At 51.3% G+C, this 444369-nt stretch carries 511 protein-coding genes, 1 tRNA gene, 48 pseudogenes and 2 riboswitches (1 of these 562 cut by a window edge); of the genes and pseudogenes, 274 read left to right on the forward strand and 286 right to left on the reverse strand.

Annotation, left to right across the window (positions count from 1 at the left end):
• Positions 1 to 83 precede the first annotated feature (83 nt).
• The 3 genes from JVX88_RS29645 to JVX88_RS29655 form a co-directional block, all read right to left on the reverse strand.
• Positions 84 to 365, reverse strand: a complete 282-nt coding sequence (locus JVX88_RS29645; protein ID WP_211622079.1) for a GGDEF domain-containing protein — start codon at positions 363 to 365, stop codon at positions 84 to 86.
• 150 nt (positions 366 to 515) lie between these two features.
• On the reverse strand, positions 516 to 827 hold the full coding sequence (locus tag JVX88_RS29650; RefSeq protein ID WP_211622080.1) for a hypothetical protein: 312 nt from the start codon (positions 825 to 827) through the stop codon (positions 516 to 518).
• Between the two features lie 569 nt (positions 828 to 1396).
• Positions 1397 to 1768 (reverse strand): hypothetical protein, encoded by a 372-nt coding sequence (locus JVX88_RS29655; RefSeq protein WP_263975300.1) that lies wholly within the window; start codon positions 1766 to 1768, stop codon positions 1397 to 1399.
• An 82-nt stretch (positions 1769 to 1850) separates the two neighbouring features.
• Between JVX88_RS29655 and JVX88_RS29660 the strand changes: the two genes are divergently transcribed.
• From JVX88_RS29660 to JVX88_RS29670, 3 genes are read left to right on the forward strand one after another with little or no spacing between them, the layout of a single operon-like run.
• Complete coding sequence (locus tag JVX88_RS29660) at positions 1851 to 2153, forward strand: hypothetical protein (RefSeq protein ID WP_211622081.1); 303 nt, start codon at positions 1851 to 1853, stop codon at positions 2151 to 2153.
• Between the two features lie 15 nt (positions 2154 to 2168).
• Positions 2169 to 3440 (forward strand): type I-MYXAN CRISPR-associated Cas8a1/Cmx1, encoded by a 1272-nt coding sequence (gene cas8a1, locus JVX88_RS29665; protein WP_225931216.1) that lies wholly within the window; start codon positions 2169 to 2171, stop codon positions 3438 to 3440.
• Positions 3352 to 4137, forward strand: a complete 786-nt coding sequence (locus JVX88_RS29670) for a cyanophycinase (RefSeq protein WP_263975301.1) — start codon at positions 3352 to 3354, stop codon at positions 4135 to 4137. The genes cas8a1 and JVX88_RS29670 overlap by 89 nt, the downstream gene beginning before the upstream one ends.
• Positions 4138 to 4249: 112 nt before the next feature.
• On the opposite strand, the gene JVX88_RS29675 is transcribed toward JVX88_RS29670, so the two are convergent.
• The 5 genes from JVX88_RS29675 to JVX88_RS29695 form a co-directional block, all read right to left on the reverse strand.
• Complete coding sequence (locus JVX88_RS29675; RefSeq protein ID WP_211622083.1) at positions 4250 to 4777, reverse strand: helix-turn-helix domain-containing protein; 528 nt, start codon at positions 4775 to 4777, stop codon at positions 4250 to 4252.
• Positions 4716 to 5162 (reverse strand): hypothetical protein, encoded by a 447-nt coding sequence (locus tag JVX88_RS43385; RefSeq protein WP_211622084.1) that lies wholly within the window; start codon positions 5160 to 5162, stop codon positions 4716 to 4718. Before JVX88_RS43385 ends, JVX88_RS29675 begins: the two co-directional genes overlap by 62 nt.
• A 196-nt stretch (positions 5163 to 5358) precedes the next feature.
• On the reverse strand, positions 5359 to 5907 hold the full coding sequence (locus JVX88_RS29685; RefSeq protein WP_211622085.1) for a DUF4330 domain-containing protein: 549 nt from the start codon (positions 5905 to 5907) through the stop codon (positions 5359 to 5361).
• Positions 5908 to 6244: 337 nt separating this feature from the next.
• Positions 6245 to 6493 (reverse strand): TetR/AcrR family transcriptional regulator, encoded by a 249-nt coding sequence (locus JVX88_RS29690; RefSeq protein ID WP_211622086.1) that lies wholly within the window; start codon positions 6491 to 6493, stop codon positions 6245 to 6247.
• A gap of 5 nt (positions 6494 to 6498) precedes the next feature.
• The gene (locus tag JVX88_RS29695; protein ID WP_211622087.1) at positions 6499 to 7248 is read right to left on the reverse strand and encodes an alpha/beta fold hydrolase; all 750 of its coding nucleotides are present in this window, start codon (positions 7246 to 7248) and stop codon (positions 6499 to 6501) included.
• A gap of 197 nt (positions 7249 to 7445) precedes the next feature.
• Between JVX88_RS29695 and JVX88_RS29700 the strand changes: the two genes are divergently transcribed.
• The gene (locus JVX88_RS29700) at positions 7446 to 7724 is read left to right on the forward strand and encodes a carboxymuconolactone decarboxylase family protein (protein WP_211622088.1); all 279 of its coding nucleotides are present in this window, start codon (positions 7446 to 7448) and stop codon (positions 7722 to 7724) included.
• Positions 7725 to 7726: 2 nt separating this feature from the next.
• Here JVX88_RS29700 and JVX88_RS29705 read toward each other — a convergent pair whose 3' ends face one another.
• The 3 genes from JVX88_RS29705 to JVX88_RS29715 form a co-directional block, all read right to left on the reverse strand.
• The gene (locus tag JVX88_RS29705) at positions 7727 to 7981 is read right to left on the reverse strand and encodes a J domain-containing protein (RefSeq protein WP_211622089.1); all 255 of its coding nucleotides are present in this window, start codon (positions 7979 to 7981) and stop codon (positions 7727 to 7729) included.
• Positions 7982 to 8046: 65 nt separating this feature from the next.
• Entirely contained in the window at positions 8047 to 9009 is a 963-nt protein-coding gene (gene cysK / locus JVX88_RS29710) for a cysteine synthase A (RefSeq protein WP_211622090.1), read from the reverse strand.
• An 18-nt stretch (positions 9010 to 9027) separates the two neighbouring features.
• The gene (locus JVX88_RS29715) at positions 9028 to 9201 is read right to left on the reverse strand and encodes a hypothetical protein (protein ID WP_211622091.1); all 174 of its coding nucleotides are present in this window, start codon (positions 9199 to 9201) and stop codon (positions 9028 to 9030) included.
• 31 nt (positions 9202 to 9232) lie between these two features.
• On the opposite strand from JVX88_RS29715, the gene JVX88_RS29720 reads away from it, so the two are divergent.
• The gene (locus JVX88_RS29720) at positions 9233 to 10510 is read left to right on the forward strand and encodes a hypothetical protein (protein ID WP_211622092.1); all 1278 of its coding nucleotides are present in this window, start codon (positions 9233 to 9235) and stop codon (positions 10508 to 10510) included.
• Positions 10511 to 11453: 943 nt separating this feature from the next.
• Here the strand turns inward: JVX88_RS29720 and JVX88_RS29725 are convergent.
• Positions 11454 to 12140 (reverse strand): GDP-L-fucose synthase family protein, encoded by a 687-nt coding sequence (locus JVX88_RS29725; RefSeq protein WP_211622093.1) that lies wholly within the window; start codon positions 12138 to 12140, stop codon positions 11454 to 11456.
• On the opposite strand from JVX88_RS29725, the gene JVX88_RS29730 reads away from it, so the two are divergent.
• The 4 genes and pseudogenes from JVX88_RS29730 to JVX88_RS44540 all read left to right on the forward strand — a co-directional run.
• Positions 12139 to 12576: a helix-turn-helix domain-containing protein gene (locus tag JVX88_RS29730; protein WP_211622094.1), complete on the forward strand. Its 438-nt coding sequence runs from the start codon at positions 12139 to 12141 to the stop codon at positions 12574 to 12576. The genes JVX88_RS29725 and JVX88_RS29730 overlap by 2 nt on opposite strands.
• Before the next feature lie 134 nt (positions 12577 to 12710).
• Positions 12711 to 13001, forward strand: coding sequence for an aldehyde dehydrogenase family protein (locus tag JVX88_RS41250; RefSeq protein WP_211622095.1), 291 nt, complete (start codon positions 12711 to 12713; stop codon positions 12999 to 13001).
• Positions 12989 to 13336, forward strand: coding sequence for a hypothetical protein (locus JVX88_RS29740; RefSeq protein ID WP_211622096.1), 348 nt, complete (start codon positions 12989 to 12991; stop codon positions 13334 to 13336). Before JVX88_RS41250 ends, JVX88_RS29740 begins: the two co-directional genes overlap by 13 nt.
• 15 nt (positions 13337 to 13351) lie before the next feature.
• Positions 13352 to 13555 (forward strand): annotated as a pseudogene (locus JVX88_RS44540) (SDR family oxidoreductase); the annotation flags it as partial.
• A 26-nt stretch (positions 13556 to 13581) separates the two neighbouring features.
• Here JVX88_RS44540 and JVX88_RS29745 read toward each other — a convergent pair.
• The 3 genes and pseudogenes from JVX88_RS29745 to JVX88_RS44545 all read right to left on the reverse strand — a co-directional run.
• The gene (locus JVX88_RS29745; protein WP_211622097.1) at positions 13582 to 14070 is read right to left on the reverse strand and encodes an FAD-binding oxidoreductase; all 489 of its coding nucleotides are present in this window, start codon (positions 14068 to 14070) and stop codon (positions 13582 to 13584) included.
• Positions 14071 to 14175: 105 nt separating this feature from the next.
• Positions 14176 to 15075 (reverse strand): annotated as a pseudogene (locus JVX88_RS29750) (helicase-related protein); the annotation flags it as partial.
• A 12-nt stretch (positions 15076 to 15087) separates the two neighbouring features.
• Positions 15088 to 15378, reverse strand: a pseudogene (locus JVX88_RS44545) (chromate transporter); the annotation flags it as partial.
• Positions 15379 to 15506: 128 nt separating this feature from the next.
• On the opposite strand from JVX88_RS44545, the gene JVX88_RS29755 reads away from it, so the two are divergent.
• Together JVX88_RS29755 and JVX88_RS29760 are read left to right on the forward strand one after the other, a co-directional pair.
• On the forward strand, positions 15507 to 15944 hold the full coding sequence (locus JVX88_RS29755) for a beta-lactamase hydrolase domain-containing protein (protein WP_211622098.1): 438 nt from the start codon (positions 15507 to 15509) through the stop codon (positions 15942 to 15944).
• A gap of 271 nt (positions 15945 to 16215) precedes the next feature.
• Complete coding sequence (locus tag JVX88_RS29760; RefSeq protein ID WP_211622099.1) at positions 16216 to 16545, forward strand: hypothetical protein; 330 nt, start codon at positions 16216 to 16218, stop codon at positions 16543 to 16545.
• Here the strand turns inward: JVX88_RS29760 and JVX88_RS29765 are convergent.
• The 3 genes from JVX88_RS29765 to JVX88_RS29775 all read right to left on the reverse strand — a co-directional run bounded on the left by JVX88_RS29765 (position 16538) and on the right by JVX88_RS29775 (position 19248).
• Positions 16538 to 17203 carry an SH3 domain-containing protein gene (locus JVX88_RS29765; RefSeq protein ID WP_211622100.1) on the reverse strand — a complete coding sequence of 222 codons (666 nt, stop codon included), beginning with the start codon at positions 17201 to 17203 and terminating at the stop codon, positions 16538 to 16540. The two genes, JVX88_RS29760 and JVX88_RS29765, sit on opposite strands and share 8 nt — an antisense overlap.
• A 310-nt stretch (positions 17204 to 17513) precedes the next feature.
• Positions 17514 to 17945: a DUF29 domain-containing protein gene (locus tag JVX88_RS29770; RefSeq protein WP_211622101.1), complete on the reverse strand. Its 432-nt coding sequence runs from the start codon at positions 17943 to 17945 to the stop codon at positions 17514 to 17516.
• A gap of 25 nt (positions 17946 to 17970) precedes the next feature.
• Positions 17971 to 19248: a cadherin repeat domain-containing protein gene (locus tag JVX88_RS29775; protein WP_211622102.1), complete on the reverse strand. Its 1278-nt coding sequence runs from the start codon at positions 19246 to 19248 to the stop codon at positions 17971 to 17973.
• A gap of 180 nt (positions 19249 to 19428) precedes the next feature.
• On the opposite strand from JVX88_RS29775, the gene JVX88_RS29780 reads away from it, so the two are divergent.
• Complete coding sequence (locus JVX88_RS29780) at positions 19429 to 20940, forward strand: TonB-dependent siderophore receptor (RefSeq protein ID WP_211622103.1); 1512 nt, start codon at positions 19429 to 19431, stop codon at positions 20938 to 20940.
• Between the two features lie 914 nt (positions 20941 to 21854).
• Here JVX88_RS29780 and JVX88_RS29785 read toward each other — a convergent pair.
• A pseudogene (locus JVX88_RS29785) lies at positions 21855 to 22394 on the reverse strand (type I glutamate--ammonia ligase); the annotation flags it as partial.
• Between the two features lie 374 nt (positions 22395 to 22768).
• Here JVX88_RS29785 and phoU point away from each other — a divergent pair.
• Genes phoU through JVX88_RS29800 form a run of 3 tightly spaced genes read left to right on the forward strand, consistent with a single transcriptional unit; the run spans position 22769 to position 24583 of the window.
• Entirely contained in the window at positions 22769 to 23527 is a 759-nt protein-coding gene (phoU, locus tag JVX88_RS29790; protein WP_211622104.1) for a phosphate signaling complex protein PhoU, read from the forward strand.
• Positions 23472 to 23819: a hypothetical protein gene (locus JVX88_RS29795; RefSeq protein WP_211622105.1), complete on the forward strand. Its 348-nt coding sequence runs from the start codon at positions 23472 to 23474 to the stop codon at positions 23817 to 23819. Before phoU ends, JVX88_RS29795 begins: the two co-directional genes overlap by 56 nt.
• Positions 23816 to 24583, forward strand: a complete 768-nt coding sequence (locus tag JVX88_RS29800) for a HEAT repeat domain-containing protein (protein WP_263975302.1) — start codon at positions 23816 to 23818, stop codon at positions 24581 to 24583. The genes JVX88_RS29795 and JVX88_RS29800 overlap by 4 nt, the downstream gene beginning before the upstream one ends.
• Before the next feature lie 39 nt (positions 24584 to 24622).
• Here JVX88_RS29800 and JVX88_RS29805 read toward each other — a convergent pair whose 3' ends face one another.
• Positions 24623 to 25267: a hypothetical protein gene (locus JVX88_RS29805; protein WP_211622107.1), complete on the reverse strand. Its 645-nt coding sequence runs from the start codon at positions 25265 to 25267 to the stop codon at positions 24623 to 24625.
• 32 nt (positions 25268 to 25299) lie between these two features.
• The gene (locus tag JVX88_RS29810; RefSeq protein WP_211622108.1) at positions 25300 to 25581 is read right to left on the reverse strand and encodes a cupin domain-containing protein; all 282 of its coding nucleotides are present in this window, start codon (positions 25579 to 25581) and stop codon (positions 25300 to 25302) included.
• 179 nt (positions 25582 to 25760) lie between these two features.
• On the opposite strand from JVX88_RS29810, the gene JVX88_RS29815 reads away from it, so the two are divergent.
• From JVX88_RS29815 to JVX88_RS29845, 8 genes are all read left to right on the forward strand, one after another.
• Positions 25761 to 26177, forward strand: coding sequence for a DsrE family protein (locus tag JVX88_RS29815; RefSeq protein WP_211622109.1), 417 nt, complete (start codon positions 25761 to 25763; stop codon positions 26175 to 26177).
• An 89-nt stretch (positions 26178 to 26266) separates the two neighbouring features.
• Complete coding sequence (locus JVX88_RS29820; RefSeq protein WP_211622110.1) at positions 26267 to 26635, forward strand: DsrE family protein; 369 nt, start codon at positions 26267 to 26269, stop codon at positions 26633 to 26635.
• 177 nt (positions 26636 to 26812) lie between these two features.
• The gene (locus JVX88_RS29825; protein WP_225931218.1) at positions 26813 to 27289 is read left to right on the forward strand and encodes a Dps family protein; all 477 of its coding nucleotides are present in this window, start codon (positions 26813 to 26815) and stop codon (positions 27287 to 27289) included.
• 49 nt (positions 27290 to 27338) lie between these two features.
• Entirely contained in the window at positions 27339 to 27467 is a 129-nt protein-coding gene (locus JVX88_RS41260) for a hypothetical protein (protein WP_263975303.1), read from the forward strand.
• An 11-nt stretch (positions 27468 to 27478) separates the two neighbouring features.
• Positions 27479 to 28261 carry a hypothetical protein gene (locus tag JVX88_RS29830; protein ID WP_263975304.1) on the forward strand — a complete coding sequence of 261 codons (783 nt, stop codon included), beginning with the start codon at positions 27479 to 27481 and terminating at the stop codon, positions 28259 to 28261.
• Between the two features lie 135 nt (positions 28262 to 28396).
• Positions 28397 to 29713, forward strand: coding sequence for a glycosyltransferase family 39 protein (locus JVX88_RS29835; RefSeq protein ID WP_211622111.1), 1317 nt, complete (start codon positions 28397 to 28399; stop codon positions 29711 to 29713).
• 2 nt (positions 29714 to 29715) lie between these two features.
• On the forward strand, positions 29716 to 30942 hold the full coding sequence (locus JVX88_RS29840) for a proton-conducting transporter membrane subunit (RefSeq protein ID WP_211628936.1): 1227 nt from the start codon (positions 29716 to 29718) through the stop codon (positions 30940 to 30942).
• 200 nt (positions 30943 to 31142) lie between these two features.
• Positions 31143 to 31358, forward strand: coding sequence for a hypothetical protein (locus JVX88_RS29845; protein ID WP_211622112.1), 216 nt, complete (start codon positions 31143 to 31145; stop codon positions 31356 to 31358).
• 254 nt (positions 31359 to 31612) lie between these two features.
• Here JVX88_RS29845 and JVX88_RS29850 read toward each other — a convergent pair whose 3' ends face one another.
• Positions 31613 to 32065, reverse strand: coding sequence for a hypothetical protein (locus tag JVX88_RS29850; protein WP_211622113.1), 453 nt, complete (start codon positions 32063 to 32065; stop codon positions 31613 to 31615).
• A gap of 114 nt (positions 32066 to 32179) precedes the next feature.
• Entirely contained in the window at positions 32180 to 32659 is a 480-nt protein-coding gene (locus tag JVX88_RS29855) for an SDR family oxidoreductase (RefSeq protein WP_211622114.1), read from the reverse strand.
• A gap of 621 nt (positions 32660 to 33280) precedes the next feature.
• Here JVX88_RS29855 and JVX88_RS44550 point away from each other — a divergent pair.
• A pseudogene (locus JVX88_RS44550) lies at positions 33281 to 33430 on the forward strand (DUF5674 family protein); the annotation flags it as partial.
• 190 nt (positions 33431 to 33620) lie between these two features.
• Here JVX88_RS44550 and JVX88_RS29860 read toward each other — a convergent pair.
• Both JVX88_RS29860 and JVX88_RS29865 read right to left on the reverse strand, forming a co-directional pair.
• Positions 33621 to 33785, reverse strand: a complete 165-nt coding sequence (locus tag JVX88_RS29860) for a type II toxin-antitoxin system HicB family antitoxin (RefSeq protein WP_211622115.1) — start codon at positions 33783 to 33785, stop codon at positions 33621 to 33623.
• On the reverse strand, positions 33779 to 34195 hold the full coding sequence (locus JVX88_RS29865; protein WP_225931219.1) for a type II toxin-antitoxin system PemK/MazF family toxin: 417 nt from the start codon (positions 34193 to 34195) through the stop codon (positions 33779 to 33781). The genes JVX88_RS29860 and JVX88_RS29865 overlap by 7 nt, the downstream gene beginning before the upstream one ends.
• On the opposite strand from JVX88_RS29865, the pseudogene rpsE reads away from it, so the two are divergent.
• The 3 genes and pseudogenes from rpsE to JVX88_RS44555 all read left to right on the forward strand — a co-directional run.
• Positions 34086 to 34496, forward strand: a pseudogene (gene rpsE, locus JVX88_RS29870) (30S ribosomal protein S5); the annotation flags it as partial. The gene JVX88_RS29865 and the pseudogene rpsE sit on opposite strands and share 110 nt — an antisense overlap.
• Before the next feature lie 62 nt (positions 34497 to 34558).
• Entirely contained in the window at positions 34559 to 35005 is a 447-nt protein-coding gene (gene rplO, locus JVX88_RS29875; RefSeq protein ID WP_211622117.1) for a 50S ribosomal protein L15, read from the forward strand.
• A gap of 98 nt (positions 35006 to 35103) precedes the next feature.
• Positions 35104 to 35534: pseudogene (locus JVX88_RS44555) on the forward strand (preprotein translocase subunit SecY); the annotation flags it as partial.
• On the opposite strand, the gene JVX88_RS42465 reads toward JVX88_RS44555, so the two are convergent.
• The 3 genes from JVX88_RS42465 to JVX88_RS29895 form a co-directional block, all read right to left on the reverse strand.
• Positions 35486 to 36274, reverse strand: a complete 789-nt coding sequence (locus tag JVX88_RS42465) for an AAA-like domain-containing protein (protein ID WP_211622118.1) — start codon at positions 36272 to 36274, stop codon at positions 35486 to 35488. The pseudogene JVX88_RS44555 and the gene JVX88_RS42465 overlap by 49 nt on opposite strands.
• A gap of 699 nt (positions 36275 to 36973) precedes the next feature.
• Positions 36974 to 37579, reverse strand: coding sequence for a Rieske (2Fe-2S) protein (locus JVX88_RS29890; RefSeq protein WP_211622119.1), 606 nt, complete (start codon positions 37577 to 37579; stop codon positions 36974 to 36976).
• A 225-nt stretch (positions 37580 to 37804) separates the two neighbouring features.
• Entirely contained in the window at positions 37805 to 38311 is a 507-nt protein-coding gene (locus JVX88_RS29895; protein ID WP_035999773.1) for a globin domain-containing protein, read from the reverse strand.
• 165 nt (positions 38312 to 38476) lie between these two features.
• Here JVX88_RS29895 and JVX88_RS29900 point away from each other — a divergent pair, with 165 nt between their 5' ends.
• Complete coding sequence (locus JVX88_RS29900; protein WP_211622120.1) at positions 38477 to 39625, forward strand: Gfo/Idh/MocA family protein; 1149 nt, start codon at positions 38477 to 38479, stop codon at positions 39623 to 39625.
• A gap of 51 nt (positions 39626 to 39676) precedes the next feature.
• Here the strand turns inward: JVX88_RS29900 and JVX88_RS29905 are convergent, their stop codons facing one another.
• Entirely contained in the window at positions 39677 to 39913 is a 237-nt protein-coding gene (locus JVX88_RS29905) for a pentapeptide repeat-containing protein (protein WP_225931220.1), read from the reverse strand.
• 562 nt (positions 39914 to 40475) lie between these two features.
• Between JVX88_RS29905 and JVX88_RS29910 the strand changes: the two genes are divergently transcribed.
• Positions 40476 to 40841, forward strand: a complete 366-nt coding sequence (locus JVX88_RS29910; protein ID WP_211622122.1) for a hypothetical protein — start codon at positions 40476 to 40478, stop codon at positions 40839 to 40841.
• Positions 40842 to 40936: 95 nt separating this feature from the next.
• On the opposite strand, the gene JVX88_RS29915 is transcribed toward JVX88_RS29910, so the two are convergent.
• A complete protein-coding gene (locus JVX88_RS29915; RefSeq protein WP_211622123.1) occupies positions 40937 to 41323 on the reverse strand; it encodes a hypothetical protein in 387 nt (128 codons plus the stop codon).
• On the reverse strand, positions 41320 to 42819 hold the full coding sequence (locus JVX88_RS29920) for a fumarate reductase/succinate dehydrogenase flavoprotein subunit (RefSeq protein WP_263975305.1): 1500 nt from the start codon (positions 42817 to 42819) through the stop codon (positions 41320 to 41322). The genes JVX88_RS29915 and JVX88_RS29920 overlap by 4 nt, the downstream gene beginning before the upstream one ends.
• Positions 42820 to 42824: 5 nt before the next feature.
• Between JVX88_RS29920 and JVX88_RS29925 the strand changes: the two genes are divergently transcribed.
• Positions 42825 to 44294, forward strand: a complete 1470-nt coding sequence (locus JVX88_RS29925) for a TonB-dependent receptor plug domain-containing protein (protein WP_225931221.1) — start codon at positions 42825 to 42827, stop codon at positions 44292 to 44294.
• Here JVX88_RS29925 and dnaX read toward each other — a convergent pair.
• The 3 genes from dnaX to JVX88_RS29940 all read right to left on the reverse strand — a co-directional run bounded on the left by dnaX (position 44252) and on the right by JVX88_RS29940 (position 47155).
• Positions 44252 to 45778, reverse strand: a complete 1527-nt coding sequence (gene dnaX, locus JVX88_RS29930; protein WP_211628937.1) for a DNA polymerase III subunit gamma/tau — start codon at positions 45776 to 45778, stop codon at positions 44252 to 44254. The genes JVX88_RS29925 and dnaX overlap by 43 nt on opposite strands.
• 73 nt (positions 45779 to 45851) lie before the next feature.
• Positions 45852 to 46520, reverse strand: coding sequence for a 5-oxoprolinase subunit PxpB (gene pxpB, locus JVX88_RS29935; RefSeq protein WP_211622125.1), 669 nt, complete (start codon positions 46518 to 46520; stop codon positions 45852 to 45854).
• A 5-nt stretch (positions 46521 to 46525) separates the two neighbouring features.
• Positions 46526 to 47155, reverse strand: a complete 630-nt coding sequence (locus tag JVX88_RS29940) for an ABC transporter permease (RefSeq protein ID WP_211622126.1) — start codon at positions 47153 to 47155, stop codon at positions 46526 to 46528.
• A gap of 2 nt (positions 47156 to 47157) precedes the next feature.
• On the opposite strand from JVX88_RS29940, the gene JVX88_RS29945 reads away from it, so the two are divergent.
• Entirely contained in the window at positions 47158 to 48279 is a 1122-nt protein-coding gene (locus tag JVX88_RS29945; RefSeq protein ID WP_211622127.1) for a hypothetical protein, read from the forward strand.
• 312 nt (positions 48280 to 48591) lie between these two features.
• On the opposite strand, the gene JVX88_RS29950 is transcribed toward JVX88_RS29945, so the two are convergent.
• A complete protein-coding gene (locus tag JVX88_RS29950; protein WP_225931222.1) occupies positions 48592 to 49092 on the reverse strand; it encodes a class I SAM-dependent methyltransferase in 501 nt (166 codons plus the stop codon).
• Positions 49093 to 49181: 89 nt separating this feature from the next.
• Here JVX88_RS29950 and JVX88_RS29955 point away from each other — a divergent pair, with 89 nt between their 5' ends.
• Both JVX88_RS29955 and JVX88_RS29960 read left to right on the forward strand, forming a co-directional pair.
• Entirely contained in the window at positions 49182 to 50120 is a 939-nt protein-coding gene (locus JVX88_RS29955; protein WP_211622128.1) for a helix-turn-helix transcriptional regulator, read from the forward strand.
• On the forward strand, positions 50080 to 51066 hold the full coding sequence (locus JVX88_RS29960; protein ID WP_211622129.1) for a LysR family transcriptional regulator: 987 nt from the start codon (positions 50080 to 50082) through the stop codon (positions 51064 to 51066). The genes JVX88_RS29955 and JVX88_RS29960 overlap by 41 nt, the downstream gene beginning before the upstream one ends.
• Positions 51067 to 51313: 247 nt before the next feature.
• On the opposite strand, the gene JVX88_RS29965 is transcribed toward JVX88_RS29960, so the two are convergent.
• Complete coding sequence (locus tag JVX88_RS29965; RefSeq protein WP_211622130.1) at positions 51314 to 51520, reverse strand: hypothetical protein; 207 nt, start codon at positions 51518 to 51520, stop codon at positions 51314 to 51316.
• 174 nt (positions 51521 to 51694) lie between these two features.
• On the opposite strand from JVX88_RS29965, the gene JVX88_RS29970 reads away from it, so the two are divergent.
• Positions 51695 to 52378, forward strand: coding sequence for a hypothetical protein (locus JVX88_RS29970; RefSeq protein ID WP_211622131.1), 684 nt, complete (start codon positions 51695 to 51697; stop codon positions 52376 to 52378).
• Between the two features lie 311 nt (positions 52379 to 52689).
• Here JVX88_RS29970 and JVX88_RS29975 read toward each other — a convergent pair.
• Positions 52690 to 53007, reverse strand: a pseudogene (locus tag JVX88_RS29975) (NADP-dependent phosphogluconate dehydrogenase); the annotation flags it as partial.
• Between the two features lie 170 nt (positions 53008 to 53177).
• Positions 53178 to 53507: a DUF4870 domain-containing protein gene (locus JVX88_RS29980; RefSeq protein ID WP_211622132.1), complete on the reverse strand. Its 330-nt coding sequence runs from the start codon at positions 53505 to 53507 to the stop codon at positions 53178 to 53180.
• Between the two features lie 238 nt (positions 53508 to 53745).
• Here JVX88_RS29980 and JVX88_RS29985 point away from each other — a divergent pair, with 238 nt between their 5' ends.
• The 4 genes from JVX88_RS29985 (at position 53746) to JVX88_RS30000 (ending at position 56588) form a co-directional block, all read left to right on the forward strand.
• A complete protein-coding gene (locus JVX88_RS29985) occupies positions 53746 to 54534 on the forward strand; it encodes an aldehyde dehydrogenase family protein (protein WP_211622133.1) in 789 nt (262 codons plus the stop codon).
• Positions 54535 to 54943: 409 nt separating this feature from the next.
• A complete protein-coding gene (locus JVX88_RS29990; protein WP_211622134.1) occupies positions 54944 to 55441 on the forward strand; it encodes a DUF2165 family protein in 498 nt (165 codons plus the stop codon).
• Positions 55442 to 55705: 264 nt separating this feature from the next.
• Entirely contained in the window at positions 55706 to 55963 is a 258-nt protein-coding gene (locus tag JVX88_RS29995; protein WP_211622135.1) for a hypothetical protein, read from the forward strand.
• 37 nt (positions 55964 to 56000) lie between these two features.
• A complete protein-coding gene (locus JVX88_RS30000; RefSeq protein WP_211622136.1) occupies positions 56001 to 56588 on the forward strand; it encodes an iron uptake porin in 588 nt (195 codons plus the stop codon).
• Between the two features lie 235 nt (positions 56589 to 56823).
• Here the strand turns inward: JVX88_RS30000 and JVX88_RS30005 are convergent, their stop codons facing one another.
• Positions 56824 to 57039 carry a hypothetical protein gene (locus tag JVX88_RS30005; RefSeq protein WP_211622137.1) on the reverse strand — a complete coding sequence of 72 codons (216 nt, stop codon included), beginning with the start codon at positions 57037 to 57039 and terminating at the stop codon, positions 56824 to 56826.
• Between the two features lie 105 nt (positions 57040 to 57144).
• Between JVX88_RS30005 and JVX88_RS30010 the strand changes: the two genes are divergently transcribed.
• Both JVX88_RS30010 and JVX88_RS30015 read left to right on the forward strand, forming a co-directional pair.
• Complete coding sequence (locus JVX88_RS30010; protein ID WP_211622138.1) at positions 57145 to 58461, forward strand: hypothetical protein; 1317 nt, start codon at positions 57145 to 57147, stop codon at positions 58459 to 58461.
• 61 nt (positions 58462 to 58522) lie between these two features.
• A complete protein-coding gene (locus tag JVX88_RS30015) occupies positions 58523 to 58867 on the forward strand; it encodes a hypothetical protein (RefSeq protein ID WP_211622139.1) in 345 nt (114 codons plus the stop codon).
• Positions 58868 to 58916: 49 nt separating this feature from the next.
• Here the strand turns inward: JVX88_RS30015 and lnt are convergent, their stop codons facing one another.
• Positions 58917 to 60206 (reverse strand): apolipoprotein N-acyltransferase, encoded by a 1290-nt coding sequence (gene lnt / locus JVX88_RS30020; protein ID WP_263975306.1) that lies wholly within the window; start codon positions 60204 to 60206, stop codon positions 58917 to 58919.
• Between lnt and JVX88_RS30025 the strand changes: the two genes are divergently transcribed.
• Positions 60127 to 60909, forward strand: coding sequence for an SGNH/GDSL hydrolase family protein (locus tag JVX88_RS30025; RefSeq protein ID WP_211622141.1), 783 nt, complete (start codon positions 60127 to 60129; stop codon positions 60907 to 60909). The two genes, lnt and JVX88_RS30025, sit on opposite strands and share 80 nt — an antisense overlap.
• A 216-nt stretch (positions 60910 to 61125) precedes the next feature.
• A complete protein-coding gene (locus tag JVX88_RS30030) occupies positions 61126 to 61722 on the forward strand; it encodes a TraX family protein (RefSeq protein WP_211622142.1) in 597 nt (198 codons plus the stop codon).
• Here JVX88_RS30030 and JVX88_RS30035 read toward each other — a convergent pair.
• Both JVX88_RS30035 and JVX88_RS30040 read right to left on the reverse strand, forming a co-directional pair.
• The gene (locus JVX88_RS30035; RefSeq protein WP_211622143.1) at positions 61671 to 63131 is read right to left on the reverse strand and encodes a hypothetical protein; all 1461 of its coding nucleotides are present in this window, start codon (positions 63129 to 63131) and stop codon (positions 61671 to 61673) included. The genes JVX88_RS30030 and JVX88_RS30035 overlap by 52 nt on opposite strands.
• Positions 63083 to 64621: a hypothetical protein gene (locus JVX88_RS30040; RefSeq protein WP_211622144.1), complete on the reverse strand. Its 1539-nt coding sequence runs from the start codon at positions 64619 to 64621 to the stop codon at positions 63083 to 63085. Before JVX88_RS30040 ends, JVX88_RS30035 begins: the two co-directional genes overlap by 49 nt.
• Before the next feature lie 26 nt (positions 64622 to 64647).
• Between JVX88_RS30040 and JVX88_RS30045 the strand changes: the two genes are divergently transcribed.
• From JVX88_RS30045 to JVX88_RS30065, 5 genes are all read left to right on the forward strand, one after another.
• Positions 64648 to 64953, forward strand: a complete 306-nt coding sequence (locus JVX88_RS30045; RefSeq protein ID WP_263975649.1) for a type II and III secretion system protein — start codon at positions 64648 to 64650, stop codon at positions 64951 to 64953.
• 842 nt (positions 64954 to 65795) lie between these two features.
• Positions 65796 to 66077, forward strand: coding sequence for an HU family DNA-binding protein (locus tag JVX88_RS30050; protein ID WP_225931772.1), 282 nt, complete (start codon positions 65796 to 65798; stop codon positions 66075 to 66077).
• Positions 66077 to 66313, forward strand: coding sequence for a hypothetical protein (locus JVX88_RS30055; protein ID WP_211622146.1), 237 nt, complete (start codon positions 66077 to 66079; stop codon positions 66311 to 66313). Before JVX88_RS30050 ends, JVX88_RS30055 begins: the two co-directional genes overlap by 1 nt.
• Positions 66314 to 66634, forward strand: coding sequence for a quaternary ammonium compound efflux SMR transporter SugE (sugE, locus tag JVX88_RS30060; protein WP_211622147.1), 321 nt, complete (start codon positions 66314 to 66316; stop codon positions 66632 to 66634).
• 75 nt (positions 66635 to 66709) lie between these two features.
• Positions 66710 to 67450: an esterase family protein gene (locus JVX88_RS30065; protein ID WP_211622148.1), complete on the forward strand. Its 741-nt coding sequence runs from the start codon at positions 66710 to 66712 to the stop codon at positions 67448 to 67450.
• Between the two features lie 94 nt (positions 67451 to 67544).
• On the opposite strand, the gene JVX88_RS30070 is transcribed toward JVX88_RS30065, so the two are convergent.
• Positions 67545 to 68036, reverse strand: coding sequence for a hypothetical protein (locus tag JVX88_RS30070; protein ID WP_211622149.1), 492 nt, complete (start codon positions 68034 to 68036; stop codon positions 67545 to 67547).
• A 262-nt stretch (positions 68037 to 68298) separates the two neighbouring features.
• On the opposite strand from JVX88_RS30070, the gene JVX88_RS30075 reads away from it, so the two are divergent.
• The 4 genes from JVX88_RS30075 to JVX88_RS30090 all read left to right on the forward strand — a co-directional run bounded on the left by JVX88_RS30075 (position 68299) and on the right by JVX88_RS30090 (position 71184).
• A complete protein-coding gene (locus JVX88_RS30075; protein ID WP_211622150.1) occupies positions 68299 to 69045 on the forward strand; it encodes a hypothetical protein in 747 nt (248 codons plus the stop codon).
• A gap of 31 nt (positions 69046 to 69076) precedes the next feature.
• Complete coding sequence (locus tag JVX88_RS30080; protein WP_211622151.1) at positions 69077 to 69388, forward strand: Hpt domain-containing protein; 312 nt, start codon at positions 69077 to 69079, stop codon at positions 69386 to 69388.
• A gap of 61 nt (positions 69389 to 69449) precedes the next feature.
• Entirely contained in the window at positions 69450 to 70547 is a 1098-nt protein-coding gene (locus JVX88_RS30085; protein WP_211622152.1) for a diguanylate cyclase, read from the forward strand.
• Positions 70441 to 71184: an aminotransferase class I/II-fold pyridoxal phosphate-dependent enzyme gene (locus JVX88_RS30090; RefSeq protein WP_317134673.1), complete on the forward strand. Its 744-nt coding sequence runs from the start codon at positions 70441 to 70443 to the stop codon at positions 71182 to 71184. Before JVX88_RS30085 ends, JVX88_RS30090 begins: the two co-directional genes overlap by 107 nt.
• A gap of 22 nt (positions 71185 to 71206) precedes the next feature.
• On the opposite strand, the gene JVX88_RS30095 is transcribed toward JVX88_RS30090, so the two are convergent.
• Positions 71207 to 71662: a hypothetical protein gene (locus JVX88_RS30095; protein ID WP_211622154.1), complete on the reverse strand. Its 456-nt coding sequence runs from the start codon at positions 71660 to 71662 to the stop codon at positions 71207 to 71209.
• Between the two features lie 160 nt (positions 71663 to 71822).
• Between JVX88_RS30095 and JVX88_RS30100 the strand changes: the two genes are divergently transcribed.
• The 5 genes from JVX88_RS30100 (at position 71823) to JVX88_RS30120 (ending at position 74722) form a co-directional block, all read left to right on the forward strand.
• Positions 71823 to 72965, forward strand: coding sequence for a proton-conducting transporter membrane subunit (locus JVX88_RS30100; RefSeq protein WP_263975307.1), 1143 nt, complete (start codon positions 71823 to 71825; stop codon positions 72963 to 72965).
• A gap of 98 nt (positions 72966 to 73063) precedes the next feature.
• Positions 73064 to 73378: a hypothetical protein gene (locus JVX88_RS30105; protein WP_211622156.1), complete on the forward strand. Its 315-nt coding sequence runs from the start codon at positions 73064 to 73066 to the stop codon at positions 73376 to 73378.
• Positions 73379 to 73380: 2 nt separating this feature from the next.
• Positions 73381 to 73977 carry an alpha/beta hydrolase gene (locus JVX88_RS30110; RefSeq protein WP_263975308.1) on the forward strand — a complete coding sequence of 199 codons (597 nt, stop codon included), beginning with the start codon at positions 73381 to 73383 and terminating at the stop codon, positions 73975 to 73977.
• A 135-nt stretch (positions 73978 to 74112) separates the two neighbouring features.
• Entirely contained in the window at positions 74113 to 74325 is a 213-nt protein-coding gene (locus JVX88_RS30115) for a DUF2555 domain-containing protein (RefSeq protein WP_036004498.1), read from the forward strand.
• A 220-nt stretch (positions 74326 to 74545) separates the two neighbouring features.
• The gene (locus JVX88_RS30120; RefSeq protein WP_211622158.1) at positions 74546 to 74722 is read left to right on the forward strand and encodes a flavoprotein; all 177 of its coding nucleotides are present in this window, start codon (positions 74546 to 74548) and stop codon (positions 74720 to 74722) included.
• On the opposite strand, the gene JVX88_RS43400 is transcribed toward JVX88_RS30120, so the two are convergent.
• Positions 74682 to 75476: an ATP-dependent helicase gene (locus JVX88_RS43400; RefSeq protein ID WP_211629110.1), complete on the reverse strand. Its 795-nt coding sequence runs from the start codon at positions 75474 to 75476 to the stop codon at positions 74682 to 74684. The two genes, JVX88_RS30120 and JVX88_RS43400, sit on opposite strands and share 41 nt — an antisense overlap.
• A 210-nt stretch (positions 75477 to 75686) precedes the next feature.
• On the opposite strand from JVX88_RS43400, the gene JVX88_RS39440 reads away from it, so the two are divergent.
• From JVX88_RS39440 to JVX88_RS30150, 5 genes are all read left to right on the forward strand, one after another.
• Positions 75687 to 76178: a DUF2079 domain-containing protein gene (locus tag JVX88_RS39440; protein WP_263975309.1), complete on the forward strand. Its 492-nt coding sequence runs from the start codon at positions 75687 to 75689 to the stop codon at positions 76176 to 76178.
• A 2-nt stretch (positions 76179 to 76180) separates the two neighbouring features.
• Complete coding sequence (locus JVX88_RS39445; RefSeq protein WP_263975310.1) at positions 76181 to 77614, forward strand: UDP-galactopyranose mutase; 1434 nt, start codon at positions 76181 to 76183, stop codon at positions 77612 to 77614.
• Positions 77615 to 77640: 26 nt separating this feature from the next.
• The gene (locus JVX88_RS43405; protein WP_317134674.1) at positions 77641 to 78060 is read left to right on the forward strand and encodes an ATP-binding cassette domain-containing protein; all 420 of its coding nucleotides are present in this window, start codon (positions 77641 to 77643) and stop codon (positions 78058 to 78060) included.
• Between the two features lie 437 nt (positions 78061 to 78497).
• A complete protein-coding gene (locus JVX88_RS30145) occupies positions 78498 to 78929 on the forward strand; it encodes a cupin domain-containing protein (RefSeq protein ID WP_211622159.1) in 432 nt (143 codons plus the stop codon).
• Between the two features lie 259 nt (positions 78930 to 79188).
• A complete protein-coding gene (locus tag JVX88_RS30150; RefSeq protein ID WP_211622160.1) occupies positions 79189 to 79476 on the forward strand; it encodes an exodeoxyribonuclease VII small subunit in 288 nt (95 codons plus the stop codon).
• Between the two features lie 55 nt (positions 79477 to 79531).
• Here JVX88_RS30150 and ureA read toward each other — a convergent pair whose 3' ends face one another.
• On the reverse strand, positions 79532 to 79834 hold the full coding sequence (gene ureA, locus JVX88_RS30155; protein ID WP_036002301.1) for an urease subunit gamma: 303 nt from the start codon (positions 79832 to 79834) through the stop codon (positions 79532 to 79534).
• Between the two features lie 262 nt (positions 79835 to 80096).
• Positions 80097 to 80168, reverse strand: a tRNA-Gln gene (locus JVX88_RS30160).
• Between the two features lie 117 nt (positions 80169 to 80285).
• On the opposite strand from JVX88_RS30160, the gene JVX88_RS30165 reads away from it, so the two are divergent.
• The 3 genes from JVX88_RS30165 (at position 80286) to hypB (ending at position 81597) form a co-directional block, all read left to right on the forward strand.
• A complete protein-coding gene (locus JVX88_RS30165) occupies positions 80286 to 80537 on the forward strand; it encodes a DEAD/DEAH box helicase (protein WP_211622161.1) in 252 nt (83 codons plus the stop codon).
• A complete protein-coding gene (hypA, locus tag JVX88_RS30170; RefSeq protein ID WP_211628940.1) occupies positions 80462 to 80806 on the forward strand; it encodes a hydrogenase maturation nickel metallochaperone HypA in 345 nt (114 codons plus the stop codon). Before JVX88_RS30165 ends, hypA begins: the two co-directional genes overlap by 76 nt.
• Before the next feature lie 86 nt (positions 80807 to 80892).
• Complete coding sequence (gene hypB / locus JVX88_RS30175) at positions 80893 to 81597, forward strand: hydrogenase nickel incorporation protein HypB (protein ID WP_211622162.1); 705 nt, start codon at positions 80893 to 80895, stop codon at positions 81595 to 81597.
• Positions 81598 to 81887: 290 nt separating this feature from the next.
• Here the strand turns inward: hypB and JVX88_RS30180 are convergent, their stop codons facing one another.
• From JVX88_RS30180 to JVX88_RS30190, 3 genes are all read right to left on the reverse strand, one after another.
• A complete protein-coding gene (locus JVX88_RS30180; protein ID WP_211622163.1) occupies positions 81888 to 82097 on the reverse strand; it encodes a histidine phosphatase family protein in 210 nt (69 codons plus the stop codon).
• A 72-nt stretch (positions 82098 to 82169) separates the two neighbouring features.
• Complete coding sequence (gene prfA / locus JVX88_RS30185) at positions 82170 to 83246, reverse strand: peptide chain release factor 1 (RefSeq protein ID WP_211622164.1); 1077 nt, start codon at positions 83244 to 83246, stop codon at positions 82170 to 82172.
• A 97-nt stretch (positions 83247 to 83343) separates the two neighbouring features.
• On the reverse strand, positions 83344 to 84372 hold the full coding sequence (locus JVX88_RS30190; RefSeq protein WP_211622165.1) for a hypothetical protein: 1029 nt from the start codon (positions 84370 to 84372) through the stop codon (positions 83344 to 83346).
• A 487-nt stretch (positions 84373 to 84859) separates the two neighbouring features.
• Here JVX88_RS30190 and JVX88_RS30195 point away from each other — a divergent pair, with 487 nt between their 5' ends.
• Positions 84860 to 85843: an aldo/keto reductase gene (locus JVX88_RS30195; protein WP_211622166.1), complete on the forward strand. Its 984-nt coding sequence runs from the start codon at positions 84860 to 84862 to the stop codon at positions 85841 to 85843.
• Positions 85840 to 86268, forward strand: a complete 429-nt coding sequence (locus JVX88_RS30200) for an SAM-dependent methyltransferase (protein WP_211622167.1) — start codon at positions 85840 to 85842, stop codon at positions 86266 to 86268. The genes JVX88_RS30195 and JVX88_RS30200 overlap by 4 nt, the downstream gene beginning before the upstream one ends.
• Here JVX88_RS30200 and JVX88_RS30205 read toward each other — a convergent pair.
• A complete protein-coding gene (locus JVX88_RS30205; protein WP_211622168.1) occupies positions 86236 to 87336 on the reverse strand; it encodes a cupin domain-containing protein in 1101 nt (366 codons plus the stop codon). The two genes, JVX88_RS30200 and JVX88_RS30205, sit on opposite strands and share 33 nt — an antisense overlap.
• 449 nt (positions 87337 to 87785) lie before the next feature.
• On the opposite strand from JVX88_RS30205, the gene JVX88_RS30210 reads away from it, so the two are divergent.
• The 5 genes and pseudogenes from JVX88_RS30210 (at position 87786) to JVX88_RS39465 (ending at position 92073) form a co-directional block, all read left to right on the forward strand.
• A complete protein-coding gene (locus JVX88_RS30210; protein ID WP_211622169.1) occupies positions 87786 to 88514 on the forward strand; it encodes an NB-ARC domain-containing protein in 729 nt (242 codons plus the stop codon).
• Positions 88507 to 88809, forward strand: a pseudogene (locus JVX88_RS44560) (WD40 repeat domain-containing protein); the annotation flags it as partial. The gene JVX88_RS30210 and the pseudogene JVX88_RS44560, both read left to right, overlap by 8 nt.
• A gap of 21 nt (positions 88810 to 88830) precedes the next feature.
• Positions 88831 to 89229 carry a WD40 repeat domain-containing protein gene (locus tag JVX88_RS30220; RefSeq protein ID WP_225931224.1) on the forward strand — a complete coding sequence of 133 codons (399 nt, stop codon included), beginning with the start codon at positions 88831 to 88833 and terminating at the stop codon, positions 89227 to 89229.
• Positions 89195 to 90610, forward strand: a complete 1416-nt coding sequence (locus JVX88_RS30225; protein ID WP_225931225.1) for a non-ribosomal peptide synthetase — start codon at positions 89195 to 89197, stop codon at positions 90608 to 90610. Before JVX88_RS30220 ends, JVX88_RS30225 begins: the two co-directional genes overlap by 35 nt.
• Positions 90611 to 90948: 338 nt before the next feature.
• Complete coding sequence (locus JVX88_RS39465) at positions 90949 to 92073, forward strand: FAD-dependent oxidoreductase (protein ID WP_225931226.1); 1125 nt, start codon at positions 90949 to 90951, stop codon at positions 92071 to 92073.
• 23 nt (positions 92074 to 92096) lie between these two features.
• Here JVX88_RS39465 and JVX88_RS42480 read toward each other — a convergent pair.
• Positions 92097 to 93185, reverse strand: a pseudogene (locus JVX88_RS42480) (S8 family serine peptidase); the annotation flags it as partial.
• Between the two features lie 267 nt (positions 93186 to 93452).
• Between JVX88_RS42480 and glgA the strand changes: the two are divergent.
• From glgA to JVX88_RS30245, 3 genes are all read left to right on the forward strand, one after another.
• Positions 93453 to 94712: a glycogen synthase GlgA gene (gene glgA / locus JVX88_RS30235; protein ID WP_317134675.1), complete on the forward strand. Its 1260-nt coding sequence runs from the start codon at positions 93453 to 93455 to the stop codon at positions 94710 to 94712.
• A 377-nt stretch (positions 94713 to 95089) separates the two neighbouring features.
• Positions 95090 to 95401 carry a type II toxin-antitoxin system RelE/ParE family toxin gene (locus tag JVX88_RS30240; protein WP_263975311.1) on the forward strand — a complete coding sequence of 104 codons (312 nt, stop codon included), beginning with the start codon at positions 95090 to 95092 and terminating at the stop codon, positions 95399 to 95401.
• Positions 95388 to 95693: a DNA-binding protein gene (locus JVX88_RS30245; RefSeq protein WP_211622174.1), complete on the forward strand. Its 306-nt coding sequence runs from the start codon at positions 95388 to 95390 to the stop codon at positions 95691 to 95693. Before JVX88_RS30240 ends, JVX88_RS30245 begins: the two co-directional genes overlap by 14 nt.
• Before the next feature lie 435 nt (positions 95694 to 96128).
• Here the strand turns inward: JVX88_RS30245 and JVX88_RS30250 are convergent, their stop codons facing one another.
• Positions 96129 to 96902, reverse strand: coding sequence for an ABC-2 family transporter protein (locus JVX88_RS30250; RefSeq protein WP_211622175.1), 774 nt, complete (start codon positions 96900 to 96902; stop codon positions 96129 to 96131).
• Positions 96903 to 97476: 574 nt separating this feature from the next.
• On the opposite strand from JVX88_RS30250, the pseudogene JVX88_RS44565 reads away from it, so the two are divergent.
• Positions 97477 to 97707 (forward strand): annotated as a pseudogene (locus JVX88_RS44565) (hypothetical protein); the annotation flags it as partial.
• Positions 97708 to 97746: 39 nt separating this feature from the next.
• Here the strand turns inward: JVX88_RS44565 and JVX88_RS30255 are convergent.
• Entirely contained in the window at positions 97747 to 99219 is a 1473-nt protein-coding gene (locus JVX88_RS30255; protein ID WP_211622176.1) for a PAS domain-containing protein, read from the reverse strand.
• Between the two features lie 285 nt (positions 99220 to 99504).
• On the opposite strand from JVX88_RS30255, the gene JVX88_RS30260 reads away from it, so the two are divergent.
• From JVX88_RS30260 to JVX88_RS30280, 5 genes are all read left to right on the forward strand, one after another.
• Positions 99505 to 100104 (forward strand): RNA polymerase sigma factor, encoded by a 600-nt coding sequence (locus JVX88_RS30260; RefSeq protein WP_211622177.1) that lies wholly within the window; start codon positions 99505 to 99507, stop codon positions 100102 to 100104.
• Positions 100105 to 100161: 57 nt separating this feature from the next.
• On the forward strand, positions 100162 to 100737 hold the full coding sequence (locus tag JVX88_RS30265) for a hypothetical protein (RefSeq protein ID WP_211622178.1): 576 nt from the start codon (positions 100162 to 100164) through the stop codon (positions 100735 to 100737).
• Between the two features lie 50 nt (positions 100738 to 100787).
• Positions 100788 to 100857, reverse strand: a riboswitch (cyclic di-GMP riboswitch).
• Positions 100858 to 101003: 146 nt separating this feature from the next.
• Positions 101004 to 101426, forward strand: coding sequence for a MerR family DNA-binding protein (locus JVX88_RS30270; RefSeq protein ID WP_211622179.1), 423 nt, complete (start codon positions 101004 to 101006; stop codon positions 101424 to 101426).
• Positions 101427 to 101476: 50 nt separating this feature from the next.
• Positions 101477 to 102097, forward strand: coding sequence for a YHS domain-containing protein (locus JVX88_RS30275; protein ID WP_225931227.1), 621 nt, complete (start codon positions 101477 to 101479; stop codon positions 102095 to 102097).
• A 19-nt stretch (positions 102098 to 102116) separates the two neighbouring features.
• Positions 102117 to 102494, forward strand: a complete 378-nt coding sequence (locus JVX88_RS30280; RefSeq protein ID WP_317134491.1) for a penicillin-binding transpeptidase domain-containing protein — start codon at positions 102117 to 102119, stop codon at positions 102492 to 102494.
• A gap of 27 nt (positions 102495 to 102521) precedes the next feature.
• On the opposite strand, the gene JVX88_RS30285 is transcribed toward JVX88_RS30280, so the two are convergent.
• Positions 102522 to 102845 carry a DUF1825 family protein gene (locus JVX88_RS30285; protein WP_036002052.1) on the reverse strand — a complete coding sequence of 108 codons (324 nt, stop codon included), beginning with the start codon at positions 102843 to 102845 and terminating at the stop codon, positions 102522 to 102524.
• A gap of 695 nt (positions 102846 to 103540) precedes the next feature.
• Here JVX88_RS30285 and JVX88_RS30290 point away from each other — a divergent pair.
• On the forward strand, positions 103541 to 103732 hold the full coding sequence (locus JVX88_RS30290; RefSeq protein ID WP_410503808.1) for an N-acetylmuramoyl-L-alanine amidase: 192 nt from the start codon (positions 103541 to 103543) through the stop codon (positions 103730 to 103732).
• An 81-nt stretch (positions 103733 to 103813) separates the two neighbouring features.
• Positions 103814 to 104149, forward strand: coding sequence for a photosystem II reaction center protein Psb28 (psb28, locus tag JVX88_RS30295; protein ID WP_036000358.1), 336 nt, complete (start codon positions 103814 to 103816; stop codon positions 104147 to 104149).
• 81 nt (positions 104150 to 104230) lie between these two features.
• On the opposite strand, the gene JVX88_RS42485 is transcribed toward psb28, so the two are convergent.
• From JVX88_RS42485 to JVX88_RS30315, 4 genes are all read right to left on the reverse strand, one after another.
• Positions 104231 to 104974, reverse strand: a complete 744-nt coding sequence (locus JVX88_RS42485; RefSeq protein WP_211622180.1) for a proprotein convertase P-domain-containing protein — start codon at positions 104972 to 104974, stop codon at positions 104231 to 104233.
• Between the two features lie 123 nt (positions 104975 to 105097).
• A complete protein-coding gene (locus JVX88_RS30305) occupies positions 105098 to 105457 on the reverse strand; it encodes a hypothetical protein (RefSeq protein ID WP_211622181.1) in 360 nt (119 codons plus the stop codon).
• A gap of 8 nt (positions 105458 to 105465) precedes the next feature.
• Entirely contained in the window at positions 105466 to 105795 is a 330-nt protein-coding gene (locus JVX88_RS30310) for a YnfA family protein (protein WP_211622182.1), read from the reverse strand.
• Position 105796: 1 nt separating this feature from the next.
• Positions 105797 to 106111, reverse strand: a complete 315-nt coding sequence (locus tag JVX88_RS30315; protein WP_211622183.1) for a hypothetical protein — start codon at positions 106109 to 106111, stop codon at positions 105797 to 105799.
• A 165-nt stretch (positions 106112 to 106276) separates the two neighbouring features.
• Between JVX88_RS30315 and JVX88_RS39495 the strand changes: the two are divergent.
• A pseudogene (locus tag JVX88_RS39495) lies at positions 106277 to 106396 on the forward strand (hypothetical protein); the annotation flags it as partial.
• Positions 106397 to 106765: 369 nt separating this feature from the next.
• On the opposite strand, the pseudogene JVX88_RS44570 reads toward JVX88_RS39495, so the two are convergent.
• Both JVX88_RS44570 and JVX88_RS30335 read right to left on the reverse strand, forming a co-directional pair.
• Positions 106766 to 106897 (reverse strand): annotated as a pseudogene (locus JVX88_RS44570) (hypothetical protein); the annotation flags it as partial.
• Between the two features lie 161 nt (positions 106898 to 107058).
• Positions 107059 to 107352: a calcium-binding protein gene (locus JVX88_RS30335; protein WP_211622185.1), complete on the reverse strand. Its 294-nt coding sequence runs from the start codon at positions 107350 to 107352 to the stop codon at positions 107059 to 107061.
• 229 nt (positions 107353 to 107581) lie between these two features.
• On the opposite strand from JVX88_RS30335, the gene JVX88_RS44575 reads away from it, so the two are divergent.
• The 3 genes from JVX88_RS44575 (at position 107582) to JVX88_RS30350 (ending at position 109264) form a co-directional block, all read left to right on the forward strand.
• Entirely contained in the window at positions 107582 to 107947 is a 366-nt protein-coding gene (locus tag JVX88_RS44575) for a histidine phosphatase family protein (RefSeq protein ID WP_211622186.1), read from the forward strand.
• Complete coding sequence (locus JVX88_RS30345; RefSeq protein WP_211622187.1) at positions 107839 to 108792, forward strand: hypothetical protein; 954 nt, start codon at positions 107839 to 107841, stop codon at positions 108790 to 108792. The genes JVX88_RS44575 and JVX88_RS30345 overlap by 109 nt, the downstream gene beginning before the upstream one ends.
• Positions 108793 to 108889: 97 nt before the next feature.
• The gene (locus JVX88_RS30350; RefSeq protein ID WP_211622188.1) at positions 108890 to 109264 is read left to right on the forward strand and encodes a PIN domain-containing protein; all 375 of its coding nucleotides are present in this window, start codon (positions 108890 to 108892) and stop codon (positions 109262 to 109264) included.
• On the opposite strand, the gene JVX88_RS30355 is transcribed toward JVX88_RS30350, so the two are convergent.
• Entirely contained in the window at positions 109239 to 109712 is a 474-nt protein-coding gene (locus JVX88_RS30355; RefSeq protein WP_211622189.1) for a transposase, read from the reverse strand. The genes JVX88_RS30350 and JVX88_RS30355 overlap by 26 nt on opposite strands.
• Between JVX88_RS30355 and JVX88_RS44580 the strand changes: the two are divergent.
• The 5 genes and pseudogenes from JVX88_RS44580 to JVX88_RS30375 form a co-directional block, all read left to right on the forward strand.
• Positions 109711 to 109852, forward strand: a pseudogene (locus tag JVX88_RS44580) (transposase); the annotation flags it as partial. The gene JVX88_RS30355 and the pseudogene JVX88_RS44580 overlap by 2 nt on opposite strands.
• Complete coding sequence (locus tag JVX88_RS30360) at positions 109828 to 110718, forward strand: reverse transcriptase domain-containing protein (protein ID WP_410503809.1); 891 nt, start codon at positions 109828 to 109830, stop codon at positions 110716 to 110718. The pseudogene JVX88_RS44580 and the gene JVX88_RS30360, both read left to right, overlap by 25 nt.
• Positions 110719 to 110729: 11 nt before the next feature.
• Positions 110730 to 111485: a hypothetical protein gene (locus JVX88_RS30365; protein ID WP_211622191.1), complete on the forward strand. Its 756-nt coding sequence runs from the start codon at positions 110730 to 110732 to the stop codon at positions 111483 to 111485.
• Positions 111486 to 111743: 258 nt separating this feature from the next.
• The gene (locus JVX88_RS30370; protein ID WP_211622192.1) at positions 111744 to 112145 is read left to right on the forward strand and encodes an ATP-binding cassette domain-containing protein; all 402 of its coding nucleotides are present in this window, start codon (positions 111744 to 111746) and stop codon (positions 112143 to 112145) included.
• The gene (locus JVX88_RS30375) at positions 112136 to 112924 is read left to right on the forward strand and encodes a tyrosine-type recombinase/integrase (RefSeq protein WP_211622193.1); all 789 of its coding nucleotides are present in this window, start codon (positions 112136 to 112138) and stop codon (positions 112922 to 112924) included. The genes JVX88_RS30370 and JVX88_RS30375 overlap by 10 nt, the downstream gene beginning before the upstream one ends.
• A gap of 183 nt (positions 112925 to 113107) precedes the next feature.
• On the opposite strand, the gene JVX88_RS43410 is transcribed toward JVX88_RS30375, so the two are convergent.
• Complete coding sequence (locus JVX88_RS43410; protein ID WP_211622194.1) at positions 113108 to 113590, reverse strand: helix-turn-helix transcriptional regulator; 483 nt, start codon at positions 113588 to 113590, stop codon at positions 113108 to 113110.
• Positions 113591 to 114026: 436 nt separating this feature from the next.
• On the opposite strand from JVX88_RS43410, the gene JVX88_RS30385 reads away from it, so the two are divergent.
• Complete coding sequence (locus tag JVX88_RS30385) at positions 114027 to 114584, forward strand: Dps family protein (protein ID WP_211622195.1); 558 nt, start codon at positions 114027 to 114029, stop codon at positions 114582 to 114584.
• A 227-nt stretch (positions 114585 to 114811) separates the two neighbouring features.
• Entirely contained in the window at positions 114812 to 115027 is a 216-nt protein-coding gene (locus JVX88_RS43415; RefSeq protein ID WP_211622196.1) for a hypothetical protein, read from the forward strand.
• Between the two features lie 27 nt (positions 115028 to 115054).
• Here JVX88_RS43415 and JVX88_RS30395 read toward each other — a convergent pair whose 3' ends face one another.
• The 6 genes and pseudogenes from JVX88_RS30395 to JVX88_RS30420 form a co-directional block, all read right to left on the reverse strand.
• Positions 115055 to 115651, reverse strand: a complete 597-nt coding sequence (locus JVX88_RS30395; protein WP_211622197.1) for an HD domain-containing protein — start codon at positions 115649 to 115651, stop codon at positions 115055 to 115057.
• 234 nt (positions 115652 to 115885) lie between these two features.
• The gene (locus tag JVX88_RS30400; RefSeq protein ID WP_211622198.1) at positions 115886 to 116332 is read right to left on the reverse strand and encodes a PEP-CTERM sorting domain-containing protein; all 447 of its coding nucleotides are present in this window, start codon (positions 116330 to 116332) and stop codon (positions 115886 to 115888) included.
• Between the two features lie 80 nt (positions 116333 to 116412).
• Positions 116413 to 116586: pseudogene (gene rpsM, locus JVX88_RS39515) on the reverse strand (30S ribosomal protein S13); the annotation flags it as partial.
• A 107-nt stretch (positions 116587 to 116693) separates the two neighbouring features.
• On the reverse strand, positions 116694 to 116807 hold the full coding sequence (gene rpmJ / locus JVX88_RS30410) for a 50S ribosomal protein L36 (RefSeq protein WP_072009746.1): 114 nt from the start codon (positions 116805 to 116807) through the stop codon (positions 116694 to 116696).
• A 228-nt stretch (positions 116808 to 117035) separates the two neighbouring features.
• The gene (gene infA, locus JVX88_RS30415; RefSeq protein ID WP_036002386.1) at positions 117036 to 117260 is read right to left on the reverse strand and encodes a translation initiation factor IF-1; all 225 of its coding nucleotides are present in this window, start codon (positions 117258 to 117260) and stop codon (positions 117036 to 117038) included.
• Positions 117261 to 117493: 233 nt separating this feature from the next.
• Positions 117494 to 117808, reverse strand: coding sequence for a nucleoside monophosphate kinase (locus tag JVX88_RS30420; RefSeq protein ID WP_211628944.1), 315 nt, complete (start codon positions 117806 to 117808; stop codon positions 117494 to 117496).
• Positions 117809 to 117945: 137 nt separating this feature from the next.
• Between JVX88_RS30420 and JVX88_RS30425 the strand changes: the two genes are divergently transcribed.
• Positions 117946 to 119019, forward strand: a complete 1074-nt coding sequence (locus JVX88_RS30425; RefSeq protein WP_211622200.1) for a hypothetical protein — start codon at positions 117946 to 117948, stop codon at positions 119017 to 119019.
• Here JVX88_RS30425 and JVX88_RS30430 read toward each other — a convergent pair.
• The 3 genes from JVX88_RS30430 to JVX88_RS30440 form a co-directional block, all read right to left on the reverse strand.
• Positions 118991 to 119812 (reverse strand): acyltransferase domain-containing protein, encoded by an 822-nt coding sequence (locus tag JVX88_RS30430; protein WP_211622201.1) that lies wholly within the window; start codon positions 119810 to 119812, stop codon positions 118991 to 118993. The genes JVX88_RS30425 and JVX88_RS30430 overlap by 29 nt on opposite strands.
• A 164-nt stretch (positions 119813 to 119976) precedes the next feature.
• On the reverse strand, positions 119977 to 120807 hold the full coding sequence (locus JVX88_RS30435; RefSeq protein ID WP_317134492.1) for a beta-ketoacyl-ACP synthase III: 831 nt from the start codon (positions 120805 to 120807) through the stop codon (positions 119977 to 119979).
• The gene (locus JVX88_RS30440) at positions 120800 to 122083 is read right to left on the reverse strand and encodes an NAD(P)(+) transhydrogenase (Re/Si-specific) subunit beta (RefSeq protein WP_263975313.1); all 1284 of its coding nucleotides are present in this window, start codon (positions 122081 to 122083) and stop codon (positions 120800 to 120802) included. Before JVX88_RS30440 ends, JVX88_RS30435 begins: the two co-directional genes overlap by 8 nt.
• Positions 122084 to 122184: 101 nt before the next feature.
• Here JVX88_RS30440 and JVX88_RS30445 point away from each other — a divergent pair, with 101 nt between their 5' ends.
• The gene (locus JVX88_RS30445) at positions 122185 to 122394 is read left to right on the forward strand and encodes a hypothetical protein (protein ID WP_263975314.1); all 210 of its coding nucleotides are present in this window, start codon (positions 122185 to 122187) and stop codon (positions 122392 to 122394) included.
• 1085 nt (positions 122395 to 123479) lie between these two features.
• Here JVX88_RS30445 and JVX88_RS30455 read toward each other — a convergent pair.
• Positions 123480 to 123902, reverse strand: a complete 423-nt coding sequence (locus tag JVX88_RS30455; RefSeq protein ID WP_317134493.1) for a magnesium chelatase domain-containing protein — start codon at positions 123900 to 123902, stop codon at positions 123480 to 123482.
• A 493-nt stretch (positions 123903 to 124395) separates the two neighbouring features.
• On the opposite strand from JVX88_RS30455, the gene JVX88_RS30460 reads away from it, so the two are divergent.
• Entirely contained in the window at positions 124396 to 124698 is a 303-nt protein-coding gene (locus tag JVX88_RS30460; protein WP_211622202.1) for an RNA recognition motif domain-containing protein, read from the forward strand.
• 284 nt (positions 124699 to 124982) lie between these two features.
• On the opposite strand, the gene JVX88_RS30465 is transcribed toward JVX88_RS30460, so the two are convergent.
• From JVX88_RS30465 to JVX88_RS30495, 7 genes are all read right to left on the reverse strand, one after another.
• Positions 124983 to 126224 carry a lipase family alpha/beta hydrolase gene (locus tag JVX88_RS30465; RefSeq protein WP_211622203.1) on the reverse strand — a complete coding sequence of 414 codons (1242 nt, stop codon included), beginning with the start codon at positions 126222 to 126224 and terminating at the stop codon, positions 124983 to 124985.
• Positions 126225 to 126538: 314 nt separating this feature from the next.
• Positions 126539 to 127849, reverse strand: a complete 1311-nt coding sequence (locus tag JVX88_RS30470) for a S9 family peptidase (RefSeq protein WP_317134494.1) — start codon at positions 127847 to 127849, stop codon at positions 126539 to 126541.
• Positions 127812 to 128096: a NuoI/complex I 23 kDa subunit family protein gene (locus JVX88_RS30475; RefSeq protein WP_263975315.1), complete on the reverse strand. Its 285-nt coding sequence runs from the start codon at positions 128094 to 128096 to the stop codon at positions 127812 to 127814. Before JVX88_RS30475 ends, JVX88_RS30470 begins: the two co-directional genes overlap by 38 nt.
• Positions 128093 to 128599 carry a hypothetical protein gene (locus tag JVX88_RS30480; protein WP_211622204.1) on the reverse strand — a complete coding sequence of 169 codons (507 nt, stop codon included), beginning with the start codon at positions 128597 to 128599 and terminating at the stop codon, positions 128093 to 128095. The genes JVX88_RS30475 and JVX88_RS30480 overlap by 4 nt, the downstream gene beginning before the upstream one ends.
• The gene (locus JVX88_RS30485) at positions 128599 to 129294 is read right to left on the reverse strand and encodes a complex I subunit 1 family protein (protein ID WP_317134676.1); all 696 of its coding nucleotides are present in this window, start codon (positions 129292 to 129294) and stop codon (positions 128599 to 128601) included. Before JVX88_RS30485 ends, JVX88_RS30480 begins: the two co-directional genes overlap by 1 nt.
• Before the next feature lie 20 nt (positions 129295 to 129314).
• Positions 129315 to 130148: a PD-(D/E)XK nuclease family protein gene (locus tag JVX88_RS30490; RefSeq protein ID WP_211622205.1), complete on the reverse strand. Its 834-nt coding sequence runs from the start codon at positions 130146 to 130148 to the stop codon at positions 129315 to 129317.
• Complete coding sequence (locus tag JVX88_RS30495) at positions 130145 to 130681, reverse strand: 3'-5' exonuclease (RefSeq protein ID WP_211628950.1); 537 nt, start codon at positions 130679 to 130681, stop codon at positions 130145 to 130147. The genes JVX88_RS30490 and JVX88_RS30495 overlap by 4 nt, the downstream gene beginning before the upstream one ends.
• A gap of 25 nt (positions 130682 to 130706) precedes the next feature.
• Between JVX88_RS30495 and JVX88_RS30500 the strand changes: the two genes are divergently transcribed.
• The 4 genes from JVX88_RS30500 (at position 130707) to JVX88_RS30515 (ending at position 134862) form a co-directional block, all read left to right on the forward strand.
• Positions 130707 to 131591 (forward strand): FAD-dependent oxidoreductase, encoded by an 885-nt coding sequence (locus tag JVX88_RS30500; protein ID WP_211628951.1) that lies wholly within the window; start codon positions 130707 to 130709, stop codon positions 131589 to 131591.
• Between the two features lie 362 nt (positions 131592 to 131953).
• Positions 131954 to 132136 carry a hypothetical protein gene (locus tag JVX88_RS30505; protein WP_263975316.1) on the forward strand — a complete coding sequence of 61 codons (183 nt, stop codon included), beginning with the start codon at positions 131954 to 131956 and terminating at the stop codon, positions 132134 to 132136.
• Positions 132118 to 133032, forward strand: coding sequence for a UDP-glucose/GDP-mannose dehydrogenase family protein (locus JVX88_RS30510; RefSeq protein ID WP_317134495.1), 915 nt, complete (start codon positions 132118 to 132120; stop codon positions 133030 to 133032). The genes JVX88_RS30505 and JVX88_RS30510 overlap by 19 nt, the downstream gene beginning before the upstream one ends.
• 171 nt (positions 133033 to 133203) lie before the next feature.
• A complete protein-coding gene (locus JVX88_RS30515; protein ID WP_315875309.1) occupies positions 133204 to 134862 on the forward strand; it encodes an endonuclease V in 1659 nt (552 codons plus the stop codon).
• A gap of 232 nt (positions 134863 to 135094) precedes the next feature.
• On the opposite strand, the gene JVX88_RS30520 is transcribed toward JVX88_RS30515, so the two are convergent.
• Positions 135095 to 135520, reverse strand: coding sequence for a ketosteroid isomerase family protein (locus JVX88_RS30520; RefSeq protein WP_211622206.1), 426 nt, complete (start codon positions 135518 to 135520; stop codon positions 135095 to 135097).
• A 700-nt stretch (positions 135521 to 136220) separates the two neighbouring features.
• Between JVX88_RS30520 and JVX88_RS30525 the strand changes: the two genes are divergently transcribed.
• Positions 136221 to 136409, forward strand: coding sequence for a hypothetical protein (locus tag JVX88_RS30525; protein WP_317134496.1), 189 nt, complete (start codon positions 136221 to 136223; stop codon positions 136407 to 136409).
• On the forward strand, positions 136406 to 137746 hold the full coding sequence (gene ggt, locus JVX88_RS30530; RefSeq protein WP_211622207.1) for a gamma-glutamyltransferase: 1341 nt from the start codon (positions 136406 to 136408) through the stop codon (positions 137744 to 137746). Before JVX88_RS30525 ends, ggt begins: the two co-directional genes overlap by 4 nt.
• 3 nt (positions 137747 to 137749) lie before the next feature.
• Here ggt and JVX88_RS30535 read toward each other — a convergent pair whose 3' ends face one another.
• Entirely contained in the window at positions 137750 to 139306 is a 1557-nt protein-coding gene (locus JVX88_RS30535; protein WP_225931777.1) for a sensor histidine kinase, read from the reverse strand.
• An 88-nt stretch (positions 139307 to 139394) separates the two neighbouring features.
• On the opposite strand from JVX88_RS30535, the gene JVX88_RS39520 reads away from it, so the two are divergent.
• From JVX88_RS39520 to JVX88_RS30550, 3 genes are all read left to right on the forward strand, one after another.
• Positions 139395 to 140729, forward strand: a complete 1335-nt coding sequence (locus tag JVX88_RS39520) for a low-complexity tail membrane protein (protein WP_317134497.1) — start codon at positions 139395 to 139397, stop codon at positions 140727 to 140729.
• Positions 140701 to 141291, forward strand: coding sequence for a hypothetical protein (locus JVX88_RS30545; RefSeq protein ID WP_317134498.1), 591 nt, complete (start codon positions 140701 to 140703; stop codon positions 141289 to 141291). The genes JVX88_RS39520 and JVX88_RS30545 overlap by 29 nt, the downstream gene beginning before the upstream one ends.
• A gap of 182 nt (positions 141292 to 141473) precedes the next feature.
• Positions 141474 to 142145, forward strand: a complete 672-nt coding sequence (locus JVX88_RS30550; protein WP_211622209.1) for a cation:proton antiporter — start codon at positions 141474 to 141476, stop codon at positions 142143 to 142145.
• 87 nt (positions 142146 to 142232) lie between these two features.
• Here the strand turns inward: JVX88_RS30550 and JVX88_RS30555 are convergent, their stop codons facing one another.
• Entirely contained in the window at positions 142233 to 143195 is a 963-nt protein-coding gene (locus tag JVX88_RS30555) for a 3'(2'),5'-bisphosphate nucleotidase (RefSeq protein ID WP_211622210.1), read from the reverse strand.
• An 88-nt stretch (positions 143196 to 143283) separates the two neighbouring features.
• On the opposite strand from JVX88_RS30555, the gene JVX88_RS30560 reads away from it, so the two are divergent.
• On the forward strand, positions 143284 to 143556 hold the full coding sequence (locus JVX88_RS30560) for an FAD-dependent oxidoreductase (RefSeq protein WP_211622211.1): 273 nt from the start codon (positions 143284 to 143286) through the stop codon (positions 143554 to 143556).
• A gap of 97 nt (positions 143557 to 143653) precedes the next feature.
• Here JVX88_RS30560 and JVX88_RS30565 read toward each other — a convergent pair whose 3' ends face one another.
• From JVX88_RS30565 to JVX88_RS30580, 4 genes are all read right to left on the reverse strand, one after another.
• Positions 143654 to 143833, reverse strand: a complete 180-nt coding sequence (locus tag JVX88_RS30565) for a hypothetical protein (protein WP_211622212.1) — start codon at positions 143831 to 143833, stop codon at positions 143654 to 143656.
• Between the two features lie 299 nt (positions 143834 to 144132).
• Complete coding sequence (locus JVX88_RS41285) at positions 144133 to 144318, reverse strand: helix-turn-helix domain-containing protein (RefSeq protein ID WP_263975317.1); 186 nt, start codon at positions 144316 to 144318, stop codon at positions 144133 to 144135.
• A gap of 27 nt (positions 144319 to 144345) precedes the next feature.
• Positions 144346 to 144939, reverse strand: coding sequence for an ABC transporter ATP-binding protein (locus JVX88_RS30575; protein WP_317134499.1), 594 nt, complete (start codon positions 144937 to 144939; stop codon positions 144346 to 144348).
• A gap of 56 nt (positions 144940 to 144995) precedes the next feature.
• Positions 144996 to 146198: a serine protease gene (locus JVX88_RS30580; protein WP_211622213.1), complete on the reverse strand. Its 1203-nt coding sequence runs from the start codon at positions 146196 to 146198 to the stop codon at positions 144996 to 144998.
• A 10-nt stretch (positions 146199 to 146208) separates the two neighbouring features.
• Here JVX88_RS30580 and JVX88_RS30585 point away from each other — a divergent pair, with 10 nt between their 5' ends.
• From JVX88_RS30585 to mscL, 5 genes are all read left to right on the forward strand, one after another.
• On the forward strand, positions 146209 to 146349 hold the full coding sequence (locus JVX88_RS30585; protein ID WP_211622214.1) for a hypothetical protein: 141 nt from the start codon (positions 146209 to 146211) through the stop codon (positions 146347 to 146349).
• Between the two features lie 439 nt (positions 146350 to 146788).
• Positions 146789 to 147811, forward strand: coding sequence for a S8 family serine peptidase (locus JVX88_RS30590; RefSeq protein ID WP_211622215.1), 1023 nt, complete (start codon positions 146789 to 146791; stop codon positions 147809 to 147811).
• Between the two features lie 62 nt (positions 147812 to 147873).
• Entirely contained in the window at positions 147874 to 148749 is an 876-nt protein-coding gene (locus JVX88_RS30595; RefSeq protein ID WP_211622216.1) for a helix-turn-helix domain-containing protein, read from the forward strand.
• Between the two features lie 211 nt (positions 148750 to 148960).
• Complete coding sequence (locus tag JVX88_RS30600; RefSeq protein WP_263975318.1) at positions 148961 to 149278, forward strand: hypothetical protein; 318 nt, start codon at positions 148961 to 148963, stop codon at positions 149276 to 149278.
• 280 nt (positions 149279 to 149558) lie between these two features.
• Positions 149559 to 149939, forward strand: a complete 381-nt coding sequence (gene mscL, locus JVX88_RS30605) for a large conductance mechanosensitive channel protein MscL (RefSeq protein WP_211622217.1) — start codon at positions 149559 to 149561, stop codon at positions 149937 to 149939.
• A gap of 343 nt (positions 149940 to 150282) precedes the next feature.
• Here mscL and JVX88_RS30610 read toward each other — a convergent pair whose 3' ends face one another.
• Positions 150283 to 150612 carry a hypothetical protein gene (locus tag JVX88_RS30610; protein WP_211622218.1) on the reverse strand — a complete coding sequence of 110 codons (330 nt, stop codon included), beginning with the start codon at positions 150610 to 150612 and terminating at the stop codon, positions 150283 to 150285.
• On the opposite strand from JVX88_RS30610, the gene JVX88_RS30615 reads away from it, so the two are divergent.
• The gene (locus JVX88_RS30615) at positions 150611 to 150928 is read left to right on the forward strand and encodes a ferritin-like domain-containing protein (protein WP_211622219.1); all 318 of its coding nucleotides are present in this window, start codon (positions 150611 to 150613) and stop codon (positions 150926 to 150928) included. The two genes, JVX88_RS30610 and JVX88_RS30615, sit on opposite strands and share 2 nt — an antisense overlap.
• A 7-nt stretch (positions 150929 to 150935) precedes the next feature.
• On the opposite strand, the gene JVX88_RS30620 is transcribed toward JVX88_RS30615, so the two are convergent.
• The 4 genes from JVX88_RS30620 to JVX88_RS30635 all read right to left on the reverse strand — a co-directional run bounded on the left by JVX88_RS30620 (position 150936) and on the right by JVX88_RS30635 (position 154853).
• Complete coding sequence (locus tag JVX88_RS30620) at positions 150936 to 151865, reverse strand: YihY/virulence factor BrkB family protein (protein WP_211622220.1); 930 nt, start codon at positions 151863 to 151865, stop codon at positions 150936 to 150938.
• A gap of 120 nt (positions 151866 to 151985) precedes the next feature.
• Positions 151986 to 153485, reverse strand: coding sequence for a WD40/YVTN/BNR-like repeat-containing protein (locus tag JVX88_RS30625; RefSeq protein ID WP_211622221.1), 1500 nt, complete (start codon positions 153483 to 153485; stop codon positions 151986 to 151988).
• A gap of 180 nt (positions 153486 to 153665) precedes the next feature.
• Complete coding sequence (locus tag JVX88_RS30630) at positions 153666 to 154292, reverse strand: alpha/beta hydrolase (RefSeq protein ID WP_211622222.1); 627 nt, start codon at positions 154290 to 154292, stop codon at positions 153666 to 153668.
• A 42-nt stretch (positions 154293 to 154334) separates the two neighbouring features.
• A complete protein-coding gene (locus JVX88_RS30635) occupies positions 154335 to 154853 on the reverse strand; it encodes an alpha/beta hydrolase (RefSeq protein WP_263975319.1) in 519 nt (172 codons plus the stop codon).
• Positions 154854 to 154895: 42 nt separating this feature from the next.
• Between JVX88_RS30635 and JVX88_RS30640 the strand changes: the two genes are divergently transcribed.
• Both JVX88_RS30640 and JVX88_RS30645 read left to right on the forward strand, forming a co-directional pair.
• Entirely contained in the window at positions 154896 to 155192 is a 297-nt protein-coding gene (locus JVX88_RS30640) for a PepSY domain-containing protein (RefSeq protein ID WP_211622224.1), read from the forward strand.
• 532 nt (positions 155193 to 155724) lie between these two features.
• Positions 155725 to 156222, forward strand: a complete 498-nt coding sequence (locus JVX88_RS30645) for a DUF2231 domain-containing protein (RefSeq protein ID WP_211622225.1) — start codon at positions 155725 to 155727, stop codon at positions 156220 to 156222.
• Here the strand turns inward: JVX88_RS30645 and JVX88_RS30650 are convergent.
• Together JVX88_RS30650 and JVX88_RS30655 are read right to left on the reverse strand one after the other, a co-directional pair.
• Complete coding sequence (locus JVX88_RS30650) at positions 156168 to 157082, reverse strand: 4-hydroxyphenylpyruvate dioxygenase family protein (protein WP_211622226.1); 915 nt, start codon at positions 157080 to 157082, stop codon at positions 156168 to 156170. The two genes, JVX88_RS30645 and JVX88_RS30650, sit on opposite strands and share 55 nt — an antisense overlap.
• Positions 157083 to 157296: 214 nt before the next feature.
• Positions 157297 to 157737 (reverse strand): SDR family oxidoreductase, encoded by a 441-nt coding sequence (locus JVX88_RS30655; RefSeq protein WP_263975320.1) that lies wholly within the window; start codon positions 157735 to 157737, stop codon positions 157297 to 157299.
• On the opposite strand from JVX88_RS30655, the gene JVX88_RS30660 reads away from it, so the two are divergent.
• The 3 genes from JVX88_RS30660 (at position 157718) to JVX88_RS30670 (ending at position 159181) form a co-directional block, all read left to right on the forward strand.
• Complete coding sequence (locus JVX88_RS30660; RefSeq protein WP_211622227.1) at positions 157718 to 158176, forward strand: pentapeptide repeat-containing protein; 459 nt, start codon at positions 157718 to 157720, stop codon at positions 158174 to 158176. The genes JVX88_RS30655 and JVX88_RS30660 overlap by 20 nt on opposite strands.
• Before the next feature lie 32 nt (positions 158177 to 158208).
• Positions 158209 to 158520: a DUF3493 domain-containing protein gene (locus tag JVX88_RS30665; protein ID WP_211622228.1), complete on the forward strand. Its 312-nt coding sequence runs from the start codon at positions 158209 to 158211 to the stop codon at positions 158518 to 158520.
• 217 nt (positions 158521 to 158737) lie between these two features.
• Positions 158738 to 159181, forward strand: a complete 444-nt coding sequence (locus JVX88_RS30670) for an FAD-dependent oxidoreductase (protein WP_317134500.1) — start codon at positions 158738 to 158740, stop codon at positions 159179 to 159181.
• On the opposite strand, the gene JVX88_RS43420 is transcribed toward JVX88_RS30670, so the two are convergent.
• Positions 159123 to 159464: a hypothetical protein gene (locus JVX88_RS43420; RefSeq protein ID WP_211622229.1), complete on the reverse strand. Its 342-nt coding sequence runs from the start codon at positions 159462 to 159464 to the stop codon at positions 159123 to 159125. The two genes, JVX88_RS30670 and JVX88_RS43420, sit on opposite strands and share 59 nt — an antisense overlap.
• 430 nt (positions 159465 to 159894) lie before the next feature.
• On the opposite strand from JVX88_RS43420, the gene JVX88_RS39530 reads away from it, so the two are divergent.
• Entirely contained in the window at positions 159895 to 160659 is a 765-nt protein-coding gene (locus tag JVX88_RS39530; RefSeq protein WP_410503810.1) for a serine hydrolase domain-containing protein, read from the forward strand.
• On the opposite strand, the pseudogene JVX88_RS30680 reads toward JVX88_RS39530, so the two are convergent.
• From JVX88_RS30680 to JVX88_RS30705, 6 genes and pseudogenes are all read right to left on the reverse strand, one after another.
• Positions 160628 to 161113, reverse strand: a pseudogene (locus tag JVX88_RS30680) (DUF362 domain-containing protein); the annotation flags it as partial. The gene JVX88_RS39530 and the pseudogene JVX88_RS30680 sit on opposite strands and share 32 nt — an antisense overlap.
• A gap of 134 nt (positions 161114 to 161247) precedes the next feature.
• Complete coding sequence (locus JVX88_RS30685) at positions 161248 to 161538, reverse strand: hypothetical protein (RefSeq protein WP_211622231.1); 291 nt, start codon at positions 161536 to 161538, stop codon at positions 161248 to 161250.
• Positions 161539 to 162125: 587 nt separating this feature from the next.
• The gene (locus JVX88_RS30690; protein ID WP_211622232.1) at positions 162126 to 162620 is read right to left on the reverse strand and encodes a hypothetical protein; all 495 of its coding nucleotides are present in this window, start codon (positions 162618 to 162620) and stop codon (positions 162126 to 162128) included.
• Between the two features lie 374 nt (positions 162621 to 162994).
• Entirely contained in the window at positions 162995 to 163348 is a 354-nt protein-coding gene (locus JVX88_RS30695) for a DUF1257 domain-containing protein (protein ID WP_036001218.1), read from the reverse strand.
• Positions 163349 to 163399: 51 nt separating this feature from the next.
• Positions 163400 to 163750, reverse strand: coding sequence for a flavoprotein (locus JVX88_RS30700; RefSeq protein WP_317134501.1), 351 nt, complete (start codon positions 163748 to 163750; stop codon positions 163400 to 163402).
• Positions 163751 to 163803: 53 nt separating this feature from the next.
• A complete protein-coding gene (locus JVX88_RS30705; protein ID WP_263975321.1) occupies positions 163804 to 164808 on the reverse strand; it encodes an RNB domain-containing ribonuclease in 1005 nt (334 codons plus the stop codon).
• On the opposite strand from JVX88_RS30705, the gene JVX88_RS30710 reads away from it, so the two are divergent.
• Entirely contained in the window at positions 164774 to 165271 is a 498-nt protein-coding gene (locus JVX88_RS30710; RefSeq protein ID WP_263975322.1) for a sensor histidine kinase, read from the forward strand. The genes JVX88_RS30705 and JVX88_RS30710 overlap by 35 nt on opposite strands.
• A 301-nt stretch (positions 165272 to 165572) precedes the next feature.
• Here JVX88_RS30710 and JVX88_RS43425 read toward each other — a convergent pair whose 3' ends face one another.
• The 8 genes and pseudogenes from JVX88_RS43425 to JVX88_RS30750 all read right to left on the reverse strand — a co-directional run bounded on the left by JVX88_RS43425 (position 165573) and on the right by JVX88_RS30750 (position 171919).
• Positions 165573 to 167225, reverse strand: coding sequence for a class I SAM-dependent methyltransferase (locus JVX88_RS43425; protein ID WP_211622235.1), 1653 nt, complete (start codon positions 167223 to 167225; stop codon positions 165573 to 165575).
• An 87-nt stretch (positions 167226 to 167312) separates the two neighbouring features.
• Positions 167313 to 167669 carry a DUF3574 domain-containing protein gene (locus JVX88_RS30720; RefSeq protein ID WP_211622236.1) on the reverse strand — a complete coding sequence of 119 codons (357 nt, stop codon included), beginning with the start codon at positions 167667 to 167669 and terminating at the stop codon, positions 167313 to 167315.
• A gap of 54 nt (positions 167670 to 167723) precedes the next feature.
• Positions 167724 to 168017: pseudogene (locus JVX88_RS44585) on the reverse strand (amidase family protein); the annotation flags it as partial.
• 128 nt (positions 168018 to 168145) lie between these two features.
• A complete protein-coding gene (locus JVX88_RS30730) occupies positions 168146 to 168493 on the reverse strand; it encodes a hydroxyisourate hydrolase (protein ID WP_211622237.1) in 348 nt (115 codons plus the stop codon).
• Position 168494: 1 nt separating this feature from the next.
• Positions 168495 to 169028: an ABC transporter permease gene (locus tag JVX88_RS30735; protein ID WP_211622238.1), complete on the reverse strand. Its 534-nt coding sequence runs from the start codon at positions 169026 to 169028 to the stop codon at positions 168495 to 168497.
• Positions 168922 to 170055 carry a glycosyltransferase family 2 protein gene (locus tag JVX88_RS30740; RefSeq protein WP_225931230.1) on the reverse strand — a complete coding sequence of 378 codons (1134 nt, stop codon included), beginning with the start codon at positions 170053 to 170055 and terminating at the stop codon, positions 168922 to 168924. The genes JVX88_RS30735 and JVX88_RS30740 overlap by 107 nt, the downstream gene beginning before the upstream one ends.
• Positions 170056 to 170111: 56 nt before the next feature.
• Positions 170112 to 171161, reverse strand: coding sequence for a nitrilase-related carbon-nitrogen hydrolase (locus tag JVX88_RS43430; protein WP_211622239.1), 1050 nt, complete (start codon positions 171159 to 171161; stop codon positions 170112 to 170114).
• 152 nt (positions 171162 to 171313) lie between these two features.
• Entirely contained in the window at positions 171314 to 171919 is a 606-nt protein-coding gene (locus JVX88_RS30750; protein ID WP_263975324.1) for an ABC transporter substrate-binding protein, read from the reverse strand.
• Between JVX88_RS30750 and JVX88_RS30755 the strand changes: the two genes are divergently transcribed.
• The gene (locus tag JVX88_RS30755) at positions 171913 to 173004 is read left to right on the forward strand and encodes an ATP-grasp domain-containing protein (RefSeq protein ID WP_211622241.1); all 1092 of its coding nucleotides are present in this window, start codon (positions 171913 to 171915) and stop codon (positions 173002 to 173004) included. The genes JVX88_RS30750 and JVX88_RS30755 overlap by 7 nt on opposite strands.
• Before the next feature lie 409 nt (positions 173005 to 173413).
• Here JVX88_RS30755 and JVX88_RS30760 read toward each other — a convergent pair whose 3' ends face one another.
• Positions 173414 to 174205, reverse strand: coding sequence for a hypothetical protein (locus JVX88_RS30760; protein ID WP_211622242.1), 792 nt, complete (start codon positions 174203 to 174205; stop codon positions 173414 to 173416).
• 326 nt (positions 174206 to 174531) lie between these two features.
• Between JVX88_RS30760 and JVX88_RS30765 the strand changes: the two genes are divergently transcribed.
• On the forward strand, positions 174532 to 176034 hold the full coding sequence (locus tag JVX88_RS30765) for a hypothetical protein (protein ID WP_211622243.1): 1503 nt from the start codon (positions 174532 to 174534) through the stop codon (positions 176032 to 176034).
• Between the two features lie 32 nt (positions 176035 to 176066).
• On the opposite strand, the gene JVX88_RS30770 is transcribed toward JVX88_RS30765, so the two are convergent.
• The 3 genes from JVX88_RS30770 to JVX88_RS39550 all read right to left on the reverse strand — a co-directional run bounded on the left by JVX88_RS30770 (position 176067) and on the right by JVX88_RS39550 (position 178965).
• Positions 176067 to 176312: a response regulator gene (locus JVX88_RS30770; RefSeq protein WP_211622244.1), complete on the reverse strand. Its 246-nt coding sequence runs from the start codon at positions 176310 to 176312 to the stop codon at positions 176067 to 176069.
• Between the two features lie 240 nt (positions 176313 to 176552).
• Entirely contained in the window at positions 176553 to 177296 is a 744-nt protein-coding gene (locus JVX88_RS30775; protein WP_263975325.1) for a lytic transglycosylase domain-containing protein, read from the reverse strand.
• Entirely contained in the window at positions 177256 to 178965 is a 1710-nt protein-coding gene (locus JVX88_RS39550) for an aminotransferase class III-fold pyridoxal phosphate-dependent enzyme (RefSeq protein WP_263975326.1), read from the reverse strand. The genes JVX88_RS30775 and JVX88_RS39550 overlap by 41 nt, the downstream gene beginning before the upstream one ends.
• A 137-nt stretch (positions 178966 to 179102) precedes the next feature.
• On the opposite strand from JVX88_RS39550, the pseudogene JVX88_RS30780 reads away from it, so the two are divergent.
• The 3 genes and pseudogenes from JVX88_RS30780 to JVX88_RS41300 form a co-directional block, all read left to right on the forward strand.
• Positions 179103 to 179267: pseudogene (locus JVX88_RS30780) on the forward strand (DUF29 family protein); the annotation flags it as partial.
• 131 nt (positions 179268 to 179398) lie between these two features.
• The gene (locus JVX88_RS41295) at positions 179399 to 179806 is read left to right on the forward strand and encodes a transposase (protein ID WP_211622246.1); all 408 of its coding nucleotides are present in this window, start codon (positions 179399 to 179401) and stop codon (positions 179804 to 179806) included.
• Between the two features lie 7 nt (positions 179807 to 179813).
• On the forward strand, positions 179814 to 180122 hold the full coding sequence (locus JVX88_RS41300; protein ID WP_211622247.1) for a transposase: 309 nt from the start codon (positions 179814 to 179816) through the stop codon (positions 180120 to 180122).
• A gap of 204 nt (positions 180123 to 180326) precedes the next feature.
• Here JVX88_RS41300 and JVX88_RS30795 read toward each other — a convergent pair whose 3' ends face one another.
• Both JVX88_RS30795 and JVX88_RS30800 read right to left on the reverse strand, forming a co-directional pair.
• Positions 180327 to 180728, reverse strand: coding sequence for an ABC transporter transmembrane domain-containing protein (locus JVX88_RS30795; RefSeq protein ID WP_211622248.1), 402 nt, complete (start codon positions 180726 to 180728; stop codon positions 180327 to 180329).
• A 177-nt stretch (positions 180729 to 180905) separates the two neighbouring features.
• A complete protein-coding gene (locus JVX88_RS30800) occupies positions 180906 to 181523 on the reverse strand; it encodes a Uma2 family endonuclease (protein WP_211622249.1) in 618 nt (205 codons plus the stop codon).
• A 231-nt stretch (positions 181524 to 181754) separates the two neighbouring features.
• On the opposite strand from JVX88_RS30800, the gene JVX88_RS30805 reads away from it, so the two are divergent.
• Positions 181755 to 182495, forward strand: coding sequence for a peptidylprolyl isomerase (locus JVX88_RS30805; protein WP_211622250.1), 741 nt, complete (start codon positions 181755 to 181757; stop codon positions 182493 to 182495).
• Between the two features lie 32 nt (positions 182496 to 182527).
• Here the strand turns inward: JVX88_RS30805 and JVX88_RS30810 are convergent, their stop codons facing one another.
• The 7 genes from JVX88_RS30810 to JVX88_RS30840 form a co-directional block, all read right to left on the reverse strand.
• Positions 182528 to 183196 carry a putative bifunctional diguanylate cyclase/phosphodiesterase gene (locus JVX88_RS30810; protein WP_263975327.1) on the reverse strand — a complete coding sequence of 223 codons (669 nt, stop codon included), beginning with the start codon at positions 183194 to 183196 and terminating at the stop codon, positions 182528 to 182530.
• 282 nt (positions 183197 to 183478) lie between these two features.
• A complete protein-coding gene (locus JVX88_RS30815; protein ID WP_211622252.1) occupies positions 183479 to 184615 on the reverse strand; it encodes a serine hydrolase in 1137 nt (378 codons plus the stop codon).
• 554 nt (positions 184616 to 185169) lie between these two features.
• Complete coding sequence (locus tag JVX88_RS30820) at positions 185170 to 185883, reverse strand: hypothetical protein (protein WP_211622253.1); 714 nt, start codon at positions 185881 to 185883, stop codon at positions 185170 to 185172.
• A 78-nt stretch (positions 185884 to 185961) separates the two neighbouring features.
• Entirely contained in the window at positions 185962 to 186438 is a 477-nt protein-coding gene (locus JVX88_RS30825; RefSeq protein WP_211622254.1) for a hypothetical protein, read from the reverse strand.
• 262 nt (positions 186439 to 186700) lie between these two features.
• On the reverse strand, positions 186701 to 186901 hold the full coding sequence (locus JVX88_RS30830; RefSeq protein WP_211622255.1) for a hypothetical protein: 201 nt from the start codon (positions 186899 to 186901) through the stop codon (positions 186701 to 186703).
• A gap of 359 nt (positions 186902 to 187260) precedes the next feature.
• On the reverse strand, positions 187261 to 187692 hold the full coding sequence (locus JVX88_RS30835) for a DUF3455 domain-containing protein (RefSeq protein ID WP_211622256.1): 432 nt from the start codon (positions 187690 to 187692) through the stop codon (positions 187261 to 187263).
• A gap of 183 nt (positions 187693 to 187875) precedes the next feature.
• Positions 187876 to 188115 (reverse strand): hypothetical protein, encoded by a 240-nt coding sequence (locus JVX88_RS30840; protein WP_211622257.1) that lies wholly within the window; start codon positions 188113 to 188115, stop codon positions 187876 to 187878.
• Between the two features lie 164 nt (positions 188116 to 188279).
• Here JVX88_RS30840 and JVX88_RS30845 point away from each other — a divergent pair, with 164 nt between their 5' ends.
• Positions 188280 to 188537 carry a hypothetical protein gene (locus tag JVX88_RS30845; protein ID WP_211622258.1) on the forward strand — a complete coding sequence of 86 codons (258 nt, stop codon included), beginning with the start codon at positions 188280 to 188282 and terminating at the stop codon, positions 188535 to 188537.
• A 68-nt stretch (positions 188538 to 188605) separates the two neighbouring features.
• Here the strand turns inward: JVX88_RS30845 and JVX88_RS30850 are convergent, their stop codons facing one another.
• Positions 188606 to 189613, reverse strand: a complete 1008-nt coding sequence (locus JVX88_RS30850) for a mannitol dehydrogenase family protein (RefSeq protein WP_225931231.1) — start codon at positions 189611 to 189613, stop codon at positions 188606 to 188608.
• Positions 189570 to 190211 (reverse strand): TOBE domain-containing protein, encoded by a 642-nt coding sequence (locus tag JVX88_RS30855; protein ID WP_263975328.1) that lies wholly within the window; start codon positions 190209 to 190211, stop codon positions 189570 to 189572. The genes JVX88_RS30850 and JVX88_RS30855 overlap by 44 nt, the downstream gene beginning before the upstream one ends.
• On the opposite strand from JVX88_RS30855, the gene JVX88_RS30860 reads away from it, so the two are divergent.
• The 9 genes from JVX88_RS30860 to JVX88_RS30900 all read left to right on the forward strand — a co-directional run bounded on the left by JVX88_RS30860 (position 190185) and on the right by JVX88_RS30900 (position 196888).
• The gene (locus tag JVX88_RS30860; RefSeq protein ID WP_211629111.1) at positions 190185 to 190673 is read left to right on the forward strand and encodes a hypothetical protein; all 489 of its coding nucleotides are present in this window, start codon (positions 190185 to 190187) and stop codon (positions 190671 to 190673) included. The two genes, JVX88_RS30855 and JVX88_RS30860, sit on opposite strands and share 27 nt — an antisense overlap.
• A gap of 909 nt (positions 190674 to 191582) precedes the next feature.
• The gene (locus tag JVX88_RS30865; protein WP_263975329.1) at positions 191583 to 191819 is read left to right on the forward strand and encodes a hypothetical protein; all 237 of its coding nucleotides are present in this window, start codon (positions 191583 to 191585) and stop codon (positions 191817 to 191819) included.
• A 183-nt stretch (positions 191820 to 192002) separates the two neighbouring features.
• Entirely contained in the window at positions 192003 to 192782 is a 780-nt protein-coding gene (locus JVX88_RS30870; protein WP_211622259.1) for a photosystem II S4 domain protein, read from the forward strand.
• Between the two features lie 14 nt (positions 192783 to 192796).
• On the forward strand, positions 192797 to 193147 hold the full coding sequence (locus JVX88_RS30875) for a YbaK/EbsC family protein (RefSeq protein WP_211622260.1): 351 nt from the start codon (positions 192797 to 192799) through the stop codon (positions 193145 to 193147).
• A complete protein-coding gene (locus JVX88_RS30880) occupies positions 193039 to 193662 on the forward strand; it encodes a transketolase C-terminal domain-containing protein (RefSeq protein ID WP_263975330.1) in 624 nt (207 codons plus the stop codon). The genes JVX88_RS30875 and JVX88_RS30880 overlap by 109 nt, the downstream gene beginning before the upstream one ends.
• Positions 193663 to 193957: 295 nt before the next feature.
• Positions 193958 to 194431: a hypothetical protein gene (locus JVX88_RS30885; protein ID WP_211622261.1), complete on the forward strand. Its 474-nt coding sequence runs from the start codon at positions 193958 to 193960 to the stop codon at positions 194429 to 194431.
• Between the two features lie 443 nt (positions 194432 to 194874).
• A complete protein-coding gene (locus tag JVX88_RS30890) occupies positions 194875 to 195174 on the forward strand; it encodes a hypothetical protein (RefSeq protein ID WP_211622262.1) in 300 nt (99 codons plus the stop codon).
• Positions 195175 to 195278: 104 nt separating this feature from the next.
• The gene (locus JVX88_RS30895; protein WP_211622263.1) at positions 195279 to 195863 is read left to right on the forward strand and encodes a M16 family metallopeptidase; all 585 of its coding nucleotides are present in this window, start codon (positions 195279 to 195281) and stop codon (positions 195861 to 195863) included.
• Positions 195864 to 196363: 500 nt separating this feature from the next.
• Positions 196364 to 196888, forward strand: coding sequence for an outer membrane beta-barrel protein (locus JVX88_RS30900; RefSeq protein WP_211622264.1), 525 nt, complete (start codon positions 196364 to 196366; stop codon positions 196886 to 196888).
• Positions 196889 to 196987: 99 nt separating this feature from the next.
• On the opposite strand, the gene JVX88_RS30905 is transcribed toward JVX88_RS30900, so the two are convergent.
• The 3 genes from JVX88_RS30905 to uvrC all read right to left on the reverse strand — a co-directional run bounded on the left by JVX88_RS30905 (position 196988) and on the right by uvrC (position 199924).
• Positions 196988 to 197257: a hypothetical protein gene (locus JVX88_RS30905; RefSeq protein WP_211622265.1), complete on the reverse strand. Its 270-nt coding sequence runs from the start codon at positions 197255 to 197257 to the stop codon at positions 196988 to 196990.
• The gene (locus JVX88_RS30910; protein WP_211622266.1) at positions 197244 to 198047 is read right to left on the reverse strand and encodes an aldo/keto reductase; all 804 of its coding nucleotides are present in this window, start codon (positions 198045 to 198047) and stop codon (positions 197244 to 197246) included. Before JVX88_RS30910 ends, JVX88_RS30905 begins: the two co-directional genes overlap by 14 nt.
• A 404-nt stretch (positions 198048 to 198451) precedes the next feature.
• On the reverse strand, positions 198452 to 199924 hold the full coding sequence (uvrC, locus tag JVX88_RS30915) for an excinuclease ABC subunit UvrC (RefSeq protein WP_211622267.1): 1473 nt from the start codon (positions 199922 to 199924) through the stop codon (positions 198452 to 198454).
• A gap of 146 nt (positions 199925 to 200070) precedes the next feature.
• Here uvrC and JVX88_RS30920 point away from each other — a divergent pair, with 146 nt between their 5' ends.
• The 5 genes and pseudogenes from JVX88_RS30920 (at position 200071) to JVX88_RS30940 (ending at position 205705) form a co-directional block, all read left to right on the forward strand.
• Entirely contained in the window at positions 200071 to 200469 is a 399-nt protein-coding gene (locus JVX88_RS30920; RefSeq protein WP_211622268.1) for a sensor histidine kinase, read from the forward strand.
• Positions 200470 to 200810: 341 nt separating this feature from the next.
• Positions 200811 to 201740 carry a pseudouridine synthase gene (locus tag JVX88_RS30925; RefSeq protein WP_211622269.1) on the forward strand — a complete coding sequence of 310 codons (930 nt, stop codon included), beginning with the start codon at positions 200811 to 200813 and terminating at the stop codon, positions 201738 to 201740.
• On the forward strand, positions 201628 to 204276 hold the full coding sequence (locus tag JVX88_RS30930) for a hypothetical protein (protein ID WP_211622270.1): 2649 nt from the start codon (positions 201628 to 201630) through the stop codon (positions 204274 to 204276). The genes JVX88_RS30925 and JVX88_RS30930 overlap by 113 nt, the downstream gene beginning before the upstream one ends.
• A pseudogene (infC, locus tag JVX88_RS30935) lies at positions 204267 to 204650 on the forward strand (translation initiation factor IF-3); the annotation flags it as partial. The gene JVX88_RS30930 and the pseudogene infC, both read left to right, overlap by 10 nt.
• A gap of 296 nt (positions 204651 to 204946) precedes the next feature.
• Entirely contained in the window at positions 204947 to 205705 is a 759-nt protein-coding gene (locus tag JVX88_RS30940; RefSeq protein ID WP_211622271.1) for a hypothetical protein, read from the forward strand.
• On the opposite strand, the gene JVX88_RS30945 is transcribed toward JVX88_RS30940, so the two are convergent.
• A complete protein-coding gene (locus tag JVX88_RS30945; protein WP_211622272.1) occupies positions 205644 to 206864 on the reverse strand; it encodes a hypothetical protein in 1221 nt (406 codons plus the stop codon). The genes JVX88_RS30940 and JVX88_RS30945 overlap by 62 nt on opposite strands.
• Positions 206865 to 207073: 209 nt before the next feature.
• Between JVX88_RS30945 and JVX88_RS30950 the strand changes: the two genes are divergently transcribed.
• Positions 207074 to 208474 carry a hypothetical protein gene (locus JVX88_RS30950; RefSeq protein WP_211622273.1) on the forward strand — a complete coding sequence of 467 codons (1401 nt, stop codon included), beginning with the start codon at positions 207074 to 207076 and terminating at the stop codon, positions 208472 to 208474.
• Here the strand turns inward: JVX88_RS30950 and JVX88_RS30955 are convergent.
• Together JVX88_RS30955 and JVX88_RS30960 are read right to left on the reverse strand one after the other, a co-directional pair.
• Positions 208416 to 209147, reverse strand: coding sequence for a DUF3365 domain-containing protein (locus tag JVX88_RS30955; protein ID WP_211622274.1), 732 nt, complete (start codon positions 209145 to 209147; stop codon positions 208416 to 208418). The genes JVX88_RS30950 and JVX88_RS30955 overlap by 59 nt on opposite strands.
• A gap of 288 nt (positions 209148 to 209435) precedes the next feature.
• Positions 209436 to 210245 (reverse strand): leucine-rich repeat domain-containing protein, encoded by an 810-nt coding sequence (locus JVX88_RS30960; RefSeq protein WP_211622275.1) that lies wholly within the window; start codon positions 210243 to 210245, stop codon positions 209436 to 209438.
• Positions 210246 to 210501: 256 nt separating this feature from the next.
• Here JVX88_RS30960 and JVX88_RS30965 point away from each other — a divergent pair, with 256 nt between their 5' ends.
• Complete coding sequence (locus tag JVX88_RS30965) at positions 210502 to 211359, forward strand: RluA family pseudouridine synthase (protein WP_410503739.1); 858 nt, start codon at positions 210502 to 210504, stop codon at positions 211357 to 211359.
• Here the strand turns inward: JVX88_RS30965 and JVX88_RS44590 are convergent.
• The 3 genes and pseudogenes from JVX88_RS44590 to JVX88_RS30975 form a co-directional block, all read right to left on the reverse strand.
• Positions 211324 to 211407: pseudogene (locus JVX88_RS44590) on the reverse strand (transcriptional regulator); the annotation flags it as partial. The gene JVX88_RS30965 and the pseudogene JVX88_RS44590 overlap by 36 nt on opposite strands.
• 152 nt (positions 211408 to 211559) lie before the next feature.
• Entirely contained in the window at positions 211560 to 212582 is a 1023-nt protein-coding gene (locus JVX88_RS30970; protein ID WP_211628960.1) for an iron uptake porin, read from the reverse strand.
• Positions 212582 to 213952, reverse strand: a complete 1371-nt coding sequence (locus tag JVX88_RS30975; protein WP_211622276.1) for a hypothetical protein — start codon at positions 213950 to 213952, stop codon at positions 212582 to 212584. Before JVX88_RS30975 ends, JVX88_RS30970 begins: the two co-directional genes overlap by 1 nt.
• 8 nt (positions 213953 to 213960) lie before the next feature.
• Here JVX88_RS30975 and JVX88_RS30980 point away from each other — a divergent pair, with 8 nt between their 5' ends.
• Complete coding sequence (locus JVX88_RS30980; RefSeq protein WP_211622277.1) at positions 213961 to 214551, forward strand: M16 family metallopeptidase; 591 nt, start codon at positions 213961 to 213963, stop codon at positions 214549 to 214551.
• A gap of 31 nt (positions 214552 to 214582) precedes the next feature.
• Here the strand turns inward: JVX88_RS30980 and JVX88_RS30985 are convergent, their stop codons facing one another.
• The 3 genes from JVX88_RS30985 to JVX88_RS30995 all read right to left on the reverse strand — a co-directional run bounded on the left by JVX88_RS30985 (position 214583) and on the right by JVX88_RS30995 (position 216865).
• Positions 214583 to 215377 (reverse strand): hypothetical protein, encoded by a 795-nt coding sequence (locus JVX88_RS30985; protein ID WP_211622278.1) that lies wholly within the window; start codon positions 215375 to 215377, stop codon positions 214583 to 214585.
• A 351-nt stretch (positions 215378 to 215728) separates the two neighbouring features.
• Entirely contained in the window at positions 215729 to 215902 is a 174-nt protein-coding gene (locus JVX88_RS30990) for a hypothetical protein (RefSeq protein ID WP_211622279.1), read from the reverse strand.
• A 375-nt stretch (positions 215903 to 216277) separates the two neighbouring features.
• Positions 216278 to 216865, reverse strand: coding sequence for a hypothetical protein (locus tag JVX88_RS30995; protein WP_211622280.1), 588 nt, complete (start codon positions 216863 to 216865; stop codon positions 216278 to 216280).
• Between the two features lie 14 nt (positions 216866 to 216879).
• Here JVX88_RS30995 and JVX88_RS31000 point away from each other — a divergent pair, with 14 nt between their 5' ends.
• The 3 genes from JVX88_RS31000 (at position 216880) to JVX88_RS31010 (ending at position 219692) form a co-directional block, all read left to right on the forward strand.
• Positions 216880 to 217797 (forward strand): hypothetical protein, encoded by a 918-nt coding sequence (locus JVX88_RS31000; RefSeq protein WP_211622281.1) that lies wholly within the window; start codon positions 216880 to 216882, stop codon positions 217795 to 217797.
• A 45-nt stretch (positions 217798 to 217842) separates the two neighbouring features.
• Positions 217843 to 218340 (forward strand): hypothetical protein, encoded by a 498-nt coding sequence (locus JVX88_RS31005; protein ID WP_211622282.1) that lies wholly within the window; start codon positions 217843 to 217845, stop codon positions 218338 to 218340.
• Positions 218341 to 218435: 95 nt separating this feature from the next.
• Positions 218436 to 219692: a transglycosylase domain-containing protein gene (locus JVX88_RS31010; RefSeq protein ID WP_317134503.1), complete on the forward strand. Its 1257-nt coding sequence runs from the start codon at positions 218436 to 218438 to the stop codon at positions 219690 to 219692.
• Here JVX88_RS31010 and JVX88_RS31015 read toward each other — a convergent pair.
• The 4 genes and pseudogenes from JVX88_RS31015 to JVX88_RS31025 form a co-directional block, all read right to left on the reverse strand.
• The gene (locus tag JVX88_RS31015) at positions 219610 to 219864 is read right to left on the reverse strand and encodes a glycosyltransferase family 2 protein (RefSeq protein WP_211622283.1); all 255 of its coding nucleotides are present in this window, start codon (positions 219862 to 219864) and stop codon (positions 219610 to 219612) included. The two genes, JVX88_RS31010 and JVX88_RS31015, sit on opposite strands and share 83 nt — an antisense overlap.
• A gap of 296 nt (positions 219865 to 220160) precedes the next feature.
• Entirely contained in the window at positions 220161 to 220934 is a 774-nt protein-coding gene (locus JVX88_RS39565) for a glycosyltransferase (protein WP_315875368.1), read from the reverse strand.
• Positions 220935 to 221045: 111 nt separating this feature from the next.
• Positions 221046 to 221579, reverse strand: a pseudogene (locus JVX88_RS39570) (DnaJ domain-containing protein); the annotation flags it as partial.
• 139 nt (positions 221580 to 221718) lie between these two features.
• Complete coding sequence (locus JVX88_RS31025) at positions 221719 to 222477, reverse strand: Hsp70 family protein (protein ID WP_211622285.1); 759 nt, start codon at positions 222475 to 222477, stop codon at positions 221719 to 221721.
• Here JVX88_RS31025 and JVX88_RS31030 point away from each other — a divergent pair.
• Positions 222471 to 223592, forward strand: a complete 1122-nt coding sequence (locus JVX88_RS31030; protein WP_211622286.1) for a hypothetical protein — start codon at positions 222471 to 222473, stop codon at positions 223590 to 223592. The genes JVX88_RS31025 and JVX88_RS31030 overlap by 7 nt on opposite strands.
• Before the next feature lie 237 nt (positions 223593 to 223829).
• Positions 223830 to 224939, forward strand: a complete 1110-nt coding sequence (locus JVX88_RS31035) for a glutamate-5-semialdehyde dehydrogenase (RefSeq protein ID WP_225931232.1) — start codon at positions 223830 to 223832, stop codon at positions 224937 to 224939.
• Positions 224940 to 225173: 234 nt separating this feature from the next.
• Here the strand turns inward: JVX88_RS31035 and JVX88_RS31040 are convergent, their stop codons facing one another.
• Positions 225174 to 225635 carry a DUF2924 domain-containing protein gene (locus tag JVX88_RS31040; RefSeq protein WP_211622287.1) on the reverse strand — a complete coding sequence of 154 codons (462 nt, stop codon included), beginning with the start codon at positions 225633 to 225635 and terminating at the stop codon, positions 225174 to 225176.
• Positions 225636 to 225989: 354 nt separating this feature from the next.
• On the opposite strand from JVX88_RS31040, the gene JVX88_RS31045 reads away from it, so the two are divergent.
• A complete protein-coding gene (locus tag JVX88_RS31045; protein WP_211622288.1) occupies positions 225990 to 226421 on the forward strand; it encodes an HTH domain-containing protein in 432 nt (143 codons plus the stop codon).
• A 53-nt stretch (positions 226422 to 226474) separates the two neighbouring features.
• Here JVX88_RS31045 and JVX88_RS31050 read toward each other — a convergent pair whose 3' ends face one another.
• Complete coding sequence (locus tag JVX88_RS31050) at positions 226475 to 227287, reverse strand: hypothetical protein (protein WP_211622289.1); 813 nt, start codon at positions 227285 to 227287, stop codon at positions 226475 to 226477.
• A gap of 724 nt (positions 227288 to 228011) precedes the next feature.
• Between JVX88_RS31050 and JVX88_RS31055 the strand changes: the two genes are divergently transcribed.
• Entirely contained in the window at positions 228012 to 228590 is a 579-nt protein-coding gene (locus JVX88_RS31055) for a hypothetical protein (protein WP_211622290.1), read from the forward strand.
• Positions 228587 to 228955: a hypothetical protein gene (locus JVX88_RS31060; protein WP_211622291.1), complete on the forward strand. Its 369-nt coding sequence runs from the start codon at positions 228587 to 228589 to the stop codon at positions 228953 to 228955. Before JVX88_RS31055 ends, JVX88_RS31060 begins: the two co-directional genes overlap by 4 nt.
• A 392-nt stretch (positions 228956 to 229347) precedes the next feature.
• Here the strand turns inward: JVX88_RS31060 and JVX88_RS31065 are convergent, their stop codons facing one another.
• Positions 229348 to 229908, reverse strand: a complete 561-nt coding sequence (locus JVX88_RS31065) for a class I tRNA ligase family protein (protein WP_211622292.1) — start codon at positions 229906 to 229908, stop codon at positions 229348 to 229350.
• Positions 229909 to 230500: 592 nt separating this feature from the next.
• Here JVX88_RS31065 and JVX88_RS31070 point away from each other — a divergent pair.
• The 3 genes and pseudogenes from JVX88_RS31070 to JVX88_RS31080 all read left to right on the forward strand — a co-directional run.
• A pseudogene (locus tag JVX88_RS31070) lies at positions 230501 to 230797 on the forward strand (CobW family GTP-binding protein); the annotation flags it as partial.
• Between the two features lie 272 nt (positions 230798 to 231069).
• Positions 231070 to 231555: a pentapeptide repeat-containing protein gene (locus tag JVX88_RS31075; protein ID WP_211622293.1), complete on the forward strand. Its 486-nt coding sequence runs from the start codon at positions 231070 to 231072 to the stop codon at positions 231553 to 231555.
• A 66-nt stretch (positions 231556 to 231621) separates the two neighbouring features.
• Positions 231622 to 232017: a pentapeptide repeat-containing protein gene (locus tag JVX88_RS31080; protein ID WP_211622294.1), complete on the forward strand. Its 396-nt coding sequence runs from the start codon at positions 231622 to 231624 to the stop codon at positions 232015 to 232017.
• 18 nt (positions 232018 to 232035) lie between these two features.
• On the opposite strand, the gene JVX88_RS31085 is transcribed toward JVX88_RS31080, so the two are convergent.
• Positions 232036 to 232182 (reverse strand): 2-phosphosulfolactate phosphatase, encoded by a 147-nt coding sequence (locus JVX88_RS31085; RefSeq protein ID WP_317134677.1) that lies wholly within the window; start codon positions 232180 to 232182, stop codon positions 232036 to 232038.
• Positions 232183 to 232206: 24 nt separating this feature from the next.
• Here JVX88_RS31085 and JVX88_RS31090 point away from each other — a divergent pair, with 24 nt between their 5' ends.
• The 5 genes from JVX88_RS31090 to JVX88_RS31110 all read left to right on the forward strand — a co-directional run bounded on the left by JVX88_RS31090 (position 232207) and on the right by JVX88_RS31110 (position 235515).
• On the forward strand, positions 232207 to 232629 hold the full coding sequence (locus JVX88_RS31090) for a pentapeptide repeat-containing protein (protein WP_211622296.1): 423 nt from the start codon (positions 232207 to 232209) through the stop codon (positions 232627 to 232629).
• Positions 232619 to 233596, forward strand: a complete 978-nt coding sequence (locus JVX88_RS31095; RefSeq protein ID WP_211622297.1) for an S-layer homology domain-containing protein — start codon at positions 232619 to 232621, stop codon at positions 233594 to 233596. Before JVX88_RS31090 ends, JVX88_RS31095 begins: the two co-directional genes overlap by 11 nt.
• 22 nt (positions 233597 to 233618) lie before the next feature.
• Positions 233619 to 234305 (forward strand): bacteriorhodopsin, encoded by a 687-nt coding sequence (locus JVX88_RS31100; protein ID WP_263975331.1) that lies wholly within the window; start codon positions 233619 to 233621, stop codon positions 234303 to 234305.
• An 81-nt stretch (positions 234306 to 234386) separates the two neighbouring features.
• On the forward strand, positions 234387 to 234989 hold the full coding sequence (locus JVX88_RS31105; protein WP_211622299.1) for an alpha-amylase family glycosyl hydrolase: 603 nt from the start codon (positions 234387 to 234389) through the stop codon (positions 234987 to 234989).
• 1 nt (position 234990) lies between these two features.
• Positions 234991 to 235515 carry an SLBB domain-containing protein gene (locus tag JVX88_RS31110; RefSeq protein ID WP_211622300.1) on the forward strand — a complete coding sequence of 175 codons (525 nt, stop codon included), beginning with the start codon at positions 234991 to 234993 and terminating at the stop codon, positions 235513 to 235515.
• Positions 235516 to 235884: 369 nt separating this feature from the next.
• On the opposite strand, the gene JVX88_RS31115 is transcribed toward JVX88_RS31110, so the two are convergent.
• Together JVX88_RS31115 and JVX88_RS31120 are read right to left on the reverse strand one after the other, a co-directional pair.
• Entirely contained in the window at positions 235885 to 236163 is a 279-nt protein-coding gene (locus JVX88_RS31115) for a hypothetical protein (protein WP_211622301.1), read from the reverse strand.
• Between the two features lie 119 nt (positions 236164 to 236282).
• Positions 236283 to 236597, reverse strand: coding sequence for a hypothetical protein (locus tag JVX88_RS31120; protein WP_211622302.1), 315 nt, complete (start codon positions 236595 to 236597; stop codon positions 236283 to 236285).
• Positions 236598 to 236715: 118 nt separating this feature from the next.
• On the opposite strand from JVX88_RS31120, the gene JVX88_RS31125 reads away from it, so the two are divergent.
• Positions 236716 to 237444, forward strand: coding sequence for an ATP-binding cassette domain-containing protein (locus JVX88_RS31125; RefSeq protein ID WP_211622303.1), 729 nt, complete (start codon positions 236716 to 236718; stop codon positions 237442 to 237444).
• Positions 237441 to 237767, forward strand: a complete 327-nt coding sequence (locus tag JVX88_RS31130) for an ABC transporter permease (RefSeq protein WP_211622304.1) — start codon at positions 237441 to 237443, stop codon at positions 237765 to 237767. Before JVX88_RS31125 ends, JVX88_RS31130 begins: the two co-directional genes overlap by 4 nt.
• 139 nt (positions 237768 to 237906) lie before the next feature.
• On the opposite strand, the gene JVX88_RS31135 is transcribed toward JVX88_RS31130, so the two are convergent.
• The gene (locus tag JVX88_RS31135; protein ID WP_211622305.1) at positions 237907 to 238725 is read right to left on the reverse strand and encodes a hypothetical protein; all 819 of its coding nucleotides are present in this window, start codon (positions 238723 to 238725) and stop codon (positions 237907 to 237909) included.
• Between the two features lie 187 nt (positions 238726 to 238912).
• Here JVX88_RS31135 and JVX88_RS31140 point away from each other — a divergent pair, with 187 nt between their 5' ends.
• Entirely contained in the window at positions 238913 to 239161 is a 249-nt protein-coding gene (locus tag JVX88_RS31140; protein ID WP_317134504.1) for a hypothetical protein, read from the forward strand.
• Positions 239149 to 239580 carry a hypothetical protein gene (locus tag JVX88_RS31145; protein WP_211622306.1) on the forward strand — a complete coding sequence of 144 codons (432 nt, stop codon included), beginning with the start codon at positions 239149 to 239151 and terminating at the stop codon, positions 239578 to 239580. The genes JVX88_RS31140 and JVX88_RS31145 overlap by 13 nt, the downstream gene beginning before the upstream one ends.
• Before the next feature lie 20 nt (positions 239581 to 239600).
• On the opposite strand, the gene JVX88_RS31150 is transcribed toward JVX88_RS31145, so the two are convergent.
• Positions 239601 to 239807, reverse strand: a complete 207-nt coding sequence (locus JVX88_RS31150; RefSeq protein ID WP_211622307.1) for a hypothetical protein — start codon at positions 239805 to 239807, stop codon at positions 239601 to 239603.
• 151 nt (positions 239808 to 239958) lie between these two features.
• On the opposite strand from JVX88_RS31150, the gene JVX88_RS43440 reads away from it, so the two are divergent.
• Positions 239959 to 241332, forward strand: coding sequence for a Uma2 family endonuclease (locus tag JVX88_RS43440; protein ID WP_317134505.1), 1374 nt, complete (start codon positions 239959 to 239961; stop codon positions 241330 to 241332).
• A 186-nt stretch (positions 241333 to 241518) separates the two neighbouring features.
• Positions 241519 to 241878: pseudogene (locus tag JVX88_RS31165) on the forward strand (MotA/TolQ/ExbB proton channel family protein); the annotation flags it as partial.
• Between the two features lie 98 nt (positions 241879 to 241976).
• Here JVX88_RS31165 and JVX88_RS39580 read toward each other — a convergent pair.
• Positions 241977 to 242171, reverse strand: a pseudogene (locus JVX88_RS39580) (HlyD family efflux transporter periplasmic adaptor subunit); the annotation flags it as partial.
• A 98-nt stretch (positions 242172 to 242269) separates the two neighbouring features.
• Positions 242270 to 243292 carry an ABC transporter permease gene (locus tag JVX88_RS31170; protein ID WP_263975332.1) on the reverse strand — a complete coding sequence of 341 codons (1023 nt, stop codon included), beginning with the start codon at positions 243290 to 243292 and terminating at the stop codon, positions 242270 to 242272.
• A 44-nt stretch (positions 243293 to 243336) separates the two neighbouring features.
• On the opposite strand from JVX88_RS31170, the gene JVX88_RS31175 reads away from it, so the two are divergent.
• Together JVX88_RS31175 and JVX88_RS39585 are read left to right on the forward strand one after the other, a co-directional pair.
• Positions 243337 to 243756, forward strand: a complete 420-nt coding sequence (locus JVX88_RS31175) for a hypothetical protein (RefSeq protein WP_211628964.1) — start codon at positions 243337 to 243339, stop codon at positions 243754 to 243756.
• Positions 243757 to 243801: 45 nt separating this feature from the next.
• Positions 243802 to 244578: pseudogene (locus tag JVX88_RS39585) on the forward strand (FAD-dependent oxidoreductase); the annotation flags it as partial.
• Between the two features lie 98 nt (positions 244579 to 244676).
• On the opposite strand, the gene JVX88_RS41305 reads toward JVX88_RS39585, so the two are convergent.
• The gene (locus JVX88_RS41305) at positions 244677 to 246053 is read right to left on the reverse strand and encodes a HAMP domain-containing protein (RefSeq protein WP_211622310.1); all 1377 of its coding nucleotides are present in this window, start codon (positions 246051 to 246053) and stop codon (positions 244677 to 244679) included.
• Positions 246054 to 246145: 92 nt separating this feature from the next.
• On the opposite strand from JVX88_RS41305, the gene JVX88_RS43445 reads away from it, so the two are divergent.
• Complete coding sequence (locus tag JVX88_RS43445; protein WP_263975333.1) at positions 246146 to 247513, forward strand: hypothetical protein; 1368 nt, start codon at positions 246146 to 246148, stop codon at positions 247511 to 247513.
• A gap of 16 nt (positions 247514 to 247529) precedes the next feature.
• On the opposite strand, the pseudogene JVX88_RS31185 reads toward JVX88_RS43445, so the two are convergent.
• Positions 247530 to 248645, reverse strand: a pseudogene (locus tag JVX88_RS31185) (peptidoglycan D,D-transpeptidase FtsI family protein); the annotation flags it as partial.
• Between the two features lie 170 nt (positions 248646 to 248815).
• Between JVX88_RS31185 and solA the strand changes: the two are divergent.
• Entirely contained in the window at positions 248816 to 249790 is a 975-nt protein-coding gene (gene solA, locus JVX88_RS31190) for an N-methyl-L-tryptophan oxidase (protein ID WP_211622312.1), read from the forward strand.
• 461 nt (positions 249791 to 250251) lie between these two features.
• Positions 250252 to 250389 (forward strand): annotated as a pseudogene (locus tag JVX88_RS31195) (DUF1517 domain-containing protein); the annotation flags it as partial.
• A gap of 32 nt (positions 250390 to 250421) precedes the next feature.
• On the opposite strand, the gene JVX88_RS31200 reads toward JVX88_RS31195, so the two are convergent.
• From JVX88_RS31200 to JVX88_RS31215, 4 genes and pseudogenes are all read right to left on the reverse strand, one after another.
• Positions 250422 to 251618, reverse strand: a complete 1197-nt coding sequence (locus JVX88_RS31200; protein WP_211622314.1) for a TIGR04283 family arsenosugar biosynthesis glycosyltransferase — start codon at positions 251616 to 251618, stop codon at positions 250422 to 250424.
• The gene (locus JVX88_RS31205; protein ID WP_211622315.1) at positions 251599 to 252348 is read right to left on the reverse strand and encodes a response regulator; all 750 of its coding nucleotides are present in this window, start codon (positions 252346 to 252348) and stop codon (positions 251599 to 251601) included. The genes JVX88_RS31200 and JVX88_RS31205 overlap by 20 nt, the downstream gene beginning before the upstream one ends.
• Complete coding sequence (locus JVX88_RS31210) at positions 252341 to 252742, reverse strand: response regulator (protein ID WP_211622316.1); 402 nt, start codon at positions 252740 to 252742, stop codon at positions 252341 to 252343. The genes JVX88_RS31205 and JVX88_RS31210 overlap by 8 nt, the downstream gene beginning before the upstream one ends.
• 1 nt (position 252743) lies before the next feature.
• Positions 252744 to 252995 (reverse strand): annotated as a pseudogene (locus tag JVX88_RS31215) (sensor histidine kinase); the annotation flags it as partial.
• Positions 252996 to 253022: 27 nt separating this feature from the next.
• On the opposite strand from JVX88_RS31215, the gene JVX88_RS31220 reads away from it, so the two are divergent.
• The 3 genes and pseudogenes from JVX88_RS31220 to ppsA form a co-directional block, all read left to right on the forward strand.
• Positions 253023 to 253661, forward strand: coding sequence for a LysR family transcriptional regulator (locus JVX88_RS31220; RefSeq protein ID WP_211622317.1), 639 nt, complete (start codon positions 253023 to 253025; stop codon positions 253659 to 253661).
• Positions 253662 to 254155: 494 nt separating this feature from the next.
• Positions 254156 to 254365, forward strand: a complete 210-nt coding sequence (locus JVX88_RS31225) for a hypothetical protein (RefSeq protein WP_225931233.1) — start codon at positions 254156 to 254158, stop codon at positions 254363 to 254365.
• Positions 254366 to 254399: 34 nt separating this feature from the next.
• A pseudogene (gene ppsA / locus JVX88_RS31230) lies at positions 254400 to 255773 on the forward strand (phosphoenolpyruvate synthase); the annotation flags it as partial.
• Here the strand turns inward: ppsA and JVX88_RS31235 are convergent.
• Genes JVX88_RS31235 through JVX88_RS43450 form a run of 3 tightly spaced genes read right to left on the reverse strand, consistent with a single transcriptional unit; the run spans position 255716 to position 257155 of the window.
• Complete coding sequence (locus JVX88_RS31235) at positions 255716 to 256138, reverse strand: hypothetical protein (RefSeq protein ID WP_211622319.1); 423 nt, start codon at positions 256136 to 256138, stop codon at positions 255716 to 255718. The pseudogene ppsA and the gene JVX88_RS31235 overlap by 58 nt on opposite strands.
• A 28-nt stretch (positions 256139 to 256166) precedes the next feature.
• Positions 256167 to 256805, reverse strand: a complete 639-nt coding sequence (gene kdpC / locus JVX88_RS31240; RefSeq protein ID WP_211622320.1) for a K(+)-transporting ATPase subunit C — start codon at positions 256803 to 256805, stop codon at positions 256167 to 256169.
• Positions 256805 to 257155, reverse strand: a complete 351-nt coding sequence (locus JVX88_RS43450) for an HAD family hydrolase (protein ID WP_211622321.1) — start codon at positions 257153 to 257155, stop codon at positions 256805 to 256807. Before JVX88_RS43450 ends, kdpC begins: the two co-directional genes overlap by 1 nt.
• 258 nt (positions 257156 to 257413) lie before the next feature.
• Here JVX88_RS43450 and hemW point away from each other — a divergent pair, with 258 nt between their 5' ends.
• The 6 genes from hemW (at position 257414) to JVX88_RS31275 (ending at position 262769) form a co-directional block, all read left to right on the forward strand.
• Entirely contained in the window at positions 257414 to 258541 is a 1128-nt protein-coding gene (hemW, locus tag JVX88_RS31250; protein WP_225931234.1) for a radical SAM family heme chaperone HemW, read from the forward strand.
• Positions 258542 to 258579: 38 nt separating this feature from the next.
• Complete coding sequence (locus tag JVX88_RS43455) at positions 258580 to 258660, forward strand: hypothetical protein (protein ID WP_263975653.1); 81 nt, start codon at positions 258580 to 258582, stop codon at positions 258658 to 258660.
• 13 nt (positions 258661 to 258673) lie between these two features.
• A complete protein-coding gene (locus JVX88_RS31260) occupies positions 258674 to 259552 on the forward strand; it encodes an ABC transporter permease (RefSeq protein WP_211622322.1) in 879 nt (292 codons plus the stop codon).
• Between the two features lie 261 nt (positions 259553 to 259813).
• On the forward strand, positions 259814 to 261079 hold the full coding sequence (locus JVX88_RS31265) for a S1C family serine protease (RefSeq protein ID WP_225931235.1): 1266 nt from the start codon (positions 259814 to 259816) through the stop codon (positions 261077 to 261079).
• A gap of 109 nt (positions 261080 to 261188) precedes the next feature.
• Positions 261189 to 261518, forward strand: coding sequence for a hypothetical protein (locus tag JVX88_RS31270; protein ID WP_211622324.1), 330 nt, complete (start codon positions 261189 to 261191; stop codon positions 261516 to 261518).
• A gap of 243 nt (positions 261519 to 261761) precedes the next feature.
• A complete protein-coding gene (locus JVX88_RS31275) occupies positions 261762 to 262769 on the forward strand; it encodes a SpoVR family protein (protein ID WP_211622325.1) in 1008 nt (335 codons plus the stop codon).
• A gap of 199 nt (positions 262770 to 262968) precedes the next feature.
• Here JVX88_RS31275 and JVX88_RS31280 read toward each other — a convergent pair whose 3' ends face one another.
• The 4 genes from JVX88_RS31280 to JVX88_RS31295 form a co-directional block, all read right to left on the reverse strand.
• On the reverse strand, positions 262969 to 264006 hold the full coding sequence (locus JVX88_RS31280; RefSeq protein WP_211622326.1) for a hypothetical protein: 1038 nt from the start codon (positions 264004 to 264006) through the stop codon (positions 262969 to 262971).
• The gene (locus JVX88_RS31285) at positions 263984 to 264742 is read right to left on the reverse strand and encodes a DUF3086 domain-containing protein (RefSeq protein ID WP_211622327.1); all 759 of its coding nucleotides are present in this window, start codon (positions 264740 to 264742) and stop codon (positions 263984 to 263986) included. Before JVX88_RS31285 ends, JVX88_RS31280 begins: the two co-directional genes overlap by 23 nt.
• Positions 264743 to 264867: 125 nt before the next feature.
• Positions 264868 to 265269, reverse strand: coding sequence for a DUF3119 family protein (locus tag JVX88_RS31290; RefSeq protein WP_211622328.1), 402 nt, complete (start codon positions 265267 to 265269; stop codon positions 264868 to 264870).
• A 113-nt stretch (positions 265270 to 265382) separates the two neighbouring features.
• Positions 265383 to 266579: a glycosyl hydrolase family 8 gene (locus JVX88_RS31295; protein WP_211622329.1), complete on the reverse strand. Its 1197-nt coding sequence runs from the start codon at positions 266577 to 266579 to the stop codon at positions 265383 to 265385.
• Positions 266580 to 266665: 86 nt separating this feature from the next.
• Here JVX88_RS31295 and JVX88_RS31300 point away from each other — a divergent pair, with 86 nt between their 5' ends.
• Together JVX88_RS31300 and JVX88_RS31305 are read left to right on the forward strand one after the other, a co-directional pair.
• Complete coding sequence (locus JVX88_RS31300; protein ID WP_211622330.1) at positions 266666 to 268171, forward strand: PAS domain S-box protein; 1506 nt, start codon at positions 266666 to 266668, stop codon at positions 268169 to 268171.
• 405 nt (positions 268172 to 268576) lie between these two features.
• A complete protein-coding gene (locus JVX88_RS31305) occupies positions 268577 to 268891 on the forward strand; it encodes a hypothetical protein (RefSeq protein ID WP_211622331.1) in 315 nt (104 codons plus the stop codon).
• On the opposite strand, the gene JVX88_RS31310 is transcribed toward JVX88_RS31305, so the two are convergent.
• Together JVX88_RS31310 and JVX88_RS31315 are read right to left on the reverse strand one after the other, a co-directional pair.
• Positions 268869 to 269537, reverse strand: coding sequence for a CBS domain-containing protein (locus JVX88_RS31310; protein WP_211622332.1), 669 nt, complete (start codon positions 269535 to 269537; stop codon positions 268869 to 268871). The two genes, JVX88_RS31305 and JVX88_RS31310, sit on opposite strands and share 23 nt — an antisense overlap.
• Positions 269489 to 270220, reverse strand: a complete 732-nt coding sequence (locus JVX88_RS31315) for a tetratricopeptide repeat protein (RefSeq protein ID WP_211622333.1) — start codon at positions 270218 to 270220, stop codon at positions 269489 to 269491. The genes JVX88_RS31310 and JVX88_RS31315 overlap by 49 nt, the downstream gene beginning before the upstream one ends.
• Positions 270221 to 270520: 300 nt before the next feature.
• Between JVX88_RS31315 and JVX88_RS31320 the strand changes: the two genes are divergently transcribed.
• Entirely contained in the window at positions 270521 to 270817 is a 297-nt protein-coding gene (locus JVX88_RS31320; RefSeq protein ID WP_211622334.1) for a hypothetical protein, read from the forward strand.
• 200 nt (positions 270818 to 271017) lie between these two features.
• Here the strand turns inward: JVX88_RS31320 and JVX88_RS31325 are convergent, their stop codons facing one another.
• The 3 genes from JVX88_RS31325 to JVX88_RS31335 form a co-directional block, all read right to left on the reverse strand.
• Entirely contained in the window at positions 271018 to 271890 is an 873-nt protein-coding gene (locus JVX88_RS31325; protein ID WP_211622335.1) for a tetratricopeptide repeat protein, read from the reverse strand.
• Positions 271891 to 272287: 397 nt separating this feature from the next.
• Positions 272288 to 273373 carry a signal recognition particle protein gene (gene ffh / locus JVX88_RS31330; RefSeq protein WP_317134506.1) on the reverse strand — a complete coding sequence of 362 codons (1086 nt, stop codon included), beginning with the start codon at positions 273371 to 273373 and terminating at the stop codon, positions 272288 to 272290.
• Between the two features lie 385 nt (positions 273374 to 273758).
• The gene (locus tag JVX88_RS31335; RefSeq protein ID WP_263975334.1) at positions 273759 to 274979 is read right to left on the reverse strand and encodes an ABC transporter ATP-binding protein; all 1221 of its coding nucleotides are present in this window, start codon (positions 274977 to 274979) and stop codon (positions 273759 to 273761) included.
• 251 nt (positions 274980 to 275230) lie between these two features.
• On the opposite strand from JVX88_RS31335, the gene JVX88_RS31340 reads away from it, so the two are divergent.
• Genes JVX88_RS31340 through JVX88_RS31350 form a run of 3 tightly spaced genes read left to right on the forward strand, consistent with a single transcriptional unit; the run spans position 275231 to position 276718 of the window.
• A complete protein-coding gene (locus tag JVX88_RS31340; protein ID WP_211622336.1) occupies positions 275231 to 275962 on the forward strand; it encodes an alpha/beta fold hydrolase in 732 nt (243 codons plus the stop codon).
• A 52-nt stretch (positions 275963 to 276014) separates the two neighbouring features.
• Positions 276015 to 276332 (forward strand): hypothetical protein, encoded by a 318-nt coding sequence (locus JVX88_RS31345; protein ID WP_211622337.1) that lies wholly within the window; start codon positions 276015 to 276017, stop codon positions 276330 to 276332.
• A gap of 23 nt (positions 276333 to 276355) precedes the next feature.
• On the forward strand, positions 276356 to 276718 hold the full coding sequence (locus tag JVX88_RS31350) for an HNH endonuclease (RefSeq protein ID WP_410503740.1): 363 nt from the start codon (positions 276356 to 276358) through the stop codon (positions 276716 to 276718).
• A 1009-nt stretch (positions 276719 to 277727) separates the two neighbouring features.
• On the opposite strand, the gene JVX88_RS31355 is transcribed toward JVX88_RS31350, so the two are convergent.
• The 3 genes from JVX88_RS31355 to JVX88_RS31360 all read right to left on the reverse strand — a co-directional run bounded on the left by JVX88_RS31355 (position 277728) and on the right by JVX88_RS31360 (position 280535).
• On the reverse strand, positions 277728 to 279128 hold the full coding sequence (locus JVX88_RS31355) for a phycobilisome rod-core linker polypeptide (RefSeq protein WP_317134507.1): 1401 nt from the start codon (positions 279126 to 279128) through the stop codon (positions 277728 to 277730).
• Positions 279046 to 279657: a phosphoenolpyruvate carboxylase gene (locus tag JVX88_RS39615; protein WP_225931236.1), complete on the reverse strand. Its 612-nt coding sequence runs from the start codon at positions 279655 to 279657 to the stop codon at positions 279046 to 279048. Before JVX88_RS39615 ends, JVX88_RS31355 begins: the two co-directional genes overlap by 83 nt.
• A 131-nt stretch (positions 279658 to 279788) precedes the next feature.
• Positions 279789 to 280535: a DUF1559 domain-containing protein gene (locus JVX88_RS31360; protein WP_211622338.1), complete on the reverse strand. Its 747-nt coding sequence runs from the start codon at positions 280533 to 280535 to the stop codon at positions 279789 to 279791.
• 11 nt (positions 280536 to 280546) lie between these two features.
• Here JVX88_RS31360 and JVX88_RS31365 point away from each other — a divergent pair, with 11 nt between their 5' ends.
• Positions 280547 to 282133, forward strand: coding sequence for a WD40 repeat domain-containing protein (locus tag JVX88_RS31365; protein ID WP_211622339.1), 1587 nt, complete (start codon positions 280547 to 280549; stop codon positions 282131 to 282133).
• Positions 282134 to 282515: 382 nt separating this feature from the next.
• Here the strand turns inward: JVX88_RS31365 and JVX88_RS31370 are convergent, their stop codons facing one another.
• From JVX88_RS31370 to JVX88_RS31380, 3 genes are all read right to left on the reverse strand, one after another.
• Complete coding sequence (locus JVX88_RS31370; RefSeq protein ID WP_211622340.1) at positions 282516 to 283022, reverse strand: hypothetical protein; 507 nt, start codon at positions 283020 to 283022, stop codon at positions 282516 to 282518.
• A gap of 75 nt (positions 283023 to 283097) precedes the next feature.
• Complete coding sequence (locus JVX88_RS31375; RefSeq protein ID WP_225931237.1) at positions 283098 to 284030, reverse strand: YfdX family protein; 933 nt, start codon at positions 284028 to 284030, stop codon at positions 283098 to 283100.
• Positions 284031 to 284099: 69 nt separating this feature from the next.
• Entirely contained in the window at positions 284100 to 284609 is a 510-nt protein-coding gene (locus JVX88_RS31380) for a hypothetical protein (protein WP_211622341.1), read from the reverse strand.
• Between the two features lie 249 nt (positions 284610 to 284858).
• On the opposite strand from JVX88_RS31380, the gene JVX88_RS31385 reads away from it, so the two are divergent.
• Positions 284859 to 285194 carry a cation:proton antiporter subunit C gene (locus tag JVX88_RS31385; RefSeq protein WP_211622342.1) on the forward strand — a complete coding sequence of 112 codons (336 nt, stop codon included), beginning with the start codon at positions 284859 to 284861 and terminating at the stop codon, positions 285192 to 285194.
• The gene (locus tag JVX88_RS39620) at positions 285191 to 286117 is read left to right on the forward strand and encodes a cation:proton antiporter (protein WP_317134508.1); all 927 of its coding nucleotides are present in this window, start codon (positions 285191 to 285193) and stop codon (positions 286115 to 286117) included. Before JVX88_RS31385 ends, JVX88_RS39620 begins: the two co-directional genes overlap by 4 nt.
• Here the strand turns inward: JVX88_RS39620 and JVX88_RS31395 are convergent.
• Positions 286089 to 287417, reverse strand: a pseudogene (locus JVX88_RS31395) (EAL domain-containing protein); the annotation flags it as partial. The gene JVX88_RS39620 and the pseudogene JVX88_RS31395 overlap by 29 nt on opposite strands.
• 83 nt (positions 287418 to 287500) lie before the next feature.
• Between JVX88_RS31395 and JVX88_RS31400 the strand changes: the two are divergent.
• Positions 287501 to 288595: a chlorophyll a/b binding light-harvesting protein gene (locus JVX88_RS31400; protein ID WP_211622344.1), complete on the forward strand. Its 1095-nt coding sequence runs from the start codon at positions 287501 to 287503 to the stop codon at positions 288593 to 288595.
• 416 nt (positions 288596 to 289011) lie between these two features.
• A complete protein-coding gene (locus JVX88_RS31405) occupies positions 289012 to 290142 on the forward strand; it encodes a hypothetical protein (protein WP_211622345.1) in 1131 nt (376 codons plus the stop codon).
• On the opposite strand, the gene JVX88_RS31410 is transcribed toward JVX88_RS31405, so the two are convergent.
• The 3 genes from JVX88_RS31410 to JVX88_RS31420 all read right to left on the reverse strand — a co-directional run bounded on the left by JVX88_RS31410 (position 290096) and on the right by JVX88_RS31420 (position 292825).
• On the reverse strand, positions 290096 to 290434 hold the full coding sequence (locus JVX88_RS31410; protein WP_317134509.1) for a hypothetical protein: 339 nt from the start codon (positions 290432 to 290434) through the stop codon (positions 290096 to 290098). The genes JVX88_RS31405 and JVX88_RS31410 overlap by 47 nt on opposite strands.
• Positions 290435 to 290762: 328 nt before the next feature.
• Positions 290763 to 290984 carry a hypothetical protein gene (locus tag JVX88_RS31415; protein ID WP_211622346.1) on the reverse strand — a complete coding sequence of 74 codons (222 nt, stop codon included), beginning with the start codon at positions 290982 to 290984 and terminating at the stop codon, positions 290763 to 290765.
• 503 nt (positions 290985 to 291487) lie between these two features.
• On the reverse strand, positions 291488 to 292825 hold the full coding sequence (locus JVX88_RS31420) for a hypothetical protein (RefSeq protein WP_211622347.1): 1338 nt from the start codon (positions 292823 to 292825) through the stop codon (positions 291488 to 291490).
• Between the two features lie 20 nt (positions 292826 to 292845).
• Between JVX88_RS31420 and JVX88_RS31425 the strand changes: the two genes are divergently transcribed.
• Positions 292846 to 293670: a two-component system sensor histidine kinase NtrB gene (locus JVX88_RS31425; protein ID WP_225931238.1), complete on the forward strand. Its 825-nt coding sequence runs from the start codon at positions 292846 to 292848 to the stop codon at positions 293668 to 293670.
• A 550-nt stretch (positions 293671 to 294220) separates the two neighbouring features.
• Here the strand turns inward: JVX88_RS31425 and JVX88_RS31430 are convergent.
• Positions 294221 to 294757, reverse strand: a pseudogene (locus JVX88_RS31430) (transporter substrate-binding protein); the annotation flags it as partial.
• A gap of 132 nt (positions 294758 to 294889) precedes the next feature.
• On the reverse strand, positions 294890 to 295537 hold the full coding sequence (gene ureG / locus JVX88_RS31435; RefSeq protein ID WP_211622349.1) for an urease accessory protein UreG: 648 nt from the start codon (positions 295535 to 295537) through the stop codon (positions 294890 to 294892).
• 575 nt (positions 295538 to 296112) lie between these two features.
• Here ureG and JVX88_RS44595 point away from each other — a divergent pair.
• A pseudogene (locus tag JVX88_RS44595) lies at positions 296113 to 296889 on the forward strand (pentapeptide repeat-containing protein); the annotation flags it as partial.
• A 414-nt stretch (positions 296890 to 297303) separates the two neighbouring features.
• On the opposite strand, the gene JVX88_RS44600 reads toward JVX88_RS44595, so the two are convergent.
• Positions 297304 to 298602, reverse strand: coding sequence for a 2Fe-2S iron-sulfur cluster-binding protein (locus JVX88_RS44600; protein WP_225931788.1), 1299 nt, complete (start codon positions 298600 to 298602; stop codon positions 297304 to 297306).
• A gap of 531 nt (positions 298603 to 299133) precedes the next feature.
• Between JVX88_RS44600 and JVX88_RS31445 the strand changes: the two genes are divergently transcribed.
• From JVX88_RS31445 to JVX88_RS31455, 3 genes and pseudogenes are all read left to right on the forward strand, one after another.
• On the forward strand, positions 299134 to 299862 hold the full coding sequence (locus JVX88_RS31445; protein WP_211622351.1) for a M16 family metallopeptidase: 729 nt from the start codon (positions 299134 to 299136) through the stop codon (positions 299860 to 299862).
• A gap of 275 nt (positions 299863 to 300137) precedes the next feature.
• A complete protein-coding gene (locus JVX88_RS31450) occupies positions 300138 to 300494 on the forward strand; it encodes a rhodanese-like domain-containing protein (RefSeq protein ID WP_211622352.1) in 357 nt (118 codons plus the stop codon).
• Between the two features lie 216 nt (positions 300495 to 300710).
• Positions 300711 to 301037, forward strand: a pseudogene (locus tag JVX88_RS31455) (heat-inducible transcriptional repressor HrcA); the annotation flags it as partial.
• A gap of 258 nt (positions 301038 to 301295) precedes the next feature.
• Here the strand turns inward: JVX88_RS31455 and psbU are convergent.
• Complete coding sequence (gene psbU / locus JVX88_RS31460) at positions 301296 to 301718, reverse strand: photosystem II complex extrinsic protein PsbU (RefSeq protein WP_211622353.1); 423 nt, start codon at positions 301716 to 301718, stop codon at positions 301296 to 301298.
• A gap of 121 nt (positions 301719 to 301839) precedes the next feature.
• The gene (locus JVX88_RS31465) at positions 301840 to 302046 is read right to left on the reverse strand and encodes an RNA-binding S4 domain-containing protein (protein ID WP_036002709.1); all 207 of its coding nucleotides are present in this window, start codon (positions 302044 to 302046) and stop codon (positions 301840 to 301842) included.
• 156 nt (positions 302047 to 302202) lie between these two features.
• On the opposite strand from JVX88_RS31465, the gene JVX88_RS31470 reads away from it, so the two are divergent.
• The gene (locus JVX88_RS31470) at positions 302203 to 303789 is read left to right on the forward strand and encodes a DNA polymerase (RefSeq protein ID WP_211622354.1); all 1587 of its coding nucleotides are present in this window, start codon (positions 302203 to 302205) and stop codon (positions 303787 to 303789) included.
• Positions 303790 to 304609: 820 nt separating this feature from the next.
• Here JVX88_RS31470 and JVX88_RS31475 read toward each other — a convergent pair.
• Together JVX88_RS31475 and JVX88_RS31480 are read right to left on the reverse strand one after the other, a co-directional pair.
• On the reverse strand, positions 304610 to 304897 hold the full coding sequence (locus tag JVX88_RS31475) for a DUF5340 domain-containing protein (protein ID WP_211622355.1): 288 nt from the start codon (positions 304895 to 304897) through the stop codon (positions 304610 to 304612).
• Between the two features lie 165 nt (positions 304898 to 305062).
• On the reverse strand, positions 305063 to 306496 hold the full coding sequence (locus tag JVX88_RS31480) for a HAMP domain-containing protein (protein WP_263975335.1): 1434 nt from the start codon (positions 306494 to 306496) through the stop codon (positions 305063 to 305065).
• Between the two features lie 118 nt (positions 306497 to 306614).
• On the opposite strand from JVX88_RS31480, the gene JVX88_RS39635 reads away from it, so the two are divergent.
• The 3 genes from JVX88_RS39635 to JVX88_RS31495 all read left to right on the forward strand — a co-directional run bounded on the left by JVX88_RS39635 (position 306615) and on the right by JVX88_RS31495 (position 308841).
• On the forward strand, positions 306615 to 308171 hold the full coding sequence (locus JVX88_RS39635) for a hypothetical protein (protein WP_225931239.1): 1557 nt from the start codon (positions 306615 to 306617) through the stop codon (positions 308169 to 308171).
• 73 nt (positions 308172 to 308244) lie between these two features.
• Positions 308245 to 308577, forward strand: coding sequence for a DUF6883 domain-containing protein (locus JVX88_RS31490; RefSeq protein ID WP_211622356.1), 333 nt, complete (start codon positions 308245 to 308247; stop codon positions 308575 to 308577).
• An 18-nt stretch (positions 308578 to 308595) separates the two neighbouring features.
• Positions 308596 to 308841 (forward strand): DUF4926 domain-containing protein, encoded by a 246-nt coding sequence (locus JVX88_RS31495; protein ID WP_211622357.1) that lies wholly within the window; start codon positions 308596 to 308598, stop codon positions 308839 to 308841.
• Between the two features lie 247 nt (positions 308842 to 309088).
• Here JVX88_RS31495 and JVX88_RS31505 read toward each other — a convergent pair whose 3' ends face one another.
• The 6 genes from JVX88_RS31505 to JVX88_RS31530 form a co-directional block, all read right to left on the reverse strand.
• Complete coding sequence (locus tag JVX88_RS31505; RefSeq protein WP_211622358.1) at positions 309089 to 309919, reverse strand: MBOAT family O-acyltransferase; 831 nt, start codon at positions 309917 to 309919, stop codon at positions 309089 to 309091.
• A 622-nt stretch (positions 309920 to 310541) separates the two neighbouring features.
• Positions 310542 to 311141 carry a hypothetical protein gene (locus tag JVX88_RS31510; protein WP_317134510.1) on the reverse strand — a complete coding sequence of 200 codons (600 nt, stop codon included), beginning with the start codon at positions 311139 to 311141 and terminating at the stop codon, positions 310542 to 310544.
• A 164-nt stretch (positions 311142 to 311305) separates the two neighbouring features.
• Positions 311306 to 311770, reverse strand: a complete 465-nt coding sequence (locus tag JVX88_RS31515) for a CBS domain-containing protein (RefSeq protein WP_211622359.1) — start codon at positions 311768 to 311770, stop codon at positions 311306 to 311308.
• A 4-nt stretch (positions 311771 to 311774) separates the two neighbouring features.
• The gene (gene murI / locus JVX88_RS31520; protein ID WP_211622360.1) at positions 311775 to 312587 is read right to left on the reverse strand and encodes a glutamate racemase; all 813 of its coding nucleotides are present in this window, start codon (positions 312585 to 312587) and stop codon (positions 311775 to 311777) included.
• A 666-nt stretch (positions 312588 to 313253) separates the two neighbouring features.
• On the reverse strand, positions 313254 to 314519 hold the full coding sequence (locus tag JVX88_RS31525; RefSeq protein WP_211622361.1) for a DUF3479 domain-containing protein: 1266 nt from the start codon (positions 314517 to 314519) through the stop codon (positions 313254 to 313256).
• A gap of 8 nt (positions 314520 to 314527) precedes the next feature.
• On the reverse strand, positions 314528 to 315880 hold the full coding sequence (locus tag JVX88_RS31530) for a hypothetical protein (protein ID WP_211622362.1): 1353 nt from the start codon (positions 315878 to 315880) through the stop codon (positions 314528 to 314530).
• A gap of 60 nt (positions 315881 to 315940) precedes the next feature.
• On the opposite strand from JVX88_RS31530, the gene JVX88_RS31535 reads away from it, so the two are divergent.
• Entirely contained in the window at positions 315941 to 316186 is a 246-nt protein-coding gene (locus JVX88_RS31535) for a hypothetical protein (RefSeq protein WP_317134511.1), read from the forward strand.
• Positions 316187 to 316411: 225 nt separating this feature from the next.
• Here the strand turns inward: JVX88_RS31535 and JVX88_RS31540 are convergent, their stop codons facing one another.
• The 4 genes from JVX88_RS31540 to JVX88_RS43460 form a co-directional block, all read right to left on the reverse strand.
• Positions 316412 to 316957, reverse strand: a complete 546-nt coding sequence (locus JVX88_RS31540; RefSeq protein ID WP_211622363.1) for a dual specificity protein phosphatase family protein — start codon at positions 316955 to 316957, stop codon at positions 316412 to 316414.
• Between the two features lie 259 nt (positions 316958 to 317216).
• Positions 317217 to 317918 (reverse strand): hypothetical protein, encoded by a 702-nt coding sequence (locus JVX88_RS31545; protein ID WP_211622364.1) that lies wholly within the window; start codon positions 317916 to 317918, stop codon positions 317217 to 317219.
• 155 nt (positions 317919 to 318073) lie between these two features.
• Complete coding sequence (locus tag JVX88_RS31550; RefSeq protein ID WP_211622365.1) at positions 318074 to 320041, reverse strand: TonB-dependent siderophore receptor; 1968 nt, start codon at positions 320039 to 320041, stop codon at positions 318074 to 318076.
• Entirely contained in the window at positions 319995 to 320903 is a 909-nt protein-coding gene (locus JVX88_RS43460; protein ID WP_317134512.1) for a TRAM domain-containing protein, read from the reverse strand. Before JVX88_RS43460 ends, JVX88_RS31550 begins: the two co-directional genes overlap by 47 nt.
• Before the next feature lie 100 nt (positions 320904 to 321003).
• On the opposite strand from JVX88_RS43460, the gene JVX88_RS31565 reads away from it, so the two are divergent.
• From JVX88_RS31565 to JVX88_RS31575, 3 genes are all read left to right on the forward strand, one after another.
• Positions 321004 to 321429, forward strand: a complete 426-nt coding sequence (locus JVX88_RS31565; protein WP_317134513.1) for a TlyA family RNA methyltransferase — start codon at positions 321004 to 321006, stop codon at positions 321427 to 321429.
• Positions 321430 to 321588: 159 nt separating this feature from the next.
• On the forward strand, positions 321589 to 321891 hold the full coding sequence (locus JVX88_RS31570) for a hypothetical protein (protein ID WP_211622366.1): 303 nt from the start codon (positions 321589 to 321591) through the stop codon (positions 321889 to 321891).
• 120 nt (positions 321892 to 322011) lie between these two features.
• Positions 322012 to 322476 carry a DUF4383 domain-containing protein gene (locus tag JVX88_RS31575; protein ID WP_211622367.1) on the forward strand — a complete coding sequence of 155 codons (465 nt, stop codon included), beginning with the start codon at positions 322012 to 322014 and terminating at the stop codon, positions 322474 to 322476.
• Between the two features lie 224 nt (positions 322477 to 322700).
• On the opposite strand, the gene JVX88_RS31580 is transcribed toward JVX88_RS31575, so the two are convergent.
• Both JVX88_RS31580 and JVX88_RS31585 read right to left on the reverse strand, forming a co-directional pair.
• Positions 322701 to 323321, reverse strand: a complete 621-nt coding sequence (locus tag JVX88_RS31580) for an alpha/beta hydrolase (protein WP_211622368.1) — start codon at positions 323319 to 323321, stop codon at positions 322701 to 322703.
• A gap of 12 nt (positions 323322 to 323333) precedes the next feature.
• Positions 323334 to 323486, reverse strand: a complete 153-nt coding sequence (locus JVX88_RS31585; protein ID WP_211622369.1) for a hypothetical protein — start codon at positions 323484 to 323486, stop codon at positions 323334 to 323336.
• Between the two features lie 149 nt (positions 323487 to 323635).
• Here JVX88_RS31585 and JVX88_RS31590 point away from each other — a divergent pair, with 149 nt between their 5' ends.
• Positions 323636 to 323989 (forward strand): hypothetical protein, encoded by a 354-nt coding sequence (locus JVX88_RS31590; RefSeq protein WP_211622370.1) that lies wholly within the window; start codon positions 323636 to 323638, stop codon positions 323987 to 323989.
• Between the two features lie 106 nt (positions 323990 to 324095).
• Here the strand turns inward: JVX88_RS31590 and JVX88_RS31595 are convergent, their stop codons facing one another.
• On the reverse strand, positions 324096 to 325259 hold the full coding sequence (locus JVX88_RS31595; protein ID WP_211622371.1) for a PAS domain-containing protein: 1164 nt from the start codon (positions 325257 to 325259) through the stop codon (positions 324096 to 324098).
• Between the two features lie 187 nt (positions 325260 to 325446).
• Here JVX88_RS31595 and JVX88_RS31600 point away from each other — a divergent pair, with 187 nt between their 5' ends.
• Positions 325447 to 326028, forward strand: a complete 582-nt coding sequence (locus JVX88_RS31600; protein WP_211622372.1) for a DHHA1 domain-containing protein — start codon at positions 325447 to 325449, stop codon at positions 326026 to 326028.
• Positions 326029 to 326100: 72 nt separating this feature from the next.
• Positions 326101 to 326550 carry a hypothetical protein gene (locus JVX88_RS31605; protein ID WP_211622373.1) on the forward strand — a complete coding sequence of 150 codons (450 nt, stop codon included), beginning with the start codon at positions 326101 to 326103 and terminating at the stop codon, positions 326548 to 326550.
• Positions 326551 to 326807: 257 nt separating this feature from the next.
• Here JVX88_RS31605 and JVX88_RS31610 read toward each other — a convergent pair whose 3' ends face one another.
• Both JVX88_RS31610 and JVX88_RS31615 read right to left on the reverse strand, forming a co-directional pair.
• Positions 326808 to 327887 (reverse strand): prepilin-type N-terminal cleavage/methylation domain-containing protein, encoded by a 1080-nt coding sequence (locus tag JVX88_RS31610; protein WP_225931240.1) that lies wholly within the window; start codon positions 327885 to 327887, stop codon positions 326808 to 326810.
• A gap of 392 nt (positions 327888 to 328279) precedes the next feature.
• Entirely contained in the window at positions 328280 to 328534 is a 255-nt protein-coding gene (locus JVX88_RS31615) for a hypothetical protein (protein WP_211622374.1), read from the reverse strand.
• Positions 328535 to 328675: 141 nt separating this feature from the next.
• On the opposite strand from JVX88_RS31615, the gene JVX88_RS31620 reads away from it, so the two are divergent.
• Positions 328676 to 329014, forward strand: a complete 339-nt coding sequence (locus JVX88_RS31620) for a DUF1957 domain-containing protein (RefSeq protein WP_225931241.1) — start codon at positions 328676 to 328678, stop codon at positions 329012 to 329014.
• Positions 329015 to 329021: 7 nt separating this feature from the next.
• Positions 329022 to 329420 carry a MaoC family dehydratase gene (locus JVX88_RS31625; protein WP_211622376.1) on the forward strand — a complete coding sequence of 133 codons (399 nt, stop codon included), beginning with the start codon at positions 329022 to 329024 and terminating at the stop codon, positions 329418 to 329420.
• Positions 329421 to 329469: 49 nt separating this feature from the next.
• On the opposite strand, the gene JVX88_RS31630 is transcribed toward JVX88_RS31625, so the two are convergent.
• Positions 329470 to 329736 carry a GTP-binding protein gene (locus JVX88_RS31630; protein WP_317134514.1) on the reverse strand — a complete coding sequence of 89 codons (267 nt, stop codon included), beginning with the start codon at positions 329734 to 329736 and terminating at the stop codon, positions 329470 to 329472.
• An 802-nt stretch (positions 329737 to 330538) separates the two neighbouring features.
• Here JVX88_RS31630 and JVX88_RS31635 point away from each other — a divergent pair.
• Both JVX88_RS31635 and JVX88_RS31640 read left to right on the forward strand, forming a co-directional pair.
• Positions 330539 to 330862: a hypothetical protein gene (locus tag JVX88_RS31635; protein WP_263975336.1), complete on the forward strand. Its 324-nt coding sequence runs from the start codon at positions 330539 to 330541 to the stop codon at positions 330860 to 330862.
• A 184-nt stretch (positions 330863 to 331046) separates the two neighbouring features.
• A riboswitch (Glutamine riboswitch) is annotated at positions 331047 to 331116 on the forward strand.
• Positions 331117 to 331155: 39 nt separating this feature from the next.
• Positions 331156 to 331602 carry a DUF4278 domain-containing protein gene (locus JVX88_RS31640; protein ID WP_211622377.1) on the forward strand — a complete coding sequence of 149 codons (447 nt, stop codon included), beginning with the start codon at positions 331156 to 331158 and terminating at the stop codon, positions 331600 to 331602.
• Between the two features lie 164 nt (positions 331603 to 331766).
• Here the strand turns inward: JVX88_RS31640 and JVX88_RS31645 are convergent.
• Positions 331767 to 332207 (reverse strand): annotated as a pseudogene (locus tag JVX88_RS31645) (DUF3641 domain-containing protein); the annotation flags it as partial.
• Positions 332208 to 332209: 2 nt separating this feature from the next.
• Between JVX88_RS31645 and rpsM (JVX88_RS31650) the strand changes: the two are divergent.
• From rpsM (JVX88_RS31650) to JVX88_RS31660, 3 genes and pseudogenes are all read left to right on the forward strand, one after another.
• Positions 332210 to 332311: pseudogene (gene rpsM / locus JVX88_RS31650) on the forward strand (30S ribosomal protein S13); the annotation flags it as partial.
• Positions 332312 to 332530: 219 nt separating this feature from the next.
• Entirely contained in the window at positions 332531 to 332926 is a 396-nt protein-coding gene (gene rpsK / locus JVX88_RS31655) for a 30S ribosomal protein S11 (protein ID WP_036002383.1), read from the forward strand.
• A 160-nt stretch (positions 332927 to 333086) separates the two neighbouring features.
• Positions 333087 to 333557 (forward strand): annotated as a pseudogene (locus JVX88_RS31660) (DNA-directed RNA polymerase subunit alpha); the annotation flags it as partial.
• On the opposite strand, the gene JVX88_RS31665 reads toward JVX88_RS31660, so the two are convergent.
• The 4 genes from JVX88_RS31665 to JVX88_RS31680 form a co-directional block, all read right to left on the reverse strand.
• Positions 333537 to 335405: a PD40 domain-containing protein gene (locus JVX88_RS31665; protein ID WP_211622379.1), complete on the reverse strand. Its 1869-nt coding sequence runs from the start codon at positions 335403 to 335405 to the stop codon at positions 333537 to 333539. The pseudogene JVX88_RS31660 and the gene JVX88_RS31665 overlap by 21 nt on opposite strands.
• 51 nt (positions 335406 to 335456) lie before the next feature.
• Positions 335457 to 335936, reverse strand: a complete 480-nt coding sequence (locus JVX88_RS31670; protein ID WP_211622380.1) for a hypothetical protein — start codon at positions 335934 to 335936, stop codon at positions 335457 to 335459.
• Between the two features lie 652 nt (positions 335937 to 336588).
• Positions 336589 to 337176, reverse strand: a complete 588-nt coding sequence (locus JVX88_RS31675; RefSeq protein WP_211622381.1) for a TIGR04376 family protein — start codon at positions 337174 to 337176, stop codon at positions 336589 to 336591.
• A gap of 89 nt (positions 337177 to 337265) precedes the next feature.
• On the reverse strand, positions 337266 to 337676 hold the full coding sequence (locus JVX88_RS31680) for a tetratricopeptide repeat protein (RefSeq protein ID WP_211622382.1): 411 nt from the start codon (positions 337674 to 337676) through the stop codon (positions 337266 to 337268).
• Between JVX88_RS31680 and JVX88_RS31685 the strand changes: the two genes are divergently transcribed.
• Positions 337636 to 338061, forward strand: a complete 426-nt coding sequence (locus tag JVX88_RS31685; RefSeq protein WP_263975338.1) for a hypothetical protein — start codon at positions 337636 to 337638, stop codon at positions 338059 to 338061. The two genes, JVX88_RS31680 and JVX88_RS31685, sit on opposite strands and share 41 nt — an antisense overlap.
• An 857-nt stretch (positions 338062 to 338918) precedes the next feature.
• On the opposite strand, the gene JVX88_RS31690 is transcribed toward JVX88_RS31685, so the two are convergent.
• Positions 338919 to 340088 carry a GAF domain-containing protein gene (locus JVX88_RS31690; RefSeq protein ID WP_211622383.1) on the reverse strand — a complete coding sequence of 390 codons (1170 nt, stop codon included), beginning with the start codon at positions 340086 to 340088 and terminating at the stop codon, positions 338919 to 338921.
• Between the two features lie 291 nt (positions 340089 to 340379).
• Between JVX88_RS31690 and JVX88_RS31695 the strand changes: the two genes are divergently transcribed.
• Positions 340380 to 340580, forward strand: a complete 201-nt coding sequence (locus JVX88_RS31695; protein ID WP_211622384.1) for a hypothetical protein — start codon at positions 340380 to 340382, stop codon at positions 340578 to 340580.
• 133 nt (positions 340581 to 340713) lie between these two features.
• Here the strand turns inward: JVX88_RS31695 and JVX88_RS31700 are convergent, their stop codons facing one another.
• The 7 genes from JVX88_RS31700 to JVX88_RS31730 form a co-directional block, all read right to left on the reverse strand.
• Positions 340714 to 341529 carry a formylglycine-generating enzyme family protein gene (locus JVX88_RS31700; RefSeq protein ID WP_317134515.1) on the reverse strand — a complete coding sequence of 272 codons (816 nt, stop codon included), beginning with the start codon at positions 341527 to 341529 and terminating at the stop codon, positions 340714 to 340716.
• Positions 341526 to 341987, reverse strand: a complete 462-nt coding sequence (locus JVX88_RS31705) for a hypothetical protein (protein WP_211622385.1) — start codon at positions 341985 to 341987, stop codon at positions 341526 to 341528. Before JVX88_RS31705 ends, JVX88_RS31700 begins: the two co-directional genes overlap by 4 nt.
• A gap of 86 nt (positions 341988 to 342073) precedes the next feature.
• Positions 342074 to 342454, reverse strand: coding sequence for a hypothetical protein (locus JVX88_RS31710; protein ID WP_211622386.1), 381 nt, complete (start codon positions 342452 to 342454; stop codon positions 342074 to 342076).
• A gap of 144 nt (positions 342455 to 342598) precedes the next feature.
• The gene (locus tag JVX88_RS31715) at positions 342599 to 342811 is read right to left on the reverse strand and encodes a filamentous hemagglutinin N-terminal domain-containing protein (protein WP_211628974.1); all 213 of its coding nucleotides are present in this window, start codon (positions 342809 to 342811) and stop codon (positions 342599 to 342601) included.
• On the reverse strand, positions 342760 to 342969 hold the full coding sequence (locus tag JVX88_RS44605) for a hypothetical protein (RefSeq protein WP_410503811.1): 210 nt from the start codon (positions 342967 to 342969) through the stop codon (positions 342760 to 342762). The genes JVX88_RS31715 and JVX88_RS44605 overlap by 52 nt, the downstream gene beginning before the upstream one ends.
• Before the next feature lie 10 nt (positions 342970 to 342979).
• Complete coding sequence (locus tag JVX88_RS31725) at positions 342980 to 343831, reverse strand: AraC family transcriptional regulator (protein ID WP_211622388.1); 852 nt, start codon at positions 343829 to 343831, stop codon at positions 342980 to 342982.
• A 197-nt stretch (positions 343832 to 344028) separates the two neighbouring features.
• Complete coding sequence (locus JVX88_RS31730) at positions 344029 to 344310, reverse strand: hypothetical protein (protein WP_211622389.1); 282 nt, start codon at positions 344308 to 344310, stop codon at positions 344029 to 344031.
• Positions 344311 to 344743: 433 nt separating this feature from the next.
• On the opposite strand from JVX88_RS31730, the gene JVX88_RS31735 reads away from it, so the two are divergent.
• From JVX88_RS31735 to JVX88_RS31745, 3 genes are all read left to right on the forward strand, one after another.
• Complete coding sequence (locus tag JVX88_RS31735; RefSeq protein WP_035996291.1) at positions 344744 to 345136, forward strand: hypothetical protein; 393 nt, start codon at positions 344744 to 344746, stop codon at positions 345134 to 345136.
• 274 nt (positions 345137 to 345410) lie between these two features.
• Positions 345411 to 345890: an alcohol dehydrogenase catalytic domain-containing protein gene (locus JVX88_RS43465; RefSeq protein ID WP_211622390.1), complete on the forward strand. Its 480-nt coding sequence runs from the start codon at positions 345411 to 345413 to the stop codon at positions 345888 to 345890.
• Between the two features lie 52 nt (positions 345891 to 345942).
• Complete coding sequence (locus JVX88_RS31745) at positions 345943 to 347226, forward strand: hybrid sensor histidine kinase/response regulator (protein ID WP_317134678.1); 1284 nt, start codon at positions 345943 to 345945, stop codon at positions 347224 to 347226.
• Here JVX88_RS31745 and JVX88_RS39645 read toward each other — a convergent pair.
• Positions 347116 to 347511 (reverse strand): annotated as a pseudogene (locus tag JVX88_RS39645) (DUF4079 domain-containing protein); the annotation flags it as partial. The gene JVX88_RS31745 and the pseudogene JVX88_RS39645 sit on opposite strands and share 111 nt — an antisense overlap.
• A gap of 114 nt (positions 347512 to 347625) precedes the next feature.
• Complete coding sequence (locus tag JVX88_RS31750) at positions 347626 to 348339, reverse strand: shikimate dehydrogenase (RefSeq protein ID WP_211628975.1); 714 nt, start codon at positions 348337 to 348339, stop codon at positions 347626 to 347628.
• Between JVX88_RS31750 and JVX88_RS31755 the strand changes: the two genes are divergently transcribed.
• Together JVX88_RS31755 and JVX88_RS31760 are read left to right on the forward strand one after the other, a co-directional pair.
• The gene (locus tag JVX88_RS31755) at positions 348286 to 349446 is read left to right on the forward strand and encodes a PP2C family protein-serine/threonine phosphatase (RefSeq protein ID WP_263975339.1); all 1161 of its coding nucleotides are present in this window, start codon (positions 348286 to 348288) and stop codon (positions 349444 to 349446) included. The two genes, JVX88_RS31750 and JVX88_RS31755, sit on opposite strands and share 54 nt — an antisense overlap.
• Positions 349447 to 349450: 4 nt before the next feature.
• Positions 349451 to 349633, forward strand: a pseudogene (locus JVX88_RS31760) (anti-sigma factor); the annotation flags it as partial.
• A 51-nt stretch (positions 349634 to 349684) separates the two neighbouring features.
• Here JVX88_RS31760 and JVX88_RS41340 read toward each other — a convergent pair.
• The 4 genes from JVX88_RS41340 to JVX88_RS31780 form a co-directional block, all read right to left on the reverse strand.
• On the reverse strand, positions 349685 to 350077 hold the full coding sequence (locus JVX88_RS41340) for a dynamin family protein (protein WP_211622392.1): 393 nt from the start codon (positions 350075 to 350077) through the stop codon (positions 349685 to 349687).
• A 43-nt stretch (positions 350078 to 350120) separates the two neighbouring features.
• On the reverse strand, positions 350121 to 351035 hold the full coding sequence (locus tag JVX88_RS31770; protein ID WP_211629113.1) for a hypothetical protein: 915 nt from the start codon (positions 351033 to 351035) through the stop codon (positions 350121 to 350123).
• Positions 350999 to 352129 carry an NHLP bacteriocin system secretion protein gene (locus JVX88_RS31775; RefSeq protein ID WP_211622393.1) on the reverse strand — a complete coding sequence of 377 codons (1131 nt, stop codon included), beginning with the start codon at positions 352127 to 352129 and terminating at the stop codon, positions 350999 to 351001. The genes JVX88_RS31770 and JVX88_RS31775 overlap by 37 nt, the downstream gene beginning before the upstream one ends.
• 107 nt (positions 352130 to 352236) lie before the next feature.
• On the reverse strand, positions 352237 to 352929 hold the full coding sequence (locus JVX88_RS31780) for a hypothetical protein (protein WP_211622394.1): 693 nt from the start codon (positions 352927 to 352929) through the stop codon (positions 352237 to 352239).
• 313 nt (positions 352930 to 353242) lie between these two features.
• Here JVX88_RS31780 and rpsP point away from each other — a divergent pair, with 313 nt between their 5' ends.
• Positions 353243 to 353494 carry a 30S ribosomal protein S16 gene (rpsP, locus tag JVX88_RS31785; RefSeq protein ID WP_035999665.1) on the forward strand — a complete coding sequence of 84 codons (252 nt, stop codon included), beginning with the start codon at positions 353243 to 353245 and terminating at the stop codon, positions 353492 to 353494.
• Positions 353495 to 353609: 115 nt separating this feature from the next.
• Here rpsP and JVX88_RS31790 read toward each other — a convergent pair whose 3' ends face one another.
• A complete protein-coding gene (locus tag JVX88_RS31790; RefSeq protein WP_225931792.1) occupies positions 353610 to 355067 on the reverse strand; it encodes a response regulator in 1458 nt (485 codons plus the stop codon).
• Between JVX88_RS31790 and JVX88_RS31795 the strand changes: the two genes are divergently transcribed.
• The 3 genes from JVX88_RS31795 (at position 355022) to dnaE (ending at position 357802) form a co-directional block, all read left to right on the forward strand.
• Positions 355022 to 355315 (forward strand): hypothetical protein, encoded by a 294-nt coding sequence (locus JVX88_RS31795; protein WP_211622396.1) that lies wholly within the window; start codon positions 355022 to 355024, stop codon positions 355313 to 355315. The genes JVX88_RS31790 and JVX88_RS31795 overlap by 46 nt on opposite strands.
• Before the next feature lie 293 nt (positions 355316 to 355608).
• Positions 355609 to 356286, forward strand: coding sequence for a two-component system response regulator RppA (gene rppA / locus JVX88_RS31800; RefSeq protein ID WP_211622397.1), 678 nt, complete (start codon positions 355609 to 355611; stop codon positions 356284 to 356286).
• Positions 356287 to 356305: 19 nt separating this feature from the next.
• Complete coding sequence (gene dnaE, locus JVX88_RS31805; protein ID WP_317134516.1) at positions 356306 to 357802, forward strand: DNA polymerase III subunit alpha; 1497 nt, start codon at positions 356306 to 356308, stop codon at positions 357800 to 357802.
• A 45-nt stretch (positions 357803 to 357847) separates the two neighbouring features.
• Here the strand turns inward: dnaE and cas10d are convergent, their stop codons facing one another.
• Together cas10d and JVX88_RS31815 are read right to left on the reverse strand one after the other, a co-directional pair.
• Complete coding sequence (cas10d, locus tag JVX88_RS31810; RefSeq protein WP_211622398.1) at positions 357848 to 359062, reverse strand: type I-D CRISPR-associated protein Cas10d/Csc3; 1215 nt, start codon at positions 359060 to 359062, stop codon at positions 357848 to 357850.
• The gene (locus JVX88_RS31815) at positions 359062 to 359448 is read right to left on the reverse strand and encodes a transcriptional regulator (protein WP_211622399.1); all 387 of its coding nucleotides are present in this window, start codon (positions 359446 to 359448) and stop codon (positions 359062 to 359064) included. Before JVX88_RS31815 ends, cas10d begins: the two co-directional genes overlap by 1 nt.
• Before the next feature lie 117 nt (positions 359449 to 359565).
• On the opposite strand from JVX88_RS31815, the gene JVX88_RS31820 reads away from it, so the two are divergent.
• The 5 genes from JVX88_RS31820 (at position 359566) to JVX88_RS31840 (ending at position 363986) form a co-directional block, all read left to right on the forward strand.
• Positions 359566 to 360423: an FG-GAP repeat domain-containing protein gene (locus JVX88_RS31820; RefSeq protein ID WP_211622400.1), complete on the forward strand. Its 858-nt coding sequence runs from the start codon at positions 359566 to 359568 to the stop codon at positions 360421 to 360423.
• Positions 360424 to 360484: 61 nt separating this feature from the next.
• Positions 360485 to 361885, forward strand: coding sequence for a PAS domain S-box protein (locus JVX88_RS31825; protein WP_211622401.1), 1401 nt, complete (start codon positions 360485 to 360487; stop codon positions 361883 to 361885).
• A gap of 33 nt (positions 361886 to 361918) precedes the next feature.
• Positions 361919 to 362404, forward strand: coding sequence for a 2Fe-2S iron-sulfur cluster-binding protein (locus JVX88_RS31830; protein WP_211622402.1), 486 nt, complete (start codon positions 361919 to 361921; stop codon positions 362402 to 362404).
• Positions 362405 to 362543: 139 nt separating this feature from the next.
• Positions 362544 to 363023, forward strand: coding sequence for a phycobilisome protein (locus JVX88_RS31835; RefSeq protein ID WP_036003496.1), 480 nt, complete (start codon positions 362544 to 362546; stop codon positions 363021 to 363023).
• Between the two features lie 42 nt (positions 363024 to 363065).
• Positions 363066 to 363986, forward strand: a complete 921-nt coding sequence (locus tag JVX88_RS31840) for a hypothetical protein (protein ID WP_211622403.1) — start codon at positions 363066 to 363068, stop codon at positions 363984 to 363986.
• A gap of 18 nt (positions 363987 to 364004) precedes the next feature.
• On the opposite strand, the gene JVX88_RS31845 is transcribed toward JVX88_RS31840, so the two are convergent.
• The gene (locus JVX88_RS31845; protein WP_211622404.1) at positions 364005 to 364346 is read right to left on the reverse strand and encodes a transporter associated domain-containing protein; all 342 of its coding nucleotides are present in this window, start codon (positions 364344 to 364346) and stop codon (positions 364005 to 364007) included.
• 105 nt (positions 364347 to 364451) lie between these two features.
• On the opposite strand from JVX88_RS31845, the gene JVX88_RS39655 reads away from it, so the two are divergent.
• The 5 genes from JVX88_RS39655 to JVX88_RS31870 all read left to right on the forward strand — a co-directional run bounded on the left by JVX88_RS39655 (position 364452) and on the right by JVX88_RS31870 (position 367162).
• Positions 364452 to 364568 carry a hypothetical protein gene (locus tag JVX88_RS39655; protein ID WP_263975657.1) on the forward strand — a complete coding sequence of 39 codons (117 nt, stop codon included), beginning with the start codon at positions 364452 to 364454 and terminating at the stop codon, positions 364566 to 364568.
• Between the two features lie 209 nt (positions 364569 to 364777).
• Entirely contained in the window at positions 364778 to 365269 is a 492-nt protein-coding gene (locus tag JVX88_RS31855) for a YajQ family cyclic di-GMP-binding protein (protein ID WP_211622405.1), read from the forward strand.
• 361 nt (positions 365270 to 365630) lie between these two features.
• Positions 365631 to 365759 carry a hypothetical protein gene (locus JVX88_RS31860; RefSeq protein ID WP_263975658.1) on the forward strand — a complete coding sequence of 43 codons (129 nt, stop codon included), beginning with the start codon at positions 365631 to 365633 and terminating at the stop codon, positions 365757 to 365759.
• A gap of 21 nt (positions 365760 to 365780) precedes the next feature.
• Positions 365781 to 366023, forward strand: a complete 243-nt coding sequence (locus tag JVX88_RS31865; protein ID WP_211622407.1) for a hypothetical protein — start codon at positions 365781 to 365783, stop codon at positions 366021 to 366023.
• Between the two features lie 281 nt (positions 366024 to 366304).
• Positions 366305 to 367162, forward strand: a complete 858-nt coding sequence (locus JVX88_RS31870) for a S41 family peptidase (RefSeq protein WP_211622408.1) — start codon at positions 366305 to 366307, stop codon at positions 367160 to 367162.
• 48 nt (positions 367163 to 367210) lie between these two features.
• Here the strand turns inward: JVX88_RS31870 and JVX88_RS31875 are convergent, their stop codons facing one another.
• Both JVX88_RS31875 and JVX88_RS39660 read right to left on the reverse strand, forming a co-directional pair.
• On the reverse strand, positions 367211 to 367882 hold the full coding sequence (locus JVX88_RS31875) for a Uma2 family endonuclease (RefSeq protein WP_317134517.1): 672 nt from the start codon (positions 367880 to 367882) through the stop codon (positions 367211 to 367213).
• Positions 367883 to 367976: 94 nt separating this feature from the next.
• Positions 367977 to 368435, reverse strand: coding sequence for an acyl-CoA dehydrogenase domain-containing protein (locus JVX88_RS39660; protein ID WP_315875370.1), 459 nt, complete (start codon positions 368433 to 368435; stop codon positions 367977 to 367979).
• Between JVX88_RS39660 and JVX88_RS31885 the strand changes: the two genes are divergently transcribed.
• Both JVX88_RS31885 and JVX88_RS31890 read left to right on the forward strand, forming a co-directional pair.
• The gene (locus JVX88_RS31885) at positions 368367 to 368981 is read left to right on the forward strand and encodes an S-layer homology domain-containing protein (RefSeq protein WP_317134679.1); all 615 of its coding nucleotides are present in this window, start codon (positions 368367 to 368369) and stop codon (positions 368979 to 368981) included. The two genes, JVX88_RS39660 and JVX88_RS31885, sit on opposite strands and share 69 nt — an antisense overlap.
• Complete coding sequence (locus JVX88_RS31890) at positions 368981 to 369325, forward strand: hypothetical protein (RefSeq protein ID WP_211622411.1); 345 nt, start codon at positions 368981 to 368983, stop codon at positions 369323 to 369325. Before JVX88_RS31885 ends, JVX88_RS31890 begins: the two co-directional genes overlap by 1 nt.
• 45 nt (positions 369326 to 369370) lie before the next feature.
• Here JVX88_RS31890 and JVX88_RS31895 read toward each other — a convergent pair whose 3' ends face one another.
• The gene (locus JVX88_RS31895; RefSeq protein WP_263975340.1) at positions 369371 to 369679 is read right to left on the reverse strand and encodes a YidH family protein; all 309 of its coding nucleotides are present in this window, start codon (positions 369677 to 369679) and stop codon (positions 369371 to 369373) included.
• Here JVX88_RS31895 and JVX88_RS31900 point away from each other — a divergent pair.
• Positions 369678 to 370232, forward strand: coding sequence for a hypothetical protein (locus tag JVX88_RS31900; protein ID WP_263975341.1), 555 nt, complete (start codon positions 369678 to 369680; stop codon positions 370230 to 370232). The two genes, JVX88_RS31895 and JVX88_RS31900, sit on opposite strands and share 2 nt — an antisense overlap.
• 45 nt (positions 370233 to 370277) lie before the next feature.
• Here the strand turns inward: JVX88_RS31900 and JVX88_RS31905 are convergent, their stop codons facing one another.
• A complete protein-coding gene (locus JVX88_RS31905) occupies positions 370278 to 370439 on the reverse strand; it encodes a twin-arginine translocase TatA/TatE family subunit (protein WP_036001460.1) in 162 nt (53 codons plus the stop codon).
• A gap of 86 nt (positions 370440 to 370525) precedes the next feature.
• Between JVX88_RS31905 and cbiE the strand changes: the two genes are divergently transcribed.
• Entirely contained in the window at positions 370526 to 371236 is a 711-nt protein-coding gene (gene cbiE / locus JVX88_RS31910; RefSeq protein ID WP_211622413.1) for a precorrin-6y C5,15-methyltransferase (decarboxylating) subunit CbiE, read from the forward strand.
• Positions 371233 to 371508, forward strand: coding sequence for a helix-turn-helix domain-containing protein (locus JVX88_RS31915; RefSeq protein WP_225931242.1), 276 nt, complete (start codon positions 371233 to 371235; stop codon positions 371506 to 371508). The genes cbiE and JVX88_RS31915 overlap by 4 nt, the downstream gene beginning before the upstream one ends.
• A gap of 83 nt (positions 371509 to 371591) precedes the next feature.
• Here JVX88_RS31915 and JVX88_RS39665 read toward each other — a convergent pair whose 3' ends face one another.
• On the reverse strand, positions 371592 to 371960 hold the full coding sequence (locus tag JVX88_RS39665; RefSeq protein WP_225931243.1) for a four-helix bundle copper-binding protein: 369 nt from the start codon (positions 371958 to 371960) through the stop codon (positions 371592 to 371594).
• Positions 371961 to 372486: 526 nt separating this feature from the next.
• A complete protein-coding gene (locus JVX88_RS31925) occupies positions 372487 to 373761 on the reverse strand; it encodes an IS256 family transposase (RefSeq protein ID WP_211622415.1) in 1275 nt (424 codons plus the stop codon).
• A 218-nt stretch (positions 373762 to 373979) separates the two neighbouring features.
• Between JVX88_RS31925 and JVX88_RS31930 the strand changes: the two genes are divergently transcribed.
• Entirely contained in the window at positions 373980 to 375146 is a 1167-nt protein-coding gene (locus JVX88_RS31930; protein WP_211622416.1) for a calcium-binding protein, read from the forward strand.
• Positions 375147 to 375188: 42 nt separating this feature from the next.
• Here the strand turns inward: JVX88_RS31930 and JVX88_RS44610 are convergent.
• From JVX88_RS44610 to JVX88_RS31940, 3 genes and pseudogenes are all read right to left on the reverse strand, one after another.
• Positions 375189 to 375566 (reverse strand): annotated as a pseudogene (locus JVX88_RS44610) (peroxidase-related enzyme); the annotation flags it as partial.
• A 95-nt stretch (positions 375567 to 375661) separates the two neighbouring features.
• Entirely contained in the window at positions 375662 to 376396 is a 735-nt protein-coding gene (locus JVX88_RS31935; RefSeq protein ID WP_211622417.1) for an acyl-CoA dehydrogenase family protein, read from the reverse strand.
• A gap of 53 nt (positions 376397 to 376449) precedes the next feature.
• Positions 376450 to 376674: a hypothetical protein gene (locus tag JVX88_RS31940; protein ID WP_211622418.1), complete on the reverse strand. Its 225-nt coding sequence runs from the start codon at positions 376672 to 376674 to the stop codon at positions 376450 to 376452.
• 494 nt (positions 376675 to 377168) lie between these two features.
• Here JVX88_RS31940 and JVX88_RS31945 point away from each other — a divergent pair, with 494 nt between their 5' ends.
• The 3 genes from JVX88_RS31945 to JVX88_RS43470 all read left to right on the forward strand — a co-directional run bounded on the left by JVX88_RS31945 (position 377169) and on the right by JVX88_RS43470 (position 381508).
• A complete protein-coding gene (locus JVX88_RS31945) occupies positions 377169 to 377822 on the forward strand; it encodes a DUF3747 domain-containing protein (protein ID WP_211622419.1) in 654 nt (217 codons plus the stop codon).
• Between the two features lie 70 nt (positions 377823 to 377892).
• Entirely contained in the window at positions 377893 to 378864 is a 972-nt protein-coding gene (locus tag JVX88_RS31950) for an iron-siderophore ABC transporter substrate-binding protein (protein ID WP_211622420.1), read from the forward strand.
• 133 nt (positions 378865 to 378997) lie between these two features.
• Positions 378998 to 381508, forward strand: a complete 2511-nt coding sequence (locus tag JVX88_RS43470; protein WP_211622421.1) for a TRCF domain-containing protein — start codon at positions 378998 to 379000, stop codon at positions 381506 to 381508.
• A gap of 254 nt (positions 381509 to 381762) precedes the next feature.
• Here JVX88_RS43470 and JVX88_RS31960 read toward each other — a convergent pair whose 3' ends face one another.
• The 7 genes from JVX88_RS31960 to JVX88_RS31990 form a co-directional block, all read right to left on the reverse strand.
• Positions 381763 to 382065, reverse strand: coding sequence for a hypothetical protein (locus JVX88_RS31960; RefSeq protein ID WP_211622422.1), 303 nt, complete (start codon positions 382063 to 382065; stop codon positions 381763 to 381765).
• Between the two features lie 26 nt (positions 382066 to 382091).
• Positions 382092 to 382523, reverse strand: coding sequence for a hypothetical protein (locus JVX88_RS31965; RefSeq protein ID WP_211622423.1), 432 nt, complete (start codon positions 382521 to 382523; stop codon positions 382092 to 382094).
• 171 nt (positions 382524 to 382694) lie between these two features.
• Positions 382695 to 382967 carry a hypothetical protein gene (locus tag JVX88_RS31970; protein WP_211622424.1) on the reverse strand — a complete coding sequence of 91 codons (273 nt, stop codon included), beginning with the start codon at positions 382965 to 382967 and terminating at the stop codon, positions 382695 to 382697.
• 79 nt (positions 382968 to 383046) lie between these two features.
• Positions 383047 to 383478, reverse strand: a complete 432-nt coding sequence (locus JVX88_RS31975; RefSeq protein WP_211622425.1) for a hypothetical protein — start codon at positions 383476 to 383478, stop codon at positions 383047 to 383049.
• The gene (locus tag JVX88_RS31980) at positions 383478 to 383672 is read right to left on the reverse strand and encodes a hypothetical protein (RefSeq protein ID WP_211622426.1); all 195 of its coding nucleotides are present in this window, start codon (positions 383670 to 383672) and stop codon (positions 383478 to 383480) included. Before JVX88_RS31980 ends, JVX88_RS31975 begins: the two co-directional genes overlap by 1 nt.
• Positions 383672 to 384412 carry a hypothetical protein gene (locus JVX88_RS31985; protein ID WP_211622427.1) on the reverse strand — a complete coding sequence of 247 codons (741 nt, stop codon included), beginning with the start codon at positions 384410 to 384412 and terminating at the stop codon, positions 383672 to 383674. The genes JVX88_RS31980 and JVX88_RS31985 overlap by 1 nt, the downstream gene beginning before the upstream one ends.
• 10 nt (positions 384413 to 384422) lie before the next feature.
• The gene (locus tag JVX88_RS31990) at positions 384423 to 385781 is read right to left on the reverse strand and encodes a DUF4394 domain-containing protein (RefSeq protein ID WP_225931244.1); all 1359 of its coding nucleotides are present in this window, start codon (positions 385779 to 385781) and stop codon (positions 384423 to 384425) included.
• Between JVX88_RS31990 and JVX88_RS31995 the strand changes: the two genes are divergently transcribed.
• Positions 385782 to 386813: a glycogen/starch/alpha-glucan phosphorylase gene (locus JVX88_RS31995; protein ID WP_211622431.1), complete on the forward strand. Its 1032-nt coding sequence runs from the start codon at positions 385782 to 385784 to the stop codon at positions 386811 to 386813.
• A gap of 168 nt (positions 386814 to 386981) precedes the next feature.
• Here the strand turns inward: JVX88_RS31995 and JVX88_RS32000 are convergent, their stop codons facing one another.
• The 11 genes from JVX88_RS32000 to JVX88_RS32050 form a co-directional block, all read right to left on the reverse strand.
• On the reverse strand, positions 386982 to 387254 hold the full coding sequence (locus tag JVX88_RS32000) for a hypothetical protein (protein WP_211622433.1): 273 nt from the start codon (positions 387252 to 387254) through the stop codon (positions 386982 to 386984).
• 10 nt (positions 387255 to 387264) lie between these two features.
• On the reverse strand, positions 387265 to 387858 hold the full coding sequence (locus tag JVX88_RS32005; protein ID WP_211622435.1) for a sigma-70 family RNA polymerase sigma factor: 594 nt from the start codon (positions 387856 to 387858) through the stop codon (positions 387265 to 387267).
• A 178-nt stretch (positions 387859 to 388036) separates the two neighbouring features.
• The gene (locus JVX88_RS32010; RefSeq protein ID WP_211622437.1) at positions 388037 to 388429 is read right to left on the reverse strand and encodes a creatininase family protein; all 393 of its coding nucleotides are present in this window, start codon (positions 388427 to 388429) and stop codon (positions 388037 to 388039) included.
• Between the two features lie 30 nt (positions 388430 to 388459).
• On the reverse strand, positions 388460 to 389089 hold the full coding sequence (gene dps / locus JVX88_RS32015; RefSeq protein ID WP_211622439.1) for a DNA starvation/stationary phase protection protein Dps: 630 nt from the start codon (positions 389087 to 389089) through the stop codon (positions 388460 to 388462).
• 288 nt (positions 389090 to 389377) lie between these two features.
• Positions 389378 to 389611: a hypothetical protein gene (locus JVX88_RS32020; protein ID WP_036003098.1), complete on the reverse strand. Its 234-nt coding sequence runs from the start codon at positions 389609 to 389611 to the stop codon at positions 389378 to 389380.
• A 6-nt stretch (positions 389612 to 389617) separates the two neighbouring features.
• The gene (locus JVX88_RS32025; RefSeq protein ID WP_211622441.1) at positions 389618 to 391090 is read right to left on the reverse strand and encodes an ATP-binding protein; all 1473 of its coding nucleotides are present in this window, start codon (positions 391088 to 391090) and stop codon (positions 389618 to 389620) included.
• Positions 391090 to 391800: an aldo/keto reductase gene (locus JVX88_RS32030; RefSeq protein ID WP_211622443.1), complete on the reverse strand. Its 711-nt coding sequence runs from the start codon at positions 391798 to 391800 to the stop codon at positions 391090 to 391092. Before JVX88_RS32030 ends, JVX88_RS32025 begins: the two co-directional genes overlap by 1 nt.
• 40 nt (positions 391801 to 391840) lie before the next feature.
• Positions 391841 to 392434 (reverse strand): glycosyltransferase family 2 protein, encoded by a 594-nt coding sequence (locus tag JVX88_RS32035; protein ID WP_211622445.1) that lies wholly within the window; start codon positions 392432 to 392434, stop codon positions 391841 to 391843.
• Positions 392424 to 392999 carry a glycosyltransferase family 2 protein gene (locus JVX88_RS32040; protein WP_211622447.1) on the reverse strand — a complete coding sequence of 192 codons (576 nt, stop codon included), beginning with the start codon at positions 392997 to 392999 and terminating at the stop codon, positions 392424 to 392426. The genes JVX88_RS32035 and JVX88_RS32040 overlap by 11 nt, the downstream gene beginning before the upstream one ends.
• 1 nt (position 393000) lies before the next feature.
• A complete protein-coding gene (locus JVX88_RS32045; RefSeq protein WP_211622449.1) occupies positions 393001 to 393720 on the reverse strand; it encodes a Uma2 family endonuclease in 720 nt (239 codons plus the stop codon).
• Positions 393721 to 393747: 27 nt separating this feature from the next.
• Entirely contained in the window at positions 393748 to 395055 is a 1308-nt protein-coding gene (locus JVX88_RS32050; RefSeq protein ID WP_317134518.1) for a hydantoinase B/oxoprolinase family protein, read from the reverse strand.
• Positions 395056 to 395581: 526 nt separating this feature from the next.
• Here JVX88_RS32050 and JVX88_RS32055 point away from each other — a divergent pair.
• Positions 395582 to 396115: an Hsp20/alpha crystallin family protein gene (locus tag JVX88_RS32055; protein ID WP_211622451.1), complete on the forward strand. Its 534-nt coding sequence runs from the start codon at positions 395582 to 395584 to the stop codon at positions 396113 to 396115.
• Between the two features lie 208 nt (positions 396116 to 396323).
• On the opposite strand, the gene JVX88_RS32060 is transcribed toward JVX88_RS32055, so the two are convergent.
• Both JVX88_RS32060 and JVX88_RS32065 read right to left on the reverse strand, forming a co-directional pair.
• Positions 396324 to 396635 (reverse strand): hypothetical protein, encoded by a 312-nt coding sequence (locus JVX88_RS32060; protein ID WP_211622453.1) that lies wholly within the window; start codon positions 396633 to 396635, stop codon positions 396324 to 396326.
• Positions 396636 to 396665: 30 nt separating this feature from the next.
• Entirely contained in the window at positions 396666 to 397628 is a 963-nt protein-coding gene (locus JVX88_RS32065) for an FAD-dependent oxidoreductase (protein ID WP_211622455.1), read from the reverse strand.
• Positions 397629 to 397987: 359 nt separating this feature from the next.
• Here JVX88_RS32065 and JVX88_RS32070 point away from each other — a divergent pair, with 359 nt between their 5' ends.
• Entirely contained in the window at positions 397988 to 399121 is a 1134-nt protein-coding gene (locus tag JVX88_RS32070; protein WP_263975659.1) for an ATP-binding protein, read from the forward strand.
• Here JVX88_RS32070 and JVX88_RS32075 read toward each other — a convergent pair.
• Positions 399114 to 399395 (reverse strand): annotated as a pseudogene (locus tag JVX88_RS32075) (hypothetical protein); the annotation flags it as partial. The gene JVX88_RS32070 and the pseudogene JVX88_RS32075 sit on opposite strands and share 8 nt — an antisense overlap.
• 717 nt (positions 399396 to 400112) lie before the next feature.
• On the opposite strand from JVX88_RS32075, the gene JVX88_RS32080 reads away from it, so the two are divergent.
• Positions 400113 to 400442: a hypothetical protein gene (locus tag JVX88_RS32080; RefSeq protein ID WP_317134519.1), complete on the forward strand. Its 330-nt coding sequence runs from the start codon at positions 400113 to 400115 to the stop codon at positions 400440 to 400442.
• Between the two features lie 39 nt (positions 400443 to 400481).
• Here the strand turns inward: JVX88_RS32080 and JVX88_RS32085 are convergent, their stop codons facing one another.
• The 3 genes from JVX88_RS32085 to JVX88_RS32095 all read right to left on the reverse strand — a co-directional run bounded on the left by JVX88_RS32085 (position 400482) and on the right by JVX88_RS32095 (position 403053).
• The gene (locus tag JVX88_RS32085; protein WP_211622457.1) at positions 400482 to 401609 is read right to left on the reverse strand and encodes an acyltransferase family protein; all 1128 of its coding nucleotides are present in this window, start codon (positions 401607 to 401609) and stop codon (positions 400482 to 400484) included.
• Between the two features lie 82 nt (positions 401610 to 401691).
• Positions 401692 to 402357 carry a carbohydrate ABC transporter permease gene (locus JVX88_RS32090; protein WP_211622459.1) on the reverse strand — a complete coding sequence of 222 codons (666 nt, stop codon included), beginning with the start codon at positions 402355 to 402357 and terminating at the stop codon, positions 401692 to 401694.
• Positions 402358 to 402360: 3 nt separating this feature from the next.
• Entirely contained in the window at positions 402361 to 403053 is a 693-nt protein-coding gene (locus tag JVX88_RS32095) for a carbohydrate ABC transporter permease (RefSeq protein WP_211622461.1), read from the reverse strand.
• Here JVX88_RS32095 and JVX88_RS32100 point away from each other — a divergent pair.
• The 4 genes and pseudogenes from JVX88_RS32100 to JVX88_RS39685 all read left to right on the forward strand — a co-directional run.
• Positions 403040 to 403429 (forward strand): annotated as a pseudogene (locus JVX88_RS32100) (ATP-dependent Clp protease ATP-binding subunit ClpX); the annotation flags it as partial. The gene JVX88_RS32095 and the pseudogene JVX88_RS32100 overlap by 14 nt on opposite strands.
• Before the next feature lie 15 nt (positions 403430 to 403444).
• A complete protein-coding gene (locus JVX88_RS32105; RefSeq protein WP_211622463.1) occupies positions 403445 to 404329 on the forward strand; it encodes an alpha/beta fold hydrolase in 885 nt (294 codons plus the stop codon).
• A 47-nt stretch (positions 404330 to 404376) separates the two neighbouring features.
• Positions 404377 to 405717 (forward strand): DNA methyltransferase, encoded by a 1341-nt coding sequence (locus JVX88_RS32110; protein ID WP_211622465.1) that lies wholly within the window; start codon positions 404377 to 404379, stop codon positions 405715 to 405717.
• Positions 405718 to 406190: 473 nt separating this feature from the next.
• Complete coding sequence (locus JVX88_RS39685) at positions 406191 to 407021, forward strand: AAA family ATPase (RefSeq protein WP_225931245.1); 831 nt, start codon at positions 406191 to 406193, stop codon at positions 407019 to 407021.
• Between the two features lie 289 nt (positions 407022 to 407310).
• Here the strand turns inward: JVX88_RS39685 and JVX88_RS43475 are convergent.
• Both JVX88_RS43475 and JVX88_RS32120 read right to left on the reverse strand, forming a co-directional pair.
• Positions 407311 to 407613: pseudogene (locus JVX88_RS43475) on the reverse strand (response regulator); the annotation flags it as partial.
• 91 nt (positions 407614 to 407704) lie between these two features.
• Positions 407705 to 408337, reverse strand: a complete 633-nt coding sequence (locus JVX88_RS32120; protein ID WP_225931796.1) for a response regulator — start codon at positions 408335 to 408337, stop codon at positions 407705 to 407707.
• Between the two features lie 378 nt (positions 408338 to 408715).
• Here JVX88_RS32120 and JVX88_RS32125 point away from each other — a divergent pair, with 378 nt between their 5' ends.
• The 4 genes and pseudogenes from JVX88_RS32125 to JVX88_RS44615 form a co-directional block, all read left to right on the forward strand.
• Positions 408716 to 409765 (forward strand): ADP-ribosylglycohydrolase family protein, encoded by a 1050-nt coding sequence (locus JVX88_RS32125; protein WP_211622471.1) that lies wholly within the window; start codon positions 408716 to 408718, stop codon positions 409763 to 409765.
• A gap of 746 nt (positions 409766 to 410511) precedes the next feature.
• Positions 410512 to 411243 (forward strand): pyridoxine 5'-phosphate synthase, encoded by a 732-nt coding sequence (locus JVX88_RS39695; RefSeq protein ID WP_225931246.1) that lies wholly within the window; start codon positions 410512 to 410514, stop codon positions 411241 to 411243.
• 125 nt (positions 411244 to 411368) lie between these two features.
• Positions 411369 to 411938, forward strand: a complete 570-nt coding sequence (locus JVX88_RS32135) for an anthranilate synthase component II (protein WP_211628983.1) — start codon at positions 411369 to 411371, stop codon at positions 411936 to 411938.
• A 50-nt stretch (positions 411939 to 411988) separates the two neighbouring features.
• Positions 411989 to 412243 (forward strand): annotated as a pseudogene (locus JVX88_RS44615) (tetraacyldisaccharide 4'-kinase); the annotation flags it as partial.
• Here the strand turns inward: JVX88_RS44615 and JVX88_RS41350 are convergent.
• Complete coding sequence (locus JVX88_RS41350) at positions 412125 to 413156, reverse strand: chemotaxis protein CheB (RefSeq protein ID WP_211622473.1); 1032 nt, start codon at positions 413154 to 413156, stop codon at positions 412125 to 412127. The pseudogene JVX88_RS44615 and the gene JVX88_RS41350 overlap by 119 nt on opposite strands.
• Entirely contained in the window at positions 413149 to 413550 is a 402-nt protein-coding gene (locus tag JVX88_RS32145; RefSeq protein ID WP_225931248.1) for an ATP-binding protein, read from the reverse strand. Before JVX88_RS32145 ends, JVX88_RS41350 begins: the two co-directional genes overlap by 8 nt.
• Positions 413551 to 413617: 67 nt before the next feature.
• Between JVX88_RS32145 and JVX88_RS32150 the strand changes: the two are divergent.
• Positions 413618 to 414004: pseudogene (locus tag JVX88_RS32150) on the forward strand (photosystem II chlorophyll-binding protein CP47); the annotation flags it as partial.
• Between the two features lie 194 nt (positions 414005 to 414198).
• Positions 414199 to 414564, forward strand: a complete 366-nt coding sequence (psbH, locus tag JVX88_RS44620) for a photosystem II reaction center phosphoprotein PsbH (RefSeq protein ID WP_211622475.1) — start codon at positions 414199 to 414201, stop codon at positions 414562 to 414564.
• A 294-nt stretch (positions 414565 to 414858) separates the two neighbouring features.
• On the opposite strand, the gene JVX88_RS43480 is transcribed toward psbH, so the two are convergent.
• The 3 genes from JVX88_RS43480 to JVX88_RS32170 all read right to left on the reverse strand — a co-directional run bounded on the left by JVX88_RS43480 (position 414859) and on the right by JVX88_RS32170 (position 418902).
• Positions 414859 to 417576, reverse strand: coding sequence for a succinate dehydrogenase/fumarate reductase flavoprotein subunit (locus tag JVX88_RS43480; RefSeq protein WP_317134521.1), 2718 nt, complete (start codon positions 417574 to 417576; stop codon positions 414859 to 414861).
• Positions 417563 to 417733 carry a hypothetical protein gene (locus JVX88_RS32165; protein ID WP_263975342.1) on the reverse strand — a complete coding sequence of 57 codons (171 nt, stop codon included), beginning with the start codon at positions 417731 to 417733 and terminating at the stop codon, positions 417563 to 417565. The genes JVX88_RS43480 and JVX88_RS32165 overlap by 14 nt, the downstream gene beginning before the upstream one ends.
• 284 nt (positions 417734 to 418017) lie before the next feature.
• Positions 418018 to 418902: a phosphodiester glycosidase family protein gene (locus JVX88_RS32170; RefSeq protein WP_211622477.1), complete on the reverse strand. Its 885-nt coding sequence runs from the start codon at positions 418900 to 418902 to the stop codon at positions 418018 to 418020.
• Here JVX88_RS32170 and JVX88_RS32175 point away from each other — a divergent pair.
• Positions 418856 to 419881 carry a TIGR03032 family protein gene (locus JVX88_RS32175; RefSeq protein ID WP_263975343.1) on the forward strand — a complete coding sequence of 342 codons (1026 nt, stop codon included), beginning with the start codon at positions 418856 to 418858 and terminating at the stop codon, positions 419879 to 419881. The two genes, JVX88_RS32170 and JVX88_RS32175, sit on opposite strands and share 47 nt — an antisense overlap.
• A 313-nt stretch (positions 419882 to 420194) precedes the next feature.
• Here the strand turns inward: JVX88_RS32175 and JVX88_RS32180 are convergent, their stop codons facing one another.
• The gene (locus JVX88_RS32180; RefSeq protein ID WP_211622481.1) at positions 420195 to 420791 is read right to left on the reverse strand and encodes a peroxidase family protein; all 597 of its coding nucleotides are present in this window, start codon (positions 420789 to 420791) and stop codon (positions 420195 to 420197) included.
• An 890-nt stretch (positions 420792 to 421681) separates the two neighbouring features.
• On the opposite strand from JVX88_RS32180, the gene JVX88_RS32185 reads away from it, so the two are divergent.
• Positions 421682 to 422089 (forward strand): gamma-glutamylcyclotransferase, encoded by a 408-nt coding sequence (locus tag JVX88_RS32185; protein WP_211622489.1) that lies wholly within the window; start codon positions 421682 to 421684, stop codon positions 422087 to 422089.
• Between the two features lie 12 nt (positions 422090 to 422101).
• Here the strand turns inward: JVX88_RS32185 and JVX88_RS32190 are convergent, their stop codons facing one another.
• Entirely contained in the window at positions 422102 to 422644 is a 543-nt protein-coding gene (locus tag JVX88_RS32190) for a GNAT family N-acetyltransferase (RefSeq protein ID WP_263975344.1), read from the reverse strand.
• On the opposite strand from JVX88_RS32190, the gene JVX88_RS32195 reads away from it, so the two are divergent.
• Complete coding sequence (locus JVX88_RS32195) at positions 422643 to 422918, forward strand: CocE/NonD family hydrolase (RefSeq protein WP_317134522.1); 276 nt, start codon at positions 422643 to 422645, stop codon at positions 422916 to 422918. The two genes, JVX88_RS32190 and JVX88_RS32195, sit on opposite strands and share 2 nt — an antisense overlap.
• Here JVX88_RS32195 and JVX88_RS32200 read toward each other — a convergent pair.
• The 3 genes and pseudogenes from JVX88_RS32200 to JVX88_RS41355 form a co-directional block, all read right to left on the reverse strand.
• Complete coding sequence (locus JVX88_RS32200) at positions 422846 to 424150, reverse strand: hypothetical protein (protein ID WP_211622491.1); 1305 nt, start codon at positions 424148 to 424150, stop codon at positions 422846 to 422848. The genes JVX88_RS32195 and JVX88_RS32200 overlap by 73 nt on opposite strands.
• 16 nt (positions 424151 to 424166) lie before the next feature.
• Positions 424167 to 425168, reverse strand: a complete 1002-nt coding sequence (locus JVX88_RS32205) for an MBL fold metallo-hydrolase (protein WP_263975662.1) — start codon at positions 425166 to 425168, stop codon at positions 424167 to 424169.
• A gap of 51 nt (positions 425169 to 425219) precedes the next feature.
• Positions 425220 to 425489 (reverse strand): annotated as a pseudogene (locus JVX88_RS41355) (hypothetical protein); the annotation flags it as partial.
• A 260-nt stretch (positions 425490 to 425749) separates the two neighbouring features.
• Between JVX88_RS41355 and JVX88_RS32210 the strand changes: the two are divergent.
• Complete coding sequence (locus JVX88_RS32210; protein ID WP_211622496.1) at positions 425750 to 426211, forward strand: hypothetical protein; 462 nt, start codon at positions 425750 to 425752, stop codon at positions 426209 to 426211.
• Between the two features lie 65 nt (positions 426212 to 426276).
• Here the strand turns inward: JVX88_RS32210 and JVX88_RS32215 are convergent, their stop codons facing one another.
• On the reverse strand, positions 426277 to 426837 hold the full coding sequence (locus JVX88_RS32215; RefSeq protein ID WP_211629114.1) for a hypothetical protein: 561 nt from the start codon (positions 426835 to 426837) through the stop codon (positions 426277 to 426279).
• Here JVX88_RS32215 and JVX88_RS32220 point away from each other — a divergent pair.
• Entirely contained in the window at positions 426824 to 427627 is an 804-nt protein-coding gene (locus tag JVX88_RS32220; protein WP_263975345.1) for an AI-2E family transporter, read from the forward strand. The two genes, JVX88_RS32215 and JVX88_RS32220, sit on opposite strands and share 14 nt — an antisense overlap.
• Before the next feature lie 12 nt (positions 427628 to 427639).
• Here JVX88_RS32220 and JVX88_RS43485 read toward each other — a convergent pair whose 3' ends face one another.
• Together JVX88_RS43485 and JVX88_RS43490 are read right to left on the reverse strand one after the other, a co-directional pair.
• Positions 427640 to 428074: an AI-2E family transporter gene (locus JVX88_RS43485; RefSeq protein WP_263975346.1), complete on the reverse strand. Its 435-nt coding sequence runs from the start codon at positions 428072 to 428074 to the stop codon at positions 427640 to 427642.
• A complete protein-coding gene (locus tag JVX88_RS43490; protein WP_263975347.1) occupies positions 427974 to 428546 on the reverse strand; it encodes a DUF4394 domain-containing protein in 573 nt (190 codons plus the stop codon). Before JVX88_RS43490 ends, JVX88_RS43485 begins: the two co-directional genes overlap by 101 nt.
• Positions 428547 to 428783: 237 nt before the next feature.
• Between JVX88_RS43490 and JVX88_RS32230 the strand changes: the two genes are divergently transcribed.
• Together JVX88_RS32230 and JVX88_RS32235 are read left to right on the forward strand one after the other, a co-directional pair.
• Positions 428784 to 429515, forward strand: coding sequence for a nitrilase-related carbon-nitrogen hydrolase (locus JVX88_RS32230; RefSeq protein WP_211622500.1), 732 nt, complete (start codon positions 428784 to 428786; stop codon positions 429513 to 429515).
• Between the two features lie 228 nt (positions 429516 to 429743).
• Positions 429744 to 430199, forward strand: a complete 456-nt coding sequence (locus tag JVX88_RS32235; protein ID WP_036006073.1) for a divergent PAP2 family protein — start codon at positions 429744 to 429746, stop codon at positions 430197 to 430199.
• Positions 430200 to 430240: 41 nt separating this feature from the next.
• Here JVX88_RS32235 and JVX88_RS32240 read toward each other — a convergent pair whose 3' ends face one another.
• Positions 430241 to 430729: a hypothetical protein gene (locus JVX88_RS32240; protein WP_211622502.1), complete on the reverse strand. Its 489-nt coding sequence runs from the start codon at positions 430727 to 430729 to the stop codon at positions 430241 to 430243.
• A 32-nt stretch (positions 430730 to 430761) separates the two neighbouring features.
• On the opposite strand from JVX88_RS32240, the gene JVX88_RS32245 reads away from it, so the two are divergent.
• Together JVX88_RS32245 and JVX88_RS32250 are read left to right on the forward strand one after the other, a co-directional pair.
• Positions 430762 to 432123: a WD40 repeat domain-containing protein gene (locus JVX88_RS32245; RefSeq protein WP_225931797.1), complete on the forward strand. Its 1362-nt coding sequence runs from the start codon at positions 430762 to 430764 to the stop codon at positions 432121 to 432123.
• A complete protein-coding gene (locus tag JVX88_RS32250) occupies positions 432120 to 432653 on the forward strand; it encodes a hypothetical protein (RefSeq protein WP_211622505.1) in 534 nt (177 codons plus the stop codon). Before JVX88_RS32245 ends, JVX88_RS32250 begins: the two co-directional genes overlap by 4 nt.
• A gap of 22 nt (positions 432654 to 432675) precedes the next feature.
• Here the strand turns inward: JVX88_RS32250 and folE are convergent, their stop codons facing one another.
• The 6 genes from folE to JVX88_RS32280 all read right to left on the reverse strand — a co-directional run bounded on the left by folE (position 432676) and on the right by JVX88_RS32280 (position 435969).
• Positions 432676 to 433281 carry a GTP cyclohydrolase I FolE gene (folE, locus tag JVX88_RS32255; protein WP_211622507.1) on the reverse strand — a complete coding sequence of 202 codons (606 nt, stop codon included), beginning with the start codon at positions 433279 to 433281 and terminating at the stop codon, positions 432676 to 432678.
• Entirely contained in the window at positions 433278 to 433571 is a 294-nt protein-coding gene (locus JVX88_RS39720) for a hypothetical protein (RefSeq protein WP_211622509.1), read from the reverse strand. The genes folE and JVX88_RS39720 overlap by 4 nt, the downstream gene beginning before the upstream one ends.
• A 147-nt stretch (positions 433572 to 433718) precedes the next feature.
• Positions 433719 to 434150, reverse strand: a complete 432-nt coding sequence (locus tag JVX88_RS32265) for a DUF6918 family protein (protein WP_211622512.1) — start codon at positions 434148 to 434150, stop codon at positions 433719 to 433721.
• A gap of 529 nt (positions 434151 to 434679) precedes the next feature.
• Positions 434680 to 434919 carry a hypothetical protein gene (locus JVX88_RS32270; protein ID WP_211622514.1) on the reverse strand — a complete coding sequence of 80 codons (240 nt, stop codon included), beginning with the start codon at positions 434917 to 434919 and terminating at the stop codon, positions 434680 to 434682.
• A gap of 136 nt (positions 434920 to 435055) precedes the next feature.
• Positions 435056 to 435562, reverse strand: coding sequence for a DUF4168 domain-containing protein (locus tag JVX88_RS32275; protein WP_211622516.1), 507 nt, complete (start codon positions 435560 to 435562; stop codon positions 435056 to 435058).
• A 119-nt stretch (positions 435563 to 435681) separates the two neighbouring features.
• Complete coding sequence (locus JVX88_RS32280) at positions 435682 to 435969, reverse strand: hypothetical protein (protein ID WP_211622518.1); 288 nt, start codon at positions 435967 to 435969, stop codon at positions 435682 to 435684.
• Positions 435970 to 436012: 43 nt separating this feature from the next.
• On the opposite strand from JVX88_RS32280, the pseudogene JVX88_RS32285 reads away from it, so the two are divergent.
• Positions 436013 to 436363: pseudogene (locus tag JVX88_RS32285) on the forward strand (ABC transporter permease); the annotation flags it as partial.
• Positions 436360 to 437226, forward strand: coding sequence for an ABC transporter permease (locus JVX88_RS32290; protein ID WP_211622520.1), 867 nt, complete (start codon positions 436360 to 436362; stop codon positions 437224 to 437226). The pseudogene JVX88_RS32285 and the gene JVX88_RS32290, both read left to right, overlap by 4 nt.
• A 25-nt stretch (positions 437227 to 437251) precedes the next feature.
• On the opposite strand, the gene JVX88_RS32295 is transcribed toward JVX88_RS32290, so the two are convergent.
• Entirely contained in the window at positions 437252 to 437857 is a 606-nt protein-coding gene (locus JVX88_RS32295; RefSeq protein WP_211622522.1) for a M14 family zinc carboxypeptidase, read from the reverse strand.
• Positions 437858 to 437964: 107 nt separating this feature from the next.
• Between JVX88_RS32295 and JVX88_RS44625 the strand changes: the two are divergent.
• Positions 437965 to 438531 (forward strand): annotated as a pseudogene (locus JVX88_RS44625) (OPT/YSL family transporter); the annotation flags it as partial.
• Positions 438532 to 438630: 99 nt separating this feature from the next.
• Here the strand turns inward: JVX88_RS44625 and groEL are convergent.
• The 5 genes and pseudogenes from groEL to rpsM (JVX88_RS32325) form a co-directional block, all read right to left on the reverse strand.
• Positions 438631 to 439401: pseudogene (gene groEL / locus JVX88_RS32305) on the reverse strand (chaperonin GroEL); the annotation flags it as partial.
• 43 nt (positions 439402 to 439444) lie between these two features.
• A complete protein-coding gene (locus JVX88_RS32310) occupies positions 439445 to 439678 on the reverse strand; it encodes a hypothetical protein (protein ID WP_211622526.1) in 234 nt (77 codons plus the stop codon).
• A 39-nt stretch (positions 439679 to 439717) separates the two neighbouring features.
• The gene (locus JVX88_RS32315; protein ID WP_211622528.1) at positions 439718 to 440122 is read right to left on the reverse strand and encodes a co-chaperone GroES; all 405 of its coding nucleotides are present in this window, start codon (positions 440120 to 440122) and stop codon (positions 439718 to 439720) included.
• Between the two features lie 152 nt (positions 440123 to 440274).
• A complete protein-coding gene (gene rpsK, locus JVX88_RS32320) occupies positions 440275 to 440652 on the reverse strand; it encodes a 30S ribosomal protein S11 (protein ID WP_211622530.1) in 378 nt (125 codons plus the stop codon).
• A gap of 129 nt (positions 440653 to 440781) precedes the next feature.
• Positions 440782 to 441162 (reverse strand): 30S ribosomal protein S13, encoded by a 381-nt coding sequence (rpsM, locus tag JVX88_RS32325; protein WP_211622533.1) that lies wholly within the window; start codon positions 441160 to 441162, stop codon positions 440782 to 440784.
• Between the two features lie 462 nt (positions 441163 to 441624).
• On the opposite strand from rpsM (JVX88_RS32325), the gene JVX88_RS32330 reads away from it, so the two are divergent.
• Complete coding sequence (locus tag JVX88_RS32330) at positions 441625 to 442047, forward strand: universal stress protein (protein ID WP_211622535.1); 423 nt, start codon at positions 441625 to 441627, stop codon at positions 442045 to 442047.
• A 50-nt stretch (positions 442048 to 442097) separates the two neighbouring features.
• Positions 442098 to 442595 (forward strand): hypothetical protein, encoded by a 498-nt coding sequence (locus JVX88_RS32335; protein WP_211622537.1) that lies wholly within the window; start codon positions 442098 to 442100, stop codon positions 442593 to 442595.
• Here the strand turns inward: JVX88_RS32335 and JVX88_RS32340 are convergent.
• The gene (locus tag JVX88_RS32340; RefSeq protein ID WP_211622539.1) at positions 442490 to 443338 is read right to left on the reverse strand and encodes a LysR family transcriptional regulator; all 849 of its coding nucleotides are present in this window, start codon (positions 443336 to 443338) and stop codon (positions 442490 to 442492) included. The two genes, JVX88_RS32335 and JVX88_RS32340, sit on opposite strands and share 106 nt — an antisense overlap.
• Before the next feature lie 62 nt (positions 443339 to 443400).
• On the opposite strand from JVX88_RS32340, the gene JVX88_RS32345 reads away from it, so the two are divergent.
• The 3 genes in view from JVX88_RS32345 to JVX88_RS32355 are tightly spaced (at most 36 nt apart) and all read left to right on the forward strand, a layout consistent with a single transcriptional unit that may run on beyond the window.
• Positions 443401 to 443877, forward strand: coding sequence for an EamA family transporter (locus JVX88_RS32345; protein ID WP_225931249.1), 477 nt, complete (start codon positions 443401 to 443403; stop codon positions 443875 to 443877).
• Complete coding sequence (locus JVX88_RS32350) at positions 443858 to 444223, forward strand: WD40 repeat domain-containing protein (protein ID WP_211622541.1); 366 nt, start codon at positions 443858 to 443860, stop codon at positions 444221 to 444223. Before JVX88_RS32345 ends, JVX88_RS32350 begins: the two co-directional genes overlap by 20 nt.
• Positions 444224 to 444259: 36 nt before the next feature.
• Positions 444260 to 444369, forward strand: the 5' portion of a protein-coding gene (locus JVX88_RS32355; protein WP_211622549.1) for a carotenoid oxygenase family protein. Its footprint extends 1246 nt past the window's final position; 110 of the gene's 1356 nt are visible here — the first part of the coding sequence; it begins with the start codon at positions 444260 to 444262; its stop codon lies beyond the right edge, outside the window.

Here is a 444369-nt window from a genome sequence, read left to right on the forward strand (position 1 = left end):
GAGTGTACCCGGCAACCAGCCGACCATCAATTTTTACGGTTGCAATCAACTACATCAGGGAGAGGTGAATTTAAGTTTTGAGGTTAGCCTTGTGTTTTGAGGGCATAAACCCGGTCGCGGCCTTGCCGTTTGGCTTCGTAGAGGGCTTTGTCGGCGCGTTGCAGAACGTCCCAGGCTGAGTGGTCGCAACTGGGGTCTTGTTGGGCAATCCCAAAACTGGCAGAAATTTCTAGCGCACCGGCTTTTGTGACAAAGGGAGCCGATCGCATGGCTCGCCGTAGCCGCTCCGAAACTTCGATGGCCTGATCGAGCGGTGTATCGGTGAGAATAATCACAAATTCTTCCCCACCATAGCGGTAGGGCAAACGCCCATCACCAGGCTCCTAACCTAACTCCTCTACTTCTCTTTTCCATCTCCAATCATATGTAAGGGCGAAGCATTTGCTGATAGATCTATATGCTTGCACTCTAGACTATTTGGCAAATGCTTCGCCCCTACCGAACCAACGGCTCCCTCACGGGCAGAACGGATCTTGATGCGGAATGCAAGGAGGCGGATAGGGCTTTGATGGCGGCAAATGGGAATCAGGCGGATAGGGATAGGGCGAATGGAAGCTATCCTTCAAGGCCCAAAGAAAAATTAGGGCAAGGTAAACCATCAGAATATACACCCATAGGGGTGTACCTTTTGGTTTATCGGGCGGCTTTATAGGCTTACGTTCAATCGTAGTAACAACCTGCTCATTATTTTGCAGATTGATAATTTCGATATTAGGGCCAGTGCCGCAACTGCCGCTACAAGAACCCCCACAGGAACACTTGCTCATATGACCTTTGACGAACTTTACAGGAACGAACGCCGGAATTACACTTAACTCCTTTCAGAAGCAGTATAAAATATTACTCTGAAAAACTCCATCTTGATTCGCGGTTCAGCTTAACTGGAACCCCTAATCCAGCACAATAACTAGCTCAACCAAAAGTCACACCGCTGCCTAGCTCAATCATTCTAGGCAACATTTTCAACAGAGACTCCACCGCCTTCGAGATGCATTAACTGGATGGATGCATCTCTTATAGCTAAAATTTCAACACTAGATATTAATTTTACGGAAATTGCAGTCTCTTTTAACAAAAATGTGAGTTTCTAAATGTTGACCGGAATGCATTTTTATAAATGAATTAACCCAAAAACTATAGAACTAAAGTATTACCGTTGATTCCTGAATGGACGCATATGCACTAGGGGTAATAAACTTTGGTCTATTTCTACGCTAAATATTGAGTTAATGCAGTAATATCAAAACGGTAATCGGAAGCAAAGGATTGAATCCAAATTGCTATCCTTGGTCAATGCAACTGGCGTCCAGAAGCCAACTTAGGCTGCCTGCGTAGGTTAATAATGACAAGAAATCTTCTCTGGATTCACCTGAAACTGGATACTGCTCGCACGTTTTTTACCAGGTAATTCCTGTGCTCCCAAGATATAGCCATCCTGCCGCAACTCTTCTACCGTGCGCCAAAAGATTTGATTATTTCGAGACGAGTTACTGCCTAGTAGATCCAGATTTTTGAACAGATATTGTTTAGAGATAATCAGATATTGCCCATCTCGTAATGCATCCCACTTCATGCGGCTGGCTAGATAAATCAACAATTTAGTTTTGTAATCACATTTTGCATTGCTACCCAGCTTTTGGCTGATATCAATATCGCCGGCAAACAGCACATAATCTCCCGTGCGTCCAGGACCATCAAAAAATTCCAAAGAGACCGTATAAGCGTCGGCTAATTCATAGGTATAGTCTGCCGCTTTTGCTAGGTCAAAATCTCTGGGCTCCCAGGCAGATTTGGCACTGTGGCTAGAACAAGCAGCGGTACAGGGCAATCCTGACCACGGTTCAGTATGGCTCGATGGCGCGTGGCGCACTTATCCAACCTCGCTGCGGCAAGCTGGCTATACCACGACCGTGCTTCTGGAACAGGATGTGCAAACAATCGAGAAACTGCCGGCAAAACTACTGCCACGCTACACCGTGCCGTTGGTCGTGAACAGCAAGCAGACCAAAGGTTGGAAAAGATGTCGGGGCTATCCGGTTGCGCCAGCGGATGCTTGGGGCTATTCAGAAGAGATTGGTGCCTATCAACGCTAAAGGAGGTGATTCATTTTGACTGAACTTGTATTGTCAATTTTTGACCCCAACACACTATTACCCCACCGGGCAGGGATTGCAGGACTGGCGCTGGCATTGTCTGTGGTGAACCCAACTGATGCACCGTTGCAGTGGCAGGTGACAGAAGATGCCGTGACCCTAGCCTGGGAAGGAAGCGATCTAGAAGCAGTGCAATGGCTGTTGCAACAAACCTATCGTGCAGATCAGGGGTATTTAGAAGTGCCTGCCCTCAAACTAGATGAACAGGGGCGCTACATCTTCACCGAAGGCGTGATGTCTACGTTTTTGCAGCACAGCAAACAGCGCAATCGGGAGAAACAAACGGTTCCGCTCACATTTCTCGTTGAGGATGATAAGCCGGAAATTCGGATTGATTATCGCCCCGTAATTGACTGTTATTACACCCGTGACGTTAAAGAAGCGTTCAACAGTAAGGGGGCATTCAAATCAGAAATTCCGCTCAAGGGGCATCATCTACCCGGATTGGTGGAATGTTTTGTCAACGGGGCTTACATGGAGACGCCTAGCGGGTTTCTGGCGTTGCTGTTTCTGCCGCTTGCTTGCGGGTATTACCAACTGCCAGGCTATCGTTCAGCTTTGGTAATTCCAGAAGTCCGCAACCTGAAGGAATGGGTTAACCTACGGCGACGAATGCCGGGACGTACCTATCGCAGTTTTCGCTCCAGCAGCGCCGGGGAATCTGCCTTGCATTTTCTGTTGCAGGAAAAGCTGGTGGAAGACTCGCAACAGTTTCGAGTGGATTACTGTGAAGTGTATCAGTTAGGTAGCCAGCCCTGGGACGGCAATCAATCCTACCTGAAGCAAGTGGTGCATCGAGTGCAGGTGAGCGACCAAGTTTTGGGTTTGTATGAAATTGCGTCTCGGCTGCTGCCACCCAGGGTTAAACTCCGGCAGGACGGTAATGGCACTTGGCTGGCAGAATCCAAAGTGCTGGCTTGGATTAGCGACAACCTGATTGCCAACAAATCTTGGTACAACGGTTTTTTTGAGTTTCGCAAAGCAAATCCAATTTATCCAGAAGACCGAAGAGGACTGATCGTTATGACTGAACACTTAACGCCAGATGAACAAGTGTTGTTTGATGCAGTGCAGGGAGCATTTAGCGCCTATCTGCGGGATTGGTGGGGCAGAAGAACGCGACGGAGAGGCCAAAATTTTGCGGGCGTTTATCCAGTTAGCAGGCGGCAGAAGCGCTCAGATTGTGGTGTTGACCGCAGCCACCAGCGAACCGATCGAGGCGGGTGAAACCTATGTTGAAGTGTTTGAGCGGCTTGGGGCTAAAACGGTGTGGGTCGTAGATACCCGCGATCCGGATGACGCCAATCAGTTTGAGGCCGTGTGGGCGATTCGGCAAGCCAGCGGGATTTTTTTTACCGGCGGCGATCAGTCCCGGATTGTCGAGCGCATCAAGGGCACGATTCTAGAGGATGCGATTCAAAAACGCCACTCCGAAGGAGCCGTGATTGCTGGCACTAGTGCCGGAGCTGCGATTATGCCCGAAGTAATGATTGTGCGCGGTGAGTCGGAAACCAGCCCCCGCAATGATGCCGTTATGCTAGGAGCCGGGATGGGGTTTGTCTCCGGCATGGTCGTGGACCAGCACTTTGCCCAACGGGGCCGCTTGGGACGCCTGCTAACGGCTCTAGTACTCCAGCCCAGCATCATCGGCGTTGGCGTAGATGAAAATACGGCGTTAATTGTGAAGGGCGATGAGTTTGAGGTGTTGGGCGAAGGAGCCGTCACGATTGTGGACGAATCCGAGCTGACCTACAAAAGTTCCAATGCCATCTGGCATAGTCGCTCCCAGCAGGATAGAACTGGACCCAATCAGGCCATGTCCGTATTTGACATCAAGCTGCATATTTTGGCTGAAGGCTGTCGGTTTAATCTCAAAACGCGCCAACCTATTGTGGCAAATATGGCAACGGATGAAATGGATTAGGATAAATCCGGATGGTTGGGACTCCGAACAGATGAAACAGATAGAACAAGCATCCACCCTATGCGCTCCGCGCAGGCTCCGCCAACCACCCATCTACCCCTACGCGGCCACATTAGCCCGACTTCCGGGGTGGGCTTTGCACGGAATTGGACAGGCTGATCCGGTCGCTCAGTTGGCGCAGATTGCGAGCTAGTTCTGGGTCGGCTTCTTTTTGTTGAGCAATTTTTTCGCAGCTGTAGAGTACGGTCGTATGGTCCTTTCCACCGAAGACTTCGCCGATTTTGGGCAGACTCAGATCAGTATGCTGGCGCATTAGATACATGCAGATCTGGCGGGCAACGCTAATTTCCCGGCGTCGGGAGGCGCTTTTCAAATCTTCAATCGAGACACCATAGGTTTCGGCTACGGCATTCATCACGGTTTCCGGCGAGGCTTCCACCTGATTACTGGGCGGATTGAGCACCGGAGCGATCGAGTCCACCGTCATCGGTAGGCCAGAGATCGACACATAGGCCACGGCTCGAATCAGTGCTCCCTCTAGCTCTCGGATGTTGGAGGTGTAGCTGGAGGCGATGTATTCAATTACCTCGCGCGGCAGGCGCATATTTTCGTATTCGGCTTTCTTTTGCAAAATTGCCATTCGGGTTTCTGATTGGTCCGTTGTAGTCCATCGTGATCGTCCAATCAATAGTGTTGACCGTGACAACGCTTTCGATTGTAGGAGTGGTAAAGCCCGGAGGCCCACCCACAAAATTAAACGTCAAGGTGCCATCGCCGTTATCCACAAAGGGGGATTCTACACTGGGGCCATGCATCGCTGCCTCAGCCTGATAGACAGAAAGTCCCCCATTCTCTCGTTCAGCCGCCATGCGAGCTAGATTCTTGGCTCGATTTAAGGCAATGGCCTGGTCAATCAGCATTTGGATACGCTCTTCCCGCGTTTGGGGGCTTCCTGCTTGGGCCAAACCGGGAGCAGCAATCAGCAATACCAAGACCATTGCACCTAAGCTATAGAGTTTCTTCATGGATTTACCACAGTTGTAAATATCACTAGCCTAAAAAGACGCCTACGGAGGCAAAAAGTTACAGTTGTAAATATCACTAGCCTAAAAAGATGCCTATGGAGGCAAAAAGTTGCCTCATCAGGTAATCAACTAGAGAGTAGCCAAGGTTCCACATGCAACAATGGCCCCTGATTGAGATCTGGCCATTATTTAGGGGTTAACTTGACTTCTCAGGCTCCAAAATTCTGACGCCTACGACTGGAGCATTGAAGCGGTAGGTTTGGCCCTCTAATTCCAGCGGGGTTCCAACCTTAACCTTGCTGCCTGCCAATACCGGACCATCCTCCAGTACTTGGGCTTCGCCTTTGAGCGTCACCATCATATCGACGGTATATTCCAGTTCGGGACGGGGATCGGGCATGGGTTTGACTGAGCCGTCTGGCTGCGGCACCGCTACCGAACGCGGCAAAGACTTGACGCCTAACACGTCTACTTCCCCAGCGGGCTGATTGCGAATAATAATTTTGGTGCGTTTCTGCTCTTGCAGGCTGGTCACAAAAACCTTGGGGTCACTCACCGTCAGACCCCGGACAATCACATCAATTTCCACCGGTTTGGTAGAAGCACCAATTTGCGCCACTGAAGAGCCAGAACCACCGGGCAGCAAAAATAATCCCGCTACGACCATGAGGATAATCAGCCCCGCTCCAATGTCGAGCAGGCTAAACTTACCAAACAACCGACCTTTAGAATCTAAAATCGCCATATCGCGTCATCTCCGCGATTGCAGAAGAGAATTGAAAGTTCAGATAGCACTCTACCAGATTTTTGAGGAAGCGAACTGAGATTGGTATTGCTATCCTATACCAGTTATCAATTATCAATTATCAGTTATCAGTTGTGGAAATGAAGGCTAGAAGCAGAAGCCAGAAGTCAGGATCAGAATGGTTCTTGGTTTGTAGCACCTCAATGGCTCTTGTAACTTATCGTAGGATGGCGCCATTTAGGCCTGCGCTGCTAGATGCTTCTACATGAGCATGAAACTAAACTTGTCGGGAATTATCACTTCACCCACTCTCAATCAACGGATCTAAGCACCCACGCTAGGATCGGGGTATCTTCATCACAACTAATACGTCATCAATGCGACGATCGACTAAGGCACTCAGTACCTCCTCTTTGCTCCTGAAGTAGTGATACAGCAATCCTTTGGAAATTTGTGCTTGTTTGGCAATGTCTTCGATTGACGTTGCATAATACCCTTTCTCGCAGAACAAGCGCAGGGAAGTTGCGAGAATGCGTTCCATTGTTTCGCGGCGGATGCGATCGTTTTCGGCTGGGGTACGGGGCATCGGAGCTACGGCTTGAGAAATTGACGGATGAGCTGAGAAACCTCATCGGCATGAGTCAGGGTGGGCATATGGTCTGCTCCTTTGAGATAGGCAAAGCGAATATGCGGCACTTGTTGAAATAGCTCTGCAACATGCAAATTATCCGCCATATCCTCCGTGCCGATGATAAACAGCGTTTCGGGTTGCAGTTCGTTTAACCGCTCGATCGTCGGCGGCTGTGTCCACTGCATCTCAAACGTCTTCCACTCAAATGATCGTTGAATATTATGCCGACTCATGTCAATCATCAGGTTACGTGCTTGGCTCGTCATCACAACCCGATACAAGCATTGCGCCAACATTAATTCAGTCATCTTTTCCGCATCTGGCACTGCTGCCTTAATTTGCATAAACTGCTGTTGAATCTCTGGCGAAAACTGGAAACCCGACAGCCCCGGTGCAATCAGAACCAGCTTGATCACTCGATCTGGATATGCGAGGGCAAAATCGGTGGCAATCTGCCCCCCGATCGAGTGACCCACGAGAATGGCGCGATCAATGTGAAGGTGGTTGAGCAGCGATCGTAACTCTTCCACATAATTAGCGGGGTCGAGCAGTGGGGGCGATTGTCCAGCACCCCGTCCATCAAAGGCAATCACTTGATAACTCTGAGCCAATTGCGGAGCAATCCACTGCCAATCCCGTAAATCGGCTCCCCCGCTGTGCAGCAGAACCATTGCCTCACCGTTGCCTTGAATTTCGTAATGCAGATCCATCTCTGCCTCCTTGAGAACAGCTACGATAATCGATTCAGCTAAATCCTGAACGCTTTAGGCTGATCGATTTACTGTGGTTAATTCCAATATATCTATGACTGACCAGACAGTCAATGAAAAAATAAGGGTAAAGTGTGTCACGGCTAGAGCCGCTACCTCATCTCATAAGTAAACCAATCATTTCTTGGAGATTCACCATGCAGGCAAGACTAGACCTAAACGCGAATCCAGCCGCTTATCGAGCCATGTTGCAGCTCAGTCAGTATGTTCAGAACTGTGGCATCCATCCAACGCTGCTGGAACTGATCAAAATTCGCGCCTCGCAAATTAATGGTTGTGCGTTCTGCATTGATATGCACACGAAAGATGCCAGACTTCGGGGTGAAACTGAACAGCGAATTTACGCGCTTAACAGTTGGCGCGAAACGCCGTTTTTTACCCCTGAAGAACGGGCAGTTTTGGCGTTTACCGGGTAGTGCTACACGGCTACATTCTCAGTAGCCTGAAATCTTGCCCAATTACCGTAGCTGAGCCGCTGATCGTAAGACTGCCGCTGGCTGGGATCACTCAACACTTCGTAGGCGGCATTGATGCGAGTGATCCGTTCGTGACCGTCAACGGCTCGATTGGTATCAGGATGAAATCGTTTCGCTAAACGGCGGTAAGCTTGCTTAATTTCAGCTTGACTCGCCGTTGGGTGAATTTCTAGCGTATCGTAGTGATTCTCTGCCATACGCCTATTTTATCGGCATCGGGCCTGGAGGCTGGAGGCTGCTCCTTTGACAAGTTTGACCTGCTCTAACCCACCGTCATTGGAGCTACTAGCTCGGGGTCTTGAAACAGCGGTGTACTCAGGTACCGTTCACCAAAGCTTGGCTGGATCATCACAATTAGCTTACCTGCATTTTCAGGACGACGCCCAACCCGAATGGCGGCTGCCATGGCTGCTCCACTGGAAATACCGGAAAGCAATCCTTCCTCACGGGCTAGCCGCCGACCGTAAGTAATAGCTTCATCATCTGGAATGGTAATCACTTCATCAATCAAATCCACCCGCAGCACCTGGGGCACAAAACCAGCGCCAATCCCTTGAATTTTATGAGGGCCAGGTCTGCCACCCGAAAGCACAGGACTGTTTGCCGGTTCTACGGCAATGGCTTTGAATTCAGGCTTCTTCGCCTTGATCACTTCTGCGACGCCTGTGATCGTACCTCCTGTACCTACCCCAGCAATCAAAATATCGGCCTGACCATCGGTGTCTTCCCAGATTTCGATTGCCGTGGTGCGGCGATGAATCTCCGGGTTGGCCGGATTGTTGAACTGTTGCAGCATATAGGCATCCGGTAGCGTATTCACGATCTGCTGTGCTCGCTGAATACAACCTGCCATGCCTTCAATGCCAGGGGTGAGTTCGAGTTGCGCACCATAGGCCCGCAGCATGGCTCGTCGTTCTGAACTCATGGTTTCTGGCATGGTCAAAATCAGACGATAGCCTTTAGCCGCGGCTGCCATCGCCAATGCAATGCCGGTATTTCCAGAAGTTGGTTCGACCAATACCGTTTTCCCAGGCGTGATTAATCCAGCTTGTTCTGCCGCCTCAATCATGCTGATCCCAATCCGATCCTTAACTGAAGCAGATGGGTTCATGCTCTCTAATTTGGCAACAATTCGAGCGACACAACCTTCGGCTTGCGGAATCCGGTTCAGTTGAACAAGCGGGGTATGACCAATGAGTTGAGTGATGTTTTGGGCAATGCGCATAGTCTTAAAACGCTAAATCTAGATATAGTACATCAGATCAAGCTGTTGGCGACTATTTCGCTTTTCAGCTAGATCTTGCAGCGTATATTTTTGCAGTACGGCATCTGCAGCCCGTCCAGCTTCATGCCAAACTTCACGAATCACTAAGCCTTCAAGCGATTTGGCTTCTCGATTTAGCTCAGATGGCTGCATATCGGCGAATGGGACGCCCCTACGGGAAATTGTGCAGAAAATCGGCCAATCTGATGGAGATGTGGCCCGCTTTTGTTTTGAGAGTTCTGTGCAGCCGCTGAAGCACCAACCTGCCTATCGGCTCTTGCTGGCCCTGGCTCTCTTTCCTGCACCAGCCCTCCAGGAGGCGCTAGTGCAGGTGGCTGTTCCTGAACTGGAGGCAGACCAAGCAGAACCCGATTTGGCCAAGCTGCGGGGGCTGTCTCTGGTGCGGCAAGAGCATGACCGCTACAGCATGTTGCCCCTGACCCGCGAATATGCCCTGGCGGAACTCAAGGTGAATCCTGACTTTGCCCAACAGGCCCGCGAACGGTGGATTACCTACTACCTTCAGCATTCTGAAACCTACGCTCAGCAGGATCCGAGCGATTGGCAAGGCTCAACGTTTGTAGAACTAGAAGCCGAGTGGCAGAATCTTCAGGCGGTGATGGAATGCTGTATCGAAGCGGAGCGCTACAAGGATTGTCTCCAGCTTTGGCAAAATCTGAAAACCTATACCCAGCTTCGCGGACGGCACATTAGCCGGTTAGACTGCTGGACCGATCGGCTAATCTGGACGGCTTGGCTGATTCAGGCTGCAGAGCAACGCGGTGATTGGTCGGTCGTGGCTCAAATAATGGTAGATCGAGCCTGGACTTTGATTGGCTTGGGTAAACCTGCTCAGCTTTCAGAGGCCGAGGACCTGCTGACGCAGGTGTGGCATCTGCGCCAGCATCAAGATCGGGCATTTCAGGCCAATTTAGCCAAAATCATTGCCGTGCTGTATATCCAGCAACAGCGGTTTGAGGACGCAAAAACCTGGCTGGAGCAAGCGAGCCTACTCGTAGAGCAGGCTGGGCTGAGCGAACCCGATCACCAACGGCAAGTGCTACAAATCCAGTATTACCAGGGAGAAATTTGGTTTAAAACAGGCAACTATGATCAGTCCAAGCAGCTGTTTGAAGTCGCCCTCCGCACCGCTCGCGAGCTAAACTGGGTGCGCGTTGTGTTCATGATTGAGAACTGGATTGCAGATATTGCAATTGAGCAAGGTAATCTAGAGGCTGCTCAAACACTTCTAGTCGAAGGACTCCAGGTTGCTGAAGCGAATCAAGACCGGACTCGCATTGCCTACTATCAACATTCGTTGGCGAAACTGGCTCGGTCTCAAGCCAACTACAGCGAGGCGGTACGATGGGCCACTGAAGCTCAACACAGCTTTGAGGCGCTCGGAATGCTGCCAGAGGCGGAAGAAGCCCAGAACCTCCTCCAGACCCTGCTAACATCCTAAAGCCGCAGTTCTAGAATTTCACAGCTAGCTGGGAAGATCTCACAGCTAGCAGCCAAGGCAGTTTTGCTCGATGGCTCTGATGCCATTAATTCACACATGGCGATGACGTCATCATAATGGCCGACTGCAATCGAGTCCGAGGATTTAACGTCGATGATATAGCAGATTGAAGGCTTACCGGAACGAGCCGCTCAAAGTGACATAGCAGCTTCTACAGCAATTTTGGCTGGGTTAATATTAGAACAACAGTTGATTCGACGAGTGTTACGGAGGGACATTATGCAGGAGTCGGTGGTTTACCAAGAAATTTTGTCTGCTTGGTCAAACCTGACGTGAATCATCAGCAGGCGGATGCCATCCTCCCTGTATCCAAAACCAACGAGCATCTAAAATTGCACCATCATCATGTTTGTCATCATTGAAATCAACGATTACCGCTTGCTAGGGGAGGAATGGAACGAGTAGGTTGCTGCAACACTAGGATCAACCTCTAGAGCGTGGAGATAGGGTTATTTTAGCGTCGAGAGGAAGAGTCCTGTTTGGCTTTTCGCTCGGCTTATCGCTTGCGTTTGGAATGCTTTTGGCGGCGGGGTCCGGCCCGTCCTAGGAGACCAATGCCGTAAACTAATCCAAGCAGCGCGGCTAGAACCAGTGGAATGACGATGAGAGGCATTGCAGCACCGATTGAAATTGCGGAAGCAATCGCAATCACAACTACTAGGTAAGGAAGAATAATGCAGAGAGTCGCAACAGTGATTTTGAGTGGAGACCATTTGATATTCTTCGCATAGTCCTTGTGCTGATATTTACCTCTGCTTGCGAACTCATTGTCCTTAGAGTATCCCTTTAACCGATTAGGAAGCATGACACACTATTCCCTAGAGTGAATAAACTCCGAAACAGGATAATCTACATACAATCAATTGAAACTTTAATCTGAATTTTATTTGCCTCGAACTTGGTCATGGTGCTTAGTGAACCACTCATAAGTCTTTTCAATTCCTTCCTTAAGCGATGTTTTTGCTTGCCACCCCAAGCTGTTAATTTTGGCAGTATCGAGTAACTTTCTGGGTGTACCATCGGGTTTAGATGGATCAAACTTTATCTCTCCTGAGTATCCAACTACGGCTTTAATTGTCAGTGCCAGTTCTCTGATAGAAATCTCCTCACCGGTTCCAACATTAATAAAGTCTGCGCTGTTGTAATGCTGCATCAGAAACAATAGCGCATCGGCCAGATCATCTACAAACAGAAATTCTCTCAGGGCAGAACCCGTGCCCCAGACTTCAACAGAGTCTGCCTGAGTCTGCTTAGCCTCATGAAACTTACGGATCAGGGCAGGCAGGACGTGGGAGTTGGCTAAGTCAAAGTTGTCGTTGATGCCGTAGAGATTGGTCGGCATCGCAGAAATGAAGTTGACGCCATACTGATGACAGTAGTTTTCGCAGAGTTTGAGTCCGGCAATTTTGGCAATAGCGTAGGGTTCGTTGGTGGGTTCTAGCAACCCAGTGAGCAGGTGTTCCTCCCGCATCGGTTGGGGGCAGAGTTTGGGATAGATGCAGGATGAGCCGAGGAACAGTAGTTTCTTGACACCGAATTGGTAAGCGCTATGAATCACATTCGCTTCCATGATCAACGCTTGGGGAGGTCGCCTGTTTGCAGATTCGCTGACGATCGCACTTGCGATTCATCTCATTAGACATTACTCAGACTGGCAGCAGCCCTTACGTGAGAATATCGGAGGCTTGTCACAGCGTCATTTGCAACAAGCGATCGCATACATCAATGAGCATTTGGCAGAAGAATTATCCATTGCCGCGATCGCAGGTGAATTAGAGATGAGCCAATACTATTTTTCTCGTTTATTTAAGCAATCGGTCGGACTCTCGCCGTATCAGTATGTGATGCAACAGAGAATTAAACGGGCACAGGCTTTACTAAAGACAACTTCCCTCTCAATTTTAGCGATCGCTACCCAAGTCGGCTTTTCCAATCAAAATCAACTCACCATTCAGTTTCGCAAATTCGTCGGGACAACCCCTAGCGAATATCGCAAGCAGCTTTGATGCCGAATTTGCCTCAAAGCAAGATTCCAATAAATCAAAGCAAGAATCAATGACTAATCTTAATTCTTTCTTTTCAGACTCCTAAGCAAAACGAAGCGTTGCTATGCTTCCTCAATTGCTTTTAGGAGATCCCTATGAAAGTATGTGAACCTGTCGAGCAAGCCAAGGTATCAGCACGTCCTAACTTTCCGATTGCACTGAATAAACTCTACATCAATGGTGAGTGGCGCGATTCTACTAACGGAAAGACGTTTCCAGCGATCGCGAACAGCAACCCATATGGGCTGGCTTCGGGCGTTCACACTCGCGACATTAAAAAAGCGCACAAAGCAGCGGCACATCTGAAAGCAGGAACGGTATGGGTGAATACCTACGGACATTTCGAAGTTGAGAACTATGAACTGAATCTAGATTGCATAACCTGATAGCAGCATTTTATGAAGCCGAAAAAGTAACAGCCGCGCTGTGTCATGGCACTTGTGCATTGCTATTCGTCAAGCTTGTGGATGGTAAACCATTAATCGAAGGTAAAACCATGACCGGATTCGCCAATGTTGAAGAGGATTTTGCGGATCAGTATGTTGGACAAAAGCTGATGCCGTTTCGGATTGAAGATGAAGCGAAAAAGCTAGGCGCAAATTTCATCACAGGGGGATTGTTCAAAGCCTTTGCGACACGAGATGGACGGTTGATTACCGGACAGCAGCAGTATTCTGGAAAGGCAACTGCGCTAGAAGTGATTCAGGCGTTAGGGGTATAACTTGAGGAGATTTTTATGACCATTCTGATTACAGGTGCAACGGGCAATATTGGCGGAGCAGTGGTCAAACATCTAGCTCAAACTCAAATGCCACTGCGGGCTTTGGTGCGCGATCGCCAGAAAGCGAGTCACCTAGAAGCACAAGGGATCGAGCTTGCTCAAGGAGATTTCAGCCAGCCAGCTAGCCTAGAGACAGCCCTGCAAGGGATTGAGAAAGCTTTTCTGGTCATGCCGAACGATCGCCATCAGGTCGAACTGGAGTGCAATTTTATTGCCAGAATAACCGTTAAGCCTGTAACAAATTCCCGCGTAGCTCCGTATTTGAAACTTCTCGCACCCGAAGCATTTGTCGCGACGGTGCCGCCGATCTGGCAACTCCATTCGGTCGGGTCGGGCGGATAGAACAAACCTTCCGCCTCGACCGCTTTCGCGAAATCCGCGAGGATAACGCCCGGTTCGACCGTCGCCGTCATCTCAGCTTTGTTGATGCTCTTGATCTTGTTAAGCCGTTCAAGCGAAACAATATAGCCGCCAAACGGTACCGCACCGCCCACGGTACCTGTTCGGGCACCTGAGATGGTTACCGGAATGCCGCTTTCATTCGCCTCGCGAAGGATTCCCACTAGCTCTTCGGCCGCATCCGGCACAAACAGCCCATCGGCGTGCCCGCCGGGCATATTACTCGCATCGGTAAGGTAACTCTGAAGCTCGTCAGCCTGGGTTTTTACTTGCACGGTAAAATTCTAACGCAAAATCGCTAGCTCTCGAAGACAAAGTAATAGAAGGCTCATAGTCCGCCTTCGCAAAACTATCTGATGTCAATTTGTATTAATTAGCTTTTAACGATACTCAAGCTCCCGTTCCCGGAGATATTTCAGTTTGTCTCTCAGTTCCGCGGCACGCTCGAATTTCATCTCTTTAGCAGCGGCACGCATATCAGATTCGAGTTGAGCGATGGTCTCCTTTAGCTGTCTCGGAGAATATTCCTCAAATCCGTCCATATCCAACGGCACCTTAAAGTAGTCGGCCTCATAGGCCGTTACCAAGGTCGCCTCGATCGGCTTCACTATGGTCGTCGGCGTTATGTCATTATCTTGGTTGAATTTCTCTTGAATTGCCCGACGTCGATTCGTTTCACCGATTGCGTGCTCCATCGATCTGGTGATCGTGTCCGCGTATAATATCGCCTTGCCGCCGGCATTTCGGGCCGCCCGGCCGATGGTCTGTATCAGCGAACGCTCTGACCGCAGAAACCCCTCTTTATCAGCATCAAGGATCGCCACTAGTGAGACTTCTGGCAGGTCAAGGCCTTCTCTAAGCAGATTTATCCCTACCAGCACATCAAATTCGCCGCGTCGCAGGTCGCGCAATATCTTTATCCGGTCCAGCGTGTCAATGTCGCTGTGCAAATAAGTAACACGCACGCCTACCTCAGCAAAATACTCACTCAGGTTCTCTGCCATCCGCTTTGTCAAGGTTGTTACCAAGACACGTTCGTTCCGCTCTGCCCGAACTCGGCATTCCTCCAGCAGATCGTCGATTTGCCCTTTAACGGGACGAACCTCGACTACCGGATCAAGCAAACCGGTCGGCCTTATTATCTGTTCGATCACCTCGCCGCCTGTCTGTTCCAATTCGTATGGTCCCGGCGTCGCCGAAACATAAATGGTCTGGCCCCGCCGCTCTTCAAACTCCTGAAAGTTCAAGGGTCTGTTATCCTTTGCTGAAGGCAGCCGAAAGAGCCCTCGCCAGCCAGCCCGTTCGTAGCCGATGTGAATTGCCAACTCGGTGGAATTAGGACCTGGAATCAAATTAGTGACTCCTAACAAATCCAGCAGTTTTTCGCGGCTCATCCACCGCCGTCGATTCACCACCTCTTGATCCATCATGGCGATGTGAGCAGCAGGCCCACCAAAGGCAATGGTGCCAAGCTTCAGGAAAACGAGCGCCAGTTCGTTAAGCCGTTGCTGCCGTTGGGATGGACTGAGTTGAGCATAGGGCAGTACTTCTATAGACTGATTCTCTTCTGGATTCTGGGACACGTTATTTCCTCACGTCAACAGAGCAGCAGATCGATGCTTACGATTGAAATTTTACTTAGCAATTTAAAACCTCTGCTATGATCCGGTAAATACAAGATACAAAATCTTTATCGGAATACCGGAGTTTTATGAGCCAAGCAGACAACCCACCCAAACCGATCGGCAAAGACTTATATGCTGGAGGGCAACCCGATGCCGAGGCAATTCAGCAGTTGGCAGAGCAGGGATTCAAATCGATTGTCAATTTGCGCTCGCCTGACGAAGCCGGTGCATTAAGCGATGAACAGCAACAAGCAACCGCTGCCGGGTTGGAATATGTCAATGTTCCTCTCAGTCCTGGAGAAGCGGATGATAGCCTGATGGCAAAAGTGCTGTGGGAAGTAGAGAAGCTCCCCACCCCCGTCTTTTTTCATTGCGGAGCCGGAGCAAGAGCAGGAGCGTTAGCCCTAATTGCGCTAGCAACTCAGCAGGGATTAAACCGTGAACAAGTTATTGCCAAAGCTGAGGAAGTTGGTGTGAATGTGGAACAGCCTCATCTGAAGAGCTTTTTAGAGAGCTTAGAGTAGCGTATTGTCCTGATTCTTGAGATTGAATTGTCTACTCCTGAGGTCAAGATTCAAAGCTATAAGACCTTGATAGGATAAAGCCAATTTATCGTTAAGATGCTTGCTTTCTAGCCTTGCATATGCAATCATTACCTTACAAAACTACGATAAATTGATCAAGATACCGTAGTTTTAACAAAACTCTAGGGTGAGGGAGTGATAGATCAAGAGCTTCAGCTCGTTTGGTCAGTCACCATTTGCTGGTCGGATTAATCAAGAGGTAGAGCCTGGTATGAAAACACCTGATATGAAAACACTTGATATGAAAACAGCAATGTCAAACAGATCAAACAGGTCAAGCGAGGTGAACAATTCAGTAAAGAAGCCATCAGGGGTCAGTAGATCCATTCAGCTAAAGCATTTTATCGATCTCGATCTAGACATTGCAGGCTGGTATGCCTGGGGGCATCACAGTGCAGAAGATTTTTTAGCAGCGGTTGTAGAACAGGATTCAAGTCACCCATTTTATCTGCAAGATGCCAAACAAGGTTGGGCAAAATTTGACGATTCTCGCTTCGAGTTTGTCACTCAGCCCTTACCGGGATTTCAGGCTGTTACTTAAAATGAGTGATCTTAAATCCAGGGGGAATATAGGTTGGCACAATGATTCCAAAAGGCATTCCGTTCCACTTAGCAGAATCTTCAAACCCTTCTTCGTACCCATCAAACTCATGCTTGCTGAATGAGTCCAGCTCAATTAATTTGTCAACTTGTTGAGAAGAAAGAAACGCAGCTTCTGCTACTCCATGTCTCATAAAATCAGATGATGCTTGTGTCGTTTCATTCATTTGAATGAAATCGCTCCGAATCCAGCCTTCTGCTCCAGACGCATCAAACTTTGCATAGTACCAGATCAAACCATCCGCACCCTCAGCTTTATCTAATAATTTCACAGGATCACCTACTAGACCATATCCCTTGTCCGGTGAGGTTGCTGAGGGTCTTGATCTCAAATTGATTCTTGCATTCGATTGTTGGGCCGTTAGTCGAGCAGTCCTTGGAAATTCTTGAGTAGTGCTTTGTGTAGTGCTTTGCGAAGATTTGGGCTGAACTAACGATGAGCTTGCTTCACGATTGCTCAACTTCGCTTTCACATCATCGATTTGCTCTACTGGCTCGACTTCAGCCTTTGTGGCATTTTGCTGACTAGAGGAGTTACCTTCTGAACATGCAGCTAGTAGGCTCAGACAAATCAAAACCAGTAACAGGTTGCTCTTCACATTTATCCCTCCGAACAATTGACTCATTCAGGACGGTTTTCAAACGTTCGCTTCAAAACTGGGGCAGGAACTCCTACCATGTATTGTATGGTGAGATACCGCCTATATCTATTACCCGCAAGGGTACTTAAGAAGCTGTGTGTAAAGAAGAATAAAGAGGATATGGATCAAGCTAGAATCGGTAGACACAGCGTGTTGCGGAACTAATTGGTACAGTAACAGCAGTGAGCAAAGTAGTTTCGCAATTCCCTACTTGAACAGCGACTGACTCCTAGTTCTAACAGCTTTGTGATTGCCTCCACGTTCTCCTTTAGTCTGGTAAAAAAGTTTCTTCTAAGATTTGTTCGATTGTGTAGGGACATTCTGCTGGAAAGGTGTCATAGTCCATTCCGGTTTCTCGGACTGCTAGATCTTGTGCCAATTGATAGGCAATCGCGATCGCTTCTGGAACATAGGGTTTCAGACTGGGGTTGTCCTTGAGTACCAAACGAGTTCGGGTGCGTTGTTCTCGAATGGTTGCCAGCCAGCTATTTCCCCGATTCGACGGTTGATATTGCCACTTGAGTAAATGTCCGAGCAAAACGCTTAAACGATTTCTCAGTTCCTGTCGTTCCTGCCGTCCCAAGCTTTCGATCTCCTCAATTAAATTGGGCAAATCCAATGCTTCCCAGGTTTTATGTTTGAGCAATTCAGCTTGCTCTTGTGTCCAGGCGTAAAAATCGCTTTCGTAAAGACTTTTCATCGTTCGATCCTCTACTCCGGTAAGGCTAACCAGTTGAAGATTTCAGTGGGAGATAGGGAGAATCCAAGCTAGTGAGATTGCCGACCAACGAACCGGCGGGCACGTTCTCATCTACCGTATCCGGATTAAGCAAAATGTCGGTGGGTGCCTCATTCAGATCGTTGATATTAATCGTCAGTGATCTCTCAAAATTGAGGCCACCCTGGTCGGTAGTTCTGACTCGGATTGAATAGGTGCTCTTTTGCTCAAAATTGGGGGAAATCTTGATTCGAAGCTGATTTCCAGAAATTGTAAAAGTATTATTATCTGTATCACCCGCTCCAGCGACTAGCGCATAAGTAAAAGTATTACCAGGATTAGGATCAACCGTAGATAGGGTGCCGACCAGCGTATTAGGATCAACGTTTTCATTAACGTTGGCAGGTGTTAGATTTAGATTAGTTGGTGCTGCGTTGGTTGGCGGATCGTTGAGATCATTGATGTTGATCGTGAAGATCTTCTCAGTTGCGAGGCCACCTTTGTCTCTGGAGCGGACTCGAATTGAGTAGCTAGGCTTGGTTTCAAAGTCGGGAGAATTCTTGATTCGCAGCTCATTACCAACGATGACAAAGGCATTATTATCAGCACTACCCTGCCCTGTTACCAGCTCGTAGGTAAAGGAATCATTAGCATCTGGATCGGTTGTAGAAAAACTGCCAACGACTGAATTAGCTGGAACATTCTCGTTGATATTATTCTTGCTGATTGAAATATTGGTGGGTGCTTCGTTCAGATCTCGAACATTGATAGTAAACTGTCTCTGAACCGTGAGGCCATTTTGGTCTGAAGATTGAATCCGAACCGAGTAAGTAGGCTTGACTTCAAAATTAGGAACGGTTTTGATCCGCAGCTCATTGCCTGAGATTTCAAACAGAGCATTGTCGGTGCTGCCCACCCCTGAAACTAAGCGATAGGAAAATGTGTTGTTAGCATCTGGGTCAGTAGTTGATAATCTACCCACCAGAGTGTTCACAGGTACATTCTCATTGACGGTATTGCTGTCGATTGAAATGCCTGTCGGTGCCTCGTTCAGATTCCTGATCGTGATAGTTAAGGGTTTCTCGAAGCTAAGACCGCCCGGATCGGTGGTTTTGACCCGAATCGAGTAGCTGGATTTGGTTTCAAAATCGGGAGAGTTTTTGATTCGCAGTTCATTACCAGCAATGGTAAAGGCATTATTATCAGCACTGCCCGTGCCCGCAACCAGCTCATAGGAAAAGGACGTATCACCATCTGGATCAACCGAAGCGAAGGTGCCAACCAAACTGTTATCAGCAACGTTTTCGTCAATGGCGCTGTTGCTGAGGGTGATATTAGTAGGAGGATTGTTGGGTAAGGGAGTAACCGAATAGGGGCGAATATAAACATCTTCGCTTCCGCCGTGATCGCTCGTCCAAGCTACTGCAAAGTTACCACTACTATCCGCTGCAACTGCTGCAAAGTTTTGCAGACCGGTCTGGGTTGCATTGATCCGAAACTGATTCCCCCCGCTTCAATTCTGTTTGGACAGTTGCAGCCCGGTGGCATTGTGAATTTGGTGACAGAGCAACCCTTGAGCCAACCGACTTACACACTTGAATTTACGGGCGGACAATTCAGTTTCTATCGTCCAGAGCTGGATGTTTCTGGACCTTTAACAAATAACGGCGAATTACTCTATCGTCTAAATGCGGCCTATCAGAACGCGGGCAGCTTTCGGGATCAGGTCTACTCAGAGCGGTTTTTTGTGGCCCCAGTTTTGCAATGGAACATCAGCGATAATACCAGACTAACGTTTGATTTCTCCTACTTATACAACGACCCCGTCTTTGATCGCGGATTAGTCGCCCTCAGCGATGGCTCTCTACCACTGCCGATCAACCGCTTCTTAGGCTATGCATCGTTAGATGATTACGCGGAAGAGCAAGTACGCGCTGGCTATCATTTTGAGCATCGTTTCAACGAAAACTGGGAACTACGCCACGCCTTGGCGTTTTCTTCGGTTTTGCAAACCGGGTTTCATTCTGACTTTGCAGGTGGTTTGATTGATGACCGCTTTGTACCGCGAGAGTATCTTGACGCTGAATTTCTGAACGAGGAGTATGGGATACAAACCGATTTAATCGGTCGGTTTAATACAGGTTCGATTCAGCATCAGCTCTTGGCTGGATTCGACTTGAACCGTTCGACCGACAGCTATGTTACCCGCTTTGCGCCGCTGCCGTCTATAGATATCTTTGCTCCCAACTACGATGTCTCTATTCCTGACGCAGCAGAATCTGGATATTATCAAACGGTGTTCAACACCAATGTAGGTCTCTATATTCAAGATCAAATCACCCTGCTCGAAAATCTAAAATTACTCGTGGGTGGACGGTTAGACTTCGCTGATCAGGAACAAAATTTCGGTGGAGAAGAAGAATCTCAGTCCGACACAGCCTTTAGTCCTCGCCTGGGCATTGTCTATCAACCCATTGAACCTATTTCTCTCTATGCCAGTTTCAGTCAGTCGTTTTTCCCAGTAATTGGCCGCTCGCGCAACAATGAAACCTTCGAGCCAGAACGCGGCACTCAATATGAAATTGGCATCAAAGCTGATATTACAGACACTCTTTCTGCCACCTTAGCCGCTTTTGACCTAACTAAAAGCAACGTGCTAACCACCGACCCAGAAGATTCCAACTTCTCGATCCAGGTGGGTGAGCAGCGCAGTCGCGGCGTTGAATTAATCGTGCAGGGTGAAATCTTACCGGGATGGAATATCATTGCAGGCTATGCCCATACAGATGCCGAGGTGACAGATGACAACGACATTCCCGAAGGTGATTTTCTGTCCAGTGTGCCCAGAAACGCAGCCAATCTATGGACGACCTATGAAATTCAGAGTGGAGATTTTCAAGGACTAGGCTTTGGCCTCGGTCTGGTATTTGTCGATGAACGCCAAGGAGAATTACCAAACAGTAATTTTCAGCATTGAGATAGGGATTTTCGCGGGGCGGTTGGTAGAAGTGTCCGTGAACCGTGACATAGACTCCATGCGCAACCGAGCGGGGATCGACTGCATCTCGAATCTGCTGGATCTCCTGCTGGGCCTCTGAACTGATCTCGGTCTGATCAAGCCCTTGATCAAGCCTTTGTGCAACTTCTTGTGCAACTTCTTGTGCAACTTGGGGATCAGTTGCTGTCCTACGATTAGCAAAATCGGCCATGGAAGAATCAGCAAATTCTAAATGATCGAAAGGAGTCATGAATTTCGTCCAAATACGATAGGAAACGAGAGGGTTTGGCAAGTGATCTAATCGCTGTTAGGTTCTCCAGCACCATACTTAGGCAGCCCAAAACCTGCGCCGAGCTAACGACGAAAGAAATCACTCAATTGCGCATTAATAATAAAGACTGTTGCGGTTCTGGAAAACCAACCATGGGGTGAACTAAAAGGCAACCAGAATGATATTTTTGGGCAACGAAATCATAGTTAGGAAATTCGCTATCTAATCAATTCAAGACTGCGAATGAAACGCATAGAGAGATCCAAACAGGGATAATTTTGAGACTCAATCGCAATCACCAAATCAACGTTAAAATCCCCCTTCAAATGGTAACGGTATTCATGCGGCAATTACCCTATACGCATCTTAAGAGAAACTAAAAATTAATTTTCAAAATGATTAAATTAATCTTAAGAGTATGAGATCAACTGGGGATCAATTAAGTCATTCAACTTTTAGACAGCAGATGAACGTTCGGATATTTTGTCTGCCATCCACAAGGCGCTGGTGTTCTAGGAGCGTCTTCAGAATGCAGGACAAAACTCTCCCTAAACGAAACAGCGGGACTACACCAAAGCGCATCCCGCTGTTTACCTCTATAATGTTAGACAAAGCTTAGCGCTTAGCAGTCATAGTAGAGTGCAAACTCGTAGGGGTGAGGCCGCAGCCGCATCGGGTTCACTTCGTTGTCGAGCTTGTACTGAATCCAGGTGTTGATTAGGTCTTCGGTAAAGACACCGCCGGTGGTCAAGAAATCGTGATCTTTCTCAAGGCACTCCAGCGCATCTTCTAGCGATCCCGGCGTAGAAGGAATCTTCGCCAGTTCTTCGGGGCTAAGGTCGTAGATGTCCACATCCAGCGGTTCGCCCGGATCGATCTGGTTCTTGATGCCGTCGATACCCGCGCAGAGCATCGCCGCAAAGGCCAGGTAGGGGTTTGAGGTGGCATCCGGACAGCGGAACTCCAGACGTTTTGCCTTCGGGTTCGAGCCAGACAAGGGAATCCGCACCGAAGCTGAACGGTTGCCCTGCGAGTAAGCCAGGTTCACTGGAGCTTCAAAGCCTGGAACGAGGCGCTTGTAGGAATTGGTGGTGGGGTTGGTAAAGGCGAGCAGGGCGGGAGCGTGCTTCAGGATGCCGCCGATGTACCACAGCGCCATCTGGCCGGTGGCGCCGGCGATGGACTCGAGGAGATCCTCGATCTGGTCGAGTCGTTGGTGGGACTGGTCGATGCGGCGGGCCAAGTCATCGGCTCGGGTGTCGAGGAGGGCGCGCTGCTGTTCGAGTCGGCTGACCAGATCGACGATCCTCTCGTGGAGGGGCCAGATGGCGGGCCGACCCACCCGGGCGAGAGCGGACTTGAGGATCGACTTGATGGAGGTCATGCGATTGAGAAGGCCGGGTGTGGGGCCTGCTTGGGTGTGCGGGGCAAGTCAGGGGACGCTCTGTGTTGTGATGGCCTGAGTGGTCGTAGAATAGCGGTTACGGCCCTTGGCGCCCCGTGGGCGACTTTCGGCCGGGTCGGAGCCGACACGCCGTGCCCAACTCCAGCTTCCTGCCCACTCCCTCTCCCGGGGACGAGGTTCCCGCCGGACCCCGCGCGACGCTCGACCGAGCGCTGGTGGCGCTGAAGAAGCGTCTGGTCGCGGAGGGGACGATCGCGGTCTCGATGCTCGAGTCGGCGCTGGAGGCGCTGTGGAAGCTCGACGTGGCGCGGGCGAAGGAGGTCCGGCGCAACGACGACCGCGTGGACCGCGAGGAGGTCGAGATCGAGCAGGAGTGCTACCGGCTCATGACGCTGCAGCACCCCTTCGCGCGTGACTTCCGCGTGCTCACGTTCATCCTCAAGGTGAACGGCGACCTGGAGCGCGTCGCCGACCACGCGACGTCGATCGCGAAGGTGACCCAGCGGCTGGAGTTCGACGCCCCGCCCAGGGAGTGGCCCACGTCGCTGGTGGAGATGGGCCAGCGCGTGACGGTGATGTGCCACTCGCTGCTTCGGGCGGTGCTCGACGAGGACGCGATGGTCGCGGCCCAGATCGTCGGCGAGGACAAGACCATCGACGTGCTGGAGCGGCGGCTGTTCGACGAGATCGAGGACCTGATGCGCAAGGACCCCGGGTGGGTCCGCAACGGGCTGCTCATGTACCGCGTGGGGCGGGAGCTCGAGCGCGTCGGCGACCTCATGAAGAACATCGCCGAGGACGTGATCTACCTCGCGACCGGGTCGATCGTTCGGCATGAGTCCAAACGCTTCGCGTCGCGCCCGGCGGGGCAGGAGAGCGGTCCCGGCTGAAGCCCGCGGCGCGGAATCGGCGGATGAAGGGTTGCATGAGCGACGAACACCTCCCCCCAAAGAAGGACCTGGCGGCGATGGCCCGCACGCCGGGGAAGAAGGTCAACACGCTCGGGCCGCAGACGCCACCGGCGCTGGGGGACATCCAGCCCGAGTTGAAGGAGGGCCAGCCCGTTGCGCCGTCGGCCCAGCCCGTGCCGCAGAACATGCGCTCGAAGTTCGGGCCGGGCCAGGCGCCGGCGCTCTACGCGGTCGAGGGCCACATCGCGGGCGAACCGGCGGCCGAGGGTGACCCGGGCAGGGATCAGGGGCCGACCAGGCCGTGTCCCGAGCGAGGCGCGGGTGCGTCGGTCGGTGGTGGGCGCACTGGCAAAAATCAAGACGCCAGAAAGTTTTGCTGTTCTTAAGCCTGTAGCCGAGCAAGGAGACGCTAGCTACTACGTGGAAGCCTCCGCCCTATCGGGATTGGGCAGCATTGCCGCAAACTTCACTGCAAGCTCCAACGACCGTCCGGAAACCGAAACCCTGTTACAGCTCTATCGCTCGGTGCTGACAGAACGGGCTGGATGGAACGAAACAGTTCGCAGTGGAGCCATTGCTGGCCTGAGTCAACTCAAGACCTCAGAAGCCGCGCTCGATCTGGTGCTGCAATACACCAGAGTAGGAACCCCCCAAGCGTTGCGGCTAGCGGCCATCCGCGCTCTAGGGGCCATCTCCACTGGGCAAACAAATATCAATCTGGAGCGTATCCTGAATCGGTTGGAAGAGCTATCCCGCGAGTCGTTTTTCTTAACCCAGGTGGCTACAGTGAGCGCCTTGGGGCAAATGGAAACCGTTAAAGCGATGGGGTTGCTGTCTGCGCTGATTGAGCAAACCCCAGATGGTCGGGTGCGGCGAATGGCAGAAGAGGCGATACAACGAGTCAGCAAAGCTATCGGTCCTGACAAAGCTGTGAAAAAACTGCAAGAAGAACTGGAGCAGCTCAAGAAAGACAACCAGGAATTGCGCAGCCGTTTGGAGACATTGGAGGCGAAGGCAAAGCAAGAGGTGGGTTGAAGGATTTCCTGACTCCTGACTCCTAACGTCTGTTTCCCTTCACCGCTGAGTTGCTCCCAAATGCTGACGAGATTCAGCCAGGGTTTGGTTGATTTGGACCAGCAGTTCCAGGATTGAGAGAGATGGAGGCAAAATCCGAGTGGCTACTCGGTTCCATTCGGATGCTTCTGAAGCAGAGGTTACCGTTTGGCTGTGGTAGTTCCAAACTACTACCGGCGGATAATTGGCAAGCTGTTGTAGGCTATGTACCATCTGGGTGACTATTGCAGCCGAGGTCACGGGAGTGACGCAGAACAGCAACAGATCAACGCTTTGATGCTGGAGGGCATGCTGTACCTTTTCCCAACTATGGCTGACCGCACTACGAAACCCAGCGGTTTGCAAATACTGGACCAGCGCCCGCACGGGTGGGCGGGATGCAGCCACCGGCTCACCTAGTTCGATTGCGCCGCAGTCCACGATCAGAATATGCGGTACCCAACTCACGCCTGCCGCAAGCTGCATGATTTGTATTAGTTCGGCCATGTCGGGCTGAGGGAGGGTCCCATCTTCGCTGGCGGCAATCATAGCCAGGTAGGGGAATACGGCCAGCCCTGGAATTTGGTTTGCCGCTCGTGTCAGATCTGCCGTGAGGGTAATTAGCGGTAGATCGGCCAATGAGGTTGTCTGACTGAGCTGTTGCACGAAGGTTTGCGCGTCTGTCTCTACCCGGTCGATCAGTACGACATCTGGCTTCCAAAAATGTGAGCGTCCCCATGCGGAAAAATAATGATATCCCCAGAGGAAAGAGCCTGACAGATATCGGTTTTTGTTTTTACCCAGCAGTTTCCCTCTGCCACAATGTGAAACGGAACAATCCGGGTTGTATCAGCCTGAATGGTGTCTGCAAAGTTAGCACAGGAGGGAGTCTCAATCATCCAGGGAGCAGAAAATTCTGGACGCAGATTGATCACTCCAGAAAACCGGATGACCCGTAGGATATCTGAAAGTACATCCATAGCCTCAGGAGCACTAGGGAGGAAACCTGGCCGTATCAGCAGGCAATGCCTGGAGCTTTGGTCAAAAATCCCAGTGTTTTAGTCATTCTATATTAACGGCAAATAGTCAAGGATAGAACTAAAGCGATTAGCTAGTCTGAAAAAGGCTGTATCTCTTAACTGATTCAGAGGAAAATCACATGCAAAAGCTGGCGATTGTAATTCGAGATGACGGCTACGATCGGCTGTATACACCGTTGACCTTTGCGTATGTTGCAGCAAAACAGGGAGTTGAAGTTGATATTTTGTTCGTGCTGTGGGCCGTGCGGGTTCTAACCGAGCAGGGTGCTGAGGCGGTCAAAATCGATTGTCAGCATGCCACAGAAGAAGCATGGTTCAAGGACAGAGTCCGGCGTGATGGTGACCCACTGGCAATCCATGATTTCATCAAGTTGGTGAAACGGACAGGTAATGTGCGGTTCTACGGATGCCAGCTTGCAGCCGCCACGTTCGACGTGACGGAGTCGCAGCTTATTCCAGAGGCAGAGGGCATTGTAAATTCGCTTTGGTTCCTGGAAGAGAAGGCGATCAAGGCCGATCATTGCCAGTATTTCTAATATATACAAGCTGATTTAACTGGAATGTCAACTGATTTAACGACGACAAAACAATCTATTTGATTGAGTACTTAAACAGGAGAAATATCATGGCAGAAAATACTCGCGATTTAGTTGTTTTAGTCACACATGGAACGGATCATGAACTATCCTCAGTGGCCTTAACGATAGCCAATGGCGGATTGACCGCGGGGCTGCGCGTCTCCATCTTTTTAACCAGCTCCGGCGTTGATCTGGTCAGAAACCGTGCAATTAATACGACTCAGGTGAAACCACTTGAACCCCTGAGTAACTTGGTGCAAGACTTTCTGTCGCGGGGTGGCAACCTCTGGGCCTGTACGCCTTGCGTCGAGAGCCGGGGCTATAAACAGGAAGATCTGCTGGATGGAGTCGTGATCACGGGCGCTAGTAAGATGCATGAATTGATCAAAAATGGCGCAGCTACACTCAGTTTTTGATTCGGGACCATAAAATGTAGGGGGGCATTCTGCTAGCGGACGTCCTACTCTTACCGGCTCAGATGGGAGTTGATATTCTTCCGGATCTATGGATGACTCGCTTTGCATGGACCCTGTTGTATCGGATTCGCGTCAAGCAAAATCGAACAATTCAATTCAATCGGTTTAGGTCAGGAAGTGACTGTTCCGGTTTGTGAAGGTTTGAATATTGCCCTAGCTAGTTTCCAAGCCCTATATCTGCAATACCAGAAACATCATTTTGTAGTAGAAGGGGCAGAGTTTTACTCACTGCATGAATTCTTTGCTGAAAGCTATGAGCAAGTTCAAAATCACGTGCATCAGCTCGGTGAACGATTAAATGGCTTGGGCGGAGTGCCGGCGGCGAGCTTTGGCAAATTGGCAGAACTGTGTTGCTTTACGCCAGAAGCAGACGGTTGTTTTACAGCTCGTCAGATGGTGCAAAATGACTTATACGCTGAGCAGGCTGTGATTGATGTGCTGCGGCGGCAGGCGGCCCAAGCAGAAAGTGTGGGCGACCGGGCTACACGCTACCTGTACGAACAGATCTTGCTGCAAACCGAAGATCGGGCGTTTCATCTGGCTCATTTCTTGGCTGAAGATAGCCTGACCTTGGCGTTTGTGAATCGGGCTTAGGCGATTATCCAAAATATTGCTTCGGTGATTCAATCTCTAGGAGGTATCTATGTTTATGGCAATTATGACGCTTGTGGCGATGTTTGCCTCTATTATAGTGACGGAAAATTACATGCTGGATCTTCTTCAGAAAGATGATTCAGATGAATCAACAAAACATCACAAAGTTGCGGATTAGCAATGCAGCTTATGACTAACTCACTCATTCAAATCAACGATACTACCCTACGTGACGGTGAACAGGCCGCTGGAATTGCTTTCAATATCGAAGAGAAAATTGCGATTGCTACGTTCCTTGACTCGATTGGGGTTGAGGAACTGGAGGTCGGTATTCCAATCATGGGGCAGGAGGAAGCCGAATCGATTCGGGCGATTGTCAACCTGGGGCTAAGGGCAAAATTGCTGGGCTGGAACCGAGCTAACTTAGCAGACATTCAGGCTTCACTCAACTGTGGCCTGCAGCGCGTTCATATCTCGGTTCCAGTTTCAGAGATTCAAATTGCCGCTAAATTTCATGGGCAATGGCGGGTCATGCTGGATCGGCTGCGAGATAGCATCAACTTTGCTCGCGATCATGGTTTGGATGTATCGGTGGGCGGTGAAGATTCTTCTAGAGCGAATGAATCTTTTCTGCTGGATGTCGCCCTGTTAGCTCAATCTTGGGGAGCGTCTCGCTTTCGCTTTTGCGATACGGTGGGCATTTTGGATCCTCTAACAACCTACAAAAAAGTGCATCGGTTAGTTTCTCGTCTGGCGATTCCGGTCGAAATGCATACCCATAATGATCTGGGTTTAGCAACTGCCAATGCTTTGGCCGGAATTCAGGCTGGGGCTGTATCAGTTAATACAACAGTGAACGGACTGGGTGAACGAGCTGGAAACGCTGCCCTAGAAGAGGTGGTAATGGCACTGAAGCGCATTTATGGGATGCAAACCGACATTGATACAAAACGGCTAAGCATCTACTTTTGATTCCCAATGCCAATCATGACAACGTAATGCAAATTGGGGGTAAGCAATATAAGCAAACAGTCCAACAATTTATTGTGCGAATGACTCAGCGTCTGTCTTCGATTATCAACCTATGGTTGTCTTTAGGGTTTGTTTATGAGATCTAAAGACAGTCATTGGCAAATTCCTGGAATTGTTCCACTAATTATTTTCTGCCTAATTCTAGGGTTGATCTTTCGGGTTGGCTATTTGGATCGCAAAGTATTTTGGGTAGACGAAGTAGCAACGGTTTTACGGGCGGCTGGCTATACCAAACAGGAAGTCACTGCAGCACTAGCCACTGGTGCTCTGCATACGCCAGAAGACCTGTTGCGCTATCAGCAACTCACGCCCGAACGCTCCCTACCCGATGCAGTAGCCGCCTTCCAAACCAGCCCAGAGCATGCACCGCTCTATTTTCTATTGACTCGCGGCTGGATGCAGATATGGGGCAGTTCTGTGACCGCACTTCGCAGTTTTTCAGTGCTGTGCAGCTTGCTGGTATTGCCAGGAATATATTGGCTCAGTTGGTTGCTGTTTGAAGACAGGCTGACGGCATGGCTAACTGTAGGACTAATGGCCATCTCTCCCTTTTTCATTGCCTATGCTCAAGAAGCCCGTCCCTACAGTTTGTGGGTGCTGCTGCTGATCCTAAGTGGAGCAACGCTACTGCAAGCCATGCGACACAATGCGATTGGAAACTGGGTACTCTACGGCCTGATGCTCAGCCTCAGTTTTTATACTTCTCTACTGTCGCTGCTGGTAGCCACTGGACAGGGGCTGTATGTGGCAGCTACTGAAAAATTTCGCTTCAGTCAACAGACTCGACGATTCGGCATAATCTTGGCAGCAGCGCTAATTGCCTTACTGCCCTGGATTTGGTTAGTTGCCCAGTCCTGGCAGACAATCCGGTCCAATACCACCTGGATGCGGTTACCGCTTAGCAGTTTTGCTAAAGCTACAATCTGGTTTTATAGTGCCGCAATTTTGTATTTTGATGTGCCGGTGATTACCGAACCTTGGCTGATCGCAGCAGTAGAAATCACTGTGGCATCTGGTGTAGTAGCAGTGATTCTCTATGCATTTTACAATCTCCGTCAACAGTCGAGGCAGCAATGGTTATTTGTGTTATCGCTGTCGTTGCCGATACCATTTATGCTAATTGTAATTGATGCTATCAGCAACGGACGTTACTCAACTGCACCTCGCTATTGGCTACCCTTTCATTTAGGAGCACAGCTAGCTGTAGCCTATTTGATCAGTAATCGATTGATCCATCAGCATCAGAGATGGAAACGGCAGAGTATAACAGTTTTTCTGATCGGATTATGCGTATTGTCTAATTCAATTCAATTCAATAGTTCACCACGCTATCTCAAAAGCCGTAGTTTGCATAATCTGCCGATTGCCGAAATCATTAATCGACCCATTTAGATCTGTGGGCTAAAGTTGCGAACTTAAGCCCTCTAGTTGCCACGTTGCTTGGATTGGCTTTGCTAGCCGGACCTACGGGTAAATGTGCCCAATTTCCTCTCAACCTCTGGCTGGATGAGGCGATGGAAGGCCCCAACCCGGCGTCAATCTTACGGAACTCGGTGGTGGTGGCCTGCGGAGCTTACGTGCTGATCAAACTCCAGCCGGTCCTTGCCTTGTCGCCAACGGTGCTGGAGGTCCTGATGATTCTGGGTGCCTTGACTGCTGTTGGAGCCTCATTGGTGGCAATTGCCCAAATCGACATCAAACGGGCCATGTGTCACTCGACGAGCGCTTATTTGGGGCTGGTCTTTCTGGCGGTAGGTACCCAGCAGGACGAGGTGGCACTGCTGTTTCTCTTAACTCACGGCGTTGCTAAAGCGCTGCTGTTTATGAGCATCGGCTCGGTTATTTTGACTACCAGTACTCAAGACTTGACCGAAATGGGCGGGCTGGCTCCTCGGATGCCTGCGACTACGGCCGCCTATGTGGTCGGAGCACTGGCCATGATTGGCTTACTGCCGTTGGGCTGCTTTTGGGCCATGCTTCAGTGGTCTGAAGGGGTCTGGGCTACTGCTCCCTGGTTAATTGGCATTTTGCTGTTGGTGAATGGACTGACCGCTTTTAACCTGGTGCGAGTGTTTGGCCTCGTCTTTTGGGGAAAGACCAAGCCCAAGACTCGTCGGGCACCGGAAGTGATGTGGCTGATGGCCCTACCAATGGTGACTCTGACCATCGCGGTACTGCTCTTGCCGTTGGTGCTTCAGCAGTGGCAGGTGTTGCCGAGTTGGCAGCAGGTGAATCCTACGCTAGTCGCTTTGCTGGTGCTTTCGGGAGCAGTGGGTACTGGTCTGGGCGGTTGGCTCTATCTGAGTCCACGAGTGGCCAAGCCGGTTGGGCTGGTTTGGAAATCGGTGCGTGAGGTGTTGGCGTACGATTTCTGTATTGACCGCCTCTACAAAATCAGCGTTGTTTTGGGTGTGGTGCAAGGAGCACGCCTGACCGCCTGGTTCGATCGCTACATCGTTGATGGACTAGTCAATTTCGTTGGGGTTGCCTCAATCTTTAGCGGTGAAAGTTTGAAGTACACCATTTCCGGCCAGTCGCGTAACTATTTGCTGACGCTGTTTGTCGGTGTGGTTCTGGCCCTCATGGCTCTAGCCTGGTCCTATGGGAACTGGTACTTCTAAGTAATCTAAATGAGTAATCTAACCTGATTAACAGCGTCTCGCTGGGAGTAAGACATTCACACTCGATGGTTTCTACAGATGGTTTCTACATAGGTAGATCAACCACTAGCCAATCCTAACGGTAAATTCGGCCAATTAAGGAGTGACCGCAGCTATGCTGAGTATTTTGATTTGGGCACCGATTCTAGGCGCAGTGCTGATTGCCTGTTTGCCTGAGGCGATTCCGCAAGATCGCGGCGGTGGTGCAGGGCGGCGGCGAGGGGCTGGAGGCCGCGCTCGACGGCCACGCGCGCGCCAGTCTGGCAGGCTACAAGGTGCCGCGGCTCTACGTGTTCACCGACGAGTCGCTCCGCCTCAACAACGGCAAGCCCGACTACAAGCGCGCGCAGGCCCTGGCGGAGGGAGTAGTGGGCTGACAGGCATGGCGGGTGGCCATTGCCGGGGTGAGTAGACGATACCCGATTCGCCCCCTTCCGCCGCGAGACATGGACCACGTGTTACACAGTCCAGGGGAAGTTTTGTAACCTTGCGCGAAAAGGCGTCACCTTGCGGCGTCCGGGTGTCACCTTGTGGGGCCGAGGGCCGATTGACCATGCGAAAGAGCAGAGGCGCGGGCTAGCAGGTGCGGGGCGTGTAGGAAAATGTCTGCCTTGGGGTGGAAAGCTGACGCTCAGCTTTGCCAAAGGTCGGTCGGACCGGAGGGAACTTCTTCCTCTATGTCCTCCGAGAACCGGCCTCGTTGAAGCATCAAGTCGGACGACAGCCTCGCAACCGGTGCGATTCTCTCTGGCCATCCCGTTCGGGTTAGTTCTTCCACGCTCGGTTGCTTCGGAATGCGCGGGTCAGAAATCGCTTGCTGCATCAAGGCGCAGACCTCACGCACTGCACTTGCTTCTTCCTCCGTCATAGCTGGATACCACGTAGGCTCTCCTTCATACGGGAACCATTCGAAGAAGGTTTCGAACCATTCAGTTGGTCCTGCTTTAGCAGCCTCGCTGTCACCTTTGGAGAGGCCCCAAACCTCCTCCATGATGCGGTTGCGCACTCGTTGCTCAACCAACCGCTCCGAGGGCTTCTCCTCACCTTGCCGTTGGTCGGCCCGCCTGCTCTTCGAGAACCACATTAGTGGTGCATCATGCACGGTCCGCCAATGTCCGCAATGGGGTCGTCACCGGAAAGTCGGCTTATTGCTGGAACTTCTCGAAAAGCCCCCTCCGCGACAACGTCCCGAACAGCCCTACTCCGTCACCCGCTCCGCCTTGTCGGCGGCGTTGGTGCCCTTGATCATTGCGCGCAAGCTATCCCACTCCGTATCGCCCAGCCCTTGCAGCGTGCCCCAGAAAGTGCCGCCGGTCGCCTGGTAGCCCGCGCCGTCGATCGCGATGGTCTGGCCGGTCACGTATTCGGCGCCCGGGCCCATCAGGAACACCGCGAGATTGGCGAGCTCGTGCATCTCGCCGTGGCGGCCCATCGGGTTGATTTCGTTGTTCGAATTGCCGCCGCGCCCGCCGGGGCCGAGGCGCGCGCTCATCCCCTTGGTCGGGAAGAGGCCCGGCGCGATCGCGTTGAAGCGCATATTGTAGCGCCCCCATTCGACCGCCAGGCTCTGCGTCATCGTGTTGATCGCCGACTTCGACATGGCCGAGGGCACGACGAAGGCCGAGCCGTTCCACACCCAGGTGGTAGCTTCTGAGCCAAGTTCTTGCCGAGCCAGCATTTTGCCGCCAGCCGCTAACAGCAGAGTCAGGGCAGCCCAGCGCAGCAGTTCTGACGCCAGCCGTTGTCGCTGTGCTTTCTGCTTGCGGCGTCTTGGTCGGGCAGAATGATTGGAGGAATAAGCGGGAGGATAGGTTGGTGAATTAGCAGGATAAGTGGGGGGGAAAGTTGGAAGTTGAGGTTGCACCATAGGTCACACTCGTTGCTGTTATGCAAGGGATTATGCAAGGGCCTGAAACGCCAGCTTTGACCGCGCGCATGATTCCTCCAGACGTGATTGCTCGCCTGCCCGACGGTTGCTACTGAATTGCGAATGAAGCTTACAAACGCATACAAAGTACAAACATATGCAAAAACTGAACGGAACGGGTCTGGATGGCAGCACCCAACCGCATGTCAAAGCTGATTAACAGCATTGTAGAACAAATGTATTGGTTTGGGAAGAGAATTTCTTGTTTTGATCTACAGCACTATCACTCTGCGGTTTTGATCAAACGATGCCTTGCCTCACAGCAATATCAACGCCAAGATAGGCGAACCGCCTGCTTCGGTACAACGCCAACCGACGAAGCGAGATACACAGTTTACTTGCTAAACCTGACATATTTAGGGAGCAGCTTGGTACCCCCTTCAACAGAAAGTAGGTTATGAATCTTTAATCAACCTTCGTCCCAGTGTTGGCAATCGCTCAATGGAAATTCAAGATTCTGCAATTCGTGAACAGATTAACCGCATTGTTCAGCATCTTTTAGGAGATGTGCAATGGCAGTAGATTTGAGTCTGTCTCGAGTTTTGTATCAATTTAGCCTATCGCTTCGTGTTTCTCTCACCCGCAGATCAATCGCGGGCTAGTGAAGGAAGGCTGCTAAAGCAGGCTAGATCAGCATTTCAGTGCACTTTAGTGTACTTGTTCTATTAGCCCGCCGTTCACGTGCGGGTGAGTCTAACCGACACAAAGAAATTTACAGACTCCAGGAAGGCTCCAGCATCAGATAAATCGCATCTTTTAAGTTGGCAATCGCTTCTTCTCGGCTCTCCCCAAAGGAAGATACAAAATTAAGCTCTGGACAGGTTGCTGAGTAAGCCTGTGCTTCATTATCCCACTCCAAAATTGCTCGGATCAGCATAGCTCGCTTTCATTTGCTGGTGGCTTTAACATTCGCCAGATTTCTGCATCAACTTGCATTAAATATTGCATCTCCAATTCACCGATCTTGCGAATGATGCGCTTTCGATCAATTGCTCGCATCTGAAACACCATTGCTACAGAGGGTAAGGTCAAACCATTTTGTTCTGATGGCTCAATTTGCACTGTAAACGGAAAGCGTAATGCACCCAACGCAGACGTAACCGGAACCACTATCAACATAGGAGAAACTGCAACATCTGTTTGCACTGCGATTGCTGGACGGTAGCCCTTCTCCTCGAGCTTCCGCGCGATCGTGGTTGTGGGCAACGAGAAAGGCCAGGTCGGCGTCGGCGTCGGCAAAGCCAGTGATGTGATTGGTGCCGTTCGTAAGGGTGTGGCTGATGGCAAAAAGCATCTGGTAGAAGTGCCTCTGACCAAAGCTAACTCGATTCCCCATCCGGTGAACGGAGCTGGGGGTGGAGCCAAAGTGATGATGCGTCCTGCTGCTCCGGGTACGGGGGTAATTGCTGGGGGTGCCGTGCGGACCGTTCTGGAACTGGCCGGTGTCCGCAACGTGTTGGCGAAGCAGCTCGGTTCTGACAACCCGCTCAACAATGCGAGAGCCGCAGCAAATGCCCTAGCCTCACTCCGCACCTTCTCGGAGGTAGCTGAAGAAAGAGGTATTCCGGTCGAGAACCTTTATGCCTGAGCGCTCAGCAGATTTCTGAGCAGGACTATAGTTACCCAATCACTTGAGTTGAGAGGATAGTCATGAGATTAGAAGACGCTGCCCCTAAGGCAGGTTCACAAAAACGTAAGCGCCGGGTCGGGCGTGGGATCGCAGCGGGTCAAGGTGCAAGCTGTGGCTTTGGCATGCGGGGCCAAAAATCCCGTTCGGGCCGTCCGACTCGGCCTGGGTTTGAAGGGGGGCAAATGCCCTTGTACCGCCGGATTCCTAAGTTGAAGCATTTTCCGCTGATCAATCGTCAGCAGTACACGATCATCAATGTCGGTGACTTAGCGGACTTAGCCAAAAATACCGAGGTTAATCTGGCCTCTTTGATGGATACCGGAATTATCACGACTGACGACGGCCCCCTCAAGGTTCTGGGTCATGGTGATCTTTCGGTTGCCCTTAAGGTCCAGGCCGCGGCATTCACAGCTACAGCCAAAGAGAAGATCGAAGCGGCTGGGGGAACTTGCGAAGTCGTCGGCTAGAATTTGGGTGGTAGGCAAAATTACGTTTGACTCAATTTTGGCATCGAGACTCCCTGTTCTAGCAATGCGCTAGATCCCGCCACTAGAGGTATCTGTTTATGGTAGTTAGTCGAGACAAGACCCCCACGGCTCAGGAAACCTTTGTGCAAATGGCTCAGGCAGCCGGTCTTCGCGGTCGGCTGCTTGTTACTATCGGCATGCTGATCCTGATCCGGTTAGGGATTTATATTCCAGTGCCCGGTATTGACCGTGCGGCCTTTCAGCAAGGGTTGCAGGGCAGCGGCTTGGGTAATTTGATTGGCATTTTAGATATTTTGGCCGGGGTGGCATTTCAGCCCTTGGCATTTTTGCGTTAGGAATTCTGCCTTACATCAACGCCTCGATCATCATGCAGTTGATGGCAGCAGCGATTCCTAGCTTAGAAGACTTACAGAAAAACGAAGGCGAGGCCGGACGCCGCAAGATCTCCCAAATTACTCGCTATGTAGCGCTAGCCTGGGCAATTTTCCAGAGCATCGGCATCTCTCTATTCATCAGATGATCGAAGATGGTGTCAACTTCATCTAATGCCAGCACCAGCGGTTCGTCTAGCTCCGGGAGCAGATAATTCTCAAAGTAATCAGTGCAGTTGTAGTTGCCGCCATACACCTCATGCCAGTGGTCATCCACGCGATGGGGCAGTTGCAAGCTGCGGGTCACCACTGCACAGAACCAGCGCAGAAACCGATTCAGGTCTTGAAAAACCGTGGCATCGGCCAGTTGCATGTTCAGCACAATTCCTTGCAAACCTTTTTCCTGAGCAGCCGCCAAGATTCTCACCATCAGGGAGGTTTTACCAAATTGGCGCGGAGCCTTGACCCGAATTAGCGCACCTGGCTGAAGAATTTCCTCGTAGGCTAGAGGTTCAATCGGAGGCCGCTCCACGTAAATCGGTGAGTCGAGCGGCAGGTGCCCCCGGATCGGTTTCATCTGCAATCCGGTGACTACATCAGTATCCATGCTGATGTAATCGTCCGGGTGCAGCGTCAGCTTGAGAGCATTAAAGTAAAATTCTAGGGTTTGGCGATCAACCGCCAACCGCCGGCGGCGAACTTTGGTGATCGTGTTGGGGCTAAGTCCGGTTTGTTCGCCCAACTGTTCCAATGTGTACCCTTTACCGGCATTGTTAAGTTCGGCTGCCTGCTGTTCTGCTAGCTGTAGCCGCTGCCAACCCTGAGGGCTTAGGATGACGCCCCTTTTTCGTCTCTGTACGTGAGAATTTTCAGTCATTGAAGCCGAGTTAATCCACTCGAGTAGCCTCTATGTGATCTACCTCACACCTGTCAAATAGGCAACTCATCAGGTGCTATGAAGTGTGAATATTGATTGGGTTAGTATTGATTGGGTTAGTATAGAGAATCAACAGGATATTTCAGGTAATTTAGGGGTTGATCCGGGAAAATCTATTACTTAAGCAACTGAAATATCTGAAAACACACAACTTAGTTCAGCCTAAATATAAGATAACTGAAAAGAGACACTTCTCTTGATCGTCTTATACAATTTTTCAGCGCGGTTATCTTACTGAAAATTTGTCAACAGCTTTCTTTTTAGGAATTAAAGCACAGAGTCCAATAAAGTCAAGAATTAGAGAAGCTCTGAATAGGGGCTACCCCTCAAGCAAGTTTGCCGTGGGACATTCCACTTGTCAAGGGAGGCAAAACCTATCCTGAAAACCCTACTCCTGAGACCGGCTCTTATTTTTTTCTTATTTTGTTTTGGTACATTCTATACTTAGCCACATTTACACTCTATACCTGCAGTCATTAACAATTTCTTGGTCAGGGATTAAAGCGGATCGATGAAGCCGATTCAGTGATTCGTTGAAAAGAGGGGCAGGTTTAATGGAAATATAGAGAGTAGTTGATTGATTCATTCGGTTTAATCGTAATGGGCGAAATGGCAGGGCAGTTGTGGAACCAACCGGGTTTACAGCCTGGTGCGCTGTGGGCCAAAACCGTGATACATGGCCCGCGGTTTGTCTTCTGCCTCCAGATAGGGTAACAGGTTCATCATGCAGGTGTGAATCGTCAAGCCGGTATCCCAGCCGCTCTGGCGATATCTCACCCCAAACTCTAATCCCATCCGAAAGGCTTCCGTGGCATAGTTTCCCTGACTCAGCAGGGCAATCACCGATTTACCAAGCACCAACGAAATGCCCTGCTCTAAACCATCTTGCAGCCGCTGCCGGTGATGTTCCAAGGAATTGGTGTGGGCCGCTAGGTCAATCCACACTTCACCATCCTGGATCTGCACCGGAAAGGTCGGTAAATCATCAGCCCAGAGGTCAAACGTGCCCCCACTCATCAGATCAAAGCGGGCATAGTGCCAATCACAGGTGAGAATACAGTCCTTCACCGTGCCCCGATGTAGCGGAAACCCCATGTGGGGACAGCGATTATCCACCGCATAGATGTGGTCATGCTCATGAATCAAGAGAACAGTGTGGCCACCGATTGCCATCACTAAGCGCCCCGCCTTGCGAACCTGTTCTACCGTGGCAGCCCGAACATAGCCTTCTGTTGCCGTATGCATTTGCAGCCCCCTGTTTTCTCTCAAAAGAGTCTTTAATCAGCTTTAATCTTGCGGCTCAAATTGGCTCGTCCGGTAGGGGATCAAACGAGTGCATGTTCAGGGCCAAACAGCAGCTCAATGCCGTATCGAGCGGAGATTGCCATCACCTCTTCCATATTAGGTGATTCACCTTAAGCCGCTGACCTTCGTTGCCCAACGTCAGCCTCGCCGCTTGAATGAATCTACTCATGATAGTCTCTCCGCCGCACTCAAGTGGTTCGCTTTTGCCAACTGCTGAGTCAGTTCTTGGTCTTCTTGTTGATAGATTGCCTTTTCTCGTTGAATAAAGAGGGTTGCTAGAGCCTCATACGCTTCGGCCCATGCCGCAATTACTTCATCTGTAGCAGCATCTTGCAACACATCTTTCATCGCTTGCAACAGTTTTTCGCCAATCAGCGGATATTGCTCAGGCAGGATGTGAGTGTCTACATGCCGATGGGCAATGGCATCTACTGCGGTCGCCAACTCATCGAGGCGGTCAATGTGAGTAGCGTAGGCATAAACGGCGGCAGCTAGTTTGTGAGCCTGCCCACCTCCATCCAGATGCTGCATCCAGGTTGTTTCAAAACTGCGTTTATAGTCAGGTCGTTCTTCAAAGGTAATTTCATACATTCGCCGAGTAATTTCTTCACCTTTCTCTCTGATAATCGGTGCCGTTGCCTTAACGATTTCGATCGTTTTCTGACTGACCATCTCCAGAACCTTTCTGTTTCAATAATGATTATCAATCCCATTCACGTTTGAATTGACCTTAAGGATTGAACTGATTGAGCGAAGCAATACCTTCGCTATCAGCAGTAGTTCAATCTGAAGCTTGTGAATTTCTTTAGCTTGTCAAACAGGAGGCAAAGAGGAATTATGGCGACATCTACTCAAGCTGCACCCAAAAATAATTCAACAAACGTCAAAAAAATTCGCTATGCGGTGGTTGGTTTAGGGTGGTTCGCGCAAGCGGCGGCGCTGCCTTCCTTTACCCATGCAGAGAATTCTGAGCTGGTTGCCCTAGTCTCGGATGACGAAGTGAAACGACAGGAACTGGGCCAGCAGTATGGAATTGCTAAAACCTATTCCTATGATGGCTATGAAGCTTGCCTGAACAGTGGCGAAGTGGATGCGGTTTATATCGCGCTACCGAATCATTTGCATCGAGAATATACCGAGCGGGCGGCGAAGGCTGGTGTCCATGTGCTGTGCGAAAAACCAATGGCCGTGACGCCAGAAGACTGTGAGGCGATGATTCGAGTTTGCCGAGATAATAACGTGAAGCTGATGATTGCCTATCGTCTGCACCTAGAGGAAGCGAATCTGCGGGCGATTGAAGTGCTCAAATCCGGTGAAATTGGTGAGCCGCGCATCTTTAATTCGGTGTTTACGCAACAGGTAAAGGATGAGGATAATATCCGGTTACGTAAAGAAGTAGGTGGTGGTGTACTGGATGATATCGGCATTTACTGCATTAATGCCTGCCGCTATTTGTTTCAAGATGACCCCATTGAAGTGTTTGCCGCCAGTGCCAATAACGGCGAAGCGCGCTTCAAGGAAGTAGATGAAGTGACGAGTGCCATCCTGCGGTTTCCTCAGGACCGGCTAGCCACGTTTACGGTTAGCTTTGGTGCGGCGAAGGCATCGAGCTATCGGGTGATTGGTACGCAAGGCGACTTGCAGGTTGAACCGGCCTATACTTGGCAGGGCGAGATTAGCCACCGAATTACGGTTGAAGGTGAAACTGAAGAACAATCCTTTGCTGGTCATGACCAGTTAGCAGCCGAATTCATTTACTTCTCGGACTGTATTCTGCAAAACAAAGATCCTGAGCCGTCGGGTCAAGAAGGACTGATCGATGTGCGGATTATTCAAGCGCTGTACGAGTCGATCAAAACGGGTCAACCGGTGCGTCTGGCCAACCTGGATCGTTCAAAGCGTCCTTCTGCCCAGCAGATGATTAATCGTCCACCGCTTGAGGAAGAACCAGAGCTAGTGCACGCAAACGAGCCTGGAAAATCTTAAGTTGGTTGATCTCCAGCAGGAATCAACCTGGTGCCTCAGTCTAGCTCTCAGTTAGGAGCTGTCCCTGAGCGGATTGATCCGCCCTTCTAGGATGGCTCCTCTAGCCTTGAGCTTAATTCGGTCACTGTTATTTAAGCCTTCGTTCTGGCCAAATTTTGCCCCTTTGACCAAAATGGCACTCAGGTCTACGCGGTTCATGGTGGCACCATGAAGGGTGGCTTCCCGAAAATCGGCACCGCTGAGGTCTGAATCGTTGAGTGTGGCATTTGTCAACTTGGCCCGGCCCAACGATTGCGCCCTGTCATGGATTCGCTGTCATGGATTCGCTTTGATAGTCCAAACTAGCTGCCGGTCAGTTTGCTGGCTCTTATTCTCGATTTTTCAACAGTCCTGCCTGACCTACCCAAATCAGCACTACTCCTCTGACCTGAGTGAGATTGATTGCAATTGACGTTGAGCTAGGCTCTAAGGGCCATTGACGCTAACTGGCCAGCAACCGTTCCTAGGTGATTGTAAACCCGTCGATCTAGAACTAGGGCAAGCGCAATGTGAAGACTAAATGAACCTCAACCGCAAAATTCCGGAAGTCAAGATTTGTTGACTAGATCGCGAGGATTTGGCAATTACGGGAATCCTGGTTGTAGTAGTATCTGAAGTTACAAAATAATAAATATTAACCTTTTCTCAGAATTGGCTGTACATGCGTTTGTCAAGCTAGGTGATGGGAAAGGCATCTTCAAAAGTCAGAATCATTAGAATTTGCAAGGATTTTGCGAACTTCGATAATTCTGTTTAGGGAGCGTCTAGATTGCGGTAAGGGTTTACAAGCTTTAAGGAAGAGGAAAATCTGATGAATCCACAGCGTTCTTTAAATAAGTTGATTAATTCTGACATTGGTGGAGGTTATTCCTCTCAACCCGTCGCTACCCCAAAGTCAACTGACGATGCGTCCGCAGACGCTCTCATCGAAGATGCCTCAGCCGAACTCTACCCAACGCTGCCGCCGGTTACGGTCAAAAAACATAGCCCTGACTTTATTTCTCAACGTCTCAAGGTGCGACAACTTGCCGAAACGCGATTGCTACGTCTTGCTGATGAGCTGTCTAAGCTAGCTGATGAAGTGCGCTATCACCATCCGTTGATGGCTGAAATCCTAGATGAAGCCTGGGATGCGACCGAAGAAGCGCTGGCTTTGATGTCGGATGGTGATGCTTAAGCGATGGTTGAGAATGCTAATTGGCTGCTAGAGATCGGCTGCTAGAGATCGGTTAGAAAGTTCAAGAGCAAACTCCCAATTGGTCACCTGCGCCACTAGCTACCTGCGGTGGGGGCTGGTCCTGCTTCGTAGAGGTAGAGCAACGCTTCGGCAAAGCTATCGCCATTGGGACCGTAGACCTCCAGATAGGCATTGCTCTGGTCTGGGCGAGCACCATCCCGATAGATCACATAGGTGTAGCCCTGATTCCGAAAGACTAGCTGACGGGCTTCTTCGGGGTTGGCACTCGTAATCCGGAGGCCACTACTGCGATCTTTGGCCTGACTGATGTAATACTTGGGTTGCCAGGGGTCGTATTCTTCCGAACAAATTTGGATTTCGTAGTTGCTACTTTCGGCAAAGGCATAGGGAGCCGAATCTGCTGGGCAATTGACAATCAGGCGACTGGGATCGAGATTACGGATGTGGTCCCGTACTGTCACTCTGCCGGTCGTGGGCAGTGGTGTTGTAGCGGCATAATCCTGTTGACCACGATATAAGGTTCAACCGGACGCTTGAATAGCTCCATGCCTCCGGTCTCGCTCTTTTTTAAATTGACATGGCAAAACCACTCTTCATTGTTCTTTTCGGGATAATCGAGGCGGTAGTGATAGAGTCCCCAACGGGTTTCCTTGCGAAATAGAGAGGCCCGTGCTGCCATCTCGGCGCAGTCGCGGATAAAATGAACCTCCATGCAGCGCATTAGCTCGTGGGGATCTTGAGCACCCATCAAATTCAGTGTTGCCTGGTAATCGGTAAATTTCTCCAAACCAATTTCCATCTTGTGTGGAGATTTGGGCGGTTGCAGATAATCGTTGACTAACCGTCGCAGTTTGTACTCGACTTGAGTGTGGGGAATGCCATTAGGCTGCTGCAAGGGACGGTAGATCCGCTCTCTCTCAGCCGCCAGGAATTCTGGATCCGGTTCTATATGGTCTAACCCACTGATATAGCCCATTGCGCTCTCGCCGGCAATCCGCCCATAAACAAAGGCCCCAATCATGTAGTTATGGGGCACGCTCGCCATATCGCCAGCCGCATAGAGACCGGGTACAGTTGTTTCCGCCTTCTCATTCACCCAAACCCCAGAAGCACTGTGGCCGCTGCATAGTCCAATCTCGGAGATATTCATTTCTACACCATGGGTGCGGTAGTTTTCTCCTCGTTCGGCGTGGAATCGTCCCCGGCTGGGGCGTTCGTTGTCCCAGAGAATCCGCTCGATTTCGGAAATCGTATCGTCATCGAGGTGATACATCTTCAAATGTACCGGACCTTTACCAGAGTTGAGTTCTTTCCAGATCTCCAGCATCATCTGGCCGCTCCAGTAGTCACAGCTAATAAAGCGATGCCCTTCTGCGTTGGCGGTGTACGCCCCAAACGGACTAGCCACATAGGCACAGGCGGGACCGTTGTAGTCTTTGATCAGTGGATTAATCTGGAAACATTCAATGTTGGTGAGTTCAGCCCCCGCATGGTAGGCCATCGAGTAGCCATCTCCAGCGTTCGTGGGATTTTCGTAGGTGCCATAGAGGTAGCCAGAGGCAGGCAGCCCCAATCGTCCGCAGGCTCCAGTACAAAGCACCACCGCTTTGGCCTGAATCACGACAAAATCACCATTTCGCACATCGAATCCTACCGCTCCTGTGACTCGTCCGTTTTGCACCATCACACGGGTGGCCATGACGCGATTGGTCACATTGACGCCATGCCGCTTCACTTGACGAGCCAGAATTTTTTTCAGATCTTTGCCTTCCGGCATTGGCAGTACATACTTTCCGACCCGATGCACTTGCTTCAAGTCGTAGTTACCTTCGTGATCTTTCTGAAATTTCACACCCCAGCTTTCTAATTCTTGAATCACGGAAAAGCCCAATCGTCCCGTTTCATACACCGCTTTTTGATTCAGAATTCCATCATTGGCAATGGTAATTTCTCGCACATATTGTGATTCTGCAAACCACCCAACCTTTGCAGCCGGTGCCCTTCTCCACCGTCGGAAATGCACTAATTGCCGATATTCCCAATGCGGTACTATCCCTGCCAGCGGGCGATGCCTTTCAAACCGCGAATCCGACCGAGCAGATTGCCCTTGTATCAGTCACCAGTCTGCCGGGTAATCGCGTCCGGGTGGCGATCACGGGAGCCGCCGCACCGCCACAGGGTGAGATCGCGGTAGAACCGTCAGGATTGAGAGTCAGCGTCAGGCCAGGAACGCCAGATACGGCCAGCGATGCCGAGTCGCTTCAGGTGGTGGTAACCGGAGAACAGGAAACTGGCTACCAGGTCAACAATGCCACTACCGGCACAAGAACCGATACGCCGCTGCGAGATACGCCTCAATCAGTGCAGGTGGTGCCGCAACAGGTGTGGCAAGACCAGCAGATAGAACAAATCACCGATGTATTGCAAAACGTTAGCGGTGTGGCTGCCGATGATAGTTTTGCCGGCTCGATCGACCGGGTAAATATTCGCGGTTTTTCCACCGATGTATTCTTACGCAATGGCTTTCGCGAAGATCAGTTTGCCGTCCGGGAAACCGCCAACCTGGAGCGGATCGAAGTACTGAAGGGACCAGCTTCGGTGCTCTATGGGTTCCTGGAACCAGGTGGAGCTGTGAATCTAGTCACGGAACGTCCGCTAGAATCTTCAGCCTACACAGCAGAATTGTCGGCCGGCAGCTTCAGATTTATTCGTCCTACCCTCGATCTATCCGGCCCTTTGACCAGCGATGATTCTCTGCTCTATCGGCTCAATGTAGCCTACGAAGGTTACGATGGCTTCCGCGATTATCAACAAAATGTAGAACGCTTTTTTGTCGCGCCGGTTCTGCAATGGAATATTGGCGAGAATACGTCAATTCTATTTGAAGCAGAATATCTCAGTGATGCCCGACCATATGATGATGGATTGGTGGCGATTGGAGATGAGGTAGCCGATATTCCCCGTGATCGGCGCTTCCAAAACGACACGGCTCTGGTGCGAACGGAGAGTGTGCGAGCTGGCTATCAGCTAGAGCATCGGTTGAACGAAAATTGGCGGCTGCGCAACGGCTTTAGCTACATCGCCGCCGATAGTTTCGACTTCCGCTTAACCAACTGGATTATCGAAGACTCTGGTCAGCTCGACCGACGCTGGCGCTCCAACGATGACTTTTTTGAGTCCTATGAGCTGCAAACCAATATCGAAGGCAACTTCTCCACCGGCCCGATTGAGCATCAGGTGTTGTTTGGTGTGGACTTGGGTTCCATCTGGTCCGCAGGCAGCCAGCGCCGCTTACCGGGCGATCCGTCCTTCTTTACCAATATCTTTGAGTCCACAATCGAAGCAGCCCAGCCGGATTTAGACGACATGACCCTGTTGGCGCGGGATGATTATCGCCTCACCCGTTCTTTGGGCATCGCTATCATTCGGTAAAGCTCAGCCGCGGTGTATAGCGGACGTAAACTTTCACCGCTGATCTCAAGTGCTGTCTCGTACGCCTCATCTAATTTTGGCACTTCAAAATGCTCAAGATCTTCTGACGAAAGCCGAGCAAATCTGAGCGGCGTAGTTTTTACAAAACTAAGATCAACGAAATCAGGGATCGAAAATTCAAAATTCGATGAGTCCTCGTCCAGCGGTGTTAAGGTGTTCTCAAATATCCCGTCAGCATCGGCAAATTCAGTCTCATCGTTTTCCTCATTATCCCGGTCGGTCGGATCCCCGTCGATCAAAGTTTTTTTTTCTAACGTCTCAATAGCATCATCGACAGCATGCGGGGTCGGCGTCGAAGGTGTGGGTTCCTTCGGCGCCGAAGCTGTCGACACGACAAAAGTTTCATTTTGAGGCATTTGCGGTGTCGCAGCAACACTTGATCCAAGTACCGAGAGGCGTTCCAGAATCGAGTCCAAACTAGCCAATCTTCGCATCTCCACTAACTTGACCAAACCTAGTTCGACAGTATGCCGAGATTGGATGGCATCCTTCAAACGTGATTCGGTATCGGCCAAAGAATGAAAGATACGAACAAGATCCGACATCGAAAAATACTCGGAAAGCCGTGATAGCGTCTCTGCGGAAAAGGCCGAACTGTCAACTAATTCCGAGCCTTGCGAGACCTTGTAAACTGACAGATCGCGTATGCAGGCCATGAGATCACGGCAAAAATTTCGTAGATCCTGTCCGCGAGCAGATAGATCTGCAACGATATTCAAAACTGCCAGGACATCACTTTCCCCAATGGCGACGATTGCCTTCTCCAAGATTTCTGTCCCAGCCATTCCTAGCGCCGAGAGTACGTCTTCGACGCTAACCCGGCCAGAGGCAAAGCTAATGACCTGGTCAAGGTTTGATTGGGCATCACGCATCGAGCCCTCACCGGAACGAGCCACTTCCCGCAGAGCTCCATCTTCTATATCAACACCTTCGTTGTCGGCGATCAGGCGTAATCTATCGAAAATCTTTGATGTCGAGATGGTACGGAATTGAAACTCTTGGCAACGGCTGGCTATAGTGTCCGGAACCTTATGAAGTTCGGTCGTCGCCATTACAAATACTAGATTTGGCGGCGGTTCCTCAACCGATTTCAATAATGCGTTGAAAGACGAGTTCGAGAGCATATGAACTTCGTCGATGATGAACATTTTGAAGCGATCACGTGCCGGTGCGATGTTCAGTCCCTCGAGGATGATCTGCCTTATCTCTTCGACCTTTGTGTGTGAGGCTGCGTCAAATTCAAGCACATCAAGCGAGCGGCCTTCACCGATCTCGCGACAGGAGGGGCAAACATCAACGGCATCAGAACGACACGGTGTTACTGTAGGTTTTTCAGCTTTGTGGCAATTTAGAGCCTTTGCCAAAAGGCGAGCCGTTGTTGGCCACGCCGTCCGAGGTCCTGGATAGTAGTAAGAATGCCTGATCGTCTGATCAAGAGTGACATTATAAGTGGAGCACCTGCTGCATCTTAGGGGTAAGGTCCATCAGAGGAGTAGGTTATCTTAGAACGAACCGAACTTTATCTCCCGGTCTCAACCGACAGGGTTCCTCCCGCATAGGATCGAACATAACAGAATCTGTCCAGCCAATGATCTGCCAACCGCCGGGAGAATCGAGGGGATAAATGCCGGTTTGGTGTCCGGCAATGCCAACGCTCCCTCGACGAACATTTGTTCGGGGATTTAACCGCCTCGGAACAGCTATAAGCTCATCAACTTCGCTCATATAGGCAAATCCGGGAAGAAACCCAAGCATATTTACACGGTAAGTTCGTCCAACAAATATTTCAATAAAAGAAGCGGCATCTAAGCCGACGATCGCCGATGCGGCTTCCAGATCGGGAGAATATTCATCTCCGCAAAATAGACCAATTTCCATATTCCGTCCCTGATGGGTTGGAGTGTCGGCAATGCCGGCAGATATTTTCCTGACAATATCGGATACTGCTTGAAAGGCAGATCCGGCGGTTGGGTATGCAGTTCGCACTACCGAGCAATCAAAATAGACCGCGGCAGAAGTATATGCTGGTGCCGACTCTATGTATCCAGAAAACGGAGTTCTATCGAGTGCCTCACACAAAGCTATCGCTTTGCTATTCAATTCATCGGGGATGGCATCGCAAAATGTAACGATGACTGTATTTTCGCCAAGCGGTTCGATCTTCATTGTGGCTAACGTGTGCGCTGCTTCGGATCAAGATATTCACGAAGTCCGTCACCAATAAAATTGAAAGCCAGCACGGTAAGAGCGATCGCCGCACCGGGAAAGAAAAGCACGTGAGGATATATCGAAAATAGTTGGCGGGCTTCTTCTATCATAGTTCCCCAGCTTGGAGCCGGCGGAGGGATCCCCAATCCAAGAAACGAAAGCGAGGCCTCTGCCAGAACCGCACCCGCCATCCCCAACGATGACTGAACGATCAGAGGCTGAATCGAATTCGGAAGGATGTGAACAAAAAGTATCCTTAGATTGCTTGCTCCGAGGGCCCTCGCGGCCTGCACAAAATCATACTCGCGAACCTTCAGTACCTGTCCGCGCATCACCCGTGCATAACCTACCCAGCCAATGATGCAAAGTGCCAGAATCAATTTTCCGAGCCCCGCACCGAGGAAGGCGACCAAAGCGATCGCCAACAACAGTCCCGGAAAAGCCAAAAACACATTGAACACATATCCGGAAAGTATTCGATCGATCCAGCCGCCATAGAATCCTGAGATCGCACCGATGATGATCCCTATGAATGCAGACACTGCGACGACACTGATCCCAACTTGAAGTGAGATGCGAGCGCCGTAAAGCACTCGTGAAAAAACATCGCGACCAAGAGCATCCGTCGGTTTTCGTTCCGTGCATTAATCCCCCGACAACGGGACAATGTACTCCTGTAGTCATCCGCACCAATTTCTCTGGTGTTCCGAACGGTTTCCGCCCGTCGAGTGACCCACACGGCTTCATAGCCCAAATGTGGATCGGCCGACGCAATAACCGTCAGAAAGAGGTTGTTAATCAGCCCGCGAATGTAACTTCACTTTCGCTCAGTGACGAGACCATTAAGCTCGGATGTGCTCCGGGAACACGTCCGGCTGAAGGGGAGGTCTGCAACGAAAGCACCATGATCAATGTCTCGACCACAGCGGTCGATCCTGAGAATGACGTGCTTACATATAACTACACGGTATCTGCAGGTCGTATCGTCGGATCTGGCGCGAATGTTCAGTGGGATCTGAGTGGCGTTCCTCCGGGAACCTACACGATCACGGCCGGCGTCGATGACGGTTGCGGTATCTGCGGACAGACCCAGACTAAAACTGTAACCATCGAACCGTGCCGTTGTGTTCAGGTTTGCCCGGCTTGCCCGACCATCTCGGTTACCGGACCTGCCGGTGTAACGTCACCTGGACGGACGATGACCTTTACCGCCAATATCAGCGGCGGCGACGGCCTATCGATTAACTGGTCAGTAAATGGCGGTACAATCATTGCCGGTCAGGGTACCCGCAGCATCGTTGTTCAAACGTCGAACGCTGATGCTGGCCGTACAATCACTGCTACGGTCGAACTCAGCGGATTTGATCCGAACTGCGGTGACTGCCCGCGGACCGCTAGTGAGACCGCACCTGTCGCACCAGAACCGGAGCCGATCCTTGTTGATGACTTCGGAAGACTCTCGAACGACGATATCAGGGCCCGTCTCGATATCTTCTTCGCAGACCTTGCGAACAATCCGCAGGATCAGGGTTATATCATCAACTACGGCACGTCCCGTGAGATCGCGGCACGCGAACGGTTGATCACCAACCACATCAACTTCCGTAGGTTTGATAGGTCCCGGATCACGATGATCAGCGGCGGAGCTTCCGACACCGGACAGCCTCGCACCAAGCTGTATCGAGTGCCGCCGGGTGCCCGCAACCCTAACCCATAGTTCATAGCTTTACATCATCTTTGATGTAAACATCTCGGAGCGGAGCAGAAATGCTCCGCTCTTTTCATCTCGATTCAAACAAACCTAAAGTTTTGCTTTAGCTATTCGATTGTGTAGAATCAAGAAAGTTGGAGATAGCAGGGTTTCGATTCGGTTGATTTGCCTGCGAACTGTTCCGCTCCGAATGACATCTAATGTTTTGTCGTCTGATCGCACCCAGCGGCTCAATTTCCAGATAACACCCAAACCACTATGAATAAGAACTTGATCAAAAGAATATCGGCCATTTCGCTCTCGCTGGTTTTGTCTCTTCTAGCGTTCCCGCTGCAATCTATGGCAGACGGAACCGCTGGTACCTTTGAGGGGCTGACGCTGAATTGCATCCATCCAGGTGAAATCCAGAATCGATTGAGCGATGAATTGATAGCGACTGTTCTCTTGAAAGAACTTGCGCCGCAGGGCAATTACTTCTGGAAAATCTACCTCGTACCAGTGCACCTCGCCGTTGTCGATGCGAGACAATCGCGTACACATACCGGCACCGAGATTGACAATGACAGCGCTGGGGTAAGTTTCGAGAAAGTTTTGGACAATTTGGTCGTAGGTTCGCACCCGTAGAACGCAACCGAGTTGAGATCCCCAGCCTTTTTCGTATTTGGCAAAGTCATAATCTAGTCGTTCTGCAATCTCGACGGCTTTAGCATCAGACAAAATTGGGTCTGGACGCCGGGTCTCAATTGCACGAGCATAGAGGGTAATCATCAGCGTTTCCGCAACACCCGTTAGCTGATCGGTTGGTTCTCGCACTTGCATAGCATGATAGTTAAATAAGGACAATTGTGGTATGATTATTGCAAACTCTTCTCATCTAGGTCAATTGTTCAGCTTGATTTAATTCCACCATGTCGCTCATTCTCGCCGAATCAGACTGGGAGGAACTGTGTCAACAGACTCCCAACCCACAACCAGACGAGCGAATCGATAACTTGATCGATAACTTGGAGGAGTGGGCAGGGGTGCCAGAGCAGCTTGGTTGCGGCTATCATCGCAGTCTAGAGCTAATACCTGGGCTATGGTTAGACTTCTATCAGTACAGATTTCATCAGGATTTGATGGTGAAAGCGCCCGTCCATGAGCATCCGATTCAGATCGGCATTCATCTGTCAGGTCATATTTACTTCGATGCAGTTCATCCCAGCCTAGGTGAAACTTGCGGCTATTTTTCAGGCAGCGGCATATCGCCAGCCTATGTGGAAAAGTACCGAGGCGGAGAGCAAGTTACTATTGTTAGCGTGAACATTGAACCAGGATGGCTCGACTCATTTCTACGAGAAGATCAGCAATATAGTTCTGGTACACGAGAATTTCTGTTCAAGCACAACGATTGGAAAGCATCAGTTTATCCGACCGTAACTCCGGCGATGCGATTGCTGGTTCAACAGATCTGGAATGCTCCCTATCGCGGTGCGGCAAAATGTCTGTACCTGCAAGCCAAGGTGTTTGAACTGTTGGCAATGCATTTGGATCTGCTCTCAGGTCAATTGGATCAAGTACAACATCTACCTCGCCTCAAACCCGAAACCATTGCCCGTCTCTATTACGCCAAGGAGATTTTGACAACGCAATTTGAGCATCCCCCCTCGTTACTAGAGCTAGCAAAACAGGTGGGGCTGAGCGACCGCACCCTGCGGCGTGGGTTTCAAGGATTGTTCGGCACTACGGTAATCGGGTATTTAACCCAGCAGCGCATGCAGCGAGCCAAACAATTGTTACAGGAAGGAGAATGGACGGTCGCAGAAGTTGCTCGCACGGTGGACGCTGCACCAGTTGCAGGTATTTGAGGCAACTGCACGACTTGGGAGTTTTACGCGCGCGGCTGAAGAACTGCATTTAACGCAACCCACTGTGTCGATGCAGGTGAAGCATCTTGCTAAAGCCATTGGTGTCCCTTTGTTCGAACAAATTGGCAAACGGCTTTATTTGACCGAGTCAGGTCAGGTATTGTTCAAAACCTGCCAGGAGGTGTTTGAGCGTCTAGACCGATTGGAAATCAACCTATTTGAGCTGAAAGGAGTGGCGCAGGGCCGGTTACGCTTCTCTGCTACAACGACGGCAAAATACTTCCTGCCCAAACTGCTGACTCCCTTTTGTCAGCAATTCTCTGGCATTAATGTCTCTCTGGAAGTGGGCAGCCACGACACCATACTCAACCGCTTGAATGACAACTTAGACGATATTTATATTTTCAGCCGTTTGCCGGAACGAGACGATATTGAGATCAGACCTTTTCTCTGTAATCCGCTCGTCGTGGTTGCACCGACTGAGCATCCGCTGATGCACAAACCACAGGTTACACTCACCGATTTAGCTGAGCAACCGTTTGTGATGAGGGAGCGAGGTTCTGCGACCCGTGAAGCAGCCGATCAGCTGTTGCGGCAGCAGGGTATCCCTGTGCGAGTGAAGCTAGAGCTAGGCAGTAATGAAGCCATCAAGCAAGCCGTCAGCCAAGGGCTGGGGCTGTCTATTTTATCGCTGCATAGCCTGACGGATCGGAATGCGGAGCTGCAGTTATCTGTACTGAACGTAGACCATTTCCCAATCCATCAACAGTGGTATGCCGTTTTCCCTAAAGGAAAAGTCCTCCCGACGGTTGCAAGAACGTTCATCGATTACCTGCTGGCAGAAAGTTCGCAGTATTGTCAGGTTTATCCCATTTCGATTGCTCAAACCATACCCATAGCAAACCTAGAGAGTAATCAGCAGAGGATGGAAGCGGTGCTGAATTAGGGTGAATTATAGCCCTGCGGGCATCCCAGAAAAGGGGGCGACCAACGTTACAGCAACTCCACGATTCATCCCTCTATTCAGCAACGCCGAGGATGGCAACGAGTTTGGTTTCGTAGCAGGTAGTCAACCTCCGATCGCAAGCGCCTCTAGTTGATAGACCCCAATTTTCGATCGGCTGGGGCAGTCTTTGAATAGAAATTAGGGTACAGTTTGCGGTTTTTTTGTACCCTAATAAAGCCGAGGACGCTCAGGTTTGACGGCGTAACTCTCGGACAATGTCTTGCGCCAAGTTTTGGCTCCACACTTGTTCAAACGGACAGGAAACCCGATCGGCTTCTCGCTGAAACCAGCCAATCGCCTCTTCGAGCTGGGCTACTGAGTAGGTGTCATGGAGCAGCATTTTGGTCAGCAGGCTTTCGACCACGATGGCTTGAGCATCATTCAAAACGAGCATTGGGGTTCTCTCCTATCGGCTCTGATGGTTAACCCTTCAGAAGTAAGCAACTGTCAGTTTGTTTGAGCTTAGCTGATTGAGCCTACTTGTCACCGCTCTCCGGATAGATGCCAAGCAACGGAGAAGATTTAACCATAGGTTAATTTGGTATTAACTTTTACATGCCAAGTGCTCATGAAGATCTCATTGCTGACTCTTCTGAAACTCTATCTGCCAATGATTGGGTTTATGATCGTAACTGCTTGGATTGGCCGATGGGCAGGATTTACGATGTTTGAACTCGTATCCGATCCAGCAGAAATTAGTGGTCAATCTGCTTTTATTGGCTTCTTCTCTCAAATTGGCAATCTGCTCTGGTGTGCAACCGCTGCGATTTGCTTCTTTTCTGCCTCGATTATTCGAGCTAGCGGTTCAAAGCCCGCTGATTCCCAAACGGTTGCGTTTTTGATTTTCTCCGGTCTGCTATCGACTCAGTTTCTGCTCGACGATCAGTTTCGTCTACATGAGCGGTTTAGCAGAGTGTTGTATGGCCCTGAGGCTGTAGTTCCAAGAGCGGTTCAAAATCTTACCGAACTGTTGGTTTTTATTGTTTACGCATTGCTGTTTGTGGCATTTGTGACAAGCTTTAGGAAGCTGATTTTGCGATCTCAGCCCGTGTTTCTCTGTCTGGCCGTTGCTTTTCTCGGTCTCTCTACCATCGTTGATCAAACGCCGGAAACTATGTTTGGCCATTACGAGCTGGAAGAGGGCTGTAAGCTACTCGGAATTTTTAGCTGGCTCATGTATTTCTGCCAGTTTTCCGCTCGCAAGATTCAGCTGGTCTTTGCACCTGCTCCAACAAACGCGCTGCTCGACTGAAGCCGACGGTCTGGATCATCAGACCAAACGTAAGGGCGAAGCATTTGCATCAAAAGCTCTATAGCTCAGCCTTGAGTTCATTTTGCAAATGCTTCGCCCCGACCGGAACTATGGCTAATTAACCAAACTTGATATTACCTGAACGATCACCACTAATTGATTGCCACCACTAATTGATTGCCATTTGATTGCCATAAACAACCCTCTCCTTGGCCGAAGGGACGTTTGACTGAACAACCGATCACCCCAGGAGAGGGAAGCCAAATAGCAACATGAGAGATTGAGTTGAGGTTGAACGAGTGCCCTAGGCGTTAAAACCAAGCAGCATGGAAAAATTCGCCTCTGGGCTTGTCGGTGCGCTCGTAGGTGTGGGCACCGAAGTAGTCGCGCTGAGCTTGAGTCAAGTTTTGTGGCAAACGATCGCGGCGGTAGCTGTCAAAGTAGTCGAGGGAGGCGCTAAAGGCTGGCACTGGAATGCCCAGTTTGGCTGCCGTCATCAACACTTCCCGCCATGCATCCTGCCGATCCAGAATGGTCTGCTTGAACTCTGGAGCCAGCAGCAGGTTAGGCAAGGTAGGATTTTCGTCAAACGCATGCTTGATTCGACCTAGGAAGGCTGCACAGATCAATCTACGGCAACGGCACCATCAGAGGCAGCAATCGAGGCGATCGAGCAATTTCTTAGTGCAGTGCGGCAAGAGCAGTTTATGCGACAGTTTTTCTACCAGGTGCCGCTGGCTACCCTTGAAGCCACTATGGTTCAGGAGAGAGGAATTGAGGCTGGAGTCCTGCCTTAGGGCTAGAAAATTCGCAGCAAAAAGGGATAACGGTAGGGTTGATCTGGATTGCTCAAAACCTTGACAATCGCAATAATCGGCAGAACGAAACTGGCAATGCCAAGCAGAATTAGTAAAGGGATACCAATACCAATGAAAACTAGCAGCCCAAAAATAATGCCGTAGATGTAAAGGTTAATATGAAAATTAAGCGATTCCAATGCATTAGCCTTGACGACTGGATCGTTGTTAATCAGTAGAATCACAATCGGGATGCCGATCGAGACAAAAAGCGAGCTAAAGAAAATCGCTCCATGAGAAAGGGCTGAAAGTAGTTTGCGCTGTTCGTTCATAGGGCAGGCTATCCTCGACTGCTGGGCCGTTTAATCCATGCTAACCATTTGTAACTAGGTTCGAGCAGATCAACTAAACAGCCATCAGACATCCGAATAGTCCGATTTCGCGTATTGCTTTGTAGATTGTCTATAGCTGGTCTAGTCTTGGCGCTACCCCTACAAACGGTATAGCTATGAACATTGTCAAAAATAACAATTGTTAAGAAAGTAGAAGAGTTGCTCAAGCGAGATTTTCATGGTTCAGGTCACTACTAACATCACTCCAACCAGCACTACAACTGGTCCAGACTCCAGCACAGACTCGATCGTAGCCATTGTTCGCCGGCAGCGGACCTTTTTTGCAACTGGCCAAACCCAATCGGTTGAGTTCCGCCTCAGCCAGCTCAAAGCCCTGAAACAAGCGATTCTCGATCACGAGGCGGCGATCCTAGAGGCGCTAAAAGCCGATTTGCATAAGCCAGAGCTAGAAGCCTACCTGACCGAGATTGGAGTCATCAAAGAAATCAATTACGTAATCAAGCATTTGCGAGCTTGGGCCAAACCCAAGTCGGTCGCAGTGCTCTTGGAGCAGTTTCCTGCTAGGGGACGGATCTATCCTGAGCCGCTTGGTGTGGTGCTGATTATTGGCCCCTGGAATTATCCGTTTCAATTGATGATTGCCCCCTTGGTAGGAGCGATAGCAGCGGGTAACTGTGCGTTGCTGAAGCCTTCAGAACTCGCTCCTCAAACCTCGCGGATCTTGGCGCATCTAATTGCCCAAACCTTTGATCCGGCCTATGTTGCCGTAGTGGAAGGCGGTGTGGAGGTGAGCCAAGCAGTGCTGGCCGAAAAATTTGACCATATTTTCTTCACCGGCGGTACGGCGATCGGCAAGATTGTGATGCAGGCTGCTGCCAATCACCTCACTCCAGTGACGCTGGAACTGGGAGGCAAAAGTCCTAGGACGCGGCCCATCTGCTTGCGTCCAGAGACTCATGCCGCAACCTCCCCCGTCTTGATTGAACAATTCCTCCGATGTAAATAGCTGCACATCCAGCCCGGCTAATTTGGGCTGGCCGGTGGACAATGGCGATGAATTGAGGGATGAATTTACAGATGGCGGTGGAGATGGACTGGAACCCGTCTTCCGCCCTTCTGGAAGACAAGCAGAGAGTGTGCCGACGCATGCGGCTATGAGCAATGGCAAGATTTTCATGATGTGAGAGACAGGAGAGACAGGCTGCTGTTGACGCGCAGGCAAAGTAGTGGGGTCAGGAGGCTAAATAGAGACAACGCCTCAGATAGACTCCTATGACGATGTAATCCCAGCTTTGTTGCTGCCCACCCGTAATTAGATTAGGCGAGATAAAATTGGACCAATTGATTCAATTGATGCTGAAACGCAATCACAGCCACAGTCCTGACTCCTAACTCTCATACACCCAATCGTGCTGATGATTAAATTATTTATGATTGAACGTATCTCTAAAATTATTTTAGTTGCTGCTATTGCTTGCTTCTTTACACTGGTCGTCTTCAATAATCTCACTGACTATGGTACTAACTTTGCCTATGTGCAGCATGTGCTGCTGATGGATACGATTTTTCCAGAGAGTACGCTAACCTGGCGAGCCATTACCAATCCTCCGTTGCAGCACCTGATCTACTGGAGCATTATTGCCTGGGAAGCGATGACGGCTCTCCTCTGCTGGACGGGTGTGCTGCGGCTCAGTCAAGCTCTCAAGGCGGATGGGTCTGACTTCGATGCAGCCAAATCCTATGGGTTGATTGGCTTAACGGCGAGCGGTGTGCTGTGGCTGCTGGCCTTCTTTTGCATTGGCGGCGAGTGGTTTGTCATGTGGCAGTCTCCGGTGTGGAACGGTCAGCCGACGGCATTTCGCATGTTTACCATCTCTAGCATTGTGCTACTGTGGCTGCGGCAACCAGATTGAGTTGGGTCTCTGAACCCTATTCATCCAGGTGGAGGATGGCAAGATTAGATTGGACTTTGCATGATGGGAAAACAAGCGCAAAGGTCAATCTCTTGAAACCAAAGCATGGAGAAGGATGCGGATTATCCATTCCTGTGGATCCAAGAATTGACTTTACAGATTTGCGGAAGCATTCACCTGGAAATGACTCATGGCCCTGGTGCATTGGTTTGATTGGATGGCACCAGTTTTTGGCCTATCGTATTTCCACCTTAAGGAGTTTCAATGGCTGACAAAGCTGAAAGTTTGATTCATGATTTAGACAAAGTCGCCAAAGCCCGGCAAGAGTTTGCTGGATATTTGCAGGACATTGCCGGCACCCTAACTGAAACAGAGCAGATTGGCGAAACCGCCTCCGGCAAGCTGGGTCTAGAAAGCACCATCGAGGATTTGGAACTGGTGAGCCGCAATTTGAGCGAAGATGTGGTAATTCTCATGAAACCCTTTCCTAGTACCCCCTTGCAAGCTTTTGTCCTGTACTGAGTCAGAGGTTATACTCCTAGCTGCCTCTTTGCAAGATATGGCTACAGAATTGGCAAACTTGAAGGTTCGCTTAAAAGACTTAAGGCAGGAAACTTCGACCAGCAGCTTGCAAAAGCCAGACACAGCTCAAGAAGACCAGCATGACGTTCTCAGGACTTTCCATCGCCCTTGTAATCAATTTCCGCAATTGGCATTCTCTAAAGATGCAAATTTAGATTCAGTTCCTCGCTTGATTGCATTGAATCAAGTCAATTCTAACCCTGAAAGGCAATCGGAACTGTTGCTCGCCCAAGTTACGTCTACCAGTCAGATTATTGATGTTCCCAATAACCACTGGGCCTATGAAGCAATCAGAACAATGGTTGAAAAGTTTGGGGCATTAACGACTTATCCTGACCGTACCTTTCGAGGCAACAATCAGGTGAGTCAATATGAGTTTGCTGCGGTTCTCAACGCTACTCTTGATCAAGTGGTTGAGTTAATCGGATCATCCAGTGCTGAACTCGCTAACAAACAAGATCTGGAGTCCCTGCAAGCCATATATACAGAAGCATCGGTTATGCTCAGCAGCTTAGAGCAGCGAATGATGGGATTTGAGAATGAGGACAGCAGTTCGCGGTTGTAGATTTTGGATTGACGAATGTATGCGGAGCTATATTATGCGGAGCTATATTATGCGGAGCTATATTCAGATCTGGTGTACGGTATAGAGAAAGAAAAGGCGTATCCTGCTAGAATCGCATAGAAGAATGTTTCTGAATCTGGTTGGTTGACAATCAGGTAGGGGTAGCCAGCCTGGGTTAAGCCAGCCTGGTGAATCTGACCACCCATCAACTTGGCGAATTCTTGTTGATAGGGATTCATCGCAGTGTCGTGATTGGTCTGTGTTTGTCGGAGCCAGTTATGGGAATTGATGCTTTCAGATTCAGGGGTGCGATCGTTATCGCCTCTGGCACTACGCTTTTCAGATGTGCGTCAATGGCATTGAAATTGACCGTGTGGAGGTTGCTCCAGGGGAGACTGACATGAAAGCGATGGGGTTCATTGCTCAGGTTGAAGTTGAGATAGTGCTCCATATTACTCAGAGATTAAACATCCGCACAATGAGCGGGCTGAAGAATCTGGTACAATTGCTGCAACTCATTCTCATTTAATCAGTTTACTCTGTATTGAACTCCACCATGACCCTCATTCTCACCGAAGCTGACTGGGATGAACTGTGCCAACAAGCTCCTAAACCTAGATGTAACAACTTGATGCTAGATGAGTTTGAGGAGCTTACAGGCGGCGTACCGCAGTGTTTGGGGCGAGGATTTAGTCGTGGAATGGAGTTATTGGCTGGGCTGTCTTTAAACCTCTTAGACTGCAAATATCATCGGGACTGGGCATTGATAAGTGTCACGACTATTGCTTCAGCGGCAGACCGTCTCCCCGCCACTCAGGTGCCTCGTTCGCCTCAACCCTCAACCCGCTCACGGCCAACTCCAGCTCCCACTACAGCTAGCCAGGCCACTGCTCCATCCCCCAGTCTGATTTCCAGTCTGCCGCCCGCTCGACCTCAACCGCAAACTAGTGATCAAACCAATCCTCAGAGTAGTTCTCCAGCCCAAGCGCAAACGAACCCGCCCATTAGTACTCTCAACAATTTCCTGAACCGTGCGCAGAGCAATTCTCGAACCCATGCTCAAGCTAATTTGCGTCCGAATCGTTCGGTTGTTCTAGCAAGTGCAACAACTGCGCCAACCCGTTCAACCAACTCGGTGCCGATTTCAGTCCCAGCACCAGAAACAACCTCTCCTGCGGCGATCAACCTGACCGTACCGCCGCCAGAACGCCCCAGCGCCCAGTCTCCTCTCCCCGCTTCTCGCCCTGCCAGGAACCAACCCTTGAATCGAACCCTAGCAGCTTCAACCCAAACGGCAAGAGCCATTGAGATCGCCGTTCCACCACCTGAGCGCCCGCAAACGGTACCCACTACGGCCTCTCAAGTCCCACCTCAATTGGAAAATGTAGTGATCACAGCGGCAGCCAGTTTACCGCGTCAGAATTTTGCTGCAACGCGGCCCGCGGCTCCGACGCTAGGCGGCACTCCGATCAATATCCCGGTACCGCCGCCAGAACGGACCGCTGCCCGTGTCTCGACTAGTTCCTCAAGTAGCGCCTCGAATTCTGCTGTTGCGACCCGCATCTTGCCAGTACCGGCTGGAGAAATTCCTTTGGGCAATACGAGTGGGATGGCAAAAATCAGCATTGGCGATTCGAGCCGGAATGGCACGCTGGTGGCTCGGCGTAATCTCCAATTTCGCGTGGTGGTTGAAACCGCAGATGATTCAGCCCAATCCCTTGTGCAATCCCTTGTGCCTGGGGCATTTGTCACTTCGTTTAATGGCCAGTCTGTGATCCAAATTGGAGCGTTTAGTAGCCGGGAAAATGCGGAAGCTGCGGTGGAAATGTTGAGTCGCAGTGGATTACGGGGTATTATTCAGCCAATGGAATAAAAGTCTCAGCAATTTGGTCTGAGTGCTCATCCTCGGGCAGACAAGGGAGAGCATTAATCCAATGGCTATTCGTAAACAACATGATGCGCTCAGCGCTAGTTTCATGTTTCTGAGCTTTGCCACCGCAGCTCTGCTGATTGCCATGCAGATCACGGGTGAGCGAAGCAGAAGTGTGGCGACGCATTCTAGCTCTCGTCTTGAGACTAGCTCGACAGTGGCTCAGCGAACCACTCCAGCTACGCAAACATTAACAGTCCAAAAACAGTCGCAATCTACCGCCCAGCCTGACTCCGCTCAAAGTGGCCTGGACCAGATTTTATCCGCCTCCCATCCGGTCGCAAACATAACATCAGCACTAACATTGAAAGGCTCTGAGATCTCTATCCTTTTTTCAGCCATCTCTTAAGTCACCATATGTGATTGAAAGATCAATTGATACGCAAGAGAACTTTTAACTAACATCCGTTTCCTGAGTGAAAAGACTTACGAAAACCAAAGAGAAATGCTCCAATTAGACCCAAAGTGCAGATCCATCCCAACCAATCACCATATCTGGCAAAAAAGGTTAGCCCCCCGTCGCTCTTTGATACTGTCCAGATACGAAAATCCTCTTGATAAACCGGAGCCGGGTTCAGTATTTCGCCTCCTTCATTTATGTAGGCTGTGATCCCAACATTTGTTACCCGAAGCAATGGCCTCTTGGACTCAACCGCTCGAAAAACCGCATTCGCCAGATGCTGCCTAAGTACCGGAGTCGGTCCGAGATAGCCATCGTTCGTCATTTCAATTATCACATCCGCACCGTTCCGGACATATTGCCGTGAAAGTTCACCGAAATGCGATTCGAAACAGATCATCACCCCAGCCTTTGCCTCGCCGAGCGGGAACAAACGGTGTTCGGATCCGTATGAAAAATTCCCGACGAATCCCGGCAATAGCCCTTCAAGCGGGAACGGGACTGCCTCCCCGAACGGAACGAGGTAAATCTTATCATATTGCTGTATCTCGCGACTCTCCGGTCCGACCATCACAGCAGAATTAAAGAATTTACCATCCAGATGGTTCGGTTCGGCTGAATTGAAGAGCACATTTACATTGTTTTGCGAGGCAAATGCATCGATAAATGTTTTGGTCTCGGCGTCGTACTCATACATAAAATTCATCGGTGATTCCGGAAAGATCACCGTTATCGGCCGCGCGGGCTGATATTCCTTTCCCCTGAGTTCGAGTAAAGCCTTTTCCGCCATTCGAACGTGTCTTTGCCTTAATTGATCCCACTTCTCCCGCGTCAGGCCAGACATCGGTACATTGGGCTGAAGAGCTACAACATAAGCCACAACATCACCCTTGTAAGTCCAGCGGACCCACGAATTAAGTATGTTAATTAGAAACGCCGCCGTTATCAGCAGGGTAAGCGGCAGAACGCCGAAGATATATTTGTATTTATTGCTACTCGAAGAAATCAGCACGAAACCGAACGCTATAGCGGATGCAAAAGAAGCACAGATAAAACTGACGAACAAGACACCACCATAACGTGCGTAAACCAAAAAAGGTTCAAAGAAGGCTTGAGAGTATCCGAGAGCATTCCAGTTGTTACCGGTCATCCAATATCTGGCGAACTCGGTAAATACCCAAGCGAACGGAGCAGCGAAAGATCCATAAATGCCGAATCGTCGCAGGAAAAATGACATTATAGCGGCGAAGAATGCAGGAAAAATTCCAACTATCACACATACGATCACGAGCAATGCATATGCGAGCAATGGAGGGAAAGCCGCGTATGTTGCTACATCGACCCAGTCCGGCGAACGTCATCAGCTTACCTATGAACAATGGCTGGACCAACTGCGGCAGGAAGCGAATGCGATTGTCGAGCAACAGCCAGAGCGGCTGACCATACTGGTTGGAGATTCGATTAGTCTCTGGTTTCCGAATGAGCTGCTGCCTCCAGAGCGCTTTTGGCTAAATCAGGGCATTTCTGGCGAAACCTCTCATGGTCTACTGAAGCGACTGGATTTGTTCGAGAAAACCAAGCCAGAAACTATCTTTGTCATGATTGGCATCAATGATCTGCTGCGTGGCACGAGCGATCAGGAGATCCTCGACAACCAGCGCCAAATTATTCGTGACCTCGATGCAGCCCATCCCCAAGCTCAGATTGTGGTCCAGTCGATTCTGCCCCATGCCAAGCAAGCCACTTGGGAAGGGCGCGAGCGGCTGCTCAAAGTGTCCAATCAGCGAATTCAGGATCTCAACAAACAGCTCGAAACCCTGGCCCGACAAGAAGGCGTTTACTTTCTCGATCTGTATCCTCTATTCGCCAATCTCGACGGCGATCTGCGGCCCGAACTTAGTACTGACGGACTTCACCTCAGCACTCAGGGCTACCAAACCTGGAGCATTGCTCTACAGGTCTATAGTCGCGAAGTTTTGAACGTGGATTGACGGCTGTAAAATTGCTTGGCAGTACTTGACAGTGTAAGCATCTCCCTTGGGTGCTAGCCGCATGTTTGAGGATGATTAGACTTGGGGGTGATTAGGCTTGGGGATGACTCAGATGGTGGTGATCAGGCAGTGATGTAGATGCAGCCATGCCATCCTGGTTGCTAGTCTGGCTCATAGTACACTCCTGCGGGAGCTAAACAAAGAGCCAGAACCTCCATGCCCCAACTGCTGACCAACTACCACATCAAGCTTTTGGCCGCTCTGCTGATGCTCATCGATCATGTGGGCGCGATTCTCTTGCCCGAGCTGACACTGCTCCGGGTGATTGGCCGCTTGAGCTTTCCCTTATTTGCCTGGTTGTTGGTTCAGGGAGAAGCCCATACTCGCAGCGTGCACAAATACGCCCTGCGATTGCTGGGCCTTGGTCTGATCTCGCAGCCCATTTACATGGTCGCTTTTCAGGTCTCTCGACTGAATATTTTGTTTACCCTACTGCTAGGTTTGATTTGCCTGCGGCTGGTGCGAGCGTTTCCTCGCTGGCAGCTGGTAGTCTGGGCTGGAGGCAGTCTGATCGCTACAACTGCCAATCTGGAATACGAGGGCTACGGCATTGCGGTGATTGCATTGATCCGGTATTTCAAGCCGCACTGGCTCTGGTGGATTGCTTGGCTTGGGCTGCATTTGCTGATTAGCGCTGTTTCCCCCGATAGCAGTTCCCAGATCTGGGCTGTTTCAGCAGCGCTATTGATGGGCATGACTAATCAGCAACGAGGCGCAAAAGCCCGCTGGGTCAATTGGTTGCGCTCTGCCTGATCAGGCTCATCCACATACTTCCGCAGATCTCCCATCAGATCGTTAATCACCATACTGCGCACCTGATGGGCTTGCTGGTGTTCATTCAATGGCTGGGGCTTGTCGGGGTCTTGATCGGCGTAGATGGTGGTGTCTGGCCTAAAGGCTGCTTCTAGCCGCTGTTCATAGAGGCAGTTAGGATTGTGCTTGAAGAAAGGCGAGCTACGGAACTGCTCGGTTGCTCCCCGCACTGCCGCCTCAAACGCATCATCTGAAGGATTCTGAACCCGTTCATCCGTGATGACTTCTTCTTTGGTTGCTAACGGATCTGGATCGGCTACGGGTACAGGCAAACCATCTTGATCAGTGGTGATATAAGCATGGGTCAAGTAGTCTCGTAACTTAATAGATTCTGGAGACAGCGGCTTGTTATCAGGAGCAAACGCTTCTGTGTTCTCAAATATGGGTTGATCCCAATTGGCGCGCCAACTCATGATTGTGTCTGTCAGCGTCAGCCAGTCTGGGTCATGTTGGCTCAAGGGCCGGAAGCCAATGGATTGACCGGCAACCTCACCTGTTGCGATGGGTTGAGGGTTAAACCACTCTAGAGTGTCCTTCGGTAGTTGGAGTGCGTCTAGAAAGACGAGCTGAAAATCGCGTAGCTGATTGTTTGATTCATTCGTTGGTGAATGCGGAGGAACGGGCAAAAAACCAGCATGACGATTGTCTTCTGTCCCTTCCTCCTGATCAGGATCCCGATCACGGATTGAGCGAGGGAACAGGACAAAGTAGGCATAGGTATCTTCTTTCAGTTCTTCATCCGGTTCTTTATCTGGTTCTTTATCTGGTTCTTCATCCGGTAGATCCAAAATCTGATCTTGAGTGTCCCGAATCACAAATACTGAATAATTGGGTGTCCCAAATGATGGCTGAGATGTCGATCGGGTAAGTGCCTCCACCTCTGCTGCCGCTATTTCTGCGGCCTCTGCAACAAAAGCCATCCGCGATCGAGAAGCGGCCTCGACGCCAGGGAGAGTGGCTTCCACTTCGGTGGCTTCCAACCCCAGGTTCAAATATTTTTCGGTCCGCGCTCGCGCCTGAGTGACAGCATCTGGGTTTGAACTCAGCCGGACATTGAATTGCAACTGGTGCCCCATCGCTGAAATTGCCAATGTACCTGAACCGCGCAATCCAGCATCGTTTACACCGTTGAAGGCAAACTCTAATCCAGCAGTGAAGTTGATGGTCAGGGTAAAACGATAGGTCAGTCGAATGGTTTTAAACAGCAGCGGAATCCGAATCCAAAGGGCGACAAACAGTTGAATCCGCAACTCTAGGCCAATGGCTCCATAAAGCGTCGGGCGGTTGCTAGCAAACTCGACTAAGCCAATGTAGCGCGCCCCAAATGCGGCATTTGCTTTTGCTTCCACACTAGCCCCCACCAGTCCACCCACTTAAGCGTTCGTTCCGCATTATTCGTAACTTCGCGAAACATCAGATTTGCTTCTGACGAGACAAGATAAACGTAATTTCGTGCTACGAGCGGAGCTGCTTCCTTTAGAGTATCACGAATGAACACCGTGGCTTCCAGTGTTCGCTGCTGCCGCTCCCTTTCATCGATCTCCACCTGCATCCGAGCCTTAGTTTCCACAAGTTTATTTAACTCCGCTCCTATGGAATCTGCTCTCTTTTGAACGGTTTCAAGCCGCACAGTTGTTTCGGCAACACTCTTCTGCAAGGCCAAAAGCTCTGTTTTCACTAGCTGATGCTCTGCTGGGTCGTAGTTCTTTGACGCCTGCTCTGCGAGCTCTCTTGCCTCCGCAACAGCAAGCTCTGCTTTTTCTTTTGCCTGACGAGCTTTGTGAAAGTCTATCTCACGGTTCGCGGTCTCTCTCGCGATTCTTTCAAGCGAGAGAAATATCCGGTGGCCTTCGGCCGTTGAATCGCGCAATTCGGTCGCCTGTTTCCAATGTTCTTCCAAGTCCTTATACGACTCAGATTGTTCGACAATGATCTTTCGGTCGCTTTCCAGCCGCTCAATGTTTTTCTCAATATCGCTAAGACGCTGACGCAGATCGGGTTCGGTTGCGATCTGCCGCTCGAGCAGATCAACCTTCGCCTTGGGATTGTCAAGATCTTTCAATTCACTTTCCAATTCCGTAAGCATTTCGACCAGAGCCGGTTCCTCAGCCGCGATTTCCTTGACACGTTCGTATTCCGTTCGCAGACGTTTCCCTTCAGCCTCGATCTCCGTCGCCCTTTCTTCATAGACGGAAACTTGCGCAACTGCTTTTGAGGCCTCGCGTGCACCAACAAGTTCTTGACCTAACGCTGCGGATTCAGCTTCAAGGGTTTCGATGTGGGTCTTTAGCTCATTGAACTGGCTTCCAATAAAACTTTCCAGGGTCTCGCCTTCTTTCAGGTTCAGGCATTTTTCAGAGAGTATCGGACAAAGTCCGTTCTTGATCTCTTTCTGGAAACGCTGGTCGCGATCAAGCTCCGCTCGCGATCGGGCAAGTTCGGAAAAGATCTCACTCTCACGCCGCTGCAGCATATCCAGCTTTTCGGCGTCGGCAAGTTTCGCCCGTGCATCGGCCAAAAGCGTCTTATTACGGCTAAAATCCTTCCGCATCTTTTCGAGCTTTTCATCGAGTTGCTTTAATTCCTCCCTCGCTGCACGCACGACCGCAAGCCGGGTTCGCACCTCGTCAAGCTGCTTCTCCTTCTCGCTCTGCTTAACTGTCAGCGGACGTAACTCACTAAGCTGAGCGTGGGCTGCGGCGGTCTCACTCAGTTTCTCGCGGATTGAACGCTCGTCTGCCTTTACGGAATCCTCTGCCTTTTCGACCTTGAACAATTCGTTCCGCAGCCGGTCTCGCTCGGTTCGTTCACGCCCCGATTCGAGAAGTTGATCTCTCAACCGATCTACTGCCTAATCGGGCCACCCTGCTCTCAGTTCGGCAAGTCCAGTCAGGCCGAATTCGACTACGCGATAATCAAACCTTGATTTTGTCGGGAATTATCCAGGAAACGGACCGTACTACCGTCACAAAAGTGCCGATTTTGGGCGATATCCCAATTTTGGGAGCCTTGTTCAGAAGCACAAACCGTGAGAATGGCCGTCAAGAAGTGATTGCGCTGGTGACGCCCAAAATTTTGGATGATTCGGACTTCTCGAACTTCGGCTACCGCTATGTGCCGACTCGTGAAGTGCAGGAAATCTTGCAGCGGCGCGGAGTTCAGGTGCCTTAGGCGCTGGACAGCAAATAAGGCTGTTGAATAGCAAACAAGCTGTTGAATAGCCGAACAGGTTGGGATGGTGCATGTAGGGATAGATCGGATGACGCAAATGGTTGCAGCTTCGCCCTGGGTCTGTCCCTACTTTCGTTGCTGGTGCTGCTTTAGCTGCTGGCGTTTAGAAATCCAACAGCTGTTGTTTAGAAACCAGCGTTGAGAAGCCAGCAATACATTTTGCTAAGAATTGGGAAAAGATAGAAACAGGAACTGCCATGCATGCTGGGAAAGATCGGTTCCATAACAGGTTAGCTCTAACGTTGGTCTTGAAATCGCAGTGCTGCTTCTGGAAAAGACGTGAATTTCGAGACTATCTTTTGTAACAGATCGAGGCATGGGCCAGTAAATAGAGCAAGTAAATAGAGCAGGTGTGTTTGGGGGGTGCATTCGGAGAATTATTCCCGAACTAGCCACAAATCGTTTAAGACAATACTGTAAGAATTTCCCATCGGGTTGATCCATCCCCACTTCAGCCGCTTCAGCCACCAGCAAATGAGTCGAAAACTTGCAACAATTCGCAACACTTTTAGCCGCAATTTGGCTCAAATTTGCCGGTTTGGGTGAGTAAATTTGCTTACCAAATAAAAGTTTTCTTAAGAAATCCTCGAAATCTATATAAATTAAAGGTTCCATCGATCCATATTGGATATGTTGCCCTTAGAATAAAGCAGTGAAAATTCGAGTTCATCTGGGTTTCAGCGATCTACCCCGATCGAGGCTGATTTCCACCTCGAATTTTTATCCTCAGATCCAAACTATCGATCTGATGGTTCTGACCGCGTAGGTCAATCTCTCTACCACTGACTAATGTTGTTAAGGAGACACCCATGAATAAAGGTGAGTTAGTCGATAAGGTTGCAGAAAAAGCCAACGTTACCAAAAAGCAAGCCGATGCCGTTTTGACAGCGGCGATCGATTCAATTATGGAAGCCGTCTCTCAAGGCGATAAGGTAACGCTGGTTGGTTTTGGTTCCTTCGAGCCACGCGAACGCAAAGAGCGGGAAGGACGCAACCCCAAGACCGGAGAAGCAATGCAGATCCCAGCAAGGGCGAGTATAAGGGAGCGGATGCAGATCCGATAATGATCGATTTCTGGCTGGCGAATGCTAAGTTGGTAGGCGACGGCGGAGAATATCGGGTGCGGTATTCCGTCAATGGCGGTGAGCCAAAGTTCATCGAAAAATGGGCTCCGCTCTGGCTTTCTGGTTGGACCGCAGGCAAACACACCATAAAACTTGAGCTGATCGACAAAGACGGTAACGTGGTCGATAACGGCGGATATAACTCCACCACGCGTGAGATAACGGTAGTCAAATAGATGAACTGGCTTTATCTGGTTATCGCCGGGTTGCTTGAGATCGCCTGGGCGATCGGCTTGAAATATACGGAAGGCTGGACACGCCTTGTGCCCAGCCTTGTTACCGGCGTACTGATGGTAGCGAGCTTTTATTTTTTATCGCTTGCGGTAAAGACGCTTCCGATCGGCACCGCCTATGCCGTTTGGACCGGTATCGGAACCGTTGGCGCGGCACTCATTGGCATGGTCTTATTTGACGAACCGCGAGACGCGGTCCGCGTTATTTGCATAATGCTGATCATCGCGGGCATTGCCGGCTTGAAAATCACCTCTTCCAATTAAGAGAATTTCAAATTTCATTATAAAATCAGGGTTTTCTAACTAGTAAGGCAATTTCTTTTGGAGCATCCTTTTTATATGCGACGTGATATAACCTCGTGGTATAGCCACAATCTTAATATGGATATGCCGCTCGTTGCCTACGGGCATTCGGGATATCCTCTGCTAATGTTTCCAACCGCGGCCGCAGATTATCTTGAATACGAGCGGTTTTACTTGGTCGATTCGATCAAGTGGTTCATAGAGAACGGCCTGATCCGTGCCTATTCGATCAATTCTGTCAACAAATACAGCTTGCTTAACCGAGAGTCTCACCCGGCATGGAAGGTCGAGATGCTGGACCGCTACGACCGCTATATAATGGACGAGGTGATGCCGCTTATCCGTAATGAGTGCGGTCCAGATGCAAGACCGCTTACGACCGGAGCTTCGCTCGGTGCATTCCTAGCCGCAAACACGTACTTCAAGCATTCAGATCAGTTTCGTGGGACTATCGCGATGAGCGGAAGCTACGACATTTATAATTATCTGGACAAAGGCTTCTATAACGACAGTGTTTATTTCAATAATCCTGCGATGTATCTCAGGAACCTTAATGACGACTACCATTTGCCGCGATTAAGGAAAGCTGATTCCATAGTAATTGTTTCGGGGCAAGGAGCATATGAAGCTCCGGACCGCAGCCGAGAGCTTTCCGGCATACTTCATTCAAAGGGTATTCCGCATTTGCTTGAGCTTTGGGGGCACGATGTTAATCACGATTGGCCGTGGTGGCGGAAGATGCTTCCATACTATCTGGGAAGATTCACACAGAATTGAAACTTGTGTAAAAGGATAAACGAAAATGGACACGTTAACAAATTTAGACAACAAATTTAGACAACAAACGCATCGACTTGAGCTGTACCGATACTCAACCCAGCAGTAAATGCATTGACATCATGCTAAAGGCTGTGACGTTGAATATCTGGTTGAGCACGCTGGCAGCAGCATCGTTGAGGGTGATATCAACGTTATTGATATCGAGATTATTGCGTCCCTGTTTCTTTGAAGTGGCAATGCTGCCAACCTCTAGATTGAACAATGGAGCACGAGTCACAATATCCCCATTCACAATCACTAAGCCGGTCAATATCGTCTGACCGTTTAAGTTGGTAATCACAAAATCTGTGAGATTGACCTCTGTACTGCCTGCTCTGAGAGTCAAGCCACCACTATGAATAATTTCAACTTTAGTCCTATCGAGATCGACTGCACCACCAGTAATGGCAAAACTCGCAATTCCATTTTGAATACGGGTATTGCCAAATCCACTGGCTTGTACATTCAAAGTGCCCAAGGCATTGACTAACTCAGTGCTCAACGCGACTGAAGTTTGACCGTTTCGACTTGTTGAAGTAGTCACCTGAGACATTCCACTCTATTACACAGATAGGTCTTTCACCAATCCTGGGATAGCTTAACCTTTCCGATCAGAATCTGCAAGACGCGTTCAGAGAGGACATAGGACCTAAAATAAAAATAGGCCAAAATTGGAAGCCGCTTGAGAGGGGTTTAATCTAGATAATTCAGATCCATAATTAATTGTTGTCTGATGTCGTTTAGAACACTTCTCCTTACGCTCACTTTCTGGCAAAATTTGCGGTACCCTGCCTCTTCAAAAACCTATGGCAAGAGCAAAAGAAACGGTCCCCGAGATTAACCTGAGCGATTCGCAGTATTACTTTAATCGAGAGTTAAGTTGGTTAGAGTTTAACCGTCGCGTCCTCCACGAAGCCCTAGATGCTCGCACACTACTGTTGGAGCGGCTAAAGTTTCTGGCTATTTTTAGCTCAAATTTGGACGAGTTCTTCATGGTGCGAGTCGCCGCCTTAAAGCAGCAGGTGGAAGCAAGTGTGAGTACCCTTACTCCCGATGGCCGCACTCCTCCAGAGCAGCTTGATGCCATTAGTCAAGTACTTCGTCCGATGGTAGTAGAGCAGCATCGCCATTTTGAGCAGGTTTTGCGGCCAGCTTTGATCGAGCATGGGGTCTATCTGCTCAATTACATCGACCTGAGCCAAGAGCAACGACTCTATCTACAGGATTTTTACGAAAAGCGAATTTTCCCAGTCCTGACCCCGCTGGCGGTAGATCCGGGCCATCCGTTTCCGTTTATTTCCAATCTCAGCCTTAATTTGGCCGTTGTAGTTAAGGATCCAGAAACCGAAGAAGAGCATTTTGCTCGCGTCAAGGTGCCCAGCAGCCTGCCTCGGTTTGTCACATTCCCAACTGAACTGCGCCAAGTTGATGGTAAATCAAAACACCCAGACCTTGCCCGTCCTATAGCCGCCTGTTCTCACAAACGAGATGATGCCGACCTGTTGGAACGCCGATTCTCTGGGCGACCCGAGCGGGTCGGAGGCTGGAGGTGACGGCATGTCTCATCCGGGGTCCCAGGGACCGATGATCAGTGCGTACGCCAATGACCCCGAGATGCGCGAGTTGGTGGCGCTGTTCGTCAGCGAGCTGCCCGATCGCGTTGAGAAGCTTTGGACGGCATGGCACGCGCAGCAGGCAGAGCAGGTGTGTCGGATGGCGCACCAGTTGCGCGGTGCCGGCTCCGGGTATGGATTCCCAGCGCTGAGTGAGGCCGCGGCAAAGCTTGAGAACGATCTGCGACGGATCTCGTCGGCGTCGGGTGGCGCGGCACTTGAGTCGGTTGCCGAGCAGTTCCGGGAACTTGTTGATATCTGCAGCAGGGCGCGGGCTGCATAGACCGTCTGGTCTTGTTCGTGGTGATCCTCTCGGTCCTTTCGTTTTGGAGCGAAGCGAGTCCATGACGGTTGCGCCCGGCCAGTTCAAGGAAACGCACCCACTGGTGCTGGTGATCGACGACTCGGTCGACGTTCACCGGCTGCTCAAGGCGAGGCTGCGTCACGAGGAGATCGACCTTGTCGAGGCCCTGTCGGGCAAGGACGGGGTGGCGATCGCGAAGGACCTCCAGCCAGCACTCATCCTGCTGGATCTGGACATGCCGGACGTCGACGGGTTCCAGGTGCTGCGGCAACTCAAGAACGACCGTCGGACGATGGACGCGCCGGTGATCATTCTTTCGGCGCTGCACAGTTCTCAGGACAAGGTGACGGCGTTCGACCTAGGTGCGATGGACTACATCACCAAGCCCTTCGACATGACCGAGCTGCGGGTGAGGCTGAGGTCGGCGCTGAGGCTGCACCAACTGGTGCAGATGCTCGCGCAGCGGGCCCAGATCGATGGGCTGAGCGGGCTGTGGAACCGTTCGTACTTCAACCGCCGCTGGGCCGACGAGGTGTCGCTCGCCTCGAGGCACGGCTCGGCGCTCTCGCTGGCGATGATCGATGTGGACCACTTCAAGAGCATCAATGACACCTACGGGCACCCGGCGGGCGACATCGTCATCCAGGGGCTCGCGAAGCTGCTGGTGAGGGAGACGCGGCAGGAGGACGTCGCGTGCCGGTACGGCGGCGAGGAGTTCGCTCTGGTGCTGCCTCAGACCGGTCCGGCACAAGCGCGGCAGCTCTGCGAGCGCATCCGCGTTGCGGCGTCGGAGTTGCTCTGGGTGCGGCACCCTGAGCGAACGGTGACGATCTCGATCGGACTGGCTGGCTACGACCGACCGCCCGAGCTCTCGCCGGAGCTGTGGGTGGAGCTAGCCGACAAGGCGCTGTACCAGGCGAAGCAATCGGGACGCAACCGCGTGACGGCCGCTGAGGCTGGCGCCAAACGGCCCTTTGATTGCGGGTGGCAAAATCCATCAGCTCATCCTCAAACCCGAAAACGATTGGCTGATCGACTTCAGTGCCATTCCCGACGCTATAGCTCAGCAGGCCAAAATTCTCTATTTCAATTACCCCAGCAATCCCACTGCTGCCACCGCACCGCGCGAATTCTTTGAAGAAGCGGTAGCCTTTGCCCGCAAGTACGAAATTATGCTGGTGCATGATTTGTGCTACGCCGAACTGGCCTTTGATGGCTATCAGCCCACAAGCCTGCTAGAAATTCCGGGCGCGAAGGAGATCGGAGTCGAGTTCCATACCCTGTCTAAAACCTACAACATGGCAGGTTGGCGGGTTGGCTTTGTAGTCGGCAATCGCCATATTATCCAGGGCCTGCGCACGCTCAAAACCAATCTCGACTATGGCATTTTTGCGGCGCTGCAAACTGCGGCGGAAACCGCCCTCAACCTGCCCGATGTCTACCTGCACGAAGTCCAGGCTCGCTACCGCACCCGGCGGGACTTTTTGATTCAAGGCTTGGCCGAGTTGGGTTGGGATGTACCCAAAACTAAAGCCACGATGTACCTCTGGGTGCCCTGCCCACCCGACACGAGTTCGACCGACTTTGCCCTGACGGTGCTTCAGCAGACGGGTGTGGTCGTCACTCCTGGCAATGCCTTTGGTCAAGGTGGCGAAGGCTATGTGCGAATTAGCTTAATTGCCGACTGTGATCGGCTTCAACAAGCCCTACAACGATTGCAGCAGGCTAATATTCGATATCAGCCTGCGCTTTCGGAAGTGAAAAGCAAAAAGTAAAGAGGCAAAAGGGCGTATTCCCCTAGGATTTGGCAGCTCTACGAACCGGCAAGCGCGAATCTAGATCAATGCCGTTATTGCCACAGAACACTCTCAGGTCATTCGTAGCATCGATTGCCCAGCGAACTCGCGCTTTAGCGTACTCTGGATCGCAAGAAGTAACCCCGTGAACTAGTCTGTGGCGTAATCGGAAGGCTCGATCAAGCCCGTCCCAATTTCTTACCACTTCTGGAAGACGACGTTGCACATTAGGAAAAACTTCTTCCTGCCAGACTTGTTTATATCTGCTAAGTCCGTGGCATTTCTCCATAGTTTCTCGTATCACTACATTGGGAGAAGTACCCAGTGCAATAATGGCGCGCCGAACAGTCCATTCAAAGTGAATAACGGCAAGCAGGGCTGCCAGAGCTGGATCTTCTTCTAAGAATCGCTCGATTCGCTCCTCACGAGACGAACTTGAATCTCGAACTAGAAACACTGAATCCCCTATAGTTCCCTAAAGGCAAGACGACCTAATTACTTAGATCGTGACCTCAACTAGAGGAGCGTGCAATGGGCTTCACCAAAGATTCAAGCACTCCAAATGATTGTTTTAAATGCCTGAACCAAAGCGCTCCCGCCCGTGGGGGGTCTCAAGAATGGAGGGACCGATTCCCAGCACGATCCTGCGAAACTCGGTCGTGGTCGCTACTGGAGCCTGGGGGTTAGTCAAATTAGAACCCGTGCTAGCTCTGTCACCCTTTGTTCTGAATGCGGCGATTGCGATCGGTGCGGTCACCGCGATTGGTGGAACCTTGATTGCAATTGCCCAGATTGACACCAAGCGGTCTTTGTCTTACCTGGTCAGTGCCTACATGGGCATCATCTTCATCGCTGTTGGCGCACAGCAAACTGACGCCGCTCTGCTGCTGGTCCTAACCCACGCGGTGGCAATGGCAACCCTAGTTGCGAGCTGCGGTTCAATTATTCTCAACAACATCACGCAAGATCTAACTCAGCTCGGCGGACTGTGGAGCCGTCGCCCGATCACTGGCTTATCTTTTGTGGTTGGAGCGCTAGGACTAATTGCGCTGCCTCCCCTGGGTGGATTCTGGGCCATGCTGGAATTGGCTGATGAACTGTGGATGACTCGTCCGGGTGTGGTCGGACTACTCCTGCTGATTAATGCGCTTTCGGCCTTCAGCGTCACCCGTACCTTTGGGCTCATCTTTGCTGGTGATGTCAAGCCCATGACGGTGCGTTCGCCAGAAAACCTGTGGGCCATAACGTTACCAATGACGATGCTGGCTGGCTTTGTGCTGCATGTACCGCTGATTCTCAACAGCCTGTCGCTGCTGCCTGCTTGGGCAACTCTCAACAAAGACCTGGCTCTCCTATTGACCTGGTCCAGTATCTTTGGCGTCAGCCTCAGTGCGGTGCTCTATGTGGGCAACTTCGTGAAAAAGCCGGTTCAGCTTCCCTGGAAGCCCCTGCAAGATCTGTTTGCCTACGATTTCTATACGCCTAGAATCTACCGTTCGAGTGTAGTGGGTAGCGTTGACATTATTTCCCGCATTACCGACTGGGTTGATCGCTACATTGTGGATGGTTTGGTAAACCTGGTAGGACTGTCGTCTATCTTCGGCGGAGAGGCGCTCAAGTACGGCAACTCTGGTCAGACTCAGTTTTACGCTCTGACGATCGCCGTTGGTGTGGTTTTGACCGCGCTATGGGTGAGCTGGTCTTACATTGCCCATCTGTCGATTACGACTCAGATCGTGTCACTGCTGACCGGGAATTAATTCTAAGTTATGAGTTTTGAGTTTTGAATTTTCAAGTTCATGACTTAAAACTCATAACTTAAAACTCATAACTTAAAACTCATAACTTTTGTAAGTCTATGCTCAGTGTACTGATTTGGCTGCCGATGATCGGTGCCGCTGTGATTGGATTCTTACCGCAATCGGTTCCTACAAAGCAAGTTCGCAATGCGGCTTTGACTGTTTCCGGTGTTGTTCTGCTCTGGACTATCTGGCTGTTCACGCAGTTTGATCTGTCGGATTCTGGCTTACAGTTCCGCGAGTATTTGCCCTGGATTGAAACCGCAAAATTTGGTCTTCTTCGGTCTTCGCAAACATGTCTCTCCAAGTCCTTTCCCTGCCGCCGCGCCCACTTTCCTCCGACCCGACCAATCAACCTCCGCAAGCGCTCCTAGTAATGCTGCACGGCTGGGGAGCCAATGCTCAAGATGTGGCTGCTTTGGCCAGCTATATAGATTTGCCTCAGGTGCAGTTCTTTTTTCCCAATGCGCCGTTTCCCTTTCCCTACATGCCAACAGGCCGAATGTGGTACGACCTGCCGCAGGACTATTCCTTCTCCAGTCAACCTGATTTTCGGCAGCAGCCCCAGCTGCAGCAGAGTAGCCAACAGTTGCTGAGTTGGTTAAAGTCTTTAGAGACCACGACGGGACTGCCCCTGTCGCGCACGATTCTGGCGGGCTTTTCCCAGGGGGGAGCCATGACCCTAGAGGTGGGGTTACAGTTGCCGTTGGCGGCTCTGATGGTGCTGAGTGGCTATGCCCATGCGCCGCTGGAAACGGTTGTTCAACCAGCTCCTAAAGTGCTAATGGTGCATGGTCAGTTGGATCAAGTGGTGCCGCTGCGGGCCGCTCAGCAAACGCGAGCACAACTCGACCACTTGGGTGTATCGGTTCAGTATCACGAACTCAGTATGGGCCACGAGATTCAGCCGATTGTTCTGAAGTTGATGCAAAGTTTTATAGAAGAAATCGTATTTCCACCCGATTCACTATAGAACCGCTATACGATAAGAATAGAAACACCTCTGTAGCTTTGCGGAAGTTGGCTGCTGCGGAGCGTAGCTGTTGAGGGAGCGGTCTTACTGTCCTTCCTAGAGAATTGGACAGGTGCATTGGGAGAGGGCTTGGCAATGAAAACACTCAATTTCTCAGAACAAGATGTGGCTCGGATGACGGCCAATGAAGTGGCTGCTCTGGCCCAGCGGTTAGAACAGGATGCATACACCAACCCCTTTGAAGGGCTAGATGATTGGCATCTGTTGCGGGCATTGGCGTTCCAACGTCCAGAACTGGTGGAGCCTTATCTCTATCTGCTGGATATGGAAGCCTATGACGAAGCCTGAATTATCTTAAATGACGTTCCGCACGTGAACGGAAATTGCATAGTTTTGGCACGATCAGGCAGGTAACTGGCCTGGTTTTTTATTCCAGTTGGTCTGCCCTCCTTCTACCTCAGCAGCAAAAGTGGCAAAATTGGCACAAAAAGCTTGAGACAATTACATTCTTCCTGCAAAGTAAAGACATGTATTAACTACTACTCAATATTTCTTTAATTAACGACCTATGCTTCAGGGGAGACGGGTACTGATCGGAGTGGGGGGAGGAATTGCGGCCTACAAAGTCTGTCAAGTCATTTCCACCCTGGCAAAACTGGGTGTAGAAGTGCGAGCCATTCTCACAGACAACGCTCAGCAGTTTATTACGCCTTTAACGGTTGCCACGCTATGCCCGTGTTGTTAGCCAAGTCCCAGACATCCGCAGGCCGTAAGCCCGAACTTTTGGCTTCGTGGATCACCGTGTAGGCCAGTTCCGGCAAAACCTCGGTGCGCAAAACTGACTGCCGCCGCAGCCGCTCGGTTTCCTCACCATCGAACTGTCTACCCTCCAGCAAATGCTGATAGGTGCGGGGATGGGCCTGAATCCAATACTCCACACTGGCCCGAATCAGCCGATTACTTTGGTTGGGCGAAATCAGCGCCAGCCGCTCCCAGTCCAATCCAGAAAGCTGCGGGTGTCGAGTGGCAATATTCAGGGCTAACCCGTGCAGTGTATAGACCATGAATCCCTGAGGCGGCACGCCCAGATCCCGTAGATACTGGCGAATTTTGGTCCTCAGGTTAGCGACGGCTGAGCGGGTAAAGGTAACCAGCAGTAAATGGCTATTCATTGCAGCGGTCAATTCAGCCGCCATTTCCCGCACCGAGTCATCCAGATCCACCAGCGGCGAGCGAATTACAAAGGACGGATCATCCCTTCCGGCACTGCCAATCTCACCCCATCCTCCCAGGTTCTCCCGATTCCGGGCCAAATGCCGTTTCGCTAACAAAATGGCCGCCGCGATCGCCATGCCGGTAGATTTGCCTGACCCTGGAACTGCCGAAACCGCTAGGGTGCCGCCCTGCCAGTCTGCCATGCGCCGCTGCCCCGGACGCAGCCCTTGCCGGAGGCGATGCAGGGTTTCTAAAGGAGTGGGAAGGTCGAGATGAATTGACATTTGTAGCTCGTGTCTGAATACTTTCTTAAGCAGATTCCGACGCCATTCCAGGCAGGCGAGGGGATGAATCCCAGCAATCCGCTGACTCATCCTGTAGCTGGCCTGAGTAGAACATTTGAACTACTCTAATCTTAACGAATCCTGGAAAATTGCGACCGTCCTGATGCCTGCTACTGCTATTGTTCCTTATCTAGATAGAGTTCAACAGTCATGCCAGAGTTGTCTGACGCTTCAGAACCCGCACCCAAGCTCAAGGAGTTGGCTGTAACCGATGCGGTCAAAACCATCCGCACCCACCTTCTCACCCAATGGATCGGCATTGCGGTGGTGATTCTGCTGATTGCTAGTAGCGCGCGTCATCTGCTGCTGCGGTCTACCGCCTTTGATCTGGGCATTTACGATCAGGTTGCCTTTTTGTTGAGTCGCGGCATGGAGCCGCTCTCCTCCTATCTCAACTTTCATCACATGGGGAATCACACCGCCTATTCGTTTTACTTGATGGCGATTCCCTATTTCATTTATCCATCGGTGTATTGGTTGTTTTTGGTGCAGGCGGTTTGTTTGGCGATCGGGGCGTTACCGACCTGGTTACTGGCACGGCAGGCAGGTTTAGCGGCAGGATTGGCAAGTGCAATGGCGGCGGTTTATTTGCTGCATCCGCTGATTTTCAACGTCAACATTATGCGTTTCCTAGCAGTGTAGATGTGCCCCATTTTGCCCAAGCTCGCATTCGCACTCAGGAGCCACCGGATCAGGCTGCTATTCCCCATCCTCGGCTCGGTTTCTTTGGTGTGATTGACGAGCGCATGGATATTGACCTGCTGGCAGGCGTGGCCGAAGCTCGACCGGATTGGCATTTGGTGATTATTGGCCCGGTGGTTAAAATCGATCCGGCCAGCTTACCTCAGAAAGACAACATTCACTATTTGGGTGCCAAAGACTACCAGGCATTACCGACCTACTTGGCAGGCTGGGATCTGGCTATGCTGCCCTTTGCCCGCAATGAGTCTACCCGTTTCATTAGCCCTACCAAAACACCAGAATATTTGGCTGCGGGAAAACCGGTTGTATCGACATCTATCCAAGATGTGGTGCGTCCCTACGGGCAGCAGGGCATGGTGTATATTGCTGATACGGTTCCTGAGTTCGTGGTCGCTGCCGATATCGCTATGCAAATGGATGTTCATCAATCGGGTTGGCTCAGCCGGGTTGATGCGTTTCTAGAACAAATTTCCTGGGACCGCACCTGGGCCTCGATGTTGAAGTTGATTGAGGAGACAATCGATGCAAAACGAGCTAGTCTAACGGATGGAAGCAGTTCAAGTAGTGCTAATGCTTACAGTAATGGCAACGTTGCTGTTGATATTAAGAGTGGCGTTAGTAATAGCGCTGCTAGAAATATCGCTGATGGTAAAAATAACAACGACGAAATCGCTCAATCGGCTGGGTTAGGTGCCCCAGGAGTAGTAACGCGAGAATATCTGTTTGACTATTTGATTGTAGGAGCCGGATTTTCTGGAAGCGTGATTGCTGAGCGACTTGCTTCCCAATTGGGCAAAAAGGTGCTGGTTGTGGATCGGCGTAACCATATTGGCGGGAATGCTTACGATCACTATGATCAGGCGGGCATCCTGGTACACAAATACGGTCCTCATATTTTTCACACGAATTCTCGTGAGGTATTTGAGTATTTGTCTCAATTTACCGAATGGCGTTCCTATGAGCATCGCGTGCGGGCTAGTGTAGATGGCCAGCTCGTTCCGATTCCGATCAACTTAGATACTATCAATACCCTATACGGCCTTAATCTCAACTCGTTTGAAGTCGAAGATTTTCTCAAATCCCTGGCTGAACCGCGTGAGTCGATTCGCACCTCGGAAGATGTGGTGATTAGCAAAGTAGGACGAGTTCTGTACGAGAAATTTTTCCGAGGCTATACCCGCAAGCAATGGGGACTCGATCCATCTGAGCTGGATAAGTCAGTGATTGCCCGAATTCCAACCCGCACCAATCGAGATGATCGGTATTTTACTGATACCTATCAAGCAATGCCGCTGTACGGTTTTACTCAGATGTTTCAGAACATGCTGTCCCATCCCAATATCAAGGTAATGCTCAACACTAACATCTCTCGTTAACCGTCCCAGCCGGAGCAACGATTGGGATTGTCGGGGCTACTGGCTCAGGTAAAAGTACGCTCGTTAAACTCTTACTGCGCTTCTATGAAGTGCAAAGTGGGTGCATTCTGATTGACGGGATCGATATTCGAGACATCAATTTATTTGATTTACGTCAATGTACTGGCTGGGTGAGTCAAGATGTGTTTTTGTTTCATGGTACGGTTGCCGAAAACATTCGTTATGGTAGTTTCGCTACAACTCATGAGCAAATCATCCACGCCGCAAAATTAGCAGAGGCACATGAGTTTATTGAGCAATTGCCGCAAGGCTATGACACCATCGTCGGAGAGCGCGGACAGAAACTTTCCGGTGGACAGCGACAGCGATTGGCAATCGCTCGTGCCATTCTCAAAGACCCGCCCATTCTGATATTGGATGAGGCGACATCTGCGGTAGACAATTAAACCGAAGCCGCAATTCAAAAATCCCTACAAGTGATTACGCAAAACAGAACCACGCTTGCGATTGCCCATCGTCTTTCTACGATTCGTCATAGCGATTGCATTTATGTGATGGAGCAAGGACAAATTGTAGAACAGGGTACCCACGAAGAATTGATAGCGCTTGATGGAACTTATGCAAAACTATGGCGTGTACAATCTGGTGAACAAACTTGAAAGGACAGAAAAATAAGTCGTTTTATGGTTAGCCTCATCTTGGATAGCTAAACCCTGAGATAGATTAGCAGATCTGAAATATCCTAACCGTTCTGACTGCGGCTGTAAAACCAGTTTAAAACCAATTGGAGTCGGTCAGCGTACTCCTTATTATCTGCGCAAATCATGCCTCAGGGCTGCTAAAGCGCAGTGTCGAATAAACTGAGCAAGACGAGGAAGAACCGATGACCATTGTACGCAGTCAAGCAGGAGAAGCCATGCAAGTTTTGAGCGATAGGGTCTGCCTAAAACTGAGGTCCACTAACTCAGCCAATCGTATGGCCGTCATGACCGTTGAAGTGCCTCCGGGTGGCGGAGTTCCACCGCATACCCATGCCATTGAAGAAGAGAGTTATTACATGTTGGAGGGATGCATGATCATGCAGGTTGGTGACGAAGAATTGACCATTGAGCCAGATGATTTTGCGCATGTCCCTGCCGGAGTGGCGCATGGCTACCGCAACAACTCCACTCAACCCGTCCGGTTTCTAGCCTGGACCATCGGTGGTGCGATTGACCAGTTCTTTCTAGAAATGACTGAGGTACGAGAAATGCCCCAAGACCTACCCAAAATGGCGGCCATTCTTCACAGATATGGCATACAGATGCAGCCTTAAAGTGCGTTTTGGGCCAACTCGTGCAGCAACTGCATCGCCCGCTCTGCCTGTGCCGCCGGAACAAACAAATGATCGTGATAGGAGGCCGAAACTGGATTAATGCTGATTTGATCAGCAGTGACACTTGGCCAGGAGTTGACCGTGCAGCTTGCTCAGGGCCAGCTCAAGGTGACGGTAAACGAAATTAGTTCATCCCCTGCTGCGGATACGCCTTTACTCGACTCTTAATCACTTGCTAGAACCATGAACCGATAGCTCTATGACTGATCCGGATTCCACCAAAGCGCCTTCTAATCAGTTTCCTAATCCGTTGGAGCAAGCTACCAATCCAACGTTCCCACCCGACTGGAATTATGAAGTAACCGTGACGGAAGTGGAGGCCATCATCAATCGGATCGAGCTAGGTGAACTGGAACTATCTGAAGTGTTCGAGCAATTTGCCATTGCCGTTGAGCAACTCCGCCAGTGCGAGACCTTCCTGACACGGCAGCAGCAGCAAGTGGACTTACTAATTGAAACGCTTTTGGACGAGCCAGAAGCGTTTTAAGTGATCAATTCAGAGCATGGGAGTACTGCCCAATATAGGTCTATCGGAGCAAATCCTAGCGGATCGGATCATGAACAGTGACCAGCTTTGTACCATCCGGAAAGGTGGCTTCCACTTGCACTTCATGAATCATTTCCGGGACGCCCTCCATCACATCGGCACGAGTTAGCAGCGTAGTGCCGTAGGTCATCAAATCTGCTACAGTGCGTCCTTCGCGGGCACCTTCCAAAATTGCGGCTGAAATATAGGCAATGGCTTCCGGGTAATTGAGCTTCAAACCTTTGTCTTTGCGTCGTTCTGCTAATAGGGCGGCTGTAAAAATCAGCAGTTTGTCTTTTTCTTGTGGAGTTAGCTGCATAGAATTTGGACAGGAGAATCTCGTTCGTCAGCAGAAAGTAGCATACTCTGACATAGAAAATCCACTTGTCATCAGTCCCACAATCTTGGTAGCAAACGTTGTGCAAGATTACTCTTAGCTGGGTAGCCTAGCTACAACAGCCACTCCATCAAAAATCTGCCTCCAACCGAACTCGCCGCTGCTCAGTTGCTAGCGAAGCTAGGCGAAAGGCCCATCTAATACAGCCGAGCTGATACAGTCGAGAAACTAACTGAAAAATTAACTGGGGTGCTAGGATTCGAACCTAGGAATGGCGGGACCAAAACCCGCTGCCTTACCGCTTGGCGACACCCCATCGCGCAGCCTCAACCATTCTAGCAGCACTATTCCGCAATATGTCAAGAATTTAGTCAGATTCTCCATCGAAGCCAGTTTCAGGCAGTATGGGAAAAGGAAAATCGGATTGGATTGTATGTCTTCTTTGCCGCCGCTGATTACTGAACTCGACCACGCTCAACTCAACAGCCCAGAACAAGCCCTGAAATACTTCTTTGGCTACGACAGCTTTCGGCCAGGGCAACAGTCCATCATCGAGGCTGTTCTACAAAACCAGGATGCGCTGGCAATCATGCCTACTGGCGGTGGCAAATCCCTTTGCTACCAGCTTCCGGCGATTGGTGGGAGGCGCAGCCGGAACGGCCACAGATTTCCCAGATTCACCTGACGGTGGGGCGGTTTACCTGTGTGGAGCCGGCTAGCTTGCAGTTTGCCTTTGAGGTGCAGACGCAAAATAGCTTTTTGCAGGGAGCCAAACTGGTGATTCGGGAAATGCCGTTGATTGCCTTTTGCCACCGCTGTCAGCAGGAGTATCAGCCGGAAATTGGGATTCAGTACGCCTGCCCCACCTGTGGCTCGCCAATGGAGGATATTCGCTCTGGGCGAGAGCTAAAAATCGAGCGAATTGAATACGAACAGTTCAACTATACGAGCTAATCCCTTTTCCCTCTGGGGCGAGAGACTACAGCAGGCTACAGAACCAGCTTTCGTAACTCAAAACTCAAAACTCAAAACTCAGTACTATGCACCAAACCTTTGATGCGGCCTTGGGAATCGATCTACTGCATGCGAATCAGGCGGGCGCAGATCACAATCGGACACATTTCGATGAATGGGGAATTACTTGCTTCAACGTGATGAGCAGTCCGGGGGCGGGTAAGACGGCCCTGTTGGAACGCACCTTGGCCGGTTTGACGCCCGATTTGAAGATTGCTGTGATTGAAGGCGATATGACCACCGAATTAGATGCCGATCGCCTGCGGCGCTATAACGTGCCGGTGATTGCGATTAACACAGGCCGTTCCTGCCATTTGGACGCCAAGATGGTGGCTGGTGGTATTCACCGTCTGGCCCATGAATATAATCCAACCGAGTTTGATCTGGTGCTGGTCGAGAATGTGGGTAATCTGGTCTGTCCAGCCGAGTTTGAAGTGGGGGAACATGTCAAAGTGGCGCTGCTGAGCATTACCGAAGGAGAAGATAAACCGCTGAAATATCCGGTGATGTTTCGGGAAGCGGACTGTTTGCTGATCACCAAAATGGATTTGGCTCCACATTTGGATGTGGATTTGAATCAGATTATTGCTAACGTGCGGCAAATGAATCCCCATGTCACAATCATTCCCGTTTCTGCCAAAACCGGCGAGGGCCTCAGCGAATGGTTTGACTGGGTGCGAACAGAGGTCGGGCCATTGGCAGGAATGCAATCGTTGGTAGTGGGGCATTAGTAGGGGCAAAGCATTTGCCAGATAGCTTTAAACAAAGCACATACCCTGTACGCGAATGCTTTGCCTTGCCGTTATGTAGCACACACAACAGACTACTGGTTCCCTTATCCCTTACACCCATAGCAGGCATAAAAGGGTGCTAGCGAACTATTGTGCTGTAGCCGTCATCAACTAGGAGCTGTTATGAAGCTGCCTTTCCTCAGGTTTTCTAAGCTCAGTTCATTCTTCTCGTGCTGCCTGCTGTTTCTGATCACACTCTCGTTTGTCGTGGGCTGTACGAATCCAGCCGTTTACATCAAAACTACCAATGAAACCAATGCAACCAGCTCAGCGCTCGAATAGATGGTATTCACGCCCTCCTCCATTAACGATCGTGCCGTTGCCTCAGCTTGTATGACACCTTTTGGCGAAAGCGGTGTCGGGCCGTGTCCGCCGAAACGTCCTTCAGCGTTTCCGGCAGACTGGCCGTGTCGTACAAGATATAGGCGTGTTATAGGCACGTTTCAATTCCAGATCCAATTTTACCAGCGCGGAACACTCGGGTTCGACAAGACCAGGCCATCTGCTGATTTCTATGCGCTTACCGTTTCGGCTTTAAGCTTTTCGGTCTGGTAATGCGTTCGTAGAGCTTCAACGAAATCATCCAACTGACCTTCCATCACGAGATCAAGCTGGTGCACTGTCATCCCTATGCGATGGTCTGTTACGCGGTTTTCTTTGAAATTGTAAGTACGGATCTTTTCCGAACGATCACCGCTTCCGACCATTTGCTTTCGCTCGGCTGAAAGTGCCTCGTGCTGTTTCTGTTCTTCTATCTCTTGCAGGCGCGCGCGCAGAACGCGCATCGCCTTTTCGCGATTTTTTATCTGCGATTTTTCGTCCTGCATCGAAACAACAAGACCGGTCGGCAAATGCGTGATCCGCACGGCAGAATACGTGGTATTTACGGATTGACCGCCGGGCCCTGAAGAGCAGAAGGTATCAACTCGAAGGTCGTTCTGATTTATCTGGATGTCCACTTCCTCAGCTTCTGGTAGAACGGCTACTGTTACAGCAGAAGTGTGAATGCGGCCTTGGGTTTCTGTTTGTGGGACACGCTGAACGCGATGAACTCCCGATTCGTAGCGCATCTTGGAATATACCGCATCTCCCTCGATCATCGCGATAGCTTCCTTTATCCCTCCGACGCCGGTATCGGCTGCCTCCATTATCTCCATCTTCCAGCCCTGCCGTTCAGCATAGCGAGCATACATTCGCAACATCTCGGCCGCAAAAAGCGTTGCCTCATCCCCGCCTGTTCCGGCCCGTATTTCCAAGATAACGTTCTTTTCATCGTTCGGATCTTTCGGAAGCAAAAGAAATTTCAGAGCCTCTTCGGCTGCGGGAAGTTTCGCCTCGATCTGTTCCACTTCTGCCCAAGCCATTTCGCGCATCTCATTGTCATCAGCTGCATTAGCCAATTCTTTTGCACCTGCCAGATCCTCTTGGAGCTTCTTGACCTCCCGATATTTTTCAACTATCTCACCTAGCGCACGATGCTGCTTCATCAGCTTTGCGTACGCAGACATATCAGACATGAACTCGGGCTGGGAGATCTGTTCGGTCAGCTCTTCGTAGCTTTTTTCGATCTGTGCAAGTTTTTCAAACATAATATTTTCGACTTATTGCTGCGGGGTTACAACGCTGGAAAAGCAGCCGACGACAGCACGCCTAGCCCTTTACATCAAGATTTTACTGGCTCGAGCTTTAGTGATTCATCGAGAGCTCGTATTGCCGACGTTTCGATTTGGTAGCAGCTTTGCCACCTGCCTTTTGAACTTCTTCTTCAACCTCTTCCTCTTCTTCCCATGCCTTGCCTCGCTTCGGCGGCCGAGGTAGGGTTGGGCGCTGTAGTTCTGGCAAAACATCCCCAGGCTTACCTGCAGGCTTGCCGGTAGATTTAGCAGCCGTCTCAGTTTCGCTGGCTGTTTCGCCCGGTCGCACGGGCTTGCGTCGCAATTCTAGAACGGGCCGCGCTTTAAGGGCTGGCTCTTCTGCGGTTTCCGAGCGACGAGGTTGCCTAGCAGGAGCCGCATCTGCCGATTGGCCATTGGTGCGGGCTGCAGGCTGAGCCGCATCTGTCTTGGGTCGCTTCAGAATAGGACGGTTAACTGAACCCGGTGCTTGGCTGGAGGAACGGCTAGGCAATGCCCCAGTCGATTGACTTACTTCGGGTTTCGGTGCTGCAACTGGACGAACCGGCGGCTGCACCAATTCTGTCACTGGTTCAACAGGCAGTTCTTCTTCAGGCTCTAGAGCCGTCACTTCTTCTACTAGCTCAGGAGCAGTCGTTTCCACCAACTCAGTCCCTGCCTCCAGGTCGAGCTCAATATCTTCCTCAGCTAGCTGTTCAGCTTCGACCGCTTCAGATCGCACTGGACGATTCGGCGGACTTGGCGGCTGAGCCGGCTGAGCAACAGCAGGCTTGGCAGGGGCAACGCTAGCAGCAGAATTAACAGGGGTTTCGGCCTCTGGGCGTCTTGGAGGCTCGGATAGAGGCCGATTTTTACGAATTTCAAGAATCTGTTGCTTTTTCACAGGCGGTTGTGAATTCGCTTTCTTAGAACCAGAGCTAGTCGCGTGGGACGACACTGCTTTAGAAGGGGGGTGACTGCTGACAACCTTTTCGGCAGCGCTACGAATGCGTGCAGCTTCGGCCTCCGTTATTGTACTGCTATGGCTTTTAACTGAAATATTAAGCTGGTCGCAAACTGCCAAAATTTCTCTGTTATCCAAATTCAATTCCTTTGATAACTCGTATATTCTCACTTTGCCGTTGTTCATCCACTATCCCCTCTGCGTCCCAATCGATTGTCACATATTGACCTACTGCTTTTGTGAAACTACATCTGTACCTACACTAAACTACGGTTCTGATCAGGGCATGACTCAGTCGCTCAAAACCTAAATCTTAGGTACTGGGCGATCTGCAGCCGCTTTGCTTTCTGAGCTGTGTTCCTTAAAGATCTTCCCAAATTTCTCCAACCGAAAGGCTGCACTACCGAGTCAGGGTGCACACCCTCTACCATCTTGCACGAATTTTTAGAAAATTGAAGCCACCTTTTGGTGCAGTTCCAGCTAGATTTCGCGTTTTTACCCTACTCACCTTTCCGATCTTATCGTTTCAGTCAACCTTCTGCCGAATCCTTCTCTGTCGAATCCTTCGCAGTGATTCTATAACGTTTACGTCAAAGTTAGAATCATTGATTCAAGGAGTCAAATCATGCAATATCGCAAACTCGGTGCGCTAGAAGTTTCTGCGCTCGGCCTCGGCTGTATGGGAATGTCGATGGCTTATGGACCTGCTGATGAAACCGAATCCATTGCCACGATTCACCGAGCGCTGGAATTGGGCGTGAATTTTCTCGATACCGCAGATATGTACGGGTTTGGGGAAAACGAGAAGCTAGTGGGTAAAGCCATTCGCAACTGCCGCCAGCAGGTGATCTTGGCTACAAAATTCGGCATTTCCGGACGAGATTTTGAACGAGGCGCGCTGACCGTCAATGGCAGACCGGAGTATGTCCGGCAAGCTTGTGATGCATCACTGCAACGCTTAGGCGCAGACTACATTGACCTCTACTACCAGCACCGTGTTGATCCCAACGTGCCGATTGAAGACACCATTGGCGCAATGGCAGAGCTAGTCCAACAAGGCAAAGTTCGCTATTTGGGCCTCTCGGAAGCCTCGGTTGCCACGATTCGCCGTGCCCATGCCGTGCATCCGATCACCGCCTTGCAAAGCGAATATTCCCTCTGGAGCCGTGACCCAGAAGATGAGATTTTGCCTACCCTGCGGCAATTAGGTATCGGGTTTGTACCCTACAGCCCGATGGGACGTGGATTTCTTTCCGGCAAAATCACCAGTCCCGATGACTTTGCTGCTGATGACTTTCGGCGGACTCAACCTCGGTTTCAAGGCGAGAACTTCGCTAAAAACTTGCAGCTCGTCGAGCAGGTTAAAGCAATTGCCAGTCAAAAGGGAGTTACGCCCGGTCAGTTAGCTTTGGCTTGGCTGCTGGCGCAAGGACAAGACATTGTGCCGATTCCAGGAACTAAGCGCCGAGAGTATCTTGAAGAAAATGTCGGTGCGGTTGCTATCGAACTAACTCCAGCAGAGCTAGCTCAAATCGATCAGGTGGTTCCCAAACAGGCTGCTGCAGGCAAGCGCTATGCGGCTTCGTTGATGGAGGCAGTCAATCGATGAAGGTAAGCCCTAACCCTGACTGGTTTTATAACGAATTTCGTCAGGTTGGCACTGACTTCACTGATCCCACGGTTGTTGCTGCCTATGATCGCAATCAGCATTTCTCGACGATAGAAGCGAAACAAGCCCTGGTCGAACAGCTTGGCATCACCGCTGGTGATACCGTAATTGACTTGGGCTGTGGCACTGGCACCTTTGCGATTCAAGCCGCTTTGACGGGAGCAAGGGTGCATGCCGTCGATGTCTCTCAACCAATGTTGACCTATGCTCGGCAGAAAGCCGCAGCAGCAGGGCTAAGCGACCGAATTCGGTTTCACCATCAAGGCTTTCTCACCTATAACCACAACGCAACTCCGGCTGATTTTGTGATTACTCAGGCGGCACTGCATCACTTACCGGATTTTTGGAAGATCATAGCCCGGTAGCCAGTCGAGTACGTCTCGACCCGTAAATGGCTGCGGCTGAAATAGATGTTCTACCAAGGTTGTGGTGACTCCTCTCAAAAGGACTTCCTTGCCTGCCACCAGGATGCGAAATCCTTCCTGCTCAGGCAGTGCGATCACCTGAATCGGCTGAAACTGTATGCAACGAAACTGGGTGTCTATTCCCTGCGGAAACTGATCAAACCCAGCCTGACGGGGAAAATCATATTTTTTGATGGATTGACCCAAACTATCCAGATAGCTGCGATACCGGTAATCCAGATCCGGCTCTCGCAGTTGATCGGTCAATGCTTCGACTAGGCTGGTCAAATGCTGACCCATCGAGGTCGCTTCGCATTTAGTTGGCAAACTCTTGCGCCATTCCTCCTGCTGACGCAGATCCTGCACCAACCACTCCAGCCAATCAATGCCCGTTTTGACATGAATCCCCAAGGTCAGATGCAGAGATGGCGACTCGCAAGCCACCGCATAGTGCCAGTGCCCGCGTGGGATATACAGCACATCTCCAGGCTGGAGTGTACAGGTCAAATAGGGTGGATCGGTCGGTGCAGACTGGCCGGCTGATTTTTGCTCCGGCAAGGGATACTTGAGTGTATCCTGGAATACACACCATTGTTTACTGCCTTCGATTTGCAGGATGAACACCTCATGCGTATCGTAATGACAGGAAAAGCCCTGCCGATTTGGATAGGAGCTGTAGGCATTCACCTGGGTACCAAAGCCAAGAATTTGTCGGAGTTCAGCAGCAAACCGGGCAATTGCCGGCACCCGCTTGTGTACCTGATTTAAAATCAGCGTTGCTCCCTGTTGACACCATTGCGTCAAACGTTCATTCTCTGATTCCTCTAGCACCTTCTCATCCAAGGCGAGCCGCAGGTCAGGATAGTTGAACTGGTGAAAGTTCAGCAAGTCGTTTAATTGCTCCCAGGAGAACAGGTGGGAAAACCGGTGTTGTCCCTTGGCAGAAATCGCAATTGCTTTGCTAGTCCAGTTGTGTGCTAAAAAGGCATCCACGGCATAGGGGTGCAAGAGAAATTGCAGAGCGTCCATACTTAATGAGAGCTAGTTTCAATAGTAATGTAAAGTTTTCCGACCTGTCTAGCTGCTTAAGGTAGATCAATTTAATGATTTAGTGATCCAACTTAATGATTAGGTGAGCTTTGATTCCTCCCTAACCCCTTGACAGGAATTACGATGTACACCCAAATCCGAGCTGAGGCATATCTGTGCTCCGCACTTCGCGAACCACATCATCAATGGGCGAGTTGAGTTGCATGCTTCAGAGCGAAATCCAAAAAAGGGGTAAGATTGTTACCCCCTTCATGTATGCATCCAAAACTTGGAATTTAACCCGTGCACGCTTCAGTGCGCGATGGCAATTTACTCATTGCTGATGTCGCCACCGTCACTATTATCTGGTAATTTAAGCGGTAAGTTAAGATAATGGGCATATCAGATTTGATAGCGGGAAGCCTTTGAGTTGGTCGAGTTAGGCGGATATGGAACGTAAGCGCAGTTCTCGTAAACGGGGGATTGTTTTAACCGCAGAGGGACTGCGAAAATTGCAGGCAGCGCGGCGGCAGGCTGAACTTGCTGATAACTTTGGCGATCGCTATACCCTGGAGGAACTGAGTGAGCGCACTGGAATATCGCTAAAAACTGTCACCAAAGTATTAGACGCTCACAACACGGTTGATAAACCAACCCTGGAGGCTTTTTTCCAGGCATTTCACATCGTGCTAGAGCGGCACGATTATCGCTATCCCAACGATAGCTCAGATGCTCAAGCTCTCAATTCTAATCAAACGCTACAGCGCCTCCAGATCGATTGGGGAGAAGCACCGGATGTCTCGCTGTTCTATGGTCGTCAGGCGGAATTGGCGCAATTGAAGGAATGGGTTAATCCCACAAATGAGCCGTCTCGCCGCTTGGTTGCAATTCTGGGTATGGGCGGTGTCGGTAAAACGGCTCTCGCAACCAAATTAATGCATGATGTTATCAATGATGATGTCAAAAGTTGTCCCTTTGAATATGTGATTTGGCGATCGCTGCGAAATGCACCAACCCTTGAAACCATCCTGATACAGTGGTTAGCGATTCTATCCAATCAACAGGAAACGCAGCCCAATTTGCAAACGCTCTTGTACTACTTACAGCACCATCGCTGTTTACTTGTTTTAGACAATTTAGAGTCAGTTTTGAGTAAAAAAGCAGGCATCTATCGATGATTACCTGATCAGTGGCAGTAGCGATCGCACCATTAAAATTTGGGATCTCACAACCCAAGAACTCCGCCAAACCCTGACTGGCCATGAAGATCAGATTTTTAGCGTTAACGTTCATCCTGATGGTGGCTGGTTGACGAGTGGCAGCCCCGATGGAACTCTGAAACTCTGGCAAATTGACCCACAAACCCTGACTGCAAGCCCTGCGCATACCCTCCAGTGCCAGACCGCTCACATTTTTTCCGTTCTTAGCCCCGATGGTTCCCTTTTAGCCAGCAGTTGCGCGGATCATACCATTCGTTTGTGGGATAGCAAAACGATGCAACCCGTCCGCACGCTTCAGGCTCACAACAGTTGGATTCGTGCCCTCCAATTCAGCCCAGATGGGCAGTCTCTACTCTCAGGCGGAAGCGATTACACCATCAAGTTATGGGACATCAGCAGTGGACAGGTGTTGAAGACCTGGATAGGCTATAGCAACTGGATTTGGTCAGTCGATGTGAGTCGCGATGGAGCTAAGATGATCAGCGGCGGGGGCGATCGCACCGTTCGAGTTTGGGATCTGGCAACGGGTGATTGTTTACAGTCCCTGGGACACACCACCTGGGTACTGGCAGTCGCTTGTTTTGACAGCTTCCGAGCGCCAGCAGTTGCTGATCAACTGGAACCAGACGCACCGAGATATGGGACTGAATCCGTTTCTGCCCGATCGGTTTGAGTTTCAGGTTGCCCAAACGCCGGACCGAATTGCCATCGTATACCAGGATCGGCAGTTGACTTATCAGGAACTGGATAGCCGAGCCAATCAGTTGGCCCATTATTTGCAGGCTCAAGGCATTAGCACAGAATCCCGCGTGGGCATCTGCATGAGCCGATCGCCGGAAATGATAATTGCGCTGCTGGGTGTTCTCAAGGCGGGGGCTGCCTATGTGCCGCTCGACCCCAGCTATCCCACAGAACGGCTGAGCTGGATGATTGAGGATGCCCAGATTGATTTACTGTTAACACAAACTGACATTAGTTTAACCATACTCTCGAATATAGCCTGTCGCTCTTGCATTCTTGATCCACACCTCGATCACAATCGGCAGCCCATTGCCAGCTATCCGGCCTATCCACCCAAGCGGACCCTCAGCGGTTTGAACCTAGCCTACCTGATCTACACCTCTGGCTCGACAGGCAAACCCAAGGGCACGATGCTCACCCATGCCGGACTCAGCAACTATCTAGATTGGTGTCTACAAACCTATTTCAGCGGCAATTCACTCTCGAATCAATTTGGTGCACCCGTGCAGTCCTCTATTAGCTTTGATGCCACCATTACCAGCCTGTACCCGCCGCTGCTGGTCGGGCAATCTATTGTGCTGCTGCCAGAGCAAACCGAACTGGAGTCCCTGAGCCAAGCGTTAGCGCTTTACCCCTTTAGTATTCTGAAGCTCACGCCTGCCCATCTCAAGCTCCTCAGCCAGTGGCAAGCTAGTTCTGATCTACAATCGAATCCTTCGGATCTGCGAGCCAACTGTCATGCCACTGTTGTGATTGGCGGCGAGGCACTAACCGCAGGACATCTCACGGACTGGCGTAGCCTTGCTCCCCATAGTCAATTCGTCAACGAATATGGTCCGACGGAAACGGTGGTCGGCTGCTGTGTCTATACAATTCCTGCCGATCTGGATAGCTCTCGCACTGCATCTATTCCGATTGGACGCCCCATCCACAATACGGAACTCTATATTCTCGATAGTTATCTCCAGCCTGTACCGATTGGCGTTCCTGGCGAGCTATACATTGGCGGTATCGGAGTAGGACGCGGCTATTTCCATCGACCTGATCTGACCGCTGCACGCTTTATTCCGAATCCGTTTCTTGCCAGTAATGCCTCTGATACCCGTCTCTATAAAACTGGCGATCGGGCGCGATACCTAGCAGATGGCACGATTGAATATCTGGGCCGTATCGATCAGCAGGTAAAGCTGCGCGGCTTTCGGATTGAGCTAGAAGAAATTGCGGCAGTCCTCGAACAGCATCCCTTGGTTCAGGCTGCAACCGTAGTTGTAAAAACCGATGAGATCGAGGTAGCCATACCAAAGCAAAGCTAGTTGGGTATCGACATCGAAATTCTGAAAAGCGTTTAACGCAGATTTTGTGCGTTCGTCGATAGTATAAGTCATAGACAACCTCATTGGGAAATTTGTTTACTGACCCGGCGATAAGCCTTGTCTTGGCATACCCTAACGAATGTACGGAACCGAATAATCCAACAAAAGACGGAGATGAAATTGTTTGATTAAACGAGTAAACGTAGGCTGGATAACATTCATCTGGGACATTTTGCAAATAGAGGAAGACATCTGCAAATAGATGGAGTTTTCAAGCACTATTTTGGAATCAGCTAATTTTGTGGCACATTAGAATTCAAACCAGTGGGGAAGATCCTATGAGCAAAAAAGTGGTAATCATTGGTGCAGGTCCAAGCGGAGTTCTGTTAGCCCATTATCTATTGCGTCGGGATAATCAGTATCAGGTCACTATCTATGAGCGGCGCAGCGATCCACGGCTGATGTCTTTCTCTAATGCTAGAACCTTTCCGATTTCCTTAAACGATCGAGGAACTAATGCTCTGTACCAAATTCCCAACGTTGAAGCAGCGGTTAAAAAAGTCAGTTTGGAAATGTATGGAACGGTTTTCCACCAAGCGGGTAAAACCAGAGTAACGACACGGGAAAGATCATTAGTAACATTAGATCGAACGAATCTTGTTATACTGCTACTGGAACTACTGCAAGCTTATGATAATAACCATTTGAATCTTTACTTTAACCATCAATGCACTCAAGTTAATCTAGAAGCCAAAACAGCGACGATTCAATTCCTGACCACAGGAGAAAGGCATACGGTTCCCTATGACCTGCTGATAGGAGCAGATGGCTCCCATTCGACTGTAAGAGCTGCTTTTCTACCCCACGATCTGTTTGAATTTGAGCAAAAGTATGTCTTGAATGACTACAAATCAATTTTTTTGGCTCACCCTCAGTCCCATCCCGAAATCAAGTTAGAAGCGGGAAAAATTCACTCCTGGAGAACTAACGATGGCACCTTTATTGTACTGCTGCATCAGTATGACGGGACGATGGGGGGCGTGATCTTGTTTCCGCGTCAGCATAATCAGGTCGCTCAGCTCGCTAGTTGCGAAGACGTTTTACAGTATCTTCAGCAGCATTTTCCCGAAGTTGGTCAGATGATGACTGAGGCTGAAGCCGAAGCTTTTCTGAAACGCCCCATAGCTCGAGTTTTAACAACGAGTTGCAGTCATTATCACTACAGCAACAGCGTATTATTGATCGGCGATGCCATTCATGCAGTATCACCGGCGATTGGACAAGGATGCAACGCCGCCCTCGAAGATGTTGCCATACTGAATAGTCTGTTGAACGAAACTGGAGATGATCTGAAAATTGCCCTAGAGCAATTTACCCTACGCCGTAAAAAGGATGCCCATGCCTTACCATCCGGGCAGGTACCGCCGCAGTTACCAGCCGCAAACAAGACCAGAATGCCTTGATTAATCGCCTCGACTACTTTTCGCGTAAAAGGATGATTCGGGTCGCGGGCATAGACGCTGTCCCAAGCTTCCTGAAAAATTCCCCAACTGTTGCTAAGAATGTGGGGAGTGCCATCGACTCGGTGCTGATTGATGGCCCATTGAAACCCAGCTAAGGCTGCCGAAATGGTGGCCGAGGTAGACCCGCCTGAAATTCGGATGTCATAGATTCGCGCTTGCGGAGCCATGCCTAAAACATCAGTAGCACACATGTTGCCATGTTCACTCCAGGCAGATGCCCGTGTTCCCCAGTCCGCAGTCGGCCAACCGCCAATCACTCGTGGAATTCGACGCGAGGTTTCACCAGCCAGCACCGGGCGACCTTCAGCCGTAATTCCTCCATCCACCACGCCGACCACAATCCCTTCACCCCGGTGGCCAGTTGCCCAAATCCGATCCACACCCAAGTAGGTCGCGACATCGGCAATTGTTCCCTTTGCAGTTCCTGAAGCACAATCGCAAGTCCCAATCGGACAGGTTGCAGCGGCTGCGGTTGACAATACTAATGGAGTACTCTGTCGTTCCGGCAGTGTGCTAATAAAGGGAGCAATCGGAGTGTCGCGGTAGACTTTTATCACATTCGGTTGTGCTTCTAGTTCCGGGATCCGGCTCGCTTCAATTTGCCCGCGCACAATCATAATCTCCTCATTCTCGGCGAACTGAACCGCCATTTCTGGAGATGGATTCATCGGGATCGGGTCGTAATTTGTATCCATCTGGAAGCTAGCAATCGTTCTCTCTTGAACCAATTGCATCGCGGCCATTTCCGGGTTTCTCGGTACTTTTAATTCCACCAGAATTGACTGCAAACCACTTGATGTTTCGATACCATTCGCTTCCTGAAGCGGTACACTACTGAGTGTTGAATCCGAATTCGCTGATGAAATTTCTCCGCCGCTTTGTGAACCTGCTGAATCCAGGCTTGCCGATGGAATTTCTCCACCATTGTATTCATTGTTATGTATAGCTACTGAATCCAGATTCGCTGATGGAATTTCTCCGCCATTATGTGTAGATTCTAAATTCAGGCTGAGTGACGAAATTTCTCCACCGCTCTGTTGTTCCCTGGTCATTTGAATTTCTCCTTGAATATGTCAAAGTATTGATTTAGAGCGATTGCTCCTTGTTGTTGCTGTAATAGGTTATTCGAGCTATCCATACCGTAGCAATCGATCGTGAATTCATCGTTCACAGCAGCGTGAATTGGCAAAATTTTTGCCTCGCTTTTGAAATCTTTTTGCAGAATACAGGGCTGTTAACGTTCCTAAGTATCTCGGCATAATTAAAAACCAGATTCAAAACCCTGCGCGGGCGGCGCAGGGTTTTGGGTTTTATGTTTAATCACGGTTTATTGCGGCTGGGTGCATGGACGGCTCTGCTTCTTTATTGAACCCCACTCTCAGGATAATTTCTTTAATCGTGGCTGTTACTATGGTGCACTTGACGACCACCTGCGCTTTGCCTTTTTCAGTAAGGCGGCCCTAGAATTTTTGCAGCGCAGTAACAAAAAGCCGGACGTGATTCATTGCCACGATTGGCAAACCGGACTAGTGCCGGTGCTGCTGTTTGAGATCTACAAATACCATGGCTTGGAGTATCAGCGCGTCTGCTACACGATTCACAATTTCAAGCATCAAGGCATTGCGGGCGTAAATGTACTTTGGGCCACCGGGCTGAATAATGAACCTTACTACTTCCAGTACGACCGTTTACAGGATAATTTCAATCCTTTTGCCCTCAACTTTATGAAGGGCGGTATTGTCTACTCTAACTTTGTTACTACCGTCTCACCGCATCACGCCTGGGAAGCCCATTACGGTGAGTTCGGCTATGGTTTGGGGCATACGCTGCATGTCCATCAGCATAAGTTTGGCGGCATTCTCAACGGGATTGACTACGATGTTTGGAATCCCGAAATTGACCGCTATATTCCCTACCAGTACAGTCAAGCCAATATTGACGAAAAGTTGAAAAACAAAAAGGCACTGCGCGAACGGCTGTGGTTGGCCCAGGACGATAAGCCGTTGATTTGCTATATCGGTCGCTTGGATGATCAAAAGGGTGTGCATTTAGTTCATCATGCCATCTATTACGCCATGCACCGCAACGCCCAGTTTGTGCTGTTGGGGTCGGCTACGGAACCGGGGATTAACAACTGGTTTTGGCATGAAAAGAATTTCTTAAACAATAACCCCGATGTGCATCTGGAACTGGGCTTCAACGAAGAATTGTCTCATCTGATCTATGCCGGTGCCGATATGATCGTGGTACCTAGTAACTTCGAGCCGTGCGGTCTGACACAGATGATTGGTCTCAAATACGGTACGGTACCAATTGTCCGCGGCGTAGGCGGCTTGGTCAATACCGTGTTTGACCGCGACTATGACCAGTTCCACAAACCTGAAGAGCGCAACGGCTATGTGTTCTACCAAACCGACCAGCAGGCACTAGAATCCGCAATGGACCGAGCCATCGGGCTGTGGTACCACTATCCGAAGGAATTCCGCCAGCTCGTTAAACAAGGCATGGAATACGACTATTCCTGGAACCACCCCGGCGAAGATTACCTCAAAATCTACGACTTCATTCGGCACCACTGAAAGCGACCTCACTCCCGGTGGCTAGCTTGTATTACACGGCTCCAACGTTTTGTCAGTCAATATTTCTCTCAACGTTCAATTTAATATTCAGCTAAGCAGGACAAACAGGGGACATAGGCCCCCTGTCTAGTAGCTATTTTTAGAGCATGGTCTCAATTACTGCAAAGATTCGAAACCAGTCTGTTCCTTTACGCTTACCACCACGGGGCATATTGACACCAACATCAAAAATTTTCTACTGGCTCATTCAAATTGAATTGTAGCGTATAGAATGATTTTGTCACTATTATACTGTGAATTTGTGACAAAATCAAAAACTCTTATTTAGAGGGGATTGGAAGGCTATGGGAGCACAGCCACTGGAGGTGGTTTTATACGTGAAAGAAGACAATGCCTGCCCGTTTGAACGTTGGCTGGAATCCCTGCGCGACAGACAAGCACGCGCTAGAATCAAAAAAAGACTTGATCGAATTGGATTGGGCAATCTGGGAGACTTCAAGCCTGTTGGCGCAGGAGTTATGGAACTCAGAATTGACTACGGCTCTGGTTATCGCATCTACTTTGCCCGATCCGGAGCAACAATCATTCTATTACTTTGCGGCGGCGACAAAAGTACTCAAGATCAGGATATTCTTAAGGCAAAGCAATATTGGACGGATTTTCAAAATAGACAAAATGCCAACCTATAAGAGCTACCATTCCTATCTGATCGAATCCCTCAAAGATCCGATAGAAGCGGCTGCTTATCTAGATGCAGTCTTAGAAGATGGTGATCTAGAGCATATTCTATTGGCACTGAAAAATGTGGCAGAAGCCCGAAAGAATATAGTTGATGCTGCGAACGAACCAGATTCTGATTGGGAGAATTGTTATCAATTGCTTGCTCAGGGAGAAACACCAACCCTGCAAGCGATCGCTACCCTACTTAACAAACTAGGCTTAAAGCTATCGGTTACTGTTAAACAAGAGCAAGCTGCTTGATTGGGTTGTCCTTTAGCTATCGTCTCTGAGCGTAGCCCAACTGGGGTAGTAGGATTGCCGTTAAAAAAATCGCCAACTGGGTTGCCACAATACTGGGACCAGACGGCAAATGTACTGTCCAACAAAACTGAGGGTGATAAGTAGAACAACATAATTAAACATGAAACCCAAAGGAGGTGTTGTCGCCGCCCTTCGGACGGCGACAACACTCTGAGCTTGGTTTTAATTCAGTTGAATTACTTAATGACGATCGCCAGCGATGATGAATAAATGATGTTGAGTAAGGCATCTGTCCATAACCCTCTTGTATCACTCTAGGCAAAGAAAAAAATACGATCAACCGGATGATCCAGATCGCTCAGCCTGACAGCTATGAGGAACTGTCTCTCCTACTCCTTCTGCGCCAACGCATGAAAAATCTTGCCCAGATACTGCTCACGCTCCCATACCCGAATATTGTCGCAGACCGCGTTTCCAGAACCAGCGATTTAGCACCAAGAAGAGAAGAATCCAGCCGATCATGACCAGCAGACCTAAGCCAATATTCACAGGTAGGCCAACCAAAATACTGGCTGGAAAGCCAATCATGTAGGGAAACGGCGTAAACAGAACAATTTGGCGCACCAACGGCGGGAAAATTGGGCCACGAGGTCCTCCAATAATCTCAACAGAATTCCCATTACGAGCGGTCAGCACAAAAAGTTGCCCCGCTCGGTTAAAGGCCAAATCCCTAGGTCCAGGGAGGAGGAAACCAACCGTGTCCAAGATGCGGCCTGTTCTAGGATCTACCTTTTCAATATTGCCCCTCACAGTACTAGCATAGATCGCACCATCAGGGCCAAATGTAATTCCAGTTGTAAGGGTGGTTCCAATAGCTAGTGGTCTGATAAATGCCCCTGTACGCCCATCGAACTCCTGAATAAATCCTTGTCTAGAGAGAGAAAAAAGGTTGCCATTAAAACCGATCGCTAAGTCAGTTGTGCCGATGGGCGGGTCAGCAAATGCCCTCGCTTGATTCTGAGCAATCCTGGTGATGATCGAAAACCGATCGCTCGCGTTTCCGACAAACAGACCGTTTCTACTGACAGCTAAGCCAGTTGGAATCCCTGAAAGACGTTGTTGTGACAACAACCGACCGGTCGTCGTATTGTAGGCTTGAACAGCTCCGATATTTCCGTTGAAGTTGACTGATACAAGCAGGGTAGACATGTTAATTCACCTTTAGATCGGACCACCTAGTATGTAAGGCGATACCGTATTGCAATACGGTAGTCGAGATATTTTTGCCAATTGCTCATACGAGCTTCTCTGCGCTAGTCGCAAAACGCAACCTCTCTTTTGAAGAAAAGTTATTACCTTACAGCGTTTTTCACTCATGTGAGGTACAGGGGGTGTGGGGGCTTCGCCCCCACACAGGGGCAGTGCCCCTGCACCCCGTTTTTCGTACTTCACTAGCCTGAAAAAGGCTGTATCAAGGCCATTCGTTGAAAAAGCGTGGAGCAACAAAGGGCTGAAGTAGTGGGGCAAGGCTTGTTCCGGCATCAAACCTGCTCTACTCGTTTGTTGCTCCACGATTCACCCTTCAGACTGCGGTAGGAGTTGTTGGCAGACTGTCGAGTTTGCGTTGTCCTTTAGCCTAAAATGGGGACTTGTCCCGAAGCAACGTGCTTTCCAGAGCGATGGAAACCCTTGTAAGATTAGGAACAAGTACTTCGGAACTACTCTTTGACTTCGGGACACTTCCTGCCTTTTTTGGTAGCCTCACGCTCCCTAGCATTCTTCTATGCCGAGACTGAGTACCAGCGATCGAGCTAAAATCCGAGCAGCCCGCCTTCTAGAGCAGCTAATCGCCTTCGCTAACAACGAGCGGCCCGATTGCGAATCCCTGTCTAAGCAACTGACGGCCCGCTGGGATCTCCAGTTCACTCAACCGCGGTTAATTGTCCAGACAACGCTGAATGGCTTGGCGGCCTTAATAAATCCTTCACCAGCACAGTCAAACCAGGCCATAAAAGAACATGTTCGTCATGATCTGCGCCTATTGCGCGATTTTTTAGAAATTTTGGAGGATAAAGGTAGTGCCATGCTCCAGCTCGCTAGCAATTGTCAGTTCGCCCCCCAACAACCTGACAAACTCTCGGCTAATTGGCAATCCCAAGCCAGTTCCGTCCGGGTGCGCCTTCTGTAGTTTTGACTGTACAAACGGTTCAAATAGGCTTTCAAGCTCATTTGCAGCAATCCCAGGTCCCGTATCGCTGACCTCAAAATGCAGAACGAGACAGGGTTGAACATTCTCCTTGGCTTCATACCCACTTGCCTCTGGCACACCCTCCACCTCCACCCGCAATGTAATCTGTCCCTCCTGAGTAAACTTGACCGCATTGCTGAGCAGGTTAATCAGAATTTGGCGCAGCTTACCAGCGTCGGTCTGGACATATTGAGGCAGGTTGGGGGCGAGCTGGCAGAGAATCTGTAATCCTTTCTGTTCGGCTCGCAGACGAAACATCTGCTCTAGCGTCGTGAGAAACTCGTGCAAATCGAAGCTGATCAGATTGAAGGTTGACCGTCCGGCCTCAATCTTGGACATTTCCAGGATGTCGTTGATCAGGTTGAGCAGGTGTTCGCCACTGCGGTTGATGATTGTAATTTGCTCTTGTTGCGCTTTCGACAGGGCCGGGTGGTTGGCCAGCAGTTGACTGAAGCCAAGAATGGCATTGAGCGGCGTGCGTAGCTCGTGGCTCATGTTGGCGAGAAAGGTGCTTTTGGCTTGGTTGGCGGCTTCGGCGGCTTCTTTCGCCTGTTGCAATTCCATTTCAGCCTGCCGGCGCAGGGTGATATCGCTGAGCGAGCCAATGGCTCGAATCGGAGTACCGGTTTCATCCCAGACGGCTTTGCCTCTGGCTAAGAGCCATTTGTAACTGCCATCCTTACAGCGCATGCGGTACTCCGACGTATACACAGGAGTTTCTCGATTCAGATAGTTTTGGAATGCGGTTTGCAAAACCGGTTGATCGTCGGGGTGAATGCAGCCAAACCATTTTTCAAAGGTATCAATTTCTTTGTAATCGTATCCCAACATTTCCATACAGCGGGGAGACAAGAAATGTTCATCGGTAATCAAATTGTGATCCCAAATGCCATCATTACCACCTTCAATAGCTAATTGCCAACGTTCTTCACTTTGTCGGAGCGCATCTTCAACTTGTTTGCGCTCTGTAATATCCATTGCAGTTCCAAACAGTTGAATTACCTGTCCGTAGCTGTCTCGTACCACTTCTCCTCGCCCTAGCAGATCGCGAATCAAACCGTCCGGACGAATGATGCGATGTTCAATTTCATAAGGCGTTCCATTGCTGATGGCCTGTTTTATGATTGTTTGCATCAAGCTACGCTCATCGGGATGCAGCAGTTGCACATACTCGGCATAGGTTGGTTCTGGTTGGGTTGGGTCGAGGCCAAAGATGCGGAAGAGTTCTTCGGACCAGGTGATTTTTTGTGTTGCTAAATCGCCGACGTCCTTCGCCACGGTGCCCTTTCAGCCCAGGTCATCCGCCTCGACGACGCCGGCCCGGCGCCAGTCCTTGAGACCCGATACCTCTTCCCAAACCAAGACCGGCTCAACACGTACATCCGCGAGCACGCACCGGCCTTGCGCGCACAAGGCCTGTCGCTGTTCCCGCCATCATCTGGCGTTGTGTTCCATCGTCGATCCGGGCCCGTCCTCGCCCAGATCCACACAAGCCCCTGACGGACACCCCTCCCGATCGGCGTGCAAACGGCTGACTCTCGCGCCGTCCGATACATTCCCACCGTGGCCACCCGAACCGACGAGCAACTCCTGGCCTCCTATCGCGAGGGCGAGGTGGACGCCATGCGCCAGCTCATCATTCGGCATCAGGACGACCTGCTCCGCTTCCTCATCCGGCTCTGCGGTGACCGACAGATGGCCGAGGACGTCTTTCAGGAGGCCTTTCTCCAGGTTCACATCTCCGCCGATACCTTCGACACCTCCCGTCGATTCAAACCCTGGCTTTTCACCATCGCCGCGAACAAAGCCAGGGACATGCTCCGTAAGAGGAGTCGGCGGCAGGAGGTCGATCTCGCCGCCCCGATTGGATCTTCCGATGGCGGCGGCACCACCCTCATCGACCTGCTCGAGATCGATCTGCCGTCCCCGGCTCAGGGGATCACCGATCGGGAAAGAGACGACCTCGTCCAGCGCGCCATCGACCTCATGCCACACCCGTTGAAGGAGATCCTGCTCTTGGCCTACTTCAACCGACTCAGCTACGCCCAGATCGCCGAGGAGCTCGACATCCCCCTGGGCACCGTGAAGTCTCGCCTGCATTCCGCGGTCGCGACCTTCGCCCGCAACTGGCAGATCGTCAACCGTCGCGACACAAGTGCCTGATCGCCAGTAAACACTGGGTCCCGCTTGCCGTCGAACGCCCCCGCACGATTCCCACGCATGGATCCGTCGCCCGCCATCTCGCCCGTCGCACCAGTGGCTCTTGACCCGGAGAGCGCCGACGCGATCGAGCCCGCGATCTCGGCCCCCGCCCCGACAGGCGAGGCGAGGACAGAGGCCGCCCGACGATTGCTCTCGCTCCTCGACACAACCGCATCGGCCGATCCCGCGCTTGCAGATGTGACGATGGCCCGCATCTTCCGCCTTCGCGCCGCCGCCGCACGTGGGCAGCCCTATCTCAGCGACGACGACGAGGAGGCGGTTGACGGCTGGGTTCTGGCCGAGCAGCAGGCCGCGAGGGTCTCCCCGCCCCTGCGATCGCGCGCCCAGCGGCTCCAGCAGATCGGCGAGGCCCTCATGGGCGGCGCCCCGGTCGCGTCCGGGGACGCGCTGCTGACAAGAACCCTGGCCAGGATCGCCGAGCACGAGGCCGTCCGCCGTGACGCGATGCGACTCGAGCCCGCGCGACCCCAGCGGCTGGCGCGGAACGCCGCGTCCGTTACCAATGATGTCATCAACAAGGATTGCAACCGGTCGCGCAGACGATTGGGCCGACACATCAATAAAAGCGGCTAAAATGATGAATAGAACGAAAACGGTTGTGCGGATCAGATATATAACCTCACTTCGGCAGCCGGACGATCTTTTAATTCCTGGCTTTGCGTTCCCTGTTAAAAGGGATTGCCTTTTCGGATAAGGTGCCCGCTCTTTCCTAAGCGGTCATTCTGTCGGTGTTATCTGAAAATACAGAACCACCATTTAAACGAAAGGGGGAAAACTGCCTTTATTCCTGAAAAAAGGAGAGTATGCTGGAAATCAGCATCTTGGGGTAACCTTATAATATGATGACCGCCGCCATTCTTGCAAGAAAAACCGACACACCTATTTTCACCATTCGCTATTACACGCGAATTGGCCTGCTGAAACCTTCGCGAGACGTCTCGAACGGCTACAAGCTTTATAAACAGAGCGACAAAGACCGCATAAAATTCATCAACTCGGCAAAAAACCTAGGCTTTACGCTCAGCGAGATCCAAAACATCCTGAACCACGCCGCAGATCACAATTCGCCGTGCCCGATGGTCCGTGAGCTGGTCGAAAAGCGAATAGAAGAGACCAAGAAGAAAATACGCGAGATGCAAAAGCTTCGGAGGCGTCTCGAAAAGGCCGCCGAAGAGTGGAAAACAATGAAGAACTCAACGCCCGATGGCCACTCGGTCTGTCGCCTGATCGAATCATTTGCTGAATTTGATGAAACGGCTTGACTTGATAGTTAGTAGCAGGTTGTAGAATCGTTTTGGAGGTCGGAATGACTATGAAGAACGATAGGATTGAGACACCGGCTAACATTGTGCAGATCGGCAGAAAGCCCGCTGCCCCCGAAGCTCAACATCAACACATTGACCCTGTTTGCAAGATGGTGGTAATGCCCGAAACGGCAGCTGCCTCATTCAAATATAAAGACGAGACCTTTTACTTCTGCAACCCGGGATGCAAAACAAAATTTGAAGATGAACCCGAGAAGTATCTGTCTGTTACAACTGAATCTGTTATAGGAAGCTGCTGCGGAACCACGCCAAACGTAGAAAAGGGCTTCATCGATCCTGTATGTGGAATGACCGTTGGTGCGGCCACCACTTCAGGTTCACATCAACACAATGGTGAAACTCACTACTTTTGTTCGACCGGCTGCTTGACCAAGTTCAAGGCGAATCCCGAAAAGTATCTGAGCCCATCCGAACCCCAAGACCTTCCGCCCGACGTCGAATACACCTGCCCGATGCACCCCGAAATAGTTCAGATCGGTCCGGGTTCTTGTCCGAAGTGTGGAATGGCCTTGGAGCCAAAAGAGATCAGCCTAGACGACCAGCCCGACCCGGAACTCATCGATATGAAGCGGAGGTTCTGGATATGCCAATGGCGGCTGGCATTCTGAAACGACAACGATTGTGCAAGTGACCGACAGTAAGGGCAATGTTTTGCTCGACAATACTCCGCGTCCTCAGCTCGTACTAGACCCGTGGGCGGTGGCAGCCCTCAACTCGACGCTACAGGATGTGATCACACGAGGCACAGGGACAGCGGCTCGGATCGATCGCCCTGCCGCAGGTAAAACTGGAACCACCTCGGCAGAACGCGACATCTGGTTTGTCGGCTATGTCCCTCAACTGGCGGTAGCGGTTTGGGTTGGCAACGACGACTATAGCCCTATCGGCACAGGAGCAACGGGTGGTGGCTATGTTGCCCCGGTCTGGCGCAGCTTCATGTACAAAGCGCTAGAAGGCGTCCCGGTTGAGACCTTTAAGCCGATGTCGAATTTTGTTAAGCCCTAGCCCTTTTTTCTACTTTTTCTACTTTTCCTACGGCATTCGTTCCAGTTCGGCCTTCATCCGTTCTAGCGTCAGGTGCATTTGGTCGAACATTTGCTGAGGCGTGACGCCAAATTGGCCGAGTTGGGTTTTGAGCTGCTCTACGGTCATTTGAGCCATAAAATCTTCTGAAAGTTCAAAGCGCTTCATAAACACCCGATAGCGCTCCATCATCGCTTCCATTTGTTCAATGAAGATTTTTTTGCCTTCCCGGTCAAATTTGCCGTAGTCTGAACCCAAACGCATTAAGGATTGGTAATCCTCAAATAGCTGTTTTGCTTCTTGTTGAACAATTTCAGAATCGAAAAATCCCATCGTTCTTTACTATGGATTTCCTAGTGCATCTTCTATGCGTGTTCCTAATCCACTAAGTGGAGATTCTGTCAGTTGAAACGCTTAATTTCCCTGGCCACCATAATTTAACGCGCGATTTAATGTGAGAGTCAACTAGATAGCAAGCACCATCACAATAATTAAGCTGTCAAATCATTCACTAAAGGGTGTAAATAAGCAAGTTTTAACTGACCAACACCATTAGCAGCAATTTGTAAATCAACTCAATTCTAGTCCAGTCTGTCCAACATCTCAGGATCGGATATCTCTACCTGGGCTAAAGCAATTGGAGCCTGGATTGGCAGTGTACAGAAATTGCTGAAATTATCCTATCATTCGCAAATATAGGAAACGGGCAAGCGATATTAACGTGAGCCACTATTTGCTCTTTGGACTATTTGCTCTTTGGACTGTTTGCTCTTTGGCTATCGATGTAGAGTTAGTAAATGCAGAAATAAATGCAGAAATAAATGCAGAATTAGTGTGAGGCTATCCAATTGTTTTTCAAGATACGCTGAGCGAATTGCGATTGAACTCATGCAGCAGAGAAGTTTGCGATCTGATCGCTCTCCTAACAGTTGGCGTTGACAGGTGAGGTTAGTGGTTCCCAATTTACGATCGCCTTTTAGAAGTAGCTCTGCGCCTCTATTCACAAGGCGCTGACTCGAACAGCAGATATTGAAGACCGAGGGGTTCATGCTGCTCATTTCACCACCCTACGGCAGTCGCCTGTACCAGCAGTTCATGTCGAAGTTGGCTATATCAGCGTCAGCACCGATGGAACAAGTCTGGCTAATTTGGCCTATCACCGCTACTTGGCCCGACCAATTGCCAACGGCATTTTCCGATATGTCCGGCAGCAACGCTGAGAACATTTCGGTCTGGGCTGGAAAGATGGGAAGATAAGTTTAAGTTCACAATAAGTAACTGTAAAAACTGTAAAAAGAAGCATGGCTGAAATTCAATTCTCCAAAGGAATCACCGAAGATGTTGTGCCCGATGTGCGGCTGACCCGTTCTAAAGATGGCACGAACGGTACTGCCACCTTCTATTTTGAGAAGCCAAGAGCACTCAGCAACGACAGCACCGAGGACATTACGGGCATGTACCTGATTGATGAAGAAGGCGAAATCATGACGCGAGAGGTTAAAGCCAAATTCATCAACGGTCAGCCAGAGGCGCTGGAAGCCGTTTACATCATGAAGAGTGTTGACGAATGGGATCGGTTTATGCGGTTCATGGAGCGCTATGCAGAAGAGAATGGCCTAGGCTTTAGTAAAGCTTAAGCAGGGGACGAGTGAGTACTACGCTCCAGGTGATGCTGTAGTGCGGGCGTCTTGCCCGCGACCGTCCCTAGTTCCAGTCCTTCAAACTCCTAAATCCAACTGCCAGTTGCGCAACTGGCCTTTGTTTTCTGGCACCCAGTCGATGATATGCAGTCGCCACTTGCCCTGGACCGGATGACTGAGAACTGTTTTGAGCCATAGGGTCGTTTCTAGGGAGTAGGTCGTTTTAAGGCGTGTTAGCCGTCCAATCGCTCGACTTTGTAGCAGTACCTTAGTTTCCCAAGGTGGAATCAGGTAGACCTCCAGATCGCCCATAAACTCGTGTTCAATGTCAATGCGGACCTCAATATCCTGCACCGAACCAGCCTCTGTGATCTGAATGGTGCTACTTATGCCTTCCGGGTCGCCATCGGGAATGTCCAGTGGTGTTGAGTTGCTATATTGAATCCACCGCTGAGGCAGTGGTAATGGTGTTATCTGCTGCTGAGCGAACTGCAGCGCTTTGACGGCGTTGACCTTGCCGAATCCAAAGGCAGCGGAATAGCGATTGGCGTCGTAGTGGCCTAGCTGCAGCTTCAGTTGGGCATCGGGTTCCGGATCCAGAATTTTGTCTGCCGTTTGCTCTAGAATTTGCCGTACCTGGAGCGCGGTCAAGTCTGGATGAATTGATAGCACGAGGGCTGCGACTCCGGCTACGATGGCACAGGCTGCCGAGGTGTCACCCATTAGGGCTGGATTGACTGCATCGGCAGTTGTAATTGTTGCAGGCGGTTCGTCTAGGATAATGGCCCGTCCAAGTGCATTCATAGAAGTATTGGCAGGCATCGGTCGGCATAACTTCTGTCTTTTTACCGCCGCATTCCGGGCAGATGATCGTTGATGTATTTGTTTCGGTCTCCATTCCATTCTGCACAACGAAAATTGGTCGGACAAGAGGACAGGTTTCGATCAACTTATAAAGATAAGTAATATTCCAGAAGGATCCCAAACATGACAAATGACAGCTCCATCGATCTCTTCAGGTTCTGCAACCTTTGCCGTTCCGAACTCACCCTGTTCAATTACTTGCTTGGCGTGAAGATGCCATGCCTTCGCATCATCAACGCCGAATAACATCATAAAATTGTCAGCCCATTCCTTCTTATAATAATTTTGGAGACGAAAAACTGCTCCTCCGAGACGGCAATCCACATCACCTGCCCAGACCTCAGTAAGCTCAAAGCCGAGTTTTGAATAGAAAAGCTTGGAAAGCTCAAAATCCTTCGCAGGCGTGTAAATTTTCAGATCATTTATTGTTAATTTCATCATTTTATGAATCAAGCACGAGGCCAATACATAATAACGCAAACCCCGACCAAGGCTATGAATCCACCGATAATGTCTATCCGGTCTGGCGTTACCTTTTCAACTTGCCAGCCCCAGATCAGGGCGAGGACTATAAAAAATCCGCTATATGCAGCCTGTATGCGTCCATAGTTTGTAGGTTGTAAAGTGTGTATCATTCCGTAAATTGCAAGAACCACAACCCCTGCGATTCCAAAAAAGAACGAACGGCCTGTCCGCAACCAAAGCCAGATCAAGTAGGCTCCACCCAGTTCGCAGATACCCGCGAAAAGAAAGTAAGCGACCGATCTTGGTATTTCCATATTATTTGAATGTGGCTTCGATGAACTCCTTAGCTCCTTTTGGCCCGGTCAGAGATAGTTTTATCGGGCCGGTTCGTTCGATCGAAAGGTGGAAATCAAGGAAAGGACAGCATTGGCGTTCAAGCCTAATAAACTCCAGAACTTTCTCCAAGGTTTCAGCATCTGATGGAAACGAATATTTCGAGCCTTCCGCCATAGACTCCACACTCGTTACACGAGGCATCAAGTTTCCGATAATCTCACGCTCGCGGCGTCTAAAATCTTCATCTGACAGTGTGCAAACGATCGGGATATCTGGGCTTTTTCTTAATTCCATAATTGTAGGGTAGCGTAAAAGTGGTTAAGAATGCGATTCATCCGGATCGATTGAATCATGGTAATGGTCGGCTGAGAAATCATCCGGATCAAGGCAAAGTTGTCATCGCATTTATTTCGCGATACTTTACGCTTTTGACGCAAATCAAACTTGGAGCAAATGTAAATGTCATTGATCGAACAGGTGTGGGCACGGGAAATAATGGATTCGAGAGGGAATCCGACTATCGAAGCCGAGGTGATATTGGAAGACGGAACGACCGGCCGGGCTCTCCTAGCTTTGGGAGAGGAGGGCTGGGGAGGTGAGGGCAAATATAGTTGCACATCGCGTTATTTATTTGATGTCCAATCTGATATCCAAATGGACAGATAAACACAGATAAACTAATTCATCTTGTGCAGCAATGCTCAAATCCAAATTGAAGGAGCGGGATGGGAAAACCCGCTAGCCACCGTTCGAGCTAGTTGAAACCAATCAACGGTTGGATAATTGCTCAGCAAACAAACTGACCCTGAGAAACGCACTCATCTCTCCCATCATTGCTCAATCGGCTCATACTGGCGAGGCTGTCTAGGGAGAGTAAACGAACTGCAATATGTCTCCAACGTATCCTCAGCAACCGAGAAATCTGCAATTCGATCAACCCCTTCGTTGCTAAATAGGTGCAAATCTATCTCTACCGATACCACCATCGATCAGATCAGCACCAAAGCCTCCATAAATGAAGTCATCTCCGACTCCTTCCACGATAGTATCATTACCCATTTCACCAAATAGCCTGTCACTACCATCGCGCCATCAAGCCAATCGTTGCCATTAAATCCGTTTAGTTATATCGGCAAAATGTCATCACTAGCACCACCACCGAGCCAGTCGTTTCCAGTTCCTATATTTCCTCCAATATCACTATCTCCATCTAGAAAATCAATACCATCGCCGCCTTCTAGTCAATCATGGCCATCCCCACCAAGCAAAACATCAATACCAGCATTACCATAGAGAAAGTCATTTCTATCTTGGCCATATAAATGATCGTCCTCTGCTCCGCCAAAAATTATATCGCCATTGCTGCTAGAATACACAGTATCGTATCCTGTACCTGCATCAATGATGTCAAATCCTGCGTTTCCGTAAATGACGTCATTTGCAGTTGTGCCATTTAGAATATTGCTGGGTGTTGCTGAATAGAGGTATGAATTGCCCCCTAGCCTCCCAATTCTGGGGGAAACCGGACCTTTCAAAGTCCCAAGTATGGCTTGGAGTATGCAAACCGATTGAGAAGGTATGGTGCGATTTGAGGAAAGTATGGTTTGTGTTCACAATTTCCCTAACAAGCTGGAAACTTGATTCCATCTGATGAATCTACCAGGCTATTACCTTACTGAATTAGTGCAGGTTGATACCCCTAGTAACTAGAGACTGCATTTGTCGTATGGTATTGAGGTGTATCAGTTGATGTAACATAAACCTATGGGGCGACGAATCTACTTGGTGCGACATGGGCAGGCCGCCTATGTAAAGACTGTGCCGAAAGACATCCACGGCTACTTGACGGATTTAGGACAGCAGCAAGCTCTTTTAACCGCCCAGCGCCTATCTCAGTTGCCCGTCAGTAAAATCTACCACAGCGATCTGCATCGAGCTTGTCAAACTGCAGAACTGATTGGTTCAAAATTACCGAATGCTGTTTTGCAAGCATCGCTTATCTCCAGTTCGTTATCGACCCTTTGGTTCTGGGTTCGGCAAAGGACATCGCTGTTATACGCGATGGCGTCAAAAAGCTTGTCGATGAGGCACGCACAACGAATCAGAAGGTCTCGCCGGACGTCTATTTGACCATTTCGCGTTCACTGGTCGCGGCGATCGATGCCAAACAGACACAGAATCTTCGTGTAAAACTGGCGACGCAGCAGCTCCGGCAGAAGATCGACACGAAGAACACGGAACAGGAGAAGCGTGAGGTCTTTGCCGAGCTAGAACGTTTCAAGGCGGAACAGGAAGACGAAGCGATCCTTCGGCTCTCGGAAGACTACGAAAAGGGAGCGATCCTTGTTTTTTACTTTGCCGATCAGCTAAAGGGTGTTGAGAATTCCGGTTTCGATATCGCTGCATCGATGCGCGAGATGCTGCTTTCTTTCGATCCTGCAAAAGAGACCGGCCGGTATGCTTCCTTTGCCGACGCGCGTAAACGGGCGATCGCGGCCCGTGAATCGCGAAGAGCGGGCGGAACGGAAACGATCTTAGTTGAGAACCCGGTTACAACGCGGCTGATCGAGATCGATAAGATGATCACTGCGAAAAAGCTGGCTGAAGCTTCAAAAGCGCTCCGTGAACTTGTTGACAAAGACCCCGCCGACGCACGGATCTACTACAATATCGGACGCGTCGCAAGCCAGTTAGCCGCCGACCTTGCCGATCCGGGCGAAGAGGATCAGCTTCGTGCGACGCTTCTCGAAGCCAAGGTTGCATATGAGAATGTGATCCGCATCGCGGCGGCAAGACGTACCGATGCCGCTCTTGTTTCGCTTTCTTACGTTGCGCTCGCCCGTATATATGAATTCTTCGGTGATACTACGTACGCCGTCGGTATCTATGACGCCGCGATAAAGGTGGGCGATGTGACCGGCGGAGCCTATAAAGAAGCCCTGGCCGGAAAAGCAAGACTCCTTAGGGACCAGTAAATACCATAGACAACTTTTTCCGACACCACGCCTGAGTGCTTTCAAGCTCAGCACCGGCGTGTGCTTCAGCCTTGATTTTTCGTTAAACTTGTGGGAAATGAAACGCCTTTTTTTGATCGATTCAATGTCCCATATATTTCGGGCGTATTTTGCTCCGATGGGTGCCCGGCAGGAACCTCTAAGGAACAGCAGCGGCCAGGTAACGCAGGCAGTTTTCGTCTTTACGAATATGCTGCGAAAGCTGATAAATGATGAGCGTCCCGACTACATCGCTGCAGTTTTTGATACCGCCGCACCCACCTTTCGCCATGATTCTTTTGAGGCATACAAGGCGAATCGTGAAGAGATGCCGGAAGACCTCGCCTCGCAGCTTCCTTTCATAATTCGTGTTTGTGAGGCGTTTAATCTTCCGATTCTGAAGATGGATGGCTACGAGGCAGACGACATCATCGGCAACTGCGTATTCCCTTGAACACTAATGCACGCATTGCAGCCGGATGAGAATTGCTCTTGGCTCGCTGCATTCGATAATAGCCTTGCGCCCAAGCACAATGATGTCGGCTCTGGTTCGCCCACTCTACAAACCTCTGTCGCAGGAAAATCGGACAACTCCATCGCCAATGGCTCCAATTCTTTTTACCGCTACTCTCCTTGACGGACGCAATGCCGAAATCGCACATCATTTGCTGAGCATTATCAAAGCGCGATCTGTCTTCACCAAAGGCCGCTAGTAATCGGGGAGCTAGATGCTCTCCAGCACCAGGAAGGGCAGCAAACCAAGCTGCATCGGGAAGTGTCGTGAAACAACGATCGATCTTGAATGATGCCGAGATGCAGCCACTTGAAGGCTGAGGTGGTCCCCAAAAATTGGACAGGGGGTTAAGCTCTGAACCACTCAAAAGATGATAGGAGTAGTTCATGAGTAACAAACGTAAGCAATACCGCCCTCAATTCAAAGCCAAAGTCGCTTTGGAAGCCATTCGAGGCGAGAAAACTGTTTCCGAGTTAGCCAGCCAGTACGAAGTGCATCCGACGATGATTAACAACTGGAAACAGCAGGTGTTGGAGGAAGCGGGCAGTCTGTTTGAGAAGGGGAGCGAACCGACAAAAGTCGATGAAAGCCAGCAAGCCCAAATCAATGCGTTGTATCGGCAGATTGGGCAATTGAAGGTGGAACGGGATTTTTTAGCCATACCGAAGCGAAACGGGGGGACAAGAGTCCTGGGAGTGCCTACCGTGGGGGAAGTGGTCAAAAGGATGCTTGAACCAGTACTGGAGCCAGTGTTTGATGAGAATTCCTATGGGTATAGGCCGAGGCGGTCAGCCCATGATGCGATTGCCGTCACGCGTAAGCGCTGCTGGCAATATGACTGGGTTGTCGAGTTTGACATTCAAGGACTCTTTGATAACATCAACCACGACCTGTTGATGAAGGCCCTGAGGCATCATTGTCAGTGTCGGTGGGTGCTGTTGTATGTAGAGCGTTGGTGGAAGGCACCCCGACAAGAACCTGATGGGACGCTAACACAACGGAGTCAAGGAACCCCACAGGGAGGCGTTGTGAGTCCGCTACTGGCAAATCTGTTTCTGCACGACGCTTTTGATGCGTGGGTTAGACGGGAAATGCCACGAGTTCCATTTTGTCGTTATGCGGATGATGGATTGCTGCATTGTCGCAGTCGTCGTCAAGCCGAATACGTGATGACACGGCTAACAGAGCGATTCCGAGAGTGTGGATTGGAGATCAATCCAGACAAGTCAACAATCGTCTACTGCAAAGACAGGAATCGACGGGAGGAGCATGAGGTCGTCAGTTTTGACTTTCTCGGCTTTAGGTTTCGACCTCGGCGGTGTGTAGACCGAGGCGGTAACATCCATCCCAACTTCCCGCGGAAGCGGAGAAGGCCAAGACACCTCGGCCTCTGACCTCAAAGGAAATGCAGTTCCTTTTCACCGAGGCGTCGCCGCGTCACTATACGACGGAAATGACCGCCACCCGGCTTGCATATTCCAATGCGGGTGAGGCGGCACGAACAAAGACGGACGCCCTCATCCGTGGCGAGATAACACCGAGCAAAGAAGCAATGCAACTGATAGAGAGTCTTGAATCGCGGCTCGAAAGACGACACTCGACAGAATCATTATCGGCTACAAAACACTTCCTTCAGAGCCTCAAGTCGCCAAATGATGATCTGCGATATAAAAATCCGTTCGATCATTCCGCAGTCTATCGCAGGCTGCCGCCAGCCGAGCGAGATTTCGTTTATCAGCGTGCGGTGTTTCAGAAAGAAGATTTGGAAGCAAGACAACAAATAAACAATGACAAAGTGATACAAAACAATCTTACTTCGGGTACGATTGTTAATAGATCGGCAGATAGACTGACTGATCTCCGTCGGGGGATTGTATCCGATCTGGTTGAGATACTCCGAAGTCACCCAGAAATCAATCAGTCGGTTTTAACAAAGCAAACGAAATCAATCGTCAACGATCGGATTATTCGAGATGAGCCATCCGGATCCGTACAGATCGAAGCAATCAATAACCTCGGAAATAAACTGGCCGAGGGAATCGGGGAGATTCACATTTCTCATTTTGATCGCGAGTCAAACACCACGGACAAATTAGTAGCCGCTACTCAGATTTGGAGCAAGGGCCGGGGCTCAGAGAATCCAATCATCCAAAGCCGTTGAAACTAGCACATTATGGAATCAGTCCCATGCACGGATCCCGTTCACCATTTCGGATAATTTCAAATAATTCATTAACCTCAAAACTCAAATTGTGTTCGATACTCCCTTACAACCATTGGGTTTACATTAATTTATTTTCCCATCTTGCTCATGTAACAACCCTTGTAGCAGGAGCCTTTGCGTGTTGGTGGTGGCTAACGACAACAGGAATTGGGGTGCGTAGGCGAAATCTAAAACTGACACTTTGTTGCGAACGGGGTGGCGTCTAATGGAATGGTCGAGGATAATCTTTTCTCGACCAGGCGTGATCTCTGGGCCTCGAAGGGAAAAATAATGTTCGTAAACGTCGAAAACATTAACTTCAGCTACACCGTGGGGACGCCGGTGATACGGGATGTTTCGTTCGATTTGGATAAGGGCGAGACGTTGGCTGTGGTCGGTGCTTCGGGGTGTGGGAAGTCAACTCTATTGCGGATCATTTCCGGCATATTGCCGCAGACGGAACAACATTTGCTAACCGGAAAGGTGTCGATCGGTGGCGTTTCGCCTGACGAATACCGAAGGTCCGGCAAGTTGGCGTTTATGTTCCAGGAAGCGACGTTGATGCCTAATCTTTCGGTGAAAGACAAATCTCAGCGCATGAGGTGCTTTTGGCGCTGAAGCGCATCGAGCGCACCAAGAAGTACTATACCGCCTGTAGCGTTCGTGCGACTTGCAGCCAGGTGTTTCGCTTCGGGATCGCAACGGCGCGTGCAGAGCGCGACGTGTGCGCCGATCTGCGCGGGGCCCTGGTCACGCCCAAGGTCGTCCATCGCGCGGCGATCACGACGCCCAAGGGCGCCGGTGCGCTGATGCGCTCGATCGAGGGTTACGAAGGTCACCCCAATGTTCGCGCCGCGCTGCGACTGCTTCCGCACGTCTTCGTTCGTCCCGGGGAACTGCGCCATGCGGAGTGGAAAGAGTTCGACTTCGAGCGCGCGGTCTGGACCATTCCCGATCACAAGATGAAGATGGGGCGCGCTCACGCCATACCTCTCTCGCGTCAGGCGATCGAGATTATCGCGGAGCTGGAAACCGACGAGAGCGACAGCCCCTATCTGTTTCATTCGCTGCGCGCGGCGAACAGGCCGATTTCCGATAACACCATCAACGCGGCCCTCCGGCGTCTCGGCTATGCCCAGGATGAAATGACCGCGCACGGGTTTCGAGCTATGGCAGCCACCTTGCTCAACGAGATGGGTACATGGAACCCCGACGCCATCGAGCGGCAGCTTGCGCACGCCGAACTCAACGCTGTCCGGCGCGCCTACACCCGAGGTCAGTACTGGGATGAGCGCGTGCGAATGATGCAGCACTGGTCGGACTATCTGGACGATCTGCGCGGCGCGGCGGCTCCTTCACGTCGAGCGGTCGGTTTGCGCGCAGCGCCGCATCAATGAATTGAAGCTCTACAGGCTTGGTGATCGAATAGGCGTAGGGACGCGCTTCTATGCGTCACGGAACCCTGTTTAACATGATCCATCCCTCGCGTTGAAGTTTCGGCGTTTCTTTAACTCGGGCCAGCGATCGGAGACGTCGCCTGAAGCTCCGCCTGATCCAAACCCGGGGGAGTACAGGTCTGCCTATCGACGGTCCTCGGCCGAATAGAACATCGGATTGTGCATCCACGCCTTGATGGCCGACTCCCGCCATCCCGCACAGCGCGCGCTTAGCTGGATGTTCCTCGGGAACGTACCGGCCTGCATTTTCCTGTAGAGTGTCGAGCGGCTGAGGCCGGTTCGATCGAGAACGGCATTCAGACGAAGGATGCGGTCGGGGTTGTCGGGCATAGTGTGATCCTTTGTGCTTGGCTTTGATCCCCCCGCGAACAGCATCGGGATAGTCGAGGCTCGCGCAACCGTCGTGAGGGGGGGAGATTGGTTCAAGAGGGCCAAGGGCGGCACAAAGATACGCTGGCGTAGATGGAGGGTTCTGTCTTTCGGGTTCCATAGCGTCTCACGCCTGCGGCATGACCGCGCTCTACGCCGTCTACGCGGCGCCGAGCCACACTGCGGCGTCTCTCTCAACGCTGCCCAAAGCGAACAATTGGCCAGCCAACCAGCCACTAGCTCTATACGCTACAGAAATTTTCATCTAAACCAGCATAATTTGATTGGAAGCGGAGCGCTAAACGCTGGGAATCGTCCTGATTTTTATGCCATTTGCACAACCTTTTAACCAGTTTCTCTTGAGCCTAATTCTCTTTTAGTTTTGAGAAGTTGTGTGATTCGTTTTATTGATAATTAATACACGAAACAGTTGATAAAGATATTCGGCAAATCGAGTATTAATTCTCAACATCCTGAAGCAAACTAAAAGAAATTTTTAGATAGATTTTAGGTATATTGAGAATTACTTCTACTAACTCAATAGAGAGCAGTTGACGGGTTGATGTAACGTCGATACAGTAAGGAGTAAATCCACCCAAAATGCTTGCCTCAAGGCATTTTGAAATGACTATTTAAGTTGGGATACTCCCACTTGCACTGAGAGGAGAACACTATGTCTACCACTGGAATGCTTTTGCAGCCATTTGATCAGATGCGCGACAATCCAGTGATGCTGGAATTAAGCGTTACAACTCCAATTTGCGAAGGATTGAATGTCGCGCTAGCCAGTTTCCAGGCGTTGTATTTGCAGTATCAAAAGCATCATTTCGTTGTCGAAGGTTCAGAATTTTACTCATTGCATGAATTCTTCAACGATAGCTATGAAGAAGTGCAAGGACATGTCCATGAAATTGGTGAGCGTTTGAACGGCTTGGGTGGTGTTCCTGCGGCCAGCTTCAGCAAGTTGGCAGAGCTGTGCTGCTTCACCCCCGAATCCGATGGCATCTATTCCTGTCGCCAAATGATAGAGCACGATCTACAAGCCGAGCAGGCGATTATTCAGGTAATCCGTCGGCAAGCCAGCCAAGCAGAAAGTCTGGGGGACCGGGCCACTCGCTACCTATATGAGAAAATTCTTCTAGAAACCGAAGATCGGGCGTTCCACCTCGATCATTTCCTGGCTCACGACAGCCTGACTCTTGCCTTTGTTGGTACTAGCAACGGCAATTAATGCCCGAAGCTGACCATTCCGCATAGACTGGAAACATAACCTAAATGTTAGGCTCTGGATGCTCGTCCTTTGGCATCTGGAGTCTATTTGTTCAGGTTGGTTTATTCGGATTGTTAACTCAAAGTACTGACTCAAAGTACTGACTCAAAGTACTGACTCAAAGCATTGATTCAAAGCATTGATTCAAAGCGTTGGCTCAATTGGTTCACTCGGACTTGGAGGCACTCTTGCATTTTTCCTCTGCCTATTTGCTAGTTTCCCACGGCAGTCGCGATCCCCGGCCCGAAATTGCCCTAGAGCATCTAGCTGAACTGGTGCGGCAACGCCTACAAGCAAGACGGCAACGACAAGGACAGTCTCTAGCAGTAGGACGAGAGGTGTGGAGACAGGAGCAGATTCAAAACCCTGCGCCGCCCGCGCAGGGTTTTGGGTTTTATGTTTAATTAGGCTCACCTACTCAGGCATACAGTTCAGGAAGGCTGATTAAGATACCCAGCCGCCACACAATCTTCAATTACCTGCTGCATAAATGTCCAGAGCTGGGGAGCACCCGTTTCAATTGGAGCAATCCGCTTCATCACTTGGTCGCGGGTAATCTGGTGTAGTCTCCAGGTGCCGCCTTGTGTTTGTTGATTATGGAGTACAGGTTGGAGGCGATCCAGAGCAGCAGCAAATTTCGCAGTTGCGGTCTGTTGTGCTTCAAATTCTTGCCAGAGCTGATGCAGTTCCTTGGCCTGATCGGGTGGCAGTAAGCCAAAAATGCGCTCGGCTGCTTGATTTTCCCGTTCGCTTTTGTCTAAATGCCCCTGAACGTCATAGCAAAAGGTATCACCGGCATCGATTTCGACCAGGTCATGGATCAGCAGCATTTTGATTGCCTTGAGCAGATCTGTTCCGGTTGGTGCGTACTCTGCCAACACAAATGCCATGATCGCGATATGCCAGGAATGCTCAGCGCTATTCTCCCGACGGGAACCATCGGTGAGCAGCGTTTGTCGCAGAATCTGTTTCAGACGGTCAATTTCTAAAACAAACTGAACTTGCTGGGTCAGGCGAGAGGACTGCATAAACATGGACTGCATAAACAGAGAGTTGGGTGAACGCCATCGCCATTGTAGCGAGATTGTAGCGAGATTGTAGTAAAAATGTAGCGTGATAGCTAGAATTCACGTCTTTTCTAGACTGCTTTGGCTAAAACAATTTAGGAGCCAGAAACAGGCAATCGAAGGCCGATCCCTGAATTCTGACTCCTCTGCACCCGTGATTTTAATTTTGCTTGTAGAGCTTATAAACTCGATGATTTAGTTGTTTGGCTTCCGCTTCATCAACTTCAAAGCGCCCACGCTACCCAAGGCCAGCAAAATGGTACTTGGCTCTGGAACCTCGACCGGCTCCTCAACGGGCTTTTCTGTTGGAGGCGTGAAAGCCACGGGAGGAAGCGCGATTTCAGGCTCTTGCGGCTCTGGTTCTGGGCTGTCTGCCATCGGTACATCCGGCAATTCTGGAGAGGGAGGCTCGGCTGGCAATTCGGGCGCAGGTGGATTGAACGTAACCCGTGTTTCTTCGCTTGGTGGTTCTGGTGCAGCGGGCATCTCTGGTTCAGGAGCAGGCATTTCGGGTTGAGGTTGAATGACAATCGGTGGCTGGTTCGTTGGTTCTGGTGGGGCAGGCGGATCAAATGTTATCGGCTTTTCCTCAGGCTGAGGTTTGGTGCTGATGGGAACTTCCTCTCCTGGCGGCTCTGGCACAACCGGATTAGAGGCAATTGGCTTCTCTTCGTTTGGCGGTTTAGGCGAAGTAGATTGTTCTGGCGTTGGGGCAGGCCGGCTTCCCGCAGCGCAGCCACTTCGGCGTCGCTTAAATCTTTGACTCGCGTATCAGGATTTACCCTAGTCTTCGCCAAAACTTGCTTCGAGCGGGTTAATCCAATTCCGTAAATGTAGGTGAGACCAATTTCTACACGCTTATCCCGTGGAAGGTCTACTCCAGCTATCCGCGCCACGTTTTATTTCTCTCCGTTTCGCTGCTACAATCTAACGACTTAATACCAGGACTGAAATTCTCAGCCAACGCTCAGCATCTCATATCCACCTGCGCGACCAAGGAAAACTACCCTTGACGCTGCTTATGCTTCGGGTTGGAGCAAATCACCATGACCCGACCCTTGCGCCGAATCACCCGACATTTTTCGCACATTCTTCGTACAGATGCTCGGACCTTCATGTCCCCAACCTATGACTACAAACTTAATATATTAGCAAACTGCAATTAATCTGTCAATATTAAAGCAATGACTAATAAAACAGGTAAAAAATGGAATCTGTTCACTCGGTTATCGTTTAGATAAGCTAGACAGCCATTGTGTAGATGCCTATGCAGGCGTGACTAGCAACCGAATTAGTTGACTCAAAGCTAGAGCAAATCACTAGCGCAACTGTCCTATTAACTTACCTATTTCTTGCGTAAACGGTAAGTAATTCTGCCTTTAGTTAAGTCATAAGGCGTCAGTTCCACCTTGACTCGATCACCGGGCAGGATCTTGATATAGTTACGACGGATTTTGCCAGAAATATGGGCTAGGACATTAAACCCGTTATCTAAATCGACACGGAACATGGCATTCGGCAGTGAATCAGTCACAGTGCCTTCCATTTCAATCAAATCTTGCTTAGACAATTTGCTCTCCTCAACTAATCAACAAAAAATGAACTTATTAAAGTAGCTGGGCTGACAGCCGTTGGATTGAATTGCTGACTCGGCTAAATTAAACCCACGCAGTCATCCTAGACCCAAGCCATAGAATTTCATTTCTAGCCTAACAAATGTTTAAGAAAGTTGGTTTTTCGCAGTGATCTCGATCAACTCACCCCAAAGTATGCTTGTTCTCACCTTCCCAGGGATGAACCGAATCAAGCCTTAGGGCGAAGGATTTGGCCCAGCTTTTGATTCACCTGGTCAATGGTTTGATCGCCGTCAATTGAAACCAACTGCTGGCGCTCACGGTAGAAATCAATTAGAGGGGCTGTCTGCTGGCGATACACCTCTAAACGATGCCGAATCACTTCTTCGGTATCATCCTTACGGCCTCGGCCCAAGAGACGCGCCACCAGGATCTCGTCGGGTACTTCAAAGTTCACCACATAATCGCAATTTTGATGAATTTGCGAGAGCAACTGATCTAAGAAGGTTGCCTGAGTGATGGTGCGGGGAAACCCATCCAGAATCCAGCCACAGGCTGCATCGGATTGACTTAGCTCTTCGTGCGGGGAGGTGGGTCAATCCGGGTTCGCTCAACGGGATCGACCCCAAACTTCAGATTCGGTTCTTCCAGCACTACCGCAAGGAACTCGAGCCGCTCGGCGTGTTCGTCGGCGCCGGCATCGATGAAGCGGTCGTGCGCCGCATCATGTGCGGCGAGGTTGCCGGCCTCTCAGCGGAGTTGGTGGACCGCATTGGCGTCATCGATGAGATGTCGACTGGCGGCAACCACCAATTGCTTCTGGACGAGGCGAAACGCCTCGGGCTCGACGTCGGGCCGTCCCCGAGCACCTCCGACCTCGTGGTCCACCTGCTGCTGGATGGGACCGAGTCCCTTGAGCGCATCTACGCCGAGCGCCTGCCCATCGCACGTCGCCTCTTCCGCAGCCATTTCGCGCTGACGGCGGACCCACCACCGATTTCCGGTGTCGCCGACCATGTTCTGAAGGGGTACGAGGACGGACTGGAGAAGGATTTCGTCGGCCGCCGTCGCGGATCGGGCGTGCGTGTGTTCCATTTCCCCACGCCGACAGGGTTCCGACAAATGATCCGCCGCGCCGACTTGGCCCACCGCGACGTGTCAGTTGATCCGGTGACCGGCGGCCGCCAGCACATCATCTTCCACCCGGAACGATTCGATGTCCTGATCTATGAGCAAGGCCAGGGTGAGATGCAGGTCAACGCCAAGCATGACGCCGATGTCCGCGCTTACCTCGAGCATGTCGGTCACCACCTTTTCAGCCAGTCGCAACTATTCCTGGCAGAGGGGCTTCCTGCAAAGTACACGCTCAAGCCCATCCTTGAAAAGGGTGAGGCGTGCCTGCGCTGCGATGACGTGCCGGAGATCGAGGCGGTCTGGTTGCGGGGCCTTGACTGGTCGCACTCCAAGGGCGTTGACCTCGTCGAACGCCCGCGTTCGAAAAGCGACCTCTTCCGGGCGATGACCGACTCCGGCCGCGGTATCCCTCGCGGCGTGAAGCTCATGAGCGCCACGTTCAACGTGCTGTTTAGGACGGGACGGGAAGGGCAGCTCCGGATCGTGCTGCCCAACAACGCCGTGTACTCGCGAGAGAGCGACAGCGAGGTCATCCTCCGTTGGCTCGGCTTGCGCGGCTTCCTCCAGGACCGCAGGAAGGCGACCGATGGGCTCACTCGCGCACTTGTGGCAGCGTCTTGAGACCGCGCCTGCGGATGCCGCGCCCCACACGGAGTGGCGTGCCCTGTGCGGAGACGACTTCGGCAGCATCGAAGGGCTGCTCGAGGCCAACGGTCGCCGTGCTTCGGTGGTCACGTCGCCACGACTGAATGCGCCCGACATGCGCGTGGTGGTCCACAAGAACGGGACAGTGGCGGCTGTGTGCGATCATGGTGTCACGCCTAGGCGAGAGGTCGCGCCCGAGGAGTACACACTTCTCCATCTCTCGCCCATTCACGGCCCGCTTGGCTTTGACATTGGCGAGAATCGCATCCACGGCTTCGATAGAGCCAGAGATCACCACCTGACCGGCGTTGTTGTCATTAGCCAGCACCACATCCGGGGTTTGGGCAATTTGCTGCTCCAACTGCTCGCGGTCGAATCCTAGCAAAGCAGCCATGACGCCTTCGGAAGCGGCATCCATCAGCTCGGCCCGTCGCTTGACTAGGCGCAATCCCGACTCGAAGTCAAATACACCGGCCACGTAAAGGGCTACATATTCGCCCAGGCTATGGCCTGCCACCAAATCCGGCTGCTCGCCGCGGTCCCGCATCAAGTCGGCCAAAATGCTTTCGATCACGTAAAGGCAGGGCTGGGTGTAAAGCGTTCTCGAAACTTTATCGTCCAGGTTTTGACAGATTTCCGGCACCGACCAGCCCAGAATTTGCTCGGCTTGCTGGAACTTGGCTTGCGCAGCGGGAAGATTGTACAAATCCGCTCCCATCCCAATCGCCTGCGAACCTTGTCCTGGAAAAACCCATGCTGTTTTTGTCATGAATCCATTCACTCCTAACGTTTCACCCTGTGTGTTGATCTTGCGTCTGTGTTGATTTTGCGTCTGTTATCGGTTGAAGGCATCAGCCTTTCGGTCCTATCTAGAACACTCGTCAAAGCTTTGGAGTTCCAAAACCAAGCGGTTTTCGAATAGGTAACTAGCGCCTAGCCCCACTTAAAAATGGCTGCGCCCCAGGTCAAACCCGCACCGAAACCGGCTGCCGCAATCACATCACCGGGTTTTACGTGACCTGCACGCACCACCTCATCCAGCGCCAAGGGAATCGACGCCGCTGAGGTATTTCCATATTTTCCCATGTTACTGATCACTTTATGAGCAGGAATACCTAGTCTTTCTGCCACGGCATCCAAAATTCGTTGATTGGCCTGATGCAGCAGCAGCCAGTCTATTTGCTCAACCGTAAGCTGGGAGCGAAATAGCGCCTTTTCGATCACCTCTGGGACTTTCTTCACGGCAAACCGATACACCTCCTGTCCGTTCATCTGAATCGGTTGGAATGTACCTTGCCCGACGCGAATGCCATCTACCAGTTCCCGTGGCTGAGGCTGAAAGGCGAGCGTCAGACATTCGTTGCGAGTGCCGTCGCTGCGGATCTCAAAGCCTAAAAACCGATCCGACTCAGCCGCCTGCATCACCATCGCGCCAGCCCCATCGCCAAACAGCACACAAGTGCGGCGATCGGTCCAATCCACCCAGCGAGACAGCACATCTGCGCCAACCAAGAGGATGTTTTGGTAGGTGCCGGTCCGGATAAACTGGGAGGCTGTCACCATGGCAAAGATGAAGCCAGAACAGGCGGCGGTCAGGTCAAAGGCGGCGGCTTTTGTAGCCCCCAGTTCGGCTTGGATCTGGCTGGCGCTGCCAAACCCCGAAATAGTCGAGGAGCATCTTGAAAAGGGAAGGGTTGTCGAGAGATTGGCGTTAATTGATCTATCAGAGCCACCTATGTAATCGGGAATTATCGATTCAACCACGCATTGCAGTCAGTATCTCATCGACCACTTTCTTCGCATCGCCGAAGAGCATCAGTGTGTTGTCTTTATAAAACAGCGGATTATCGACTCCGGCATAGCCCGAGGCCATCGAGCGTTTCATCACGACGGTATTGCGGGCTTCCCAAACGTGCAAAACAGGCATTCCGGCTATGGGAGAATTCGGGTCGTCGAGTGCTGAAGGATTAACAATATCGTTCGCCCCGATCACCCAAGAGATGTCCGTGCCGGCAAACTCATCGTTGATCTCCTCCATCTCGAAGACGATGTCGTATGGGATGTTCGCCTCGGCGAGCAGGACGTTCATATGGCCGGGCAGGCGTCCGGCGACCGGATGTATGGCGAACTTAACTTCCGTTCCGCCTTCTTTCAGAATTTTCACGACCTCAGCAAGCGAGTGCTGGGCCTGTGCGACGGCTAGGCCGTAACCCGGTACGATGATTACCTTCTTCGCTTGTTTCAGCATGTCTGCGGTGCTGGCGGCGTCGATGGAGCGCACTTCACCTGCGGGCTGGCTGTCAGCCGAAGCGGTAGAGCCGCCCTCGGTGCCGAATCCGCCGAGCATCACGCTGATAAACGAACGGTTCATACCGCGGCACATTATGTAGCTTAGGATCGCACCGCTCGAACCTACGAGTGCACCTGTAATGATGAGTAGATCGTTCGACAGCATAAAGCCGGCCGCGGCCGCAGCCCATCCTGAATAGCTGTTGAGCATCGAAACGACAACGGGCATATCTGCACCGCCGATCGCCATTATGAAATGAATGCCGAGAATGCCCGTCAGGATCGTCGCGACAAGCAGCGGCCACTGACCGCTCTGCACGTCGGGCGAAATGAAAAATGCCACACCAAGCCCGATCGTGATCAGCAGCATTATGATATTTATCATGTGCCGGGCAGGCAGCATCAGAGGCTTTCCGCTGATCGATCCTTTCAGTTTTAGGAATGCAATAACTGAACCGGTAAAGGTTATCGAACCGATACAAACGCCGATAAATATCTCGATGAGAAGAATGCCCGGGTCTTCGACCGCTTTACCCGCTGCAAATTTATCGAGATAGGTTCCGAATCCGACCAGGACCGCCGCTAATCCTACGAAACTGTGCAATATCGCGACCAGCTCCGGCATCGAGGTCATCTGAACACGCGAGGCGACCATTGCACCGATCAATGCACCGGCGATAAGCACGCCGCCCAAGACCGGCCAGCCGCTCGGGTCCATCGCAGCCGCCGTAGCCGCAAGCGCGATCAGCATTCCGATGATGCCGTACCAGTTCCCGCGACGCGCGGTCTCCTGCTTCGCAAATTTTCCAATCCTTTCCCGATGCGCTTGGCATCTTTATCCTGCCCCCTTCAATGATGGAGCTAGAGCAGCGCTTGCGTCATCGGGCTTCCGAGTCGGAAGAAGCAATTCTGCGTCGGCTGGAGCGGGCCAAAACCGAAGTGGGTGCAGCCAATGAATTTGACATCCGTGTCATCAACGACGATCTGGAGCTGGCGCTGGATCAGATTGAGGCGGTGCTGTTTGCCCCTAAGGAACCGCTGCCGGAAACAGTAGCCGTTTAGCCACGATCTAATTAGGGCCGCTGTTTCGCAGAATAGCCAAATGAACTAGTTTGCGCCTTGCAGTTACCCTTGCAGGTAATACAGCCCCAACTCCTGAATCAAGCAGAAGATATCAATTCCAGGTTGAGCATGCCAGCTCAACCACAGGGGCACAGAGAGTTAAGCGAGAGAATTAGGAGAAGCTGCCGCAGTCGGAGGGGCAGCTGTAGGGCAAAGACCCGGCAGGCAAAAAGAAATTCTGTAGAAAAGCCGCTTCTGGAGCGCAATCAGGCAAGATTGTAGCTATGTCTGTAGCCATATCTAGACAGATGAAATCAGTCTGGATGCAGCGATAGATTATGTCCCTAGATAGGCAGAAAGCAAGGTAATTCACCGACTAGAATCAGGTATTTCCCATTGAAATCGAGTGGGGCTGGAGATATGCAGGGTTTAACGGCAGCTTCGACAATTCATCCCGAACAGTTAGAGCAGTTTCAGCAGCTTCAAGGGCAGCTTCGCGATCGCTGGCAGTCAATTGAACACAGCGACCAAGGCGACTGGGATATTCTGGTGATTCCGTCCCTGAGTCTAGATCAGCAAGAGCTGCAAAAAATTACCGGCGTCCACTACTACGAAGAGCGGCTGCTGTTTTCCCTGATTCGGCTGCGCAACCCCCGCACACGGCTGATTTACGTCACCTCACAGCCGATCCATCCCAGCGTGATCGACTATTATCTACAATTGCTGCCCGGTGTACCCTTTTCCCATGCCCGCGAACGGCTGCTGCTGCTCTGTACCTACGATACATCTCACAAACCGCTAACGCAGAAAATTCTGGAGCGTCCTCGTTTAATGGCGCGGTTACGGCAAGCCATCCGTCAGGACCGAGCCTACATGACCTGTTTCAACTCCACTGGGCTGGAACGCGAGCTGGCGATTCAACTTGGTATCCCCCTGCTGGGCGTCAATCCCGATTTGCTCTATTGGGGTACCAAAAGCGGCAGTCGGCAAATTTTTGCGGAAGCAGACATTCCCTGTCCGGATGGCAGCGAGCTGATGTGGACCGTAGAGGATTTGGCCGCCGCCGCTTCAGACCTCTGGGAACGTCAACCCCAACTCCAGCGAATTGTCGTCAAGCTGAACGAGGGATTTTCAGGCGGCGGTAATGCCCTGCTTGATTTGCGTCCACTGCCGTCTAGAGAAACCTCCCCCAATAGCAGCGTATCGTCCAACAGGGTAGGACTCACCTGTTCGGAAGCTGCTAGAATCCCGATACTAATTGGTAAATCGAAGCTAGGGCCTTCTTTGCGCAAATCTGCTGGCGTCAGATTGATCACAATCTTGCGCATTGGGACGACATAACCTGCATTCTTCAACGCTGCTTTGACCCGCTCTCGCGATTCCTGCACCTCGGTTCCGGGCAAACCCACCACCACAATCCCTGGTAGTCCACCCGCAATGTCCACTTCTACCCCAACTTTGACCGCATCAATTCCAACAACCGATGCACTCCAAATTCTGGCAAGCATAGCATTCCGCTCGATTTCTGCTGTTGGTAGAGTGCCCGCCCTGATCTGGTGGTTAACACCGGAAATGCAGAGATAGAACCCCAATCGCAAGCTAGATAGCTCACAGATATGCTTGAAGTACTGCCTCGGTAGATAGCCTCAGGAGTCTAACCCTGCGTCAACTTGAATGTATATCTTTAATTTGTTTTCTGCCTGCGCCTAGTTGAACCCGAAAATCAAGCTCGAGATTGGAGACCAATGACTAGACCAACAGCTAGACCGATAGGCAGAAAATGGCCTACCCCGCTGCATCTCAAGATGAACTATCAAACTATCAACAATTTTCTGCCGCTGTTGATGAAAGGTGTTAGAATAGCGAATGAGAAGTTAAGTTATTCGGTTGCAGCGTTTGTTTCTAGCATTAGCGTCTTTTTCACGTTTTGTATTGGCAGGCTCCTCTCCGAAATCTCATCTCTCTACACCCTTTGATCTTTGATTTTGGAGAGTATCCACAATGTCAATTTATATTGGTAACCTGTCCTATGAGGTTACAGAATCTGATCTGAATTCTGTTTTTGCAGAATACGGTTCCGTTAGGCGTGTTCAGCTTCCGGTTGATCGGGAAACTGGGCGTGTTCGTGGCTTTGGTTTCGTCGAAATGAGTAGCGACACTGAAGAGCAGGCTGCTATTGATGCGCTGGACGGTGCAGAATGGATGGGCCGTGACCTGAAGGTCAATAAAGCCAAGCCTCGTGAGAACAGAGCCGGTTCTTCATTTGGTGGTCAGCACCGGGGCAATTTTTCTCGCAGCTATTAATCAACTATTAATTTAGTGACGTGCTAACTTTGCTTGTCTTTGGCTACACGCTGTGTTGGCCGCGCCAACGCTAATGGCAGATAATAGCAAAGTTTAGTTGAAGTTTAGCTTTATCCAGACTTGGGCACTTTGGCCTAAGTCTTTTTTTTCGATGCCGTTTGAGGTTGCCCAATATACTTCATCATTCACTGAGAGCGCTATCGGCTTGAGCACTGTAAGCATTGAGGAACGCCATCAGGTCTTTGATAGTCAGCAGAGCCGATTCGTCCCAGCAATCGCTGATATCAACGCCTAAGCGAACGCTTCGTTACAACACTATCACCTTCCGAGTATATCAGGGGCTTGATCATCTCAGCTGTTATGCGTTTGCCGTCCGGAGCGGTGAACGCAGAGGCATTGAACTGGGTTACCCACCTATCTTTCTTCTCGATGCGTCGCAACAAGAAGCCATTCTGCGTTTCCTTGCAGTCTCCGCCGATCAAATAGAAACTTACCGGTACATTCGGGTTTGTATTCGCATTAATAGCGTCCTGAAAACGTTTCGCCCTTTTCAAAACAGCCGTGAAGAAAGGCAATGCGTTGTTTTGCTCAGCGGGAGTGAAGTTCTTTGCGAAGCTCTTTCCGTTCCATATATCCCATCCGTATTCCTGCCATGTTCGCGGTTCGAATATATCAAGCGGTATCTGCTTCAACTCTTCATTGAAAACAAGAAGGCTCCCTTCGTGCGGCAAAAGCTGGTAAGCGGACGGTATCGTGAAGACATCTACATTGCTTATATCCCGAACGAACGGAAGGTTGATACCGCCTCCGATATATGAATAGCCCTCTAGTAATGCTTTCAGTGCGGAAACCGAACCTTCGTTCGGTGTTCCTAACAAGAATATCTTGTCGAAATAAACGGCCCCGGCCCAGCTAGGCTTCAGTGTTCCGCCCGGGATATCCGAATCCCCATACATTGCGGCATACCTGGATACGAGTCCACCCATCGAATGGGCGATAATGTTGAATTTCTGAGCAGGTTTACCAAGACGCCTTCTAAGTTCTTCAACCTGTCGCACAAGCAAACGGGCCGTTTCAACATTGTCGCGACGCCAGTCGTAAGGAAACACAAAGAACGTATCCTGATGGTCTCCAGGTCCGGCTTCCGAGAATTTGACCTCTCTGTAGCCGCCCCGATTCTTCAACCCCGCGATCAGACGCTCATAGATCTCGACCTCAGGAATAAAGCGCACTATTCTGACCGAGCGGATAATATCGCGAGCCTCAAGGTCGTCATCGACCTGCCAGAAATTCGGTGATATCGGGAGACGAATATCGTTATCTTTCGAACGGGAACGGGTGAACCAAACTTGTTTGCCGGTCTTCTTGTCGTAAAGTTCCGATCCCGTTATCCCCGGAATAACTATTATCGGCGTCTTCCCGGTAACACTTGGCGGTGAGGCGGATTCCTGGGCAATTGAAATAGTACAAAAAAGCAGAATGAGCGCGAGCCCACGCCAAACGTTCATTGAAAAATAAGAGGTCATTCGTTAATAGGATGCACGATCGGCCATCTCGGCGCGAAAAGATCGAAAGTATTGCCTTGATTATAGCTTAAACGGCGGACTGCCGGTCAATTATTCGGGTCTCGGAATCGGAAACCATAAGGTAAGTCGTGCCACGCCACGTTATCGTCCTTGAAAAAAGGGCTACAATACAGTTCATCAAGAAAAGCGGCGGAGCGTTCAATTAGCCTTACAGAAGTCAAGCAATATTCTGACTTCTGACTTCTGTATTCCCAGTTACTCATGGGCCTAGATCTAACTTAACCCTAATGGGTACTGCCCCTAGAAAAATCGGCTTAGGCGGGTAGGTTTTCGATCAGCAGCGGTTCGATGGTGTCTGCTAGCTGAAAGCCAAATACTCGCGCATAGAAATACAGTTCACCATCGAGGGCGCGTTTGATATTTTCGGCTTTACGGAAACCATGCTGTTCTCCGGTAAACAAGACATAGGCGACCGGCAATCCCTTTTGACGCAGTATCTCGACCATCATCTCGGCTTGATTGGGCGGCACAATTTTGTCTTCATCGCCCTGGAAAAAGATTAGCGGGCAGTTGAGTTGATCGGCATGGTGAATCGGTGAGCGCTGTTGATAAATCGGCAGTTCTTCTGGATATTGACCAATTAGGCCATCCAGATATCTGGATTCAAATTTGTGCGTATCCCGCGCCAGAGCTTCTAAATCACTAACGCCATAGTAGCTCGCGCCCGCTCGAAATACATCTCGAAACGTGAGCGCTGCTAATGTGGTGTATCCGCCTGCGCTGCCGCCATCAATGCAGAGCCGATTGCTGTCTACTAATCCTTGTTCTACCAGATACTTAGCGCCATTCACGCAATCATCAATGTCAACAATGCCCCACTGTTTCTTCAGGCGTTCGCGATAGGCACGTCCGTAGCCGGTACTGCCGCCGTAGTTCACATCTAAAACCGCAATCCCGCGACTGGTCCAGTACTGAATGCTGGGGTTAAAGTTGGCTGAAGTTGCTGCGGTGGGACCACCGTGGCTCTTAACTAACAACGGAGGACGTTCGTCGGCTGGCGCGATGTAATCCTGGTTCTTGGGTGCGTAGTAGAAGGCATAGGCCGTCAGGCCATTTTCAGTCGGAAACTCGATCGGTTCTGGGACGGAAATATAGCCACTGTCGATTTCTAGACTGCTGGAGCGCCGCAACTCTTGCGTTTCTCCGGGCTGCAAATCAAAGCGAACAATGGCACTGGGGCGAGTTGTCGAACCGCCAATGAACACCGCATATCCAGGGGCAACCTTTAAGCCGCCAATGGCCGAATAGGGTGTTGCAATTTCGCTCAGTTGCAGCGTCTTGGTATGAAGCCGAGCCAAATGCTGGACGCCATTTTCTACATAGGTGCAGATCAAACTCTCTGCCGACTCAAAGCCGTAGGTGGTCATGTCGAACACCCACTGAGGTAAGCCAAACTCGGCTGCTTTGGGGCAAACTGGCTCAATTTCAGACTGGGATGGACTCCAGCGATACAGATTCCACCAGTTGGTACGGTCGCTGACAAAGTACAGCACGCCATCGGGTGACCATTCTGGCTGAAAGACTGATTCAGTGGGGCCGCCAGCAATTTTGGCGGCACTGCCCAAGTTCCGCCTCGATCGTGATCGCCTGCGCCGGGCATACCGCCTCGCACAGCTTGCACGCGATGCACCGCTCCTCGCCGTTGGGATAACGGCGCAGCGCGTGCTCGCCGCGAAAGCGCGGGGAAAGCGGGTTCTTCTCGAACGGATAGTTGATCGTCGCCTTGGGCTTGAAGAAATACTTCAGCGTGAGGGCATGGGCCTTCACGATCTCCCACAGGGTGAACGATTTGATCAGATGGGCGACGTTCATTTGGTTGCAACTTCGGAGGTTTCGGCTTCCGTCAGGGGAAATTGGGGCTTTTCATTGACCTCGCATAGTCCGATTGCCCTGACCGTTGCATAGGGTCCGCCAACGCGAACAACGATTGCCTTCAGCCCAGCGATGTCGGTGCGCTCCACGTCTAGCTCGATATTATCCCGCTCATTGAATCCGCGGATTTTTCCAAATCCGGGGCTGTAGTAGCTGTCGAGAGTGTAACCCTTTAGAAGGTCCGCGCTGTCTCCGATAAGCCGAAGGGTCGCAGGCGTCTGCTTGACGCGAAGATCGGGATCGCTTTCGTTCTCGTCGATGTAACCCCGAGCGCCAGTTTGTTCGAACTGTAACCGCGCCGCTTCGCTATTTGTCAGCGTTAGGCGACAGTCGAAGTCGTATTGCGGATAGGTTCGTTCCTCGACCGTAGGTGGTCCGACACGCAGGCCAATCCCAACATCTTCGGGGATTGGCTGAAGTAAGGAAGCGAGAATGAGCAGCATCACGAATACCTCGTCAGCATCAGCCAGCCGCTCACCAGCACCACGAAGATCAGGCTCATGGGCAGGAACACCTTCCAGCCGAGCCGCATGAGCTGGTCGTAGCGGTAGCGCGGGACGGTCGCCATGACCCAGCTGAACAGGAAGAAGAAGAACAGGATCTTGCCGAACAGCCACACGATGCCCGGCACGGCGTAGAGCGGCTCCCAGTCGATCGGGGGCAGCCAGCCGCCGAAGAACAGCCGCGCGTGGAGCGTGCACATCAGCAGGATGTTGGCATATTCCCCCAGCCAGAACAGCGCGAAGCTCATGCTCGAATATTCGGTCTGGTATCCGGCGACCAGCTCGCTTTCCGCTTCGGTCAGGTCGAACGGCACGCGCTGCGTTTCGGCGAGGCAGGAGATGAAGAACACCACCCACATCGGGAACAGCAGCAGATTGAAGACATAGCCGTTGACCACGCCCAGCCCGTGCCCGCGCTGCGCCTCGACGATTTCAGAAAGGTTGAACGTGCCCGCCCACAGCACAACGCAGACCAGGATGAATCCGATCGACACCTCGTAGGAGATCATCTGCGCCGCAGCACGCATGGCGGAGAAGAACGGGTATTTCGAGTTCGACGCCCACCCGCTCATCACGATGCCGTAAACCGACAGCGAGCTGATCGCGAGGATGTAGAGCCCATAGATCTCTTTGATTGTCTTCCAGGCTTGACGCCCTACTCGATTGCCGTCACGACTCCTACGACCGTTCTCTCCGCGACCTCTTCGTCGCTTCCGAAGTCAGCGTAGTACCGGCGAAAATCGATTCCAGTGCGGGCGTTAGTCTTCACCACAAAATTGCGATACGCTCCGCACGAAAATCTCGCGTCGCAGTTTCGACAGACACGCGTTCCGAACTTCTCGCGACTTCTTGCGGTTTCATCAACCAGCACCTCTACCGCAGGTGGACGAAAACTCTTTCCTTCAATCGAGTCAACAATTCGCCCAAAATCAGCAATCACTTCATCGACCTTCGATTGATCCATCGGGATCGGGATCAGCGGTTCCCACTCATCCATCTGTCTTTGCATCGCGGCTTCGTTGCCGGCCCGACGCGCATCGAGAAGCTTGTTCGGAAACGCTGTGGCGATGATCGCGGTCTCGTCTAACTCCTGCTGGCGAAGGTTCTGCCAGATGTGCGCGTAGACGTTGAGTTGGTTTTCGTAGAGTTCGATATTCTGCCTCACGTAATCAGCCTCGTGGGTCTTGATGTCGTACATCACGGTCCGGTCGTTGTCGCGTACGATATCGACGATCCCCTCAATCGTGTATTCGCGTCCGTCGTTGGTCTGCTGCCCGGGCAGTGTGAGACGAACTTCAGTATCAGTAACGTTCTCGGCAACGTCGCGGAGCTTTCGGTAATACGCCTTGACCTGTTCAAGTGCCATCTCCTTTACGTCCGGCGTAAGTGCATGGCCGCCGTCCATCCGCATCCGAATATAGTTCTCTTCGAACGTCTCTTCGATCCATTTATCCATCTCAGCGAGATTCTGACGTTCTTCTTCTGTCATGCGACGGCCTCCTTTCGTTTATTGATGAGAAAGTGGTGCAAGTCCTCAAGTGTCTGGTGAACAAGCGAGCCGAAGAACATCGTCTGCGAACGCGAAGGAACGAAACCGTACCGCCGAAAGAACATATATTGCCGCGGGCACTTCTGATAGAGAAGATAGTCGGCCGTATACGAATAATTGCGCGGGATCTCGTTATTGCCAACTTCGGCTTCTGGTAGTGACGAAACATCGAAATTGGAGATTCGAGTCGGGTTGAACTCTTCGAGCATCGACTTGAATGCGGGATCGGTGGAGATGCCACGCCCTCGAGGATTGCCGAGCACGAGCAGATTCTCGGCTCGCGAAAGTGCAACGTAGAACATCCGCATTATGTCGAAGCGGCTGATGCGGTCAAGCGGTTCACCTTCGTTGCCAAGAAGCCCGCGCATGATACGTTCCATCGGCTGCGGTCCGAAATCCTTCTTGGCGAGACTCGGAATCACAACGACCGGAAACTCGAGACCTTTCGATTGATGAATAGTCAGAAACGGAATGCGACCTCGCGGAAACGGATCGTAGCTGGCTCAGGCGTTTCAGCGACTTGGGTCTGAGGTGATCTTGTTCCACAAAAGCGGCCATTTGCTGGATAAAGAAGATGCGGACGCGGCTGAGATCGTGCAGCAGTCGTTTTTGCAGGAAGGAATTCGGCTAGTCTTGAACGCCCAACTCCAGCGGGTGGAAAAAACCGAGTCCGGCAAAGTGATTCACTTTAGCTCTGACGGTAAGCCCGATTCGATTGCGGTGGATCAAATCCTAGTCGGCACTGGACGTGCTGCCAACGTGGAGGGGCTGAACCTGGAAGCGGCAGGCGTAGCCTACGATGCCAAAGGCGTCAAGGTGAATGATTATCTGCAAACCAGCAATCCCAAAATATTTGCTGCGGGAGATATCTGCATGAACTGGAAGTTCACCCATGCCGCCGATGCCGCTGCTCGTATCGTGATCAAGAATGCGTTGTTTGCACCGTTTGGACTCGGCAAATCGAAACTTAGCAGTCTGGTGATGCCCTGGGTCACCTACACTGATCCCGAAGTGGCCCACGTCGGCATGTATGAGTCGGAGGCTCGTAAGCAGGGAATTGCCATCAAAACCATTCACATTCCGTTCAGCCAAGTCGATCGGGCCATTGCCGACGGTGAGGAAACGGGATTTCTGAAAATTCTGCATCGCGAGGGCAGCGACAAAATCCTCGGCGCGACGATTGTAGCCCGCCATGCCGGGGAAATGATCAGCGAGGTGACTACGGCGATTGTGAATCAGATTGGATTGAGTCAGCTCTCGACCGTGATTCATCCCTACCCGACCCAGGCAGAAGCAATTAAAAAGGCAGCAGATGCCTACCGTCGGACCCTGCTGACGCCGCGTAGTCAGTTTCTGCTGGGCATCTTGGCCAAACTTTCCTAGGAGCAACCGGCTTTGGGTAGTTTTAACTGCAAAATTTGCATGAACCGACACTGGCAAACAATTCCAGACCGAGCCAAGTTTGTAGACTCAAGTTTGTAGACTACTTCCTAGAGTGATCGAAATTCCTGTAATGCTACCTTCTGGTCCACTGCTTAATTTCTCTGCTCAGTCAATTCACCCGATCGGACTAGCCGATTTAGGGAGGGCACAGCTGTTGTACCTTGTCAGAATAGGCAAGAAGCCTGATACTGTAGCCACAGCTCTCCGTTTTTCTCCGCCAAACCGGCTGGAAGCCCCAATTCCTGCTGGTTTCGCTCTACCCGGATTGACTGCTGCAAACTGTTCGCTCAAGGTCAAGGTTCATGTCTTCCATTGCGCGTAGAAATTTGTTCGAAGACATTCCCCGCTTCTTGGTGGCTCAGGCTGGCATCATGTTTGCGGTGAGTCTGGTCACGATTCAAACGGGTGTTTTGAGTGGCTTCATTCGCTCAGTCGGGACGCTAGTTGACCACGCCAATGCCGATATTTGGGTGGCGAATCTGTAGTCAGCAACCCCGAGTTTCTGCGCGAAGGCTGCGCCGTTTACGACACCTTCAATCCAGATCGGATCGTGTTGGGCAGCAACAGCCAGCGGGCCATTGCCATGATGCGGGAGTTGTATGCCCCGATTATCTCTCGCGAAATGGCAGAAGATAAGTCATTACCCACTGTGCCGGTGGTGGTGACGGACCTCAGCTCGGCAGAAATGGTCAAGTATGCTTCCAATGCCTTCCTCGCCACCAAGATTAGCTTCATCAACGAAATTGCCAATATCTGCGACCGGGTTGGGGCAGATGTTACCCAGGTTGCCAAGGGCATTGGTCTGGACTCCCGGATTGGCAGCAAGTTTTTGCAAGCTGGCATTGGCTGGGGCGGTTCTTGTTTCCCCAAAGATGTGTCAGCGCTGATTCACACGGCAGATGATTACGGTTATGAAGCGCAGTTGCTCAAGGCCGCAGTGACCGTGAACCATCGTCAGCGCCTGATTGCGCTAGAGAAATTGCAGCAAGTGCTGAAAATCCTCAAAGGCAAAACCGTTGGGCTGCTGGGCCTTACCTTCAAGCCCGACACCGACGATATGCGCGATGCGCCCGCTTTGGATCTAATCGAACAGCTCCATCGCCTGGGTACCAAAATCAAAGCCTTTGACCCGTTAGTATCACAGAGCGGTATGCGTCATGGCTTGTCTAACGTGATTGTCGAAACTGACGCTGAGCGCTTGGCCGATGGTTGCGATGCCCTGGTGCTGGTGACCGACTGGAAGCAATTCCGCTCACTCGACTACGCCAAGATGGCAAAACTGATGAATAACCCAGTCATGATCGATGGCCGCAATTTCCTCGATCAAGAGATGTTAGAGGCAGCTGGTTTCCGGTATGTCGGTATCGGACGCTGTAGCTAAAGCTAGTCCTGAGTTTTGAGTGGTCCCAAACTTCCCAAATGGTTAGGTTGAATAACTTAACTCAAAACTACGCGCTCTGCGCAGGCTAGCCACCAAAACTTAAAACTCAAAACTTCTAACTTAAAGCTCTCCTCTCACGCATTGAAAGCAGGTAAGGTAACAACAAACGCCTTGCCTGTTTTTGTTATGGAAATTCAGCATCAGCATGATTGGAACCTAACGCCGGAGGCAGCCGTGGCCTTACAGCAGTCGCTGCGGCAAGAAATCATCACGGTTGATCAGTTTGACGAGGTGCAGACTGTGGCTGGGGTAGATGTGGGATTCGAGGATGCCGGTGAAACCACTCGCGCGGCGGTTGCGGTTTTGAGTTTTCCCCAGTTGCAGGTGATTGAACAAGCGGTAGCTCGCCGTCCGACTAGCTTTCCTTATGTGCCAGGCTTACTGTCGTTTCGGGAGGTACCTGCGGTACTAGAGGCGTTAGAGAAGCTGAAGCAACTGCCGGATTTACTGCTATGCGATGGACAGGCCTCCTGGAAAATCGCCCACAAGCCGCGTCTGTTTTACTTTCTGATGCTGGTAATGTACAGCGCTCAGATTGGCGTTTTTGTGGCTCAAGATCTGCTGCTGTTCTTCTTGATGTGGGAACTGGAGCTAGTACCGGTTTACCTGCTGATTGCAACTTGGGGCGGACAGCGACGGCTCTATGCAGCAACTAAGTTTATTCTCTATACCGCGATTGCTTCGATCTTTATCCTGGTAGCAGCGCTGGCAATGGCTTTTTATGGTGATACGGTAACGTTCGATATGCAGGCCCTGGGACTGAAGCAGTACTCGGTTGGCTTTGAGATCGCCATGTATGCTGCGTTCCTGATTGCCTTTGGCGTCAAGCTGCCGATCTTCCCGCTCCATACCTGGTTGCCCGATGCCCACAGCGAAGCTCCGGCACCCGTTTCAATGATTTTGGCCGGCGTGCTTCTGAAGATGGCCGGTTATGCCCTGATCCGCATCAATATCGAAATGCTGCCTAACGCGCATGCCTACTTTGCGCCAGTGCTAGCCGTGCTGGGTGCAGTCGGGATCATCTACGCCTCTCTGACTGCTTTTGCTCAGGTGAATCTGAAGCGACGGTTGGCCTATTCTTCGATTGCCCACATGGGCTTTGTGCTGATTGGGGTAGCTTCTTTCACAGATTTGGGCCTCAGCGGTGCCGTGCTGCAAATGGTGTCGCATGGCTTGATAGCTGCCAGCCTGTTCTTCTTGTCGGGTGTGGCCTATGAGCGGACCCACACGCTAATGATGAACCAAATGGGTGGAATGGCAAAACAAATGCCAACCTTATTTGCTTTGTTTACTGCCGGAGCAATGGCCTCGCTAGCCCTGCCAGGAATGAGTGGGTTTGTGGGTGAACTGTCGGTTTTCCTCGGTTTTGCCACCAGCGATGCCTACAGTACACCCTTCAAAGTCGTAATTGTGACTCTGGCGGCAGTAGGTGTGATTCTGTCTCCGATTTATCTGCTGTCGATGTTGCGGACGATGTTTTATGGGGCTGAGCAGGGAGAGCTAGTCAACGTTAGCCTCACGGATGCTAAGCCACGGGAAGCCTTCATTGCCCTTTGCTTACTCGTTCCCATCATTGGAATTGGCATTTACCCCAAGCTAGCGACCCAAACCTATGATGTGAAAACTGTTGAAGTGGCTCAGCAAGCCCGTCAAGTGTTGCCTCTGATTGCTGAGCAACCCGTGCATCTGAGCAACCCGCTTAACCCTCACCTCAGTACTTCGGCTATTCTGGGAGCCGAGGCCAAAGAGTTGGTGCAGGTGTTTAAGTAATGCTGAACCACTGTTGAATCATGTAACCCGCTTAGACCGCTCACTGCGGTCTTTTTGCTTTTTTGTTACAGCCTTTTTCAGGCTAGTGAAGTACGAAAAACGGGGTGCAGGGGCACTGCCGCTATCGGTCGTATTTTAGCGACTTTGGGGGACCGAAAGAAAGGATCAGCGCCGGTTGAAATTAGAAGTAACGAAAAATTACTTTACTATTGCCAATGCTCCTAATCTGGTTCTACTGCTTCAAATGCAATAGCTCTCGCAGAGCTGCAAGCAGTTTAATCTTGACAGAACGAATTTCTGAGTCGGGGCTGATCACAAACTGCCAACTCACCCGAACGCTGAACAATGGCGTTTGCACCTGACCAATCACCCGCACCTCAGTTTCACCAGTCGGTAGGCTTGTTTCGTTACTCTCTTGCGGAATTGCCCTCATTCCTTTTGCTTCGGCGGCTAAATAGCTAGCAATCGCTTCTCGCCCTGCAATTGCTGACTCGAATGGTGGCAAGAGCTGACCCTCGGCAGCGAAAAGATTGGCGACAGCGGTAAAATTAGCCTGATCGAAATGGTTGAAGTAAGACAAAACTACAGCGTTGGTGAAGAGCTGCAACGGCTCTGTTCGGGCTGGTTCTGTTCGGGCTGGTTCTGTTCCTGGCGCCATCCTAATGGAATCTCTCAATTCCTGATTTGATTCAGTTGGCTCAGTGGTAAGAGGGTCGAGGTCAGCGTGGGTCATTGTAATTCTGAGTAACCTTCTTAAACTTTTCTGAAGCTATCAGTTTGTGCAACGCCAAACCTATTCCTAGAGTCAGAACTTCTGTCTAGTTTGTGGAGAATTTGGCTCAAATCAAGGGGTTTAAAGTGGGCAATTCAGGGCATACTATCGTCATCCCTTTCGGATAGGGAGAGCAGCCTCCTGGCAGAAATGCTGGGGGGCTTTATCGTGGGTAGGAGTCAGGAGTCAGGAGTCAGAGAGTAGTTAAAGCAGTTGGCAATCTGCATCTTGCTCTTTAAACTCTGCCTCAGCAGGTTCACTCCATGGTGAGTTATTGGGAGTTTTGTTAGTCAAGGTTGGAATCCGGGCACCTTGGTAGCAGCACACCATTCGATCGACACCCGGTACTTTGCGCCGGGTTTTTTCTTGCGGATCTCTTCGTCTGGCTCTTTCAGGCAACAGAACGCCAATCCAGGCAGACGAGCCGGCTGAAGAATTGGTAGAATCTATAACCTAGGTAACTCCGGTTAGATCTTCAGGTAAGCAAAACTGGCCTGAGTTAGAGCGGCGTCTGCAACAATGCCGTCTGAGTATTAATCTGAGTAGCAAGCATCAATCTATCTCTCATTTTCGCGCTGGGCAAATTATGACTGAGTTTCCCCGTCGGTATCACATCACTACGTTTGGCTGCCAAATGAACAAGGCGGACTCGGAACGGATGGCTGGCATCCTGGAAGATATGGGGTTTCAGTGGTCAGACTCTCCTGAACAGGCGGATTTGGTTCTCTACAACACCTGCACGATCCGCGACAACGCTGAGCAAAAAGTGTATTGACGCGCGGATACAGGGCGGCTGGCGTGCCCGGGACCGTTGCTGGATTCGAACTTGCGTTCAAAAAGCACGGATCCGGAAAAGTTAAATGGGAAGATCTGGTAGAACCCGCCCGACTGCTTGCAAAGGATGGGTACATACTTTCATACCGTCTTGCCGAAATAATGAAGGCGTATGCTAGCGACCTTCAGCTCTATGAAGACAGCAAGCGGATATTTCTGAATGACGGGAAATTTTTCGAAGCAGGGGATCGCCACATACAAAGCGATCTGGCGACAACGCTGGAACGTATCAAGCAGCATGGTGCCAAAGGTTTTTATGAGGGCCGGACAGCGGACTTGATAGCCGCCGACATGAAGGCGAACAATGGACTGATCACGCTTGAAGATCTGAGGAATTACAAAGCCATCGAACGAACGCCTTTGAGAGGCAACTATCGTGGCCACGAGATAATCACAATGCCTCCCCCAAGTTCCGGCGGTGTGGTGATGCTTCAGGTATTGAAGATGATGGAGCGTTATAACGTCGCGGAAATGGGGGCAGGTTCGGCGGCTAAGATCCATCTTTATGCTGAGGCGTCGCGGCGTGCTTTCGGTGACCGTGCCGAGTATATGGCAGATCCAGATTTTGCAGAAGTTCCTGTCGCCCGTCTCCTGGACCCGACCTATTTGTCGAAACGGATGGAAAGTTTCGATCCGGTGAAAGCATCCGCAAGCAGGGAAACGCGTTACGGAGCACTGCAAACCCCAGAAGGCACGGAAACCACACACTATACGGTTGTTGGTCCGGCTGGAGACATTGTTTCAAACACTTACACCATCAACGATCTTTTTGGTGCAAAGGTTACAGTAAAGGGAACGGGAGTGCTTTTGAACGACGAAATGGACGATTTTGCAGCACGTCCGGGAGTGCCAAATCTTTTTGGATTAGTTCAGGGGGAGAGGAACAAGGTTGAGCCCGGAAAGCGGCCACTGTCTTCAATGACGCCAACTATCGTATTGCGGAAAGATGGCACGCCATGGTTTGCCGTTGGAGCTCGCGGAGGACCGCGGATCATCTCAGCGGTAATGCAGATAATCTCAAATATGATCGATCACGGGATGGATATCCAAAGTGCGATAGACTATCCGCGGGTGCATCATCAATGGTTGCCGGACGAGCTTATATATGAACGAATAGGCTTCTCTCCTGATACACTTAAGATCCTTGGCAGTTATGGGCACACTTTGTCCAACAGGCTTGGCAATATCGCACAAGCAACCGGCATTGAAATAGATGAGAAGGGCATTCGTGTAGGAGCGATCGATCCTCGTGGCGATGGGGAAGCTATTGGTTACTGATCCTTATCGAGCAGTTTCGTAGTTCCCTCGGTAACACTTCCGGGTACAGAAAGCTCGTCGGTATCCGGTGCACGCCATGAGCCTTGTGCCGCCATGCAGTTCGACTAAATGCCGCACAATTGCTAGGCCCAAGCCCAAGCCCCCATAGCGACGAGTGGTGGTGCTGTCTGCCTGCCGAAACCGATCGAAAATAAACGGCAGAAAATGGGGAGCAATGCCCTGCCCTGTATCCTTTACTACAATTTCCACCTGAGCTTGGTGCCGCTTCAAAGCCACATCAACTCGGCCTCCCCTCGGCGTAAATTTGATCGCATTGGAGAGCAGATTCCAGACAATCTGCTGCAGCCGATCCCGGTCGCCTAAAATTGGCCCTACTGTGGAATTCAAGTCTGCTTTGATTTGAATTGCTTTTGCTTCGGCAGCTAGATACACAGTATCGATGGCGGCAAAAATCACAGCCGTCAAATCCACTGGACAAACATTCAGCCGCAGCTTCCCACTAATAATCCGGGAAATGTCGAGTAAATCCTCGATTAGCTGAGCCTGAGTTTCAGCATTGCGTTCAATTGTTTCCAAGGCGCGGGCAGTGGTGCCTTCATCAAACTGACGGCTCCGCAGCAGTCTGGCCCAGCCCAGAATCGAGTTGAGCGGCGTGCGGAGTTCATGAGAGCAAATCGACAAAAATTCGTCTTTAATCCGGTTGGCTTCTTGAGCAGCTTGGTAAAGGCGCGTGTTTTCGATAGCTACAGCAGCCATCTGGGCCAACTGCACCAACACGGCCTGATCGCTTGGGCTAAATTCTCCGCCAGCTTTGTCAGAAACATGAATCAAGCCAATGTTGATCCCTTTACGTCCCACTAACGGTGCAGCTAAAACTCCCCGCATGGGCGGATGTTGACCAACCCGACGGCTAAAAGTTCGCCAGATTGGATGGGAGGTCAGATCGGCTTGGGACAAATTCAACGGTTGGGTGATGTGATGCACCAAGGTAAAAATGCCGCAAGAATCAGGAATTTCATCGGGCTGTCGCCAATTTATATGCTTATCTGAGTAGGCAATCACTTCCGTCGCCTGTCTGCGTTCCTCATCCAATACCAGACTGATAATAGCTTGATGGGCGTTGGTCAACGAACGCGCCTGTTCTGCAATTAGATTCAGCGACTCATCGAGTGAATTGGCGGAATTAATCGCCAAGGCTGCTGCCATTAAGCCTTGCAGTTGAGCCACATACTGTTGGGAGTCTTGCACGGCTTTGTAGAGCGAGGTCTCGGCTTGCTTGCGATCAGTGCAGTCTCGCATCACCTTGATGAAGCCCTGCAACTCTCCGCTTGAATCCCGCAAAGCCGTAACAACACCCGATGCCCAGAAGCGAGTGCCATTTTTGCGACAATGCCAACGCTCATCCTCGGCTCGGCCTTCGGTACGGGCAGTGGCTAATTCCTGTTGTGGCACCTGAGCAGCGACATCCTCCGGTGTGAACATCAGAGCAGCAGGTTGCCCAATAAATTCTGGGGGTGGAACCCCTGCACCCCGTTCAAACTCAAGAAAGGATGGCTGTATCTAAGTTATCTATAAGCAGGCTTGCCTGTTCTCCTAGCATTTGATCCTGGCAGCGGTTTAGGTTTCCTTCTACAAAACGTGAACAGGCGTGGGCCAAGGTTCCGTGCAGTATTACGATGGCTATAGTGCTGTCTGGGAGAAGGTCATGCAGTCGGTCATACAGTCAACAAGGTCAGAGCCATATCTCTGGGTACATTTGGCAGGGATTGCGGCAGTGCCCATTTTCCTGGAGCTGTGTTTGTTGGGTTTGAAGGCGGCTGAAGCTAGCCTACCAGCGGGGCTGGTGTTTTTGCTGGTAGCGGTTATTGGCATCGGGCCGGTATTTTGGATGCAGTGGCAGCGGCCTTTCAATATTTTTAGCTTAGTTTTTCTGGCGCTCAAACCCAGTCAACTGACTGAAACCCAACGACGGATCCTAGCCCGATTCAAGACTCCCCTGGGAAAAATCATCGCGGTAAGCATGGCGATTGCCGCCCTGGCGATTTTGTGGCAGCTCAACCAATGGGTGCCGCTGGTGGTGATCAAGGCTAAGCTGGTGCCCGGTGGCAGTTTCGGTGGGTTGATCTTAGCCGCTACCAGCTTTCTGCTCACGAATCTGTTTCTGCAAGTGCCAGCAAGTGTGCTGCCCGTGCTGCTGACTTCCGATCGGCTATTGGTTGCTACAGGCCCCTATCCAGTCAAGGATATTGCTAGAGACTTTACGATGATTGGGTTTCAGGTCAAGCAAATTCTCCCGCCCTTGACTCCCAGGCTAAAGCCGGAAAAGGCCAATGCTGTTGCAGAATCGGTCGCAGAATCAGTTCCAGAATTGGCTGAAGAAACAGGAACGCCAGCCGTTACCCCAGAGCCTGTTTCACCAGATGTCCCCAGTCAAGAACCGCTTTCAGTCGATGCAGCACAGCCCGCCTCCCTGCAATCAGCCCCTCTGCAATCGGTCCCTCTGCAATCAATTGAGACGGAAGCAACGTTGCAGGAGAGTCAGCCCAAACCGCATCAGCCCACCTCGGCACAACTAGAGGCAGACGCGTCCTCGCTGGAAGCAAATCCAGTCGAGGAGCCACAACTGGTTGCACCGGAACTAGAGGACAGCCAATCCCGAGATTCACAACCTGTAATGTCAGAAACTCTGCCAGCCGATGTTGTTTCTGAGGATTCGTCTCAAGCTGGAACTGAGAGTGACCAACGTGAGGCAGATCCAACCGCAATTGATCATCAGGTTGATCACCCAATCGACCCAGAAATCGACCCAGAAGTTGCTCCAGAAATTGATCAAGCAATTGATCAAGCAATCGCCCAAATTGACGAGCAACTGGCTGCCGACCAACCTCAAATCCTCGAATCGTTAGATACTCAACTGATCGCCGACCAGACAGCGAGACGATCTCAGCTTTGCGATGATGCCACCCTTTGGCAGTTGGGTTAAGGCGAGGGACGAGGATTCAGGTAACCAAATTTATGCGGTGGTTTACCACGTCACGACAAGCCCAATCGATTCGGTCCATCGGGCTAGGGCACTGGGACTGTCTCTACAAGAGTTAAGAGACCAGCAGCCGCAAATTTTTGCCATGCTCAAAACCGAATTCCGAGCTGCGATTGTGGGCTATCAGCCGCCTTTGGACTCCGTCCCGCAAACGCGAATGGACTCCGTCCTGCGAACGGAACGAAATGGCTCCAGCCGTCAGGCCATCCTCAGCGAAACGGTGTACCAGCACCTGCCTCCTCGGCCACCCCAGGTGCATCAGGCTGTTTACTACTGCGAACCGGAAGAAATTGTTCACTTCAGTCAGCAGCTCGATTTTCTCAGAACCCTGCTTCAGGTCAACGGCGCTCCAGTTGATAGTTTGACTGCGGCTGCAATTCGGGAGATCTATCGCCTACGGAAAGCTGATCGAGACTGGTTAGTGCAAGCAGGCCGCACCCTAAGCCTGTTGCTAAAAGACGACTACGATCGGCTGCGAACTATTCTGAGCCAAATTCATCTCTGAGCCAAATTCATCTGTGAGTAAATACCATCCATAAGTACATCTCTAAACAGATTTTTGCCTCTATGCTTTTAAGGTAGTGTCACCGTAAGCAGCCTTTTGCGGCCTAGCACCTCTTGTGCCGCAGTCATACCGTACTTGTGCCGTGCTTGCGCCATCAACCTATCTTCCTGAACTAGGAATCTATGCATCTAGAGCCAATTGTTTCCTTTGCGATTCTGCTGGCAATCATTTTGATCGTGCCGCTGATTTTTGAGCGTTTGAAATTGCCAGGCATTCTAGGGTTGTTGCTGGCTGGAGTCCTACTGGGACCCAACGGTCTTCAGGTGCTGAACAACGACTCCGAAACCATGCGGCTGCTCTCTGGCATTGGCCTAGTGTATCTGCTGTTCATGGCAGGATTGGAGATCGACCTAGTGCAGTTCCGCGCTACCAAGTACCGTTCCGCCGGGTTTGGCTTTCTTACCTTTGCTGTGCCTCTAATTACCGGCACGATTGTAGGGCGATTGTTCGGGTTTGATTGGAATCCTTCGATTTTAATTGGCTCCTTGTTTGCCTCCCACACGCTGTTGGCCTACCCGATCATCAGTCGGCTAGGCGTGGTGAACAACGAAGCTGTTACCGTCACGATCGGTGCAACCATCTTTACTGATGTGGGAGCTTTACTGGTTTTAGCCGTCTGTGTCGGAATCAACAAAGGTAACTTTAGCGCCCTCAGCTTGGGGAGCTTGCTGCTCGCCCTTTTGATTTATTCGGCTGTGATTTTGTTTGGCTTCAGTTGGTTGGGCAAAGAGTTCTTTCGGCGGTCTGGCGATGGTTGGCGACTGGCATTTTTACGATTGCTACGTTGGGTTTAATAGCCCTGAGTATCCAACTTCTGATTCGGCAAGGCAAAGCCGAGGAATCTTGAGCCAGAGCAACCGCTGATGCACCCGCTATGGAGTCTAGGCACCTTTTAAGGCGGCCAACACGGCCTCATGACAACTGCCGTTGCTCACCACAACGCCTTGATTTTCGGTGAGTTTGTAATCCAGCGCGAAGTTGAGCGGTTTGCCATGCATGTCGGTGACTTTGCCGCCTGCTTCTTCCACCACAATCACGCCAGCTGCATGGTCCCAGATTTTTTCGCGGTAATCCGGCGTTTTGGGAGAAGGCAAGCGCAAATACAGAGCTGCCTCACCGCAAGCCACGACGGCATACTTGGCCTGACTATCCATTCGCAAGGGGGCAGCCGTGATCCCAACCGCTTGAGCAACGGCGTTTTGTTGGGTCTGATCGCCATGCCCTGATTCCACACTTTCAACAAAGCGGAAATTTGCGGCATTCGCGGAACGAACAACCTGAATCGGCTGCGGATCGCCTCCGGCCAGGGAAGTTATCGTTGCGCCCTGATGGCGCACTGCTACCAACAGACTACCCGCATCCCCTACCAGCGTCAGCGCCGGACAGCCTAGAACCCCAACTTTGACTTCCCCGTCTTCTATGAGCGCCAAGGCTACAGCATATTGGTCGCCGCGCAGAAATCCCTTAGTACCATCGATTGGATCGAGCGTCCAGTAGCGGGAGCCAACCTGCCCGTTGCCTTGGTTAATCCAGTCAATTACTGCATCGGGCGTCGCTTCGGTCAAGATTGACCGCACCTGCTCGGTCACTTGGGATAAGTAGGGGGCCATATCAGGCTGGCTCAGGGCGGCGGCATCTTCCTCAGCCACAATCGGATCGTTAGGAAAGGCATCTGCAATCAGTTTGCAAATAATGGCCTGAGAGCCGAAATCGGCAATCGTAACTGGGCTGCGGTCTCGCTTTTCAATTGCTTCAGCCTGAATGGTTTGGCGGACCTGCTGACATAGTTTGGCGGCCAGCGTCACAGCTTTGATCGCAACTTGCGTTTCGAGTTGATAGGACATGCAGTCTTTGTTCCAATCGGGTAATCTTTCCAGTTATATCCTAAGGTGAGCAGGCAATCAGTCAGGAATTGGGAGGGATTGGGTAGAGATGACCACAGACTGGATTGTGGTAGGCAATGGGCTGGCGGGAGCGGCCCTCAGCTACGAATTGCAGAAAAGCGGTTTTTCGGTTCTGCTCCTGGACCGGTCAGACCATCCAGAGAGCGGCACGCGCTACAGCTACGGCGGCATTGCCTACTGGTCGGGCACCACAGCGCTGATGCAGCAACTCTGCCAGGAGGGAATCACGCTGCACCGTCAGCTCTCGGCAGAACTGGAGAGCGACACCCAACCTTTTTCCGAGATACCGAAGGCAGTGTAATTATAGGGGTTGGATACAACTTCTGATTTGAGGAGCCAGGATTCCAATAAATCTGGCTCCTGGCTTGTTCACAGCAAGATGACTAAATAGGCTGGGTTTAGGGTGAAGTAGTCGGAGTGGGGGTGGGGCTGTCAGCGGGTGCTACTGGGCTGGTCTCTGGAGCCACGGTTGGACTAGTATCAGTTCCGCCGGTTCCGCCCGTTCCAGCGGGTTCACAAGCACCTAGAAAAACCGAAACTCCTACCAATGAAACCAATGCTATAACGATTTTGCTCATAACTCCTCGCTTGAACTGAATGAGAGGCTATTCAACCGCATCAAAGCGGCAAGCTAGTCTGGGAAGACGATTTTCGCTTGAGCTATTGTGAAAGCTGTCTGTGTTGGTCGCCTCTACCCAATGACATAGATTTTTGGGGTGGAGGCTTGTTACTCCTGCATGTCTAGCCCTAGCCAGAGTATTGCCGAGTGATTTTTGTTACCAGCAAGTCACTCACTTTTGAGAATATTCTTCACAAGCTGGAAGTTAGTCTAGAGAAGTGGTTGGAGTGTTGTCTACTCTGAAAAAAGCATTCACCCCTAAAGAAGCTTTTTGCCCCACAAATCGTCTCTGGGCGTAATGCCAAACTTACGCTTAAACGCGGCTGCAAAATGCCCCAAGTTGGAGTAGCCTACCATTGCGGCAACCTCGGCAACTGTGTAATGACCTGTGTAATTACCAATAGATTCCTTGATATTTAGTCTAATATTTACCCTACTATTCACATTTCGGTACTCCAGGGGTTCGACGATTCACCGCATTCCCATTTGCACGAGCCATAGGCTGGCATAGATGCCCTGCTGCTCCAGTAAACGATCATGGGTGCCTTGTTCGACCAATTGACCTCGTTCCATCACATAGATTTGGTCAGCGTTGCGGATGGTTGATAGACGATGGGCGATGGCAATTGTGGTGCGGTTACGGGTGATTCGGTCGAGCGAGCGCTGGATGGCGGCCTCGGTTTCGTTATCGACGGCAGAAGTGGCTTCGTCCAGAATCAGAATTGGCGGATCTTTAAGAATGGCGCGAGCAATCGCTAAACGCTGACGTTGACCGCCGGATAACCGTTGGCCGCGTTCGCCCACAATCGTGTCGTAGCCGTGGGGCAACTGTTTGATGAATTCGTGCGCTTCGGCATTTTTGGCGGCCTCAATCGCGTCGGCTAGCGTAGCTTCAGGACTGCCGTAGGTGATATTTTCCAGCACCGAACCGTGGAACAAAAATACATCCTGGCTCACCCAGCCGATGGCCCGCCGCAGATCGCGCAGTTGCAGGTCGCGTAGCTCGATGCCGTCCAGCATAATGCTGCCCGATTGAATGTCGTAGAGCCGCAGTAAGAGCTTCACTAGCGTACTGGCCGATGAAGCATATTAGAGAAGACTAAATTATCCATTGAGAGAATCTAACGCGGACCAGTAAGTGTAGTCGGTGAATTACCGGTCGAAGAATTAGTGGCCGCCGTCGTTTGGCTGTTTCCTGACAATATCTGGTCCGGCGCCTGCCACCCAGCTTGCATCAACAGATCGATCGCAAAACGTATCGGCACGGCCATATTTACCGCAGTGTTTTCGGTGAAAACTCCGAAGTTAACACCGATGACCTTTCCTGTCTGGCCAAACAGTGGAGCTCCTGAGCCTCCCTCGGCAGTCTTCGCATCGTGAACGATACGGCGCGTGTCCAGATCGGTGATCGCCCCTTGCGTCGTCAATGGGACGATCTTCTTTGACTGTGCTAGGAAATTGATCAGATTCTGTCTGGATCCGCCGAATCGTGCGTTGATAGATTTTGCTTCGTCGTCTTCTACCATTGCAAGCAGTCTATCCGGACCATTGGGATAGCCCATAGTAACTACTGTTTTGCCGACCGTAACCGAATCATCATCAGTTTCAAGCGGAATGACCGGCAGATCCGCTGGCAGCGTTGTGGGATCGATCGTCGCAACTGCGATGTCTTCGCGACCTCCAGTCTGACGGACCGTCAATCGGTAAGGTTCAGCATAATTTGGAAAATATACTACTAGGCTTTTGATCCGAGCCCGGCCGTTATTATCCCGCATCATCGTTTTTACAAGGTCGTCTTCGGTCCACGGCTGAATAACGTGACGGTTTGTAACGATATAACCACCGCCGACATGGAAACCAGTGCCGATAAAATCGTATTCTACGGGGCTTCCTCCGCCTTCGGTCGTAAGTCCGAATGATGGATTGGCTGGCACTGAATCTCCTTCCGAAACTGACGGGGAGACCGGCATACCATGTGAACTTCCTGGATCTTGATATCGAAGGACCTTTCCGCTGCGTCGATCGACAAGCTGATAAATGCCGACTACAAGGCATATCCCACGTCCGTAGTCGAGTCTAACTGTTTGCGCTAAAGATTGAAGGCGAATGGCTTCACGACTGGTCCGTTCGATCTCGCCAAGTTGGTTACTGGCGTTGCTTAACTGGTCTTCAAGTCGGACGATCAGCTCTGCCTGTTTTTCAACCCGCTCGCGAGATGCTCTCAGTTCGGAGCTTACGGCATAGCCGATATAAAGCAATCCAGTAAGAAATCCAACTATTAGAACAAGTGCTATCGCCTTTGTCGTCCAGCTTATCTCCCGCATCAATTCGCGGGTGAATTCACGAAGAAAGGCTTTTGCATCGTCGCGTTGGGGCGAAGCGGCTGCATCGAGTGCAGCCTCTGCAATGAACGGTGCTACCTGTGTCTCTGGACGCTTGGTTGATATCAGCGAGGGTTTCTCGGCAAGAGCGTAAAAGCCGAACGAGACCTCAGTACTTCAGGAGTTTGAGTATCCGCCGGAGCACTTTCGGGCAACGATGGGGTCTGAGCTTGGGCGGTTGGGGATAGCAACAGGAGAGAGGCAATAGTCAGAGCTGGCAGCAATCGGCCTGTTGAAAAAACTTGAAGAGGAGCAGACGATACCATGAAACTATCCCAGATTGTGTAGTCGCGGACGGGTTTGATCTTAGGGAATCTTACCATTACGGTGCAAAGTTTAAATTTCTTTTCAGATGGCCAGAAAAAAAGCGGCGACCAAGCTTGCTTAGACTGCTGTTCGCTCAGGAAGTTCCATCAGCAACAGCTGATTCAATAGGCAATACCAAAAAAATGCCGAAAAAATGCCACGTCCAATCTCAACCGAACGCAATAGAATACAACTTCTAGTAATGAACCCTGAAAGAGGTCGAGTGGATGACAGATGCGAGGAAGCTGCCTCTATCCCCTGAGGAGGTATTGCCGGAGGAGTCTGTGTTTGATGTTGCCCTGCTGGATCCGGTGGTATTGCAGCGGGGGGGAGAGGAGCTGACGCTCGGAAAGGTGAATGATCGCTTTGTTGTTTGTCCAGCAGCGGGGTGTTCAGTCGCGGCGGTGCTTGAGGCGATTCAAGCTACTGATGTCACACCCAGCTCAATCCTGCCTAATCTGCTAGAAATTCGGGTCGCTCCCAGTGATTTAGACGATTTGATGCAGCAGGCTCGTTCTGCCACCGCTACTGCCTTCGCCAGCCATGTATATCAGATGTACGAGAGTCCGGGGACATTGCTGTACCCAACCGATCAGATCACGCTCCAGTTTGCTGAATCACTGGCTGCTGAGCAGATGCACCGAATTGCGGCGGCGGCTGGACTGCGCATCCTCAAGCTGATTACTAGCGTTCCTAAAGCATTTGTGTTTCAGGTGACGGCCTCTGCCCCAGCCAATCCCCTGAAGTTGGCCAATCAGTTGCTCCAACATCCAGCGATTTTGTTAGCAGAACCGAATGTGGCTGTGCTACGCCAGCCCTGCTACCGTCCGCGAGAATCAAATTATGCTCAGCAGTGGTACCTCAACCATGAAGGCGGTGCGGATCTGGTGCCGGGTTCCCATATTTTTGCTGAACCCGCCTGGAATCTAACCAAGGGCAAGCGTTCCGTTACAGTCGCCGTAGCCGACGACGGCTTTGATTTAGAGCATCCCGACCTGCAGAGTGAAGGCAAAATTGTGGCAGCAGTGGAGCTACAGCGGGGTGGTCTACCGTTGGCTCAATCCAGTGAAACTCACGGTACAGCTTGTGCTCGGCTGATCACGGCAGACGAAACCGGCAAAGGCATGATCGGTGTAGCGCCCGGGTGTGCCTTGATGCCAATCGGCGTAGGTCAGTTTATTGAAGACCAAACGATCGAGCAACTTTGCCAGTGGGTCATTGAAAACGGCGCGCCATCAGTGATAGGTTGAAGCTGAACCCTTTTCTCTGAACGGTTTCTCTGCCAGGCTCTCTTAGCGATTCAAGTGCTGCGATGACTGTCAATCCCTTAGACCTCTTTGCAGGTAAACCTGCGATCACGAATCGGTCCATCCACATGGACCGGGGATTAACGGTTCACTATCGACATGACCTGCCTGGGGCACTAGATGCACCACAAGGGCTGAGCCACCACATGCTGACGTTCTTTCTGTCTGTCAATCAGCGCCAAGTAACGCATCTGGATGAGTGGGGCGAATATGATGGCAAGATGGAGCCTGGAGATTTTTATCTCTGTCCAGCAGGTCGCTATGGGTTTACTCGCTGGCAGTCGGTAGACAAAACGCTACATATTGTGATTCAGCCTAACTTCTTGGACAGAATTGCTACTGATACCGAGTGCATTAGCCCCGGCAGTATCGAGCTTTTACCGGTTTTGAAAGCATCTGATCACAAGCTTGAGAGCCTGGTTCAGTTATTTTTGGCTGAGCTGGATCAGAGTAACCTGGGAGAGAAACTGTATCTGGAATCCCTCAGCTCTATGTTGGGGGTGCATCTATTGCGGCGATACTGCAACATCACACCCGAATTTCGTCAGTACTCCGATGGACTGCCCCCTCATAGGCTCAATGCAGTACTTGAGTACATCCAGGCCCATCTCCACCAAGAGTTGAGCTTAGACGAAATTGCCACCCAAATTGGTATGAGTCGGTGTTACTTTGCCACCCAGTTTAAACAGGCGATGGGAATTACGCCTCACCAGTACGTGAGCCAGCAGCGGGTAGAGAGGGCAAAGCAGTACTTGCGCTTGCATAAGCTATCAATTACGGACGTTGCCCTGGAGTGTGGCTTTGCTAACCAGAGCCATTTGACTAAGGTTTTCAAAAAACAAACGGGAACCACGCCCAAAGCCTATCGTGAGCAACTGTAGAAGGCTGTATATCGTTACTGGATCCGGCGGTAAACACTGGTAAATCACTGACCAATCATTCAACTTGAGGCTTGAAGACAATTTTGTCAAAAGAATCGACAAAAATTCGAACATTTGTGAAAGATTAAAACAATCTAAAACCGGTAGTGTAGCTGTGTAAGCTGCACTGAAGCGAGGACTCTATGACGGTTTTGCATCTTGAGGTGTGCTTATGAAAGCACCTGCGGCTCGGATGTCTGATGTTTTACTAACGGCGCTGGCTCCAATTTCTTGGGGCACAACCTATGCCGTAACCACCGAATTTTTGCCGCCGAATCATCCCCTCCTAGTGGCCGCCCTCCGCTCGTTACCCATTGGCCTTTTGTTAATTGCAGGCTTGAGAAAATTGCCCCAAGGCGTTTGGTGGTGGCGCATTTTACTGCTGGGTAGCCTCAATATCGGAATTTTTCAGGCGCTGTTATTTGTTAGAGTTGGAAGCAGAGGTAGAACTAGAGGTAGGAGCAGGACAGAATTTCTAGCTCCTACCTGATTTCTGTCAGCCTTAAAACCTAGACTGAACCCGCAATTTCCGCCAAACAGCCTGCTGCGAAATTGGCTGGATGCCGTATTATTTGGCAACAGGGTTTCTACTAAGTGGGTGAGCATAATTAAACATAAAACCCAAAACCCTGCGCGTTCGGCGCAAGGTTTTGAATCCGGTTTTTAATTATGCCGAGGTACTTAGAGAAAAATCTGGTGATCCGGCTATCGGATAAATTCTATTGAGTCTATTGAGACGAATGCTACCTGGTGAATGAGGAGTAGAAATAATGGCAAGACGTAGAGCAACAGGATTCCTGAAAGATTTTCAAGACTTTATTAATCGCGGCAACGTGGTTGAGTTAGCTGTTGCGGTGGTAGTAGGTGGGGCGTTCGGCCAAATTGTAGATGCTGTCGTCACCTTGGTTACAGGAGCAATCCTTAATCCTACGCTCCAAACCTTGGGAATTGATCGGATCAGGGACTGGCCTGCTGGTGAACTGCTGATCGCAATCATCAACTTCCTAGTGATTGCCTTTGTCGTGTTTTTAGTTGTGCGAGCACTAGAGCAATTTAAGCGGAAAGAAGCAGAAGTAGCCCCCGATCCCCAACAGCAGCTTGCAGACGCCGCGAACCGATTAGCCGCAGCGCTTGAATCTCGGCAGCTTTAATCTGGATTAAACTCACCCCGCTGCAAGGCGGGGTATTCCGGTTCACGTGATCAAATACAAACGCCCCAAGGGGCGGGGAATTCAACCCGAAACAGATTAAACAGCACGAACAAAGACAGGGCGTTACTCAACAAGCCTCAACAATTGATTTAAACAAAAACTCATGGACAACCAAATTCCCCAAAGCCATAGCAACAGGAGGGCCAGAAAAGACCAGCCCCCATCACCTGCCACCTGATCTAGAGCCGTCAGAATAACCAAAATAACCAGAATCAGCGGTCAACTCCCTACTCCCTACTCCCTACTCCCTACTCCTACTCCCTACTCCTTAGAGCCACCCCCTCTAAGTCAAAATAATCCCCGTCTGGGGCGGCAGAGCCAAAAACAGATTATCGGCAGTCCAAATCACTTCGATGGTGTCTTTTACAGGAGTTTCAGAGCTAGACAGTGCTTCTGCCGATGCTTCTGCCCACTCTGGTGTTTCCCTCGTGTTAAAGAGGATATAGCTCGGCTGGGCACCCAATCGCGTTCCAACTGACTCCAGGTCAATTTTGCCGTAGGTATCCGCCGCATTGACAGCAATGATCAGCACATCCCCCTCAAAGATGCGAGCAAACACATAGGTTTTGTGATCTTCGCCCAGGAATCGGTATTCCCCAACCCGAAGGGACATGCGAGCATGGCGCAGCCCAATCACCCAAGCGACCGAGTCGTTGCTGCACGCCCAGCAGGTCGGCGAAATTCTCACCGGGCTGGAAGGCCACCCTTCGCTGCGGATTGCCCCGATCGAAGAATCCCACCGCCATTCGGTACAGGATATTTTGCAGGAGAGCCTTAACCACGAGAAACGTGCCCTAGCTTTGTATAAGAATCTGCTAGATGTGGTAACGGATGCCAGCATTTATCTAGAGGAATTTGCCCGCTCCATGATTGGGCAGGAGGAAATGCATAATCTAGAAATTAAAAAAATGCTGAGGGACTTTAGTTGAGGGATGCTCAATAGTCCTCCTCGCTGGGTGGCACCTCTTCTTCTACAGTTTTCACCCGCACCGCGTGCTTGCTGGGTCGGAGGCCACTACCGCGTCGTCTAGCATAGACCTGGGTAAACTCGGCTCCAATCAACAGGATTTGAGCAGAATAGAACACCCACAGCAGGATGATCACAATGGAACCCGCAGCCCCATAGGTAGAGGTAACCCCACTGCTACCCAAATAGAGGCCAATCAGATACTTGCCAATGTTGAACAGCAGTGCAGTCACCGCGGCACCAATCCACAGATCTTTCCAGGGCAAACGCACGTCTGGTAGAAATTTGTAGATTGAAGCGAATAGTAATGTGATCAGTCCAAATGAAATTGCAAAGTTAATAAAGCGAGCCAGTGCTGCGAAATCCTGTAAGTAATTAGTAAAAAAGGTGCTAATGCCAGCTAGAATGGCTGAGAGAATTAAGGAAACTAGCAGCAGGAATCCAATTACTAATACCATCGCGAAGGATAAGAACCTGGATCTAACAAAGCTTTTCCAGCCTAATCCTGGCTTTGGTTTGACATTCCAAATGGTGTTGAGAGCATCTTGCAGTTGACCAAATACGCCGGATGCACCAAACAGCAGGGTACCAACTCCGACCAACGTGGCAATTACACCGCCCGATTCGGTTCGTTGTGTGTTCTGAATCATGGCCTGGATTGCCTCGGCTCCATCCCGGCCAATTAGTCCCTGGATCTGGGCGACGAGTTCACCCTGAGCGGCCTCTTCCCCAAAAATACTGCCAGCTACCGCAATCGCAATCAGTAGCAGTGGAGCCAATGAGAACATGGTGTAATAGGCCAAGGCCGCTGCCCACAATGACACTTTATCGGTTTGCCATTCCTGAAACGTCTCTTTCAGTAAACCGACAGTAGTTTTTAACCGTGTTTTTAACTGCATAGCACTGCTTAAGCCTGCCTAGTCCTGCGGTCTTATTCTGAATTACAGATTGGGTAGATAGCATCCATCTGATGGTAAGGATTCGGATCAGCCCAACTATAGAAATTCAATCAATCAGCTTTATCCTGAGCGATGTCTCCTACCGTACCATTCACGGCTTGCAAGTAGTCCTGAGGCGTGAGCTGAATCATGGATGGCTCCGCCCCGGCCCGCGATCCAAAGATCTGAACCGCCCCGGTAAGCAACCGCCTGCAAAAGCCGTCCGGTTATGTTTGATTGGACAAGCCAGTTCTTGCCTCCATCGGTCGTAACAAGAATGCTACCGAATTCGCCTACCGCGATCGCCTCGTTCTCGCCGACTGCTTGGACAGCAAATAGATTTACCTGGAGCGGCGATTCAAGATCCTCCCATGTCTGTCCGCCATCGATGGTCTTTAGAATGACACCGCGAGTGCCTACCGCATATCCCGAATTCTCATCATAAAAACTCAGTGAGTAAAGACTCTCCGCAACATTTGTCCGTATCTGGTTCCACGTTCTTCCGGAATCAGCCGTTATAAGGACCGTGCCGCGATCGCCGACAATAATGCCCTTGGTTTGACTAACGAATTCAATATCTTCGAGCCAAGCACGGGTGCCGGATGCGACCCGTTCCCAATACGAGCCGGCAGTATCTGTTCTGATGATCGTTCCGTCCGCACCGACTGCGTATCCGACCCTCTCCGTGATGAATGATACGCCGAATAGGTCTTCCGCTATTCCTGAGATTCCTGCACCCCAGCTTGCGCCGCCGTTGATCGTTCGAAGAACGGTGCCGCCATCGCCGACCACCCAGCCGAGTTCTTCGTTAAGGAAATCCAGCGCGTTCAGATTCCGCTCGGTATCCGAATAAACAGGCAGCCATTCGCGGCCTCCATCATTTGTTATCCAGATTCTTCCCCTCCCGCCGACCGCTACACCGATGCGATCAGTGAACATCGACAGGTCATTCACGTCCTCGCGTCCGCCGGTCAGGAGCCGTTGCCAGCTAAAGCCGCCGTCGTCGGTACGTACGATCAACCCATTCTCACCAACGGCCCAACCCGTGAACTCATCAGCGAAAAAAAGCGCAGAAAGTTTCGGATTGGTCCTTACGTTGAATGGCAGCCACGTGCGCCCGCCGTCACCGGTCAACCAAACCATCCCGTTAGAATCTGACATCGATCCTTTTTTCTCATCCGAAAAACATAATGAAAGAAGGTCGGCACGGCTGAAAATCTCACTTTTTGACCAGGTGCCTCCTAGATCCTCAGAAAATGCGACGCATCCGCCTGCTCCGGTAACCACAATCTTCTGGGCCTCAGGGACTGCTATTCCATAAAGCCGAACGCTGCCGCAGGGACTCGACTTGATCCATGTGGTTCCGGCATCCTTCGTTATTAGAACGGCTCCGGATGCGCTAATTGCGACGGCCGTGCGTTCATCGAATGCAGCCACACGCACTAGATGCTCATCAGATCCAGACGCCACCGTTTTCCAATTCCGGCCGCCATCTTCGGTACGGACCACCCTCCCGTAAGTTCCGACAGCCCATCCAATCCGCCCTTCGCCGGGAGAAAATGTTACACCTGACCTTCTCAAACTTTTGTTAGTGAAGATGGCAGCACTGAAATCCAAGTCGATGTGACACTCGGTGAACCGGGAGAAATTGAATCAGTCGCCGTTGATGGCATCATGCGTGTTCAAAAAGGTGAACAAACCGTCGAGATTCCCGTTCGAGGCGATGCAGGTTGTTGAGAATGGATCAGTCTGGCTGTAGAACTAGCGATTTGGGGTCGGCTCACAATCGCAAACTAAACCCTCCAGCACTGTTTGCACCGCAGCTACAATTGGTTCAACTCGATTTACAATGCCCTGCACATCCCTGGCAAAGCTGAGCAGCGAGCGGCCATCGACATACAGCTCCTGAGTCGGGTAATTTTGTAGAAACTCCAGCAGCGACAGCTGACTATCATCGCTGAGTGACAAAACCAGCGCCGAGCGGAGTGCCTGCACATTAGCCCGACGTGATTTGGTATGCAGCGTATTGCCAACTTGATCCAGGACAAATTCACCCGGCAGCGAGTTGCCAACTCGATCTACCAATCGCAGGCTGACTCCTACCTCCTGGGTTAACACCTGCTGCAGGGTCTCAACCTCTAAATTAGCAACATTCAGATACCAGCGAATCTGTCTGGTGGTTTGGCCGGTTTCAGCTAGCGCTTGCAGATCGGCAACGGGAATCGAGCGCCCTAGGGGACCGAAGGTAAACACAACTCGCTCCGCCGCACGAGCTGGAGCAGCCGCCAATAGGGTCGCCGCTCCTATACCAACTAAACTGCCAAAACTGAGAACTCTACATCCGACTGGGCCAAACCATGCTGGACAAGCAAAGGGAGCAATTTTCATAACAGATTCCTAAGCAAAGGGAACGCACAAAGCAGCCTGCGATCAGGGAGTTTGGGTAGCGGTGCGCTGATCGAGACAGTTGACGGCTGTATTGGGTGTGAGTTGGGATTGTGGTGAGTTAGATGTTGATGTAGACGTTAATGCAGATGTTGGTGCAGATGTTGGTGTAGATGTTGATGCGGTGGTGGCTGCCTCACAATCACAGACAATTCTTTGCAAATAGTCTTTAGCGACCTCAAGAGCTGGCAGAATCCGCTCTACAAAGGCGCTGACATCGTTATAAGTTGTGACCAATCCACTAATATTGAGGGTGACCTCAGGAATCGGATAGTTTTCCAGCACCTCTAGCACGGAAATTTGCTGGTCCTGAATCGAGGTCCGCACCGCTGTCCGCAGGTCGGCCAAATCCGAAGATCCCTGAATCAATCGCTGGAGTTGCAGCAGCACAAAGCGACCAATCGAGCTGTCAAGAAACTCGGTCTCTATCGTCTCTAGGGTCCCTGGCAGCTGAATCGGCGTCGCGAGCGCCCGTTGGATAAGTGTAGGGTCCTGACGATTCAAGTTTAGGAATTCCCTCGCTTCCTGCGGCAATGCGCCTGAGTTATGCTGCCGCTTCTGATCACGGTGCTTACAGGCGTTTCCTATCGCTTGGGTAGAAGCTGGTTTGGCTTGACCAGAGACCAAGCCCACTGGTTGATGATGCTCCACGAAGGTGAATATCTAGGAGAAACGCTGGAACCCGTCTATGTATTGCTGAACGGTCTTGGTGCTCTATGGATGTTGATTACGGGCGCAACTATGGTTTGGCAAAATATCAGCAAATCGAAATGGATGCGTCGATTAAGCAAAAGTACAGTCAGCGAATCGGCAACTGGCGGTTCTGAAGGAACATCAGAGTGAATTAAGTTGCTCAGCTAGGAATTTAAAATAGGAACGATTGATTAAATCAATTGGTAATGCTTACGTATAAAAAATGAGTGGGAAAACAGGTGATGTTATCAAATTGACATGCATCCCGTTTAGGCTAAATTCGGTTAAGATTACAGGCTCTACTCTATTTGAAAGCCAGTTTCCAGTTTATTGAAGGCGAGTTTGAAAGCCAGAACTTTTTGTATTTTGCTTAGCAGGTACATTTTTTCTATTGTTTTCTCTCTATAGCCATCCTGTAGATAGATGACAAATATCAATCATCTAAGACACAACAAAGGCAAAACTAGACGCGATACAATCACCTAAGCGCTTGCTTAAAAATCTAAATTAATCTTAAAAATTTCCGAAAGATTTTGTCATTGAGTTCAATAATACATACCGTGAAATAGGAGCTTGCTAGGGTTATTTAAGCTGAGTTCTGCTACAACAGAGTTCAACAGAGACTGCACTGACACTGTGCCTAGACGCTGCGCTATCGAAACTATGTGCCCTGGAGAACACCGTGCTTGAGTATCTTCCCCCCCTGAACGAACACAATCTCCCCTATCCCGACACAATTCACCCGATTGTCGTCCACTTTGTGATTGCGATGGTGCTGTTTGCCTTTTTGTGCGACATTATTGGCTTTTTCACCAAAAATTCTCGCCTTTACGAAGTGAGCTGGTGGAATCTCGCCTTTGCGACGGTTTCCATTTTTATTGCGGTTATTTTTGGGCAAATTGAAGCCGGGCTGGCCGAACCCTACAGTGCTGCGGTTTCTACGCTAAACCTCCATACCTTGCTGGGCTGGTCACTATCGGGAATTTTGGCAGCTGTAACTGGATGGCGTTACGTGATTCGAGTCCAGAATAAGTCGGAGTTATCTATTCCCTATCTGATCACCAGTGTGGTCCTGGTTGCTCTAGTGACGGCCCAGTCCTATCTAGGAACGTTATTAGTCTGGGTCTATGGTTTACACACGGCACCCGTTGTAGAGGCCATCCGAGGAGGGCTGTCATGAATCCAGAATTGCTGAAACATTGGGGTGATTTTCTGGGCCTCAATGGTTTGCCCTACCCCGTTCCAATTCATCCGGCCCTTGTTCACCTCACGTTGCACCGACAGAAATGCCAGACCTCGTTGGCGTAATTGAGCGATCAGCGGCAAGATTTGATCAGTACGGAGAGCGAGGTGCTGAATGCCAGAGCCACGATTCCAATCCAGAAATTCTTGAATTTGGGACGTGGAAGAGGCTGGTGCGTTAATTGGGAATTGTACTGATCCGCCTGGGTGACATAAAACCTGGCTACAGAGACCCGAGCGCTCGGTTTGAATCGCAAAATTCTGACGGCGCTGGAGGCCGAAGACAGCCTCATACCAGCCAATTGCTCGTTCCAGATCCCCTTGCTCTACATTCAGGACCACATGGTCGATACCAATGAACTCAGAACCAGTTCGGTCAGATGTGAATTGGTCAGGATTGGCCGGTGAGCTAGCGTGGGTTGATTCGATCAATGTGTGCTGCAAATCGCCCCAACCTTGAATTTGAGCAGTTTTCTGCTGACGGCCCTGGTTGGGCTGAATTGGTTGAAGGAGAGTTGCGCCTGCTGCTACCGCCCGCTGCAACACGGTTTCTAAATTGGCAACTTGAAAGGCCAGATCTGCAATTCCTGCGGGATGCCGTTGCAAGTAGGCTGCAATCGGGCTGTCTTGTGAACAGGGTGAGGAAACCCAGAACCGAATCGCAGAGTTGCCAAGTTCTACCGTTATGCTGTGGGCTGTTCTACGGGTAGCGATTTGCTGAAAGCCCAACGTTTGAGTAAACCATTTCTGCCAGCGTGAGGCATCTTCGACATAGAAGTGAACGTGGTCAATGTTCATCACTGCTCCAGTCGATTCAAATCCGACTCGATTAGGCAAGATTGTGCCAGGCAAGCTATTGCTAGGCAAACTATTGCTAGGCAAGGTTGCAGCAAGACAGACAACACAGGTTGAATAACGTCCACTCCCACTCCTTTGCAACGCGCTAAAGTTTGCCAGCAGTTTAGCCTATTCTGCTGTAAAGCCGAGAGTCACTCTGGATAGAAAACTGACATTAGAGAAAAACATGGCTTTCCGGTTGGAGATTGATTTCCAGCGGAATGGCTTGAGGTTCTAGCGTCAGGGTAAAGGCAATTGTGGCTGCGGCTGTTTCGGGACGCAACATTTTGCTGCGGTCTACTTTTAAGCTGACATTGTCCCAAAATGGTGAATCAATACCGCCAAAGTAGAACAGCGTAAATTTGACACCAAAGCGCTTAAGTTCATCGGCCATTGCCTTACTGAAGCCAACAACACCAAATTTAGAGGCGCAATAGGCAGCAGCCATCGCCATTGGATGCTTGCCCAAAATTCCAACCAAATTGCAGATATGCCCAGACTTCTGCTCTTTCATCAGGTTGGCTGCAGCCTGACTGGTGTAAAAGCTGCCCTTCAGGTTCAGATCCAGCATGTAGTCTAAATCAGCAGGTTCTAACTTGTTGTACTGCTTCAGCACTACCGCTCCCAAACCGAGCGCAGAAGATTTATTAGCCTCCTACAGCAAGGGTAAACGCGATTTTACCAATCACGACTTGAGCCTGTTGAATCTGGCAAAGGCTAACTTATCGGGAGCTAACTTTCATCAGGCCAAGCTGCAAAAAATCAATCTTCAAGGAGCAAATTTGCTCAATTCAGACTTTGGGCGGGCCAGCCTCAGCCATGCCAGCTTAAGGAATGCCAAACTCGCCAGAGCTTATCTCAGTCATGCCGATCTCGCCGGTGCGGATTTACGAGGTGCCGACCTGAGCTATGCCTATCTAAGTAACGCTAACCTACGGGGCGCTAATCTCTGTGGCGCTGATCTTACAGGAGCCAAAATATCAGACGAGCAGTTGGCAACGGCTCGCACCAACTGGGCCACGATTCATCCCAGCGGCAAGCGCGGCCTCTGGTAGTAAGCTGGTAGATGGCCTCTTTTTTCTAAGCTATGACTGAGCCAGCTTCCAACTCTGCCCCTTCGCCATCTCGTGCCAAAAATCGACGGCTTGATCCTAAGCTTGATCCGGAACTCTACGCCCAACTGCGGGCTGAGGCCAAAGCGCCCTACCGTGGTCTGCGCCAGTTTATTTACCTAGGCTTTGGGGCTTCAGGGCTGATCGGAGCGTTTATTTTTCTGATGCAGCTGTTGGCCGGACGCGACGTTGATGCTGCCCTGCCCAATTTCGCCCTCCAACTCGGTGTGGTGGCACTGATGGTGTGGCTGTTCCGGCTCGAACAACGCGCTAGCAGAAAATCCTGAATCAGACTGTGATCAAACCATCATTTGTTAAACAAACCTTTAAAAAAACAGGATCGTCCGAATAATTTGCCAGACTAGATAAAGTTGAAATGGGGTCAGCCGATATAAAGACCCTAACTATAGATCACGATGCATACTAAGGTGAAGCGCCGGTATCCCAACCAAGGATTCTGGCGTTTTGCCTTTATAGCCTTTCTATCAGGATGGGTTTTGGTCTGTGACAATCGAGGTGATTACAACCGATGTGCTGGTGGTAGGAGGCGGAACTGGAGGTGTGGCGGCAGCACTCCAAGCTGCTCGTCGGGGCGCAAAAACAGTACTGGCGAGCGAATTCTCCTGGCTGGGCGGGATGCTTACCGCTGCTGGCGTGGCGGCTCCCGATGGCAATGAACTACTCGCATGGCAAACTGGCATCTGGGGCGCATTTCTCCGTTCTCTACAGCAGCGTCACCCTCAAGGGTTAGATCATGCTTGGGTCAGCTTTTTCACCTATGAACCACAGATTGGGGCCGCCATTTTTGCTGACTGGGTACAAGCCTTATCCAATTTGCTATGGCTGCCAGAACGTTACCCTCTAGAAGTTAAAAAGCAGGGCAACGCCATTACAGCAGTGCGATTTGCAGACTGCCTTGTGCCAACCAGGGAACGCCCATCCACGTAAGGGGGTGGAGGTCGCGAATCCAGGAGAGGGCCAGCCCGTGGTAGCCAATGCCCCAAACCAAGGCAGCCAGCAGTGGAGTTGCAGAGCGGCATACCAGTATCCAAAGTGGCGCTAGGGCCACCCAAGCTAGAAACCAAGCATTGCCAGGCGCTGGAGCCAATCCCATGCCCACACCGCTACCAAAGGCCAGCAGCAGTAAGGTAGGGCGGGACAAGCTGAGTGCAAAATCAGCAGTTGGGCTAGGCTTAAGGATAGGTACTTGTGAATCTGCGGGGGGCGGCATACCCAGAAAATCCTGTCACTGTTGCCCAGCATAAGGGATTTTGCAGCCTGGTTGAGTCCATCCTGAGGTCATGCTTCCTACTTAACCCTGCAGGAGGGTTGAAATTGAGAAACTCCAGCGATTCCGATAGGCTCTTAAGAGAGACAGCAGCAACGGTATGGCACGCCCTCGATTAAATTCGCTGTTTAGTATTGGTTTGGCTGCGCTAGTGGTGAGTTCCGGGTGCCGCAGTGGTTCGGTTTCCACTCCCTTAGAGCGAGGCATTGCAACGCGCCTACAGGACTGGTTTGCCGATTCTAAACCCGCTTTCCAACCGGCCCTGTTTTCTCTAGAAACCGAAAGCGAGTTACATACAGCATTAGAGCGCTCGGCTAAAGCTGCTGAGCTACCAGGCGCTGTTTTAGTCGTTTCTGCGGCTCAGCAAACCTGGATGGGCGCAACGGGCCAAGCGAATCTGGAAAAACAAGTTGCTATGCAGCCAACCGAACGCTTCCGACTTGGTCGTTTGAGTGAAATGTTTCTGGCGGTGGTCTGCTTGCAGCTTCACGAAGAGGGCGTGCTGAATCTGGATGACCGACTCAGCGACTGGTTGCCTGCCGAACTGGATCAGCAGATTCCCCAAAGCCGCTCAATTACGATTCGGCAATTGCTCAACCACACTAGCGGTCTGCCTGATCTAGAAGCTGACTCCTTTGGGCAAGCTGTAGCAGCCGACCCCACCTATCGCTGGCGTATCCCTGAACTGCTCGACTTCATGCTCGACCGCGAATCGGGCAAACCTAGAGGAAGCTTCTCCTATTCCACGGCTAATTACCTGCTGCTGCAATTGGTCCTGGAGCAAGCAACAGGCAGCACCTTAACCGAGATGCTGCAAAGTCGCATCATCAAGCCGCTTGAGCTGAAAAATACGTTTGTGGAGTTCAGCTCTAAGCAACCCTTTGCCCAAGGCTATCAGGACTGGAATCGGGATGGCACTGCTGAAAATGTTACCCAGCCATTGCTCAATACTGGTCTGGGACTTGGAGGCAATGCCCTGATCTCGAATGGTCCAGACTTAATTCGCTTCTTGCAGGCCCTGTTCTTTGAAAATACCTTGCTAGAGCTAAGCTGTCTTTCCCGGCTTCCATGTGCCACCAAGCTTTCATTTTGCCAGGAACACAGCCAAACAAATTTTTCACGCCCAGCGTCAGGGTGAGCTGCACATGGGATTTCACCTTGGGTAAGTTGATCACCACATCGGCTTCCATGGCTTCTTTCGACAGCAGCAGGTGGTTGAAATCCTGGCTCACCGTTTTGTAGCGTCGGCCTTGAAAGTCGATAATCGGCAGCTTCAGCTCGTCCAAAATAAATTGATAGCCATTAGCAACCGCTACACCTCTGGCGCTCCCAAAGGCAGGACTATCGCCCAAGAACGGATGCCCACCTGCTTCCTGTACCAGCCGCGCCACCCAGTAGACGATCTCTGGACGAGTCGTACAGTCCTTGCCCGGTTTGGCCCCCGTCAGCAAATTGGGCTTCAGCAATACACGATCGCCTGGTTTCACAAAAGCCGCCATGCCGCCCAAGGGGTTCAACACTTGTCTAAGGGCTGCTTCCAGCATCGGCTGTTCATAAGACGTAGCTCGCACAAAACTCACGCTAGCTGCCATGCGACCCCCTCGCTCAAATCTTGCTCGAATGTGGAATTGAAGAAATTGAATCTGGATTCTTTCCTATCTTAAAGTGCTGGTAACCCGCAAAGCCGGATTTTGTCAGTGTAGGCGCAGTTTGAACCGCCAGCTTCTTAGCGGCTGCGATTCAAGGCGGTGACCCGTTCAGCGTTGGAGAAAATGCCTTCGCCTTGCAGTTGGGTCAGAGATGGTTTCACCTCAACTTTGACCACATTGGCGATATTGACCATCACCGTCTGCTCGTCCAGGTTGAGAATCCACCAGTCTTTTTGCAAAATGTGGCGGACTTCAATCCGCATGTCCTGCCGGGTCTCATCTTCCAAAGCTGCTGGAATCATGAAGGATTCGGTTTGGCCATTGAGATAGTAGAACGTAAGCTGAGTATAGTCTGATTGACTGTGCATAGCGTGACTCCAGAATTGCAGCGCCTACCCTAGATTAATAGCTCAAACCCGGATAATCGGCTCAATTGCTGCAATAAACTTCAGGATTTTGGCTCACAGTTGCTGATGTACAGCGGGAAAACCGTCCTACTGGTGGACGCAATTGGGGCGTTGGCAGCGCAAAATTGCCAAAGTTGGGATTGGTGTTGCCTAAGCTGGTTTGCCTCACATTCACCTCCACGAGCAGCCGGATACCAATTTCGACTTTGAACCTTCGTTATAAAGGGGAACCTCGGAACTTATGTCAGCGTCTTCTAAAAACGGAAGTCCTCAAAGTCAAGTTCTGCGCATGAGTAGTGAATCTCTACCCGTATCTTGGTCAGCAGTTGAGGCAATCGCTCCTCACACGTCGGTTTCCGCTGAAAAACTCTCGAATTACGATCTGATTTTGCAGTGTCAGGCAGGGTTCCTGGCTTGCGCATCGCTCAGGCGTCCTTATTGAAAATGCCTCGCTCTTAGTGTGCTACAGAAGCAACCAGAGTGAGGCAAAATTGAGTTTATTTTCCCTGTCAGTTGATTGGCAGCTAAGCAATCAACTAGCAACCGGGCTAGGCAGCATCCTCGGCTTCTTGCTCTTCCTTCAGTTTCTTAGCTTCAGCTTTGGCGGCTTCTTTGGCCTTTTTCGCTTCAGCCTTAGCAGCCTTTTCTGCTTCTTTGGCAGCCTTCTTCGCTTCCTTCTCTGCTGCTTCCTGGGCTTCTTCTTCAGCTTCCTGGGCTTCCTTCAGTTTTTTGGCTTCGGCTTTAGCTGCCTCTTTCGCTTTTTTGGCCTCAGCTTTAGCCGCTTTCTTTGCTTCCTTTTCTGCTTCCTTGGCCGCTTTCTTTGCTTCCTTTTCTGCTTCCTTGGCCGCAAGCGGATCCTCTAGGTCTGGATCGACCACCTCAGCCTCAGCAATCGCAGCGACTACATAGCCAGTTGAGAGTTGAGAGAATGACGGTACTGATACGGCAGCCGCTTGTGCATTGAAGGAGAATCCTAGCAATGCACTCAGCATTAATACAGCTGATAACACTAATGCCCCGAACTTAGGTAAAAATTTCAACATAAGCAACTAATCCCTTTCAACCAGATTGATGAATAACAAATCGTGCCGTGTCAAAAAGCACTCTGCGGCTAGTAGTCTAGGCTTAAACTCATTTGCAGTAGGTTTTGCTTGATACAGAATCCAAAACAATTTGTATACAGTATACATAATTTTCTACCGTGAACTCGTATTCGCGTGAAGTTTCATTGCGGGCTCTGATTGGCTGATTGCACTGTTTGTATATCTCAAATTGTGAATCTCAAATAAAAACCAGAGCGCAATGGCTCTGGCCCAAGATTAGGGAAATAAATTTTAGAGAAATACTATTGAATAGAAAACGGGCTAACCCGCTATTAGCCTGGATTAACCCGCCGATTTGGGAACGCTGAGAGGGACTACTTTTGCAGAACCAACTTGACGTTAGCGTTTTGCAAGCCAGGGCGCTTGACTTCTGCCAGAGTCTTGTTAACAGCGTACTTCTGGTTGATCGAGTTGATCAGCTCGGTCTGGTTGTGCTTCTTAGCAACGCCCCAGAGGTCAGCGATCAGGTCAAAAGAACCATCTGCGTTACGAGACCAGCCCAGGTCATACTCGCCTTCCAGAACAGCAACGATGTCAGCCCGAACACGCTGGCCGTTGTAGCCACGTACGTCAGCTTCGGTCTTAACGTTGATGCCCAGGTCCCGCAGAGAAGCCTTGAGGATTTCAGCATCGGTGATCTTGGTGCGCAGAGTGCTAAAGTGAGACATTTCGGATTTCCTCCTGTAGAGAAGTTGAGAGAAACGACAACGTTTGAAGTGTTAAGCCGCCAGTTTACCGACCGTACTCATGCTGCACGGCAGAATCACCATGCCCAACGTGCGAAACGAGCCGCTGGCAATGTTTGCACCCACATCGCCCCAGGGATGGCAGCGCAATTTACCGCTAATTGGAACCTGGGCCTGCTGTCGCCAAAATTGCTCTTGCTGCATCGCTTCGACGGGCATCCGCAGGTTTGCTTCGGCTTGCCAGACCATGTAGGTAGATTTGGAGGCGACTAGTTCAATCGGGTACTCGGCTTCTAGCAGAAATTTGAGGGCACGCACCGCATAGATCAGGCCGGAGGCTCCCGTCACCCCCAGGATCAGCGGCAGTTGGGAATTGGATGGCATAGATGAAACAGGAGATATCAGAATCAGTTAGGGCCGGCTTCTGCCCTTACCTCCTAATCATACGCCTCCACTTCTTCCGGCTCGTTGGCGTCCTCTAGTTCGTCTTCTAGCACCACTTCTTCCGGTTCATCTTCGTCTGGAGCTTCGCTGCCACCACCCACGGCCACCAGATCAATCTGCTGACGATAGTAATCAACGCTCTTAACTTGCACCTCAACCCGGTCGCCCAGCTTATACTGCTTGCGGTTTTTGCGGCCTACGAGTTTCTGCTGCCGCGAGCGGTACTCGTACCAGTCGTCTTTTAAGGAACTGACATGCACTAGCCCCTCCACCAACAGCTCTTCGATTTCCACAAAGAAGCCGTAGGACTGGACGCCGGTAATCAATCCGTGGAAGATTTTGCCGGTATGCTGCTGCATAAATTCGGCTTTCTTCAGTCCCTCCAGGTCGGCTTCGGCTTCTTGGGCCAGCTTCTCTTGCTCAGTCAGGTGGACCACAACAGCGGCAAAGGCTTCTTCGAGTTCAGTTTGGATATCGGTAGGCAATACATTCCAGTTAATTTGACCGTGGCAAGAGCTGTGGCGCAGATCGACTTTCTCTTTGGACCGAGTGCTGCGACGATCGCGACCATGCTCAAACACCGCATGTAGAACGCGATGCACCAGCAGATCCGGATAGCGTCTCAGCGGCGACGTGAAGTGCGTATAGCCATCATCCAGCGCTAGTCCAAAATGTTGACCGGGGGTAGTGCTGTAGACAGCGGGTTTGAAGGTAGACAGCAGCAGATAGGTCAGTACCTTTTCGGTTTTAGACTCAGCAAACTGTTCCACCAAGCGCTGATAGTCGCGGGGATGCACCACATCTTCTTGTTCCAGGTGGGCGTCGATGCCCATGTTGCTCACCAGCTTCAGCAATTCCTGCACATCGCTGGGGTCCGGTGCTCGGTGCACCCGGTAGATTGCCGGTACCTGGAGCGCCAACAGGTGAGAGGCAACAATTTGGTTGGCCAGCAGCATCAGTTCGGTGACAATTGAGCGGGCGGGCAGCAGCGAAGACACCACCATTGCGCCCCCGCTCAACATTTTGGAATTAGTGGCTGACGTTGTAGAGGAGCAACGCTGGTTGGCTGGCGAACAGTATGAGATTATTTTTCGCGTCAGCGGCAACACTAAAGGCTTTTGGGGTGATTCAGATCTGCTGCGCCAAATCTTGGTGAATTTGCTGTCTAACGGGATCAAGTATTCGCCAAACGGCGGCAAAGTAGAGCTGCACTTGAGCGGTACTACTTCTCATCTGATTTTCTCTATTCAGGATCAGGGAATCGGGATTCCTCTAGCGGACCAAGACAAGTTATTCCAAGCGTTTCAACGAGCAAGTAATGCCGAGGCTATTGCCGGAACGGGCTTGGGTCTTGCCATCACCCAAACCTGCGTTAAGCTGCATGGTGGTGATATCAGTATTGACAGCATTGAAGATGTAGGCACAACCGTTACTATTCGCTTACCCAAAGGGCTGCGATAGTATGTCCATTTCTGAAAACAAGCAGACGCTAGCGAGCATCGCAAACAGAAATAACATATCAATAAAATAAACTTACCCTGCCTTGCAGCGGGGTAAGTCGGTTCACATGACCGAATACGAACGCCCTAAGGGTCGGGGAATCTAACCCGAAATGGATTGAATTTAGAACATATCTACAATGGTTTTTCCTAAAAAAGAGCAACGCAAATACGAATCGATTAGAGACAATCTGTAATTGAAGGAGTTTATACAGTAAATACAGTAAATAGAGAGGCAATATCAAATATCAAAATGCCCGACTCTATCTGACTTGAGCCACCAACGTGCGATGACGAGGGCTGTTACAGACTACCGTCGGTTTTGTAAAGCCTGCTGCGTAAATCGCCTGCTCCAACTCCAAAGCAAAGTATTGATCAAGATAGGGTTCAGTACTTTTGAGCAGCGTTAGAACATAGGGTGGCATTCTGACAAATACGTCTGAATTGGGATTCATGTCCATAATCGCGAGATAGCCACCTGGGCGCAATAACCGCCTCGCTTCATTCAGAATTGCAATCGCGGCAGTTTGGGGCAGTTCATGAAACACCAAATGAGCTGAAACCAGATCAAAGGAAGCATTTGGTAAGCCGGTGGCTTCTGCAGCTGCATGTACCCATGTAACCGGCATTGCCTGCTGCTGTGAGCGATATTGAGCCACTGTCAGAAAATAGGGCGACAGATCAACACCTGTGATTCTGGCCTGCGGATAAACTGTCTGCAGCGCAAACGTACTCATGCCAACGCTACAGCCAAGATCAACAATATCCTGTGGCGGATTAGCGATTTGCTGTTGCAACACCCGATGAAAGCTCTGCCGCAGCATAGCATCTCCTTGAGCACCTGCCTCCGGCCAGATCCGAGCGTGAACCGCATGGGCTGCCACTTCCACTTCCAGCGCTGCATCCCAACTGAGATTGCCCTGGTCAAAAATCACTGGAGTTTTGCCTGCCTGATGAACTTGATGAATCTGATCTAGGGTGCGGTTTAACAGCTCGGAGCGTTGAGCCTCGGAGTTTTCTAGTAAATGCACGACATCGACCTCAATTGGGACGGTGCCGATGGTTTTCAATAGCTCTTCTAGCTGTTCGGTAGTCTTCTTGACATGGGAACCAACAATCACCGCGCCTGGTTTGCCGTTGCGGGTGTAGCTGGCCATCGCTTCAGGCGGAACGGGTTGGGGCGGTAGGGCGGCGAGAGCGGTTAACAGACTGGCGGCACTGCGAAACAAAAACCGTTTGCCTTGGGCCGTGGCGTTGAGCACATCGGCGGCAAATCGATTCATATCGGTCTGGGTTTCGGCATCTACCACCACACACTGATTATCGTGCAACTGCATCAAGCGATCCAACACGCCGGAACGAACATCCTGCAACAGCAAACGCTCGACTTGATTCGCTTTTATTCGGCCTTGGGTTTTCTCTTCTACGTAATCGGGCAAGTAGCTGTGTTTGTAACCAAATACAGAATCGTTAGCGAATTCGGTTTTGTGAACTGGTGTGGGTACACCATTGACAATTAAGTAGTGAATGCTATCGCGAGTAAATCGCCCTCCTTCAAAGAAAGCTGGCGTCAGAAAATGCGCGTCAAACGATCCCAACACGGCTGCGATGGCATCTGTTTCTACCGGATAGTGGCCGCGCAAGGTTGAATCGGAGCGACTCACAACCAGGAAATCCTGAATTCCTGCGGCTGCAATCGCTTGCTTCAGGTTATGGCACACCTCCTGCACCGTGGCTAGGGCATTCTCAGGGGTCATAGCGCGAGTGTTGGTTAAAACAAAGAAAATTGGCGATTCGTCTGCCAAGCCGAGCCGCAGCGTTTCCACATCCCATTTCATCAACAGTAGGCAGCTATGCACCGTTTGCGATCCAGTGGGATCATCATCTAGAACAATAATTTTGGGTTTGGCAGTCATTGGCAGCGTTTAGGTAGCGGCTAGCATGATTATTATAGGGGGTTGGGTAGATCGAATCACTGATTAGTTGGGCCGGATGGCATGCTGCTAAAAAGCTGCTTTGATCAAACTGGTAGTTCGTAATACCGATTCCTGTTGAAAGGTTTGTTTGTAGGTATCCATAATTGCCTGAATCTCTGCTTCCTTCTCCGGACTGTTAGCATAAATCAGGATGACGAGCTTAGTGTTTTCTCGAATTAGCGTTCCACTGCTATCAAGATACTGTCCGTAAGCATCCAGAACAGTCAGTCCTTCTTTGAAGCGAGGTGTGACTTCACGCGCTAAAAATGCTTGCCACTCGGCTTCGGAAATGACTCCTCCTGGTTTGGCTAAACCAAAATATAATGATACTTCTGTCAGCACCGCGCCTGGAGCTTGAATCGTATCTAGTACTCGTTTAGTCATGTTTAGCCATGTTTAGCCATGTTTAGCCATGTTTAGTCATGGTCACATTTCAACTCAGTGCAACCGGCAATTGGCGTGGTTGGACAGAGGATGAGTGGACAGGCAACCCATCACCCAATCAGTAAGCGCTAGCAAATCAAAGTCTTGCAATCGCGCGGCCACCAGCTGAATTGCCAGCGGTAAACCATTGCTGGCGGTTCGGACTGGAATAGTAATGGCAGGCAAGCCGCACAGGGTCCATAGGGCACAGAAGATTGGAGAGCCGGTGTTTTCTACGCCGTGGGGAGCCGTACCTGTGGTGACAGGTGTGAGGATCGCGTCAATGTCAGACCATAGTTTCGAGAGGTAAAGGGTATAAGCAACGGCGGTTTGTCTGGCCTGAGCCTAGGTGATGGCTGAAATGCAGCGCCCCTCTTCAATCACTTGCCGTAGTTTGGGCGACATTTGATCGGCACAGCAATCGTAATCTGCACCATTTACCCTCCTCGGAATAGGGAAAACCCCCAGGGGGAAACCTTGAGCGGCAAATGATAATGCTGCTGCACATCACTAACCCCAAACCGAAACGGCATCACGTCCACAAACGGAAAATCGGGCAACGGATAGCCGAGTTGACGGTAGAAGTCGCCCACGTAAAAAACCACTTCGTAAACACCAGGCTCAACTTGTTTTTGGGCAATGGGATGGTCTAAGGTACCTTTGCCAGACAAGCAGCCTGCGGCGATCGGTTCTGGCACTCCCAGCTGAAAGATTTCCACCTGCATGCTTTCAGCTGGTAATCCCCGCGTCACATCCACCACATGTACTGAAATGCCACCACTCATATCAAGATTTAACCAAGAATTTTGACAAGCCAGATACTCGTTCCATGAATATCATCAGCAATGCCGTGGATAAGATTAGCAAGCCCGAAATCGCAGCCGCACGGACATCCAGATCGTTCTCGATCATCGACCACATCCGAATTGGTAATACCTCGGTGCGGGAATCAGACAGGAACAACGAAACGGTAATATTATCAAACGAACTCAGGAATGCCATAAAGGCACCTGTAATTACGCCTTGTTTGATTAATGGCAACGTCACATGAAAGAAAGTGTAGATCGGCCCTGCCCCTAGAACTGTTGATGCTTCTCGTAATGAGTTGCCCAGCTGGGTCAAACTAGCCAACGTTGTCCGAACTACATAGGGAATACAGATAACAACGTGACTGATCACCAGCGTGACCACAGACAGCCGCCAGCCGATCATGCTAAAAAACGTCAGCATGCCTAAACCAACTGCAATTCCGGGTAAGGCTAGCGGCGACATCACCAACGCATCCATTGCCGCCACCCATCGGGCACGGCTTCCGGCCATTGCCAGAGACGCACAAACGCCTAGCACCACACAGAGAAGCTTCCACCCAAGCGTTGCCTTGACCGAACGTGAGACGACGCACCAGCGGTTTAACCAGCAGCTCATGACGACGGGCACCCACCTTTTTGTAGCGCTTTTTGAAATACTCATCTTCGGTGAGCTGCCATTTTTGGCGCAGATGGTGCAGGCTAGCGAGGTCCCACTCGTCATTCCAGCGCACCATGAAGTAGGGTAAGTCAAACCACTTAAAGTCAGGCAATTGCACAGAGCCAAACCAGCTCACTAACCCCTGCTGATTCGACTCGATGCCAATTGTATCCGTCGTGATCACCGCTTCTCGTTCACTGTAGATACTGCCTCCGGCCTGAGTCACCATGAAGCAGAAATCGATATGCTCGCGAGTCGCCAACATGCCTTCATCCAGCAGACCAATTTTCTCAAAGATGGCGGTCCGCACCAGCATACAGTGGAACTCAACGTAATCGGTCTTTTTGCGGTGCAGTTTATCCGGCACATCGGCCACTGCTTTACCCGTCAGCGCCGCGCTCTGATAAATATAGCGACGAATCTGACCGTCTTTGACTTCTGTGGTGATGTAGGACTTACCACCCGCGTTATGGATCACCTGATGGGCCGGTTGACCGATGCAGGTGAGCGGACCTACCACTGCCGCATTGGTTGCTTCGGCACATTCCACCAGCTTGGTTAACCAACCTGGTTTAACAATGACATCGTTTTCGATGAAGATAACGTATTTATAAACATTCTTAGCATGATCGAGGACATACCGCAGTCCCACATTTTTAGCTTGGCTGGGAGAAACAAAGTAGTCGGTGCGCAGTAACTTAAATTGCTTTGCCTGGGCTTGAGCTTCCAGGTAGCGACGAATCGACGGCGGTGTGTGCACATCCACATAGACTAGATCAAAGGGGTAGTCGGTGTCCCGGTAGATGCTTTCTAGCGAGGTTTGGGTTGAGCTAAATCGCTCTCTGGGTCCGACAATCAAGACAACATTGGGTTGGGACATTTCTATTTCCTCTCCTGTTCACAAACTGGTTCGCGCGTAACTTACAGATGAGCAACTCAGGCAGCAACCGTTACGTTATTAAGCAATTGTTTGATTCGAGCTGTCGATTTATCTGCACCCTGCAAATCAAACGAGTGAGAAGCCGGCGGACGTTGCAGCACGGTCAAGATTTTCTCAGCCAAGCGTTCAGGCTGGAGATCGGCAGTGGTGAGCACGTCCAGGATGCCCTGTTGGGCTAGCTTCTCGGCTCGAATGGTCTGCTCGCCGGTCTGTTCTTCGGAAGCTGCCGGAAAAATCAGCGAACGCACTCCTGTGCGCAGAATATTCATCGTGGTGTTGTACCCCCCCAAGCTGATCGACAGATCGGCTCGCTCCAGATATTGAATCAAATGCGGTGTAAACCGGCGAATCACCAGATTTTCGCACGCCAAATCATCGGTGCCGCCTACCTGGTTGGCGTACAAAATTGGCTGTCCGTAGGTTTGGGTGGCCTGCCGCAAAATGGCCTCTCGGAGCTGCTGCTTAGAAACGCTGTAGGGAGAAGCCGAGAGGTTGACAATCAAATCGACTCCGGCTGCCACCAGTTCGGCGAGGGGATCAATGGCGTAGTTGCGCTTGCCCCAGAAAGTTTCATCGTTCCACAGGTCTTCGCAGATGGTGACGCCAATCCGCACTCCATCTAGGGTAAAGGCGCGAGTTTCGCTGCTGGGTTCAAAGTAGCGGTCTTCGTCAAAGACATCGTAGGTGGGCAGCAGGCGTTTGTGAAAGAACTGCTCTACCTGGCCATTTTGCAGCAGGGCTGTACTGTTGAATAGGGGTTTGCCACCAGTTTGAAAGGCGTGCGGATTGGGTGTCACCGTGCCAACTAACACCGCTATCTCGGTTGGTAGCGCTTGGGCAAGCTGAGTCAGCATGGCCGCCATTTCAGCTACAAAGGCAGGCTGCATCAGCAAATCGCGGGGTGGATAGCCACAGAGGGAGAGTTCTGGCGTCAGCAGCAAACGTGCTCCCTGAGCAGCGGCAGTTTGAGCGGCGCTTAAAATCTGCTGGGTGTTGTACGACAGATCGCCGATGGTGGGGTTGAGCTGGGCAATGGCAACTTTCATATCCGGCAAGAGGTTGTCCGAAGATTGTGTAACGATTATTCAAACGATTATTCAACTGTATCGATTGCCAGCAAACTGTATCCAGGAGAGCGAATCTCTGGTTACCTTTCCCCTTGCCCACCACTTCAAAGTTGGACGATAAAGTTGGACGATTACTTTTTGATTTGCCAGAAGAAAAACTGCTGACTGGGCTGAATTTCTACACCTTCGACATCATTTTGGGCAAACACGTAGTCCTTGTCTTGCCAGAGGGGAATGTATGGCACGTCTTCGGCCAGCAAGTCTTGTAGTTCTTCAAATTGCTGTTTACGAGCGGTAGGGTCTTGTTCAGCTCGCTGTTGTTGAATCAATTGATTGGCTTTTTCGCTGTAGTAGAAAGATCCGCCAGTTTGGCTTTGCCCTGATTCACAGCCGGTGCTGGCGCTGCCCTTCTCACAGGACATGAACGGTTCAATAAATGTGTCGGAATCGAAATAGTCGGGGTACCAGTCGAGCAGCACGGAAGGATAGGTGCCCTTATCTAAGTTGTCAAACAGGGTAGCGGCTTCTACGCTTTTTGGTTCAATCACGACCATGCCGTCCATCTCTTTCTCAATAGCAGCCTTGAGTGTATTGGCAACTAGATTACGCTTGGTCGAGCTAGAAGAGTACCAGATTTCTAACGTCAACGGATTGGAGGCAGAAATGCCCGCTTCGGTGAGGAGCACCTTAGCTTTTTCCATGTTGCCATCGCCATAGCGGTGTAGGGAGGATGTCAATTGATAAGATTTGCCAAAAAGAACCCTGGAAAAATTTGGCTGTGTTGGGAAATAAGCTGCCTGGTGTGGTAATTTCTGTGCCGCCTGAGTCACTCTTAGAGTATTGGCGCGAGCATTTTGATTTTGCTGGCACCCAGCTAGAGCTGATGGACGGTTCAACCTATCTAGATGATCTGAACCAAAGCATTTCCACCAATAACGTAATTACCCTGTTTCCCTTTGACCACTTACAGCCAGAAAAACACGCAGTCAATCCTGATACCCATTACCGTTTATTGAGTAAAGCTACTCTGGCTGAGCTGGGAGTGCTGTGTCCAAACTATCAAACCTATAACCTGAAGCAAGTCAGGCTTGATCAGATTCCGTTGCCTTCCCAGTTTCCCTATTTGATTAAAACCTCCCACGGCCTTTCCGGTGAGGGGACTTACATCATTCGCAGCTCCAACGACCTCAACTACTGCCTGGAAGAGCTGAACAAGTATCTCAAAATTAATTTATTAGAAACTATTGTTGTCTCTGAATTTGTCAAACAGGTAATTCAAAACTATTGTGTGCAGTTCTATGTCAACAAACAAGGGGAAACGTTGTTGATTGGCGTAACTCAGCAGCTTGTGAGTGCAGAAGGTAATTATCTAGGAGGCATAATTGACTACGCGAATAGCATGAGCAAGTTCTTTGAAATGATTGCAGCAGTAGAAAATTATGCTTACAGGCAAGGATATTTTGGCGTAATTGGATTTGATGTATTAGAAACCAAAGATGGAGAACTTTACGCTATCGATGCTAATTTTCGCATCAACGGCTCCACGCCCCTCTGTCTGCAACGGCACGAACTGCTGAAATTTAACAAGACAATTGCAAAGTACTCCAGTGACTACCGGATGGAGGGGACACTCGATTCCATTCGATCTACTTTGAAACCGCAGCTGGAGCGGAAAGAGTTTCTGATTCTTTCCGCTTTGGAACGAGTAAAATATGGCAAAATCTATACTGAAATCTACGGCATTGTGGCCGGAGAAACCTTGAAAGAGATGCAGCAGATTGAGCAGACACTACAGCATCAAGGATTGCATTTAACCGATTGAATTGCAAGTTAAATTGGCAGGAATTTCCTCAAGCTGTCAATTTACGTATTAGATGTACCCATTGAAGAAACTCAGAGCACCGTAACGATGTGCAGCTTTTCTGTAGCCACGATGCAGTTGAATTAGCAGCGTTTGTTGGGCATTAGCCCACAATCTCAACTCTAGATTTCAACTCAACTATATCTGAATGCTCGCTCACAGAGTCTAAGCTCTACCTTAGGTAGATACGCTGGCCTGGAGAATCCGGTATTTTCTGATAAAAACTTTCCCGCTGCTGTCTGGACTTAAACCCGACTGAATCGTCTGACCATGGGCTTGAACGCGCCTGACAGCAGCATACATACAGATGAAACAGGGATACCCCGTCTGGGTTATCCCTGTTTTCATTGGATCTGTGAAGATTGTTCGGCTAGCTGACGATTCGTGTGGGCAGCGGCGTGCCGTTCTGCGGCGGCAGATAGCTCGGCTGCATAGTGTCCTTGCGTACCCAGACGAACTGGCAGGCGAGGAAGATCTGATAGTAGGTTTCGCTCTCGTCCTGACCGACGACGATATACGTGCCTGGATTGAGGACAATCCCTGGCGACACATTGCCCGGCGACCAGTAAACCTGCGCACCCAGCGGCGCTTCTCCCACAACGGAACCGGCTGGGATACTCAGACGGCAGCCTGTTGGCACGCCTGCACCACCCGGAGCCGGCGCGCCCATAAACGAGTAGGGCGTTCCGCTAACGAATCCGGGAATATCGAAGTAATCCTCATACAGCAGGACGCCGTTGGCGACCACATAGTCGTAATATTCCTGATCGTTATCGCTGAAGCCGACGAGCGCAGCAATATCTGTGGCGTTGATATCGAACAGCGCATAGGTGGCCGGACCAGCAGCCGGCATCGTGCCGTCGAAGCTGCCGTAGTCGCCATCACTGCCGCCTGTTCCGGTGAGTATATTGATGCATAGGGTATCGACATCGAGAATGCCGCCGGTTGGATCGACGATGATCATTACCATGACATCACAGCCGCCCGCGTCATCGACGGGACCGACAGCGGTCACAATATAGTCGGGGCCATCAGGGAGATCACCGGGATCACTGACAGCATCGAAAACGAATGTGGCTGAAGTGGCTGCCAGAACAGGAAGCGCCAGCAGGCTGGCAACAAGAAACAGTAAAAACGAGGCGATGGTACGTTTGACTGGCATGAGAAGGCTCCTGAGAAAAAGTTGCGATGTAATGCCTGAAATAAGATTATATGCGAAACGTAAAAATGTGCTGGGCGTTTTTACAAGCCTGAGCCGGCACTCGGCTTTTTGAGATTCATCACGCCGAAAGAATGCCTTTCCTCACAGGGTAAATCCGGCGAAGTCAGGCATACTGTGAGTGTAGTGTTCTGATGCTTCCGTGACCCCATTGAAACGCAGCCTGAGCATGCAGAACCGCACGCCGAAAAACATTTCTTCTGTCCCTGATAAGAATCCAGCCAGCCGCCCTCAAGAGGGACTGGTTCACTTGTGAGAAGGAGTGCAAGATGGAATTCCCTGCCTATATCAAGCACAGGAAGATCCGCGCCTGGATCACGGAAATGGTCGAGTTGTGCCAACCCGATCGCGTCTACTTCTGCGATGGTTCTCAGGAAGAATATGATCGCCTGTGCCAGGAACTGGTTGACGCGGGCACGTTCATCCGGCTCAACCCGGAACTGCGGCCGAACAGCTATCTGTGCCGCTTAGTTCAAATTTATGATCCGGTAAAGGGCATTCATCCCCATCCTGAAACCCAGGGGTATCTAGAGTGGGTTGCAGCAGTGGAAGCTCAATTAGCTCAAGCAGAAAGCCAGGAAAACACCCAACTCGCTCCCCCAACCGAGGTGCCTGCATTGGCAGCGTCCCTTGGTGAGCTGCGGTTACTCAGTCAACGCTTGATGCAGCACAATCCCTTCTCAAGTCAAGAAAACGCCATACTGGAAACCATTCAGCAGAGCTTGCAGACTCGTACCGGCATGGCAACACCCTCTGCTGCCTTTGATCGCTTCTGGAGTCAAGACCATCTCACTCAGGCCAACTGGTCCGCAGAGCTTGAATTTTGGCGTCAGCAGATCCATCCCTTAATCAATGCCAATTACTATCGACGAGTCAATCGCTTCGGTCATCCGGTTGACTATTTCTGGCTGATTGATTTGCCGTTCATGATCATTTTTGCAATTGATTTAGCCTTGCGAATACGAGGAATTCGTCAGCGTGATCCGCAGTTAACCTGGTTCGAGTCTATCTTGCGGCGATGGTATGACCTCTTTTTGCTGTTTCCCTTCTGGCGATGGCTGCGGGTCATTCCGGTCACCCTGCGGCTGCATCAGGTAGGCTTGATCAATCTGGCTCCTCTAGAAGCAGAAGTGCAGCGTGACTTTGCCCTCGGATTTGCTGGAGAGCTGATCCAAGTAGTTGGTGTTCATGCCATCGATCTGAGTCAAGATGCGATTCGTCGAGGTGACGTGATGCAGTGGCTGCTTTATCCAAAGCTGCGACGCGAGTACATTCAGGTTAATAATCAAAATGAGATTAGTATTATCGTTAAGCGCATTACCAATATTATTATTCATCAGGTGATTCCGCAGATACAGCCAGATTTGGAGTTATTTCTGAATTACACCTTACACCATATTATTCTCGAACAGTTTCCTGGCTACACTCAACTGCGATACGCACCAGTGATTGGTCGTCTACCGCAGCGAACGACAGAGCGAATCACCAAGAATCTATCGGAGGGAGCCTATCAGAGTTTGGTGCAAGTTTGGGAAGATCCAGAAGTGGCTGAGATGACTGTAAACTTGGCCCAAAATTTCCGAGATGCGTTGGCGACTGAGCTGAAGAAGAAACACAATGTCCAAGAAATTGAAGACCTGCTAATCGATTTATTAGAAGAAATCAAAATCAACTATGTTCAGAGACTCACAGATGTAGACATCGAACAGATTGTAGACGAAGCAGAGCGGCTCTATCGGCAAAGGGAAGGAGGAGCCAGGTCAGAACTTTAAGTCTAATCGATCACGCACCTAACTCCTGACTCCTAAATTAAGTGTAATAGATGAAACTTAATCTGACAGAAGGGAGTTAGCGGACACTGACAAAGGGTGTCAGATAAAATTAAATCGGGCGGATTTTTTTCAATCTGAGCTAGGGCAGACTGACCATTCTCGGCCAGAGTAATCTCATAGCCTTTATCATCCAAAATGGTTTGAATCAAAAATAAATTATCAGGGGAATCATCAACTGCCAGGATGCGATCAATCCTAGAAGATTGGGAGCGAGACATGTTTAATACTTAAAGCAAAGGGACATCAGAATTTATACTGAGGTTAGATCAAAGGTGCCAGAACCAATAGAGATTTAGAACTGTTTTCAAGTTTTCTTAAGGATTATGTCTATCTTAATCATTAGGTTTGCATTTCTAATCTGTCCCAGGAAGTAGCCTTTGGTATTAATACTTATTAGTACTAATGCTTCAATTAGTACTAATGCTTCAGGCCGGATTATGCTTTCGGTTTCTCAGCTTCTAGGGCTGGCTATTTTTAATCACGGCAGCATGTTCGGATGAGACTGCGGCTAGTTTTTGTGAGACTTCTGGATTGTAAAGACGCAAGTAGTTCCAATAGTTACCAAGCACCGATTCCACATAGCCCCTGGTTTCGGGGAACGGAATTTCTTCGACAAAGCGGTCGGGATCCTCTAGGCCGTATTTCTTGATCCAATCGGCTACGCTGCCGGGTCCAGCATTATAGCTTGCCACGGCCAGCATCGAGTTGTTGGTGTATTCGCGATGGGTGTAGTCGAGATACCAGGTACCGAGGTTAATGTTGTCAACCGGATTCGTTAAGCTGTAATTTTGCAGGCCAATCTGTTTAGCAACCCAGTCTCCGGTCTCTGGCATCACCTGCATCAATCCCAAAGCTCCTGCCGAAGATTCAATTTCGGGTTCAAAGCGCGATTCTTGCCGAATTAGGGCAATTACCAGCATGGGGTTGAGCTGCCGCTGCTGTGCCCATTGCTCAATTGTTTCCATGTAGGGAAAGGGATAGAGCGCTTGCCAGTAGCCGATCTGCTGCTTCAAGGCTTTGTATTCGGCTCGCTCTTCTGGCGTTTCCCGCCAGGCTAGGCTAGAGAGCATGAAAATTCCATTCAGATGATCGTCCATGCTCAATCGCAGCAACCCATCGGTGAACTGTTCAGCTACAGTGGGTTTGAGCCGATTGGTAAACTCAACCTGCCAGAGCGTCCAAGCATCCCGGTCCTGCCCCAACCGATAGAGTTCTTGCAGAGACTCGGAACCGGCCGGTAGGGTAACGCGCTGTCCAACTTTGGTGACTTGGGGTATCTTCTGGCGCAGAGTAGAAAAATCGCCCACATCCCAACCCAGCAGGGCAGCAGACCTCCAGGCATAGTACGAATCGGGATAGCGGCTCAGCGTATGTTGAAAGAATTCCTGAGCTTGAGTCTGCTGATTCAGTTGGGTGGCCCACTTGCCTGCCCAAAAGGCCGCCATTGGAGCCAGTTCGGCCCAGCGGCGGCAGCATCCGCACGTGGTACGGCCCATGCCCGGCGTAGAACAGGATCACCCCTTCCTCGAAGCACGTCTTGCACGCCTTCATCACCTTGTCCTTCTTCCCCGCAAACGGCGTGAAACGCATCATCGCCCCAAGGCCCCCCACCACGTCCGTCACCTCGGGAATCTTCGGGAACCACTCGGGATGCTTGGCCACCAGCGCCATCGCGTGCCGCCGGAACTGCTCGTGGTGACGCTCGATCGCACCGCCCGGCCCGTAGTAGTGCCCGTCGCGGAGCCGCTCGATCACGCGCTGACCGACGCGGAAGCTCGCCCCCTCGCCCGTGAACGTGCCCGAGAGGATCGCCGACTTCGGATTGAACTCCTCGCTCCACATCGTCACGCACGCCTGCGTCATCTTGCCCACGCAGAACACGTCGACGTACTCCCCCAGATCAAAGTGCTCGTACATGAACATCGAGCTGGGGGATCGGCCGAACGTCTGGATCTCGTCGTCCCACACCGCGATCTTGTGGTGTTTGCACACATCCATGAGCGCCTTGAGATAGTCCCGGTCGCCCACATTGAACCCGCCCTCACCCTGGCACGACTCGAAAATGAAGCACGCGTGCGCGCCGGGGTAGCGGTGGATGTACTGCTCCAGGTGCCACACCGCCATGTCGATAAATCGCTTCTTCCCGCCCATCCGCTCAGCCGCCGCGGGGTCCCAGAAGGGCATGTAATCCACGAACACCCCGTTGGGAAGCCCCTCCCGGCCGGCATGGTTGTCACCGATCTGCGCCATCGTCAGCGATCGGCCCATGAAGCAGTCCTTGAACGCGATCACACGCATCGTCGGCGTCGCCCGCGCCAGCAGCGTCTCGGGCTTGGCGCTGGGATCCGCCGCCAGCGACCGCATGTGGTCGAGAACCTTCTTCTGGTAGCACACCTTCAGCGCGTTCTCGTTGGCCATCGCCCCGCCCGTGGCGATGTACGCGTGACGAAGCCGCGACTTCTTCTTCGCCTCCGCCAGGAGCGTCTCCGCCAGCCGGTACGCCTCGAAGTTGCTCATCAGGTTGCCGTGCTTGAGCGTGTCATCCAGCGCGCCGCGCAGCGACGCCTCGGCAAGGTCCGGGTCGGAGTGTCCGAAGAAGTGCACCCCGATCCCACAGATCATGTCCCACTTCACGCTCCCGTCGGCCAGCTCCACCAGCGCCCCGTTGCCCAGCCCCGATCCCAGGTACGGGTACAGCAGAGGCCGACCACGCACCTCCGCCGCACGCCTCATGAACTCCTCGTACCCCACGCGCAGCTCGGCCACCGGCCCGCGCGGGCCCGTCAGCAACGCCGACTTGGCACGCACCTCGTTCACGATCGCCAGCACCGCGGCGTCAACCGTCGAGTTCTGATGCAGTTGGTTCGCCAACCCTGTTGTCACCCTTCCAGGCAGCAGAGGGCAATCTATCCTGATAAAATCAAACCAAGGAACAGAGAACGTTACAGGTATCCTAATTTTGAGAGCAAAATTTAAGAGAACAATTAGAGTAACAAACTGATGATTTACTTGAACAATCGCCTAGTTTACGCAATGACATAACGCCCCTGTTTCCCAAATGTTGGGCAGAAGCGTTAGCAATGGTGCGAGAAGATTATCCGCAAGCCAAGTTTCCTGATCAGTGGGAATTTAGCCACGAGATCGATGCGCTGCTGAATGAAAAGTTTTGGTAACAGGCCGGTGGTTTCGTTAACTGGAGTTTAGACTAAGCGGAGCAGGAAGGGGTTGAAAAGGAGCAGCCAAAGAAATTCAGTGGACTGCTCCTAGCACTCTGAGAAAAGAACCACCAATTCTCAGTACCGCTATGAATGCTGACAAATTGCTTGCGTTTCGTCAAACTGCCTACAAATGCTTAGGACGTGCCCATGATGCGATGTTTGAGTTGGGCGATGCCATCTTGAGTAGTCCCAGAGTCAACAGCTTTGCTGAACTCAGTTGTAGCCCTTTGTTTCGCAGACAGTGGTCGAGTCTGTACGAAGCCTTGCAGGATAGCCGTCCCCAACGGCGCAAGCTGATGCGACTGTATATTGAGCAGATGAAGCAAACGGAGCCTCCGGTGATAGCAGGGGACCACACGATCTGGGCACGTCCTTTTGCCGTCACTTTGCAGGAGCGCACCTACGAACATCAAGCCACGCGCTTGGGCAATCCTCCGGTTGGGGTGGGACAGGGTTTGGAGTACGCTGGCTTGGATTCCCGAAGTGGGCAGTAGTTGGGCATTGCCATTGCGACACGAGCGCATCACCAGCTTTGAAAGTCCGATTGGCAAAGCGGCATGGCAACTGCGACAGGTGTCTCAGGCCCTCCCCACTCGCGCGATCTCACTCTGGGATAGTGAGTATGGCTGTGCCCGCTTTGTGTTGGCAACCGCAGATATTGCTTGTGATAAGTTGATGCGCTTGCGCTCAAATCGCTGTTTATGGACGACTCCACCGGCCTATGGCGGTAGAGGCAGACCGAGGGTGCATGGCGATCAGTTCAAGCTCAATGACGCCACCACTTGGCATAGCCCCAATCAACAGAACTGAGGTGGTCGATGCCAAACAAGGACGCTTGCGCTTGCGGGGTTGGCACGAAATGCACTTTATGCACTTTCGCAGCGCAGCCGGTCATCCACTGCACCTGATTTTGGTGGAACGGCTTGACGAGGCAGGCAAACAGTGCACTGAAAAACCCGTTTGGTTAGCCTGGGTCGGCGAGGCAATGCCACCCTTATCAGAAATTTGGCAACTTTACTGTCGTCGCTTCGGGGTAGACCACTGGTTCCGCTTTGCCAAACAACAGCTAAAGCTGAGGTTCTGAATTTTGCTGAAAATCTTGTTTCGCAAGTCGTAGGCCACACCTTGAGAGGCGGCCTCGGCCCAGAAGCTTTGCCCAAAGTTGAACAGGCCCCGCGCAATCGCCGCGACGACCATCCAGCCTGCACTCAGCAGCACCACATCCAGATTTTTTTGGGCAATGCCCTGATCGATTCCCCAGCGAAACAGTTGGGGGGTGAGAGCATAGGCTGCTGTGAGCAGCAACGAGCTGACCAAGGCACCGGCAGCCAGCCAGCGATAGGCAGCCAAACTCTTGAGGACTCGGGGCAGCGAACCGGAAGAGGGGTCTTGGGGAGCAGGGAGTATTTGAACCAAGGCAATCGACCTCTGTGAAGGAGTGGCGAAACATCTCTTGCCTTAGAGTAATGGAAATTTGCTGAACTGTCCCAAGCAGGATCTAGATCTGCTGGTTGTGCGATGGTATGGTTTGACCCTGTAGGCGTGGCTGTCAGCCCACCGGCAGAGTTTTGTCAGTTAGCTTGTTGTTGGAGTTTAGGCTTGCAGCATGGCTGGGATTTGAGCCAAGCTTAGCTGCAGCTCTGGAAAAATAGTAGATTCAATTCTCTCTTGCCCACGAAACTGCCTGCACTGGTAAGTGCCTGCTGCATCGAGTCGATAAACCGAGAAGGTTGGCTGTTTGGGTGTGTCAATATAACGCCTGCCGCCTAACCCAAGATAGTCACAGATCCAGTATTCCTCAATCCCAAACGCTTCATAGTCCTCTAGTTTGAGGGCATAGTCATTGCTCCAGTTGGTGCTGACAATCTCAATCACCAGCTCGGCAGATTGACTGCGAGTGATTGTAGATTCCTTTTCCCAGCGTGTATCTAAGCTGATTGTCTGCCGATTTAGTACGATAATATCAGGTTCATATCCTGATTCATTTACTTTGACGATACATTCCTTAGGAATAAAGTACGGCAATTGCAATCGCGCAATCTCAACAAACAAGCTCTCGGCAAGAAATCCAGCAACCTCGGAATGCTTGCCAATAGGCTTAGGCATTTCAACAATTTCCCCGTTATGTAACTCGTAGCGATGTCCTGAGTTCTCTGGATACCAAGCCATGAACTGATCGAAACTAACGGGTTTAGGAATAGCCTGGATCATGCTGGGTAGTTGCCTTCGCTATTGAATCTGACTGGCTACTCATTATAACGTCCCACCCTAGCTGCTTCTATTAGGACTCTCGCTCGGCTTTGCTGAGAATCATCAGAACTGTTTCGATTGCTCTGAATCAGGTTTTATTCCTGGACCAGTAATGGATCGTTTCAGTCCCGTTGCCGGGATTCAGTTATTAGCGACTTCAGCTTGTTCTCTCCGTCTTCCATGCAGACATAAATGTTTCAGTCCCGTTGCCGGGATTCAGTTACTCCCGCTAGTCCCACGGCTCCAGAGAGTCCTACAGCGGCAGTCTCACCTACCGCATCACCGACTGTGGCCTCGCCCAGCGCCGTCGTCCAGGTGGATCCTCAGTTCAACAATCTGCCCCAGCTATTAGGCGAAGCGACCGTGGAGTTGGTCGTCAAGGGTTCGCCAATCGTGATTCGAGTCGATGGAGCCGATGCGCCAATCACAGCAGGGAATTTTGTCGATCTCGTGAATCGAGGAGTCTACAACGGATTGGCTTTTCACCGCGTGGTGCGTGAGCCTCAGCCCTTTGTCGTGCAGGGTGGCGATCCGCAGGGCAAAGACCCCAGCTTCCCAATTGACCGATTGGGGACCGGCAGTTTTATCGATCCAGCAATGGCTCAACCGCGCTATATTCCGCTAGAAATCAGACCCACAAATGCCGATCAGCCGATTTACAGCAAAACCTTTGATACGGCGGGCATTACGGAAGCCCCAAAGCTGAGACATACCCGTGGCGCAGTGGCAATGGCCCGTTCTAACCCACCTGATTCGGCATCATCGCAGTTCTACATTGCCCTCGCCGATCTGGACTTCCTGGATGGCAAATATGCTGTCTTTGGCTATGTCACGAGCGGCATGGAAGTGGTGGATCAAATTCAACCAGGCGACCGGATTACGTCAGCTCGCGTTGTTTCCGGGCTGGAAAACATGAAATTACCAGGCGGCTGATCGGTTACTAGTTATCGGTTACCAGTTATCGGTTACCACTTGGGTGATTGGGTAATCAACGCCGCTACTGCTGCAGCATGCAGGGGTGGGGAGAAAAAATAGCCCTGCCCTTGTTCGCAACGAAGCGCCTTTAGTCGAGCAAATTGTTCCGCGACCTCAATGCCCTCGGCCACAACGTCCATATCCAGGTTATGGGCTAGCGAAATAATCGCATGCACAATCTCAGCGTTTTCGCTGGTTTCATGCATTTGGCTCACAAAAGAGCGGTCAATCTTCAAGGTGTCGATCGGAAATTGCTGCAACCGACTCAACGACGAATATCCAGTGCCAAAGTCGTCAATGCAAAGCTGAAGTTGTAGCGCCTTAAGTTGACTCAGCAGCGCTGTTGGTTCGGCGGTTTGAATAATTCCACTTTCCGTAATCTCCAGTTTTAGCAGAGCTGGATTGAGCTGAGTAGTTTGCAGCACTTGAGCCACCTGCTCCACCAAATCGGGCTGTAAGAGCTGTTTGGCAGAAAGATTGACGCTAATCGTTAAAGCATGGGCTTGCGGAAACTGATCTTGCCAGCGACAGAGTTGTTGGCAGGCTTCCTGCAAAACCCAGTGCCCAATGGGCAAGATCAGCCCCATCTCTTCGGCTAGGGGAATAAACTCTGCTGGGGAAATCAAGCCGCGTTCGGGGTGTTGCCACCGTACTAACAAAAATTAGCTCGATTTTTGCTCGACGTTTAAACTCGACGCTTAAAGTTTATTTCTTGAGAATTGCTCTCAACAGCCTCAAACAGTACAAACAATAACACTTTCTTCGGCCTTTTCAAACCAAAAGTTTATTAAGTTCTTGTGAAGAAGCCTAGTTGTGGCGCTCGGTGGCAGTAATTTTCTCCTCGACCTCTGCCTTGTACTCAAAATTGCTTGTCTTCTAGAAGATTTGTGCAAATTTTGCACGGATGCGGTTGCTTCAGCAGACTACTCAAATCAGACTACTCAAGTCAGAGTGCTGACAAAATTAGCGGCAGTTAGCTGATTAGCCGCGACGTTAATCAGTCCGGCCAGACGTTCTCCGGTGGTGCTGAGGCTGATGATCGTGTTGCCGTATCGTTCGGTAAGGGTGAGCTGAGAAAAGTCGAGGTTGGGCAGCAGAATCCGGTCTTCCGTGGTCACAAAGTCTACGATTGCATCAATGCCTTCTCCCGGTACCAGGTAGAACCGATCTCGGCCCGCATTGCCCCAGAGGAAATCATTGCCCTTGCCACCGCTGATTAGATCATCGCCATCCTTGCCGTGAATCGCGTCGAGCTTGCCGCTGCCCAGAAGAAAATCGTTGCTCGGTGTACCCATCAGGGGCCGCTCTGGTTCTCCCTCCCAGGTGGCGAGCAAGGGTGAGAACAGGTTGTTAAATCGGCGCGTGTTTTGCAGGTCGGTATAGATCAACTGCGTTTCTGGCTGATACCAGAGGCTGCTGCGGAAGCCCAGCGTCAGTCCGGTATGCCCATAGAAAGTGCCTTCACTGGTTTTGAGGCAAGCGATTCCCAGCCCATAGCCAGAAAAGCTATTCGAGCGGATCGGTTCAGCAAAAGTGAGCATTTGCTCTAGAGTATTTGGCTGAAGCAGTTCACCACCAAACAAGGCTTGAGCGAACCGGGTCAGGTCTTTGGTATTCGAGACGAGTGCCCCGGCAGACCAAGCCCACGATAGGCTGAGATTGCTTACATCATCAAATTGACCGTCATTATTCACATCCCAATAGCCGCTGACCGGATTTGGTCCAGATTCGGCTGTGGCAAAATAGGTCTGCTGCATACCCAGCGGATCGAGAATGCGTGAGCGGATTTCGGTGGCGATGGAGTTGCCCGTTACCTGCTCGATGATCAGCCCCAGCAGAATGTAGTTGGTATTGGAGTAGGACCAGTCGGTTCCAGGAGCAAAGTCTGCCGCCTGTCCGCCAATCAGCTGAATCAACTCCTGAGGCTGCCATTCGCGAAACAGATTCACGCCTGCTCCCAGCAAAATCGGCAGATAATCGGGAATACCGCTCGTGTGGTTGAGCAACTGCCGTAGTGTAATTTGGCTGCCGTTGGGAATCTGCCTGAGTCGATCGGGCGATACCCTCTGAGTTTTCAAGCTTTTTTACCAAATCTTTAGCTGCTATTGGCTGTGCACTTGCATTGACGACTTGTAAAGCATCATTTGCCATTGCTGTTGCAAGTTCTTGCCATTGTTTAACTCCTTGGCTGCCAATATTGCTCAAACTATCGGCTAGAATTTGTTGAAACCCAGCCTTGATTTGGTTGAGATCATTGAACTTGTTGGCATAAACAAACAGCGCCCCACCTTGAGCTTGCAGACGATGGCGAATTCGGCTGATGATATGGGTTTTGCCAGTTCCGTCTTGAGCTGAAATTAAGAGTGATGTGGTCGAATATTTTCCTATCCGGATGTCTTCCAAAGCCGCAAAAACTGCGTCAGAAGCATGGGCGTTCAGGAACTCCACATCTGGAAAGCCTTTACCCCAGACGTTGTTTGCGTTGACAAAAGGTGGTTGAGCAAAAGGGTTATGTTCTTGAAGAACAGCATTGATTTCTGCAAGCGGTGATGGAGCGGGGGTAGACATAATCGTGCTCGAAACTCAACGAAATGGCAAAATCGTAAAAAGATAGATTTAAGTTGTGAAGCTTCTATAGTTGCTTCGCGTAGTAGCGAACGCCACCTAATGCGGTTTTGATTGAATCCTCAGCTTTATCGGGTGTAAGTTCTGGCATTTCGCCACCAATAAGCTGCCAAACATCTCTTGCTTGCATCTCCAGCAACCATTCATTGAACTGACTGCGGCTGACGCGATCACCAATTTCCCGCCGAATTCGATAAATCGGCACAAGGTTATTTAGGTTGAAGTCTTGATTAAGCCGTTCAAAAACTTCTGTTGCAACTGTTTCAAATTCTTCATACGATGCAATAGCCCTAGCCGTTGGTTTGCTATCGGTTGAGGATGCAATTCCTGAAGCTCGCTGACGCATCCATCTTAGAAGTGCGTTTGCAGTTTTTGCGCCAATTTGAGCATCAAAGGTGAAATCTGGGCTAAGTAAGCCTTGCTCCAACAGATTGAGTCCTGTTTCAGAGAGTGAAAATTTATTCCCATTCACTAGAACAGCTTGATCAGCCTCAAGTTGAGTGATTGCTGCTAAGTAGGAGTTGTTTCGGCTCTCGTACTCAACTGCCGTTTCTTTTTCACGTTTCCTTACCAAGCTAGCCTTCAATTCGCTCTTTGTAGCTTCACCCAGCGTCCATAAAACCAGCAGAATCCGGGTTTGCATGTAAGAAGATTGGGATTGTGATGCTTTGACAGCTTTTGCTTCAGTTGCCTTGATCGATTTATTCAATGTTTGAGGCATATTTTCTGTCCTGAGTATGTAGAGTAGAGCAGCATCCTTCTATATGGTACGCACCCACATATAGGCGATCCTGACAGATCAGGTAATTTCATCAATTTTTTGAAGCTCATTCATGGCTTCTTCAATCTCCTCCTCAGTAAACACCGTACTGCCCACCACGTTGAAGCGCTCGACAAATACGGTGGCCGGCACATCTCCTGGCAGATCTTCGGGCTGGACGGGAGCAGGCGTGGGTAACAGGTCTTCTGGAGCAGGTAATTGGGGCAGCGGCTGTTCGGGCAAAGGCAGTGTGGGGAGAGGCGGCGTGATGCGCGTGGGCTGATTGGCTGGTAGGTCTATTTCGGGTAGCGGCACAGTAGGCACTGAAGGATTCACCTGCTGAGCGATGTCCTGTTCTGGCAATGGCACAGCCACTGGAGCTGAATTCGGTGATGGAGTGATCAGTAGAACCTGGGGCGGAGCTGATGTCGCTAGAGACTGCTGAGGATCTAAACTAATTGCTGCCATTCCAATCACTACGGTTGTCCCAACTCCCCACCATCGCTGCTCTACCACGTGTTTCTCCTCCTCAGACAGGCTGCTTGTTAGAAATATTACTGTACTGGGAGCGGTTAATATCGTAGGACTGAATGAGGCAGGAGATAGAATTGAGGAGCCAGGAGCCAGGAATCGGGGCAGGATCAGGCTTTGCAGAAACGGTGAACTGTCAGCAAAGCATAATTGGCTCAATCCACCTGTACAGGAGCCAAGAAACCTTCTGAGCTTCTGTGCTTCTGAGCTTCTGAACTCCCTGTTCTAACTCCTGACTCTTCTTGCTTTAGCGAATCAACACCGTCATATACTTGCCTTGATCGAACGGCGATGGAATCAATGGACTGAATTTGTTTCGATCGGTGACAAACTTGCGAGCACAGAATTCATTAATCTGGTGATTCACGCGGTCTCTAGTACCGATAATCCAGATTTGTACTTTCTCGTCATCCTGGATGTTCAGAAATTCGTTCAATTCAGTAGTCATAGTAATGTAGCCTCGCTTTTTTAGTTTCGAGAAGAAACAGCTCAAGGCTTGATGCCCTGACTACTTCTGACTATTCGGTCTGCATCAAGCGAGGCCGCGAGATTGTACAATCAACACAGCCTTGCTCTCTGTTACCCCAGAGAGTCAGGTGAGCTGGTCCATGAGTGCCGCTAACACTTTTGGATCAGCGCCCTAGGTTGTCCTTGAGCTAAATTACTGATTCTCTTTAGGGCAAAGAAAAACCAGTACTGGACAGAATAAACCATACGCTGCATAAACACAAGCGTATTGCAGCAGCTGTTAACACTTGTTGATTTGGCTCAACCAAAACTGTTTGATTCAGTAGGAAGAAGTAAAGGCTAGATTTGAAATGGGCGTTCCGAGGCTGTTCTATTCACCTCTCTCCTGTCCTGAAAGCGACCGAAAAAATTGCGGCAAATCAAGGCATATTTGAAACAGGATTCCTTGCTCATATTGATTTCAATGCGCTCATCACTTGAAGACAGAAAACGAAGGTGATGACCGACTTCTTGACCACGCTCGTCATAAAGTAAGGCTTCCGGTGCTTTCAAGGTCCACTCAAACTGATTGGGTGCATCGGCTTGCGCTTGACAGGTGTAAATCTGGTCGCCCTCAGCCTTCACGGTTAGCAGAAGCTGCTGGTCTGTTGGAACCTGAATTTCGGCTGGCAATAAAGCTAGTGACGAGGCGGAAGGTGAAACCGTTTGAGCAATTGCATAACTGCTGAGCGCAGTCAATAAACCTAGGGTAAATGATGCAGTATATTTCATGAGAATCTTCTCCTAGTTACAGCGTTTACAAATTGATTGTGAACAGGGGGGTGAGGGCGCTGCCCCCACGCAGGGATTCCACCCCTGCACCCCGTTCAAATCCTACAAAGGATTACTGTAGTTGAATGAATTGAATGAATTGAATGAATTGAATGTTGAACGATCAAATCTCAGGAATACAAATCAGCGAGCTGGAGAAGCCACGGCTCCTTCCGGCAGAATCGCAAAATCACTGCTCGTGAACTCTAGCGAATCAGCTCGTTTCTTGATTTCGGGTTTTCTGGCGTTCGCTATACCTGTATCGTAGGCAATCTCCCGACTCAAACCATCTGAAGAAGGTCTTGAGACCAACTCAACGAAATAGGCATTTTCAGCCTGCCAATTCACTGCCAATCTCAGCCATTTGGCTCTATCCTTCGTCATACCCCCGGCGGGTGAGCATCAACGAAAGTTAGAAAATTCGACCAAACTCTGGAATTGCTGCCCAATTCGCAGTATCTATTAGAGAATCACCTTCTGCGGTTCACTCCTATGATTGCTCTCTTCAAAACCCAACCCCAACCGTTTCGGTTCCTGCTCTACACCGAATGGCTGATGCTCGCGAGCTGTGGGGCAATGGCGGCAATCGAAGCATGGCAGCGGCAAAGCTTACCCATACAGCATATTTTGATCTTGGTATCGCTGGGTGTCATGGGGTGGTTATTGCCCAGCGGCAAGACGCCGATTCGCTATCTCTATACCGCAATCGAGATCGGCCTGATTTTCTATGGCACCACGCTGGGCTATCTGCATATCCTGCCAACGCTGTACCTGATTGTAATGATCCGGAGCTGCTTCCTGTTTGACCCGCCTGGACGCTGGATTGTGGCCGGTCTATCGCTGATGCTGTTTCTGGTGCATCAGGTGCAATATATTAATACTCTGACGCCCTTGATGCTGCCGAACGTTGAGCAACAGCGAATTTGGATGCATCAGGTTGCGGAAGTTTTAATGTTTGGCTTGGGTCTATTCTTCGTCGGCCAGTTGGGGAATGTGCTGTTAACGGAACGACGAACGCAAGAGCAATTAGCGTTAGCCCATGAACAGCTCCAGCAGTACGCGATTCAAGTTGAGGATTTAGCTGCCGTACAGGCCACGCATCCTCAATGCCAAATTGGTCTCGAACCATTTCAATGTCTGCTGGAGTTGTGGCAGGAGTAATGCGATCGACCATGCAGTTGGGAAAGGCAACGTGGTCAGCAATCCAGCGCCCTAATTCTGGATCCTGCAATTCTGCAAAGCTGGTTAACATTTTTTTGACAATGTTGCCGTTACCCTGGAGATTGTCGCAGGACAGAACGGTGAAGGGCGTTAAGCCCTGCTTCCGACGCTGATCAAGAGCGGCTGTGAGAAAACCATACACGCCAATTGGCTGTTCCGGATGCTGCAGGTCATGCTGAATCGTGGGGTGATTGACATCAAATTCACCGCTGCCTTCGATATAGTAGTACCCGCCTTCGGTAATGGTGAGGGTAACGATCCGGCAGTTGGGATGGGCTAATGCATCAACTACAGTCTGTCGATTATCTGGTGCAAATAGATACTGGGTGATCGCCCCAATCACTCTAGCGTCATCGCGTTCAGGCGAGCGTTCGACCAGGGTGTACAAACAATCCTGGGAATTCAAGGCATCCCGCATCCGTTTGTCCCATTCCAGCAGGCCCACTCCACAGATGCCCCAATCACTATTGGGAGTTTGATGAAAGTATTGGTCGAGATAGAGGGCTTGGTGCGCTCGATGAAATCCACCTACGCCGATGTGGATGATGCTATTGGTGATTTGATGGCGATCGTATTGAGGAATGCGAACGCGGCTAGCTAAGTCAGGCAAAGATGCTTCATTCAGCTTGATAGCTGATCCGGTTTTGATAGGGTTGTTCATGAGCTTCGTTCATTAAGTGGTGACGACGAGTTTTGGGAATAGACTCACCGTTTTGATCAAACAAATGACAAAGATCGCCATTGATATGGATGAAGGCACGATCATGGGTGCGGCTAGGATTGTCGCCGTCAGTTTGCACAATTAGCGTGTCGCCACCGGCAATCCTGACGTAGAGAAACGTTTCTCCACCCAATCGCTCCACAACCAGCACCTCACCCGTCAAGGTTGGCTGGTTTGGATCAAGCCTCAGGTGTTCGGGACGAATTCCTAGGGTGGCTCTGTCGCCCACCGAGAGGCTGCCTGGTTTAACCGGAATCGTGACGCTGGCATCGCCTGGAAGCTGAACCGTGGTTCCCGAATCACTGACGGCTGATACGGTCACCGTCAGGAAGTTCATTTTGGGTGAACCAATAAATCCAGCGACGAACAGATTGCGGGGTTGGTGGTATAGCTCCAGCGGTGAGCCAACTTGTTCAACCACACCGCCCTGCAACACGACAATCTTATCGGCCAGCGTCATGGCTTCTACCTGATCGTGAGTCACATAAATCATTGTGGTTTGTAGGCTGTCGTGCAGACTGGCCAACTCCAGTCGCATTTGCACCCGCAACGCGGCGGCCACGAGGTCGCCACTGGGCAGCACGGCCAGGGCGAAGACGGAGCCGCCCATGCCCCCTTCCCTGAGCGATCCCAAGGCGGACCAGTTCCCCGTCGCCGGGTCGTACACCGCGATGTTGTTGGCGAAGGTGTTGCCGGCGATGGTGAAGCGCCCGCCCACCACGAGCCTCGGGGTCTGTGGCCCGGGACCGTCGGGATCCCACATCGTCGTGGCGTTCACGGTTCCGTTCGTGCCCGGGACGCCCGCCGTGCTGGGGTCGAACGGCTGCCACTCGGGCGTGCACTGCCCCACGGCATTCGCCGTGCACAGCACACATACCAGCATCATCACGCACAAACGCAGTATGTTCATCACAGGGCACCTCTTACCGCTCGGCGGTCGGCGCGAGGATACACAAGGAGGCGAGTCACTGCAAGCGTGCGATCGACAAGAAAACGATAAGGCCCGCGAGATCTACTCCCGTGGGCCCCTCCAATTTGGGAATTCGCTGATCGTCGACGCTCAGCCAACTCGGGCAGCTTCCCCCGGCTTCCGTGAACTCTCGATGACCCGGATCGGCTCCTCCACCGTCCTTTCCATCGGCACGCCAAGTCCCGCTGCAGTGGATGGTTAGGCTGACCCGAGCCCATGCGTCGTACCAGTCGCAATGATGCCCGAGGCCTGCTTTCGATTCTCCCCGAAGCTGGACCAACCGCAGGGTGAGGACTTCGGCTTCATCCGGCCGGTCGTGCCCGGCCGAATGAAACGAAATCGCTCACACACTGCAAATGGCTCGCCTTCGGGGAGCAGCGCACTGCTGCCGGTGGACTACAACCGAGTCCGACCGTGACGGGGTCGCTCTCGTCGCTCCACCTGTGATGAAAGTGGGTGCAGGATGTCAGCTCCCTGCGTGTCCGGCAATGACGGAGCGGAGGCATCGCCGGGCAGATCGCGGGGTACGCCGCCGGGGTCTGCGTGCCCAGCGCCCGCTGCGGGCAGCGGTGGTTGTTGTGGAGGCGCCAGCGGTCCGCCAGGTACCGTGCCTCGGCCAGCGTGCCGATCGACCAGCCTTCCTTGTGCAGCAGGTCAATGACGTACCGCCGACCCCGGCGAGGGTTCCCGATCGCCAGTTCCCGCATCCTGACCACCAGCCGGTCCCGGCACGGGCTGGGCTGAGTCGAGCGTCGCTGCGTGCTGCAGTGCTGGCTTACCACACGGCAGGCGTGCCGCTCGAACACCCGAAGCACCGCCGTCACGTGCTCGATCGCCCGACGCCGACGCGCGTTGGCGCCAGGCTTAGTACTCCCCCTTGGCCACCACCTCCTCGTGACGGTGCCGCTTGCGGTTCGAACCCTTCATGAGAGACTCCTCTTGGCCCTTCGGGCCGGCCAAGTCTCTCACAAAGGGTGGACCTGTTCAGCACTGGAATCGATTCCCGGCAAACCAACCGCACGCGCCTTTGAGTGCTTTTTGCGCTGCTACGAGCGGGGTCTGCTAATCCGCACCACTGGCGACATTATTGCCCTTTCACCCCCACTCATTATCGAGAAGCAGCACATTGACCAGCTCTTTGGCATGTTAGCTGAGGTTTTGAAAGAGCTACCGTAGATCACAACGATAGATCATATCGATACCTATGTATAAATAGCAGCCGGAATTGCTCCTGCTCCCGACTCCTGGCCCCCTGCAGCAAGCTTCCCCAGTCGTCTCCAAATCAAACGATACAATGAAACCATTGCCCCGCCTAACCCAATCGGACTGGAGCGGGGCGGTTGATTATTTGGAGTGCTCATGCTGCCGCGAGAAGAACTACTCAAATCGGTCGAAAATCGTGATACGCTAGCCCGCATTATCGATCAGGCCGAACAAGCGATCAAAACCTGGGAAGTAGTTTGCACCGATTTCCTGGCTCCACCTGAGCTAGCCGAAGTACAGCAAGTGTTTGGTCGTCTTACCGAGGTGCAGTTTTTGGCGTGGGGAGGCTATCCGCAGGCTGAACGACAGCGCCTTGCCATCAGCCGGGCCGAACTGCCGCTGGATCAGTCCCAAGTAGCAGTGACTACCATCGAGATCGCGGGCAATTTCTTGTTTGACCCAGCCAGCCATCGCGATTTTTTGGGCGCAATTTTGGGCACCGGCATCGTGCGGGAAAAAATCGGCGATATTATCGTGCTGGGAGAGCGCGGCGCACAGGCGATTGTGGTTCCCGATATGGTGGAGTTTTTGACGCTGAACCTGAAGCAAGTCCGTTCGGTGCCGGTCAAAACTCAGGCCATCGACTGGAGTGAGCTAAAGGTGCGGGAGCCAAAGAAGAAAGAGCTGACCACGGTAGAAGCTTCAATGCGGCTCGATGCCCTCGCCTCCGCTGGGTTTGGCATGTCCCGCAGCAAAATGGCCGATTTGATCAACGCCGGGGATGTGCGCGTCAACTGGAAGGAAATTACCCAGACCAGCTATGTCCTGAAACCAGGAGATCTGGTCGCCATTCGCGGCAAAGGTCGCCTAGAGATCGGGGAGGTAGCCGTTACCAAAAAAGACCGCTACCGAGTGCAGCTAACGCGATTAGTCTAGTGGTTTAAGCGGTCATGAAAACGAACGCAGTTCGCATTCTCGATAATTTGGGCATTACCTACCAGCTTTTAGCCTACGAGGTTGATCCGAATGACCTAGCGGCAGAAAGCATAGCTGAGAAAGTGGGATTACCACCAGAGCAGGTGTTCAAAACGCTAGTGACGCGAGGAGACCGGACTGGTATTTGTTTGGCCGTGATCCCTGGCAATCTACATTTGAACCTAAAAGCGTTAGCTAAATTAACTGGAAATCGTAAATGGCTGACAACACCTGTCACTTTGGCCTCAACAACTTCTTTGCCGACAATGGCCTCGACGATGGCTACGAAACCCGCCTCTACTTCCCGGCTGATGCTGGCCAAATGAAAGCCTGTGTCGAAGCGGTGTTCAACGATCCGGGCCTGCGGTTTATTTTCTCGACCCGTTCCAAAACGCCAAATATCCTGGACGCGAATGGCAATAGCCTCTACGGCGAAGGTTACACGTTCACACCCGGCAAAGACGAAGTCATTCGCGAAGGCAGTGCAGGCTACATTGTCGCTTTTGGCGATGCCCTCTATCGTGCCCTCGACGCTGTGGAACGCCTGAAGCAACAAGGCATGGATGTGGGCCTGATCAACAAACCGACCTTGAATGTAGTGGATGAAGAAATGATGGCCAAGATTGGCAAGTCACCCTTTGTCCTGACCATAGAAGCCTTTAACCGTAAGACGGGTCTGGGTAGCCGCTTTGGATCCTGGTTACTGGAGCGGGGCTATACACCCAAGTTTGCTTATCTGGGAACCCATGAAGAAGGCTGTGGCGGTCTCTGGGAACAGTACCCGCATCAGGGACTGGATCCAGACGGCATCATTGCTAAAGTGAAACAGCTAGCAGGCTAAGTTTCGCTGAGATTGATCGTTGAGATGGGTACTGTCCTACGGCCAGAAAAAATAGAGGCTCTGCTTACGGGTAGAGCCTTTTGTTTGATTTTGCCATTCATCCTCTACAATTGCTGTGCATCATCTAAAATCGAAGCTCAATATCGATGAAATGGAAGGACAACCCTAGCTTGCTGAACTGTCCAAACCTCCAAGTTCTTGGACAGTTTCAAATCATTTGACCCATCACTTGGCATACCGCCATATAATACAATTGAACTACAATTAACTGCAAAAACTTCCCCTGAGGTGTGACATGGACTTTGAGGCAACGGTTTTCGGGACGGGATTGGGACTCGGTCTGCTGGTAGCTTTAGGCATCTGGCTCAACAAGTGGCGAGTGAATTCCTCACTGCGCAAAGAATTAGACAATATGAAAAAGCATCTCCAGACCCAGCTCAGCATCAACGCCAAAGGCTACGAAGAGATGCAACAAGAGCTGAAGCGACTGAAGCAGGAAAACGAGAATTTGCGCATCACAGTGGCTACCCTCTCCAACAAACCAGGCAGAACTGAACTTAGAACCCTGCAAACCTGGGATAAGGCGGTGCGGATTATGACGGTCAACTCGCCCGGATTTGCGCCCGCTTGGGAGATGGCGCTTGCCGAAGCCAATAAGGAAGTACAGGAGATCGACACCGGCATGAAAGCCTTGGTGCGGCGAGTTTTCCCGATGCTGCCTCAAGAGTTGAGCAGTGCTCATTCTGATGAAATCAACAGCAATAATTAAGCGAGATTAAGGCGGCCAGCGCACGCTGACTCCAGAGTCTGAGTGGAGAGTGACGAGTCGGTTTAGTCAAACCTACAGTCCTGCAACTTTCTAGCGCCGTTGGGGACAGCACCGTTAGAGATGTCATGTAAACCATAGCGAATTTTTGCAACATGAGTGAACCGACTGGATGGGCGAATCCACTCTGCTCCTAATCGGCTTCTAATCAGCCTGAGACAATGTAAATCCTGCTCTACCTACACCAGCGGTATTTTGCATCCGGGAAGGACAATCTTTTCTGAGAAGCTGATTTACGGCTCTTCAAAAAGCTTTTTAAGGTTTACTTAAGATTTTTCACAGTTGGGCTGAATTACGCCAATCCCCTCCTATGGTGGAGATGGAATCAGATGGATCGGGCGGATAAACCCTGTCTCATTAGTTGCATGGAGTGTTGATTCCTGAATATGAGCACTTTACCCAATTTGCTGCGGTCTTTACTGCTAACCAGCATTTTTACGTTTCTTACTCCCGTTTTGCTGATCAGCATTCTGTTAGCTGGCTCAGCGGTAATTAGCTATCTTCCCCATCTAGAAGCCTTTGGTACCGGCAGCTTAGAGCAAATCGCGAGTTTTCTGAAAATCTTTGGTAGCGGCAGCGTTTGGCGTGGCATCATCGTGATTGGTTTGGTCGGCAGTTTGGCTGGTGTTTTGTTTGATACCTACACGTTTTACCGATTCCAGAATCTGCGCAATCATCACCAGTAAATCGCTTAATTCTAAATTCCTGACTTAAAATCACTGGCCGGGCCGGAACGGAACTATCCCGGATACACTATCCTGGATTATTGGTATTGCTCGGATCCCCTTTCATGCGCTTTTTCTCTTTTTCCCGCTTCAGCCAATGGCGACCGTTGCGCTCGCTGCTGGCCCTAGGTCTGCTGCTAGTTGTAATTTGGACTTGCGCTCCGGCTACGGCAATCGCTCAAACAACCGGCAGCAACATTCAGCCCTACATCGAGCGGGTAGCGCGTCAGATCAGCGAATTTATCCTGGCAAACGGCATGAAGTTTATTGTCATGGAGCGGCATCAGTCGCCGACGGTGTCCTTCATGACCTATGTGGATGTTGGGTCAGCCTACGAACAGCCCGGTAAAACTGGAGCGGCCCATTTCTTGGAACACTTGGCTTTTAAGGGCACCACCCGGATTGGCACCCAGGACTACGCTGCCGACAAGCCCTTACTCGATCGCCTCGATCAGTTGTTTGAGCAGATCAAAACGGCAGAGGCCGCCGGTCAGACTCAGCAAGTTGCCCAACTTAAGCAAGAATTTGCTCAGACCAGAGCCGCTGCTGCCGCCTTGGTCAAACAGAATCAGTATGGTCAAATTGTCCAGCAGGCGGGCGGGGTTGGCCTCAATGCCACGACATCAGCTGATGTGCTGAGTGAAAGCTAGCCCAGTTGCTGGATATTGTGACAGTTATCAAACAGGCTACTAAGGGGTTGTTTTAGAACACGCTCAAATTTCTCCAAGCTATACTGAGCGTACAGAGCAAATGCAACAGTGATGAATTAGGCAACTGAATCAACGTTGAAAACGATTGAGATGATTCAGCAACCAATCGAGTGATTCCTATAAACCTCTTAATTGATGCGGTTATGCTCGATTAAATCAGTCTCCGACTTTAGATAGATAAGAAAGCGGTTTGGAACATTACTGTCTGCCATTGCTTCTTAAATAGTAAGCACTCAAACTTGCGGCAACCGCAGAAGCCGATCAAGAGCATTGAGCGCTAAATTACTGCGAAAGTTGAAATTTCTATACCCTGCTGCCTCACGTCAGCTTATTTGCTGATGGGCAGTAACGTTCGCTTATCGATTTGCATTCATCTCCTGTAATCGTTCAGGTTTGATTCGATTTCGGTTTAAGCCACTCTCTACACAAGACTTGGAACCATGATTAGACTTAAGTTCGCTGCATTATCCTTTCTTTCTCTACTAACCGTTGCTCCAACCGTACTCTCAGGGCAGTCTGCTTCGGCTCAGGCCGTGATTCCTAGAGGCATGGACGGCAGCTATTTAGGCGGCGGTGTTTCGGTGGGCGTCAGCAACCCGGATGATGACGACGCGATTCTAGGTGGCAATGTGCAGGGTCGGCTCGATCTTCCCACAGTGCCAATTTCGGTACGGGGCGCAGCGCTATTCAACGGCGACAATGCTGCTCTGATGCCGCTCGTTACCTATGACATTGGTGTTGCTCCCAACACAAACCTCTATGTCGGCGGTGGCTATTCCTTTACCGTAAATGATGATGCCTCGCCGCTAGGCAACCAAAATGCCCCCATTATTACTGCTGGCGTAGAAACAGCCGTTCAACGCAACCTTGCGCTCTACGGTGATGCTAAAGTTGGCATCGATGCCTTCAAGGACAGCAACGACGCTGCTGTTAGCGTACAGGTTGGGGCTGCGTATCGTTTCTAGAGTTGGGATTTGCCAAAACGTGAGTGGATTGTAGATGTACTGGCTAGATGCTGATTCGGCAGTTTTCCCATCTACTCATCCACTCATCCACTCTTCAGCCTACTTCACAATAGTCAGCGGTACCTGTTTAGTCGTCCATTCACGGCTAGGCGATGCGGCTACCGTCAGCTTGCGGAATTTAGGCTGGTCCTCGGCGACGGTTGCCAAGAGCGCATCTAACGGACTACCAGAACGGGTACCGGCAGCTTTCGGTGGGATTTGCTGATCGAGTGAGGGCAGTTCTAACCAGCGGAAATTGGCTGCCCCCACCGTAGCAAACACTTTTACCGTATTTTCGACCTGATTGCTTTGGTCCTCAATTGATCGCAATAGTAGGAGGGTAATTAATACGCTTAGCATTAAATTCTTCCTGAAAATGTTTAATTAATAGACCTTGAAAAAATATCTCTCTAGCAATAATCCCTACTCCTCGCTGCCGAGCTATCATCAGTGCAGCTTGCATAGGATTACTAGATGCAACACTTAAGGGTACTTGTAATATATCTGGTTCTCCATATTGAAGTGCAGCAAACACTTCTATAGGAGTTCTAACAGAAACTCCATAATATAAAAGCTTGCCTGACTTTCGTATCTTCTTCATTGAAGAATCCCAATTACTAAATCGTAAATCCTCTACTGAAGGTACGTGAAGTAACACAATATCTAAAGGCTTTTTTTGCAGTCGAAAAATACTTTTGTCTATGGCAAAATTTAAGTAATCATACGAAAAGTTTTGTCCATGATCAAATGCTAAAGTAGAACCTTCCAAAGCTAAATCTAGATCTAAATTGACCTTTTCCTTAATGTAATGCTTCTTTTGTTCGTCCACAAAGATATTGTAGAAGTTCCATCCTATCTTAGTGGTAACCACCAAGGGAGAAGAATAGTTGTTCTTAAGGAATTGACCAATAAGAGCTTCACTACTACCAAAACCATAACCATCCGCTGTATCGAAGTGTGTACAGCCCAGTGTGAATGCTTCTTCAAGAACTTTTAATCTTTCTATATCATCTTGAGGGTCTTTGACAGTACGCTCTCGTTCAGGTAGAGCCAGTCGTGCTGTTCCTAAGCCGACTGTTGATACTTTTATGCCTGTTCTGCCTAAGGCGCGCTCTTTCATAATGATCTTAGTCCTTTGATTTGCTTAGAAGACAGCAGTAACGATCAAAATAATCAAGATAAACTAGAGATAAAATTCACCAAACAACCATCTAAAAAGGTAATTCACCAAACCGCATACAGACCAATTGATTGATTATGGAAGGCACTTTCCTGAGTAGCATTACTTAGACATTATTGAATTTTTTAAACGCTATTTTTTCTCTTAATAATGACTGCTAATTGCTTAATCAGCTAAATCAACTCATCTACATTATGTTTATCTTTGAACAACTAAGACAATAAAAGGAAATTAACAAGATACACATTACTTTGATAATGCTTTCAAGCAAAGAGTATCCCGGTTCACCTTTAAAACCTTGCTTCCTTCATCCACCATTACTTCTATAAATCTACTCGACACAGCTATTCAGTTTCTCGAATGAATCCAGAAGATACTAAGGCATTAATAAAGACTGATATCTCAGCTAACGCCTGATCGTAACTAATATGAAAGTTTTTCCTTGAAAACTCAACAAGTTGAGAAAGTTCTGTCAATTGATCAAGAGCCTTCCAGATTTCGCTCCCTGTGTAATTTAGGCGAAAATACTTGCTGGAATTCAAATCTAGATCCCTCGCGGGTTTGCCGTTCTCGAAAACGACGATACCTGCAACGTTTTCCGCGCCGGAGATGTTCGAGATGTCGAATGACTCGATCCGCTCCGGAAAGTAAGAAAGTTCCAATATTTCCTGCAGTTCGCCAAGAACCTTTTCCGAATCTGGCTTCAGAACCCTGAACCGCTGTTCGAATGCGATCCGAGCGTTGTTTTCAACAAGTGCAACAAGTTCGCGTTTGCGTCCGCGTTTCGGATCGAGGATTCTTACCTTCCTCCCCCGGCGTTCTGTAAGAAGTTGTTCCAAAGCAGGCCGGTCATCGAAATCCGTGGGGACGTGTATCTCAAGCGGGACGAAATCCGTAGAATAATACTGCACAAGGACTTCACCAAGAAATTCAGCCGGGTCAAACTCATCGTCATCCTCTGGCAAGTCCTCCCAAAAGAATTCTCGGCGGCCGACGATCCGGCCTTCGCGCATAGTGAAAAGCTGCAATGCCAGCCGCTGCTGCTCACGGTAATAGCCGAAGATATCAATGTCGCGTTCGGCTGTCATCGCCATTTTTTGCTGATCGCTTAACTGAAGTACGGTCCGATGCAGATCACGAAACTTTGCGGCAAGCTCAAACTTGTCTTCCTCAGCGTACTTCCACATCCGGCGTTCGAGGTCAGCGGCGAGCTCTTTGTTTCGGCCCTCAAGAAGTATCTTTACGTCGCGTGCTGCCTCCAGATATTCTTCCTGCGTGCAAAGCCCTTTGACACATGGGCCGAGGCATCGTTTTAGGTGATACTCGAGACATGGACGCGGCAACCGGCCATCGATCTCGATATCGCAAGTTCTAAGCTGGAAAGTTTTGTTGATCAAGCTCAGCGTTTTGCGGGCGTGTGTAACGGGAAGGAAAGGCCCATAATAACTTCCGCCATCGCGTACGACCCGGCGTGTTATCACAACCTTTGGATAAGGCTCATTTGTAAGCTTGAGATGCGGATACTGTTTATCATCCTTCAGCATCACATTGAACCGCGGCTTGTGTTTCTTGATCAGGTTCGATTCCAGAACCAAGGCTTCCACCTCATTATCGACAACGATATATTCGAAATCTGCAATGAGCTTTTTAAGTCGTTGAGTTTTGAAGTCTACCGCTTTGCTTGCCTGAAAGTAAGATCGGATACGGTTACGCAGGTTCTTAGCTTTGCCGACATAGATTATCTTGCCGGCGGCATTCTTGTGGATGTAAATGCCGGGATCTTTCGGAAGTGCTTTTAGTTTTTCCTCTATCGTCACGCAAAATAATTCTATCGCAGCATAAACTTTGCAGCGAAAAGCCCGACCGGTTCCGAAAAACCGACCGGGCTTCGATGTGCCAGGGGGAAGTAGGCACTATCTTTGAACAGCCGGCAAAAGCAGGCCGATAAGGCCCTGTCGAGCATTTGATTCAAGTCAAAGTCAGTGTTGACACTACGCAAACCAACACCTTTGCCGGAGTACCTTTGGTTTGTCTGGAGGTAATTGATTCTGGTCCTGGGTTTCCTGAAAAAGCACTGCCTTATGTATTTGAACGGTTCTACCGTGCGGATCCGTCTCGCTCACGGGTGCTGCCTTCGGATAGTTCCGAGCTGGATCGCGAGAGTTCAATCAGAACTGGCTTGCCCAACGGCACGGTCCAAATCCAATACGATGGACATTTACAAGGCGGCAGTGGGCTGGGACTTGCCATCGTGCGGCAAATTGTGGAAGCACATCAAGGATCAGTCAGCGCCAGCAATCATCCGGAAACCGGCGGGGCTTGGCTGCAGGTGCGCCTTCCGTGGCACTCTCCGGACAGCTGACAGCACTTTAATCAACGCATTCTAATTAACAAAGCCAGTCAAACCTGGACTAGAAACTAAAGAATCAGAAACTAAAGAATCAGAAACTAAAGAATCAGAAACTAAAGAATCAGAAACTAAAGAATCAGAAACTAAATCCGTACTTCAATTCAGTAGGCTAGAAAAGGGCATCCTGAAGATCACCATTGCTTGTAATATTTGTACATAAATCTTTTTTGGCAGCCTTGCTTTGTCAGAGCTAGCCTCGATTTCTGGAGTTGTAACCCGATGGTTTGTTGCAAGCGAGCATACATCGAAACTTGTTGAGGAACCGCCACCTCTGTTTTTGCTTCTGGTCCAATATGACTGAACGATTGCAGAAAATCTTGTCGCAGTGGGGAATTGCTTCTCGCCGTCAGGCCGAGCAGATGATTCTGGATGGGCGTGTACGCTTAAACGGAACTGTAGGTCAGCTCGGGCAAAAAGCGGATCCGCAGGTTGACTCCATTGAAGTGGATGGGAAACTAATTCAGCTCAACGCTCGTCCCCAAACCACATACCTCCTGCTACACAAACCGGCGGGAGTTGTTTCGACCTGTCATGATCCCCAAGGTCGCTCTACGGTGCTGGATTTACTGCCTGCGGCAATGCGGCAATTGGGATTACATCCAGTTGGGCGATTGGATGCGGCTTCTACTGGAGCACTGCTTCTGACCAATGATGGAGAAGTGACGGCTTGCCTCACCCATCCCCGCCACTCGATTGCCAAAATCTATCGAGTTTGGGTCCAGGGCCATCCTTCAGAAACGGTGTTACGACAGTGGCGGCAGGGAGTTCTCCTAGAAGGCCGTTTGACCCGATCAGCCGAGGTGCGAGTGTTGCAAACAGACCACCAAGCAACTCTGCTAGAAATTCGACTAAAAGAAGGCAGAAATCGTCAAATTCGTCGGGTAGCAGAGCAACTTGGGTTTCCTGTGATGCAGCTTCATCGGGTGGCGATTGGTACGATCCGGGAGTCCCTTTTTTGTGGCGACCGAATCCCAACCCTGGCCGGTGAAATCGCAACAGGCAAAGCGAATTGCTGCCGTGAGTGGACTGGGTCTAGACGGCAGTTGTGCCCATGTGATTTTGTCGGAAGACTTGGCTCAAACCACTCGACCCAGCCACTATCTAGAAGAAATGCCGTTTCACCTGTTCCCCTTAGCGGCAGAGGATCAAGCATCGCTGCTCGACCAACTGCGGGCCTTAGAGCAAACAGTGACCGCTTCCACATCGCTGCACCAAACGGCTAGCCAAACCTTTGCCAGCTTCCAACAACAGACTGGAGCTAAGTACGTAGCGACGATTGTGGGCCACAGCCAGGAGGAAGTGCTGCAAGAGATTCAGCGGGGCTTGAAGGGCATCGAACGAGCCTTTCAGCAGAACCGGGAATGGCAAACCCCAGCCGGCAGCTACTTCACCCCTGCTCCTCAGGGCAAGCTAGGCAAAGTCGCCTTTGTCTATCCAGGTGCCTTTATGTCCTACATGGGCATGGGGCGGGATGTCTTCCGCCTATTTCCCAAGCTGCATGGTCATGCCTTTGAAGACAGCACCCGCCTCAACCAACTGCTCTATGAGCAAAGCAAGCGCCTTTACCCCCGCACCCTCAGCAAACCGATGACTCGGCAGCTCGAAGCTCTAGAAGCCGAATTCAGCAAAGACTCGGAGGTGATGCTGATTGCGGGAACCGTGGCGGCGATTCAGGCCACGTCAGTACTAAGGAATTATTTTAATCTGCAACCGCAGGCCGCCTTTGGCTACAGCCTGGGTGAGCTGTCGATGTTGTTCTCGCTAGGGCTATGGTCGGATATCGACACGATCTCAGACCAGATGAGCACCTCGGAGCTGTTCAAGACGCGCCTAGCCGGTCCCAAAACCGCGATTTTGGAGCACTGGGGTTTACCTGCCGATGCCGCCAATGCCCAATCGGATTTCTGGGGCAGCTATATTCTGCTGACTTCGGTGGATAAAGTGCGCGAGGCGATTCAGAAGGAGAGCCGGGTTTATCTCACCCATGTCAACACGCCTCAGGAAGTGATGATTGGTGGCGACAAAGCGGCCTGTCTACGGTTGATTGAGTCACTCCAGTGTGATTACTTCCCGCTAGAGATCAGCGGTATTCTGCACTGCGATCCGGTGCGACTAGAGTTCAACCAGCTCCAGTCATGGGCGAAACTGCCGGTACAGTCTCAGGATGTCAACCTGTATACGGCAGCCCACTACGGCAAGCCAGCTCAGCTTGATTCAGAGACAATTGCCGACCACGTAGCAACGGCTTTGTCGCAATGCTGTGACTTTCCGCGCTTGATCAATACCGTCTACGACGAAGGGGCACGGATTTTCGTCGAAATTGGTCCGGGTGGTAGCTGTTCCCGAGTACGTCCCCACCGTTCGGCCCGGGTCGGGGTAACTGACCAGTTGCGCCACGCTCGTGCCGTCCGCCACCGCGTTGCCCCACTGGGACAGGCCCATCACCTGGTTCCCGCGCCAGAACCACAGCGACTGGCTCAGCGGCGAGCTGTACCGGTTCTGGCCCACCGTCATCACGCCAGCCATGTTCTGCGGCGGCTGCGCGATGCGGATCAGGTTCGCCGGGCGGAGCTGCTGCACCTCGTTGCCCACGATCACCACGGGGCCCGTGGGCGCATAATCAAGATCGATCGTGAAGTTGCCCTCGCTGGGCGGGTTCTGGTTCGTCCAGTTGAAGATCACGTTCTGCTCGATCCGCACCGAGTCCACTTCCGGGTAGATCACCACCGCGCGGTGGTCCCCGCCGAGCGTGCCGTGCGCGATGATGTTCCCGATGATCTCGACGCTGCGGCTCTTGGCCGCCGAGATCCCCCGCCCCAGCGGCTGCCCGTTGCCGTTGTTGCGCGTCTCCAGCAGCACGTTGTTCACGAACCGCGCCGAGTTCGACACCGTCGCGTACGAGATCCCCGCCGTCATGTGCTGCGCGCCCGCCACCGACAGGTTGTTCTCCACCAGGCCGCCGGAGCGGATCGAGAAGTTCGCCCGACCCGCGTTCCGAGCGATGTTCCCGCGGACGATCGTCCGCTCCGTGTTGTTCTCCGTCGCGTACACGTTGTGCGACAGCCGCCGGCCCATCGCCCAGTGCGCGTCGCTCGTGTCGAACACGTTCTCCTCCAGCAGCAGCCCGTCGTAGTTCATGAAGAACGAGTTGGTGCCCCCGCCCTCGGGGTCGGTCGTGAACCCATCCAGCAGCAGGCTCCGCCGGACCTTCACGTCCACGAACTTCCCGTTCCACCCCTGCACCACAAGGTTGTGCGCAAAGCCCTCGATCCGCACGTCCTCGATCAGCAGGTCCTTGCCCCGGCGGATCACCTGGATCCCCACCGGCTGATCCTGGCCCACCTGCTGCCCGTTCCACGTCGCGTCCTTGAAGTGAATCCCGACGATCGCCACGTGATTGATCGGATCATCCCCAAGGATCATCAGCCCCTTGGCGTTGCTCGCCACCACCATCGGCCGAGGGCCCGTCCCATACGCCCCGAGCACCGCGGGCTCGCTTCCCGAGCGGCCCGACGTCGACCAGTACATCGGCGCCGGGAACTGATCGCCACGCTTGAGCAGCAGCCAGTCGGGGAAGCCGTCGCGGAGGAGTTCCTTCCCGGCGGCGATGGTTCGCTTGGGCTGGAGTGGGCTGAGGCCCGAGTTCTGGTCGTTGCCCTGCGAGCTGCTGACATAGATGACCCTGGAGTCCGGGCTTGGGGTGAAGGCGGACCAGGTGACGATGGTTCCCCCCGGAGCGGGGGTCGGCGCTGGATTTAGTGCTCGTGAGTGACAAGGCTGATCCGCCCGTGTGTCGGATCATGGACTATGGTAAATTTAAGTTTGAACAAGAGAAAAAGGCGAGAGAAGCTCGCAAGAAGCAGCATACTTCCGATGTCAAGGAAGTAAAAATGCGCTACAAGATTGAGGATCATGACTATCAGGTCCTGGTGAAGCGGGCCTCCGGCTTTTTGGGTGATGGCGATAAGGTCAAAGCGACTGTCATGTTCCGGGGTCGGGAGAGTCAACACAGCGACCTGGCTGAAAGTTTGCTGATGCGCATGGCGAATGACTTGCAAAATGTGGCGGAGATCCAGCAGGCTCCCAAGCGCGAGGGCAAGAACATGATCATGATGCTCTCTCCTAAAAAGTAAATTACAGCAGCAAGTTACAAAAATAAGCTGCAAACTGGCACTTTGCTCAATTTCTAAGTTCTGCCTCATGCTACTTCGCACGCTGGGGCAGAATTTTTTATTGCGGTTCAATCTTGAGAAATTGAGTTGGAAAATTTAGGGGCAATCTATTACCAAACCCAATGGCGCGGTTAGAATAGCGGTTTTTGATTAGACAATAGATCAGGGTGCTGGGGGTGTACCCTTATACCGGCATCTGATTTACTGGGGATGATGTACTGAAGTGCTTTAGAGATGCAAGAAGGAAACGGAGCTGCATGAAGCGAGAACGGACGCCCGTTCCACAGCAGAAGAGGCAAAGGTCTGGGGGAAGATGGTTGAGTTGGTTGAATCTTCGCCCTGAGGAAAGTGAGCGCACCTTTTTGATGTTCGCTTTCTATACCCTCAGCTCAGTCGGAATTCTCTGGCTAGAGGTCAGCGTGGCAGCGCTATTTTTGGGTGAATATGGGGCTGAGTCCTTGCCCTGGATCTACATTGCTAGCGCTGGGATCGGCACAGGTTTTGGGTTTCTCTACGCTTGGCTGCAAAAGTGGCTCCCCCTGCGGCAGGTGATTGTGATTACCGCTGGGTTGATGGCCGTGCCGCTGTTTTTGTTTCGCTTGGAGCTGCATCCTGCCCTGTTGGGAGGGTACACGATCTTTTTGATGCGGCTGTGGCTGGAAGCAATTTATGTGATTAACGAAATCAACACCTCGATCACGGCCAATCAGCTCTTTACGATCCGGGAAATTAAACGCACCTATCCATTGATTAGCAGCGGTATTTTGGCGGCGGATGTCTTGAGTGGTCTCTCCCTGCCCCTGCTGCGCAGCCTGATTGGCTTAGGAAATGTGATTTGGTTAGCCGGAGCCATGCTGTGTGGTGGGGCGGTCATTTTGCTGTATTTGACCCAGATCTACCGACAGTTTTTTCCAGATGGATCCCGACGGCGCACCAGCAACAAACCGCCCGACTTTACCAACCGGCAAGTGCAGGGGGGTCGCCCTGCATCCGCATCGTCCACAGGTCGGCGTTGACGTCGCCGATCTTCTGCCGCCCGGGCTCATAGGTGGTCGTGAACCGCACGCCGCCCTCGGTCTTGCCGTTCATGCCCGTGATCGCCTCGCGGGTCATCTTCAGCAGCGCCGCCGGATCGCTCGACCGCATGAAGTAAGTCGTGTTGAGGAACAGTCCGCCGATCGGCGCCGGGCTCTCCCCAAGGAAGATGCCGAATCCGTCGAACTTGTCGGCCATCGCGATGGGGTTCATGCCCGCCATCAGCCCCGGAGCTGCCTTTGTCTGCACCTCGGCGAACTTCTTGAACATGCTCCGCAGGCCGGCGCTGCTGCTGTCGATCGCGAAGGCCAGCAGGAACGCCTCATTGGGCAGCGCTGCGATCAGCGAGCCTCCATTGCCCTTGCCCGTGAAGTAGTTGCCCCACTCCGAGCCCTCCTTGAACTGCCCCGCCATGTCGAGCTTGATCCCACGCTCGCCCATGGACAGCGCCAGCACGCCCGCCTGGCCGTCCCGGGTCAGCGCCGGCTCGAAGAAGTCAAGCACCGCGAGGTTCCCCGCCATCGCTTCGCCCATCCCCTCCATGTTCGCCCGGGCTTCCTTCATGCCCTCCTTGATTTTCGGAGAGAGCACGGGCATGTTCGCGATGATGACCGCGTCCTTGCCCTCGGCAACGGCCTTGCCATTGGGCCCGAGCAGCGACTCGATCGCCGACCTGCTCCCGGGCTTGCCCGCGAAGGCCTCGACCATCGCCTTGTTCTGCCCGATCGCGGCGAATCCGCCGTCGAGGCTCTTGATGTAGCTGGTGTTGCCCTCGATCTGCACCTCCTCAACGCCCGATCCGGTGGCGTTGAAGTGCTTGGCGAACGCCGCGTAGTCGCTCACCGGAACGATCGCGACAAAGTTCTCGTCGTTCATATCCTGCTCGACGGACATGACCGCGATCGCCGCCGAACCCTGGGCGTTCACGCCCGGGGTCTTGAGCAGGTCCTTGATCTGGCCGAACTGCGCCCCCGCGCCTTGGGGGAGGACCTTGGTGAACGCCTCCATGTTGTTCACGAACTGCGAGACGCTCCGCATCGACACCATGATCGGAGCGTCCACCGGGACGCGATCGAGGGCCGGTGGCACCTCGGCGAGCGCCACAATCGGCATGAGCACGGACGCGGCCAGACCGGCCACACGAGTCGTCCAACGGCGTGACAGCATGAACATCCCTTTCCAGGTGTAAACGGCCGGCCGACCCAGTCTCCACGAGGGCCCAGCCCAGAATCGTCCATCTCGCGCCGCCACGCGGCGGCCGGCGAGTATATGGGGACCACCACCGGCTCGGTTTCATCGACCGGACCGCCCCGGCTCCGTGGGACTCCCGAACCCAAGGCGCGGGGCAGATGGAATTGCAGGGGAATCGGGTGGTGGATATTTTTGCCCTCAATCATCCCAACAGCGGCTTGGTATCGGGCGGAGATATGGTGTTGCGCTCGGCGAATCAAGTCGGGGGAGACGCGCATTTCTGGAGTGGTGGCAATTTTCGGGTTGAGCGATTGAATGGCAGCTTAGGCGATCTGTACAGTCCTCACGATCCAATCATTCGGGTGACAGGTGATTTAACGTTTAATAACTACGTCGGAAACTCATTGCATATTCTGGCAGGTGGCTCAGTCGTAGTGCCGGGAACAATTGTCATCCTGGGTGCAGACGCTCCAGCAACAACACTCTCAGAAACGATTCCACTGTCAGATGGTACAGAAATTGAGATCAACGGAAGCACTCAGCCTACTTTAGATATTCGTGCAGGCGTCAATCCATCTGCTGTTGCTGTCTCTAATGGTTTTGAACAGATTGGCTCGGGGAACTTTCCAGGAGGTGGTACTTTCTTCAGAACACCTACATCTGCTGGTGTTGTGATTGGCAGTGTGATCATTGTGCCGCCAGATGGTCAGGTATTAATCACTAACCAATACTTACCCAATCCTGCTTTACCTACACCAGACATTCTCATTACTGGAAGAGGGATTAGCCGATTGGGTGCAGCGAGTCCTGTGTTGGGAATTGATGCACGCGGCTTTGCAGGCAATGGCAGTTTAGTCACATTAGATGCGCGCGGTCGGATTTTGCTGTTTAGAGAACGTTCGATTGATTCATCTGCTGAGCTAGGTCAGTCTGGAAATATCCGACTGATTGCAGCTGAAGGAATTGCGCTAGGTAATTTAGCTTCGATTAATGCCTATTCTGAGAATAGGGGCGGTGATATTAACCTATCAACCAACGGAGAAGTTTCGCTCGGTATCGGCACTTCCATCTTGACCAGTGGCGGAGGCAATATTCAGATTCAATCTGCTCAATTAACGATGGAGCCGCTTTCTCAGATCAGCGCGCCAGTTAATAACATTCGAGATGGAGGTAATATCACGCTTCGTGCATCTGATTTTATTCGTGTAGATGGTGGCAACGTTGGCACTTTGGTTGCCTTTCCTCTGTCTTCTACTGATCCATTACCTGAATTTGGAGATACTGGAGATATCAGGATTGAAACAGGCAAGTTAGAACTGACTGGATTTGTCATTCCAGCTTCTAGCTCACCAATTGGTTTTTTAACCGGCGGAGATATCACGTCTGATGTAACCAGCAACGCAGATGCTGGCGATATCACTATTACTGCTGAACAAGTCAGACTTTTGAATGGGGCGCAAATTAGAGCTTCTACGTCTGGAGCAGGCAATGCAGGCAATGTTACCCTTCGTGCTTCAGATTTGGTTGAGGTGGCTGGTAGAACTCCAGGGACCCCATGATCAGCAAAAATGCCTGCCGACTGTTTTTCAGCACCTGCTGCGCCGGAACCGAAATGATCTGCGCGCCCACAATTTCGTTCAGTTTCCAACCAAACCCGTTTGCCGTACCATAGCGCTCGATCATACTGGCCGGGGCCACATCAGGAGTACTGTGGCATTGCAAGCAACTCGCCTCCCTAATCGCAATTGGGCGAGCAATATAGAACAACTCACCGCTGGGAGTATCCCGAAAGCCCCGCACCTCCGGCAGGTTTGCATCTTGGCGAAACCGTTCCACGATCTGGGATTCAAATCCATCGGCTTTGTCACGCAAATTCGTTGGATTCAGCGTCGCTTCTTTGTAGAAGAAATCGCTATAGGTGCGGCCTTCTCGCAGTTTTTCAAACACTTCGCGAGCCGAGTAGGCTGGAACCGTTTCAGGCAGAAATTCGCTCACCAAGCGGCCTTCCAGTTCGGGCCTGACTTGGGTATTGGTGTAGTGCCGCACCGAGTTCATGGTTTCCATCATCATCAGCGCTTTTGACGAGATCACGTCTTGAGCATTGCGATTGAGGATAGTGGACAGAGCAACACCGCTAACAATAATGCCGCCCAGAAACACTAAGAACAGCAGCAGGCTAAATTTACGAGCTAAATCCAGATCTCTAAATGAGGATGCAAAGGGTAGAGCCATAGTTTTATTAAGAGTTTAATTAGATTGAGTATGTTATAAGCAAACAGAATTTTCTAATCCAGAGAATATCCAGCTAAAAATCATTTTGAACTTAACGTTACTATCAGTTTGAACCCAGGCTGAGACTGGACCAGAGGATGCACCTAAACCCCTATTCAGCCAAATCCAGAGCTAATCTGTACGCTGTCTGAATTGATCACAAATCGTAACCCAAACCAAGCTGGATCGCGGCATTTATTAGGATTTATTAATCGATGGCCTGATCTGGAGTAGCCCTAACGGCCCTGCTCAAAACTCACAGATCTCTGAACTAACTGGACAGGTCTTGTTATCGATGTCGTTATTTTGCAGATTCAGCAGTTGCAGGTTAGTCAACCCTTGGAGGGGCGCGAGGTCAGTAATCTTGTTGTTGCTCAGGTCGAGGGCGGTCAGGTTGGTGAGCGGTTGCAGTGGCGTCAAGTCGGTAATTTGGTTGTTGCTGAGACCCAGGGTGTCGATATTGGTCAGTGCCTGAAGCCCGTTGAGATTGGTGATTTGATTCCCGTCCAGACCCAAAATGGTCAAGCGCGTCAGGGATTGCAATGGCGTGAGGTCAGTAATTTGATTGTTGTTGAGACTAAGAGCCGCCAGATTAGTCAACGATTGCAGTGGCGTTAAATCGGTAATTTGGTTATCGGCCAAACCCAAGAGTGAGAGGTTGGTTAGGGGCCGCAGTGGTGTTACTGCGCCGCTAACTAGCCGATCTCGCTGAAATCGAGGCAACAGATCGGAAGCGCCTTGAAAAATGGCCCATTCTCGTTCCGACGGCGTAATTTCTTTTTGTGCCCCATTGACTAATACAACCTGCACCTCTGGATAGTGGTCCCGACACCAGCGACAGACCGAATAGGCATTGAGGGTTTGAATGCGAGTATCGATCAACAGCAAATCGGGTAGCGCTACCTTGGCTGATTTCAAATGCTTGAAGCTGTCGGGCAAATTGACGTCTGGATGCTCCCAAATTACTGCAATACCCTGGGACCGCAAAATTGCCTGCCAAAGTGCTCCTTGGCGGCTCATCGGCTGAATCATCAGAACAAGTTTGCGAGTATCAGCCATCAGTAGAAGTTAGAGTAAGAGGTAGGAGTTGCAGTGAGACCACATTTGCAGTATCGCCTTTGTGGGCAATTTCAATCTACTACCGTAGAATACCCAAGCATAGGCAGCCTATTGCAACTGTGACTTCTAGTGCCTATTCGAACACTCATCAGAGGTTTTGCGTTCCAAAACTTTGCAGAGGTTTTCGGTTAGGTGTGGGCCGTTTCCCGACGGCTCAGGTTTAGGATCAATATTTGTTCTTTTTAGCCAAGTCGTTTTGATCAATCCCTTGCTCGATCAACAATCGCTAGATCAGCCCGTGAATTCAGACAATTCAGCCTCTCACCTGCAGCTGGTAGCCGACAAGGTTGGAGGTCGCCTCGATCGCTGGCTGGCTGAGCAAGTTCCTGATTTATCGCGCTCCCGCATCCAAAAGTTGATCGAGCAGGGGCAAGTTCAGCTCAATGGGCAGGTCTGCAACTCGCAGAAGCTAGTTGTGCAACCGGGGGACTGCATTCAGGTAACAATTCCGGCGGCTAGGCCGCTCGATTTGGTGCCAGAGGAGAGGCCGCTAGACATCCTCTATGAAGATGAGCACCTGCTGATCATCAATAAGCCCGTTGGCTTGGTGGTGCATCCAGCACCGGGTCACGAGGGCGGCACTTTGGTGAATGCCCTATTGGCCTACTGCACCAACTTGGCAGGCATTGGCGGCGTCCAGCGGCCCGGCATTGTGCATCGGCTCGACAAAGACACCAGCGGTGCCCTAGCCATTGCTAAAACCGATTTAGCCCATCAGCATTTGCAGTCTCAATTCAAAACCAAAACGGCAAGGCGCGAGTATCTAGCAGTCGTCTATGGCGCTCCGACCCAATCCAGGGGCACTATTGATGCACCAATTGGCCGTCACCCAGTGGAGCGCAAAAAAATGGCTGTTGTGTCAGAAGATAGGGGCGGCAGACGGGCTGTGACCCACTGGGAAGTGGCAGAGCGCCTAGGAAACTACACGTTGATGCGGTTTCAGTTAGAGACAGGACGGACTCAACAGTTGTTCAAGATAGCGATCGGGAATGTTTTGTTCAGCAGCAATTTGACGAATTTGAAGAGGTTCATGCTCGCTGTAGTGGTCAGCTAGTTCTAACAGAGCGAGTAGGGCATATTCGCTTTTACAGGAAAGTTCCACGGGTCAGAAAAGATGGACTGCTTCTCTAGTATATCCCGGTTCTCCACCGGAGTTTGCTGGTTTAAGCAAGAAAGTTTAGATCAAAACAAAAAGGCCCCAACTCACAAAAGTTGGGGCCTTACAGCTCAACTGAATGAGCTTAACGAACTGAATTAGAAGGTGAAGGTGGTACGAATTGCGCCCACAAAGGTATCTTGACGACCGTTGTCGTTGCCTGGGTCGTTGAGGAAGATTACACCAGGGGTAATTGAGATGTTGTCATTCACTCGGAAGCGATAGAAGGCTTCTGCCAAGAAAGAGGCATCCTGACGGGTATTACCCGGTACGCCACCCAACTGACCGAAGAGACCACCGCCGCTACCGATACCGGCAATCCGAGGAGGTACACCAAACACGAATCCTAGCATGTTGCCATCGCCACCCAGGTCAGGGAAGGCAAGAGTACCGTGGTAGCTCCAAACATCGTAGTCACCACGACCTAACACACGCACCGGCATGTACATGACGCCACCACCAACTTCCACGCCGCCGAACTTGAAGTTGAGCTGACCGGCATAGATGTTAGCAACTTCGGGACGAGTGTCATCACCGTCAGAAACACCATCATAGGTACCTAGGTTGAAACCACCGTCATCCCCAAAGCCATCTCGAGAGTAGCTGTTGGAGTAGGTGAAGGCTGCATCCAAGAAGTCGCTTAAGAAGCTCAATTGAGCAATCAGGCCATAGTCACCGTTGAACAAGCCATTACCAGGGCTAGGATCGCCAGCGTTACCAGCAGCATAACCAATATCGATGCTGAAGTTATCGCCTAAACCAAAGATGGCACCAATACCCGTACCGCCAGGGATGAAGTTGTACTGCGGAGGTGTACCCAGACCGTTCGTGAGCGAGCCTTGGCCGCCGCTGTCAAAGGGGCTAACCGTGGTAGCCACAAAGTCAGAATCCCCAATACTGTTTGCTCCGATGATGATTTGAGCAGTATCACCCAGTGGGAAGGTGTACAACAAATCGTCTAGCTTGACAGTGTCATCACCAGCCGAGCTGCTCCACTGCCAGCTAGTATTGTCACCAAACGAGTCAAAGTCGCCGAAATCACGTGCTTGCAGACGTGCTCTCAACAAGTCCTCGCCGGTGAAGCTAGTATCAAAGTTTAGACGAACCCGATAACCAGCGATTACCTGGTCATTCTCGACAACATCGCGATCGTCATCATCATCGCGGAACTCGTTCTCCGAGAACGGAACACCAACTGCAAAAAGATGCGAAGCTCACCGCCCTGCAAACTTCGAGTAAGGCTGGCATTGAATAGCTGTTGCAGAACGGCATTGTGATTAAGTCGTGGAGCGAGTTCGTCTGCTTCAGCCAGAGTCATCAAACCGTGATAGCGCAGAATTGTGCCGCTTCCAAGTCTGAGCCGTGCTCGCACAGGTTCTAACGTTGAGGAACTGAGGTCTGGAGCACTTCCCCGTGCCAAAATCACCGTTTCTGATTGATCGTTTGGGCCGTCTCCGCGCGGCACCTGTCGTAACAGTTCGCCCACAGCGTCAATTTGGGCAGGGTCAGTCAGGCCCGATCGCCACTCCCGGATAGTAGTGCGATCGCTGTCACTCATCCTGCCTTGCCAAATCAGAGCATAGTCATCTACAGAGGGCAGTGGCACGGTTTTTAGCTTGGCTTGCAGTGGTTCGGATATCCCTATCAGGTCTAGTTCTGTTGGGACATAAACCTGGGCTAGCCAGCGTTCGTAGAGGCGATCAATTGCAGCTTTATCCTGCAAGTCGGTAAAGAATCGCTGCAATGAGTTTTTGCTCGCCCGGTCAGTAAAGAGATTGAGCAGTTGAGTTTGCTCTTCTTGGTTGAGTGATCGGGAGGTGTGCAGCAACTTTCCTCGAATAATCAGATGATTCCGCAACCCTTCTGGCACATCGGCCTGTAGGGGGCGATAGTCGAATCTGAATGACGTTCGATCGATCGCGTCGATTAATCCATTGAAAGCGTCCAGAAAGGTTTGCACTGCCTGTGAGTCGCGATCTGCGTCGAGCACTTGCTGCACCTGCGTTTGCAGGTCACGGGCATCTAAACTGTCTAGATTTTGCCAATTCAGGTTGCCAGCATTGGTGGGAATGGTCAGGCGATTCAGCCAGTCTGCTGCTGTAGGTTGATTTGCACTACGCAGGCGGTTTTGGAGCAACGGTACAGTCACTTGCCAAACAATCGTCTTGCGATATTGCGCGGCAGGGAAGTTGGCAACCGGTTGGGCGGGAATATCACTGGCCGGTCCGGCTGCCGGCAACGACTCAAATTGGGAGAGTGCAGCGTTGAGCCGATTTCGAGTGTCAATATCATTCTGTAACTCTTGCTCCTTTGCGTCTATCTCAGCTCTAACCCGGTTTCCTTCAGCCTCTAGTTGAGATCGTTCAGTCTGTAATCGTTCTCTATCAGGCGGTGATAATTGAGGATTACTTAAGCCAAAGTTTATGCCTCTGATTCGTGTGTCTATCCTGATCAGCTCAAGTTGCAGCCTTTGCAGTTGGGACCGTAGCATTTCTGGTCGTGGAAGCTGCTCGATGTAAGCCTTTTGCCCAGCCAGGACTTGCCGGAATAGGGCGATTGCACCCACTCGATATCGTTCATCATCGACCAACGTGTGAATCTCAAGCAAGCGTGATCGGCGGCGGCACCTCAAGCCGGCTTTGGCAAAAGGTGCGTGAGCAGCGCGGTTTGGCTTACAGCGTCGGAGCCAGCCCAGCGATGTTCAATGACTGCGGCTTGTTCACGGTCTTCGCCGGGACGTCGCCTGAGCAGGTTGGGGAGGTTATCGATATCGTTATGGACGAGATGCGATGGATCGTCAGGAATGGCGTAACCGAAACCGAATTACGGCTTATGAAGGATCAGGCAAGGGCTTCTATATTGCTGGGCCTGGAAGATTCCGCCGGTCGTGCCTCATCGCTCGCGCAATGTGAGATGGTTCACGGACATCAGATCCCGGTCGAAGAGACACTTTCCAATCTAGAAGCTGTAACACCCGCGGATGTCCACGACGTAGCTAAGGAATTCTTTAGAACGGACGCTGTTGCCTTTGCGGCGATCGGGCCGATCGATGAGAGCAGCATCGGCCGCGACCGCCTCGGCATTTTGTAGGTTCGGGGTTCCAAGAAGGAATACCCAGACCTTAATGTTTCATCCTTGATGGGCGGAAACGCAGGAATAATTGCCATCCGGCGTGTTTGGTGCCTCCATAATACGGTACCAAAGTTGCGGGATTGGAATTGAAAGTCGCCATTCCTCCCAAACCAACATCTATCCCTTTGTTCTTGACCAGATCGCGGACATATCCGATCGAGTAAGCACCGAGCCAGAAATCCTCCTCGTGAAGCGGATCTTCGTGTGGGATCACCAGTTCGTGACCGTCTTTCTTAACTCGCTCGACGCGTCCGAAAAAGGCATTTTTTCCAAACGTATAATCGCTTTCGAACAGGAATGAATTTGTCGCATGGCCTTCTTTATAATTTTGGCCCCAGACGAATGTCGTCGCCCAATTGCGGTCATCGCTGAACGCCTTGTTATACATCGCGGAAGCTGTCGTGCGATGCATATGATCGAGGTCAGGTTCTGCCCTCTCAGGTTTCTTCAGAAATGCGTGCGAGATCTGAAATGAAAGGTCTTTTGTGGGATTAACCGAGAATCTTCCGCTGAATGAATTCAGCCGGATCGTGTCAAAAGCCCATCGGTTCTCGTCGGGTTCGGTGCCATTGAACGCACTTCCTTCTATCTTGAACTTGCCGAAATTATAGCCTGCGGTCAGCACGCCCCATGTAATGTGCGACGCGTCCTGCCAATGATGGCCGATCGGTGCGTCCGGATTATTCATTCCAGACGGTCTGTGCCAGAACATCGGTGGGCCGAGAGCCGGTTCGCCGACAATGCCGCCGTAAACAAAAAACGACTGGTTGTTAAAGGTCTTCATGGAATACGATGCCGAAAGCTCCGTGAACAGATCGTGCGGGTGCTGCCTGTCATGTATCGGTTGGCCCTGATAAAGTTCGCCGGACGTTCCAGGTGCCGCCGGTGAGGGTGCCCCCGTTCATCGTGACCAGCGCGGTCAGCGTGTTGACGGCGATGGTGGTGAGGTTGGCGCCGCTGTCAACGCGCAAAGCGCAGCTGCTCGTCAGGCATTGAACGTGCGCGTTCCGGCGATGGTGCTCAGGGGACTCGTGCCCGTAGCCCCGATCACCGCGTCGTCACCGAGCCCGGTAGCACGTCGCCGGCCCAGTTCATCTCGTCCAGCAGGTTCGTCCCGTTGCCCGTCGGCCCGCCTTCACATCTTATCGTCGCGAGCAGTTGTCTTAATTCCAGGGCCTCCATCAGGGCTGGGGGCGTTGCGGAGCGAACGGCCGCGACGTGGGGACCGCCGACGAGCCCCGCGAGCCGAGCGATCCGAGAGAGACGGGGCACGAGCGATGTCTTTGCGTGCGCGTCTGGTTCCTCTCACAAGCGGCTAGCGGTTGGAGCAGCGGGTGAGCGATCCGAACAGATGGGGAAATCTACCCAGAACGCAATGCCCTCGCAAGTCCTCGGCTTGTGAGCGGAATATGTCTTATCCAAGTCATAGCACAATCCCTTGGTGTCTAGGGCTGTACACCATGCCATGGCCAAGAAGACATCGGAACGCGACCTGTTTGTTCAGCCCCTACGCGAGCGCGGCGACTCGTACCGCTGAACGAACCGAGCGTGCCGCAGGCACGCTACGCCCGTCGCTCGCTCACCCGGTACGTCATGCGTGCCTTCCGCACCATGGATCGCCAGCGATCAGGCCCCGCTTTACGGGTTGGGCTCTCCCTTGAGGGCGCCCTGCGCTTCGCCCCCTTCAGGCCCCCGCGCTCGGTTGAGCCGCGCTCGTAGTCGCAAGCAGCCCCAGGGTCCTGATCCATCGCCCCATCGCCAAGCCTGCGGGTTTGGGATCGGTAATCGGGTTCTCCTGATGGGCAACGTGCCTGTTTCGGTAGTCATACACGGCGGACAACTCCTCCAGCACCTTACGGCTGCCCGTGTAGAGGAACGCCTGCTTCACCGAATCAAAGACGCCGCCGATCTTCGCCTTGTCGTTGAGGGCGTAGTCGAGGCAGTCCCGTAGCAGGCCCATCGGCATCAACCCGCTCTGGAACAGCAACGTCTTCCGCAGGTTCTGCGCAACCCGCTTGTACCAATCGGCGGGCCGGGCCTGCGTGCCCTGGATGTACGGTTCGAACCACGTACGCTGGTCCGCAGGCAGGCCGGGCACAAGCGGTCCGAGCTTCTTCTCGATCATCGCCTTGGCGGCATTATCCTGAGCGCCCAGCAACGCCGTGAACGCAGGCGCGAGGTTCACGCCCTTCCGCTTGCTCAGGAACTCAAACATCAGGAGTGACTCGTCAGCCGCTTTGCGCGCCGCTTCCGGCAACGCATCGAGACTCATCGAGTCTGCACCTGTTGCAGTTTGCGACCAACCTGTTGAAGGCAGTTAAACTTGCATCCGAAGAACTACACGAACAAAAGCGTGATTCTAAATTCCTTCATGCTTTAATACAATTAGGAGGCGATTATACAGCATTAAACTCCAGTACAAACTCAGCATGGGAAAATAACCTCTTCTTTTCTTCTCTCAATACACTTTGGCAAGCGCAAGATGAGCAAGAAATAATAAATGGTGCTAATACGCTAGGAGCATCCTTTCAAAGCTTGAACAACTCTGACAAGTTAAATCTCCTGATATTTGGAAAACGTGCACTTAAACTTGCTCAACAATTCCCAGATGTTGTACTTGCTCATTCGCAGCAAGAACCTGTTCCACCACCTTCAAATATTAATCCCGTATACCGGGTATTTGATATTTTTCCAGGTCCCGCTGTTTCTTGGTTTATGCAACATTACTTTGATGGTAATGGAGAGCCTGTTGATTTAGGAGTTTGGGGCTTGTTAGACGAATATAGGAATACGCCAGAGGTTGCACAAGGAACTAGTAAACTGAGCTTTGATGCAACAAACTATGTTAACCGTCATCTAACATCAGCAAACCCTGTTGTGAGTGGCGAAATTGAAGTTCAGGTTAATACTACGCTCACCTTTTTTGTTATGGGAAAAAGTAATTTAGTCCTCAAGTTTACTGCCACCCTTGATCCAACAATTGAACCACAAGTTGGATTATTTTCTGGAGATCCCGATTTTGTGTCTTATTCTTACAAGCTAAGATTGGAATATTCAGTTTCAGATAGGTTTGATGATGTCCCAGACACCGCCAATCTCATCGATGATCAGAAGTATGGCAAGATTGAGTTTCCAGGTGGCACGGCCTATGATCTGAGAGCTTCATGGACAATAGAAAGCAACTTCTGGACAGCTCCATATTAGAGGCAGTGAACTAGTTATTGGCAGAGAGACTTCAGGAGTACTTTGATGAGAAAAACGAGACGTTTATTGGGACTATTTATCATACTCATGCTTCTTGTCAAATGTACTCCTTTTGACTATGAAGGAAAGTTGCCAAATGGTTATGAGATGAATAAGACTAGCAGTACAAATATTGCAATAGCTCGTGGTTTGACAGTCTTTAGGGGAGACATTAACCGAATGAATATTAGAGGCAATATAGTTATTGGTAGGGTTGATGAGCTACCATCAGAAGAACAAAGAACTCGAACTAGCAAATTTGAAGCTCCTCCAGGGTACTTTATCTTAGATACGAAAACAGGTTCATTTCAACTAGGACTAGAAAAGGAAGCATGGCTTAGGCAACTAAAAAAGGTAGGCATCTCAGAGGAACCAAACTTAAAAATGCCTACAGCATTTGCGAGCGAACCGTTTCTCATTCTGAACGTACCGGAACCAATCCAGTCTCAGCCAGGTAAACCTGGAGAAGTTCTAGGCAAATTCCGGGCAACCAGACTACTATAATTGCAAAACTTTAGGGAATTATCACGGCTGTGTCTTCTAATACTGCCAGAACCAATTCAGCGAAACCGAACCCGGTGAAACCGAAAAAGCCCCCAGTGAAAAAGCCTAAATCTACGGGTAACCTGCATCCGGCTCTGGAGTATGCCCAATCCGTGGCGCAGGTGTCAGCCGGAACCATCTTGGGCATCACAATGCTGGCAAGTTCGATTGTGGCAGGTGGCTTGGTCGGCTTGGCGCTGAGTTTTCGCAACCTACCTGATGTGCGGGTACTGCGAAATTACATTCCATCCGAAACTAGCTACGTCTACGACATCAACGGCACCCTGCTCGACAGCATTCACGATGAGGCCAATCGAGAAGTGGTGAACCTGAATCAAATTTCCCCCGATCTGAAGCGGGCAGTACTGGCAATCGAAGACAGCTACTTTTTCTCGCACCATGGAATTAATCCATCCGGGATTGCCCGGGCCTTTCTCGCCAACATGGAAGAAGGGCAGACTGTCGAAGGTGGCTCCACCATTACAATGCAGTTGGTGAAAAACCTGTTTTTGACCCCTGAGCGGACGATGAGCCGCAAAGTAGCGGAAGCCGTGCTCTCCCTCCGCCTAGAGCAGGTATTCACGAAAGACCAGATTCTGGAGATGTATCTGAATCAGGTGTATTGGGGCCACAATACCTACGGAGTGGAAACAGCAGCCAAAAGTTATTTCAATAAACCGGCCTCGGAGCTGAGTTTGGCCGAAGCTAGCATGATGGCTGGTTTAATCCAGGCTCCAGAGGTGTTTAGCCCTTTTGTGGACTACCAAAAGGCAAAAGAACGACAGGCGATTGTGCTGCAACGAATGCGGCAAATTGGTTGGGCTACCGATGCGGAAGTGGCTCAAGCCAAGGCTACCCCCCTCAAACTGGGCGAGATTACCTCCTTTCGTGCCAGTCAGGCTCCCTACATTACGGATGCCGTAGTGGCTGAACTAACTAGCCGGTTTGGGCGAGAGGCCGTACTGCAAGGCGGTATGCGGGTTCAAACTACAATTGACCTGAATCTGCAACGCAAAGCAGAGGACACTGTGCGAGATGGGCTGGCCTCGATTCAGCGGCAAGGCATTTATGCTGACCAAATGGCACTAGTAGCAGTAGACCCCAGAACCCATTTTGTTAAGGCCATGGTGGGCGGGGTGGATTATAGCAAGAGCCAATATAACCGGGCGGTACAAGCACTGCGGCAACCCGGTTCTGCCTTCAAGCCATTTGTCTACTATGCGGCCTTTGCTACGGGCAACTATGCTCCCGATTCAGTGGTGATGGACACGCGTAAGGCAATCCGTTATCATGGGAGTAAAATACTGTTTTGACCCGCGGATCATGCGTGTACTTTGAAATCACTTCGATACTGTTGTCGGCGGAAGCGCAATCCAAAATAATTAGCTCAAAGTCTTTATAGGTTTGATTTAACAGACTTTGAATACGCTCATCTAGATAGTGAGCATAATTATAGTTTGGAAGTACAATACTAACTTTTGGCATAGATTTAAATACTCTTTTTACATTGTGATAACAGTTGATCGTTTTGAAAAACCTTCATCATCGCGTTTACCTTGTGTATTTTATTACAGTAAGCATGTATATTATTACAATCAATATGCCGGGATCGAAGTATTTTAAGCTTTGAATTGGCGCGGCTGCAAGGTAAGCAGAGCAGGATAGATTAAGCAGAGCAAGATAGATTAAGCAGAATAGATTAAAATGTAAAGTCCTAAGGTCATTTCCTGCTAGCATAAGACATTTAGTCGCTAAATGCATAGCAATTAAATGTATAGCAACTAAATAGTCTTTCGAACAATTTCTAAAAACTTGTAGCCAAATGCTTGTACCCGCTTTAAGTTATCTTGTTTTGCTAAATCCTCCTTATCAAAATCCGGACCTGGTTTAAGTTGAGCATAGGCATTGGCAATTAGCTTGGTTAACTGCTCCACATTGCCTTGCTCAAAAAACTCAGCATAGGGTGGATTTTGTTCTAGATGCACTGGAAAATCGGAGAGTAGAATTGGTTTCCCCAATGTTCGGGTATCTTCTACAACGGTACTCCATCCCTCAAATCGAGATGGTTGAATGACCGCCAGACAGCGCCGCATCAGTTGAATTTGGTCACTGCGTGGAATTAGACCCAGGATCCGGATTTGTTCACTAAGTCCTAGTTCTTCAATACTGCGGAGCAACTGGTCGCAATATTCAGGATGGCGTGGATCGAAGGTTTTACCAGTGCAAACAACTAGGGGGGTAATCCTTTGTTGCTTCAATAAATCTAAAGCTTTTATTATGACATTATGGTCTTTATGCTTCCAGAATTGGTTGCTCACCAGGAAAAATCGATCGGGCAGTCCGTATTTTGCCTGGGTTAGTAGGGGATTGAGCTGAAACCACTCTGGAACTAAGGCAGTTGCAAAGTGCATAACGACACTGCGTGATGCAGCATCAGGATAAAGGCGATCAAAATCTTGCTTTGCCATGTTGCTGCTCAGTACGATGATTGGAGCATTGCGGGCAACGGTTCGATGCCAAGTATTGCGTTCTGCTATCTCTTCTGGAGAAAACATTTCTGGCAAGTGGTGATGCTGAAAGTCAGGAATCCAACCACCCCAAGCATAAGGGCTGCGGGCACCCGCTATGGTGGGATAAACAAAGTCAATTTTGTCAGGATTGAGTAGACGAGTGGCTCGACGCACCTGTCCTGCTCCACTACAGGTGGGACAAACGCGCGGTTGCGTTCCCGGCTTGGCTCCCGAACCCTTACAGACCGTACAGGTCTCTAAATGGCTGATCCGAATTTCCTTTTCGCCGCCAAAAACGGCTTCTCGGAAGTCCAGCTTCAGGTCAAGGCGCAGGTCATCGCCCCGCATTGGACCGGCCCGGCGTCGGGCTTGCTGACCCATGCCGGTTGAGAACCCGCTGAAAAAGCTTTCAAAAATATCAGCAAAGCCGCCCAAATCGCTAAAGTCTTGGAAACCAGCTCCAGCCGCTGACCCAACCCCTGCTTCTCCAAACCGGTCGTAGCGCGCCTTCATCTCCGGATCGGAGAGCACCTCATACGCTCGATTGATTTCCTTGAATCGTTCCTCAGCGCCTGCTTCTTTATTGACGTCAGGATGATATTTGCGGGCTAGCCGCCGATACGCACGCTTAATTTCCTCCTTGTCGGCATTGCGCGAAACACCGAGGATTTCGTAGTAATCACCTGCCATAGAGTGCTATTTCAGATAGGGGGAGTTATGGGAGAAACGCAAAAGCGGAGTAGGCGAGGTAAGAATTGGCTCAGGGTTATCATACCTGATTGCCAAACTGCTCGACTCACTACTCCATCCTAAACCAATCATCCAAGATTCAATCGACTGCCTCGTAGTCTGCGGTAATCGTGGCATCATCAACAAACTCTTCGTAATCCTCAGCCGGTGGTTCGGGTGGCGTATGACCGTTAGCCCAAGGCGCGGTTTGGGTCGTGGCATCGTAATCATAAAGTTCTTCGGATGCCTCGGCCTGAGCCTGCTGATACACTGCCTCACCGATCGTGAGCAAGGTTTGCTGCAGAGCGTCGATGCAAGCCCGCATCTCTTCCAGGGCCGTATTGCGGTCGGCAATCGCAGCTCGCAGTTCAGCAACTTTCTCGGTTGCCAAGGCTCTCAGGTCATCGGTGATGAAATCGGCATTGTCGCGCAGGGTTGTTTCATAGCTGTAGAGCAAGGTATCTGCCTGGTTGCGGAGAGCCACCATTTGTCTACGCCGCTCATCGTCTTCGGCGTACACCTCGGCTTCTTTCCGCATCCGCTCGACTTCGGCCTCACTCAAGCCACCCGTGTTGCTGATTTGGATGCTTTGCTCTCGTCCAGTGCCTTTGTCACGGGCTGAAACGCGCAGAATACCATTAGCGTCGATCTCAAACGAGACTTCGATTTGGGGTACACCTCTGGGCGCAGGAGGAATGCCGGTAAGCTGAAATTTACCCAAGCTCTTATTGTCCCGCACCATTGCCCGTTCGCCCTGCAGCACATGGATTTCAACAGATGTTTGGCCGTCGGTAGCGGTGGAAAAAACCTGGGATTTGCTGGCACTCGGTTTGGTCCAATTATGACCAAGGCGTGGCAACCCTCAACACCTCACCGCTGTTTCAGTCGCGTTTGGCAGGGCCAATGCAGGCAATTCGAGAATACTGGGGTATCGAGTCAACCGACAACAACCTAGATGATGCAGCCAATCGCCCACTCTGGAGTAGCTATGTGATTCGAGCAAGCTTGTCTCAAGTCGCTGACTATGTTAATCAATGCGATAGAGTGTACGTTACTCATATTAATACAGCTAACGAGATCGTGATTGCAGGCGATACGCAAGCCTGTTTGAGATTGACCAAACAAATGAAGCGAGACCTGAAATGCGATACGTTCCGTGCTCCAGCCACCGGAGTCTTACACTGTGATGCGGTACGGTCCGAGTACGATGAGCTAGTCAAACTAAATCTGCTGCCGGTTCAATCAGTTTCTGACATCACCTTTTATTCAGCCGCCAATTACCAACCCATTCCACTTGACAGCCTGACCATTGCTCACAACATTGCTAAAGGATTGTGTCAGCAGCTCGATTTTCCTCGCTTGGTGAATCGTGTTTATGACGATGGAGCCAGAATTTTCCTAGAAGTTGGAGCGGGCAGCAGTTGCTCTCGCTGGTTGCAGGATATTCTCCAACCGCAACCCCATCTGGTGGTTCCGCTGAATAAACGAGGTGTGGATGATCAGATCTCGATTGTAAAAGCATTGGCCCAATTAGTCAGTCACCAAGTCCCGCTAGATCTCTCCTGTCTGTATCACCCAGTAGCAACCCAGCTAAATTCAACCAATCTAGTCATCCAAGCCAGTGAGGTGAGTACAAAGGTAAATACACAAATATTGATACCGAAACATCCCCAATCTGCCCAACTGCCGCAGCAGTCTCTCCACTCCGCTTATTCTAAAGGTGTCCCTATGTCAGCTTCTGTCCCTCATGCCAACTCCAGAGCAAGCGTTGTTCATTCAGATCAGGTTGCGCAGCTTCACAAACTGCATCACCTGCAACAGCAAAAACTCAGCGCCAATTTGTCTCACTTAAATCAGGTGCATTTGGCATTTTTGAAGTCGCGACGAGAATCATTTCGCCAGCTTTGCCAGGTTTCAGAACTGCAACTACAGGTATCAAGAATGCTGGTTTCGCAACCGTTCGACCGAAGGTGAATATCATTTATTGTCGAAAGGAATAGGGGAAAACATACATAGCCTTAATGGCTTTAGTCAATAAGTTGTGGATTGAATTAATTGGAGAGCAAGATCCGTGTTAACGACCTATTGTCAAAACAGTGAACCCGTTCCCAACCCGTCAGGATTACTCTTATTTGTGAGCTAAGTACCTCGGCATAATTAAAAACCAGATTCAAAACCCTGCGCCGCCCGCGCAGCGGGCGGCGCAGGGTTTTGGGTTCTCGCTCGCTTTACGGGCGGCTGAAGCTGGATGCTGATAAACTCAAGGGCGCGATTGCTGGCGTGCGCGATGTGGGTCGCCTGCCCGATCCAATCGGAGCGATGCAAATTCATCGAGAACTGGATGATGGCCTGGTTCTGCAGCGGGTTTCCTGTCCATTGGGTGTGCTGGGCGTAATTTTTGAAGCGCGTCCGGATGTGGTGGTGCAGATCGCGTCGTTGGCCATCAAATCAGGAAACGGCGTGATTCTCAAGGGCGGCAAAGAAGCGGTCCGCTCCTGTGAGGCTCTGGTCAAGGCAATTCATCAAGGGTTGGCGCAAGTGGGCATCAATCCGGCAGTCGTGCGGCTGCTAACCACTCGTGAAGAAACCCTAGAGCTATTGCGCCTAGACCAGTATGTAGATTTGATTATTCCGCGAGGTTCTAACTCCTTTGTGAGATTTGTGCAGGAGAATACACGCATCCCGGTGTTGGGCCATGCAGATGGAATCTGCCACCTTTATGTTGATCAGGGTGCCGATTTGGAAAAAGCCGTCACGATTGCGGTAGATGCCAAAACCCAGTATCCCTCTGCCTGCAATACGATTGAAACGCTGCTGGTGCATCGGGCTGTCGCGGCTGCCTTCTTGCCTCAGGTGGCGGCGGCTCTGCAAGCAAAGGAAGTCGAGCTACGCGGCGACCAATCAACCTGCGAACTCATCGATGCGATTGCAGCAACCGCAGCCGACTGGTCCACCGAATATAGCGATTTGATTCTGTCGATCAAGATTGTGGAGTCGCTGACCGAGGCCGTTGAGCACATCAATACCTACGGTTCTCGCCATACTGAGGCGATTGTCACAGAAGACCTCCAAGCAGCGGCAGAATTCATGGCCCAAGTGGATGCGGCGGGCGTATTCCACAACTGCTCGACTCGGTTTGCAGACGGGTTCCGCTACGGGTTCGGGGCAGAAGTAGGCATCAGTACACAAAAAATGCCGCCTCGCGGTCCAGTAGGTTTGGAAGGGTTAGTCACCTACAAATATATGCTGGTGGGCGATGGGCATGTTGTCGCCACCTACAGCGGAGCCGCTGCTAAATCCTTTGCCCATCGGGATCTGTGAAGCTGATCGAATCTCAGAAGCCAGCCAGAATCGATTAATCAGACGGGCAAAAAACGGGCAAAATATAGGGGTTCATCTTCGCAGTCAGGCGATTCTATGATGGATACGCTGTCTCAGCCTCTAGAACCCGCTAAAACTGAACGTCTAGCCGTTGTCCAAACCTATGAGCTACGTAAGGTTTACCGAACTGGCTTTTGGTTGAACCAAAAAGTGGTGTCGCTGCAAAACTGTAGTCTAGAGGTTTACCAAGGCGAGACGTTTGGGCTGTTGGGGCAGAACGGAGCGGGTACGGGAGAGCTTCGTGTCTGCGGGGAGGTCATCGCACGAGATCCGCACGGTGGAGACTGCGCCGTGCGACCGGCGCTTCTCCACCGGTGCATCAAGAGCGCGTTCATCCTCGCCTTCGCTGGGCGCGCCACCTTTGGACGCCTCACGGACCGCGCGGTGGAGCAGTCGCCGCGTCTCGGCGTCGAGCCCGCCGTGGACACCCTCTTGCGCCCGCCAGGCCAGTTCGCGGATCAGCAGCCGCTTCTGCGCCGGCGGCGCGGCTCTGCACATGTGCTTGGACCAGAGTCCGCGCAGGTCCGCGATGGGCAGGTCAGCGAGGCGCTCGACATCAAGGTCATCGGTCCGCGTCTCGTGTTGTTTGTCATCAAGCCGCGCAGGTCCGGAGTGTGGGATCGTGGGTTCGCGCATCGCGGTCAACTCCCGCCGTCATGTGGGACCTCGCGTCCGTGCCGCGGATCCCGCTCGGCGCACACACTGAGCCATGAGTTCGCCGAGAGAGCAAGTCGATTCGGCGGGCTCTCGCGCAGAATCTGGGCATCCCTCGATCGACATGGTCCGAAGTGTGGCGCACCGCGTCAACTGCGTCGGAGTGTTGCGACCCAGCGACGCCGGGTACGACTGCGCGGACGTGCTGGAGGAGCTCCAGATGGACCTTGCCATCTTCGCATGTTGATGGCCCTACCGGTCGCGTGTCGGCGATGTCGTCGACGACGCGTCGTCTCGGCGCTGTGCCGCGGTCAATTCCAGGCGAAGGAGCATCCGATGGGCACGAAGAGATCAGTGAGCGGGAAGAGCAAGAAGAGCGGTGCTGCACCCAAGGCGGCATCTTCGGCGGGTGCCGAGAATGCGCGGAACGCCGCGATCACCGACATCCAGCGACTCGAAGGCAAGTCGATCACTAGCAACGCGAAGAGGAAGACCGGAAAGGGACCCATGGCCCCGAAGGCCGTCAAACCCAAGCGAGTCAGCGCCCTTGACGCCGCGGCACAGATCATCGCCTGCGCCACCAAGCCCATGCGGTCGAGGGAGATGATCGAGCTGATGGAGGCCAAGGGTCTCTGGAAGAGTCCCGGCGGCAAGACGCCCGAGGCAACGCTCTACGCCGCCATCATCCGCGAGATCGCGGCCAAGGGCGTCGATGCTCGGTTCCAGAGGCATGACAAGGGACTGTTCGTTGCTGGCAAGCAACAGTAGCAGCTTACCGCATGGTGCTATGTCGCGATTCCCCCGGGCCGCCGGGTTGATGTCTATGTGAGAGGTGCCAAGGCGAGCTCGTGATCGGACATCCGGGTCATTTCGATCCTGATAACAACCGATGATCTTGAGGAGGTTCGCGCATGTGGCCTGCCCGAGGAGTTGCCGAACACGCCTATTGCCCGCGACTGTTCTACTACGTCGGGGTCATGCAATTCTGGATAATATTGACCCACCTGAAGCGGCGTCAGCATGCCTTTGTAAACCAGCGTGCGGCAGGAGAGGCTAGCCGGATACCAGCAGGGATCAAGCCGAGCGGTGCGGATCTCGTTATGCGCCCGTTTGCGAATCACATACAGCTTCCGCTCAAAGGCCAGATCGTCGGTCAGGTTGGGATTGCGTTGGATGAACACCTGCTCCATAAACGGTTCGCTGGCTTTGGCGGTGTTCCCCAGCGAGGAGTTGTCTGTTGGCACATCGCGCCACCCAATAACCTGCTGCCCTTCTGTGGCCACAATCTGCTCGAACTGCTGGCGGCTCTGCTGACGTTGATTCGGATCGCGAGACGCGTAGATCATGCCAACCCCGTACTGACCGGGAGCGGGTAGAGTCATGCCTTGAGCCGAGGCAACTTTCTGGAGGAATGGGTGGGGCAACTGCATCAAAATGCCAGCCCCATCGCCGGTGTTAGCTTCGGCCCCGCAAGCGCCGCGATGCTCCAGATTGGCAAGAATGGTCAACGCCTGCTCGACAATACTGTGGGACTTTTGCCCTTTCATATGGACGATAAACCCAACTCCACAGGCATCGTGCTCGAACTGGGGATCGTAGAGTCCTTGCTTGGGTGGCAATGCGTTGATGTTCATTTATGAAGGCCCTAGAAGTATTGATCAGCAAGATTGAATCGGCAAACTAAAATCATCCAGATAAAAACTCGATCGGGTTGCTTAATCCGATCCAGTTTGAAGAAAAATCTAACTCTAGATAAATCGAATTCTCTAACAGCGAACGCGGCTCATGTCAGATCTTAAGGAAATTGATAGAAGTAATGCGTTAAATGTCAGGTTTTCCTAGCATTTTAGATTGCTTATCTTGTCTTTACTTGTTTTAGCAAAGCTAGAAAATTAGTTGCTCAAAAGTAAAACGCTTGTCCGTAATTCAATCCCTACAGCGTTTTTTGTCCAGCCATGGCCAGTGTTGGTCTGAAGCGAAGTCCATAATACAATTCTTCACAATTACAGCGTTTTTTACCCACGTAAGGTACAGGGGGTGTGGGGGCGAAGCCCCCACGCAGGGGCTGTGCCCCTGCACCCCAATTTTTGTACTTCATTAGCCTGAAAAAGGCTGTATCGACAAAGAAAAATCAACATCCTGCTACGGAATCTGGCGAGTTTTAACTGACTGTAAAGAACTGACACAAACTGTAAAAGAAATGCGGCAAGGGTGGGTTTAATCCGCCTAAATAGAGTTAGGGTAATATTGCATTTTAGCAATGCGGAATCTACAAGTGGGCCTTGATCAATTAGTGGAGTTTTGCTACAGCCTTTGGTGATAGAGCTAAACCCTTGGTCGGGCAATTTGTTTTAATGAATGAAGGGCAGCGGTAGAGCACTGGTGTTTGCTCGTGCCTCCGATGGCAGCACTTGGCAACAACAAGCCCAATTAGTCATGCCCGCGGGTCAAAAGACTGGAGTTTGTACCGTTGATATTTCAGCAAACACGATTATCGTTGGTGCTTGCAGTGAGCATGTTGGTTTTGATATCGCACCGATTGGGGCTGTTCATGTGTTTGAACGGCAGGTGAGTACAGGAGAGTGGACTTACCGAACTCGACTCACACCTCGTGGAGTGCGACGGGGTGAAGCTATCGATTTAACCCGATTCCTTAGCCCCTATGGATTTGGAAGCAGCATTGCCATCGATGGAGATGTAATTGTGGTAGGTGCCCAAAACCAAAGTTCCCTGACGCCAAGTCAAGAGAGCGCGGCTTATCTCTTTCAACGCAATCGAACGGGTCAATGGTTCCAACGAGCTAAGCTTTTTGCTGACAACGAGAAAGTTGCGGGTGATGCAATTTGGAATGTCAGTGTTGCCAATAAGGATGTAGTTCTCGGTGGATTTTGGGGCACTTTTGTTTTGAATATAGAAATGGAATTGAACAAGAAATGATGAGATTAGTTCCATTTAGGATTCGTTTGATTATTGGTTTAACTCTCGTTGCAGGTGTTGGGACATGGTTTTGGAATTCTCGCGTAACTGTATGGTATCCAGATGCAATTGTTTTCTCACCAAACAAACAATATCGGGACAATTTCGGAGCTGCTATTGCAGTTGATCGAGAAACGATAGTGGTGGGTGCTTCGGGTGATCAGTCCGCAGGTACACCAGGCTCTGCCTATGTCTATGTTCCTTCTAACTCAAGCTGGCGCTTAGAAGCAACTCTTCATGGCAGGGGATTTTCACAAGGCACCTATGATGGGTTTTCCAACAGAATTAGTGCTGATGGAAATACAATCATCACGCTAGATCAGTAGTCTGGACTAAGAAGCTTCTACACATTTGAACGTCAAGGTACAACTTGGTCTCAAGTTAAACCGATTGTGTTAGACCCGTCTAATACACTGCGAAACCGGCAGATTGTAAAAAATAGTTTTGCTGAGGATGTTGCGATTGATGGTGACACCTTAGTTGTTGGAGCGAGAGGAGCAGCCTATGTCTTCATCCGCACGGCTCCTAGTACTTGGACTTACGAAGCACAACTGACTCTGCCAGACAACGAAAGCCCCAAGGCAACCGATAAAGTTTGCTATTTGGGGACATCGGTTGCAATCAGCGGCGATACGGTTGTTGTCGGTAGCAAAAGCATGTTCGGCCCAAGATACTGCGCTAATGTGTTTGTCCGTCAATCTAAAACTCGTGAATGGGTTCACCAAACCCTACTATTACCGAAGCGTTGTCGAAGCTTAAATGCCTGCAATGATCTCGTGGCTCCGGCCTGCATTTGGTCGAGCTGTCGCCCGGAGAGTTTACCGTAGGAGGGAAAGCGCTGCACCCGGTAGTAGACATCGCCGCCGGCTGGATAGGCATAGTCCGCCTCGATCAGGGTGTTGATCAGCTTCAGGATGGCGTCAATATGCTCGGTGGCGCGGGGATACTCAACCGCATCTAGCACATTCAGGCGGCGCAAATCTGCAAAATAGGCGTCAATAAAGCGGTTAGACACCTCCACCATTGTGCTGTTTTCCTGCTTGGCGCGGTTGAGGATTTTGTCGTCAATATCGGTAAAGTTTTGCACATAGTGCACGTCGTAGCCTCGCCACATCAGGTAGCGCCGGACCGTGTCCCAAACAATGGAGGAGCGGGCATGGCCCAGATGGCAATAGTCATAAACCGTGACGCCGCAGCAGTACATTTTGACTTGACCTGGCTGAAGTGGAGTAAACGGTTCGCGACGGCGCGTTAAGGTGTTATAGAACTCTAGGGCCATAATCTTCGGGTAATGTCAGGGCAATTCAGCTACAAACTACAGAAATCGGCATCGGAGAAATCGCTTCGAGCCAGGGCCAAAGCCTCCTATCTACATCGGTGTTGCCAGTTGATTCTGTAGTAAATTAGCATGATGTTCTGCCAATACCCTCAAGGGCAGTACAAGATTTGATGATTAGCAATCTGGGGTCTTCGGGTGTCAGCCTAGCTTTGTGAAGTCCTGCCCGCGAGTTGGCGGCAGACTAGTTGAGAAAGCTGCCCTGTAGACGAGACGAGACGAGGCGAGATGACTACGTCCACTTCTAGTGTACTCAAGCCAGTAGCCTGCAATTGATTCGCGGGACCTAAAGCAGCTCTATTTCCAGCTTACTTGATCCAACTCAAGTTAGGTAGAATGATTCTCATTCTCGTAAACCGAAAGCAGGCGAATAGGTGATAATAGAGAACTACAGAAAAGAAATCGTATCTTCGGAAACGTTTATCCGGATCATTCAGCCATTTCCTTTGATTGTTTCCCCCTTATTCAATCATTCTTTGAGGCGGCCATGACATCAGCACCCTCTTCTACTACAGTTACTACTCCAGCGTCTAAGATGGACGATGCCAAGCACGGGCTTCCGGTGACGATTATTACTGGATTTTTGGGCAGCGGTAAAACTACTCTGCTCAACCATATTCTCACCAACCAGGAAGGTCTAAGGACGGCAGTTTTGGTGAATGAATTCGGCGAGATCGGCATCGATAACGAGCTATTGGTCTCGCTGGATGGAGCCGATGACAATATGGTTGAACTGAGCAACGGCTGCATCTGCTGCACAATCAACAACGATCTAGTCGAGGCGGTCTATCGAGTCCTAGAGCGGCAAGATCAGATCGATTATCTGGTAGTAGCGTCTCTGGTGCGGCTGACCGGATTGCAGATTGCTTAATGCAGCAGTTGAATGTGAAGCAGGGATGAAGTATAGATCGATAAGAAAGATTGAGAAATGAAGATTCGGTCAAATGACTGCCTAAGCTTGACATAACAAGTGTTTCTAGCCATTGTCGCTGCTTGAATCAATCTTCCCAAGGTGCCTACCAAATTGCTTTGCGTTCTGTAAACATCCTGAAAACATTTGTAGTCGTCTTTAAGTCTTTAAATAGAGCTGAGTAGGTAGGTAGTGTGAATAAGCAAGAGCTGTTGGATCTGTATCGCCAGGGTGAAAGAAACTTCCGAAAACAAGACCTCAAAGGACAATCTTTCATTGGTCAAGACCTCTCCGGAGCTGATTTCAGCGGTTCTGATATCCGTGGGGCAGACTTCAGTCAGGCCATTCTGCGGGGAGCAAACTTTACGAGTGTACAAGCCGGTTTGCAACGAAGCGAAGCAATTTTACTGCTCTTGTTTTTGGTGCTAGTTGCTGTGCTGTTGGGTGCAGTGGCAGGCTTTGTTGGAACTCTGCTTAACCTAGAACTGCGAGCCTTTACCAATTCATTTCAAGAGGTAACCGCAGGTTGGGCCATGGTGATGCTGTTGCTAGCTTTTGCCTTCATTTCTGTTTTAGAAGGAATCACAACTGGGTTTAGCGTTTTTGCGCTGGCCTTCATGGTGACAGTCGGGATTGCCGCCATTGGGCCGATTTTATCCACGCTGATTAACCCCATTTAGATTGCCGTTTCTTCCGCCATTGCCCAGGCGCTGACGATTGTTTGTGCCGTATCGGGAGCTACTGTAATGGCAACCATCACAGCACTCGCTGCCTTGCGGACCTTCAATCTGCAAGCTGGGCTTGGGGTCGCAGGTGCTTATCTCTTGACGTTTAGCTATATCGTGGCTGCGACCGACATTGTGACATCGATTGTTCCAGTGGTGCCAGCCGTGATGGCATTGAGCATCTATCTGGGCTGGCGTGCTCTGCAAGGCGATCCCAAACAAGTAGTGATTCGGCGGTTGGCAACAGCCCTGACCGCACGTTGGGGCACCAGCTTTCGTCAGGCAGACCTCACCAAAGCTGACTTTTCCCATGCTCAGCTCGACCACACCAACTTTGACGATGCCAATCTGACTCGCGTTTGCTGGACAGGAACCCATCCAGAAGCCGTTGAACTGACCGGATTCTACAATTCTTAGCGCTCTTAAAGAGCCTGCTCATTCTGCCTTGACGAGTACACCAGGCTCTTTCTGAATTGGCAGCACATTCAAACTATCGGTTTGGGCACAGTACTTGAGATCATCATGGCAGTCCAGACGCAGCAACCGCTGCCCGTGGCTCGCATGATGCATCAAGCCCAGCAGGTTGTTTAGTTTCTAGTTAATCATTTGCTTAGCAGCAAGAATTGTACAGGTTGTGACCTCAAGGGAGCCGATCTAGCAGGGTTAGACCTGAGCGGCATCAATTTGACCGCTGCAAATCTGGCAGGAGCCAACCTGCGAGGCGCAAAACTGAACAACACGATTCTCACCGACGCTAACCTGGCACAGGCGGATCTGCGAGATGCGGACCTGGGCTGTGCCACAGTCAACTTCAATCTAAAAGCCGATCAGGAAACGGCTAAGGTGAATTTGACGGTCGATCCCGCTAGTCAAGCAGCCATCACCCAGCGAGACCATATTCTAGATTTCAACTTCGACGCAGATGGACAGGGCGCGACCATGAGCTTTAACTTCGGCGGCTGTGCCAATCTAGAAGGAGCAAACCTTGCTGGAGCCATCCTGCCTGATGGAACAGCCTATGATAAGTAGAATCGCGGCCCCTAACATTGTGACTATCCGCTCAAAACAAAGCAAACTCAACTTACTCCTCTGCATTTCCATCGGCTTAATCCTATCGTCCTGTTGGCAGCCTAACAGCAATCAGAGCGACAGCCAGAGCGACAGCCAGACACCCTTATCATCCTCCAGCCAACCCCCGACCAATGCCGCCGGTTTAGAGGAACCTGTTGTCGTATTTAAGTCGGTGACTCAGCTCACGGATGTTGCCTCGACCGATCAAGTTTATCAAGCTCTAGAAAATCTAATCGATCGCTATGGAATTGCCGTGGCCTATGGCGATACAACCTTTAAAGCAGACAAAGGGCTGACGCGATACGAATTAGCCATGACGTTGGGCAGCACGGCTGATCAATCCACAGCAATTGCCAACCTTGCCTTTGCACCCTACGCCACACAGGAACAACTTCTGATTATCAAAAGAGTTTCAGAAGAGGTGGCTGCCGAAATAGCGGTTTTTACAAAGCAGCTAGATATTTTAGAAGCCGAGCGCGCATCTCGAAGATTGTCTGGAAGATTGTCTAATCCAACGATAAATACTTGTTCCGCAACTAGTACATCCCATCTCATCGCATTTAAGCCTAATCCGGCCTTGCCCAGAGGCCAGGTTTTGAGCAGCAATGCTTCGATTCAATCCAATATTCAAATTGCATCAACCGATACCACCACACCGCCATCTCCCGCTGGCATCAGCACCATAACCCAGATTCCAGATGTATTGCCAACGGATTGGGCCTATCAAGCAATTCAATCGCTAGTTGAGCGCTACGGCATTGGAGATGCTCTGGTGTATCCCGATGGAACCTTCAGAGGCAATCAGATTCTCAATCGCAGTAAATTCGCTGTTGCTTTAAGTGCAGCGCTGGAGAGAATCATCGAATTACAACAAACTATCTCCGTTGATATTGCTACTAAATCAGAGGTCCCTCAAGGCAAATAGCGCATCTGTACTAGTGAAAGATGTGAGTATTCCGATTTGGTCTGGTTTAGCTTATATGGCCATGGCGATCGATCAAGGTAAGGTAGAGGCTGCTGGTCAAATTGCTCATTACGCTCGTTACATCGATTGGATTGTAACCACACCCCTGTTGCTGCTAGCCCTATCTTGGACGGCGATGCAGTTTATCAAAAAAGACTGGACGCTGATCGGTTTCCTCATGAGTACTCAGGTGGTGGTAATTACGACTGGATTGATTGCCGATTTGTCAGAACGCGATTGGGTGAGATACCTCTGGTACATTTGCGGCGTGGTTGCCTTTTTAATCGTGCTGTGGGGTGTCTGGGGTCCGCTACGCCAGAAAAGTAAAAGCCAAGGTCCAGAATTAGCAGAACTGCACGACCGATTAACGATTTATTTCACCGTATTGTGGATTGGTTATCCGATTGTTTGGCTGATTGGTCCTTCCGGCTTTGGCTGGATTGATCAAACCCTCGATACGTTTCTGTTTTGTCTGCTGCCGTTTTTCTCCAAAGTTGGCTTCAGCTTTCTAGACCTACATGGTTTACGAAATCTCCAGGGGCTGCGACAACCAACGGTGGCTGATCAAGTCGTGAGCAGAACATTTCAATTGATTGATCGAATTGCAGGACGTCAATCCTCTCGCACTGCCCGCCGCCGCGCCTCCTATTTTCCGGACGAAACGCGATAAGTCACATGATAAGTCATATGATAAGCTGCTCGATGATAAGCCAATTAGCTAACTGCACAGTAGACAATAGTGTAAGGTAGTATGCAGAATCTCTGGTACAAAAACGCAATTGTTTATTCCCTGGATGTGGAAACATTTATGGATGCCAACGGTGATGGTATCGGTGATTTTCCAGGCTTGACCCAACGACTCGACTATCTATCTGGCTTGGGGGTGACTTGTCTATGGCTACATCCCTTTTATCCGTCTCCTAACCGAGATGACGGCTATGACGTGATGGATTACTACAATGTTGATCCCCGTCTAGGCAGCCTGGGAGATTTTGTAGACTTCATGCATGAAGCAAGGGAACGCGGCATCCGAGTTTTGATTGATCTAGTAGTAAATCACACCTCGGTTCAGCATCCGTGGTTTCAGGCAGCACGGGCAGATGAAAATTCTCCCTATCGGGATTACTATGTCTGGTCAGCCGATCCACCTCCCACCGATCCAGCAGAATTGGTGTTTCCCGATGTAGAAGACAGTATTTGGGAATATGATGAAACAGCTAGAATGTATTATCTGCATCACTTTTATAAGGAACAGCCTGACCTCAATCTTTCGAATCCGGTAGTGCGCGATGAAATTCGCAAGATCATTCAATTCTGGCTAGAGCTGGGTGTGTCGTGTGAGTCAGGATGCTGATATGCGGCAGATTACACTGCGACGCACGTTAACAAACGGTGAAGTATACGAAACGACAGTTAATCTTTGGGATGCCATCGCCAACGGCAGTGTTTTGGAAAACTTTGCTTTGCAGGATGGTGATTCGATCTTTGTACCCCGATTGGCCAACGCCGATACAATTGACCGTCGCTTGCTGGCCCGTTCCCAATTTGCTCCAGAGACCGTGCGGGTGCGGGTGGTGGGCGAAGTTAAGCAACCCGGAGAAGTAGAGGTGCCACCCGATAGTTCGATATCCAGCGCAGTTGCAATTGCTGGTGGTCCTACCGTAGATGCCCGATTGAGTCAAGTTGTACATGTACGGATGAATGAATCAGGAGAAGTAGACCGTCAAGTGGTAGATTTAAGAAATTTAACCGATACTTATCAAATTCAAGCGGGAGATGTGGTGATTGTACCTAAAAAAGATATTGCTTCAGTCCTCGATTTCGCTACTCGTCTACTAAATCCCCTTACTCTGTTGCTGGGAATCCCTGGGCGCTTCTAAAATTTGTTCTAAAGCTTGCCCAAAATTCGTCCAGAATTTTTCTGAAATCTGCCTAGGTCTGAATTCTAGTGGCGATTGTAATTGCGTCCAACTAATTTATGTAGATCTACATAAATTGAGATCTACATAAACAGTAACCATCATATTTTTCAATAAGTTCAATCTAAGCTTTACTTTGAGATAGATTTCTGTATACTAAATACTGTTCTCGCTTTCCCTGTTGTATCTACTGAAACTATAAGGCTCAGCATAGTTGTGAAGCTACAGCGTTCATAAATAGGTTGTGAACAAGGGGGTGTGGGGGCTTCGCCCCCATGCAGGGGTGGAACCCCTGCACCCCGTTCAAACTCAAGAAAGGATGGCTGTAGATTACTCTTCATCGGGCTTATTCACCTCTTTTGCCATTTCCCGGAAGGCGTTTGGATCGCCAGCTGAGGTGCTAGATTCCGACGAAACTTCTGCGGCAGCTTGGCTTCCTGCTTCGGTGCGGTCAACTTCAGCTACATCAAACTGCTTTGAGCGCTCATAGTCAGCAGAAACATCCACATTGGGTGCCTGTTCTTCCCCTTCCTTAATCTCTTCAACAAGCTGTTGAGCATCGTAGTTAGCGGTGGTTACATCGCCGGTGGTATTTACGTCTGACATCATGGCCTCCTATCGCCTGTCGGCTACATCAATAAGTTGTAATCGACACAATCTTATGCGGCCTGTTCCGCTTCTTCTATCGACCTCAAGAGAGATTCCCGCTCAATAAACAGTTGGAGTTTTTAGGTGTCAAACGCTAGAGAAACTCTGCCCCTGGAATGGTTTTCTGCAAAAAACAATTTGATTAACTGTGAAGGCAAACGTGAATCAGCAACGGTCGGCAACAAAGCCTGCCGCTCGGACATGCTTACCGTTTGATGAAGTCTCGGTTGGCCTTTTATTATCAGCAGATGGAGCGTGTCCCGATCATACGACACTTGCGCATTTACCATTCTCTTTAACAAGGCTTCGATCCGGGCAGCGTCTCGCGACTGGGCGGCGGTAAGCAGCGTCGCGCAAAGGATCAGAGCTAGTGTAATTAATATTCTCGTTCGCATATCGTCTTTTGTTACGCTCCTATTGGAAGACGCGGCGAATTATACGCGTGCGACAACAGCTTGTTCCCGTAGATAAAGAAAACAGACAACCCTGTATGTGTGCTAACATCGTCCAACGATGCCAGCGATCGTCGAAATGCGCTCAGTTTCATACGCGGTCGGTTCATTGCGGATCTTGGACAACGTTTGCCTATCAATAGAGCGAGGTGAGGTGCTTGTTCTGCTGGGCGAATCGGGCAGCGGAAAAACTACGCTTTTGAAGCTGATAAATCGCTTGATCGAGCCGACCAGCGGAGAAGTATTCGTCGAAGGCCGTCCAACCACAGAATGGGATGTTATTGAGCTACGCAGGCGGATCGGTTACGTTCTGCAGGAAGGCGGGCTTTTCCCGCATATGACGGCGGCCCGGAATGTTGGCCTTCCCCAAAAGATCGCAGGCAAGAGCGGCGATCCCTCGCCGCGCATCAATGAAATGCTCTCTTTGGTCGGGCTTGAACCGGCAAAGTTTGCTGACCGATTCCCGCACGAGCTTTCGGGCGGACAGCGGCAGCGCGTTGGTGTGGCCAGGGCTCTTATAAATGATCCGGAGATCATCCTTTTAGATGAACCGTTTGGTGCGCTCGATGTAATTACAAGAGCATCGCTTCAGAAAGAATTTTCCGATCTGGTGAAGGAAATGAGCAAAACGGCCATTTTTGTTACCCACGACCTGCGCGAGGCGATGCTCCTCGGGACGCGAATCGCCCTGATCGATAGCGGAAGGCTTCTTTTTCTGGGAACGCCGGATGAGTTTGCAGCGGCTGAGCTTCCCTTGGCGAGGGCGTATCTGGAGACGATATCGGTGTGAATTTTACTGAGTTTTTAAAGAATAATTGGCACGAAATACTCGTGCTAACGCAGGAACATCTCTTTATTACGCTTTTGGCGACGGGCTTGGCGGTATCGATCGGATTGCCGCTGGGAATATTTATCACACGCTTCAAAGCTTTGCAGGCTCCGGTTCTTGGCTTTGCGAATGTAATGCAAACTGTCCCAAGCCTGGCATTGTTCGGCTTATTGATACCGATCCCGTTCATCGGTGGTATCGGAGCACGAACTGCCGTGATCGCACTTGCTTTATATGCTCTCCTTCCGGTGATCCGCAATACCGTAACACCAGCGACCACCTGATTAACGTAGCTGATCACTACATTGATCTCGATACAATTAAGCAGAACATTCAGAAGCCTACTGCCTCTGGCTATCCAGACTATATTGCCAAAATGTCACTTTAGGTGATTATCGGCTGGCTGCCTCTTTACCAAGCTCTTCACCAGGGTGTGAATGTGGCTAGAACTTGCTCAAAGGCCCGTTGATTCGGGGCGTCGATCGAGTCAATACCTACTTTGGCAAGGCTAATCACCATCACCTCAGTGCCATCTGTGTTGGAGAACACGACGTTCTCATGTTCATAGAGGCCACTGGAACGAAACGCTATCGCCTCCTGGCCAGCAACCATTTGCGACTGAAAGTCACCTGACTGGACAAACCGATTGCTGCGCCCAATCCAATCCATCAAGGCGAGGCGTTGGGGATTGCGGTAGACTGCAATTTGCACATTGGGCGGCGGTTCTGCTCCATCGGCATAGGCTCCGGCCTGAATTGCATCGTATTTGGACCGCTGCCACAGTTCTAGCGTCATCTCAGGCGTATCTGCAGATGAAGTTAGACCTGGTTGCCTGGCGTCAACTACAAAATCATCGGGATAGGCAAAGCTAAACCTGTTCTGTTCTTGGTGATACTCGGTTTGATCGGGCCTGTGCTGCTCCAATTCACTAGAATTATGCCCCATTTGCTGCGGATTTTGAGTGCCGGTTTGGGGTGATTGAGCTGATGGAATCGCAGCAGTAATTTTGGCACCCAGCCGATCCATTGGCTCAAAGTAACTGGAATCGACATAATTTGGAGCTGAATCACTATTTGAGGTTGAATCAAATGATTCAGAGTCGCCAATAGAGGCTGGTGCCGTGAGAAAGCCATAGAAGGACTGACAGGCACTGATCAGCAGCACAGTCAAGCTAAAGTTCAGCCCAAAACTGAGACCGTAGATCAAACTATCTGTCAAAAATGTAGTGATGGCCTTACTCATGAAAACAGGCGGTATAAACACTTTTCTATTGACTGATGACAATCTGAGGAGTTCCCTGAGGAAATTGCAGGTAATAGCTACAGTCCCGGTCTTTCTGTCTAATCCACCTCGGCTCAACCGTTAGGTTCAACAGCTAAATGAGGCGGCACAGCCTAAAATGTAAACCAGGAAATTAAGCATCATTTTTATGAGTCTATTGTTCGGATTTACAATTCTGCTCGCGCTGCTGACAGCGGGCATTGTCCTTTATCTACTGACGGCTCGCCGCTATCAATCAGCCGATTCGGTGGCCCAGTCCTACGATCAATGGACCGAAGATGGAATTTTAGAGTTTTATTGGGGTGAACATATCCATTTGGGACACTACGGCTGTCCCCCGCAGCGGAAAGATTTTCTAGCGGCCAAGTCCGACTTTGAGAATTTGTGCAGCGTCTGATTATGCTGGGTTGTCAAACCGCTTGGGTGCCGCAAGTCACGGTTCTATACCGCCAGCATGATCAAAATGATTCCCTGAATACGCTGGTGCAGGCCGAAGAGGTTTGGGCTGTCCAAGAGCAGTTTTTCGCTCGCCCTGATATTCCCCCAGCCATCCGTCAAATTGAACGCGAGTGCCGCTACTACACACTAGTCTGGATTGCCTGGCGGCTCTACCACACCGGACGCCTAGCAGAAATGAGCAGCTACTTGGAAAAAGCCCTCTCCTACCGTCCGAATACGCGCACCGAAGCTCTCATGCAGTGGATCGAACTGTTTCAGCGGTACGAAGCCGAATATGGCAAGACATTTGATGTGCAGCAGTTGACGCAATCTTCTGACTGGCAGGAATTGATCAGTATATTGATCAAAGATAAGTAGGTGAGCATAATTAAAGTTCATCAACCAGGATAATCTATCATTTTTTCAATCAGTCGTTTCGTGGTTTCGTGGGGCATTGGAGGGGACATAATCTCTAGGAAGCCTCGGTCGTAGGCATATCGGGTGCTAGTATCTTCTGCTTTAGCAACCAGCAAACTTTCGAACAGATCCCAAGTGATGTTCTGTAAAATAATCCGTTGTTCAGATAGTAAGGCTGCACCAGTCATGGTTCTCAACCCAAATCGAAACTACTCTTAGCTTATCTCGATTGGCGATGAATACAACAAATGGGGCTTTAGACTAACAAACAGCATCTCTAATCTTTAATACAATAAGTTTGGCTGATTCAATAGCCTAGAGACACAGAGGGTAAATAACATGACCACCTTCACGATTGACCTCAGCCCAATTCTCCAGCAAAGTGGTGTTGCCCACCCTGTTCTTACCGATGCTCAGTTTGAGCAACTCTGTGCCGCTAATCCTGAAATCAAATTTGAACGGACTCCAACTGGAGAACTAGTAATTATGTCTCCCACAGGTGGTGAAACTGGGAAAAATAACGTTGAAATTGCCGCTGATTTTGTGATCTGGAATCGACGCACCAAGTTGGGAGTTGTCTTCGATTCATCGACTTGCTTTAGACTCCCGCAGGGAGGCGACCGGTCTCCTGATGTCGCCTGGGTTGAACAATCTCGCTGGGATGCGCTCACGCTAGAACAACAACGCCGATTTCCACCCCTCTGCCCCGATTTTGTCTTGGAACTGCTCTCACCCAGCGACAACCTCAGTACCATCCAAGCCAAAATGCAAGAATACCTAAACAATGGTCTCCGCCTAGGTTGGCTCCTGAATCCGCAGGATCAACAGGTTGAGATTTACCGTCCGGAACAGGCTGTAGAAATCTTGCAAGCTCCCGAGACGCTATCTGGCGAACCCATCCTACCAGGATTTATTGTTGGCAGCGATCGGCTGAGAGGGGTCCACGGTGTCAAACAATTTAGTCGGGGACGAACGGTTCGGGAATCGCTTCCGCCCGATTTGGCCGAACTGCGAATGCACCACATCCAGCAAGCCTTAACCACAGGTGAACTGCAGGTCTACGAGCAACGCATCACCATTGATGGCCAGCCCCAAGAAGAAGAAGTCCGCATTTTGGTCATGGGAGACGATGAGGTGCTAATCATGGTCCGCGATATCACCGATCGCAAACGGGCAGAAGAGGCCCTGCGAATTGCCGAAGAAAACTACCGCAGCATCTTTGAAAACGCCTTAGAAGGAATTTTTCAATCCTCTCCAGGAGGACAGTTTATCAATGCGAATCCAGCCTTAGCCAAGATTTATGGCTATAATTCACCGGCTGAAATGATGGCCAGTATCACCAATATCGGTGAACAGCTTTATGTGGATCCGGAAAAACGAGCTGAATTTAGAGAGCTATTAGAAAAACAGGATGCCGTCAAAGATTTTCAATATCGCTGCTACTGTAAAGATGGCAGTATTATCTGGATACAAATCGATGCTCGTGCGGTAAAAGACAGCGATGACAAGGTTTTATATTACGAAGGCATTGTGCAAGATATTACAGAACGCAAACGTCGTGAAGATGAATTAAGACGCCAACTGGAAGAATTAAAGATTGAGATTGATCAGAAAAAACGAGAAAAAGAAGTAGCTACACTGACAGGAAGTAGCTATTTTCAGGAGGTGCAGCAAGAGATAGCAGAAGTTAATCTAGATGAATTTTGGAGCTGACTCTTACATTAATCATCGATTTTGCAATTACATGACGCAAAAGTGTTCTACACTGCTAGCCAAGCCAAGCATTCTGTAAGACACTGGTGATGGTGGCTACAGGACAGGTAGCTACAGGACAGAGTAATTGGGTTCAGCGAGTTTATGTCGAATCTGTTTGAGTTAGTCAAAGCAGGTGGGCCGGTGATGATTCCGATCGTCGGCTTGTCAGTGGCAACAATTGCCTGCGCCTTGGAACGAGCTTGGTTCTGGTATCAGTTGGTTAGCCAGGAAGACCGGATTGTGCATGATGTCTTGGCGGCAGCTCGCTACAATCTGGAGGATGCTAGGGGGATTGCCGAGAGCGCTCAGCACCTACCAATTGGGCGATTTCTGCTTGCACCTCTGAAGTTGCGGCAGCCTTCTCCTGAAACCTTTCGCTTGGCAATGGAAGCAGCGGGGGATAAGGAATTTGTCCAGATGCGCCGGGGCGATAAGCTGCTGGAAACAGTAGTGGCCATTTCTCCCTTGCTGGGTCTACTGGGAACGGTGACGGGTCTGATCGCTACCTTTAGCAGCCTCAACATTGGCGGTGGTGGTACCACTGAATCAGCCGCCGGGGAAATCCGGGCAATGGTCCCTCGGAAGCTGCCTGTGTTCTCTGCACGATGCGAAGCGCTGTTGGCAAAAGCATCGAGCCGGACTTGGGCCGATTGTCCGACCCGCAAGTTGCCCAGCTCTAGCTCCGACACCTGCACCACCACTTTGACGGTACTAAAGTCGCCTAGCCTCAGGACCGAATCGCTGACCCAGTTGACAGATTGCTTGCGCTGAAGCAAAGGATAAGAAAACGGCAGCATAGCAGAAACGCGAGGGGAAATAGCCGAAGCTGCTTTTATTATCACCCTATCTGGTTCAACTCACTGTTTAACCGAACTGGTCTAACTTCATTGACTGCTTAGCTCAACTGACTGCGAAACTTCTTGACGCTGATTGTCAGCAACAGAATAGCAAACCCGATTAACGCCAACACATGTGGCCACAGCTCAACTACCCCCACGCCCTTGAGCAGAAACCCGCGAGCAATCGCCACATAATGCCGCAGCGGATTCAACAGCGACAGATAGCGAAAGAATGCAGGCATACTTTCGATTGGCGCAATCGCTCCAGAAGTTTGGATGAGTGGCAAATTGACAAAGAACGAGGTTAGCACGACCTGTTGTTGATTTTTGGCAATAGTAGCCAGCAGAATGCCAATGCTGATACCAACGAATAAATAAACGGCAGATACAAGTAGAAAAATTAGCATATTGCCTCGGAACGGCAGCTGGAACACAATTTTGGCTACAGCTAGCGCTAGAAATACATCGCCAATCAGCAGCATAAACAAAGGCACAATTTTTGCCAGCAGAATTTCCCAGGCGGCTGCTGGCGTCATCAAAAGCTGTTCTAAGGTGCCGGTATCCTTTTCACGCACCACCGCCGAGGAAGAAACTAGCGAGCTAGTCAGGGTCAGCACCAAGCCCAAAACGCCAGGAACAAAAAACCAGGTGCTATTGAGTCCGGCATTGTAGAGAAAAACAACTTCCGGTTCAATTAAGGGTGGACTAGCGTTGACTTGGCGGCGACTAAACCGATTGACGATTTGGCTCATATAACCATTGGCGATACCAGCCGTATTAGCGTCGGTGCCATCGATTAGCACCTGAATTTCGGGTGATGCACCTTGCTGAAACTGACGATCAAAATCGGGCGGAATCACAAGGCCCGCCGTCACCTGTCCCAATCGCACCTGCTCGGCTAGCTCAGTTTCGCTAAACAAATAATTTTGGGCTACAAAAATCTGATTCTCGGTCATGGCAGCCACCAGTTCGCGGCTCATCTGGCTATTGGCGTAATCCACGATTCCCAGCTTGAGAAACTGCACATCGGGACTAAGAGCAAAGCCAAACACCAAAAGCTGAATCGTAGGCGGAAACACCAGCAGAAAAATCAACCAATTATTCGCGGAACTGGTTTTACTTTCTGCAGCGGGCTACCGGCATTTTTCTTTTCGTGTTCATACTTTTCCACGTGCTGAACCTACGGTTCGGGCTGATGCCGGGATTGAATATGACGCCCGTTGCGGGCAATGCGGACCTGGCCTTTGACATCATCTCAGCTGAGTTCTCGATCCCTTGGGTGATGGCCATCTACATTCTCGGGATCGCTGCGACGGCGTGGCATCTCGCTTACGGATTTTGGTTATTTGCGGTTGATTGGGGCATTGTTATCGGCGAAAAGGCACAGAAATACGCTATTTATGCGTGTGCAGCACTTGCATTTGGGCTTTTTGCCGTCGGGGCCAACGCGGCCTTCGCCTTTGTACGGCACTGTGGCCTTTTGCCCGCGGCTTTGTGCGAGCAGCCGAAACACACTAAGACTTCGGTTCCAAAGAAAGTTTAGAACTGTTCAGCGGGCGGCCTTCGCCGTTACCCGAACAATATCGATATGGCATCAAATGGTTTAAAGATCGCGATCGTCGGCGGCGGGCTTGCAGGTCTTGCCGCCGCGATGAAGATCGCAGAGGCCGGGCATGAGGTCGATCTGATCTCAGTCGTTCCGGTCAAACGTTCGCATTCCGTCTGTGCTCAAGGCGGCATCAATGGAGCCGTCAATACGAAAGGTGAAGGCGATTCGCCGGCAAAGCACTTGGACGATACGGTCTATGGCGGTGATTTTCTGGCAAATCAGCCGCCTGTAAAGCGGATGTGCGACATGGCCCCGGAGATAATCTATCTTTTTGATCGGATGGGTGTGCCATTTTCGCGTACCAAAGAAGGCCTGCTCGATTTCAGGCGGTTTGGCGGCACGCTTCATCACAGAACGGCATTCGCCGGAGCCTCGACCGGTCAGCAGCTTTTATACGCGCTTGATGAACAGGTCAGAAAATTTGAAGTGGCCGGGAAAGTAAAGAAATACGAAGGCTGGGAAATGCTTTCGCTCGTCCTGGACGATCATCAGGTCTGCCGCGGCCTTATCGCGATGGACCTTCAGTCGCTTGAGTTAAAGGCGTTCAAAGCCGATGCAGTGATCATGGCGTCCGGCGGCCCGGGCCTGATCTTTGGCAAGTCCACCAATTCGATGACGTGTACCGGTTCGGCGGTCTCTGCCGCTTATCAGCAAGGAGCACGTTATGCGAACGGCGAATTTATCCAGGTTCATCCGACGTCTATCCCCGGCGAGGACAAGCTTCGGCTGATGAGCGAATCCGCACGCGGCGAAGGCGGACGCGTTTGGGTCCCGCGCAATGATGGTGATAAGCGCGACCCGAAAGACATTCCGGAAAATGAACGTTGGTATTTCCTCGAGGAAAAATATCCGGCCTATGGAAATCTTGTTCCGTGCTTTTGTTCACTGATATCCCGCGCCACCCAAATCACAGTTTCCCTGGAAATTGGCGAAATGTTCGCAGCAAACCAGGCTTCCTGCTCGGCGATGGGGAGGCTATATTCCACCTGTTGGGGTCGCTGTTCATCCAATACGGTTTGCACATGGCGCATCACTTGATCTGCAAAGTCAGCGGCAAATACCTCGTGGACCGTTTTGCCGAGCAGTGCCTCCCTAGACGGATAAACCGACTCTGGGTAGGGAACAGTAATTTTGAGGTAGCGGCCCTGACGATCCAGGACAAAAATCAGTTCGGTCATGGCTTCAAACAGGCCACGCAGTTCTGCTTCCGCCGCTGCTAATGAGGCGGTACGCTCTTGGACTCGCTGTTCCAGATCACGATTGGTAGATTCGAGGGCAGCAAAGGAAGCGCGCAGTTGGCCAGCCATTTGGTTAAATGAGGATGAAAGTTCCTGCAGCTCTTCGGTATGTCTCACCTGAATGGTTTGATCGAGATCGCCTGCGGCGATGGCTTTAGCGGCCTGATTAAGTCGCAGAATTGGACCTGTGACCCAGCGGGCGGTAAACATACCAATGGCAACCGATAGGACAAAGGCGACCCCCCAGAGGGCAATCGTCAGGCGGGTATTTTGCTCGATCTGCGTCATAAAATCCTCTTCCGGCACAGCGATCACTACCAGCCAATCCAATCCAAGCGAATCGCGCCACGGCGTCACCTGAATAAACTGTCGCTCTTGATTAACCTGAAACTCTAGCTGCTGGGATCGGTGAATTGCCGCAAACTGTCCAAACTTTTGGTGTAAATGCTGGGCAACCCCCTGAATTAGCGGATCCGAACTGTCTAAGGCACTGAGGCGTTTAGCTTCGCCATCTGCCACTCGATAGGCGGGTTGCTTGCTGCTGGTTGCCACAAGGGAACCATCCCGCTCGATCACAAAAATTCGAGCCGACGGACTAACTCGCAGGGTGCGCAAAAATTCGCTGATGCCCGATAACAGCAAATCAACGCCAATCACGCCGATCAGAACCTGGTTACGGCCATAGACCGGGTAGCTAGAGGAAATTGACAGCACTTCTGGCTTATCGTTCCATTGGTAAATTTGGCTCCAAACCGGACGCCCAGCCGATGCCGCAGCAGCATACCACCCTTCTGATTGAACTGGGTCTGGCGCATCTATCACCTTGCCCCCAACCCGATTGCCTTCATGGTCGGTCTGGTAAATCGTCATCGTGTTTAGAGACGACTTGCGGGTCTCGTTGATCAGAAACTGGTTGTTCTCTAGACGCTCAACGCCAATAAATTCACCAGCTTGATTGGCATAGTTGATATACCCCACATCGAATACCTGCATCTGCTTCCAGAACAACTGCCCAAGCTGCTCAGGAAATTTACGAGTTTAATCAGGATTTCGACCCAACTATCGAGTTTGACTTACCTGACCTGATGGCCGCCGATGAGAATTTCGCTAGTCCAGATCTACCGATCAGCGGAGCTGAGCTAGAAGCCGCAATGCCTGATCCCGAATTGAGCTTCGATGCACCCCCTGATGCCAGCGAGTTCGCCTTTGAAGATGCAGCTGCCTTCGCTGGTATGCACGGTCCAGAGGACAATCAGCCTGCCCCATTCGATCTGCTGGCCTCTGCTGAAGCAGATGATCCACTGAATTCCCTGTTAGCAGAGGAGGATGTGGTTGAGTTTGGCGATATTTCAGCAGAACCCGCTGAATTTGACGATTTGGAGGCCATTCTGGCTGAAGATAGCGCCTCTGTTACTGCCATTCATGATCAGTCAGATGCAACCGATGCCTTTGATTATGACAATGATGAAACTACGGCTGATTTTGCTGATCTGGAAGCGCTGCTAGATGATAGACCAGAGCTTGCACCAGAGCTAACAGCGACAGAAATACCGCTGACTCCAGCGATTGGGCTAGAAAAATCAGTGGACGATGAGTTTGGTGATCTAGAGGCGTTGCTTCAGGATGCAGACCAAACCTTGGGGGTCGGGTCCTCTCCCGCTCGGAAATCTAGTGCTGTCAGCAATCGTCGTCCCAATCGCCGCAGTGGTTTGAATGAGCAGACCATGCGGGTTTCGGTCAAACACCTCGACAACCTCAATAACCTGGTTGGAGAAATGGTGGTGAACCGCAATAGTCTAGAGCAGGCGGAAGAACGGTTGCGCCAGTTTTTGGATAATCTGCTCTATCAGGTGCAGCAGTTAAGCGATGTGGGTCAGCGGATGCGAGACCTATACGAACGCTCCCTCTTGGAAAGCTCGCTACTCTCTAGTCGGCGAGGACAGTCGGGGACCACGCCGATCAGCGGATTTGGCTTAGGACAGACGAATCACGCGACGGGGCTGAGTTTCGATGCGCTGGAAATGGATCGATTCACTGGCTTCCATACGCTATCGCAGGAGATGATCGAACTGATTGTGCGGGTGCGGGAGTCGGCCTCCGACATTGACTTTGTGGTGGAAGAAACCGATCAGGTGACGCGCAATTTCCGGCAAATTACCACCCAACTCCAGGAAGGGTTGACCCGTTCTCGCATGGTGCCGTTTGCTCAAACCGCTGATCGGCTGCCACGAGGCGTGCGTGACAATTCCCTCCGATACGGAAAGCAGGCTGAACTGCTAATCGAAGGTCGAGATACTCTAATCGACAAGATGATTGTGGAGCAGCTTTATGATCCGATGACCCATCTGGTAAATAACGCGATTGCCCACGGCATTGAAACCCCCGAAGAGCGAATTGCGGCTGGTAAACTTGGCCAAAGGCAGTGGTGGCAGGTTCCACCCGCACAGTTGTGAACTGAGAATAGGGTTTGACCTGGCCAGACGACTCAAAGGGTAAATCGATCCCGGTGGGTTCTCCCAGCTTCAGGCGCTCTAGCCAGCCATAAAACACCCCTGGCTTCAGGCGTTGCATCACATGCACCATGCCCACGTTCCTAGGGTTTTGCAGAATTTCGGTGACGGTGACTGGGCCGCGTGCCCCCACCGAGTCGTAGTCGCTATTTTGGATTGGCCACTCTCCGATGCGGATGGCCCCTTCATCGATAAAAACATCGTTAGGTTTCACTGCACCCGATTCTAAAGCAATGGCTAGGTTAATCGGTTTGAAGGTTGAACCCGGTTCATAAACATCGGTGACGACCCAGTCCCGCAGGGTCTCCTGATCGGTGTTGTAGTACTGGTTGGCATCAAACGTTGGCTCTGAGGCCAGGGCCAAAATCGAGCCGTCCTGCACATCCATTACAATCACCACGCCCCGCTTGGCGCTGTATTTCTGCATTTGCTGTTTCAGGGCATAGCGGGTGGCACGCTGCAAGCGGCTGTCTAGAGTTAACTGAAGCTGTAATTCGTCGTATTGCACCAAATTCTTGGGCAGCCCCAGCGGAATCACCGAGCCATCTCCAGAGCGGCGAATTCGCATTTCTGGTGCCGAGCGGATCAACTGTTCATCCTGGCTGTACTCGACGCCGGCCTGGGCTTGGCGGTCAGCATTGACGTAACCCACAATATTGGCGAACAACTCCTGCTGGGGATAAAGGCGCTCTTGCTGCTGGAGCAGTTCCAATCCATCCAGGTGGAGCTGACGAATTTGCTTGGCCTTATCTTCAGGTAATGCCTCCGCCAACCGGATACCGCTTTCGGTTTCGCTGATCTGGGCCAGCAGTTGCTCCATCGGCTTGTTCAAAATTGGTGCTAAGGCTACCGCAATCGTTTCGCGCTGTTGCTCGAACAGAATCGGGTGGGCATAGAGGGTATAGATCGGCTTGTCGATTGCCAGCACATTGCCTTCGCGATCCACAATCGGCCGACGTGGCAGGGCCGCACTCAGGGCAATGGTTTGCTGGGCCTTCGCCCGCTCTTGCAAAATGTCTCCTTGCAGCACCTGGAGGCGGAATAGGTTCAGCGACAGCCCCACCATGCCAATCATTAAAATTACCCACACCAGGAGCAACCGAGGTTTGGGCGCTATAGCGGTTTCTAGGCGCAACCGCCGTTGGGAACGCGAACCTTTGTACAGGAAGTCTGGATTCGGTCCCTGCCCATCTGAAGTCAAGGACTCAGAGCTGGAGCGAAGTCTGGGGGAGCGCAAATGCTGGGATGGGGGATGGAGCGACGAGCGGCGAGCGTGCCGCCGGGATCGAGCAAGAAACCAATCAGAAGATTCTCTTTCTCACCGGCGGATTGATGATCGGCCCACCGAAAAGCACTACCGTCAGCGGCAGTCGGCGCAGCGCTCAAAAACATGGATTGGATTACGAAATTCTGGACGCCCAGCAAATTCACGCCCGGTTTCCCCTGTTGCATCCCGACCCCAGTGCCATTGCTTTATTCGAAGCCAAAGCGGGCTTTGTGCGGCCAGAAGCAGCAATTCGCGCCCATTTGCAACGTGCAGCCCAGCTTGGAGCAGCTCTACATTTTGAAGAACCCGTCCTGAGTTGGTGTGCCACCGACCAAGGTGTGCAGGTAACTACCGCTAAAACTACCTACGAGGCTGCCAGACTGGTAATTGCACCGGGAGCTTGGGCTACTCAGCTGCTGAAACTAGATATTCCGTTTGTCGTAGAACGGCAGGTACTTTACTGGTTTGAGCCACTGCGCCATAGAGAACTGTTTGACTGCGCCCATCTACCGATCTACATCTGGGAAACCGGGGATGGTGTTCAGTTCTATGGATTTCCGGCTGACGCAGGCTCAGAAGGAGTCAAAATTGCCTTCTTCCGCGCAGGTGAAGTTTGTACTCCAGAGACGATTGATCGAACGGTTTATCCCCATGAAGTAGAAACAATGCGGAGATATCTAGTCCAGCATATTCCCGATTTAAACGGGCAGCTTCTAAGTACAGCAACCTGTATGTATACGAATGTACCAGATGAACATTTTGTCATTGGTTTACATCCAGCCTATCCGAATGTGACAGTGGCTTCTCCTTGCTCCGGGCATGGCTTTAAGTTCGCCAGCGTTGTGGGAGAGATTCTGGCCGACTTAGCAATCAACGGCCACACTCACCATCCTCTCGACCTGTTCAAACCCGATCGGTTCGGTCAAAACACGAATCTGCCAGCTAACTCCTGACCACTGGCAAAACTGCTTGGTGAAATTACTTGATTAAGCTATTTTTCATCAATCGTCGAGTGCAGTTCTAGAGCGTGTTTTAAAACCCCGATCTGATCCCCCTTGGCTCCTGCCTACGGTGTACACCGTAGATACCCTTCCGGGGATGGGCCTTTGGCCTAGAAAAAGGGGGAACCGTAGGCAAAGCCTGTGCCTAGCACATACCAAATGCGGCTTGAAGTCTCCCTTTTGTTGGCGAAGCCCGCCCTTCGGGCATAGGGGGATCTAGGCGGATCGCAAGGCTGAAGCAACAGCACTAAAGACTCTTAAAACACACCCTAGAAACCTGACCAGAGCCTTTGCTTGAATCTGCGGCGGATCTGTAGTGCAAGCGGCTCGCTGGCGCGGGCAAGATACCCGCACTGCGTCTGGCCAGATAAACGGTCAGTGCTTGGCCATCACCATTCGCGCAAGAGCTACGCCAAGCCCTCTCTCAACTCGGTTCTGTGCCTAGCGACAAGCTGCTGGCCCTAGAAGTGCTCTGGACACCGCAACAGGAAGGTGACACGCTGTCGTCAGACGAGGTGATTGCCCAGTACCCAGATCTGGCCCTGGTGTAGGAGGCTGTTAGACCGATTAATCTAAATCTGAATCAAATTTCTAGATCGGAGTTGACTGGTTCAACCCCGATTTTTTCTATGTTTGGGCTAGCCTTGCCAACGCCCCGGTACCAATGGGCCAGCCGCGCCGGAGAAACGCCTAGAAAATAGGCTGCGATAATCAGTTGATTAATCAGCGTCGTGCGCCAAACGCCTAGAGTTTGCCATCTGCGTCCTGAGGTCATCACGGCTGCGGGAGCAATCGCAATTTTGCCGTAGCGCTGCAACCGTCGCACTAGCTCAAAATCTTCCATAATCGGCAGTTCTATAAATCCGCCTAGCTGCCGAAAGGTTTCTGCCATCAGGAAAAGCGCCTGATCGCCATAGGGTAACTGCAACAGTCGAGAACGCCACTTCACGGCCCATTCAATCCAGCGCAATCCCGGTTCCGATCCGGCAATCTGCAGCTCAAATGCACCAGCAATAATTTCAGGCTGTGCTAAGGTCTGGCGCACCAGGGAAACAAATCCCGCAGGCAGAGAAGTATCGGCATGCAGAAACAGCAACACCTCACCTCTGGCCGCCTTTGCACCTGCATTCATTTGTACCGCCCGCCCCTGAGCCGAACTAACGACTTTGACGCCCAGGGCCTTGGCTCGTGCAACCGAGTCGTCTTGGCTGCCTCCATCGACCACAATCACTTCTACGTCCTCCTCCTGAAGGGAACGCAGCGCAGTTTGGATGCGATTGGCCTCATTCAGCACCGGAATAATCACCGAAAGAAATGGCCGCTGGTCTGGCAGGATCGGCTTCAACTCTGCTTCTGGTTGTGACTGACTGGCCTGCTGAACTGCCCACCAAATTGCTAAGTCTTCAGGCCGGTCCACGTCCGACAACATATCTAGATCAGCCACGGTTAGATTCAGTGACTTCGCGATCTGCACTGTCTGCTGCAAAACCAGTTCGCTACTCCAGGCAATCGTTTTGAACAATTGGGGCACAAATTGGCTCAGCCCAATCAGATAATAGCCGCCGTCGGTAGCTGGTCCCAGCACCAGATCTCGCTGATACAAGGCACGAAATGCCTGTTCGAGTTTAGCCGCATCGAGTTGCGGACAGTCCGTACCAATCGCCACCACCCGCTCCATCCCAGCCGCAAAAGCCGCTTGAATTGCATAAATTAATCGTGCACCCAAGTCCTCGCCCTGCTGTGCTTGATAGTTCCATTCGCTACCTAGCCAGCTTTGCATCAGCAGATACCTCCAGCGGAATTCGCTGCGCGTCTCGTTCAATTTCAATATTGTCAACGGTGGAGTTTTGACCTTGCAAGGCCCGTATGCCCGGTAGCTGCTCTAGCGGATAGGGTTGCTGAGAGCCAGCGATGTAGGTGGAGTAGGGCAAGTCCGGGGAGGCTCCCGGCAGCAGATCGTTGCCCAACAGGTCGCGTGCCCGTTGGTTCGTGTAGTAGGTTTGCCCCCAGCGGTCATGTACCCCTACCGCCACCGGAATCGCTTCCAGGAATTGCCGCAGCCGTCGTTCGCTTTGCAGTAGAGCCGCATGCTGTTCCAGCAATTGTTTGTCTTGAGTGTAGCGGCGTAGAGCCTCGCGTACCGTCAGGCACAGGTCAGTTTCGTCCCAGGGTTTGCAGACATAGCGGTATAGGCTGGCCGAATTGATCACTTTGACTATGGCTTCGAGGTGGGTTTGGCCGGTCAGCAAAATTTTCAGCGTTTTGGGATACTGGGCGTGCAGTCGAATTAGCAACTCATCGCCTGCCATGCCCGGCATAATTTGATCGCAGAGAATCAGCGGAATTTCAATTGCGGCAGCAGTCAGTTCACTAAACAGCTCCAGCGCTTCTTCACCACTTTCGGCTAGCTCGATTTCGTAGTCGGCTCCAATCAGACGAGTGAGTTGGTCACGCAAGCTGAGCAAGACCAGTCGCTCATCATCTACGCAAACGATGGTGCCTTTACTCATCGACTTGCTCCAAACCCGATCGGATGACACCAATTAGTGTGGCTTCATCCCACGGTTTGGGAATGTAGGCGTGAAGGTTGGCAAATTGACGGGCATTTTCGATTGCTGCTTCATCGACCTGTCCTGACAACAAAACCGTGACAATCTTAGGAAACCGCTGGTGTACTTTAATCAAGAATTCATCTCCGCGCATACCGGGCATGAGCCAGTCAGAAACAATAATCAAAATTCTGATTTGCTCTAGGCTCAACTCTTCAATGACTTCCCAAGCTTCATCAACTGTTTCGGCAAATTCATACCGATATCGATCACCAAAATGTTTCAGTATTTGATCCCGCAAACTTAACAGGACAATTCGCTCATCATCTACACATAAAATAGCTTGGTCGGACATTTCACTCAGCCTGCCACATCGGCAACCACACGCTAAAGGTAGTATGCCCAGGTTCACTTTCTAACTCAACGTTGCCGTGATGCTTGGCAACAATTCGCCGCACAATATCTAGCCCCAAACCGCTGCCTTCACCAACAGGTTTAGTGGTGAAAAACGGTTCGAAGATGCGATCGCGAATTTCAGGAGGAATGCCGCTACCCGAATCGGTAATCTGCACCACTACATGCTGGTTTTGTTCAGTTACCGTGATAGTGAGCGTGCCTGACTGCTAGAAAAAAGATTGGGATTTGAGTTGTTTGATCGCAGACGACGGAGTCCACTCACCCTAACGGAGGCTGGAAAAGTCTTTATTAAAGAAGCCTGTTTCATTCTTGCTCACACTCAACATGCAATTGAATCAGCCCAACAAATCAATCGAGGCAAAAAAGGCCGTCTGACAATCGGCATCAATACCTCGATCTCCAATAGCAGACTCCCTGACATCCTAAGAGTGTTCCATGAGCGATATCCAGATGTGACGCTGATGCTTGAGGAACTCGCCTCATACGATCAGATTGAAAAACTGAGACAACAACAACTAGATGTAGGTTTCTTCCATTTGCACAATTTGCAGATGAATAACACCCACAACGATGTGGCATTAACCAGTAAAACAGTCATAAAAGAGTCCTTAATTTTGGTATTGCCTGAAAAACATCGTTTTGCTAAGCGATCTGTCAACCTGCCACTTGCCATTCTGTCTAATGAACCATTTATTTTGCCGCCCGCCAACTTGCTGCATGGTCTGCGAGAACAAATTGATCAACTTTGTGTAGCCGCAGGATTTAAGCCCAAAGTCAGACAGGAAGCAGCTTGGATCTCAACTGTGCTGAGTTTAGTAGCTGGTGGCATGGGAATTTCATTCTTCCAGCCAATGTAGAAAATCTTCAGCGAAACGGTGTCGTCTATCGAGCGATACAGGGAGAATCTCCAGAACTGGAAATTGGAGCAGTATGGCATCGAAATAATCAATCTATGACTTTGAAGAACTTTCTCACAGTTATAGACAGCTTTAGTTGAGCTGCACTTAGATTTAGATCTCTCCAATAGATCCTTAAAATAGTCGTTCCTAAAAAGGGGAAGCAAGGCAGGGCAGGGAGTAATAAGGTTAAATCAAGGCTGTAGGTTCTCGCTTTGGCTCTGACTTGAAGCTGCAAGATCCAACCGGATTGATTTACTTACACATAGACCTGCATCTGGCACACCCTGAGCCACAGCCCCTACTTCAATGGTGCAACCAGACAGCTCTTTGTTTTACCAACGCCCCCTTCTGTTCCCGCTTGCACCATTTGATCCGGACTGCCCGCGAATCAACAGGCGTGCAGCTCAACGTAGTGCAAGAAGGAACCTGGATGTCAACCGTGCTTAGATTGGGTGGCGGGAGCCGTGGGCGTGACGCTACTGCCGACCAATGCCATGAACCTACAGCGATCTGGGGTTGTCTATCGCCCCATTGCTGGGCAAATGCCCCTGTTTCAACTGGCGCTGGTTTGGCGACGCGACCATACCTCTGCCATACTGCATAACTTGCTCTCGGTGGTGCAGCAGGTGGCCCGCGAACAGCTTGCCCAAGGGGCTGATTAGCAAAACTGGTTAGGAAAAATTCTTTGACGTAGCGCTATCGGTAGCGGTACAAAAGATGGTGCGCTCGGATTTAGCCACCTCTGGTGTCATGTTTTCCATTGATACGGAAACTGGCTTCCGCAATGCTGCCTTGATTACAGCCGCCTATGGTTTAGGAGAAAACGTAGTGCAGGGCGTGGTGAATCCCGATGAGTATATTGTCTTCAAACCCACACTGAAGCAAGGATTTCGCCCGATTCTCGACAAACGGTTGGGCAGCAAAGAGATCAAAATGGTCTACAACATTGGCGGCAGCCGTCCGACGATCAACGTGCCGGTGCCCAAGTCCGAGCAGGGCCAGTATGCGCTCAACAACGCTGAGATTCTTCAGTTGGCCGAGTGGGTTTGCACAATTGAGGAGCACTATTCTACGGTGCGGGGCGTCTATACGCCGATGGATATCGAGTGGGCCAAGGACGGTCAGACGGGTGAACTGTTTGTGGTGCAGGCACGTCCGGAAACGGTCCATTCTCAGAAATCAAACAATGTGCTCAGAACCTATCAGCTCAGCGCTCGACCAGAGGCCAAACCGATTCTGACGGGGCGGGCTGTTGGCGAGATGATCGGTCAGGGCAAGGTGCGGGTGATTTTAGATGTGCGCAGGCTGGATGAGTTTCGCGAGGGTGAGGTACTGGTGACCGGACGCACCGACCCAGACTGGGAGCCAATCATGAAAAAAGCCAGTGCCGTGATCACCAACCAAGGCGGACGTACCTGCCACGCGGCGATTATTGCCAGAGAGTTGGGCATTCCGGCGATTGTGGGTTGCGATCACGCTACGGAACTGCTCGATGATGAGCAAGAAGTCACCGTATCCTGTGCGGAGGGTGAAGAAGGCCGTGTCTATCAGGGACTACTGCCGTTTGAAGTTCAGGAAATTCAGCTGAATGAGCTGCCCCAAACCCGCACGAAGGTGATGATGAATGTGGGCAATCCGCAGGAAGCCTTTCGCCTGTCGATGATTCCCAATAGCGGCGTGGGTCTGGCCCGCACCGAGTTTATTATTGCCAACCACATCAAGGTGCATCCGCTGGCACTGCTTCATTTCGACCAGCTCAAGGACAAGGGAGCCAAGTGGGAAATTAGCCAGTTAGCGTGGCTCTATTCCAACTACGCCGATTACTTTGTCGATAAGCTAGCGTCAGGGATTGGTATGTTGGCCGCTGCGTTCCATCCCAATCCGGTCGTGGTGCGGATGTCGGACCTAAAGAGCAACGAATATGCCAACCTGATCGGCGGACGCGAGTTTGAGCCAGAAGAAGAAAACCCGATGCTGGGCTGGCGTGGGGCGTCGCGCTACTACGACCCCAACTATGCCAACGCCTTTGGCTTGGAGTGCCGTGCCTTTAAGCGAGTCCGGGAATCCTGATAGCGTTTTTCGCACTGAGATCCAGGTACGTTCGTGTGGGCCAGTTCATCAATTAGAACCAGCTGCGGTTGGCGAGCCAGAATGGCCTCGGTATCCATCTCGGACAAAATCACACCAGAACAATTAATTTGCCGTCGAGGCACTATTTCCAGCCCTGCTGCCCGTTGGGCAGTCTCCTGGCGATTGTGGGTTTCGAGCAAGCCGATCACCACATCCATGCCTTCCTGCCGCAGCCGATGCCCTTCCTCCAGCATGCGGTAGGTTTTACCCACGCCGGGTGCCATGCCAATAAAGATTTTGTGCTTACCGCGATGGGCAGGACGAATGTAGGAGTTGTCAGGGGAAGGCTTGGATGAATGGTACATGGTTGAATTAGATGCTTGTGTAAGGCATCTAGCTGCTGAGTGCGTCTAGAGCTAGGTTGAGCTTTAATACATTCACTCCCGGTTCACCAAAGATGCCTAGAAACCGGCCATCGGTATTTTGATTGATCAAATCCTCTAGCTGATTCGGTTGAAGTTCTCGTGCGCTTGCCACTCGTGTGATTTGCGCTCTGGCGGCTTCCGGCGTGATGTGGGGATCAAGGCTGGAACCAGAAGTGTAAACCAGATCGGCCGTTGGAGTAATACCTACGGCTTGCAATCGAGGAATTTCTCCTTCAATCGCCTGCTCTGGATTCGGATCGGGTTTACCCTTGATGCGATCGATGAGTGCGGGATTGCTGGGAGCCAGATTGCTCGCGCCGGAAACGCCAGTTTGCAAAGTATTGGATGTATCGGCAGTCGGATCAGCGGTGCTGTAGCCCGTGGTACTGGGGCGACTGTTGAAGTAACGATCGCTGGTAAAGGGTTGCCCAATCAAGACTGAGCCAATCGGTTGACCTTGAGCATCGGTAATGATGCTGCCATTGGCCTGGAAGGGAAAAACCAGTTGCCCCACTGCGATCATCACGAATGGATAAATCATTGCCGTTAGGACCCAAAGGATCAGGGTGGAACGAACGGCTCTGCTAGCTTCGCGTGCAAAACTCATTAGAATCGCTCCGGTACAAACATGACAAAAAGGAGATAGATAGCAAGTGCCACAGTCAGCAGAATCAATGCGGCCAACCAGTAGGATTGAGTTCGCGACAAGTCTCCACCTGTTGTAGCAAAGACCGCAGCCGTGATGCGGTTGTCGCCAGTCAGCATAATGGTGCGAACACCCATGCGCCGTAGTTGGTCAAACCGTTCGCGTAGCCCGGGTTTAACTGTATCTTTGAGATAAATCACGCCATAGATGTCATCGTTCTGACAGATGGCAAGCGGTGTGCCACCCAAGCGAGATACTCGTTCGTAAGCTTTGTCTAATGCATTGGGAACGGAACCGCCTCTCTGGCTCAAGTTCTCTAGTGAGAGTTAAACCAGCTAATCGAGGTGAGACATTCAATTGAGTGCCGAGCCAGACTCTACCCCGTGGGAATAAGGCAATAAGTAGCCTATAGATCAAAGCTTATAGATAAGGATGAAAACGGTATAACCGAGGCATAAAGCCTAACTCAGCAGCTTGATCAGCTCAGCCTCATTATATCGCTCCCTTACCGGATGCGGTTTGTCTGATTTGGTTCGGCAAACCGGGCGGTAGATAGGGCAACCTTTCCTATGGTTTCTACACAGATTAATTCAACGGCGGTTTCCAGCCCCATGCCTACGGCAGCCTACCTTCATATTCCTTTTTGTCGGCGGCGCTGCTACTACTGTGACTTTCCAATTTCGGTGGTAGGTGATCGTCCGCCCTTGGCAAAGCAATCAAGCTCAGCCGATGGCTTTGGCACAATCGCCGAATATGTAGAGATTCTTTGTCAGGAAATTCGCGCCACGGCTGCTTTGGGACCACCGCTGCAAACAATATTTTTGGGAGGCGGCACCCCGTCTCTGCTCACCGTACCTCAGCTAGAGCAGGTGCTAGATACCTTACAGCAGCAGTTTGGCATTGCCACGCATGCCGAAATCTCGATGGAAATCGATCCAGACACCGTGGATCAACCTCGATTGCAGGGATATCAAGCGGCAGGGATCAATCGGATCAGCCTAGGGGTGCAGGCGTTTCAGTCAGAGTTGTTGGCGGCTTGCGGGCGGACCCATACCCCGGCTGATATTGAGGCAGCTGTTGAGCTAATTGATCAGATAGGTCTGATCAATTTCAGCTTCGATCTGATCTCTGGATTACCGCACCAAACCCTGGAGCATTGGCAGCAGTCCCTAGAGGCCGCCATTGCCCTACAGCCCCAGCACATCTCGGTTTATGACTTAACCGTTGAAGCAGGTACGGCCTTTGATCGCTGGTATCAACCGGGAGTCCAGCCCCTACCAACCGAGAAAATGACTGCTCAGATGTATCGCATAGCGCAGCAGACGCTGACCAAAGCCGGCTATCAGCACTACGAAATATCGAACTATGCCAAACCAGGCTTTCAGTGCCGCCACAATCGCGTTTATTGGGAGAACCGGCCCTACTACGGCTTTGGGATGGGAGCAGCTAGCTATACCCAAGGTCAGCGCTTTACCCGTCCCCGCAAACGCCGCGAGTACTACCAATGGGTGCAGGGCTACAAGACTCAGGGCAGGATTGACGCCCCAGTGACTCCGCCTCAGGAAGCCCTCCTTGATACGCTGATGTTGGGGTTGCGCTTAGCAGAAGGCTTGAGTTTGAAAACCTTAGCGCTCCAATTTGGTGAGCAGGTCGTAGAGCAGATTTTAATGACCGTAGTGCCTACGAAGGTATCTTAGCCCGCGATTACCCGGTGGTGCAGGGGGGCGTGGTGTTTGTGGCGCTGGTATTTGTCCTAATTAACTTACTGGTAGATATTTCCTACGCCTTTCTCGATCCGCGAATTCAGTACAAGTAAAATAATCCTTCCAATGGATACCCTTTCTACTCCTCCCTTTGTGCGCGAATCGTCGCTGCAAAAAGCCAGACGGCGGTTCCTGCGGTCGATTTCGGCTCGGATTGGCCTGATTTTGACTATTGCGCTGGTGCTGCTAGCATTACTGGCCCCGGTGTTACGTCCCTTCGATCCAGCCACAGCACGGGATTTTGCGGCACGGCTCAGTCCTCCCAGCGCCGTTCACTGGTTTGGCACCGATGGCTTGGGGCGAGACATGCTGAGTTTGGTCTGGTATGGAATTCGGATTTCGTTGCTGATCAGTGTCGTGTCGGTGGGATTGGGGCTGATAGTAGGAACTTTACTGGGGCTGGTAGCGGGTTATTTTCGCGGTTGGCTAGAAACTACGATTAGCTGGTTCACCGACATTTTGCTGGCCTTTCCCTCGATTTTGCTGGCAATTGCCGTGGCGACAGTGATGGGACCCAGTTTGCAGAGCGTTATGATTGCCGTAGGTGTGGTGCAGATTCCGATTTTTATTCGCCTAACTCGCAGTATGGTGCTGTCTCTACGCGAACAAGGATTCGTTCAAACCGTGCGGGCCTTCGGTGCCAAGCCGTGGCGGATTATTTTTTTGCATATTTTGCCTGCTAGTCTTGCCCCCCTAGTTGGGCAGGCAACCTTGTCTATTGGTACAGCTACTTTGGAGGCAGCCGGTCTAGGATTTTTGGGGCTGGGAGCCAAACCACCAACCCCAGAACTGGGTACGATGCTATCTGACTCATTCACCAACGGCTATGCCCTTTCCGCTCCCTGGACCATTCTGCTGCCCGGTCTGATGATCACACTGATTGTTTTGGCTTTCAACCTGCTAGGCGATGGCCTGCGGGATAGCCTGGATCCAAGAGCGGGCTAATCAGGAGCAAGTTGCTTGGACGTAAACTAATCGAAATCTAGGAAGTCCGGCTGAATTTCTAAAGATTCCGTATAACCTCTGCTGACAAGCTGCGAATCGTCTTAAAGTTTTGGGTACCCTGGGAGGGGTTACACCAACGGTAGTTTCGCAAAACAATCGTGTACTCTGTACAAAAATAGGATCTTCGTAGCTGTATACCTGTACGCAACAGTTCAGACCCTAAGATTTGGCGCCTCCGGCAGGAGTTGAGGGAGTTCCCAGATGCTTGTTTGTCCCCATTGTCAGTTTGAAAATCCAGATGCTCACAAGTTCTGTCAACGTTGTGGGGCCTCCCTGGCCGAGAAAGAATGCATGACCAACCAGCACGTTGTTGGTCCGTCGCAGTTTATTTCCATCCAATTCGATGCCAACCGAAAAATTCCGGCGGTGCTACTCGCAGCAAGCCCGGAAAAAGATGTGGCGATTCTGTGGGCAAATTTAGAAGCTTTACCCGAAGCGACTGTCGCGCCGATTGCTAAATTGGATTCTACTGAACCTGCTATTGTCGAAGGCGAAAGAGTTTTTACAATCGGCAGCCCGCTCAATCAACGGAAAATTATCACTACCGGAATTGCCAGCAAAATTGAAGAAAGAGCGATTCTTTCCGACATCAACATCAATCCCGGAAATTCCGGCGGAGCGTTGTTTAATTCGATTGGCGAAGTTGTCGGCATTACCACTTTTGCCGACATCAGTCGAAGCAGTGCCGGAGTTTCGGGAATTATCAGAATCGAACAAGCGTTATCTTTGATTGACGAAGCGAAAAAGAAGATGACGGAAATCTCAAAACCGCAAGCAAGGCTTTTGCCGGTTGACCCGACCGACAATTTTCCGCTTGAAGCCGTTAAAGAAGTTGCAACTGCTAAAAAATTTGAAACTGACCGCTATACGACAAGCGTCGGTAGCTTTAATATTCTTTTAATGACTCCGAGGTTGAAATACCGAATCCAAACCGAAGCCGAGAGGGAAGCCGCAAAAACGCGAGAGAAACGCAATAAAAAAGAGGGCGCAGTGCACGGAACTTTTCGCCCGTTTGACAACTTTTTCGCGTGGCGGGAATATGTTGGTGACTACAAGCCGATTTTGATTATTCGGGCGACGCCGGAACTTGGCGAATCTTTTTGGGGGGCTGTCGGACGCGGAATTGCCGCCAACTACGGAATCCGAACACAAGCCAGGCTTCGTTTCAAGACGGATTTTTACCGTATGCGTTTAATGTGCGGCGACAAAGAGGTTGAGCCGATTCACCCTGCAAAAATCGCCCACATCTTAAACGAAAGCAATTATTTTGTTTCAGTCAAAGACGCAACATTTGAGGGTATGTATTCTTATCCGGCTGATGCCGTTTCTCCCTCGTGTGGAAAAGTCACGTTGGAATTGTATTCCGAGAAAGAGCCGAATAAAGCTCAAAGGAAAGAACTTAGTGAAAAGGCTGTCGCACAAATAGCCGCCGATTTTGCGCCTTACCTTAACTCACGAAAACAATAGGCTGAGGCAGAAAGCAGCACTTTCTATGAACGCACCATCGAACAAATCAATGGACGTGAGGGCGAAACAGCGACTTTCTTATCGCGTTGCTCGTTAAACCCAAAGTTGCGTGTTAGCGGTTTCGCCCCACGTTATCTCCGCCATTAGGAAGATACTCCTGCTTCAGGTAAGATCTCAACTGATCGATGGAAACCCGCTCTTGGAGGCCAGCGGCGAGGACGACGGCGAGAGGCGTGGTGCGCATGCTGATCTGACTCCTGTAAATTGGACCATCGGTGATATCGGCCGGGTTGGTCCGCAGATTGAGGGCCTCGGAACAACTTCATCACGCGTCTGGGGGACGAGCGCCAGCACCCGCGGGCCACAGGCGCGGCTTGTGCGCGGTCGGGGACGCCGCTTGCGCGTTGGTGTGCGCCGGAAGTGCGCCAAGGGCCTGTGATCGCGCGTCCGCCGACATCGACCCCGAAGCACCCAGACCGCTCCCGCCGTCCGCGCTCGATGATCCTCACCGCCCGTGTGGCGCGAGCGACCGCGGCCAGGCCGACCCGGAGCGTTTCCCTGCTGATCTGTTCAGCGAGCTCCAGGGTGTCTGCGTGCGATCCGACGGCGATCGGCAGACGTAGAGAGAAGCGGTGGTCCGAGAACGCCGATAGACCAGTCGGACCCGGCCACCGGAGGCGCCATGCCCTCGACGCACCAGACCGATCTCTCGCCCGAGCTCAAGGCGCACATGCGGGCCATCAAGGCCAAGGCGATGGAGTACGGCCTTGACTTCTTCGAGGTGGTGTTCGAGGTCCTGCCCTTCGACGTGATGAACCAGATCGCGTCGTACGGCGGATTCCCGGTGCGTTACCCGCACTGGCGCTGGGGGATGGAGTTCGAGCGGCTCAGCAAGCGCGACGCGTACGGGTTGGGGCGGATCTACGAGATGGTGGTGAACACCGACCCGTGCTACGCCTACCTGCAGGAGTCCAACGCCGTCACGGACCAGAAGCTGGTGATGGCGCACGTGTACGGGCATGCGGACTTCTTCAAGAACAACTTCTGGTTCAGCAAGACCGACCGCAAGATGATGGACCAGATGGCCAACCACGCCACGCGCGTTCGTCGGCACATCGAGCGGCAGGGCCAGGCGGCGGTGGAGCGGTTCATCGATGACTGCCTGGCGATCGAGGACCTGATCGACCCCCACTCGCTGTTCGTGACGCGCGAGCCCGCGGCCGAGGCCCCAAGGCCGCGGCTGGGCGACCCGGACGATGAGGCGGCGTCCCGGGGCGGGTTCGTGCCCGACAAGCTACCCGCCAAGGACTACATGGACCCGTTCATCAACCCCCGGCGCGAGCTGGAGCGGCAGCGTCGCGAGCACGCGGAGCGGGCGCGTGCGGCACGGTCGGCGTTCCCGGCGCGGCCGACGCGGGACGTGCTGCTTTTCCTGCTGCGTCACGCGCCGCTGGAGGACTGGCAGGCCGATGTCTTGAGCATCATCCGCGACGAGGCGTACTACTTTGCGCCGCAGGCGATGACGAAGGTGATGAACGAGGGCTGGGCCACGTACTGGCACTCGAAGCTGATGACGCAGCAGTGGGTTGGGAGTGGTTGTCACCGCATAGGTCAGCGTCAGACCGTCAGTGGATGGAATGTCAATGCCATTGAGTTGAATGGTCATCGTGAAGCCTCTGGGAACGAATAAGGAGATGGGAAGTGGATTTTTATTGCCCTCTCCCTGAGGGAGAAGGGTTAGGGATGAGGGAGAATTCACTATCCCTGCCATTGAATCAGACTCCAATTATTTGCTGGATCAAGAACGTAAATACAGGAGGAGGGACTGGAAGCATAATGAGTCTCTGTCAAATCAGTTATAAGACAGGGCTTGGCTTTTTTGCGCCTCTTCACAGGGTAGGAACTGGAATTTTCCACAGGACGAAATTAGAATTAGAACTTTCTGATGTCGTATCGATTACATATAAATATTGACTTGCCGGATCGACAGCGATCGCAATAGGGGTGGCAGGACCTGGAATGATGGAAATGAATTTCATCTGATCGAACCTGAACCAGGCGATCGTATTGTCTGAGAGGACGGCAAAACAATTCACGCCATCGGGCGCAACTACCAGGACAGAAGATAGGTATGAAGCATAAGCATTAACTCCATGCCGACTAAAATTCACAACAGTAGGAAGTGTAATTTCGCCAATCAGTTGATTTGATGCTGAATCCACAACATGAATTGTCGGCTCAGACTCATCTGGAAAAAGCCAATGTTTTCCATCCGAGTGAAAAGCAATGCTCAAGACGGCTGCTGAGATCGACAACTGAAGCAGCGTGTTAGTTTGGGGTTGATAGCTGTAAGTTCGTCCACCCGCCCACAGGATAATCAGGTCGCCTTGCGGATTCGCAGCGAACGAGAAAAGGAAAGATTTGGGGTTTGGGAATTGCGCTGAGTGAACCCAATTCATAGTTGACGGGTCGAGAACACCGATAGCGGAAATCTGTCTGCCAACAGGGTCTCCAGTTGCAACAACGAGCGGGCTGCCCGGGGCTGAGCCTTTCATGAGGTTTACGGCATTGGTGAAGGATGACTGGAGCAGCCGCTTCCCCGATGAGACATCGTAGGAATCAACATAGCCACTGGTGGGGTATGGGTTTATAACAACACTGTAAATCTGGGTGCCAGTACTATCGAATGTTGCGATAACGCCACCAAAACTATCGCCAAAAGGATTAATCGTTTTCACAACCTGATATGTTGCTGTCGAGATCAGGTCGATCTCCCATGAGGAAATGATGATCTGCGAACCATCAGGGCTGAACCCGATAAATTGCCCCATCATTGGCAGGGTAAGAACAACAGAAGAACTGATTGAGACCTGCAATGGATTAGACACCCCTACATTCGTCTGCTCATAGGAGGCGGACAGGGTCAATGAGACTGTTCCCAGCGTGTGTGGAACAACGGCCCTGTTCGGCAAACTTAGGCGTGGTGATCACTTCTGCGTCTGCGGCGTCGCGTCTAGTAGCTTCGCGTGGCTCTTTTGCTTCTCTAGAGTCCCTAGAGTCTCTAGATTCTCTAGGTCTAGTCTCTCTGGCGTCTCTCACCTCCATGACAGCTTCTGGTTTGATCACCGATGGCCGTCTGGCTTCTTCGGGAGCTGGAACGAGTTGCAACTGTTCGGCTGCCGTGGCCAGATCCTGCAAACTGCCGACCAAATAATCCTTAAAGCCCTGAACCCGAATGGCTAGATCCTGAGAGGCTCCGGCAAAGGTGGTTCGCATTTCGTTTTTGATCCGCTCTTGGCGGCGTTCTAGCTGCTCAACCGCAAGTTGGAGGGTTTGGCGGCGCTGTTCTAGCTCGGTGACGCTTTCCTTGACCACTCGACCCAGGGCCATTTGGGCGTCAGTGATCTGCTTTTGCAGCATGGCATTGTAGGAAGTTTGCAGCGACGCAATTTCTTGGCGCAGGGCCTTTTCCTGCTGTTGCAATTCGGCTACTCGACGGGCCAAATCGTCCGCTTCAGTACGAGTGGGATTTCCCAGGGAGGACAAATTTAATGGCTCACGCAACGGTTGAGAACTGGGCGTGCCTGACTCAGCAGACGACTCAGTCCCATCAGGACGGGATAAGTTGAGTGACTCTGGTGTTGGGGACTCGTCTGGATTCATAGCGGAAATCGGTGAATAACAACGGTGGCATGATGCCAGGAAGGTCTGAATTTAATTCAGGGATAGCTAGGGAGCAGTCTATTGACAGGCAATACAGCTAATACAGCCAATTTAGAAATTGCTAATTAGGAAATTGTAGGACAATGCTGCTCCAGGCAAATTTTCAATCCTTTTGGATCAAACAAAACCGGCAAAAAGTGAATACTCTTTACCTCTCGGAAGTAAAACAAAATCGGCAGACGGGGCCAGAAAATTCGCCAATTTTGCCAATCTTGGTAGGGAAAGTGACGCAGGCACTTTTCGCCCCGACAAACATCGAGGGCTGTTTCTGTGAAGCGCAGGCGAATAGTAGCCGTTTGAAACAGCAGAAATACTGCTAACAGGGCAATTACACCACTAAACCAGGGCTGAACCCAAAACAAGAGTAATGCCAATAGCACCAGCCCAATCGGCAGGGCGTAGCTGGGAGCCAACTCCACCGTTTCGGTTGCAGCAGGCAGATTAGAAGCATCTGATGTGGTTGTCACTTGCAAGTTTTCTTAATAAAAGTTGAGATTTGGCTTACCCCTATTTTAAGGCTACGCGGAGATGAAGGAGGGGATCCCGGAAGCAGATGAGATGAATGAGAATGCTTTGAGAATTATTTCAGGACCGAAAACATCAGCCACGACAGAGCGGGCGAGTAAATCCGGAAATTGACGCTGAGCTGAAGCAGCGCCATGAAATACAGCAGACCATCGTAATAGCGATACTGCCCGGTCGGGATCGGGGTATTCCAGAATTCCTCGATGAAATCCCAGCGGATATCGCTTGACGAAGCCAGAGCAGCCGCTGCGTTCATCGCGATCAGCCCGGTAGCGCGGTGCTGTGGATTGACCGGTTCGCCATCGATCCGGAAGCGGCTGTTATACTGACCGATGCCGAGGTTATGAAAGAAGGTCAGCAGGCGATCCGTCTGCTCAACCTGCCACGGATCCGCTGCAAACCACGTGTAATCGAGCGCGACATTCATGGCGCAGCGCCAGGCGTCGGCATAGAAGAATTCGCCATAATCGCCCCACGGGCGAGGTTCCCCGGTGAAGTGCGCATAGTTGGGCATCAGACCGGTCTCCGGGTGTGCCGTCAGCCGCCAGAACTCACGGCTGACCTGTGCCGCCTCTGCCCAGAATGCGTTATCCTGCGCCGCCCAGCGCGCCCACAGCTCATAGAAATGCGGCGTGTGATATGACGGATCGGTGAACTGGCTGATCGCGCCGATCGCGGGGACGAACACGACCATCCGGTGTTCCGGGTGGAACATATTGACGACGTTGGTATTCTGCTCGTTCTTGTGCAGCATGGCGTGCAGGATTGCGTTGGCTTCTGCTTCGTAGTCGTAGATACCTTCGCCATTCCCCCAGCGCGCAGCGGCGAAGAACAGCGCCGTCACCATCCACGTCTCGCCATCAGGCGCAGAGTTGGAATCCATGATGCTGCCGTCGGGCGCGTTCTGCCACGAGAAATAGCCGGCGTAAGGACCATCGGCACGGTACATATACGTTTTTGCCCAGTTCCACAGGCGGTTAAATTCTTCCTGCCTGTCCATCTGGACGGCGATCATCATCCCATAAGACATCCCCTCGCTGCGGACATCGCCGTTATTCACATCGAGGATATACGCCATATCATCGCCGACGGGATAATAAACGCGCTGGGTGTGATCGCTGCCGTAGAACAGCATGTGCCACGCCTGATCGATCCGCGTGTGAATCTCTTCATCGCTCAGCCCCCACTCGCTGAGCAGGTTAGGATAGCTGCCGGTGAAGAATGCGCCCTGCGGCGGCTGAGATTGAGCCATGCTGTTCATATACGGAACCAGTACCAGAAATAAGGCAGCACAAAGTCTCAGGAACATGTCCTCTTGTCCGTCTCACTCAATGATGTATGTGGTGCGATGCCGCCGTCGTCCGTGCGGCTTATTCGATGCTCACGCGGGTCGTGAAGACCTGCTCGACAGGTGTGACTTCGCCCACGATCGTGAACGATGCCTGTGCCCGGATATCCTCCGACCGTGATCGCATCTTTAATTCTTCACTGGATATGCAGTGTGTTGCAGGTGTTGACGGTTATTTCAGGCGGTTGAATCCTGCCTTTGAGCAAGTGCTGGGCTACAGCAACGCGGAACTGATGGCCCATCCCTTTCTTGACTTTGTCCATCCTGAGGACCAGGCGGCAACCCTTACGGCAGTCAAAAATTTAGCTGAAGGCAAAATTATCCTGGATTTTGAAAATCGCTACCGTCATAAAGATGGTTCATATCGTTGGATCGCCTGGAGAGCCTTTCCCATTGCGGAGGAAGGATTGATCTACGCCATCAGTCGCGACGTGACTGCACAAAAACAGGCGCAGGAAGCCTTACGCGAAAGTGAAGAGCGATTTTATCTCGCCTTTGAAAATGCTGCGATTGGTATGGCGTTAGTATCGCTAGATGGCCATTGGCTCCAGGTGAATCGCTCCCTGTGTGAGATGCTGGGTTATTCGGAACAGGAATTGCTGGCAACCACCTTTCAGGCAATTACTCACCAGGATGACTTAGAGACAGGACTCAACTATTTTCAGCAGTTATTGTCGGGCCAGATTAACACCTTCCAGATGGAAAAGCGGTATTTGCATAAATTAGGACAGGTGGTTTGGGTGGCCTTAAGCAGTTCAATCGTGCGGGATGGGCAGGGCCAGCCATTATATATTGTCTCCCAACTTGAAGATATTACCGCTCGCAAAGCGGCTGAAGAACAACTCCAGAATCTGAGTAAGGCATTAGAAAGTGCGGTTGAAGGCATCTCGCGATTAGATGCAGAAGAATGCTATATGCAAGTCAATCCGGCCTATGCTGCTATGTTGGGTTACCAACCCGAAGAACTGTTAAAGATGAAATGGCAGCAGACGGTTTGCCCAGAGGAGATCCCTGCAATCGAGGCTGCCTATCAGCAAATGCTCCAGGTTGGCAAGGTAGAAATAGACGCTAGAGCGATCCGCAAAGATGGCACGGTTTTTGATAAGCAAATTGTGTTAGTTAAAGCCTACGACCAGCAACAGCGGTTTAGTGGGCATTACTGTTTTGTCAAAGATATTAGCGAGCGGCGCGAAATTGAGCGCATGAAGGATGAATTTATCTCCATCGTCAGCCATGAACTGAGAACCCCACTTACGTCGATTTCTGCCGCTTTAGACCTGCTAGCCGAAGGAGTTTTGCAAAACCAGCCCGAAGAAGCCCAGCAAATGCTAAGAATTGCTGCCAACAATACCGACCGACTGGTGCGCCTAATCAACGATATTTTAGACATTGAACGCATCGAATCCGGCAAAATTGTGATGACAAAACAAATCTGCAACGCAGCGGATTTGATCAATCAAGCCGTAGAAGCGCTTCAAGATATGGCAGAACGTTGATTCGGTCTTCCGGTATCTCAGGTGCAGCGATGGTTTTGTGGCTGGGCACACTTGAACCAACCTCTCAGTTGAGCAAACGCAAGAGTTAACAAGGTTTGGGACAAACTTGATTGCAGATCCTCTTGACACATCTTGTAAGGGCAACCGTCTTTGTGAATTCTGATAATTGGGATGGGTCATGATATATCTGACTGCAGGGTGAGCTAAAGCCACTTTTTCATTTGCAAGTATGAAAATTGTAATTAAGTTGATTTCATATAGTTGAGGCAACGCTATCTAGGAGAACAGACCTAAAACAGCAGCTCGCAGCAGATACTGGTTTTTTGAAGCAGCAGTACGCTTATGGTTAGGTCTAGATGGTTGATCGGCTGAGGCGTCAACTCAGCAAATGCAGCACAACACACGATGAAGCAGCAACAATTACAGCTCAGCTTGGTTGCCACGTTACTCAGCAGCAGTGTTCTCAGCAGCATGGCTCCGGTTTTGGCTTTGCCGCCGCCGCAGGATCAGCCTGAAGAGGTGTTGCGGACCGAAATTATTCTAGAAGCTCGCTCGCCGATCGATGGGGAACCGATGACGGCTGCCGAATATGCTGAGCTACAGGCCCAGCTCGAAGCCGAAGCCCGCCAAGTAGGTGTAGTGCCGCCCCGGTTTCGGGAAATCGTTACCCTATTGCGGATTCGCAAAGTGCTGCGGACTATTCTGCCATTTCTGCCTTAGCCGACTCCAATTCTGGTTTGGCCGACTCTAAGGGATTGGGCAGTAAGGGATCGGGCAGAGTGTCGGTTAAAAACTGATCGGAACGAGACGACATGCCAAATTCAGACAGTTGAATTTTCACAGACGGTATCCCATCCGGATACGGTAAAGTCTCTACTGTTGCCAATTGAGTCTCTGTGAGATGACGCTGCACCAAGTCACGGGTTCGGGCAATGCTCTCCGCCAAGGCAATGCCTTCTTGGGTCAAGAGGCCAATCACCTGCTGGGGCTGATCGCGTCGCACAACCGGCACCTGTTGCAAGCCCCGAGTCGTCATGCGGTTGACGGCTTCACTCAATAGCTCATCCGGATAAGCATGAATTAGCTTGGTGGTGCATAAAGTCTTAATTGGCTGCTGAAGCAGCACTTGCGCTTCCGAGTCAGACTTCACTCGCCGGAGGGTTCGGTTTACATCTTGCAGGGTCAGAATCCCGATCAACTGGCCAGTCTCATCGAGTACTAAAGCTCCGTGGACGCGATGTGCCATCAGGTATTGACTTGCGGTCAGCAGCGCCAAGTTGCCTACTAACGTCAGAGGTACGGTCTGCATTGCTTCGGCTACGAGCACAGTTGATATCGGCGCTTCCTCAGGGCTGATTGCTTCCACTTCCGCAAAACCTGAATCGCTCGATTGTAATCTCCAATCAGTCGATAGGCTTCGCCCAAACTGCCCAGGGCCGCCGCCGTTCCGATGTCGTCGTTGTTTTGTTGGGCCAGCGCTACAGCACTGTTGACACTGCACGGTTCCTCATCGCCGCACAGCAGGGTGATTGCCTGTCGATGTTGCCCTAGCCGACTCAGAGCCTGGGCTTGCTCAGTCAGCATTCGTCCCAACTGCTGGAGATGGCCGAGCTGCCGATAGGTATCTACCGCCTGCTGCCAATAGGTGACCGCCTCAGAAACCTGGCCGATTTGCTGATGGGCGCGAGCCAAATTTTCCAGCACAATGGCTGCCTGCTCAAGCTGTTGGCTGTCTTGATAGATTGACAGAGCCGCCTGCCAGAACGGGAGCGCACCGGCCATATCTCCTGCCTGATAGTGCTCGACGCCTTGCTGCACTAGCTGCTGTGCTGATTTCTGAGTTGATTTCTGGGTTGATTTCTGGGTTGATTGCTGAAGTGCTGGATTGGGAGCTGTCTGGGCCAATCCTGCTCGTCCTACCTGGGCTGGTGATTCACTGAGCCATTGGACTGGCTGAGGGGCAGGGGTCAGGCTGAACAGCAGAAAGCCAGACAAAACCAAAACCGCAAAGCGCAGTGATTTGAAGATAGGACGGCATCGATTCCCCATGATCGCTCCAGTGTCTCTAGCTAATAGACGCCAGCCCTGAAGTCTGAGTCTGGGCCGCGTTCACTGATTTTTTCCAATAGCGTACCAGACCGATCCAGGTGTCAGTCCCATACTCACCGAATTTATTTACAGTTTCCATTTGCAAGTCTTATTTGCAGGTTTCGGCAAGCGATACTTCCAGCTTGGCAAAGCAACTGGACGCAAATCGGCAAGCAGATTGACAGAAAGCCTGCATGAGTTCGGCAGTAGGTTTCTTTACTCTGATATCAAGCTCAATTCATTCAACCCAGGAATAGCCCTATGTGCCGCATATTCTTTGTTCATCTAATTGATGCTCTGTTGGCTGTAGGTGGAGTAATAGCTATCAGCACAATAGATGTATCGCCCATTGTTGAAGGGAGCAGCGTTCAGCCAGTTTATGCTGCGGCTAATTGCTGGGTGTGGGTGGGAGCACTAATGGCTGAGTTACCGGAATCAGCACCAGAGGAGAAAAGCAATGAGCGACCCAAAGAATACAATCAAGATTGGAGTGAGGAAACTACTGTCGCCTGTGGAGCCAATACCGTAAGGGCAAAGCATTTGCGAAATGAATCCTAGGCGTGGCTACAGAGCTTTTGATGCAAATGCTTTGCCCTTACCAGAAGATAGAGCTGTGCACCTAAGGCTGATTGACATCTGCTTGGTTAGAGGCATCGCCCCAGACTACCCGCGGCGAGCAGCAAGAGGCCAATCGTGACTGCAGCGTTAGGAAATGGGTAAACCATAAAATCACCGCTAAACGCAACAAGAAAAATGACTTACCAAGACTGCCGCACCTGCTGGAGATAGAATTGCGTTTGCTGATAGCCGGCCTGATCTCCCTGTTGCTCAAACAATTCGGCAGCTCGCTGCAAATCGGCCAAGGCAGAGGCCCGGTTGCCCGTTTGGAAATACAGCACGCCCCGATTGCCGTAAGCGCCAGCCAGCGATGGATCGAGGCTAATGGCCCTTGTGTAGTCATCAATGGCGGCAGCGGCATCTCCTAGTTCGGTGCGGGGTTTGCCGCGATTGTAGTAGGCATCAGCATAGTTGGGATCGATGGTAATCACCTGGTTAAAGTCGGCCAGCGCTTGATCAAACTTTCCTGCCAGGGCATAGAGCACGCCTCGGCTGTTGTAAGCTTCTGGATAGTTCGGGTTAATTTCAATGGCTTGATCAAACGCCTGCATTGCTCCGGTCAGGTCATTGGAGTAAGTGCGGGCTTCGCCCAAATTGTAGTACGCCTCTGCACTGTCCGGGTCTTTTTGTACGGCGGTCTGGAAATTAGTGATCGCCTGATCGTAGTCTCCAATGATGTGATAGGCAATGCCCCGCTGCATGTAGGCTTCGGCATAGTTGGGATCGACCTGGATGGCTCGCGTGTAGCTGATGATGGCCGCCTGATGGTTGCCCTGTTCTACCTGTGCTAATCCCTGATTAACCCAATCGGCGGCTGAGTTGGCAGCTTGCGGTCTGGTTGGGACGGCAGCATGGGTTGGCGACAAGCGGGCCTCAGCGGGCATTCCCCCCAGTAACGTCAACGGTAAAGCCATTGGTAGAGCTATTGGTAGAGCTATTGGTAGAGCCATCAGCATTGAGCAGGTCGGTGCAAAGGTAACAGCTTGAAGCACAATCTGATGGTTCCAGGTCATGATGCATATCCTTACAGCCTTTTCCAGGCTAATGAAGTACAAAAATTGGGGTGCAGGGGCTGTGCCCCTGCGTGGGGGCTTCGCCCCCCTATACCTTACGTGGGTGAAAAACGCTGTATATAACAGCAATACAACGCCAATCAGGGAATTGAATTCAAATTTTACCTCACAATCTAGGGAAGGTCAGAACTACCCTCTCTCAGCCGCCCCTCGGTAAGAGGAGCCGCAAACGATGAGGCTCTGCTTTGTCACGACAATTTTCAGAATCTGGTATGAGCAACACGAAGAAGCTTACAGTCTCAATAGAGGGCTGAGATCGACCGTTAATAGTTCATCGCAGCTATATCAACGAATACCAATCAATAATCAATAAACAACTGCTCAATAATTGCCTGGTCTAATCGGAAATTTTGTTGCCCATGCCGGGGATCAGCTTCATGATTCCAGCTAGGGACCCCATGTTTTTCATCAAGCGCAATTGCTTGACAAAATCTGTGAAATCAAACTTGGCGGTGAGAATTTTCTCTTGCAGTTTTTCTGCTTCGGCAATGTCAACTTCTTCCTGGGCTTTTTCAACCAATGTCAGCACATCGCCCATACCCAAAATTCGGGAGGCCATTCGGTCGGGATAAAACGGCTGTAACGCCTCAACCTTTTCGCCCACACCAATAAATTTGATCGGCTGCCCAGAAATACGGCGCACTGACAGGGCCGCACCACCACGGGTATCCCCGTCCATTTTGGTGAGAATCGCGCCTGTAATTCCAATTTGTTCATGAAAGGTGCGAGTCAGGTTAGCAGCCTCTTGGCCAGTCATGGCATCGACCACCAGTAGCACTTCGTGGGGCTGCACTGCCTCTTTGATCTGCGCCAGCTCAGCCATCATTGATTCATCGATCTGCAAACGGCCTGCCGTGTCGATGATCACTGTATCAATGCCGTCGGCCTTAGCTTTTTCAACCCCCTGACGAGCAATTTCCACCGGATTAGCATCTTTGCCCAGCTCAAACACCGGCACGCCGATCTGCTTGCCCAAGGTCACAAGCTGATCAATCGCTGCCGGACGATACACATCAGTTGCGACCAACAGCGTGCTGCGGTCAAGTTTACGTAGGTGCAGAGCTAGTTTTGCCGTTGCGGTTGTTTTACCCGTTCCTTGCAAACCGGCCATCAAGACAATGGTGGGCGGAGTGTCAGCCTGCGCGAGGGGAACATTGGTATCCCCCATGACGGCAACCAGCTCATCGTAGACAATTTTAATGAACTGCTGCCCTGGGTTCACTCCTGCGATGACTTCTGCTCCTAGTGCCCTTGTTTGCACATCGGCAACAAAATCCTTTACCACCTGTAGGTTGGCATCTGCCTCTAGCAGCGCCCGCCGCACCTCTCGCAGCGCTTCCTGGATATTCGCTTCGCTGATTTTGTCCTGGCCCCGGAGTTTTTTCCAGGCTCCTTCTAGGCGGTCGGCAAGGGCTTCAAACATAGGATTGTTTAACGGTCAACTTTAGACTTCTTCTTATTTTAGGGTGTTGGGTGGCTTTTAGGGTGTTGAGTATTGAATTGGGGGACCAAGGAGTGAGCAGAAAAGTTTTCATCTGTCGTTAATTAGATACTGATTTGAATATTGTCTAGTTAACTAAGCATGGAATTAGAGGAGCAACTAAAAGTGAACTACCTCCTGGAGACAAAAAAGAAATTTGCTAAGCCATAAACCCTGCACTCGTAGGGTGATTCAAACGACTGCGAGCAAGAAGCATAAGAAAAAGGGGCACTACCTTGCATCCGGTAGTTGGGCTTTGACCCGGATCAGATTTGAGAGCCAGATTGGAGGGTAGGCTGTCTGCGGGTTTGGATATCGCTACTTTTGCTTAACGCAGCATACTCGTAGAGCCTGCTTGCAATAGCTGGGAGAATCGTGAGTGTGGGTCTTGCTGTAGGGTTAGGCGATCGCCGTATTCAACCATCTGACCGTTTTCTAAAATCAGAATCCGATCAACTCGCTGAACAGTGGCTAGGCGGTGGGCAATTATAATCCCGGTGCATTTGAGCAGTAGTTGATCAACCGCATGTTCAATTAACCGTTCCGTTGTTGGATCGAGGCGAGAGGAGGCTTCATCTAGAATTACTAATCCTGGCTTTTTCAGAAACACCCGCGCAAATGCCAAGAGCTGGGCCTGACCTGCCGAAAGTCCACTGTTCTCTGCCCCTAACAGCGTATCCAATCCAGCCGGAAGCGATTGCAGCCATTCGTCTAACCCCAACCACCCTAAAGCCTCCAAAATCGTGCTGTCTGGAATGCCAGGATCAAAAAATGTGAGATTATCGCGAACGCTAGCTTGAAACAACTGCACATCCTGGGTGACAAAGCCAACCTGCTGCCGCAGATGCTTCAGTGGTACTTGCCTAACCGCCACATCCCCAAAACGAATGGTCCCAATCTGAGGGTCGTATAGCCGTAGCAGCAGCCGAGCCAGCGTTGATTTACCGCTGCCAGTTCGTCCTAATATGCCCAAGGCTTGACCAGCAGGAAGGTGAAAGGAAAGGTTTTGTAATGCCCATGACTTCTGGTCATTCGATTGTTGGATTGCGCGATTTACTCCTGATTGCTGACTCCTGACTCCCAACTCCCGACTCCCGACTCCTGACTCCTCATAACTAAACCAAACCTGCTCAAATGTCACCGCCAATGCCCCCGCTGGCAAAACCGCGTCTCCGCCTGCCGGCAGCCGAGCCTCCACCCGCAATAGCGCCTGAATCCGCTGTAGGCTGGCCTCTACCTGCTGGAGTTCTTCTAGCTCTTCGCGAATTCGTTCGATTGGTTGGGCTAATAAGTTGGTGTAGTGAAAGATGACATAGGCCGTACCAATCGTGATCGCCTGCTGTTGCCAGAGATAGGCACTGACAGCCAGCGCAATCGCATTTCCGGTTGTGAACAGCCCCACTGACGTGGCCCACAGCACCGTGCTGGCAAATCGCGCTTTTTGATAGATCGGCAACCATTGCTGCAACAGGCGATGAAACTGCCGCATCACATAACTGACCGCACCATTGGCGCGAATATCTTCTCGCCCTGCTAGATACTCACCCAAAAAGCCAAAAACTCAGCGCTGATCTGGCGATAGGTGGCCCAAGGTGCAACGGCAAAGGGCGGTCGCTCAACTGCGGCAAGAGTTTGGCGTCTAGTTCCCTGACTCACCATCTAAATTTCCACAAGCAACATGATCTAAACAGCACCATACCATCAGGAATCAAGGCGTGATGACTAGCTTAATCATTAGAGCTGACTGAACTATTAGTTTTGATTTCTGGTGGTTGCTTTTCTCTTCACCAGGTTCAAACCATGAGCAATTTTCCGCAAGTACTTTGGTTGAATGTGAGTCCGAGTTTACAGCGATTTCATCAACCCCTATTGCGTCATCTATCTAGCCAGTTTACGGTGGCTTGTTGGGACTATTGTCAAACCCCAGACGAAGCCTGTTCCCTGGAAACGGCCATAACCCTGCTGCACGACTATCTCAAAATCTGTGACCAACCGCTGCATCTAATTGGTCACGGCACTGGTGGCTTGTTAGCGCTGCTGTATAGCCGTCGATATCCTGACTATGTCAAAACCCTATCGCTCCTGTCGGTCGGCGTGCATCCTGCGGTGGATTGGCAAGCCCATTACTATGTGCATCGCCAGCTACTGTCTTGCAAGCAGGAGGCAATTCTGGCGCAGATGACTCCCTATTTGTTTGGGGAGCAGACGCAGCTTTCAACTCGTCGGCTAGTGCGGATGCTGAAGCGGGATCTGGAAAACTCGCTATCGCCCCATAGCTTGTTTCGGCGAGTGAGTATAGCGGCTGGTAATGTTGCGGTGCCGTTGATGGTATGCGGCGGTGAAGTGGATATTGTGGTTGATCCGAATCAATTGTACGGCTGGCAAGACTATCTGAAAACCGAGGACCGGCTGTGGATTTGTCCGGATGGCTGCCATTTCTTTGATTTTTCCTATCCAGAGCTAGTTGCGGCAAAGCTGATCGAATTCTGGACTTCGGTACTTTCCAATCATTTCTCTCTGATTAACTTCTGAGCTGCTTTTACCACAGATCTGACGTGCTGCTGCAATTTGAAATTACATTCTTATGCTGAGTTATCTCGTTGTTAATCAGGTGTCACAACCGATTCCAGCTCCCATTCTAGGAATTTGTGTTTGGAGTTCGCTGACAGTTTTTCTCTGGAGTATTGGCCTCGCCGTTCGAGATGGAGTAGTGCGTCTGAAGCGGCTGCACCAAGTTCCCTGCTCTCGCTGTTGCTACTTCACCGGAGACTATCGCCTCAAATGTGCTGTCAACCCCTGTATAGCTCTGACCGAAGCGGCAATTGACTGTCGGGATTTTGTACCGAGTTCGATGCCGCCTTTACCCTGTTCTAAAACCTATTCGCAAACCTGCAAGCGCTAAGCCGAATGGTAGGATGTGACGCGATGCTGAATCCACTGCTAAATCCCAGACATTACCGCTTTGCTCGCCGGGAATTGCTGCCCCTAACGCGCCGCAACATCCTGCACCGAGATAGCCACTCCTGCCAATATTGCGGCTACACTGGCGATGATCTGACGCTCGATCACGTAGTGCCCCGGTCGCGCGGCGGCGAAGATACCTGGGAGAACATGGTGACGGCCTGTGTGCGCTGCAACGTTAAGAAGGGCAACCGCACCCCCAAGGAAGCCAACATGATCCTGCGGCAACCGCCCCATAAACCTTACAGTGGTCTTTACTTTGAGGTGACGAAACACGTCAAAAGCGGCGTACATCAAGAGTGGCAGAAATATGTTATTGGTTCCTAAACCCCCAGATTGGATTGACAGTCGGGGGTTTTTGATTGTTTGACTGAGCCTGTCTGAGTGTTTTCTGCAAAAGTTTATCCTACGAAAGTTGATTAGGTAGCTTGACAGTCCTGGTTTATTACTGGTCTATTCCTGATTCATTTCAAGCCCGTGGCAGTTCTGGCTCAATCATGCCTCTTGCTCGCCAGATTTATCTCCAGATCGATCTCCAGATCTATCTAAAGACGGGAATCTCAACTCAGTCCGGACGACTGCTGCAATTTTTTGCAAAGATCGTAAGGGTAGGCATAGAGCAAGACAGAATACGGATCGATCAAATCAGCATCGATCACGACGGACTGGGGCAATACTTCACTTCTGAATCAGGTGGAACCGTTGTTGCAAATTCCTGCTGCTTGCATCTCACACAGTTCGTACAATCGAGCATATGCAATTGGATTCTCCACAATCATTTAATAATTTGGCATTAATCATGGAGTCTGCTGTCACTTCCGATCTTGACGTACACATTGAGTCTCCTAATCGATCGATCAGCATGGACCGAGAGCCTGCTGTACCCAAAGCCAGTATGCAGGGTTGGATGACATCCCAATCCCAAACAATCACCGAGCAGAAGGTAGAAGAAATTCGGCGAGTGCTGGATCAGCATCGGGGAGAGCGCCATTTGGTAGCCCTGCAAGATTTTCCCGATCCGGATGCCCTCTCTTGTGCCTGGGCTTACAAGCTGATTGCCCAGCAGTATGACATCCGCAGTGACATTGTCTATGCCGGGGCACTGAGCCACCAGGAAAACATTGCGCTTGTCCGTTTAACCGGGCTACCCGCTCAGCGCTGGACGCCACAAAACTCGAAAGAAAAAGACCTGTCGCCCTACCAAGGCTGTGTCTTTATTGATAACCAAGGCACAACAACCCAACTCTTACCGTTGGTGCAGCAAGCAGGCATTCCCATCGTGGTCGTGATCGATCACCACACAGCTCAGGGAGAGCTGAATGCAAAATTCATCGATCTACGCCCTCAGGTCCGCGCTACCTCGACAATCTTGACCCAATATTTGCAGGCGGGACCTGGGGTAGGGGGTGTAGTAGCGTCGGGCATAGACCGCCGAAGTCGCCAACGCTTTCACACAGTCCCGTACCGAGAGGTCGCCGCCGTAGAATTTGGCTTCTACATCAAGGCAACGCACCTCATCGGGAATGACATCACCCGCCTCATCCATCACCTGAGCATAGAGGGCATGAAGCACCTGTTGCTTTTCCGACTGACTGCTGTAGGGCAGCAGGCGATAGATGCGGCAAGGCTTACGGCGTAGGTCAAGGGCAAGGGGCGAGCTGGAAGAACGACCCAATTCAACCAGCTCATTCGGCTTTTTTGCGTCTGCCAGAGCTTGGCTCATCAACGGCATTTTGCTGATGTCCATGCGTGACTTCACCGGTTCAAAGCTGGGAACAACTACATCTTTGTTCTGCTTCGTCAACTGGTTGTACAGCCGATTGGTGTTCGGGAAGTTGGCCGCTGGCAGGGTGGGGAAGCGTCGGTAGGGAACCGTATCCTCACCGAAGTACTGGGCATATTCTGGCGTACCGGTCATGGCGCGAATAAACGCCTCCAAGCCTTGAGATGCCAGAATCTGATTGTACTTGCGGATCTCCGCCTGATCCTGCGGTGCCCGTCCCAGGAAGTGCTTGGTTCCCAGTTCAATCACCTTGGTGTTCGGATAGGGCGTGTAGAACTCTTTGATATAGAGGCTAGAGGTGCCCAGTCCTTCAATGAACTCCTTCACCGTGATCTCGCCATTCGCCAGCTTACTTTCGAGGGCGCTGAACTCGTTTGTAATGATGTAGGGTTCAATGTCACGCTCGAAGATCTGCCGGTAGGCAGCGCGGGTAACGTTCTTCACGTCGGTGGGTGCCAACGTTGTCAGCTTGAAGATCTTGGTCTGCTCGCGCTTGCGGTTGACACCTTGGTTGACGCGGAATTCCACATCTGGCGTTGTGCGGCTTTCCGTCACCATCCCCAGCTCCATAAAGCGCGGGGTTTCTGCAACTTCAACCTTGCTGCTCTTGTCAACAATGCTGCCAATCCGGTTCGTGCGCAGCGCCACACCGCCCGGAGTCAGATAGCGCTCATAGGGCACCGTATCTTCGCCAAAGGTTTGGCTGTACTCCATGCTGTCGATAATCGCATCCACCACGGCATAGAAGCCTTTCTTGGCCGCCAGATCGAAGTAGGCATTGATCTCTTGCCGACCGTAGGTGGGACGACCGAGCAGCCGCCGGTGGATGTACTCAATCGCTTTCACCACATAGAGCGGCGTCCAGTACATCTTACGGAACACATCCGACTTGGCTAGCGCCCGCACAAACTCGCGCACGGTGATTTCGCCGTTCTCCAGCTTGATTTCGGCCACCGTCTGCCGCTGACCAGAATACACCTCCCGCCATCCGCTGAAGCAGCTCGGCGATCCGCACCAGGTTGTCGAGCACGCTGCGGCGTTTGGCCTCGGTCGGGTGCGCCGTGAGGGTCGGCTGAACGTCAAGTCGATCGATCAGCGCCCTCAGCCCGGCGGCGTCGAGCCCCCGCTCCTTGAGCCGACGCATGCACTCCAGCAGCGACTCGGCCCGGGGGTGCTCCGGTGTCGCCGCCCGGGCGCGCTCGCGGTTGATGCGGGAGATCTGCACCTGCTCGGCCTGGTTGAGCAGGTGGAAGCGTGCTGTGGTGTAGCGGAGCACCTGGCCCAGGTCGTCGAGCGACAGATCCGAGATCAGCCGCGTGGCTCGCGCCCAGCCCTCATGCTCCAGCGCGTCTCCCGCGGCGGCGCACGACTCTCGGAGGGAGGCGGCTAGTTTCCGCCCACGCGCAAGCCCGCACGCCGGCGCGGATCGAGCCAGCACTTCGTCCAGCAGCGCGACATGGGCGACAGCGTTCGGGCTGGTCATGGGCCGACGTCAATGCGGGGCTTTTCGGATGTGGCGCTAAGCCATTCGGATTCTACGTAGAGCTTGCGAGATCCGGCCGGCCGACGACACGATGTTCGACCTCGACATCTCGAGGCGAGGCGAGCGGCCGATCAGGGGCTGTTCTCGCCGTAGATCCCATCGTCCCACGCGGCGACGGAGCGGATGCGCTGGCCCGGGGTGAGGGCGGCATGGCCATCGAAGAAGGCGACGTTTGCGCCCTTGCCGTGGCGCTCTGGGGAGACCCGCAGGGCCGAATCCGGCCCGGCGAAATGGGGCTGGACCCAGATGTCGTAGAACTGGGCGACGCCCAGGTCGTCGGGCCAGGAGTACCAGGAGTTGTAGAGGACGCGGGAGCGGTCCTCGGCCATCTCGGTGATGTAGATGGTGGTCGCGGGTCGCGCGATGTGAATGAGCTTCGTGGGACCTCGGCGGTAGACCTCGCTGTTGGCGCGAGGGTCGATGACGCCGGGCGAGATCATTCGGACGCCGTTGACCACGTAGTGGATCTGGTGCCCGTCGTTGAATCGGCTGGCGCAGCGGTAGTAGGGGGCGCGCTCGAACTTGTCGTTGGGGGTCTCGCCGCGGCTGATGCGTTCGTCGATGTACGGGCGCAGGGCCCATGCCCAGGGCGGCCTGGTGACGGGAGCGGTGGGGCTCAAGGGCTTCCAGCCCTCACGCGGCACGTAGTCGTTGAACTCGGAGGCATAGACCAGCGCGGCGATGGAGAGCTGGCGAAGATTCGAGAGGCACTTGCTCTGCCGGGCGGACGCTCTGGCGCCGCCTAAGGCCGGCAGGAGCAGGCCGATGAGCAGGGCGATGATGGCGATGACGATCAGGAGCTCGATGAGCGTGGACAACCGACGGCACCTTGCTCACCAGCTTTATAGGACATCAAGAAGCGGTGCAGGACGTGGCCTTCAGCCGAGACGGTAAATTGCTCGCAACGGCCAGTGAAGATCAAACCGTGAAGTTATGGGAACCTAGCGGTAAATTGGTAGCCATTCTGCGCGGCCATCGAGATCGAGTCAACACCGTTGCCTTTAGCCCCAACAGTCCGGTGCTCATTTCTGGCAGCGAGGACAATACGCTCAAAATTTGGGATTTCAACGGCAAGCTGTTGCGCACCCTCACAGATCATCGAGCTAGCGTGTACGATCTGGCCTTCAGTTCCTATGGACAGATCGTCGCCTCCGCCAGCCGCGATAATACGATCAAGCTGTGGAATCGCGAGGGTGTGCTGCTTGCAACTCTAAGGGGCCACATCAAACCCGTGTGGGGCTTGACGTTTAGCCGCGATGGACGCACTCTTGCCTCAGTTAGTGATGATGAAACGATCCGCTTCTGGAAGGTAAACAACCCGTTTCGGACTCCCTTAGTGGGACACGAAGCCGCCGTGACTGCTGTTGCTTTTAATCCAACCAATCGAACTGTAGTCACTGCTAGCGAAGATCGCACTCTACGAATCTGGAATCACAAAGGCGCACAATTGCGTCTGATCAACGGGCACGAGGCCGGCATCGCTGACCTAGCGATTAACCCCGATGGGCGCATTTTGGTTTCAGCTAGCCGCGACAAAACCATCAAGCTGTGGAACACAGAGGGTCGGTTGCTGCGAACCTTTAGCGAACACCAGTCGCCAATCTTGTCTATCGACTTCAACCCCACTAGTCAGGCGATCGCCTCTAGCAGTGAAAACTCCCTGATCAAGCTCTGGCAACAAGACAGTCGTTTGGTGCGTACCTTGGTTGGCCATGTGGGATCGGTTAATGATTTGGCCTTTAGCCCAATCGATCCCTTACTAGCCTCAGTGAGCCGCGATGGGGCGATTCGGCTATGGAGGAGTAACCCCAGCCCGCCAGACTCAATTAGGCGCACAGAATGGCGTGGCGAGGGCGAGTTGCTGACTAGTTTTGGCGACTACGATGTGGAGATCAGAGCGGTTGCTTTTAATCCTATGCGCTCCGAGTTGGCCACAACCTGGAACAAAACCGTCAAGATCTGGAGCACCGATGGTACCTTACTCAAAACCCTACGCGGCCATCAAGCTAAGGTCAATCGTGTCGCGTTTAGCCCTGATGGGCAATTGTTTGCCTCCGCCAGCGAAGACAACACGGTCAAACTTTGGAACCAAGATGGTGAAGAGCTAACCACGCTCGATAGCCATGCAGGCCCTGTTCGAGCTGTTGCATTCAGTCCCGATAGCCACATCCTCGCTTCCGTCAGTCCTTGCTCACGCAACAGGGGTTCTATAAGGGATGCACCTCGACGTGCGGCGGAGAGTGCGTCAGATGCTCTGGCGCACCAACTGCTGTGTCGGTCTGCGAGCCGGGTGCACCGACCGATTGCTGCGACATCCGGGTGGCAATGGGCAGTCGGCAACTCTGTGGACGAAAGGGCTTCGCTCCGTGCTTCGTCTTCGCGGCGTCGCCGAATCCGGTTGGCGTTCCTGATTTGAGAGGCTGCGGCTGCAATGCTGCTCTTAGTTATGGTGATGAAGTATGCAACTCTACCAAATGCACTTCATAAAGCCATCGTGTAACAGCAAGACCAACTGAAGGAGATTGTCGATAATGTTTAACGTGGCTGCTTCTGTAGTGATAAGCATGTGTGTTACCACTGCGATGGTTGAACATCAGCTCGATCCGCCAGCCGCCGAGAGTCGCGATCAGCCAAACGCCGGATCGATTGCTGCCCTGCTCGCTGGGCTAGAGTCGCACGAGACGTCCATTGAATCGGTATCGGCGGTCAGCGAGGAGTTCATCTTTGGGAGATGGAACGGCGTCGTCGACGATCTGCAGTGGAGCCGCCTCACGACCGGATCAAGATATAACGATCGATCACTGAAGTGGACGAGAGACTGGACGTTCGACGGCAATGAACGCGATTCCAGCGGACAGCTGGCGTTGCACTATGAAGTCAGCATCTTGGCCGGTGATGGAGTGGCGCGAGTCGGATGGATGGCAGGACAGGAACTGGGCATGGTCGCGGGCAGCGACGCGACGCTCAGCACACCCCAGCCGCACCTCTGGCGAGTCCTCGGGCGGCATGTCGATCCGCGCTTCCCAGCCGAGTCGCCGCTGCTCCACGAGATCCTCAGGAGCGCCCGGGAACTGGAGTACCTCCCTCCAACCGAAGAGTTGCCTTGGCCAGGCGTGCTCGGTCGCGTGGTGATCTGGGAGACCTTCGATCTCGAGGTCCGTATCGATCCACAGCACGGCTTCGTGCCGCGTCACTGGAAGATCGATTACCGACGGACGCCCGGGGTAAAGATCGAGATGATTGTCTCGTCCGTGCAGCGCGTTGGCGAATTCTGGATGCCCCGGGTCGCGATCTTCATAGTTCACTTCGCATACGACGCAAACCCGCATGCGGCGGAGCCGGCGCCGGTGGTGAACCAGATCCTCGATCGCTATCGCTCCCTAGTGGGCCTGCCGCCGATGCCAGATCCTCAGTTCTTTGCCAGGCATATCGAGCGGAGCGTGCGGATCACGCGTGATCCGTCCGGTACAGGGTGGCGCAGTCCGATCCCGCCTGATGGACCACACAAGGAGATTGGTCTGACCCTTCCGAGCGTCACGCTCTTTCGTGCCATCAGAGTCGCTAAGATCCATATCTGCCACGGCAACCGCACCAACCAGTTTCGTATGAACCTCAATCAGCGGCAAGGGTCGGGCTTGTTCCGTCATCACCAGTGTTGAAAGCGCCGTTTGTAAGACGGCTTTCGCTTCTTCCATTTGCCCATCGTTGAGCAAGCGGGCGGCTTGTTTCATTGCATCAGGGTAGGATGCCAGGGGAAGATTTAAGGTTGTTGTCCGAATTTCGCTCATTAAGTTGTTGAGCAGTTCGCGGGCTGCCGGGTAATCTTCGGCATTGATCGCACTTTTAATTTGATTGCGAATTCGCTCAATGACATTCTTATCTAATGGAGCAACATCAATCACTGCCACCTGAGTGGATACCGGCACTAAACCCAGTTCAGGATAACGGGCTAGAAGAATATCGAGTTTTCCAGTAGCGCGTTCCAAGGCTTGGAGTGCATCTGACGTTTTGCCCTGATCGATCGCCTCGATCGCTTTACGGGTTTCTTCAATGGCGGCAATGGCATCCTGATCTAAACTCCGCTCTGCTTCACCGGTGGCAACCTGTTTCTCCTTCTCAACATCTTCTGGCAAGGAGGATTCTTGCACTGGCAACTTCAACTGCTGCAAAGTCTCAGTCAGTTGGGTGGATTCAGGGGAGGACGCAGCGAACGTAGACAGTTGACCAGAAGTGATGAAAAACAGACAAGCGCTAAGAACACCGAGTAACAAGGCTTTGAGGGTTTTCCAGATGTGGGAACTGTATTTCATCATCAACCTCCTAGTCTAGTTAACTCGCTTTTCGCGTCAATTTAGAATTCTCAGGAATTGAGGCTATTGCAATCAAAACTTTAGTTGATACAGGTTTAGACCTGCACCATAAATGTTTCCAATCGCGTCTTTAATTAGTTCTCTATTAGGTTGAAAAATGAATTCCAAGACATTGTTCCTTACCGTGAAACAATCCATTGAAATCATACATAAACCAAGATTCATCCAGTTGATATTTTGAGTCAAACCAGACCAATTCAGTCGATTACAGATCTGTCCCCAATGGTTTAAAAGCAGATCTTTACCTTTGGACAAAATTGTAGAATACAATCCAAAGACAAGGGGATCGGTTTTCCAGGTCAGAAAGGTTCCTGTTTCCGACCCTAGTTGAGTGGATTGTCCTGAATAGCTTGTGTCACGTATCCCTCGTTTCTCGTCGTTCTCATTTGCAACTTTGAGGAGAAGGATTTTTACTTGACCGTCTTCGTCAATCACAAACTCAACTTTGCTGCTGCTAAGCAGCTGGCACCAATCAGCAATTGCTTGGCATGGGGATAAGTGGGATAGCCGACCACTTGCCATTGCCGCTCATTGCCAGGTACTTTTGCACGTCCATCAAGTGTAAAGCGCCACGGTCGGCAATTTCGGCTAGCGGCGGTTGCAATTTGGGCTGGCAATTAGATTGCCGGGTTCAGAGTTGCGGCCAGAGTTGAGTCAAGCTATTGAGTCAACGGCTGAAGCTGATGGTTGGAATCAGCGTATTGTGAGCTGCGGTTTTCGGTTGGTTTTTCGGTTGAGATAATAATGAGACGCGGTTAGGGAAGGGGAACTGTGTTAGAAGCCTGTGTATTTGCAACGATATTGTGCGGATTCTTTGGCATCGTCCTGAAACAGAATCTGGTGATGAAGATTATTTCGATGGATGTGATGAGCACTGGGGTCGTCGCCTATTACGTGTTGATTGCATCCCGCAATGGCTTGTTCACACCGATTCTTTCGGACGCCAACCGTGGCGCTTATGCGGATCCGGTCCCTCAGGCGGTGATTTTGACCGCGATCGTGATTGGCTTTTCGATCCAAGCCTTGATGCTGGTTGGGGTGATGAAGCTGGCACGAGATAACCCGACGCTGGAAAGCAGTGAGATCGAGAAGGGTAACATGCCATGAATATAATCACGATTGCCTGGATTGCCCTGCCCTTTTTTCTGGGGTTTGTAATTTACCTCTGTCCGCGATTTGATCGGTCTCTGGCTCTAGTAACCTCTCTAGCATCGGCGGCCTATGCGGTGCTGTTGTTCACTCAGCCCATACCGGTCGCATTGCAGTTGCTCGATCATTTTGGCGTCACCCTGATAGCCGATTCGCTCAGTGGCTTCTTCATCTTGACGAACGCGCTGGTGACGATGGCGGTGCTGTTCTACTGCTGGCAAAGCGGTAAAAGTGCCTTTTTTTACGCTCAGGCGACTATTTTGCATGGTAGTGTCAATGCTGCTTTTGTTTGTTCCGACTTTATTAGCTTGTATGTGGCGCTGGAAGTTCTGAGCATTGCAGCATTTCTACTAATTGCCTATCCCCGCACCGATCGCTCGATTTGGGTAGCGCTGCGCTATTTGTTTGTCAGCAATACGGCGATGCTGTTCTATCTGGTGGGCGCAGTGCTGGTGTACCAAACCCATCATTCGTTTAGTTTTGCCGGATTGCAGGATGCTCCAATTGAGGCAGTGGCGCTGCTGTTTCTGGGGCTGTTGGTGAAAGGTGGAATTTTTGTATCGGGTTTGTGGCTGCCCTTGACCCACTCCGAATCGGAAACGCCGGTATCGGCTTTGCTGTCGGGGGTGGTGGTGAAGGCAGGCGTATACCCGCTGCTGCGCTGTGCTTTGGTATTGGAAGAATTCGACCCGATTGTACGGCTGTTTGGCGTTGGAACGGCGCTGCTGGGAGTGGGCTATGCCGTATTTGAGAAAGATACAAAGCGCATGCTGGCGTTTCAGAACAAGCTAAACGCTGCAATTCTTGATTGGCCTGCTGAAGCTGTTGATATAGTTCAGATTGCTGAATGGCAATCCCGGCCTGAATGGCTAGTTGCTTGAATAAGTCGATTTCCGGCTGCTGCCAACGTCTGGGGCCGCGACACTGGTGCGCAATCAGTAGTCCCCACAAGCGCTCTTGCTGCAAAATTGGCACTACGAGATTGGCTCGGATCTGAAATTGTTGCAGTAGCTCCACATGGCATTGGGTTAGCTCAGCGCTGTAAATGTCCTCAATCGCTTTGATCTGCCCTTGTTGATACTCATGAGCGTAGGTTGTTTGAAAGCAGGTATCCATTACATGTAAGCCAAGAATGGGCATCCAGCCCTCGGCGACTGATTCCACGGCTACTTTGCCGCTCCAATCGGGTTCAAAGCGGTACAGAACTACTCGATCCACATCAAAAAGCTGCCGGATTTCGGTTGCTGTGGTTTGTAGAATTTCCGTCAGGTTGAGCGATTGGTGAATTCGTTGCGTTACAGCAGCCACAATCCGATCCGAGTCGCTGGGTTGCCATCCGGTCTGCTCACTCTGGTTATAGTGTGGGATTCCAATTATAAAACGAGGTGTTGCCGTCACAGGAACAGCAGCGGGTTTGGCGATCAAATAGCCTTGGACAAAGTTGGCTCCGTGCGCTTGCAGCCAGTGCAGTTCTTCAATGGATTCCACGCCTTCTGCAACAGTTTTGATATCTAGTTTCTGAGTAATTTCTAGAATTTTCTGCGTGATGTAAGCTTTGTAACTGTCTTGATGGACATTGCGGATCAGCTCCATGTCGAGCTTGAGAAAATCTGGTCGCAGTTGATGCAGCAGGTTGAGGCTAGAGTAGCCAGAGCCAAGATCGTCGAGGGCAATTAAAAATCCTGCCTGTCGGTAGTAGTTCAGGATAGATTGCAGATGCTCCAGCGTTTGTGGTTTGTCCGACTCGATCACCTCAAACACAATACGGTCATGGGGAATTCCCACTTGATCAATTGCTTCGACGGTGCTGCGTAAACATGAAACAGGATCATAGAGGGCTGTGGGCGAGAAATTGATGAACAGGTGATTGCTGATCTGATGATGCCTGGCTTGAGCAATGGCGCTGAGACGAGCGCTTCGGTCCAGTTGGGGCAACAGTCCGGCCTCAATTGCCAACTCCAGCATGGCCCCAGGCATGATCAAGTTGCCTTGTTCGTCTAGCCCCCGCAGCAGAGCCTCGTAGCCAAAAATCTGAGATGTGTCGTCAACTCGCACAATTGGTTGAAAATGACTGGTGAAACGCTGGTCGGTTAACATGCTGAGCAACCAGTCGGACTGGCTGAACTTGATGAAGCGTTGTAAGGAAGTAATACCGATCGGGGTTTTAAGTAAGTTGCACATCGCGTTAGTTGCTAAAGACTATCAAAATTCCCGGCTCTTGCCATCTAGGCTCTTCTATCTACAACAAAGGAGACGGATCGCGAATGACCACCTCAATTTTTTGGACTCCCCTGTTTCGAGCCTTGGGCTGGACTAGCCTCCAGTTGCAGGATTCGGGTGCACCGCTGCTGGCCGGAAATGCCCGATTTGCCAATCTCTCTGGCAAACTGCTGGGAGCGCATGTGGCTCATGCTGGGTTGATTGTGCTGTGGGCCGGAGCCATGACATTGTTTGAACTCTCCCGCTTTGACCCAGCCCAACCCATGTACGAGCAAGGGCTGATTCTGCTGCCCCATCTAGCGGCACTGGGAATTGGCGTAGGAGCAGGTGGGCAAGTTCTGGATACCTATCCCTACTTCGCGATTGGCATGATTCATCTGATCAGTGCTGCCGTGTTGGGCGCAGGTGGCCTCTACCACGCCGTACTAGGGCCAGAGCAACTCGACGAACGCTCGTTTGGCTACCGCTGGCAAGATGGCAACAAGATGACCAGCATTTTAGGCATTCATTTAGTGATTTTAGGCATGGGTGCCCTGCTGTTGGTGTTGAAAGCTACCCGGTTTGGTGGGCTGTATGATCCACTAGTCGATCAGGTGAGATTGGTGACTCCAAATCTGAATCCGGCCCGGATCTTTGGCTATCTGTTTGGATTTAGCCCGCAGGGTTGGACAATCACCGGCATGGCTAGTGTGGATAACCTGGAAGATCTCGTCGGTGGGCATATCTGGGTTGGTTTACTTTGCATTGCTGGCGGCATTTTTCACATTATCTCTCAACCGTTAGACTGGGCCAAGCGGGTCTTGATCTGGTCTGGTGAAGCCTATTTGTCTTACAGTTTGGCAGCGTTGGCGTTAGCTGGGTTCAGCGTGGCTTGCTTTGTCTCAGTGAATCAAATTGCCTATCCAAGTGTGTTTTATGGTCCCATTGAGGGCGCATCCGTTCGACCGGCGTTAGCCAGTGTTCATGCTGCGCTCGGTTTTCTTGCCTTAATGGGTCATCTCTGGCACGCTTATCGAGCACGTTCTGCGGCGCGTGGCAATGATTACGGTACTTTCTTTGATTTCATTGCTGCTAATGTATCCACAGAACCAACGCCTACGTTAGAAGAGGCATTTGCTAGCAGAGTCGCTAATTCCTAATCAACGTATCTCTATGTGAATTACCTGCTCTGTAATAATCTCAAATCTTACGCTTTGTTATAGGAGACCCTATTCATGACCATTGCGGCTGAATCGACCGAACAAATTCCCTGGCGAGCGGGCAATGCACGTCTAGTCAATCTATCTGGACAGTTGCTCGGTGTAAATTCTATGCAGCTTCACATGTAATTGGTATGAGCATAATTAAACATAAAACCCAAAACCCTGCGCGGGCGGCGCAGGGTTTTGAATCTGGTTTTTAATTATGCCGAGGTACTTAGTTGAGTGAGTCATATCCGGTTGTTCCCTCCTAAAACGTTCAGAACGTTGAGTTTCAGTCGATCTAGGTGAGCCGGTGGGATATAGAGTAATGATTCCTTTAACGTAACTAGTTAAGAAAGCATACTGGGGGAAGCATGAAGTTTAAACCACGGCGTTCAATTCTGATCCTGCTGATTGTGATCCTTGCGGCTGCTAGCTTGGGCTATGCTCTCGAACTGTCTTTACCAACTCGTGCTCCGCTCTTAAGCAGTACATTAACGCCTAGCGCCCTACCCACGGCTCAGGAGGTTGGCTCTTATGATGTGATGGGTATCAGTGTGGACCGGGCAACCGCAGAGCAATTGCTGCAAACCGAAGCGGGTCGGATTGAGTTGGCTCCCGAGAACGGAGCGGTGGCCATCACCGAGGATTTGATCAATCTAGGCCGGGATGCCTTCTACCGGGAAACCTTTGGCAACGAGTATTTCTTCACCGATGTGCTGGGTGCCATCGATGGCCCCATTAACCTAATTAGCGTCAGCAAAGCCATTCTAGCTCTAAAAGGTCAGCCCACAACCAATTTGCAAATTGTGTTAGATCGGGATGTGACCGTCGGTGGGCGAAAGTTTCCAGCGGGAACCGTGCTGAATACCGGGTTAGATGTTGCGGCTGGATCGCTGATTCCGTTGGGAATGCAGATCCACAAACAGGGCGCTAAAATTCGCGTCGGTTTGACTTGTGCGCTTTGCCATGCCTCGGTAGATATGGCGAGCGGACAGGTTGTGGAAGGCGCACCCAATGCTGATTTGAATACGGGCTTACTGCAAGCGTTTGGCACAAACTCTGCGGCCATGTTTCGTCAGACTGGTGTAAATCCACTCACGATTCCTGTTGGCAATCGCGCCTACATCAACGCGGCGGGAGAAGTGGATCATCTGCCCGATCCTGAAGTATTAGAAGCGGCAGTAGATGCCCAGTTCCTATCTTGGCCTCCTGGCAATTTCGATTCGACTCCTGATAACGTCAACAATCCATCCCAAAATCCGTCTTCTTATACGTTCCAATCCTATCCTTACGGCTGGAGCGGTTTTTCTGCGGTGGGCTGGTTTCACGGCTTGAGTACGCTCAACAATAACGTTCACGCCACCAATTCCGATCCCACTACCGGCTCCTATGCTAGCCAAGCTCTACTGGGAATGGATAAGGAAACCTATCTCGGTGTAATTCTGCAAAATTCAGCTAATCCCCTATTCCGCTTACCCGAAGGCGCTGCGACTCGATCTTAAACGCAAGCTGCAATCCATTGCCCATATCCACCACACCAGCATTCTCGCCCGGACCAACTAAAATTCGCTCGCCGCTGGTAGGAAATTGCTTCAGCAAAGGCCGCGAGTTTTTGTAGCAGCAATGTTCCGACCACATTACCCCAAACATGCCTAGCTCCGCTTTATTAGGATGACGGCCCAATCGCCGCACAATTTCCCCGTATTCGTCGGGCTTGATGCCTTCGGAAGCAATTTCAGCAGCAGAAAAGGGAGCGGAGGCAAGAATGCCAACATCAGAGAGGGATTGAGACATGGGTCGTGAGCAAAAGGGACATGCTCAATTCTATCGGTTTTGCGGAAGTGCTTGGGCGGGAGGCTGCGATTTAGAAACCTGCCATGCCAATACTCAACGACTTTCAGCCCTACTTGTTGCTGTAGGGCTTTGCCCTGCCGTAGGCATATGCGATGGAGTGTTGTACTGCTTGACTGTCATTTGCAGTAGGCAAGTACAGCCTATGGCATTATGATTCCGGTTGTCTACGGTAGCTAGCAATAACTGATTTTCTCTCAACAGACGATTTCAGGCCGTGGTAGAGCGGGATGACCTGGCTAGAGAGGAAGAGTGAGTAAATACCGATCTATTACTCTCTGAACTTATATCGATCCGAACCGCAACAGTTACACATTTGTTGAATCTCGTTTGCAGGCTCATGTTGTTTCCCTTCATGGCTAAAGCCATGAAGAGAAGGTTCTAATTCAGTTTGAAGTGATGTAATTAATGAGCGGATGTAGCTGATTAAATGGCGGATCGTTGCCAGTGTTTCAGCCCGTTTAGCGAGTAAGTCCTCATAATCGCTATCCATGATAAGTTCCCTTAGCTGGCTCAACATCAAGGCTAACTCTAACTACTCGGTACAGGCTATAGCATTTTGATGACAGTATTGTAAATTTTTCTTGTTACTACAGCGTTGTTCACTCATGTGAGGTGGGGAAGTGGAGGCTTTGCCCCCACCAGAGGAGTGCCCCTGCACCCCGTTTTTCGTACTTCACCAGCCTGAAAAAGCCATATCACGAGGGAATGTTTGCAAATCAAGTATTTATGCTCAGAGTAATCAGCTCCCCTTTCCTAGCGATGCTCGAATGATCGCTGTCGCGGTTTTAGTGAGGCTCCTAGCTGCTAGGATCCCAGGCTATGGAGGGGCTAGAAATCGCTTAAAAAGCGAAACAGGGAGATGAGTAGATCACATGCGGCCCCTTCGTCTCGAACGAAGTGCTAGTCTCCTCTTGACGCTAGGGTTATCCTCCACTCGGCTCTAGGCTCTCTCTTCCAGGTTGCTAAAGTGACCTTTTAGCAGGTAAACTTATATCAATCATCAATCGCTGCATTTTCCAGCAGTACCAAATGAGTATCTCCGGACTCTAGCACTCGACTCTCAGAAGCAGACTGGTACAAGCTAGACACTTCTCGAACGAAAAAGGTGTAGGAGGCCAGTTCGGATTCTTTCTGAAGGTCGCCGCTTTCGCGTTTGGCATAATAGTCTTCGATAATGTGGGCCTGCTGTTCGCGGTTGAAGTCAATGGTCAACCCCTGATTGGCGGCTCGATGATTTTCCAAGTCCTGAATGGTGTAGCTATAGCCCGTATCGGAATGTTGCCCTTGTAGCGCTTGGGGAATGTAAATGGCGCCATCTTGCTCGTACTGCCAGACATGCGTGAGTTCGTGGATGAGGGTGGGTTTTAGAGCACCTTCATCCAGTGGCCCCCAGGAGTTGATCGTGTGGAAGGTGGTGAACGGTCGATCGGTTTTGCCATTATCCACTTCTTTAGCAGCATGTACCGAGCGGGCTTGCTCATCGATACGCACCAAATCTAAATTGATCGAATCTCCGAATACGCTTTTAGCAATTGCCTTTTCTTCGCTGGTGAGGGAGCGAGTATTGAGTTTGAGCAAATCTGCGGCAGTTTCGGCCAGTTCGGGAATGCCAGCAATTTCAACCCAGTCTAACTGTGTTCGCGCCCAAGCTTTTGCTGCATCGCCTAAATGTCCTTGTCCAATTGACTGCACCATATCCCAATAATCTTGTCCCAGCCGCTTAAAACGATCTGGTAGATCGGTCAGCCAAGATTCACCACGCTGTAGCGCTCCCAATAATTTATCTCCAACTTTCGCGATTACCGCATCTGGCCCATTTCCAATTGTGTCGATTACTGTGTTGGAGATGATTCCAGCCTCATCGATTGCAGCATCTGCAATATTTCCTGCTTTGTCAAAGATAGTATTGCCAACAGCACCAGCCTTATTAAAGGCATCATCTACAAACTTACCGGCTGAATCAAGACCAACTTGCTCCAGCACCCACTTAGCTCCATCGCCAATTTTGTCAAACCCCCAGTTGACGACATTCCCGGCTTGATCAAACACCCAATCGGTGGCATCTCCGAGTTGATCAGCCGTCCAGTTGGCAGCATCCCCAATCTGATCTGATGTCCAACTTGCGACATCTTGCGTCTTGTCGCTGACCCAACCAACAGCGTCATCAATCGCGTTACCAACCGTCTGCACGGTATCAACAGCAGCATTTCCGGCTGTCTGAACAGCATCCACAATTGTATTATCAACGGCCTGCACCGTATCAACCACGGCATTCCCTGCCGCCTGAGCCGTATCAACAACGGCACCTCCCGTTGCTTGCACCGTATCCACCACTGTATTCCCGACAGATTGTGCTGCATCTATTCCGCAACAAGCAAGGAGAACCGCGAGCCATTCTGTTTTCAGCGGAGCTAATCAACCTGAACGGTGAAGAATGCCTGCTCTCGGTTGCCAACGACATCACCGAACGCCGCCAAACCGAAAAAGCCCTAGAGCGGCTGGCAGAAATTGGCGAACTGGCGGCCATGATCGTGCATGAGGTGCGCAATCCACTCACTACGGTAATCATGGGGCTACAATCCTTTCAGACGCTTGAGCTATCGGATCGTGCCCGCCTGCGGCTAGAACTGGCCCTGGAAGAGGCCGAGCGGTTGCAGCGGTTGCTGAACGAAATTCTGCAATATGCGCGCTGTCAAAAGCTAGATTTAGCCGAGTTGGAACTAAATACGCTAATTCAGGAAATGCTGGAAACGATACGCACCATGCCCGCAGCCCAAGGGCGATTGATCAAGTTCACGCCCGTTGATCCGATTCGCGTTCTGGGTGATCGAGACAAGCTGAAGCAGGTGTTCATTAACCTGATTAGCAATGCCTGCGAAGCGGTGGCCCTGGGTGAGTCGATTACCTGGAAAATCGATGCTTGCCAACTGCAGCGCACGGTTTGTGTGCAGATTCATAACGGTGGTGAGCCGATTCCAGGCGATTTGTTGCCTCGCTTAACCAAACCCTTTTTTACGACCAAATCATCCGGCAACGGCTTGGGGTTAGCAATTGTCAAACAAATTGTGGAAGCCCATAACGGAGAATTGATGATTGATTCCTCGGAATCCATTGGTGGAACTACCGTGACTGTAATGCTGCCTTTTGTGTCTGAGCAGCTAACTCTTCAGGGATAAAGTCGTAACAGTGAATTGGCATAAGAATACTTTGCTGATTGAAAATGCGCTAACCGCGATCATGACGTAGCCGCCAACAGCGTTCATTCGATTCGTCATGCTGGAACTATGGCTCAAGACAAGGTGGTTGAGGGCATTCAAGCGTTGGATCAGGCGAGCTGCCTTCAGGAGATTCAGGATGGGAGCAGCAATTGCAACAACTGGTTGATATTAAACCCACCAACGCGCAGATAGCTGCGATCGTCTCCATCAGCAGTTTCAGAACGTTAATAAATACATACAAAGAGTGTTCTATCGGTGCGATGAATTCCATCGCTGATTCTGTATTCCGTTTGTGCAACGGTTTGTCTCTTTTGTGGTTTATAGTAATCGGATGATCAGCGATACTAGCGTGACAGTGCCAATCAAGATCAGTAGGGTGGCGATCATGTTGGCAGGAGTCCAGGCTGGGCGCTCTCCGACTCCTGCAATGTCTCGAAATTCACTGCTCCACAGATAGCGAGTGAACATCCGGTATTCTTTCAATGCGACGAATACTGCAAACGTACCGACTCTGCTGGTTGGGTGCGGCACCGGTGTAAAAGATGTTTTTGGAGCATTCCTGCCCTTCATACTGCACCGGGTAGAACAGCATGTGGTTCTTTTCTTCAAACACAGGCAAAACTGCTTTCCGGCTAGCTGAGGTCCAGCAGCCAAAGATCACCACGACCTGATCTTCATCGATCAGCTTTCTGGCTTTCTCTGCAAAGGTAGGCCAATCCGAAGCTCCATCTTCCTTGACCGCCTCGATTTGCTTACCGAGCAAACCGCCTGCCTTGTTGATTTCTTCGATTGCCAGTTCGGTAGAATCCACCACGCTCTTTTCCGAGATCGCCATCGTACCGCTGAGCGAGTGAAGGATACCCACTTTGATGGTATCCCCTCCAGACGCTGCGGCTGGCGAATCCGCTGGAGAAGCATCTGCTGCGGGAGATTCGGAACCTGTACCCGTTGTGGTGCCACCAGCACAAGCCTTGAGCAGGATGCTCGTTCCTAAGGTTGCAGAACCATGTAGTAAAAACTTACGCCGACCAAATTGCCTAGTCATCGAATCTATTACTCCTGTTGGGGGGTTACGCATAGAGAAAACCCGCACTAAGCGATGGTATGTCCGGGTTTATCGAAAATTTGTATTCTAGTACACAATTCTCGATGGGGAGCATACTTTTTCCAGTGAGTTTTATTGCTCTGACAATCCCCTAGAGGAGGATATTGATGCAGGAACTGCATGGTTTCCCATATGTAAGCGGATTAGGTCAATCACTGTCTCCAATCCCTGCTTCGTTTTAAGATTTGTGAAAACAAATGGTTTGTCGCCTCGCATCCAGCGAGCATCTCGGTCCATCACCCCTAAATCAGCCCCCACTAGGGGCGCTAAGTCGATTTTGTTGATTACTAGTAGATCGGATTTGGTGATCCCCGGTCCGCCTTTGCGAGGAATTTTGTCACCTGCTGCCACATCAATCACATAAATGGTCAAATCCACCAGTTCTGGACTGAAAGTAGAAGCCAGATTGTCACCCCCGCTTTCCACAAAGATCAGGTCTAGATGATTAAACTGGCGTTCCAACTGTTCAATCGCCACTAGGTTGATCGAGGCATCTTCTCGAATTGCCGTATGGGGGCAGCCTCCGGTTTCTACGCCCACAATCCGCTCGCGTTCTAGCGCCTGACTCCGCACCAAAAACTGAGCATCTTCTTGGGTATAGATGTCGTTGGTGACGACGGCAATCTCAAATTCATCCCGCAGCGCCTGACACAAAACATTCACCAACGCGGTTTTTCCCGACCCAACCGGACCAGCAATTCCCACTCGAAAGGTTTGCATGCTTTCACTCCACCAGTCGAACTCTGCTCTGCATTGTAGGGCGGCCAGGGCAACATCAGAGCAGTGTGGTACTCACCAGTCGAGAAAAGCCGGCCGTGGTGGCAATGCTGCAAGGCGAAACGATGCCCGTGCGCGTTCTCAATCTAGCGGGTTTACCGCAAGCTGATGGAGCACGATTATTGCAGGCCAAAGGGCTAGTAGGTCCCGTCCAGCAAGTATTTAGTCTGGTGCAGTCCTATCAGGGCAATCCGCTGGCTTTGATGATTACGGCCACATCGATTCAGGACCTCTGTGGTGGCAAAATTGATGCTTTTCTGCAACAGCAAACCATTGTGTTTAACGGTGTGCGCAACCTGCTGCAACAGCAAATTCATCGCCTCTCGGAGCTGGAAACCAAAATCATGTACTGGTTGGCAATCAATCGGGAACCTGTACCAGTACAGGAACTGCAAGCTGATTTGGTGCCCTTTGTGCCCATGAGCCGCTTGCTGGAGGCGTTAGAATCTCTATACTGGCGCTCTTTGATTGAAAAAAACGAGGATGGCTTTACGCAGCAGCCAATCATCATGGAGTATATGACCGAGCAGTTGATTGAAGGAATTTGTCAGGATATCTTAGCTATCTCAGTTAATAGCGATACTGGCTTCTGGTCAGAAACAGAATTACGTCATCCGCTAACCTTTCTGAAAAACTACGCCCTGCTCAAGGCTACCGCTAGAGACTACATTCGGGAAAGCCAAACCCGCCTAATTCTGGAACTTGTTGCCCAGCAGATTAGCATTCACTTCAGCCCCCAAGAACTGCTGGGACGAGCCAACGCTTTACTCGCTCATCTCCGTCACACCAGCGCATCTAATTACGCCGCTGGTAATTTAATCAATCTGCTGGGTCATCTGCGCATTGACCTAACCGGAACTGACTTCTCCCGGCTCAAAATCTGGCAGGCCGACCTTTCCAATCTCAATCTGCATCGCGTTAATTTTGCCCAGGCAGATCTGACCAAATCGATCTTTGCCGAAACCTTTGGCGGCATTTTAGCCACGGCTTTTAGTCCAGATGGCACCCTGCTAGCCACCTCAGACAGTAATGGCGGCATCCAAGTTTGGCAGGTCAGCACTGGGCAACAGCTCCTAGCGCTGGCAGAAGGGCGTGCCCCTTGGGTCTGGTCGGTTACCTTTAATCCTACCCAGCCTAATCTACTAGCCAGCTGCAGTGATGATACCTACATCAAACTATGGGATGTTCAAACCGGTGAATGCCTGCAAGTATTGTCAGGACATGCCAGCAGCGTGCATATGGTTGCCTTCAGTCCCGATGGGCAGCTTTTGGCCAGCGGTAGCGAAGACGGCACCATCAGGCTATGGCAAGTCAGTGATTGCAGGTCTGCCTCCTGCATTGCCACATTAGAAGGTGCTCACGGCGACGATGAGCATCATCGCGGTCAGCGCGATCCCCAGCGGGCTCTCGAAGCGGTGCCCGCTGTGCAACACGCCGAGGATCGGCCCGAGCACGCCCGCGTAGATGTGGACGGCCAGCAGGGTGCGCATCGACACCACACGCGTCACCGGTCCTTTGAGGAACGGGAGGCGCTTGACCACGAGGTACGCCAGCGGCACGAGCATCAGCGCGGCCGCGGAGATCCCCAGCACGCCGCCCGCGAGGCTGCCCGGGAAACGCGGGTCGCGGTGGACGGAGAACCCGAGCGCCAGCACCAGAAGGAGCAGCAGCAATCCAGTCGCGATGGCCCGTTCGCGTTCCTGCATCGCTCAGGCCTCCACCTCGAGGTTGGTCGTCGCCTGGGCCTGGCACGCGAGGACGATGCCGCTCGCCTTCTCCTCGGGCGACAGCGCGTCTTGGACGGCCATTGTCACCGATCCCTTCCTGAGCCTGACCTTGCATTGACCGCAGGTTCCCGCTCGGCACGAGTTGTCGATCGCCACACCCACGTGCTCGGCGGCCTCGAGCACGCTCGTGCCCGCCGGCAACGGCGCCGATCGGCTGGAGATGGTGAATGCCACCACGGGCGTCGCTGGCGAAGGTTCGACCATCGCGGCCTGGACCGTCGCCTGCCGGTCGCCCTTGCTGCCCGCCGGGCCGAAGGCCTCGGTGCGGATCTGCTCGCCGGGGACGCCGAGCTCCAGCAGCATCGCGCGCGTGGCGTCCATCATGGTCGCCGGGCCACAGAGGTGGACCCTTCGACGCGCGATGTCCGGCACCCACTGAGTGATGAGCTCCTTGGTCATGCGGCCCTTCGGGCCCATCCATGCGGTGCCGTCGGCGCGGGACATGGTCGCGACGACGTGCAGATTCGGGTGCCGCTTCTGCAGGTGTTCGAGTTCTTCCCGGAACACGAAGTCCGCCGAGGTGCGGCAGGCGAACAGCAGGAAGATGTCCTTGTCCCAACCCCTGTCCGTGAGCGATCGCACCACGCTCATCAGGGGAGTGATGCCCACGCCGCCGCCGATCAGCACGATCCCGTCCGCCTCGGCTCCCGTGAACGTGAAGCGTCCCTGCGGCGCGGCGACCTGCTGCAGGTCGCCCGGCGCGACGCGGTCGTGCAGGTACCGCGACACCACACCCTTCTCCTCGCGTTTGACCGTGATCTCCACGTATCCTCGCTGCTCGGCGGAAGACGCGATCGTGTACGAACGCTTGGTGGTGCTGCCCGCCTGGGCCACAGCGAGCGTCAAGAACTGCCCTGGGAGGAACTCGAAGGGCACTGGCCCGCCCGTCGGGTTGACGAGCCTGAAGGTCTTGATCCCCGGCGTCTCGTCGTTATTGGCGATCGGTTGTCTGAATTGGCAACGACCCCAGTGGGTGAGGTGGAATTGAAACGCTGTCAGCGGCTGCTGTGTAATGATTATGCCTTTTCGACAGAAACGGCGAGCCAACTGGCCGGTCTTTATGGCTACTACAGTGTAATTGCTCAACCTGAACTGGCGGTGGCCTATCCTCAGGTGATCTCGTCTTTCCAACCCGAAGAATTGCAGCAGCTTGCCGATCAGTATCTCTCGCCGTTGCGCTATGCTGCCGTTGTCTTGCAGCCAGCCTGAGGGTCTTGCCATATTGGCATGCTGTAAGTTGCCAATGATTGTTAAGATTAGTTCATAAATTGGGGATTGAGTTTCTCAACCCCAGCTAGAAAATGTCTGAGAAGTCTTGAAGATGCTCTATTGGCCTCCTTTTCCGAGATGCCCGCAGGGCTACAATTGCCTATCTGATGGTCCTGGTGGATTTCAAAAAGGAAGCTGCAATTTCCAACCTTCCTGGGGAGCGGTTTGGGCGATCATTTGCGTCTTTTCACACATCCTGATCAACTCCGGCAGCTAATTTTAGAGGGTGCGATTTAGCTGAATTGAATCTGTTGAGTAAATCAAAACATACATCAGTCCCTGAATTGATCCCTGGCTCAACCCCCGTATCTATCATCCTTGCACCATCTCGTAGGCGTCCAACCGTGCATCTCATTGGGCATCCGGCAATTATGCTCAAATACTATGTTCAAATATTGATTTGGCCCTTGAAATTACGCGCTTGCTGCGTCTAAACTCCACCAACCAATTTTATTCAAACCTCAAAACTCATCCCTTTAGCCAATGACCATTCAACAAACAATTGAGCATTCGTTACAAGATAGAACGATTCACCGTGCAGTATTGCATAACGGCATGGTGGTTTTAGCGGCGGCAAATCCAGCGGCAGACATTGTAGCAGCGCGGTTATATGTGCGAGCAGGTGGCCGCTACGAACCCCTACATCAAGCCGGATTGTCCCATCTGCTGTCGTCGGTGATTACCAAAGGTACCGAGCGGCTCTCGTCTCAGCAAATTGCCGAACATGTGGAGTCGGTGGGTGCAAGTCTAGGAGCCGATGCTGCGGCAGATTATTGCCTGATGAGCCTAAAGACAGTTTCTAGCGATTTTGCGGAAATGTTGGAGCTGTTGGCCGAACTGGTGCGGTCTCCTTCGTTTCCAGAAGACGAGGTGGAATTAGAGCGCAAGCTGACGCTGCAAGGAATTCGCTCGATGCAGGAACAGCCCTTTGCTGTTGCTAATAGTCAATTGCGGCAAGCCCTCTACGGTCAGCATCCCTATGCCATGTCTAGCTTGGGAACTGAGGAAACCGTCGCTCAGATTGATTTCGATGAACAGCTCAGGCCGCTGAGGCTGACTAACGAGCATGGTCAAGTAGACAGCGGAGGTGATTACAATCGCTTGAACCAGTTTATTCAGCATATTATTCAGCATGACAAACTCTCCTCTACCACAGCCCATATAATGCGCTCTAAAACAAGTACGGGCATCCGCACTTCAACCCATTTTTAAAGTTAGCGATGCTTAACTGCTTGCGGATAGCAACTCAGAAAATACACGAGTCCTCTGTCTCTTAAGTCTGCGATCATAGCGGATACAACGGGGGATTGACATTTTGATGATTAGGCCAATCGCTAATCGGATGGTCAATCGAAGGACTGAATCCAATTTTAGAATCATTCAAAACCGAGAGTTCAGTTTAGTTCAGACTTGCAGCGGGGGAATTCACCCGATAAGTTGAATAAGTAAGACACACATTAAAACTTTGAAACCTCTTAGAAGCCTGCATGTTTTCAGCGTCCTTCAACCCACCCATTGCTGCCATTAGCGTGACCGAATTAGCAGAGCGGATGACAACCCAGCCCGGTCTCCAATTGATTGATGTACGTGAGCCAGATGAAGTGGCGATTGTCAAAATTGACGGATTTGTTAACTTGCCCTTGAGTCAATTCGCGAATTGGTCGGGACAGATTCAGACCCAGTTTGACCCCCATGCCGAAACTATTGTGCTGTGTCATCACGGAGTCCGTTCTGCTCAGATGTGTCAGTGGTTACAGCATCAAGGCTTTACCTGTGTCAAAAACGTGACTGGTGGAATTGAGGAATATGCGGCAGTTGTTGATTCCACCCTTGCTCGCTACTGAGGCTGACCCAAGGCTGAATTGAAGCTCGAAACAAGGCGCATGCTTTGCCGAAACTGAACAAACGGCACCCCAAAACCAGCTCAACCCGATTACAGTAGTGTCATAGGTGCTAGCATCACTGGTTCAGTGGGTTTGGATAGATCAATCTAAATCTGGCTGGATTTGAATTTAGAATCTGCTCGATAAATAAATCTGTTTATTGTTTCTACTATGTCCATGCCATTCAAGCTCAGCGCTCGTCAACAACAGGTGCTTGGAGCCACAGTTCGTCACTATATTGCCACTGCTCGCCCGGTAGGGTCCGAAGCGTTGGTAGACGAGTTTAATCCGCGAGTCAGTCCGGCTACGATTCGCAACGCGATGGGCTATCTGGAAAAATCTGGCCTGCTGTATCAACCCCACACGTCAGCGGGACGGGTGCCTTCGGATTCGGGCTATCGGATTTATGTGGATCAGCTCGTGACACCTTCAGATACGGTGGCGCGACAGGTGGATCAGATTCTGTCGGACCAGCTCAACTGGGAAGAATTGAGCATCGAAGCGCGCCGTGTAGAGTCCAGCGGCTCCCCCACCCACCACTAGCACATCAAATCGAACTGTGGTTTGTCCAGAATCGGGCCATGCAGAATAGGACACAGGCTATTACAGATTACGCAATTTCATAGAGTACAAAAAATCGCCCTCGGAGATTGTGGAACAGGTTACAGCACCGGCTGCACCTCCCCATACCCAAGAGCGATATCTACATGCCCGCTAGGAGTTAGATGGCGAGTCAGGTAAACCCGATCCCACTTTGCGGCCCTAACGATAGATGCCGTTGTTGAAGCGGTCGCCGCCTTCTACGAATACATCTTCTGGAGCAGAAACCGTGAAGTTATCCATGTTTGCCCGCAGAGTTTCCAACTGCCGCTGGCTCAATCCCGGCATATCCAGCACATCATCCACTTTCTCGAAGGGAGCATTTTGAAGAATTTTCCGGGCCAGGGTCGGATACAGCCCTGGGTACTCCATAAACGCCCGAATGTTGGTATTGTTCAAGTCGATTTTTTTACCAAATTCGGTTGCCAATTTGTCATCCGCGCGGTTGCGGGGTTCTACGGCTAGCAGCATGGGGGACGATAAGCTATTCCACTCAAGTGCCATCGCTGATTGTGGCTGTCCCAACCATCCCAAGCCCGCCAACAGGACTCCGAGCGCCGCCAACACGCCAAGCAGTCGTTTCATCAGTTTGATCCCTCCCAATCTTAGTCGATCAAATTTCATACTAAACTTTTTTGTACACACAGCATTTACTTAGAGACTATCATTATTCATCCCCACTTTAGAGAGAGAACCCTGAGAGAAATCAGTCGAGTCCACCCACAACAAAGCGTTCGCCAAAAACGGCAACCCGGTCCCCTTCCACTAGCTTCCGTCCGCGTCGGGTTTCTACCGCGCCATTCACGCTCACCTGCCCCTGCTGAATCAGCAGCTTTGCCTCGCCGCCGGTCTGAACCACTCCTACCCATTTCAGGAACTGATCGAGTTTGATGCTATTTGGATTGGCCGTCATTTGAGCGACTCCACAACACGATTCTATAAAACAGATTTAGGTGCAGGTTGAGATGCAGATTGAGATGCAAGTCTAGATTTAGCGTAGCGCCAAAAGCAAAACCAATCGCTAGTCGTAAGATTGGAAGGAGCGTTGCTAATCGTTAATTTTTCTTCCATGACCTACTGTCTCGGAATTGTCACCCGCTACGGCCTCGTAATGGCGGCAGATTCGCGCACCAATGCCGGTGTGGACTACATTTCAACCTACCAAAAGCTGTTCGACTTTTCCGCTCCAGGTCATCGGGTGATCGTGCTCTGCACCTCCGGTAACCTGTCAATCACGCAAGCGGTGATGAACCTGCTGCACCAACTGGTGGATCGGCTCCTCACCCATACCGATGCTGCCACTCCCGTCGCCTGGGACACCGAGACCACTTCGCTGGATCCGCTCGACGCTGAGCTGGTTGGGATTGGCTGCTGCTGGGGAGTTGGCTTAACCGATATGGCCTATATTCCAGTTGGGCACCAAGCTGGTGGCAATCTGGATAAATCCCTAGTGCTGGACTCGCTGCGGCCCATTTGGGAAAGCGACCAGTATCCCAAAGCGCTGCAAAACGCCAAATATGACCGGCTAGTGCTGCGGCGGCAAGGCATTGAGCTGAAGGGCGTCGTGTTTGATACGATGCTAGCCAGCTATGTGCTCAATCCTGAAACCAGCCATAACCTGAGTGATTTGGGCTTGCGCTATCTAGATTTGCTCTCTCAGAGCTACACCGATTTAGTGGCAAAGGGCAAAAGTATCGCTGATTTAGATATACCGCCCGTAGCGACATACTGCGGTATGGACGCCTATCTAGTGTTTCAGCTCGTGCCCAAACTGCGAGCCGAGTTGGAGCAATTTCCTGATCTGCATCAATTGCTGCTAGAGGTAGAGCAGCCGCTGGAACCCGTGCTCGCCGAAATGGAGTACCACGGTATTCGCATTGACCAGGAGTATCTACGCCAGTTCTCGCAGAAGCTAGAGCAAGATTTGGTTAACATCGAGCAGCAGGCTTATGCAGCCGCAGGTGAAACCTTTAGCCTCGGTTCTCCCAAACAGCTCAGCGAATTACTGTTTAACAAGCTGGGCCTGGACCGCAAAAAATCACGCAAAACCAAAACCGGTTATTCTACCGATGCCGCCACGCTGGAAAAACTGCAAGGCGATCATCCTGTTGTAGACGCAATCGTCGAGTATCGCACCCTGTCAAAATTAAAGTCAACTTATGTCGATGCGTTACCAGCGCTTGTTCGTTCAGATACTGAGCGAGTTCACACTGACTTTAACCAAGCAATTACCTCAACCGGGCGTTTATCGTCCTCGAATCCCAATTTACAAAATATTCCAATTCGGACTGCTTTTAGTCGTCAAATCCGCGCTGCCTTTATCCCCGAACCCGGTTGGCTGATGGTGGCCGCCGATTATTCCCAAATTGAACTGCGGATTCTGGCGCATCTGAGTCAGGAGCCGGTCCTGCTGGAAACCTACCAAAATAACCAAGATATTCACACCCTGACGGCTCGCTTGCTGTTTCAGAAAGACGAGATTAGTCCCGAAGAACGCCGGTTAGCAAAGGTGATCAACTTTGGTGTCATCCACGGTATGGGAGCGCAGCGCTTTGCCCGCGAGTCTGGGTTCAAAACCGCCGATGCCAAAGTCTTCATCGAGCGATTCAACCGCGAATATTCCCGGCGAGCGGTTTTGCGACAGGCGAGTCGATAATTCTTTGATCTGCTGATGTGCCATTTCGAGCTGGCCTTGCAGACGGCTGCTAAGCGTTCGGGCCGCCAGGGTTTCGGCCTCTAGTTCAGAAACGCGCTGCTGCCGCGACTTCAGGGCCGATTGCAAATCTTGCAGATGTTTGCCCAAGCGACTGCGATGCGTCTGTACCTCTAGCTGATCTTGGGCCAAGCGGGACCGCAACCGTTCCACCTCTCGCTGCTGCGCTTGGGTCATATTTTCAATTGTGGCGAGCAGCTCCTGAATCGCCTGATCGCGCTGTTGGGTTTCCAGAATTTGGGCATCAAGGGCCTGCTGCTGTTCAACGATCTGAAGCTTTAGCCGCACAATCGCCTGTTGCTGCACCGAGGCGTAATCTTCGGTATTAGCGAGTTGGGTTTCTAGAAGCTGCTGATGTTGCACCTGGGAGCGCAATTCTTCTAAATAGAGCAAGGCCTGGTCCAGTGCTTGTTCCAGATGCCGAATCCGAGTGCAGCGTTCTCGGTCAAGGGCTTGCGCCTGAGCTAGTTCATCTAGCAGCGCTTGGTAGTCGGCCACGGTCAGGTCCACCGACTTGGAAGCAGTTTGGCTCGCTTGGCTCAGCTCGGTTTCACCATCGCCAGTCAAATCAACAGGAGCCAGCGGCGCTCCCTGGAACGATTCACCAGCCAATTCACGATCGGATGCCAGGTCCAATGAGTGCAAACCTCCGAATAGTGCTCAACGAATCTAACAGACAGCTCATTGCATGAACAGTCTATAGCATCCGCCTGGTTTTCATCAGCCGTGCCATTAATTTGTTGTGAAGATTTAATGAGCAGTGCTAGAGGCTGGGCTGAGACGGAGTACTGTTGGGTGCAGCGGGTGCAGAAGGCGCTTGATCAGCTATGGCTTGATTCAGTGACCAGCGGTAATCGACCGGTAGACTAGCCCGCTCACAGCTCTCTTCTAGCTGCTTTTGCTGAGTAAATGCTTTGCGCAACGTGACGATTAGCTCATGCAACTGTTCTTGCTGGGGTGATTTGCGACCAATGGCATGCATGGTCTGGCGTTCCAAAAGTTGCAGCAAGAGTTCGTAATGGATGTGGGATGGAAGAGGAATAGGATCCATGCAGCCTGCGGTTTAGGAATACGTCAATCTAAGCACGAATCTGGGAAAGTGCCCAGCTACTGATTACGGTCATCTGGTTACGGCCATCGCGTGAACAGCAATCATGGTGATCCGGAGCGATACCGTCATACCGGTACTGAAACCTAACTGAAACCTAACTGAAACCTAATCTTGGACCCAGTCCACCCACTGGTCTTCAAAGAGCTGAGCAATCGCCGCTTCCGAAGCAAAGGCACTGAGCTGGTCCACCATGATGTTGATCGTGTTCTTCAGCTCCAGGATTTCGCCTTTCACCTGCACAGTAATTTTCTTCGAGAGGTCGCCGTTCGCGATTGCCGTTGCCACCTCAGCAATATTTCGCACCTGTCCGGTCAGGTTACTGGCCATCGAGTTGACATTGTCGGTGAGGTCTTTCCAGGTGCCGGCCACACCCCGGACTTCTGCCTGCACGCCCAACTTGCCTTCGGTGCCCACCTCACGGGCTACCCGCGTCACCTCTGAGGCAAAGGAGCTGAGCTGGTCCACCATGGTGTTAATCGTGTTCTTCAGCTCTAGAATTTCACCCTTCACATCGACGGTAATTTTCTTCGAGAGGTCGCCGTTTGCCACCGCGGTTGTGACTTCGGCAATGTTGCGCACCTGCGCCGTCAGGTTGCCCGCCATCGAGTTGACTGAATCAGTCAGGCCTTTCCAGGTACCCGCCACGCCGCGGACTTCCGCCTGCACCCCCAGCTTGCCTTCGGTGCCCACCTCACGGGCGACCCGCGTTACTTCGGACGCAAACGAGTTGAGCTGGTCCACCATGATGCTGATTGTGTTCTTCAGCTCCAGGATTTCGCCCTTCACGTCCACGGTAATTTTCTTCGAGAGGTCGCCGTTCGCCACCGCGGTTGTGACTTCGGCAATATTCCGTACCTGCGCCGTGAGCGAGCCAGCCATGAAGTTCACCGAGTCGGTCAGGTCTTTCCAGGTGCCGGCCACACCCCGCACTTCCGCCTGTCCACCCAACTTACCTTCCGCACCCACTTCCCGCGCCACCCGTGTCACTTCCGAAGCAAAGGAGTTGAGCTGGTCCACCATGGTGTTGACGGTGTTTTTCAGCTCCAGAATCTCGCCCTTCACGTCCACGGTGATTTTCTTGGACAGATCTCCATTCGCTACTGCGGTTGTCACTTCCGCGATGTTGCGTACCTGCGCGGTGAGGTTGCCGGCCATCGAGTTGACCGAGTCGGTGAGGTCCTTCCAGGTGCCGGCCACCCCAGAGACCTGAGCCTGCACGCCCAGCTTGCCTTCCGTTCCCACCTCACGGGCGACCCGCGTCACTTCTGAAGCGAAGGAGTTGAGCTGGTCTACCATCACGTTGATTGTGTCTTTCAGCTCCAGGATTTCGCCCTTCACGTCCACGGTGATTTTCTTGGACAGATCTCCATTCGCTACTGCGGTTGTCACTTCCGCGATGTTGCGTACCTGCGCCGTCAGGTTGCCCGCCATCAGGTTCACCGAATCGGTCAAGTCCTTCCAGGTACCCCCCACGCCAGGAACCTGAGCCTGCACGCCCAACTTGCCTTCGGTACCCACTAGCGATAGCGCAGTCAGCATATTTTTGTGGTGTAAAGGAACAAACCAAGTAATAACGCTGCTAAAACGCAAGCGATCAGACAAAATTAACCCAACTAGAATGAGTATCCCTATGTTACACAAAGTCTCAGAACGAACAATGCATTGGGTTCGGTGGGTCTTAGTACTCGGATGGTTTCTGCTAATTTTCTCTTTGCTTTACGACCCGATTACTCCCTACTTCACCGATCCCAGCAATCTAGCTAGTCCATTTCGGCTGAAGCCAGAACTTAATTTCGATCCAGAACAGTGTGTCAAGATCCGGGAAGCCTGTATTATACAGGACCCTTATGCAATGGGTGCCCTGATTTGGTGGGCGATGATCGTTCCAGCCGGAATCTTTATCCTATTAGTGTTCGGCCATGAATTTTGGCGGCGAATTTGCCCACTATCTTTTTTATCTCAAATTCCTCGTGCTCTTGGTATTCAGCGACGCCGTTATGTGAGTGATCCTGTGACAGGGGAAGTGCGTTCTGAACTCGTTACGATTGGCGAACGATCCTGGTTGGGAAGGAATCACCTCTATGTTCAGTCGGTTCTGTTCATCATTGGTCTGGGGGTGCGCATTTTATTGGTCAATTCGGATCGCGTGGCCCTATTTATTTTTCTAGTCTTCAGCATTTTTTGCGCTGTGCTAGTTGGCTATCTCTATGCTGGCAAAAGCTGGTGCAATTACTTTTGTCCGATGGCTCCTGTTCAGACCGTTTATACGGGACCGAGGGCACTATTCGGGAGCCAAGCCCATCTAGCACCAAAACCAGCCATTACCCAGTCGATGTGCCGTACCGTGGATTCGGCTACCGGTTTAGAGCAAAGCGCCTGTGTCAGTTGCAAAATGCCTTGTATCGACATTGATGCCGAGAAAACCTACTGGACAGAATTCAATAAACCGGGGCGCAGACTCGTACAATACGGTTATATTGGCATGGTGATCGCGTTCTACCTCTACTACTTTCTTTATGCCGGCAATTGGGATTACTACTTTACAGGACTATGGACGCACGAAGCTGAGCAAGTAGCCAACATTCTCGACATCGGCTTCTTCATCTACGGCCATGCCATCCCTATTCCCAAGGTGATTGCTGTATTCATCACCTTTGCTGTTCTAGTTACTATTACTTTCACCTTGGGAATAACCCTGGAGAAGCTCTATCGTCGTTACAGAATCTGGCAGGGGTATGTGACTTCAGGGCAGCAGACGCAGCATGTGATCTTTACTCTATTTACCATTGCCTCATTTTGGACATTCTTTGCCTACGGTGCCCGACCCTGGATCAATCGCATGTCACCTGCCTTCGTGCTTAGTGTTAATGCCGTGATCGGTGTTGCCTATGTCCTGGACGAAACCGGCGACTTCCCGCTCCGCTGCAACACCCAAATGGTGGGGCTGGAAACCCTGGAGGAACCGGAAGAAATTGCCGACCTCTACCAAATGATTCAACGCCACGCCACTTACACGCAAAGCCAAAAAGCGGCTCAAGTGATTGCCAACTGGTCAGAAATGGTGCCAAAGTTCGTCAAGGTAATGCCCAGAGACTACAAGCGAGTTTTACAGGCACTCCAAGATGCCCTCGCCTCTGGCTTGAGCGGCGACGAAGCCCTGACCGCTGCCTTTGAAGCCAACGCCCGCGATGTGGCTCGGATTGGGGGAAGCTAGGTTAAACGGTTCCGGTAGGGTGGGGATGCCTGCCCTGCTGACAATCTCGGCAAATTTAGAATGAACGCCCTAGATGCAGCTTCCCAACCACGAGCGTGCTGTGATTGAGTCAAGTAAACTCATTCATTACCTGCTAAATCCAAACCACAAACGAGGAGGAACCAAGGCCAAGCTATTGATTCAATCTGGATATTCACAAGCAAACTGGCAACAATTAGAACAAGATATCCGGACTGCTCATTTGTCAAAAGAGGTCGATACGCTCAGGGAGACTGACTATGGAACTCGCTATGAAATCAGCGCTCCGATTCTGACACCCACAGGAAGGTTTCTGGCTGTGAGAACAGTTTGGCAAATTGATCAAGGAGCCGACGTTCCACGGCTAATCACATTAATCCCTGATTAACCAGTTAGCAGAGCTACTATGGGCTACGAACTTTTCTCAGATGTTATTTTGCTACGTGACTTACCCGAGGAAGGGCTTTGTGCAGGTGATGTTGGAACAGTTGTCGAACGGCACCAAGTTGAAGGAACAGAACCTGGTTACAGCGTAGAATTCTTTGACATGGTGGGCAATACCGTAGCTGTAGTTACGCTACCTGAAAGTTTTCTGCGCGCGCCTACCCGTGCAGACCGTCCAACGGTCAGATTAATTGAGAATGCCGCCTAACCAAATTCATCTAATTCTGCTGATTCACTGCTGACATAAATCCTGATATACATTCCAACAAGAGAACACACCCATGGGAAAACCAACTGGCTTCATCGAATTTCTGCGCGAACTGCCCTCGGAAATCGCTCCCCTAGACCGGATTCGCAACTGGGATGAATTTCATCTGCCAATGCCCGAAGACCGACTGCGCACCCAAGGCGCTCGCTGCATGGACTGCGGCACTCCCTTCTGCCACACGGGTACCTTAATCAGCGGCATGGCCAGCGGTTGCCCGATCAACAACCTGATTCCAGAATGGAATGATTTGGTCTATCGCGGCCTCTGGCGAGAAGCGCTGGACCGGCTGCAAGAGCTGGAGCGTGTAACTCAAGGCACTAACCCAAGCCTGAAAAAAACCAGCATTGGCGGCATTTTCAAATGCGGCATTGGCCCAAGGTGCAACAGCGTCTGCAATGAGTAGTTTCTTAGCCAGACCCAGGAAAAACCAGGTCAATCCCATCGATAGATTTTTGAATGAGAGCGTATAGGTTTTAGCATCTTCTAGCTGGGGAATCAGCTCGCTGTGGAGCAGCAATGGACCTGCAATGAGCTGGGGAAAGAAGGAGATAAATAGGATATAGGTGAGAAAATCATAATCTTTGGTTTCTTGCCGGTAGCAATCTACTAAATAGGCAATTTGGGTAAAAGTATAAAACGAAATACCCAACGGCAAAATAATGATTGGGATCACTAAATTGAGGTTAAATAAGCCACTAACCGACGCGGCAAAAAAACCAGCATATTTATAGTAGGCAATCAATCCTAAATTACAGCCAATTCCTAACCAGAGCAGCGCTTTTGCATGACGACTTTGTGGTTTTGCATGGCCAATGTATTTCCCCAGATAATAATTGAACAATATTGATAAGACGAGCAGGGGCAGATAGGCAATATTCCAATAGCCATAAAAGAACAAAGAAGCTAGCGTCAACCAGATTTTGGCAATTTGGGGCGAGTAGCGGCGAGTGAGGTAAAAGAATACAACCGTTGTGATTGGCAGAAATCCCAAAATGAAGATATAGGAATTGAATAGCATTGGTTTATGAGTAAAGATCAGATTGATTTAAGTGAGGCTAACAATAAATGGTGATGTAGATTTTCTGCATTGCTTAGCTGTCTGTAGATGAATCACTGGCCGGGAAAGCAAGTACATTAGTAAGTACATTAGCAAGCACACTAAAGCACAATGGCAATACACTTTAGTGCACTGAAACCTCTTGTTTGCCATCCTGCGGGAAAGCTTCGCCTAGAGCAGACTTCCCCTATTAGCCCGCAATTGATTCGCGGCTGGGAGAAGTGCGAAGTCAAAAGCTGGGCTGACACAGAACTCTGAACAGACCCTAGCTAAATGCAACATTGCGTGCCAAGGCGATAGCACTAAAGTCCAGTAACTTCAGCCGAACCTAGTAACCAGTAGAACTATTGATGTTTTACTACACGGTTCCGATTAGCCAACAAATCGCTGTCAACGAACAGACGACATTTCCGCAACATTTGGCTCTACGTATCAAATCTATTGCTGCTGTGTTCGCTCAGGCTCACAGCTTGCTCATGTTCTCTCGGTATGAATAGAACAATTCTGATAAATATCGGCGATTATGGGTAAAAATGACGAGCAGACTGGCAGGCCCAAGAGGCGCACGCCATCTGACAGCTTTCTAAATGAAACTCAACTGCTCTAGCTGCGTCGATTGAGTAGTCAAAAATTCGCCCGTTGAAACATCCGCGTAGGCCAATCCCCAATGGGTCCCAGCAATCACCACTGCCGCCAAAAAGTTATTCCGTCTGGCATTCAGCATTCCCTCTTCCAGAACGGTTCCCGGCGTAATCACTCGTGTGACTTCTCGCTGGACCAGCCGCCCTTGCACATCGGCTGCGTCTTCGGTTTGGTCGCAGATCGCCACCGCATAGCCCCGCTCCACCAACAGCGCACAGTAGCGATCCAACGCATGGTGAGGAATGCCCGATAGCGGCACTTTACCGACTTTTTGACCGCCATCTTTTGCCGTCAGCACCAGCTCCAGCTCCCGCGCCACCGTAATTGCATCCTGGAAGAAGGTTTCAAAAAAATCCCCCACCCGGTACAGCAACAGCGCATGAGGATACTGATCCTTTAGCTCCACATAGTGCCGCATCATCGGCGTCAGATCGTCCCAGTTTACCGACCGGTGATCGGCATAGCGCACCGCATGCTTCACCAAACGATTCGGCAGATCGTTCAGCAATTCAGGCTGTTGGGACAGGTCAACATCGGTCATATTGATTCAAATTTAAAATTCGCAATTTGGAATGGGAGGAGCGAGTTGGGGTGTTGTAGATATTGTTCATTTACAGATACAGAGGAACAAAAACCTAAACACTTGTACGCTGCATTCTATCTTGACGCAATTTCATGATTCCAGCTCCACCTCCCCATCGCTTCCTACCGCAACGCATCCCTCGCCACACCCTGCAACTGAAGATTATCCGGGAACTGGGACTCGGTTTTAATTTGCTGAATTACGGTTTCGGGCACTAGAAGGCGCAGTTTGGTGGCTAATGCCCGCACTACATCAGCCCGGTCAATGACACCCACCACTGCCCCTGCAGAGGACAATACTGACAATCGAGGCACCTGCTCTGTTTCGAGCTGATCGATCACCTGCGCTAGGGACGTAGATTCGTTGACCGTCGGCAATTCCTCTAGGGGTTGAACGATAGCCTGCACCGTTTGGAAATCCCAGAGACTGCGTTCGATCGAGCGAAGCGCCTCTACTTGGACCAAGCCGACATAGCGCCCGCTGGTTTCGGCATAGTAGATTACTGAGTCGGGGTCATCTGTCAGATAGGTAGCAGTAAATTCACTCAGGGGCAAATTGGCATCCACCTGTTTGAAGTCGCGAGTCATAGCTTCAGAGGCCGGAATTTGTAGCATCACTTCCTGTAGAGCAATCACCCGCTGATAAGCACTGGCCCGCCGAATGCCAAACCAACCCAGCAGCACCAACCAAAGGAAACTGAAGCGCAGAGAAACCAAAAAACCAAGGCACCGCTGGATCGATCAACTTCACCGAGCGCGGCACGATCGATTTAATCACTGGAGCCAAGTGGGGGTAGTGGGTGCAACCATAGATCAGCGTATCAATTCGTTGCTCCAGTAAAGGAGCAAGATATTCCTGCGCAATTTGGCGGGTGTAGGGGTCGTGAATACGATTGTTTTCTACAAGGGGCACAAATTCTGGACAGCCGACTTGCCATACTTGGGCCGTCGCATCAATTTCTTGAATCGCCTGTCGGTAGGCATTGCTGTCAGCCGTTGCAGGAGTAGCAATTACACCAATTCGTTTGCCCATCTGAACAGCAGCTCGCGCTCCTGGCAAGATAATGCCCAAAATCGGAATACCAAATTCTGAACGCACTATCTCTAAGGCCAAAGCAGAACTTGTGTTACACGCCATCACCACCATCTTGACGTTCTGTTGCAGCATCCAAATCAGGATTTCTCGCACGTACTGTAGAATCTCTGCTTGAGAACGGATTCCGTAGGGTAGGCGGGCTGTGTCTCCAAAGTAAAGGATCGATTCGTTAGGCAATTGGCGATACAGTTCTCGTAAAACTGTCAGACCGCCTGCTCCACTGTCGAAGATGCCAATCTTAGCTCGTTGGAGATCACGGGCAGCCGAAGCTGTGAATTGGAAGGATTGATCAGAAAGAGATGGATTCATAAGATTCGAAGCAAATTGCCTGGATATCAATAACAGCACCCGGCCCCTCTACCGAAGAAAATACAGGACAGCGGGAAAACGGGGCATCACATCGGTATCAAAGGATTTCGAAATGGACTGCTAATGTTGCTGAGCACCTTTAACCTCAGCAACCAACCCCAGCCAATGATCAATACGATGATGATAAAGACAGCATCGTGTCATCGGTAGTGTTGCGATTGCAGCTCACTTAAGCCCATTCAACAGAGGGACATCCGCTGATTAAACGGGCTGACTGCGATACCTAAGAATTCGCAGCGTAGGGCGCAGTTGATCCAGACAATCATCGTTATACTCCTCAACCGATAAAAGTTTGCTTATCGTACTGCCTAATTGCAATTCTTGCTAGTTGCCTTTGTAGCATTTTGTTGCTGTAATTTCCTGCCAAAGCAGGATGGGGGCAACCAGACAAATCAGCAATGGTCAAAGGCTGAGCTCCATTTTTGCATGTTAGTCCAAGCTACAGCCCAGGCAAAAGCGATAGGGTTAACAAACTGCTAGAGGCGCTGTTGACGGAAGAGTTTAGCACAGGCATTCAGCTGATCAAGAGCACGCTAATTGGATTCCTGCACTGATTCGGCGACTTCCGGGGCTGGCTGAGCAACTCCTTCTTGGATAGGCTCTGGTTCACCTTCTTGACAAGCGCTTCATCCGTTCGGGAACCAGGTAAATTTGGTCGCCCACCAACCCGCCTAGGGGCACTGTATCGATCGCGCCATCGAGTTCGGGCAGCGCATACAGCACCACACTCTGGAGGCCACCAACGCCCTGTCGGGTCCAAGAGTAAATATCCTGAATTAACAGAGGAGCCGCTACAAAGTAAGGAACATTTTTAGCCGTCAAAATTCGCTTCGCCACATCCACCTGTCGCCCAGCTTCCATTGATCCTGCCGGACCGCCCACAAGCGGAAACCCAATCGTAGAGACAATCGCATCGACTTTTACGGCATCACTCGACAGAGACAAAATTTCTACCTTACCCTGGCGTCGCTGTTGCTGTTCATGGGCTGTAGTCAGCCAATCGCGCACGGCCACATGCCCTTCCACACCGTTGATAAAAATGGGTAAGGGTACTAAACCAGCCTGTTCAAATGCACGAATCAACTGAGGAATATAGCGTTGCTTGGTAATCACATGCTTGCGATACAGTAAGATACCTACCACTGGTAACGAAGTGGTATCCTCTGATAGCCTTTGTCCATTGGAGTTGATCCGCTTTCTTTGGCTGTACCAGGCTAAGTAAGCTTTGGGTGACTCAAAATATCCAGCATAGTCGGGATGCAGCAGACCCATATTGGGAGTTTCAATCGCGGCGGGAATTTCGCCCACGGTCAGCTCCAGATACTTCTCAGCCAAGAACCAGAACATGGCCGCCACGTTTTCACTGCCACCCGCATTCCAGTAGCCGTAGATGATCAACCAGTTGCGCAGATCTTGCACTTTGCCAATCGGGACAAATTTCAGCAGCTTGGGGCCGGTTTTCAAAAAACTGAGATAGCCAGCGAGCTTGTCTTCTTCGCGTCCGCTGCCAAATTTGTCCAAAATAAACTTGACGGGTTTAGGCATACCCTGCGGCTTATCCCCAATCGCAAACTTACCGATTTGCGTCAGACTAATTAACTCCAGCGCCGACTCAAACGCCAGCCGAATCGGAATCTGCTGTGCCCGCTGCCGTAACCACTGCACTTGGTCGTAATCGAAAATCAAGCTGGCAAAGAACACATGAGCGCCCTGCAAGGCAGCCTCGACTGCTTCAGGCTGGGCAGCCAGATCGCGGTCGCTGAAGACGCAAATCTCCAACTCTGGACACCGCTGCTGCGCCAGTTTGGCCGCATCCCGATAGAGGTCGGCATTAAAAGACTCAAATCCTGCGATCAAGACAATGCGCTTCATGCTTCAAGTCACAAAACGTTACTCTTCTCTGATCTTAGGCTGATTTTGGGAGACGGGGTACTGGGAGGGCAAGGAGTTGGGAAAGTTGGGGGAGTTAGGAGTTCCCCGGCTTGGTTGCGGCGATCGGTTGCTTTGAAGCTAAACTCATCGCCCAAGTCATAGCGGACAATTTGCGAGGTCGCCCCATCGTTAGACGCCCAGGCAATTGTGGTTTCTGAGAAACTGGGGTCGTCATCATTGCGAGCATCGCTGGTAAGCGGCTTGGCGCTAGTGCCATCAAAGTAGAAGAGTTTGCGAGCCGGAGCGCCTTGTGGACCGCTCGGTCCAGTTCTGCTACTCCAAACGACCTTAGAACCAAACAAACTGACTGGCACATCGTCCACTTGGTTGCGGGTGATTTGGAGCGTTTGGCTACCATTAAACAAAAACAGCTCCGTCGTACCACGACCCATGGCGTCGGCAGGGCCACCCCCCATCCACAGCAGATTTGGACCACTGATATCGACCAGCGATTCATCGGTGGCATTGGTAGTCAACCGTTGGGTAGTCGCTCCATCAAATCGGAAAAGTTCAAAGGTTCTTAAACCCATACCGTTGAACGGACCACTGCGGCTCAGCCAAACGAGCTGATTCCCCTTAATATCGCTGACAAAGTCATCGGTGTTGTTGAAGGTAATCCGCTGGGTTGATGCGCCGTCAAACAACATCACCTCAGTGCTGGGTGCCCCCACTTCCGAAACACCAACTCTGGAGGACCAAGCAATTCTGCCATTGTCTAGGCGTGGAGCGAGGTCATCTACATTGTTATTGGTGATTTGCTGCACATCATTGCCATTGAAGTAGAAGACTTCACTCGTGGCTCGACCAGCATTCACCGGACCTAGTGCGGCCTCCCATACGGCTGTACCACCTTCAAAATCACTGACTGCCTCATCGACATTGTTGTTGGTTAGCTGGCGGACTGCCCCATTCTTGGCGTAGAACACCTCATAGGTTGGATAGCCATACTGATTTAGAGGACCAATCGGACTGATCCAGAACAGATGCTCACCATCAACCCCGACAAATTCTTCGTTGACAGCGTTATTGGTGAGGCGGTTGGTTGTAGTGCCATTGGACTCAAACAGCTCGTAGGTAGCTCCTTTTGAGTCGGACGCTCCAACTTGGCTGGCCCAAATCACACGGTTGCCGCTAATGCCCAACACTTTGTCATCGACCGCATTTTGGGTTAACTGCTTGGTAGTTATACCGTCAGAAAAGAAAATTTCGTTATCGGCACCGCCATCACTGCCGCCTGGTCCTTGCCAAACCATGTTGGAGCCAGAGACTAGGGGTTTAGTGCCATTGCCGATTACGGTCACGCCTGCTCTAGCACTGCGATAGGTGACACGTCCCTGATCGAGATCGGCCTGATTGAAGCTTTGCCCAACCGCGAGGGGTTTGCCATCGAGTTGGAGGAAGGGTTAGGAGGACAGGTGCGTCCGGTCTCGCAAATGGAGTTGCGGCTGAAGGAAGCGGCAAAACTCGGTTTCAAACGAGCAATGGTACCTGCGAGTCAGGCGATCAGCAGTTCTGAGCTGGAGATTATTCCAGTGGCACGGGTAATGGATGCAATTGCGATTGGGTTGGTGGGTGGCAAAGTAAATGGCAGAGATATTGAAACGTGAAGCAGAAATGTGCAGTTTATTAGTTTTCAGTTGGTTTCAATTGACCGCAAATCAAGATTGTTTGTTGCATCACAGACCCACCCGCGCGTAAACGGCAAGCTAATAGCAAAACTCCAGTAAAGTGGACTAAAACACTTATCTAGTCCGGTTTGGCGGACTTTCTACTATTAGCCCTTGCTTCAGCTAAGGGCGGCATAACAACGCAGCCTCAAATTCAATTTATGATCAACTGAACTCGCTTCCAAACCGACCACACTCATCCAGCAGCCGATTCAGTTCCGCTGCAACTGTCCAAGGATTGCGGCCTTTAAACGCGGCAGCGATCACAGCTTCATAGGGATTTCTGCCCGTTTGTTTGACGGCAGCAATTGCATCTTGTTTGGAGAAGCCCCGTCCAGCCACTAACCAAGCGGCTAAAACATGCCCAGTGCGCCCAATTCCACCAGAGCAATGCACCACAACCTTTTCCTGCTTCTGATTGGCAGTGAATAGAAACGGTAAAATTTGCTGAGTCAGAATTTTAGGATTAGCAATCTGAAAATCCTCGATTGGAGACCAACAGACTTGAGCGAGTCCAAAAGTTTGTTGGTAAACGTCAAGCAGATTGGCGTAGGGAACTAGTTGAGATTCAGGCAGTAAACAGCAAATTCGCTTGATGCCTTGATTCTGCATAAATGCAATCCACTCGTTAACTTGCTCGTTGCGATATCCCGGTCGAGCTGCGCCAAACACAATCGGTTCGTTCTCGGAAGCTGGAGAAAATTTGTACATGGCTCATCGAGTTTAATAGCTCATTTTAATCTGATGTTCTGATGACAGTTTCGTCTTTGATTTAAATCAGCTCTATCAGGATTGGGACTACATAGAGTCGCCTGCCAAGCAGTGTCTTTCGGTGAAGCAACCTCGAACGGAAGTACTTTGGATTAATTACGATCTTCCCAAGGATGCAATCCAATGGCTGAACCAGCAGAAATCCTCGCTATGTAACAACCGCTTGACTCAGCTTGCCTGCTTTGGGTATTGTGATTGACTAAGGTTGCAAATTTTGCCTGGCAGCCTGGTTTCCCAAAAATCTAGCGTCGCCCATTGCTGTTTGCCCCAGCGAACAGGCGACTGACCCCCTCGACTGTATCCAGCAGTCTGGGCGGCGTACCAAGAAGGATCGGTTAAATCCATTGTGCAATTTGATGATCTTCTCAGACGGCATTCCATGCTGGATCATGCTCTCTCGTACTGGATCAGCAACCGTTACGGCAATTTGAAACAAAGGGTGATGCACGATTTCTGGCTCGAACTGCTTGTCCTCGTGGTGATGGTGTTCATAAATCGCAAGAATGCCGCAGCGAATTGCAGCTTTGACGAAATTCCAATCGCGAGTATGGACAATTTGGGTTACGGGCCGCAGATGCAGCGGAATATAGTATTTTGAAACAATTGTACTGGGGTGGGTGAGCTTAGTCTTGAGGCGCGAACATAATTTAGGAATAGGCAACGCAGCAACCTTGAGCTGGTCGTGCAGATTATAAAACTGCTTGAGGGCACGATCGGGCAATTGGGGACTAAATGGCTTCATCCAATCCGTAGGACGCAAGCGAGCGTCTTGCCCCAAATAAGTGAGCACCGTAGAGTAGCCCAAATTAGCAGCAGCATTGGCACAGTTAGCAACTTGAACCAGATCGGCTCTAGGTTGAGGCAGAGTATTACGAGTGAAAAAAATGTAGTGTTTGATCATGGCTTGCTTGGATAGTTGTGAAATTTGTATAGTCTGCTTCAGCAGACTTTAATCTACTAGCCTGCAGCTTACTCGCGGGTAAGGTTGTACTGGAGAGCTGAATTGATACAAATTGCCAACCGATCCAGGAAATTCTGGATCCTGGCTCCTCCCCCTCATGCTTTCAGTGCTAGTGTTTTTCCTGACATTTGACTAGAATCCTGTTCTAAGCTTTCGATACTCCTGAGTAGATTCAGCGCCGAAATATAGGCTTCTTGGGTAAATTCTTGCTGTTCTTTTGGATCGTCTAATACGCCGTTCATGATTAGGCTGAGTGAACCAACCAGGCTGTTAAGTAGCGAACGAATTTCGTGGGACGTTTTAGCCAATTGCTGCCGCTGTACATTAGCTTTGACCTGCGGTTCACTAAACTGCATGGCGCAGAGGCGAGCGTAGTACCCCTTCTTGGCGAGTAACTCGTCATGGGTGCCCAGTTCCACAACCCGGCCCTGATCGAGCACCGCAATTTGGTCCGCCTGCTTGACGGTAGACAAACGGTGGGCAATTACGAGCGTAGTGCGATTCCGGCTCAGGTTCTCGATTGCTTCCTGCACCAGTTTTTCCGATACGGTATCCAGAGCGCTGGTGGCCTCATCTAGGATTAGAATTTCTGGGTTTTGCACCAAGGCCCTGGCAATGGCTAAGCGCTGCCGCTGGCCACCCGAAAGCATCACCCCCCGATCCCCGATCTGGGTTTCAAACCCTCTAGGAAGCTGCATGATGAAGTCATACAGGCTGGCGGCATGGCGTGGCACGTTAGCTAAGCGATTGCCAACGGGAATGTCGTTATCGGCGCTTACTTTAGCATCCGTATAGGCATAGCTGGCGACGATATTCCAGTTGGGTAAAATCTCTCCCTGGGTGAGGAGTTCGATGCCACGGCTGCGTTGTTCTCCGGTTTGGGTACTGAAGGCGGGATTATCTAAATCGGTGGTGAGAACATTGGATAGGGTGAGGTCGTAAAAGGCCAGGGTTGTGAAAAGTCGCCCGTCTAGCCAGTCAGCTTTAGCACCGACTTCCCACTGGGTACCCCGAGAGGGACGAAACAGATCATTGGTAGCGCTGCGTCCAGTCAACTGCTCAAATGAACGGCTGTAGCTGCCATAGAGTGAAACATTGTCTGCCAGTTTAAATAAAATACCAACCCGAGGGCTGAAGGCTGTATCGCCTTGGGACTGGCGTGAGCCTGGGATCTGCCGGTCTTCACTGGCCGAGTTGACAAAATCGAGTCGCCCGCCCAGGGAGAGAATCAGGCGATCGCCCCAGAACCGGAGCTGATCTTGCAGGTACAGTCCGAAACCTTGGTTGGTATCCCGAATCGAACTACCAGTCCCGGGAATTCGGTCACCAATGCCCCCAGCGTAGGCTGGGTTAAAGAGATCGATGGGCCGGGCTTCAAAGAACCGGGAATCGAAGAAGTCTTCTTCAAATACGTAGTCAAAGCCAGCGGATAGGGTATGGGCGATCGCCCCAGTTTCAAACTCACCCGTGACATAGGCAGTGACTTGAAGGTTGTTGATGTTGTCTTGAAGCAGATCGCCGGAGCGCTCCAGGGTGCGGAAATCATCTAAGAGAGCATTGACAAAGGCTTCTCGCTGCTCGGTTTGAAAATTGGTGTAACGTAGACTGTGGCGCAGTGACCAATCTTCATTCAAGCGATGATTGAGGTCGTAACCAATTTGCAAAATCTGGCGATCGTTGCCATCAAAGTTGGGTTCTCCGACAAACTGATCGCGGGGAATTGAGCCGTTCGGGTTATCCAGGAGCGTGCCGGCGGCGGGTAAGCCGACCCGTTGCGGGGTTTCAACATCGAGATAGAGACCTTCAACGGTGAGGCGAGTGCGATCGCTGATATCCCAACTGAGGACAGGGGTGAGCGCAATTTGCTGCAAATCTACCCCCTGAGCATCAATGAAGGTATCGGAGTACTGATACGACCCATTAAGGCGATACCGCAAGGTATTCTCGTCATTGAGCGGCCCTGATAGATCGATGCGCCCTTCTACAGTATTGAACCGACCATAGCTGGTGGAGAACTCATAGAAGGGTTCGGCCAGGGGTTGCTTGGTGACGATATTGATCACTAGCCTGTTGTTCAATATTGGGTAAATCACCGCTGCGGACAACCAGCGTCAATAAGACCTCGCCTGTGCGTCGGCCAATTCGCAGTCCTAAATGGCGCACCTCGCCTTGGTGGGTCGTTTCATTGTAGATGGACCATCCCTGCTGCTGAATGTCCTGTTTAATTTCAGCCAAAAACGGATTCAGTCGCGGATCTTGAATCGGGCACTGATTCAGATTGATTAACTGATGGCTGCCTTTTTGGTAGTAACCCGCTTGAACTTGAACGGTAGGATTGGGTGAAGGCACCTGAGCTTTTAGAATCGGACGCGGTCGCTGCTTCCCGGATTGCGATGAAGTTGCTGCCCTGACAGGTTCAGGTTTTACCGCTTTGATTGGACGAGCGACCTTGATCGGATAGGTTGCCTTGTTGCGATACCCCAACGGATCCGCCACGGCTAAAACGGGTTCCACAACCGGCTGACTGAAGCCACCAATTCGTTCCAGGTCTTGAATCACCAAATTCCGTTTAGCGGCGAGCTGCTGCCCATAGTCCACATGTTGCCACTGACAGCCGCCACACTTGTCTGCCACGATGCAGCTGGGTCGCACTCGATGCGGAGAGGGTTCTACTAGCTCATGCAGCTTGCCCTGGGCATATTGGGGTTTGACTCGCACCAGCCGCACCAAAACCCGCTCACCCGGAACTGTGCCTGGTACAAATACGACTCGTCCCTGCCAGCGCCCAACGCCTTCCCCATTGTGGTTCAAATCAACAATCGTCACCTCTAGGAGATGCCCCTGCTGCCAGACTCCATCTGGTTCTAGCGTTTTATCTTCTAGCGTTTTATCTTCTAGCGTTTTATCTTCGGTGGACTGACCCATGTTCCCTGTCCTCGCTTACCTTTACCATAGTAAGAGCGCCGCTGAGAAACGGTTGATTGCTCTAATTTCCGCCTGTTTGAAGTTTGGGTTGAAGCTGACTTTGAAACAACGTCTAGACGCTCTCTTGGTTGAACGCAACCTCTGTGAATCTCGCCAGCAGGCCCAGCGGCTGATTCGGGCTGGAGAAGTGATGGTGAATCGACAAGTGATTGACAAACCGGGCACCGAAGTGGACCCGACATTGGCAATCGAAGTGAAGGCGCGGTCGCCCTATGTGTCGCGGGGTGGGGAAAAGCTAGCCAGGGCGCTGCAGGAGTTTTCCATTACAGTCGATGGACGCGTAGGCTTGGATGGCGGGATCTCAACTGGAGGGTTTACCGACTGTTTGCTGCAAGCTGGAGCCAAACTGGTTTACGGCATTGATGTAGGCTACGGCCAAGTTGCCTGGAAGCTACGGCAGGATCCGCGCGTAATTCTACGAGAACGCACCAATGGTTGGGAAGCGCTGTTTGCTCAATTGGCCTAATTTGGTGCTACCTATTGGTTTAATAGCGATTGTGTTCAGTTTCACAATGGAACTACATTCGAGTCCTGCCTCTGGACGGACATCGACGGCTGGCATTCTGATTAACTTGGAAAATAGACAAGTTCACCACTCTGACTACCAAGTGGGGAGGAAACCAGAATGCCTGATGCTGAAATGCATAACCAAGCGACAGAACCCAATCAAGAGATCGCTGCATCTCAACAAACTCAAGCCTTTGCCCCTCCCAATTCAGGCGGCAGCGCCATGCTGGATGCAAATATTGCGGCTGGCGAAACTACAGCCCCGAAGGTCGAAGGAGCAGAGGAGCCAATTGCTACCAATTTTTCATCAAGCACCGGGAAAGTTGATGCGAAAACGGCTGATGTGACAACGACTGCAGAAGCAGCTTCAGCCGAAGAGGCAACTGAAAAAGGAACGGTTCATTTGCATCAAGTCGGATAGAACAACCGCACTATCGTAAGGGCGAAGCATTTGCGAAATGAATCCAAGGCATAGCTACCGATCTTCTGACGCAAATGCTTCGCCCTTACTATGGCTAATCAACCAAACTTGATATAACTTATGCAAACCAATACTCCGCTACCAAGCGACCAACTTTCTGAACAAATGCAGATTCGCTACTGTGCCTTACTGTTGGGCAGCTCGTTCCTATTACTCGGTTTAGCAGGATTTCTGTTCAGTTCTGGTTCTGATCCTGCCAATCTGGTTCTAGCTCCTGGTTACGGCAAGGCATTAGGAGTTGTTCCCACCAATTATCTGCATAATGCAGTTCGGATTTTGGTTGGCGTTTGGGGCATTGCGACCTTTACTAGCCTGAGTGGTTCAATTATCTACAATCAGATGTTTGCTGTAATGTATACAGCAATTGCTGTTTTTGGTCTCTTGCCTGTCACCAATACAATATTTGGCACTATGCCAATCTACGGTAGCAATATTTTGATCAGCGCCCTTACGGCTGGCATTGCTTATTACTATGGGTTTGTTAAAGCTGGCAACTTGAATCAAGGTTGTGGTCTATCGACTTGATCTGCAAGCAACGCTCAAATTCTCTAACATTGCGTTTTCAGTTTCCTCTCAGTCAAACACAGCATCTAGGCAATGGGTTGTCTATACAAAGACGCCTGTTGCCTTTTCTCATTCTCAAGGTTTTGGGAATCTGCCTCCAAAGATGGAACGCAGTGACCAATTAACTCAATAAGATTAATCATGTAGCTTGAAAAACCATTAATCATTTTATTTTTACGGCATGACTAAAGCTTAGTTACAGCATTCACAAATTGATTGTGAACAGGGGGTGTGCGAGGCCGCAGTTGGTCTCGTAAGACCTCAGACGCCTTGCGTGCCGGTCCTGCAATGGATACAAATGCATCTGCTCCCGTTGTGTGCGCCGCTATCATTCCGATGAGAGAGCCTTCACTGTGACCAATCACCGTAACGCTGGAGAAGCGAGAATCGGACTGTAGCGGTTGAACCCAAAGAGCCGCATCCTCTACAAGCGTATCAAAGGTAACATCAGCTTCCTCCCGCACTGCGGAGGCACTCTCTGCCACACCACGCTTGTCATACCGAACCGAGGCAATCCCGTACTCCGCTAATCCCTCTGCAAGGAGTTTGAGGCTATTGTTTGGTTTGGGCAGGACAGCGCTATTCCCGTCACGGTCGGTTGGCCCTGAACCCGCAATGATCAAGGCCACAGGGGGCTGGTCAGACTTTGGAACGAGCTGTGTGCCGTGAATCATGCCGGTTGGAGTTGTAATATGGACTGCTGTTGACTCTGGTCCTGGGATGGTAGCACCAGCAATCAAAAGCGAGAAGGCGGGCGCGATTGGACCAATCAGCAGGGCAATCAAGCGGTGTAGATGCAAGAACATAAAGCTTCGTTCCTAATTCAGCGGTTGCCCAACCTGATTTCCAACCTGATCAATCTCTAATTGCACGACTTCAGCCAGTTGTACACCTGTAGGTGGCGGCAGAAACATTCCGTCGTTAGTGACGATATGACAATTTTCTAGCTCAGCATAGGATGATTCGCTCATGGTGGCTAGTGCTCAGCTCAACAAAATAATCGGTTCAGCAAGCATCGAACCTGCTCATGTAAGCAATAAAGGCTGGTTTTTGTATCTTTAGCTACAGTTTTTTAAACTAAATGCATCAAGAGCAAATCATGAATTAAAGAGATTAGACTATGAAATCGCAACTGAGCTGGAAAGAATACCAAGCACTCGAATTTCTGACTGAGCCAACGGCTAACACTGTCTCTAAAGCTTTATCTCTGAGGTTGAAAACTCGGTTAAACCACATCTGGCAAAGTCTGGTGGCCTATTTCAGCACCTCGACTGAACCGCATGTGTGGCGCAGTGAAGACAGCAATGGCCAAGTGGTTTGGCATGCCTATGATCCGGTGACGAACCAGTCGGTTCAGCAAGCATCGATGGATGAAATGCGCGTTTGGCTAGAGGATCGGCATTATCAGACCTGTAGGCGTTTTCAAGCAACTCAAGCTGCTTTCCGCTTTTTAAGGATGTCGAGAAACGCATAGACCGCAGGCGGGTGCAGAGCCTCTGCAAGGACGGCTACCCCAATCACTCGCCAAAGGGGTACCGGCAAACTGTAAATCTGCACTGCTGCCGGAATCGGTTCAGCCGCTAGGCGGCTAACCGACGGGGAGCCGACCGCAACTGCGACCATTGGATGCCGCCAGCAGGTGTGCGTTTCCGCATCTGCATTTCAAACAAGGTCAGATTTTGGCGCGAAAATTCGGTTAACTCTGCCATCTGCTGTCGATCGGCCTCGACAATTAAATCATGCAGCACACTGGGGTCTTGTAGCACGGCTTCCGGTTTGACCCCCACCAATCGTTCAATCCCAGCCGAAATGTAGGTGAAATAATAGCGCTTAGGCGGTTCATGCACAAACTGGTAAATTAATCCCTTCGGCAAATTATCTCCCAGCGTTCTCAGCAGGTATTCTCGTTCTTGGAGAGCTAGCTCTGCCTGCTTGCGGTCGGTAATGTCGGTGACAAGGGCACAGCACCCCCACACCCGCCCATCGGCGGCTCGATCGGGAATCAAGGTGACTGCCGTGTAGCGCGTACCAATTTGAGGATCGGGCTGAGCAGCCTCATAGACCACCGGAGTGCCGGCCAGAGCCTGTTCGATTTGGGGCCGTACCACCTGATAGGCCGCTTCACCCAACACTTCCCAAATGGGCCGACCGCAGATTTCGTCTCGGCTCATGCCAAAGCGTTGCTCGTAGGTGCGGTTGACAAACTGATAGCGCTGCTCGGTATCCAGATAGGAAAGGTAAACTGGCAGCGCGTCGGTCAATAGCCTCAGGCGTTCCTGCTGCTGCCGCAACTTGGCCTCGGCTTGGCGACACCGGTTGTTATCTTCAGCCAGGGCTTGCAAAACCAGCGTTTGGGTAATTAGCCCAACCAAGCGTTCCTCGGCATCCACCACCGGCAAATACTGCACCGAGTACTGCTGCATTCGCTCCACAATCATCAACAAATTTAAGATTTCGGTAGTAGCACAGCAAATCAATGGCTGTACCATCAAAGCAGAGATTGGCTGCTCCCAAGAAATTTGAGCCGCAACCAGATGGACAAGATCCCGCTCTGTGAAAATGCCAACCGGCCTCTGCTGGTCTAGGATCAAGATACAACCAACTTGAGCCTGGGCCATCTGAGTAACAGCTGTAGCAGCTGGGGTATGGACAGCCACCGTAGGCGGATCGACAAGCATCACCTGCTGGAGCATCGGGTCAGATGCGGCTGAGCTATCTCGCCAAATCCTATCTGCTGATGCCATGGAATTGCCAGCCCATACTCATAAATTTTCCTTAAGATAAATTGAGGTAGAAAAAATAAATCAAAGAATCCTATATTAGTTTCCCTATATTAGTTCCCATTTATCGTTAGCATTCCCATTTTAAGACGATTTTCTCTCTAGTTAATACCTTTCCTCCTCATATTTTTGTTTCTCAAAATGACGTTATTTGACTACCTCCGGAGTTCGCCGCATTCGGGCTATAACGGGCTTTGACGCTTTTGAGCGTTTCCGCGAGGACGAAGTATTGATCGACCGCTCGCTCGATCTCCTGAAAACACAACGCGACAACCTGCCCAACGCAATAGAAAGATTGCAGGAAGAAGTAAAACGCACCCGCCGCGAAATAGAAGACCTAAAACTCAAGATCGCGACCGGTGCTATTGGCGGAGCGTCGTCCAACGGAGATGAGACACGTGAGATCGGCGGAGTTAAGGTCGTTGCAAAGATAGTTGACGGTCTTGATGCGAACGGCCAGCGACAGCTCTCTGATACCTTACTTACGCGGCTTAGGTCCGGCGTAATCGTTTTAGGACGAAAAGACGAAGGAAAGGCAAGCATAATTGTCCGCGTTTCCGATGATCTGAAAGACAAGATCCGCGCCGGGAATGTTATCAAAGAGATCGTTCCTATAATTGGCGGTAAGGGCGGTGGCCGCCCCGATATGGCCGAAGGAGGCGGACCGGACGCCGAAAGATTGGGCGATGCGCTTGAGGCGGCATATACAGCTATTGAAAAGCTGAGTTCATAAACCATTTTATTCCAACGTTTACAATGCAAAACCCATCAAAGCAGATAGATAGGGAATAATTGGAGTAAGAATATGAGAAAAACATCAGTGGTTTTTTTGGCATTGCTTTGCTTTGCGGTTTTCGCACCTCTGTATGTATTTTCCGCAACTGCTTCGCCGAGTTATTCGGTGATGCTATATCGGGATACAGACCGCTTTATTGGTACATATCGACGTGAATTTATCGGTGCGAGCGGACGCGTCGTAGAATTGCTTGACCTAAAAGCCGACCTTTCTGCAACGATGACGGGCGACTACGAGAATCGCGGCAACGTGGTGCGCACGGGAAATTGGACCTTTGCTCGGAATCGAGTGATTGTAACCTTCGCTCCGATAGATGTCGGCGGCACTCCATTGGTTTTGGAATTTACCCGTTCCGGCGGCGGATGGTTCCGCTCGGGAAACAACCTGAAAGTAACCTCCTCAAACCCCTCGGGCTTCGTTCCGGCCGGCATAGTTTACAAACGTATCCGCAGGGGCTGATCATTTTTCCCGACGCAGGCAACTTTTTCCCCGCGCCAAGCGTTTATAAGAGCAGGATCTTCGAACAATATCGGCCGGCTGGTCTGTCACAAGATCCTGCCTTTTGGTGTTCTTCTTACAAGGAATGGTGTCGGATAAGTCAAGATGTTTGCGGGTACACAATTTGGACGATACGAGATCCGTTCAAAGATCGGCGAAGGGGGTATGGGCGAGGTCTATTCTGCCCACGACACGGAGCTTGACCGCGAGGTTGCGAGTCAGTCCTGCCTGGTCAGCACGCGGTTGTTGCCCGTGAGGCTGAAGAACCGGGTGCCCCAAAGGGCTCGACCCTGGGTCGCCGGGTCGGCGATGTTCGGGATCGTCTGCGTCAGCGAGAGCTGCTCGACGTGGCCGTCGACAAATCCGAAGACCGTGGTCCCGCCGAAGCGACGGTCGCCGCCCGGGTGGAATCGGCCGACCGCGTTCATCAGCGTCGGCGTCGCGGTGCTGGTCATCACGCCGTCGAGCGGCAGGCTCGCCAGCGGGAGGAGCTCGGCCTCGGTGGGATAGCGGAACCGCGCCGTCGTGCCCGTGCCCAGCGGCTCGTTGTAGACATCGATGCCGACCGAGCGGCCCAGGAATGGCGTGATCGAGCGGTGGCTCTTGCTCTCGTTGTTGGACGGGTCACGGACCGAGCGCCAGTCGGCCGTGAACAGCAACTCGCTGACCAGGATCGTTTTGGCGCCGCCGCCTGGCTCCTGCTCAACCCACGACGGATTCACGAACTGATTCCGGCGGACCTCGCCGCTGGGAGCGAACTTGTTCCGAGGGAAGATGGCGGCATTGCCGACGTACCCAATTCGCTTGACCTGGCGATCGGTCGGCGGTGCGGATGGAGGAGCCTGACCTTGGCCGTTGAGCTGCCACGAGGGCTCCCAGTCCTCGATCCGGCCGCCCGGATTCGTCGCCGGGGCGCCGCCGCGCACGGCCGCGGGGTTCTTGAACGCCTCTTCGGGGACCCCGCCGTTGTCGAAGAGCTGGTAGGTCCAGTGGATGTACCCGTTGGCGGGCTGCGGATGGGTCTCCTGCTGGTCCTGGAGGCGCCAGGTCATGCCGTCCGGACGATCGGCGTAGAGGTACGACGCCGGGAAGAAGCGGTCGGTGGTGGTGTACTGGATGACGCCTTGGACCACCGACCGAACGTTCGACGAAGACTTGAGGGCCCGTGCCGAGGCGCGGGCGCCGGCCAGCGAGGGAAGCAGGATGCTGATGAGGATCGCGATGATCGCGATGACCACGAGAAGTTCGATCAGGGTGAACGCTCGGCGCGTCGTGCTGGGCATCGTTTCATTCTCCAAGGGCGGGTGCTCAACCTCCGGGGCGCGCACACTGCCCACGAGAGCGATGAATCATGCCGAACACGTCTGCACCTTCCATCCAACAGCAGTGAAGTGATCGTGAAGACATCATGAAGTGCCCCGACGCTTCTCGGCTCTGAACCCCAGAGAGCGACTCCCGACCTCCTTCCTTCTCTCTTTGTGAAGGCTGGCGCACCCCAGCGCTGGCCCTTCCGAGAGCGATCCCCTGATGACGGCTCCGAACACACGCCGATCGCCGCGCAGAAAGCCCGGAGATCGGATATCCGGGCAACGACGTTTACCGCGAATTTTACCGTGATATCGGCTTCGACGCACCGTATGAATATCTGAAGCCGCATCTGCACGCCGACGGAAACCGCCGTCACCTCGGGCTAAAGTATCACCGCATTACCGGCAAGACTGTTCCGCAAAACAAGAAAAGTGCTTATATTCCGTCGCTCGCACGCGAAAAGGCTGCCGAGAATGCTTCGCACTTCATCGGGGAACGCATCAAGCAGGCTTACGTTCTTCGCGAAACTTTCGAAGGCCATCCGCCGCTTGTCGTTTCTCCATACGATGCCGAGCTTTTTGGGCATTGGTGGTTCGAAGGGCCCCAGTTCATTGATTTCTTTTTCCGTAAGCTTCATTGGGACCAAAGTGAGATCGCGGCCGTAACGCCGGGCGATTTTCTGGACAGCGGTATCAATATTCAACGCCAGCAACCAAGCGCGTCATCGTGGGGTGAGGCCGGTTACTACAAAGTTTGGCTTAATGAAGGTAATTCATGGATGTATCCATACCAGCATGATGCTGAACGAAGAATGACCGAAATTGCAGACCGCTTGAAAACGGACACTTCTTTCCAAAACGGGCCAGACCTGGATCTTCGCATTCTGAAGCAGCTTGCCCGTGAATTACTGCTCGCTCAATCATCCGATTGGGCCTTCCAGATATATCAGGGGACCACGGTGGAATATTCATCGCGCCGATTCCAGTCCCACATACATCGCTTTGACCTGCTGGCCGCAATGCTGGAAACGGGTGAGACCGATGAAGAACTCTTAACCGAAATAGAATTAAGGGATAATATCTTTCCTGAGATCGATCCTCTTATTTACAGGAGCTGATCAATCTATGCAGCTAAACATCGGAGATTCGTTTTCACGCACACGCGAGGTTACGGACGCACTTGTTCGGGCCTTTGCTGATGTTTCGGGCGACTTTAATCCAATACATCTTGACGAAGAGTTTGCGAAAAACACGCGCTTTGGCCGCAGGATTGCACACGGGATGTTGACCGGTGCGTTCATCTCTGCGGTGCTTGGCGATGAATTTGCGGCGAAGAAGATAGTTTATCTCTCACAGACCATGCGCTTCACCGCACCGGTTTTTATCGGCGACAGCGTTACCGTTACATCGACCGTCAAACACATACGCGAAGATCGCGGAATCGTAACGCTCGATACAGTTTGTACCAATCAACGCGGTGAGACTGTCGTTATTGGCGAATCAAAGATAATGCTGTTGCCCTGATGCGGATCAAGTTTAAGTTTGCCTTCAGATTTTCGGAAAGCTATTCTTTTCACGTAGTTTCAACGGGAGTCAAATAATGGCAGATAAAAAAACAAATGCCGCCATACTCGGTACTAGCGGCATTGACTTCAACACTCATTTGGCGATCGCGGGCTTCTGGCGAGGCATCTCCGACCGTATTCTTATCCGTCACTTTGCCCTTGCGGGTAATTGCTCCTGTGACCGATAAAATGCTTTCCAGTACCGTCGTTTTGCCGCTCAGATAGGGACCCACAATCGCCACATTTCGTGAGCCAGATAAAACTTTTTCACTCATAGGACAACTCACTTGTCTTGCTGATGTTTGTTAACAAAAGCTTGCAGCAAAATCCTGCAGTTCACTAACTAATGAACCCGTTAGTTCCTGTAGTTTCTAAGAGGTTCAACTAGTTGATTGACTGCAAATCCTCAGCAGACGAGGCGAAGCATTCGGCATTCAGAAAGGGACAACTAGCAAGGGCAGCGCCGATCGATTCAACGCCAAATAAATGATTGAAACAATGAATTTTGTAGAGGTGGACAGTTGCCAATTGTCGGAAGAATGCCAATGGCTAACTGGATTAGAATGTCGTTGATCAATACAATTCAAGATCAATTAATTCAACGAGTCTTGCCGCAATAAATTAAGATTAACCTGTTGATAATCTGAATCAACGCGCTGTTTTATGAAAATTTATATCAGCTAAACTGCCGCTTCATAGATTCTAAATTCAGAGAGCAGCGCTCTAACTTGTGTCTCAGCCATTCAGCAATGAATAGAGAAAAAAAGAAGCAAAATTTCGTGATTTTTCGTGATAGTTTGCAATATAAGCTAACAGCTCAAACCGTGCCTACACTGTCAAAATCTGCCTGCGCGGGTTCCTCGACTTTTCGATGTTCTAGTCGGTGCTCTAAGTAGGTGAGCATAATTAAACATAAAACCCAAAACCCTGTGCGGGCGGCGCAGGGTTTTGAATCTGGTTTTTAATTATGCCGAGGTACTTAGTCAATCGAGAAGCGCCATCTAGTCAGTGAACCCACCTCAAGTCCCGCTCGCCGCTGCTTTAAGATAGGAAAGTTCATTGTTTTAGTCCAATGCCATGAGCAGCTTCTTTCGTCCCAACATCGACGCGATGGCCGGTTACGTGCCCGGTGAGCAACCCAAGCCCGGCACTCGCATTATTAAACTCAACACCAATGAAAATCCCTATCCGCCTTCGCCGGCTGCAATGGACGTGCTGCGTAATATTGATGGCGAATGGCTGCGGCGCTATCCCAATCCCTTTGCCAACGAGTTTCGGCAGGCGATTAGCGAGGTGTTGCAGGTGCCAATGGATTGGATTATGGCCGGCAACGGCAGTGACGAAATCCTGAATGTGATTGTACGGTCCTGTGCTGAGCGGCAGCGCCAGGTGGTGTATTAGTTTTCAGCGCTCTGAGGTTAGGGAAATTTGTGTTCAGCATTGCCGCCAAACCCTTAACACTCCAAATCCTTAATCATTCTTTAGGCAGACCCAGATTTCCATGAAGATTGGCCTTGGGTTACATTTAGTGAAATTGTCTTTTCGTTGGCAAAATAGTAAAATAAGATACAGAAATAAAAGATGTTTCGTTCATCTCTGCCCACCATGTTTGGAGTGGAGACGGAAGTAAGGAGTTATTCCTGAAGGAACGCGCCTCTCTACACCTGATTGAATGACGCATTCCGGGAGTTAATATGCAGCTTACCTATCGTGGAGCACATTATAATCGCGAACCCCAACCTGTGGATATGGTGGATAGTCCAATTCAAGGTACCTATCGGGGGCAAGCTTTTTCGTTTAGTTATCCTCGCCATATTCCGGTACCTCAACCGGTTCATACCCTCACTTATCGAGGCGCGACCTATCGCACGACTGAAACAGGTCAAACCATGCCTGCACCTCGTCCGGTCGCTCGCCCAGTGACATCTCCAGTGACATCCCTGTCTCAGGCTTCGGCTAAGCGGGCTATGGTTTCTAGCAACCCTAGATGGCAAACCAGCAAAGCCCAGTTTGCAGAATACGAGCAGACCCATCAGATGCATATCCGTCGTCGATTGCAGCAACGAATTGAAGCCGCTAAAGCTAGAGGCGACTACAAACTGCTGAACCTGCTGCAGAATGAGATGCAGCAAGCAGGTTGAATCGATTAAGCATACGGCTAATTGGTTCTGGCGCAGCTAAATACACCGATCTGGAGTCTGCAGGATGATTACATTCTGTGACTCCAGATTGGTGTTTTTACTTTGGTGTTAAACAGTGAATTCAGTAGTTTTGGAGTAGTTTCAGTGATTTTGTAGCGCAGGCATCATGCTTCAATCGCACCTCCACAAGAGCTGCCTGCTCCTGCTGTGCAGCCAAAGCAGTGACGCCCTGTGATGATCTGCCGTTGGGCGAGTTGGACGGGGTCAAAGTCACGGATATGGGTCGGTTTGCCGGCAGGGTCTCGAATTTCTAGATCCAGCATTTGGTTGAAGTCACAGTCAAATAGGCGTCCGTCCCAGGAAACCGATAGTGTGTTGCGACACATTAACCCATTAATCGTTGCTGGATTAAAGCGACTGACCAGTAATTCCATATAGCGCTGTAAATTGCCCGACTGCTCTAGCCATTCCAAGTACCGCGAAATTGGCATGTTGTTGAGGGTAATCAACCGATCAAACTGGATGCCGTGGTTCTTTTGCAATCCAGCTTTCCACTCCTGCTCCATCTTGGCATGACCGCTAGCCAAAAACGCCCCTACCGGATTGGGGTCTACCCGTTCGGGGTCAAAGAACGCGAACCAATGCTCGGACCCGCCGAGGTGGTCGCCGCACTGTAGCAGGTAAGAAGAAAGCGCCCAGCAAGAAATAGGGCCGTATCTGGGAAGTTGGATCTAGCAGCGAGATGGGTCCCCCTAGTCGCTGTTTTTGTCTGTCTGAGAAAAGCTGGTCGGGGAACTACGTCTCAGCTTTTTCGCAATCCACTTACCATCTACAGCCAATTTCCTGGACTCAGCATCAGCTAGTCCGCTCTATGAACGAGTCTAATCAACGAGAATCACTGAACCTAATCAACGAGAGATAACGGCGTATGGCACGACAACCCACCAGAAAGACGGGAGCTAAAAAACAGAAGCGGAATGTGCCCAATGGAGTGGCTCATATCCAATCGACCTTCAACAACACGATCGTAACCATTACTGATGTAAATGGCGAGACTATTTCTTGGTCGTCCTCTGGCGCTAGCGGCTTCAAAGGCGCGAAGAAAGGAACTCCCTATGCGGCGCAAACAGCGGCTGAGCGGGCAGCCCAACGGGCAACTGAGCAAGGTATGCGGCAAATCGAGGTGATGGTGAGCGGTCCTGGCTCTGGCCGGGAAACGGCGATCCGGGCGCTGCAAGCGGCTGGTTTGGAAATTACGTTGATTCGAGATGTAACGCCCATTCCCCACAATGGTTGTCGGCCTCCCAAGCGGCGTCGGGTGTAAGTGCTAGCTCCCGCAGCAGAAGCAATAGAGATTTGAGGAATTGAGGACAGGTTGATGTTAACCGTTATCTCAGGTTGGGAACGGATTGGCGGAATTAGGTTTGCTTTCTAGGGCTAAGGAGAAGGGAGGTTTGACTGTGGCACAGTTTCAAGTTGAGTGTGTGGAATCGGATACCGGGGATGACCGCAGCTCCTACAGCAAGTTTGTGCTGGAACCGCTCGATCGAGGGCAGGGAATCACGGTTGGCAATGCGCTGAGACGGGTTCTGCTGTCTAACCTAGAAGGGGCTGCGGTGACGGCTGTACGGATTGCGGGAGTGTCTCATGAGTTTATGACTGTCCCTGGCGTGCGGGAAGATGTGCTAGACATCTTGCTGAACATGAAGGAGGTTGTTCTCAAAAGCTATTCATCCCAGCCACAGATTGGGCGGCTGCGAGTGGAAGGGCCAGCGACAATCACCGCAGGTTACTTCGACTTTCCAGCCGAAGTTCAGGTGATCGATCCGGAACAATATATTGCCACGCTGGCGGCAGGGCATACGTTAGAGATCGAGTGCCGAGTTGAAAAGGGGATTGGCTATCGGGCCATCGAGCGGGGTCGCGACGAAACGTCAGCCCTGGACTTTTTGCAAAGAGGCCTGATCCGGTGCCTGGCGTCCATAATAGAACGGCGGGGTTACGGCATAGATCAAATGTCCCCTGTTAGCTGAAAGCCCTGCATAGTTGTCAGCTTGCAGAGGAACCTTTACCGCTCGGCGTTCGATGCCGTCGAAATCTATTGCTTCAGGCTTATCTGTGGGTGAAGGTGAAGGAGCAGGTGGCGGTGAGACAGTTGCGACACCGGCCGTCCGTTCAGGTGTGATCGTTACTTCGTCATCCTGAAACGGAAAGGGGTGTTTAACGTCCTTTCTCAGAGCCAGCGAATATATCTGCGACATACGGTTCGTCGCATAGTTGAACTCCGACTGAGATATCTGTGGTGCAAATTCTCTCTGCGAGATGAAATATAGATAATCACCGCTCGGGTCCCACGCCGCGTTCCCTGCGCCAAACATTTCCGGCGTTACCCGATAAGACTTATTCTCTGTGGAACTCCAGATGAACACAGACGAAAGCCCGTTCTCCGTCTGGCGTGTGTATGCAACATAATTTCCCTTCGGCGACCAGGCATAGTTGAATATCAGCCCGTTTCGCGCATTCGCTATTTCCTGTGTTTGCTTCGTTTCTACGTTAACAACATAGAGCTTTGCATCTTTATCGCTATAAACTAGCTTTTTGCCGTCAGCCGACCAGAACGGAGCGTATTTCTGCGCCTTAGAGCCGGTGGTTATCTGAATCGCCGATGAAGAGCCATCATGTGGAACGGTCCAAATCTCCTCTTCGCCTGTCTTGTCCGACACAAAAGCGATAGTTCGTCCGTCTGGCGACCAGGCGGGAAGCTTGTCGTGTGCATCCGAAGAATTAGTAAGATTGCGGGTGCCTCCGCGCTCGATCGGGGCAGTGAAGATGTCGCCGCGTGCCGCGAATACCGCACGTTCGCCTTTTGGAGAAAGTCCAAATGAGCTGATCAAATTTGCCACGGACACTTGCCGCTTTCTGCGGTTCACCCCGTCATTAGGAACATTTATGTTCAACCTATTCGCTCGCCGCGAAGCTATCTCGAAAACTTCAAGCTCGCCATCGCGCTCCCAGACAATTTTCCCTTGATTATCTGAACTTGGCCAACGGATATCCCAATCACGGTTTCGTGTTATCTGTGTGGTCCGCCCGTTTGTAGTGTCATATGAATAAAGATTGAACTTTCCATCCTTATCAGAGATGTAATAGATCGCGTTCCCGATCCACATAGCATCGCGGTTCGCTCGGGGATTGTCGGAGATCAGCTTTGCGTCGTTCGTTGCGGTGTCGAAGATGTAAAGCCTGTTCGCCTGTCCGCCTTCATAGCGCTTTTCTGGCCTGAAATCCCTAGATTGCGGCGAAAAGTACCCCGCGTAGCCCTTGCGGCTGGCCACGCCCGTGCTCGAGAGGCGGCCCCGGCCCAGCGTCTGGTATCCCCCTGTGATGGCATTGGCGTGGGCCACGTCGGCCGCGGAGACCACCCCGTCGAGGGTCGTGTCGTGACGCACGTCGTATCCAAGGCTGCTGCTGATCGCCGTCGAGTCGGCCGCGTCCCAGTCGCCGTCGGCGTCGGTGTCCCCCGCCGGCAGGCCGAAGGGCACGCCGTAGGAGGAATATTTGGCCCACTCGACCAGACTCCCCGTGTCCGTCAGGATCACCGACACGTCGGCCCGCCAGTTCTGGCAGACGTACCGCCGCTCGGCTCGGACCGAGCCGGCCGCCGCGGTCCACCCCGTGCTGGCGTCGCGATCGCGGAGGATCACGTGGTCAATATAGCTGCTGCCGCCCTGGCCATCCGCCCCGGCCATGTGGTACAGGAAGACTTCCTTGGGGTGGGTGTCCGATCCCCGGAAGGTCGCCACCACCCGCCAGGACTCGTCGTAGCGATGGTCGCGCCCTCCGGAGTGACCGGCTCATCGGCACGAGAGCGCACGGACATGCAAGTAAGCCTTCCACGCCCACCGTACCGACCAGATCGGACCGACAAGTCCGGCAACTGAAAGCGGGCCAGAAACGATCCGAATACGCCCCCCATCGACATGGCTGCCACCGCTTCGGAGTCTTCCTTCAGCACGCGCTTGCTGATACGCAAGGCGTACATCGTGCGATGTCCACGCAAGATACTCTATATATATGGACAGACCAGTGAACAGCATCCACACTATACATAGAATAATGCCAGTAAAGATGAGTGTCTGCGAGTACAAGCGAGTCGCTGCAATATCCTTCGCGCTAGCTCCATGTCTTGTAAACGGCAGGTGCTGGCCCTTCGACACGTCGCGTGCCCAGTAGCCAAACAGCACCACAGCGACTGTGATGAGCGTTACGATGCAGTACACAACATACATGCCGTCCTTGGATACTCGCAGTATGTCGATAGCTACCTGCGTCATGAGTCAAGGCTCAGCCATCGGAACGATTACACTAGTGATCTTGTGCTAAACTTGAGTGACAGTGATCCACGCACTCTTGATTGAACTCACTCAATGGCGAAAAGTCCCACGCAGCTTTGCCGAGTTCGCAGATAAGTCTAGCTTTTGGATTCGGAATCCATCCACAAGTAGTGAGCGGTTGAATATTGATAGCCCGCCTAAATGGATTGAGCGGATCAAATGTGAGCTCTGGCTTGATCTCGATCCTCTCCCACCATCGCAGTTGTGACGCCGCGCTACCGCGAATGGGTCTGTTCAGGGGCTTGATGGGGATCTTTCCAGGCGACCCTATACGGTACCCGTTGTTGTGACTCAGTGAATTCTGCACAGTTTTCCTCAACTTTCCCCAACTCACCTCTACCTGTGGAAAACTAGCCGAAAGTCTGTGGAAAACTCCTCTTACCCTGTGGAAAACTAGGGTAATTCTGTGGAGAACTCTGTTAATCTCTGATGGCGTTTATGTGGAGTGACCTAATCAAGTGAAACTGATTGGCTTTTTCTCCCCCAGATTGGAATTGTGCCGTCATCGTAGCTCGAACCAAGGAATTATTCAAGCTCAAGTTACTGTCCTGGTATGTTTGGGGAGTAGCCGCAGCATTAAGCTTAGTTCAAGTTAGCGGTTCATTTGCCGCTTTAGTTCTTCCAGCTCTTCATCGGTTTCCCACTTTCTAAAGGCTTGCTCTAGCGGGTCTGCCGCACTAGAGGCTCTAAAGGTCTGGTTCCAGCCGCTGGTTTGCCACTGTTGCTCTACCGGATTGGCAGCTGCCTGATAGTTAAAGCGATTGGCCTGCGCCTCGGCCACTTTGGTTCGCACCTCCTGGCGGCGGGTCTGAATTTGTTTCTGCAATTCGATAGTTTGCTGAATCCGCTGCTTCAGGACTTCCATTTGGCCCCAAAGCTGATTGCCCTGCCGCAACAGAGCTGCTTCCCGCTCTTCGGCGGGTTTGACCAAATCAAAGCGCTGGGCGTTCTTAGCCTTTTCGATCCGGACATGCCAGCGTTGAATTTCTTGCGCTGTCGCCAAGATCTCATCTTGCAGCCGCTTTTCCCGCAGCCGCAGATCGCCCAGGAGCTTAATTGTTTCCTCTTCTTGCTCGCGCAAGTTCTCTTCGAGTGCCTGCAATTCCAGATGCGGGTTGTTTCTGAGAAATTCTTCCAAACGCATCTCTAGAAAAGAGCTGAGGTCTTCAAACAATCCCATTGCAGGTACTCCTGTTACCGTTAATATTTGGTCCAATATTTGGTCATCCTAACAAGCATCCTAACAGGCACTTCTAGAATTGCGACTGCCTAAAGGGAGGGAGATGGATCGCGGCCCTGCAACTTTGCTTTTACCCCCACCACCACTGAGCGCAGCTTCCAGAATTTGCTGGTCTGCATCCAGCGATTGGTGGCTTCTAGTTGAGCGGCTCGTTCTCGTTCCTGGTCTAATTCTGCTTGCAAACAAACCGTCAGGCGTCGGTAGCAAGCGAGCTGTAGTTCTGAATCAGACGGCGAGATTTTAATAGTCATCCGATAGAACCGAATCGCTGAAGCAAGCTTGCCGAGTTTTTCGTAGATATGGCCAGTACGGAAGTAGATTTTGGGTTTGTAGGCTTCGGTATGGGTTCCGGGAATAATTTCTTGCTGCGATCCAGAGGGCCAATTTATTAAACGCTGGGTGCCCGAAGTCGCCGATTTACCACCAGAACTACTTGGCACCCCGCCCCGCGTATCGAATTATCCAGCCCCGATCTTGAACTACCGGCAAGCCCGACAGCGTCGCGTTAAGCAGCTAGAGCAACAGCGGCAGAGCTTCCGCCAGCAGCAGAACATCCTGCCCTACATTGCCCGCTTACCAGACTCCCTAGTGCCCTTTGGCAGCGAGCGGTTTTCCAGCGAAATTGGCTGGGCGCTCTCACCCCATCTAGACCTGTTTCCGACAGCGATTGATCTAGACCAGCTAGACCTGCAGGCTGCGAAAATGTTGCGCACCTGGTTTGTGGCTCACGTGGAAATCAAACCTCAGCCAACGCCAAGGCGGCAATCAAAGCGCAAGCGTAAAAAGCAGGCGGATGGGTTTGTTCAGTTGAGTTTGTTGACTTGAATTTAGGAGTCAGAAGTCAGAAGTCAGGAATCAGGAGGTTTGGAAGTCAGTGAATCAATTGCAGGTTGGCAGAGCAAGCATATTCTAATTGCACTGCACCTGATCTCTAGTCTGCTCATAAGACTTCAGTAAAGTAGTTAGGTTATTGGAGTTGGGTTGTTAGCTGATTGACTGACAAAATTCTGGATGCTGGCGGCTAAAGCCGCGCCTACACAGACTAAACCCGCCTACGCGGGTTACTCAACTGCATTATGATGATTTGCTCAATTAGCTTGCTGTCCGTAGGTGCGCCAGAAATGCAGCAAAACCAATTTGCGATCTACTGAAATTGGCCCAAACCGCTCACCAGACTGGACAACAGCCCTAACCCCAAGACAAACCAAAGAAACGTTGACTCCTGACTCCTGGCTCTCGACTCCTGGCTCCCCCTGATCAACTCTCCCTCTATGTCAAGATCCCTTGAGAAAGTAACAAAACTTATACCGACTCTCAGCTTCTGCCCCGTAATCTTCTATGATCTGCTCTGTAAGGCTGGTGGGAAGGCTACACATTTTTTAACAAACGCCGTGTAGGATCCCGAAACATTCTAAGTTAGAAACTAGCCGGTTGACCCTGGGCAGTCGTTCTGGTGGAGCCTTCACCAAAGAGTGCTCGCTGAGAATCAAGCTGAGAATCACTTGGAGAATTACTCTCTAGCTCTCAGTTTGTGCGCAGCGGAGCGATCTGATGAGGCGGCTCCTTGGGCAGGTCTAAATGCAATCACTATTTAAGGAGCTTTTGAAATCCAATGAGTCTTAAAGCGAGTGGTGGAAGCTCTGTCGCGCGTCCGCAGCTATATCAAACCGTACCCGTCGCAACTATTTCCCAAGCTGAGCAGCAAGACCGTTTATCAGAGTCAGCGGCGTGCGGAATTCGTGAGATACGTTGCTAAAGAAGAGGGTTTTGGCGTGGTCGAGTTCTGCCAGTGCCTCAGTCCGTTTACGCTCCTCCTCATAGCTGCGAGCCGTTGCAATGGAACTTTCAACCTGCTGCGCCACCAGTTCTAGAAATGAGCGGTATTCGGGATTGAACTCAAGTCTGGGACTGATTCCGACAATCAGCAAACATTCCACCTGTTCCTTGTTGCCCGATAGGATTGGGAGAATTAAGGCAGAGTGGGAGCTTTCAGGCCATGGTCCTCCCGGCAACGCGCCGAAGCGATCGACCACATCGGTTATCAGTTGCGGTTCACGGCTTTGCAGCACTTTAGCCAGTAACCAGCCCCGCGACTGCTCCGTTGAATCGTTCGTGTCAGACTCCGGAATCAGCGCTATCGTTGAAGGTGTAGCGGCACTGTCTGAGGTCAGTCCACGGTCAGCCACCAGCTCTGCCAGGTTGCCTTGGGAATTGACCCGATAGAACAAGGCAAAGGGAATATCATAGGGGTTAAGTGTATCAGCAGCGGCGAGACAGGCGGACTGTAGCGTTTTTGCCCCACTTACCGCCGTCGCCAACTCTCGCAGCATCGTCAAGCGACGTTGACTAATCACTTGCTGGGTGGTTTCAGTGATGGTAGCGAATATCCCCCTGCTCTTACCCGTCTCATCGCAAGCAGGGCTATAGCAGTAGGTGAAATAGGCTTCCTCCAGGTAGCCAAAGCGCAAGACGAGCTGAGGTTGATCTTTCACAAAAAAGGCTTCACCCGTGTTTCTGACACCCTCACACATCGACGAAAACTGGTCATCCCACACTTCTGGCCACGTCTCGGGGAGGGGTTGTCCCACGGCATGGGGGTGATAAGCTCCATATATGGGAATTAGGGCATCGTTGTAAAACTGGATGTAGTCCTCTCCCCAGTAAATGGCTTGGGGAAAGCGAGATACAAGGATTGTGCTTACGAGAGTCTTCAGGCTCTGCGGCCAGTTTTCGACCAAACCCAGGGAAGTGTTTGCCCAATTATACGATCGCATCAAAGTTGCCATCTCGCCATCTCCCACAAAAATGGCTTCAGTCAGCGAACTTGATTGCAGTTCAGGAACCATTGTCATAACAGTAAAAGTTTAATTCTTGGATTTTGCAAGTCCTTTAGACTGACGCAATTAGTCCATCTCTATACAGAAACTTTTGAGTTTTGTAGAACCTTTGGACTGACTCCTGGACTGACTTCGCTAGCCCATCTCTATACAGGTGTTCAGTTTGGTAGCTGACCAGCGTTTTGCACTCACAATTCAGGACCTAACTCAAAACTTAAGTAAGTTAGGCAATTAGGCAAGTTAGACAATGCCTAACTATCGACTTCGCCCATGAGAAAATAATTTGTCCCTCAAGACAAGTGAGTGATGGCACCGAAAAGACCGGATCAGAAGGAAGTCAGAGTGATATTGCCTCAGGAGGTTTACAGCCTCTTGAGGCGGATTGCAGGTGTCAGAGAGACAAGCTTAAATAAGCTGATGAATGAAGCGGTAGAGGATTGGTTGGCCGCCGAGGATCAACAGGAAACGATCGAGCGCCATCGGTTAGATGAAATCGATGAGGATTAGGAATGGGGATTAAGCTTTGAGAGATTGAACTGGCAATCGTGCCTAAAACCGTGAAAAAATTTCGAGGCGCTTCGCGCCAGAGGGAAGAGAAAAGCAGAAAGTGCATAGTGCAAAAGTACTATAGTACAAAGGGCTACCCCGGAGTCCTCGCAGCACGACAGACAACCCGAAAACCAGAGCTGTAGTTGCGCCCGCCCGGACGACCGTGGCCGCGAAACGCAGAACGGCAATTCCTCGGATCGTTGATCCAGGAACCACCCCGCAACGACCGGCTTACATCGTCATCATCCGATCGCCACGGAAGGTTGCCATTTTGTTTCAATTCTGCTGGTTTGTCAGCATAGCTGTTATGCCAGTGATCAGCACACCATTCCCACACGTTGCCGTGCATGTCATACAATCCCCAGGCATTAGCAGGAAAACTGGCGATCGGAGTGGTTTCATTTCTATAGATTCCTTCTGGACCCTTGTTGTAGGTGTAGTTTCCGTCGTAGTTCGCTAGGTCAGTGGTGATCATTTCACCAAAATAGAACGGGGTTGTGGTGCCAGCCCGACAAGCATATTCCCACTCTGCTTCGGTGGGTAAATCATACTGCCGCCCCGTCTTCACCGACAATCGGGCACAAAACTCTACTGCATCATGCCAACTGACTTGCTCAACTGGGCGATGCTCTCCTTTGAACCTCGAGGGATCGGGATCAAGTTCCTGATTCACTGGCGGCAGAGCAGCCACTGCTCGCCACTGTGCCTGCGTCACGGGATACTTGCCAATCAAAAAGTCTGTCAGCGTCACCTGATGTTGTGGATCTTCATCTTCATCTCGCTCTGGCTCATCCTTTGGCGATCCCATCTGGAAGCTCCCGCCCAAGATTTCCACCAGCTCCAGTTGCACCCCACTGCCCAAGTCTTCAACGCGCTGCCAGCCATAGCCAGGAGATTTGGTAATCACCCACTCTGACGCAGCACTGCTTTGGGGACGTTTTTGAGGTCGGGCTTTAGATCGGGACTGAGAGGGCGGCTCAGAACGTGGTTCGATCTTGGCCGTTTCAAACTCAAAGCGATGGCGGTGAGTTGATCGGTGACGTTAAGACGGATGTCTCCGGCCTGTCCACTCCCTTGACTCTGAGCCGAGATGCGAGATCCATTGCTTAAGTCTAAGTTGGCGGTGTTGACTTCGATGTTGCCACCTCTAGCTTGTGATTGAGACGTAGTGCTGGCAAACAAACCACTGGCAGTTTCCCTACTCCACAACGCATCTGATTGTTGTTCAAAGGGATTACTGCGAATATATCGATTGATTCGCTCAAGCCGAGCATCAAAAGTCGGGTAGTTACCAGAAATACGAATATTATCAGCAACAGTGAGCCTAATGCTCCCAGCATTGCCACCTCGACGAGCATTTGTCACAATTTGCCCTCCATCAACTGCTCTGAGGGTACTGGCATTAATCGTGATGTTTCCAGCAGGGCTATCGTTGAAAGAACCAGCGATGACTAAGCCAGCATCGGAGATTTGAAAGTCGTCTGCACTGAGGACAATATTTCCGGCTCGTCCTTGGGCTTCTCGCCCAGTTGTGGTATAAATGCCGCTAGAAAAGCCTTCTGGACTGATTCCAGCAATCTGGATTGAGTCTGAGGCTCTGACCGTGATGTTGCCACCTCGTCCCCGTCCGGCTGGCAGTAAGTTCCCTTGCAGATCTCTAGATGGACGAAATACGGCTGCAACAATTGCTCCACCTTCTGTGATGTATAAATCTCCTGTTTAAATCCGAATATCATTACTGTCACCTGTTCCGCCCGCAGAAACCTGACTACTAATAGTTCCTCGTGATAAAGTAATGCGATCTCGCATCCGAATCGAAATTTCTCCAGCATCGCCTTGTCCAGATGTGCCGCTAGTGATAGTACCTCGATTACTCACCCGTAAACGCCCGCCCGTAATCTGAATATTCCCTGCATCTCCTGTAGCATTTCGACTGCTAACTTCTGTATTGATGCCACTAGTGAAATTACGTTGGTTCAGGGCATGGCACTAAAGTATCCCAACTCACCAAACTGGATCGCATTCGCTGTTGTTCCCACAAACGAACCCTGCACATCTAATCGGGCATTTGGGCCAAACAGAATTCCGTTTGGGTTCATTAAGAATAGATTTGCCGTGCCATCAACGCCTAATATTCCTAAAATATTCGATGGGCTATCCCCTGTAATACGGCCAAAGATATTCTCAATGTTGGTAGGATTCGCAAAATGTTGGTAGGATTCGCAAAATACGCCGCATCGCCTTCTTGGATGCTAAACTCCTGAAAGCTATGGAACAAGTTTTGCCCTCTCGCTGCGCCGCCCTCAATTAAATCTGCTGCACGTCCCCGTACCACCGCCCGTCGCACTCGCGAACTCTCATTGATAGAGATAGCCAAATACTGTTGTGCCAAAGACTTGTCGGAAGCCTACCTTGAGCTTGTAATCATTCAGTCCTACTAACCGAGCCAACTGAAGCAGCGACGGAGGCTGTTCCAGATTGCTGAGCAAGATCTGACTCGCCTGGTGAATGCGCTCCAGTTCTGTAGGCTTGAGCATGTTCTTTGCAGATGCCGGCGAGCTAGTATCCGTGAGTTGATCAAACGATAGCGCCAATAGCTCAATCGCTTTGCTTTCTAGATAGAGCTGTTTGGTCCAACCCTGATACGGGCAATGTAAAACCTGCTGAGCCGCCAGTTTCATTGCCGCCGGCATAGCTCCGGTTTGCAGATAGAGCGGGAGGAACTGGCCGTCTAGGATCTGCCAAAGTTCTCTGGGCAGGTGTTCGAGCTGCGATCCAATCAAGGTATTCAACATCTCTAGGTCAATGTAGGTCGCTAGTAGCGTTTGTTGCCCCCGTGCGTACTCGATCGTGCCTCGATCGGCATGGGAAGCAAAGCCGACACAAAAATGTCCCGTGCGAAATTGAATTTCCTGGCCCTGCTCTGCTACCACACCATGCGTTTGTCCTCTAATGCCGAACCCAAGCCGCAGCAGCGAGATATTTCCTGTTTCCTGAATTTCTAATGCAAGTGGATCGTGAAACTGGCAGTTTTGAATTACCATTTCCAAGCCAGGGCATAACCTCAACCGCTGCATCCAACCATCACAAATGCGGTCAGGAAATTGAATTACCTGTTCATTTAAATTCTGAGAGGAAGCCTGATCGGTTGAAGCATTCCATTCTGCAAATAGTTCATGAATATCGTTAGCTGAAAAACTTACTTGCATAGCAATCGATGTTCTGACTGAGCAATTGTTGACTTATTGTATCGTTCTCGTGTTTATTTAAAGGCAACAATGCTGTTACATCCCACGACTGCTCACCATCACCCGGATTAGTCTTTGAACTGCGTTCCGGGTGGATAGTAACGCTCATCCGCAAAATCCATCTGGACCCATGAGTCAACGTGATAATTTTGGTTGCGTCATGATTTGTAGCTTCCCATTTGCAACCGCACAATTCGACCTGAATTTTTGAACAGTGCTAACGGAACTAACGGAACCAGTTGCGATATAACCCGCCAAACAAGCGGTAACCGCTGCGGATAGTCAAGAAACTGAGTTAAATAAAACTCCTCCTGCCTCAACTGAATTCCTGGTCCCCAGGTTTCGAGTTCGTGGGAGTCATCAATGCCCCATTTGAATTCGGCATTCGTCTTTGAGACGGTATCATGGCCTTTAGTATTACGAGTACGCTTGCGATCCATAACATCAAACAGGACCTGAGGGCAGACAACTCGATTTGATCGGGATGCTGGCTGTGGAGGCTTGTTGATGTAGCCCAAGCCGTCGGCTTAAAGAGAAAATCTAACCGCGAACGCCCTACCTGCTCTATAGTCGCCGCAGCTAGCCAACTGTGCTTTTCTCTACCATTACGCAATTCAGCCTCAGGTTTTGATTTTTCCTTTTTTAGTCACTATAATCTTGCTTGACCCGAATACGGATTAACCGCAGGATGGGATTGCGATAACGATTTATACACTGTAGGAAGCAAATTTAGTAAATCTACCGTAGTTTGCTGACTAATTGGCTAGTTTACTAAATAGGCTAGCGCTGATCTGAGCGGTCACTCCTCAGCAGCATTTAATCCATGACTAGATTGCTCAGTCTGGACGACAACTTTTTGGAGGAACATAACTAATGCGCTCTAGAATTCAATTGGCTTTTGTGATGTTGGGAGCTGGTGCAGTGGTGGCAGCGGCTGGTCTGCCAGCAATGGCTCAGAATACACCCATCACCGATGAGTTTGGGGCTACGGGAACCTCACCGAATGCGGCAGCATGGTTGGAGGCGATCAACGAGCAGTATGGCCTACCCACCGAAACCCCCATCACCGATGCTCAAGGCATTACTACCGGCACCGAAGTTGCGGTCTGGGCTGAAGCCATCCGGGGTGAGTACGGAATTCCTGGCGAAGGCGTAGAAGCTGGAACGCCGGTTACGGATGAGTTTGGTGCTACCGGCACCAGCCCCGACTCGGCAGCCTGGTACGAAAGCATGAAGGAAACCTACGGCATCGGCACAGGTCTGTAGGCTCACTGCTGATTAGAATTGGAATCTAAATTGAACAGGGTGGATCGCCCTGTTTTTTATTGGCGGTTTATTGGCGATTGGTTTAAGTAAGTGAGCATAATTAAACATAAAACCCAAAACCCTGCGCCGCCCGCTGCGCCGCCCGTGCAGGGTTTTGAATCTGGTTTTTAATTATGCCGAGGTACTTAGAACCATCAGGTTGAAACCACACCCAACGATTGATCCCCACACAGCGATAAAATCAGGGAGGTCTGAAATCAAAGGAACGGTCAGTGTGCTAGCAGCGTTATTGTACGGTCAGGAAGATTTGCGTTTAGAGGAGGTAGAAGCGCCTACACCAGCCGCAGGAGAGGTTGTGATCCGAGTCAATATTGCCACGACTTGCGGTACGGATTTGAAAGTATGGCGACGGGGAGGCCATGCCCGTATGTTGAAGCCACCTACTCTGTTTGGGCATGAAGCTGCCGGACAGATCGTCGCCGTTGGAGAGGGAGTGACCGAGTGGCGGGTTGGGGATCGGGTTGTGGCCAACAGCGTTCATTGTGCTCTGCGGCACCGGGCATTTGCTCGATATTTGGACGCTTTGGTATCCGGCCTATTGGGTTTCTGGCGCAGAACGAGCGATGACGGCTTTAGTCTCCTGCTACACTGCTTTGCGGTTGGTGGAACTCTTGCCCCAATTTCTGTCGCTCAAAAGTCCGATGCAGTTGGAGCTTGTGAACCGGGAATTGCAGCAGCAGATTGCCCAACGTAAACAGGCCGAAGCCATGCTGGAAATTCGAGTAGAGGAACGCACAGCTGAGCTGATGCAGGCCAATGCCGCATTGGAAGCAGCCAAAAAAGCGGCGGATGCTGCGAACCAAGCTAAAAGCGAATTTCTAGCCAATATGAGTCATGAACTGCGCACCCCTCTGAATGTGATTTTAGGATTGACCCAGCTCCTCAGCCGCGATAAAACCCTGACCGTCGAACATCAGCGCGATTTGCAAACTATCAGCAGCAGCGGAGAGCACTTATTGACCCTGATCAACGATGTTCTAGAAATGTCTAAGATTGAGGCCGGACGGCTCAGTTGCCATACCGAGATTTTCAATCTCCATCACCTGCTGGATGGTTTGGAGGACATGTTTCGCTTCAAAGCTGGAGCGAAAGGACTTCAGCTTGTGTTTGAATACGATCCAGACTTGCCGCAAATTATCAGAACCGATCAAGGTAAACTGCGGCAGGTTTTGATCAATCTTCTAAACAACGCCATTAAGTTCACGCAGCAGGGCAGGGTGACGCTACGAGTGCAGGCAATCTCAGATCAGTTACCTACCAAAACGGTTTGCCAGATCCAGTTTGATGTTGTAGATACGGGACCGGGTATGGCCCTCGAGGACTTGGCACGGTTGTTTCAACCCTTTCACCAAACCCAAACCGGGCTGCAATCGCTGGAAGGCACGGGTCTGGGATTGGCGATTAGTCAAAAGTATATTCAGGCATTAGGGGGAGAAATCTCGGTTCAAAGTCAGCTCAACCAAGGCAGCCAGTTCTCGTTCTGTATTCAGGCGGATTTGACAGAAAGCCAGTTAATTCAATGTTCGCTGGCAGCTCAGCCGGTGGATCACAAAGGAACGATCGTTGGTCTTGCTTCCCATCAGCCCACCCGTCGAATTTTGATTGTAGAAGATCATCCGGCCAGTCGCTTACTGCTGCTGAAGCTGCTCAACCTGCCGGGTCTGGAACTGCGGTCCGCCGAAAATGGACAAGAGGCTCTGACGCAGTGGCAAGCTTGGCAGCCCCATCTCGTCTTTATGGACATGCGGATGCCGGTGCTGAATGGCTGTGATGCGGTCCGGCGAATTCGAGACCAAGAGCAGCAATTGAGCGGCATGAAACAAGCACCGCAACGAAACCTAAGCTCCCATCCGGTTGATGATGTTTTGCACAATCTGCATTCCGGTGACCGCCTGCCAAGCGAACAGCATGACCAACACGAGATTGAGCGTAATGTGGCTGTAGCGTGCCCACTCGTGCCCCTTTTGCATGTAGGGCGACAAGGCCGCCGACGTGGCAATCAACCCAGTCATACTCAACCCGATAATTAGATGCGGATTAACAAACAGCTTGCCGCTGTTGATGTAGGTTGCTCCCATTGCGCCGATCGACCCCACGACCATCAGGGCTAGCAGAATCGAGCCGAGCTGATAATGGCGGATATTAAACCGACCTTTGATCAACGCTTTCTTTTGCTCTCCTTGGGCATCGCGGGTGCGGCGAATTTGAAAACCTAAATAGCCAGCGTAGAGGGTCATAATCAACAGGACCCACATCAAAATTGGGTGAGCAAATTGGCTCCAAACCTTAATGGTCTCTAGAATCTCAGGGTTCATGGTGTTCTGCGTCTCTAGGGTGAGGATCTTCAAATCTTCAAAAAATTAACATAGCCATTTGCCCAGTTCAGTTGGGCTGACTACAAGTCTTAAATAAATATTAAGTTATATTGCTTAAAATTTGCGATCCAAATAATCCAATAAAGACTGACGCATCACATCCACTGGAGCTGGCTGCTGTAGCCAAAGTTGGAGAGCGGTGGCTCCCTGCTGCACTAGCATTTCTAGGCCATCCAGTGCTATCGCTCCCTGCTGCTGAGCCTGCTGGAGAAAAAGGGTTGGGCGCGGTGTGTAGATCAAATCGTAGGCAATCGTTCCGGCTGCTAGAGTCTGGATTTCTGACGCTGTTAGGGGAGTTGCCTGCTCCTGAGGATGCATGCCGATAGGGGTGGTATTCACCAGCAGCGCCGCTGCTGGCAGCAGTTTGGGTAAGCTTTCCCAAGCGTGAACTGAAAGGAGATCCGCTATCGGAGAGCGTTGCCAGCTTTGCAGAAATCCCTGTAACTTCTCAGAATTGCGTCCCACGACCTGGATCTGCCGACAGCCCAAATCCGCACAACCCGCAACTACTGCCCGCGCTGCGCCGCCATTGCCCAGAATCACTGCCGTGGATTGACTCCAGTCGCGCTGCATTCGCCGTAGGGGAGCCAAAAATCCTTCTACGTCCGTATTGGTACCAGACCAGCCTTGTTCAGTTCGCCAAACGGTATTCACAGCTCCGATGGCCTGGGCCACGGGCGACACTTCGCTTAAAAGGGGCATAATCGCCTGTTTGTGGGGAATCGTGACGCTGAAGCCCTGCAGCCCAATCGCCTCGAAACCCTGAATGGCCTGCTTGAGATTCTAGATGACTCTAAGCCACTCGATCAGATAGGCTCATCTGCGGCGGCTCTCGGCGTTCCTGAACCCGATTCGGCGCTCTTAATGACGCTGACTCAAACTTGCCAGTCTCAACTGCTGTCGATTGTGGAGCCATCTCCCTACACTCAGTTAATTGTGCCCTTAATCTGTCAGCAGGAGCCTGTGGCTGTTTTGGTACTGCACAAGCAAGGTTCAACCGTTTGGGCCGAGGAAGAAATCCGGTTGATCGAGAGCGTGGCCGAGCAGGCGGCTTTAGCCATTTCCCAGGCCAAACTGTATCAGCGCATCCAAGCCCAAACCGAACAAATGCGGGCCGAATTGGCGGTTGCCCGTCAGATCCAAACCAACTTGCTGCGGCAGACCTTTCCCGATCTAGAAACAGTAAAAATTCAGGCGTATTGTTTTCCGGCTCGTGAAATCGGCGGGGATTTTTTTGAAATCTATGTGCATCCTCAGGGAGATATTTGGCTAGCAGTGGGGGATGTCTCCGGCAAGGGGGTCCCAGCCGCTTTGTTTATGGCCAGTGCAATTTCGCTGCTGCGGCGGGAATTGGCCCAGGAAACCTCTCCGGCTCCCAACATCGTGATGCAAAACTTGAATCACAGTCTCTCAGATAATTTGGTCAACAGCAATTGCTTTATTACTCTGATATTGGCTCGCTACACACCCACTACTAGAGAATTGATTTACGCCAATGCTGGCCATATCTATCCGTTGGTATGGTCACAGCGTCAGCTAGAAAAGGAACGGCAAACAGTTGGGGTAGTCAGCGTTGAACCAACCTACCTGAAGACGCGAGGCGTACCGTTGGGAATCTTACCCGTTTGGAAAGCGGCAGCGGGTCAACTCACGCTTCAGTCAGGCGATGTGCTATTGCTGACCAGCGATGGCATCACCGAGGCAGCTTTAGAGTCCTCCACGCAAGCCCGCACAATGCTACAGCAAGCTGGGCTTTGGCAATTGATTTCTCAGCAACGCGGCGGGTTAAACCTTAAGGATTTACTCTCAGTGATTCAAATGAAAACCCAGGTGCAGGAAGACGACCAAACCATTCTTTCATTGGAGGTTTTGTAAATTGATGCGAACTGAGCTACATGTTCCGAGCGATTTGCAATTTCTGACGGTGGTCGAAAACTGGCTGCTGGGTTCTCTTCAGGTGGCGCTGCCTGACCAGGTTGACTGGTCGCGTCAGGCTAATCGGTTACGCTTAGCGCTGGTCGAGGCTTACTCCAATGTGGTGCGGCATGCTCATAAGGATCAGCCCAACTTACCAGTGCTGATTCGCCTAGAGCTGAAGGATCGGGATCTGTATCTAGAAATTTTGGAAGTTCCAGTCATCAATGCACTTGCCTTCGAAGTTCCAGGCATATACGCTAGGGTCTGTCCCATACTTGATACTGGTCAACACTGCTGTTGTCGGAAGTTTTCCCATTGGCATCGGCGCTTTTCCATCCATCAAGTCCGGAATCTCTACCAATGGCTTACCTAGGAGGGCATTCAGTATGGTGGATTTGCCGCTGTTAAAAATCCCCATCAGCATCAGGACGAAGGCATCTTCAGATAGACGCAGTTTAGCCGTGTTTAGATCAGCAGCAACCGTCTCCAATTTCAGTTGTTCCGAAATTGCTATCAATTGCTCAAGGGCAGTTCTTGCTTCAGTTTTAAAATTATCAAACGCTTGCTTAAATTCTTCACTCCATTCCATGAGTTATCTCCTTTCAGTGAATTCAGGGTAGTCTGGATAGGATTTATTGCGAGAGTAATTGGATTTGGTTCATGACCATCTGCTGTAGTTCTGTCACTCGTTGATGCTCATTGCAAGCGGGATAGGAACTGGGAGAACTAGCCACTTTCAACAGTTTTGCTGTAAGTTGGTCCAGTGTTTCCCTCAGGCCACTCTCTGTTTTTGCAGCATAGTTCTGTATTACTCTCGAAAATTTTCGATGCTCGTCGTGGATCGCTTGATGCATTTTTGAGTTTAGTTCTCGCATGATTTGGCTGCGTCGCTGTTGATCCCGATACACCGACATCCCGGCTCCAGCAGCGAGACCGGCAAGGGCTACGGCAAGGGGCGGCACTCCAGCTAAGCTAGTCACGATAGCCGTCGTCACAGCAGTACCAAGACCCAACAAAAGGGGCTCGGCTAGAAGAATGGAATCTAGAAGCATGGGATTTTGCTTCGGCAGGTGATCTAAATGCAAGTAATCCACAATCAATGGATTTTCTCGCTTAAAAATGGCAATCAACTGGTCAGGATAAAAGGCTTCACCAACTAATTCATGAATCCGTTGCCAGTTCATTCCTTCGAGGGATTGCAGAGCCTGTTCTTGCCGTTGGCTGGGCCATTGTCTGAGGGGCATTAACGCCTGCTGTTTCCAAGCCTCAATCGCCTGACGCAATTCAGTGGTGAGGGAGGCTGCATTCATGCTTGTCCCTGTTAAATGATGCTCAAGAATACGTTGGAGATTCCTCTCCAATTGATCAAACCATACCTGCACCCTCTGTTCTTGCAGTTTGGCATCCGCCTGTAGCCATTCTGCCAGGTGCCGTTTAGCTCCAGCAAGGGACTGAATTAATCGCTCACCATCCTGACTGGCGGAGACTTGATCTGTTGTATTAGATGCAGCTAGTCGTTGCTCAGCGATTGCCAGCAGCGATAACACTTGGGTTGCACTTGTTTGCCATCCCGCACTGGAAAGTAGGTCAGTGCTACCAACTGGCTAGTTTGATCTTCTACCTCGATCGAGCCTAGTCTAATGGCGGATGAACTGAAAAGTTGCCCTACTGTTGCAGTCAATTCGATAATCCGACCGCTATAGGGGCTAGTGATCTGGCCATTGTTAGCAAGCTGAACTTCCAGTTGTGCGATAGTCCGTTTCACTTCCTGAATTTGATTACCGCGATTAGTCAAAGCTTCTAAATTCTGTTCTGCTAATTTACGTTCCTGACTATCTAGCGCCTGTAATTGAGTTTTTAGATCGGCGATATTAGTTAAATTCTCCTGATAATTTTTTTTTGTTTCCACCTCTCTCACATCTAGTTCTTTCAATTGGTCTGCCAGATCCGCCACCTGTCGCACACTGTCCAGATAAACCTGCTGGGCATCTAAGAGGGCATCCCCCGAAAGCGCCCCAGCCTCCAGTAGTTCCTGTCGCCGCTTCAGCCGATTTTGCAGAACTGGTACCAGGGTTTGCGCTTGTTTTAACTGCTGTTCCAGGTTTTGCCGTCGCTGTTGCAATGACTCGATGCCCCTCGATTGGAGAACCGTAGTGAATGTTGTCGCTGCCTCAATCCGCTGCTGCAAATTCTGTCGCTGTTGGGTGATCGCCTCAAGCTCTGAACGGGTACGCTGCGATTGCAGCAATTTGGCATTTTCCGTTTGGTTTTGCAACTCTGCTAACTTGGTGCGCTGCTGTTGCAACTGCTTCTCCAACTCAGGTTGAGCAATCGTGCCTAACATCTGTCCCTTACGCACATAGTCCCCCACCTGCACATCCAAGCTGATCAACTCACCTGTTCCAGGGGCTTGCAAGTTGACGACCCGCCCAGGGCGGATCAGCACTCCTCGTCCTGTCACCGTTACCGGCAGACGACCAACAATGCTCCACAGCAGCGCTGCACCGACTAGGCATCCCATACAGGATAGAATCAACCAACTCTTGGGACTAGTCACCTGCATGAGTTGATCGAGTTGCTCCGGGGAGGAGAGTCGCTCTAATGATTTTTGCCGAAACGTGCGACGTTGTTGTCCTTGCATCTTATCGCTCCAAGTTCAAATAATGTTAAGCGTAAACGTTCAGGATAAAATTCATACTCATGACCTCAGTAAAAGGTAAACGGCAGCCAGTGCAGTCAGTTGCCGTTTCAAAACTGGTCGGCGTGATTGACATTTTGCAGCAGCCAATCAAATCTGGCACCGGCTAATGCTAAATGTTCTATCACAATCGGGTCTAATTCATCTTCATATTCTTTCTGGTTATCCAGAGGTTGACCGTTGCTATAGCCCTCATCCGCCAGGTAAAAGGCCGGAATCCCAAGCCGATGGGCAGACCGGAGCAAGGCATAAATGGTTGGTCCACCATACACCGATCGCCGAAACCGGCGCTGCAGCCGTTCGATCTGATCATCCAACCTATAGGGCAGGTCTTGCGTGATCGACTCTAGCCAGTCCCAAACCGCATAGGCGACGCTGTAGCTGGTAGACTCGTGAATCGCTTCAATGGCGATGCGGGTGGATTTATTTCCTGGGGTGAGGCTGTAGTGTTCGAAATGCAAATCCATATCCAGCTTGCCGACCTCGATTAGCGTGCGGCCAAACAGGTCAGCGTAAGAGTCGCACGTCACCGATGCGAGTTGGGGATAGCGTTTTCCAATCGCGATCAGGTAATCCTCGATGGGGAGGGGAGCTTCATAACCCGTCAGGGCAAAATCAAAAACTAAGGCACCATACTCTAGATAGGGGTTGGGTCCGGCATAGAATTTGAAATTGTAAAGATCAAAGACATCCGTTCTTCTAGCATTTACCGGATTGGGGTTCAGCGGCTGATCTAAAACCATAGGCCCACAAGTAACGTACAGACTCCGCTTTGATCCTATCGGTAGAATTGCAAAATTCACTGTGCATTTAGATGCATTGTTGCGTTCCATAAATAAAAACAGCAGCAAAACCGCTGCCAATCCAGGTTTTTTCTGCGCTATGATTTGAAAGGTCAAAATCTCTGGGTTTTGACGGAGTGGCTATTGTTAGCCTTTAGGTCTTAAAATTGGAAGACTGTGGGTCGGTTTGGCGATTTCGATAGCCATCTTCACTTGACTAGCCCACGACATTTTTAGTTTTTTTGTAGTTTTCACAGGAGCACCATTTTCAGGCATGATCAAACTGCGATTGAAGCGGTTCGGCAAAAAATTTGAGGCCAGCTATCGGATTGTGGCGATGAATAACGATTCTCGTCGAGATGGTCGCCCGCTAGAAGAGTTGGGGTTCTATAATCCCAGAACAGATGAAGTGAAACTGAATACGGAAGCCATCGTTAAGCGGCTAGAGCAAGGTGCCCAGCCCACCGATACAGTACGTCGTCTGCTGGAAAAGGCAGATATTCTCAAGCCAAAAGCTCGCGCCTAGTAGCCCCAATCGCCCATCCATCATCCGCCCACAGGGTTGGTTAGATCACTCCACTACAAACAGTGCCTGATTTGAACGTCTCCTTGTCCTCCCAACCATCTACAACGGCCCCAGACTACGAAGGATTGGTTCGCTTCCTAGTGCAGCCTTTCCTTGACTCACCAGATTCTCTGCGGATTGACTGCGAAATGTCTCCCCGCACGATGCGAGTCCTAGTTCGGTTTGCACCTAGGGTGAGCGCAAGCTGACGGTGCTTGGCACTATTGCGGGAGGTCAGAACCACGACAGGAATGGGTGCCAATGCTGGATCTTGTTGAACCTGGCTGAGGAATTCAAATCCGTTGAGGCGTGGCATTTCCAGATCACAAATTACCAGATTAATGCCAGGCTGTTGCCGCAGCAGCGCTAGTGCCTCTAGCCCATTCTCAGCTTGATGAATGGTGTACCCGACCTGTTGAAACAGCCGAATCAAGTCATGTCGGAGAGTGAGCGAATCATCCACAATCAAAATCGTTGCCGAACGAGCTGGCTGCAGGGATGGCGCTTGGTTCACCTCAGCAAACACCCGCCTTCCTGAGGTTAAGGCCAGCGAATATCGGGAAACGGCTGAGACTCCAGCAGGCAGCGCATATTCTGGTAGAGATTCTACCTCGGTAGTGAGCTGCATCAAGACTTCAACATCGATGGCTAGAGCCGAGCGGCTGTTGCTCAAAATGCAGCAGCCATACACATAGGGAGGAGGTGCAATGGCCGATCCGAATGAGCGGATGACCAACTCTTGCTCTCCCAGCACCCGGTCTACCATCAAGCCCCTGTAGCCATAGATGGTTTGCAGCAACAGAACAGGAGACATTTCGAATCGATCGGTTTTTTTCGGCTGCACAGAGGTCGCAGATAAGAATTTGGAATGGGTTTGAGTATAAAGTTGAAAACTATTTTCAGAATAATGAACTAATTCAGATAGGGAATATAGCGGTACCATCAGCTCCGCTTCCCGTTGCCAGTGCATCACCAACTGCTCACCTCCAATCACGCTAATTTGACTCGGATTGGGAACAATGATTTGTTCGACTCGCTCAACTGGCAGCGCATAGGCAAGTCCCTGAGCTTGGCACACTAGTAGCTTAGTTGTGGTTAATGAAAGCGGAATTTTGAGTGTAAAGGTGGTTCCCTGTTGCCGAGATGTACTAATCGTGACTGAACCGTTGATTGTCTGCAACTGATTTTTAACGACATTTAAACCAATGCCACGACCAGAAAGATCACTCACCTGAGACGCAGTTGAGAATCCGGGCTGGAATAGTAAGTCTAACAACTGAGACTCAGGAATCGTGCTAGCTTGCTCAGCCGTAATCAACTGCAACTCAATTGCGCGCTGAACTACGCGCTGTAGATCGATACCCTGCCCATCATCCTTCACTTCGATCACGGTTTGATTTCCATGTTGGTTGGCCTGGATTTCAATCCGTCCCACCGCTGGTTTGCCTTGGGCACACCGAATCTCAGGAGACTCAATGCCGTGGTCAAATGCATTGCGCAGCAGGTGCAGCAGCGGATCGTATAGCTCAGCCAGCCCAACCCCGAAATCGACGGAGAGATGGCAACTTCAGAGACGGCAACTTCAGAGACGGCACAGAGAACGGTGATTTCAGCGGCCCGCCGCCTTGGGCAGGAAGACCGGGTGGTCCAAGAGGCTGGCAAGGGGATGAATTTGCTGGTCCGCCGCCTTGGGCTGGGCAACCGGGTGGTCCTCGCAGTTTTCTCCAATCGACCGACCAGTCCTGGGCACAGCCCCTTGATGGCGATTCATCCATCCTCTAACGTTTCGTTCTTGTGTTCCCTTAAGATGAATTTATTTCTATTCTATTTAGTGGTTAACAACATACCAGATCTTGAGAGGGTAGAGCGTTGCTCTGTCCTCTTTCCGTACGTTTTATTGCCCTAGCTTTAAGACATACAGCGTTTTTTACTCATGTGAGGTATGGGGGTTGGGGGCTTCGCTCCCACGCAGGGACAGTGCCCCTGCACCCCGTTTTCATACTTCACTAGCCTGAAAAAGGCTGTAGATTCGTTCAAAATTAAAATGACAGACTAGCAAGCGATACAGGTTTTGTATGCGGATTCTACTGGTGGAAGATGATCCTGAGCAATCAGAACCCCTTTATGCAGCCCTCACCCGCTCTGGTCATATTGTGGATGCCGTTGAAGATGGGACAACCGCTCAGTGGTTGATTAGCGAAAAGGACTATGATCTGCTGATTCTAGATTGGATGTTGCCGGGTGAAGATGGCATTGTCCTTTGTCAACACTATCGCCAGGCTGGTAAAACAGCACCGATTCTCATGCTGACTGCAAAAGATACAACTGCCGACAAAGTAATGGGATTAGATGCCGGAGCCGATGATTACTTAGTCAAACCCGTAGATATTGTGGAATTACTGGCGCGGGTTCGGGCTTTGCGGCGGCGTTCGCCCCATTGGTGTGGTGATACCCTGCAAGTTGCAGATCTATCGCTGCAGCTCGATACGATGCGTCTGACCCGAGGCAGCGACAGTCTAAAGCTAGCGAGCCGCGATTTCCAGCTCCTGGAATATATGATGCGGCATCCGTGCCAAATCTTGACTCATGACCAGATTGAGCAGGCCCTATGGGAATGGGAAGCAGAACCGGAAAGTAACGCCGTCGCCAGCCGCATCAAGCGATTGCGGCAACGCCTGCGTGAAATCGGAATTGATACTTGGATTGAGACCGTTTATGGCATAGGCTATCGCTTAGAACCTCCTGCTCCCTAACAATGCTTGATTGATCACCATGCCTGACCTACGGCAACTGCACAAATACTGGCAAACTCTTCCCATCCGCGTCCGGGGAACCGTCATTATTGCCATCCCTGTAACCTGTCTATTTATCGATCGGGCTGTGGAACTGGGGATGCCGGCCATTGCCCTGACGGATCATGGCGTCATGTATGGGGCAATCGAGCTGCTAAAGGTATGTGAGGCCAAAGGCGTCAAGCCGATCATCGGCAACGAAATGTACATCATCAATGGCGACATCACCAAGCAAGAGCGCCGACCCCGCTACCATCAGATCGTGCTGGCTAAGAATACCCAGGGCTACAAGAACCTGGTGAAGCTGACCACGATTTCCCATCTGCAAGGCGTCCAGGGCAAAGGGATTTTTTCGCGGCCCTGCATCAACAAAGAGCTGCTCGAGCAGTACCATGACGGCTTGATTGTCACCAGCGGTTGCCTGGCCGGAGAAGTACCGCAGGCGATCATGCAGGGTAAGCCGGAAATCGCCCGCCGGGTGGCCCAGTGGTATAAGGATTTGTTCGGCAAAGACTACTACATCGAACTGCAAGACCACGGCTCCCAAGAAGACCGCATCGTCAACGTGGAGCTAGTGCGGATCGCCAGAGAGCTAGACATCCAGATTATTTGCACCAACGATTCCCACTACATTTCCTGTTACGACGTAGAAGCCCACGATGCCTTGCTCTGCATCCAGACCGGCAAGCTGATTACCGAAGACAAACGCCTGCGCTATAGCGGCACCGAATACCTCAAGTCTGCCGAAGAAATGGGCTGGTTGTTCCGCGACCACCTGAGCGACGACGTGATCCAGGAAGCAATTGCCAACACGCTGGCCGTGGCTGAAAAGGTGGAGCCGTACCAGATTCTGGGTGAACCGCGCATTCCCGATTATCCGGTGCCGGAGGGATACACTCTGTCCAGCTATCTGGAGGCCGTAACGCGGCAGGGCTTAATCGAGCGCTTTAATCTTCAGTCCTACGAGGACGTAGAACCCCGCTACCGGGAACGGCTGGAGTACGAGCTGGAAATGATGCATCAGATGGGCTTTGATGCCTACTTTTTGGTGGTGTGGGACTACATTAAGTTCGCCAGAGACAACGGCATTCCGGTCGGTCCGGGGCGCGGTTCGGCAGCGGGTTCGCTGGTAGCCTATGCCCTACGCATCACCAATATCGACCCGGTGCATCATGGGTTGCTGTTCGAGCGGTTCTTGAATCCAGAGCGCAAGTCGATGCCGGATATTGACACCGACTTCTGCATCGAGCGGCGAGAGGAAGTAATTCAGTATGTCACCGAAAAGTACGGCAATGACCGGGTGGCGCAGATCATCACTTACAACCGTATGACCTCAAAGGCAGTGCTGAAAGACGTAGCGCGGGTGCTAGATATTCCCTATGCCGAATCGGACCGGATGGCGAAACTGATCCCGAACATAGTGGCCCGAAGCCAAACGAGGAAAAGCAGCGTGAAATTCAGATTTGAGGGTTTCTAGAATAGCCATAAGTTCTCCTTAAGAATGAAATGCAAAGAAGTCGAGTTAAGCAGCTTCTCCATCAGCCGCTTTTTCAGGCGCGGCTTGCTGCGCCTGTTTTTCCTGTAACGCTAACCAACGATAGGCAAATTCGGCGCCCGATTTAATCCGGTTGCGATTTTCCTGAAGCAGAGCGCGATCGCCTTTGTACTGCTTCTCAAATAATTCTTTGACACAGGTAGTCATGAACGTATGAATCGCAGATAGCTCCTGAGTGGTGTAATCAATTGACTTATTCAACAGCAGGGGACGGTTGTATGCTTTTCTCCGATCTAACGCATCCTTCAGTTGTCCAGATCCCTGTAAAATCAATTCTTCCGAATCAATATGTTCAGGCACCGTCAAGATCACTTCCAGCGCTTTTGAAAGCGGTAGCAAAATGGCGTGACTGGATTCAGTTGGACTGACCTGATAAAACTTGCGGTACTCTTCAACCAATTGTTGAGTAATTTTCAGCTTTTCTTGCATTCTATTATCTCCTTTCGACCATATATGGGCATAACTCCAAATCCGATGAACATCCTCCCTTGAAGGATCGCGCTTATCTCGACGTAACCCTTCCTGGGCAATTGCAAACACATTCAACACATCAGTTGCTAAATCCCTGACTGTGCCGCTCAGTGCCTGCCACCGCGCATCTGGAGGTGAACTACGGTTCTCTAAATGCAGACTGTAAGCAGTGAGTAATCGATTCAGCGTCAGTTCTAGTGCCTGAAGTCTTAAGGATTCCTCTAGCCCCAGCAAATTCCAGAAGCTTGCTGGGCCATCCAATTTGGCCGTTTCTCGAAATTCCTGGTCGCTGACATAGAGCGGATCAGGGCTGGATGTCGCGACAACCTTCACACCCAGAAGCAGCGGTAGCGCCAGGGTCAGAAATGCCGGTTCGACCCAGGCATCGGTGATTGTTTTGCCGCGTGTTGTGGTGTAAGTCATAGCCATAAACGGCAAATCTTTTGTGGAATATTCATCTCTGAATCGTCCTGCTTTAGCTTCCTCTTCGGCATCACGCCAAGGAAGGTGTTGTAAGCCCTTCAAATCCAGTCCTGCTTCTAGCCACTGCTTTCGCACTTCCCAGAGGCTAACCCGTTTAAATTCCTGTACTAATCGCCGAACGGCAATCGCCATTTGGGGAGAATAAACATAGGCTGAGAAGATGTATAGAAACACTGGTTTCTGATCCTCTAATTTACCGGCAGGGACAGCCCAGTACGCTTGACGCATCAGCATCTCAAGCGACCAACGCTTTCGCCGAGGATGTTGTCCTCGGGATGAATGGCTTTTACATTGGCAATGAACTGGTATCCGCGACCCGGTGCGGTGAGGATAAATCGCGGGTCTTTTGTATTCTCGCCGAGAGCTTTCCTCAAAACAAAGATCGTCTGCGATAGGTTTGATTCCTCGACTACTGCATCTCCCCAAACGGCATCCAGTAACTCATCTTTTACGACCGTACGCCCGGCATTGCGCACAAAATACAGCAAGACTTCGACCGCCTTTGGCGTAAGCGGCACTATCTCACCAGTATTTCGGCGATAGAGTTTGTGGCTTTTTGCATCAAGGCGAAAATCCTCAAATTCGTAAACCATTGATTCAAAAAGCTCTAACATAGCTTTTGAGAAATTTTGAAAAGATTTGATTACAGTTTTGAGGATTTTTAACGAGAGGTCAAGTTATTTTCACCTCACAAGCTTCCAAACTTGAATTCAAAACTGAGGTGCAAAGTAATGTTGAGAAACTACAAGCTCAAAGTAGTGTACTTACTTCTGGTGATTGCCCTGATCGCTTCATTCGATTTCCAAAATACTGAAACTAACGCTTCCGGAGCAGAGCTGAGCCCTGGGGCCCGTTGGGGCGAGACCATCTCCGTCTTTTCTGCTGCCCGCGGGAACCCGTGGATCAACCTAACCGACGGTAAGCTGCTGGATTACGATTTCGCCGGTCAATCAAAGAACCTTTTTAACTTGGAAGATGAGTCATTCGACTCCATTTCCGGAGCCACTGCGGATTTTGACAACGATGGTATGCCGGATCTGGTGATCGGCCATAAGGTGGGTAAAGAGGGATACTTTTCGTTCGTTCGCGGAAATGTGGATTCGGTCTTTCCGAATACACCCGAAGCGAAAGAAAGGCTTGCGAAAGGCGTTTTCACCAGTGCGCCTTTTATCGGCCCGGCACGGGTCATCAAATTAGATGGCCTCGTGCCGGACTATTTTGCTGCTGGAGACTTTGATGCTGATGGAAATTTTGACCTAGCGGTCGCGGAGCAGGGCCAAAGCTCTATCGCCTTTTTCCTAGGTAATGGAAAAGGAGGATTTGCAAAAACCAGAAGCATTGAACTCAGTGGCGTGATAACTGCCTTTCTTTCGCAGGACTTCAACCGCAATGACGGAACAGATGATCTCATTGTGGGAATAAGAACAATGCGAGGCTCGCAGCTATTGGTCTTCGAAAGCCCCTACGGGGTTCTCAAGTCAGAACTGGAGTTATTTGATCTCAGCGGCGAGATCACCTCACTTGCAATCGGCTCTATCGAGGGCGATGCCAGATATGATCTAGCCATCGCGGCGGGAAACGAACTTTGAATATCTTTATATTCCCTGGCAGTGTTGGTATGAGCACTGGGTTTATCCATCGCCGGATGGAGTGACGGTTTTTATTGCCGACGTGACTGAACGCAAGCAGGCAGAAGTGGCTCTAGCGGCCCAGGAGCAGCGATACCGCTACATTTTTGAGGCGGCAGGGGTTTCGATTTGGGAAGAAGATTTCTCGGCAGTCAAAGCGGCAATTGACCAACTCAAAGCGGCAGGGGTGAACGATTTTCGGCAGTACTTCACCGATCATCCCGAATTTGTGCAGTGGGCTGTTGGTATGGTGCGTCTGCGAGATGTGAATCAGATATCCCTGCAACTATTTGGTGCCCAAACTAAAGCAGAACTATTGAACTCCTTACACCAAATATTTACTCCCGAAACCCAAAATGCGTTTGTCGAAGAACTGCTGACCATTGCTGCTGCCGAAACTCACTACGCCACAGAAACCATACTGCAAACTCTACAAGGTGAGCGCTTGCATGTCTGGTTTGCTATTACCTTTCCACCCGCTTCAGATCCTTACGACCATGTGCTGGTTTCCCTGCTGGATATCAGCGAGCGTAAACAAGCAGAAGCTGCCTTACGTCAGGCAGAAGAACGATTGCGATTGGCGATGCAAGGTGCTCAAATGGGCACTTGGGATGTAGATCTCACGACTGGCAAAGCAATCTGGTCAGAGCCACACTTCACAATGTTGGGCTACGAACCCACGCCCACGGGTGAAGCGACCGAAGCCATGTGGAGCGAGCGACTTCATCCTGATGATGTAGAGCGGGTGAGCTGGGAATGGCAGCAGTCTCGCCAAGAGCATAGGCTTTATCGAGCAGAATACCGGGTGATTCGGGCAGATGATCAGCAAATCGCCTGGTTGACAGGCTTGGGAAGCTTTGTTTACAGTTCGAGCGGTGAGGCAATTCGCTCGATTGGTGTTTTGTTTGACATTACTGAGCGTAAACAAGCTGAAGAGGCCATTCGTCTGAGTGAACAGCGCTATCGCACCCTGGCCCATGCTGTTGCCCAACTCATGTGGGTCAACGATGCCACAGGTAACGTTGAGTTCTACAACCAGCGATGGCAAGAATATACAGGAGTAACCGATCTGGAGTTAGGAGTCGGGTTATGGGCAGAAATCATTCATCCAGACGATTTTGAAGCCACCCGAGAAGTGAGAACAAAAGCCATTCAAACTGGCGAAGCTTACGAAGTCGAATGCCGCCTCAAACGGGTAGACCAAGTCTATCGCTGGCATCTGGCCCGGGTAGTGCCCCTGAAAGATGAGCAAGGGCAAATTCTGTATTGGTTTGGCACTGCAACGGATATTGATGAAGCCTGGGTCGCGGCCTTTATTGAGCGCTGTTCCAAAGTAATCCGCGATTTTGCCAGAATTGTGCGGCAATCCCTAGACGAGCAGCAAAACACCCTATTATTCGTCCCCTTTGACTCTCCTCGTTGACCCAATCTCCCTCGATCTCTGGAGCATCATTACATGGTAAAGACTGTCCGGCTAGAGCCGATTGCCCAAGAAACCGTGGTGGAAACCAACGGCAATTTACTATCGGTTCTAATCTCCAAAGACCTAGATGTATTGCGCGAATGTGGCGGACGTGGCATGTGTGCCACCTGTCATGTCTACGTTAGGCAAGGAATGGAAGCCCTGACGCCGATCAACCGCCGCGAGCAACGGACGCTAGAAATTATTACCTCCTGTCAGCCTAATTCCCGTTTAGCCTGTCAAGCAAGGGTTCTATCGAACGGAGTTGTGGTCGAATTGCCGCCTGGGATGTATGTCAATTCGATTCAGGATATTGAAGCGTTGATCGGACGACGAGCTGAGCAAAATCTCCTCCACCCTGTTACCGGGGAAGTGCTGGTGGAAGAAGGTAAATTGATCACCCGCTCGATGCTGAAGCAGATCGAAAAAAGCACTAGCTTTAACTTCCGAGATTTCTTCTCCAATAGCAGCGATGCTTAATTCTACTCAATGCAGTCTGCTAAAACTTAATACTGCGGCTGCGTTGAGAATGATAACGGAGGGAATACTGAGTGCAGTTTCTGCTTTTATGATGTGGAACTAAACCCCTAAATGATTCTGACCTTGAGAAATTCTTTCCATGTTAAGCCAGCTTGAACGCCTGAGTCGTGAGCTTGATGGTCGATACGCTAGTGACGCAGAGCTAGCATTTGTAATTGACTATGTCCGCTCCTTCAATCTGCGTGTCCAAACCTATCAGAAGCTTCAGGAACTGGAATCTACAATTGTGCAACAAGCCTGTGTCAAGATGCGGGCCATTGACCCTGGTGTATTTGTGGGTAAAAACCAGGAGGATCTAACTCGCAAATGTGTTCGAGACCTGGTTTATGGATTGCGCGCTACGGCCCTTGCCGTCTTACTGAATGATCCAGACGCGCTGCAAGAGGAACTATTGCTTTGGCTACAAACGATTATGCGCTCCTTGGGTAAGTCCCATGTCTGTGACATCATGTACAGCGCACTTCAAGACGTGATCAAACAACATCTCACTCCGCCACAGGCTAACTTGGTTTGTCCTCTGCTGGAATCGAACCGGCGAATTCTTGGTCCGACAGCTTAACTAGCTGGATGGTATAAACCTGAAGTTTGGAGCCTAGAGTGGTTGAGTGCTATTTCCCCATACTTGCTACTCCTGAATCAGATTCATAAAACTCAGGTCAAGCAAGCTACCTTTCCCGACAGTAATGATGAGTACGCGCTCTACCAAACGCTGGTTGGGGCTTACCCCTTTATCGAATCGGAACAAGCCGGTTTTGTTGGAAGAGTCAAAGACTATATGTTGAAATCAATTCGAGAAGCTAAGCTCTATACAACTTGGTTGCGCAACAACCCCACCTATGAAGAAGCTTGTCTCAAGTTTGTGGATGCTATTCTCGCTACCGAAGATAATCCGTTTCTCCAGGTGTTTCTGCCCTTCCAGCACGGAATTGCCCATTACGGTGTGCTCAATTCTCTGTCCCAGACTCTGCTGAAGCTCACCTCTCCCGGAGTTCCCGATTTTTATCAGGGCAGCGAACTCTGGGATTTGAGTTTGGTTGATCCCGATAATCGACGTCCGATTGATTTCGCGCAGCGACAAACCTATCTTGCTCAAATTAAAGCTGGTATTCAAGCCGATGTTCTTAAGCTAATCTCTAGCCTATTAGCCAATCCAGCCAACGGTAAAATCAAGCTATTTTTGATCGTCCAAGCCCTCAAGGCGCGAAACGAGCATCGGACCGTATTCCAAATAGGTGATTATCAGCCGCTTGAAGTAGAGGGATCGCACAAAAACCATATCATTGCCTTCGCTCGCCGCCACGCGAATTCTACGGTGATTACCATTGCTCCCCGTTATCTAACGTCCATAGTAGAGCCGGGAGAATATCCTTTGGGTTCTGTTTGGGGTGATACTTACCTGCAATTGCCGGATGGATTAGCAGTGCAGCAGAATTTGATTACGGCTGAATCGTTGGCTGCTGAGGGCAAAATTTTGATCGCTCAAGCCCTACAGCATTTTCCGGTAGCGCTGTTGGCCAATTGAGGAGCTTGCTTTGATGATCTAATGGTGAGCCGCTAGGGGCCGCCGCCGGAGCAGTACGGTTTTTAGCGAATTTTCTTCAATGCCGGCAGCCTCTAGCTCTAGCTCGCCATGCACAATTCGTTCGCCTGGAACCGGCACATGCCCCAGCTTGTCAATCATAAATTCGGCCACGGTTTGGGACGGGGAATGGGCTGGTAAGTTGAGTTCTAAGGCTTGGTTTGCAGCCGTTAGCTCCATGTTGCCCGGAACCAGAATTGGTTGAGCTGGTGAGGGTATGGTTAGGGGTGCAAAACTGGTAAGTTCGACCAGGGATTGTGATTTAATCAGCCAGCCGGTTAGCAGCCGCACATTGCTATTCAATACCAACAGCAGTGGGTAGAACAGATAAGAGCAGAATCGCAGTGGGCGAATCAGCAGCAGGGCTGTTTGCTCTGGTGCATTGGCTGCGCCTACTTGAGTGCACGATTGCTCTACTCCAGCTTCTACATCCTGAATCTACCCATTTTGCGATCGTTGATGTTTGGAGTTGGGTCGGCCAGCATTGCGGTGCTAATGATTTCGAGCCTAATGCTGTTGTCTTAGTTTGGCATCTTAGTTTGGGATCTTAGTTTGGGATCTTTGCTGGTGGACCAGAGCGGCTGAAAGTTAGATAAACTTTCGGTAGACTATCGATATATTATGAACGCTGGGGTTTTCCGCTTCTAAACTGGAAACCGCTGAAATAGTGACCCGAATTCAAATTTTACTCGTTCGAGTTTTTTGTAAGATATCTAACTGCATCCGATTTACACATGGCTTCTACATACTCATTTGACGTGGTTAGTGACTTCGATCGGCAGGAGTTGGTGAATACTATCGATCAAACCACGCGGGAAATTGGCACTCGTTATGATCTGAAAGACACTAAAACGACTCTAGAACTGGGAGACGATGTCATCACTGTTAACACCGACAGTGACTTTACCCTGCAAGCCATCCACACCATTCTGCAGACAAAAGCAGCTAAACGTAACCTGTCTCTCAAGATTTTTGACTACGGTAAGGTAGAACCAGCCAGCGGCAATCGGGTGCGGCAAGAAATTAAGCTGCGCAAGGGCATCAGCGCTGACATTGCCAAGCAAATCTCTAAAATGATCCGGGATGAGTTTAAGAAAGTGCAGGCGTCGATTCAAGGCGATGCGGTGCGAGTTTCTGCCAAGTCTAAAGACGAGCTACAGGCCGTAATTCAGCGGTTGAAGCAGGAAGACTATCCGGTCGATTTGCAGTTCACGAACTATCGTTAACCAAGAAGTTTCTGGATCACTCAAACCCTGACTTGGGAAAGGGTCCATTCAGTGGCATGATATTGAATGAGTAAGCTCAATCTCACTCAGGCAAGAGGTTGACGAGGTAAGCATGAAGGATGTGCCGGAACGGTTTTAACCAGTCTGCACCATTTAGCATCCTCAGGTTTGCTCGAAGGCTACAATTTACGATCAGCCTATTCATCCTTCATCTTTCCCCTTTCATCCTGCTGCCAGCCGGATTGGGTATCGCTGTGTTGAACTCATGTAAAACTTCCGATAACTGAGGACGCTTTCAAGGAGAACCATGTTTAAGAAATGCATCTGGCTTGTTGCGCTTACCGTATTTCTGGCGTTTCAAATGTTTGCTGGAGGAGCGGTTGCTGCTGAACTGGATGAAGCCACCCGGACTGTGCCGCTGAATGAACAAGGAGAAACGGTTACGCTTAGCTTGGCCCAAGTGTCTGAAGGTAAGCGTCTGTTCAACTAGGCCTGTGGGCAGAAGTATCGATTGGGTCGAATAGCCCGTGGTTTTGTCAACCTCTGCGTAGAACGTGGCTTCGCCACCGACATCAGAAACTGCCATCGGCTGCCCCGACGAAAGAACAAACCCCGCAATTCCCTTCCCGGCGGGGACTTTCATATCCAAAAGCTGTTCTGCCACACGGCCAATTGCCGCGAGAAAACGCAGGTCGCCCTGATCGCCATCACGAACAAGGACGGAGGCCTCTGCCGACCCCATCTGAGACGCTGAGACCTGAAGAAGATCATGGATCGACCTCGTTAATGGTTCGGTAAGAAGATTCGCGATATCGACGGTCTCTATCAGCCTTTTCAGCTTTTCATTCAAACCGTTCGAGGGTGTCTCGGACATATCAAGATTTTACCTGATTCCGTTTTTTAGGCAATACGAACATTTCGTCATAAATACTGGAAATCTGGAAACATTGCTAATTTATGACGGTTGCATCGTTTTTACATACTTTTGCAGATTCTGTTCTTTCGCTCGGGAGCAGCATCGCACGGCGGGCCTATATGCAAAATACTTTAGTTGCCGTTTTTATATGTGTACTCTCCATTGCTTCGCTTGGCCAGTCAACAACCGAGAACAAACTTCGCGAAACACAAAAAAACGCAGCCTTTGATATTTCACCGGGAAGGCAGTTTCAGGCATCGACCGGCAAAAATCGCGAGGAACAACCTACACGGAAAGAGCCGAGACCTCTGGCATCCGGCATTATCACTGACCTTTCTGAGGCTATTAGGGTTATTCGCGATAACCATGCTTCAACCGGCAAGGCCCCGGATATTACTCCCGCGATCGATGAAATGCTCCGAATTCTTGACCCGCATTCAAGATATTACGATGCGAGGGAATTCTCTGCCCTGAACGGCGAGCACAGGAATGAGTACTCCGGCACGGGCATCACACTGTCGAGCATCGGCAGCGGCGATGACGAATCGATATATGTGATCGCCGTAGTCGCAAATTCATCTGCCGCAGACGCCGGTTTACAGTTCGGCGATCGCATAATGGCGGTGAACGGAAGATCGGTTAAGGGCCTCGGTCTGGCAGATGTAAGAGATATTGTACGCGGGCCGGAAGCAACAAAGATCCGGATCACGGTCGAACGAAACGGAACTGACGAGACCTTCGAGCTTATACGCAAAAGGATCAACAGCAAAGCTATATCCTTATCATTCAAACTTTCTTCGGATGTCGGCTACATCGCATTGACGGAAGGATTTAGTTTCTCCACTGCAGCAGAATTCGCTCTTTCTCTAGCAGAACTAAAGTCCGTCGGGGCTAGATCGATCATCATAGACCTAAGAGGCAATAGTGCAGTCATATTTCCTCCTGATTCTAAAACTTGTCATTTCATCATAGTTTGACAAAAGAATCTGACCAAAAAATCTGACAAAAGAGTCTGCCTAAAAGCATTACTTCTGAGTTTTGACCCAAGCTCGCACGGCACGCCGCAATGCTAACCGGCCCTGACTGCGGTAAGACTCAATCAGATGGGGCAACTCCTGAATTGCCAGTGAAGGAAATACCTGACTTTGGGTCGCCTCGACATACTGCGCTTGCTGAAGTAAATAAACTCTCAGCGCTCCGCTGTCGTAGCACCAGATTTCGGGCACGCCCAGCCGAGCATAGATGGGAAAGCGCTCTAGCGATTTGCTGGTCATGTCGATTTCGAGCGCTAGATCGGGAGGTGGATCACGCTCTAGGTCAATGTCAAGTTTACCGCGGATGCGAGCTTCATTTTGGAAGTAGAAACAGTTGTCTGCCTCTAGTCCAGCTTGCTTGGCTCGCTGCCGCCAAGTGGTAGAACCATAGCTTTCGTAGTCAAGATTCAGTTCTTCCGCAATATCTTCGATTGCAATGCTAATAGACTGTTTGAAATACTCGTGTTCGGGCAGTGGGGTCATTAGCTCTAACCAACCATTGTCATAGGCAATTCGAATGCTGCGGTGCTCCCCCAGTTCAGCCAGAATTGCTTCAAACTCAGACCAGCTCACGTCATGGAGCAGCAATGACTGTCCTGGTCGGATCTCGAATTGTCGGAGCTGAATCGCTACCATTGGCTGCACGGCCACACTTATGGCCACATCTAGAGTTCACCTCACCGTGGAGAAAGCTGGAATCGACGGTGATAGATTTTATAATATCCCTTCCTGCCTGAGCTTTCGCGAGAAGGGTTAACTAGCGATATTCAACCGAATGGAATTCCGGCAATGGCTGATTTTGCTGGTACTCCTCCAGGGTAAAGGTGTCTACCTGAATTGCGTCATTGCGCACAAGTTCGGCTTCGCGCACAAGCTTGGCGTCATCTGGGGTGATCACACTGGCAGCCACAGCGGCATCGAGTAGCGTTTCCGGTTTGGCTTGGGGCAAGTGGCCGGCCCGACTGGCGGTTTTGATCGCTTTCAAAATATCTTCTGCGGCCACGCTGAGGCGAAAGGCTTGTTCTAGTCGTCCTAGAGCTTCGTCTGGATGGTTGGGTAGGTAGATATGGGTCGTGAGGTGGTCGCGAATGCTACCTGGAATTTGCAGGGTATGGGCGAGTTGATGGCCGAGGGCATCACTGGGAGGATGACCAATCGGGTTGATGCGCCACCAAGCACTGACCGGACCTCGGAACAGGGAACCCAGAATCGGCAGCGGGAAATTGCAGAGCTAGCCAGACGCGGCATGATCTCTGGATTTGAAGACGGCAGTTTTCGTCCGGACCAGCCGGTCACTCGCACTCAGTACGCCACTCTGGTTGGCGAGGTGTTGACTGATGTCCAGCAGGAGTCCCAGGCTTTTCCCGATGTGCCGGTTAACTTTTGGGGCAAGCCGGCGATTGACGAAGCTGTGAAGTCTGGATTTCTTAGGGGCTATCCTGACACCAGCTTTCAGCCAAATCAGCCGATTTCTCGGATGGAAGTGTTGCTGTCGCTCGTGAACGGCTTTCAGTTGCCCAAACCTGCTGATCCAGCTGCACCGCTGCAAGTTTTTCAAGATCGCGATCAGATTCCAGAATGGGCCAGACCCGCTGTAGCCGCCGCCACTCAGGCCAATGTGGTCGTCAGCCATCCCAACGTCAATCAGTTTAACCCTAACCAACCTGCAACACGAGCCGAGGTAGCTGCTATGCTGTATCAGGCGTTGACCACCACCGGCCAACTGCCGCCGATCCAGTCTAACTACATTGTTCGACCCTGATGCTTGATTTTGAGGATTATTCCCTAACCCAGCCCGCTGTCCTGGTGACGATCTTGGCGGAGGCGATTTTGCGCAGCAGCATCGAAAAGCTGTTGAAGAACCTGAAGGTCTACGGCTATTCTGTCAGCGAGGTAGACGGGGTAGCGAAGCGAGTACAGCGGTTTGGTACAGTTCCCTCCGAAGCAGCTCCGACCGAAATTGAAAACTATACTACTGTCAGCATCGAGATTCGGGCAGTGGTCTCAGCCGAGCTATCGAATGTAGTTCTTTATGCCCTGAAGGAACAGCAGCGGGAGTTTGCGATTGTCGTGTATCGCCAAAAGATCGAGGCGCTGCTGGAGTAAGAGCTTAGGAGTAGAACTAGGACCAAGACTAGGCGCTAAATGAGCTTAGGTCTTGATCAGAATCGCGGCAAAGGCAAAGATGCCAATCAGCAGCAGAGAGGTAGCCACCACTACCGCGTGGGAGCGCCGTGAGATATAGAGATAGTCATCGCGCTGGATGCGCCTCAGATCCTGTCGGTGCTCCAGGATAGCTACAGTAATGGCATAGATGCCAACTGCGATAAACATTAACCCTACCAATCGCGAAAGCCGGACCACGTCTGGATCCGTTGTGGCTCGGTTAATTGCCGCCACAATCTGATTAATCCCAAACCCAAAGCTAATCAGCGAGAGCGAGGTGCGAATCCAAGCCATGAGGGTGCGTTCTGCGGCGGCGCGGTTGCGCTCCTTGGCTAGCTCGTTGGTCAGATTTCTGGGAGGCGGTTGGTTCATAGATCGGGCTTACCGAGACCAAGCTCCGGGTGAGAAGATCGGTGTAGTTGGCGGCCCTGGCGATCGGCGTGACGAAGATTTCGTGGTCTTGGGTACCCTGGCAGCCCAGATATTCGATCGGATTCTGGTAAAAGAGGATGACGACAACCGAGGGCGTCCCCGTGGTGATGCCGCTCGTTTAATCGTAGAGGGAATTACTGCCGCTCAGACGCAGGTCACCTACGAGGTGATTCTGGATGAGACCACAGCCGTCAATACCGCTCTCGATAAGGCTCCAGCCGGCAGTTTAGTGGTAATTTTCCCCGAAAGCGTCAGTCGGGCGATCAAGCTGATTGAAGCGCGCAATCCGCGGAGCGAACTCGCCTTACCACCCCACGCGTCGATCGGCGCTATGAATGGAGAAGCTGCCTCATCAACGGTGCGGGATAGCGCTGTGGCTGCCGAATCGCAAGAATACGTCCAGTCGGGGGGCTGAGGCTCTTTCTTCCTAACCCCCAAGGGCCTGCCGCCTTCGGTTGGCCTATTCTTCTGCGTCGGCTTCGTCTGATTTACCGACTTCTTCCTTAAAGCCACGCAGAGTTTTCCCTAGGGCATTGCCCAATTCAGGGATTTTTTTAGGACCAAAAAAGAGTAGTGCAGCCAGGGCAATTAAACCCACTTCTGCCCAACCAAGATGTAGCATGACAGTCTCCTCGCGGTGGTCTAGAACGTGATTCCTTTTTAACTATAAGGTTTAACTATGAAGGGAGTTGCGAGGAATTGAGATGAATGGCTAATCAAGCCCTTACTCCAGTGCAGGTAGTCGGGATTGGCTTAGATGGAGCAGATGGTCTAACCGAGTCATTGCGTCTCTTGATCGAGCAAGCCACACTGCTAGTTGGCAGTGAACGTCACCTCAGCTATTTTCCAAATCATGCGGCAGAGAAATTGCCCCTGACTAATTTTCGCCTAGTCATTGACCAGATCCGCTCCCGCGTGGTCGCCTCAGATCAGGCCGATCTCGCCAAGTCTGCCAATCCCCTAATCGTAGTGTTGGTATCTGGTGATCCGCTGTTTTTTGGTTTTGGGCGGCTGCTGCTCACTGAGTTGCCAGCGGATTGGTTGACGTTCCATCCCCACCTCAGTGCAGTACAGCTTGCTTTTAGCCGCATTAAGCAACCTTGGCAAGATGCCCAGTTAATTAGCGCCCACGGACGCTCACTGGATGAGTTGACCAAAGCCCTACAGCAGGGAGCTGAAAAAATTGCCGTGCTAACCGATGGCACCAATACTCCAGCCGAGATTGCCCACTTGATTGTGAAGCTCGATCATCCAACTCAATACCAAATCTGGGTTTGTGAAAATTTGGGCGGTGCTCAAGAGCTTGCTTCATCATGCTCACGGTCTACGATGGTGACGAAGATATTTATCAAGGGTTTCGGGCTGGAGCTAAAGCCTATCTGCTCAAAGACACGCCCTGCGAAGAAATTGCCGATGTGATTCGAGAGGTTTGCAGAGGCGATCGGTATATCCCCAGCGAAATTGGCAAACGACTAGCAGCACGCATAGAACTACCTGCACTGAGTGAGCGCGAATGTCAGGTACTAAAATTGGTCTCCAGTGGCAAGAACAATAAAGCTGTGGCAGAAGCATTAGGCATTGCCGAAAGCACCGTCAAATTTCATATTAATAACATTTTGGACAAGCTCGGAGCCAGCGATCGTACCCATGCCGTGATGCTAGCCCTCAAACGCGGCTTAATTCGGCTGTGAATAAAGACGATGATCCTTAAGAAACCGATCGCCATACAGGCGCGAAGTAGCACCCATATGGCAATTCATGAGGTTGTGCGCTTCTACCGCATTGCCATCGACATTTGGCGACAGGACTCGGCGCAACGACGACACATATCGGCACAAGCCTTCATCTGAGCATCATCGCCCATCCGATCGCAGCCTTGAGCACATTGCTCACACACTTGGGCACAAGCACCACAGAACTGAGCATGGAAGTTCGAGCTACGCAGCATAAAATCTGCGCTGGTTTGACAGCTTTGGGCACAATCCATCAATAGACGAACGTGATTGGCTTCAGCGTGCTGTCCGCCCTTTTGCAAACAATAGGTCACTGTATTCAAGCAAATGCTGTGACAGTCCAGGCAATTTTCAATGCATTGCTGCATCTCTTGATTCACCTGGTTCAACGTCAATTGTTGAATAGCCATTGTTTTCGTCTCCATTACTTCAAAAATTGGAGTTCAAACTCTTGGGTTTGACTTCACCTTAGGTATAGGCAACTTTGGAGACAATTGCGTCTCACTATTGAAGTAGAAAGATGTTTTAGGAAATTACGTCTATCGATAGGCCGATATTTCATCCTAATTTCATCTTTGTGTGCGTAGAAAGTAGCCCTGTGACGAGAACTACAAATGCAGTGGCTATACTGCTTAAGCTAATCTCAAGAGAATGTAGTTTCATCCTAATTTCATAAGCACGTGTTATTACTGGTTTGTTGCAGAAGCTTAAGAATTGGAGCTGCGAATCATTAACTCTAGGTGGTTTCGTTTTCATGAGATAGAAAATTGCTTCATTCGTTGCGCTGGGAATTATTCCTTTGGCATCCCTTGGCTTCACGGCTTGTACAAATGCAACTTCGACCCAAAGCTCTGATCCGAGCAATCCCAATGAAGCGATCACCGCACAAAGCAGCCCGAGTGAGGGTTATTGTCAAATGTGGTGTATGGCAGAGAATTAAGCAGCGTTCTTGCTCGTTGATAGGTCTGGCTTCACAACAGCGATGCCATCTTGAAATTTGACCCCTTCAATCACCTGAGCTAATCGCTTAAATCCACGTATCTTCAACCAGCGTTTTTGAGCACTCTGCACGAGTTTGAACACTAAGGAAAGAATGCTGGTGGCAGACACGCAACCTCTGGTTTTATCGGTTCTCAAGCGCACGGTGGCAAAAGTGGATTCAATGGGGTTGGTAGTGCGAATATGCGCCCAGTGTTCAGCCGGAAATTCATAGAACGCGAGTAAAGCAGCACGGTCTTTGGTGAGGCATTCCACGGCTTTAGGATACTTGAGTTCATAGGTTTTGACAAACCGCTCAAATGCTTTGTTCGCTTCGGCTTTAGTCGCTGCGGTGTAGATTTCCTGGAGGGCAAACTTGGCTTGTGGTTGCTGGCTTTTGGGTAGGGTGTTGAGGACGTTTGCCGTTTTATGTACCCAACAGCGTTGAATGCGAGTGGAGGGAAATACTTGTGGCAAGGCTTTCCAGAATCCCAATGCACCATCCCCAATGGCGAGTTCTGGTGCTGTGTTTAACCCCTGGTCTACCAACCGCAGCAACAGCGTTTTCCAGGTCAACTCCGATTCACGAAATCCAGCTTCCATGCCCAGCAGTTCTTTGTCTCCGCTATCAGTCACACCAATCAAAACCAAGATGCATTGACGGTCATCTTCACCGTTCCGCAGGTTGAAGTAGACTCCATCTGCCCAAACATAGACATAGCGCTTTGATTGCAGCGAGCGCTGCTGCCAGTCTTGATGTTCCTGCTGCCACTTGGCTTTGAGACGACTAATCGTACTCGAAGACAGACCAACGGCTTGCTCCCCTAGCAGGGCGCTGAGGGCTTCGGCAAAATCGCCAGTCGAAATGCCCTTGAGATACAGCCACGGCAGCATCTCTTCAACACTGCGAGCACGTTTGAGGTAGGGTGGCAGGAGGGATGAGTTGAACTTGATGCCTTGCTGGGTGCGGTCTCGCACTTTGGGCAATTGGATTTCTACTTCGCCCACCCCGGTGGTGATAGTCCGTTCTGGCAGATAGCCGTTGCGTACCACTGCCTGTCGCCCCTGATCATCTTTGAGATCCTGGTATTGCCCTAGAAACTCCACTAACTCTGCCTCTACCGCTTGGGCAATGATTTGTCGTGCCCCTTGTCGCACTAACGTTGTCAGCGCATCTGTAAACGTTTCTGCTGTTTCTGGTGTTTTGAATTCAATCAGGTTATCGTTGTTCATGGTGTATTCCTGGTCTGACTTTTTTTAAATCGTGAAATGCAATACGAATAGAACGCGCTGTACCCGTTAGGTTACTTAACTATTCATTCTGAAGGGCGCATCACAGGAACATCCCTGTCTTATCGGGGCATCTCACTATTCCCAAAAATAGTTCACGCCCCAATTTAGTTCACTTCTAGCTCACGTAAATCTAACAATCTTTTCAAGGAGAGACCAACATGGCAACTACACCAACCCTCGGAGACGACATAATTTTGGGTACAGTCGGAGATGACATCATCGATGCCCTAGCTGGCAACGATCAGGTTCAAGGTCTAGAAGGTAATGACAAACTGCTGGGCAACATTGGCGATGATCGGCTAGATGGGGGAGCCGGAAACGATTATCTGCTGGGCGGCGACGGTAAAGATGTGCTGCTGGGCAGAAGTGGCAATGACGTATTAAATGGTGGCAATGGTGATGATGTATTGAACGACAACGATGGCGATGGTGACGATAGCTTTATGGGCGAAGACGGTAATGACAGCATCTTTGCGGGTGCAGGCAATGACGTTTTGGAAGGTGGAACAGGCAACGACCGTCTGGAAGGAGGCGATGGGATTGACACCCTCTATGGCGATGATGGCAATGACTTACTCAACGGCGGACGTGGCGATGACACGCTGGTAGGTAGAACAGGAGATGATACCTACGTTGTAGATAGCGCAAATGATACCGTTTATGAAATGGCAAATGCAGGTGTTGATACTGTCAAAAGTTCTTTAGATTGGACATTGGGTGACAATGTTGAAAACCTAATTCTGGAAGGTGGAGTGGGTGACTCGATTGAGGGAATTGGCAATGAACTCAATAATAGCATCAGAGGAATGAAAACCATTACGAATCGTCTCTCTGGACAAGGGGGTAATGATACCTTGCTGGGAGGAGCACAGCGTGACTTACTCGGTGGCGGTGAGGGCAATGATTTCATGGACGGAGGCGATAGCCGCGACATCATGATCGGCAATCAGGGTGATGACAAGCTGAAAGGCGGCGGCGGCAATGACTTCATGGTAGGAGCCGAAGGCAATGACACAATGGATGGCGGTGAGGGAGATGACACCATCCTTGATGGTGGTGGCGGCAACGGCAATGATATCCTGAACGGCGGCAATGGCAACGATTCGCTAGCGGGCGGCGATTTGGGAAACGATACTCTAACGGGGGGGGGTGGAAGCGATCAATTTAAGTTCGAAGGTGGAGAGTCTACTCCCTGGGGCAGCGCAAATTTCGATACTATTACCGACTTTGTGACTGGCACAGACAAGATGGCTCTCAGCAAGTTTGCGTTCACAGGTTTGGAAAGTCCGGTTGGTTCCTTGCGATGGGGAAAGCTCTTGATCTAGGCGAGTAATTTTGACCGCAAAATCAGCCAAAGCTCGTTCCCGGTCGTTTAGAGGAGCTGTCCAGTAATTCCCTGCTACCGCTGCTGCAAACTCAGGATCGGCAGTGACCTCACGCAACTGAGCCTGATGGGTAATCACGCAGGATTCACACCGATTAGCGGCTGACACCACTACGGCAATGATTTCTCGCTCTCGATGCGACAGTTCGCCTTGCCCATGCTGCAACGCATCATAGTAATTGAACCAGCGCAGTAGGTGATCCGAATTGAGCGAATAGCCAACAAAATAAGGATGAACAAAGCCGTAGCGCTCTCGCTGAGCCTGAAAAATTGCTCTTACGTCAGCAGGCAGACTGGCTTCATCAGGCACTTCTAACCAGGAACCGGTATGCTCTAAAACTTGAGTTGGTTGGGCAGTCATGGTGGCTTCTCCTTGAGACAGACAATCCAGATAAGGTACTCTTGTTCATGTAGTACTGAGTCCAGTTGAATTACTCAGCAATATTCCAGAGTTAGTTATGAATACTGAGTTATTGTTGGCAACTCATGATTCAGCAACCAATTACCAATATCGCGCAGTTTGTAATCTACCGGATCATGCAGAGTAAAGGTGCGCAAATCGCGCCAGTAGCGATCAAGGCCATAGCGAGTTGCGGTTGAGCGAGTTCCGGTGACTTCAAAAATTCGGTTAGCGATGTTTAACCCTGCTTTGGTGGCAAGTGCCTTAGCCGCAGAAACGGAAACTGCTACTTCACCCCGCTCTTGATGCGTCAGCGACTCCTTCTTTTCCCACGCTACCGTCACTTTCTCAGCCGTTTGGTCCGCCAGTGAAATCGCAGCTTGCAGCTCGATCCAAAATTCACCGTAGTGGTGAAGAATGTAAGGATCCTTGGTCGCACTATCGACGCCAGATGTAATCCAGGGCCGAGTTTGGGTTGTGGTGTAATGCTTAGCCGCTTCTAGCGCCCCTTCAGCAATGCCTAAATAGACGTAGGTTTTGGTCAACTGAGCTACGATGCCCAGAAATGTGGCAAAAGCACCGTCTGGATCAGGAGGTGGTCCCAGAACTTCATCTGCTGCCACATAGACGTTGCTAAACGTAAAACTGCCGCTAGCGGTACGTCGTTGCCCAATGTTATCCCAATCATCGTTGTAAACCAAGCCTTCTCGATCGCTGGGAATCACAAAAATTGGCGGTAGTTCGATGCCTTCCTGCACGGCAGAAAAGACGCGGTAGTCTGCTTCTATCACGCCTGTGCCAAAGGACTTGATGCCATTGACACGATAGTGATCTGCTTCGGGCGTTAGCTTGCTCCAGCGGTTTCCTTGACCGTAATCTTGATTTTGGGATGGTGGCGGCTGACTACCGTGGCCAAGGCTTCGGCAAACGCATAGTACTCTCCCTCCTTGCTGCCCGTGGCAATCACGAGCTGATGGACTCGATTTTGGCCGTGAACCCACTGCACGGTGAATCCAATTGCGGCCAGTACGCTCAACAACACGAAGGGCAGCGTAAATTTAGGTTGCATTTCGCCTCTGTTTTGGGGAATTTGATTTATTTTAGATGGCTTTCCAGCAGACACTAGGCTGGATTGGGCTACAGTTTGGGACTACAGTTTGGGACTACAGTTCTGATTTTAGAAAAGTAAAGGTTTGGCAAAAATCAGCAAGGCAGCAATGGATACAAAACAAGGAGTTTTTCGCTGAAATAGGTTAATTTCCAGAAGGGAATCCTCCTCAGGACCCTTGTCCGATGGAAACGCCTGTGCTTAACTACATAGCTGAAGAAAACCTACAGACAATTGGAACTCTTCAGTTCGACTCAGCCGTCTTTAGAGAAAAGCTGACTAGCGAGTAGGGGCGTAACAGTTAAGGCAATACGGACTTTTCAGGGTATCCTAGCCTAGTCCTTCACCGTTGCAATGACTTCAATTTTGGGCAAGAGTTTCTGTAAAAAACCTTGGCTAGGTTTCCGGTTTGATGTTCTTTGCTTGTTGACTCACATTTTCCACTAGGTACAACCATGAGCATGGCGTTTTGGCAGCGTTTGGCAGTTCTGGCAATTTTGGGGCTTGGCAGTGTCAGTCCGGCGGCAATGGCAGCCCAATTTGAGCAGCAAGAAGTGGATCAAGATCGCTTCATCGTGGTGGCTGCGCCGGGCGGAGAAATTGGCTACAAGCTGCTGATTTTGGAGCAACTGAACGATAAACATCCCTGCTGGAGCGAAACGGGCAGTAACCCGTCTCAGGTCGAACCGCTGCTGCTCAGCTTTGACTTTACCGGGATTTGCAATCGGATTGTGGACAGCAATGGCTTCTCGGTCCGCACCGCTGGGCAGGATCAGGCGTTGCACTATAGCCTGCGCATCGTTCCAGACGGTAATGACCTGGTGCTGGTGGCCGATGCCAATGCCGATCGGGATACGTTGATTGAGATTGGCCGCACCTACGGGATGCCAAATGGCTTTAGCCGAATTGTCCTGAATCCCGGCTGGCGGCTGACCCGTCGCGCCTTTAACGGTCGGCCTGTGGGCCATATTTACCTCACCTACGACCAGCCGATCGAAACGCTGATTGCTAGCTCGCGTCGCAATTTGGGTATGGGTGGCCCAGCCCCCGCTCCAACTCTACCGAATCCTGCGCCAGATGAAACGCTGTTTGGCTTGTTTCAAAACTGAAATTAGGACATGGCCCAATTGCTGGTCTCACAGTCGCCAGAGTTGGGTCAAGCAATGTTTATTGTTCATTTTGACGATAGTCCTAGTTTCAGCATGTAGTCTTGGTTCTTCACCAATATCATCCCAAAAATCTATCGATGCAGCACCCTCGGCTGAATTTCGCGTCGTTCAGCATGTTTTAGGAGAAACGGCAATTCCGATTCATCCGCAGCGAATTCTGGCTCTGTCTGGAACGACCGATTTAGACACGCTGCTTGCTTTGGGAATTAGACCAATGGCTGCAGGCGTTGATCCCAGTTATCACGCTGTTCATGGATTTTTTTCCCATTTCAAAGACAAAGCAGATGGGATTCAAGCAATTCCAGCTTGGCCGCAGTCTAATTTGGAACAAATTTTACAGTTAAATCCTGATCTAATTTTAGGTCAACGTAATTATGTCGAGCCAATCTACGATCAGCTATCGCAGATCGCACCCACATTTGTCTACGAGAATCCTATTGGCAAACCAAACTGGCGAGCCACTTTTCGGGAGATTGCAGTAGCAATGGGTCAATCAGACAAGGGCGAACAGGTTCTAGACGACTTAGAGCAGCGACTGGGTCACTTGCGCAAATCTTTAAGCGAAAATCATAAGCAACCAGAAATATCCGTTATTTTCTACTGGACAGAAGACCGTAGTATCTACACCATTTTTGGCAAACGATCCTTTGGCGGCAGCCTTTTAGAGGAATTGGGCTTACAGCGCCCTGTAACTCAACAGTTCGACGACCTGTCTCAAAACGTGAGCATAGAATTAGCGGCTCATGCCGATGGCGACATTATGTTTCTACTCGATTACAACGAACCCGAACAAGTTGACCAACTGCTTGCCAGTCCGCTCTGGAGCCAGCTCAAGGCTGTAAAAAATCAGCAAATTTATAGAGTCAGTAATATTCACTGGTATACCCCTGGAGTTTTGGCAGCTCATGCAGTTTTGGATGACATAGAACAGTATGTGTTAGGCCAATCTCCGGCCCAATCGGGTGACAGCAACGCCTTTTGACAGTTTTTGCTTCACAAACATTGGGGCTGATCAGCTGTCGATTTTGAGTAGCACATTCGGCAGTCATTCACCCGTTTCCCTAAAACCAATGTAATCCGTGAGGCAGAGGAAAGGCCAGCCATTCCGATCTAGGATGGGCGCATTAAACTTATGGGCGATCGCAGCGATCGAATTGGTCATTATGGATTTCAAATACCGCTGGAAAAACGGAGCACCCCCAACTCGGGACGAAGCAGCCCGCCGTAACCACTTGCTGGATGAAACCTTTGTCCTGGTCGATCGACTAAAAGCATCGGCAAACATAAGCCAACGACTGGTGGATTCCCTTGAACTATGTTTCCGCGAGTCTCACTCTGCGGAGATAATTACTGCAGACAATGATGCGAGGTTGAAATTTTCTGATCGTTACGTTTGTAAATATGACAATACTCGCTATGAAACGCCGGAACCAAATCTTTTCAGCTTCAATTCTCCTTTCGGTGCGTGTCCAACCTGTCAAGGTTTTGGTAATACTATCGGCGTAGATTACGGGCTCGTCGTCCCCAACCCTTTGCTCTCTTTGAAAGACGGCGCCGTTGATCCTTTCACCAGACCGCAGCACGCCTGGGCCCAGAAAGAATTATTGAAGTATGCGGCATCTGCGGGCATTGACATCAAGAAACCGTTCGCTGATCTGGATGATCATCAGCAGAATTGCATCATCTACGGAGATGAGGGCTGGCGCGGCATAAAAGGATTTTTCGAGTGGCTTGAAACAAAGAAATATAAACTCCATGTTCGCGTATTCCTCGCAAAATACCGAGGATACACGCGCTGCCCTGATTGCGGCGGCGGACGCCTAAGACAGGAAGCCCGCGACGTGAAGATCGGAGGCAGATCACTTCCTGAGCTGCTTGAGCTTTCGATCAGCGATGCCGCACGTTTCTTCGATGAACTGGAATTTTCGCAGGAGCGAGCAAAGATAGCGGAAAAACTGCTTCTTGAGATCCGCCGGCGCCTAAAATTTCTAGTAGAAGTAGGGCTCGAATACCTAACATTAAACCGACTGGCATCAACGCTTTCCGGCGGTGAGGCACAGCGCATACAGCTTGCGACCAACCTCGGTTCCCTGCTGGTTGGCACACTCTATGTTTTGGATGAACCGAGTATCGGCCTCCATCCGCGCGACAATGCCCGTCTGATAAAAATTCTCGAAGATCTGCGCGATATCGGCAACACACTGATAGTCGTTGAACACGATGAAGAGACCATTCGATCTGCAGACCACATTATCGACATCGGGCCATTTGCTGGGGAACTCGGAGGTGAGGTCATCTTTGAAGGAACTTATGATGGGCTGCTAAAAGACAAAACGTCGCTTACTGCACGGTACCTTCGCGATGAAGCGGAGATCAAAGTTCCGCAGAAACGCCGGAAGCCAGGAAAAGAAAAGATAAAGATCGTTGGCGCTCGAGAACATAACCTGAAGAATATTTCCGTCGAGATACCACTTGAGATGATGGTATGCATCACCGGCGTTTCCGGATCGGGAAAATCAACGCTTGTTCATGACATACTTTTTGCCGGCCTAAAGAAACAGAAAGGAGATTGGAATACGGCAATTCGGCAAGAGCTGGATCGGGGCGGGCAGGTGTTTTATGTGGTGCCTAGAGTCGAAGGCATCGAGGAAGTTTCGGCTCGCCTACGGGAAATGATTCCGGGAGCCAGGATTGCGATTGCCCACGGCCAAATGATGGAAGGCGAACTCGAAGCGACAATGCTCACCTTCAGCAACGGCGAGGCAGATATTCTGGTCTGTACCACGATCATCGAGTCAGGGTTGGACATTCCGCGAGTTAACACTATCCTGATCGAGGATGCTCAGAAGTTCGGCTTGGCTCAGCTTTATCAGTTGCGCGGTCGAGTCGGGCGAGCCGGAATTCAAGCTCATGCCTGGCTGTTTTACCCGAAGCAAAGCCAACTCACCGATAATGCCCGTCAGCGGCTGCGGGCGATTCAGGAGTTTACCCAGCTCGGCTCTGGCTATCAGTTGGCCGTGCGCGATATGGAAATCCGCGGCGTCGGCAATTTGCTGGGTGCAGAACAATCAGGCCAGATGGACGCAATTGGCTTTGATCTGTATATGGAAATGCTGGAGGAGGCAATCAAGGAGATTCGCGGTCAGGAGATTCCGCAAGTCGATGACACTCAAATCGATCTCAACCTGACAGCCTTTATCCCCGCCGACTACATCCCGGATCTAGACCAAAAGATGAGCGCCTATCGAGCCGTGGCTTCGGCCCAAACCAAACGGGAACTGGCGGAAATTGCTGCCGACTGGAACGACCGCTACGGAGCAATGCCGCCTGCTGCGAGCCAACTTTTGCGGGTAATGGAACTAAAGCAGCTCGCCAAATCGCTGGGATTCAGCCGCATCAAGCCCGAAGGCAAACAGCATATTGTCCTGGAAACACCAATGGAGGAACCAGCCTGGAATTTACTAAAAGAAAACCTGCCAGGGCATCTGCAAACCCGCTTTATCTATACACCCGGTAAGGTAACGGTGCGCGGATTGGGCGTGCTCAAAGCCGACCTTCAGCTAGAGAATTTGCTCGACTACCTCAACCGCATGAAAGGCGGACTGCCAGAAGCGGCAATTGCTTAACTGATCTGAGTTTCAAGTTGGTAGACATACCTTACAGAAAGCCAGCATTCTATTCTGCTGAGGGCATAATCTAAATACCTGCTGATTCCTTTGCACTCACCAACTATGACTGAACGACTCGATCGGATTGAAACCCTCGTTGCAGCCACTGCTGCTGCGATTGCAGAGAACACTGCAAACATTGATAGAAACACTGCAAACATCGACAGAAACACCGCAAACATCGACAGAAATGCAGCAGAAATATCCAAACTTCAAGCGTCCCTCGCCGAAGAAAGAGCTGCGGCCATCTTCACCAGCGATTGCAGATAGTCCTTTAGCGGCGCATCAATGCAGCTTGAAAAGGCCAAACTGGCAGGAATTGTCGTGTTACGCAGTGGATCAATCACCGCTTCCAGGATGATAAACCGGGCAAAATGTACCTGGGGGAATCGGGCAAAGGGAATCAGATCGTTGTGCCTGACGTTGCGCTGGATCGTCTCAAGCACGGCTCTCAGGTCATCTAACTGATCGGGCTTGATGGGGGCAATCACGGTGAAGGTTTCTTGGTGAGTCATACACCTGTACCGATGGGGAAGTAGGACTAGAACTTGAGAATGAAATTGAGCACTCGTGTTTTGCCCCAGTAAGCTTGACCCAGATAGAGGTTGGGGGCTACTTCTCGGATTTCATCACGAATTTTTTGCGCCACAAACGAGGTTTTTGAGTAATCCAAAACGGTAGTTTCTCCGTCATCAATCCAGCTTTTACCTGGATAGATTTCTGCTTTCACTAGGCGCAGCCGCAGCGGGGAAACTTTATTCAGCAAAAACCGCTGCTCGCGATGAAACACCTTCCCCTGCCATGCTAGTAATTTGATCAGGGGAACCAAAATTCGGCTCAGCCAAGAACCAGGCCAAATCAAGGCCGTTCCCTGACTGTTGCCATCGGGTATCGTGCCGACTGGACTCTGGCAGTAGAGATCATCCAGCTCAGCCTGGGACATTTTGGTCAGATCATCAACGGTTAGGGTCATGGCATAAACCTCAATTGCGTCAGGTGGGTGGGTTGATTAGTAGTCTGAAATGAAATATCGCTGTATTAATTGCTGTATCAATGACTGAATTGAATGACTGAATTGAATGACTGAATTGAATGACTGAATTGAATGACTGAATTGAATGGCTGAATTGAATGGCTGAATTGATTACTGATTCTTGAAGCGTTGATGTCTGAAAAAAAGACGGCTATCGCCGTAGGCTGAAGCGACAAATTCTGAAGTGGTTGTAATCTGTCCGATCAGCTGAGCTTGCTGCCGGTGTTGGAGATTACTACTGTCTTGATCCAGCTTCTCAGCGGCAATTCCGTAAACGGAAAACAGCGTTGTTCCAGCCGGAATCGTGGCAAGATCCTGTCTGAAGTCACGAGGCGGGCTTTCTGGAAATTGCACCTGTGGATTTGGCACTAGAAAAATTTGCAACGGATGCTTAGGTGCCGGTTCAGCGGTTCCGTTTTGTTGAAATTGACTTAAATTTTCCAGATCTAGCTTAGTTGGGAATCTAGATGTGCGCCTGAAAATTAGGTTGATTAACTTGGGACCGACCCGATTTACAACCGGAACAATATTGGAGAATTATCCAAAACAGCGAGGGATTGAGGATGATACACGCCTCGCAAGAATTGCGTTGAAATTCAGGATTGTAGGCGAAAGGAAGCTTTTCGACAACATCATCAGCTCTGATTCCCGGCCCACCACACCAGGGAGAGGCGGGATAGCGCTCGCAATCAGTAGGATCGGCGGGTTCCATCGGAGTGACGTAAAAGCCAGTGTCCCCGACCGGAACCAAGTAATCAGGAATCAGCCCTTTTGGATCGGGCAAATCTTCCTCTATCAGCTCTTGCGGGTTGAATCGCATGCGAGGGGTTCGAGGTCGCCAGCGATCCAATACTTGCTCGATTGCGGTGCCATTGTTGGTTGGTCGAAGGGTCATTAGGCGTCTAGCAAGTTAGGTAGATTAGGCTGAAACAGATTGATCGTTCGCAGTCGTTGAACCGCTCTAGCCTCTCGCAGATAGCGCCGCTCTAACTCGCTCATGCGCCATAGGTCAGGCTCTAAAACAGACTGATAAAGACCATCAGCTCTCAGCGGCGCTGGAGACTGTAACCAAGTGTTGAGCCTGAACATCAGACACACTCCATCACGCTAAGGGTGGCTCCTGCCGCTGAGCTGATGGCAGAAATCACGCCCTGATAAGGGTTAGTACGATTGATCTCATAGCTGCCGCCGTTAGGCAACAGGCAAATCCCAGCGCCACTCGTAGCCGTGTTGCCATAGTTGAGGAACACTTGAGCCGAGGAATGGCGGTTCACAAACGTCGCCTGTAGCCGCTGGGAATTGGCTGACAGCAGTTGCAGCGACTGAGTGCCTACTGTGAAGTTATAGGACTGACAAAATTCGATCCGCCGCTCATCCTCAGGAAGGGTAGTCACCTCTTCTTTTACCGAGCCAAAGATGACTACCTCATCAGAGCCTTGCAAGAGGCCGAAGCCTACATCTTCAATCATCGCCAGAATTCTAGCATCATTCGCAATTTGAACCACTGCATTGTCAGTGAAGTAAGACATCAAATTCACGTGATAGTAAGGCAATCTATTCAGCAGAGCGATCGAGGCGATATGGGTGATAGGATGGCCGGAAGTCTCTAAATACAGCCCTATCTGCTTTCGCGGACCGGACCACTCCATATCTCGCAGAGCCGATAGGCGCTCAGTTCGGCTTTGGGTCACGCTCAGATCAGGTAGCTCTTTCTCGGCAATCGATTCGATATCAACCTTGAGCCGAAGATCGGTAATGAAGCCATAGAATCGCACGGTTTGTAGATAATCCCAGGGTGTAACGACACCCGGCTCATAAATTACAAACATGCTGTTACCCTCATTTGCGGTGAATCGCCTCAGAATGTTCATAGATAAAGCGATCAGCACCCAGTCCTCCAGTCAGCGTATCTTTACCGCGTCCACCATTTAACCCATCATTACCCGCGAGGCCCAGCAGCCGATCATCGCCACCCAATCCTAGAATTAGATCATTGCCATTGGTTCCCCGCAGCCTTTCTCCGGCTGAAGTGCCTCGAATCGTGCGAACAGCATCATTATCGGTAATGGTTAGCGTAGCCGTATTCTGACCTGCTAAAACAGCTCGACCTGTCGGATTACTCAACTGTAGCAGAACCGTTTCATTATTCTCTACCAACGTATCATCGGTAATGTTCAGCGTAGCAGTAGCACGAGTTTGACCGTCAGCAAAGGCAACCGTTGCCGGTAGGCCGCTAAAATCGCTGCTGTCAGCCGTTCCACCCGTTGCAGTTACATCAACGGTGAGGGCACCGGATGAACCACCAGACCGCACAAGCTCAATCGCAATCGTCTTGCCATCTTCCGACACCGTATAGGTCGGCGCACTGAAACCAATCGAGCCAGTGGGCGCATCTGCCACAGTTAGACCACTCAGCTGGGTTGTGCCTGCACCAATTGCTCCCACCAATGTAGCAGCTCCTGTACTCAGATCAATTTTGTAGAGTCCGGTTGTGCCGCCCACGGTCAACCCTGCCAATCCCTGCCCAGAAGCGGGTGTATTAGAAGCGGACACCTGCACACCAGCCGGAATATCAAATCCATTCACCGCCGTGAAATCCAGCGGATTACCATTGAGCGTTACGGCTAGGGGTGAAATCTGCGTGCCACTATTGGGTGGATTTTGAATAAACAATCGATCGCTAACCGCATCTAGGGTGTATTGAGTGGTTGCCGTGGCTCCAGTCGCCTGGGCAAAGCTGTTGGTGTAGGCCGTGGCATCAACGCTGGTTGTGCCGCCTTGAACCGCTCCATCTGGATTGACTCCAGGTACGCTACCTGCCGCCAATCCCGTATCTCCATCCACCGGTGCACCCGTAATCGGATTGAGGCGGAAGTTTAACCCGGTACTCGTTACGACCCGAATTCGATCGACGGTTGGATTGAAATCGAAACCATAGCCCGTCTCTGGCAGATCCACTGGACTGCCCGCCGCATCCACAAAAGCCACCGACCCAGGACTACCAACCGGAGTTGCCGCACCCGACTGCGGATCCAGAATGACAACCGTTCCTGTATTGGTCTGGGCGTTAACAGCCAGACCATAAAGTTGACCCGTTGCCGGACGGAAATCGATGCCTACCAGCGTTGCACCAGCCGGCAGACCCGAGACTGCAACCGTGGCAACCGTACCAGGAGCCGCACTATTGAAACGCAACAAATGATCAAAGACCTGGACGAGCTGCGCAAACTCGAGGCGTTCGTTGATGATCCCCAGTTCCGTGCCCGCTGGCGGCAGATCAAGCAGGAAAACAAGACGACGTTGGCGACCTACATCCAGCGCAATAATAACCTGGAAGTGGATGTGAACTCCCTGTTTGATGTGCAGATCAAGCGGATTCACGAGTACAAGCGGCAGCTCCTCTGCGCCATGCATGTCATCACCCTCTACAATCGCCTGAAAGCTAACCCCAGTATGGACATGCTGCCCCGCACGTTTATTTTCGGCGGCAAGGCGGCTCCAGGCTACTTCATGGCGAAGATGGTGGTGAAGCTGATCAACTCCGTGGCCGAGGTGGTTGACCACGATCCAGATGTTGCCGGACGCCTGAAGGTGGTGTTCTTGGCTAACTATTCGGTATCGCTGGGCCAGTTTGCCTATCCGGCCGCCGACCTGTCTGAGCAAATTTCTACGGCGGGTAAGGAAGCCTCTGGCACGGGCAACATGAAGTTCTCGCTCAACGGTGCATTAACGATTGGCACGCTGGATGGTGCGAATGTAGAAATCCGCGAAGAGGTGGGACCTGAGAACTTCTTCCTGTTTGGCCTCACTGCTCAGGAAGTGATGGATCTCAAAGCGCGGGGCTATAAACCTACCGAATACTATCAGTCCAATCCAGAGCTGAAGCTGGTGATCGACCAAATGGCCTCTGGGTTTTTCTCGCCCAAAGAGCCGGGACTGTTTATGTCGATCGTGGATTCGCTGCTGCATAGCGACGAGTACATGCTGCTGGCTGACTACCAATCCTACGTAGACTGCCAGGAACGGGTAAGCGAAGCCTTCCGCGATCAGGACAACTGGACACGCATGTCGATCCTCAACGTGGCTCGGATGGGCAAATTCTCCTCTGACCGCACGATTGCCGAATACTGCCGCGACATTTGGGATGTGGAGCCGATGCCGATTGATCTGGGCACCTATTCCCAAGAGGAAGCCGGACTGAAGGTAACCAGCATTCCGGAAACCACCTAGACGCTGATTGGACCGCTAAAGCGACAGCTCAGTCAGTCCTACCATCCCTTTTCAGACATCTGAGAGGGGATTTTTTTAGTTCGTTGTTCGTTCCGTAGCCAAGCTTGGACCTGCGGAATTGGTTATGATTAGCCCTAGATAGTGACTCAATCCATAACCGATGAATTCTCAATCCACTTCTGTACCGGCCAATGGACCGACTAGTGTGCCGACCAGCGAACTGCCAATCTCAGGATCAGCTTCAGAACCAACCTCAGGACTAACCTCAGGACCAACCTCAAAACTAAAATATGGCGAACGAAGGCGATTGACCTCCTCGGCCAATTCGGGATGCTCGGACAACAACTGCTGCAACGCCTCAGCTTCCTCTGGACTGAGGTTGCCAAGCGCGTAGCCTGCAATTAAGTCTTGCCAATTATCGGGTCGCGCAGAACGGGTCATAGCACAGACGTTAGATATAGTCTTGTAAAGTTTGTCGAAGTTTGAGTAATCCTTGCCGAGAGCGGGTTTTGACAGTTCCCAGGGGAATGTTCAGCCGCTTGGCGATTTCCGACTGGCTCAGCCCTTCGTAGTAGGCAATTTCCAGCACTTGACGTTCGGTTTCTGAAAGTTGGGCTAGGGCATCACGAATCAACTGGGCGCGCTCTCCCACCGATGCCTGCTCTAGGGGCGTAGTGGAGCTAGGTTCGGTGCGGACAATGCCTTGCAGCCGCTGAATTACCCGCAGTCGAGCACCTTTAGACCGCAGTTTGTCAATGGCGCGAGAGCGGGTCATGGTGAGGAAGCTACTTAACGATCCACGGCTGGGATTGTAGGTGTTGCGCCGCCAAAGCGTCAGAAACACGTCCTGAGTAACGTCCTCCGCCTCTTCAGAGTTTTCCAGAATCTTGAACGCAAGGCTGTAGACCAATTTGGCATAGCGGTCATAGAGGATGCCGAGGGCATGCACTTGCCCTGTTGCCAAAGCAGTCAGCAATTCCAAGTCAGATGATTCGGATGAGATTGAAGCGGCTGTGGATCTAAGCGCAGAGGAATCTGGATTCATGTGCTTTCCTAGAACAGCTCCGAGATTGGGCGGGGAACAGATAATCCATGATCATCTGCCATGATTTTAAAAAGGATTTGCATGATCATCTGCGGGCTACCCGATCTCGCTTAACTCTTTGATATACGCAAAACAGGTTCCACTGGATTCACAAACTGGATAGCTGCACTACAACTTTTCATTGCAACACCTGAGCAGACTTCCACGTCTTGGGTTGCTGAAACTGATAAATATCGCGGATCACCTGTGCCCAACTCGCTCCTAAAGAAGCCAGAATCTGATCGCCTTTGGCTTTGGTGGCTACGGTTGGATCGCCCAGTACCCCGCTGCGGCTCAGATCGCGGGTAGTCCAAGCAAAGGGTAACTGGCCTTCCATGCTGAGTAAACTCTGGGAGGGTAAACCCTGCGGATATTCGCGCACAGCTGCCGCCATGTTGACCTGCTCTGGCAAAATCGACAGCAACAGGCTGGTTTCTGCATCGCCAGCGTGAATGCCCAACTCCAACTCCTGTTCTGTCAGTAACTCAGTCGCTGCATTCGGCACGCGCCACACAAATAAAGGAAACACCATCAAATCTTCGTGCTACTCAACCGATGCGCCTTACTTGGCTTTGGTTTTCTTCGTTTTTACCGCGCTCGTTTTGCCGGTGGCTGCCGCTTTGGCAGCACTCTTAGAGGTTGCTTTAGCAGCCCCTTTGCTACTGCCATTGATCGACACGGGTTCGATCGAGGTGTGCAGATGGGCTTCCAGGAACCAGAGTCGTTTGTCAATGCCGCGCGAAATTTCGGTGTAGAGGTCGGCGGTGTCGGCATCGCCCAAATCATCGGTAGCATCGATATTGTCCCGCAGGGATTTGGCGTAGGCAGCATAGCGGTCTGCCAGGGCAGTGACATGGTCTTTGCCGTCCAAGATATCAAGCGGATATTCCGGCAATTCAGACTGGCTGGCTGCAACGCGAGCGGTTCCCATTGCCACGCCGCCCAAGGCTGTTACCCGTTCAGCCAGCATATCGATGTACTCTTCCAACTCGGTTGCTAGCTCATCGAATAGCTCATGGAGCTGGTAGAAATCCATGCCTTTGACATTCCAATGGGCTTGCTTCACCTGAGTTTTCAGATCTAATGTGGAAGCCAGCGTTTGGTTTAATATCGCAACGACCTGCGAGCGAACGTTGGCAGGCATATCTATGCGGGTATCGCTCAGAAGTTGACTGCGACCATTGCTACCCATATACCACCTTCCTAGGGGAATCCAATCACAACATCAATTAGTCCCCACCATAGTCGAAAATGGCGAGCATGGAGCAGTTTAATTTAATTTTGTAAGAATCCCGTAATAAATTCGATAGACCACTACAGGCATGTTGCCTGCCCGGGGCTGTTCTAATCTTGACGGGGCAAATGCCATTTTGCTAGGAAAACGTTGCAGATCGCGTTAATGACTAATACGAACCCTTACCGAATCCTTATCGAACGATACACAGTCACCAACCTAGTTACTAACCAGGTTCAAATTGAATTAGGGCAGGGTCTGCCAAGCTTGGGCCACAATATCACTCAGCCAGCGGCGGGAATCTCGATCCAGCAAGCGGTCATCCGCCAGCACTTCCGCAGTCAGGTCGTCTAAGGTTTGCCCCTTGGAGCGAGCAACTTGAACGACACCCGCAATGGCTGCCGCGATCAACTCTTCATTCACTGGCTTTTGCCGTAAGTCAACTATTTCTTGGGGACTGACCGGGATGGGATAATGCATTGCTAACTATAGAAGTAGAACAAGAACATGAGTCTGAAAAAGCGTCTGGCAAAAATGAGAACCCTGTAAATGTTTTTTAAGAAAACAGCGTATTCGGAAGTGTAGCGCAAAACTTGCTGCTGTCAACCCCGCTTTTACAGGAAATTTATCGAAACAAAAAGCAGCCTCTGCGGCCTCTTCGTGGAGGGCGAGCGTCAGGGCATACTGCCGTTGCCAGCGCTCTACTGACAACATGGCGATACCGAGCTTCAGATAATTTACTGCCGCACTATAGGCCGTTGCCAATTTGGCTTTGCGTCCCGCGATCAAGTTCAAGCGAGCCAGCTGTTCCCGTTCTGCTGGTTCTCGGATCAGCTCCGCGCCCATATTCAGCTGATTCACAATCGCGAAAATTTTGCCATCTAGATCAACCTCAATCGTATTTTGCAGCAACAGCCTGCCAATCGCCAAATGAGTCGCCTGTTTCTCTTGCTCCTGAATCAACGAATACGCCGCCTGCTGCACTCGGTCATGCAGAAACCGATAGTAACAGGACGAGAAGTTTGGAGTTTTCAGTTCTGAGTTTTCAGTCTCAAGTGCTGGCTCCTGACTCCTGACTCCTGACTCCTGAAAAAACCGATACACCTCTGTAAGCGGTTGCAGCAGTCCAGCCTGGAGAGCTGGCCACAGGGCGGCAGCAGTTTCCGTTTGGGTCTGTTCGCAAACGACTGCCAGAGTTGATAGATCGAATTGGTTGCCAATGCAAGCGGCTAGTTTAAGAATAGTTTGGGTCGCGGCGGGCAGGTTTTGCAGTTGCACGGCCATAAACGCCACGACATCATTGCTGACGGCCAGCGCCCGGATTTGGGCCAGATTACACTGCCAGCCATTGTGCTCAAAATCGAAGGAAATGCAACCTTCCTGATGCAGCGACTTGAGGAACTGAGTAGTAAAAAAGGGATTGGCGTTGGTTTTTTGGAACACTAGCTCGGTCAAGGGCTGAGCCTGGGTCAGCGAGCAGCTCAGAGTATCGGCCACGAGTTGATTCAGAGCCGCCAGACTGAGGGGCGTCAGCGTGATTTGGTTCACTGTAGCTCCGGCCTGCTGAACCTCGGCTAAAGTCAGCATCAGGGGATGGGCAGGTGTGACTTCGTTGTCACGGTAGGCTCCGATCAGCAGCAGATGGGAGGTTTCCACCTCGCTGGTCAGGAGCTGGATTAGCTTCAGCGATGCTAGATCGGCCCATTGCAGGTCATCGAGAAAAATCACCAGTGGATGGGACTGGGTTGTAAATACCTGAATGAATTTTTGGAACAGCCGGTTAAAACGATTCTGGGCTGCACTGCCAGAGAGTTCGGGAGCTGCAGGTTGGGGGCCGATTACCAGCTCTAATTCTGGAATCACATCGATTAACACCTGGCCGTTTTCACCCAGCGCCGCCAAAATCTGTGTCTTCCAGGTTTGGATCTCAGCAGCCGACTCGGTGAGCAATTGCTGCATCAGATCGCGCGATTTTCGTCACCATACCATTCGGATCGCACCGTGTCGGTAAAGACCGTATCTGGCGAATACTTGCCCGACAGTAGCCCCTTGTAAAGCGGACCGCGCACCAGCACGGCAATGCCATGTTCTTGGCAGTAGGGCAGAAATTCTGCTTCGGCTTTGCGATTGAGCAACGAGTATTCCACTTCCACAACGCTGCAAGTATTGTGAACATTGAACCGCTTCAGCACCTTAAGTTTGTCGGTGGAAATGCCGTAGGCGCGAATCAAGCCCTGTTCCTTCAGTCGCTCAAATCCTTCTAGATATACACTCGGATCTTCGATTTTGCCATCGTGACACAGCATCACGTCAATGTAATCGGTTCGTAGCCGGTAGAGCGAAGCATGGACACAGAGTCGCACCATATCCACGGTAGTCATCGGCACCATCTGCCCAGTACGTCTGCCCCAGCGACCAATCTTAGATACCAGATGTACCCGGTCGCGCAGCCCCATCAGCGCTTTGCCCAGTCGTTCTTCTGATAATCCGGTCGGGATACCATAGGACTCTGCCGTATCAAATAGATTAATGCCGTGCTCTACTGCACTGCGAACGGTAGCTAAAGCCGTTTCCTGATCGACTTCACCCCACTGGTTGCCAATATTCCAGGTTCCCATCCCAATGGTGGAAACATTAAATCCCGCGTTGCCAAATGGACGATACAGCATGATGTTCTCCTGATTATTGACTCAAAGATATCCTGAGAGATTACTGCACCAGCGTAGCTGCCACATGGCGATTCAACCATTTTTCTAGCGCCACGAGGCGTTTTTCTAGCCATTTGCGGCTGTTGGCTCCCAGAAAACTAAACGGCTCAACAAGGGGGCGAATCATTTCCTCGCGTCTGCGCCAACCCAGTTTCTTCAACCGCTTGCTGAAATATTTGCCTTCTGCCAAATCCCATTTTTGCTGGAAGTGAAGCAGGCTTTCGCGTTCCCAGGCATCGCTCCAGCGCACCATAAAGTAGGGCAGATCGGACCAATGCAGAGCCGGAGCCGGAGGATGGGTCAAAAAGGTGACAACCGAATCGGGTTCAAAATAAACACTGCCGCCGGCCCGCGCTACGAGCATACAGAAATCGAGGTATTCTTTGGTGCAGGAGAAGCCTTCATCCAACCAGCCAATTTGCTCGAAAATTTCGGTACGCACCAGCATGGCGTGAAACTCGACGAATCCGGTGGGCTGGCGTTTGAGCTGATCGCGCACCTCCGCCACCTTGCGGTTTTGGTGATAGGTTTTTTCGTGGATTTGCCATTTGCCTTTGAATCCGGGAGTTTGCGGTACCGTGGGTTCACGAGGCAATCATGGTTTCGTCGTAACCGCCAACTTGCAGCAGAGCCGAGCGTCGCACCATGGCGGTAGGGTGATGCAGCAGCGAAATGCCGCCCAGCATCAGGGTTTGCAGTTCTGCGTCGTCCTGTGGCATCGGACAATGGCCTAGTAGTCTGCCTTTTTGGTCGATCCAGTCCAAGGCACCGCCGACACAAACTACATCCGGATGCTGGCGCAGAAACTCCACCTGTAGCCGAAAGCGGTCAGGAAGAGCAATGTCATCCGCGTCCATGATGGCAACCAGTTCTCCCCTAGCCTGAGTCAAGAGCTGATTGCGGGTGCGGGGAATGCCGCGATTTTCCCGACTCGTGAAGCAAATCCGAGCATCTTGGGCCGCATAGGTTTGCAGAATTTCAGCCGAGCGGTCGCTGGAACCATCATCGATCATCAAGAACTCAAAGTCGCTGAAGGTTTGAGCCAAGATGCTTTCAATCGCCTGAGCCAGATAGCGCTCGCTATTGTAAACCGACATCAGGACGCTAATCGTGGGAGGAGTTTGATTGTCCTGAAAGCCATGTTCGATTGCTTCACTCATATCAATGCTTCTGAGCTAGCTTCTGCACAAACTGCTGATGTTCCTCTGAATCAATGCCCTGCTGTAAAACGGCTAAAACTTGCGGCATGTCGCTATTTAGCAACGCAGAAGCATCAAGCCACAAGCCAGGGAATACTTCACTGCGAACAATCCCCTCTTCAATTGGCAATAGCACATACTCGTCATCTTTCAAACGAAACCAATCAATTTTGTGCTCGAACACCTGCCAGACAATATATTCTTGCACCCCATTGCGACGATAGACTCGCTTCTTGTCTCCCAGGTCAATCGAGGCACTGCTAGCAGCCACCTCAGCGATCAGTTCTGGTGCACCCTCGACGTAATCATCTTGGCTAAGCCGAGCTTGGCCGCCTGCACTTTCCTCAATCAACAGGACGGCATCAGGCTGGGGTTCGTTATCCCGATCAAGACGAACGGTTGGATTATCTCCTAATGCCACCTTTGGTGTAAAAGTTCGATAAACTCCCAACCAGGTGATCAAATCTCCATGCGGTTGACCATGACTGCGAAAACGTAGGGCAGCGGGCACGTAAACGACTCCTTCGATCAGTTCGGCTTTCTTAAGGTTCGGCATTGCCTCGTAGCGCCGCTCAAACTCATGGCGCGTCAGCCGATCGCCGCTCTCTAAAGGTGGTACCCGTAAGGGCGGTATTCGGGGCGGAGGAGTTACGTTTTGCTGTTGGTGAAAGGTGTCAACCATTGGGGTGTAGGGATAGAGGTAAATTGCCTACATTTGTACGGCATCGGTGCCATTGAAGTCTTTTCCAGCCCCCGATCCGCCGCAAATCGTTTCGTAATATTGGTGGCGCTGATTGCCAAACGTGAAGTTATTCATCGTGCCCTGAGCAGCCGCCATCACCCCTAATGCTCCATACAAAGCATTTGCGATTGCCTGCGAGGTTTCCACATTGCCTGCTACCACCGCTGCTGGATAGCGCGGATTTAACATGCACCCGTCTGGAACATGAATCTGCAAGGGTTTGAGGCAACCTGCATTGAGCGGAATGTCATCGTCTACCAGAGTACGAAACACATAGAGCACAACGGCTTTACAGATCGCGAATGGCGCGTTCAGATTGGTCGATTGTTGGGGGGAGGTGCCAGTGAAATCGATTGCAGCTGAGCGGTCGCGGCGATCAATGGTAATCTTGACACAGATCTGGCAGCCGTCATCCATCGCGTAGACAAACTCGCCATCTTGCAAAACATCAATCACGCGCCGCACCGATTCTTCTGCATTGTCTTGAACATACTGCATATAAGCCTGCACCATCTTCAATCCGTAATGTTCGACCATGCGCACTAGCTCATGCACACCGCGTTTATTGGCTGCAATTTGGGCTTGCAGATCGGCAATATTCTGAGCCAGATTGCGAACTGGATAAGGTCCAGAGGTTAACTGCTGTATCAGTTCTGCTTCCCGGAAGTGGCCCTGATCAACCAATTGGAAATTATCGAGCAACACCCCCTCTTGTTCCACCGAAGTGCTGTAAGGTGGCATAGAGCCAGGCGTGATGCCCCCAATATCGGCGTGGTGGCCACGAGAGGCAACGTAGAAGAGGGGCGAGGAAGGTGTGTCTCCTAGATTGATAAATACAGGAGTGATTACAGTGATATCCGGTAGATGAGTGCCGCCATTGTAGGGGTTGTTAGAAACATAGACATCTCCTGGTTTGAGTGCGGCTCCTTTGGCTGTAATCAAACTATGAACACTTTCACTCATAGAGCCGAGATGAACTGGGATATGGGGCGCGTTAGCAACAAGCTGCCCCTGTTGGTCAAAGATGGCGCAGGAGAAATCCAAGCGTTCTTTGATGTTGACAGAGTAGCTGGTATTTTGCAGCGTAACTCCCATCTCTTCGGCAATGGCCCGCACTAAATTATTGAAGATTTCTAGAAATACAGGGTCGGGTTTTGCGACAGCGTGGAGTGAATGGGTAGAAGTCTGCTGGCTCGCTGCCTCTACCTTGCTCTCCTGCCGCAAAATCAGGTAATTGCGATCGGTGAGTTCGGCACTCCATCCGGGTTCAATCACATTGGTGCCCGTCGGTTCAATAATCAGGCAAGCTAAGCGTACAATTGTCGTAAAGAATGAAGCTAAAAACCTCTCGTTTTGAATTGAATCTCCGAATTCAGTTAAGCAAGTTAGATGAGAAAGCAAGCAATTGGCGAATAGAAGGCAAACATCTCGTCCGCGATAAGATCCCTGCGCTTCAGAAGGGTTGAGTTGATTACTATTGATGATTTAATTTTATATTTGTTTAATTATTAGTATTAGCTACTTCTGTTAGTGAGCGGTTGGGAGAACCGCCAAATTGCACGTTCGGAAACCCCTACTTCTAGCCAACCCAGAACTACAGAATCGTTTGCTATTTGTTGGATAGAAAGCTATTGGTTGGATAGAAAGTTGAGCAGCCAACCAGAACAGTCGGCAAGACTGCATCTGAACTCTTGATCACGTTGCTCAATGCACAAGCTCGATGATTGTATCGAAATGGTCCACAAATTCGGTAACTATTGGAGAATCAATTTCAGTAATTTTAGAAAAGGAGGCTAACCCTATGAGAATCATGCGTTGGCAACCTTTTGACCTAACCTGGCAACCCTTTGAACGGATGGAAGCCCTGCGGCGTCAGCTAGATCAGGTGTTTGACGAGTTTACCGGGTCATCCAGTGAGCGAGAAGCGGTTTGGTATCCTGCCATTGAACTAATGGATACGCCTGAAAACATAGTGCTGCGGGCACAGCTACCGGGCATTGATCGTAACCATCTAAATATTCAAGTGACGCGGGATGCGGTTCTAATCGAGGGTGAATATCCTCAACCTCAGCAATCCGAATCGCAGCAGTGGCTCCGTTCTGAGTTTGCCTACGGTAAATTCCGCCGTTTGATCTCGCTACCAGCCACAATTGAAAACGATCGCGTTCATGCCGACTTTCATGATGGAATTCTCAGCCTCACTTTGCCGAAGACTGAGCAAGAACGGCGTCGCGTCGTGAAGGTAAATCTGGGTGAGTTCGCGAATTCGGCTTCCACTGCCACTTTAGAAGCAGCTAGTGAACCTGTGCCAAACGGCGGCAATCACGGCAGCTAGTTCAATTCAGCTAATTTCTAGTTCATTTACAGCCTTTTCCAGGCTAGTGAAGTACAAAAATTGGGGTGTGGGGGCACAGCCCCTACGCAGGGGCACAGCCCCCACACCCCCTATACCTTACGTGGGTGAACAACGCTGTATCGCTAGTTCATTGATCGGTAAAGGCTCTTCCGCAATGGGGAGCCTTCTCCAAAATTAATCTTCGGAATTATATCCAAAAGCAAAACATTGCTGAGCCAGCTCGCTCAAAGAGGTGAGGTAATATGGAAGGCAATATGGAACAAGAGACTACTCTAAGAACGGCCGTTACCCAAGTCCATTCCGGCGATGCCTCATCAAGAATTCCAAGCTGCCAACCGACCGCGAGCAGGAGCAACGACACGACCGCGCTTCCTAGAAATACCGATAGATCGATGTTTCGGGAAAACAGCCATGTAAATGAACCTTCGAGACGCTGAGACGCAGAGCTATCTGATACTTCGTGTTTGCCAGTATTGGAAATATTCTCTGCTGCCCGCATTGTTTTCTCGGGATATTTGGGTGTCTTCGGTCAAACCGCTTCCGCGGCGCGCAGTCCATGGTAGAACGCCTCTTCGAAAAGTGCGATACCGCTGAGGTCTGTGTGGGCGAAATGGATATTTCTATACGGTTCTAGTGCCTTGCGGCGATCATCGCCCCAAATGAAACCCGGAGTCGGTGAGATCATCGCGTGGCCCCAACGCATTATGTCGATGCGTTCCGTAAGTTCGTAAATTTCCGGATGAGCTCGTGCGATATCGGTCAGGCAAACGTCGGCAAGCTCGCGCCAATCGTAGTTCAGCAGTTTGGTGCGTCCATCGGTTTCGTGGCACATCGGATAATAATAAGTCCAAACTGTTGCACCGTGATCGATGCCTTTTTGGTGTGTTGCATTCACATAACCGAGGCTAGGGCTTTCATAAATGACATTGTCCCAGGCGAGCGGAAAATCGCGAGAAAATCGCGGTTTCGGCCTGTCCTTCATATGGAGGTTTGCAACAAACCACGAGTTGCTGTGAAATGCCGGTGCGTTGAATGGCGGCCGCTCGGAAAACCCGCGTATGACAAACGGAGCCGTAAAAATCGGCGACGCGTATATCACTTTCTTTGTTTTAAATCCTAGAAACTTGCCTTCTACCAGACAGATCAAGTCAGCACCGGCATCGGTGGGAACTATCGAAACCACGGCGTGGGAAGTTTTAATGTGTTCGCGCACCGCTTCTGCCATGTGCCGTACAAAACGGCCATTGCCTTCGGAGAAAGTGATGAATGGCTGCGATTCGTCGCCGCTTTTGCGTACGCGCGAACAAAAATAGAACAGCCCGGCCCACGCTGATGTCTGATCGAGTTTCAATCCGTAATCATCGCGGCAGGCATAATCGCAATACCAGAACAGCCTTTCCGACGTAAAGCCTTTTTCCCGCAGCCAATCGCCAAAGGATATCTTGTCGAGAGCGGTGACCTCAGCATCATCAGACCCAAGCGCCGATGGCACAATGAACGCACGTCGCCCGCGAGCGTCACGCCAATTGACCCAATGGTTGATATGGCGTTCAAATTCGGCCAGCTCACGCTTGTCATTCTCGCTTTCGCCGACATGCAGATGAGCTGCCCTTCAAGTCTCAAGATGCAGAGCAGCCTGAGCGCCTGCTGGCGACGGAAAGTAAGAGTGTGCTCGTGCGGGCAACCGCTAACCATATGATTCAGCAGTTTGGCAACTTCAAGCAGATCAAAGCCCCGACTCAGCTTGACTTTCAGCTCAATGGTCAGCAGCAGCTCGTTCAAGTGACGCCTTTTTCAGATGGTCGCGGCATTGATTGGTTGATCATGATTGTCGTGCCCGAATCTGATTTCATGGGGCAGATCAACGCTAACACCCAGACTACGATTTTGCTCTGTTTGGGTGCGCTGGCTGTTGCCACGATCGTTGGAATTTACACCTCGCGTTGGATTACTCGTCCGATTCGCCGCTTGAGTCAGGCCACCGAGTCAATTGCGGCTGGTAATTTGGATCAGCAGGTGGAAGGGTTTCGGATCAACGAACTGGATGGATTAGCTCATGCCTTTAACCGGATGGCGCAACAGTTGCGGGATTCGTTTACAGCCCTGCAACAATCCAACGAAGTCTTGGAATCGCGAGTTGAAGAACGCACGGCTGAGTTGAAACAAGCCAAAGAGGCCGCCGATAGGGCCAACAAAGCCAAAAGTGAGTTTCTGGCTAATATGAGCCATGAGCTACGCACGCCCTTAAACGGAATTTTGGGCTATGCGCAAATTCTGCAGCGCACAAAGAACCTACCAGAAGTGGCTCGCAAGGGAGCCAACGTGATGCACCAGTGTGGCGCTCACCTGCTGATGCTAATTAACGACGTTCTGGATCTGGCCAAAATCGAAGCTCGAAAAATGGAGCTGAATCCCACCGAGTTTCATTTGCCCGCTTTCCTAAACGGCGTCGTTGAGATCTGCCGCATCCGAGCCGAGCAAAAGCGGCTTTGCTTTGATTACCAGTTTGATTCTCAGCTTCCAATTGGGATTCGGGCCGATGAGAAGCGCTTGCGTCAGGTCTTGCTAAATTTGATCGGCAATGCGATTAAGTTCACCGATCAAGGCAGCGTCCGGTTTGTGGTCAAGGCTCAGCCCATCGAAACCTCTACTGCGACCGCACAACCCATGTACCGATTGCGGTTTCAAATCGAAGATACAGGGGTTGGCATGACACCAGACCAGTTGGGGAAGATCTTTTTACCATTTGAGCAGGTTGGAGCTGCCCAACGCCAAACCGAAGGGACCGGACTGGGGTTAGCGATCAGCCAGAATATCGTTGCCTTGATGAACAGTACGCTAGAAGTGCAGAGTCAACCCAATCAGGGCAGTACCTTTTGGTTCGATGTTGAGATGCCGATGGTGCAGAGTTGGGCTGATGCAGCCAGATCAGCGCATCGGCACAGGGAGGCGTTCGGCCATAGTGGCTGCAAGGCTCTAGATTGACATAAACGGTTGCCCCTTGAGCCTGTTCACCGGCGGCTCTCAACGCAAATACTTCCGCATGGGGCTGACCCGCCTTGGGGTGAAATCCCTCTCCGACGATCTGGCCGTTTTTTACAATCACTGCTCCCACCAGAGGATTGGGGGCCGTTTGGCCGCTGGCCTGTTGGGCCAGCTCTAAGCAGCGCCGCATCATTTGACTATCCGTCGTATAGCTATCCTCCATGCCGGGGGAAGCCGCTGAAAAAGGCTCAAAATCAGAAGCAGATGGCATCATGGCAGAACTTCACAATCTTCTCAGCAAACGTTTACGCTTTTTTTCAAATCTTTGTTCGATAGTACTGAAATCGGAAATTCGTCAACTTTTGACTAGTCCCCCTTGGCAGAAAGGCCAATTCACGCTATCAATAGCAGTCACATACTGTGAAGAAACTGGCTGAGGTCAATGATGCCTGAGAATTGTGCCTAAGGAGTATGTGCTCGTAGATCTGTACCTATTCTGTGCTTATACAGCGTTTTTCACTCATGTGAGGTATGGGGGGTGGGGGGCTTTGTCCCTACACCGGGGCAGTGCCCCTGCACTCCGTTTTTCGTACTTCACGAGCCTGAAAAAGGCTGTAAATATTAAGTCCAAACTTTAGGTCCAAACTTTAGGACTAGAAGATATAAACCAGGGAGTGGGCTGTGTGCTCAGAAGTGAGCCTTTGATGCTCCAATATCCACCGATCGCTCGGTTACACAGATTCAAAAAATCGATTAGAAATTGATATGGCAAGTATCCAAGCATTCGTTAGAATTTATCCCAATGCAGTCAACCCCAAGGTCCGTCCGAAGGTTATGACCCATTGTTCTAGAAACACTAGTTCGTTTGTAATTGACCCATAAACGGGTGTAGTGCCATTTAGCAAATCTATTTGTCCGGTTAGCTTAGAATCTGGTCAGGTTTTGCCTCATTTGTCTCGTTTCGACTTGTGTTTGACGTAAGGCTTATCGAATGACTGCTGTGCCCGCCCCTCGACAGCCACAACCTCCTGACTTCACTGGTGGACCCCAGAATCCGCCAGACATCACACCTGTGTTTGCACTTAAGGAGTTGGTGTCTCGGCTGCATCGGGAGCAAAACAAAATTCAAGACTTGCTCAGCTCGTTGGGATTTGCACTGCGAAGCTTCAAAAATCTTAACCAGTTTCTAGAATTAACGCCGTTGATTGCTAGTCGGGTGACCGATGCAGATGGAGGGGCACTGGTGCTGTTTAAGCCCAACGGTCAGATTCTCATGAAACCCTTTCCTAGTACCCCCTTGCAAGCTTTTGTCCTGTACTGAGGAATATTTATTGTAAAACATCCAGGAGTTAACGCTAGTTCAAAGGCCAAATAGCAGTCTTGAGAGTTTTCTTCTCTTCATTAGCAGGATTGTTGCCAACCAACTGACACCAACACTGAAAAAGGCAAAAAACAATTGAGTGGACACGGAAACGTTATAGACGAGATCAGGGAACATCTCACTCGCCGGCAGTCTAATCACTTGAATTAGAAACTGATGCATTAAATAAATACCGAAAGAGCAAATTCCTAAACTCTTCACAATAGAAGTGACGGCAGTAGAACAATGGAGGCAAAAAGATAGATGAATAGAGAATAAAAGTAATGGAATAGACTTAGCAATATCGTAAAATGGTGGTCTATGATCAGTATAGATTGCTGAATTTAAATCAATTCCCAGAAAGCCAAAGTAACTGATACCTAAAAAGACAGCTAAAGAAATAAGAAGTGATCCTGTATCCGACCTTAAGTGATTTTTTGCTAAGAGATGATTGAGAATCATGGCTGCAAAAATATAAGGTAAGCATTTAATCAACCAAGCTAACAGTACTAGTGATACACGAATAAAAGGATTTTCATTACCATTTGGAAAAACCGTATCCAAGAGAGAATCAAAGGCAATATATGGACCAAGAAGAAATGAGTTATCAGTTAAAAAAACAATATTATCGACAAGTAAACTAATCAAAAACAGTAGAACTATTTGAAAAAAATTCACTTTCTTTATAATTAACTTCTCGATTACTGTTAAGAATAAAACACCTGTGAATAGCATGGGGATAAAGTACAAATGAATACCTGCATTTCCCAAAAATATGATTGAGATAGGATCGCTGAGTCTTGCAATGTTGACAGGCTCCTGCAATAGAAGCAACTTTATTAACCTCGCAATAATATAGAATAAACTCCAAAAAACGTAGGGAATGATTAACCGTTGAAATTTACTTTTTAATAACGGGGACTTGCCGGTTTTATAAATCCTATCTATTGATAAGTAGAATGAGGAGATCAAAAAGAACGGAACCGCAAATCCACAGAAACGCTGTACCTGAGTAGCCCAGAAACCAACTGTTGTTGCAGTTGTGACATCTCCAGAATGCAGAATGGCAACAGCAAAAGCAGCAATTCCACTAATTAAATCAATTCCAATTAATCTTGGTTTTTCCATGAAACTTAAACAGAAATACAATGATTTGATTAACTTAATCAGGAGAGTAGTTAGCAGTGAATTCAGCGACTACTTGTTTTCTTTAAGCAAAATTTTTCGTAATACTAATGCCGGTCGTGACGAGGGCCGGAGTGGTGAGGGGCAGCAAGATCCGCACCAGCATCTGGCAGGTATTGTAGCCATCTACTTTGGCCGAATCTTCCAGGTCGCGGGGCAACTGCTGAAAGAAACTGCGCATCACCAGAATCGTCAACGGAATATTAATTGCCGTGTAGGGGATGATCAGCGCCAGATAGTTATTTGCCAGCCCAGTGGCTCGGACAATTTCCAGTAGACCAATGAACAGCAGAATGTAGGGGAACAGCGTTACGATCAGCACCAGCGCTAGAACAAACCGTTCACCCGGCACTCGCAGTCGTGCTAAAGCATAGGCCGCCGGAGTGCCCAAGGCTAAACAAAGCAGCGTAGACGTGGCTGCCACAAAAAAGCTGTTTAGCATGTAGTTGAGAAACGGACGCCGGTTGAAGATTTCGATATAGTGTTGCAGTGTAAACTGGCGGGGAAAGTAAACGTTAGGAATTGCGGCAATATCAGCGTTTACTTTAATTGACGTTAATACCTGCCACAGAATTGGCGCTAGGCTGAACACCACAACGAATATCACACCAATCGTCAGCAATACTTTGCGCAGCGAGAAGGCGCGATCGGTTTTGGCCGCAGGATAGGCAGACGGATGGGTCGTGGTCATGGGTTATCCTCTCAGGGCAGTACGAGTTTTCGACAGCAAAACGGCAGCCAAAGCAACCACCAAAATCAGCACCAGGAAGGTAATCACTACCAGCGCTGCGCCATAGCCGAAATCCAGATAGCGCATGATTGTGGCATAGACATAAATAGAGACGGTTTCCGTTGCACCTGCTGGACCACCGCCTGTCATTACCGCAATCAAATCGAAAATCCCGAAGGCTTGAGCAAACCGGAATAGCGAAGCAATCAGGATCTGTGGCATTAGCAGCGGCAGGGTAATTTGCCGGAAACTCTGCCAGGCCGATGCGCCATCAATGGCATGAGCCTCGTACAGATCTTCGGGAATCGACTGCAACCCAGCCAGCAGCAAAATGCTGATAAACGGCGTGGTTTTCCAGACATCAGCGGCAATCACCGACATCATCGCTAAAGTCGGTTCGCCCAACCAGTTAATGCCCTGACCTTCGGGAATAATGTTCAACCGCATCAAAATATCATTCCACACACCAAACTCCGCGTTGAAAATCCAGGCCCAGGTAGTAGCAATCAACGCCGTGGGTAACGCCCAGGGAATAATCGCAATCGTCCGTACCGTGCTGCGCCCCCGAAACGCCTGATTTAGCACTAGCGCAATTGCCATGCCCAGAATCAACTCTAGAATCAGCGAGCTAATGGTGAAGACCGTGAAATTTTGCATGATTCCAGAGTTTATTGGTCGGGTACCCGTGATTGCCGTAGTTGATCCGCTGGACGAAGATGCACTCACTGCGATCTTGACCGAGCCGAAGAATGCGCTGGTGAAGCAATACCAAAAGCTAATGCGGATGGACAATGTCCAGCTCGAGTTTAAACAAGATGCAGTGCGGGCCATTGCCAAGGAAGCTTACCGTCGCAAAACTGGAGCCAGAGCCTTGCGCAGTATTGTTGAGGAGCTAATGCTTGATGTAATGTACGAGCTGCCCTCCCGCAAAGATGTGACTCGCTGTGCCATTACGCGAGAAATGGTTGAGAAGCGTTCCACTGCAGAGCTATTAGTTCACCCTTCTTCTCTACCTAAGCCTGAGTCCGCTTAAACCTAACCCACTCCAATGCCTTTCGTTTCGATTCGTGGTGTTGACCACTATTACGAGTGGATCAGTACTGCCCCAAATGCCTCCACCGCAGCGCCTAATAGGGGCAAACCAGTGATGGTGTTTGTGCATGGTTGGGCTGGATCAACCCGTTATTGGCAGAGTACGGCTCAGGCACTATCTGACCAGTTTGATTGTTTACTTTACGATTTGCGTGGCTTTGGGCAATCTCGTTTACCGCGACCGATTCCAGCCGATCTACTGGAGCTGGGCTACGAATTGGAAACCTATGCTGATGATTTAGCTTTGCTGCTTGACCAGCTTGGTCTCGATCGGGTTTATCTTAACGCTCATTCAACTGGCTCCTCGATTGCCGCTTTGTTTCTCAATCGTTATTCAGAGCGCGTCCAGCGGGCTATTCTTACCTGTCATGGCGTGTTTGATTACAATCCCATCACCTTCAAAGCGTTTCACCGAGCAGGTAGCTATGTCGTAGCGTTTCGGCCCTTGTGGTTAAAGCAGATTCCAGGGATTGATCGGATGTTTATGTCGCGGTTTTTGCACCGCCCAATTCCAGCTGAAGCTCGACAAGCATTTCTAGAAGACTTTCTCAACGCCGATTACGAGGCAGCTTTGGGTACGATCTACACCGCAGTCAGCGAAAAGGCTGCGCTTGAAATGCCGCTGGAGTACGAGCGTCTGACTGTACCAACGCTGCTGATCTCAGGCCAATATGACAAGATTATTCCGGTTAAGTTAGGTCGCAAAGCGGCGGCCCTCAGTCCCCGAGTCGAGCATGTGGTCATTCCTAAAACAGCTCACTTCCCGATGCTGGAAGATGCCGAAACCTATCTGAGTCTGGTGCGACAGTTTTTGCAGGTGCCGCAGCAAGTTAGCAGCTAACCGGCCAATTACAGCCTTTTTCAGGCTAGTGAAGTACCTTTGGCCCCGTGGCAAAGAAGGGTTCCGCGTCCGGTTCGAAGCGATCGGCCCGCGCTGCGGCGGGTGGGGGCGAGGCTGCGCCGCCGACGCCGCCCAAGCCGGGTCGACCCTCGGCGCTGGTCGACACGCGGGTGATCTACTGCGGCGACAACCTGGAACAACTCAAGAAGTTGCCCGACGGGTGCGTGGACCTGATCTACATCGATCCGCCGTTCAACTCCAACCGCAACTACGAGGTGTTCTGGGGCGAGACCAAGGAGAAGCGGTCGTTCGAGGACCGGCACGCCAGCACGCAGGCGTACATCGACTACATGCGGCCTCGGTGCGTGGAGCTGGCGCGGGTGCTCAAGAAGACGGGGAGCTTCTACTACCACTGCGATTGGCACGCGAGCCACTACGTGAAGGTGATGCTGGATCAGATCTTTGGGGAGAATAACTTCCAGAACGAGATCATCTGGAAGCGCACGTTCGCGCACAGCAGCGCGAAGCGCTACGGCCCAGTCCACGACAGCATCTTCTACTACGTCGCGAGCCCGTCCTACATCTGGAACAAGGTCATGCAGCCCTATGATGCCGAGTACCTTGACGTGTTCTTCGACCAGAAGGACGAGAACGGTCGGCGCTGGATGCGCATGGACTTGACGGGAGACGGCGTTCGCCGCGGCGAGAGCGGAAAGCCTTGGCGAGGGATCGACGTCACCGCCAAGGGCCGACACTGGGCGATCCCCGGCGAGGCCGCTGAGATGTACAACCTGATCGGCCGCACGGTGCAGGAGAAGCTGGACGAGCTCGACCGGTGGGGAGCGATTCATTGGCCTGAGAAAGAGGGCGGCGTTCCGCGGTACAAGCGGTACGCGGACCGCGCGCCCGGTGTGCCTCTTCAGACCATCTGGACAGACATTCGTCCGATTCACAATCTCTCAAAGGAGCGCCTTGGTTACCCCACCCAAAAGCCTCTTGCTCTGCTCGAGCGCATCATCAAGACCAGCAGCAACCCCAACGACATCGTCCTCGACGCCTTCTGCGGGTGTGGGACGGCGCTGGTGGCGGCTCAGAACCTGGGGCGGCAGTGGATCGGGATCGACATCTCTCCCACGGCGTGCCGGGTGATGGCCAAGCGGCTCAAGGACGTGTGCGGGATGCGGGAGAGCGAGCCGGGGCATCGCAAGGGGGACGCGGGGTCGTTCGTGGTGCGCGACCTGCCTTGGACGATCGCGAAGCTCAAGGAGATCCCGCCGTTCGAGTTCGAGAACTGGGCGGTGATCGCGCTGGGTGGGGTGCCCAACAAGGTGCAGGTGGGGGACATGGGGATCGATGGGCGTCCAGTGATACGTTTCCTTCACTGCTAATTCCGTGTATCGTTAGCGGCTTCTGACCTTTCCCTGACTTTCTTACAGCAGTTTGCAACTGGCTTTTGCCTTCTCGTGATGTCAGTGAGGACGAATCATTGGCTAGATAATCCAGAACGCAGTCCTACAGATTGGTCAGCAAACGCTCACAGCACATGCTATCGGCTGCCCCTACTGAACTATCGGCTAACTAACTAGCTTTGATCTACCTCTTGCCTCCTGTCCTCTGATTTCTGGCTCCGCTTAATATTCCTCCCAATATAAAGTCAGCTTAAAGTCAGTTAAAAAGTCAGGTTTGGCGGGAAGCTCTCAATTTCGGCTGAAGAGATGAAATAGAGGAGTGTTACTGATTCCGGAATATGTAAATTTTCTGTGTGTCTACGTCTATAGGTCCTGATTTTAGTGTTTAGGTTTGTAGGAAATCCCCCTTTCCGCAGCACATTTACCTCCATACGGCTGGAGTCCGTCACTTAATGAAAGAAATAAATATCGAAACCGCCCTGGCGCTAGTCCGAGAGATTCGGGGACAGAGTCGCCTCAGCGATGTGCAAGAAGCCGTTTTTCGCGGCGTGTGGAATCATGCTTCGTATCAGGAAATCATCGATGCGGCAGCCGAACACGGTTACTACTATAGCTTGGGCCATTTGAAGAATACTGGCTCTGAGCTATGGCAGGCGCTATCGGAAGCGTTGGGTGAACGAGTCACGAAAACCAATTTAAGAGAGGCGCTGACTCGTTATCAACAGCAGCATCACAATACTACTCAGCAGGATTGGGGTGAAGCTGTTGCTCCGACTAGCTTTTACGGTCGAATCGAGGAATTAGCAACCCTGCGACAATGGTTGGACCACTGCCGTGTGATTAGCATTCTGGGGATGGGCGGAATGGGTAAAACCTCCTTGGCAGTTCGATTGGCGGAAACCGTGCTGGAATCCTCTAGCGGAGAAGCTTCTGGCCATTCCCCAGCTCGTTTTTCGACGTTCTTCTGGCGCTCGTTGATCAATGCTCCACCGCTAGAGGAAATCTTGAAAGATATGATCCAGTGTATTTCTAACCAGCAGGAGATCAATATCTCGACTACGTTAGAAGGAAAGCTGGCTCAAATATTGCACTACCTGCGGCAAAATCGCTGTCTGCTGGTGCTGGACAACCTGGAATCGGTGTTGCAGAGCGGTAGTTCTGCCGGAGCCTATCGTCCGGGCTATGAAGACTATGGCCTGCTGATTCAAAAGATTGGTGAAGCCGAACATGCAAGCTGTCTGATTTTGACCAGCCGCGAAAAGCCGCGAGAGGTGGCCCAATGAAGTTAACCGGATTGTTAATTTCGTGAGCAACGCCAGTGACTAATTCGCCTAAGACCGATAGCTTTTCCTGCTGTACTAGCCGCACTTGCGCCATCTCTAGGGCTGCCGTGCGTTCTTGCACTCGCTCTTCTAGGGCTTGAGTCAATTGCTGTAGGGCGGTGTTGCTGGCTTCTAGTAGCGCACTTTTTTCTTCCAGCATTTTGGTGAGGTGACGCAACTGTAAATGTACCTGCACCCGTGCCACCACTTCTTGTGCCTCGAAGGGCTTGATGATGTAATCTACGGCTCCTAACGACAACCCTTTCACCTTACTGTCAAGGTCGGCTAGGGCGGTGGTAAAAATTACCGGAATAGATTGAGTGGCAGCATTGGCCTTGAGCTGTTGGCAAACCTCAAACCCGTTCATTCCGGGCATTTCTACATCAAGCAGAATCAAATCCGGCGGCTCATAGTGCGCTTTGGCGATGGCGCTTTCACCATCAATGGCCACTCGCACCTGCCAGCCAGCATGTTTCAAGGTCTGGCTCAGAGTCGCAAGGTTGGTTGGGTTATCGTCTACGGCTAGAATCAGGCTGGACGGGGAAATGGACATAGTTGGCTAAACAATGCTGGCTAAACAATGCTGGCTAAACAATGGGATGAAATAATCAGGTTCCTGCAACGGGGCTGCGCTTGGGGCAGGTTTATGGCTGAAGGCTGAATTGCTGAATAAATGCCTCCAACTGTTTGAGTTCAAAGGCTTCGGCGTAGCTGATTAACGTTTGAGCAAAGGCAGCACAGTTGGGGTGGGACTGTTGCAGGGCAGTGGCGATCTCGATTACACCATCCAAATCACCTTTCTTGAGACAGTCGATGAGTTGGGCAACCACGTCCGGCGGCGGAGCAACAATGTTAGTAATGTCAGCAATGTTAGTAATGTCAGCAATGTTAGTAATGTCAGCAATGTTAGTAATGTCAGTTGGCGGAAATGGGCGGGATGTCGGTTGGGCTAGCCCAGCAGCCGGCTGATTATAGCGCCATTGGAGGTTGAGGCAGCGCTGTAGTAGGGATAGGAGACAATCCGCCTGAACTGGTTTGGCTAAAAACTCGTTGGCACCGGCATCGAGACTCTGGTGCTGATCGGCTTCAAACACGCTGGCCGAAGAGGCGATGATGATCATATCTTTGGTTGCGGGCTGCTGGCGCAACTGTTGAATCATGCCAAACCCGTCCAGTCCGGGCATTAACAAGTCAGTAATGATCAGATGAGGCTGCCAGCTAGTCGCAATTTCCAACCCTTCCTGACCGTTGCTGGCCTCAGCTAGCTCAAACCCAATTGCGGCAACGAGTCAGATAGCGGTTCACGGCCCTAAATCCTTTCAACATGACATGGACGATATGGACGATAGCGATAATAGCCAAAGATAGCTGCTAAAACGGTCATTGGCTGTGCCGGTAGCTAATACCTATCTGAAAACTCGTCAGAGTTTTTGAATTTCAAAACCCCTTCAAGATTTTCGGATAGACTCTAAAGGCACGCTACACGGACAAAACTTGACGAGGCAGGTGACAAATCCTCAACTTTTCCCCAACTTTAAGGAGTTTGCGTAGTTGGATTTGGCCCCAGTAGTCGCGATTTTAACCGCCAGCTTTTCCAACAACTCTCCAGAGACTTTACTACAAGACGGGTTCAAACCTAAGCATCTTCATCTTCTATGCGCGATTCTCTTTTAAGTCGATTTCGAGCTGCGTTTTGGGGAGCTTGGCTCGGTGAAACCATCGGGGCGCAGAGGTGGAAGCAGCCAGTTCTACAGCCAATTTGGGGTGAGGCTTTCACCCAGGCAGAAACGAACCAGCCACCCACTACGAGCAATCAGGATAGAAAGTTGACTGGAACAGGGCTACTGATTGCTCAAACCAAACGATTGCTAGCCGAGCCCCATCTACCAGCAGAGCTAGACCTAGCATGGCTTGATGCACAGCCGAGGACTCCCATTGAGTGGGTGATGGCGACCTTGCCACTGGCGTTGCTCTACCACGACCAGCCTGCTGTTCTGCAGACCACTCTCCAAACCGCTCTCCGCATAACTCCAGAAACCGCTTCACAACAGCTCGAAGCTCCACTAGATGGAACGGCTGAACCGCTTAATCAGGCGGCAATAGCTATGGCCATTACAGGACAGACCATTTCGCTGCTATTGCGGGAGCGATTTGTGCCTCAGGAGTTGATTTTGCAGGTGATGCAAGATTTAGAGTTACCGTCTGATGCAGCGCTGAGCCAGCAGTTAGGGCAAGCGTTGATGCAGGTTCAAGCTTGGCTGGACCGACCAACATCCCTGGCAACGGTTTCCGACTGGATCAGGTCCGTCGCTGCTGAGTCAAACCTGCGTGATGTTTTGCCGATTGTCTTGGCACTTTACAGCATCTTGAGCACTCCTGATAGCTGGCGGCTGTCTTTGGCCCGTCTGGTTCAGTTGTCCTACCCAACCCCATCGGCGAAAGTTGGCTCCTGCACTCTGGCTGGAGCGCTCTCCGGACTGTATAACGGGCTGAGTGGGCTACCGCTGGTCGAGCGGGGTGAATTGCTGGCAACTGGAAACAGCGTTGCAAAAGCTGACCTGTTGCAATTAGCCGATCACCTGCTGGCTCGGTGGTCAGGCGGGCGCTTTTGCCGCGAAAGTCGAGTCGTGCTAACGGGTAGGCCGCCAGCGAACAAAACAGCAGATTCAACCCCACGGTCAGAAGGGCAACTAGCGTACTGTTGAACAAATAGCGCCCAAACGGATTGGTCTGCCAAACTTTGACAAAATTTTCCAGGGTCGGCTGAGCCGGAATGAACTGGGGCGGGAACTGAAAAATATCCTCCGTTGGGGCCTTAAAAGCAGTACTCACCAACCACAGCAGCGGCAGCAGCATCACAAAGGCAATTGCGCTTAGGAGCAAGTAGGTACCCAACCGATTCAGGAAGGGTTTCAGGAAGGTTCCAGGTTTGAGGGAAAAATCTGGCATAGGTGAAGGGGGGAGTCAGGAGTCAGGAGTCACAGCTCGATGATACTTGCTTGATCCACCATTGCCGCTAATTCTTCAGACTCGTAGCGGCCCTCAAAGGCTTCTAATCCTACTCGTTCTAGAGCCAAATTAGGCATCCTGGAGAGTTTCCTGTAGCTCTTCCTCGCTCAGGTAGGTACCAGCAGACTCAGGGCGTTGATTAATTCGCTGCATCTGCTTCACGGAATCGCAAATCGAAAGCTGCTATGAACGAGTGGTGCGATTTTCGGCCTTTTGTTTAATCAAATAATTAATAATCTATGGTACTTGAGAAACTCAAATCGCTGATCTTAATTGAGCGATTCTCTAGAGAAACTCAGTCCAAATCTTCTCATTCAAAAATCTTTACAGTTTTGTGAGATCATCAATCAGGAGAGCGCCGCGTTCTCTCAAAATCGCACTGAAGCAAGCGTCTGATTATCGCTGGATTGTTACGATTGAACCAAGTAAGGAGGGGAAAGTCATGGTAGAGCGTCCAATCAAGAAATCCGAACGACAGCAGAAAGCTGAAACCAACGCGGCAGAGGGCAAGCCTGAATCTCAATCATCTGATAGCCAACGCGGGCCTCGGAATCGCGACAGGGACGGGAGCAGAGACGGTGGTCGAGACAATCGAGAAGGAGGTCGCAATCGCGATCGGGACGGCAAACGAGGCAAGGGCAAAGGTAAGGGCAAAGGAGAACGGTTTGAAGCCGAAAAGCCACCTGTTAATTTAGCGCTAATGCGTGGCCCTAAGCCGTCTCAAGTTAAACTGTCGGTCGAAGAGCCTCCTGTAGAAGCACCACCTGCCGAGTCGATTGAGTCTGGCGAGACTGCGGATACCGCTGTAGCGGCTGGAGACAGAGACAATCAGGCCGTGGATATGGAAGCAGCCATTAGCACCGAAGCAGACACGCCTGTACAGGAGACTACTACTCCTGCGGATGCGGTTGTTGTCTCTTCCCGCGCCGCACACGGCGAAGGCGCCCAGAAAGCTGCTGCTGAAGTTTCACGCATCGCCACCGCCGCAGTTCATGCCAAGTCGCTCGGTCTAATTGTCGCCGCGGGCCACGGCCTCACCTACCGCAACGTCGCCGCACTCGCCGCCATTCCAGAGATAACCGAATTCAACATTGGCCACAATATCATCAGCCGCTCCGTCTTCGTCGGCCTCGCCCAAGCCGTCCGCGAGATGATCGCGGCGATCAAGGATTGAAATATCAACTTGCTGCCGGCAGGCTCTCCTGCGAGTATTATGATCTGTAAATACAATGACTTCGTTTTTGATGTGTTCTCATACTTATACTCCCGATCTTACAAAATGCCCGTATAATGCAGATTATGCTTTTGGTGGTCGATAATTACGATTCCTTCACCTACAACCTAGTTCAGTATCTAGGTGAACTCGGGGCAGAGATGAAGGTTATCCGAAATGACGAGGTGACGATCGAGGAGGTCGAAACTCAGATCAGGCCCGAGAGGATTTTGATCTCTCCCGGACCGGGAACCCCAAATGATGCGGGCATCTCTCTTGGAGTTATTGAGCGATTCGCAGGACGCGTGCCAATTCTCGGCGTTTGCCTCGGACATCAGGCGATAGGACAATTTTTTGGCGGAAAGGTAGTTCGCGGCCCGGAACCTGTTCACGGAAAGCCAGTTCAGATCTTACACGATTCCAAAGCGATCTTTGGTGATATTCCGAACAATTTCGCCGCGGGACGTTATCATTCGTTAGTGGTCGATCGTGAAACGCTGCCGGAGTGCCTTGAGATCTCTGCTGAATCCCCGGACGGACTTATTATGGGTTTGCGCCACAGGAATTTCACTATCGAGGGCGTTCAGTTCCATCCGGAATCGATCCTAACGGAACACGGCCATAAATTGCTTGCTAATTTTCTTTCATTGCATTGACGCTACTCCGCAAAGTCTTGCTGCCTTTTAGTATGGTCTATGGCCTTGTCATGGAGGTGCGCAACCAGCTTTACGATCGAGGAATATTAAGTTCACATCACCTTGGTGCATACACGATAAGTGTCGGAAACATAACGACCGGCGGGACAGGGAAAACACCACTTGTTGGACTCATTGCAAGTGAGCTTATGAACCGCGGCGAGAAGATATGCATTTTGACACGCGGCTACGGCAGGAATGAGCCGGAGAAACGTATTCTCGTCTCAAATGGTGAAAATATTCTTGTCGATGCGAAGACAGGCGGCGATGAACCGGTTGAACTAGCCAAGAAACTGCGTGGAAAAGCAGTAATAATCGCCGATCGTGGTAGCGGATGATATTATTCTCCCGCAGTTCCCAAAGTACACCTCCGCAGTCGGGGCAAGTGAAGGTAGAGGCCGTACCCGGACGTTTCCCCTGCTCCAGAATCGCCTTATCTTGGGCGACCATTTCATCTTCTCGTTCCATGCCGTTTGTCACTGCTGGTTCCTCCTCGGTCCGGTTTTGAGCCGTATGCTGGTTTCCATGATTCTGAAATGGCTGACTCGGTGTCCAACTAACGGCAAGCTGCCCCAAAAGCTGCGCAATCGCCTCGATTTTGAGCACATAGTCGATTGGAACAGACTCAATCGCGGTGCGGGGCATGCTGTCAAATAAAGCTTCTTCTGGGTCTTGCACAATCGTGATTCCGCCTGCTGCATGAATAATCCGCAGTCCAGCGGTGCCATCGTCGAGTGCACCCGATAGAATCACGCCCACGGTTTGCGACCCATAGGCGCGAGCAGCAGAACGGAACAGTGTATCGATCGCAGGGCGATGGCCGTTTTCGCGAGGGCCACGGCTTAACCGCATGTAGCCACGCCGTACAAGCAGATGGTGATTCGGTCGAGCTACATAGATTGTTCCGCGCTGAATTGCTTCTTGATCTTGGGCGTGCTGGGCAGGCAACGGCCCTGCCCGGCTAAGAATTTTGGGCAACAAGCTGATGCTGTGGGGCGGAAAGTGAACCACAATGAACAGAGCGGCTGCCAAATCAGCAGGTAGGTGCCGCACCAGTTGGGACAATGCTTCGACTCCTCCCGCAGATGCGCCGATCACAATCAGGGGATACTCCAACCCATCGGCTACCAATCGCTCGCCGTTTGGTGTAGATAGCGGTATGGAGGAGGTTTTACTCATGAACCGAAGCTGAGACAACCCAGCGCGGCAGGTCGATGCGGAACGTGGTGCCCTGACCGAGTTCACTTTCGACGGCAATGTCGCCCTGCATCAGCTTCACCAGCGCATAGACAATAGCCAGTCCTAAGCCGGTGCCGCCCTGCTTGCGAGTGGTGGTTTGGTTGACCTGCCAAAACTCGCGGAAGATATGGGTCTGATCCTCAGGGGCGATGCCGATGCCCGTATCCTGTACCGTCACTCTGACCCGTTCTAGCGGCAATTCGCTTACCTCGACCGTGATGCCGCCAGTATCGGTAAATTTGATGGCGTTGGAGAGCAAATTGATCATCACCTGCCGCAGCCGGGTGGGATCATTGGTGATGGACAAATGGGACTCAGTGGATTTTACTGTCAAACTGAGTGCTTTTTGACTCGCCAATGGCCGGAGTTCTTCGACCGTCTGCGTGACGAATTCGACCAAGTCAAACGAGCAAACTGGAGTCACTGTTAGCTTCTTTGGCGGTGCTCTGGATGGACAAACCTTTACTGATCCAACGGTAGTCAAAAAATACGCTCGCGCAGCGCAACTGGGCGAACCCTTCCAGTTTGACCAAACCGTTTATAACTCGGATGGTGTGTTCCGCACCAGCAATCGCGGTTGGTTTGCCTTCTTCCATGTTTGCTTTGCGATTGTTTGGTTCTTTGGGCATCTCTGGCACGGCTGTCGCACCCTCTTCCGCGATGTATTTGCCGGAGTTGATCCAGACCTTGATGATGAACAAGTGGAATTTGGTGTCTTCCAGAAAGTAGGCGATGCCACAACCCGCAAGCAACCCGCATTGCAACCATCGGTTCAAATAACCCAGTGAAGAATGAGGCAGGTAGAGAATGGGATTGTTTCCTGTTCTCTACTTCTTGCTTTTCTACTCCTCGCCTTTCTCTCAGGAGTTCTCCCATCTTAACCTGTTGATCTATCAATCTCTAACCATCACATCTACCCATCTACCCATCTACCCCTAACACTAACACTAACACTGTTCACTATCTTCACTCATTCACTCCTATGCCAATCAGCAAATTTCAACCCAAACGTATTGCCCCCATCCAGTATCTACTTCGTCAATTAAATTCAGATGCCGGTTTAGTTGTTCCTGGTTGGGGAACCGCACCGTTAATGGCTGCGTTGATTCTGCTGTTCTTTTTCTTTCTTTTACTGATTCTACAAATCTTCAACGAAACAATTCTACTAGATGCTGTTAAACCCGACTGGGCTGCTCTAGCGACCGTACCAGTTGAACCTCCACCCCCGGCCAATCAGAACTATGTTTCGACTGCCATTGGGGTATTTCTCGGTTTGCTAGCATTTACAGTGGCCTGTATTGCCTTTATTGCCTATGGTGCGCGAACCTATCCGACTGATAAAGCCTAGTGTTTGATTGTTAGTTCTGTTTGCCAGTTCCTAATTGACAGGTTTAGGGAAGAGTTGTAATGTTGCCAGTTATCGGTAGGGGCGGGGTTTGCCTTGCATTTGGGGCAAAGCGACTCACGAGTCTGCTAAGCTCGCCCTTACAAGCAGAATGGTTAGAATCCATTTGAAAAGCCCCCAACATCCCGCTTCGCGCAGCGTGCCTGCAGGATATATTCTGATGTATTCTGGGGAACTTTCCCGAAGCGCCGCTGTTCAAAGTCCTCCACGGTGGGGGATTATAGCCCTGCAGGCAGTCTAGAAAAGGAGGCGGATCCAGACGACAAGATCCTTTTCAAACAGCTTCTTACGGATCTCCCCATCTTGTAAGTAAACCACAGTGCGGAACGAACCTAGTAATAACCCGGTATCAGTGCTACTTGCTGCCCGCTGGCTCAAGTCCGAGATGGTTTTGATCGCGTTCAAGAAGCTACCAATTCTGCCACCCGCCGCTCCGGCCATATCCATGATGGTGGATTTGCCATCTCCGTCAACATCGGGGAATAGATAGCCAACCCCAATCGATTTGAGGTCATAGGACAGCAGGTTGATCACCGGACGCATTGGCGAGATGACGCGGTCAATTGCTCGTAGCGTCGGCAGGACGACGTTGTTAGCGACTGAACCAAGGGACAGTTCGGTGTTGGTGAAGGCAAAGGTTGTGGTGGGAGTACTAGCCAACTGAGCATTGGTGAACGTGAGATTGGGAATGTCGCCGCGCAGGGTAGTGTTGATGCCCGGAATAGCAGCACTGCCCATATCGGTATTGATTCTCAGACCCAGATTGGGATCGCTGGTGAGCGACACATTGGTGAGCTGAGTGTTGTTGAAATTGCGCTGTAGCTCAGTCGTAGTCAGACGCTCACCATCGTTAGTTCCAGGGCTGTCAATGTCTCTCAGGCGAGTCGAGAAGGTCGCTTCGGCTTTGGTGCGGTTATTGGCGTCGTCGTTGAGCCGAACCTTGTACAACCCCATGCGGCCAGATGCCGTGAACCCATTACCTAAGCCAACATCTAATTTGGAGTTGAGGCTGGTGCGATTAGTGTCGATAAAGAAGCCGTGATCCTTGTGGGAGCCAAACACTAATTTCAAATTGGTATTCAAGCTGCCCTGAGGGCTGCCACCCGTAACCGCGACTCGGCTCAATCCCAATCCCGGCATAGCCAGATCGCTCGCGAGCCGATTCACCTGCTGCTGCTGCGTCAGCGTAACTTCAAAGGTGCTCTCGTTGGAGTTGGCATTGCCGACAATTTGTACATCCGGAAACAGCGACTTCAGCCGTGTATTCAGCAGGGACTGCATGCCCTCATAGGTCAGGTTGTTCGCACTGCGAATCGCGGGTATCAGGCTATCGCGAATGCTGTGGAGGAAGCTAGGAATCGCGCCAGTGAGTCTGCCCACAATCGGCAGATTGGCTTGCAGCAACTGATTGTTGAATACCTCTTGCAGTTTGTTGAGTGTATTTTGCAAACCATCCGCTGCGGCAGAGGCAACATACTGAACAAACGATTCCGAGACATCTTGTACCGTGACGGTGAGCGGTTTCTCGAAGGAAAGCCCGTTTTGGTCGGTGGTGCGGACCCGAATATTGTAGGAAGATTTGGCTTCGTAATCGGGAGATGCATTGATGCGGAGTTGATTACCCACAATCGAGAAGGCGGCGATCAGGGCTTGCACCTGCTGTTTCGCCTGATTGAGATACTGCTGCTCGTTGATTTCCGGAAACTTGCGATTCTGCACATAGCGGGCAATTGTGGCTCCGGTGCGGCGTCCGTATACCACGCATTCCAGCAGCGAATTACTGCCGAGGCGATTGGCTCCATGCACCGAAACACAGGCCGTTTCCCCAGCGGCAAAAAAGCCTTCCACCAGACCCTCTGGACTGCTGCGCACCTGCCCGTCGGTATTCACCGGAATGCCACCCATTGAATAATGCACGGTGGGACGAACCGGAATCGGCTCATGCACCGCATCCACCCCCGCCAAGCGATGGGATTCCTCCCAGGCGAAGGGAATCCGGCTCATAATTTTCTCTTGTCCCAGATGGCGCACATCCAGATAGACAAACGGTCCGCCCGCACTGCCATCTGGGTGAATGCCGCGTCCAGCTCGGATTTCTCGCGCAATTGCTCTAGAGGTGATGTCCCGTGGTGCCAACTCCATCCGGCTTGGGGCATAGCGTTCCATAAACCGCTCGCCTTCGCTGTTGATTAGATAGGCCCCTTCGCCCCGCACCGCTTCTGAGATCAGCACCCCGGCCGGATACAACCCTGTGGGGTGAAACTGCACAAATTCCATGTCTTCTAGAGGCAGGCCCGCTGCTGCCGTCATTGCCAGTCCATCGCCGGTCGAGGCAAAGTCGTTGGAGGGGGTATTGTAGACTCGCCCATAGCCGCCGGTGGCAAACATGATCGCCTTGGCTCGCACTACCTGCATTTCGCCATCCCGAATACGGAACATCACCAGTCCTCTGGCTTGGCCGTCTTCCAGAATCAGCCGCATCACATACCATTCGTCGTAGATCTGCACGCCGTAGCGCCGCAGGTTATTCACCAGTTCGTGCAGAATCGCGTGTCCGGTTTTGTCGGCCGCGTAGCAGGTGCGCTTGTGGGAATGGCCGCCAAAGGCACGTTGAGCAATCCGGCCATCGGGTAAGCGGGAAAACAGCACGCCCATATGCTCTAGGTCGATCACCACATCCGGAGCTTCTTTGGTGAGAATTTCTACCGCGTCCTGATCGGCCAGATAATCTGAGCCTTTCACCGTATCAAATGCATGTGCCTCCCAGGAATCTTCCGCATCCACGTTTTTCAGCGTTGCCGCCATGCCGCCCTGGGCTGCTACCGAGTGGGACCGAATTGGGTGGGTTTTGGCAACAACTGCCACACTCAGGCGCGGATCCATACGGGCAATCTCCACCGCTGCTCGCGTACCGGCCAAGCCACCGCCCACAATTACAACATCATGCTGAATCATGATTCTCAATCCGCTTGATCTTGTAGCCCTGCCCTTCTTCCAGAATCGTGAAAGACCCCCAAGGGCGTAATTCGGTTGCCGCGATCCCTTTCGGCACAATGGAATTGCTCAGCGTGAGAGCGGCAGCGGGTTGAGCTTTTTCTTTAGGTTGAGCCACGTTTATTTCTCCTTGGACAATTGCAAGACCGATGTGTAAACCAATGGTGAGATGCTTGGTTGGGCAATGATGCGGTTAAAATCTTCGCAATTACAGGGACACGAAAACCGAAGATAACCATATCAAAATGTTCCCGGTTTCCGCACCGTTTCCGTCAGTGCTTTACCGGATTTACATGCATTCTTCATTCAGGTAAGGCGCTGTTCAACCTAGCTTTATTTTGCTGCACTTCTCAAGCAATCACCTGACTCAAACGGCTCAACCTAGAAAATCATCAACTAACTTTAGGAATTGGGCTGAATGAATACGCCGATGCCGTTGTGGACGGGTGCTGCCGTAGCGGCCGAGCGGTTGAGGAGTTGACCACCCAGATACAGTGTGGTTGAGCTGCCGCCATCTAGGTTGAGGGCATTGACAAAACCCATGCGCTGGGCGATCTGAGCGATCTCAGCGAGGGTAGGACCGGCACCACTCACGCGGTTATGGACCGTTAATAGCGCTAGGGTGCCTCCAGCCGTCATGGCAATCATGCTGCGGGGCGCAGCTTCCTGGATAAAAGCAGTTGAGAAGCGTTCGGATTGGGGATTCAAAACAACGCGGCGGTTTTGCAGCAACAGGGGACCTGCTCCTAAAACCTGGGCATAGCGGCTAAATTCGTCGGGTTGGGTCAGACCTGTGAGCTGAAGAGTCGTACCTACAGCCAGCGTATTCAGCACACTGTTATCGGCTCGCACCACCAAAAGATAGCCATCCGACGGAATTGGCACGGTGGTTTGGCCAGCTTTGGGGATGCGCTTTTGATCGACAACGCGGTCTTGGCGTACCGTAATCACCACTTCGTCATCCAAAATCGTTTTGTAGCTGCGGCCCCAGTCGGAAGTGTAGCGAGCTACGCCTGCTCCCACATAGCCGCTGTTGGTAGACTGCATCACCAGTCGCTGGCCGCCAGAAGTCATCAAAGTTTCCTGCAGGCTCAGGTGGCCCACCGTCGCTTCGCCGGTGTCATTCCAGCCAATCGCGCCCCGGTTCAAAATTGGCCCAGAAATCCAGCGGCTCTCACTGCGAATCGCACCCAGGGGCAGTTGATTGTTGCGGTTAAAGAAGCCAGCATTGATGGCGGCGATGCCCTCCAGCCGCTGGATCGTTGCCGAGAGGGGAGCCGTACCCACCTATCAAAGTTCGCGGTTGCTGTTGCTTGGCGCTAGCCCGACGGGAAAGATTTCTGGATTTGAACGCATGTTTGAGCGAGCAATGGGGCTATTTACCACAACCGAACGGCTCTACCTCAGCTCAAAGTATCAGATCTGGCAGCTTGATAATGTGTTGCAGCCTGGTCAGGACTACAACGGCTACGATAAGCTCTATGTTCCACGGGTGGGCTATACCACGGGCGATCTGGATATTCATGATCTAGTGATTGACCAGCAGGGGCGGCTGGTGTTTGTCAGCAGTTTGTTGAACTGTTTGGCAACGGTCAGTCCGCGGCATAGCTGCACCCCTCTGTGGAAGCCGCCGTTTATTTCCAAACTCGTCAATGAGGATCGCTGTCATCTGAATGGATTGGCATTAGAGGCTGGTCAGCCTAGATATGTGACGGCATGTAGTCGCTCGGATGTGATTGACGGCTGGCGTGATCGGCGACGAGAGGGCGGCTGTGTGATTGATCTGCACTCCGAGGAAATTATGGCTGAGGGCCTGTCAATGCCCCATTCCCCCCGCTGCTATCAAGATCAGCTCTGGCTGTTAAATTCCGGCCAAGGCGAGTTTGGCTATCTGGATCGGGCCAGCGGACGGTTTGAAGCCGTGACCTTTTGCCCCGGCTATCTGCGGGGGTTGGCCTTCTGGCAGCAGTACGCAATTGTTGGCCTCTCGAAGCCACGCGGTGACGATAAGACTTTTGCCGGATTAGCCCTCGATGAAATGCTGATGGCCAAGCAGGCCGATCCTTTTTGTGGCGTGATGGTAATCGATCTCCAATCGGGAACGGTGGTGCACTGGTTGCGCCTAGAAGGGGTTGTGACAGAACTCTATGATGTGCAAATTTTGCCAAAGGTACAGCGACCGATGGCGCTGGGCTTCCAAACCGACGAGATTGCCAGACTGCTGACGCTGGATCCAATGGAACCGCTGTTTGGGGAGACTGTTTAATGTTGAGTGATTAGATTTGCTTAAGCTTGGTCAAGGCAGGAAAAAGTTGGACTAGACTATATCGATCACGCTACAGGTAGAGGCAAAGCCGCTAAAATTGCTTGGTTGATACTGCCAGTAGTGGCTATGTCAACCCATTCTCCTAATCCTTTTTCCTGCTATGGTCTTTGCACGTGATCGCGCCTCGTCTGGTCAATCGAAGCAATCGGTTTTGAATCCGGCAGCTTTCAGAGTTGAAGCGGCCAATTTGCCCGTTGGTGGAAACTCAGCGGCGACCGCGACGGCAGATTTTAACCGCGATGGGATCCCCGATCTAGTGGTGGCGCTGGCTAGCCCTGGAGCGGCTGATGTAGGTGGGAGGAGCAGAGGTATCACCTGGCAAGCGGGTTTCATCTTCGGCGGTATGGGCCACCATCATCGGGCGATGTTCTTCAGGCCAGGGATCATCCTGTTCTAGGGGAATCTCGAATTTTTTGCTGGGATGGTTGTGATGGGCAAACCAGTCATGGTTTTGAAACTGAATCCAGGAGGCCGCTAAGAGATTGAGGCTCGTCGCCGGAATAAACTGATCGCGAGTCATCAGCGCTCGGCTGATCACCCGTGGGTTGGGCGTCATAATATTCTTGAGGTCAGGATAGGTATCTTTAAGGGGCACATTGCGGCCAAAACGGGTGCCCAGCATGCCCATTTCTGGATGCTCAAGGTCATTAAAGCTGCCGTCAAAGGTGCGAGTCGTCAGGTGCCGCCCTTCTGGGTCTGGCGTTGGATGGGGCAGTTTCTCTGCGTCTGGAATTTGTGAAGTATCGTGGAGATTTTTTTGTCGCAACGTTTCACGAAACCGGATCAGTTTTAGGAGCGCCAACGGAGTAGGTAGGCGATGCCAGGGTTTATTGGACGGTTTATTAGACATTTTGAATTATTTCCTCTGAGAAGGACAAAAATAAATTATTTTGCTCGCACAAGGAAACACCGAATAAAAAGCACTAGTAAGGGAACTTTAGCAATTCTTCTGTTAAACTACAGTACTCATCCGGGTACTACCGGAATCTTTACGAAGTTTATAAGATAGTGTCTACTACCAAAATCCAAGCTATATACTAAGCATAGTTTATGGCTTATTTATGTCCTAGTGTATTGACAGACAAACATATTGGGCAGATATATTGCGCAGACAGACATACTCAGTAGATCGCGGATCATGTTGAGATCCCCCTAGCCCCCCTTACAAAAGGAGGGAGCCGGAGGCGAAGCCTGTGCCTAGCACCTACCAACCGTGGTTTGAAGTCCCCCTTATATTGGCGAAGCCTGCCTTCGGGCATAGGGGGATTATAGCCCTGCGGGCATCTCAGAAAAGGGGGATCCAACCCACGTCTAGTGACCCAAACGAATTCATTTTCGATCTTTTTCGATCTACTGATTTCGATCTACTGATTTCGATCTACTGTACTGTGCAGACAAACCTCCTACCATTCAAGGTTGTGGTTTGCCCATTCTTCGCTGTCTACCTGTTGAGCAGATTGCTTCAGATCACGGCTACAGATCACGTTGGATCAACGCTTGGTGCATCGGCCTGTTGATATTTTGTTCGCAGTAATTGGTTCGCAGTAATTGGTTCACAGTAATTGGTTCACAGTAATTCGAGTACAGCAATCCTTGAATCTGAGTCACTTTACCCTTTCGTATTCCTCTGGGGGTGGCTGATTGTGGGAGTGGATTGCCCTGTGCTACTCTGTGCCGGTATGCTGCATACCGTTAATTCAATCCAGTTACTCAGCTCAATCCAGATACTTCGTGATGCTTATGACGCAAACCAGTGGAACCAGGCAGGGATTTATTTGTGGTTCAGCCCTGCGCGGCCAGCCGGATCACCAGAATTTGCAATCGGCCAAGTTCATTAAAGAAACCAAAACCCAACCCCTCTATCGGCTACATGCGGCTGAAAACGGTTGGCATCCGGCCATCTATCAGGTTGGAGAAGGCGGCATTTCCATTCCGGGAGAAATTTATGAAATGACGGTTGATCAGTTCGAGTATCTAGCCGCCAACGAACCTCCCCACATGTATCCCACCGAAGTTCTGCTCGAAGATGGCGACACCGCTACAGCTTTTTTCTATCCGCAGGAACTAATCGAAAAGTACAACTGGCCAGATATTTCCAGCTATGGCGGTTGGGCAGCCTACAAGCGGGCAACCGCAGCCGTCGGATAAGGGATCTAGAACTCAGGCAGGATTTTGCCATCCGGCAATGATCACGCCGCGTCTGATGCCGTCCAGTTCGGCGATGGCGGGTAGGTGTCCCATCGGTTTAAAGCCAAAGCGATGAAATAGTTTGCGGCTGGCCTCGTTGTGATCAAAGTAAATGGCCAGGAAGGTGGTCACGCCTAAGCGAGGAGCCGCGTCTAGCATTTGGCTCACCAATAGCGAACCGTACCCTTTGCCCTGGTGCTTTGGAGCAATGTAAATGCTAATCTCAGCGGTGGCATCGTAGGCAGGGCGCCCCCCATAGAACGAGGAGAGACCAATCCAGGCGACTATCTCTTCTGCAAGCGTCAGAACCCAGAGGGGACGGCGTTCTGGATTGTGGTTGAAAAACCAATCGCGGCGGCTTTCTACTGTGATCGGAAACAAATCGGCGGTGGAGTTGCGGCTGGGAATGGCGGCATTGTAAATCGTCACAATCGCGGGTAGGTCAGCTTCAACGGCATCACGAATCTGCATAGCGTCCTTTCTCGAATCTCCATCTTTATAGTTGTAAGCGCTCATGGTCTACCCGGTTGGTTCTAAACAAACGCTTTCGATGCTAACCCGCGACGGCATCAGGCTAGATGCAGATGTATATCGCCCTGACAGTGCAGAGAGCTTTCCTGTCCTGCTGATGCGCCAGCCCTATGGCCGAGCCATTGCTTCTACGGTGGTGTATGCCCACCCCAGTTGGTATGCGGCCCAGGGCTATATTGTGGTGATTCAGGACGTGAATTCGAGGCGTTGGCCAACAATCAGCCGCAGACCTTCTACTCTAGCCCGTCGTTCCCAGTAGCCATCCAATCCAACGCTAGCCGTATCTTCTCCTGGCTTCGGATCGCTGCCAGTCAATTCGGGCACGCCCGTGATCGGGTCACCAATTTTGGCCGTACTGCCCGCACCCGCATTTTCTTTTGAGGTGATGCCAATTGGTAACCCTTCTCGGCCCCAGGTAGGCTTAGGACCCCAACGGTTATCGGCTCGGAAGGTGTCGTCTACATAGGGCGTGCTGACCTCCTTAAGCGTGCGCAGCCGCCCCTGATCTTCTTTATTCAGATCCGTAGCCTTCCAGTTGGGATCATCGTCTAGAGCCACTGTGCGGGGATTACGCGGTACAGACAAGCCTTTGGTTTGAAGCGTGACCGGCTCCAAGGCAAAGTCAATTGGTCTGAAGCTACCTTCGGCCACCGAGTCGCTGTTGGGAGGCATGCCAACGGTTCGGTTTGGCTCCACATCAAACTTGGGAGCACCGCGAAACTCATTGTCCCGAATTGACCCAGCCAAGAACCGGCCTGTGAACTTGGGAGTGCCTTGAATCGGCTCATTCTCTTCGTTCTTCTTAACGGTAATCTCGGAAGCTTCCGGGCTGTTGATACAGGATTGGGGAGAGCTGACCAGGAAGCTGCGGAACAGATCGTTGGTCCCCACAATCAAACTTCCTTCAGTGTGCATCGCTCCATTCCAGTTGAAGCTAACACCGGGAAAAATCTCTAGATCATTGCGAAACCAAGCTGCCCACTTAAAGCCCTGATTCGCCTCTCGGTCCTGCTGAAACTCCAGCGTAGCAACCGTTCCACTGGGGTTATCAGGCACCACATAGGCCGTTACCTGAAAGTTTTTACGAATTTTGCTACTGCCGCCCGGATCAGGAAACCATCCTTCACCATTCACCGGATCAGGAGTCCCTCCTCCATTGGCACTAGCACGGGCACAGACCTGATTGGGGCTGGCATTGCTCAGCGGCGCATTCCGCACTTCTAAGTTCCTGGCTCGCTGCCGCCAAGCCTCTTGACGGGCATCGCGGAGGCTAACACCACCATCATTCGGCGTAGAAAACAGAATCGAGTAAACAGCCCAACCATCTCTACCGCCAGGAGAGTTGACGTTTCCATCGCCATCCAGATCGACTCGGTAACGCCAAGCATTATCAGTCTCACCATCTCCATTGATATCTACCCGCTCTTCGCCATCAAAGGTGTAGGGATCAACTGACAGAGCCACCACTTCCTTGCCATCGTTTCGCATCATGCTAAACAGGCGGTCCTCAGCCGGAAGGAGCCGTTTCGTTGTGGAATACCGGGGGGGATATCGAGTGGAATACCGGATGGGATATCGAGTGGGATACCGATTCGACTTTCTGCTGAGTTGAGGCAACCGATGATGTCGAGCGGTGTGGCAGTCCTCCAGCACGGGGGGAGTGGGGGGCTAACAGGATTTCGCGGCAGCCCAGCAACCGTTCGCTGTGAATTCCCTGCTGGCGACAATAGGCGATCAGGCGATCGGATTCCAGAATCGGGCGGGAGGTGGGGGTGTATTGAATCGAGGTGATATGGGTCAGCCAGGGTTCTTGCCCCATCGCATAGACATATACCTGCTGGGGGGAAAATTGCTGCACTAGCTGGATCGCCTTGTCCGCATCGGAGCCATCGAGCCGTCTGGATTGAGCCATCTGGCGCGGTACGGGTTGGCTGAGCAGGGCGCTGTAGGCCCAGGTATAGGGCGCACCTTCACATTCCATGCCGATAAACATGACATCAATATCGCCAAGACAGTTTCGCAGATGGGCATAAAGCTGAGGCTCGATGTTATTGGAATCGGCAGCGCATAAAATCGACTGTCCTTTTAGGTGAATTAGATAGGCGGTTTTGGCTCCAATGTTCAAATCTCCATGTTCGCCCAATACCGGCAGACTGGTGATTGTACCGTCTGGTAAATCAACTTGTTCCAGTTCATCGATTTCTCGGACATTGCTAAAGCCAATGGCCTGAAGAATTAACTTTAGAGATGGATCAATTAACGCACCTTTGTTGCTTTTGGGAACGATAATGGTTTTGATTTTATAGCGTAACTGTAATAGCGTTTCAAACATAATGTGATCCTGATGATTGTGCGTAATCAGCACATAGTCGATCACATTTGGTAAATCTGAATAGGTGTATCGCGCCATACCGCCTTGCTGCTGATAGCTAATCAACGGATCGCATAAAATGCTGATATCTTGAGTTTGAATCAGAACGCAAGCATGACCAAAATAGCGAATTCTCACATCCTCGCCGGTGTATTTGGAAGTTAAATATGGGGAATCTTCTGTGAATAAACGAGAGAATAGAGGCTGATCGGTGGCAGGAATTGCCAACCGCTGGCAAATTTCCCCATAGGAGCCAGGACGTTCGCGCATTTGAAACAGCTCATCCCAGCAGTGGTCGGCAAAGGGAATGGGCAGATGCAGAGAATTCTGATCCGGTAAGCGAGGAGTGCTCAAAACAAACGAACGACAATCTTCGTTGCCAAGGTAGAGAGCGATCGACTGGTTGGTGGGCTTGTAGTAAGGGCTGCGATACAGTAAGCCTTCCATAAACCGAATCGTGGCTCGGCGCCGCGTGGATCTTCCCGGGCGCGCAGGCTCGCCTGAGCGTCACCTACTCGTTTGAATACTCGAACTACGACTGGTCGGGCAACACGGGCTTTGTCGCCGGCCGACCCGATCCGTGGTCCGACATCTACCGCCACAGCGTCTCGGCGATCTGGTCGCAGCAGGTCGACGAGAAGTGGTCGTACTTCGTCGGCGGACTATTCGGCGCGGCGTACGAGGACGGCGCCAGCCCCGGCGACGCGCTCGAGTTCGGCGTGCTGCTGGGGTTCAGTTATGCGCTCAGCCCGGAGCTCTCCTTGGGTCTGGGCGTCGGCGTGCTCACGCAGATCGAGGACGACCCGCTCGTCATCCCGATCCCCACCGTGGATTGGAGGATCGACCAGCAGTTCAGGCTCACCAACAACAGCCGACCCGGCCTCTTTCTCATCTACACGCCCGCCGAGGCGTGGACGATCACGCTCGGCGCCGAGTACACCACGCGGGACTTCCGCCTCGACGAGAACGGTCCCGTGCCCGATGGCGTGGGCCGGGATCGTCGATTCCCCGTCCTGGTTGAGGTCGCGTACCGCCCCGAGCGTTGGCTCGAGATCGCCGCTCGCGCCGGCGTGGACCTGGGCGTTCGCTACTGGCTCTCCGACAGCGAGGGCAACGAGATCACCACTCGCCGTGCCGATCCGACGCCATTCTTCGGCCTGGGCGCGACGCTTCGGTTCTGATCGCCCCGCCCGCGGATCGGAACGAGCTCACCTGGAGGCGGGAAGGTCGCACAGGCGACGCCAGATCAATCCTCGGGAGCGCCGCGGTCGAGCTCGGTCCAGATCAGGTCGAGCTGCGATGACGTGGCCGGACTGCCCTTGGGCAGGATGCCCAGGACATTCTTCTGCGCATCGTCGAACCACGTGACGCTCAGCCCAGCGCGGAGCACGTTGGCCCCGTGGCGATGGTTCACCGCGTCGGCATTGCGAATCCCATCCACCGCCAGTGCCGACCCGGGCCTCATCGCGCTGAGGAACAGCGTCAGGGGCACGGTTGGCTGCGGCGCGGACCGACCACCAGCGTTGGCCATCATCGGCGCGGGCCGATCCAATCGCTCCGCGGGGGCTCGGCCGCGATACTGGAAGTTACCACGGATCTCGCCGGGCTTGCCGCCCCACTGGTCCTCATACGCCGCGTAGCGTGCCGCACCCTTGTGCGACGGGCAATAGAACAGCTTCGGCGCGGGCAGATACTCCGCTCCGTAAAGGATGCCCAGCCCATCCCACGCGGCCCCAGGCGGAGCCAGACGAAGCAGATCGGTCTCCCAGGGCGAGTCGATTTTTCTGCTGATCGTGCCACCTTTCATCGAGCAGTTTCAGGACCTGATCGCCCTGTTGCCGCTTGGGTTAGAACAAATTCAATTAGGCATTAATTGGTTAGAAGAACGCTTCGGTCCTAGATTGCCAGAAATTCCCGATGCCACCGGGTTGATTCGCCAAATTCAACCGTTGGGAGCCAATCTACTACAACGCATGCTTGATTTCTTTTCTACTTCAATTACATTCCTGGCCCAGTTGCTGTTGGTACTCGTATTGACGTTGATGTTGTTGGTTAATCCGCAGCCCTACCGACAGGTATTCATCCGGTTTTTTCCATCGTTTTACCGCCATCGTGTCGATGAGATTCTGACTCGTTGTGCTGATGGACTAGGCGCATGGACCACGGGTGCACTCATTGAAATGATTTTTATTGCGACCTTAAGTGGCTTAGGATTATGGCTGCTACGGGTGCCATTAGCCCTAGCCCATGCGGTTTTAGCAGGATTGCTGAATTTCATCCCCAATATTGGCCCCACATTGAGTGTAGTGCTGCCGATGACGATTGGATTTCTGGATGCCCCGTGGAAGGCCCTTGCCGTGCTAATTCTTTACATTGTGATTCAAAATATCGAGAGCTATTGGCTTACCCCGACTGTGATGGCTAATCAGGTATCTCTGTTGCCAGCTATTACATTAACGTCCCAACTCTTCTTTACTACTTTCTTCGGAGCACTGGGGCTGGTTATGGCTCTACCATTAGCGGTAGTTGCCAAAATTTGGATTGAAGAAGCCTTGTTCAAAGATATCCTCGACAAATGGCAGCAGGAGTCTGCTTAGGCTTATGTCTAGCTAGGTCTTGTCTTGACATGCGGACTCCTCTAATTCGGCTTCGCCCCGCATAGCATCAATATCAAACAGGCTAATCAATACGCCAGCGATAGGAATCGACAAAAACACGCCCACGAGTCCCGCGATCCTAGCACCCACTAAAAGGGCAAAAAACATCACAACCGGATTCATATTGATCGACCCCTGCATAATTCGGGGCATCAGTAGATTTTCTTCAACCTGCTGCAACAAAATACAACCCACTAGTACCTTCAAACTGAGCCAGATGCCTTGAGGTAAAATAATCAGACAGACCAAACTAATGCCTAGCGTTGCGCCAATTCCTGGAATCAGATCAAATACACCTACAATGGCAGCCATAACTACGGCATAGGGAATATTCAACAGTACAAATACTAGAAACGCCGAGATCCCAAAGAAGATCGACAGCAACAAGCGTCCCCAGAAAAAGCCGAGAAAGTTTTTTTGAATTGCCACAGTTACATGTATTGCTGATAATTCGCAGGCGATCGGCAGCCGGGTTGAAATCGACCCCGAATGCAGTCCCGCTTAACGCTACGGTAAGATTATTTACAAGGGTTGCGGCCGCGGTCGCAGTACTGAGCATATAGACGCCGCCCATGTTTCCTACTCCGTAAAGTTCGCCATCCTGTACACGATAATCGATACCGATTAACGCCGTATCGCCGACAAGCCCGGAAACGGTTCCAATATTGACGACCCTGCCTCTTAAATTCTCAGAAAAACACACAAGGCGTTGATCCGTTGTGAGGCCTACTATAAGAAGTTGGCCCTGATTAAAATTCCCGCTCCCACAGCGGTTTGCGCCCTGAGCGTTTGTATTGACGCTGCCGAGGGCAACGGTGAGTGTCACAGATGCGACTAATATAAAAAACTTTCTAAACATTTATCCTCCAGATACACAGCCGCCGTTAGCGGCGGGCCGGAAAAGCCGATGCAAAAAGAAACTCCGCCGATTCGAATGCTCATCGCTGTGCGGAACAATAACTTATACGCGACACCATTTTATTTCGCCGTATTCTTCCATACGGATTCAATTTTTTAATGACGTGCGCATCTTGACGCAGGTAATTGTTTGAACTAAGTTAAACTCAACCCGATACTTCCAAGCGAGCTTTTGCTTATGCCACATATAGTCAGATCCGGTCTAATTCAGGCACATAATGCGGCGCCTGTGGGTGCGTCGATTTTGGAGATCAAAAAAACTAACATCGACAATCAAATGACGCTTGTAGAACAAGCAGCCGAACAGGGCGTTCAGATTCTTTGCTTTCAGGAGATATTCACGACGCCGTATTTCTGTGCGGAACAGCAGACGCGTTGGTACGAGGCGGTTGAACGCGTCCCCGACGGACCGACCGTCAAACTGATGCAAGACGTCGCAAAGCAACATGGAATGGTGCTGATCGTTCCCGTTTACGAAGAAGAACAGACTGGCGTCTATTACAACACTGCAGCCGTTATCGATGCCGACGGCAAGTATCTCGGCAAGTACCGCAAGACGCATATACCGCACGTCGCTCCCGGCTTTTGGGAGAAATTCTATTTCCGCCCGGGCAATCTCGGTTATCCGGTCTTTGAAACTGCTGTCGGCAAGATCGGCGTTTACATTTGCTACGACCGCCATTTTCCCGAGGGTGCGCGGTGTCTGGGCCTGAACGGTGCCGAGATCGTCTTCAATCCTTCGGCCACGGTCGCCGGGCTGAGCGAATATCTATGGAAACTTGAACAGCCCGCGCATGCTGTCGCGAACGGCTATTTTGTCGGCGCAATAAACCGGATCTGCAAGCACAAAAAGTTACCTATCCGAGCCTTTGGGGGATTGAAGAATCCCGCCGACAGGCGGCTCAGCTGATTGCCGAAGCCAAGGCTGAACTGGCCTCCTTTGGAGAGCTAGCCTATCCGTTGATGGCGCTGGCCGACTACATCACAGCGCGTAAGCACTAACCCAAGCTGCCCTTGTAGGTTGCGGCGATCTGCAATTTGATTACCGGATTATCGAGCCAAGAGTCGAGTGAACAGTTCGTCGAACCACCATCCGTTTGCCATCCACAACAGCCCGCAGTCTATCTAACCCTAAACTATGCAGGACATAAGCACCATTTTTGATAACCACATTTTGACGATTGCTCTGATTGCTTGTTTGCTTGCCCAAGTCCTGAAACTCTTGATTGAACTCGTGCGGCATGGCAAGGTCACCTTTCGGACGCTGGTAGAAACGGGCGGCATGCCAAGCGCTCATTCAGCCTTGGTTACAGCGTTGGCAACCGGAGTTGGACAAACAATGGGATGGGCCAGCGCGGAGTTTGCCATTGCCTTTGTGTTTGCGATTATTGTCATGTACGATGCGGCTGGCGTGCGGCAGGCAGCCGGTAAGCAAGCTCGAATTCTGAATCAAATTGTCGATGAATTTTTCCGCGAAAACTCGACCTTTAATGAAGATCGCTTGAAAGAGCTACTAGGCCATACTCCAGTTCAGGTATTCGCCGGCTCGGCCCTGGGAGTCTTAGTTTCCTGGATCGCCGCTCCCGCCTACTGATAAACTCCTGCCCCCTGCCTAACTTCTGGATCCAATGGAACCTACTTCACCGCTGGTGTTAACAAAACAGCCCGCCGGCTATCGACAATTGCCGCCGTTAAACCGCGTTCACTCAGAGTACGCAACAGAGTAGAAGCGGCGGCGGCATCAGTTGTGTGGCTAGCTAGCAGATAGGGTTGCTGCTCAAAGGCGACCAAGCCGACGTCACGTGCCGTTACCTGCCGGACCGTAGCGGCAATTTCCGGCTTGTTGAAGTAGTTGACCACAACAGCAAAACCAGTTCCCAACGGCTGTGGATTGTATGCAGGGACTGCTGGAGCAGCAGCGGCAGGAGAAACGGGGGAGCTGGTGCCGCCGGCATTAGGCGTGGGGGGAGTGGCCGCCATGGAGCCAGCAGCAGGACGAGCGACATAAGCTTGTAGCTGTGCCATATCAGCCAAGTATTGTGCCCAAGCCGTAGCGATGTCAGCACTGGCAAACCCTTCCACCCGCACCACCGGACTGTTGAAATAGTTACAGGGAGTCAACACCGCGTTGGCGGGCAGTAGATTTCATTGATCAAATTCGTGAGCATAATCGCCTTGAAGGACAACAAGATGTTGTTCGGGCAGTAGAGTTTAGTCCCGATGGTGGAACTTTAGCACTGGCTAGTGATGACGGAACTGTAAAATTGTGGGGACGGGATGGTAAACCGATTACTACGCTTCAGGCTCATCAGGACATCATTACAGCAGTTCAGTTTAGTCCGGATGGGCAAACGCTTGCTTCCGCCAGCTCTGATCAAACCGTGAAGCTATGGAAACGTAACGGTGGACCGATTGCGACCCTCCAGGGCCATCAAGGGAAAGTTTGGGCCGTCCAGTTCAGCCCCGATGGGCAACGCTTAGCCTCTGCCAGCGATGATCAGACGGTGAAACTCTGGACAGGTGATGGCAAACTGATTAAAACACTGGCAGGCCATCAGGGAAGTGTTAGAGCTGTGCAGTTTAGCCCCGATGGCCAGATGCTCGCTTCGGCTGGTGATGACAAAACCGTGAGGTTATGGACCCGCAGTGGAGAACCAATTGCTACACTTCTAGGGCATCAAGATGCAGTGCGAGCCGTGCAGTTCAGTCCGGATGGAGAAATCCTGGCGTCAGCTAGCAACGATAAAACAGTGAAGTTATGGAACCGAAATGGCGAACTGACTGCTACGCTTTCAGGCCATCAAGAGGGAGTCTCGGCAGTCCTATTCAGCCCGGATGGACAAACCCTGGCTTCAGCCAGCCTCGATAACACCATAAAGTTGTGGAGCCGCAGGGGTGAACTGATTGCTACGCTTTCAGGCCATCAAGAGAGAGTCTCGGCACTCCAATTCAGCCCCGATGGGCAGATGCTGGCTTCAGCGAGCTTCGATAAAACCGTGAAGTTGTGGAACCGTACGGGTGAATTAGTGGCCACGTTCCAGGGCCATCAAGAGCCAGTCCTGGACGTGCAGTATAGCCCGGATGGACAAACCCTGGCTTCAGTTGGCCTTGATAGAACAGTGAAACTGTGGGGGGTACACAACAATACTCAGAAGATAGTAGTGCTTCAGGGTAATCAAAGCGAAGTTCAAGGACAGCAAGAAGAAGTTTCAAAAATGCAGTTCAGCCCCGATGGCCAGACTCTAGCTTCAGTGAGCAATGGGAAAACCATTAAGCTGTGGACCCGCGATGGCAAATTGATTGCTACGCCTCAGCATGAGGGACAGGTTCGAACCATTCAGTTCAGCCCCGATAGCCAAATTTTGGCCACAGCTGGCTTTGATGGAATCACGAAGTTGTGGACTCGGGATGGTCAACCGATTGCTACGCTTCCAGGACATAAAACTCTGATTTGGACTGTACGCCGCAAGGGCTGCGCAGCGGGTCCGGTGTCTATGAGGTCCGGGCCAGCAACATGACCTCCTTTCTTCCCGAGGCGGCGAAGCGCACCTGGGGCGTGCGGGGCGAGGCCGTGGCGGTGGACCTGCCCAATGGCCGCACCCTGTTCGCTCTGCTCAAGACGAACGCCATCCACGGGGACATGGTCGGCCTGTCGATGACCACGCTCGACCCCTCCTTCCGCAACGATATCGTCGAGAGCGCGGAGCGGATCGCATCGGGCACGGGGGTGAGGCAGCAGGCCGAGGTTGCACCTGAGGACTACCCGATGCTGGTCACATTTAGCGACCTGGCCGATCCCGCTTCGGTCCAGTCCGTGGATCCGGCCGCGCTCCGCACAACATTTGGTCAGGGCTACACACTGCGCCGCATCACCGTCCGGATCACGGATGATGAGGTGACAACGGGAGTGGAGCGGCGCTTGCCGTGGTGGTCGAATTACTTGGGGCGACATCTGGACGGCACGTCCACCACCGTCGAAGATATGACCGATGAAAACTTAGCCGCCCATCTATCTGTGGGAAGTTTTAGTACGGAGTATACGAGATGAACCGTGATCGGCCTGGACCCACCTAATACCCCATCAAGCTGAGCACTTCCTTACGGCTGCGCTGGTCTTCAAGGAAGCAGCCCAGCAGGCGGCTTGTCACCATGCCCACGCCGGGCGTCCTTACCCCCCTGCCGGTCATGCAGCCGTGTTCCGCCTCAATCACCACCGCCACGCCGTGCGGTTCGAGGTGGTCCCAGATGCACTGCGCGACCTGCGCCGTCAGCCGTTCCTGGATCTGCAAGCGCCGCGCGAAGCCGTGGAGCACGCGGGCGAGCTTCGAGATGCCCACCACCCGGTTGCGCGGCAGGTAGGCGATCGCCGCCTTGCCGGTGATCGGGGCCATGTGGTGTTCGCAGTGGCTCTGGAACGGGATGTCCCTGAGCAGCACGACCTCATCGTAGCCGCCGACTTCCTCGAACACGCGGCTGAGGTGGATCGCCGGGTCTTCCAGATACCCCGTGCAATATTCCTTCCACGCCCGCGCCACTCGCTTGGGCGTGTCGAGCAGCCCTTCGCGCGCAGGATCGTCGCCCGCCCACTCGATCAGCGTGCGGATCGCCTCCTGCACATGGTCGGGCACCGCCGGTTTGCCGCCCTGTCGATCGTCATCCGCCCCTGTGCTGCTCATCGATTACGGTTCCTGATCCTGTTCCTGACGCGACCCAGCACCGAGCCCCTACGAAACAATCCGCCTTTGGCAAAGGGCTCGAGCATTTCATCGGGCCGGCGAGCGGCGGCGGCGGTCATCCGGCGATCCGGTGGACTGCCAACATGATAGCTAGACGTACCGGCAGAATCACAGATGATTTGCCCCTCCAAGCCCCGCTGCCGGATCAAATGATTCATGATCCCTTCAGCCGAAGGCGAACGGCAGATATTGCCTAAACAGACAAACAGCAGCTTGTAAGGTAATGCCATAGGGACTTGAAGTAGCTAGCTTTAAGAAACTTAAACCCCCTTCAGTGTAGCGCTTTGGCTAACCACCTCGGTGGCTTGGCCGATAAAATTAGGCCATAAATTAGGCCAAGATCAGCCTACACAAGAGCAGACTACATACGATTCAGCCTACACATGGGCACCCAGAATTTGAGCCAAACCTGGAACCGCTTCTTCAACATCACTTCTGACTGACTTGCGGAGCTTATTATAGGAGGCCCGCACGACTCCATTCTTGGATTTCTCAATCTTGGCATCAGTAATACTGAGCAGGGCATCCGCTGTTTGGGCACGGTTTTGGGTTAAATAGGTCACTGGATCGCCCGACTGTTCGCCTTCTTCCCACATCGGATCTAGCACCGCAACCACTTCTGGCAACAGTCGTTGAATTGCGGCTGGGACATAGCCCGGTTCAATGCCTTTGACTACACCGTAAGCTGCTTTGAGAGCCAGTCCAGAAATGCCGCTTTTCGCAGCAACCTGCTCGTCAATCAGTTTGGCACAGTCTGCCACTAAACTCTCTTGGGTTGCTTGATCGCTAATTTTATCGCTCAGGCTCATAGGATGCTTCTCAAGATAATGGTCAATTCAGTAATGGTCAATCAAGGTGTGCCAGTCTTCGATTATTAATAAGTATCGGCAGAATGTCATATTTTAGCTCTATGTTTTGCCGTTATTTAACAAAGACATGAATTTCTCTTTACGGTTTGCAGTGCTCATACTTTGGTGCTGAGGCTCTAGCTAGGCCACAGTTCGTGACAATGTGATGAATCAGGGGTAATCCTGAACGTATCATTCCTGTTTTGCACCCGACGGTGCCAATGCCAGAGCTTTCATTCTTCCAGGTTGTGAAAGTAAAGACAACCAAGGAAGGTGCGATGATTGTCGGTGTGTGGTGTTTAGACGGAAAGGCAAACCTATCAATGGCTTTACCGATTGGAAGAATTGACAGAACATAATACAACTTGGTGGCAGGAATTGCAGCTTCGCAGTTTCGATCGCAGACAAAATCGTTAACGATTAATTGACTCAGAAAGTGAAAGACTAACGACAATATTCGTCCATCTCCAACTACACAGCCGCATCGTGATCAGGTAAGCGAGGGATCAACGGGTTGACCGTCGCGTCGCTGGAGGCCAATCTCCACTACCATCACCTGACCGGAGCCAGGAGGAGCTGGCTTTTGCACAAAGCTAATGTCGTAGGCATTGGGGTCTTGATTATGCTCGCGGAGCCAGTCCTGAACGCGGGTGGTAGCAAAAAAGGATTGGCCTTGGTCAAACATGCGGGTAATTTGCATTTGCAGCGAGAACGGATTCAGTCTCGGCATAAAATTTGCCTCAAATACAGTGCTGTCCCTATCCTACTTAAGATCAACTGTCCGGCAACCAAAGCTGAACTGCTTGGCCTGAATCACCTAAGCTGAATCGGCTCATCATCGGCTCATCCCAACCGCCAAGCTAGCCCTACTGACCATTGCTCTGCAACTGATTAATCACCTGCTGGATCCGATTCGACAGGTCAGGATTAGCCTGGTGGGCAACCGTGATTTGATTAAAGCGAGTGATGGTGAGATTGTTGCGCTCTACAATGGCAATCGCCTGATTGCAGTAATCGACCGCAATGTCGCGGATAGTGTCGGGTAGCTCGCTCAAGCTACTAGGCCGATGGCAAGCCACCACGGGAACATCGCTAGAACCAGACATCTGCTTGATTTTGTTGTAGGCCGCCTGCCGGATTGGCTCAATTGCCAACACAGATCGGGCGTAGCTTTGCACCTCCTGATCGGACACCGCTTGGGCAAGAGCCACTTTGCCCACCGTAAAACTGAACAAGGTGAGGCTAGACGAAGTTGGGGATAAACTTGGGGTAACTTCTAGTAAAACACCAACAGAGGAAAGAATACCCACCACCAAAACTTGCAGCAATAGTCGAATGCTGCACCGAGGCAGCGGACGAAGCACAGTAATCATAACCGTTTATATCGTCGCCTGAAATATTTACATATCTAACTCTTTTGAATTATTTTAGTGATTTAAAGTTCCTGCACAAGTAGAAAAAAGCACTGGGTGAACCAGTGCCCTTGAATTGCCTAAAAGATCGCTTTCAATTTGCGGTAAAGCATGGTTAGCGCGCGCCTTACCGTTCGCATGAGTCGCTGATTCCCTTTGCCCGGTTCAAAGTGCTTCATTTCTTGAGCGCCGGTCTTCTCATCTCTGACCAGTTGCTCTGATCCGTTGTAGTAGTAATCTCTCAGCGCTGCTAATTCCGCTGAGCTTACTCGCTGCTGAGGGATTGTGCTGAATGCCCAAAGCCAAAGCGCTTTTCTGCATTCCACATCACCCCCAGGTGCCCAACCTTCATAGTCACCGGATTTCACCCAAACTTGTGCAACGCCGCAAGATAGCTTAAATGTCCATACTCGGCAAAAGCTGATCGAAGTCCTGAACAGTGACTATGTGCTGTTTGCTCGTGCTCAGGGAGAAACGCTGTGGGGCATCATTCGGCATCATGGATTGCGCAATATTCTGCTACCGGCAATCACGCTGCAGTTTGCGTCCCTCAGCGAACTGTTTGGCGGTGCCGTGCTGGCAGAACAGGTATTTGCCTATCCGGGCTTGGGCGAAGCAACGGTGCAGGCAGCGCTGCGTAGCGATGTGCCCCTGCTGGTTGGGATTGTGTTTTTTAGCGCCCTATTCGTCTATATTGGCAACACAATTGCTGACCTGACCTACCAAATTATTGATCCACGCATTCGGATTGGTGGCCTATGACTGTTCGAGCTGTAACTCCAACTGCTGTATCCAAACGAGCGCGCCTGTGGAATCGGCGACAGCGTACCTTAGCTGCTATTGGGGCGTGCGCCCTGTTGCTGATCACCCTAATTTTTAGCAGCTGGCTAATCGGTGACGCGGGCCTAAACCCAGTTTTGACGCAGCGCAACCAACCGCCCTCCTTGGCCCATCCCTTTGGCACCGACTGGCTGGGGCGGGATATGCTGTCGCGGTCACTACATGGTATGTCGCTAAGTATTCAGGTAGGATTATTGGCTGCTAGCTTTAGTGCGGTGATTGGCACTAGCTTGGGCATGATCGCCGGTGGCTTTGGCGGCAAAATTGATGCGGTGATCACCTGGATTGTGGATGTGTTTTTCAGTTTGCCCCATCTAGTACTGCTGATCATGATTGCCTTTGCCCTTGGAGGCGGCACTAGGGGCGTGATTGTGGCCGTGGCCCTCACTCACTGGACGAATCTCGCTCGGATCGTGCGAGCCGAGGTGCTGCAAATCAACAGTTCCAACTATGTGCAGCTTTCCCATCGCTTGGGGCACTCCCCCTTCTGGATTGCCTGTCACCACATGCTGCCCCATGTGCTCCCACAGGTGCTCGTCGGCTTAATTTTGCTGTTTCCCCACGCAATCCTGCACGAGGCGGCATTATCGTTTATTGGGATTGGCCTCTCTCCTCACACACCCGCAATTGGTATCATTCTGGCTGAAGCAATGCGCCATCTTTCTACGGGTTACTGGTGGCTGGGAGTACTGCCCGGTTTGCTGCTGCTGTTGGCGGTGAAAGCGTTTGATAGCTTAGGTGAGAATTTACGGGTGTTAATTGATCCCAAGACGAGTCAGTTGTGAGAATGTAGACTCTGTCACTTAAAGTTCAAAACTCAGAATTGTCAATGCTATCAGTTGAGAATTTTAGCGTCACTTTTACTATGTATGACCGTAATGACGGAACAAGCAAAATGATCGTTTCGTCGAGGATCTTCTTTATCCGCGGCGCATTGCTGCTCGCAAGCTCGTGTGCGACAAGCATAGACGATAGATAGCTGCCGACCTCGGTCGAGTGTATGCCGAAGGTGATGAGAACGATCGTTTTCCCGTCTTTGATAAGCCGCTGCACAGCGGCCGCGCTCACTTCAGGGGCAGGCTGCATGTCCCGTGATCTCAGCTTTCGCGGGTCGGCGAGCTTTTTGTTGATCTCGCTGTATTTCGCCAGGTTCTTCAGATTCTCCGGCGAACTGATCGTCGCGAAAACGAACGGTGCGCCCATGGTGCTCTTGCCGATCTCTTCGAATCTGATCCGGTCGCTCGCGGCATCGAGCTTTTTGAAATAATCGACAACCTGTGCCCAACTGGCGAGTTTTCGGTCGTCACCGGGCATGAAGCCTAAAACATCTTTTGGGGAAGGAATCTGAGCAGCGGCACAAAAGACGTAAACCAGAATCAAAAAGCAGGCACGCAAAGGCGCAACGAGAACTTTCATTTGGGATATTACTCCTGGATAGGTTTTCAGCAATCTTAGCTGATTTTGAGTTATTTGCGAATCGGGCGTATATTTGCGAGGACAAAGGGATCAGAGCCTAGATCTATATGGACAACCCATTTCTTAAAAAATTTCGGCCGTATATCTCCGATTCGGTCACCACTCTCCGTGAATTGACACCCGTGCCACTGATCGTAGGGGCATTGCTCGGTATCATCTTTGGGGCTTCATCGCTTTATCTTGTTCTGAAGGTAGGGCTTACCGTGTCGGCCTCGATACCGGTAGCCGTCATTTCGATCACGCTGTTCCGGCTCCTATCAAAGATGGGAGCACGCGACGCGACCATACTAGAACACAACATTGTCCAAACCACCGGCTCCGCCGGAGAATCTATCGCTTTCGGCGTTGGTGTAACGATGCCCGCGATACTGATCCTCGGGTTCGAGCTTGAGGTATGGCGTGTAACGATGGTTGCCGTGCTGGGCGGATTGCTTGGGATTCTGATGATGATACCCCTACGGCGAGCAATGATACGCGACCAGCATGGATTCCTAAAGTATCCGGAGGGCACGGCGTGTGCCCAAGTATTGATCGCGGCGGCCAGCGAAGAATCAAAACAGCACTCGGAGATCGCCCAGAAAGGCGAAGCGTCCGCAGCAAAAGGTGGGATCATCATTGCAGCAGGATTTGCCATCGGGTTTCTTTACAAGGCGATAATGAACGTATTTAGCGGCTGGAAAGAGTATCCGGAAAAGATATTCAACGAGCCGTTCCTCGTTCTCGACCTCCTCGGCGATGATGAGCAGGGGCTTGCCGGTCATGACGACCTTGTTGAGCAGGGGGAGCAGGTCGGGAAGATTGGAGATCTTCTTCTCGTAGATGAGGATGTAGCAGTCCTCGAGGACGCACTCGCCGGTCTTGGGGTCGGTCATGAAGTAGGGGCTGAGGTAGCCCTTGTCGAACTGCATGCCCTCGACGAGCTCGATCTCGGTGACGAGGCTCTTGCCCTCCTCGACGGTGATCACGCCGTCCTTCCCGACCTTGTCCATAGCCTTGGCGATCTGCTCGCCGATCTCGGCGTCCTGGTTGGCGGAGCAGGTGCCGACCTGGGCGATCTCCTTGGAGGAGTCGACCTTCTTGGACATGCGCTTGAGCTCTTCGACGAGGGCGTTGACGGCCTTGTCGATGCCGCGCTTAACCTCGTTGGGGTTGGCGCCGGCGGTGATGTTCTTCAGGCCCTCGGCGTAGATGGCCTCGGCGTAGATGGTGGCGGTGGTGGTGCCGTCGCCCGCGTCCTTGGAGGCCTTTGAGGCGACCTCCTTGACCATCTGTGCGCCCATGTTCTCGTAGGGATCGTCGAGCTCGATCTCCTTGGCGACGGTGACGCCGTCCTTGGTGACGGTGGGGGTGCCGAAGGATTTTTCAAGGACGACGACGCGTCCCGATGGGCCGAGGGTGACCTTGACGGCGTGGGCGAGCTTCTGGACGCCCTTGAGGATGCGCTCCCTGGCGTCAACGTTGAAGGCGATGGACTTTGCGGGCATGGCTTGGGGTTCCTATGGGTGAATACCAGTGTGTGCTGGGTGCTTACTTGAGTCCGATCCTGATCCATGCGACGCGGTCGGCGTCGATGATGAACACGCTCTTGCCGTCGGTGACCTTGACGAGGTGGTCCGCCTCATCGGGGATGAGCATGGCGTGCCTGACCTCGAGGTGGGCCGCGCCGCCGATGGCCGGGGAGGTGACACCGGCGAAGGCGATGATGAGGTCGCGTTCGCCGTTGAGCTCGTGCAGGGCCTGGCGGAGCTGGTCTGGGGTCATGTGGTGTGGGCCGCGGTGTCGAGGTGTTCGGGCTGTTGCTCAGTCGATGACGGCGAGGATGTCGTCCTCGGACATGATGAGCAGCTCGGTGCCCTCGAGCTTGACCTCGGTGCCGGCGTAGGAGGAGAAGATGACGCGGTCGCCCTTCTTGACGGTGAGGGGGATGCGCTCGCCGGTCTCGGTGTTGAGGGCGCCGTCGCCGACGGCCTCGATGATGCCGGTCTTGGGCTTGTCCTTGCTGGTCTCGGGGAGGAAGATGCCCTGCGGCGCGCCGGTGATCTTGACCGCGGTGACCGCGGCGCCCTCGAGGGAGGAGAGCAGGACACGGCGCAGCCCGTTGCCGATCGTCGTGCCGAACCCGCGCTCGAAGGGCTCGACCGAGAACCGACCGTACACGTCCGAGGCGAACTTGGGGTCCTTGACGACCTTGGACGGCAGCTCCATTCCACGCCAGCGAACTCGCATGCGCACCCTTCCGGATTCAGCAGTTCAGGTTCCATCCACCCCGCGCGGGTATCGGGCAGCCCGGTGAGCCCTGCTGATCGGCTCGGAGGGGCCCTGCTGTCCGCCGGGGACTCATCTCGATTCGTGCCCGTTCAGACGCGGCGGCGCTTGGCGGGGCGGCAGCCGTTGTGCGGAACGGGCGTGTGGTCCTCGATCGCCGTGACCCGAAGCCCGGTGGACACCACGCCGTTGACCGCCGACTCGCGGCCCGAGCCGGCGCCCTTGATGCGGACCTCGCACTCGGTCATCCCGAGCTTGCGGGCCTTCTGGGCCGCGCTCTCGCCCGCGCGGGTCGCGGCGAAGGGCGTGCTCTTGCGCGCGCCCTTGAACCCGATCGTGCCCGCCGAGTCCCAGCAGAGCGTCTCCCCGTTCATGTCGGTGATGGTCACCAGCGTGTTGTTGCTGGTGGCCTTAACGTGGACGATGCCACGCACGACGTTCTTGCGGACCTTCTTGACCTTCTTCGCCATCGCTCCACCTTGCGGATCGTCTGACCCTACGGGTCATCCCCGCGGGGCGCCGGGCGGATCACGCCCCAGCGCCCATGAGTGCCTTGGGCGACCCGCGGCGACATGCCGCCTCGGGCCGCGATGAACCGATCACTTCGCCTTGACGCCCTTCTTGCCGGCGACCGTCTTCTTCTTGCCTTTGCGTGTGCGCGCATTGGACCGGGTACGCTGCCCCCGGACGGGAAGACCCTTGCGGTGACGCTCGCCGCGGTAGGACCGGATGTCCTTCAGCCGCTGGATGTTCTGGCCCACCTGGCGACGCAGCGCGCCCTCGACGATGTAGTTGGCGTCGATGATCGCGTTGATCGCCGCCAGCGCGTTCTCGTCCACCTGGTTGGCCCGCAGATCCGGGTTCACCTTCGCCTCGGCGAGGATCTCGGCCGCGAACTTGGGCCCGATCCCGTGGATGTACTGCAGCGCAAACAGGATCTTCTTCTTATCGGGGATGTCGATACCGGCGACGCGAGGCATGTTCCAGAACTCTCCAGACCCGGGACGATCGCCCGGCCAAGCCGCCCGGTTCAGCACGCCCGGGCAGCGAACACCATTAGCCCTGCACCGGAAGACGTGTCATAGTAACCTCGTAAGGGTGGGATAATTGATGGCCTGCTACTTTCCAATCTAAGAAGTTTCCCAGGGGTGATCAAAGCATGGTGTTCATAGAATGTATGAGCAAAATTGCTAGGAGCATCCCTTGGGTCATACCGCTTGGAAGCATGGCAGTTTCGAATGGTTTCGCTTGGCTCTACTTCTATCGTGCGCTGAGACAGCGAATTCGAGTAGATGCAGTTGGCCATAATTTGATTCAGTACAGATTGGTTCAGTGTACAGATTGGTTCAGTTAGCTTGGTTCAGTTAGCTTGGTTCAGTCAGATTCCCTTGTAACCTCCGTTCCTTTGCGATACCAAATACGTTTTATTCTGGAGGCAAGCAATGAGCTGGTTAAAAAAAAATAAAGTAATGGTCCCGATTGATTTCTCAGAGCAATCGTTTGCGGCGTTGGCTGTGGCGCGTGAGATGGTTGAGGCGGCCAACCAATTACATGTTTTCCATGTTTTGCCGATGCTGCATCCTACTGATCCAGCCGTGATTTGGAATACAGTAACAGACGAAAGCCGGGAACAAAAGGTAGAAACAGTCCTACAAGAGAAATTGGCCAAGGCAGGATACAGCGGTGCCCAAATCAATGTTGTGATTGGCAGTCCAGATCATGAAATTATCAACTATGCTAAAGCAAACGATGTCGATTTGATTGTGATGCCAGCCCACGAGGAGCGGGGATTGAGCTTTCTGTTTGGCTCCATCACCGAATATATCGTGCGTCATGCACCTTGCTCTGTGCTGGTCGTGCGTTAGTCTTGACCAATAGGCAATCCTTATCAAAACTCGTGCGGGATACGCTGAAGATGCATCAATTTGATCCCGACTGGTGTTTGCCGAACCTGGTCGATCGTAATCCCCTGGTTTGGATGCTGTCGGTAAATGGACTGCTGATGGACATCCGTCAGGCTCCTTTCGGCGCACAGGTAGAAGCCTTTCGTCAAGGGCTGATTCCCTATATTCCAGGACATCAGGAGGACAGTGAGGCAATTCTAACCCTGATGGAAGCAGCATCAGCTCAACCATCAGCCCAGAATCTTCCTGCCCGCAAAACCACCAAAACCGCTAAAACCACCAAAACCAAGACGGCAAAGGATAAAGCAGCAAAGAGTAAAGCACTAAAACAGCCATCTTCAGCAGCACTTCAGGCTCTGTATGTTTTAGATGGAAGGGGGCCAAACGATCCGAATGCCGATCGCTATGGATTAGCAATCGCTTTGCAAAATGATTTTGATAGCCCAGTTGATGGGGATGTGGTTGAGACTTTAATGGCTCCCAGTCCCTGCTGGACCATTGCTACCTGAATCGAATCTTCGTTGATTTCGTAACCGATGTGGAGAAAGGGCGCATGGGTTTGCAGGTGCTGCTGGAGCGCGATTGATCCCTCGTAGTTGGGCGCAGGCATGATCAGCGGATAGGAGCTGAGTTGCTGCCAAGTCAGCAGCGGCTGTTTAGGTAGTCTGCTAGATGGCTTGCCAGATGGCATCTGGGGCAGCTCAGCAGGCGGTAACAGCACCACATATTCATCGGCTACCAGGTCATAGGTGGCAAATTCTTCCGACACTGGTAGTTCCATAAACCCGATATCAGCACTACCCTGACGCAGCGCAGCCTGAATTTCTGCGTTGTAGAAATATTGGGTCAAGGTCACCTTGATCTCAGGAAACTGCTGCCGAAAACTGGCGATCACGTGGGGCAGTAAATAGGTAGCAATACTGCGCAACGAGGCAAGTCGCACCTGTCCGGTGGATAAGCCTCGCGCTAGTTGAGCCTTGTGCAGCAGGGTGTCTAAAAGTTGCAAAATCTGGCGAGCCTCTGGCAGCAATTGTTCGCCGGTTGGGGTCAGCATGGCACCCCGTCGCCCGCGATGGAGTAACTGCACGCCTAATTCCGCTTCTAGTGAAGCAATCGCATGGCTCACCGAGGATTGGGTCAACCCCAGATGCAGGGCGGCTTCGCCAAACTGTTTGCAGTCTGCTACCGCCACAAATGCCCGCAGCTGAAATAGCTTGACTTTTGAGCTATCGCTGTCATGTATCGTTGCCATAAATTGAAACCATTCATCCCATGATTTGATCCGATCACTTGCTTCATGTAGGGTGTGATGTTATGTCGTTCGCACTGGGTCTAAAGAAGGCCACCATGACAAAAGTGATCAAAGATATTTCTGCTCCCAAATTATCTCCCAATGTTCTAGTGCTGCTGTCGATTGTTTCCACCCAGTTTGGGTCGGCCATCGCCAAAAGCTTATTCGAGCAGCTTAATCCCTTTGCCGTGGTGTTTCTGCGGGTCGGGTTTGCGGCCTTGGTGCTGTTAATCCTCTGGCGACCCAACTGGCGCGCCGTACATCGGTCAGCTTATCCGGTGCTGCTGCTGTTTGGGCTGGCTTTGGCGCTGATGAATCTCTCTTTCTATCTGGCAATTGAGCGGGTACCGATTGGGATTGCCGTGGCGCTGGAATTTATTGGTCCGTTGGGTGTAGCCGTCTGCAACTCGCGGCGCTGGATGGATGCGCTCTGGGTCGGTTTAGCTGCGCTTGGGATTATTTTGCTGGCCCCCATCACCAGTGACCTCTCTCTCTGCTAGCTGTGACCATACGGTGAAGATTTGGGATGTGCAGCGCGGGGAATATGTCAGAACCCTGAAGGGCCATAGCAATTGGGTCTGGTCGGTTGCCTTTAGCCCCGATGGCAGTCTCTTAGCCAGTGCAGGCGAGGACAGCACAATTCACCTCTGGGATTGGCAACTGGACCATTGCCTCACCAGCCTGCGGTCGAAGCAGCTCTATGAAGGCATGAACCTGACCGGAGCCACCGGCCTCACGCTAGCTCAGCAGGTGGCGCTAAAAATTTTGGGTGCAGTAGATCTACCCGGCCAACACCCGCTGCCAGCCCACCCAATCGAACAGCCATTAGCGCCTAGTCGCTCTTAACTTCTACCCTATTCACCTGTGTAAGGACGATTCACTATGAAAGCATTTGTTCCCTCATCGGTCAGCAAGGCATCCCGAACAGAAGGAACCTGGACATTAGTGCCCCAAGCGAACCAAACCCTACCGGCAGGACTGGATGGCCATGG

The organism is Leptolyngbya sp. 7M, assembly GCF_018128485.1.

Coding starts and splice junctions, on each gene's coding strand:
- JVX88_RS29650 (WP_211622080.1), bottom strand. CDS start 827: ATGAGCAAGTGTTCCTGTGGGGGTTCTTGTAGCGGCAGTTGCGGCACT.
- JVX88_RS29675 (WP_211622083.1), bottom strand. CDS start 4,777: ATGGCAATTTTGCAAAAGAAAGCCGAATACGAAAATATGCGCCTGCCG.
- JVX88_RS43385 (WP_211622084.1), bottom strand. CDS start 5,162: ATGAAGAAACTCTATAGCTTAGGTGCAATGGTCTTGGTATTGCTGATT.
- JVX88_RS29685 (WP_211622085.1), bottom strand. CDS start 5,907: ATGGCGATTTTAGATTCTAAAGGTCGGTTGTTTGGTAAGTTTAGCCTG.
- JVX88_RS29690 (WP_211622086.1), bottom strand. CDS start 6,493: ATGCCCCGTACCCCAGCCGAAAACGATCGCATCCGCCGCGAAACAATG.
- JVX88_RS29695 (WP_211622087.1), bottom strand. CDS start 7,248: ATGGATCTGCATTACGAAATTCAAGGCAACGGTGAGGCAATGGTTCTG.
- JVX88_RS29700 (WP_211622088.1), top strand. CDS start 7,446: ATGCAGGCAAGACTAGACCTAAACGCGAATCCAGCCGCTTATCGAGCC.
- JVX88_RS29705 (WP_211622089.1), bottom strand. CDS start 7,981: ATGGCAGAGAATCACTACGATACGCTAGAAATTCACCCAACGGCGAGT.
- cysK (WP_211622090.1), bottom strand. CDS start 9,009: ATGCGCATTGCCCAAAACATCACTCAACTCATTGGTCATACCCCGCTT.
- JVX88_RS29715 (WP_211622091.1), bottom strand. CDS start 9,201: ATGCAGCCATCTGAGCTAAATCGAGAAGCCAAATCGCTTGAAGGCTTA.
- JVX88_RS29730 (WP_211622094.1), top strand. CDS start 12,139: ATGATCAACGCTTGGGGAGGTCGCCTGTTTGCAGATTCGCTGACGATC.
- JVX88_RS29725 (WP_211622093.1), bottom strand. CDS start 12,140: ATGGAAGCGAATGTGATTCATAGCGCTTACCAATTCGGTGTCAAGAAA.
- JVX88_RS41250 (WP_211622095.1), top strand. CDS start 12,711: ATGAAAGTATGTGAACCTGTCGAGCAAGCCAAGGTATCAGCACGTCCT.
- JVX88_RS29755 (WP_211622098.1), top strand. CDS start 15,507: ATGAGCCAAGCAGACAACCCACCCAAACCGATCGGCAAAGACTTATAT.
- JVX88_RS29760 (WP_211622099.1), top strand. CDS start 16,216: ATGAAAACACCTGATATGAAAACACTTGATATGAAAACAGCAATGTCA.
- JVX88_RS29770 (WP_211622101.1), bottom strand. CDS start 17,945: ATGAAAAGTCTTTACGAAAGCGATTTTTACGCCTGGACACAAGAGCAA.
- JVX88_RS29795 (WP_211622105.1), top strand. CDS start 23,472: ATGAGTCCAAACGCTTCGCGTCGCGCCCGGCGGGGCAGGAGAGCGGTC.
- JVX88_RS29810 (WP_211622108.1), bottom strand. CDS start 25,581: ATGGATGTACTTTCAGATATCCTACGGGTCATCCGGTTTTCTGGAGTG.
- JVX88_RS29815 (WP_211622109.1), top strand. CDS start 25,761: ATGCAAAAGCTGGCGATTGTAATTCGAGATGACGGCTACGATCGGCTG.
- JVX88_RS29820 (WP_211622110.1), top strand. CDS start 26,267: ATGGCAGAAAATACTCGCGATTTAGTTGTTTTAGTCACACATGGAACG.
- JVX88_RS41260 (WP_263975303.1), top strand. CDS start 27,339: ATGTTTATGGCAATTATGACGCTTGTGGCGATGTTTGCCTCTATTATA.
- JVX88_RS29830 (WP_263975304.1), top strand. CDS start 27,479: ATGACTAACTCACTCATTCAAATCAACGATACTACCCTACGTGACGGT.
- JVX88_RS29835 (WP_211622111.1), top strand. CDS start 28,397: ATGAGATCTAAAGACAGTCATTGGCAAATTCCTGGAATTGTTCCACTA.
- JVX88_RS29850 (WP_211622113.1), bottom strand. CDS start 32,065: ATGTGGTTCTCGAAGAGCAGGCGGGCCGACCAACGGCAAGGTGAGGAG.
- JVX88_RS29855 (WP_211622114.1), bottom strand. CDS start 32,659: ATGCTGGCTCGGCAAGAACTTGGCTCAGAAGCTACCACCTGGGTGTGG.
- JVX88_RS29860 (WP_211622115.1), bottom strand. CDS start 33,785: ATGCTGATCCGAGCAATTTTGGAGTGGGATAATGAAGCACAGGCTTAC.
- rplO (WP_211622117.1), top strand. CDS start 34,559: ATGAGATTAGAAGACGCTGCCCCTAAGGCAGGTTCACAAAAACGTAAG.
- JVX88_RS42465 (WP_211622118.1), bottom strand. CDS start 36,274: ATGACTGAAAATTCTCACGTACAGAGACGAAAAAGGGGCGTCATCCTA.
- JVX88_RS29890 (WP_211622119.1), bottom strand. CDS start 37,579: ATGCATACGGCAACAGAAGGCTATGTTCGGGCTGCCACGGTAGAACAG.
- JVX88_RS29895 (WP_035999773.1), bottom strand. CDS start 38,311: ATGGTCAGTCAGAAAACGATCGAAATCGTTAAGGCAACGGCACCGATT.
- JVX88_RS29900 (WP_211622120.1), top strand. CDS start 38,477: ATGGCGACATCTACTCAAGCTGCACCCAAAAATAATTCAACAAACGTC.
- JVX88_RS29910 (WP_211622122.1), top strand. CDS start 40,476: ATGAATCCACAGCGTTCTTTAAATAAGTTGATTAATTCTGACATTGGT.
- pxpB (WP_211622125.1), bottom strand. CDS start 46,520: ATGAAGATCGAACCGCTTGGCGAAAATACAGTCATCGTTACATTTTGC.
- JVX88_RS29950 (WP_225931222.1), bottom strand. CDS start 49,092: ATGCAAGTGCGAGAACCAACCGATCAGCTAACGGGTGTTGCGGAAACG.
- JVX88_RS29955 (WP_211622128.1), top strand. CDS start 49,182: ATGTCGCTCATTCTCGCCGAATCAGACTGGGAGGAACTGTGTCAACAG.
- JVX88_RS29965 (WP_211622130.1), bottom strand. CDS start 51,520: ATGCTCGTTTTGAATGATGCTCAAGCCATCGTGGTCGAAAGCCTGCTG.
- JVX88_RS29970 (WP_211622131.1), top strand. CDS start 51,695: ATGAAGATCTCATTGCTGACTCTTCTGAAACTCTATCTGCCAATGATT.
- JVX88_RS29980 (WP_211622132.1), bottom strand. CDS start 53,507: ATGAACGAACAGCGCAAACTACTTTCAGCCCTTTCTCATGGAGCGATT.
- JVX88_RS29985 (WP_211622133.1), top strand. CDS start 53,746: ATGGTTCAGGTCACTACTAACATCACTCCAACCAGCACTACAACTGGT.
- JVX88_RS29990 (WP_211622134.1), top strand. CDS start 54,944: ATGATTAAATTATTTATGATTGAACGTATCTCTAAAATTATTTTAGTT.
- JVX88_RS29995 (WP_211622135.1), top strand. CDS start 55,706: ATGGCTGACAAAGCTGAAAGTTTGATTCATGATTTAGACAAAGTCGCC.
- JVX88_RS30000 (WP_211622136.1), top strand. CDS start 56,001: ATGGCTACAGAATTGGCAAACTTGAAGGTTCGCTTAAAAGACTTAAGG.
- JVX88_RS30005 (WP_211622137.1), bottom strand. CDS start 57,039: ATGGAGCACTATCTCAACTTCAACCTGAGCAATGAACCCCATCGCTTT.
- JVX88_RS30010 (WP_211622138.1), top strand. CDS start 57,145: ATGACCCTCATTCTCACCGAAGCTGACTGGGATGAACTGTGCCAACAA.
- JVX88_RS30015 (WP_211622139.1), top strand. CDS start 58,523: ATGGCTATTCGTAAACAACATGATGCGCTCAGCGCTAGTTTCATGTTT.
- JVX88_RS30025 (WP_211622141.1), top strand. CDS start 60,127: ATGCCGAATCGTCGCAGGAAAAATGACATTATAGCGGCGAAGAATGCA.
- JVX88_RS30030 (WP_211622142.1), top strand. CDS start 61,126: ATGCCCCAACTGCTGACCAACTACCACATCAAGCTTTTGGCCGCTCTG.
- JVX88_RS30055 (WP_211622146.1), top strand. CDS start 66,077: ATGATCGATTTCTGGCTGGCGAATGCTAAGTTGGTAGGCGACGGCGGA.
- sugE (WP_211622147.1), top strand. CDS start 66,314: ATGAACTGGCTTTATCTGGTTATCGCCGGGTTGCTTGAGATCGCCTGG.
- JVX88_RS30065 (WP_211622148.1), top strand. CDS start 66,710: ATGCGACGTGATATAACCTCGTGGTATAGCCACAATCTTAATATGGAT.
- JVX88_RS30075 (WP_211622150.1), top strand. CDS start 68,299: ATGGCAAGAGCAAAAGAAACGGTCCCCGAGATTAACCTGAGCGATTCG.
- JVX88_RS30080 (WP_211622151.1), top strand. CDS start 69,077: ATGATCAGTGCGTACGCCAATGACCCCGAGATGCGCGAGTTGGTGGCG.
- JVX88_RS30085 (WP_211622152.1), top strand. CDS start 69,450: ATGACGGTTGCGCCCGGCCAGTTCAAGGAAACGCACCCACTGGTGCTG.
- JVX88_RS30100 (WP_263975307.1), top strand. CDS start 71,823: ATGGAGGGACCGATTCCCAGCACGATCCTGCGAAACTCGGTCGTGGTC.
- JVX88_RS30105 (WP_211622156.1), top strand. CDS start 73,064: ATGCTCAGTGTACTGATTTGGCTGCCGATGATCGGTGCCGCTGTGATT.
- JVX88_RS30110 (WP_263975308.1), top strand. CDS start 73,381: ATGCTGCACGGCTGGGGAGCCAATGCTCAAGATGTGGCTGCTTTGGCC.
- JVX88_RS30115 (WP_036004498.1), top strand. CDS start 74,113: ATGAAAACACTCAATTTCTCAGAACAAGATGTGGCTCGGATGACGGCC.
- JVX88_RS30120 (WP_211622158.1), top strand. CDS start 74,546: ATGCTTCAGGGGAGACGGGTACTGATCGGAGTGGGGGGAGGAATTGCG.
- JVX88_RS43400 (WP_211629110.1), bottom strand. CDS start 75,476: ATGTCAATTCATCTCGACCTTCCCACTCCTTTAGAAACCCTGCATCGC.
- JVX88_RS39440 (WP_263975309.1), top strand. CDS start 75,687: ATGCCAGAGTTGTCTGACGCTTCAGAACCCGCACCCAAGCTCAAGGAG.
- JVX88_RS30145 (WP_211622159.1), top strand. CDS start 78,498: ATGACCATTGTACGCAGTCAAGCAGGAGAAGCCATGCAAGTTTTGAGC.
- JVX88_RS30150 (WP_211622160.1), top strand. CDS start 79,189: ATGACTGATCCGGATTCCACCAAAGCGCCTTCTAATCAGTTTCCTAAT.
- ureA (WP_036002301.1), bottom strand. CDS start 79,834: ATGCAGCTAACTCCACAAGAAAAAGACAAACTGCTGATTTTTACAGCC.
- JVX88_RS30165 (WP_211622161.1), top strand. CDS start 80,286: ATGTCTTCTTTGCCGCCGCTGATTACTGAACTCGACCACGCTCAACTC.
- hypB (WP_211622162.1), top strand. CDS start 80,893: ATGCACCAAACCTTTGATGCGGCCTTGGGAATCGATCTACTGCATGCG.
- prfA (WP_211622164.1), bottom strand. CDS start 83,246: ATGTTTGAAAAACTTGCACAGATCGAAAAAAGCTACGAAGAGCTGACC.
- JVX88_RS30195 (WP_211622166.1), top strand. CDS start 84,860: ATGCAATATCGCAAACTCGGTGCGCTAGAAGTTTCTGCGCTCGGCCTC.
- JVX88_RS30200 (WP_211622167.1), top strand. CDS start 85,840: ATGAAGGTAAGCCCTAACCCTGACTGGTTTTATAACGAATTTCGTCAG.
- JVX88_RS30205 (WP_211622168.1), bottom strand. CDS start 87,336: ATGGACGCTCTGCAATTTCTCTTGCACCCCTATGCCGTGGATGCCTTT.
- JVX88_RS30210 (WP_211622169.1), top strand. CDS start 87,786: ATGGAACGTAAGCGCAGTTCTCGTAAACGGGGGATTGTTTTAACCGCA.
- JVX88_RS30220 (WP_225931224.1), top strand. CDS start 88,831: ATGCAACCCGTCCGCACGCTTCAGGCTCACAACAGTTGGATTCGTGCC.
- JVX88_RS30225 (WP_225931225.1), top strand. CDS start 89,195: ATGGGACTGAATCCGTTTCTGCCCGATCGGTTTGAGTTTCAGGTTGCC.
- JVX88_RS39465 (WP_225931226.1), top strand. CDS start 90,949: ATGAGCAAAAAAGTGGTAATCATTGGTGCAGGTCCAAGCGGAGTTCTG.
- JVX88_RS30245 (WP_211622174.1), top strand. CDS start 95,388: ATGCCAACCTATAAGAGCTACCATTCCTATCTGATCGAATCCCTCAAA.
- JVX88_RS30250 (WP_211622175.1), bottom strand. CDS start 96,902: ATGTCTACCCTGCTTGTATCAGTCAACTTCAACGGAAATATCGGAGCT.
- JVX88_RS30265 (WP_211622178.1), top strand. CDS start 100,162: ATGGATCCGTCGCCCGCCATCTCGCCCGTCGCACCAGTGGCTCTTGAC.
- JVX88_RS30270 (WP_211622179.1), top strand. CDS start 101,004: ATGATGACCGCCGCCATTCTTGCAAGAAAAACCGACACACCTATTTTC.
- JVX88_RS30275 (WP_225931227.1), top strand. CDS start 101,477: ATGAAGAACGATAGGATTGAGACACCGGCTAACATTGTGCAGATCGGC.
- JVX88_RS30285 (WP_036002052.1), bottom strand. CDS start 102,845: ATGGGATTTTTCGATTCTGAAATTGTTCAACAAGAAGCAAAACAGCTA.
- psb28 (WP_036000358.1), top strand. CDS start 103,814: ATGGCTGAAATTCAATTCTCCAAAGGAATCACCGAAGATGTTGTGCCC.
- JVX88_RS42485 (WP_211622180.1), bottom strand. CDS start 104,974: ATGCCTGCCAATACTTCTATGAATGCACTTGGACGGGCCATTATCCTA.
- JVX88_RS30305 (WP_211622181.1), bottom strand. CDS start 105,457: ATGATGAAATTAACAATAAATGATCTGAAAATTTACACGCCTGCGAAG.
- JVX88_RS30310 (WP_211622182.1), bottom strand. CDS start 105,795: ATGGAAATACCAAGATCGGTCGCTTACTTTCTTTTCGCGGGTATCTGC.
- JVX88_RS30315 (WP_211622183.1), bottom strand. CDS start 106,111: ATGGAATTAAGAAAAAGCCCAGATATCCCGATCGTTTGCACACTGTCA.
- JVX88_RS44575 (WP_211622186.1), top strand. CDS start 107,582: ATGGGGCGACGAATCTACTTGGTGCGACATGGGCAGGCCGCCTATGTA.
- JVX88_RS30350 (WP_211622188.1), top strand. CDS start 108,890: ATGAAACGCCTTTTTTTGATCGATTCAATGTCCCATATATTTCGGGCG.
- JVX88_RS30355 (WP_211622189.1), bottom strand. CDS start 109,712: ATGAACTACTCCTATCATCTTTTGAGTGGTTCAGAGCTTAACCCCCTG.
- JVX88_RS30360 (WP_410503809.1), top strand. CDS start 109,828: ATGATTAACAACTGGAAACAGCAGGTGTTGGAGGAAGCGGGCAGTCTG.
- JVX88_RS30365 (WP_211622191.1), top strand. CDS start 110,730: ATGCAGTTCCTTTTCACCGAGGCGTCGCCGCGTCACTATACGACGGAA.
- JVX88_RS30385 (WP_211622195.1), top strand. CDS start 114,027: ATGTCTACCACTGGAATGCTTTTGCAGCCATTTGATCAGATGCGCGAC.
- JVX88_RS30395 (WP_211622197.1), bottom strand. CDS start 115,651: ATGCAGTCCTCTCGCCTGACCCAGCAAGTTCAGTTTGTTTTAGAAATT.
- rpmJ (WP_072009746.1), bottom strand. CDS start 116,807: ATGAAGGTCCGAGCATCTGTACGAAGAATGTGCGAAAAATGTCGGGTG.
- JVX88_RS30430 (WP_211622201.1), bottom strand. CDS start 119,812: ATGACAAAAACAGCATGGGTTTTTCCAGGACAAGGTTCGCAGGCGATT.
- JVX88_RS30440 (WP_263975313.1), bottom strand. CDS start 122,083: ATGCTGATCGCGCTTGCGGCTACGGCGGCTGCGATGGACCCGAGCGGC.
- JVX88_RS30445 (WP_263975314.1), top strand. CDS start 122,185: ATGATGGAGCTAGAGCAGCGCTTGCGTCATCGGGCTTCCGAGTCGGAA.
- JVX88_RS30455 (WP_317134493.1), bottom strand. CDS start 123,902: ATGCTTGCCAGAATTTGGAGTGCATCGGTTGTTGGAATTGATGCGGTC.
- JVX88_RS30460 (WP_211622202.1), top strand. CDS start 124,396: ATGTCAATTTATATTGGTAACCTGTCCTATGAGGTTACAGAATCTGAT.
- JVX88_RS30465 (WP_211622203.1), bottom strand. CDS start 126,224: ATGACCTCTTATTTTTCAATGAACGTTTGGCGTGGGCTCGCGCTCATT.
- JVX88_RS30475 (WP_263975315.1), bottom strand. CDS start 128,096: ATGAACGTCGCCCATCTGATCAAATCGTTCACCCTGTGGGAGATCGTG.
- JVX88_RS30480 (WP_211622204.1), bottom strand. CDS start 128,599: ATGCTGCTCATTCTCGCTTCCTTACTTCAGCCAATCCCCGAAGATGTT.
- JVX88_RS30490 (WP_211622205.1), bottom strand. CDS start 130,148: ATGACAGAAGAAGAACGTCAGAATCTCGCTGAGATGGATAAATGGATC.
- JVX88_RS30505 (WP_263975316.1), top strand. CDS start 131,954: ATGTCTTCCATTGCGCGTAGAAATTTGTTCGAAGACATTCCCCGCTTC.
- JVX88_RS30520 (WP_211622206.1), bottom strand. CDS start 135,520: ATGGCGCCAGGAACAGAACCAGCCCGAACAGAACCAGCCCGAACAGAG.
- JVX88_RS30525 (WP_317134496.1), top strand. CDS start 136,221: ATGACTGAGTTTCCCCGTCGGTATCACATCACTACGTTTGGCTGCCAA.
- JVX88_RS30545 (WP_317134498.1), top strand. CDS start 140,701: ATGATGCCACCCTTTGGCAGTTGGGTTAAGGCGAGGGACGAGGATTCA.
- JVX88_RS30550 (WP_211622209.1), top strand. CDS start 141,474: ATGCATCTAGAGCCAATTGTTTCCTTTGCGATTCTGCTGGCAATCATT.
- JVX88_RS30555 (WP_211622210.1), bottom strand. CDS start 143,195: ATGTCCTATCAACTCGAAACGCAAGTTGCGATCAAAGCTGTGACGCTG.
- JVX88_RS30560 (WP_211622211.1), top strand. CDS start 143,284: ATGACCACAGACTGGATTGTGGTAGGCAATGGGCTGGCGGGAGCGGCC.
- JVX88_RS30565 (WP_211622212.1), bottom strand. CDS start 143,833: ATGAGCAAAATCGTTATAGCATTGGTTTCATTGGTAGGAGTTTCGGTT.
- JVX88_RS30580 (WP_211622213.1), bottom strand. CDS start 146,198: ATGCGGGAGATAAGCTGGACGACAAAGGCGATAGCACTTGTTCTAATA.
- JVX88_RS30590 (WP_211622215.1), top strand. CDS start 146,789: ATGACAGATGCGAGGAAGCTGCCTCTATCCCCTGAGGAGGTATTGCCG.
- JVX88_RS30595 (WP_211622216.1), top strand. CDS start 147,874: ATGACTGTCAATCCCTTAGACCTCTTTGCAGGTAAACCTGCGATCACG.
- JVX88_RS30600 (WP_263975318.1), top strand. CDS start 148,961: ATGAAAGCACCTGCGGCTCGGATGTCTGATGTTTTACTAACGGCGCTG.
- mscL (WP_211622217.1), top strand. CDS start 149,559: ATGGCAAGACGTAGAGCAACAGGATTCCTGAAAGATTTTCAAGACTTT.
- JVX88_RS30615 (WP_211622219.1), top strand. CDS start 150,611: ATGCGAGCATGGCGCAGCCCAATCACCCAAGCGACCGAGTCGTTGCTG.
- JVX88_RS30610 (WP_211622218.1), bottom strand. CDS start 150,612: ATGTCCCTTCGGGTTGGGGAATACCGATTCCTGGGCGAAGATCACAAA.
- JVX88_RS30620 (WP_211622220.1), bottom strand. CDS start 151,865: ATGCAGTTAAAAACACGGTTAAAAACTACTGTCGGTTTACTGAAAGAG.
- JVX88_RS30630 (WP_211622222.1), bottom strand. CDS start 154,292: ATGAAAATTGCTCCCTTTGCTTGTCCAGCATGGTTTGGCCCAGTCGGA.
- JVX88_RS30640 (WP_211622224.1), top strand. CDS start 154,896: ATGCTGCCGCTTCTGATCACGGTGCTTACAGGCGTTTCCTATCGCTTG.
- JVX88_RS30650 (WP_211622226.1), bottom strand. CDS start 157,082: ATGAACATTGACCACGTTCACTTCTATGTCGAAGATGCCTCACGCTGG.
- JVX88_RS30665 (WP_211622228.1), top strand. CDS start 158,209: ATGACTGAGCCAGCTTCCAACTCTGCCCCTTCGCCATCTCGTGCCAAA.
- JVX88_RS43420 (WP_211622229.1), bottom strand. CDS start 159,464: ATGCCGCCCCCCGCAGATTCACAAGTACCTATCCTTAAGCCTAGCCCA.
- JVX88_RS39530 (WP_410503810.1), top strand. CDS start 159,895: ATGGGCGCAACGGGCCAAGCGAATCTGGAAAAACAAGTTGCTATGCAG.
- JVX88_RS30685 (WP_211622231.1), bottom strand. CDS start 161,538: ATGCACAGTCAATCAGACTATACTCAGCTTACGTTCTACTATCTCAAT.
- JVX88_RS30690 (WP_211622232.1), bottom strand. CDS start 162,620: ATGTTGAAATTTTTACCTAAGTTCGGGGCATTAGTGTTATCAGCTGTA.
- JVX88_RS30695 (WP_036001218.1), bottom strand. CDS start 163,348: ATGTCTCACTTTAGCACTCTGCGCACCAAGATCACCGATGCTGAAATC.
- JVX88_RS30700 (WP_317134501.1), bottom strand. CDS start 163,750: ATGCCATCCAATTCCCAACTGCCGCTGATCCTGGGGGTGACGGGAGCC.
- JVX88_RS43425 (WP_211622235.1), bottom strand. CDS start 167,225: ATGACTGCCAAACCCAAAATTATTGTTCTAGATGATGATCCCACTGGA.
- JVX88_RS30720 (WP_211622236.1), bottom strand. CDS start 167,669: ATGACTAAACGAGTACTAGATACGATTCAAGCTCCAGGCGCGGTGCTG.
- JVX88_RS30730 (WP_211622237.1), bottom strand. CDS start 168,493: ATGAGTGGTGGCATTTCAGTACATGTGGTGGATGTGACGCGGGGATTA.
- JVX88_RS30735 (WP_211622238.1), bottom strand. CDS start 169,028: ATGGCCGGAAGCCGTGCCCGATGGGTGGCGGCAATGGATGCGTTGGTG.
- JVX88_RS30740 (WP_225931230.1), bottom strand. CDS start 170,055: ATGTCCCAACCCAATGTTGTCTTGATTGTCGGACCCAGAGAGCGATTT.
- JVX88_RS43430 (WP_211622239.1), bottom strand. CDS start 171,161: ATGAAAGTTGCCATTGCCCAGCTCAACCCCACCATCGGCGATCTGTCG.
- JVX88_RS30755 (WP_211622241.1), top strand. CDS start 171,913: ATGTCAATTGATAAGATTTGCCAAAAAGAACCCTGGAAAAATTTGGCT.
- JVX88_RS30760 (WP_211622242.1), bottom strand. CDS start 174,205: ATGCCAGTCAAACGTACCATCGCCTCGTTTTTACTGTTTCTTGTTGCC.
- JVX88_RS30765 (WP_211622243.1), top strand. CDS start 174,532: ATGGAATTCCCTGCCTATATCAAGCACAGGAAGATCCGCGCCTGGATC.
- JVX88_RS30770 (WP_211622244.1), bottom strand. CDS start 176,312: ATGTCTCGCTCCCAATCTTCTAGGATTGATCGCATCCTGGCAGTTGAT.
- JVX88_RS41295 (WP_211622246.1), top strand. CDS start 179,399: ATGAATGCTGACAAATTGCTTGCGTTTCGTCAAACTGCCTACAAATGC.
- JVX88_RS30800 (WP_211622249.1), bottom strand. CDS start 181,523: ATGATCCAGGCTATTCCTAAACCCGTTAGTTTCGATCAGTTCATGGCT.
- JVX88_RS30805 (WP_211622250.1), top strand. CDS start 181,755: ATGTTTCAGTCCCGTTGCCGGGATTCAGTTACTCCCGCTAGTCCCACG.
- JVX88_RS30820 (WP_211622253.1), bottom strand. CDS start 185,883: ATGCCTCAAACATTGAATAAATCGATCAAGGCAACTGAAGCAAAAGCT.
- JVX88_RS30830 (WP_211622255.1), bottom strand. CDS start 186,901: ATGACTACTGAATTGAACGAATTTCTGAACATCCAGGATGACGAGAAA.
- JVX88_RS30835 (WP_211622256.1), bottom strand. CDS start 187,692: ATGAAATATACTGCATCATTTACCCTAGGTTTATTGACTGCGCTCAGC.
- JVX88_RS30840 (WP_211622257.1), bottom strand. CDS start 188,115: ATGACGAAGGATAGAGCCAAATGGCTGAGATTGGCAGTGAATTGGCAG.
- JVX88_RS30845 (WP_211622258.1), top strand. CDS start 188,280: ATGGCTGATGCTCGCGAGCTGTGGGGCAATGGCGGCAATCGAAGCATG.
- JVX88_RS30850 (WP_225931231.1), bottom strand. CDS start 189,613: ATGAACAACCCTATCAAAACCGGATCAGCTATCAAGCTGAATGAAGCA.
- JVX88_RS30855 (WP_263975328.1), bottom strand. CDS start 190,211: ATGCGACTGGAGTTGGCCAGTCTGCACGACAGCCTACAAACCACAATG.
- JVX88_RS30870 (WP_211622259.1), top strand. CDS start 192,003: ATGCTGCCGCGAGAAGAACTACTCAAATCGGTCGAAAATCGTGATACG.
- JVX88_RS30875 (WP_211622260.1), top strand. CDS start 192,797: ATGAAAACGAACGCAGTTCGCATTCTCGATAATTTGGGCATTACCTAC.
- JVX88_RS30880 (WP_263975330.1), top strand. CDS start 193,039: ATGGCTGACAACACCTGTCACTTTGGCCTCAACAACTTCTTTGCCGAC.
- JVX88_RS30885 (WP_211622261.1), top strand. CDS start 193,958: ATGGACTTTGAGGCAACGGTTTTCGGGACGGGATTGGGACTCGGTCTG.
- JVX88_RS30890 (WP_211622262.1), top strand. CDS start 194,875: ATGAGCACTTTACCCAATTTGCTGCGGTCTTTACTGCTAACCAGCATT.
- JVX88_RS30895 (WP_211622263.1), top strand. CDS start 195,279: ATGCGCTTTTTCTCTTTTTCCCGCTTCAGCCAATGGCGACCGTTGCGC.
- JVX88_RS30900 (WP_211622264.1), top strand. CDS start 196,364: ATGATTAGACTTAAGTTCGCTGCATTATCCTTTCTTTCTCTACTAACC.
- JVX88_RS30910 (WP_211622266.1), bottom strand. CDS start 198,047: ATGAAAGAGCGCGCCTTAGGCAGAACAGGCATAAAAGTATCAACAGTC.
- JVX88_RS30925 (WP_211622269.1), top strand. CDS start 200,811: ATGACTGAACGATTGCAGAAAATCTTGTCGCAGTGGGGAATTGCTTCT.
- JVX88_RS30930 (WP_211622270.1), top strand. CDS start 201,628: ATGCCGTTTCACCTGTTCCCCTTAGCGGCAGAGGATCAAGCATCGCTG.
- JVX88_RS30940 (WP_211622271.1), top strand. CDS start 204,947: ATGAAGCGAGAACGGACGCCCGTTCCACAGCAGAAGAGGCAAAGGTCT.
- JVX88_RS30950 (WP_211622273.1), top strand. CDS start 207,074: ATGGAATTGCAGGGGAATCGGGTGGTGGATATTTTTGCCCTCAATCAT.
- JVX88_RS30955 (WP_211622274.1), bottom strand. CDS start 209,147: ATGGCTCTACCCTTTGCATCCTCATTTAGAGATCTGGATTTAGCTCGT.
- JVX88_RS30960 (WP_211622275.1), bottom strand. CDS start 210,245: ATGGCTGATACTCGCAAACTTGTTCTGATGATTCAGCCGATGAGCCGC.
- JVX88_RS30975 (WP_211622276.1), bottom strand. CDS start 213,952: ATGCTACGGTCCCAACTGCAAAGGCTGCAACTTGAGCTGATCAGGATA.
- JVX88_RS30985 (WP_211622278.1), bottom strand. CDS start 215,377: ATGAAGACCTTTAACAACCAGTCGTTTTTTGTTTACGGCGGCATTGTC.
- JVX88_RS30995 (WP_211622280.1), bottom strand. CDS start 216,865: ATGAGTCTCGATGCGTTGCCGGAAGCGGCGCGCAAAGCGGCTGACGAG.
- JVX88_RS31005 (WP_211622282.1), top strand. CDS start 217,843: ATGAGAAAAACGAGACGTTTATTGGGACTATTTATCATACTCATGCTT.
- JVX88_RS31015 (WP_211622283.1), bottom strand. CDS start 219,864: ATGCCAAAAGTTAGTATTGTACTTCCAAACTATAATTATGCTCACTAT.
- JVX88_RS39565 (WP_315875368.1), bottom strand. CDS start 220,934: ATGTTTTCTCCAGAAGAGATAGCAGAACGCAATACTTGGCATCGAACC.
- JVX88_RS31040 (WP_211622287.1), bottom strand. CDS start 225,635: ATGCGCGAACCCACGATCCCACACTCCGGACCTGCGCGGCTTGATGAC.
- JVX88_RS31045 (WP_211622288.1), top strand. CDS start 225,990: ATGGGCACGAAGAGATCAGTGAGCGGGAAGAGCAAGAAGAGCGGTGCT.
- JVX88_RS31050 (WP_211622289.1), bottom strand. CDS start 227,287: ATGAACATCAACGCATTGCCACCCAAGCAAGGACTCTACGATCCCCAG.
- JVX88_RS31055 (WP_211622290.1), top strand. CDS start 228,012: ATGAAGGGCAGCGGTAGAGCACTGGTGTTTGCTCGTGCCTCCGATGGC.
- JVX88_RS31060 (WP_211622291.1), top strand. CDS start 228,587: ATGATGAGATTAGTTCCATTTAGGATTCGTTTGATTATTGGTTTAACT.
- JVX88_RS31065 (WP_211622292.1), bottom strand. CDS start 229,908: ATGGCCCTAGAGTTCTATAACACCTTAACGCGCCGTCGCGAACCGTTT.
- JVX88_RS31080 (WP_211622294.1), top strand. CDS start 231,622: ATGGCAACCATCACAGCACTCGCTGCCTTGCGGACCTTCAATCTGCAA.
- JVX88_RS31095 (WP_211622297.1), top strand. CDS start 232,619: ATGATAAGTAGAATCGCGGCCCCTAACATTGTGACTATCCGCTCAAAA.
- JVX88_RS31105 (WP_211622299.1), top strand. CDS start 234,387: ATGCAGAATCTCTGGTACAAAAACGCAATTGTTTATTCCCTGGATGTG.
- JVX88_RS31110 (WP_211622300.1), top strand. CDS start 234,991: ATGCGGCAGATTACACTGCGACGCACGTTAACAAACGGTGAAGTATAC.
- JVX88_RS31115 (WP_211622301.1), bottom strand. CDS start 236,163: ATGATGTCAGACGTAAATACCACCGGCGATGTAACCACCGCTAACTAC.
- JVX88_RS31120 (WP_211622302.1), bottom strand. CDS start 236,597: ATGCGAACGAGAATATTAATTACACTAGCTCTGATCCTTTGCGCGACG.
- JVX88_RS31125 (WP_211622303.1), top strand. CDS start 236,716: ATGCCAGCGATCGTCGAAATGCGCTCAGTTTCATACGCGGTCGGTTCA.
- JVX88_RS31135 (WP_211622305.1), bottom strand. CDS start 238,725: ATGAGTAAGGCCATCACTACATTTTTGACAGATAGTTTGATCTACGGT.
- JVX88_RS31140 (WP_317134504.1), top strand. CDS start 238,913: ATGAGTCTATTGTTCGGATTTACAATTCTGCTCGCGCTGCTGACAGCG.
- JVX88_RS31150 (WP_211622307.1), bottom strand. CDS start 239,807: ATGACTGGTGCAGCCTTACTATCTGAACAACGGATTATTTTACAGAAC.
- JVX88_RS43440 (WP_317134505.1), top strand. CDS start 239,959: ATGACCACCTTCACGATTGACCTCAGCCCAATTCTCCAGCAAAGTGGT.
- JVX88_RS41305 (WP_211622310.1), bottom strand. CDS start 246,053: ATGCAGGTATTCGATGTGGGGTATATCAACTATGCCAATCAAGCTGGT.
- JVX88_RS43445 (WP_263975333.1), top strand. CDS start 246,146: ATGGCCGCCGATGAGAATTTCGCTAGTCCAGATCTACCGATCAGCGGA.
- solA (WP_211622312.1), top strand. CDS start 248,816: ATGGGGGATGGAGCGACGAGCGGCGAGCGTGCCGCCGGGATCGAGCAA.
- JVX88_RS31200 (WP_211622314.1), bottom strand. CDS start 251,618: ATGCAAAGCTGGCTAGGTAGCGAATGGAACTATCAAGCACAGCAGGGC.
- JVX88_RS31205 (WP_211622315.1), bottom strand. CDS start 252,348: ATGAGTAAAGGCACCATCGTTTGCGTAGATGATGAGCGACTGGTCTTG.
- JVX88_RS31210 (WP_211622316.1), bottom strand. CDS start 252,742: ATGTCCGACCAAGCTATTTTATGTGTAGATGATGAGCGAATTGTCCTG.
- JVX88_RS31235 (WP_211622319.1), bottom strand. CDS start 256,138: ATGTACCATTCATCCAAGCCTTCCCCTGACAACTCCTACATTCGTCCT.
- kdpC (WP_211622320.1), bottom strand. CDS start 256,805: ATGAGTTTTGCACGCGAAGCTAGCAGAGCCGTTCGTTCCACCCTGATC.
- hemW (WP_225931234.1), top strand. CDS start 257,414: ATGGTTTCTACACAGATTAATTCAACGGCGGTTTCCAGCCCCATGCCT.
- JVX88_RS31260 (WP_211622322.1), top strand. CDS start 258,674: ATGGATACCCTTTCTACTCCTCCCTTTGTGCGCGAATCGTCGCTGCAA.
- JVX88_RS31265 (WP_225931235.1), top strand. CDS start 259,814: ATGCTTGTTTGTCCCCATTGTCAGTTTGAAAATCCAGATGCTCACAAG.
- JVX88_RS31275 (WP_211622325.1), top strand. CDS start 261,762: ATGCCCTCGACGCACCAGACCGATCTCTCGCCCGAGCTCAAGGCGCAC.
- JVX88_RS31285 (WP_211622327.1), bottom strand. CDS start 264,742: ATGAATCCAGACGAGTCCCCAACACCAGAGTCACTCAACTTATCCCGT.
- JVX88_RS31295 (WP_211622329.1), bottom strand. CDS start 266,579: ATGGCTCAATCTCAGCCGCCGCAGGGCGCATTCTTCACCGGCAGCTAT.
- JVX88_RS31300 (WP_211622330.1), top strand. CDS start 266,666: ATGTGGTGCGATGCCGCCGTCGTCCGTGCGGCTTATTCGATGCTCACG.
- JVX88_RS31305 (WP_211622331.1), top strand. CDS start 268,577: ATGAAGCAGCAACAATTACAGCTCAGCTTGGTTGCCACGTTACTCAGC.
- JVX88_RS31315 (WP_211622333.1), bottom strand. CDS start 270,220: ATGGGGAATCGATGCCGTCCTATCTTCAAATCACTGCGCTTTGCGGTT.
- JVX88_RS31320 (WP_211622334.1), top strand. CDS start 270,521: ATGTGCCGCATATTCTTTGTTCATCTAATTGATGCTCTGTTGGCTGTA.
- JVX88_RS31325 (WP_211622335.1), bottom strand. CDS start 271,890: ATGACCTGGAACCATCAGATTGTGCTTCAAGCTGTTACCTTTGCACCG.
- ffh (WP_317134506.1), bottom strand. CDS start 273,373: ATGTTTGAAGCCCTTGCCGACCGCCTAGAAGGAGCCTGGAAAAAACTC.
- JVX88_RS31340 (WP_211622336.1), top strand. CDS start 275,231: ATGAGCAATTTTCCGCAAGTACTTTGGTTGAATGTGAGTCCGAGTTTA.
- JVX88_RS31345 (WP_211622337.1), top strand. CDS start 276,015: ATGCTGAGTTATCTCGTTGTTAATCAGGTGTCACAACCGATTCCAGCT.
- JVX88_RS31350 (WP_410503740.1), top strand. CDS start 276,356: ATGCTGAATCCACTGCTAAATCCCAGACATTACCGCTTTGCTCGCCGG.
- JVX88_RS39615 (WP_225931236.1), bottom strand. CDS start 279,657: ATGACCAGCCCGAACGCTGTCGCCCATGTCGCGCTGCTGGACGAAGTG.
- JVX88_RS31375 (WP_225931237.1), bottom strand. CDS start 284,030: ATGATGAAATACAGTTCCCACATCTGGAAAACCCTCAAAGCCTTGTTA.
- JVX88_RS31380 (WP_211622341.1), bottom strand. CDS start 284,609: ATGGCAAGTGGTCGGCTATCCCACTTATCCCCATGCCAAGCAATTGCT.
- JVX88_RS39620 (WP_317134508.1), top strand. CDS start 285,191: ATGAATATAATCACGATTGCCTGGATTGCCCTGCCCTTTTTTCTGGGG.
- JVX88_RS31400 (WP_211622344.1), top strand. CDS start 287,501: ATGACCACCTCAATTTTTTGGACTCCCCTGTTTCGAGCCTTGGGCTGG.
- JVX88_RS31405 (WP_211622345.1), top strand. CDS start 289,012: ATGAAGTTTAAACCACGGCGTTCAATTCTGATCCTGCTGATTGTGATC.
- JVX88_RS31410 (WP_317134509.1), bottom strand. CDS start 290,434: ATGTCTCAATCCCTCTCTGATGTTGGCATTCTTGCCTCCGCTCCCTTT.
- JVX88_RS31415 (WP_211622346.1), bottom strand. CDS start 290,984: ATGGATAGCGATTATGAGGACTTACTCGCTAAACGGGCTGAAACACTG.
- ureG (WP_211622349.1), bottom strand. CDS start 295,537: ATGCAAACCTTTCGAGTGGGAATTGCTGGTCCGGTTGGGTCGGGAAAA.
- JVX88_RS44600 (WP_225931788.1), bottom strand. CDS start 298,602: ATGGCAAGACCCTCAGGCTGGCTGCAAGACAACGGCAGCATAGCGCAA.
- JVX88_RS31445 (WP_211622351.1), top strand. CDS start 299,134: ATGACCATTCAACAAACAATTGAGCATTCGTTACAAGATAGAACGATT.
- JVX88_RS31450 (WP_211622352.1), top strand. CDS start 300,138: ATGTTTTCAGCGTCCTTCAACCCACCCATTGCTGCCATTAGCGTGACC.
- psbU (WP_211622353.1), bottom strand. CDS start 301,718: ATGAAACGACTGCTTGGCGTGTTGGCGGCGCTCGGAGTCCTGTTGGCG.
- JVX88_RS31465 (WP_036002709.1), bottom strand. CDS start 302,046: ATGACGGCCAATCCAAATAGCATCAAACTCGATCAGTTCCTGAAATGG.
- JVX88_RS31470 (WP_211622354.1), top strand. CDS start 302,203: ATGACCTACTGTCTCGGAATTGTCACCCGCTACGGCCTCGTAATGGCG.
- JVX88_RS31475 (WP_211622355.1), bottom strand. CDS start 304,897: ATGGATCCTATTCCTCTTCCATCCCACATCCATTACGAACTCTTGCTG.
- JVX88_RS31480 (WP_263975335.1), bottom strand. CDS start 306,496: ATGCTGACTGCGCTATCGCTAGTGGGTACCGAAGGCAAGTTGGGCGTG.
- JVX88_RS39635 (WP_225931239.1), top strand. CDS start 306,615: ATGCATTGGGTTCGGTGGGTCTTAGTACTCGGATGGTTTCTGCTAATT.
- JVX88_RS31490 (WP_211622356.1), top strand. CDS start 308,245: ATGCAGCTTCCCAACCACGAGCGTGCTGTGATTGAGTCAAGTAAACTC.
- JVX88_RS31495 (WP_211622357.1), top strand. CDS start 308,596: ATGGGCTACGAACTTTTCTCAGATGTTATTTTGCTACGTGACTTACCC.
- JVX88_RS31505 (WP_211622358.1), bottom strand. CDS start 309,919: ATGCTATTCAATTCCTATATCTTCATTTTGGGATTTCTGCCAATCACA.
- JVX88_RS31510 (WP_317134510.1), bottom strand. CDS start 311,141: ATGACCGATGTTGACCTGTCCCAACAGCCTGAATTGCTGAACGATCTG.
- JVX88_RS31515 (WP_211622359.1), bottom strand. CDS start 311,770: ATGACTCGCGACTTCAAACAGGTGGATGCCAATTTGCCCCTGAGTGAA.
- murI (WP_211622360.1), bottom strand. CDS start 312,587: ATGAATCCATCTCTTTCTGATCAATCCTTCCAATTCACAGCTTCGGCT.
- JVX88_RS31525 (WP_211622361.1), bottom strand. CDS start 314,519: ATGAAGCGCATTGTCTTGATCGCAGGATTTGAGTCTTTTAATGCCGAC.
- JVX88_RS31540 (WP_211622363.1), bottom strand. CDS start 316,957: ATGTACAAATTTTCTCCAGCTTCCGAGAACGAACCGATTGTGTTTGGC.
- JVX88_RS31545 (WP_211622364.1), bottom strand. CDS start 317,918: ATGATCAAACACTACATTTTTTTCACTCGTAATACTCTGCCTCAACCT.
- JVX88_RS43460 (WP_317134512.1), bottom strand. CDS start 320,903: ATGGGTCAGTCCACCGAAGATAAAACGCTAGAAGATAAAACGCTAGAA.
- JVX88_RS31570 (WP_211622366.1), top strand. CDS start 321,589: ATGCCTGATGCTGAAATGCATAACCAAGCGACAGAACCCAATCAAGAG.
- JVX88_RS31575 (WP_211622367.1), top strand. CDS start 322,012: ATGCAAACCAATACTCCGCTACCAAGCGACCAACTTTCTGAACAAATG.
- JVX88_RS31580 (WP_211622368.1), bottom strand. CDS start 323,321: ATGTTCTTGCATCTACACCGCTTGATTGCCCTGCTGATTGGTCCAATC.
- JVX88_RS31585 (WP_211622369.1), bottom strand. CDS start 323,486: ATGAGCGAATCATCCTATGCTGAGCTAGAAAATTGTCATATCGTCACT.
- JVX88_RS31590 (WP_211622370.1), top strand. CDS start 323,636: ATGAAATCGCAACTGAGCTGGAAAGAATACCAAGCACTCGAATTTCTG.
- JVX88_RS31595 (WP_211622371.1), bottom strand. CDS start 325,259: ATGGCATCAGCAGATAGGATTTGGCGAGATAGCTCAGCCGCATCTGAC.
- JVX88_RS31605 (WP_211622373.1), top strand. CDS start 326,101: ATGAGAAAAACATCAGTGGTTTTTTTGGCATTGCTTTGCTTTGCGGTT.
- JVX88_RS31615 (WP_211622374.1), bottom strand. CDS start 328,534: ATGAAGCTTACGGAAAAAGAAATCAATGAACTGGGGCCCTTCGAACCA.
- JVX88_RS31620 (WP_225931241.1), top strand. CDS start 328,676: ATGTATCCATACCAGCATGATGCTGAACGAAGAATGACCGAAATTGCA.
- JVX88_RS31625 (WP_211622376.1), top strand. CDS start 329,022: ATGCAGCTAAACATCGGAGATTCGTTTTCACGCACACGCGAGGTTACG.
- JVX88_RS31630 (WP_317134514.1), bottom strand. CDS start 329,736: ATGAGTGAAAAAGTTTTATCTGGCTCACGAAATGTGGCGATTGTGGGT.
- JVX88_RS31635 (WP_263975336.1), top strand. CDS start 330,539: ATGAGCAGCTTCTTTCGTCCCAACATCGACGCGATGGCCGGTTACGTG.
- JVX88_RS31640 (WP_211622377.1), top strand. CDS start 331,156: ATGCAGCTTACCTATCGTGGAGCACATTATAATCGCGAACCCCAACCT.
- rpsK (WP_036002383.1), top strand. CDS start 332,531: ATGGCACGACAACCCACCAGAAAGACGGGAGCTAAAAAACAGAAGCGG.
- JVX88_RS31670 (WP_211622380.1), bottom strand. CDS start 335,936: ATGACGCAGGTAGCTATCGACATACTGCGAGTATCCAAGGACGGCATG.
- JVX88_RS31675 (WP_211622381.1), bottom strand. CDS start 337,176: ATGGGATTGTTTGAAGACCTCAGCTCTTTTCTAGAGATGCGTTTGGAA.
- JVX88_RS31690 (WP_211622383.1), bottom strand. CDS start 340,088: ATGACAATGGTTCCTGAACTGCAATCAAGTTCGCTGACTGAAGCCATT.
- JVX88_RS31695 (WP_211622384.1), top strand. CDS start 340,380: ATGGCACCGAAAAGACCGGATCAGAAGGAAGTCAGAGTGATATTGCCT.
- JVX88_RS31710 (WP_211622386.1), bottom strand. CDS start 342,454: ATGCTGGAGAAATTTCGATTCGGATGCGAGATCGCATTACTTTATCAC.
- JVX88_RS31725 (WP_211622388.1), bottom strand. CDS start 343,831: ATGCAAGTAAGTTTTTCAGCTAACGATATTCATGAACTATTTGCAGAA.
- JVX88_RS31730 (WP_211622389.1), bottom strand. CDS start 344,310: ATGGATCGCAAGCGTACTCGTAATACTAAAGGCCATGATACCGTCTCA.
- JVX88_RS31735 (WP_035996291.1), top strand. CDS start 344,744: ATGCGCTCTAGAATTCAATTGGCTTTTGTGATGTTGGGAGCTGGTGCA.
- JVX88_RS31745 (WP_317134678.1), top strand. CDS start 345,943: ATGCAGGCCAATGCCGCATTGGAAGCAGCCAAAAAAGCGGCGGATGCT.
- JVX88_RS41340 (WP_211622392.1), bottom strand. CDS start 350,077: ATGGAATGGAGTGAAGAATTTAAGCAAGCGTTTGATAATTTTAAAACT.
- JVX88_RS31775 (WP_211622393.1), bottom strand. CDS start 352,129: ATGCAAGGACAACAACGTCGCACGTTTCGGCAAAAATCATTAGAGCGA.
- JVX88_RS31780 (WP_211622394.1), bottom strand. CDS start 352,929: ATGGTTTTAGATCAGCCGCTGAACCCCAATCCGGTAAATGCTAGAAGA.
- rpsP (WP_035999665.1), top strand. CDS start 353,243: ATGATCAAACTGCGATTGAAGCGGTTCGGCAAAAAATTTGAGGCCAGC.
- JVX88_RS31795 (WP_211622396.1), top strand. CDS start 355,022: ATGCATTGCGCAGCAGGTGCAGCAGCGGATCGTATAGCTCAGCCAGCC.
- rppA (WP_211622397.1), top strand. CDS start 355,609: ATGCGGATTCTACTGGTGGAAGATGATCCTGAGCAATCAGAACCCCTT.
- dnaE (WP_317134516.1), top strand. CDS start 356,306: ATGCCTGACCTACGGCAACTGCACAAATACTGGCAAACTCTTCCCATC.
- cas10d (WP_211622398.1), bottom strand. CDS start 359,062: ATGCGTCAAGCGTACTGGGCTGTCCCTGCCGGTAAATTAGAGGATCAG.
- JVX88_RS31815 (WP_211622399.1), bottom strand. CDS start 359,448: ATGTTAGAGCTTTTTGAATCAATGGTTTACGAATTTGAGGATTTTCGC.
- JVX88_RS31820 (WP_211622400.1), top strand. CDS start 359,566: ATGTTGAGAAACTACAAGCTCAAAGTAGTGTACTTACTTCTGGTGATT.
- JVX88_RS31830 (WP_211622402.1), top strand. CDS start 361,919: ATGGTAAAGACTGTCCGGCTAGAGCCGATTGCCCAAGAAACCGTGGTG.
- JVX88_RS31835 (WP_036003496.1), top strand. CDS start 362,544: ATGTTAAGCCAGCTTGAACGCCTGAGTCGTGAGCTTGATGGTCGATAC.
- JVX88_RS31855 (WP_211622405.1), top strand. CDS start 364,778: ATGGCTTCTACATACTCATTTGACGTGGTTAGTGACTTCGATCGGCAG.
- JVX88_RS31860 (WP_263975658.1), top strand. CDS start 365,631: ATGTTTGCTGGAGGAGCGGTTGCTGCTGAACTGGATGAAGCCACCCGG.
- JVX88_RS31870 (WP_211622408.1), top strand. CDS start 366,305: ATGCAAAATACTTTAGTTGCCGTTTTTATATGTGTACTCTCCATTGCT.
- JVX88_RS31885 (WP_317134679.1), top strand. CDS start 368,367: ATGACCAATCGGGTTGATGCGCCACCAAGCACTGACCGGACCTCGGAA.
- JVX88_RS31890 (WP_211622411.1), top strand. CDS start 368,981: ATGCTTGATTTTGAGGATTATTCCCTAACCCAGCCCGCTGTCCTGGTG.
- JVX88_RS31900 (WP_263975341.1), top strand. CDS start 369,678: ATGAGGGTGCGTTCTGCGGCGGCGCGGTTGCGCTCCTTGGCTAGCTCG.
- JVX88_RS31895 (WP_263975340.1), bottom strand. CDS start 369,679: ATGGCTTGGATTCGCACCTCGCTCTCGCTGATTAGCTTTGGGTTTGGG.
- JVX88_RS31905 (WP_036001460.1), bottom strand. CDS start 370,439: ATGCTACATCTTGGTTGGGCAGAAGTGGGTTTAATTGCCCTGGCTGCA.
- cbiE (WP_211622413.1), top strand. CDS start 370,526: ATGGCTAATCAAGCCCTTACTCCAGTGCAGGTAGTCGGGATTGGCTTA.
- JVX88_RS39665 (WP_225931243.1), bottom strand. CDS start 371,960: ATGGCTATTCAACAATTGACGTTGAACCAGGTGAATCAAGAGATGCAG.
- JVX88_RS31925 (WP_211622415.1), bottom strand. CDS start 373,761: ATGAACAACGATAACCTGATTGAATTCAAAACACCAGAAACAGCAGAA.
- JVX88_RS31930 (WP_211622416.1), top strand. CDS start 373,980: ATGGCAACTACACCAACCCTCGGAGACGACATAATTTTGGGTACAGTC.
- JVX88_RS31940 (WP_211622418.1), bottom strand. CDS start 376,674: ATGCAACCTAAATTTACGCTGCCCTTCGTGTTGTTGAGCGTACTGGCC.
- JVX88_RS31945 (WP_211622419.1), top strand. CDS start 377,169: ATGAGCATGGCGTTTTGGCAGCGTTTGGCAGTTCTGGCAATTTTGGGG.
- JVX88_RS43470 (WP_211622421.1), top strand. CDS start 378,998: ATGGGCGCATTAAACTTATGGGCGATCGCAGCGATCGAATTGGTCATT.
- JVX88_RS31960 (WP_211622422.1), bottom strand. CDS start 382,065: ATGACTCACCAAGAAACCTTCACCGTGATTGCCCCCATCAAGCCCGAT.
- JVX88_RS31965 (WP_211622423.1), bottom strand. CDS start 382,523: ATGACCCTAACCGTTGATGATCTGACCAAAATGTCCCAGGCTGAGCTG.
- JVX88_RS31975 (WP_211622425.1), bottom strand. CDS start 383,478: ATGACCCTTCGACCAACCAACAATGGCACCGCAATCGAGCAAGTATTG.
- JVX88_RS31980 (WP_211622426.1), bottom strand. CDS start 383,672: ATGTTCAGGCTCAACACTTGGTTACAGTCTCCAGCGCCGCTGAGAGCT.
- JVX88_RS31985 (WP_211622427.1), bottom strand. CDS start 384,412: ATGTTTGTAATTTATGAGCCGGGTGTCGTTACACCCTGGGATTATCTA.
- JVX88_RS31995 (WP_211622431.1), top strand. CDS start 385,782: ATGATCAAAGACCTGGACGAGCTGCGCAAACTCGAGGCGTTCGTTGAT.
- JVX88_RS32000 (WP_211622433.1), bottom strand. CDS start 387,254: ATGACCCGTTCTGCGCGACCCGATAATTGGCAAGACTTAATTGCAGGC.
- JVX88_RS32005 (WP_211622435.1), bottom strand. CDS start 387,858: ATGAATCCAGATTCCTCTGCGCTTAGATCCACAGCCGCTTCAATCTCA.
- JVX88_RS32010 (WP_211622437.1), bottom strand. CDS start 388,429: ATGGTGTTTCCTTTATTTGTGTGGCGCGTGCCGAATGCAGCGACTGAG.
- dps (WP_211622439.1), bottom strand. CDS start 389,089: ATGGGTAGCAATGGTCGCAGTCAACTTCTGAGCGATACCCGCATAGAT.
- JVX88_RS32020 (WP_036003098.1), bottom strand. CDS start 389,611: ATGCATTATCCCATCCCGGTCAGTCCCCAAGAAATAGTTGACTTACGG.
- JVX88_RS32025 (WP_211622441.1), bottom strand. CDS start 391,090: ATGCAGCAATTGCTCACCGAGTCGGCTGCTGAGATCCAAACCTGGAAG.
- JVX88_RS32030 (WP_211622443.1), bottom strand. CDS start 391,800: ATGCTGTATCGTCCATTTGGCAACGCGGGATTTAATGTTTCCACCATT.
- JVX88_RS32040 (WP_211622447.1), bottom strand. CDS start 392,999: ATGAGTGAAGCAATCGAACATGGCTTTCAGGACAATCAAACTCCTCCC.
- JVX88_RS32045 (WP_211622449.1), bottom strand. CDS start 393,720: ATGGTTGACACCTTTCACCAACAGCAAAACGTAACTCCTCCGCCCCGA.
- JVX88_RS32055 (WP_211622451.1), top strand. CDS start 395,582: ATGAGAATCATGCGTTGGCAACCTTTTGACCTAACCTGGCAACCCTTT.
- JVX88_RS32060 (WP_211622453.1), bottom strand. CDS start 396,635: ATGCGGGCAGCAGAGAATATTTCCAATACTGGCAAACACGAAGTATCA.
- JVX88_RS32070 (WP_263975659.1), top strand. CDS start 397,988: ATGGGGCAGATCAACGCTAACACCCAGACTACGATTTTGCTCTGTTTG.
- JVX88_RS32080 (WP_317134519.1), top strand. CDS start 400,113: ATGACTGCTGTGCCCGCCCCTCGACAGCCACAACCTCCTGACTTCACT.
- JVX88_RS32085 (WP_211622457.1), bottom strand. CDS start 401,609: ATGGAAAAACCAAGATTAATTGGAATTGATTTAATTAGTGGAATTGCT.
- JVX88_RS32090 (WP_211622459.1), bottom strand. CDS start 402,357: ATGACCACGACCCATCCGTCTGCCTATCCTGCGGCCAAAACCGATCGC.
- JVX88_RS32095 (WP_211622461.1), bottom strand. CDS start 403,053: ATGCAAAATTTCACGGTCTTCACCATTAGCTCGCTGATTCTAGAGTTG.
- JVX88_RS32105 (WP_211622463.1), top strand. CDS start 403,445: ATGCCTTTCGTTTCGATTCGTGGTGTTGACCACTATTACGAGTGGATC.
- JVX88_RS39685 (WP_225931245.1), top strand. CDS start 406,191: ATGAAAGAAATAAATATCGAAACCGCCCTGGCGCTAGTCCGAGAGATT.
- JVX88_RS32125 (WP_211622471.1), top strand. CDS start 408,716: ATGCGCGATTCTCTTTTAAGTCGATTTCGAGCTGCGTTTTGGGGAGCT.
- JVX88_RS39695 (WP_225931246.1), top strand. CDS start 410,512: ATGGTAGAGCGTCCAATCAAGAAATCCGAACGACAGCAGAAAGCTGAA.
- JVX88_RS32135 (WP_211628983.1), top strand. CDS start 411,369: ATGCTTTTGGTGGTCGATAATTACGATTCCTTCACCTACAACCTAGTT.
- JVX88_RS41350 (WP_211622473.1), bottom strand. CDS start 413,156: ATGAGTAAAACCTCCTCCATACCGCTATCTACACCAAACGGCGAGCGA.
- psbH (WP_211622475.1), top strand. CDS start 414,199: ATGCCAATCAGCAAATTTCAACCCAAACGTATTGCCCCCATCCAGTAT.
- JVX88_RS43480 (WP_317134521.1), bottom strand. CDS start 417,576: ATGATTCAGCATGATGTTGTAATTGTGGGCGGTGGCTTGGCCGGTACG.
- JVX88_RS32175 (WP_263975343.1), top strand. CDS start 418,856: ATGCCCTCCAGCCGCTGGATCGTTGCCGAGAGGGGAGCCGTACCCACC.
- JVX88_RS32180 (WP_211622481.1), bottom strand. CDS start 420,791: ATGTCTAATAAACCGTCCAATAAACCCTGGCATCGCCTACCTACTCCG.
- JVX88_RS32185 (WP_211622489.1), top strand. CDS start 421,682: ATGACGCAAACCAGTGGAACCAGGCAGGGATTTATTTGTGGTTCAGCC.
- JVX88_RS32195 (WP_317134522.1), top strand. CDS start 422,643: ATGGTCTACCCGGTTGGTTCTAAACAAACGCTTTCGATGCTAACCCGC.
- JVX88_RS32190 (WP_263975344.1), bottom strand. CDS start 422,644: ATGAGCGCTTACAACTATAAAGATGGAGATTCGAGAAAGGACGCTATG.
- JVX88_RS32200 (WP_211622491.1), bottom strand. CDS start 424,150: ATGATGCGAAACGATGGCAAGGAAGTGGTGGCTCTGTCAGTTGATCCC.
- JVX88_RS32215 (WP_211629114.1), bottom strand. CDS start 426,837: ATGAAAGGTGGCACGATCAGCAGAAAAATCGACTCGCCCTGGGAGACC.
- JVX88_RS43490 (WP_263975347.1), bottom strand. CDS start 428,546: ATGTTTAGAAAGTTTTTTATATTAGTCGCATCTGTGACACTCACCGTT.
- JVX88_RS32230 (WP_211622500.1), top strand. CDS start 428,784: ATGCCACATATAGTCAGATCCGGTCTAATTCAGGCACATAATGCGGCG.
- JVX88_RS32235 (WP_036006073.1), top strand. CDS start 429,744: ATGCAGGACATAAGCACCATTTTTGATAACCACATTTTGACGATTGCT.
- JVX88_RS32250 (WP_211622505.1), top strand. CDS start 432,120: ATGACCTCCTTTCTTCCCGAGGCGGCGAAGCGCACCTGGGGCGTGCGG.
- folE (WP_211622507.1), bottom strand. CDS start 433,281: ATGAGCAGCACAGGGGCGGATGACGATCGACAGGGCGGCAAACCGGCG.
- JVX88_RS39720 (WP_211622509.1), bottom strand. CDS start 433,571: ATGGCATTACCTTACAAGCTGCTGTTTGTCTGTTTAGGCAATATCTGC.
- JVX88_RS32265 (WP_211622512.1), bottom strand. CDS start 434,150: ATGAGCCTGAGCGATAAAATTAGCGATCAAGCAACCCAAGAGAGTTTA.
- JVX88_RS32270 (WP_211622514.1), bottom strand. CDS start 434,919: ATGCCGAGACTGAATCCGTTCTCGCTGCAAATGCAAATTACCCGCATG.
- JVX88_RS32275 (WP_211622516.1), bottom strand. CDS start 435,562: ATGATTACTGTGCTTCGTCCGCTGCCTCGGTGCAGCATTCGACTATTG.
- JVX88_RS32290 (WP_211622520.1), top strand. CDS start 436,360: ATGACTGTTCGAGCTGTAACTCCAACTGCTGTATCCAAACGAGCGCGC.
- JVX88_RS32295 (WP_211622522.1), bottom strand. CDS start 437,857: ATGAAAGTTCTCGTTGCGCCTTTGCGTGCCTGCTTTTTGATTCTGGTT.
- JVX88_RS32310 (WP_211622526.1), bottom strand. CDS start 439,678: ATGACCCCAGACCAGCTCCGCCAGGCCCTGCACGAGCTCAACGGCGAA.
- JVX88_RS32315 (WP_211622528.1), bottom strand. CDS start 440,122: ATGGAGCTGCCGTCCAAGGTCGTCAAGGACCCCAAGTTCGCCTCGGAC.
- rpsK (WP_211622530.1), bottom strand. CDS start 440,652: ATGGCGAAGAAGGTCAAGAAGGTCCGCAAGAACGTCGTGCGTGGCATC.
- rpsM (WP_211622533.1), bottom strand. CDS start 441,162: ATGCCTCGCGTCGCCGGTATCGACATCCCCGATAAGAAGAAGATCCTG.
- JVX88_RS32330 (WP_211622535.1), top strand. CDS start 441,625: ATGAGCTGGTTAAAAAAAAATAAAGTAATGGTCCCGATTGATTTCTCA.
- JVX88_RS32335 (WP_211622537.1), top strand. CDS start 442,098: ATGCATCAATTTGATCCCGACTGGTGTTTGCCGAACCTGGTCGATCGT.
- JVX88_RS32340 (WP_211622539.1), bottom strand. CDS start 443,338: ATGGCAACGATACATGACAGCGATAGCTCAAAAGTCAAGCTATTTCAG.
- JVX88_RS32345 (WP_225931249.1), top strand. CDS start 443,401: ATGTCGTTCGCACTGGGTCTAAAGAAGGCCACCATGACAAAAGTGATC.